We start from the raw sequence: 461,373 nt of genomic DNA on the forward strand, positions 1-461,373 counted from the left end.
TTTGTGATTTCTCATACTGGAACTGACGGCTGATACCTGTACCCCAGCGAATACCACCATAAGCACTCGTCATGTTGGCAACTGGTGCACCGGCACCTGCAGCGGCAAACATATTGGTGCGCGTGATTAACCATGCAACCTGATAACCACCCCAGCTTTGTCCCTGAATGGCCATCTTAGTACTATCCACCCACTTCATCTTACTTAAGTAACGAGCAGCTGAAACAATGGAATTGTATGCACCACCACCGGGTTCACCATTCTTGTAGAAAATATCCGGATCAAATACCAGGTATCCATTACTCACGAAATAAGGAATATTCACGGTGGATCTGCTTGGTGCAGGCGTGCGGTAATTGTAACGCGTGTCTGCATCCCTTTCATAGAAGTAGAAGATAACCGGATACTTCTTGGTGCTGTCAAAATTCTCAGGCTTGTACAACAAACCTTCACTCATCTTACCATCCAGCATTTTCCATCTGTGCAATTCAACGGTTAACCAATTATAGTCTTTCTGTTGAGGATTGATATTACTTAACTGGATTGGATTCTTTGCTGCAGCATTATCGCCACTATTCACAACAGTAATGTTCGGCGATTGATTAAAAGAGCCTTTCAGGTAAGCAAGTGTATTTGCTTGTTTTGCCTTGAAAAAGCCATTCACAGAAGCAGGCTCTGTTGCAGCAGTTGCATCGAAACTTGTTCCCATGGTATACCAGCGGTATCCATTGCCTTTTTCTTTGTTGTCAAATACGGAGAACAAGACTTGCTGATCATCTTTGATCATACGTTCTTCTCTGTCGAGACGCACATACCGATAAGTAATGTTTTGCTTACGACCAAGGCCATTGGTGATACTAACAGGTTGCTCTTTACCTGAAGGATCTACTTTCCAAACATCATACTTATCATATACATATGCATAACGATCACCAGTGTGGAAACCCATGGTGCCATGTGGTGGCGGATCATCTGGATGATCATCTTCCTCATCAAATACAGGTACTTTAATACCCTTTGTTGCATTGATCGTAGTACCAGTAGCAAGGCTGTAAGCGAAATAATTGCGCTGCTTCCAATCGTACCACATCACATAATTGGCTTCAGGCGATAATTGTGCACCGCCACGAACTTTGTCTGCAATCTGTTTTCTGGAACCGTCTTTCAGATTCACGATAAACAATCTGCGTAAATTGCTCTGCTCCCACTGATCTTGTATGCGGTAGCCTTTATCGCCCATACCAAGCGCAATATCAGCATTGCCTTCGTTACCTGGCATCACGATATCGCAATCCTCATCAGCCAACTGCACGACCCGATCATCACCTACATGCCATACAGACAAAAAGCTTCTGCGCAAGGTCTGCTGCAGTGTTACCAACTGTTGCGGCTGCAACTCATCATCTTTATGATTCCAGATATCTAAACGTGCAGTTTCAAAATCAACGAGGTTGGTATCTTTTACCGGACGAATCGGCGCCAGCCCAAAGAACAGTTTCTTACCATCCTTGCTGAAATTATTGTTGTAATCAGGACTAACCGTTAAACCACCTACTACACCTTTGGTTACACGATCTGCTTTGATGGCAGCTGCAGACATTCCTTGCTGATAATACCAAAGTCTGTAAAACTTTTTCAATGCCTTTGTGGCGCTATCACGCTCAGCAACAAAAGCTACTTGCGTTGCATCTTCACTGATAGCATAATTCTTTGCATCATTGAAACCTTTCAATAAAGTATCTGCTTTCCAACTATTGAGATCATACCACAATACCAAAGCCTTCGTAAGACTATCTCCATTTTTGCGAGATGTTTCCACCAAAAGTTTAGTACCATTCTTACTGAAATAATATTCATTCACCAGTTTAATACGACTCTCTTTACCGGATACTGTGTTTCGTACCACCAACTCTGTACCTTCTTCAACAGGTTCTTCTGTTGGTCTTGCTGCCGATGCCGGACGGTTGTTTCTATTCTGCAAAACAGACAATCCCTTTGTTTGCGCCTCACTCACTTTTGCACGAAGACTGTCTGCTACTTTTAACAGACTATCTGCCATGCGCGTAAGTTGTTGCAGCTGCGTTGCTGAATCCGGACGCTGGCGTTGTGCGGGCGTTTCGGGCAATGCTTTCTCCAGATGATAAGCCAACCAACCGGATGCTTTCTCAGGAGTTTTGTAAGATTTTACACGCGGCAGTTTAGTAAGTTGATCCTTACCCCAAACATAGATGCCCAAACTATCTTTCGGCATATCATCGGGTCTGCGCTTTTTGATGCGTGCTTCTCTGGTGTCTTTGAAAAAAGGACGAATACGGAAGAATACATATTGATTGTCTTCGCTGATAGTAGCATTATAGCCACGCGCAATTTCTTTTTTGAAACTGCCATCACTGGATTGAATTACCAGCGTGCCATCTCCTTCCTGTGGATTGATGGTATAGACTACAAATTTTCCATCATTACTGATCATTCGTTCACCGATACTTTGCCAACCATCGTAAACGCTATGATCCAAAGGCTTTTTTTGTGCACGCACTGCAATAACCAGCAGAAAGCATGCAGCCAGAATCAGGGGTTTCTTCATAAACAGTCTTTATTAAGGCACTAAATATAAATGAAGAAACAACAGGCCAGACAAGAATTACAGGACCGGAGCAATATTGTGCTGCAACAAGAGCTGATCCAGATCAGGCTCTTTTTTGGCCTGATAAATCGGCTGGTGAAATTCATGCAGCTTTTGTAAGATGAAGAGCAATTGCAGCTTCTCCTCTTCTGATAGATTGCCGGAAACGATATGGGTTACTTTGGTCATGGCATGAAAACTGCCTTCGAGGGTTTGTCGCCCCGCTGCAGTTAGTGTGAGGCGTTTACTTCTGCCGTCTGATGGATCATCCTGCTGATCCAGATAACCCTTCTCCAAGAGGCGACGAATCACTTCCATCCCCGTAGGCTTTTCCTGGATATTGCGCTCAATTAGCTCCATTTTGTTCATACTACTGTAGGGATAGAGCGTTATTAAAAAAGTAAACTCGTCGAAACTATTGATACCGGTTCCCTCCAATGCCTTTTTCACATACATACGGGCATAGCGATTCATAAACACCACCAGCTTGCTGATCATGCTTTCCAGTGTTTCGCCTGCAATAGCCCCTTCTGGAATGACAGGCGTCTGAAAATGATGCTTTGCCCCCATCAACCAGGCACCAAACGATTGAGGATCAGCACTGGTATGGCCTTCCTGCTCGTATCGCTCCAGCTCATTCATCAGATTTTTGATCAACAAATAGTTCATAAACAGCGTTTATTTCCCAAATATGTATAAAATTATACTTTTTTAGAACAATTTCATGCTAATTTTGTTCTCCAATTTTAAAATACAAGCAACCATGAAGTTTAGGATGAGTGTATTGGTCATTTTACTGGCCATACTACAGGTAAATGCACAGAATACAGGTTCAGTTTCAGGTACCGTAACCAATAAAAACAATAGTGCGCCCCTAGGCGGTATTACGGTTAAACTAGTTTCCACCGACAAAGCAACGGTAACTGATAGTGCTGGTCGCTTCCGCATCACCGGTATTCCGGTAAAAGCCTATACCATTCAATTTTCCGGTTTGGGCTATGCCGATTTATTGAAATACAACATCATTATTACAACAGGTAATGAGCAAACGATTCTGGCAGAGATGGAACCTGTTGCTGCTGAACTTACGAACGTAACGGTTCGATCCAGCAGAAAAACTGCCAAAGCCGCAACACTGGAAACACCGTTAAGTGTGCAGCGTCTCACAACAGAAGAGATCAGGGCTAACCCTGGTGGTAATTTTGATATCTCTAAAGTGATTCAGAGTTTACCTGGCGTTGGTGGTGGCGCAGCAGGTGGTGGTTTCCGTAACGATATTATCATTCGTGGTGGTGCTCCTAATGAGCATGTGTTTTACCTGGATGGTATTGAAATACCTACCATCAATCACTTTGCAACACAGGGCAGCAGCGGCGGACCGCAGGGTATTCTGAACGTAAGTTTTATTGAAGATGTGAAACTCAGCAGTTCTGCATTTGATGCAAGGTTCGACAATGCTTTGTCTTCTGTATTTGAGTTTAGACAAAAGAAAGGTAATCCCAACCAAGTTCAGGGTAATATTCGTTTAAGTGCTACAGAACTGGCTACAACCTTTGAAGGACCTTTATCCAAAGACAAGAAGCACACTTTCCTTGCTTCTGCAAGAAGAAGTTATCTGCAATTTTTGTTTCAGGCAATTGATTTACCAATTCGACCTAATTACTGGGATTTTCAATTCAAAACCACCCACCAGTTAGATAAAAAAACTACGCTTACATTCTTAGGTGTTGGTGCCATTGATGAGTTCAGTTTCGCTGCACCGAAAGAAGCCACTCCGGAAAAATTGTATGCACTCAACAGCAGTCCTTCTATTCAACAGTGGAGCTACACGTTTGGCGCCAGTTTGAGACGTGTGATCAAGAATGGCTATTGGAATCTTGCTTTGAGCAGAAATGATTTCAACAATACTTTAGAGCGTTATGAAGACAACCTGAGTCCCGTAAAAGGTGACCAAACCCTGAACATCAATTCAGGTGAAACAGAAAACAAACTCCGCTTTGATGTGAATCAAAACATCAATGGCTGGAAAATTGCTTATGGTGTTGCCGCTCAGGCAGTAAGCTTCAGCAACAACACTTTTCAAGTGATTCGCCCGGAAGTACGCGACAACAATAACGTAGTTGTACAACCTGCCGTAACGGTGAATTTCAATACCAATATCAATTTCATGAAAGCAGGTTTGTTTGCACAAATAGGCAAACGTTTTATGGATAACCGCTTAGGCATTAGTGCAGGTATTCGTGCAGACGGAAATTCTTTCACCAATGAGGGCTGGAATCTGCTCCAGACTTTTAGTCCGCGCATCAGCGCTTCTTATGTATTAGCTGATCGCTGGAACTTGAATGCGTCTGTGGGTACGTATTATAAACTACCCCCCTATACTATTCTGGGTTATCAGGAGAACAATGTATTCCTGAATAAGAACAGTGATTATACCAAGAGCACACACTACGTGTTAGGTATTGAACATTTAAAAAGCGATGCCACTCGTTTTACACTGGAAGGTTTCTACAAAGCCTATAGCAATGTACCCATCAGTGTACGAGACGGCATCAGCTTAGCCAATATGGGCAGTGATTTCAGCGTGTTGGGTAATGAACCTGTACGCACCAATGGAACTGGTCGCGCTTTTGGTTTTGAATTTTTCGCACAGCAAAAACTCACCAACCGTTTCTTTGGTGTATTTAGTTATACCTTTTTCAAAAGCGAATACACTGGTGCTGATGGCAAGTATGTACCTAGCGCCTGGGACAATCGCCATCTCCTGAGTGTAACCTGGGGTTATAAATTCAAACGCAACTGGGAATTGGGCTTAAAATTCCGTTACCAAGGTGGTGCACCTTATACACCATTTGATGATATTGCAAGCAGACAAAACTTCCTTGTACTGAATCAGGGTATTCTGGATTATACCAGACTCAATCAAAACAGACTCACTACATTCCACTCCAGCGATGTGCGTATTGATAAGAAATGGAACTTCCGCAAGTTTACCTTTGATCTGTTCCTGGATGTAACCAACTGGTATATTGCCAGAGCAGCTAACTATCCACAGTATACGTTTAGAAGAAATGCGAGCAATACAGCTTTCTTGACAACAGACGGACAGCCTATCAGGCCCAATGGCAGCAATGGTATTCCTACCTTGTTAGCAAATGATGAAGCACAGGTAACGCCTACCATAGGTTTTATCGTAGAGTTCTAACAACAATAAAAAAAAGATAATGGAGTCGCAGTTTTTACTGCGACTTCTTTTTTGCTACTCGCCAAGTCTGATAAGCTACTACTGTTAAGATCATGGCAAAGCCGATGTAGAAACTGCTATGCAACAATTTGTTTTCCTGATATACCAGAAAAGCCAATACAATACCATAGACAGGTTCTAAGTTGTAGCTGATATTAACGGTAAAAGCAGAAATTTTTTGCAAGGCCTGCGCAGATAAACGAAATGCCCATACAGAGCATATCCAAGCAAGAAATAGCAACCAGAAAAAATCTGTCCAGGTTGGTATAATATGATCTGCAGGAAACTGCATAGTATACCAAGGCATGAGCAAGGATAGTGTGAGCCATCCCCCACTAAGTTTATATGTTATCAGGGTTTCCGGATTTACTTTCGCCAACACCATTCTATCCATCACCGGAAAAATGGCTGCTAGAAACGCAGAGATCAAACCGATGATAATACCTGTCTTGTATCGAGGATCAAAGTGAAAGATGAGGTAGATAGCAACTATACAAACAAGTCCAAGCAACAACTCCATTGGTTGAATACGCTTTCTGAAAAACAGCGGCTCAATCAACGCAGTGAAAAATCCAATTGCAGAGAAGCAAACCAATGCAATGGATACATTGGCATATTTGATTGAACCATAAAAAGTAACCCAGTGCAATGCTGCTAAAAATCCAATTCCGGTGATTTGCCAGCGTTGTTTAGCGGAGATGCGCTGCAATTTGCGGGTGAAATGAAATAGTATCCACATGGTGATGGAACTGATCAGCAGCCTGTACCAAACCAGCCAGCCTTCGTTTAAGGTAATGAGTCGGCCCAAAATTCCGGTGAATCCTGCCAGAAAAACGGCCAAATGTAATTTTAGGAAAGCGGCTTTCATAGAGGTGAAAGTAAGGCATCACCTTGAAAAAGCACGTGCTAAAAAGTAGCAGATTTAGTTACTTGATGACGATAGTTCTTGAACAGGCTGCGCCATTGAATTTTCAATACACCCAACACACCCTCTTTCAGAATACCTGCACTCATTTTGCTGGTACCTTCTTTTCTATCTACAAAAGTGATGGGTACTTCCTGAATACGGAAGCCCAGTTTCCATGCAGCAAACTTCATTTCAATCTGGAAAGCATAGCCAACAAATCGGATGGCATCAAAATTAATGGTCTGTAAGACCTTATTGCTGTAGCACACAAAGCCAGCAGTAGGATCATTCACCGGCATCCAGGTAATCAACTTAGTGTAGAGTGCTCCACCACGTGAATAAATTTGTCGGTCCAAAGGCCAATTCTCAGTTTTACCACCGGGCACATAACGGCTACCAACAGAAAGATCAGCCCCATCCTGCTTACAAGCGAGATAAAGTCTTTCCAAATCTTTTGGGTTATGCGAGAAATCAGCATCCATTTCAAATACATACTGATATCCTCTTTGCAGGGCCCAACGAAAACCGTGGATATAGGCTGTGCCCAAACCGGCTTTACCTTTTCGTTCTTCCAAAAAAAGTTGATTAGGGAAACGCTGCATTAAGTCCTTCACAATGGCGGCAGTACCATCTGGCGAACCATCATCAATTACTAAAACATGATACCCTTGTTGCAAATCAAATACAGCAGCCAGTATGGCGGCGATATTTTCTCGCTCATTGTATGTGGGTATAATGACTAATTTTTCCAATACGGGGGGCTTGCTCGGTACAGGATAAAAATAGTTAATGTATTGCTGGTTTCACCAATAAGATTTATAACCGACGTTGCGAAAAGGTTAAACCTTTTTAGCCAGCATGGTTCGGTTGAAAATCTCAGACAATTTCTGCTTGGTATGCATAGGGAAATCGCCCTTCATCATCCAATCGTAATACTGTGGCTCTTCTCTAAGCACCTGGGCTACTGGCTTGCCTTTGTGTTTACCAAAATTGAAGACCTCCACACCATTCTCGCGGATGAAACGACGAGCAAAATCAACCAGGTCTTCTTCGCCGGTTGCTTTCACGATACTTTCAATGGTGGTACCCAGTTGCGGATAACGCTCAATCTGTGCCTCCAGCACTTCCCAGGTTGCAGACGCATCAACTTCAGCGCTGTGCGCACCTTCCAATGTTTTCTGGCAATAGAATTTATACGCAGCACCTAAAGTACGCTGTTCCATCATATGGAAAATGCGTTGTACATCCACGAGACGCTTACCATCGATGGTGATTTCCATACCAATTCGTAGGAATTCTTCCACCAGCATAGGTACATCAAAACGATTGCTGTTATAGCCGGCCAGATCACAATTATCGATAAACTGCTTGATCTCGTTGGCAGCCTGCTTGAATGTAGGCGCATCCTTGACCATTTCATCGGTAATCCCATGCACATCGCTGGCACCCTTTGGAATGGGCATCTGCGGATTGATGAGTTTACGCTTTACCTGGCGGGTACCGTCTGGTAAAATTTTAATGATAGCAATCTCTACAATGCGGTCAGAACCAATATTAATACCGGTAGTTTCCAGATCAATTACGGCAATGGGACGGGTTAGCTGGAGCTTCATTAGAACTTAGGGTAAGGTGTTGAACCTGATGATAATTAGGGTTATAATGGTCAAAGGTAATCAATTGAAGGGCTTAAAATCTGTTCAAAGCACACTTTTCGATCATATTCCTGCGTTATTGCAGAGCAAAGCCTGTAATTTCACAATTCCGGAAACCTTAACAGTTCCGGTAAGTGCAGGGAGCAGCAGAACAAAAAGCAGCTGTATCTTTGCCAACAAACCTAAATACTGGTCATGAAAAAGTTGATTGTTTCTTTACTCCTTATCACCATGGTAGCGATTGGTTTCGCTAGCTGTACCTCGTCAAAAAACGGCGGCTGCCCTACTACCAACCGTAACTATTTCAAACCTTAAGCCGGGCATTTTGTTGTTTAGGCATGAAATGGCATCAACTGACAAAGTCTGAAGATCTTCAGTCCTTAATTGAGAGATCACACCAAACACCTCAGGTAATCTTCAAGCATAGTACACGCTGCAGCATTAGTAGCATGGCTAAGAATCGTTTGGAATCTGCCGTAGCGCCAGAAGGCATCGATTTTCATTACCTGGACCTCATCGCATACCGAGAACTTTCCCATAAAGTAGCTGCTGATTTCCATGTACACCATGAATCGCCACAAGTTTTGCTTATCAGCAAAGGCGAATGTGTTTATGACGAAAGCCACATGGGCATCACCATGGCAGAAATCACAGAACAGGCACAAAAAAATTAGGCGGCACCTAATCGGTACCGCCTATGGTCTTTTTACAGGATACGAACCAGCCAGTTACGATACTCTTCTTTCAAGTCTTGATATATCTTTCTTGTGATGAGTACTTTCTCACGGGTAACATCATGATCAACCAATCTTTTCGTGTTGGCTTCTGGTCCCGTTAGATTACGTAAGCGTTCAGACAGGGATTCTTCATTCACCCTAATCTCATGTTTGAGTTCGTCGATAACTTCTCTCTGGCGGATAAACTGATTCTGGAAATGTTCAACACCGGCTTTGGATTCTTGTGAATTCAGCCAGGCATTCACCTGAGCCAAATACTTCTCCATAACCGCAATCTCCTCCTTCCAGAAAAGCAATTCCTTGATCCACAGTTCGTGTTCAAGATGAAGCTCTAAAACGGGCTTCTGTTGTTCTATCGTAACCATATCAGATTGTTTTCTATAAAGTTCATGTGCATCACCTCAGATAACAATGATATTTGTCATTCTGAAAAGATATTTTTTGATTGTGTATCTTACAGAAAACGCACGCATGATCATCACGGTTTTTGGTGCTACCGGACAAGTAGGCAAACAGGTTGTTACACAAGCTTTGGCTGCTGGACATAGTGTACGCGCCTTTGGCAGGAATATTACGTCACTGATTGACCCTGATATCCGCAACGAAGCCCTCATCGCCATCAAGGGTTATGTGTTAGATGCTCAGGATGTTGCAGCCGCACTTACCGGTGCAGATGCTGTGATTTCTGTGCTGGGCGGAAGTTTCGACGGATTGGATCAAACAAGAAGTAAGGGTATGCAAATGATCGCTCAACAGATGCAAACAGCAGGCATCAAGCGTATTGCAGCCTTAGGCGGATTAGGGATACTGCCTGATGAACATGGCCATTACCTTTTAGATGCTTCAGATTATCCACAACAATATTTGCCTGTTGGCAGAGAACATCAGGCAGCTTATGAAACATTGAAAGCAAGTACACTGAAATGGACCTTTGTTTGTTCCCCCAATATTTTGGACAGACCTTTTAGTGGTAAATACATTACCAAAGCTGAAGCCATACCTGAACCCAATCATTACGAAATCAATACGGGAGATCTTGCAGATTGTTTACTGCAAGCTGTTACCCTAGATACCTATTCATGCCAACGTGTAGGCATTTCTCGCTTGTAATTAATCCACCAGAGACGGTTTGTGACAAATGTCATTGTTGACTCTTGAAAGCATAGTCAATTTTGCTAAGTCATTTTAAAAACAACCGTCATGAAAATAGAACAAATTTACACAGGCTGCCTCGCCCATGGCGCCTACTACATTGAAAGCGAAGGCGAAGTCGCTATTATTGATCCGCTCCGCGAGACCAAACCCTATCTCCAGAAAGCGGAGCGTAATAATGCAAGTATTAAGTATGTTTTGGAAACGCATTTCCATGCCGACTTCGTTTCTGGTCATATTGATTTAGCAAAAGAGAGTGGTGCAACCATTGTATACGGCCCAACAGCCAAGCCTGGTTTCACCGCACATGTTGCTGCAGATGGAGAAATTTTGCCTTTAGGTAAAGTGCAGATCAAAGTATTGCACACACCAGGTCATACCATGGAGAGCAGTTGCTTTTTACTCATTGATGAAAACGGTAAAGAGACAGCAATCTTCACCGGTGATACCTTGTTTATCGGTGATGTTGGCAGGCCCGATCTTGCACAGAAAGTCATTGCTGAATTGACACAAGATAAATTAGCCCGACATCTGTATCATTCACTCAACACCAAGATCCTTACACTTGCTGATGATATCATTGTTTATCCCGGACATGGCGCAGGTTCTGCTTGTGGCAAGAATATGAGTAAGGAAACAACAGATACACTGGGTAATCAGAAAAAAACAAACTACGCCTTACAACCTATGAGTGAGGACGATTTTGTAAAGGCCATTTTGGATGGCTTAACACCTCCTCCACAGTACTTCCCAATGAATGTATTGATGAATATTCAAGGCTATGATTCTTTCTCATTTGTATTACAGCGCGGTACGCAAGAATTGAGTGTTGATGCTTTTGAAGCTGCTGCTGAAGAAACAGAAGCATTGATTCTGGATACAAGAGATCCACAAACATTTGCCAAAGGTTTTATTCCTAACTCCATCAATATTGGTATCGACGGCACATTCGCACCATGGGTAGGCACCTTGGTTACCGATTTGCAACACCCGATTCTGCTGGTAGCAGATGATGATAAAGTGGAAGAAGTGGTAACAAGACTCGCACGTGTTGGTTATGACAACGCCATAGGTTTCTTGCAAGGCGGTTTTGAGAGTTGGAAGCTTGCAGGGAAAGAAGTGGACACCATTCCTACCCTCTCTGCAGATGCATTAGCAGTAATTGCAGACAGCATTCCGGAGACTTTTATCCTTGATGCCAGAAGAAAAAGTGAATACGATGCTGAACACATTTTAAATGCAGTGAATATTCCTTTGGATTATATCAATGACAATATGCAATCTGTACCCAAAGACAAGCCTGTCTATGTACATTGTGCCGGTGGCTACAGAAGTATGATCTTCTGTTCTATCCTGAAAGCAAGAGGATTTGATAACCTGATTGATGTACAAGGTGGTTTTAAAGCAATTAAGGAAACCGGAAAATTTCAGATTACGGATTATGTTTGTCCTACAACGATGTTGTAGTAAGGCAAAAATCAAAATTGAAAAGCAAAAAGTGAAAGCATGAATCGTTTATTACAGCAATACAGATGGTATGTACTTGGCGCAATCCTGGGTGGCATTAGTGGTTATATCTACTATGCGCAAATTGGTTGCGTCAATGGCACTTGTGCCATTACTTCAAATCCATGGAGAAGTACGGTCTATTTTGCTGTATTGGGTTTGCTATTAACGAACATCATCCTAGACTATATCAAAAAGCCCGTTTCAAAAGACGATGCTGCCATTTGATTCTGCTTGCCCTGAAAGAAAAATCCTCCGCAAAACGGAGGATTTTTTTGTCCTTATATCTTCTGAATTAATCGATGTTTTCAATCACCATCGCACTAGCGCCACCACCACCATTACAGATACCGGCTGCACCGTAACGACCTTTGTTTTGCTTCAACACATTGATTAATGTTACGATGATACGTGCACCACTCGCACCCAATGGGTGGCCCAAACTAACTGCTCCACCGTGTACATTCACCTTTGCAGGATCCAATTGCATTCTGCGTGAATTCTCAATGCCTACCACGCTGAAAGCCTCATTCAGTTCCCAGAAATCAATATCCTGCATAGTTAATCCGGCCTTAGCAACTGCTTTAGGAACAGCTAGCGCTGGTGTAGTAGTAAACCACTCAGGAGCTTGTTCTGCATCTGCATATGAAACAACTTTCGCAATAGGTTTCAATCCCAATTCTTTGGCTTTCTCTGCACTCATTAATACCAATGCTGCTGCACCATCGTTCATGGTAGAAGCATTAGCAGCTGTTACAGTACCTTCTTTCTGAAATGCAGGGCTTAATGTTGGAATCTTATCAAACTTTACATTGAATGGCTCTTCATCCTTTGCAAACACAATAGGATCGCCTTTACGTTGTGGAATTTCCACAGGCACGATCTCATCTGCAAAAGCACCACGCTCCCAAGCAGCCTGACTGCGTTTGTAGCTTTCAATAGCAAAAGTATCCTGGTCTTCACGAGTAATGCCACATTCTTTTGCACACAATTCTGCTGCATTACCCATAGCTTTTCCATCATACACATCGGTTAACCCGTCTTTCGCCAAGCCATCTTGCAAACTCACATGACCGTATTTATTACCCCAACGCATGTGCTCTGCGTAAAAAGGCACGTTGCTCATGCTCTCCATACCGCCTGCTACAACAATATCCGCATCACCTAGTAAAATGCTTTGTGCTGCTTGTGCAATAGCTTTCATACCACTGGCACAAACCTTATTCACGGTTGTACAGTTCACTTCATTGGGTAAGCCTGCAAATTTGGCTGCCTGACGTGCAGGTGCCTGACCCAAATTGGCTTGGATCACACAACCCATCAATACATCATTCACTTTATCCGGCGATAGGCCCGCTTTATTCAGTGCGCCCTTTATGGCTATTGCACCTAATTGCGTGGCAGTGAGGGATTTAAGACTTCCACCAAAACTACCCATAGGGGTACGTACTGCTGAAACAATCACAACTTCTTTCATATGACTTGCTTTTCTGGCGCGAAGATAACAGATGTTAGTTTTTATTGGAGAGATTATTGCCAAAGGCTTTTTTTAGCGGGTAAACGCGCTTCATCACAATCATTTGTGCAAGCTGGCTGATTTTCGTAAGTTGACAACAAACAACTGCTATGAAAAAGATCAAAAACATTTACTGGATCAGTACGATTCTTTTTGCCGGTTTTATGGCATTTACAGCTGTACCAGATATTTTACTGGTACCCGAAGCCAAGACCTTTATTATGCAACTCGGCTATCCGGAATATTTTATTCCTTTTATCGGCGTAGCCAAGCTATTAGGTAGTATTGCGCTGGTGGTTCCAGGTTATAAAACCATTAAGGAATGGGCATATGCCGGCCTCACCTACGACCTAATTGCTGCAGTGTACTCTAACCTTAAAGTAAACGGATTTGATATGGGTATGCTGACGATGATTCCCATTTTTACAGCTTTGATTATCTCCTATGTTTACTGCCAGAAATATTTTGCTGCTAAAGCAGGATAAATTTTTGCAACGGTAGTGATTTCACTAAGCGAAATGTTATTAGCAAGGATCGAAACTTATGATTGGCACTTTAAGATTGTCTTTATTACCCGTAACTACCAATGATGCCCATTTTTTATACCGGCTCATGAATACGGAAGGATGGCTGCGTTTTATTGGCGACAGAAAAATTGATACACCAGAAAAAGCAAGACATTATATCACACAACTCTTAGCAAGAACTGATTGCACTTATTGGGTTGTAAGATTAAAAACTAACAATACACCCATTGGTGTAATCAGTTTTCTCAAGCGCGACTATTTGGAGTTTTTCGATATCGGTTTTGCTTTTCTACCAGAATACAATGGCCAGGGCTATGCACATGAAGCCAGTAAAGCTGTATTACAGAAAGTAATGCAAGACCCGGAACATCAGATTGTGCAAGCTACCACCCTGCCAGAGAATGAACGATCAATTAAGCTTTTGCAAGAACTTGGCTTCTACTTTCTGGAAGAAAGGATAGATGAGGATATTAAATTTCATGTATTTGAAACCGGCAGAAAATAAATTGATTAAATTACTACTGACAATGCCACTTAATCAGCCAACCTAAATCCTAAACCATGCAACTTGGTGCTTTCTCCATCAGCCTGAGTGTTAAAGACATCCATCAATCAAAAGCCTTTTATGAAAAACTAGGCTTTACAGTTTTTGCTGGCCATATTGAACAAAATTGGCTGATTATGAAAAACGACAAGACGCTTATTGGTCTTTTCCAAGGAATGTTCGAAGGCAATATGATGACTTTCAACCCCGGCTGGGACGAAAATGCACAAACGCTGCCTGCATACGATGATGTTCGCAGCATTCAGCAACAATTACAACAGCAGGGCATTGAGCTAGCAGCAACAGCAGACCCAGAAGGCAACGGTCCTGCGCATATTGTTGTTAAAGACCCGGATGGCAATACCATTCTGATTGATCAGCACATCTAACACATCCTGAAATGAATTATTGATTGAGGGCCCGCTTATTTTTTAGGCAATATTTCAATCTGTGCTTTTAGTGCCAGCTCTCTGGAAGAAGTCCCAACCATGATTCTGAACATACCCGGCTCAATCACGGATTCCATTTTCGTATTGAGCATTTGGAAGTCTTCCGGCTTCAGCACAAAAGAAATTTGTTTACGTTCTCCTGGTTCTACTTGCACGCGCTGAAAGTTTTTCAATTCCTGTAAAGGCCTTGCAACAGAAGCCAATTCATCGCGCAGGTACAATTGCACCACTTCTGTTCCAGTATATTTTCCCTTGTTTTCAATAACACAGCTTAGCGTAACTGATTCACCGACACGAATCCGCTGTTGACTCAATTTCAGCTCGCTTAATGCAAACTGCGTATAGCTTAATCCATAGCCAAATGGAAACAAAGGCTGACCACTCAAATCGGCATAATCATCTCCCCTTCCTGTTGGCTTATGCCAATAACTCAATGGCAACTGTCCTTCAGCAAGCGGAAAACTAATCGGCAGTTTTCCTGACGGATTGATTTTACCGCTGAGTATATCCGCTACTGCCATTCCTCCTGCTTCGCCAGGATACCATGCCATCAAAACTGCATCAGCTACATCTAACCAAGGCTGCATGGTAACAGCACTACCGCCCGTGATGATCACTACCAAGGGTTTTCCGGTTGCAGCAAGTGCTTGCAACTGCATTGCTTGCTTACCGGGCAATGACAATTGTGCACGATCGCGAAACTCGCCTTCCTCAATTCCTACAACCGCAAGCATGATATCCGCATCTTTTGCTACAGCAACTGCGTCTTGAATCAATCTGCTATCCTGATCTGCTACATGCATATTGGTAACAAGCCTAATTCGGCCATTGCCTTGTGTTTCGCTAAACTGTACTTTGATGGGATACAAACTGTCTTTTTGCAACGGTAGTGTCACAGTTCTCAAATGAAAGCTTTGCTTATTATCTTCTGCAATCAGCAATTGATCATTCAAATAAAGCCGATAACCATCATTCCCTTCTAACCCTAACTCAAAAATTCCAGTAGTATCAGGTTTTAAATAACCTGTCCACTCTACAGCATAATGATCAGGCTTTACTTCAGGCACGGGTGGATACAATGTCCAGTGCGCATCAATAACCGGATCAATACGACTGGCAACAGCAGCATCCTCAAATGCAGGTGACGCATAAAAACTCGCTTTCAAGCCTTGCTGCCAAACCCCATTCGCTTCTATCCACAGCAATTTTGAAGGCATGGTTTGGTATTTACTCGAAGTTCTTGCACAGCCGGGTGAATGAACAATCGTTGCCTTACTGCCAAACACTTCTTTTATTCCATCAAATATAGATACTACCCGATTACCTGTGCCGCTATATCCGCCCAATCTGGCAGCTGTAGCATCACTACCAATCACGGCAATTTTTTTCACGCTGGATTGAATGGGTAATACTTGCTGTTTGTTTTTCAGCAGCACAATAGATTGCTGCGCCGCTGCTCTGGCCAGCACATGATGCTTTGCAGATAAGGCTTTGATAGAATCAGGTTCAGGTATAGCCACATAGGGTTGATCAAACAAGCCCAGCTGAAATTTTGCCAGCAGTACGCGCGAAACCGCTTCATCAATACTTCGTTGTGTAATTGCTCCATTTAAAAAAGGAGGCATGAATAATGCGTGATGTTTCAAGTCGGTTTGAAAGATGACATCCAAACCATTTTGAATAGACTGCTTTCCTGCATCTGCATAATCCTTAGCAGTCATGTGTAGCACGTTTGCACCACCCACAGCATTGGCATCTGAAATCACAAATCCGCGAAAGCCCCAGTCTTTCTTCAATACCTGCTGTAATAAATACTGATTGGCAGAAGCAGGACTTCCATCTACAGAATTATAAGCAGTCATAATTGATCTCGCACCCGCTTTGGTAATAGCATTGTAAAAAGGCGGATAATAGAGTTCTCTGAGCAATCGCTCGTTATAATGAATGGGATAACTATCGCGACCGCCATCACCCAGATTGGCAATGAAATGTTTGGGTGTGGTGATAACACCAGCTTGCTCCATGGCGCGGATATAAGCCTGAGCCATCCAACTACTCAAAAGCGGATCTTCACCATAAGTCTCTTCTGTTCTGCCCCAGCGCGGGTCAGTGGCAATATTCAATACTGGCGACAATATCTGGCGAATGCCTCTGATGCGCGCTTCTTGCGCAATAGCCGTGGCTACGCTTTGCATCAATAATGTATCAAAAGATGCTGCTAATGCAATTGACTGCGGAAAAACGGTTGCACCTCTGGCTACTAATCCGTGCAAACCCTCTTCAAAGAAAATACCTGGAATACCTAATCTTGTTTGACGCATCAGGAATGCTTGCACTGCATTGACTTGCTTTGCAAAGCTGAGCGCATCCTGCCCATTCCCGTATTGCAATACCTGTTGTGTGGTATTGGTTTGTGTACTCGCATTCAGCTGCAAACCAAAAACAGATTTGCGCAATTGATTTGTATCAGCAAGACTGCCTGGTGCCATGAATAACTGCCAGAACTTTTCCTCCGGCTTCATTCTGCTCAATAAGTCTTTCATCCGCACAGCGTGTGGCAAACGCGGATTTTGATAAGGTAATTGCTGTGCTGATAGCCGGCCTTGCAACACACAAAAAATGATGAGGCAAAAACAAAATCTTAGCTGCATACAGCAACATTACTGAATTGACTAACCCAAAACAAAGCCTGCCGCTTTTTGCTAAATAAATGATTTCCAATGCAGTGGTGTGGGCAATGCATCAAATCTTGAAAATTTTCCTTAAAAAATAATTATTTATTGTTTTTCAATAAATTTTACCTGATATTTGCATCATCAATCAGTCAATATGCAAACGCAACAAAAAAACATCCTCACCTTTATGAAGGTGCTTTTCTGGATCATTTTCATTGGTCTTTGTATCAAAACCGGGGCAATTATCATTTCCGTTTTTGTGAGCTTATTTGTGAACGATATCGCTTCGCGCGATTTATACGAGGGACTGGATCTTTCTGCTGTAAAGGCTTTCAGCGATTTGCAATACTACCAGATGGTGACGCTATTAATTACCGTGAACGCCTTAAAAGCATACATGGCTTTTTTGGTAGTAAAGATTTTCCAACGCTTCAATCTGGCAAGTCCGTTTAATGAAATGGCAAGCAAACACCTCAGCCTGATTAGTTTTACAGCACTTGCTACTGCTGTCATCAGCTTTATTGCCAATACGCAAGCACGATGGCTGATGAAAAGAGGCGTAACCATTGATCTTAACTGGGGTTATCAAGAACTCTTATTTTTCGCAGGCGTGATGTACATCATTGCACATGTATTCCAGAAAGGAACAGAATTACAATCAGAAAACGAATTAACTGTATAAGATGCCCATCATAGTAAACTTGGATGTGATGATGGCCAAACGGAAAATCTCGCTGAATGAACTTTCTGCGCGGGTTGACCTTACTTTATCTAATCTCTCCATCCTGAAAACAGGTAAAGCAAAAGCCATTCGTTTTAGTACACTTGAAGCGATTTGCAAAGCCCTTGATTGTCAGCCTGCAGATATTCTGGAATACCAGCCTGAAACACAATCTTAAAGGCTCTAATAAGCGTTGTGCATTTACGCAGCAAAGCACCTATCTTGCTGAAAAGCTGTGAGATGCTGCAAATCGCTATTCCGAAATTACCCATGCGCAACAAGGCGCTTACCATCAGCTACTATGTTGATCAATTGGGCTTTTCATTGATCAACGATTATGGCGATTATCTTTTGCTGGAAAAAGATCAGATAGAGCTGCATTTCTTTGCGCATCCCGATATAATACCGGAAGAGAATGACGGGCAAGTGTATTGTAGGGTCAGCGACATCAATGCTTGGTATCAAGAATTACTAGACAAACAAGTGGCCATCCACCCCAACGGCAAGCTGGAAGACAAGCCCTGGAAACAAAGAGAGTTTTCTTTGCTGGACCCTGACAATAATTTGCTCACTTTTGGAGAAGCAATCTTATAGTCATTTCAAACTTTTTAGTATGCAATCATCGCTCAAATATGTAATTACTGTCAGCTTTCTCCTGCTCACAATAATTTCCTGCAAGCAAGAACAAAAGCCTTTGGAAACCATTGGCTGGCTTCAAGGTACCTGGGTATCTCAAACACAAAGAGGCCCATTGTATGAAGACTGGCTGAAAACAGGCGATAGCGGTTATGCAGTGAAGAGTTTCTATCTGTTCCAAACGGATACAGTTTATTTTGAAAAAGTAGCGGTAACTGAGGCCCAAAACAAGATTCATTATACCGTACGTGTTGCAGCTGATACCAAACAAGAGCCAGTTGATTTTGTATCCATAGCATTAGACTCGGATAGTATGGTATTAGAGAACAAGCGAAACCCTTTTCCACAAAAGATCATCTACAGAAAGAAAGGAACAGATTCGCTTGTTGCAGAAATTACCGGATTAATGGCTGGCAGAAAAGTATCTGAATTCTTTCCAATGAAGAAAATAAGGTAATACTTGTGCTTCATCTTTATGAGCGATGTATTATTACATGAAATACTGAGTCGAGCTTATCCGTCTTATTACTATATCCCTTTATCCGGCGGCGCTAGTAGTGCATTTGTCTATAAAATTGTTATACCTGATGGAGCACTGGTGCTTAAACAAACATCCCTTGCTTTCCACCATGAATTCACACAAGAAATTGACGTACTACAGTGGTTGAATGGGAAAATAAAAGTACCCAGCTATCAATGGCATAAGCATATTGCAAACACAAACTGGTTATGCACCTCATGGATAGATGGCCATACTCTCGATTCCATTGATGCAGCTTGGCCGATAACAGAACGTGTGGCTGTGTATGCTGACACACTTAAATTGATTCATAGCATCCCCCTTACAACAAAAACACCTAAAAGATTGCTGCCAGATGTATTGGCTGAAGCAGAACGCAGGGTTTCTGAAGGATTAGTAGATACGAAAGAATTTGAAGAGGTTTATCAGGGATATTCAGCAGAACAGCTATTACAGCAACTATTCAATAGCATTCCTACAGAAAATGATTTGGTATTTACGCATGGCGATTATTGTCCCAAAAACCTGCTCTTTCTAAACAAGCAACTATCCGGCATCATCGACTGGGGCCGTGGCGGCATCGCAGACAGGTACCAGGATCTGGCTCTGGCCATTAGAAGTATCCGGCATGAATGGGGCGAAGCATATGTGAGAACCTTTCTCTCAATCTATGGTTTAACAGAAATAGATCATCAGAAATTGGAATTCTATACCTTACTAGATGAGTGTTTCTGATCACCAAAACCGCTACTATGCAAATACTCCCTTTATCCAAACTATTGTTGGCCTATCTAGGCACTACCCTTGTCTTTTTTGCCATTGACCTGATTTGGTTGGGTGTTATCGCCAAAGGACTTTATCAAAGAGAGTTGGGGAATTTCTTAAGTCCGCAGGTAAATTGGACTGCAGCAATTGTATTTTATCTCTTATTCATCATTGGCATATTCATTTTCTGCATCATACCCGCAGCAGAACAAACGAGTATTTGGAAAGCGCTGATACTGGGTATGCTTTTAGGTGGATTTACTTATGCTACCTATGATTTAACCAATCTTGCTACGCTTAAAGATTGGCCTTTGAAAATTGTATTCATTGACATAGCCTGGGGTATGATTCTAACAGGTTCGGTAAGTACAGCCGGATATGCGATTGTACAATGGCTTAGACAATAAATATGCAAGTACTTCTAGAACTATATCTGCAAGGAGCAATTGGAATACTTTTGTATGCAAGTATTTGCTTTATAATAGCGCTAATACTCAAACGAAATGATATTGCAGATGTAGCCTGGGGTTTAGGCTATGTGGCGATCATCTTAATCTGTCTTCAACAATTTTCCTTTAAACCAATATCGCTCTTAATTAGTTGTCTGATTGCATTGTGGGCGATTAGACTTAGCTGGTATATTGGTACACGCAACAAAGGCAAGCAGGAAGATTTTCGTTATGCGCAATGGCGCAAGGACTGGGGTAAACATTTTTACTGGAGAACCTATCTGCAGGTATTTGTGTTGCAAGGCTTTTTCCTGCTCATCATTGCTGCACCTATTTTTATCAGTTTCGCAGATTCCTCAAAAACATCCCTTAATTGGGTCATTTATTTAGGCGCGGTTCTGTGGCTCAAGGGTTTTTTACTTCAAGCCATTGCTGACTATCAAATGTCAAAATTTCGTAAGCACAAGCAACCTGGACAAATCATGAATACTGGTTTGTGGAAATACTCCAGACACCCCAACTATTTTGGTGAAATACTCATGTGGTCGGGTTTGTGGTTGATCGTACTTCCATTACCTTTTGGCTGGTTAGGTATAATCAGTCCGATGACTATCACCTATCTGCTGGCTTTCGTTTCCGGTGTTCCTATGCTAGAGAAGAAGTACGTAGGTAATTCAGCATATGCAGCTTACCAGAAAACCACCAATGCCCTGATTCCTTGGTTTCCCAAACGTGCAGTACCACTCGTCAAATAATGCCCGCTATTGCGAGCAAAGGTTAGAGAAATAAGTACTTTCATTGCCCTAATACAGGCATATGAAAAAGTTGTTCTTTTCCTTTTGTTCGTTCTTTTTATTGAGTGCTGTATATGCACAGTCTATAGGTCCATTAACTGTAGAAAAGATCATGCAAGATCCTAAATGGATTGGCACTTCACCAGGTAACCTGCAATGGAGCCAAACGGGTAACCAATTATTTTTTAGATGGAATCCAGAGGGCCATCCTGCAGATTCGATGTATATCATCAGTACTGTAAACAAACAGCCTGTGAAAGCAAGTATTGTACAGACGCAGTTACTGAATAGCCAAGGAAATTTTGTATATAATCAAAACAGAACCCAGTATGTCTATGCCCAGTTGGGTGATATTTATTTAGTAGATGTGAAAACTGGAAAGAGTAAGCGTGTGACCAATACAATGGATCAGGAATCAAGTCCGCTTTTCTGTTTTAATGATACTAAGATTGTCTACACAAGGAATCAAAATCTCTACGCATGGGATATGGTATCAGGAGAAACAGAACAGCTGACAAATATCCGCTCAGGTGCAGTACCTACCGCCCCTTCGCCCGGTGGCGGTTTTGGCAGAAACAATAATACAAGCGCTCCTCCAGTACTAAGCTCAGGTAGCACACAGGAAGAATGGCTAAAGAATGATCAACTGCGCTATTTTCAGGTGCTGCGCGAAAGAAAGGAGAAAAGAGAAAGTACTGAAGCCTATAATAAGCGGATCCCACAGCCAAAAGAGATGCGCGCCTTACCTATGGGAGATGGCTTTATGCAAGGATTAACCATCAGTGCTGATGGCCGCTTTGTGAGCTACCGCGTCTTTCGCCAAGGCAGCGGTAGAAATACTATCGTACCCAGCTATGTAACTGAAAGTGGTTTTACAACAGATATCAATGCCAGAACAAAAGTGGGCACGCCACAAGGCAGTAGCGATCTGTATATCTATGATCGTATCAAAGACACTTTGATGCAATTGAAAGCAGAGCAAATTCCGGGCATTAAGGATTTGCCCGACTATGTAAAAGATTATCCTAAGCAACTGGAAGACCGCAAAAAAAGAAACAGCAACAGAAGCTTTACAATTACGAATGTAAGCTGGTCGCCAAAAGGTAATTATGCCGTGATTGACCTGCGTGCAACAGATAATAAAGACCGTTGGCTGATACGTTTCGACAGTACTGGTTTCAAGTTACTAGACCGTCAGCGTGATGAAGCGTGGATTGCGGGCCCCGGCATCGGCTTTGGCAGAAATACCGGCTGGATAGATGATAACCGCTTCTGGTTTCATTCAGAAAAAACCGGCTATTCACATTTGTATGTAGCAGATCTAAGCACCAATACTATTCAGGCATTAACATCCGGTAATTATGAAGTGCAGCAGGCAGAATTATCTAAAGACAAGAAGTTCTTTTACCTCACCACCAATGAAGTGCATCCGGGTGAGCAGCATTTCTATCGCTTACCTGTTTCCGGCGGCAAGGCAGAAAAAATTACCAGCATGACAGGTGCACATCAAGTGAGCGTTTCACCTGATGAGAAATACATAGCTTATCTCTACTCCTATTCCAATAAACCATGGGAATTATATCTGCAGGAAAATAAAGCAGGTGCCAAACCTGAACAAATTACCAATAAAGCCATGTCGCCTCTTTTCAGTAGCTATGCTTGGCGTGATCCGGAAGTGATTACTTTCTCTGCAAGAGATGGTGCTACAGTATATGGCAGACTGTATAAACCGAAACAACAAGACCCTAATAAACCTGCAGTCATCTTTGTACATGGTGCAGGCTATCTGCAGAATGCACATAAGTGGTGGAGTTCTTATTTCAGGGAATATATGTTCCATAATTTGCTCGCAGACCTCGGCTACACTGTTTTGGACATTGATTACAGAGGCAGTGCAGGTTATGGTCGCGATTGGCGCACTGGTATTTATCGCCACATGGGTGGCAAAGACCTCACCGATCATGTAGATGCTATTGACTATCTCGCGAAGAACCACAATGTGAACGCAGACAGAGTGGGCATTTATGGTGGTTCTTATGGTGGTTTTATCACACTCATGGCGATGTTTACCACACCAGGAAAATTCGCAGCTGGCGCCGCGCTCAGGCCAGTTACGGATTGGGCACAATACAACCATGGATACACTGCCAATATTCTGAATGAGCCATTTACAGACAGTATTGCTTATAGAAAAAGTTCACCGCTTTATTTTGCTGAAGGCTTGAATGGGCATTTATTGATTTGCCATGGCATGGTAGACGTGAACGTACACTATCAGGATGCAGTGAAGCTTGCACAAAGACTGATTGAATTGGGTAAAGACAATTGGGAACTCGCTTCCTACCCGATGGAAGACCATGGTTTTGTAGAGCCAAGTAGCTGGACAGATGAATACAAGCGTATCCTAAAACTCTTTGAACAACAATTACGCAAGCGTCCTTAATCATCGGTAACTTTAGGCTATGAGAAAATGGTTATTGTTGTGTTTGCTCTGCGTTGTAGTATTTACTGCAGGCGCTCAATCATTAACCAGTTCCAATCTTCCCATTATTGTGATCAATACGGGCGGACAAACCATACCGGATGATCCTAAGATCATGGCAGATATGGGCATCATTTATAATGGTGAGGGCAAACGCAATGCTGTTACTGATCTATTCAATCATTACTCAGGAAAAGTTGGCATTGAGATCCGTGGCCAGTCATCTCAACAATTCCCGATGAAATCTTACAGTATTGAGCTGTGGGACAATTCAGGTAAATCCGTTGACAAATCACTGTTTGGTTTACCCAAAGAGAGTGACTGGGTCTTGTATGCACCCTATACAGACAAAACCCTCATGCGAAATTTTCTAGCTTATACCATTAGCAGAGAACTGGGCCAGTGGGCCGCCAATTGCAGGTATGTAGAACTGGTAATTGATGGGGATTACAAGGGAATCTATGTTTTCATGGAACGCATCAAACGTGGCAGTGGCAGAGTACCCATCACCAAAATGGCCAAGACTGATAATACGGGCTTAGCAGTTACCGGAGGCTATATCTTTAGTATCGACAAAGAAGCAGATGGCTGGTTCTCTGCTTATGCAACGCCAAATAGTAAAAAAGGACAACGTATTCAATACACCTACACATATCCAAAGATTACCGATATCACTACTGAACAACGTAACTACCTGCAATCTTACGTAGACAGTTTTGAACAAAAATTATACAGCAAGGACTTTCAGCATCCGCTTAAAGGCTGGCGCAGCCATGCTGAAGAAAACAGCTTTATTGATTACCTGCTTGTGAATGAAGTGAGCCGTAATGTGGATGGTTACCGCCTCAGCACATATCTCTATAAAGAAAGAAATCAGAAAATTGTAGCTGGCCCAGTTTGGGATTATGACCTTGCTTTCCGCAATGCTAATTATTGTAACGGCAGCAATACTGATGGTTGGAGCTGGCAATTTAATCAGACTTGTCCGGATGATTTCTGGCAGGTTCCTTTCTGGTGGTATCAGCTTAGTTTGGATACTGCATTTCAAGGCAAACTGCGTTGCAGATGGAAAGCAGTTAGGCAAAACAGTTTATCCATAGGCAGACTCAATACCTTGATTGACTCTGTAGTATCGCTGACTGCTGAAGCAAGAAACAGACATTTCAACCGATGGCCAGTCTTGGGAAAATATGTTTGGCCTAATCCAACACCAATCCCTTCTGATTATGTATCAGAAATAGATTACTTGAAAGATTGGCTGAACAGGCGACTCAACTGGCTTGATAACAATATGCCGAATGCAGGTGCATGCTATGATTATCCTGCTTCTGCCCCAGAAGATATTCAGCTACAGGCTTCCCCTAATCCATTTGGCAACCAGCTGGTGCTACAGATTAAATCGAAACAAGCATTTACCATGCCTGTTCGAATTGTGAACGGTCAGGGGCAAGTTATCTATGAGCAACAGATACCAATCAAATCTGGCAATAACCAAATCCAGCTCAATGCTCAGCGCTGGCCTACCGGTTTACTGCTGTTTCATGCAACCGATAACAAGCATCAGCCAATTCACCGTGTACTGCTACATCAGTAATTGACAGCCTGTGAAGGCAGATACATGTCCTTGCCCTCTTTATTTACCATGATTAACTGACAATCACTCAATGTAATTCCCTGCGTGGTTTCTCCCAGCTTACCAGACACGGTAATCGCCGTATTATACTCTATCCCTTTCAGCAATAACAATTGAGCTCCTTCAAAACTGCAAAAGCAATTAAATGCAGAAACAATCTGGTCTTTATGCTCTGCTAACTGAAAAAATACCTGATTACCTTTTGTTTCCTGCCCAACCAGATAACCGGTTATGGTTACCAATGCCTCTGCATCAGACCGAAGCCTCAGGTATTCAATAGCCTCCCGCACATGTAAACCACTTCTTGCATTCTTTTTCTCCAACATACGCTCACGGTAGTTGCTACATGAGACTAATCCGAAAAAAATCAGGCACAAAACAGTTGTCTTCAGGGTCATAAGAGTAAGCTTGTGCTACAAGGTAACAAGGCAATCAAGTGGTAAGCGATGAAATATACCGGTGCTATTTGGCGTTCTTTATATGTGCCGGACAAATCCATAACCGATTTCTGCCGGTCAAGCAATCCGCAGCTGCATGAAAACAACCTTACCCATTCTCTGCCTAATGCTCATGTTTGGGCAGGCAAAAGCCCAAAATATCTCCGGCCATTGGTTTGGCAGTGGTAAACTCCAGATACCAGGTAACCACGATGCTTATCTGTCTGAGATTGTGATCAGACAAAAAGGCGTGCAGTTTTACGGACAAATACAATATTATTTCAGGGATAGCTTGCTGATTGAACCTATTCGTGGTGTATTCGATAAGAAAAAGATGACGGTCAAATTCAATCAGATACCGATCATTTATTACGGTTCTAAGAGCACACGCCAGTCTGTGGATTGCCCAATGACAGGCGATTTTTCTCTGGTAGTTACATCCAAAGACTCATTATTAGTGGGTAAGCTGAGAAGCACGGAAACCTTTAAATACTCTTGTCCGAATATTTCCTTTATTCTAAAAAAATCCAACGATACGATTCTCTCTGCCAAAGTGGACTACGATGCACTTGAACCCATGCCTACTGAAAAAGAAGTTGTGGCTGCAAATACCATCAGCGAAGACGAATTGCGGAGAAGAGAATTTGAAGCAAGGAAAAAGAGACTGGTGACTGAACTAGAAGTAAACAGCAAAATCATCAGTTTGGAATTCTATGATAATGGCGAGGTAGATTATGACTCTGTTTCTGTATTCCTGAATAATAAAATGATTAAGGGACCCACGATGCTTACCCACAAAGCATTTCGTGTGTACATTCCCGTTGATACAACCAGCGAATACACGGAGTTAAGCATGTATGCAGAAAACACAGGACGTATTCCGCCAAACACAGCTTCCATCATCATCCGTGATGGTTTATCTCGTTATGAATTAAACTTAACTAGTGATATGGAAAATACCGCCACGATTCGCTTTAAGCGAAAGCGTGGCGATAGACCTTAACCGAATAAGTCGCCCTGTAATTGATCCTTTTCTGATTTATGCTCCCATTGCATTTCAACTGATTTGCTAAAGTCCATCAGCTTGGCACCTACGGCTTTCCAACCCATCACTTCCACCATTTTGGCCAGCTTGAATTTGGCACTACGTACCTGTGATCCACGTCCGGTCTGAACGGCTAAAATCGGCTCCTTATCAGTAGTAACAGCTTCGAGCACATTACCCTCTCCTTCTTTTACAAAGAGGAATTTATTGCGCAAGGTGGTAGTTTCAATTTTGAAACGCTTCACATTGTACTGTAGCTTATCCTTTTCCAGATACACAGCAGTTACAATCTTCTCAGGATTGAACTTCTCAATCAACAATATCTTATCCGCATCAAAACGCTGCGTTAATTCCGTATCAGTGATTTCATAATTGCCATCATTGTAGATGACCAACAACCTTTCCTCTCCATCAAACATACCCAAGTACTGCCCTTTCTCTTCTTTGTTCAATCGGCCAAACTGATCATCAAACCAAAGCTTGATACCAGCCAAGGTACTTCTACCCGCTTCTTTCAGTTTCACACTCTTGATGGGATACTTGGTTACTTGATTACCCATACTACCTCGGTTCTTAATATCCAATTCTTCAAAGTAAAACTCTAAGTCCTTATTACGAGCAGAACAATTTGGGCTAAGTAGAATCTTCACTACTTCTGCTTCACCATTTGGATTGGCCGTGAAATAATGCACTTTGCTCTTATCAGAACCTTTGGTAAGATCGTACTCTTTATCTCTAGTAACACCTGTTACATTAAAACGCTTACCATAGCTCACACCTGTGGCGCCATCTACATAAATCATGTTGTAGGTAGTGCGCTCATCATTCTTTTTGAAAATAGCCGCATAGATGATGTCCTTGCCAATAAAGGTCTTGTCGCCCACTTTCACCACTTTCATAATACCACGTTTGGTAAAGACGATGATATCATCCAGATCAGAACAATCGCAGACAAACTCATCCTTCTTCAAGCTGGTGCCCACAAAACCTTCTTCACGGTTCATGTACAGTTTCGCATTGGCAATAGCCACCTGCTGTACCTTGATGGTATCAAAAGGCCTGATTTCTGTTTTACGCTCTCTGCCCTTGCCATATTTCTGCAACAGATTCTCGAAATAAGCGATGGCAAACTCAGTGAGGTGCTCCAGATCATACTTTACCTGCTTAATATCTGCTTCAATACCCTTGATCTGATTGATCAAATCATCGATATCTAATTTGTAAATACGACGAACAGGTTTTTCCGTAAGCTTAAGAATATCCTCTCTCGTAATCTCTTTCTTCAATTGCTTGCGGAAAGGCTGGAATGCTTTGTCGATAGCTTCTAATACCTTATCCCAAGTCTCATGCTTTTTCTCCAACTCTTTGTAAATCTTCTCTTCAAAGAAGATTTTTTCCAGCGAAGTATAATGCCATTTGTTTTCCAGTTCGCTCAGCTTGATTTGCAATTCCAGTTGCAGCAATTCTTTCGTCTTATCAACCGACAAACGCAACAAATCTGATGCACCGATGAACTGTGGCTTCTGATCCACAATCACACATGCATTCGGTGAAATACTCACCTCGCAATCTGTAAATGCATACAATGCATCAATCGTAATATCTGGTGATATACCGGCTGCCAGTTCTACTGTAATCTCAACATCCTTAGCTGTAGCATCAGTTACTTTCTTGATCTTGATCTTACCCTGATCATTGGCTTTCACAATCGACTCCATCAAAGAAGTAGTTGTAACACCATAAGGTACAGAGCGAATCACCAGTGTTTTCTTATCCTGTTCTTCAATGATGGAGCGTACACGCACTTTACCGCCACGTCGGCCATCATTGTAGTTGCTCACATCAATCATACCGCCTGTCTGGAAATCTGGATAGAGCTCAAACTTCTTACCCTTAAGGTATTTGATGGAAGCATCAATCAGCTCGCAGAAATTGTGTGGTAAGATTTTGGTCGACAAACCCACGGCAATACCATCAGCACCTTGTGCCAACAGTAAAGGGAATTTCATCGGCAAGGTTACCGGCTCTTGCTTACGACCGTCATAACTCAATTGCCAATTGGTGGTCTTGGCATTAAAAGCTACTTCCAAAGCAAACTTGCTGAGACGTGCTTCAATATAACGAGCTGCGGCTGCATCATCGCCGGTACGTACATCACCCCAGTTACCCTGTGTATCAATCAGCAAATCCTTCTGCCCCATGTTCACGAGTGCTTCACCAATAGACGCATCACCATGCGGATGGTACTGCATACTTTGACCGATGATATTGGCCACTTTGTTGTAGCGACCATCATCCATTTCTTTCATCGAGTGCAGGATACGACGCTGTACTGGTTTCAAACCATCTTCAACAGCGGGTACCGCACGTTCCAATATCACATAAGAAGCATAATCCAGAAACCAGCTCTTAAACTGTCCCTGTACGCCTGAATCATTTTTGTACACTGTGTTCTCTTGCTTCGCCATTACTAAGTTCTTTTATCTTTCTTCCCAAGAAAATGTATCTCCTTGTCCGTCTGCAAATGCGTTTAATTCCAACATCACAAAATCTGTTTCTGCCACTAACTCATGCCAGACATATGCTGGTACTTTTGCCATAGCCGGACCTTCTATCATAACAGTACCGTTTGCATCGGAACGAGCATCACGCCAATTCAATCTTGCAACACCTTGCATAATCAGCAGCTTCTCTGGGTTTTTATGTGCCGTTCTTCCCTTATGAAACTGCCTGCCGCTTGCACTACCTTTCTTCCGGTGCACCACTATGAATTGTCCGGTTCTATCATTATCGAACACAAAGGTTGCACCTCTTTCATCCGACCCAATCAATACCAATGGTTCAACAGTCACCATACTCAGCTTGCATAAATTTCCAATGGTTGTCCATCGGGGTCATTGAAAAAAAAGAAACGCTTATTCGTGTATTCGTCCACACGTATCGCTTCCACTGCAACACCTTGTTCACTCAACCATATATGCCATGCATCTACATCTTTCACTGCAAATGCCAGATGACGTAAGCCCTTTGCTTCCGGATAAGAAGCACGCTCCTTACAATCAGGAAAAGAAAAGAGCTCAATTTGGTATTGCCCATTCACCGATAAATCCAGTTTCCAGGATTGTCTTTCTGCACGCCATACTTCTTGCAATACTTCAAAGCCAAGGATGCGCGTGTAGAAATCCTTACTGCGGTTATAATCACCGGCAATAATGGCCACATGATGAATATGGTCAATCAATGGTCTCATTCAGCACTTGGTGTTGCGGCTGGCGCACTTGCTGTTTTCAATTGAATTTCCTTCCATCCTTTGTTCCAATCACCACTTAATTCAATATTTCCCTGTGCAGCCAATTCTCGTAAACGCCACACCAAAAATGCATCCCCTGTTTTGATCTTCATCTTACCCAACACATGCTGGAGATAACGACCCAGTTTTTGTGCTTCACCGGTAATGGCACTTAGTAATTCCTTATCGTAAAAATTAGCTTCTTTACTCACTATCTTTTTTCCACCTTCGAGAATGCGCACCATGGCTGACTCGGTACACAATTTCTTCCATTCATCCGGATCTACTTCAAATTCACTCGGTGTAATGGGTCTAGCCAATTTCTTTGCCTTCAGGAATTCCTTAGGCTGTATTTCATGCAAATGAGCCGGATAGAAAATATTTCCCTTCTCATTGATGAAAGGCAGGTTATTCATATATAGCACAAATACACGCCCCTGATATTCTTTGAGCTGACTCATCAGCCAAAAATACCCGCATACATCATGTTGGTTTTGTCCCATCCAAACCCATACAATTTCTTCCGGCTGTTCATCTAATGTTTTCAGTAGATTGTGTACAGTCAGCTTATCATCTACAATATCCAGTTGCTCTGCATAAGGAGAAAACTCCAATACCTGTTTCCACCAATCGCGACGCGCTTGATAGCCTTCTGCCCCATAAATATCTCCAAGCGGACCAACGGCATAATCATCTTTGATTTCCAGTATCTCGCCTTGTAAGCTTTCGTCGAGTTCAATTGCAGCTTGTAGTGAAGCGATGTTCGCTGTTTCGAAAACTATATGAATCATATCTTAATTAAGAATTAATAATTAACAATTAATAATTTAGGTTCGACTAAGTACTTACGGACGATGATTTGGATGTATTCAGGATTGCTGTCAGAATTTTGATCAGTTCATCACATCTTTCTAAAGTTTCCTGTAACATCGGTCTCATTGAATCCTCTGTTGTATGTATTAGTCTTAACCAATATTTAGTCTCCCTTGCTTCACGATAAGCTATCTCTAGCTTATGAATAAAATCTTTTCTAGAAGAGCCTCCAATTGCTTCCTCCACATTGGCGCCAATTGAAGTGCCACTCTTCAACAGCTGAGAACAGATTTCTCTTTCAACCCTTTCCGCTCTCAGCAACTTATGTAACTTGACTATGGATACAGAAAACGCAAAGCTCTTTTCCAGTATCACATTCTCCTGCTTCATACCTCAACCTTTCTTCAATTCTTAATTTTTAATTATTAATCATTAATTCCCTCCTACTTCTTCGATTAAATCAAGTTCAACACGAAGATTATCAATAATAAAATCTTGTCGCTGCGGTGTATTCTTGCCCATATAATATTCTAGCAGTTGCTGAATATGATCGCCCTGCTCTAACAATACCGGCTGCAAGCGCATATCCTGTCCGATAAACCGTTCAAACTCATTGGGAGAAATCTCACCCAAACCTTTGAATCGAGTTATCTCAGGCTTATTACCTAATTTCTTCACCGCAGCTTGTTTTTCGGTTTCATCGTAACAGTAAATAGTTTCCTGCTTATTGCGTACACGGAACAGCGGCGTTTCCAGAATATAGACGTGACCTTTCTTCACCAGATCAGGGAAGAACTGGAGGAAGAACGTCATCAATAACAAACGAATGTGCATCCCATCCACATCGGCATCGGTAGCAATAACAATGTTATTGTAACGCAACCCTTCCAAACCATCTTCAATATTCAGCGCGTGCTGCAACAGGTTAAACTCTTCATTCTCGTATACCACTTTCTTGGTCAATCCGAATGCGTTCAGTGGCTTACCACGCAAACTAAATACGGCCTGCGTTTCTACGCTACGCGCTTTGGTGATGGAACCACTGGCACTATCACCTTCGGTAATGAAGATGGTACTCTGGTTTTGTAATGCGATGAAAGCCTCTTTATTCTTTGCTGGCAAATCATCGTTCATGTGCACTTTACAATCGCGCAGTTTCTTATTGTGCAGGTTGGCTTTCTTCGCACGCTCATTCGCCAGCTTCTTGATACCAGCCAATTCCTTTCGCTCACGCTCATTCTGCTCAATGCGCTTTTTCAAGGCATCAGCTACAGCCGGATTGCGGTGTAAATAGTTATCCAGTTCCTTGGCCAGAAAATCCAGCACAAAGTTCTTCATACTCGGACCGTTCTCATACACGTTCTGAGAACCCAGCTTGGTCTTTGTCTGACTTTCAAACACAGGCTCCTGCACACGCACAGCAACGGCTGCAACAATACTGGTGCGGATATCTGATGTATCGTAATCCTTCTTAAAGAAATCGCGAATCACTTTTACATAAGCTTCACGAAAAGCCTGCTGGTGCGTACCGCCTTGCGTGGTGTATTGTCCGTTAACAAAAGAGAAAATATCTTCTCCGTATTCATTGTTATGGCTGATCGCCACTTCAATGTCTTCTCCCTTCAAGTGAATAATGGGATAACGCAGCTCATCTTCGTTGGTCTTACGCTGCAACAAATCGAGCAAACCGTTTTTGCTGACAAACTTTTTACCATTCAGGTTAACAATCAATCCCGCATTGAGGTAGCAATAGTTCCAAGCTTGTTCCTCAATATAGCCCATGCGGAAATTGAAGTTACGGAAGACCGTATCATCCGGAATGAACGTAACTAAAGTACCATTGGGCTCAGTTGTCTTTGCTTCCTTATGCTCTACTTTCAATACGCCACGTTCAAACTCTGCTGTCTTTTCTTTGCCATCGCGATAAGCAGTGACCTTGAAATAATTACTCAAAGCGTTCACCGCTTTCGTACCCACACCATTCAAACCCACACTCTTCTGAAAAGCCTTACTATCGTATTTGGCACCTGTGTTGATTTTACTCACCACATCCACCACTTTACCCAAGGGAATACCACGACCATAATCACGAATCGTTACAGTCTTCTGATCAATGGTGATGTCAATTTGCTTACCGTAACCCATCATATGCTCATCGATACAGTTATCGGTCACTTCTTTCAGTAACACATAGATACCATCATCCTGAGCAGAACCATCGCCCAGTTTACCGATATACATACCGGGTCTTAATCGGATATGCTCTTTCCAGTCGAGACTCCGGATATCGTCTTCCGTATAATTCACAGCCTGTTTATTCTCTGCCATAGTCTTGATTTCACAACCCGCAAAAGTTAATTTTATACCCTGCCGGTGCAATTTTTCTTTTCTACAAACCTTGCACAAATGTGGATAAACAAAATATTTATCTACATTTGATTATCAACTACTTATCGCAACTCGAAACCAATCTCGGCAGGATGGCCCAGCTGGCCACAGAAAAAATCCGGGAAAATGACCTGTTCAAAACCTTTTTGACCAATCATGAAGGCGAAGCCATCGACAAAACGGTAAGCCGACTGGAGACTGAAATCAGTCCGAAAATCAGTTGTACCGACTGTGGCAATTGCTGTAAAAGCCTGATGGTGAACATCACCCGACCAGAAGCCGATGCTGCCGCTGCGCACCTAGGCATGAGCAGTGCCGATTTTGATACACGCTTTGTAGAGAAAAGCGAGGACGGCCCACTCATGATCATGAATGCCATTCCCTGTCATTTTCTTGAAAACAACGCCTGCAGCATTTATGAGCACCGCTTCGCGGGATGCAGAGAGTTTCCCGCATTACACTTACCTGAAGTGAACAAGCGACTCTTCACCATCTTTATGCACTACGACCGCTGCCCCATCATCTTTAATGTGATGGAATCCTTAAAAGTAGAAATGGGCTTTGATGCATCAACAATGCAGTGTAACTTGTAGGGATGGTACAATCCGGTATCGATAACCTGCTTCAATTACAACCTTCCTGGAAGCGGGCTCGAATAGGCCTTGTGACCAACCATGCTGCACTTACAAGTAATGGAGAACCTGTTAGAAAAGCTTTATTAGATCAAGATTTCCATCTTACGGTTTTGTTTTCTCCTGAACACGGCCTTGATGTGCAAGGTGCCGATGGTGAACCAATGCTCGATGGGAAAGACACACTCACCGGCTTACCGGTAGTCAGCCTATATGGCAACAAGCTCGCACCTGATGCAAAAGACCTTGCCGCTATTGATGTTTTACTCTTCGATATCCCCGATGTTGGCGCGAGGTTTTATACCTATTTGTGGACACTCACCCATTGCATGGAAGCTTGCGCCAAAGCGCACAAAACATTGGTGGTGTTGGATAGGCCCAATCCTATTTCAGGTGATCTTCATTTAGTCGAAGGCCCCATGCTGGATGAAACACATTGCAGTTCATTCATTGGCAGATGGAGCATGCCAGTGCGACACAGTTGCACGATGGGTGAGTTAGCGCGCTATTTCAATGCGGAGCAACAATTACACCTGGTATTGGATGTCATCGGTTGCACACAGTGGAGCCGGGAAATGCATCAGCCAGCAACAGGTTGGACATTCACACCAACCTCACCAGCCATTCAAGATTATCAAGCCATGTTGCTTTATCCTGGTACTTGTTTGTTAGAAGCAACCAACCTACATGAAGGTCGTGCTACGAATAATTCCTTTCATGCAGTTGCTGCGCCATGGTTGGATATTGCTTGGCTAAAAGAGAGTATTGCTAAAAACTATCCATATATAATTTACAGCAAGATACAATTCAAATCGAGCACGAATAAATATTTAGGCGATACTTGTATTGGTCTTTCATTTGAAGTAAGCGACACCAACAATTTCTTACCGGTACAATTCGGACTTTGGCTGATCAAAATCATCAAGGACCATCACGCTGAGTTTGCATGGGCTAATTATCCTACGGCTGTAAACCCTAGTGGTAGCGGGCATTTAGACAGATTAGTCGGTATACACAATACAGCTGAATTATTTGAATTACCATTCAATGATTTCATGCAACAAATAAAAACGCAATGTACTGTTGCACAAGAATGGTCGTCTCGTGTTAAGCCTTGGCTACTGTATTAGTGTCTTTGTATAAATCACGAATCACCACACTCGCAGCAAAGCAACCGAAGATCGCTGGCATATAACTGATGGTGCCGATGATGGATTTTTTTGGATAAGCTTTTTCCGTTTCGATGATTCTGCTTTGATCAACTTGCTCTGGAGAAAATACGACAGTCAAACCTTTATAGATGTCGAACTTATGCAAGTACTTACGCACGTAACGCGCCAGATTGCATTGATGTGTTTTAGAAATATCCGTAATCACTACTTGAGAGGGATCTACTTTACCACCCGCACCCAATGAACTTACAATCGGAATTTTTCGATCAATACAGGCTTTGATGAAAAACACTTTAGGCGATAATGTATCGATACAATCCACTGCATAATCGAATTGGTGTTTATCCAGCACCTCATAAGTCAGTTCATCTTTCAGGTAAATGGGCAAAACCTGCAAATCCAGCCGTGGATTGATATCGCGCAAGCGTTCTGCCATTACCTCCGCCTTACCCTTGCCAGCAGTTGAATGCAAAGCAGGAATTTGTCGGTTACAATTGCTGAGATCCACCGTATCTGCATCCACAATGGTCATTTTACCTACACCGGAACGAGCAATCATTTCGGCACAGATACCACCTACTCCACCCAATCCCACCACGAGCACATGTTTGTCCAGCAGGCGCGATACAGTTTCTTCGCCCAACAACAATTCCGTTCTGCTCATCCAATATGGTATCTGACTCATGTTTACGTAATTTGAAGCTGCAAATTTGACGCCTACCCATGAAATGGAAAAAAGAATTCTTATTGATATTGATTTTCATTGTGTCACAACTCAACGCACAAGAAATTCAGCTATTACACAGTGGCAATAAGGTTTCCCTGCGGGGATTATCCGTGGTGAACGATCAAGTGTTCTGGGCCAGTGGCAGTAAAGGCATGGTCGCACGCAGTACCGATGGTGGTAAAACCATTGATTGGATGCAAGTGTCTGGCTATGCGCAAAGGGATTTCCGGGATATTCATGCATTCGACAGCAATACGGCCATCATCATGGGCATTGCTGAACCTGCGGTGATGCTGCGCACTGAAGATGCTGGTAGAACCTGGACCAAGGTTTTTGAAGATACCACCAAGGGGATGTTTTTAGATGCGCTAGATTTTCAGGGATCCTATGGTGTTGTTATTGGTGATCCAATAAAGGATTCAGTATACCTGGCGATGAGTACCAATGGCGGACGCAGTTGGCAGAAAATCATTCCTGAAAACAATTGTGCAGTGATGCAAAACGGAGAAGCGTTTTTTGCCAGCAGTGGCAGCAATATTCAATGGTATGGAAAATCAAGCTCGCCCAAATTCGCTTATATCAGCGGTGGTACACAATCCAGACTATTCATCAATAACCAATGTTATACTTTGCCCATGCTGCGCGACAAAAACTCTACAGGCGCCAATGCTTTGGCTATCTCAGGCAAACAAGGTGTGATTGTGGGTGGCGATTTCGCTGCAGATAGCATCAGCACGGGTAACCTGTTGCTCTTCTCAACAGATGCACCCAATGCATTCAAGCAACCAAATACAGCACCACGTGGTTATAAAAGCAGTGTAGTAATGCTGAACAAACAACAATGGTTGGTATGTGGCACTTCAGGTGTTGATGTTTCAGATAATGCGGGCAAAGACTGGCGCTTCATTAGCAAGACCAGTTTTCACGTAGCCAAAAAATCGGCCAAGGGCCAAACCATCTATCTGGCCGGTGGCGATGGCAGAATTGCGAAACTGATTTGGTAAAATAGACAATAACCAATTGACAATACCCAATTGACAATAATCAATCAACAATAGTATGAACGCTAAAACAAGATGGCTGATTCAAGCCCCGCTCGGATTGATCTTAGTAGGTGCCGGATTGAGTATGGCGATTGACGCTGGTTCCGTAAAAGCCAGTGGTGCACCTTGGTTCTGGTATGGTACTGCAGCACTGGTGGTATTCAATAGCGGACTCTGTGTTTTTGGGGATGCAATCATCCACAAAATCCGTTCGTTAAAATTTTGACAACTGCTTAAACCCGCTGTAAAAAAAGCTGTCTCAATCCTGAAAAATCGTTTCTACGTTTTTTGCAGCAGGGTTTAGGGAGTCTGAGCAGGCTCCCTACTTTATTTTTTGAAAGCGAAGTAGACAGCCCCTAACAGAAAAAGGAAACTGATCAGGTATTTTGTTTGAAATGGCTCTTTCAGGTAGAAAACTGCGAATACAGTGAAAACCAATAAGGTAATCACTTCCTGAGCCATCTTGAGTTGAAAAGCACCCCAACCACCCTGGTAGCCAATTCTATTCGCCGGCACCATGACACAGTACTCGAAAAAAGCAATCCCCCAACTAATCAAAATTGCTTTCCATAATGGCAGTCCCTTATCCTTTAAATGGGCATACCAAGCGAAAGTCATAAAGATGTTGGAAATCAATAGCAGGAATATGGTGCGCATCATGTAAGTTTATCAGGCAAAATAATGATTCACTGACTTTGTTGGATAAGCTTTGTCAGTTTGCCATAAGAAAGATCTGTAGCACGATACTTGTACCCTAAAAGAAAAAGCGCTATGAAGAAATTTCAGGCCATCATCAGATTCAATATGGACGAGGAATTTATGTCCTTTGTACCGCCGCATCGCACGTATATCAATTACCTGATCAACAAAGGGGTAATTGACTATTACGCAGTGAGTATGGAAACACAAACAAGTTGGATCACTATTAATGCCGATGATAAAGCAGCTGTAGATGCCTATCTGGCAAAATCTCCATTGTATAAATACTGGACTTATGAGATAGATGAGTTGTTTGTTTATGACAGCCAGCAATTCAGACTTCCTGCCGTACAACTCAATTAATGAAAAGCGTAAAACAACTCAGCCTTTTATTTCTTGCAGCATGCTTATTCAGCTGTTTTATTGCTTGTAATCTGCCAGCGTCAGATTCATCACAGGATGAAAAGAGAGATCCGGAGATGACAATGCTGATGCAGGAGTTTACCAATTTCCGCAACGCAGTATATCAGGGTAATATCAGGGCTACCAAATCATTTATGGAATTTCCTGTGATGAATACCAATAATGATATCTGGTATGTTGTTTTAAATGATCAGGAACAACAATTCAGAAAAATCAATAGCCGGAAGATTATCCCATTTACTGAAGCCGATATGACCTTGTATTATCGAAAAATATTCCCAAAAGCTTTTGTGATTAGCCTTTTGAAAATTAACACAGATACACTTTTCAAAAAAGGCAGTGCATCCTCTTATGCCAATGCTGAAGACAGTATCACCAATTACAGTATGGATGTCTTTTACGATAAGGAAGTAGGTAGATTGTCACTAAATCTTTTTTACAGACGCCAGATGAAAGATAGCTATGGTAATGATGTAAAGGGTGATGAAAACAATGTGATCTACAATTTCAAAATCAAAAGAGATGGTCGCCTACTTTTCGACCATATTCGGATAGCAGCCCAAACCAGATAAAGCAAGTGTACGCACTGATGAATCTCTGTTTCATCAGAAAAAACCAAAAAAATTTTTGGCTAATCGCATCCAGCCCCTATTTTTGCACTCCCAACAAAAATGGGAGCATAGCTCAGCTGGTTTAGAGCATCTGCCTTACAAGCAGAGGGTCCGCGGTTCGAACCCGTGTGCTCCCACAGACAACCCTCCGACACTTCGGAGGGTTTCTTTTTGCCCCTACCCTTAAATTTTAAGGTCTGCCACGTATTGCTTGCCACAAAATGGCCGTTAATCATACAGCACCCTTAATTTTGCACCATGTCATTTTCAAAGCCATTCAATGAAACCAAACCCTGGGAGTCTCAGGATACGGATATTCTGACCAAGGACAGCGATGCTTGGCAATTGATTGTTTGGAATGATGAGGTGAACACTTTTGAATGGGTCATCGAAACCCTGATTGAAGTCTGCGACCACAGCACTGAACAGGCTGAGCAATGCGCCATGATTATTCATTTCCGTGGCAAATACGCCGTAAAAGTGGGCAATTACGAAACGCTGAAGCCCATGTGCGATGCCATTACTGACAGAGGCATTGGTGCTACAATTGAAGAATTGGTTTCCTAAACTATCTCCATGCCATTGTATGCGTTAGGTGAATCGCTCTGGTTTCCACCGGTGGAAGATGCATTAGAAGATGGTCTACTGGCCATGGGTGGCGATCTTGATCCGGAAAGACTTATCAAAGCCTATAGAAAAGGCATATTCCCGTGGTTTGAAGATGAAATGCCTCTCTGGTGGTGCCCCGATCCCCGTTTTGTGCTCTATCCGGATGAACTGTATATCAGCAAAAGCATGCAGCAGGTAATCAAAAGAAAGACTTTCACTTTCAAAACCAATACCGCTTTTGCTCAAGTCATTCAATACTGCAAAGCCACACCTAGAATGGGGCAAGATGGCACCTGGATTACACCCGAAGTAGAAACTGCTTATAACAAGCTTCATACACTTGGTATCGCCCATTCGGCAGAAGCTTGGCTGGATGGTCAGCTGGTGGGTGGCTTATATGGTATCAAAATGGGAAAAGTGTTTTTCGGTGAAAGTATGTTCAGCCATACCAGTAATGCCAGCAAGTACGCTTTCATTCAATATGTGGAACAACTTAAGTTGGAAGGAATTGTATTGATCGACTGCCAGGTATACACCAGTCATTTAGAAAGCCTTGGTGCCCGCATGATTCCTAGAAAATTATTCTGCAGTCTGCTGGATGAGTTGATTGACTAGCTACGATAGCCATACAAACGTTCTACATCTTTTACGATCATTTCCATAGGCTTCTCCGCGCCTTCCCGATCGTACACTTGCTTCAGGCTACTACCAAAAATGAATGCAACACCTTGCCAAAATGATGCGGTAAAAGAGCCTTTGTATTCTTTGATGATTTCAAAGCAATGCGCACCAGTTTCGCGATAAATCAATTTCATCAACACCTTACCCTGATATACCGATAAACTGGTGAGCTTATCTGTAAACTCTTTCTTTAATTCCTTCTCTCTGGCACGAATGATTCTCCTACGCTCTGCCTTATCTGTAACGCCAGCCAGTTTTACGTTGATCTCATTCATAATTCGACTGGCAGCTTTGGCATAAGGATAAGTAACATAAACCGCGTTGCGCAATCTTGTCCACTCAGCCCAATACTTTCTTTGCGCAGGCGTGAGTTTGGTATAGACTGTTACTTCCGGTAAAACATACTGCGGTACGGTATCACCTTCAGCATTAATGTATGCATAAACGGTATCTCGCTGCGGGATGAACTCCTGAGCTTCAGCTTCTTTAAAAAAAGCAGCACCCAGAAAGAGTAAGGTTAGGATGATATGTTTAGCCAACAAGCGCATCTGCTTAAAATTAGACATTGTTCTGCAGATTAATGCTGCCTTCACCCAAAAGGTAACCTTATTGAAAAGCAAAAATCAGACGGCTTTAACAGATTTACGTACCCGCTGCACGATGGACATAACAAAACCAGCTACCATCACCACAATACCCAACCACAGTACATTGATCATCGGAAACTCATATACCTTCAGTGTAATCAAGTCTGTTATCGCGGAGCTTTCTTTGATGCCTATCTCTAACTCGCCCTTCTCCTGATCCAAGACTTTATTGAAACGCAAAGCCATACTTTCTGCTACTACCGTATCTGGTAAATCGCGCACCTGCGTACCCTTGATAGCCAGACCTGGAGTGGCTTTGTACTGCTTACCAGTTTTAGAGTAGATAGTCATATCTAAGAACAGGGCATTCTCATCTGCACTGTATTTTTTGCCCTTCTCTTCTGCTGGATTCACTTTTACCTCATTCAAAACCAGCATACCATTACTATAAAAAACAGTATCACCCTTATGAATCGATCTGTTGCGATAAGTGGTCGTATCTGTTCCCTCATTACGTGTTAAATAAGAGATATAGACGAAAATATCCTTATGCCAGTAATGTCTTGCATCAGGGTTGGCAGAGAAGCCTTCACCCTGATTGTTCTTAATCAAATCAGGATACAACTTGAACGACTCGCTACTGTCTTTTGCCCTGAAATCAATTTCAAAATATTGCTTACGATCGCGGGGGTTCAAGGTATCTCTTTGGTAAGTAACCATATACTTACCCATATCAGTTTCCACTCCTTTGAAAAGGGTGATATTCTCGGCAGGATCCTCACGCTTGTCTTTCTTGAACACAGCCAAGCCGGTGGTATTCCAGCTCAACACGGTTTTCTTACTGGACGAAATCAGGATACCCACCAACACCAAACCAAAGCCAACGTGCGCAACGGAGGCGCCAGCTGCTTTCAGTTTACCTTTCAATCCCAACCACACATAGCTGGCATTGGCCACAACCGCATATACTGCCGCAAAGATGGCGAGATGAATCGCAAATAAGAATCCGGGGCCCTGCTTATCGTATCTAACACCTCCAAAGAAACTAATGGCTAAACTGATTGCCACAGCAATTAATGTTGGCAGCCAGATTTTCTTTCCAAACTGATCTTTGGGTGTGTCTTTGTATTTGAAATACTGTGTAAGCGCAGTTAATAACCCTACCACAATCGCAACCCATACCTGAATCTGGTTGTGCGCAAACTCTGGATCTTCCGGAGGTGCAATCTGTGTTCCAAATACTTTATTGAATACAGGTGTGGATGTTTTAGCAATGATTACCACACCGGCCAGAAAGAATACCAATGCACCAATAAACATCCAGAACTCACGACTATAGGTATTCTCTTCTTTCACGATAGCGGGGATGGATTTGTAGCGTGCTGCAAACAAACCAATCGCAGGAAACAAGAACACCAACACAAACAACAATAACTGCGTATTCATACCCAAGTCTGTGAACGCGTGCACAGAAGTATCGCCCAACACACCGCTTCTTGTTAAGAAGGTTGAGTACAGAATCAGGATAAATGTGATGATATAAAAGAAATAAGTGCTTCTCAATGAATAACCTGTGCTCTTATAGATAAGGTTGGTATGCAACCCGGCAATCAATGTCAACCAAGGCACCAACGAAGCATTCTCCACAGGATCCCATGCCCAATAACCACCAAAAGACAAACTCTCATAAGCCCATGCAGCACCCATCATGATACCAGTTCCGAGAATAGCACCAGTAAAAGAAGCCCAGGGTAAAGCTGGTTTAATCCAACCATGATCTTTGTTGTATAAGCCTGCCATCGCATACGCAAAAGGCACAATCGTAGATGCAAAACCTAAGAACAATACGGGCGGGTGAATCACCATCCAGTAATTCTGCAACAATGCATTCAGACCATTACCGTCTTTTATTTTGGACAAATAATCCGGCATGCTGAAAATTGGTGCATCCATTTCGTTGCGCAGCAATACAAAGGGACTACTACCCACTTTCACCTCAAAGAAATAGATCCCAACAATCATCGTGGCAATGGTAAACTGCGCAAAACTTACGACAGTCATTACACCAGCTTCCCATTGTTTCGACTTCCAAATCAATATCCAACCCAATACACAATGCCAAAAGCTCCACAGCATGAAACTGCCCTCCTGTCCTTCCCAGAAACAGCTGAGCAAGTATTCTATTTGCAAGCTGCGATCACTGTGCTGCCAGGCATATTTGTATTCAAATAAGTGATTGGAAATGATGTAGTACAAAACAACGAACATACCCATCACGGAAACTGTCTCCAGAAAGAATGCACCACGGGCAATGCGAATCCAATTCTGACGATCTGGACCTAACTGTTTTTTGTTGGCTATGAAATATGCGATGGTTGCAACAATGGATGCCACCAAAGACAATACAGCAAAGAACTGACCTATTTGTCCGGGTAATAAATGTTCGCCTAAATATTGCATGGGAATAAACAATACATCCCGACAAATGCCGGGATGATGAGAAAATTATTTTGTAGTGCCGGCTTGCTCTAACTCCTTACTGGCAGCCTGCATATCGTCTTTGTATTTGCTCGGACATTTCATTAAGATATCCTTGCATTCAAAATGATCGCCTTCCATACGGCCTTTCAATACCAAACGCTCACTTTTTTCCATATCAGTTGGCTTGGTATTGTGGTAAACAACTTTAACCACATTTCCGAGTGTATCAACTGCTGTAAAAGAAAGGTAATTCGGGTTTTTCACCGGATCGTAATCCATTGGCTGGGTTTTATCCAGTTTGGCAATCAGGTTCACAAATTTGCCTTCCTTCTTTTTGGCTGAAGCAACGGTTTCGTAAGTGGTCAAATCACCTGTATAACTGATTAATACTGTGATAGATATAGCAATCAACACCAGAATCACAATATGCATCTTCTTCATAGATAGCCGTTTGTGCGCAAAAGTAAATCAAAAACCCTTGGCGGGCACAAACGTTTGATGAATCGCCCTGTTAAAAAGCGAAACTTCCACAACCGCCTTAAAAAATGTGCAGAAACGGAACATACTTTTTTGGTGTGAGAATTAGCCACTAATTTGCGGCGCGCTTTAGCAAGCAGATTATGACCGATCTATCGAATTTTAACCCCAACTCCGCCGGTAACCCGAATAACAACATTTTCGGCCTGCCTTTTACTGAAGAAGAAGCCAAACTGGTTTTATTGCCTATCCCCTGGGAAGTAACAGTAAGTTACGGTGCAGGTACCGCCAGATCAGCTGAACATATTTTCAAAGCCAGCTTACAGGTGGATTTATATGACAACGACTACCCAGATGCTTGGAAGCAGGGCTATTTCATGAAAGAAGTTGATAAAAAGATTCTGCTGAAAAGCGATTACCTGCGTAAGGAAGCTGAACTCTATATCGACTATATCTCCAAAGGTGAAGCTTTAGAGAAAAACAAGTTCATGTGCAAAAGCCTGAAAGAAATCAATGAAGGCAGTCACATGTTGAACGATTGGGTGCAAGCCAAAACACAAGAACTCTTAGACAAGGGTAAACTGGTTGGTTTGATTGGTGGCGATCATAGCACACCACTTGGCTATTTAAAAGCCTTAGCCAAGAAATACGGCGAGTTTGGCATTATTCAGATTGATGCGCATTGCGATCTGCGCAAAGCATACGAGGACTTCAAATATTCGCACGCATCCATCATGTACAATGTACTGAGTGAAATTCCTGAAGTGAGCAAACTGGTACAGGTGGGTATCCGCGATTATTGCGATGAAGAATGTGCTTGTATTCAGGAAAGCCCTAACCGTATCATCACGTATTTTGATCAGCATATCAAAGAACGCCAGTACGAAGGCGAAAGCTGGAAATCTATTGTTGATGAAATTGTTGCACACCTGCCCCAACAAGTCTATATCAGTTTTGATATCGATGGTTTAGATCCCAAGCTTTGTCCCAACACCGGCACCCCAGTAAACGGAGGGTTCGAAACAGAACAAGTTTTGTATCTCTTCAAAAAAATCAAAGCCAGTGGCCGACAGTTTATCGGTTTTGATTTGGTAGAAGTTGGTGTGGGCGAATCTGATTGGGACAGCAATGTTGGTGCCCGCCTTTTATACAGAATCTGTAATATGATGGTACAAGCATGAGTACCTATGATTTTGTGATAACGACCAAGAGACCTTCTTATCGATATATCGATTGGACAGGGCAACTCATGATCTTTATTGCAATCATAGAATTGGGTACTGGGCTTGCTGAATGGACCAACCAAAAATGGACCATACTTGTCTCCATTGTTTTTATGCTATTGTTTTGGGGGTATAATCGCTTTAACAAACAAAATACCCATCAACCCTATTACCGCACTTCTCTTTTTATCGCAGCCATTGCATTGTACTATCTTGCTGGTTATCCTGTATGGCTGGCTGTTTTATATGTTGCAGCCGGTATTGCTGAGGGACTGGCAAAATTTCCTGAGGAAATCGGTTTCAATAATGACCAGGTTGTCTTCAATACACTGCCGAAGAAAGTGTACAATTGGAATGAGTTCTCAAATATTTTGATCAAGGACGGTGTGATTACGATTGATTTCAAAAACAACCGTCTCTTCCAAAAAGATTTACAGGAACCTGTTTACGCATCGCTGGAGAAAGAATTCAACGCGTACGCGCAAGAACAATTAAGGATTAGTGCTGAATCCGGAAAGTGAATCTGCGGGCAATACTCGGGTTAGGACCAAGTACCCCAATGGTTTGAACACCAGTTAGCGAGAAAATGCCATCAGCAAAATAAGTGATACCAAAAATACCGTAGAGTACTTCTTGCCAACCAATGGGCTGCTGACGGAATGCGGCATATGCAACCGTTGCCCCTAAAACCGATTGTACAGTAGTGTACACCACACTTGACCAATGGCGATAATGGTATACCCCATGCAATCGACTCAATGGAAATTCAACAGTCTGTTTTCTGCCCTTGATCTGTAAGATAGAATCTTGAATGATCGTCAGTACACCTTTTTGGGTACGAATCATATCACCATCAAAATAAGAAAACGTATATCGCTTACCCTCTACAAATGAAAGCTGTCGGTTTCTTTTTTCGGCAATCAACGTGCTTTTTTGTGCAAGCAGCTGACCAACCAATAAACAGCCTATCAATACCAACAGTGCTCTCATATGCATTTTTGATAAAAGTATTGGTGATAAAACAATATGTCAAACACTGCCCAACACCTGAGGGCATAAAAAACAAGCCGCCTTAACGATTCGCTAAGGTTCTGCCCGATTCAGTTATTTTTGCAGCTAAACCACAGATTTTGAGTTTAGCACATTCCCCATATCTCCTGTACTCAGATGGCCAGGGCAATATTTTCGAAGACACCAGTCTCTATGCCGAAGGCAGGGCCGGATGGGATGCTTTTCCCATTCCTGAAGAAGATTGGATTGTTTTACCTGATGGAGGTAACTTATATGAATTGCCTGGCAGGAAGGGAATTGGTATTGATGTAGTCACAGGTGAAATGCGTTTGTGCGATAAGGGCTGGGCTGTAGCCGCATTCATTCCACCAGCACACACCGGTCTTTGGTTGGCTGCTTACGAAACTGACGCCGATGCACCCACCCTGCCTTTGTTTTGTTATACCGCTGCAGGCTGGTACGATAACCAATTCTATGTAACAGCTGTGCGCATTGAACAGGACATTCGTCAGGAATGTGCAGGCTATGATGATACCAAGATCAAATCAGGCACACAAAATTTATTAGAGACTTATCCGCATAACCGCTTGGTGAAACACTTGATGGAAAATTGCTGCATGACCTATAACTGTCCGGCAGCGAGAAACTTCTCCTTATCACGTTGGGAATGTCCCGTACCCACTTCACCGGCTTGTAATGCCAATTGTATTGGTTGCATTTCCTTCCAGCCGGAAGAAGAACAGATTGTTTCTACGCAAGACCGACTCACCTTCAAACCCAGTGCAGAGGAGATTGTGGAGTTTACGGTGCCGCATTTGATGTCTGCACCATTTCCTATTGTCAGCTTTGGACAAGGTTGCGAAGGCGAACCACTGTTGATGTGGGAAACCATTCGCGAAGCGATTATTGAAATCAGAAAACATACGGATCGCGGCAGCATCAATATCAATACCAATGGTTCAAGACCGGAATGGGTGAAAGCATTGTGTGAAGCAGGATTGAACAGTATTCGCGTCAGCACCAATTCTGCACGCAAGCATATTTATGAAGCCTACTATCGCCCAAACAACTACAGCTTTGAAGACATTGTGGAGAGCCTGAAAGTAGTGAGAAGCTATGGCGGCTGGGCAAGCATTAATTATTTTGTTTTCCCGGGTATGACGGATAGTGTGGAAGAATATGAAGCACTGCGCAAGTTGATCAAAGAAACCGATCTCAGTATGATTCAATGGAGAAATTTCAATATTGATCCGGATTGGTACTTGGGTAAGATCAACGTGAGTGATACCGGAGAGATGATGGGCGTGAAACAACTACAGGATTTGATTCGGGAAGAATTCCCCAACCTCAAGTTTGGTTATTTCAATCCGCCCATGGAACGCATCAAGGGTAATTACGCAATGGACTTTGCACACTAAGCAGTCAAATTGAAACAAACAGCAACAGCAGGTATTCTTTTAGCATTGATTGCTACATTGATCTGGAGCGGCAATTTCATTATTGCAAGAGCCATTTATGCTGACATACCACCGATTACGCTGTCCTTGTTTCGCTGGGCAACAGCCTCTTTGATTCTGCTGCCTTTCAGCATCCAAAAGACAAAAACTGTTTGGCCCATCATTCGCAGCAATGGCGGCTATTTTTTCTGGACGTCACTTACCGGCATTGCACTCTTCAACACTTTTGTGTATGTGGCCGGACATTATACCACTGCTACCAATATGGCTTTGATTGGCACTACTTCCTCGCCTATTTTCGCCATGCTGATGGCTGCTGTGTTTTTGAAAGAAGCTTTATCGTGGCAAAGAATATTGGGTGTACTACTATGCATCAGTGGTATTCTCTTACTCATCACAAAAGCCAGTTGGTATAACTTACTGCATATTCATTTTTCCATTGGTGATGTATGGATTTTATTAGCAGGACTTTCCTTTGCTATCTACAATTTATTGGTACGAAGAAAGCCTGCTGGTATTTCACCGATTGTTTTTCTTTTCACGATTTTCAGTTTGGGTACTTTACTACTACTCCCCTTTAGTTTATTAGAATTACAGCAAGGTGGTAAAGTGATCAGCAGTTGGAAACTCTGGGGTATGATTGCTTATCTGGGTTTGGGCACTTCCATAATTTCTTTTTTATGCTGGAATGCAGCGATTGAAAGACTGGGTGCTGTGCGTACGGCATTGTTTGGTAACCTCATCCCCATCTTCAGTTCTATTGAAGCATTGATACTCTTGAAAGAATCATTCAGCTGGTTACATGCAACAAGTGCAGCACTGGTATTGATGGGCTTATTCATTGCCAATAACTTTTTTAAAGTCAAGCGCGCATGATCGACTGGCAAATGATATTACTCCTCTGTGCATTTGCCTTTCTCGCGGGCTTTGTAGATGCCATTGTAGGCGGTGGCGGTTTGATACAAACTCCTGCAGCGTTAATCTTACTGCCCAATCTGCCTGTTGCTACGGTAATAGGTTCTTTGAAAATTCCTTCTTTCAGCGGAACGGCTTTCGCGGTGGTGCAATACCTCAAAAAAGTGCAAGTATACTGGATGCAGATTGCTGTGATGTGTGCGGTGGCATTTGGTGCAGCTCATTCAGGCTCGATGTTATTGAGCATGGTGAGTAATCAGTACATGAAGCCCATCATCTTTATCGTGCTTTGTGGCGTAGCCATTTATACTTATACGAGAAAACAATTCGGACAAACAAAGACCAAAACGCTCACACCAACACAAAACTGGATTCGTTCTATTACCATCAGCCTCATCATTGGTTTTTATGATGGGTTTATTGGTCCGGGTGCAGGTAGTTTTCTGGTGTTGGCATTTATTGCGGTTTTGGGACATGATTTCCTCCACGCCAGTGCCCACGCCAAACTGGTGAATCTGGCCACAAATTTGGGCTCCATTCTTTTGTTTGTGTTAAAAGGTTCAATTATCTGGAGTATTGCTATTCCTATGGCTGTGAGCAATGCGCTGGGCGGTATACTTGGTGCAAGAACAGCCATCGCCAAAGGCAATCAATTCATCCGCATCTTCTTTCTGTTGGTGGTATTCGGCACCCTAATTCGTTTTGGGTATGATATCTTCTTCAAGTAATCTACACTTCGCCGCTGTTGGTCGCCTGACCAACAGATAAAAAGCTAAAAGAATATCTTGCTGGTAAGGCGACCAGCAAGGGCTATCCTATCAACACATTGTGAAAGCTTTTTGCCAAAGGAGAATATTAACCTTTCCTTACTGCAAAAAGTGTCTATCGGTCTTTTCTTTGTGAAGTTTTCAACATTGCCGCAGTGGCAGCCAAACCCTTGTAGATTTGTTATGTACGCAACAGCCATGCAGCTCAGTTACGAAAGAAGCAAAAACGCCAAAGCCGCCGTGATTACAACAGTTATCTGCGGAAGTATTCTTTTGCTCTTTTTTCTGGTGCAGTGGCAGATACCTGTTGAGCCGCCCCTGCCCTTAGAAGAAGGTATTGAAGTGAATCTGGGCAATAGCGAAACCGGCTTGGGTGATATTCCACCACAAATTCCCGGCGATCCTGCACCCGATGCTACGGAAGCAACTACTCCTCCACCTACTGCAACAACAACTGAATCCAAGATTGAAGCAGACCCAACAGATGATCCGGAATCTCCAGAAGTGAATACAGCCGTGAAAAAGCCGGAGAACAAAGTCTTGAACAATTCTGCAGTTAATAAGCCTAGTGCCAAACCAGCTACCACTGCAGCTACCACCGTAGCAGCTAAACCCAAAGCCTTATTCAAAACACCCGGTGCTACGGGTACTGGCGGTAACAATGCCGACAGCTACAATGGTGTGCGCAACCAAGGCATTGCTGGCGGTACGGGTGATCAGGGCAAGCCCAATGGCAATCCTAATTCAGATAGCTATACGGGTAATGGAGGAAGCGGCAATAGCGGCGTGCGCATCAGAAGCGGATTGGATGGCAGACGCATTACCCGACTACCTTCTTTTGAAGACGACTTCAATGAGAATGCCAAAGTAGCCGTAGACATTACCGTTGATGCCAATGGCGCTGTTACCAGCGCTGTGGTGAATCCCCGTGGCACCACCACCACCAATCAGCAGATTAGATCTATTGCATTGCGAAAAGCACGACAGCTAAAATTGAATCCAGGCAGCGAACCTGAACAAACCGGCACCATCGTTTTCGATTTCAAACTGCGGGGTTGATTATCTTGCAGCCTGCATGAATTACCAGCAGACCATTGACTATTTATTTGCACAATTGCCCATGTTTAGCCGACTGGGTGCTGCGGCTTATAAAAAAGACCTGCACAATACCATAGCGCTCTGCGAAGCATTGGGTAATCCGCATCATCATTTCAAAAGCATTCATATAGCCGGCACCAATGGTAAAGGCTCCACGAGTCATATGCTAGCGGCCATCTTACAAACTGCCGGTTACAAAACAGGCTTGTACACTTCTCCCCATCTGCAAGATTTTCGTGAGCGCATAAAAGTGAATGGTGCGATGTGCAGCGAAGAATTTGTGGTTCGATTCACTGAAAGAATTCAACCACTGATTACTGAACTGCAACCTTCTTTTTTTGAAATCACTGTTGCAATGGCTTTCAGTTGGTTTGCTGAACAGCAAGTTGATATTGCGGTGATTGAAACTGGCCTTGGCGGAAGATTAGACAGCACCAATATCATTCAGCCGGAGCTCAGCATCATCACCAATATTGGCTGGGACCATATGAACCTGCTGGGCAATACTTTGGAATCCATCGCAGGCGAGAAAGCCGGTATCATCAAACCCAATACACCCGTGGTCATTGGTGAAGCCGGTGGTAGTATTGAAGCGGTATTCACAGAACAGGCAAAGCAGCAAGGTGCACAACTCATTTTCGCACAATCCATTCGACAGATAACGCATACAGCATATCAACACCAGCACTTAACAGTGGAGGTTAGCAAAGGCGATGCAACAACTACTTATTTGCTTGACCTGAATGGCATCTATCAAACACAAAACCTATTGACCGTTTTAGCTGCTACTGATGTATTGCAACAAAATGGTTGGCCATTGAGCGATGCCTATATTAAATCAGCATTAGCCAATGTAAAATCACTCACTGGTTTGTATGGCCGATGGGATATCATTCAAGAATCGCCTTTGGTGGTATTGGATGTTGGCCACAATGAAGATGGTATTAAACAAATTATTCGTCAGCTTAACCATACAAGTTACCAGCAACTGCATATCATCACCGGCATGGTAAAAGATAAAGATGTAGATAAAGTACTTACGCTATTGCCTAAACATGCCCACTACTATTTTACCAAAGCACAAATACCCAGAGCACTACCTGAAAATGAATTACTGGAAAAAGCTGTCGCGAATGGGTTGACCGGAAAAGCTTATGCTGAAGTGAACACTGCATTACAAGCAGCGCTACAAGCAGCTAATGAAAACGATTTGATCTTGGTGTGCGGCAGTGTATTTGTGGTTGGAGAAGTGGACAGATCAGCTATTGCGCGTTAACCAGCCTAAGCGCACAGCAGCTGCGAACATGGCTCCGGCTTGTATGCCATGCGTGAATTGATGCGCTAAGAGAAAATCTAAAAACTGTTCCTTACTGTAGTACACCAATTCCAAATCTTCAAATGCATCTAAATTCTGCGCAACTGTTTTCTTGGCGTTGCGTGCAATAAAGAACCAGGCCATATTGCTTTCCAAAGGCGGATTGGGATACACTTGAAACAACAACTCCACATCCTCACTTACATAACCTGTCTCTTCCCGCATCTCGCGCTTCACTGCATCCATCGGCGCTTCTCCGGGATCAATCATACCACCGGGCAATTCAATGGATACAATGCCAGCCGCATGGCGATATTGTTTCACCAATACCACCTGCTCTTCTTCTGTTACAATCAGCACATTACAAAAGCTGGGGATATCCAGTATAATGTAAGGTGATAAAATTCTACCATCCGGCAATTCGCAGGCCTCTTCCCTAACCTGCATCCACTTACGATGAAAAGTAATATCAGAAGATAAAATTCGCCAGGACTGTTCCATTACTGAATGTTTAGCTTGCCCATATGCATAAGGGCATATAAAATGGTGCAGGTCTGCATCGATTGTATAAATCCCTGCTTTTTGAATAAATCAATAAACTCATCCCACTCTACCAGAAATACTTCCACATCTTCTTCCGTATCTCTTGCAGCACTTGAATCATATTCACCACCCGTTGCGAGAAACATGCGCATCAAATTGGTATTGGTGGTTGGGTTAGGAGAAATCGCACCCAAGTATTCAATCTTATCAAAACGATAACCGGTTTCTTCTAATAGCTCTCTCGCCATCGCATCTTCCAAGCTTGCATCGGTTGCATCTACACAACCGCCCGGCAGTTCTGTGGAGATTACGCCCAAACCATGACGATACATGCGCTCTAAAATCACTTTACCATCCTTGGTAATTGCCACAGCAGTTGCATAATCAGGGAAACCATAGACATAAAACGGCTCAATGATTTTACCATCTGCTGTCTGGCAGGTATCTGCACGCACATCCGTCCACTTGTCTTTCAGTAGTTGTTTCGATGCAAGGGTTGTCCAACGTAACTCACGCATCTTACCAGCCTTTTTGTTCTCTCAGTGAAGTAATGTGTGCAGTATGGTGTTTGCCATGCCAAGCATACATACCGAGTAAATGCCAGAGCGTAAACACTTTGCCATGCTGCGGATGAATGACCGTGCGATTCAGCCAAACAGATTCCTTTAAATCTTTAATGGCTTCATACCACCGCAAATGCAGGGCATGCAATAAAGTAAGCGAAACATTTACGGGTAGAACAGCCACATCTGCTAAACTTGTCCAAGCATTTTCATCATAAGGCTTGATGGTGGGCTGCTCTTCAGTTAAACCCAGCTTGAAACGTGTATACGCATTCATATGGCTGTCTGCAACATGGTGCACCACTTGCTTCAGTGTCCAGCCACCTTCACGATACGGCGTATCTAATTGCGCTTCATCTAAATTCTGGATTGCCATTTCCAATGCTTGCGGCAGGAACTTGATGTCCAACAACCATTCCTGCAATTGCTTTTGGGAAAAAGGCTGTGGTACATATTCGCCAATGGGATAACGTGGGTCTGTTGACATCTGTATATTTTAAGCATCACGCAATGCGTGGCCGGTTAAATGAATGAATACATCTTCCAAATTGGCTTGCTTTACTTCTTTAGGTCTTTCAAAACCGGTGGCTACCAATTCATCAATAAGTTGATCCGGTGTGTTAATGGCAATAATTTTACCGCTATCAATGATGGCCACCCGATCACACAACACTTCTGCTTCATCCATATAATGTGTGGTGATGATCACCGTAGTTCCTTTTGAGCGGATATCACGAATCAAATCCCACAAGTTTCTACGCGCTTGCGGATCCAAACCTGTTGTAGGCTCATCAAGAAAAATAATCTTGGGCTGATTGATCAGCGTTGTGGCGATGGAGAAACGTTGCTTTTGTCCGCCACTCAATTCTTTGTACTTGGCTTTTGCTTTGTCGCGCAAGTTCACACTATCCAACAAAGTGAGCGGATCAATGGTTTGGTTATACAGACCTGCAAACAATTCCAACAACTCAGTTAAATTCAACCCAGGATAATAACCCGATGTCTGCAACTGCACACCAATGATTTTTTTGATTTCATTGGGCTGTTTATCCAGATCAAAACCATCCACAAGAACCTTACCGGCTGATTTCTCACGTAGGGTTTCGATGATTTCCAATGTTGTGGATTTACCTGCACCATTGGGCCCCAACAAGCCAAAAATCTCTCCTTCATACACATCAAAGCTGATGCCCTTTACTGCTTTAAAATCGCCGTAGGACTTATGCAAATCTTGTACTGAAATGATGGTCTCGCTCATACTTATTTATTTTCCAAGAGGAATACGCAGACTAAATTTTGTATTTGATGCATTACCAGGCTGCTTGGCAGCAGCAAAACTGGTTGCTGCAGCGCGCAAGTGTTGCGAGGCAATACCATTCAACACACCACCTGTACCGCTACAGACGATACCACCACCCAACAACCACCAACGTGCACTATTGTTTTCATTATTCCAGATGATAATTGAGCTCAGTGCAGCAAGCGTTCCAACTACATTTAATGCGATAGCTCCAGTTTTGTTACGCTTGTACTGTTGAAAATGCATGGTTACTTCCGGCTGATTGAGTTGATTCACCAGTGCAGAAAGTTGCCGATTACCAGAATACAATCTGCCCTGATACACCAGTGCCGGTCTTGCTAATGTTGGAATAAAGCCCAGTCCCGATGGATTGTGGTAATACATCTGCGCATCCAATACAGGCGTTTGTGCCTGAGAAGCATACACAGCAGAGAGACAAAACAAGCCAATCAAAAATTTACGCATCATATTCTTTTAAGTGTTGTTCGAGTTCATCCATCATCAGCTTGCTACCCACAAAGAAGGGCGAGCGCTGATGCAATTCAGTAGGTTGTATATCCAGGATTCTTTGTTGGCCGTTCGTAGCAACACCTCCTGCCCTTTCAATAATGAATGCAAAAGGATTACACTCATATAACAAACGAAGTTTGCCACCGGGCTTATCCGTCATGCCGGGATACATGAAGATGCCACCCTTGATCAGGTTACGATGCACATCTGCCACCATACTACCGATATAACGCTGTGTGTATGGTCCACCATTGGTCTTATTCTTTTTCTGGCATGTAGTAATGTATTGCTGTACGCCTTTGCTGTACTGGAAGAAATTACCGTGGTTGACAGAGTAAATTCTACCTGAGGGCGGACATTGAATATCCGGATGACTCAGGCTGAACTCGCCGATAGAAGGATCAAGCGTAAAGCCATTCACGCCGCGGCGTGTTGCATATACAAACATGGTACTGCTACCATAGATTACGTAGCCTGCTGCAACCTGCTTATTGCCGGGCTGCAGAAAATCTTCTTTGGTACAAGGCTTACCAATTTCGCTTACGCGACGATAGATGCTGAAGATAGTACCAATGGAAACATTCACATCAATATTCGCAGAGCCATCCAAAGGGTCGAATAAGCAAACGTATTTGCTGTTATTACTCACTTCATCATCGAAGATTTCAATTTCATCCATTTCCTCGCTGCCAATACCTGCGCAACTGATACCATGTCGCAAAACACCTACCAACTGACTATTGGCATATACATCCAGCTTTTTCACATCTTCTCCCTGTACATTGGTATGACCTGCATCGCCCAGGATATCCACTAAACCAGCTTTATTCACTTCCACATTCACACGCTTGGCAGCAAGACCAATATCCCTCAACAGACTGCTGAGCTCACCGGTTGCAGTAGGAAAATTCCGTAACTGCTGCAGGGTAAACTCATCCAGCGTTAAGACCTTTCTGTTAATCATCATATGGGTTATCGTTTACTGGTAAAGATAGGACGGATTTATACCCAAGCCTCGGTAAAATGGGCAAAAATCATGGCTCAAACAGCCATGCCTGAACTATCTTTGATGGATTCAGATGGTAAAGCAGGGACTATGATCAAGGTATTCAAGTTTGGAGGCGCTAGCGTTAATAGTATAGATAGGATTCAACAACTGGCCAGGATTCTGGAACAGTATCGGGATGATCAGTTGGTGCTGATCATTTCTGCCATGGGCAAAACCACCAACGCACTGGAAAAAGTGGCGGAAGCATTCTATGCCGGCAACCAAGAAGAAGCAATTCAACTGTTTCATGTGGTGAAGCAACAGCACCTCACTACCGCCAAATACCTGCTGGTTACCCATTACAATGCTTGCCACGACCAATTGAATGATTTTTTTACCGAAGCTGAATGGTTACTGCATGATAAGCCGGTAAGGAATTACGATTATTACTATGATCAGCTGGTATGTATAGGTGAATTGCTCAGCACCTGTATCATCAGCTATTTCCTCAATGAAAAAGGGTTATCCAATACATGGTTAGATATCCGCGATCTCTTGCGCACCGATGATAATTTCCGTGATGCCAATGTGGACTGGGATTTCTCAGGGCCCAGAATTCACAAAGCCATTCACGAAGCACTTTCTGCAACAAAATGCTGTATTGTACAGGGCTTTATTGGTAGTACAGATGAAAATGAAAGCACAACCCTCGGCAGAGAAGGCAGCGATTTTACCGCAGCCATAGTTGCCAATGTGTTGGATGCGAGCGGACTAACAATTTGGAAGGATGTGGAAGGTGTGATGAACGCAGACCCACGCCAATTTCCGGAAGCACAATACATCAGCGAGCTGAGTTTTGAAGAAGTCATTGAAATGGCCTATTATGGTGCGCAGGTGATTCACCCAAAGACCATCAAGCCTTTGCAGAACAAAAACATTCCGCTCTATGTGAAATGTTTTCTGGATACCAGTTTACCCGGCACAGCTATTACCGGTAAAAAAGTAAAACAATTACCCCCTGTTATTGTGGTGAAAAAAGATCAGGTATTGATGCACCTGCATAGTCAGGATTTCTCTTTTGTTGGTGAAAAGCCTTTGGGTGATCTCTACACCATTTTTAATGAAACCAGATTCAAACCCAACCTGATACAGACCGGCGCCATCAGTGTTCAGCTTTGTGTAGATAATCGTACTGAGAAACTGGATCAACTTGCTGCCAAAGCAGCTACCCTATTTGATGTGCAGATTGAAAAGGGACTAACACTTTTAACGATTCGTCATTACACAGTTGACTTACTGCAGAAAATGACAGCAGGCAAAAAAATTGTGTTGCAACAACAGACAACGGAAACTGTACAGGTATTATACCATGAATGATTGATTCAGGTATTTGGCCAGCATACTATTTAACTCTTCCTGCTTAAATGGCTTTACCAGAATATCATTGATACCGGCTGCTTTGTACGCTTCAACATCATCTTTAAAGATGGAAGCAGTCATAGCAATAACAGGCACATTAGATTTGGCTTTGTTGCCATATTGACGAATACGCATGGCCAATTGATCGCCCGTTAGCTTGGGCACATTGATATCAGCCAATACAATATCGTAGTGATTGCTTTCAAACAAACGCAAAGCTTCCTCGCCATCTTTCGCCACATCAAAAATCATGGCTGCTTTTCTTAAAAGCATGGTTAGCAACATCACATTCATTTCGTTGTCTTCTACAATCATTGCTTTTCTACCAAGGAAAACCTGTTGCACTTCTTGGGATTGTCTCTCCAGCGAAGGCGCAAACGCAATCTGATATGGAATAATAAAACTGAATAAAGAACCTTTACCAACGGTACTCTCCACTTTCATTTCCCCACCCTGTAATTCTACAAGCATTTTACAAATAGGTAATCCAAGACCAGTTCCTTGCACAGCTCTTCTACCTTCCTTACCACTATTGCTTGCCTGGGCAAATTCTTCGAAAACCATACCAATCTGGTCTGCCGGAATTCCGATACCTGTATCTCTGACTGATATCTGCAATTCCAAATCCTTAGCATTGCGAATAGGCAAAGAAGCCACTAATTCTACTGTACCTTTTTCGGTGAACTTCACTGCATTGCTTACCAAGTTGAATAAGATTTGCTTGAGTCGGTAAGCATCCCCAATTACCATAAGCTCTTCATCAATCTCTAATCGGCTAATCAGTTGAATACCTTTATTGGTTGCAGACATGGAGAAAGCAAACACCACTTCGCCGATGATTTTTTTCAGCGAGAACGCCTCCCTGGTCAACTGCATTTTGCCAGCATCCAATTTGGAGAAATCGAGAATATCATTCACAATCGAGAGTAAGTGATCTGAAGACGCAGTAATCGCTTGTGCAAATTTTTTCTTCTCTGGGTCAGCTTCCTGCTTTTCAATCAACTCAGCAAAGCCTACAATTGATGTAAGCGGTGAGCGTATCTCATGACTCATATTACTGAGAAAACGAGTGCGCGTTCTGGCCAGCCTTTCTGCTTCTTCTCTTGCTTCAAGAATGTCTTTCTCATAATAGACCATCTTGAAGATATTATAACCCAATACTATGATAATAATCAGTATCACACCAAGAGAGCCATAGGAAAGCAGCTCAATGTTTTTCTTTGCCTGTATAATGCTAACAATACCACGTTGATTTTCTTCCTGTCTTGTTTGCGCCTCTCTCTCCCGAATGGTTTTACGCGCATCATTCAAGGCATACAAAAGTGTCAGCGATCCATCTGCGAAAAGCCTTTGTTGCTCCTGCAGAAAAGTTTGTAATACCTGGGGGCGCTTAGCAGCAAATCCCAATACATCTGACTGCATCTGACGAACAGTTGCGGTATCTGAAAAAGCGTTTGTGGTATCTGCCAACAAGAGATCTTTTCTGATCTGCTGCAAATCTTCAAACGACAATTCTCCAAGTATGCTTTCCTGACTTGCTGCTGAAGTATTGTTGCTAATCCGATTCAACACATCCACCCTTCTACCTAGTGCAAGTTTCTTGTTTAACTGAGCACGAATATTGGTTACCAAGGCACTGTCTTCACCTACCTGTAATTCATCTAGGTATTGCGACATCTTCATCATGTGTCCATCATACTGCTCCAAAAATCCACGTTCATTGGAAGCCTGATAGATCATGTATTTATTGTCGGCAAGTGATAACTCATCATTGGCATCCCTTAGTAAAGTAAGACTCACACTTTCCTGTGCTAATAAATCAACGTTATCGCCTAAGGTTGACAAATTCCGAACGGTAACAATATTGCTGAAAAGAATGGCCACAATCACCAGCAAACACACGGTGATCAGAGTAATATTTGATCTGGAAAGTCGAGGTATTCCTTTCATTGGGCCAATTTTGCCTGCAAACAGGTGGTGCAGCAGCTAAACCGGATGGGAAAATAGGCTGCTTCGCCTAGAAAATCAAATAATCTCCCTGCTTATTTACAGCCACCACGGGCAAACGATGCTTTTGCTCAAACAAGTGATAGGCTTTTTCCATACTGCTCACCAGCTTACTATAGCCGGGCTTGTCTTTGATGGTAGTTTCTAACCAGAGCTGGCGTTCAGTTTTCCCAAAACGCACTGGGAAGATATGGACGGGAATAAAATCCTGCCCAGCTCCCTTTGCCAAAACCGCCAAGACATATACTTCTTCTACCGGATCGTTCTGCAAAGGCAGACAACCAATGGTTACACAAGCACCATGAATGTAAATATCGTTACCGGGTTGTTGCTTATCGGATAATACCTTGTCTGACGAATTGGGATAGTTCAAACCCAATGATAAATGGTAGGTTGACTGAGGATTAAATTCATTAATGCTATAAAAACCTTCCGGCACCTGAAAATCGCCTGATATACGCTTAGGCCCAAGGGTACCGCTCATGGCACAGATGGCATAAGTTTTAAATAAGCGGAAACTATCCAGTACAAAATCTCGCGCCCAAACTTCTAGTTTACCCTCCGCCTTAAATGCACGGAAATAGACTTGCTTCAATGGCCATACAAAACCATTGGCCTTAGCATGCATTTTCAAGGAATCTTCTTTGTGGCGGAATGCTGCTGCCACACGGGGGTATTGTTTCTGCATAGACACAAAGCCTGATTGTGCATCAGCTTCTGCAACAAAACACATGCAACAAATACCCAAATAAAAAAGCAGCTTCATGGATTAAAAATACCAAAACACTTCCATGAAACTGCTTTATTTATAACGCTTTTAGCAAGCCTGAAGGCTGATGTATCATGTCACACGCGCATAAGAAGTAATCACAATGGGTCTCAAAAAAGTAGCTTTAAATGAAACTTTACTGCGAAAAAGAGATAAGAATTCTTTGGAAAACGCTTGTTGATTGATTGCAGGAATATATGCATCGTTTTTATCCATTTTTCTGACCTCAACAGGTATTATCACCAACTGATCTTTAGCATTTTCACTACGCCACATGGATTTAGTTTGCATTAAAAATTTACCCAATTGCTGATTAAACCAAGTTGGTTGATCGTTCATAAACTGAACGGTATCCAAATTGCCTGCTTGATCAAATTCCAAAAATGCTGTTGTAAAAAAAGAGTAATGAAGCGTATCATCATGCATGAACTTCATGATTCCCCTTTCAATCAGCTTGCTCAGCTCAGCATCTCCCGCTGCAAAACCAGCGTTTGATTGCGCGTTAGACACAATTGATAGGCATAGAAGTGACAAGAAAAACAAATAGCGCTTCATGAATATCTCTTTGATCAATCAATTCACTTACAAATTCCCCCTCAGCTCCTGTTCACGTTCAATCGCTTCAAACAAGGCTTTGAAATTACCCTTACCAAAACTCTTGGCTCCTTTACGCTGGATGATTTCAAAGAACAAAGTTGGTCTGTCCTCAACTGGCTTGGTAAAGATTTGTAAGAGATAACCTTCATCATCACGATCTACCAGAATACCCAATTCACGCAGTGGCGCCAGGTCTTCATCAATATGGCCTACTCTATCCAACAAATCATCATAATAAGTAGTGGGTACTTGTAAAAACTCCACACCTCTGCTGCGCAGCGCAGTTACTGTTGATACGATATCATGAGTAGCCAAGGCCACGTGCTGACAGCCTTCGCCATCATAAAACTCTAAATACTCTTCTACCTGCGATTTTTTCTTGCCTTCAGCTGGTTCGTTGATGGGAAACTTTACGAATCCGTTGCCATTACTCATCACCTTACTCATCAATGCTGAGTATTCTGTAGAAATATCGTTATCGTCAAAAGAGAGAATGTTTCTGAAACCCATTACATCTTCATAAAATTTCACCCACTTGTTCATCTGATTCCAACCAACATTACCAACGCAATGATCTACATACAATAAACCCGTTTGCTCAGGATTGTAATAAGGCGTATTCCACGCGCGGAAGCCGGGCAAAAACACACCGCTATAATCTTTACGCTCTATAAACAGGTGTACGGTATCTCCATAAGTATGAATACCACTAATTACTGCCTTTCCACCTGCATCTTCCAACACAATTGGTTCCTGATAACTCTTAGCACCTCTGCTAGTGGTCTGATGCCAAGCGTCTTTTGCATCGGGCACACGAAGTGCCAGCACTTTCACCCCATCACCATGCTTATAGATATGATCAGCGATTGGATTACCGGCACGCAGCGGTGTGGTGAACATGAAAGTGAGTTTGTTCTGACGAACCACATAGCTCACTTTGTCTTTCATGCCTGTTTCCGGACCGGCATAAGCCAGACTCTGAAAGCCAAAAGCGGTTTTATAGAAATGGGCAGCTTGTTTGGCATTGCCAACATAGAACTCTACATAATCCGTGCCTTCTAGTGGCAGAAAATCCTGCGTAGCAGCAGGGGCAGGTGTTGATGCAAGCATCGTATCCATACAATTGATTTGTGTTTATGTAAATGATGAGTAAGCCTAGCGAGGGTGATCAAGTATTGATCAGGCAAGTTTATCCATGGCCAATGCTTCCATGAGCAGGCAGTAGCAACCGCGCTTGTCTGTAAAATGCTTATGTGCGTAATCTGGCAGCATGTGGAACAAAAATAGCCAAATTGCTTGTTCTTCCAAGTCCGCAGCTCCGTTGTGGATACTATCTTCGCAGCTATGAAAATCGGAATCCTGGGTGGCGGCCAATTGGGCCGGATGTTATTGCAAGCTGCAGCCAATTATACAGTGGAGACTTTTGTACTGGAGAACGATGCCAATTGTCCGGCTGCACACCTCTGCCACCACTTTGTAAAAGGTGATATCCGCGATTTCGATACGGTATACCAGTTTGGTAAAAACTTAGACGCCATCACTATTGAAATTGAATCGGTGAATGTGGATGCATTGGAAAAGCTAGAGCAAGAAGGCGTGAAAGTATATCCCAAACCATCCGCAATCAAAACCATCAAAAACAAGATTCGCCAAAAGGAATTCTATGCCCGGCATGAAATTCCAAGCCCGGCTTTTGTAGTTACCAATAACCTGAACGAATTACAAGCCCAGTCAGCATTTCTACCTGCTGTACACAAACTGGCCGAAGGTGGCTATGATGGTAAAGGCGTTCAAGTAGTAAAGGCAGAAAGTGAAATCAATCTCGGCTTCGACGCACCGGCTGTGCTAGAGAAAATGGTGAATATCGCTAAAGAAATCGCCATCATCGTTGCCGTGAATGATGCCGGCGAAACCGCCATCTTCCCTCCTGCTGAAATGGTATTTGACCCTGTCCTTAATTTATTGGATTATCAGGTGAGTCCTGCCAAACTAGATGAAAAAACTTTGTGGAAGACGGAAGCCATTGCCATCAAAGTAGCCAAATCATTACAAAGTCCCGGCTTATTCGCCATTGAACTATTCGTTGATAAAAACGGCGAAGTGCTGGTAAACGAAACTGCTCCTCGTGTACACAACAGCGGCCACCATACCATTGAAGCCAATTACAGCAGCCAGTACGATATGCTTTGGCGCATCATGCTGGGTTATCCATTAGGCAATACAGCGCCTATTCTACCTGCTGCTATCGTCAATCTCTTAGGCGCACCAGGTTATGATGGAACAGCTGCATACGATGGATTAGATGAAGTGTTGCGTATGGATAATGTATTCGTACACCTCTATGGCAAAGCACAAACCAAACCCGGTAGAAAAATGGGGCATGTGACGATTATCAGCAAGGAGTATCAGGACCTTACTTATAAGGCCAATAAAATCAAGCACACACTGAAAGTGGTTAGCAAATAACCAGCTTAGCGAATGACTTTAGGCGGAATCTGAATCAGGAAACCAATACCCAGTAAGCTTTTCACCTGCAGACCCGGAGATTTTTTCTGCGGACCAAACAATCTTACATCATCATCATAGATGAGGTCGAGATTATAGGTTGCCGACAACAACTTATTGATCTTGAAAGAAAGCACGTTGGTCATGAAGATATCTATGTTCTGCGGATTGTTCTGATAGTTAGAGAACAAGTCGAGCCTCGCTTTATACACAATGTTCTTTGCAATCGTGTTATTGTAGTTGGCCGATGCAAAAGCACCCAGCTCACTCACAGAACTCTTTCCGGCAGGTACCCCGTACAAACCAAGCTTGTTGAGTCTGCTATTGGCCACAATCACCCAACGAGAAGTGATAGGCGAAAGGAATAAAGAGAACTTAGTGCTGCGTTTGTAATCAAAACCCACGGAGAAGAGCACATAAGCCGGAGCCAATAATGAAGAAGTAAAATTGGGAATATTGTTGCTGAAGGTATAACCATCAAAAAACTGAGAACGGAAATTGAACAGTCCGGTTAAATACCATTTCCCGGTTGTATCTACTTTATAACCGTACTTGGAAAGGAAATCGAAACGGTCGTCATTCTTTCTACCGCCAAGACTGGTTGTTTGTACAAAACCAAGGTTTACGTCCAGGTTATTATCCCAGGTATGCCTTTCGTGCTTGAAAAATGTGAAATAGTTGAGGTAAAGATTCGCGGCCAGCGAAAAATTATCACCACCCGCAGCCCAGTTACTAAGTGAACCCTGAGCCAGAGAACTACTGAAAACGCCCCCCTTTTTCCAACGCCAGGTTGTGGTATCGGCATCTTTCTTAATTGACCTGTCTGTTTCTTTACGGAGTCTTAAAACCGCAATATCCTGAGCTTCAACAGTTTGCATTGCTATCAGCAGTACCACTGCCAGCAGCGTTTGTTTCATCGTGGTTGTTTTGAACAAATGTAAAACCCGCAGGGTTTTATTCCAAGAATCAATACTGCCAAACTGGCATTTATGAGTAGTTTATCTGTATTTTTGCAAGCTAATTTTTGAACCAATGGATATGCTGGAAATCGCTTCTAAAGTGCACGATGAACTGCGTCAAGGTGAAGCGTATGCACCTGAAAGCAGTGATGCGCGCCCTTTCAAAAAGCGTTTTTACATAGAGAGTTATGGCTGTCAGATGAATTTCAGCGACAGCGAGATTGTGGCTTCCATTCTGAATGAGGAAGGTTTTGGCGCTACGCGGAATTTCGCTGAAGCGGATCTGGTACTTTTAAACACCTGCTCTATCCGCGAAAAAGCCGAACAAACTGTCAGAAAACGCTTGACTGAGTTCCGGAAAGTGAAAGAGAGCCGCCCGGGTATGCTGATCGGCGTATTGGGCTGCATGGCAGAGCGTCTGAAGAGCAAATTGCTGGAAGAAGAGAAACTCGTTGATATCGTTGTAGGCCCTGATGCATACCGCACCCTGCCCGGATTGATTGAAGAGGCTGAAACCGGACAAAAAGCTGTGAACGTATTACTGAGCCGTGAAGAGACTTATGCAGACATCTCCCCTGTTCGTCTGGATAGCAATGGCATTACTGCATTTATCTCCATCATGCGTGGCTGCAACAATATGTGCAGTTTCTGCGTGGTACCCTTTACACGTGGCCGCGAACGCAGCCGCGATGCACATTCTATTCTTGCAGAAGCGAAGGACTTGTATGCACGAGGCTTTAAAGAAGTGACTTTATTAGGACAAAACGTAGATAGCTATTATTGGGTGGATGAAGCCAACAATGAAACAGTCACATTTGCCCGACTGCTGGAATTGGTTGCATTGGTAAGCCCAGATCTCCGTGTTCGTTTCAGTACTTCACATCCTAAGGATATTACGGATGAAGTACTGCATACCATGGCTAAGCACGAGAATATCTGCAAATACATTCACCTGCCTGTGCAAAGTGGCAATACACGTGTCTTGCAATTGATGAACAGAACCTATACCCGCGAATGGTATATGGCCAAAGTGGATCGCATCCGGGAGATCATGCCTGATTGTGGTATCAGCGCTGATATTATTGCCGGCTTCTGTTCAGAAACGGAAGAAGAACATCAGGACACCATTAGCATCATGGAATACAGTAAGTATGATATGAGTTATATGTTCTTCTACAGCGAACGTCCCGGCACATTGGCTGCTAAGCGCTATGCAGATGATGTACCTGAAGCAGTGAAGAAACGCAGACTGCAGGAAATTGTAGAAGTACAAAACAAATTATCGCTGGCCAGCAATCAAAAAGACCTTGGTAAAACATTCAAAGTGTTGATTGAAGGCAATAGCAAAAAAAGTGAGCAGGATTGGATGGGCCGTAATAGCCAGAACAAAGTCATTGTGTTCCCTAAGGAAACATACAATTTACAACCGGGCGATTATGCTTGGGTGAAAGTAACTGACTGCACACAGGCAACTTTATTGGGCAAGATCACAACAGCATAAGCAAAGTGAAGTAAGCAAAGGAGGTAAACATGGATTTGCAATCAATTAAAAACAGGTTTGGCATCATCGGTAATGCACCGGCTCTTAACCATGCACTGGATACAGCGGTGCAGGTAGCAGCAACGGATCTTACGGTATTGATCGTGGGTGAAAGCGGTGTTGGTAAGGAAGTGTTTTCGCAAATCATCCATGCCCTCTCTTCGCGCAAGCACAACCCATTTATTGCCGTTAACTGTGGCGCTATTCCGGAAGGCACCATCGACTCTGAATTATTCGGTCACGAAAAAGGTGCATTCACAGGCGCTGTGGATAGCCGAAAAGGTTATTTCGAAACCGTGAATGGCGGTACCATTTTTCTGGATGAAATTGGTGAAATGCCACTGGGTACGCAAGCACGTTTGTTGCGTGTACTCGAAACAGGTGAATTCATCCGCGTAGGTTCTTCTAAAGTGCAGAAGACCGATGTACGCGTAATTGCAGCAACCAACCGCGAACTGCTGGATTTTACGCAAACCGGTAAGTTCAGACAAGACTTGTATTATCGCCTCAGCACAGTGCCCATTCGTGTGCCAGCATTGCGCGATAGAAAAGAAGATATTCCCCTACTCTTTAGAAAATTCGTCATTGATTTTTCTGAGCGCTATAAAACTTCACCAATTTATCTGGACGAGTCTGCACGCCAATTGCTGGTGGAGCATCTCTGGCCGGGCAATGTGCGTGAGTTGAAAAATATTGCTGAACAAATCTCAGTGCTGAGTAATAAGGAAACCATCAGTGCAGTTGATTTGCGCCGCTTTCTGCCGGAGAAAACCATGAACAGATTACCGATGCTGGCCCCACACCAAAATGGCAGCACAGGCGAGTTTGCTAATGAGCGAGAGATTCTCTACAAGCTGTTCTTCGACATGAAGAAGGATGTAACCGAGCTCAAGAAAATGTTTGTAGAAATTTTACAAAATCCTTCTTTAGCCGGAGCAGCAGCGCAGTTTACGCAAGAGTCTTTACTACATGATTTTCCTGCTGGAACAGATTTCAGCACCCATACACCAGCCCCTGCCCCTGTCTATGCAACACCGCAGATTGTACCTACTGGTCAACAACCTGTTTTATTGCATGAACACGATATTCAGCACCACGAAGAAGTAGAAGAATCACTGAATATTATGGACAAGGAAAAGGAACTGATTGAGAAAGCACTGAAAAAGCATAAGGGCAAACGCAGAGATGCCGCACTGGATCTGGGCATTAGTGAACGCACCTTGTACAGAAAACTGAAAGAATACAATATTGAAGAATAGTTTCAACTAAGCAAAGAGACACATGCAGCGATACAAAAAGATATGGTGGTTGGGCAGCCTGCTGATTTTACTCAGCGCCTGTAAGATCTATTCTTTCAAGGATGTGAGTATTCCGCCAGATGTAAAGACCATCAAGATTGGTTTCATTGAAAACAGAGCCCGGTACATCAACCCGCAGTTGAGTCCAAGACTAACAGACAAACTTCAACAGAAGATTGCCAACCAAACCAAGCTTACGAGAACCAATAATGATGATGCCCATTATCAAATCAGCGGGTATGTATCCGACTATTCGGTGAGCACTACCAGTATTACCAGCACACAGGCGGCAACCAACCGTTTATCTGTAAGTGTGCACATCACACTACGCAAAACTTTAGAAAATAAATCGGAAGAATTTGATATCACCCGCAACTTCGATTTTGCAGCGTCTTTATCACTGCAGCAGGCCGAAGCCCAATTGCTGGAAGAAGTGGTAAGAAACACCACTGACGAAATTTTCAACAGGATATTCTCAAACTGGTAAGCAAGTTGTACTTTTAAGCGCATGAATGCCCTCTTTCAAAAAACCCTGTTTCATTTAACCGGTAAGACTGATGTTGATTCATCAGCATTATCCGAATTGGAACAGCTGGTAAAAGAGCATCCCTACTTCAGTCCGGCTCAATTGATGTTGACCAAAAAACTCAAGGAGACCAACGACCCATCCTATTTCAACAAGTTGCATCAATTGGCGCTGTATTTCCCCAATACTTCTTGGCTGCAATATCTACTGAATAGTCAGTCACCAGCCAAAGATGCTATTGATGAAGTACTCAATACTGCTGCTTTCATGCCGGCAACCAGTCAGACAGCAATTATTGAACCCAGTAATGATACACCCGTTGCGCCTGTTTTCCACATGCCTGTTCCAGAGCCATCTATCGCGGCTCCTGTCCAGGAAACCATAGTAGCAAATGCGCCTGAGCCAGATAATTCCTGGCAGGCACCTGAACACACCCCACAGGTTGAAACATCTACTACGTCAATTACAAAAATATCCATTCACGAGGAAGTGCCTGTTTTTGACCCTTACCCCAGTTTTGAAGAAGAAACACCTGCAGCACCAGCTCCTTCGGTAGTACCTGATCAAGGGGGCATGGTTATTCCAACCATTGAAGATGTAAAACAGCTGCTGGATCAACGTTTTCAAACTACGGATACTGCTAAGGCCAATAATATTGCTGATTTACCCAGTTATGAAGCACCCAGATTCACTGAAAACAGCTTCAAAGAGGAAATCCCCTTCCCTGCAGCACTGACAGTTGATGCAGAAGAGTCTGCGAAGGAAAAAATCAAATCCATTCTTGCAGGCCAGGTAGCCGAGTTCAACAAGCCAGTTACTGAAGAAGATGTGCTGCCCATTAGCACAGAACCCTTCCATACAGTAGACTATTTCGCCTCACAGGGCATTAAAATAGATTTGACCAAGATTCCACAGGACAAGCTCACGGTTCAGCTACGAAAATTCACAGATTGGCTGAAGTATATGCGTAAAGTGAGCCCAAGCCCAACAGATTTGGGTACAGATCCTGCACAGGAGTCTAAGGTGCAAACCATTGCCCAGCATTCCAATGAGGCTAAGGAAGTACTCACTGAAGCAATGGCAGAAGTACTGGAAAAGCAAGGACAACCTGAAAAAGCCATCCAGATCTACATAAAACTTAGTTTTTTATATCCTGAGAAATCCGCTTACTTTGCGGCCAAAATTCAACAACTTAAAGGCATTTAACAATGGCGATTCTTTTTTTGATATTGACGGTGGTGGCTGCAGCTGCGCTTGGTTTTGTGATCCTGGTTCAAAACCCCAAAGGTGGTGGACTGGCAGGTAATGTGGGCGGCATCAGCAACCAGTTCATGGGTGTGAAGCAAACAACAGATGTTCTGGAAAAAGGTACTTGGTTGTTTGCCGGTATCATTGCCCTGCTTGCTTTATTCAGCAGCGTATTGCTGAAAGGCACAGCTACCGTATCTACTGAAGACAACCTATTGGAAAAAGTGAATACCAACGCTCCTGCCGCAGCACCTGCAAATACAGTACCGATGACCACACCGGCTAAACCTGCAGACAGCGTTAAGAAATAACCGACGATAAAAGTTTCTGAAAGCCCCGTCCGCAAGACGGGGTTTTTGTTTTATTTTGATCTCATGAAAAAAGTCCTGTTGCTTACCGGATTGGTTGCTGTAGTGTTAATCGCGATACTCTTTGTGCCAGCCACCAAGTTTGATACACCGAAAGCAGCTTTCATCCTGGAAGCTGGAGAGAACAATACTGCTGCAGCCGTGCGCAAAATGCAGGACCTCGTGCGCTTTCGCTGGGTGCTCAGCCTTACGGGCGGAATCCTTGGTGTAGACGAACACCTCAAGCCCGGTAAGTTTGAATTGAAACAGGGACAAAACATCCTCAGCATTATCCGTCAACTACGCAACAACAAACAAGCAGAGACCAAGCTCATCGTAACCAAGTTGCGCACCAAAATGGATCTGGCGAGACTGATTGGTAAAAATTTTAAAGCTGATTCAGCCCAAGTGATGCAATTTCTACAAAGCAATGATTCACTGAAAGCATTTGGCGTTGATACCAATACAGCCATGACACTCGTCATACCCAATACTTACAGTTTTTACTGGAATACACCACTCAACAATATCTTCAAAAAACTGGCCGCTGAAAAAGAACAGTTCTGGGCGAGCAATAACAGAAAGGAAAAAGCTGAAAAGCTTGGTTATACCCCTGAGCAAGTCTATACACTTGCTTCTATTGTAGAAGAAGAAACTATCCGCGATGATGAGAAGGGCAATATTGCCAGTGTTTATCTCAATCGCTTACGCATTGGTATGGAGATGGGTGCAGACCCCACGATCAAATTTGCCCTCAATGATTTTTCCATCAAACGTATTCTGGAAAAACACCTGAATGTGCAATCACCTTACAATACTTACCGCAACATTGGATTACCACCGGGACCCATTTGTACACCATCCATCGTAACCATTGACGCCACATTGAATGCACCCAAAACAGACTATTTGTTTTGCTGCGCCAAAGCAGACTTCAGTGGTTACCACAATTTCGCTGCTACTTACGAACAGCACCTGAAATATGCAGATGAGTACCAGCAAGAGTTGAATCGTATTGCCAAAGCAAAAGCACAAACAGCCACGAAGTGACCAAACTGGAACGCATCATTATTACCTGGCCGCCTATTGCTTTTCTGATTCGGAAAAGTAAGAAGCTTGTGTTGCCGGGGTTTCAGGGCGTTCCCTTGTATGATGTGGTGGTTTTCTTTTTCAAGCAGATCAATCGGGTTGGTTTAAATGAACGTGCTGCTGCTATCTCTTTCAATTTTATCATGGCCATACCGGCAGCCATGATCTTTATATTCACACTAGTACCCTATCTGCCTGTTGCAGCTGAATTCAAAGCACAATTACTGAAGCTGATCAAAGACCTTACACCCAATAAAGCCACTTCGCAACTCATCATCAGTTTTATTGATGATTTCTTCAAACCACGCAATGGCCTATTGTCATTTGTCTTTTTAATCACTTTGTTCTACGCGTCGAATGCCATGATTGGTATTGTACGCACATTCGATAGATCAATACAAGAAACCAAAGGCTATTTTCTGCATCAACGCTTGCGCGCTTTACGCCTTACTACCCTGTTAATTCTATTGTTGATTGCGAGTGTACTGATGCTAATCGGGCAAGAAGAATTAGCAGGCATCCTGAAGAATATTTTCCATATGCGCAAAAGAGCACGCATCCCTTGGTGGAATGGCGTACGCTACACCGTGATTCTGGCATTCTTGTTCTACGGGATCGCATTGATTTACCGCTATGGTCCATCAGTACACAAAAAATGGCCACTCGTCTCTCCAGGTGCGATCTTATCTACTTTCTTAATCTTGGCTACGACCATTATCTTCTCTTTTTGGGTCAATAATTTCGCTAATTACAATAAAGTCTACGGCTCCATTGGTACTGTACTGATTGTGATGCTCTTGATATATTTCAACTCGCTCATCCTACTCATTGGCTTTGAATTGAATGTGAGCCTCACCTACCTCAAACAACAGGTGCAGGCTAGAAAAGCACAGGAAAATCAGGCACCAACAAATCCTTAAAATGAGTTGAGCGGTTTGGCGGAAATAATGGTTTTCCCGAAATTGATTCTTCTAAACTGCAAACAAATGAAAAGACTTTTCCTCACCTCCTTATTGGCTACTGCATTGCTCGTAGCGCAAGCTCAAACATCCATAGCTGTTGGCAGCAACGCCCCCATGCTGGAGCAAGCCATGAAAGATATCTCCGGAAAAATGATTTCTGTGAAAGATGCCATGAAACAAAATGGTGTATTGGTGATGTTTAGTTGCAATACCTGCCCCTATGTAATCAAGAACCAAAGCAGAACAAAAGAGATTGCAGCATTTGCCAAAGCCAATAATATCGGCATCATCCTACTCAACAGCAACGAAGCCCAACGTGGCGGTGACGATTCCTTTGCGGCCATGCAACAATATGCTAAGGATCAACAGTACGATTTCCCATATGTGGTAGATGCCAATCACCAGCAGGCCGATGCTTATGGTGCCACGCGTACACCGGAATTATTCTTACTGGATGCACAAGGCAAACTGGTATACAAAGGCGCTATTGATGATTCCCCCGCTGATATCAATAACGTGAAAAGAGTGCATGCCAAAGAAGCGATTACAGAATTGGTGGGCGGCAAATCCGTTTCCATCAAAGAAAGCCGATCCGTAGGCTGCAGCATCAAGAGAAAAAATTAAGTTTAACCACGCTACGGCGTGGTTTTTTATTACTGCCTTTATACAGACCGTATCTTTAATGCTCAATTTTTTATATGCGTAAATTCTTGTTGGGCTTATTGATTGTATCAATGATACAAGCACAGGCGCAAACACCGATGATCACCCCTGTACCTGTGTCTATGCAAATACAGAATGGCCAGGCTTTTAAATTGAATCAGCAAACCCAGATTGTGGCTGATCCTTTTTTTGCAGCTCAAGCCTCTTATTTGCAAGCAGCCATTCAAGAGCAGACAGGATTATCATTGAAGATTGGTAAAAAGAGCAGTCCTGCATCACAGATTCAGCTGGTGAAAACAGCAGCAGGTGCACAACCAGAAGCTTATCAAGTACAAATAGCACAAAATAATATTGTACTCAGTGCAGCAGATATCCGTGGTATCGTGAACAGCATACAATCTTTATTACAATTACTACCCTTACAAAAGACCGCTACTGTATCCATTCCTGCCCTCAACATCACAGACTATCCGCGTTTTGCTTACAGAGGTATGCACTTAGATGTGGTACGACATTTCTTTCCGGTAGACTATATCAAGAAATACATCGACTATCTCACTTTTCATAAGTTCAACACGTTTCACTGGCACTTGACTGATGATCAAGGTTGGCGTATTGAAATGCATTCCTATCCAAAACTCAATAGCATCGGCTCTTGGCGCGATTCAACATTAATAGGCCACTTTAAAGACACACCCGCGCGCTATGAGCGTGTGCGTTATGGTGGTTACTACACCAAAAAGGAAATCAAGGAAGTGATTGCTTATGCCAACATACGCGGCATCACCATCATTCCTGAGATTGATATTCCCGGTCATAGTAGAGCTACCATTACAGCTTATCCTGAATTCAGCACAGACCCCAATAACAAATGGGGCGTTGCAGCTACCTGGGGTATGTATAACCGACAAAACAATGTGCTCGCACCCAACCCAAAAACTTTTGCGTTTTTAAGAGCTGTATTTCATGAACTGGCAGATTTGTTTCCATCACCGTATATCCACCTTGGTGGTGATGAATGTAGTAAACTCTGGTGGAAGCAAAGTGCAGAAGCTCAGGCTTTCATCAAAGCCAATAACCTGAAAGATGAATTTGGGTTACAGACTTATTTTATTCAGCAAGTGAGCAAATACTTAGCAGAGAAAGGCAGAAAAGTAATTGGCTGGCATGAGATCATGGAAGGCAAACTGGATACTTCCACCATTGTGATGAACTGGGGCAATGATGCAAAAGCTGTGGAAGCGGCAGAGAAAGGCTATGCGATTATCATGACACCGGGTAAACCTTATTATTTCGATCATTACCAATCCAAGGATCCAAAAGACAGTCTGGCTATTCATGGGTACAACCCCTTGGAAGCTGTTTATCTCTATGAACCTGTTCCTGCAGGAGTGCGTAAAAAAGGTTTATCAGCGAAGATCATGGGCGGACAAGCCAATGTTTGGACAGAATATATGGGCTATACAACCAAAGTTGATTATATGGTTTTTCCGAGAATGACAGCAGTGAGTGAAACGCTATGGTCGCAGCCGGAAAAAAAGAATTACAATGATTTCGTGAATCGTGTAAAGACAAGCATAATACCCAGATACCAATTCTGGAACAGTTCCTGGTTTCCTGATTTTGAAAAATGGCGTAAAGAATAAACAGCTTACTCCAGCATTTCGAGTAAAGCCAACTTGAGCTTTTCCTCCGGCAATTGCTGGCCATAAAACTTGCGGAATTTCTTTTTGTTATTCACCAAAACTGTGGCGGGTATCGCGCCCTGCCAGCTTAGGTCTATTTTGGGACAGAAGTAGTCAGCATTTGTCTCATCCAACCAAACGATCCTGGATTGATAGCCATTCTTTTTAGCAAACTCCTGAATGCCTTTTGGATAATCTTCGGGGAAGTCGAGACTCACCAGTACCAAGCGCACTTTCTTATCCTTTAAAGCAGCAACTGATTTTTCAAACCAAGGGATCTCTTGTACACAAGGCTTACACCAGCTGGCCCAGAAGTTGACCACCAAGGGTGTGGTAGCCGTATCCATCATTTTCAAGACATCATAAATCTTGACCTTTCTGATGGCTTGTGCCTCGGCAATTTGTGCACAAATAGCAATACAGCAAAACAGCAGCAGCTTTTTCATAGCAGCAATTTACAGATCATCTGTTTCATGAAAACCCCATTCTTGCAATAATTGTTGTCTTTGCGTAACGGGAAGCGAAGCCTGATCATAATGCCCTGCCGCTGCTTTTTGTCGGTACGCTTCGTAAATAGACACCGCGCAAGCAACAGAGATATTCAGGCTTTGGATAATACCCATTTGTGGGATGATGAAATTACCATCGGCCATTTGTCTGATCTCATCGCTCACCCCTGCATGTTCATTACCAAAGACCAATGCCACTGGTTGAGTGAAATCAATCTCATACAGACTTCTGGCATCAGATGATAAATGGGTAGTGAGGATCAATGGAAATCTTTCACGCAAGGCCTGAAAACAGTCAGTAGCATCTTCAAACTGATGCACCGTAAGCCACTTAGCCGCACTACTGCTACTCTTAGCACCAAACTTTTTGTGTCGGGGAATTTTTGTATTGAGGATATAGATATCCTGAATGCCCACCGCATCGCAGGTACGCATGACTGCAGATATATTGTGCGGATCTTGCACATTCTCCATCACCACTGTGAGGTTAGCCTGACGGCGATTGAGTACACGCAATAGCTTTTCAGTACGTTCTGGTGTCATGCCGCAAACTTAGTATAAAGCAGATGAAGGATGCACCTAAAAGCTGTCTAAACTACCTGATAACTTGTTTGGTTCTTTTCCCCTTGCTTTTTAATCAGTTTCTTTTGAACTGCTAGCTGTAGATCCCGGCTCGCGGTAGCAGAAGATACCGTTTTAAAATAAGCCATATAGTCTTTGCGTGTAAATGACCGAACGCCACTTGTTAGAAAAAGACCAATCCTTTCTAGGCTCGAAATAGGGCCGGTTCTTTCTTTAAGTAATTCGTCTAAAGCATTACGCAAGATACCTAGCATGAATACGATAAAATAAGTTGATTCCCCTCGCTTATCACTGATAGACAATGCCTGATAATATTCTTGCTGATGCTTACTGATGAGGGTTTCGAAAGGTAAATACTCAAATACAGGATATTGCTGCATCAAAATTAAAGTCTGCCAAAGACGCCCCATACGTCCGTTACCATCAGCAAATGGATGAATAAACTCCACTTCATAATGGAATACACAGCTCTTAATCAAGATCGCTTCCTCGTCGTTACGCAGGTATTGAAACAACTGCTTCATTAAAACAGGCACTTGTGCTGCAGGAGGTGCCAAATGCGCAATAGCTTGTCCCTTTACAATACCTACACCAGACTGCCTGTATTTTCCGGGATATTTGACCAATCCCTGCATCAATGTTTTGTGTGCTGAAAGAAAGACTTTCTCTGTATAAGGATGATATTTACTCAATTGTGCATAGACCTGAATTGCGTTGTTCACCTCAGCGATATCTTTCGGCGGACCAATAACCCGTTTTTTGTCAAGAATAGCTGTTACCTGATCAATAGCTAAAGTATTACCCTCAATGGCAAGTGATGCCTGTATAGTTCTAATTCTATTTTGCTTTCTTAATTCAGGTGACTGCTTAGTTAAGAATGAAGCATTGACTTCGCCAATTTTATGGGCAACTTCACTGACCAAATTCAGTATCTGGCTTGATATGGTGTAGGGCGGCTTCAATTGATAGTATCAAATGATACTATCAAAAATATGATAATCTATTTGATAAAACTGTCATAAATACTATTACAGATGAAAACCGGTACTAATGCCCTTTTGACTCAGCCTTATTCGGATCGCGATGATCATAGCTCAAAACCTCTTTAAGTAACCACTCACCTTTTTCCAATACATACAGGTGGGTAAATCTGGCCCTGCTGGTATGCTGATCGGGCTTATTCCTTTCTCGTATGTAGAAATCATGTACACCTGTTTGTAAAGCCGCATAGAGCACGCCATTATTGTACATAGGAAATACTTCCAGGCTTTCCTTTACAACTTTTCGAATGGGTTTACGGGTACTGTCGCCACAAATATTATTTTTTACCGCTTCTATAAACTGTACACGGTTCTGTACCCCACCTTGGTCATGATAAAACACGATATCTGGATGAATGGCTTTATTCAGATACGCCAGATCACAAAGATTGAAACTACGCGCAAAGAAGATACTATCCTGCTTTTTCAAAGCCTGAAACAATTCGGAGGATTTGGCGACTTGCGCTTGTATTGAATGACCAATAAAAAACAGCAAAACGAAAAACAGCAATATCTTTTTCATGGGTTATTCCTGATGTTGAAGGGTTATGTACGGAAAGTTAGTTCAAATCAGGCTTAGCCCAGAATATCGCAGGATTATTGGTTTTGTAATTTGTAAAAACTACCCCAGTTGTAGTATTGGTTTGAGTCTTTTGTTGTGGTAGCTGCGCTAATCCGTCTAATGGCAGCAACTCCACATAACTCACTTGCTTACCGCTTTTCCAAGTCTCTGTATCGTACTCACTTACTAAGGGTGTTTGTAAACGATACAAGTTCTTGGCCATATACTGTTCAAGATAGTTTTCTTTGGTTTGCAAACTACCCCTGTTCCAATTGGCATCTGCATTCAAGATCAAAGGCTTGCCCTGAATCAGTCTTTCCCTTACTTCTTGTATGCCCAAGAGTTGTCCCTTTTCATCCATCACATAGGCATCGAATGTAGGGTCGATCCAAACCCATTTATCTAACTGCCTGCTGAAAACCATATTGATCACATGACAATCATCGAACTGGGTTTCTTTAGGCATACAGGTGATATATCGTGATCGTATACCCAGCGACAAATAACATTCATTTAAAATAGTGGCCAGCATTCTGCAATTCACGCCCCTGTTTTCCTGCTTACACACTTTGATGAGGTCAATGGCATTTTTCAGCGTAGGATTGTTTGAATTGCCATCATGCTTTATCAGATTATGCACCCAATGCATAAGGTTGAAAATTTTGGAGAGTTCACTCCCATTGCCGGCGATAGAGTCTAATCTCAAATCCCGCCTGATTCTTTGCAGATTGGTATCGCTGGCCGACTGATAACTAAACTTAGGTACATATCGCTGATCGTTTACATCATAAGCTGCAGCAGCTTTTAACATGTCTAATCTTGCAGGCTGATACATTATTTTGGTTCTTGCCGTGTCATTCCCATTCAGTACAAAGCAGAATTCATGAACAACACCCGGACCCAGTATAAAACTGATGGAATCCACATCTGTAATAAAGCTGAGTTTACCTGCGGAACTGGTGTAAGTATCTACTGCTTTACCCGGCACAATGCGCCAGGCATATTTGCGTAATTGCTGGTCTTCTTTGATGTGTACAAAAGCTGATTTAGCCTGTACAATGGGTAATGACTTTTGTGCCTTACCCAACTGAGCCAGGACCAAGAAATAGCTAAGGAATAATAATTTCGATTGCTTCATTAGGCGTGTGACGAAGCAGCAAGGCCTTTTGTTACAGGCTAACTAATTAATTTTAATCCTTGTATCAGCTATTTACACTGAGCAGGAAATTTTTTCAGATCAGCTTTTTGTTTAGTAGCAATAAATCGCTGACCGTTGAATAAATAGATTGTTGATGCAACTTGATACTTCTTTTTCGAACTATAATCACTGGAACAAGTGATATTGACAATATCCATTTTCTTATCACCATTCACATCTTCTAAATAAGAAATAGCGTTGCTAAATCCCTCCTCATCCCCATAGCTGGTTGCCAGATAGACGGTCTGTACTATTTTACCGGCTTTGATATCCCAGACAAATAATTGGGAGGATGTAGATATTTTATCGTCTGATCCAAACATGAGCAATCCAATTGTATTATCGCTGATCTTGTATCGCTTACCAATCAAATAGTAATTTCCTCTGTCTAATTTTTTTACTTGTTTATCTGCATCAACAAAATCGAACAATTCATACCTATTCTCTGGAAGTCTTTGCTCGCTAAACCCTTTTACCCTATTATTATTTAATCTGGCATCAATCATCAGCCGCTTAAAACTTGTTTCCTCAAATAGGCTTAATACACTAGTGTCTTTTACGGGCGGCAGTTTATAGGGAATATTGGTAGCAGCTTGCTTAAAACTGTAACTCGCTATCAGGCAGCAGCAGCCTAGTAACTTAAGGATTGGTTGTAGTTGCATTGAGTAGGATTTTACACGTTACCTTAAATATCTGAAATCTTGGGTAGATTATATTGTTTCAACTAATCTAATGTTAAAACCTACAGCAGGCCAGTATTGATAAAATTGTATGCTGCTTATCATAAAAAGTCAGCATGTTCATGCAAGCGCAGTGACATCACTTTCAATTGAGAAAACAGGCAAAAAAAAGGATTGACAATCAATTATATGTCAATTTTATTTTACTTTATGTAAAGTTTATTTGTCTTTTTGATAAACATACTTTACATTTGTAAAAAAATCAAACACCATGTCACACAAACTACTCTTACCCAATAAATACAAACTGATTGGATGGTTTCTGCTGATTCCTTCTACCATATTGGGGATCTACCTAAGCTTCAACAACTTCAACGGCTTCGATATCACCGTAAAAACATTCAGCCTCTTTAGTGATGAATTATTTGGCAAGACTAAATTCCTAACCTTTGTCCAAGCAGATTTAACCAATACGATTGTTGGTGTATTGTTTATTATTGGCGCATTGATGGTGAGCTTTTCTAAGGAAAAGAATGAGGATGAATTTATCGCTAACCTTAGATTGTCTTCTTTACTCTGGGCTGTTTTGGTAAATTATTTCTTACTACTGATTGGCTTTCTTTTTATTTACGACCTAGCATTTATCAATGTAATGACATACAATATGTTTACCGTGCTCATCATTTTTATTATTCGTTTCAATTATATCCTATACAAAAACAATAAAATGGTGTCAGATGAAAAATAATATCAAAGTTGAAAGAGCCATCAAAAATCTGACACAAGAAGAGCTGGCGAACCAAGTTGGCGTAAGCAGGCAGACCATTAATGCCATGGAGGCCAATAAATATGTACCCTCTACTGTGCTAGCGTTGAAAATTGCTAAAGTGTTTAATAAGTCAGTTGAGGATATCTTTATACTTGAAAAAGGTGATTAGCGACAGTGTTTACTATAAGAACAGTAGTAGTAAAATAAATAATGAGAAACAATACTTTATGGGCTAATATTATCTATATAACCCTATTCTTATACCAAAAGGCCTGCACCTTCCAGCGCAAGCCTATTAAATCATTATTCAATCAACAATAAAAAATAATCAATAGCCAATCATCAATCTCTATCCCATCTTCTATTTCTACCACGGTCATGTTTATCACGACGGTCTCTGCGGTCGTCATCATACCAACCATTGTGTCGACCACGATCATGTCGCCAATCATCTCTATCACGATACACCATTACCGAAGGCGCATACCTTCTGTGGTAGAAATCATACCTACTCCATGGATTGGGTTCATTGATGATAATCTTTCGTGCACCGTACAAATCAAACCCACGATACCATCCAGGTAAAGCATTGCTAAAGCACCAGCGACCTCTGTCGAGATACACAAATTGTCTACCACGCAAATCATAAAATGCATCGATATCAGGCAAGAAATAATAATCAGCCCGACTTACACCGGGTACGCCCCAAGCAGGTGCACCAATACGAATGTTCAAGCTAATTTGAGCGTTTGTTGTTTCCGTTGCAGCAAGGGTGCCTGTTATCAGGACGAGTAGTAGGTACTTTTTCATAACGGATGTTTTATATCCATTAGAATTCCAATACCGTGCCAGAATTACTAGCTATTTGTTAAATGGTTAGTTGGATGCCCAGCCCCGGCGCTTCTGTTACACGCACGTGGCCGTTATCATAGATTAGTCCTGTAGCAATATCTTCAGCCAACAAAAGCGGACCGTCCACATCTACATGATCTAATTGCGGCATACAATGCGCAATAGCTGCAGAACCAACTGTGTGTTCATTCATGCTTCCCATCATCACTTGCAAACCCAATCCCCTTGCTTCTTTGATCATGCGCAAAGCAGGTGTAATACCGCTACACTTTGTCAACTTAATATTGATACCATGAAAATGCCCCGCACATTTTTTCACATCATGCTCTGAAACACAACTCTCATCTGCAAACAAAGGAATGCTTGATTGCGCATACAAAATCTTCATGCCTTCCCAATTGTCTTTTGAAAGCGGTTGTTCAATCATGTCAACACCCAATGCTTTCAATGCAGGTATCAATTGCAAAGCCTGCTCTACCGTCCAGCCTGCATTTGCATCTACACGAATCGCCGCATCGGTTTCGGCACGCAGTGCTTTGATGATGGCAATATCATCTGGTGTACCCAGTTTTACTTTGTACACCGGCCAAGGCTTTTCTTTGAGCTTGGCCACCATGGTGGGAACATCCGCAATACCGATGGTATAATCTGTTACAGGTGTATTCGTCCACTCTGTTTGCCAAAGGCGATACAGTGGCTGCCCCTTCATCTTGCCAATCAAATCCCATGCAGCTATATCCAAAGCACAAACCAGAAAAGGATCATTGGGTAACAAATGATGCAGGTAATGCCAGTATCGTTCCGGTTCTGTAAAAGCAAATTTTTCGATCATCTTGCGCTTGGCTTCGATGGTTTCAATCATGCTTTCTACCGTTACATTGTAATACGTAATCGCCGGTGCTTCGCCATAGCCCATCCAATTGCCCAATTGCAGGGCAACCAATAAAGATGGCTGGTGTGTTTTTGTTCGGCCGCCGGAGATGGTAAAGGGATAACGGAAGGGTAATTCCGTTTTACGGTAATACAATTGCACAGGTAAATATTTTAGGCAAAAATAATCCCCGCAGTGTTGCGGGGATGTTTTTTATACGTTGGCGTTTTCTTCTGTTTCGGATCGCTTCAGTGTGAATGTGAGTTTACCGTTTTCCTTATCCAAGCCGGCAATCAGCACATCACCTTGCTTCACGTTCATATTCAGGATTTCTTCTGCTAAAGGATCTTCCAAATGCTTCTGAATAGCTCTGTGGAGCGGACGAGCACCAAACTGTACATCATAACCCTTATCGGCAATAAAGTCCTTGGCTTCGTCTGTCAGCTCCAGTGAGAAGCCCAGATTACCCAGTCGCTTGGTAACACCCTTCATGAGGATGTTGATGATCTCATGGATATTCTCCTTGCTCAGAGAATTGAAGATGATCACATCATCAATACGGTTCAGGAATTCAGGCGAGAATGTGCGCTTGAGCGCTTTTTCAATCACGGCCTTATTGTTTTCTTCCTGATTCTGAATACGCGCAGCTGTAGCAAAACCCACACCATCACCAAACTCCTTCAACTGACGTACACCAATGTTTGAAGTCATGATGATCAGAGTATTCTTGAAATCTACTTTACGGCCCAAACCATCTGTAAGCTGTCCATCATCCAATACCTGCAACAAAATATTGTAGATATCTGGGTGCGCTTTTTCGATTTCATCCAGCAGGATAACGCTGTAAGGTTTGCGGCGTACTTTTTCAGTCAACTGTCCGCCTTCTTCATAACCCACATAGCCGGGAGGTGCACCTATTAAGCGACTTACAGTGAATTTCTCCATGTACTCACTCATATCGATACGGATGAGCGCATCCTCTGAATCGAACATATAGCGGGCCAGGGAGCGGGCTAATTCAGTTTTACCCACACCGGTAGGTCCAAGGAAAATAAACGTACCAATGGGCTTCTTAGGATCTTTCAGACCTACTCTGTTACGCTGGATAGCTTTCACCACTTTTAGAATGGCTTCATCCTGTCCTATCACCATACCACGCATGTCTTCCGACATTCTACGCAGTTTCTCAGTTTCGGCCTGAACCATACGCTTCACAGGAATACCCGTCATCATACTCACCACTTCTGCAATATGCTCTTCCGTGATAGGATAACGCGCATGCTTGCTCTCCTCTTCCCACTCAGCCTTTGCCTTCTCCAATTCTTCGCCCAATCGCTTTTCTGTATCACGCAGCGCAGCAGCTTCTTCAAAACGCTGGCTCTTGACTACCTTATTCTTTTCAACTTTTACTTCTTCAATCTTCTTTTCCAGTTCCAGGATACTCTCTGGCACATTGATGTTCTTTAAGTGCACACGGGCACCCACTTCATCCAATACATCGATTGCTTTATCCGGAAGCAGACGATCCGTCATATAACGATCACTCAGCTTAACGCAGGCCTGAATGGCTTCATCATCATAGCGTACGCTGTGGTAATCTTCGTACTTGGATTTGATATTTTCCAGAATCTGGATGGTTTCTTCCACACTTGGCGGATCAACAATCACTTTTTGGAAACGACGATCCAATGCACCATCTTTCTCGATGTACATACGGTATTCATCCAAAGTAGATGCACCAATGCACTGGAGTTCGCCACGGGCCAATGCAGGCTTGAAGATATTGCTAGCATCCAGCGAACCGCTGGCACCACCTGCACCAACTATCGTATGAATTTCATCAATGAAGAGAATCACATCTCTGTTCTTCTCCAATTCATTCATGATGGCTTTCATGCGTTCTTCAAACTGACCACGGTATTTGGTACCAGCAACCAAAGCTGCTAAGTCTAAACTGATCACACGCTTATCAAACAATACACGACTCACTTTGCGCTGCACAATGCGGAGGGCCAAACCTTCCACGATAGCAGTCTTACCCACACCAGGCTCACCGATGAGGATAGGGTTATTCTTTTTTCTACGAGAGAGAATCTGCGATACACGCTCTATCTCCGCTTCGCGACCAACAATTGGATCGAGTGTACCAGCTTCAGCTAAGCGGGTGATATCGCGACCGAAATTATCTAGCACAGGTGTTTTGCTCTTACCAGCTGCCTGCTTAGTGCCGCTACTCTTTTGCTGATAGCTACGCTTCTCTTCATCAAAATCATCTTCATTCTCATCAGCGAATTCACTGCGTGGATTCGGATTGGTAGTTCCTACCATGCCCAGCTCGTTGCGGAACATATCATAGTCCACATCAAACTGATTGAGTATTTGAGTAGCAATATTCTCCTTGTTCTTGAGAATACTCAGCATCAGGTGTTCTGTTTCAACAAGCGGACTCTTCAAAGCCTTGGCTTCAAGTACGGTTACGCGAATAACTTTCTCGGCTTGTTTGGTGAGGGGCAGACTATTGATATTGGCAATATTCTTGCCGGTCTTATCCTTCACAGCCAATTCTATTTCTTTACGCAGTTCGTACAAATCAACATTGAGATTTTTGAGGACTTTGATAGCGGTATTATCGCCGTCGCGAATCAGCCCCAGCAGCAGATGCTCTGTGCCAATGAAGTCATTTCCAAGCCTTAACGCTTCCTCCCTGCTGAACGAAATGATCTCCTTTACTTGAGCGGAAAAATTATTATCCATTGGGTAATTTGGATTTATACAATGATAACGAATATTTTTGAGGAAACTTGCTCCTCTATTTATACACATCTGTTAATGAATATTATGCGTGTCAAAATTGATACCAAAGAGAAATTCACGGTGATTCATCCCGAAGAAACGGGGCTGACTGGCAGCCTGACTGCCAATTTAGCCGAGACCTGCAAAGGTATCTTGACACAGCCTGTAAGAAACGTGGTTTTGAATCTGGATGCCGTGTTGAGAATTGATGAAGATGCAGCGAGAGCACTAGCTGAATTGCAACATGGTTTTTACGAACAAAATGCCTCCTTTGTTGTTTGCGGCCTTCGGCCCGAAGTGGAAACAGTTTTTGAAGCAACCGAGTTACTGGAGTTCATGAACGTAACACCTACTGAAAGCGAAGCCTGGGATATTGTGCAGATGGAAGAAATTGAACGCGAATTACTGGACAGTGATGATATGGAATTTGATAAGCAGGCTGAATGAATCTGAACGAAGATTACTATCGCTTATTACAGGTACATCCTGCAGCCACGCAACAGGAGATCAGAAAAGCATATAGAAAATTAGCCCATCAGTATCATCCTGATAAAGCTGCTGCCAGTACGGCGCCGGAAGCTTTTGCAGTTTTGCAAAAAGCATACGCTACACTAAGCAATATCAATAGCAGAAAAAATTATGACCTCATCTATTTCAGCAAACGCATCAATCAAGCGGCAGCCGCAGATGTTACAGACCCACGTCAATTGCTTCAGCTGATTATCAATCTCCGTAACCGAATTCAATCACAGGATGCAAGTATGATCAACAGTGGTGCGGTACATGCCGAGTTGATGTTGATTTTATCTGAGCAACACTTGCAAATAGCCAATAATTCCAACGCTTATTTTAGGCAACAATTCCTCAGCGAAGTACAAGCTTGCTTAAGGCCTCTTGCTTACGCACAATCATCAGACATCACACAACACCTGCTTACTTTTTGCATACATGAAACTAAAGGGCAAATTACCGCCATGCAGCGTGAACTCCTATGGGCAATGCGCTTACGGAAATATCAGTTGCTGATTGCCATTCTGATTACAACTGCGCTCTGTATTGGGATGTATTATTTGAACCAATAAAAAAGTCCCGGCTCATATATGGCCGGGACTTTTCAGTAAATCTATTTTCTTAGAAGCCTGAATATGCAGTAAGTGTTCTGGCATTTGCGCCAGAAGTAGTAGCATATGCTCCTCTGAATAATACAGTTACATAACGCTGTCTTCTAGCTATAAGGCCGTTCAGCTGCGTTAAGTTGGTGGTTGTACCTGTTGGTCTTACAAATAAAGTATCTGTAACACCGCCGGTTGGTACTGATTCATATGTAATGAATGGAGTTACACCAGTTGTAGCAATATTGGTAAACAGGTTTGCCTTACGCTTAGAAGAATAGATATCAACATTAGCAGTAGGACTCGCAATCAGGTTTACAAAACGGATTCTTGCATTTGTATCGGTTACAGGAACGTAATCATCTTTTACAACCATGTGTGTCACTGTTGGTGCAATACCATAAGTGAAAACACTGTAATAACCACCCGCGATAAAGTTCTGCGTAAAGTTTACCGCTGTTTGGGTAGTAGTAGGCAAAGTGTCTCTGATGGTAATAGCCCTTGAACCCGCATCAACTGCAAATTGCAATTCAGTTGATGGGAAAAAACCGCCATAGGCAAGTGCCGCACCAGTTACCGCTTTATTATCTACATACACATAATTACGAGATGTGCCGGGAGCTGCATTGATTACCCGGACGAATGCTTTTCCTGAAAGGTCTCTTTGGTCGGTCGTGATAGACTGAAACTGCTTTTCGCAGGCTGTCAGCACAGTGCCGCCAATCAGGAGTGATAGAATTATTTTTTTCATGCTCAGTTCAGTTTTGAATTGTCAATTATTTAATCGAGAACCAACACTCTTTCAAGTGGTAATCATTCTTATCAGCACCAATACGCTTGATTTCGTTCAGGTTCCAAACATACTCAGCGTTAAAGCGAGGACGATATCTGTAGACAACTGATTTACCAGCATTGTCTTCAAACAGATCTGTACCTGTAGGCACTGCAAAACCTCTGAACACCTGCTCCCCTGTTTGAGGATCAAGGTCTGTGTAATGGTATCTTCTCATATCAACCCATGTTTCCAAAGCGCCAAAGCCATACTGCGCAATATACTTTTGCAGCATAATCTTGGTTCTGGTTAAGCCAGCAGCATTAGGCATAACGCTTGGCTGAGCCAGATAAGCATCTCTAACTGCAGTAGTGATTTCCTTACCTGCAGGAATGGCTCTGTTATACACTGTTGTAAGCATATCAAAATTCAATTCAATACCTTTTCTATATGCAGCCAAGGCTGTATTTCTATCACCTTTAATCAGTGCCGCTTCAGCTTTCATGAATTGCACTTCACTGGCAGTAATAACAGGCATGGGGCCATCATTTCTAAAAATGTATCTACAATTGGCATCATTTGCGGGAGCAGCGTTATTGATAGCTGTTGTTTGCGCAACACCCCAGAAACTTTCGGGTCTGTCGTTTGCAGCAAGCGCAGATTGTCCGCGATTTCTGTCAACACCTCTGATGGTTCCGTTGGCGTTACCGCGAAGCATATACCATGCTCTTGGATCTTCAACACCGGAGAACTCAGGATTGGTTCCATTCATCAGATTTGCTATATATGAACTTTGACGAATGGCAGTAGGTGCTGTAACACCTGCTCCAGCAAGGTTACCTCTAAGCGGACCAAAGAAATTGGCAGTACCACTAATTCCACTATTTGCAAACCTAACCATACCATTTTCATCATTTGTCTGCATAGCCAAATCGCAATACTTGATCACAGAATCCGGCTTGTAGTCGTTCTTATTAGTAAGGTGATTATAGCTTCTTGCTAAGATGGCATAAACAAACTTCTTCCATTTGTTTACATCGCCATTGTAGAAATAAGCATCGCCTTTTGCCAGATTAGCCTGGCTTACACCATCACCTGTTCTGTTCAGAAGATCCAAAGCTTCAAAACAAAGCTTTCTTACACCATCATACACTACAGGCTGTTCATCGAACTGGAAGGTAATTTGGTTGGTATTGAAAGCTTCTTTAAAGATAACATCACCGTAATAATCGGTTAATTGTAACCAGCTATGTGCGAGGATTGCTTTACCGGCACCGGCATAATCCCATTTCTTCTCATCTTCTGCCCACTCAATCATTTTGATACAGTTCTGACCGATATCATAATAATGTGAACGCCAAGTGGATTGTGCCACATCGGCTGCACTCAAAATATGTCCAAAACGATCGAAGGGACTCAGTGTGTTCACAAAATGCCAGTAACCTACGTACTGACCTACATAACGGGCATCATTAATGGGGCCATGACCGGCATGGTTACATGCCATGGCACCAATCAGGTTAGGCATCAATGATTCTACCGGCACACGCACGTCTGCGTTGGGGTTACGATATGCTTCATCAATCAATTTTTTACAAGATGTTGCGGATAACACAACAGCTGAAAGCAAGATGACTGATTTAATAAGATGTTTTTTCATATTATGCTGTTTGTATTATTTAAATGTTGCTCTGAAACCTATGTTAATACTAACTGGCGTTGGAATATTACCGTAATCAAAACCGGCAGCACCCACACCTCTTGTACCTGCAGTGTTACCATTTACAGCTGGATCAGCACCAGTATAGTTGGTAATCAAAATCAGGTCGTTAGCAGTAATAAATGCAGAGAGTGATTTAATCCAGCTCAGTTCACGCAGTTCACGTGGACTAAATGTATAGCTGAGTGTGATATCACGCAGTCTTGCCCAGTTGATGTCTTTCTCAATGAAAGCTTCTTCCGGCATACGTGCAGTGTAATAACCCTGGTTGTAATAAGGAATAACAACAATTGAGTTCTTGGTTGGATTCGCTGTATTCTGCAGACCGTCGTTCAAAACACCATCCACAATACGTGGAACCATACGATCATTCTGATTCTGGCTTCTACCAATCAGGTGCAGGAAGCGGCTGGTACCATTATAGATATCACCACCCATGCGGAAATCCCACAAGAAATTCAAACGCCAGTTTTTATAGCTAAGGTTATTTACCCAACCCAAAGTAAATGTTGGGTTTCTGTCGCCTCTCACGACGAAGTTGGTTGTTGGATCAACTACAGGTAAGCCACTCAATGGGTCAATCAGAATCTGACCTGCATTGTTTCTTGTATAACCAATAGCAGTGATACTGGTTGTTGGTCCACCTACTACCAGACCACCACGTGCGTTACCGTAGAGCCATGTATCAGAGATATAGAATTCAGGTACATTGCTTGGCAAGCCTGTTACCTTATTCCACATTCTATTAAAATTAAAGCGAGTATTCCAACGGAATTTCTTCGTTTGAACAGGCGTTGCATCGATAGCTACTTCCACACCTTCGTTCTGTGTAGAACCAACGTTCAGTGTATTCAGTACGAAACCTGTACCATAACTGGCACGGAAGTTCTCAACGATCTGCTTGGTGTTTTTGGTATTATAATATGTTACATCCAAATTGATCTTGTTATTCAGGAACTTCATTTCAGTACCCAGTTCATAAGTACTTTGTCTTTCAGGCTCCAGCTTTTCGTTTGCATTGGTAAAGCCGTAAGCAAAACCACCGCCGCTTACTGTTGCAATATTGAATACAGACTGGTTGGCATAAGGCGCACTTGACCTTGCCGTGTTAGCCAAAGAACCACGGAGTTTCCAATAGTTCATCACATTACCACTCTTCAGGAAAGGAAGCAGATCTGTCATGATGAAACTCAAACTACCTGCTGGATAATTATAGTTTCTGAAGTCTTCAGGGAAGATAGATGAAGTCTCAAATCTGTGCGTATAAGTCAGGAAGATCATGTTCTTATAGTTCACAGAGAATTCACCGAAATAAGCCAGCTGTCTGTTGATAGAATAGTTAGGCAAACCCTTACGCGCATTGTTCAAACGTACACGAGTATTCTCGCGAGTATTTGAACTATCCTTGCTCGTAGAATCTTTCAGGTTGGTACCAACAACCGCATAGTGCTGTGTTTCCAGATTCTGCCACATGTTACCGATCATCACACGACCATTGAAATCGCCCAGCTTTTTGGTTGCAGTTGCAGTGATGGTATGGTTATAGCCGTAATAGTTTCTGTAATAGTTATCCAATTGTCCACCCTGACCAGATGTTACCAGACTAGATGTTGGATGGCGGAATGTGAAACCGGTTTGTCTGTAGGTATCGTAACCAAATCTACCAGAAACGAGTAACCATGGAAACAAGTTTACGTTAATACCCAGTGTAGATACCCAACGTTCCAGGTTATCACGGCTTCTGTTGAAGTTCACGTTAAAGAATGGGTTATCTGCTTCATTGTTGGGGTTGCTACCAAACAGTAAGCTTTTGTTACCACTTGCGTCAATGTAATCAGAAACATCATCTGTTGGAGGCCACTGCAATAAATTCAACAAATAACCACCAGCACCACGCAAAGGCTTATCGTTCTCAGAGTTGGTATAAGCAATAGATGGCGTAATTTCTATTTTCTTACCAATCTTGGTGGTGTTAGACAAACGGAAATTATATCTTCTCAATCTGTTATTGGGCACCACAGAAGTTTGATCGAAATACGTTCCGGAAAAACGGAAGCTGTAATTCTTTTTACCGAAATCAAGACCTACGTTATGTGTCTGTGCCAAACCCATTTGGAAGAAACGGTCAAGGTTGTCATACATTTTTGTTCCTTCTGGGTAGGCAGGACCGAAATAGCTGAAACTATTTTCAGGTACACCGTTGGTACCGCTGGAAAACATATTGGAGTACTTAGGGAAACGATTCAAGCTTGTGAAACGGAAGCTATTGTCATAAGCAACATTCAGTTTGCCAGTTGCTTTCGCTTTTTTAGTTGTGATAACAATGGCACCAGAGCTTGCCTGAGAACCATACAGGGCTGTAGCTTCAGGGCCTTTCAGCACAGTGATAGACTCGATATCGTTCGGGTTTAAATCCGCAATACGGTTGGTATAGTCATTGTCTCTGTTAGGTCTGTCAGAAGCCAAACCAGTAGAAGCACCACCACCACTTTCGTTTACAGTCTGGTTATCCAGAATAATACCATCTACTACAAACAAAGGAGAGTTATCCAATGCCATTGAGTTGAAACCCCTCAGAACGATTTGTGAAGAAGCACCTGCTACACCACTGGTAGGTGTGATGGTAGCACCCGCAATTCTTCCCTGAAGGCTGTTCAAAAAGTTTTCACGCTGTGTTTCCTGAACCTCACCACCAGACAATTTTTGAGTAGAATAACCCAATTCTCTTGGCTTTCTTTTTTGGTCCATCGCTACAACTACCACATCATCCAGTTCGGATGCTTCACTCTTCAATTTTACGTTGTAGTTGGCACCATCACGAACTGTTACACGCTGTGCTTCATATCCAACATAGGATACCTGCAGCACCTGTCCGTTACTGGCTTTAATGGTGAAATTACCTTTGGCGTCTGTCTTCACTGCAGTTGTCTTACCTGCAACGCGTACAGTTACACCCTCTAATGCTTCACCTTTTTCAAGGTCGCGCACGGAACCCGTTACAATCACTTCCTGCGCATTGGCTTGTAGTGCAAACAAGAATAGTAAGGGCACTATCCTCATTAAGCTCGCTAGTTTTCTCATAAATGGGGTTTTGGTTCTAGTCTAAAACAATGGTTAATAGATGGACAATTTTTTCCGACAAAACCATGCATGCTTAGCCGATTTTTTTACGCACAAAACAGCAAATCATGTCTGGTTGGTTTTTATGGGGATTGAATTTTACCAATAATCTGTTAAAAAACAGTTACATAGATACAAAAAATCGCATAAACCCGAATGGCTTTTTTACAAAAAACAACTGGTTGTGTATAAACGGTGTCACTATAAAATAGCAATCCCAGCAGTTCTGTAAGCAGCCAATTGGGGGTCTGACGGTGCCAGTTCTGTAATCAGCATATCAATCTGATCCGGGGTGCAAACCTGCAAGCGTTGTACACTATTCAATTTTTCAGCAATTGAAACCGAAACCGTCTTCTGGGCACAAGCCATCATGGCTCGTTTAACTTCAACCACTTCCCAGTCTGAGTCAGTAATTCCAGACACTGCATGAATGGAATTCGTACCCATGATACATAAATCGGCCTTCATTTGATTCAACTTGGCCACTACCTCAGCCCCCACACTCATCTGGGCTGCTTTATTCAAGCGATTACCTAAGAAAATCACTTCGCAATTCTGATGCTCCAACAGCTCTAAGGCAATGGGGATGCTGACTGTGACAAAAATGGCGTTCAACTCCGGCGGCAGCATTTTAATCAATTCCCGGATGGTGGTACCACCGGTTAAGACCACCAGCATACCGTCCTTTATCAGGCTCAATGCTTTCTGGGCAATCTCCCGCTTCTCCCGCAAAGCGTATATATTACTGTTCTCAATGGTAAAGTGGAATGATTTGGACAGCGCTCCGCCGTGAACCTTGATTAGCTTATCTTCCTCAGCGAGCTCCTGAAGATCACGACGAACCGTATCCTCAGATACATTCAATTGCACACACAGATCAGATGACAATACCTTGTTATGGATATTGATCTGCTGCATGATGAATGCATGGCGTTCTTTTTTCAGCATATGGCAATTTTCGATGCCTAAAGTAGCAATTTCCTCCGGATTCTGCGTTTTTTTGCAGGTATATGTTCAGAACAGCTGGTCCGTGCCATCCGGCCGCAAAAAAGAGCATTATTCTATCCGTAAACTCAACTAATGAAACCCGACCGAATTGGTTATCCTTGCAGTGAATTATGATTTCTCCCCAGACCATACAACAGATTACCAGCAGAATAGACATCATCGATATTGTTGGTGAGTTTGTAAAACTGAAGAAAAGAGGTACCAACTACCTGGGCCTATGTCCTTTTCACAATGAAAAGACACCTTCCTTCACCGTGTCTCCAGCAAAAGAGATCTACAAATGTTTCGGCTGTGGCAAGAGCGGAAACTCCATCAGCTTTCTGATGGAACACGAGAAATACAGTTATGTGGAAGCCCTTCGCTGGCTGGCCAATCGCTATAATATTGAAATTGAAGAAACAGAGCGCTCACCTGAGCAAATTGCAATTGCTCAGACTACAGACAGCCTCTATGCGATCAATCATTTTGCACAACGCTTTTTCTCTGAACAACTACATAGCGAAGAAGGCAGGGCCAATGCACTGAGCTATTTGCAGGAACGTGGTTTTACTGATGCAACGATTGAAAAATTCCAGTTAGGTTATAACCCACAAAACAGAAACGCATTTGCCTTAACAGCTTTGCAGCAACAATTCAACAAAGATGTTTTGTTGAAATCTGGGTTAGTGGTAAATCGAAACGATGATCTCGCTGATAACTATCGTGGTCGAATCATCTTCCCCGTACACAACAATACAGGCAAAGTCATTGGCTTTGGTGCACGCGTGATCGGTAAGGCCGATAAAGCACCCAAGTATATCAATACGCCGGAAAACGAACTGTACATCAAGAGCCGCATTTTGTACGGACTCTACCAAGCACGCATGCAGATGGACAAGGCAGATGAGTGCTTGCTTGTTGAAGGTTATACTGATGTGATCAGCTTACATCAGGCCGGTATTGAGAACGTAGTAGCCAGTGGCGGTACTTCACTTACAACAGATCAACTTCGGCTTGTTAAGAAGTATACCAATAATCTCACCATTATTTATGATGGTGATAGCGCCGGGGTGAAAGCTGCACTGCGCGGATTGGATATGGCCTTGGAAGAAGGCCTGAATGTACGCTTGGTACTGATTCCGGATAATGAAGATCCAGACAGCTATGTGAACAAAGTAGGCATGAAAGCCTTCAATGAGTTTGTAGCAGCTAATAAAAAGGACTTCATTCTTTTCCAATTAGAAGTGATGCTGCGCGAAGCGGGTAATGATGTTACGCGTAAAAGTCAGGTAGTGAATCAGATTGCTGAAACACTCAGTAAAATCAGTAAGGCAGAAGACTTTACACGCCAACAAGACTATATTAAACAATGTGCTTCTCTCTTACGCATTGATGAAACTGGTCTCACCAATCTGGTGAATAAATACAAGCGCGACAAGATCAGTCGTGAAGAAAAAAAATTACCCTTCGACGAAGCAGAAACCATTCGCCAGAACAGTCAGCAACCGGAAGATGTACTGGACCAGGACATAGCAGATCTCTTCAATAAAGACAATGCCATTGAGCGCAATGTTTTGCGTGTATTACTGGAATATGGCTTGCGCACCAATCAAGCCGGAAGACCATTAGCAGAATATGTTTTTGAAGAGCTCGAGCAATTTCATTTTGATGTGCCGGATTTTGAACAACTCTATCAACAATACAAAAGCCAATACGAACAAGGCCTAGAGCCTTCGGCTAAAACCTGGCTATATCATCCTGATGAGCAAGTAAGACAACTGGTGGTGAATATTACCATGACGCCACATGAACTCAGCCAGAAATGGGATGAAGTAATGGAAGGAATGAATATTGTGAACAGAGATGTGAGCGAACAGGATGTACACCTGAGTGTGCATTATTTCAAACTACGCAAACTGAAAAAGATGCTGGAAGAAAACCAGCGCGATATGGAGTCTGCCTCCGGCGATGCATTGATGAGCCTCATCATGATTCACAAACAACTCAAAGAATTTGAACAACAGATCACCGCACAACTGGGCACCGTGATCCTGAAATAAAAAATGCTGTCATTACTGACAGCATTTTCTTTATTAGATAATCGCTTATTTTTCTGAAGGATTGCGCTTACCTGCGAGTAATTTTTCCAAAGCAGCTTCTACTCTACGCTTTCTCGTTTCTTCTTTCTTTGCACCCTCAATCCAGGAAACATATTCTTTCTGGTTGGTGAATGACAGAGAAGTAAAAAACTCTTTTGCCTCTTTGTGCTTCATGAACATGTTCTCCAGTTCTGTTGGTGGAACTACGAGACGCTTATCGAAATCAATACCATTGATATCGGCAGGCTTACTATCGCCGAATGAACGGGTTCTGTTTGGTATCTTATCTACTTTCTTAAAACGCATAGCGCTCCATACATGATCCAAAGCTACCTGACGTACACTCTCATAATTATTGTTGCACAAAATATCCCAGCTGCAGTCACGGTTCAGATCGCTCACAATCTTGCTGGTTGATTTTGGATAAGCCACCCAAAGTTTGCTGTCCTCATGCAAGGCCGGCAACACTTCTTTCAATACAGAATTCAGCTGATTTTGATTAATGGCGAATACCAACGCAAAATCTACTTTCTTAGATTTCAGTAAGGGCGTTACATTCTTTGCGTAGGATAACTTGACAAACTGCTTTTCGATGGAGGAAGGAAGTCCCTGAATCAACAGGTTTTTCTCATCTTTTAGTTGCAATTTTTCTAACAAACTCTGTTGCGATGTTGTCGTCATGCCTGTGAGAAATTTTGGAGGTTGTTGTCTAAAAGGGTCTGCAAAGGTAAGGCTTTTCAACGGTTTTGCATGTTTTTCCGGCTTTTTCAAGATGCACCACAAACATCGAAAAAACGCAATCGACTGCTTTACAGTGGCTTATAGTATTTCTCCATAGTCTCCGGCATAATTTTCTGGAGTTCTGCGATACGTCTTTCCTCTACTGGATGGGTACTGAGTATTTCCGGCGGCTTTTGTCCGCCCCCTGCAGCGCCCATTCTTTTCCAAAGATCAATGGCAGAGCGGGGATCATAGCCGGCTAAAGCCGCGTAGCGCAATCCAAACCTATCTGCTTCCAGTTCATGCTTACGGCTAAAGGGCAATATGCCACCTACCTGCGATGCCACACCATAGGACTGCAGAATAATTTGCTGGGTCTCAGCGGGTTTATTGGCTACTGCCAGACTCAATCCCAAACCCAGGCCCTGTTGCAGCATACCCTGACTTACCCGCTCTTGCCCATGATGCGCCAGCGCATGCGCAATTTCATGCCCCATCACCACAGCCAAAGCATCCTCATTTTGGGTTACAGGCAATAAACCGGTGTATACCACAATCTTACCACCGGGCATACACCAAGCATTCATTTCCTTATTGTCTACCAGGTTCACTTCCCAGGCATAGCCTTTTAACTCACTGGTCAAACCCTGACTGCTATAGTATTCATTAATGGCTTTGATGATGCGGCTACCAACACGCTTCACCATTTCTGCCTGCTTACCAGTATTGATTACTTTACTCGTAGATAAGAATTGCTGATAAGCTGTCAGAGACTGTGCCTGTATTTCGGACTCGGGTACAAAACTCAATTGAGAACGGCCTGTAATGGCATTACGCTGACAGGCAAAGAGGATAACTGACCCAAGGGCCAGACATACTAGATAACGCATACAATAAAGTTGTCTGCAAAGATACTACTGCTTACGACGCTGTTTGCGGCGATCGCGGTGTTTAAAGAGGGGCACTTTACTTTCAGTACCCCTAATAATCCGTCCGATGTTCTTTTGGTGGGTCAGTACTACCATCAGTGCTACCAAGATGGCGAAGATGCGGTAGAGCGTTTCTTTCTCGTTGAAAATAAAGAGAATGAATACCATAAAAGAAACACCCGCAAGTATAGAACTAAGGGATACGAATCGGGTAAGGTATAAAACGATGATGAACACACCGATACAGCTAACCGCTACAATCGGCTGGATGGCCAGAGCCATGCCTAACAAAGTGGCTACACCTTTCCCACCCTTGAAATCTGCCCAGATGGGGAAAATATGTCCGATCACAGCAGCAAGTCCAAGCCCAATCATGAAATTGGTACGCTGCAATTCATCCGTCATGTAAAATGCATCCAGAATATAGAGGGAAGTGGCGATAACACCTTTCAGCACATCAATCAGCATCACAATGGTGCCCCATTTCTGACCCAACACCCGGAATGTATTGGTGGCGCCAGCGTTGCCGCTGCCATAATCCCGGATATCAATCCCGAAGTATTTTTTACTTACCCAAACGGCTGTAGGAATTGAGCCAATGAGGTAAGCCAAAACAATGAGTAAAAATTCTACCATGGGGGCTGAAGTTTGGTAAACAAATATACAGCCCCTCACTTAATAATTTCTTAACATAGGACACGGTGGAAAAATTTAACGACACAGTATGGATATCCAGTTGTTCCGTACCCGCACCCCCTCAGTCTGGAGGCCATGCTGGGCGAAAAGTTCCCGCATAGGCTGCTCATCATACACCAGCAAGCCGCTAAAAAGGATTTGGCCACCCGGCGCCAAAGCATCCACCAGAAAATGGATATTGGCTTCAATGATGTGGCGGTTTACATTGGCCAGTATTATATCAAACTTTTTATTTTGATAACCTGTCTCAACTTTTTCTATATCAATATTTTGACAATTATTTTTTTGAATATTCTCCAAGGAGTTTTCAATACACCAATCATCATTATCCACCGCTAGAACCTGCTTTGCTCCCAGCTTTTCTGCCATGATGGCCAGCACACCGGTACCCGTTCCGAAGTCGTACGCAGACTTTCCTGCCATATTCAACCCCTCCATCCAGTCCAACATCATCCAAGTGGTGGCATGGTGGCCCGTACCAAAGCTCATCTTGGGTGTAATTAAGATTTCATGATGTACTCCCGCTATCGGAGCATGAAAATCAGCCCGAATACCTACAAAATCGCGTACCTGCACAGGATCAAAGTTGGATTCCCAAACCGCATTCCAATTTTGTTCTTTAATATTTGACAATGAATGATTTAATTGATACTTATCAACAATTAAGTTTAATTCATTTTCATTCAATCCACCAGCTTCAGCATAGGCTTTCAGTCCACCATTGTCCAGCTCCTCAAAACCATTACAGCCGGCCAGCGATAAGTCCGCCATCACCAGCTCCAGTTGGTCAACGGGGATATTTTCCAGTACAATTTCTATGTAATCCATACTCCAAAAATTAACCCCGCAATTGCGGGGTTAGGTTATTTAAGCTTGTTCTGTTGGCGCGCCACCCTCTTGTCTGGGTTGCTGCTGTGGTTCAGGCTTTGGCATCAAGGCCTTGCGGCTGAGCTTGAATTTGCCAGTCTTATGGTCGATACCGATCAGTTTCACCTTCACTTTATCACCTTCCTTGAACACACCATCCATGGTTTCCAGACGCTTCCAGCTGATCTCGCTGATGTGCAATAGACCTTCTTTCTTCGGCAGGAACTCCACGAAAGCACCAAATTCCTTGATACCTTTTACCGTTGCTTCATACACTTCACCTACCTGAGGAACTGCAACCAAGCCCTTCACCCATGCCAAGGCTTTTTCCAAACCTTCTTTGGCTGGTGAGAAGATGCTCACTTCACCCACATTACCCACTTCCTCAATATTGATGGTTGTACCTGTTACACGCTGGATCTCCTGAATCACCTTACCCTGTGGTCCGATTACCGCACCAATGAACTCCTTATCAATGAAGAGTTTCTCCATTCTAGGTGCATGCGGCTTCACTTCTGGTCTTGCAGCAGGAATGGCCTCATACATCGCATCCAGGATATGGAGACGACCATTACGCGCCTGTGCCAATGCTTCACGCATCACATCCATGCTCAAACCGTCAATCTTGATATCCATCTGTACACCGCAGATACCATCACGGGTACCTGTTACCTTGAAGTCCATATCACCCAGATGATCTTCATCACCCAGGATATCAGTCAGGATCGCATATTTACCATCCGTTGCACGGGTAATCAAACCCATGGCCACACCACTTACGTGCTTTGGCAAGGGCACACCTGCATCCATCAAGGCCAGTGAACCGGCACATACAGTTGCCATTGAAGAAGAACCATTCGACTCCAGAATATCACTAACTACACGTACGGTGTAAGGATATTCATTGCCTGGCATCATCTGCTTCAGGCTGCGCATGGCCAAGTTACCGTGACCAACTTCTCTACGGCCGGGTCCGCGCATAGGCTTTACTTCACCTGTAGAGAAAGGAGGGAAATTATAGTGCAGAATGAACTTATTGTATTCGCTGCTTGCAGCACTTTCAATCAATAATTCATCTAAAGGAGTACCTAAAGTAACTGTTGTAAGTGACTGAGTTTCACCTCTTGTGAATAAAGCTGAACCGTGTGGTGTTGGCAGAATACTTGTCTCCATTGCCAGCGGACGAACCTGATCCAGCTTACGACCATCCAGACGGGTACGGTCATCCAAGATCATATCGCGTACCACATAGTACTGCAGATCACCAAAGTATTTTGATACCAGCTTTTTGTCTTCATCAGCCAGTTCACCAAGTGCTTCTTTCACTTCTGCGAGTAATGCAGCAAATGCATCACCACGCTCATGCTTAGAAGTGCCAGACTTGGCAATGGCATACATTTTATCCTTAGCCAGCTCGTTTACTTTTTTCTCCAGTTCCTCATTTGCATAAGGCTTAGGATAGTCGCGCTTACCGGTAATACCCTTCTTGGCACGCAGTTGTTCCTGCGCTTTGATCTGCACACGGATAGCCTCATGTGCCAGTTCGAGGGCCTTGATCAGGTCTTCTTCACTGCACTGGTTGCTCTCACCTTCCACCATCATCAGGTTCTTCTCGGTAGCACCAATCATGAAGTCCATATCAGCACGACCTAATTCGGTACGGCTTGGGTTTACTACGAAATTGCCATCAACACGGGCAACACGTACTTCAGAAATGATTTCTTTTACAGGAATATCTGAAACAGCCAGGGCAGCACTTGCAGCCAAACAAGCCAATGAATCAGGCATAACTTCCTTATCGCTGGAGATCAGGGTAACCAGTACCTGTACATCGCAGAGATAATCTTCTGGGAATAATGGGCGCAGGGCGCGATCAATCAGTCGGCTGATCAATACTTCGTAATCGCTCAGTCTTCCTTCACGCTTGAAGAAAGAGCCTGGGATACGGCCTGCACTCGCAAATTTTTCTTGATAATCTACAGTCAGGGGGAAAAAGCTCTGACCTTCTTTGGGTTCTTTATTGGCAACAACAGTAGCCAATAATACGCAGTTACCTTGTGTAACTGTAACAGCACCATCGGCCTGACGGGCCAATTTGCCGGTTTCTATGGTTACTTCAGCGCCATTGGGCAGCTGGAAGCTAACATTGATGGGATTTAATGACATGGTTCTTTGTGTTTACGACGACTTGAAGTGCAGCGCAATAGAGGCGCATCCAGATCGCATGATGAATAAATGAAACGGACCGAGGCCATGCAACAAAAAAGTATTCCCAACCGTCTCAAGCGTCAGTTGGGAATTACCTGTTACATGTGTGACAATTTTATTTTCTGAGACCCAGCTTTTCGATCAAAGCACGGTAACCAGTCAGATTGGTTTTCTGCAGGTAAGTGAGTAAACGCTTACGCTGACCAACCAGTCTCATCAGACCGCGGTGGGTGGAGAAATCTTTTTTGTTTGCCTGCAGGTGTCCGCTGATATGACTGATTCTTTCAGTCAGGTGAGCGATCTGGCCTTCAATAGAACCAGTGTTAGTGGCAGCGCCACCGAATTCTGCAAAAATGCTGGCTTTTTTTTCTTTAGTTAATGGCATCTCAATTTCTTTTAAATGCGTCTTTGTTGTTTCTTCTTTAATGTGGCGGCAAAGGTATGGGATTTATCGGGATTCCATCCAAACCTGAAGGCTTTTTTTGCCCAAAAAGGGGCAAAATGGCAGCAAACATACGGTTTATGCCTTGTTCAGCGTTATTTAGACGCACATGCAGCAGGCTGCATAATTCCTTGTCTTATACACAGAGATAACACATAAGATGTTCGCTGTCACTATTTTAGGTAATAATTCTGCCCTGCCGGCTTACGACCGGCACCCCACTGCCCAGGTAGTGACCCTGAATGATCAGTTATTCCTGATTGATTGCGGGGAAGGCACGCAAATGCAAATGGCCCGCTACAAAATCCGCCGGAGTAAGATCAACCATATTTTCATCTCTCACCTGCATGGGGATCACTATTTCGGTTTGATAGGCCTCCTCACCAGCATGGGCCTGTTGGGTAGGGATAATCCATTGCATTTGTACGCACCTGCTCCACTGGAAAAAATCATTGCCCTCCAACTGGAAGCAGCCAGCACCACCCTGCCCTTTACCCTGCATTTTCATCCCGTAACAAGGCCCGGACAAATTCTGGATAATCCCAAGTTCTCTGTAGAAGCATTTGCTACCCAACACCGCATTCCCTGCTTTGGTTATATCATCCGCGAAAAGCGTAACCCTAGAAGAATTCATAAGGAGAATGTAGTTGCGTACAATATTCCGGCTGCATTTTATGACCAACTGAAACAAGGTGCAGATTATGTAACCAAAGATGGTACCGTTATTCAAAATGAACTGGTGACATTACCCAATTTGGCGCCAAGGAGTTATGCGTTTTGCGCAGACACTATTTATGATGAGCAAATTGCAGAAACTGTTCGAGGTGTTAATCTCTTGTATCATGAAACCACCTATCTGGCTGATCAGGCGGAACGTGCCGCCAGCAGGTTCCATACTACTACCGCACAAGCTGCAGCCATTGCCAGTAAAGCCGGTGCAGAAAAATTACTGATCGGACATTTCAGCAGCAAGTATGAAACTCTCGATGCATTTCTTGCCGAGACCAAACAGTTTTTCCCACAAACACAACTGGCTACAGAAGGCACTACATTTTTAATTTAACGCATCAACCAAGTATAGAAAAAAGGAAACTCTGCCCGCCAGGCAGCTTCATTGTGTTGGGCCAATGGCGTGATGGAACGCCGGATATCATATCTTGATTTTGTCTGCAACAATTGAATCACACCATCCATATCATTCACTGTTTGCGCCCCCTCTCTTCCACCCGCATAGAAGTAAAATCGGGGCATCGAAGCCGTTTGAAAATTTTGTGTGAGCGCTTTCATTTCTGGAGCAATCCAGAAAGATGGTGAGAATACACCCGCACTGCCAAAGACTTCCGGATACTGCATTATTGCATAATAACTGATTAGTCCACCCATACTACTGCCTGCAATAGATGTTCCAGCAGGCCCTTTGATGGTTCTGTATTTAGCGTCAATAAATGGCTTGAGTGTTTTAGCGATGAAGTCAACATAGGCCTTGCCTTCCCCCTTACCAAAACGGGTATTATCGAATGCATTGTACTCTGTCAATCGCTTATCTCCACCATGATCTATGCCCACTACAATGCATTCTTTTTTCAGTTGTTGTTGCAAGCTATCCAGACATTCATCCACCCCCCACTCGCCAAATGGTGCTGTTTGTTCATTAAATAAATTCTGCCCATCATGCATGTACAGAACAGGATAAGTTTTGGATGAAGTCGCATAGCCCTTAGGCAGGTAAATCCAGATGCGTCTTTGTCTATTTAATTGTGGCATTTGAAAAGCAGTATCAATGATGCGCACCTGCGGTGAAGCAGTATATCTTTTGGCCTTGATGGGATAATCATCTTTCCAGCCGGCAATGGTAATTTCCTGAGTGATATCTGCATTCACTTCAATAACCCTGTCCGCTACATCAGCCCCATCAGCTTTACACTCTACTTTATCCCAAGCACCGCGTGTAAACTTGAATGCATAAGTACCCGGTGCTACATCTTTCAATACAATTACTTTTCTACCCCCTGCAGAAGGCTTGAGTTTGTATGCAGGATCAGCAGGTTGCCAATTATTGAAACTGCCGGCAACAAAAACATCATCATCCTTGCGCGTTGCAATATCTGTAAGGATGAGTCGCACACTAAACTGCGCCTGTGCCTGACACACCAAGAGCAATAAAAAGAATAGCAAACGATATTTCATATTTCTAATGTACGAATGATCCAAAAGAAAAAGCCCCGATGTTTTCACATCAGGGCCTGATCTCTTGAAATATTTTGTTAATCCAATATCTCTACATCTTTTGGATATTTTGCCTTATTAAAGACAAACAAATTGTCTGCAAGTGCAGCAGCTGTATTCAGGTTGGCAAAAGAAAAATCCACCACATTATTGCTCTTATCCAAAATTTTAGCGCGTGTGATAACAATCTTGGTCTTGTCTACGAAAAGATTGACCTTCTGAAAACTCTTACGTTTATCAACAGGCATCATTTCAATCTCATGAAAACTGCCCGCCGAGCTGACCAACTTATAAGTGAAGTCCTTATCATAAGAGCCGGCTAATAATTTTTGCGGACTCAGGGTCTGATTGCCTTCTTCCACAGACGTTACGGTAATGGTTTTGGCACCATCGTAACTATAGACATTGGTCGCATCGCACAACACTTCGGTTTTGCCCTGCTTCAGTACATATTTCTGTCCCTTTATAGAAATATCCCCAGTCTTGGTACTATTGAGTTTACCCTTGCTGGTAAATGACTTGATGGAGAATTTCGCTGTGATGCCTTTATATGATTTGAATTTGGCGCCAACTGCATCCAATACTTTTTTTGCTGCAGGGTCATTCTGTGCCTGAGTATTGTTAAACATCAAGGCCGTGGCCATCAGCAGCAGGAAAAATTGTTTCATTTTATAGAATTGGGTGGCAAATATACACGAGTCACGCTGAATAGACCAGTACAGCACGAATCGGTTTAAAACCAAAACGCTCCGTTCATCACAAAGTCTCGAGGTATTGCAGTAGTTCTGCTTCTGTTTTGAAGCGTACTTCCCGGGGTTTGCTGCCCAAATTAGGCCCAACAATGCCCGCCGCTTCCAGTTGGTCCATCAATCGGCCCGCCCGGTTATAGCCCAGTTTCATTCGGCGCTGTATCAAAGAAGTACTACCCACTTGATTTTGAACAATTAATCTGGCAGCATCTTCAAACAATGGATCACGGTCGCTAGCATCAAAATCTCTGCCCTCTGCATCTTTTTCATCCACATATTCAGGCAACAAGAAAGCCTGGGGATAGCCACGCTGATCACCGATGAATTCTGCCACACGCTCCACTTCGGGCGTATCCACAAAAGCACACTGCAAACGGGTGATTTCTCCATTATAACTAATGAGCATATCACCCTTACCAATCAACTGCTCAGCTCCGCCTGCATCCAGAATGGTACGACTATCGATTTTAGAGGAAACTTTAAATGCGATACGTGCAGGGAAATTGGCTTTAATGGTACCAGTAATGATGTTTACCGATGGACGCTGTGTAGCGATGATCAGGTGAATACCCACGGCACGCGCCAGCTGGGCCAGACGCGCAATCGGCATTTCCACTTCCTTGCCTGCGGTCATGATCAAATCTGCAAACTCATCTACTACTAATACGATGAATGGTAGGTACTGATGACCTTTTTCGGGATTCAGTTTTCTTGCAGTGAACTTATCGTTGTATTCACGAATGTTTCTGCAACCTGCTTCCTTCAATAAATCATATCGGTTGTCCATTTCAATACACAATGCATTCAGTGTATTGATTACTTTTTTGGTATCCGTAATGATGGCTTCATCTTCTCCGGGCAACTTAGCAAGGAAATGCTTTTCAATCACACGATACAAACTCAATTCTACTTTCTTTGGATCGACGAGTACAAACTTTAACTGCGAAGGATGTTTCTTATACAATAATGAAACCAGCAGTGTATTAATACCAACTGATTTACCCTGACCAGTGGCACCGGCCATCAACAAGTGCGGCATGCTGGCTAAATCGACAATAAAATTCTCATTATCGATTTTCTTACCAATAGCGATCGGCAGCGAAAAATGATTGTTCTGGAATTTCTCTGAAGCCAATAAGCCACGCATACTCACTACCGACTTGCGCAAATTGGGCACTTCAATACCAATTGTACCCTTGCCAGGAATTGGCGCGATAATACGAATACCCAATGCGGCCAAGCTTAATGCGATATCATCTTCCAAATTTTTGATACGACTGATACGCACACCCGGAGCCGGTACAATTTCATAGAGCGTTACTGTGGGTCCGATGGTGGCACTGATACGTTGAATCGTGATATCATAATTCTTCAGCGTAGCAATGATTTGGTTTTTATGTGTCTCCAACTCTGTTGGATCATGCACGATTTTATCATTGCTATGATTCTCCAACAAATCAAGTGAGGGATACTTATAATCTTTCAGATCCAAAGTTGCATCATACTTGGTATCCAAACCCTTTCTGCTGACTGCTGCTGCAGCCACAACCGCTTCTTCCACCCCTTCGTTAATTTCCAGCTCCATATCGGCATCCTCATCTGGTTCTTCCACTTCTTCTTCCAGTATCTCTTCTTCCACTGTCAATGATTCTTGCGTGTCTTCTATGTTGAGTGCTTCATTACCTAAATACAAATCATGTACGGTCTTTGCATCTGCGGGAGGAATGGCGGTAATTGCTTCAGGTAAAGCTTCTTTTTCTACCACATCAAAAGCCGGCTGCTCAGGTGCTGTGTCTTTAGGCATGATCACTGATATCGCACCACCATCATTCTTCAAGGTATTCTGGCTAACAGGTTCTTCAGGCAATGGGGGCTCGGCAATGGGTTTGCCGGCTTCATCCCAATCCATTTTCACCGGCTCAGCTTCAGGCTCAGGTGTAAAAGTCTCTTGTTTTTCCGCAGGCTTGATCCAATTAAACTCCGGCCAATGGAATTGTGGATTAAAACGCCAGATAAAATAACTGAAAGTGGCTAGCAGCAATAGAGCGCCTGTACCAACTTTACCAATCCACTTAATAAACCAACTATTCACCAATTCTCCCACAGCACCACCCCAGCTGAAAGCAGTATCAGGTGTTACAAATGCCATAGCCATACTAATCACCAATAAACCCACCAACACATATTTGATATTGCGGGAGAGATTGAAAATCTTTTTGCCAAACAAAAGATTAACCCCTAATACAAAAAAGAAAGTGCAGAAGAGATAAGCTGCAATACCAAATCCATTGAACATGAATTGATGCGCAGCATAAGCACCTAATACACCCAAGAGGTTGGTCACTTTTACATCAGCAGTAGCAAAAATGCGTACACCAAATTGATGCACTTTATCCTGATCATCCTGCCAGGTAAATAAATAAGAGGTAAATGCAATGAACAGAAATATGCCAAACAGCAGACTCACAGAGCCGGCAATCTTGGTAGTACGTTCGTCTTTCACTACTTCCGCTACGTTCACTTCTGCTTCCTTATCGGGACTCAGTTGCTCAGGATCGGGTGGCGGCGGTGTTTTTTTCCTTAATGAATTGGCCATGGGTACTCAGGTGTACAAATATAACGTTTGCCCATGCCCTATTCTTGTGAAAGGCCAGCTGTGGATTTCTTTTCCCATGAAGGGCTCCAAACCAAGTAAAAGTGGATAACTAAGCTTTTTTTACGCCAAGTGCCAGTAATACCCAACCAAGGATAAAGCAGAGTCCGCCAATTGGCGTAATAGGGCCAACCCATGAGAGCCCGCTCAAAACAAGCCCAGTTTTTACAGTGAGTACATATAAAGAGCCACTAAATAAAAGCATACCAGCTATAAAAAAGCGGCCAGCATTGAGGATAAATTTATTGGGATAGCTGGCGTAGAGCATACCAGTTAGCAATAAGGCCAAAACATGGAAGAATTGATATTTCACCCCAGTTTCAAATGTAGCAACAGCCTGCTCGCTTACGAGTTCTTTCAGTTTATGCGCCCCGAATGCACCCAGTGCAACAGCTAGTGCACCTAACCAAGCAGCTGTTTTGATGAATCCTTTATGCATGAGATTGTATGATTTGCTGTAATGCTTTTAAACTGATGTCTTTGCCTGCTAAATGGTGTATGGCCTGACCATAAAATGCTGCTCGCTCGGTTCTCTTAGCAATCAGGAAATCTTTTAATCCAGCATCGCTTAGATCTCTGATAAGTGGACGGTGAGCTTTTTCAGGTAGTAGCCTTTCTACCAAAACATCGATTGATTCATCGAGCCAGATGGTAATGCCTTGCTTATTCATCCAAGCCATATTATCATTGAAACAAGGTGTACCACCGCCAGTTGCCAGTACAAAGCTTTTCTTCTCCCCAAACCAACGTAAGAGTTTGGCTTCTGTTTTGCGGAAATACTCCTCCCCATCCTCATCGAATAATTCAGCAACGGTTTTGTCTTCCAGGTTTTCAATCAGGCTATCCAAATCATAGCCACCTGTCTTGAGCTTTTTTGCTAATTGCGTTGCCCAATAAGACTTACCACTCCCCATCAAACCAATCAAAAAAACCTTCATCTTATTTGAATGCGTTATACCCTGTAACATCCATACCGGTGATCAGTAAGTGCACATCATGTGTACCCTCATAAGTGATCACACTTTCCAAATTCATCATGTGGCGCATGATGCTGTATTCTCCAGTAATACCCATACCACCCAACATCTGACGTGCATCGCGGGCAATATTGGTGGCTATTTCACAGCTGTTACGTTTTGCCATGCTGATTTGGGCAGGTGTAGCGCGACCTTCATTCATCAATACACCCAGACGCCATACCAATAATTGCGCTTTGGTAATTTCTGTAATCATCTCAGCCAGCTTTTTCTGCTGTAACTGAAATCCGCCAATCGGTCTGTCGAACTGCACACGCTCCATACTGTAACGCAAAGCAGTATCATAACAATCCATTGCTGCACCCAAAGCACCCCAGGCAATACCATAACGGGCTTTAGACAAACAGCTCAAAGGACCTTTCAAGCCTTTTACGCCAGGTAAAATATTTTCTTTGGGCACTTTTACATTATCGAATACCAACTCACCTGTGGCACTGGCACGTAAGCTCCACTTACCATGTGTGGTTGGTGTGGTAAATCCTTCCATTCCACGTTCCACGATGATGCCCTGAATTTCACCAGCATCATTTTTAGCCCAAACCACAGCCACTTGTGCAAAAGGCGCATTACTGATCCACATTTTGGCGCCATTCAAAATCACATGGTCACCAGCATCTTTAAAATTGGTGACCATACCTGCAGGGTTACTACCATGATCAGGTTCTGTTAAACCGAAACAACCCAACCATTCACCGCTGCCGAGTTTAGGTAAGTATTTTCTTTTCTGTTCCTCACTGCCATAAGCATAGATTGGGAACATCACCAATGAGCCTTGTACAGATGCAGTTGAACGTACGCCACTATCACCACGCTCCAATTCTTGCATCATCAAACCATAGCTAATGTAATCCAGACCACCACCGCCGTATTCAACCGGCACGGTTGGACCAAAGCAACCCATTTCACCCAGCTGCTGCACAATCTGCTGCGGAAACTCCGCGCGCTGCGCATAATCTTCAATGATGGGCGAAATTTCCTTCTTCACATAATTGCGTACGGATTCACGAATAAGCTTATGCTCATCGGTCAGCAATTCATCGAGCAAATAATAATCGGGCGATTGGAAAGTGTCTGTTCTGGCAGCCATGATCGTTCTTTTAGCTTTGTTAAGGGCTTAGCGCTGCAAAAATAGGTGTCGAATGCCACCCGCTGATGCATTCCTCAGCTTATTTTACCTCCTGGGGCCATACCATTCAACAAACTGCCTACATTTTTTCCATGCCGGATGCTTAATTTAACCAAAAAACAACCCATGAGACCCTTACTACTGCTGACGATGATGGGCTTTTGCAGCCTAGTTTTGGCACAAAAAACTACCACTGAACCCAAGCCAATTGAGCAAATCAGGAAATACTATTTTGTAATGCTTACCAAGGGGCCAAAGCGCGATCAAGATTCAGTTACTGCTATGACGATTCAAAAAGGGCATATCGCCAATATTGACAGACTTTATTATGAAGGCAAGATTAAAGTAGCCGGACCATTTGGTGAAGCTGGCGACTGGCAAGGCATTTTCATTTTCGATTGTGCCACTAAAGAAGAAGTAGAAAAATTATTACAAACTGATCCTGCTGTTAGCGCTGGTCGGTTGAATTATATCATCAAACCCTGGTACACGGCACCGATGGGTAGTTTTGTACCGGGTATACCAAAGAAGGAATAACAAAAATCCCCCTGCAGAACTGCAGGGGGATTTTAATTTAATGGAGTGATTACCCTCTTCTCTGTTGCTTATTCGTTTGCTCTACTTCTTTGTTGATTTCTTCCACATCTACCTTACGTGATTTATTGTCACCCATCAGGTGCTCTGTGAAATAATCTGCCATACGCCAGAAGAAGTATTCTGTCATATCGCCAAAGCCATGACGCTGTGTTGGCAGCACCAACATATCAAAACGCTTATTGGCTTTGATCAATGCATTCACCACACGCATGGTATTCGCAGGATGCACATTGTTATCAATTTCACCATGCGCAAGCATCAGTCTACCCTTCAAGTTTTTCGCCAACTCTGGGTTTTTATCAATGCTGTATTGGAAAGTTGTGTCGCCCTTATCGCTGATGATTTCCTTCACACCATGGTGCTTCTCACTCCACCATCTATTGTAAATGGAGTTGTCGTGGTTACCTGCAGATGACACAGCTACTTTGAAGAAATCAGGATACACCAGCATAGCAGCAGTACTCATAAAGCCACCACCTGAGTGACCATGAATACCCACTTTAGTAATATCCAAGAACTTATGACGATCAGCCAGTTGTTCTGCAACAGCTTTCTTATCGGCCAAACCATAATCGCGCAGATTTCCGTACCCATAATTGTGGTACCACTTGCTACGACTTGGATGTCCGCCTCTATTACCTAATGTAACTACTACAAAACCCAACTGTGCCAAACGATCTGTACGATCCATACCGCGGCTGAATGCTTTATTCACAGCTTCGGTTTGCGGACCAGGATATACATACTCGATGATGGGATATTTCTTGGTGCTGTCGAAATCAAAAGGTTTATACATCACGCCATAAATATCTGTGATGCCATCATCTGCTTTTGCTTTAAATGTCTCTGGAAATTTATAGCCTGCTGCGAACAAGCTGCTTAAGTCGGCAGTTTCCAAATCCAGAATTTTTCTACCATCAGCAGCAAAAAGAACTGATTTAGGTACCGTATTTACGCGAGAGAAATTATTCACCACATAACGACTGTTGTCATCCATGCTGGGTGAATGATCAAAATCGCCGGGTGTCAATAGCTTCAATCCTGTACCATCGAAATTGATGCGGTAAGCATGCAGGTAATAAGGATCTTCATTGGCTTCTTTACCATTGGCCGAGAAATACAATACGCGGTTCTTTTCATCAATACCGAGAATATCTTCACAATGCCAAGGACCTGATGTGATTTGATTTTTCAGTTTACCATTCTCATCATACAGATAGAAATGTCCCCATCCATCATCTTCACTCCATTGAATCAATTCCTTACCACCATTCACTAAACCGGGGCGCTTGATCTCAACATAGGTATTCAAACGCTCTTCAATCAAGGTCTTCACATCGCCGGTCTGCACATTCGCTATACAAAGATCAATACGCTTCAAATCGCGACTGGTTCTGCTGAAATAAAACTGATTACCATTCCCCAACCAAATGGCAGGGCGATAATCATCATCTCTATTGCTCATTTTGGCAGGCTCAGACCATACACTCACATCCTGATCTTTGAACATACCTACTGAAATCTCACGAGATGTTTTAGATGTAAGATCAAACACCAGCAGATGCTCTACAGGTGCATCTTTTTCACCGGGCATCCAATACTTATAGGTTTCCAAAGTTGGGCGCGGATCAGCAATGCTGTTGATGACCCAGAGGTCCTTTACTTTTCTGTTATCGACACGGTTTAGTGCGAAGTATTTAGAATCGGGCGACCAGAAAACAAATACTGGTCTGCGCTTCATTTTGTTTTTCTCTTTGTCAACATTGCTATCACCAGAACCAGAGAGGTTACCATCATTATAGTAACCAAAGTTCTCAATACCATCTTTGGTTAACTGATAATCTACAATAGTGCTATCATCTTCATTCTTGACAGCTTTCTCATAGTTGGCTTTATCCATCCAGTAGAGATTGTTGTTTCTACCAAAAAGAATAACATTACCATCAGGAGAAATATTTGCCCAGCTTGGCTTACGCTTTGGCTTTTTGAAATCATTCAATTCTACCAGCTCACCAGTGTTGATATTATACTCAAAGTAGAACACCTTCTTTTCTTTTACTGGAGGTGTACCTTTTTTGGCTGTAGAATCTTTCTTCTCGATTTCTTTGGTGCTCTTTACCTCAAACTGAATCCAGTTTTCATCGCGTACAAAACGCATACTGTCGATATTTAGGTGCTGAGCATCCATTGGATCATCAGTAATGCGCGTAAGCTTGGCAGCAAGTGCAGCATTATCAAACAATACTTTCTTCTCACCCTTGGCTGCATCTACGATATACCACTTCTTACCTTCTGTGGTTTGATACATATACCAGAAGCGATCAGATTTCTTCAACCAATGCGGATCAACGGCCGTACTAAAGACCATCTTTTCCAGCTTTTTAGGAGAGAAACGTGCGGCCAATGCATAATTGGCTTCTGAAACGGGGGTTTGGGCTTGTAGCGCCAATCCGAATACGAGCAAAACTGCCACGAACAAGGATCTCATATGCGATTGATTTTGGGGCAATGAAAATAGGCCTTTCGTTTGTTGAAACGGTACCATTTATCAAAAAATCAATTGCAGCACTTACTTTGCAGGAAATATTGGACGATGGCCCCATTTGAAGCAAGTCTCGATTATGCACGCAAAGCGGATCAGGCAGATGCCCTACACCATTTTAAAGCGCAGTTCCACTTTCCGCACCATAATGGTAAAGAAGTCATTTATTTCTGCGGCAACTCGCTGGGCTTACAGCCAAAATCTGCGCATGCTGCTATAGAAACAGAGTTAAAGACTTGGCGCGAGCAAGCGGTAGGGGGTTATTTCAATGGTGCCAATCCTTGGTTGTACTATCAGGATTATTGCAAACCGGCTTTGGCCAAAATCATGGGCGCATCTAATGAAGAGATCACTGTGATGAATGCCCTTACGGTGAATATGCACCTGATGATGCTGAGCTTTTACAAGCCAACATCTACCCGATACAAGATCATGTTGGAAGCAGGTGCATTTCCATCTGATCAATATGCAGTAGAAACCCAGGCCAAACATCATGGATTCAATCCCGATGATGCCATTATTGAAATTGCCCCTCGTGCCGGAGAAAAAACACTGCGCACAGAAGATATTCTGCAAGCAATTGAAGACCATAAAGATAGTCTGGCCCTCACCATTTTTGGAGGCATCAATTATTATACCGGACAATTCTTCGATATTCCCACCATCACGAATGCAGCACAAGCTGCTGGCGCTATTGCTGGCTGGGATCTGGCACACGTAGCAGGTAATATTCCTTTGCAGTTGCACGATTGGCAGATTGATTTTGCCATCTGGTGCAGTTATAAATATTTGAATGCCGGTCCGGGTGCTGTAGGCGGTGTATTCGTACACAACAAACATGCACAACAAACAGATGTAAACAGAATGGCCGGCTGGTGGGGTAATGATGAAAAGACCCGCTTTAAAATGGAGAAAGGCTTTTATGCCAAACCAGATGCGAGTGGCTGGAATATCAGTACGGCACAAGTCTTCAATACAGTTTGCTTGAAAGCATCATTGGAAGTTTTTGATCAAGCAGATATACATGCACTACGTGCTAAGAGCATTCAGTTAACCAACTATCTGGAGTATCTTTTGCAGCAATTACCCAACCTTCAATTTGAAATCATCACACCAGCGGATCCGGCACAACGTGGTGCGCAATTGAGTTTGTATTTCCCCAATAACGGCAAAGCCATTCACCAGAAAATGATTGAAAGCGGCATTATTGTGGACTATCGTGAACCAGGTGTAATACGAGTAGCTCCTGCACCGCTGTATTGTAGTTTTGAAGACGTTTACTCATTCTATGAAATTTTGAAAAACAACTTTTAATGTCTAAACACATTCACTCCTACTTAGCATTGGGCGATTCCTACACGATAGGTGAATCTGTTCCCTTGCATGATAGCTTTCCCTATCAAGTAGTACAATTGCTGCGTAAGCAGGGCATTTCTTTTCATGCTCCGGAGATTGTGGCCAAGACTGGCTGGACGAGTTCAGAGTTAGCTGAACATTTACTGCACCACAACTATGAAGAGCAATATGATTTTGTGACATTGTTGATTGGTGTGAACAATCAATACCGCCGCTGGTCGATGGATGATTACAAAAGCGATTTTGCATTTCTGCTGAAAAAAGCCATTCATTTAGCACAGGACAAAAAACACCACGTAGTGGCATTGTCCATTCCTGATTGGGGTGTTACGCCTTTTGCCAAAGGAAGAGATGCTGCACAGATTGCCAAAGAGATAGACGCTTTCAATAATATTAATCACGATATCGCACAAGCTGCTGGTGTACATTATGTAGAAATCACCAAAGGCAGCAGACATGCGAAAGAAGACAATAGCTTACTTGCCGCTGACGGATTACATTATTCGGGAAAGGAACACGCAAAATGGGCTGAGCAAGTGGCATTCATTTTTCAAAAGATGATTCAGGCAGGTAAATAGCTGCTCATTTCTACCTGATATTGCGCGGCAATGGTTCTTGCCTCTGCTGCAAAGTTTTCATCTACGGCAGCATAAATTATTGCGCGACTGGCATTCACCAGCAATCCGCAGTCTTTATTTAAGCCATAGCGACTCACATCGGCCAAACTACCACCCTGAAAACCTACGCCGGGCACCAGCAGAAAGTGATCGGGAATAATCGAGCGTATATTCTCCAACTCGAAAGCCTTGGTAGCACCTACCACAAACATCAAGTTATCTGGCGTGCCCCAATTGGCTACGCGCTCCAATACTTTTTCATACAAAGCTTTGGGCCTGTTGCCGCCAATTATATTGGGCACTAAATTTTTGTCTTCTGTCTCTTCCACCAGCAATTGCTGAAAATCATTACTGCCTTTGTTGGAAGTGAGACCTAAAACAATGGTCACTTTATCTGGATACTCTAAGAAAGGTCTTACGCTATCCTCGCCCATGTATGGCGCTACAGTTACTGCATCAAAAGGTAACACTTCAAAGAATGTCTTGGCATACTGTGCAGATGTGTTGCCAATATCTCCACGCTTGGCATCAGCAATCTTGAAATGCGTATCCGGAATATAGTACAGGGTTTCTTCCATAGCTTCCCAGCCCTTGATACCCATGGACTCGTAGAAAGCCGTGTTGATTTTATAGCTCACACAAGCATCTTTGGTCGCATCAATAATGGCTTTGTTGAAAGCCACTACTGCATCGGGACGATGACGTAAATGCGCCGGAATCTTTTCTATATCGGTATCAAGACCTACGCAGAGATAACTGCGCTTCGCTTGTATTTGTGCAACCAGTTGCTGACGGTTCATGCCACGAAACTAAGATTTGCAAACGACTTGATGAATAGGCTGCTGTAACTAGCACCATAATACTGACCTGGACTGCGCTCAGAGCTACCCTTCTGTTTAGCTTCTACCGCTATCCGTACTCTTGGCCCCGCATCAGCAGGATATCCCACTTGCCACCAAAACCAACCAAAAACCGTCAAGGCTATAAAAAAATGTCGCACTGAAACAGCACGACATTTTTCTGAAGCCAAACTTTTCGCTTTTGGTTTTTTGACTTTTTGCTTTTGACTTTTTGCTTTTGACTTTCCCTTATTACTTTAATACACATATACTTGATAACCCCAAGCCGGCAGCGACATAGCTGTGCCTGATTTCAAATCTGCGGCTTTGTCGGTAAACAGTTCCTTAGCCTTACCGTCAATCAATGCATTATTGATGGTAACAGTCTGCGCATCCTTATTCAAGTTGAGCAATACAAATACTTTCTTGCCGTCTTTCTCACGTACAAAAGCATAGATGGCTGCATCCTTATCCGTTGTAAGTTTGGTGAAGCCCGCATTCGCTGCTAAAGCTGCATTGTCTTTCCGCAAATTGAGTAGCTTTTGATAGAATGGCGCTCTGGCAAATTTGCCAAACTGAATCGTATCCTTTTCAAAGAATTCAATCTTTTTCAGGTGCGGTTCTTCTTGTCCGCTATAGATCATTGGGATGCTGCGCTTCATGGTTTGGGTTAACACAGCAAATGGCGCATGCACATCACCCGGCATAGTACCATAATCTGCTTTGTTCCAGCTGTTCTCATCGTGGTTACTCGTGAAATAGAAACGCATGGCATTGGCAGGGAAACTTGTATCCACCTTGTTCACCACACTATCGAAAGCATTGGCTGTTCTGCTGCCATCAGCTACTTTCTTGAGCATGGCAAAATCAGCCCAAGCATAGGTTGCATCAAAACCTGCGGTGTGACTGCTGGCTTTATCGGCTTCAGCCAACATGAAAATATTCTTCAGTTTCTTCAGCTCTGGGATGGCTTTCGCCCAGAAAGCATCGGGCACTTCACCTGCTACATCGCAACGGAAACCATCAATATCCGTTTCACGAATCCAGTATTGCATTTGTGCAATCATGGTATCGGCTAAAGCCGGATTGTTGTAATTGAGTTTGCGCGTATCTGTCCAATCAAATTGGTAAGCTGCTTTCTTAGTCACGCTATCAATCACATAAAAATCAGGATGCTTTTCCAACCAATAATGATCTGCACCGGTATGGTTAGGCACCCAGTCGATGATCACTTTAAAACCCAAGTCATGCGCTTTCTTCACCAAGGCTTTCCAATCATCCAATGTGCCGTACTCAGGATTGATAGCGGTATAATCACTCACTGCATAATAACTGCCGAGTGTACCTTTTCTATCCACTTTACTGATAGGATTAATCGGCATGAACCACAAAGTCTGCACACCCATTTCCTTCAGACGATCCAGATGCTTGCTGAAAGCAGCGAATGTGCCTTCAGGTGTATACTGACGAATATTGACTTCGTACACATTGCCCTGTAGTATCCACGCTGGATGACCATCTGTAACAACAGTATCTAGATTTGGCGCTTCCGTCTTGCCTGAATTGCAAGAAACAGCCCATACACTTGTTACTGCCAAGAGCAGCAACCATGAAAGTTTACGCATAATGATAATTTGAGCCTACAAATTAGCACAAAACAGGCAGTAAAAGAACTGAGCAAAATCAGGCCACAATTGCTATTGAACACCTTTCTTTGCAGCAAAGCCTGCCGTATGGAAAAGAAGCCCATGTATTATGCAGATTACCTGCATTTGGATAAAGTATTGGATAGTCAGTACCCTGTGAGTTTTGAAGCAGGCAATACGCCCGCACACGATGAAATGCTCTTCATCTCTATCCACCAAGCCTATGAAATCTGGTTTAAGCAAATCTTGTTTGAATTGGACTATTGTGAGCGCATATTCAACCAATCCCATATCAACGACAATTCTGAGGACTTGAACCTGGTGCGTCACCGACTGCAACGCATCACGCGGATTCTTGCTTTATTGAACCAGCAAGTGCATATTCTGGATACGATGACGCCGCTGGACTTTCTGGAATTCAGAAACCTGCTCACGCCTTCTTCCGGTTTTCAGAGCATGCAGTTCAGATTAATTGAAGCAAGACTTGGGTTGCAATTACAAAAGCGCCACCATGCAGACTATTACAAGCGCACGAATGAAGGCGGCTTTACGCAGCACGATTATCAAACCATTACAAATACAGAAGAGAAACCAACATTACTGCAATTGGTGAACAATTGGTTGGAGCGCATGCCTTTCTTTGATGAAACATTCTGGCAAGGCTATGCTTCTGATACGCCCACTTCTTTTGTGCAGCATCCTTTCTGGAATGATTACCGCCATCGTTATTTCAGCGGATTAACGGAGCGGGAACAAGGCAAGATTGATGATTTTGATTTTGTCTTTTTTGAAGCCAATCAGGCCAATCTGTCTGAAGAGCAACAACAAATCCTGCGCAGTCAGTTTACACCCAAAGCCCTGCGTGCAGCTCTATTTATTATGCTGTACAGAGATTTTCCGGTTTTCCAAACCTCTTACCAGATTTTAGATGCATTGATTGAAATAGACCATATGCTGAGCAACTGGCGACACAAGCATTTAATTATGGTACGCAGAATGATTGGCATGCGCGTAGGTACCGGTAATACCAGTGGTGCCGGCTATTTGGAAGGCGCTTTGAGTAAGCATTACATATACAAGGACCTTTCAGGGTTATCAACCTACCTCATTGAAAGAAGAAGATTACCACAATTGCCAGAAGCATTGATCAGGAGTTTGGGATTTGGGTTCTAATCAAATATTCGGTTAACGAATAAACAGTTTCAAACAATCTAAACTGACTGGCTAATTTTATTTCCGTAACATTATTGATGCGGAATAAAATCTTTGCAATATTATTTGTCATTGCATTTTGCAATAGTTGTAAACCTGTTTATCTCATACTGATGGGTGCCAAGCCTGCAAGAACAGAAACTGAAACATCGGTACTGAGCTGGCTGCATCAAAACATAGATACAGGTATTCAGGCAGTGTCTGTGCTTACCCTAGCACCAGAAGGCTTTCCACAAGCATTCGAGGTAAACCCTATCATAATTACCCAAAACAATACCTGCATTTTATACAACGGATGCACACAAACCCAGTGCTTCAAAACACTGGCAGACCTGATCAAAAATTATCAGACTGAAAAAGACATCAGTAACACACCGGTATTGCTGCAGCAAAAACTATCTTTTGCAAAAGACACTTTTAAAGTAAAACCCTACCTTAAAACAATTGAGGGGAAGTCTATCGAAAATTTACCTGAGCATACAATCATATTACCCTTTGCCCTTTTTCTTGGTAAGAACCCGCAAAGTAAAGAACTGCTGGAATTCATTCAGGCTGCAAAAGCAAATCGACAAATTAATTGGACAATCCGCTATCTCTGCATCGATAAGCAAGCATGGTGGGGAGAAGCATGGAACCGAAAAATTGAAATGGGGTTGAACTAACCCAAAGGCCAGGCTTATTAACAATTCCACAACATTCAGGAATAATTTTCCATTCTGCCGAACAAAGTCTGGAACTATATTTGTGTACTCCCCTGATGGAATAGTGACCTATTCAAACCTAGCAAACAAAAACGTATGAAACCATTCAAACGCGTGGGCCTTATTGCCGGCCTTGCCACTTTGCTGTGTACCCAGCTAACAGCACAAAAACCTTTACCGACTGATGCACAATTGAGAACCGGAAAACTGGCCAACGGACTCACCTATTACATTCGCCAGAACAAAGAACCACGCAACCGCGCCGAACTGCGTTTGGTGGTGAAAGCGGGCTCAGTTTTGGAGACCGACCAGCAACAAGGCCTTGCTCACTTTGTGGAGCACATGGCATTTAACGGTACCAAGAATTTCAAAAAGCAGGAGCTGATTAATTTCTTAGAAAAAAGCGGTGTCAACTTTGGCGCCGATCTGAACGCATACACTTCTTTTGATGAAACAGTGTATGAATTGCAACTGCCTACGGATAGTCCCGCAGTCTTCAAAAAAGGCTTTCAGATCCTGAAAGACTGGGCCCATGAAGTGAGCTTTGAAGGCACTGAGATTGACAAAGAGCGAGGCGTTATTTTGGAAGAGCGTCGTGTTCGCCGCAGTGCAGGTATGCGCATGCTTTATAAGTGGATGCCTGTGGTATTGAATGGCAGCCAATATGCCAAGCGCTTACCTATTGGCGATTCAATGGTACTGACCTCTTTCAAGCATCCAACACTGAAGCAATTCTATACAGACTGGTATCGTCCGGACCTGCAGGCTGTTGTACTCGTTGGCGATTTTGATGTAAACGAAGTAGAGAAAATGGTAAAAGCCACTTTCAGCAGCATTCCTGTAAAACCAAAGAAAGCCAAGCCTGAGTTCGGTATCCCTTCCCATACAGATATCAAACGCATTGTTGTAACAGATCCTGAACAGCAGTTCAATATAGTGCAGGTAATGTATAAGCAAGGCAAGGGCAAACCTGTTGTAACAGATGCCGATTATAAGAAGAGCCTGGCTAGAAATCTCTACAATGAGATGGTGAATACCCGCTTACAAGAATTATCACAAAAGCCGGATGCACCTTTCCTCTTTGGTTCATCTTCTTATGGAGAGTTGATTGGCGATGTAGCTAGTTATACTTTAGTAGCTGTTGCAAAAGATGCCCCTTCGATTGATAAGGCAATGGAATCTTTACTGACAGAAAACGAGCGTGTAAAAAGATTTGGCTTTACGCAATCAGAACTTGACCGTGCGAAGAAAGCTTTACTGAGCAATATTGAGACCCGCTACAATGAGCGTGAAAAAACCAATAGCCGTGCATTTGTGGGTGAATATGTAAATCAATTCCTGAAAGGCAGTATTGCTACCAGTATTGAAACAGAATTCAAACTACACCAGGAGTTGGTTCCTTCTATCAAACTGGATGAAATAAATGCACTAATCAAAGAATGGTTGAAACCAACAGACCGAGCAGTTGTTATACAAGCGCCTGAAAAAGATGCAGATAAACTGAAACCCGCTGATGTTTATGCTGGCATGTTGAATACTGATTTCAGCAAAGGCTTGAAAGCTTATGAAGATAAAGTTGCTAAAGGCGGTATGATGCCGAATAAACCTGTGCCAGGCAAGATCATTGGCGAAAAGAAAATTGCAGAACTCGGCGTAACTGAATGGACACTGAGCAATGGTGCGAAAGTGGTTTTCAAGCCAACAGATTTCAAGAATGATGAGATTCAGTTCTCTGCAATTAGTCGCGGGGGCTCTTCCTTAACACCGGATGCAGACTTCATTACTGCAGACAATGCATCTCAATTAGTGCTGGTAGGTGGTATTGGTGAGATGAGCTATATGGAAATGCAGAAAGAAATGACTGGTAAGCAAGTACAGGTCTTCCCTTCTATCCGCAACTATAGTGAAGGCATTGGCGGTAGCAGCACACCCAAAGATTTTGAAACAGCTATGCAATTGCTGCACTTGTATTTCACTGCACCACGTAAGGATGAGAACATGTTCAATGTGATCAAGATGCAGATCAATGCCATCATGGCCAATAAGAACAACAATCCTCAGGCTGTATTCAGCGATACACTGGAATATGTATTGGGCAGCTATCATCCACGTACCAAACCATTCGAAGCTGCTATGGCTAGTCAGATGAATTTGGATAAAGCCATGGAGATTTACAAAGCACGTTTTGCCAATGCTGGTGATTTCCTCTTCACTTTTGTAGGTAATATCAATCCGGATCAGTTCCGTGGTTATGTAGAAACTTATATCGCTTCTCTGCCTTCTAACGGACAAAAAGAGGAATGGAAAGATTTGGGCATTCGTTATCCCAAAGGTTATTTAGAGAAGAAAGTGTTTAAGGGTAAAGAACAGAAAGCTTCTGTGCAATTGATTTATACCGGTGATGCGCAGTACAGCGATGAAGAATCCATGCAACTGGATCAAACCGTAAAAGCGCTTAACATCAAACTGCGCGAGATTCTGCGTGAAGAAAAAGGCGGTACTTATGGAACAGGTGCCAGCGTGGATATGCGCCGAGTACCTGTAGGTAGCTACAAAATCACCATTGGCTGGACTTGTGCTCCTGACAAAGTAGAAGAACTGGTGAAAGCAGCACTGAATGAGATTGAGAAAATCAAGCAAAATGGCGCTACCAAGGATGATGTGGAGAAAGTCATTGCGGAAGACACCCGCGGATTGGAAAACCGTGTACGTGAAAACGATTACTGGTTGAGCAACCTGGAAGACAAGTTCTATTTCGGGGAAGATCCTACCCTGATTCTGAAGGACAAGGAGACCTTGAAAAAGCTGACACCTGCCAGAACCAAGGAATTGGCCAACAAGTATTTCAATAACGGCAATATGATCAAAGCCCTGTTGTTACCTGAGAACAAATAAGGCAAGCTATCGAAAAACAAAAGCCATTCTTCGGAATGGCTTTTTTATTGCTCGAAGGCTTCACGTAACTTTACCAAGCTTATGATACGTCAATCAATTTTCATCAGTTATTGCCTCATTGCACTATTGGGCTGTAGTACCCAGCAAAGCTTGAGTCCCGCCGATAATGCATTGGATGCAGGCAGAGAATTCATCGATGCCCAATTGAAGGGCGATTTTGCCAAAGCTGCTTTTTATATGCTGGATGATGCTAAACAACACGCATGGCTGAAAACAGTGGAAGAAAATTACCGTAAGCTTGATCGAGGCGGCAGGCAACAATCACGTGAAGCATCCATCAATATTGCCGGCGTGCAGGAAAAACATGCAGACACTACCTTGATTCAATACAGTTATTCCTTCGATACTTCACCTAAAACCTTGTTGGTGGTAAAAAATAACCAACAATGGAAAGCATTGCCCGCATTCCCATGAGCTTATTGAAAAATATATTACTGGTGGCCGCAGGCGGTATGACAGGTTCTGTATTGCGGTATCTGGTAAGTACACTCGTCAAACATGAAAGCTTTCCCAGCGCAACACTAATCGTTAACCTCACCGGCTCTCTGCTCATTGGTTTAATCATGGGCTATCTGGCACAGAAACACCATCTGGGCGATTGGCGACTCTTTCTGGCAACCGGTATCTGCGGTGGTTTTACCACTTTCTCTGCTTTTTCCTGGGAGAGCATACAATTACTGGAGCAACAAAGATTCGGCACGTTTATCTCTTATAGTGTGCTAACTTTAATAGGCGGTTTTACCGCAACTTTTCTGGGTTACTGGCTTATGAAACAATATCAATGAATCAACTATGTTAACCGTATTACATCCCTGGCATGGCATCCACCCCGGAGCCAACGCCCCAAGAGTCGTGAACACCATTATTGAAATACCACAAGGTTCACGTTGCAAATATGAAATTGATAAGGACAGTGGTTTATTGAAATTAGACAGGGTTATCTATTCTTCATTCTACTACCCCATTAATTACGGCTTTATTCCGCAAACCTATGGAGGTGATAAGGACCCGTTGGACATCCTTGTTATTACTTCCTTGGCTGTACAACCACTCACCCTCATGGAAGCCAAAGTAATTGGCGTGATGCAGATGGTAGACAGTGGTGATGCAGATGATAAACTGATAGCAGTTGCTGCACACGATCCTTCTGTGAACCATTATAACAATATTGAAGAATTGCAACCCCATTTCTTTGAAGAACTGAGACATTTCTTTGAAGAGTACAAGAAACTCGAGAACAAAACCGTAGTAGTGGAAGAGTTTGGAGATAAAACTTCTGCATTAAAAATTGTAACCGAAGCTATCGACTATTACAAAGAAGTTTTCGGCAAAAAAGCATGATCAAAATGGATACCAATACCATCCTGCTACTGCTGATTACCGGATTGGCAGCGGGCATGCTTAGTGGACTGATTGGCATTGGTGGGGGTATCCTCATTGTGCCAGCATTGGTTTACCTTCTGGCATTCTCTCAGAAAGCAGCACAGGGGAATTCGCTGGCCATCTTGCTATTACCCGTAGGTTTATTAGGCGTTATTCAATATTACAAACAAGGTTATGTGGATTGGAGAGTAGTTGGGCTGGTAGCATTGGGCTTTGCGCTGGGTAGTTACTTCGGTAGTAAATTGGCGTTATCCTTATCAGACCTCATGTTGAAAAAGGTTTTTGCCATAATTCTGCTCCTGCTTTCCTTAAAAATGCTGTTTCTGGATAAGCCTAAGAAAACCGCAGAAACACTGCCTGGCCAGTCTGAAAAAATCCATAAAACCTGATTTTCCAAAATAAACCCGCCCCCCTATCTTTGCGCAAATTCTGAATGCAATGGAAGCTCAACAACAATCAAGAACCAAGTACTGGGTTTACTGTTTTATCTGGACCGCAATCATGCTGTACATGCTTTGGGACCCAACATTCCGTCCATTCTTCTGGTTGGCCCTGCCTGGTGCAACTACCTATTTCGCTTTGGGCATGGACCTGATTTAAGTATCTAATGATTTGAATATACCAATCCCCTTGCAGCAATGCAGGGGGATTTTTCTATACATCATATTCTGTTTCCAACACTTTGTGTAATCGCTTAATAATCCTTAACCGATGTGTGCGTTCACCAGATTCACTATTTACAATACCCTGATGATCTATATAATCAATGCGCACGCGACCATAAGCATGCATTACCTGATGATCATTCAATAACAAACCTACGTGCACGATACGCCCTTCTGGATTATCAAAAAAAGCCAGATCACCACAATGGGCTTCCTGGAGAAAACCAATACTATCACCAAGTTCTGCTTGTTGATATGCATCACGTGGCAGTTGAATACCCATAAAACGATAGACCTGCTGCACAAAGCCACTGCAGTCTATGCCCAATGGTGATCGTCCGCCCCAGAGATAAGGTGCATTCAAATATTTATCCGCAACCCATCGGATAGTTTCTTTATTCTCGTGCGCCATAGAACTATTCCAGAATCGGCCCTCATAAACAACCTGATAGCGTCCAATCTGCGCCTTTCCATGATCAAATAAATTCAATGGTGCGCCAAAAGGCATCTGCATCGGCTGTTCCTGAAAACTAATTTCTCGCCAGAGATCACCATTTAGCAAATTGGTTTGGCGTAAGGCCGGTATTTCATCTATTGGTTCAAGTTGATTGCTAAGGCACCAACCTTCATAGCCATCGAACAATAAACGGATTCTTGAAAAAGTATGACTAGTTTCTAAAAGCTGTACAGTTTCACCAAATAATAACTGACTGCACATTTCAGCAGTTGGTTGCGCAGCTGTATACAGGGGGGCAACAGGTACAATACAAGCAGCATATTCCATACAGCAAATTCTATTGTAAGTTATGGAATTTCAGCGGCTGTGCATCTATCAAAAAAGCAGTACATTTCTTTTGTGAAAGACAGCAGGTATGATCATATGACTGATACAGAATTGCTTTGGCAATTCAAGCAAAGCAGTGATAATGCATGGCTGGGTATTCTCCTGCAACGATATACCATGCTATTGCTCGGCGTATGCATGAAATATCTGAAAGATGAACAAGCCGCTAAGGATGCAGTACAGCAAGTCTTTTTAAAAGCCATCACTGAATTGGAAAAATATGAAGTGGCATATTTCAAGAGCTGGTTATACATGATTGCACGCAATCATTGTCTGATGCAATTACGCGACAGAAACATCCACCTGCCTGTTGAAGAACAGAAAAGCCTGGTGTATGAAGAAACAGACAAACAGCTCCATACTTTCAAGGATACATCTTTGCACACCATGGAAGCATGTCTGGAAGAATTGAACGATGCACAAAGAACCTGTGTAACTTTATTTTACCTTCAACAAAAGAGTTATCAGGAAGTAGCGGATACAACCGGCTATAGTTTATTACAAGTGAAAAGTCATATCCAGAATGGCAAAAGGAACTTACGTTTGTTGATAGAACAAAAAATGAAACAAGGCTGATGGCCGAATGGAATTCCATATTACCAGATGACCAGCCCATTTCTGAGGAAGTGCTGCTTCGTTATGCTGCAGGGAGGGCTACGCCTGAAGAAATTCATGCGGTGGAGAGACAGATGGCTGATTTACCCATGCTGGATGATGCGATGGAAGGTTTGCAGCAAATGGGTAGTACGCAAAGCATACAATCTGCGGTACAAGAGCTTAACGCACGTCTGCAATACGATACAAGAAATAAGAAGGCACCCAGAACAAAACGTCCTATCCAGAATGAAGGCTGGATTATTCAAGCGGTGGTGATACTGCTATTGTTATCAATACTGGCATATTGGGTCATTCACACCTATTACAAGCAATAATTATTGCCGGCATAAGCGCTGAATCAATGCTGCCTGTTCAGGAAAGCTTTTCATTAATACATCTGCATAGGCCAATTCAAAATCTGCAAAATCAAAACCGGGCGAAACGGTACAACCCACAAAACTGAAATCCCTCTCAGGTGCGCACTCTGATGCAAACCAAGCCCCGGCTGGTACCACGGCCTGAAAGACTTCTCCTGCTGCCGGATTATTCCCCACCTTTATTTGCTCATAACGACCATCCTCATATAACACATGCACCATCAAAGCACCACCTGTATAGAAATGCCAGATTTCATCACTTTTAATGCGATGGAATGCAGAAAAATTACCTGCGGTAATCAGAAAATAAATGGCAGTGGACATGGATCTTTCGCCCCCGAAGCGAATCATGCCACTGCCACTTGCTACAGTATCTTTTGAACGATAGGTTTCTTTATAATAGCCCCCTTCCGGATGCGGCAATAAACCATATGTTTGAACCAATTCCTGTATAACATGCGCAGACATAGAAAAGCTTTCTGCGAATTTCTGTAATTCTTTACGAGTGTCCTTATTTACTTAATGGCAACCCGAAAAGCTTCCGAATAACTGCCCACCGTTCCCAAACGGATGGGCGTATTGTTCTTCCACATCATCGCAACTGTTCTAATACCGGAGTCTGCAAAATCGGCACTACCCACCACATATACGTCCGTACCATCCACTGCAATATCATAGCCGTATGACCTACGCTCACCAAAAGGATTGGTAAGATTGGTCGCTACGCCGTTTTTCCAATATCTGGCAAAGGGTACGCCGCTGGTATTAATCGTGATATTCTCATGGCCTGCAACATATACGTCCTGTCCTTTCACTACCATGTTTCTACCCTGCGGCGAACTAAACACACCCGGTGTTGCCGCAAGCTCATTTACCATTGTGCCATTCTTCCAATATGCTGCCCTGTAATTATTTTTTGTATAACCTAAAACATATGTATCACTTCCCTCAACCACCAATGATACTGGATCCTGACAATCGGTTGTAAAAGTGGTAGCCACACCGTCGGTCCATATCTTTGTAAGAAAATTATTGGTTGGGGCTAAATCCCATTCTGTTCCGAGTGCCTGCAACTTACCATTGGCAAATACAACATCCGTCATCGCAGTATATTTATCGGAAGGGCCAATGAAACTCTGCGTTCCATTTTTCCAGATAGTTGCTCTGGCATATGGCGGAGCGCTATTGGCAATGGCTGTATAGCCAACAAGGTATACATCTGCTCCATTTACTGCGATTGCGAATATGTCCTTATCTGCATACGGTATATCGAAAAGCACTGTACTGTTCTTCAATACCCTGAATACCCTTGCACCGGTACTGCCACGATGACTCACCAATGCATACACATCATTGCCCACCAATTGCATATCAATAGGACGGGCATAATTACCTTCATCTGCCTGTACTACTGTTCGCGTAGAGTCTTTCCACAAAACAGCTGATCCAAGAAAGGAACTATTTTCCTGAATACCCAGCACATAATAAGGCTTAATAGATGAAGTTGGTTTATCCTCTTTTTTACAAGCAGCGAACAAGAGCACCAAACTCAGTAACACAATCAGATGACGCATAATAATATTTTTTGAATAATAAGTGGATAGAATTTTTATAATGGCTATTGTACTGATATAGCATTTGCTTCAGACCAGGTTGAAAAATTGCCAAGCATTTTCATGGTGCCATTTTTCCAAAATACAGCCACTTGGTTACCAGCACCCTGTGCATGCCTCACGTATCCGGCAACATATACGTCGCTACCATCAATGAAAAGACCATATGCTACACCACCTAGATTGTAGGTATTCTCTAAACTCTGGTATTGCCCGTTCTTCCATAGTCGTGGTTGATATCTACTACTGACAAACTCATATCCTGAAACATAGACATCCGAACCAACAACCTGAATTCCACTAGCGTAGCCTACCTGACCAGCAGATTGAAGTTGGGTTTTACTCGTATTCTTCCAGTAAGCTGGTTGATTCGTTCCTGGTATAACACCGGCCGTATATACATCACTTCCACTTGCTGTAACACTATACAACTCATAAGAATCAGGAACTGTTGTTGCAGTACCGTTTACCCAATATCTGCCAGCCACAACGCCACTACTTATGTTGGCTTCTCTTCCACATACAATAACAGTACTGCCATTCAGGGCAATTCCACTGGCAAGTGTTTCTAAAATGCTGTTATCTCTGAAATGCAACACGCCGTTTTTCCAAACCGATGCACGATAGTAAGGTAAACTGTTCTGGTAACGAGATCCCGCTATGTATATATCATTGCCTAAAACAGCAATTTTACTGATCACCGTAGTATCCTGTCTGAATTCATACAGCTGTGTACCATTTTTGTAGATGGTATAAAAATCACCAGTAGTTCTGCCTTCAAGCGTAAGCACATACACATTCTTTTCAGCAACAGCCATGTCCAATACATAGGCACCTGAGGGCCCTACTTGTTTACTGGTACTATCAATCCAATAGCGAGCTGTATTTACACCATTGGCATCATCTACAGTACCTGCTACATATAGTTTTTTGGCTGAGCCAGTATTTGCATCATTTTTCTTACAAGACGTAAGGGCAATACATGCCATGCCCCACAGCAATAGCGAAGGAATCTTCATGTTGAAAGGTTAGTGCAGTAAAAGTATTGGCTGTGAATCTGGTTTTAGAAGCAGATTAATCAATACGATCTGCTTACTAACAAATGCAATCGTTTTACCAATACTTGGTTGTAAGTATCCGGTTATTCAGTCTTATAGGAATCAGTATGAAAAACGTCGTATAAAGCCAGAGCTTGACATAATGCTCAGGCAAGTCCCATCAATACTTCCTAAAAAAAGCCCGCCTCACAAAGCCATAGTGAAGGCTTAAGCGAGGCGGGCGTAGTGAGGTGGAGTCGAGGGGAGTCGAACCCCTGTCCAAACATAGCAACAATAAGCTTTCTACATGCTTATCTCTGGATTGTTTGTCGGGCATCTGCAGGACCGGAGCAAACCAACAGACACCTTAGCTGTATGTGCTTAAGCAGTACGCACAGCCTTGTACTGCAGCAGCCACTGTTTGGTTTGAGTCGGCGGCGGGGCGTGGTAAGTGGCGAACCTGCCCGGCGGCCCTAATGACTACTTAATCACTGATTAGGCAGCCATGGCATACTGTGTATTGCCATTTGTAGTTCGCGTATTCAGATTTACGTGCTAATTACGCAACGCACGGCATGCTTACACTTACCGGCACCAATGCTGTCAAAACCAATACGACCCCATGGTTACGGAAGAACCGCAAATATACTGTTTCTATTTCTGGGAAACTTGTTACAAACGAAACTGTGTTGGATCTGCTAAGACCAACTTGACCAAATCAACCAATTCCTTGGTATTGAAGGGTTTTGTTAAATAAGCATTAGCCCCATGTTCCATACCCTTTTTACGATCGATGACATCAGCCAAAGCAGTCAGAAAAATAAAAGGCAGATTTTTCGTTGCAGGATAGTTGCGCAGCATTTTCAGTAAACCATAACCATCAATACCGGGCATCATCACATCACAAACCACCAGATCGGGTTGCTCTGCGATAGCTTGTATCAAACCTTCGTATCCGGAATTGGCGCGGATACATTGAAAGCCGAATAATTCTAAAATGGACGTGATATTGTTCAGCAAAGGCAGTTCATCATCTACCACCAATATTCTTGCTTGCTGACTCATGCTGGTAAATAAGGTATTTTAATCATGAACACAGCACCTTCATTGGCTTTGCTCTTGACAGCAACAAAGCCACCGTGCTGTTCAATAAAATATTTCACCACCACTAAGCCAATCCCTGTTCCTGGAATATTACCCGTGTTCTTACCGCGGGTAAACGAAGTAAATAATTCTTTGATATCACTTGACAGTATACCAATACCATTATCTGCTACGGAAATTGTACAGTAGGTATTGCTGTAACGGATATGTAATCTGGGTGCAGGTTTGCCAGATGAATACTTAAATGCATTTTCCACTACATTCTGTAAAGCATGGCGGAACATCTTTTTATCGATACCAATTTCACGCAACAAACCTTTTGATTGAATGCTCAGTTGACGACCATCCTTCCAAGGCATATAACGCTCAGCTGCCAATTCTTTGATGAACTGCTCCAGTGAAACACGCTCTGGCCTAAAATCAATTTTACCGGCTTCAATCTTACTCACCATCAGCAGATCATTCATGAAGGCAGTCATCTTCTCCACCTCATTGATAATTTGCTGGGTATACACTTCCATGTCTTCCTTCGGCCTACCCGCCTGCAACATCATCTGCATGATCTCTGCACCGGAAGAAATCACCGCCAGTGGCGTACGCAATTCATGCGACACCATGTTGACGAAAGCAGACTTGAGGTCATTCAACTCCTTCTGCTTCTTCACTACCTCTAAGAGGTTTTCTTCCATATGCACTTGTTCCGTTATATCGTTCAATGTTGCCAAAATACCTTTTTGTTCTCCTTCGCGCATGCCCGGACTGATCTTATATTTAAACCAGCGCTTGCGGCCTGCTTTGTCTTTAATATCAATTCTGCCCTGCACATTTTCTGTAAAGCCGGAAAGCACACTAAATACCTGACGATAAAACTCATAATTACCTAAAGCAATCAGATCAAAAATAATTCCATTGCGCGCCTGCTCCAGTGTTTTACCAAAGCTGCCACGCCATGCATCATTAATGAAATAGGTTTTGAGTTCGCCATCTGCCATCAGCACGGCTTCATTGAGGTTATCCAGCGTTTTCAAGTAACGCTGATGTGCGATAGCCAGTTGCTGCTCCTGTTGCTTGCGAACAGTGATGTTCAGCCCAAACATGAGCACCGACGCTACTTCTTCTGTTTCAGAGAGCAGGGGATAAAAAGTACGTTCATAATAATGCTCGCCTCCTTTTGCATCCCTGAGCACTTCCTCCCAGCTTACCACTTCTTTACGCGTTAATGCCTGCTGGAAATATTGCGCCCTTTGTTCTGCCAATTCTTTCGGCTTGCCGCGATAAGCACAATATTCAAGATCGTTCTTACCTATGATCCAGGAACGAATACCGGGATCCTGCACAGCAGATTGATTGACAAACTCATAACGATGATCGGGCGAAAAAATTGCTATATCGGCTGGAATTACGGACAATACCTGCATGAATTGTGTACGCTCATGCTTCAGGCTGTCTGCACCCTGATGTAAAGGTGTTACATCCTGATAAATCCAGATATGGGCCCTTAGCTGCTCACCTGAGAAATAAGGAAAATAATCTCGATGCAGAAAGCGCCCATTCTTTAACTCGGTAGGCACACCAGTTTCAGCTTTACCCGACATCACAGCTTCGTTCACTGCGTTGGTGTATGCTTCCTGGTGCTTACACTGCATGCCCATGAGCATATGCAGGGTTTTGGCATCTGCACCTAATAATTTATCCGGACTAAAATCTGGCCCAAGCAAAGCGCAAAAAGCGGGGTTCACAAACTCCGCTTTTCTATCAGCATTTTCGATAAATATGGGGTGATTGAGCAAACTAAGGAGAAACTGGTATTGTTCTCCTGATTGACCTGGTAAATATGTTTGCTCCTGGTTTACCATCCATTTGGTGGTTTAGCGTTTCAGCACTTTGGCAATGAGTTCCGATTTCGTTCGGACACCCATTTTTTGATAAATATTTTTCAGATGATCGTTTACGGTGGTCACCGAAATGCCCAGCACAAATGCGATCTCTTTATACGTAAGCCCTTTCAGCAATTCATTCACCACATCTTTCTCACGTGCTGTAAGGCCGTTCATCATGTCGTCTTCCTGTGTATCTTTTGGCTTCTGTATTCTTCTGAATAGCTTAGATGCCACCTGCGGTGCGATGAGGGCCCCGCCATTGCGGATGATATTGATCTGATTCAGCAACTCATCAATCCGGAAAGGCTTGAGGATATACCCGTTGGCGCCTCGCTGGATACAGTCGAAGATCACATCCTCATCATCGTTTCCTGTCATCACCACCAGATGGGCTTCAGACCATATCTGACGGATATAGGTAATCCCTTCCAAACCGGAGATACCCGGCAGGCCGAGATCGCAGAAAACAATAAAAGGTTCCTGCAAATCATTTCTTCGTTCTAAAAACGCTTCTACGCTATTGAACGAAAAAGTGATCACAAGATCCTTTTCCATTTTAATGAATCCTTCCAGGTTGAACCGTAATGAGGGGTCGTCTTCTATGATGCCTACAGTTATCATATATCGAATATAGATAAAGCAGGTGGTTCCAGGATATTGGTTTTTAAAACGGGAACATTTTCTGGCCAACCCGGAAAGGATTCATCAGACCATTGAAGGTCGTTCTAAGGATATTGGACACATTGGATTCTAAAGAACTGGTTTTTCAAAAGGATATTGGATTCCTTGTGAGGGGCTTCCCCGGAAATTGGATTTTAAATGACGGCTTAGCCGTTTGGTTTCTTGGATATTGACAACACAAAAATGCCCGATATGCGGGCAATAAAAAACCCCTCAAATGAGGGGTGATGCTTTTATGCGGTAAAAATCTATTTCAATAAGCGCCAGAAATCCAATCCTAGTGCATACGCCATGAGGCCTAACAATAAGACCATACCTACCATCTGTGCATATTCCATAAACTTATCACTAGGCTTTCTACCTGTGATCATTTCAATGATGGTGAAGAGCGCATGTCCCCCATCCAATGCAGGAATAGGCAAAATATTCATGAAGGCGAGTATGATGGAGAAGATAGCCGTTAATGTCCAGAATCTTTCCCAATCCCATACTCCAGGAAATGTATTGCCGATACTGATCACACTACCCAGTGAATCATTTGCACTTACTTTACCTGTGAAAATTTGCTTGATACCCGTTACATATCGATCTAATGTTTCAAAGCAACGCTTGAAACCTGCAGGAATCGATTCTGTAAATGTGTAGGTCTTGGTAACTGTACCAAACATTTCCAAAGGACTCTTGGCAAAGAAACCAACAGAACCTTTTTTGTTAACCAGACTTCTAACTTCCACTGTATCCGTTCCACGTATCACGGTTAAAGCAATGATGGAATCTGCATAGGGTTTCTTGGCCTGTAGAAATTCATGATAAAAGTGTACAGGTTTTGCATTCAAGGCAATCAGGGTATCCCCTTTTTGTAATTTATCTTTTGTAAAGACAGCTGTTTTCGCAACTGAATCAATGATGGTTGGATAACGCACACCAACAAAGCCCATCAATTTGTTCTTGTTCAGGGCTTTCAGAAATCCATCAGGAACATTAATGGTCTTGTTTTCACCATTGCGGGAAATTATTAGGGTTTTGGCATCCTTCAGAATCATTTCAGCTTCCAGTGTACCAAAATTTTCAACAGGCTTTCCATCCATAGCAATGATCATATCGCCATCCTGAATACCAATTTTTCTAGCCAGTGAATCTGCATACACGCCATACTGTACATTTTTCATCGGCAGGTATTCCTCACCCCACACCCACATGATACCAATAAAAATGGCAATAGCGAGCACAACATTCACAAACACACCACCAACCATGATGATGAGTCTTTGCCAAGCCGGCTTACTTCTGAATTCCCATGGCTCAGCAGGTTTTTTCAGCTGCTCTTTGTCCATGCTTTCATCAATCATACCGGCAATCTTCACATAGCCACCGAATGGAATCCATCCCAGGCCATATTCTGTTTCACCTTTTTTCTTTTTCCAAAGGCTGAACCATGGATCGAAAAAAAGATAAAATTTTTCTACGCGGCACTTGAACCATTTCGCCGGCAGGTAGTGGCCCAGCTCATGCAGTACCACGAGAATAGAAAAAGACAAAATGAATTGTGCTGTTTTGATACCAATACTGGCCCAGTCAATTGCTAATAACATCATCATTACTGATCAATTACATATGAATAAGTGAAGCCGCAAAACTTCTGGCTTCGCCATCGCTTTCAAAATAAGCTTCCAGCGTAGGCTTTTCTATAAAAGGAATTTTTTGCATGGTTTGTTCAACCACTTCTGTCATGTCTAAGAAACCGATACGATTACGGAGAAATGCATACACGGCAATTTCATTAGCTGCATTCAACACACAGGGCATGTTGCCACCTCTGTTTAATGCATCCATTGCTAATGCAAGGTTGCGGAAGGTTTTAATATCAGGCTCTTCAAAAGTGAGTGTATTGGGCTTCTTGAAATCGTAGCGGGGAAAATTGTTTGCAATACGCTGAGGAAATGCCATGGCATATTGAATGGGCAATTTCATATCAGGCAAACCCATCTGTGCTTTGATACTGCCATCTTCAAACTGTACCATACTGTGAATGATACTCTGTGGGTGAATCATCACCTGAATCTGCTCGGGCTGTAGGTTAAAAAGCCATTTGGCTTCAATCATCTCCAGACCTTTATTCATCAGCGTAGCGGAATCGATTGTGATCTTTGCACCCATACTCCAGTTTGGATGCTGCAATGCGTGATCACGTTTTACATTCACCAAAAAATTTGGTTTCCTACCTAAGAAAGGACCGCCACTAGCTGTGAGGATTACTTTTTCAATTTTATTTCTACCCTCACCTACCAGACACTGGAAGATGGCTGAGTGCTCACTGTCTACAGGTATAACCGGTACCTTATTTTTCAGTGCGGTTTCCATCACAATATCACCTGCTACTACTAGTGTTTCTTTATTGGCAAGACCGATGGCTTTGCCCTTCTGCACAGCCTGCAGGGTAGGTTTTAATCCGGCATAACCAACAATGGCAGCCAGCATCATATCATAATTGTCCATGGCTGCAGCTTCTTCCAAAGCCTTCTCACCAGCCATTACTTTAATATTGGTAGATGCCAGAGCGTCTTTTACGTTCTGGTATTTTTTCTCATCACCAATCACAACAGTATCAGGCTTGAATTGCAAAGCCTGCTTGATTAGCAATTCATCATTGCTCTGTGCGGTTAAGATAGCGGCGGAGAAAAGATCGGGATTGGCAGCAATCACATCCAGGGCCTGTGTGCCGATGGAACCTGTTGAGCCAAATATGGCAATACGTTTATGCGTCATTCGGGTTACGCTTGTTTCTTTTTAGGAAGTGTGTAAAGATACAGGATGCATCCGCACTATTGTATAAATGACTGAAGTGCATCGGCAATGTTTCTATCGTTACTCAGGCGGGGTACTTTGTTTTGTCCACCCAACTTACCAATGCTCTTCATATAATCAATAAATCCATGTTTACGAATCGGACTAATATGCAAAACATCCAGGATATTTCCGGAGATCAGGTCGTCATAGTACACATTCTTTTCGCGTAATGCCTGATCCAGTATAGTTCTGAAATGCTCCATTTCAGTGGGCTGCTGTTCAAACTCAATAAACCATTCATGGTAACTCTGGCCCTTGGTCTGAGAAATTTTAGGTGCTACTGTAAACTCAGTTACGGTTGCACCGGTTGCCGCACATGCTTTGAGCATGGCCGCCTCCACTTCCTCTCCGATCACGTGTTCACCAAAAGCTGAGATAAAGTGCTTGATACGGCCACTGACGATCAACCGATAGGGTTTGGTGCTTACAAACTTCACCGTATCACCAATATTATAGGCCCATAATCCTGCATTGCTGCTAATGATGAGTGCATAGTTTACGCCTAGCTCCACATCTTTCAATTGCAGACGTGTGGGGTTTTCATTGAAAATTTCTCCGGCCGGAACAAATTCAAAGAAGATACCTGAATTGGTATTGAGCAATAAGCCAGGCTCTGTTTGGCTGTCTTGAAAAGCGAAAAAGCCTTCACTGGCGGGGAATAACTCAATTACATCCGGTTTGCGACCAATACTCTCAAATAACTTGGCTTTATAGGGCTCGAAATTGACCCCACCCTGTACCATGACATTGAAATTGGGGAAGAGCTCTCCTACTTTCTTGCCAGTCTTTTCCTGTAATCGATCGAAATACATCTGCATCCAGGGTGGAATACCACTGATCAGGGTCATGTTCTTATCGGCAGTTTCGGCAACAATTTTATCGAGCTTGGTCTCCCAGTCTTCCACACAATTGGTTTCATAACTAGGTAACTGGTTGGCGCGCAAGTAGGCTGGCACATGGTGGTTAACGATACCGCTTAAGCGGCCTGTTGGGATACCGCCCACTCTTTCCAGCTCGGGTGAACCGCTTAGGAAGATCATCCGCCCACTGGCGAAATCATAATTACCGGTTTGCGCCATATAGCACAAGAGCGCATTTCTCGCTGTATTGATATGATTACCAATAGAATCCTTGGTGATGGGAATATATTTTACCCCACTGGTGGTACCACTTGTTTTGGCAAAATAAATAGGTTTACCACGCCAGAGGATATTGTGGCGCCCTTCCTTGACCAGCTCGATATAGGATTTGAACTGCTCATAGTCGCGGATGGGCACTTGCCTCACAAAATCAGCATAAGAACTGATGCTTGAAAAGCCATGATCCTTTCCAAAACTGGTTGATTTCCCGACCTTTATGAGATGCTTGAGGATGGATTCCTGGTCTTCTACCGCGGTATCCATACCCTTCTTAATCTTATTATATATGTATCCCGCAAACGGCCTTGCCAGCAGGGATTTCAGGTTCATCATGTTCAGCGCCGTTTAAAGTGGAACAAATGTAACGGGTTAAGCTGTTGAAAAACAGCCAAAAAAAAGCAATTTTGCCCCGAAACCGGACAAGCGGCAAAAGCCGAAGGAATTGTTGAAAAATAGTTGTTGAATTCAGTTGGATTTAGCTACCTTTGCCGTCCTAATTTTTGGAATCGTATGTTAGCAGTTGTAAAAATCGCAGGTCAGCAATTCAAGGTACAGGAAGGTCAAAGCCTGTATGTTCCTCACCTGCAGGGCAAAACCGGTGACAAAGTAGCATTCAGTGAAGTGCTGCTGGTAGATAATAACGGTACCGTTTCTGTAGGCAGTGCTGCTAAGGCAACTGTTACAGCAGAGATCGTAAATGATCTGGTACAGGGTGATAAAGTGATCGCCTTTAAGATGAAAAGAAGAAAGGGCTTCCGCAAGAAGCGTGGTCACAGAACCCATTATACTCAAATCAAGATTCAAAGCATTGCCTAATTGCTCTGCTAGTATTTAAACATTAAATCTTTTGCGTCATGGCACACAAAAAAGGTGAAGGTAGTGTAAAGAACGGTCGCGACTCACAAAGCAAGCGTCTCGGTGTAAAGATATATGGTGGTCAGCCTGCAGCTGCAGGTAATGTACTCGTTCGTCAGCGTGGTACACAATACCATCCTGGTAAGAACGTAGGTGTAGGCAGAGACTTTACTCTGTTCGCATTAGCAGACGGTGTTGTTGAATTCCGCAAGGGTCGCAACGACAAAACAACCGTTTCTGTACAGCCCGTTGAAGCTACTGCATAAAAAAAATTTTTTGCAGATTGAAAAATGTTTTTATTTTTAATGCGTATTTACTAACCATTAAATCTTAAAAACATGGCAACAGCAAAAAAAGCTGCAAAGAAAGCTGCTCCTAAGAAAGCTGCTAAGAAAGCCGCTCCTAAGAAAGCTGCTAAGAAAGCCGCTCCTAAGAAAGCTGCTAAGAAAGCCGCTCCTAAGAAGGCTGCTAAGAAAGCTGCTCCTAAGAAGGCTGCTAAGAAAGCCGCTAAGAAAGCTGCTAAGAAGTAATTCTTCTCAACAGCCGAATAATTTGAAGTCCTGGATAATATCCGGGACTTTTTCTTTTATCCCCTTCTCACTTTTCACCGAACGGTTACATTTGCGCTATGGATAATTACGCCATTGCCGACCAGTTCTCACTCTTGTCCAAACTCATGGACATCCATGGAGATAATTCTTTCCGTGCTAAATCATACGCAACAGCAGCTTATACCATAGAAAAATTACCTGCGCCATTAAGTAGTCTGGCTCCTGCACAGATTGCTTCCATTAAGGGAATTGGTGATGCCACTGCTACCAAGATTATGGAAATCTTACAAAGTGGTAAGATGCAAGCATTGGAAGACTACCTCGCCAAAACACCGGCGGGTATTCTGGAAATGATGCAAATCAAAGGACTAGGGCCAAAGAAAATTGCCACCATCTGGAAAGAGATGGAGATGGAGTCACTGGGTGAATTGCTCTATGCCTGCAATGAAAACAGGTTAATGCTTTATAAAGGCTTTGGTGAAAAGACGCAGCAAAACATTAAAGAAGCCATAGAATTTTACATGGGCACACAGGGAAGTTATCTATACCAACAGGTAGAAGCATATGCCCTTGGAATGACGGATCAGTTGAGTAAGCAATTCCCAAATGGACAATTCGAGCTGACTGGCGCATTTAGAAGGCAATTGGAAGTGATTGACCAGGTTGATTGGCTGAGCACTACCCCGTTGGGTGATATTGAAGCATTCTATACAGGTATTGCTTATGAAGTGATAGAAAGTTCCGCTGCGAAAATTATGCTTAAGGGACCGGAAAATATCCGCCTATGCTTTTATTATACCACAGTAGAAGATTGGGCGAAACAACTTTTCATAACTACAGCGTCAGCGGAGTTTCTGGATCATTGGAATAAAACTTTCCCTGCATGGGCAGCTAGTAACTACCCCGATGAAACTGCCATTTTTGATGCTGCATCCATCAGTTACATAGCGCCTGCACTAAGAGAAACCGCAATTATTATTGATCGTGCAAAAGCGGGCAATCTTACTCAACTCATTCAACCAAACGATATCAGCGGTATCATCCATAGCCATAGCAAATGGAGTGATGGTGTGCACAGCATTAAAGAAATGGCGGATGCTGCTATTGCCGCAGGTTTACAATACTTAGTCATTAGTGACCATAGCAAGACTGCAGCTTATGCGAATGGCTTACAGATTGAGCGTGTGCTGGCACAGCATCAGGAAATTGATAGCCTTAACAAACAATACAATGGCTTTCGCATTTTCAAGAGCATTGAGAGCGATATTCTGGGTGATGGCAGTCTTGATTACCCAGCTGATATACTTGCTCAGTTTGATCTGGTCATTGCATCTGTGCACAGCAATTTGAAGATGAGTGAGGAGAAAGCCATGCAGAGACTGCTTGCAGCAATTGAGAACCCCTACACCAATATTCTTGGACACATGACAGGAAGACTCTTACTAAGCAGAAATGGTTACCCATTAGATCATCACAAAATCATTGACGCTTGCGCGGCCAATCAGGTGGTGATTGAACTCAATGCCCACCCAAGAAGATTGGATATCGACTGGCGTTGGATTGATTATGCTTTGTCTAAAGGTGTGTTGATTTCCATTGATCCGGATGCACATGCCATTGAAGGTTATGCCGATTGCAGGTATGGTGTATTGGTAGCACAGAAAGCGGGCTTGTCAAAGGAAAACAACCTCAGCAGCTATTCATTAGAAGCATTTACAGCATTCATCGCACAGCAAAACAGGAAAAGACCTTAAGGCGTAGCTAGTGGTAGCTGGATCTGGAATGCAGAACCCATATTGTCTGAATGCTTCAGCACGATGGTTCCTCCTGCTTGTTCGGCAATGCCCCTACAAATTGCAAGGCCTAAACCAGTACCGGAAGTTTTGGTCGTAAAGTTGGGCGTGAAGATTTTTTGTCTAAGTGAAAAAGGAATTCCGCCACAATTATCAGTAATGGTAATATAAGCCCACTGCTGCACCTTGCTCAATGCCACCTCAATGTTAATCTGTTCTTGTTTCTCCCCTGCTTCCACAACATTCTGCAGCAAATTCGTGAGCATTCGATTCAATTGTAATTTATCCATTAGCACCTGCATACCACTTTCCTGATTGTTGACTTGAATAATTAGCTTCTGATTGGTACGATACAATTGTACTGTTGCTTCCACAGCTTCATCCAGTTGAATAAGTTCTGGGGCTGAATTACCGATATTGGCAAACTGAGAAAAATCTCCGGCAATCTTAGCCAGCTGATCAATCTGATCAACAAGCGTCTGCGCAACCCTTGCACTCAATTCCTGCACATTAGGCGCATTGCTGTCTATAGACTGCTTCAGGTACTGAATACTCAACTTCATTGGTGTAAGCGGATTCTTGATCTCGTGCGCTACCTGTCTGGCCATTTCGCGCCATGCATCCTCTCGCTCGTTTCTTGCTAATGCTGCTGCACTATCCTCCAGCTTCTTCAACATCCTGTTATACTCATTCACCAGCAAACCAATCTCATCACGTCTGTTCCAGACAATCGCTTCATTGTCTTTCCCTAATGCAATTGCCCGCATCTTATTAGCAATAAACTGAAATGAAGCGGTAATACGGTTGGTTAAGAAAAAGGCCAAAGAACCAGCAATCAGAAAAATAAATGCATTCAGGTTGATTAGGGTAGCCAAAAAACCAGATATCTCTTGATTCAGTTCAGACTGCGAATTAAAGTATGGAATATTCAAGTAAGCATAAGGCTTTCCAGCTTCGTTATTGACTGGTACATAAATACTTAGATAAGAGAAATTCCCTACCTGCTCTTCCTGCACAAACCTAATCTGCTTCATATCATGCAACTGCATGAATGCTGTGGGTTCCATTTTCTCATTCAGTAAATGCTTATTGTACACATATGGCTGAGTAGAAACTTTCAAGCTACCCGTAGTATCAAAAAAGTTGACCTCCACATTATGTATATCAGAAATTTCTGCAATGGTCTTCTCTAAAGCCACATTAAAGCCCTGATCATTCAGGGTAATCACATCATCAAACTGCAGTTCAGATTCAACCTTACTAGCAATTTCATTAGACATCACTTGAATGGCTCTGGAAAGGCGCTCTTGATTACCCTGGTTAAACCTGATGATAAAAAAGGAAATGGTAACTATACCAATTATTATAAATGAGAAAATACTCAGGAAAATGATGGTCGTATGTACTTGAGTCCTGATCGTTAGCTGATTCAGCAAATCCCTGGGCTGAATACGTAATTGCTTTTGCACAAGAAAACTACCTGCCCTAAATAAAAACATGATAAAGAGGAAAGAACAGAAAATGTAAGCGATTAATGTAAAGAATTCAATAAGCCATTCCCGCTTTTTAACGATAACAACCTGTTTCTGGTTACCGGCATTATACCAAAGTTCATTGTAACCTCCATTCACAATCTCTTTATACTCATAATACACTTTCGGATTCGCCGCTATTTCTGAAGGGAAGGCATAATCACCAAAATGATTCAATAATCTTCCATTACTATACACAGCATAAGCATCACTTGTATTCAGGTCAGCAGATAAGTTTTGTGCCTGTGTAAACAATTCCGGATAGAGTGCTTCACTTTTATACCGCTTAGGATTAACTAAGACAAATAGGTATCCCTGTACTGAATTCTTCCCCGGAAGAGCAATTGTTTGAGCGTATATAAAATGCTGCCTGCTATCACGAGTAAACACATAGAGATTGTCAATATCTGTTTTTCTCGCCTGGTTAATCAGCACACTTTTCAATTCACCATATGAAGTAGAATCATCATTATACAAAGGCTTATACAAGGAGTCGTAAACATAGATTCTGGAATCGTATTTATTCAAATACCCAGAAAAATTTTCCGCGGTAATACTATCCTTCAGGTACCGACTTGAATACTCTGTAGTAAAGCGATAGAATTGCTCACTTAAAAAATTGGGATCAAAATTAGCTGTAGCCAAACTCAATAAATGTTCGCCAGATGGATCAGACTGAATGGACAAACGGTAGGCATTCTGCTTTCGTTGCGCAAACTCCACCTGCCTATTCTGATACATAACAATACCTGCAACTGAAGCAGCAAAAATCAATACCCGAAGTATGAAATTCGGTGATTTAGGTAAAGTTGTATAGAGGTCTTGCTTGAAAGCATAAAATAATCCGGCGTAGCCAATCATCCAAATCGTGATTAGTATATCTATGGCTATTTGCTGGCGTAAAAAACTAATCCATAAAAGACCCGTAATCGCAACGGAAAGACTAACAGCAGCGAATCCGGTATTGGTCTCTATTGCCGGTCTAAGTAAAATCTTTGATAATCTCGAAAAGGCAAGCACCAGAAAACAAAGAATCAGGAAACCAATTAAAGTGTATTGATCTAAGCTGAAGAAATTATCTACATCAAATGAAATTTTGGAATCGATCACCATTGTATTGATGACTCTGGTAATACTGAGTGCTGCAATGGTTAACATTACAACGCTTATCAGCGGAAACAATTTCCGATACTTTCCAAACTGCCAATCCTTATTAAAAAAACCAGTCCGATAAAACCCGATTATCCAATAGAGTAGAATGGAATTGATTAACAAATCACCAAGCGATGGATGTATCGTACTTGATGCATAAATAGAGGGGTCAAATAAAGGAACACGGTTTAGCTTAAAAAATAGATTGCTTCTTGGATACAAAAGCAATCTAAGGACGATGGCCGTTACAGATAGAAAAACAAAACCTTTCTGAAAACTGATTTCCCTAACAATATCTGAAGCAATCAGGTTGATACTGATTAATAACAAAATAAGGGCAATAGTTCTCAAAATGATAGTCAGGTTATCATAAGGAATTACAGCCTGACGCTCTTTTTGCTGCACATAATAAACTGTGCTGCCTGATTGGCTTTTAACCGGGAGACCCTGATCAGATAGAGATACATCGAATAAACCTTCAAGATTAGGCAACCCTTCAAATCCAGCACGTAAATACTTGTTTTCGATAAAGTAGTCCCAGCGAACCGGCAGAACACCAATGATGACAATACTTTTATCTGCTATTTGCTTCTGTTCTCTTCTGATGACGAAACTGCCATTTTGATGTGTCGTGAAAAAAATACCATTCCGATGGGCGATTTCTTCATAGTTGATGTAAAACCTGCTATTGTTCCAGAAAATCAAATTTGCTTTGGAACCGTCTTTTGGCAATTGATACACAAATAAGCCATAAGCCTGATTGAGCAAATTTTGCTTAACAGTTTTATCCGGTGGAAAAGAAATCAGTGCTTTCAAAGACTGCTCATCGCGCAGCTGCTGGTCCATAAAGGATTCAAATGCATGTAATCGCTTCTGTAATTTATCCTGTACCCTATTCTCAGCCGTATTGTAGTTCCAGTAGTTAACAGCCAGAAAGGATATGGTATACAGCCAGGCTGCTGCAATAAGCAGATATGCGTGCTGATACAGTGATTTTCGGATAACAGTAATCAAACGATTTCTTTTTTAACCTGATTCCAGATGGCATCCATTTCACTGAGCGACATATCAGCCAAGGACTGACCACCGGCTTTAGCCACCTGTTCCATCTTTTTGAATCTCGCTATAAATTTCTGGTTGGTGCGTTCCAGCGCACCCTCTGCGTCTACCTGCAAAAACCGTGCATAATTAACAAGGCTGAATAAAACATCGCCAAATTCTGCTTCTATTCGGGCAGAATCGCCCTTGGCAACTTCATCCTGCAGCTCCTGCATTTCCTCTTGTACTTTCAACCACACATCTTCCTTCTTCTCCCATTCAAAACCTACCTGTTTGGCTTTTTCCTGAATACGGGTAGCTTTAACAACGGCGGGAAGCGACACTGGCACACCACTAAGCACGGAATCTTTCCCTTCTTTCATTTTAATCTTTTCCCAATTGCGCTTAACATCTTCCTCATCATTCACTTGTACATCACCATAAATATGCGGGTGCCGTACAATGAGTTTCTGCGCAATACCCTCCAGTACTTCCTGTAAGGTAAATTGTGCCTGTTCCTTACCAATTCTGGAATAAAAAAGTACATGCAACATCAGATCACCCAATTCTTCTTTGATATGCTGCCAGTTTTCAGCAGTAATAGCATCAGCCAACTCGTAGGTTTCCTCAATAGTCATTGGCCTGAGGGAATGAATGGTTTGCTTTTTGTCCCATGGACATTGCTCACGCAGTTCATCCATAATCTTCACCAGTTTCAAAAAAGCTTGCTCTACAGACATAAAATTAGATTGACAGTAGTGAATTCACCACCATAGAAATAAATAAGAAACTGAAAATTATCAGGAGCCAGAAATTCAGGATAGCATACTTGACTATAGTTTTAAACCTAGTTTGCCCATAGAAGTTCCGCATTGATTTATACAAATAGAAAAAGATGAGTAGAAACTGAATAATCATGAGCCAACTGAATATAGACCAGCCAGAGAGTTCTCCTAAGGAGCCGATAGCTAAAAGTAACAGTAGATTAATGTATTGCGCTATATACAAATGCAGGGTAAAAATCAAGTGATCCACAAAAAAGAGTTGCTTATTACGTACATACAGCATAAACAGAATGAATGCAAAGAAAGGTAGGCTGATCATCATCATGGCGGGTAATGAGTGAATACTCTTATCGGTAACTTTCTCCCACATTTCAAGTTGGCGTCCTCTATACTTATCATTCAGCGCTGCAGCTCTTCTGCGTACATATTTACGGAAAAAGCCATCCCGCTTGCTTTCTGGCAAACTATTTTGAATTGAATCGTATTCAGCAACACTTGACGCAAGATCTTTACTAAGACCAATTCCCACCTTATTTCTTCTCAAACTGTCATTTCTTGAATTCTGAACTCTTTTGATTGAATCAGCACCAGTTTCAACAAAACCTGCTTCTTTTAAGTCAACCAAGAATGAATCAGCTTCAGCAATTACATTTTTTAATGAATCAATTTTCGCCGGATTTTTCTCATTGGCTAATGCCAACCGAGCCGTCTGCAAAGCCATTTCTTTTCTTCTGCCTTCTTCAAACTCTTCATTCAATCCTGAGGTAAAAAAATTGAAAATTAACAGAAAGAAAATAGCCGAGGTAAAAATGTACATCCTAATAGGATTCAGATAAGCGAGTCTTCTACCCCGCATGTATTCCTTGGTAAGAAACCCAGGCCTGAACAGCAAGTATTTTACAGATTCAAAAAACTTACCATCAAAATGAAAAAGATCAAAAATGAAATGCTGGATCAAGGCCCAGAATGACTCATGAGGCTCTGTATTCTCCTGACCGCAGATATGGCAATAACGGCCCTGCACCTGGGCACCGCAATTAAGACAATCTTTGTCCTTTCTTTCTTTAAGATGTGACACCTGTGAATATTTGTCTAAAAATAATGAACAATCTGCTTGAACTCGGGCATCTTATGAACATGCGCTTTTTTGTTCAGAATTATGCCCTTACTTTGATACAAACAGGGAATTATGCGTCTTTTGGTAGGATTATGCCTGGTTTTATTGGTTTCAGGAACTGAAGCACAGTATTACTACAACGATATTCTGGCTACAACCCAAGCCAGCAAACGTTTTGCCAACCTCAGAAAGAACCAAGTAATCAAGATTGTAGCCAAGAGCCTTGATGCCAATAATGAGCCGACTGCAGGCTTTTTATTAGAAGAAGAGCTGGCTGAAGATGGTCGTACCCTGATTACCAAAACCGCTACTACTGATGGGCGTGCAACACTCACCAAAACCACTTTTTTCAACAATAAGATTCGAAGAAATGAAACTGCCTATCCGGGCATGGAAGTAAGAACAGATTATCAATACGATGAGAAAGGCAGATTGATTAGGATAAACTCCAGCACCAATGATACTTCTTTGAAAAAAGGTGCAGCAGAGTCCCATTTATGGACCTATGATGCTGCAGGCTTACCTGCACAAATGCTGAATATCAGAAATGTTACCGATACAACCATTATAGAATTCATCAAAGACTCAAGCGGACAGGTAGTGGAAGAAAGATGGAAAAGAAAGAACAGACTGATTGAAACCTATTATTATTACTACGACTCCAAAAACCAGCTAACAGATATCGTTCGGTTTGATCAACGCGCGAGCAAGCTTTTACCTGATTTGCTTTTCGACTTCGATGAGAAAGGACAGATAGCTACTTTAACCCAAAGAATGGGCAATGGTCCTGCATACCTTGTCTGGAAATATCAGTATCTAGCCAACGGTCTAAAAGAAAAAGAATATTGCTTTGATAAACAAAAGCAGCTAGTTGCAACTATCCTCTATCAATACAAGATGGAGAAATAGACTTTTATACGAAATAGCTGAAAAGCTGATTGTCTTTATTGATTTCAGTATAATCTACTTGATAAGCCAGCATCCTTTCTAAGAGTGGGTGATAATCCTCTTTCCTACTCAATTCAATACCTACTAATGCAGGCCCGGTTTCCTTATTGTGCTTCTGCATATACTCAAAACGAGTGATATCATCATTCGGACCAAGTACATTGTTGACAAAATCCTTCAATGCACCTGGTCTTTGTGCAAAGCTGATGAGGAAATAATGTTTTAATCCTTCATACTGCAGTGATCTTTCTTTAATCTCCTGCATGCGATCAATATCGTTATTACTACCGCTAACCACACAAACAACTGTTTTACCCGCAATCTTATCTGCGTATTGCTCCAATGCAGTAATGGCTAAAGCTCCTGCAGGTTCCACTACAATTGCATCCTCATTGTAGAGGTTCAGTATGGTTGAGCAAACAGCACCTTCTTGCACCAATAACATATCATCCAACACTTCTTTACAGTATTGGAAAGTCAGTTCGCCTACCCGCTTTACCGATGCACCATCTACAAAACGATCAATATCGTCCAGGGTAACTGGTGCACCATAATCTAAAGCATTTTTCATTGATGGAGCACCTGCAGGTTCTACACCAATAATTTTTACTGCCGGCGCAAAAGTGGCACAATAAGTACCCATACCCGCCGCTAAACCACCACCACCAACCGGTACAAAGAGGTAATCGAATTGAGGTAGCTCCTCAAGCACTTCTGCGGCAACTGTTGCTTGTCCCTCAATACTTGCCGGATGATCAAAGGGTGGCACAAAGACCATTTCATGCTTGCTTGCATAAGCTTTAGCTGCTGTAGCGCAATCATCGAATGTATCACCACTGAGTACGATCTCCACGCAGCCGTCGCCAAACATAATAGTTTGTCTGATTTTCTGTTTGGGTGTAATCACCGGCATAAAAATCACCCCCCTTACACCCAATGCTTTGCATGAATAGGCGAAACCCTGTGCATGATTGCCCGCACTGGCGCATACAGCTCCATTGGCAATGGTTTGCTGATCCAATGCACACATGAGGTTATATGCGCCTCTTAACTTGTAAGAACGGACAACTTGCAAGTCTTCTCTTTTCAGGTATACATGCGCACCGTATTTTTTACTCAGGGTTTGGCTATAAGTGAGCGGAGTTTTCCGCACAACAGCTGCCACCCTTTTTTTGGCTGCTTCAAAATCCAATGCCGGTTGCACTAGGGTTTGCATACTACTTGGGTTCTTGATTCTCAGGACGCAGGCTTCTTACCGTTTTACCGGCCTGCCACATTTCACTATTGCGTAGTTCTGCTAATTCAACTTCTAACTTTTCTCTATAATCAGGCTGACTGTTAGAATCAATAGAACGTTGGGATTCTTTACCAGCTGCTACACTATCATATAATTCATTAAAGACAGGTAAAGTAGCATCCTTAAATTTCTTCCACCAATCCAAAGCGCCACGTTGTGCAGTAGTAGAACAGTTGGCATACATCCAATCCATTCCATTTTCAGCAACCAATGGCATCAAAGACTGTGTCAGTTCTTCCACCGTTTCGTTGAATGCTTCAGAAGGTGAATGTCCACGATCGCGCAAAACCTGGTACTGCGCTGCAAAAATGCCTTGAATAGCACCCATCAAAGTACCACGCTCACCTGTTAAATCGCTATAGACTTCTTTACGAAAATCTGTTTCAAACAAATAGCCACTACCAATGGCAATACCCAATGCAATCACTCGATCAAACGCTTTACCTGTTGCATCCTGATAAATTGCATAACTACTGTTCAAGCCCCTACCCTGCAAAAACATTCTACGCAGCGAAGTACCGGAGCCCTTGGGTGCAACGAGAAATACATCCACATCTTTAGGGGGTATAATACCTGTCTGCTCATTAAAGGTAACACCAAAGCCATGTGAGAAATACAAGGCTTTACCTGCTGTCAAGTGCTTTTGCACAGTTGGCCATAACTGTATCTGCGCAGCATCGCTCAACAAATAACAAATAATCGTACCGCGCTGCAATGCCTCTTCAATATCAAATAGCGTTTCGCCGGGTACAAAACCGTCGCGCACTGCTTTATCCCAGCTGGCAGAGTTTTTACGCTGACCAACGATCACGTTGATGCCATTTTCCTTTTGATTGAGCGCCTGACCAGGACCCTGTACGCCATAGCCAATCACTGCAACTACATCATCTTTTAATACTTGCTGTGCTTTTGCCAGTGGAAATTCTTCTCTTGTTACAACGTTTTCTTGTACACCGCCGAAATTCAATGTTGCCATATAGTTGTTTTAATGGTTGAGTGAATCAATGATAGAATGAGTGAATGATAGGATGATTGAATGATAGAATTGAGGTTAGAGTTCTATAGTTAAAGAATCTGCTGCAGGGTGAATGGCTTCAAACTCACGGAGTTTTTCATGAAAGCCCCTGCTGGCTTTGATGATGGCTACACGCGCAGATCTAACAAATTCAATTAAGCCAAAAGGTTCAAGTACTTCGATTAGCTTATCCGTTTCCTCTCTATGACCAGTAGTTTCAAAAACTGTATAGTCTTTACGAATGACAACAGCTCTTGCACCATATTCTCTGAGTAAGCGTTCAACTTTCACCTTCTCTGCAATTTCATCCGTAGAAACTTTATACAAAGCCAATTCCTGCCACACAATTTCATCAGGTGTATTGTAATAGGCTTTTAATACTTCTACCTGCTTTTCAATTTGACGAACAAGCTTTTTTACATTGACTTCAGTTTCAAAAATGACAATCGTGAAACGGTGAATGCCATCCACTTCCGATGGAGAAGTATTCAAACTCTCAATATTGATCTTTCGTCTACTGAAAATGATAGCGATTCTGCTGAGCAGACCCACATGATTCTCCGTATACACCGTGATTGTATATTCTTGCTTTTCCATACGTTTATTTTAACCTGATTTCAGCTACACCACAACCCTGTGGCACCATCGGAAACACATTATTCTCCTTACCTACCATTACTTCCAGCAAGTATGCATCCTGATGCGCCAACATAGTTTCTAATGCAGCTCGAAGTGACGCTCGCTCAGCTACTTTTTGTCCATCGATATAATATCCTTTGGCTACCTGTACAAAATCGGGTGATTCAATATTGACAAAAGAGTATCGCTTATCATGAAAGAGTTGTTGCCACTGACGCACCATGCCTAGAAATTGGTTATTGAGGATGAGTATTTTCACAGGCACTTTACTTTGCATGATGGTACCCAATTCTTGAATAGTCATTTGTACACCACCATCGCCAATAACAGCAATCACCTCTCTTTCAGGTGCACCCAGCTTGGCGCCAATTGCAGCAGGTAATGCAAACCCCATCGTACCCAAACCACCAGAAGTGATATTACTTTTTGATTGCTGATATTTAGCATACCTACAAGCCACCATTTGGTGCTGGCCTACATCGGTCACAATTATCGCTTCACCATTGGTAATTTCATTAACTGTTCTAATGACCTCGCCCATGGTAAGCTGACCAGATTCAGGAAAGAGCTCCTGCTCTATCACTACTTCATGTTCTTTTAACGCGAGTTCATGAAACTTCGCCAACCAATCGCTGTGGTCATGCTTTTGTAAACGCTCAGTCAACAATGGCAGAGTCTCCTTACAATCGCCCCACACAGGTACTGTTGTGGGGACCATCTTATCAATCTCTGCAGGATCGATATCTAAATGAATAATCTTCGCCTGCTTTGCATAACGATCTAATCTTCCGGTAACACGATCATCAAAGCGCATTCCTACTGCAATCAATACATCGCATTCATTCGTAAGTACATTAGGCGCATAATTGCCATGCATACCCAACATCCCAACACCCAAAGGATGATCGGTTGGCAATGCACTCATACCCATAATAGTCCAAGCAGCAGGGAAACCACCTTTTTCAATAAATGCTTTGAACTCGGCTTCTGCCTTGCCCAGAATTACACCCTGTCCAAAAATCACAAAAGGCTTCTTAGCAGAATTGATCAGCGCTGCAGCTGCATCAATAAACTCTACACGTACATGTGGCTTTGGGCGATAACTTCTTATATGCTCACACTTGGTGTATCCTTGCCATTCAAAAGTCTTGAGCTGTGCATCTTTGGTGATATCTACCAGAACTGGTCCCGGTCTACCACTGGAAGCAATATAAAAAGCTTTAGCTAGTACAGCTGGAATCTCTTCCGGATTGGTTACTTGATAATTCCACTTTGTTACAGGTGCAGTAATGTTAATCACATCCGTTTCCTGAAATGCATCCGTACCCAATAAATGAGAAAATACCTGTCCGGTAATACACACAACCGGCGTGCTATCAATCATGGCATCAGCCAAACCAGTTACCAAATTGGTAGCACCTGGTCCACTGGTAGCAAAGACTACACCAGTTTTTCCAGAAGCACGTGCAAAACCTTGTGCAGCATGAATCGCGCCCTGCTCATGTCTGACGAGTATATGTGTCAGTTGCTCATTGTAATCATACAATGCATCATAAATAGGCATGATAGCACCACCGGGATAACCAAAAATGGTTTGCACATTTTCCGCAATCAGCGACTCTAATAAAGCCACTGAACCACTCACCGTGACTTGTACAGATTTTTCTTGCTCCAATATCGCTTCCATATTAGCTGATTGATAATTTATTGATCAGTTATACAACCTTCTGCTGCACTGGCAACAGTTTTGGCATATTTATATAAGAGTCCTTTACTTGCTTTCAAGGCGGGTTGCTTCCAAGCTGCTCTGCGTGATTGAATGACTGCATCATCCACTTTCAGTGTAATGGTATTTTGTACTGCATCCAATTCTATGACATCATCATCTTTCACCAAAGCAAGCACGCCGCCATCATATGCTTCAGGTGTGATATGACCAACGACAAATCCATGGGTACCGCCACTAAATCGACCATCTGTAATCAAGGCAACCGATTTACCCAAACCTGCACCAATAATCGCTGATGTAGGCTTCAACATCTCCGGCATACCCGGACCACCTTTCGGACCAACATAGCGAATCACCACCACATCACCAGCTTTCACTCTACCGCTGGCAATGCCATCAATCAATGCGTGCTCCCCATCAAATACGCGCGCAGGCCCAACAAAACGCACTCCCTCTTTACCACTAATTTTTGCAACGCTTCCACCTTCAGCAAGGTTTCCATAAAGTATCTGTAAATGACCCGTTGCTTTGATAGGTGTTTCCAACGGCTTTACTATTTGCTGCTGCTGAAAATCTAGCGAAGGAATAGATGCTAGATTTTCTGCGAGCGTCTTTCCTGTTACAGTTAAACAATCACCATTCAGCAAACCCTTTTCCAAGAGATATTTCATCACCGAAGGTAATCCACCATGCTGGTGTAAATCCTGCATCAGGTATTTACCGCTAGGCTTGAAATCTGCTAAAACAGGCACTTTATTACTAATTGCTTGTACATCATCCTGAGTTAATGCAATACCCACACTGTGTGCCATTGCAATCAGGTGCAATACTGCATTGGTGGAGCCCCCCAATACCATGATGACAGTTATCGCATTATCAAATGCAGCCCTCGTCATGATATCACTTGGCTTAATATCTTTTTCCAGTAAATACCTCATTGCTCTTCCTGCTGCCAGACACTCTGCTTGCTTTGCTTCACTCAATGCAGGGTTAGAGGAAGAATAAGGCAAACTCATACCCAAAGCTTCAATAGCAGCAGCCATCGTATTGGCTGTGTACATACCACCACAAGCACCTGCGCCTGGGCAAGCATGTTGTACAATGCCTTTGAAATCTGCTTCACTAAGCTGGCCAGCGATTTTTTGTCCCAATGCTTCAAAAGCAGAGACGATATTGAGTTCTTGTCCGTTATAATGCCCTGGCGCAATAGTACCGCCATATACCATGATGGCAGGACGGTTCAATCTACCCATCGCGATGATAGAGCCTGGCATATTCTTATCGCAGCCCGGCAAAGCAATCAATCCATCATAGTATTGTGCACCACAAACAGCTTCAATAGAATCCGCAATCACATCTCTGCTGATTAGGGAATAGCGCATACCATCAGTACCATTGCTGATACCATCACTCACACCGATGGTGTTGAAAATGAGTCCGACCAAATCATTACTCCATACACCCTGCTTGACTAGCTTAGCCAGATCATTCAAGTGCATGTTACAAGTGTTCCCATCATAACCCATACTCACAATACCAACTTGCGCCTTGGCCAAATCAGCTTCTGTTAAGCCGATTCCATACAGCATTGCTTGTGCAGCCGGCTGTGTAGGATCCTGTGTAATAGTTTTACTGTATTTATTCAATTCCTGACTCATGCTTGTACTGTATTAGACTGTTTTTCGAGCACCAAATCCTTATATGCTTTTTGTAACTGATACCCAATGGATTGATGCCAAGGCCTAGGAAACACATATTCATCTATTGATTTCCATCCAATCACTTCCGCAGCTGTGCCACAGAAGAATGCGCTATCAGCTTGTTTTAATGCTTCTGGCGTACATGCAGTTTCCACAACAGGAATGCCTAATTCATTAGCCAGCTCAATGACAGTGGCTCTTGTAATGCCTGGCAGAATATTACCTAAAGCCGGTGTAAACAATTGTCCGTCTTTTTCGAAGAATACATTAGCACCTGGTCCTTCTGCTACAAAACCATTTGCATCTAATAGCAAGGCTTCATCGTAACCATGGTCTTTTGCTTCCTGACAGGCCATGATAGAGTTTACATAATGCCCCGAAACCTTTGCATGCACTTTGAATGCCTTGGGGTTAGGTCTTTGAAAAGATGAAGTCATCACACGCAGTAATTGCTCACCCAGATAAGCACCCCACTCCCATGCGCCAATCATTAAATGTGAAGCTTTGGCTTTTTGCAGACTCATATTGGGCGGACAAAACAGCAAAGGCCGTAAATAGGCATTCTTCAATCCGTTGCGTGACAATACCTCATAAGAAATATTGATCAATTCTTCAACCGTGTATGCGAAGGGAATACCCACAGCATCTGCACTGTCCTTCATACGTTGATAGTGTGCTTCAGCTTTGAAAATAGCTACTTCGCCTGCAACGGTTTCATATGCACGGATACCTTCAAAAATAGCATAGCCATAATGCATAGACTGGCTGTACAGATCCGTCTTGGCATCTGCTGCCTTTACATACTGACCATCAAAAAACAACACTGTCTGCTCATTGTAATACATATCATTCAATTTTGTCCAAAACAAAAAACCCGCCTCTGTGGAGGCGGGTTTGCTATGTTTCAAGTACGTTACTTTTTACAAGACTTGGCCACCTCCATGGAGCACAGGAATAATAATGACAGCAATAATGATTACTGATATAATTGTTGCAATAGTATATGTCCTGTTGTTCATCATGTCTGTGACGAGTGAAACAAATATAACCACCTCATTGGTGAATACAAAGAACTAATTTTTATTGATCCTAGATAATCGTTGATTTTCTAAGCTCAATATTGTGCTGATTAATGGCTTCAGCAGCCTGATTTTCAATTCGATCACACACCATCTCACCAATGGTGGATGTGAAATAAAAATTCATAGAATCAATATCTTTTGTAACAAAGCGATGCTCCAATGTCCAACTGCAAGCTTCTCTTACCGCTTCCGCTTCTGTGTTTAGTCCGAAATAATCGAGCAGCATCGCTGCAGAAAGAATAGAACCAAGCGGATTGGCAATATCCTTACCCGCCGCTTGCGGATAAGAACCATGGATCGGCTCAAACAAAGCGTTTTTCACTCCGATGGAAGCTGAAGGCAATAAACCCAGCGAGCCAGTCAACACACTTGCCTCATCACTAATAATATCACCAAACATGTTCTCCGTAAGGATTACATCAAACTGTGCGGGGTTCAGAATCAACTGCATGGCTGCATTGTCTACAAAGAGATAATCGACGACAACTTCAGGATAACTTGTGGCCATTTGCTGCACTACCCTTCTCCACAAACGTGAAGTCTCTAACACATTCGCCTTATCAACCAATGTTAGTTTCTTTCTGCGCTGCATGGCGTGTTCAAAAGCCAGTTTGGCAATACGCTCTATCTCATGCACCTGATACACACAATCATCACTCGCCTGCAAGCCATCTTCACTCAAGACTTTATTTCCAAAATAAATACCACCTGTCAACTCTCTGTAGATCACAAAATCAACACCCTGCAACTGCTTTACTTTCAAAGGAGAAAGATGGTGCAAAGAAGCATAGGTAGTTACCGGACGGATATTCGCATACAATTGCAGCACTTTGCGAAGCTTCAGCAACCCTTGTTCAGGACGCACTTTAGCATTGGGGTCATTGTCATATTTAGGATGACCGATAGCCCCAAACAGTACAGCATCTGCTTCTAAACAACTGGCAATGGTTGATTCAGGTAAGGGATTGCCTGTTGTATCGATTGCTGAAGCACCCATTAACTGATAATCATATTCAAATACATGACCATATTCCTTGGCTATGGTATCCAGTACACGCACAGCCTGGGCCGTTACTTCCGGACCAATACCATCTCCGTTAATCACTGTTATCTTTTTTTCCATCAGGCAGTAAAAGTTTTATGAGTTGACTGTTCAAAAGCAGTAATGGCATCGCGCATACTCAACAAATAATCAATATCATCATAGCCGTTGAGCAAGCAGATTTTTTTATACGGGCTGATATCAAAACCGCTATTCACTTTACCATCAGCAGTTTTGATGGATTGCGCAGGCAGATCTACTGTTATTTCAGTGGATGGATGATGCAATATAAGCTGCATCAGCATTGCCAGCGTTTCTTCCGTTACCTGAACAGGCAATAAAAAATTATTCAGTGCATTGTTTCGAAAGATATCAGCGAAAAAACTGCTTACGACTACATCGAAGCCATAATCTTTAATCGCCCAAGCCGCATGCTCCCTGCTACTACCGCAGCCAAAGTTTTTTCCTGCCAACAGAATTCTGCCGCTGAATTTTGCATCATTCAACACAAAATCCTTGTTGGGCTGAGCTTCATCGTCATTACTGTAGCGCCAATCGCGAAACAGATTTTTACCAAAGCCTTCTCTACTGGTTGCTTTCAGAAAACGCGCAGGAATGATCTGATCAGTATCAATGTGCTCAATGGGTAATGGCACTGCAGTGGATGATATTACTTGTATTTTGGTACGCATCTTAATTCAATAATTCTCTTACATCTGTTACTACGCCTGTTAATGCTGCTGCAGCTGCGGTAAGCGGACTAGCCAGCATAGTTCTTGCATTCGGACCTTGGCGTCCTTCAAAATTTCTATTAGAAGTTGCTATACAGTATTTGCCTGCAGGTATCTTGTCTTCATTCATACCCAAACACGCCGAACAGCCTGCTTGTCTCAATTGAAAACCTGCTGCTTCTAATACTTGATCCAGCCCTTCAGCCTTAGCTTGTGCAGCTACTTGCTGTGAACCAGGTACAATCCACACTTCTACATCTGGTGCTTTTTGCTTGCCTTTTACTAAAGCTGCTACTGCACGCAAATCTTCAATACGTGCATTGGTACAACTGCCGATAAAGACATAATCAATTTTTTGTCCTGCAATCGGCTGTCCTTCCTGCAAGCCCATGTATTGCAAAGCTTTCTTGTACGATTGTTTCTCTTGCTCAGTCAGCACTTCTGCCTGAGGAATCATTTGCTTCACACCAATACCCATTCCAGGATTGGTACCATAAGTGATCATGGGCTCTATGCTGGCTGCGTCAATATCCAACTCTAGATCAAAATTTGCGTCAGCATCGCTATATAACTTAGACCATTCTGCAACAGCTGCATCAAAATTTGCAGGCACATATGGTTTATTGCGTAAATAATCAAAAGTAATTTGATCAGGTGCAATCAAACCGCCTCTGGCACCCATTTCAATACTCATATTGCAGATAGTCATTCTGCCTTCCATACTCAAACTACGAATAGTACTACCTGCATACTCTACAAAATAGCCTGTTGCACCACTGGCAGAGATCTTGGCAATAATGTGCAGGATGATGTCTTTAGCAGTTACACCTTTTTGCAGATGACCATCTACATTGATGCGCATGAGTTTTGGTCTGCTCTGCATCAAGCATTGTGTTGCAAGCACCATCTCTACTTCACTGGTACCAATACCAAAAGCAATGGTTCCGAAAGCACCGTGTGTAGAGGTATGACTATCGCCACAGACAATAGTCATGCCTGGCTGCGTAATCCCCAACTCTGGACCAATCACGTGTACAATACCCTGATATGGATGCCCTAAGCCATACAATTCAATACCAAAATCAGCACAGTTCTGCACCAATGCAGCTACTTGCTGACGCGACATTGCTTCTTGAATGGGCAGGTGTTGATTAAGTGTTGGTACATTATGGTCCGCAGTGGCCACTACCTGTTGGGGGCGAAACACAGGTAGTTTTCTTTGACGAAGACCGTCAAAAGCCTGCGGACTGGTTACTTCATGGATAAAATGTCGGTCTATGTATAAAACAGCGGGACCTCCGCTGATTTGTTTCACAACGTGCTTTTCCCAAATCTTATCGAATAATGTTTTTCCCATAGAGTTATGCTACTGCTATTACTTCCTGATAATGCATGGCCAATGATTGTAGATCCGAATCCATTACTTCCTTCTGTTGGTCAGCGATATGTAGGAACTGCTCGTATAAAGTGTCTATATCATTTCTATTAAACTGATAGCCCAATTTTTGGAAGCGATAGGCCAATGCAGATCTACCGCTACGTGCAGTCAAAACAATCTTGGAACTGTCTGCACCAACTTCTTCCGGACTAATGATTTCATACGTTTCTGCGCTCTTTAAGAATCCGTCCTGATGAATACCAGATGAATGTGCAAATGCATTGGCACCAACGATGGCTTTATTCGGTTGCACAGGCATGCGCATGGTATCTGATACGCGTCTGCTTACTGGATTTAACTTAGCTGGCTGTACCCCTGTGTAATAACCCATTTGTTTGTGCTGGCGCAAAACCATCACCACTTCTTCCAATGAGGTGTTACCTGCACGTTCACCAATACCGTTAATGGTACATTCTACCTGTCTTGCACCATTCATCACACCTGCAACAGCATTGGCAGTTGCCAAACCCAAATCATTATGACAATGACAAGAAAGAATGGCTTTATCAATATTGGGCACCTTGTTCATCAAGTATGCAATCTTCTCTCCATACTGATGCGGCAAACAATAGCCTGTGGTATCCGGAATATTTATTACGGTAGCACCTGCTGCAATCACAGCTTCTACAACCCTTGCGAGGTATGCATTATCTGTTCTACCTGCATCTTCTGCATAGAACTCCACATCATCCGTATAGTTTCTGGCCCAGCGCACACATTGCACAGCTCTTGCCAGAATATCTGCTTGGGTAGAATTAAACTTGCCCTTAATATGAAAATCTGAAGTGCCAATGCCTGTATGTATGCGTGGACGCTTGGCATAACGCAATGCAGCTGCGGCAGCTTCAATGTCTTTCTCTACAGCACGACTAAGCGCACAAACTGTAGCTTCTTGTATATGTGTTGCGATTTCTCTTACCGATTCAAAATCACCCGGTGAAGAAATCGGGAACCCTGCTTCTATCACATCAACACCCAAATCTTCCAATACCAAAGCCAGTTCCAGTTTCTCTTTTGTATTGAGCTTGCAACCTGGCACCTGTTCTCCATCGCGGAGGGTGGTATCAAAAATGAAAATGCGACTTTCCTGCATATAAAAATATTGGCGATAAAAAAGCAGACAGCTTACATTTGAATTGCCTGCCAAATGAGCTAAGCTGCCTGCTTAGAACCGAAAGTATCTTTCTCTAAGGGCTGCATCAAACCAAAACCGCATAGGAATTACGTTGTGCAACCCAAACAAGAAAGCCGGAAATGCAATGCCAGTAAGGATTTAAACTATATTGAATTACGATGCCCAACAGACCAACAGACCAGTTATTTCAGCTGATTAAATCGCTTGATAAGGCGGAAAAGCGCAATTTCAAGCTATACGCTAAGCGAAATGCAGCAGGGGCCGACTTGAAAATGGTGCAATTATTTGATGCAATGGACAAGTTGGAGGAGTATGATGAAGCCAAATTGTTGAAGCATACCAAGTCGATCAAAAAGCAACAGCTATCCAATATCAAAGCGCATTTATACAAGCAGATCCTGAATAGTCTCCGACTTTTGAAAGATGAGGGCAATATTGATATTCAGCTTCACGAGCAAATGGACCATGCACGAATCCTCTTCAACAAAGGGCTCTATATGCAGAGTCTGAAAGTCTTGGAGAAAATCAAGGAGAGCAGCAAAGATCATCATCAGGTTACCTTCTGGTTACAGGCGCTCATATTTGAAAAGAAGATTGAATCATTGTATATCACCAGAAGTTTCAAGAACAGGGCTGAGTTATTGAGTAAAGAAGTAGAGGAACTAGACGACCGATTGGTGATGATTGGCAAACTTTCTAATCTAGCTTTGCAATTGTATGGTTGGTATATCAATCATGGGCATGCCCGTAACAAGCAGGAAGAACAATCGCTCAAAACATTCTTTACGCAACAATTACCCAAGCATGCAGATCAGCAAAGAGGATTTTATGAACGCATGTATTTGTATCAGGCTTATTGTTGGTATGCATTCATTCTTCAAGACCTGCTGCAATACTATAAATACTGCCAACGCTGGGTAGATTTGTTTGAGGAAGAACCTGTGATGCAATCCATTGAAACATTGTACTACCTAAAAGGCATGCACAATTTACTGAACGCACACTTCATGTTGCGTAACCATCAAAAGCATGCTTTGGAATTAAGTAAACTGCAAAAGTTTTATACTTCGCCGATTTGCGTCCAACAGGAAAATAATCAAGTACAGGCTTTTGTGCATTTGTTTACAGCACGCATTAACCAGCATTTCATGGAAGGCAGTTTCAGTAAAGGTGTGGTGCAGATTGCGCCATTGGAAGCTGAGCTGGAAGCATACGCATCTAAACTAGATCTACATCGGGTATTGGTTTTCTATTATAAAATTGCTTGTCTGCATTTTGGTGCAGGCGATAATGCAACTGCTATCAGCTATCTGCAAAAAATCATTCACTGGAAAACAGACCTCCGTTCTGACCTGCAATGCTATGCACGCTTACTGCATTTGATTGCACACTATGAATTGGGTAATTATGATATCCTGGAACACTTGATTAAATCCGTGTACCGTTTCATGGCCAAGATGGAAAGTTTAACTGTGGTGGAGGAAGCCATTTTTCAATTCCTACGCAGTAGCTTTGCCTCTACCCCTGTGAAGATTGTTCCGCAGTTTGCCAAATTGCATCAACGCTTGAGCAAACTACAGGGCAGTGCACTCGAGACAAGATCATTCATGTATTTGGATATACTTTCCTGGCTGGAGAGCAAAATGCAGGGGAAGCCGGTGCAGGAGATTATCAAGAAAAAGTTTGACTTGACTAAAAAGAAGGGCAAGTAATCACTAATAGAGTAATACCAAACCAAGTATACAATATAGGCAGCCGATGCCTATCCATATTTGCTTTGGATAAACTGCAAAAAAGTTGGATAGTTTTTTACCAACCAAGCTATACACTGCAAGCATAGTAGAACAACCCAATGCTGCGGCTAAAACCCCTGGAAATATTTGAATTTCTTTGATTCCATATTTATTCAAAACAGTCAACCAGCTCAACCAAAATGGAAATTGCTGCGGGTGTAAAAAAATGACAAAATAAGCACGCTTTAAAGAAGCAGACGCATGATGCGTTGTTTGCCTGATAGCATCTTTGATTGTCCAGATACCCATTCCAATAATCAAAATTGCAGCGCAAACAGTTGCATATTGCACCAAATCAATCAAGAATACCTGCTTCAAAAGAAGCTGAATCAAGAAGAAATACATTCCCTCGAACAAAGCAGCAGTGAGTATAAGTCTAAGCAAAGCTTTTGACCGAACAAAACCTGCTTCAGCAAGCACGGTAGTGTTGATGATACCTGGCGAAAGGTAGCCCCATGCACTAATTAGGAAAATCAAGCAATAGCTCATCCTGCATTTTGTTTATACTTTCTTTCTGCCAATTTTGTTTGCAGGTATTGCTTCCAGCTCATATAAGCTATCCCTTTTCGATGATTATCAACCGCAATTTGATACATCCATCGCATGTGGCTACAAATTACCGCTTGTGCTTTGAAATAAGAAAAGTTCGGATCCAGAATATGTCCGGGCATAGCTCCTGCCCCATTCAACTCAATAATGCTCAACCCTTCACCGGTAAGCAGACTATCTGGGCTCGAACATTTGACATCCATTCTGCCAAAATAGAAATCAGGTATTGAAGCACTAAGGGCGTCGAAAAATGCAGCAACACCTTCGGTAATTAAATCCTGCCTATTAATAAACTTTGCACCTCGGATATGATTACCGAAAGGCATCAATACCATTTTCTTTCCTTTTATCAGAACTTCAATGGGATTAAACAAATTTGCTTTGATCAACTGTTCTTTAACCAGAAAAGCACGATCATCAAGATCAATAAGTTCACTAATGCTGGAAACCCCATCCCCCATTACCGTCAAAGGTTGCTTTTCAACAATTGAAGTAACCACTCCTTTTTGCTGGCCTGGGCGCTTGTAATAAAAAACACCAAACTCAAGCGGAAGATCAACTTTTTCCTGTACCAACATATCAACCGGATGCATCTTTAAAAAATGCTGTAATGCCTCTTGATGAGGTATCACCGATACCAACCAACCTTTTTCACCCCGATCGGGTTTTACAATACAGGGAAAAACAATACCTTTTTCTTGCATGGATTCTATGAGCTTGTCAAAGGGTGTATTGGGCTTAACCAATAGGGTTGTGGGAATATATTGAGCGGGTATTTGCTCATAAATGGACCACTTAGATTCAAAAAACATTCCCCCTGTTTCAATAGACGGATTAGCGGCAGAATAGAAATGAAAGCTTTTTGCCTTCAAACAGAGGTATAGATAATAGAATGATGCAGGCAGATAGATTAGCCATGTTGGCCAATATTCCCAATGCTTTAACTGTATCCCTTTTCTACGAAAAAAATGTTTGCGCACAATCATTACATACAAGATAAGCAGCTGATTAAATCTATTTGTGCCGTATGCATCTGTTGATTGACCAAATCATGGTACTTGAAAGATACCGACTGATCTTGATATTGAATCACTGAGATACTTTGTGATTGCATACCATTCTCCCGCTTAATCAGAAACCCATTATGGGTGTCCTGGGTGGATGTATACAGTGCTTCAATTGGTGTATTGGGATCTTTGATCAATTGATCATACCACTGCTGAAATAGGATGGTTCTTTGTGCAGTAGCGCTAGCATCGTACAAAGTAACAGACGAGAAAAAATGTGGTAATTGCTTATTTAGCAGTTCATGATGTTTTTGAGTTCCATCCCAAGTAAGTCGATATAATTGTGCATCAGTAAACACCAACAAAGAAAAAGGTTCAATACCTTCAAGGGGCAAATAGGTCCATTCTACTAAAGGGATACCTGTTTCAAGCAAATGGTTAACGATAAGGCCTCTGCTCATCCGATAATTACTGCCGGGAGGATGTTTTTGAAAAGCCCCATTGAACAAGACAACGATATCCAGAAAACGATTCGCGCCAATCCAACTGCCACCACCCAAGGGATCAATTGGTGCAAGTATATCAATATCACTCCCATGAATGATTACAGGCATTTGCGCAATGGGTCTGGCCGCATGCTCATCTCTGATAGAAATAAACTTTGGCTGATCATCTTTTCCGGGCAAGTAGATTACTGTGCACATTGTTGTTGATAGGCAATTGTTGAATAAGCAAAACCAAAACTTTTATCATCAATACGTATCTGAAACTCTCGAAGTGCTACATGAATTAATGCCATGTGATGAATGGCATGCTCTACTTGATACAGTAATTCCCTGAAATAGGTTGAAGTAACTTGGCTTCCGGGTGTTTCATACACATAGATAATTTTATCCGATTTCACCGGTGCCTCAAGAATCATGACTATCTGCTCAAGAGCAAGCTGGGCATCTGTTTCAAGCCTTAGATCACGGACCCTGTTTTGATAATCGACAAGGCCTTCAGCATACCCGTTTTCAACACAATTGATTAGCTCTATGATATGACGTACATGGGCACCAATACTGCTCTCACCCAGGTATTTACTTTTACGGCTATATACATCCTTAGGCAGTAATGTGATAACCGACATCAGTTTATTCAACTGCGCAGCGATATTCGATTGCAAAGCTTGCATACCGTTTACTTTTTTGAAGATAATCTGGCTATTAATTCCTGCAATTGCAACCGATGAATAATCAGAACAATCAGAGCAGCAATAAATACAGTGATTGCGAGAAAGAAAAGATAACCTCCATCACCTTGTGACTCAATCCCAATCACGAAAATATGTGCACCCAAAGCACCTGCCATCAACCCAACAGCAGTAATCGCACCAAATGGCCTTGTTTTAGGCACTAATAACAAGATTGATGCAATTAATTCAAGTATACCTGTCAGTACCCTGCCCCATGGCTCAACGCCTAAATGAGAAAAAATGGCTACAGACTCTGGGCTTGCAGAAAATTTGAAAAAAAGTGTTTGCAATAAAATCAATGCTGCAAGTACACTGAATATCCAACTGATTATTTTCTTTGACATAAGGTGTATTTTATTGTAAGAGCTTTATCCAATTCTTATCAGCTGCCTGTTTCAATCGCTGTTCATCCTTATTCCATTTTGTTAAAGTGTTGTTGACCCATGTGTGATAAAACAGGTACAACTTACCATCCAACACCTTGAATGTTCCCGGATCTACTTCAACCTTCTCCCCTGTAGCACCCATGGCATAAGCACACCAGCCACCATACTGAGGTTCATAAGCTTTGTAATTTTTTAGGAACAAGTCTTTATTTGTCTTGCTAGACAGATAATAGGTAACACCTTCCGCATTCACAGCAAAAGCTGCACTGCCTTTGATGGCTTTACCTTGAACGAAATAGGCTACAGGATCGTAGCCCTGAATGGCCACACCTTTGTCCAAATTAAAGCCCTTAGTACGCTGTTGTGCAACTGCAAATACTGAGCAACTAAAGAAGACTGAAAAGAGCATCAACTTATACATGTTATTGTTTTTTAGGTGTTTGAAGTGTTAACCAATATGCATTGGCAGCTGTAATTCTTCCAGGAATATCCTTAGTCCAGAAAGATTTTACTTTAGGGCTGTAATTGAGGTAGAGTTTATCATCAACAATTGTCCAGGCTTCGGGAGCTGTTGGTGAAAGATGTGACTCACTGGCACCGTAAGCACAATAGCCTCCATACTGAGGCGCATAATGTGCCGGATCTAGTTTGAAGCTATCCAAATAAGCTTGCTGACTAAACCACCAATTGATTCCTTGCCACTGAAATTGATACGTGCTATCTCCTTTTACTGGTTTGGCATCTTTAAAATAAGCCACAGGATCATACCCTCTGATAGCTACCCCATTGGATGCAAACCAGCTGGTTCCTTGTTGCGCCTGCACTGAAAAGAAACCCAGACATATAAACGTGATAATAAATAGTCTTTGTTGCATAGAATAAGTTTATGCAGCAAAAGTGAAGCAGATACGCTTGCTTAAAAATGTGTAGACTTCCTGATGAATTGTATTTTCTTCCCGTAATCAGCCTGCTGTAGACTTTCGAAACTCCGTAGCTGTAAGTCCGGTTTGATTGGAGAAGAACCTACTGAAATGTGCTGCATCCTCAAAACCCAAAGTGCCAGCAATCTCTTTTACAGACCAATCCGTATACATCAACAATCGTTTGGCTTCAGCAATGATTCTGTTATGAATGACTTGTTGTGGCGTAAGCTCACTATACAAAGCAAAAAGATTAGAAATGGTTTTGGGCGATTTATATAATTGCTCAGCATAAAAACTGATGCGGTGTGCAGTTTTAAAATGCTTTTCTACAAGTAGATGAAAATGCCTAACAGTTGCATAGCCTTGATCATCCGGAATATTGGTAGGCAGGTATTGTTGCTTGGCAATTCTTGTTATTAATACAATTAACCTTACCAAATGATTTCGTAACATGGTTGCCTTGATTGCAGCATCTGAATTAAACTCCTCTTCAAACAACTCCTGCATCATTTTCATTTTGCCAATATTGGCTTCATCCAATTGAACGAACATAGTTGGAGAAGGTCCGTAAAAGAGTAACCCAACGCAACCCACTTCGGCATCATGGTTTACCACACAATAAAACTCTCTGTTAAACTGCCAAGCAATCAAATTTGCCGGTTGTTCAAAACGAAAAGTCTGACTCAGCATCAACGGCAATATCGTATTGGCATGAAAAGGATAAGCAATTTCATCAATCACCACCACTTGTTCAGGACCGGGATTCCATACAATGGTATAATAATCCGGCCCCTTAACCGGACCGAAACGGACTTGAGAAAAACCTGCTTCTTGTATTAGCATCACCAGATGTGCTTGCTCATCCGGTATTGTAAAACTGTATTGCATCCTGACAGTAAAATACTGAATTCAATGCGATGCTTGGAAAAACTTTATGTAATAAAAAACCCTCCGCTTGTTGCAGAGGGTTTGTGCCCCAGGCGGGACTTGAACCCGCACTCGCTTTTCGGCGAACAGGATTTTAAGTCCTGCGTGTCTACCAATTCCACCACCAGGGCGAACCCAGTATTAGCGACTCCAAATGTCGGAAATCGTTGCTACCGAAAAAAAATCCCGACGTGGGTCGGGACTTTCAGAGCGGAAGACCGGGCTCGAACCGGCCACCCCAACCTTGGCAAGGTTGTGCTCTACCAAATGAGCTACTTCCGCTTGTTTGTTAAGAACTAAATTGGGAGTGCAAAAATAGACAACCAGCGTTCTCAACAAAATTTTTATGCAAGTTTTTTTACTTGTATTTAGGTTCGTACTTGCTGCTCTCCTGTACTTCTACCTTGGGCGTGCCCTTATAACGCTGATTGTACAGACGATAACATCCGCCCAGCACAAAAGCCATAATACAGAACACCTGCAGATAAAATAAAAATCTGGAGGAGTTTACCCAATTGTGGGTGAAATCTTTGCTCTTAATCTCGTTGATTTCGTTTGACATGGTTTTGGAATTGCGTTGCAAAAATAAGGGGGCAGCAGTAATTAGCGCAAAGGTTTCTGCACAATTTCATGAAAGTAGCGCTTGCCTTTCACAAAATATTGCCAAACCACCGAAGTATGGGCCACTCCGGCTAGTGAATGCATTGGTTTTGTTATGCTTGTATAACGAATCTTACCCGTTACGATACGACTAAAAAATGCCAGATGCGCCCTGAAAATAGCTGCAAAAAAATACACATCGCCTTGTAATAAACCCTTCCAGGCAGAAATAGCATCCAAACCCAGCCGTACAGGTATTTTCCAAATCATTTCGCCAAATGGCAGGTTTTTCATCAACATCACTAAGTTGTTGCGGAAATTCAGGAATACTTTGCGGCCGCCACGAGGCAAAGTACCTCCGCCTACGTGATAGACCACAGCTGCCGGACAAGCTTTGAGCTGATAACCGGCCAGTTGCAAGCGCCAACAGAGATCAATTTCTTCTTGATGCGCAAAAAAACTGGCATCCAACCCACCTACCTGATGATAACAAGCAGCCCTGATGCACAAAGCAGCACCCGAAGCCCAAAAAATAGACGCATTAGTATCATATTGCCCCTGATCAGTCTCGCAGACATCGAACACACGGCCCCGCGAGAATGGATAACCCAATGGATCCAACCATCCACCTGCGGCTCCGGCATATTCAAAAGCTGTTTTATCATGGTAGGCTAATAGCTTTGGCTGACAAGCAGCCAATGTAGAATCTGCTTCCAATAAATCAATCATCGGCGCCAGCCAATGCTTATCCACTTCTACATCCGAGTTGAGCAATACATAATAGTCCGTGTCCAATTCCTTTAAAACACGGTTATAGCCCCCTGCAAAACCTTCATTACTATGATAGCGACGTAGATCTAGTTGCGGATACTTCGCCTGCAGAAAAGCTACAGAATCGTCGGTAGATGCATTATCAGCTACCACCAAGTGCATATTGGGATAATCTGTTGCCAGCACGGAAGGCAGAAATCTTTCCAGATGCTGCTTACCATTGTAATTGAGAATCACTACCGCTACGGTGGGTGCTGACATGGGCACGAAAATAAGGCATCAATGCTGTACACCCCAATCTACCAAATAGCGAACTTCTTTAGGTACGGTACGTATGCGCTCCTCTCGAGGTGATGTCTTGTGTCCAAGACGAACAATAATCATTTGCTTAGCCGGTATTACAATGATAAACTGCCCCAAAATACCGCGTGCATAAAATACTCCGGGATGCAGGGGATCTAACCACCACTGATAGCCATAATAGTCACATGCTTCACCTCTATCATCCTTGATACCACAAGCTTTGATGGAGTTAACAAAATAGCTGCTATCAATCACTGGAACGCCATTGATCTTACCACTATCCAACATCAATTTGCCAATGCGGGCAAAATCGCGCGCATTTGAATTGAAACAACAATAAGCTTTCACTGCTCCACCAGGATGATCATAGCTCCACAAAGCCGGGTGCTCTGCGCCCAAGGGCTGCCATAATTTTTCCGCAGCATATGCCGCCAATGATTTACCCGTTGCTTTTTCTACAATCAATCCCAATAGCTGTGTATCGCCTGATTTGTACCGATGCAAAGTACCCGGCTCATGCGTCATGTTTACGCCAGTAGCTGTTTTGCGTACATCTGTACCGTAATATAGTTCTGCAGTTACAGATAAGGGGTTCCAATACGATTCATCAAAATCAGTTCCACTGCTCATGGTTAATACGTCTACTATACGCACAGCTGCTTTCTTGCCTTCATTAAATTCTGGTACATATTTTCCTACCGGATCATTAATGGAACCAATCAATCCGTCCTTGATGGCTGCACCAATCAATAAGCTGGTTACACTCTTCGCCATGGAAAAAGAACCCGATAAAGAACTATCACTATAGCCATCCCAATATTTCTCTAACACAACACTATCCTTCTTAATCACTAACAATGCAACCGTCTGAATCTTCTCCAGCAATTGATTCAAGGAATCAGGATAATCTTTGATCGTAGTTCCCTCAGCCCAAGGTTTTGCTGCAGCTACAGTTACTGTATCATTACTGAACTTTTGGTAATCATCAATACCGGCAAAATTGTAGATGACTGCTTTGAACAAATAGGTTTTGCCGGATGCCACTGCATACACAGCAATCAATAACATCAGGGCTAAAACAACCTGAAACACTCTGAGCAATATTGTTTTCATATGCGTTCGTTAGAATTTAAGCAACATGCCGAAATCGTCCTGCACGTCTTTGCCTAAGATAAACTTTCTTTCTTCAACCACCTGAAATCCCTGCGACTGATAAAAAGCAATAGCAGCTGTATTCTGCTGCCATACACATAAAGAAATACCTTTGTAACCATTACTGCTTGCCCAATCAATTCCTTGCTGCAAGAGGGCTTTACCCCAGCCCTTTCCTTTCGCAGCATGAGCAAGATAAATGCGTTTGAGTTCAACTGCTCCTTCAAAAGGTGTTTCCAATTCAGAAGGCCCCATCATCAGATAACCCACTAATCCGGTTTCTGTCTCCAAGACAAAACAAGGAAAATCAGTATTCAATTCCTGAGCGATGATTTCTGTACGAAAATGGGTATCCAAATAGTCCTGCATATCCTCTGCAGTATTGGCATAAGCATAGGTTGCTTCAAAAGTGTTGCGCATCAACTGCACCAAGGCTGAAAGATCACTAGCCTCTGCCTTTCTAATCAAAGGGTTCATGATTCAAAGTTGCTGAAAAAAACTATCTTGCAGGCGAAAGAAACAACATGCAATTCTTAGGCCTCAATCTAGATTTTCTCGATCACCCCACACGCTAAGCTGATCTGCCGGTACAATTACCGGCCAATATTGCCTATTTATTTGTTTCATCGTTACACCAACTTTTATGACTACGCATACGCTGTCTGCAAAGACTGCCTACTATCTTGATTTGGAAGCACAATATGGTGCCCATAATTATCATCCTCTACCAGTAGTACTGGAAAAAGGCGAAGGTGTTTTTCTCTGGGATGTAGAAGGAAAACGCTATTACGATTTCTTAAGCGGTTACTCAGCAGTTAACCAAGGCCATTGTCATCCACGCATTATTGCTGCATTAACACAACAGGCACAAAAGCTCACGCTTACTTCACGCGCTTTCTATAACAATATGCTGGGTGAGTACGAACAATACATCACCCAATATTTTGGGTATGATAAAGTATTGCCTATGAATACCGGCGTAGAAGGTGGTGAAACAGCGATCAAGCTGGCGAGACGCTGGGCTTACACACAAAAAGGTGTGGCAGAAAATAAAGCTCGTATTGTTTTTGCACGAAATAATTTCTGGGGACGCACATTGGCAGCTATCTCCTCCTCTACTGATCCAAGTAGCTACTCAAAGTTTGGCCCCTTCATGCCGGGCTTTGATTTAGTGAATTACAATGATCTCGCTGATTTGGAAAAAGCCTTGCAAAATCCGGATGTTGCTGCTTTCATGGTAGAACCGATTCAAGGTGAAGCTGGTGTGGTAGTGCCCGATGCTGGTTACCTGCAAGGTGTTCGTGCTCTATGCGATCAATACAATGTTTTATTCATTGCTGATGAAATTCAGACCGGTTTAGCTAGAACAGGTAGAATGTTAGCCTGCGATCATGAAAATGTTCGTCCGGATATTTTGATCCTCGGTAAAGCTTTGAGCGGAGGCACCCTACCAGTTTCCGCAGTACTCGCTGATGATGTGGTGATGATGAATATCAAACCAGGCGAACATGGCAGCACTTATGGCGGTAACCCACTTGCTTGTGCTGTTGCTACAACTGCTTTGCAAGTGTTGAAAGATGAACACATGGTTGAAAATGCAGCCAATATGGGTGTGCTCCTGCGCGATTTACTGAGCAAGATTGATAGCCCCTATATCAAAACAGTTCGCGGCAAAGGTTTGCTGAACGCGATTGTGATTGATCATCCAAATAAAGATGCGGCTTGGGATCTTTGCTTAAGTCTGAAAGAAGAAGGTTTATTAGCTAAACCAACACATGGCGATAAGATTCGGTTTGCGCCACCATTGTTGATCAATGCAGCGCAGATAGAAGAATGTGTGCACATTATTGCACATTGTGTACACAAACTCTGATATACAAACCCATACCAAGTGTATGGGTTTTATCTTTAAGTATATAATCAACCCTTATGACAGATATACACTTGCACCACGAAGAACATCTGCAAAGCTCAGATCTATTAAAGGATATTGTGATTGGTATGAGTGATGGACTGACTGTTCCTTTTGCATTGGCAGCAGGTTTAAGTGGTGCAGTAGATTCTACTGCAGTGATTGTGATTGCAGGTGTGGCCGAAATCGCAGCAGGCTCTATCGCCATGGGACTAGGTGGCTATCTCGCTGGTAAAACAGAACAAGACCATTACAACAGTGAATTGAAAAAAGAATACTGGGAGATCGACCACAAAAGAGAAGTAGAAATTGAAGAAGTGCGCAAAGTGTTTGCTGAGTTGGGTCTCAGCACAGAAGTACAAGAGAAAGCCACCACGGAGATCATTAAAGACAGAGACCGTTGGGTTGATTTTATGATGCGCTATGAACTGGGTTTAGAGAAGCCTGATCCCAAGCGAGCACGCAATAGCGCTTTCAATATTGGTGTGAGTTATGTATTGGGTGGACTAGTACCACTTTGTCCCTACTTCTTTATCAGCGATAGTATTGAAGCACTGGAAATATCAGTAATCATTACATTGATATGCCTCTTTGTATTCGGCTATTTCAAAAGTAAGATTACAGGTGTGCCACCATTATCCGGCGGATTGAAAGTCATGATGATTGGTGCGATGGCTGCAGGTGCAGCTTTTGGTATTGCCAGATTGATTGAATCTTTTTAATCAACCACTTTCTTAGCTGGCAATTCCATCTTGGGTAGAAAGCCCATGATCATCATGGTGAAGGAAAGGGCTACAACTAAATAGATTCCCAATTTCTTTTCGGGGCACTCACCAGCCAAGCAGGTAGTAAGCAACAAATAGTTTCTGATAGACCAAGAGAAATTAAAAATGCCGATGAAGACATTCACACGCTTAGCCCAAACCTTAGGAATCAGGAAGAAGAGCAACATAATGCCGCCGAATATCATGTGCAATAAGCCCGGCTTACCAAAGCGGGTGCCTTCTGCAAAAAATCCGGTAATGGTGAGTTCTCTGCTGGCGATATAAGTCCAAGGCATGAAGCAAACTGCTACCAATGCCAGGAAAGCCAGTATTCCGATGGTTTGTGAATGTTTCATGAATCTTTATATTATCTATGCCCAACCCTGAATGCAAATATTGATACATAATAAGATGAAAAGCAAATAATTATCCAAAATTTACACTTACTTATTGACAACTTAAAGAAAGGCAACTAAAATTAGTTTTTGTAAGAGTTCTCATCTTTCTATATTTACAGCGAAAAGGAAAACGGGTGCTCGTAACACCCGCTTCCATTAGTGATTTTAGAAGAACAAACTTCTAATTTTACTCACTAAATTCAGAACTAAACAAACTGTCTGAATTACAGACTGGAAAAGGCGGATCTTATCGATTCGCTTTTTTTCTTGATGGACTTTTGCCATCTTATTTAAAACCGGATTTTAATTGCCCGGATCCTTTACTAAGGTGCTTTACAAATATAACACACCTTTCAACTATATGCTACAAAACTTAGCATGATTGCTACTATTGGAAAAGAGTTGTGAATGAGATGTGAATTGGAAGAGATTAACACAAATACAAGATCTCATTTTAGTTAATCGGATAAAAGCTGTTTTAATCTACAGTAGCCCTAAAAAGCCAAAGGTTTTCAAAATCGTCGATTGACATAAATAAAAGAGTCGCCAAAAAGGCGACTTATGTTATGAGGTCCCGAGCGGATTCGAACCGCTGTAGAAGCTTTTGCAGAGCTCTGCCTAGCCACTCGGCCACAGGACCATTTCCTATTCAGGGCTGCGAAAATACAGCTTGCCCGCATATTATGCAAGCAAAACCCGAAATTTGCTGTCTGAACCCATGATTATGAACAGAATAGCAGAGAGTGAGCTAATTATTAATGCCCGTGGCGCTGTTTACCACCTTGATGTAAGACCTGAAGAACTGGCGAATACCATTATCACTGTTGGAGACCCTGACCGTGTAGCTGCAGTGAGCAAGCATTTTGATCGCATTGAGGGCAAATTCCAGCACAGAGAATTCATTACCCATACCGGCTATATCGGCCAAAAACGCATTTCTGTAGTGTCTACCGGTATTGGTCCTGACAATATTGATATTGTACTTAACGAACTGGACGCTTTGGCTAACATTGACTTTGCTACGCGTACCATCAAACCACAACTAAACTCCCTCACCATCATCCGTATCGGCACTTCAGGTTCTTTGCAGGCCGATATTCCTGTAGATGGATTTGTAGCGGGCACCCATGGTTTGGGTGTAGACAATTTGTTACATTTCTACAAACACAGCAATAATGAAGAAGAAGTGCAATTGCTGCAAGAATTTGTAACCCAGACAGGACTCACCGGCACACAACCTTATATTGCTGCTGCTGGCATCAGTGTATTGAAGCATTTTGTAGATGGATTTCATCATGGCATTACCGTTACTTGCCCGGGCTTCTATGGTCCACAGGGCCGAGTTTTGCGTTTGGGCCTAACGAATCCTCAACTGGTTGATCGCTTAACCGATTTCCGTTTTGGTAATCACCGTATTTCCAATTTTGAAATGGAGACCAGTGCGATTTATGGATTGGGTAAATTACTCGGTCATCAGTGCTTAAGCTTGAATGCCATTGTTGCCAACCGCGTACAAAAAGCATTTAGCAAAGATGGTGGCGCAGCTGTTGAAGCATTGATTCAAAAAGCATTAGGCATTATCGCAAACATACCCGAATAACATGCATATCCGTTTTGCCAAATACCAGGGAACCGGCAATGATTTTGTGATCATTGATAATAGATTCAATCCAGTGCAATTAAGCACAGAGCAGATTCATCATTTGTGTGATCGTCGTTTTGGGATTGGTGGAGACGGACTCATGTTGTTACAGGATAAGCCAGGCTACGATTTTGAAATGAAGTATTACAATGCTGATGGCAAAGAAGGCAGTATGTGTGGTAATGGTGGCCGATGCATGGTGCAGTTTGCCAATGACCGAGGCATTCATCGTACCGATTATTTCTTTCTGGCTGTTGATGGTCCGCATGAAGCCAAAATTGCCTTGAATGGTTGGATACACCTGAAGATGAAGGATGTTGATGCAGTAGAAAATAACAATGGCGATGCTGTTTTGGATACGGGCTCACCGCACTATATCCGCAAAACAGAAAACCTGCAGACCCTGAATGTTTTTGAAGAAGGCAGAAAAATTCGATACAACGACAGATTCTCTGAAAAAGGTATTAATGTCAATTTTATTGAACCAAGGGATAATGGTCTCTTCGTGCGCACATATGAACGTGGTGTGGAAGATGAAACTTTCAGCTGCGGCACAGGAGTTACTGCTGCTGCTTTAACGGCAGCTAGGCAGATTGGTTACAACAGAATTGATATCACCACCCTCGGAGGCAAACTGGCTGTAGAATACACCAAAGCAGATGAACAGACATTTCATTCTATTTGGTTGTGTGGGCCGGCCACATTTGTATTTGAAGGGCAAATTGATATTTAACACAGGCTTCCTGCAAGAAAGAGCGGCATTTGATGTGCATCACCTAAATTCGCCTGCCGGTAAACCAAACCATGATACAGTACTTCAAAAATATCGACAGTCAGACCATCGAGATCGATAAACCCGAAGTGGGTGCATGGGTGAATCTTGTTCCACCTTTTAAAGACGAAGAGTTTACTGAATTGAGTGAGGGATTGGAAATTCCTGTGGAGTTTCTGCGCGACTCCTTAGATATCGACGAGCGCCCCCGCTATGAATTGGAAGACAATGTAAAGTTCATTGTCATTAAAACGCCTACTGAGAATAATTCCTTTAATGATAGTGATGCATTTTATATTACCATCCCTATCTGTATCATCCTGACGCATAATCAAATTGTAACTGTAAATTCTTTTGATAACGGCGCTATTAAAAAATTCCTGAACTCTTTCCAGAAACGCCATCCGGATAAAAGAAACATGATGGTGCTCAAGATCTTTGAGAAAGTGGTACAGAATTTCATGGAGTATTTGAAAGAGATCAATAATCGCCGTAATCAATACGAAACTTCATTGTACGAGAGTAACAACAATGAAGACTTATTGAACCTGATGCGTATTCAGAAGAGTCTGGTGTATTTCGTAACAGCACTTCGTAGCAATGAAATGCTGATGATGAAACTGGAGCGCACCAATTTCTTAGGATTAACCGAAGAAGAAAGAGAGTTTCTGCAGGATTTGATCGTAGATACCAGTCAGGCCTTGGAGATGGCCAATGTATACACGAACATCCTCACAAGTTCCATGGATGCATTTGCCAGCATTATCAGCAATAATCTGAACAATGTGATGAAGCGCCTGACTTCTATCACCATCATTCTTTCTTTACCCATCTTGGTAACCAGTATCTATGGCATGAACGTGGATATACCCTATCAGCATTCCAATCATGCATTTTATATACCGGTAATTCTCTCCCTACTGATTTCTTTTGTAATCAGCTGGTATTTCATGAAAAAGAAATGGTTCTAAGATGCCACTCTTCAATGTACGTGTGTATGGCATTTTAGTAGACGAACAGAAAAGGGTTCTGGTGAGTGATGAATTCATCCGCGGCAATTATATCACCAAGTTTCCCGGTGGTGGATTAGAATTCGGAGAAGGCACACGCGACTGTTTGAAAAGGGAATTCATGGAAGAGACCGGTTTGGATGTGCGTGTAGGTGATCACTTGTACACCACAGATTTTTTTCAGATCTCTGCTTTCAATAACAAAGACCAGATCATCTCTATTTATTACTTCGTACATCCTATATCACCTATTACCCTCTCGACAAAAGAAACGCCTTTTGATTTTAGTCCTGAGCAAACAGCCAATCCCAATGGCGAATCAGAAGTATTTCGCTGGATTGCATGGGAACAATTAGATGCTAATGCACTTACCTTGCCTATCGACAAAGTAGTAGCACAATTACTCAAAGAGAAATATTAACCCGCCGTAGGAATATTGTCGAAACCATCTTCAGTTTGGCTATCCTTCATAGCAGAACGACGCATTTTCTCAGCCAAATCACGCCCTAGATAATTTTCAATCCATGCATGCACCAAATAAATCACCGGTGTTAATGCAATAGCCATGGCAAACTTGTAGAGATAGTTTCCGGTACCAATAGAAAAAACTTGTTGCAATGACATAGGTAAACCGTTACCGGGATTCACCCTTGGGCCTACATAAAAAGCAATGAATAAGACGATATAGCTATCGATTAATTGCGACACCAATGTAGAACCCGTTGCTCGCATCCATATCCAACGCTCGCCGGTAATTTTCTTGATTCTATGGAACACCAGAACATCGGCTATTTGCCCAATCAAAAAAGCTGTCAAAGAACCAAAGATGATCCACAAGCCCTGCCCAAAGATGGCTGCAAAAGCATTGTTCATATCCGGAATGCCCACACCTTCCCTGCTGCTTTGCCACCAATCGGCCGGTGCCAGTTGAATAGCGCCGTATAACATCACAAAGCCATAGGTAATGAGTGAAGCGGCGAGATAACTGAGAAAGCGCACGCCTTTATGCCCATAATATTCATTGATTATATCCGTCATGATGAAAACAACAGGCCAGAGCAATACACCAGTTGTGAGGTTGAAGGAAAAAGGCAGCCCCATAATATTCCAATTCACCGGATCAGCCCCAAGACTTCGCTCCAGTGAAAAAATCTTCACCCCCATGAATTCGGCTACGATGGCATTGGCAATAAAAAAGCCGCCAAGGATTAGGAATAACCTGCTGGACTTACTCTTCAGTATTTGATGAATCATGTTAGTTGTTGATTAAGAGGATGTAAAACTGTAGCACCAGCAACAACGCATTGATCAGAAACAACCATCTGCCCGATGCCGGCGATTTACCGGAGATAAACAATACCGCCCACCAAAGGTTGACGAGCAAGTTGAGGATGGGTGCCACAAACCAGCCCAGGATAATGATATAGTTATTCAGCTGCTCATTACCCACAAAATCATAGGTGCGTTGAATGGCTACGCAGACCAGGAATAACAAATTACAAATCAGTGCCAAACGTGTGGCAAATAATAGCGGTTTCATACGTCTTGATTCATTCAAAATAGCATTAATTTGCTGATATCATTGTGTAATTATGAAGAATTTCAACTGGAAGGCCATTTTGCCCCATGCGATTGCTGTTGCTGTGTTTCTGCTTGTTGCAGTTATTTTTTGCAAGCCGGCTCTTGAAGGAAAGGTATTGAACCAAAGTGATGTGATGCACTGGAAGGGCATGGTGCAGGATATGGAAAACTATAAGACCAAACATGGTCATTATCCTTTGTGGAATAACAATCTCTTCGGCGGTATGCCGGGTTATCAGATCACCTTGGATCCGGCCAACCCCATCACCCCGCTCCATTTGCATTTGTTGTTTACAGCTTTTCTGCCCAAGCCTCTCAATATGTTCTTCCTGCTTTGCATTGGCTTTTATTTTCTGAGTCAGGTTGTAGGTGTAAGGCCATGGCTAGGTATATTGGGTGGATTAGCTTATGCCTATGCAACCTATAGTCCAATTATTGTTTCCGTTGGGCATGATACCAAGATGTTGGCCATGGGTTATATGCCCGCATTAATAGGTGCACTCTGGCTGCTCTTCAACAAAAAATATTGGTGGGGCACGGCACTCACAGCCATCTTTACCTGTATGCTCGTGGGCATGAATCACCTGCAGATCACATACTATACTTTACTGATCGCAGTGGCTATGGGTATCGGATTTGCTATTCAGTGGATCAAGGCGAAAGATTACCAGCACTTCATTAAAGCAGCAGCATTGGCTGTAGTAGCCGGAGCATTAGGCGCTGCCACACATATGGTAACACTGGCTACTACCAGCGATTACTCCAAAGCCACCATGCGTAACGGCACATTGAATCTGGATACTGCTACCAATAGCACGAAGAAGTCTGCAGGTCTGCCAATAGATTATGCATACGCCTGGAGTTATGGCCCTGCTGAAACCTATACTTTATTGATCCCGGGTATTTATGGTGGTGGAAGTTCTGATCCCTACCCTCAGCCATCAAAGATGGTGGAGAAAATGACTGAATTGGGTGCACCTGAAAACCAGGTAATGGGCTTTCTGCGGTACTTCCCTATGTACTGGGGACCGCAAGAATTGGGTACATCAGGCCCTGTATATGTGGGTGCAGTGATTTGCTTCCTATTCATCTTTGCGATGGTATCGCTGAAAACACCAAACAAGTGGTGGATATTGGGTATTTCTGTTTTTGCCATCCTGCTGAGCTGGGGTAAAAACTTTATGGGCTTTAATGAATTCATTTTCCAATACCTGCCACTGTACAACAAGTTCAGAGCGCCAACCATGTCGCTGGTGATTCCACAATTGCTGTTTGCTTTTGCAGCGGTGATGGGTGTGGAACAATTGCTGCAAGAGAAATCAAAAGAAGCAGCTTTCAAACATTGGAAATTGGCAGGCTATATTACAGTTGGCATTGTGCTAGTTGCCCTCGCTTTCTATTTCAACTTTGATTATACACGCACGAATGATAAAGCCATTTTCCAGCAGATTACCGGAAACAATGAAGACCTCACAAAATCTTTGCTGAGTGCATTGAAGGCCGACAGACAATCCTTATTCACTGCTGATTTGATTCGCAGCATTGTGCTGATTGTATTGGCTGCAGGTTTATTGTGGGCCTATATCAAGGATAAGCTGAAAGCAAACGTTCTGGTATTCTCACTCTTGGCATTAACTACTTTCGATATTTTTCAGGTAGGCAAACGTTACTTAAATGAGAACAATTTCCAGGAAGAGCAGGAACTGAGTGATGCGTATTTCAAACCTAGTCCGATTGATGAAGCCATTAAAAAAGACACCGGCTATTATCGTGTACTGAACCTGACGATGGATGTATTCAATGATGCCATCACTTCTTACCACCACCGTTCAGTAGGTGGTTATCATCCTGCTAAGTTGAGTATCACAGAAGACCTGTTGAATTTCCAACTGCGCAATAAGCAGCCAATGAACAAGCATGTATTGGATATGCTGAATACCAAGTATGTGATTGTGCAGGACCAGCAGACAGGACAACCCAGCTACCAGCAAAATCCGGATGCCTTAGGGGCATGTTGGTTGGTAAAACATGTGCAAGCTGTTGATGGTCCAGTTAAAGTAATGAAGGGCCTTGATAGCTTCAATCCCAAAGACACTGCCATTGTTGATGCACGCACTGCAGGTACTATTACACAGCCAGTTTGGGATTCTACAGCAAGTATTCAACTTGTTTCGCATGATAATGATTTGATGGAATATGCTTCTACTGCAAATGCACCACAATTCGCAGTTTTCAGTGAAATCTTTTATGACAGAGGCTGGAAAGCTTATATTGATGATAAAGAAGCAACAATCATTCAAACGAATTATGTACTGCGTGGCTTAGCCATTCCTGCAGGCCAGCACCGCATTCGTTTTGAATTTAAACCGGCATCTTATTACAATAGCCAGAAAGCAGCCATGGGCGCATCGGCCATAACCTGGTTATTGTTATTGGGTGCACTCGCACAAATGCTTGTTCGCAAAAAAACAGCCGCCTAAATGCAGACAATCTCAGTACTTGGCATTATTTCTTATAAGGTTTGGCCGGCCCAAATGGGCGGACAAAAATGTGCTGCCGGGTTCTACGAGTATTTGTCGAATCAATGTGCTGTTACAGTGTTGGTATCTAGGGAAAATCAGCAAAAAGATATTCCACTGCAGCATGCAGAAAGCTTTTTATTTAACCATTGGTGGGGGCCGCTCAATATTATTTGGGTTCCTGCAATATTGATGCTGATCAAAAAAAGAAAGATCACGCATATCATTATTGAGCACTCTTATCTCGGGTGGTTGGGTTGGTTACTCAGTAAGCTGAGTGGCAGACCGCTGATTGTTCGTTCACACAATATTGAATCGCAGCGCTTGCGCGACAGAGCTGATGTATGGTGGGGTTTATATGCCTGGTATGAAAGATGGGTGCTTAGACATGTAGCGCATAATTTCTTTGTGACGGAAGAAGACATGCAATGGGCAATAGCCAAATGGAAAATTAAAGCAGAGAAAGCCAGTATAGCCAGTTTTGGTGTAACCCTTCAGCAGCCGCCATCAGGTGATGAAAAACATGGCTGCAGAAAATTCCTCGAAACTGCCCATGAGATTACCCCGGAAGAAAAAGTCTTTTTATTCAACGGCACACTGGATTATCTCCCAAATGTGGATGCCATTCGCATCATCATCTCTGAGTTGGTACCAAGATTGAGCAAATACCAAAACTTCCAGTATTGCATTCTAATATGCGGTAACAGACTGAGTGAGCCATGGCAACGTGTGCTGGATGAGTACGAGAATGTTGTCTACGCTGGATTTGTAGACGATATTGATATTTATTATGAAGGTGCAGACTGCTTTATCGTTCCCTCTTCCTTTGGTACCGGTATCAAAACAAAACTGATTGAGGCGCTTGCCAATAACCAGATGATCATCTCCACCCACAATGGCATCAAAGGATTAAAGACTGAGCATTATCTACACAAATTGATTGCTGTGCCCGATTACGATTGGGATGCTTTTGCTGAGGCCATGGTAAACCTGCCTGAAAAATCTTTATTGAAAACACCGGAAACTTTTTATCAGACTTTTCACTGGGAGCGCATCACCCGTAATGCACTTGCGCAGTTAGTACAACTATGAGTGAACAAGCACCCATATCATTTGTGATCATTACATACAACAGACCAGCCGATATGCTGGCGCTTTGCCAGAATATTGCCACGCTGGAAAAAGCGGATGCATTGTTACGCGAAATCATCATCGTTAACAACCAATCCACTGCTGATTACAGTGCAGTTGAAGCTTACATTCAATCACAACCGCAACTACCCTTTCGTTATACCATTGCCCCGGAAAACTTAGGTGTTGCAAGAGGCCGAAATTATGCACTGCAATTCAGTACTGCACCCATCATCATTATGCTGGATGATGATGCAGAAATGGGCAATCCGGATTGCCTGATACGATTGCTGGAAGTATTTGAACAAAATTCAGAAAGACCCACAGCTATTGTTTCATTCAAAGTGCTGTATCACTCCACCGGTGCCATGCAGGAAAATGCATTACCACACAAAAATTTTGCAGCATACAAAGACAAATCATTTTTTGAGACCTACTACTTTGCTGGTGGCGCACATGCCATCAAACGAAGTGTATTAGATGCAACGGGCAATTATCCTGAAGACTTTTTTTACGGCATGGAGGAGTATGACCTGAGCTATCGCATCATCAATAAAGGATACCGGATTGTGTACAGCGATAAAATCATCATGCTGCACAAAGAATCGCCGGAAGGCAGAACCCCTACCTGGCAAAAACTACAGATGATGTGGGTGAATAAATCCAAAGTAGCCTGGAGATACCTACCTACGGTTTATTTTTATACCACGGCATTTATGTGGAGTTTGCAATATCTAAAAATCAGTAGGTTTTATCTACCCGGCTTTGTGGAGGGCTGGAGAAAAATCGCAGCCATTCCTGCAACAGAGCAAAGAACAACCATCAGTGCAGCGGCTTTGGATTACTTGCAAAAGCTCCAAGCGAGATTAACCTATTAATTCTGTGATTCACTGGCTAAGCAATACCACTTAAGCCAGTTGAGTAAAATATGCTTTCACCTGTTGAATGATGTACATCTTCTCAGGTGTAACCAATTCATAGTATAGGGGCAAACGCAATAAACAGTCTGTGTAATGGTCTGCATATGGCAATGCACGACCATCGTGTTTATCTTGATAGAAAGGGCTTTTGTGCAAACTGAGGTAATGGAATACAGCCCCAATCTTCTTCTCTTTCAGGAATTCCATCAAACCAGTACGCTCTTCGAGTGAACGACACACGATATAGAACATGTGTGCATTATTCGTTGAGTAAGCCGGCACTTTGGGGCGTTGTATAAAGCCCAGAATTTCCAGTTCTTCAAACAACTCAAAATAAGTATCCCAAATTTGTCTTCGTCTTGCCTGAATGGTATCAAGCATTTCTAATTGTGCGTAGAGATAGGCTGCAATAATATCTGAAGGCAAAAATGAAGAGCCTACATCAACCCAGCCATATTTATCTACTTCACCCCGGAAGAACTGAGAACGGTTGGTACCTTTCTCGCGTATGATTTCTGCACGCTGAAAGAAACGTGCGTCGTTGATGGTAAGCATACCGCCTTCACCGGCAATGATATTCTTCGTTTCATGGAAAGAGAAAGCAGCCATATGACCTATTGAGCCAAGTGCTCGGCCTTTATAGTAATTGTCGATAGCCTGAGCAGCATCTTCAACCACAAATAACCCATGCTTATCGGCAATAGCCATGATGGCATCCATATCACAGGCATGGCCTGCGTAGTGAACCGGAACGATGGCTTTTGTTTTTGGTGTAATGAGGGCTTCTATCTTGGATACATCCATATTGGGATGATCTGGCAGACTGTCTGCAAAGACAATCTTCGCTCCGCGTAAAACAAAAGCATTGGGTGTGGAGACGAAAGTGTAGGAAGGAACAATCACCTCATCACCTGGCTGTATATCCAAAAGAATGGCCGCCATTTCCAAAGCATCCGTACAAGAAGTGGTGAGCAATGCTTTACCAAAACCATATTTCTGCTCGAAATAAGCATGACATTTTTTGGTAAATACACCATCGCCGGAAATCTTTCCACTGGCTACAGCCTGACGGATATATTCCAACTCTTTACCACCCAGATAAGGCTTGTTAAAAGGAATCATAAACGACCACTAAATGCTTTCAGGTATTTCTTTGCTTCTGTACCTGTGCAAAAAATTAAATCCAGAATGCTGACAGCATGGTCAAATGGCGGAAATGGTTGCGTATACTCAGGATAGCCCTCATAACTCATCCATTTTACCTGCATACCCACAGCCTCAAACAGCGGTGTATCCAGATAATCTTTCGCAGCAGGACCTGAAAGATACGTATCCGCCCCCACTTTCTGACAGAGATCAACCAAGCTTTGTGTTTTACCTTCAGTAAAGCCCAATTCAGTTGAACGATAAATTTTGGTTGTACCGCCCAGAATTTGCTGAATGGTTTCTATGAAAGTCTGATTAATACGGGAGAGATTTGTTTCCTCACTGTTGAGATAAAGCGGCTCAATCAACTCTTTATAGAGTTTAAACCCAGGCATTTTCCCATAGAAATTGCTCAAAGTTGCCCAATGCTTTTTGCGCCATTCCTGATTCAGCACATGGGTCTCTTCAATTTTCTGATTAAGATCGAACTGTCGAACTGGAATAGAAAGCCAGTTGCTACCCTGCGGTGTCTTGATGCGGTTACGATTACGCCAATCGTTCTTGGTATACTGCACATGATCGTAAAAAATGAAGACATCAGCAGTATTGATGATATCAAAATATCCTTTCCAAGGGATATAATTGGATTGAAGAATAGCAGCAGTCATTTATAGCACATTCAGTTTGTCTGTAAAACGCATAGGGTTACCAATCACAGAAGTGCCTGAAGGCACATTCTTGGTAATCACAGAACCAATACCAACTACCACATCATCGCCAATAGTAACACCGTTAGAAATGATGGCACCGGCACCAATAAAGCAACGCTTACCAATCTGCGCTTTTCCACAGATAACCACGCCCGGCGAAACATACGTAGCATCACCGATATTGGTTTCATGCGACACAATCACACCATTATTAATCAAAACCCCATTACCAATATTGGCTTGATGATCCAAAATAGCGCCTGGATATATAAAGCTACCTGCGCCAATCTGCACATCCACACCCTGCACCACAGAAGGATGCACAAATGGTTGTAATTGTTGTATTCCGATAGCTGTTACCAAGGCTTCACGCTTACTCAGGTGCTTATACCCTAGGCCGATATAGAATTGGCTGCCAGCATATTTATCCTGTAGGTAAGCATCAAATGGTGCTACCGCTGCACCCTCAGCAACAGAAGTATAATCGTCGAAGACGGTAAAGACTGCATCAGGATATTGCTGCTGCAGAAAAGCCCTAAGCTGTCTGCCAAGGTCGCCATAACCAATGATTCCGATCTGCATGTACAGGTTTTAAGGGTGAAATTTTGACAAACAGATACCTGAAAAGTTTATTTCGTTGCTACAAAACCTACATACTTAAATAAGTTTCTAGTCAGCGGCATAGCTTTCAACAGATAATCATGCATCACTTCTGCATGGGCAAACCGAGCTGTTTTATCCATGCTTTCATCATTAATCAGCTTACCCTGACCAATAAACCAATGATAGAAAAACTGGACATCGTTAAAGCCGATGTTCTTCAGTGCAGCTACCAACTCCTCTTCACGGAAACCACCTTTGATATTCTTTCCAAACTCTGCTTGATTGAACACATCTTTATCTACACCAAAATTTTTCTCAATATCTTCATCCTTATAGGTTACCATTTCAATCTCACGCTTCACAATGCCGTCGTACTGACCGTTTCTGTCGAGTTGATTCACCCCTTCCCAGAAATAATAGTTCGGATCCAGATCAGCATAGAATTGACCACCTGTTCTCAAAGCCTTGTAAGCTGTCTGCAGGGTTGGTAGCACATCATACAAATGATGCAGGAAAGAATAGCCAGTCACCACATCGAAGCTGCCTTCTTCCACAGGAAAAGAACCGGTATCATGGTTATGCAAGACGATGGTTGCATTACCGCTTTTGTCCACCTTATCCATCATAGCCTGGGTAACATCTACCCCATGAATTTCTTGCACATATTTCTTGGCAATATTGATCATGAAACCGGTGCCACATCCAAGATCCAGTAAGCGCTTGGCATTGGTGGCTTCAATCACCGGCTTCAGCTTATCTTCTACTTTCTGAATATTCTCAGGACGAAAATGTGGTTCACAAGTGCTGTAATCATCACTCATGCGAGAGTGTAAAGCAATATTGGCTTCAATAACTTTCTGATAATTGGTCTCCATTATTCAACAGGTTGTTTGTATTTACGTAATTCAGGTGGTGCATAATACTCATCATAATTTGCAGGCACCTGTGCTAAAAATCCAAGTTTTTGTAAAGCAGTTTGCGATACCCCACTCAAGTCCATATGCGCCATTGCACGGGGAATATCAATGCGCTGCTTCATGTATGGGCGACACATATTGATGGTCATCGCATGACGCCATTGATCCGTATGATTGCTACCACCGGCGTGCCAAATTCTTGCATTGAAAAACCACACCGTTCCAGCTTTTGCAATCAATCTTTTCGCATTGCCTTCGAATTCTTCTCTGGATGGCTGCGCTTCTCTGGTTTGTGAAAAGGGCAAAAACCAAGTAGCACCATTCTCTTCTGTAAAATCATCCAATAAAATGGTCGCGCCTACATTGGTGATATATCCGGGAATGATGCGCGGACAATCCACATGAATGCGGTTGGAATAATTTGTCTTATTCGGCGGCATGGATGATGATGTGTACGCATACACGGTACAACCATCGCCTAGAACAGCATTGAAACAGGTATTGAGTAATTCGTTGTCGAATAATTCAATAAAGCTGCCACCATACAAAGAACACAAGAGCACCATGCCATAATCCTTATAGCCGGTACCGCCATGATAAGCCGCTTCTTTGTCGATGGCCTGCATCAACTCAGTCTTAGCCTTTTGTATAAATTCAGGAGATAGCACATCAGGCACAATGGAATAGCCTTGCGTATGCATTTCCTCTACAAATCGCGCTTTGTCAAACATGTTTGTTAGTGATTTTTTGGAACAAATCCAGATAAGCCTGCACCTCACGCTTATGACTGAATTGTCCGGCTGCAAAAGTACGGGCATTCCTGCAAAAGGCTTGGTAATCTTCCGTACTGGCTCGAATCAATTCCAGCATGCCGTCGCACAGATCGCCGGGACCATTTAAGGGGTAGATAAAGCCATTTTGGGTATGTTGAATGGCATCCGGCGCAAGGCCTATGTTATAGGCAATTACAGGTGTTCCGCAGAGCAGGGATTCTAAGATCATCATGGGGCCGGCATCCTCAATACTCGGACTGATAAATAGGTCTGATAGCTGATAATATTGCGCCAATGCTTTCTCAGAATGGGCAAAGGGTAATTGCTGGGCAGCGAATGGAAAAATATCGGGTGATACCTCACTATAGCGACTGGCATAGACCAGTAACACCTTTTCTCTTTCAGCTGGCATCAGGCGCTCATGCAATTTTTTCAAATTGCTCATCAAGCGATCAAAGCCCTTGCGGGGATCGAGGATATGCTGACAACCGAAGAAAATGATGAATTTGTCTTCAGGCAGCTGGAGTGATTGACGCAAAACTTTTTTATCAGCAGCAGGTTGAAACAACTCAATATCTGCACTGATGAGAATTTTATTGACAGCTTGCTGTTTACCCAAAGCACTGCTTCTCACCTGCTGATCAATCTCTGAAGTGCTGGATACAAAACTGAGTGGAATGGTTTTCAATAACTGCTTACGAAGTTGCAGATTCTTGTACGATAAATCCTCTAATCGATTGGAGTGCAATGCGGGACATTTTCCGCAACCCTCATGATAACGCAAACAGGTTTTGGCATAATGACAACCACCTGTGAAAGCGTTTAAATCATTAAAGCGCCAAAGAATGGGTACTTGTAAAGCTTTATAAAGATCCTGAAGATTTACTGAAGTTACATAACCCGTTACCCAATGCAGCATCACCATATCCGGCTGAAAAGGCAGGCTCTTCAACAGGTATTTAGCATCTACACAAACGTCTTCGCCTGCATTGAAAAAATTATAGATGGGGTCTGTACGCTTTTTTAATAAGCGGAAATTGAGTTCACTGCGTAAGCGATAAAACCATTTCACCAGAAAGGGAAATTGCACTTCACTTACTGTTGCATCTTCTTGTGTTTTCTTGAACACCAGCACATGCGATTCCACACCGGCTTCCAGTAAACCTTTGTGCAAGCGCAGCATGGCTTTTGCCGCACCGCCGGTATCGTATGTATTCAGGTGAAGGACCTTCATGGCTTAATGGCTTCTATGAAGATGGAAGCATTTTCTTCAGGATCATCGAGTTGATAGCTGGCCCAGTTGGGGTGATAACTGGTTTGCGCTGTTTGTACTTTAACCTGTGTGAATCCCACAGAAGTGAGTAAACGCTCTAAACTATAACGATCATACATCCATTGATGGATTTCACCACCGTTGCGGAACTTACCAGTCTGATAATATTGAAAACGCTTCTTACCTAAAACAATACGTAGAAAAGCATCATAGATTTTATCCCAAGCCCTAGCCGGATTCTTCAAAGCCAATGCCAGCTTAGAAGGTTTGGTTGCTTCGCCTGATGCTTGTTGCAAAAACTGTTCGCGCCATTTTCTACCACCACCGCCGATTCTTCGAAACACAAAATCAGGATTGGGCAATTCAGGCTGTGTTAAGTATTGGAGCATGGCTCCTCCACTGCTATTACGAACAGTTTGATCATACATTTCCAACAGCATCCAATCATAGTCTGCAGCGGCTTTTGTATCACCAACAGCTGCTTTGTCTAATGCATTTAAATATTCCCGGGCAATGACTTCCAGATTGGGCATAGCAATACGAATCATCCCACCCGGTTTACAGATACGGAAGCATTCGCGAATAAATACAGCACCATCCTTTTGCTGAAAATGCTCTAATACATGGGAGTGGTAGACCAAATCAAATTGGTTATCCGGAAAAGGGATACCATTCAGGAAATTGCATTGCTGCACATCTGCACTAGCAGGATCCATATCTGCATTGATCCAGTGTGCATCCTTCACGTATTTATGACCACAGCCAAGGTTGAGCAGTTTCATGTGTACAAGGTTACATATTTTCCAGACCCAAACGCTTTTTCAACAATATCAATTGCTTGCCAAGCTTAGTCTGTAATAACTGGTGAAGGAAATATAATCGACCTTGCCAGAGTCGGCAGGCAAAAGAAAAACCGAAATACTTTTCATAAATGCGCACATTATCACGCAGAGATTGCAGGTAATGCTGATTACTCGTACCCGTATGATCGAAGCGTGTAATCACACGGGGAAAGAAAACATAACTGCATTGGGTGAGGCGACATAACAAATCATAATCCATTGCAATTTTTTCATCCAGTCTAAACAAACCCACCTGATCATAAACGGCTCTGCGCACAAACCAGGTTGGATGCGCTACACTGCGCATACCTCGATACAACTTGCCTGCATCAAAAGGCTTACCTACTTCCACCATCACCCCGCCCCGATTCGTCGTGATGCGACCACTGATCCAATCAATATTTGGGTGCTTATCCAAAAATGTCATTACATCTTCCAATACTTGATTGTCTGCATAAACATCACCGGCATGCAATAAGTGTGTATAATCTTGTGTAGCTTGGGTGATGCCTTTATTAAAAGCATCTGAAATGCCTTGATCGCGTTCATTCAACCATTTGCGATAAGCAGGTTGTGGATGATTGGCTAACCATTCCGCAATCTCAGGTTGCGTAGAACCATTGATGATCCAATGTTCTTGTGGATGTAGGGTTTGTGCATCTACTGCTGCACAGGTTTTCTGCAGTTCTTCGAGATTATTGAAGCATATCGTTATGACGCTGATCGTGGTCATCGTTGATTGGCTTGCAGCTTTTCCAAAAACAAGGCCATTCCCTTACGCTTGGCTTCATCGAAGGAATAACTGATATGCTGCGTGTAATAGGTATGCATGTCATAGGCCGGATAATCCATATCAGCCAATACCTCGTCAATATGATTGATTCCGTAGGCATTGGCCATATTGAAAGCATCACTAAAATCTGCATCCAATGGTTTATTCGCTACCCAGGTGGCAAACACAAAGGGCAAACCTGTATGGGCTTTCCAGGCAGTACCTAGATCATACACATATTGTCCTTTATTCAATTGTGCTAAAGCACGATCACCAATAATGAGTCCGGCAGTGGTACCGCCGATTCGATCAATAAAATCTGTTCCTGCATCTTCCAGTACTACCGGCTGTTGCCAGTACTCGCGCAATAAGATTTGTGCCAGCTGAACAGAAGTCCTGCTTTGGTAATCGAGCAATACTGTTTTGATCTCTTCCATGGGTACATCAGAAAAAATAGCTACCGATGCTACTTCTCCATTACAACCAATGCAATAATCCGATACCAAATGTGCTTCTGCTAATTTGGGGATGATGGCTACAGGCACGAGTCCAACATCAATTTGTCCGCTCAATAAATCGCCCGCCACTTTCGCAGGAAAATCCTTGGTGAGGATGATTTTATCCATCAAGCCACTACGCTCTACCCCATATAACATGGGTCTTGTATTGAGATAACTCACAGCGCCAATCCGAATCTTCTCCAATTCAGCTAATTTTGCCTGCAAAGAAACAGGTTTTCGGTGAAGATTCGGCCGATTCCGGCCGCCCGCAAAGCCCTCCCAAACATATGGAACTCAATCAACTTACGGCGATTTCAGCTATTGACGGACGTTACCGCAAGCAGGTACAACAATTAGACGAATATTTCTCAGAATACGCCCTGATCAAGTACCGCGTTTGGGTGGAAATTGAATATTTCTTTTTTCTGGCCGATCAGAAATTTTTCCGCCTACCGGCCAAAGTGCGCAATGCCATGAAGAAAGTGGCAGATGAATTCAGCCTGACAGATGCGCAGCAAATCAAACAAATTGAAGCAACAACCAACCACGATGTAAAAGCCGTGGAATATTTTCTGAAAGAACAATTGGACAAATGCGGTGGTGCAGATTATAAAGAGTGGATTCATTTTGGCCTCACATCGCAAGATGTCAACAATACAGCCATTCCTCTAAGCTGGAAACATTGCATCGAATACGAATACTTGCCTGCTTTGCTGAACCTGCAAGGCAAACTGCATCAGTTAGCCGGCGATTGGAAGAAAGTGTCTATGCTGGCGAGAACGCACGGACAGCCAGCTTCCCCTACACGTCTCGGTAAAGAATTGATGGTGTTTGTAGAGCGTATTGAATCGCAGGTGCAGGCATTTGGCTATATCCCTTTCTCTGCCAAGTTTGGTGGCGCTACGGGTAATTTCAACGCACACAATATTGCCTTCCCTAAAAAGAACTGGATTCAGTTAGCCAACAAATTTGTAGAAGGCGTTTTGGGTTTACAGCGTCAGCAGTTCACCACACAGATTGAGCATTACGATTCACTGGCTGCACATTTTGATGCACTGAAGCGCATCAACACTATTTTGATTGATCTCTGCCGAGATATCTGGACTTATATCAGCATGGATTATTTCAAGCAGCAGACCAAGAAAGGCGAAGTAGGCTCTTCTGCCATGCCGCATAAAGTAAACCCTATTGACTTTGAAAATGCAGAAGGCAATCTGGGCGTAGCGAATGCGCTGCTGGAACACCTTTCTGCCAAATTACCTATTAGTCGTTTGCAGCGCGATTTAACAGATTCAACCGTGCTACGCAATGTTGGCGTGCCTATGGCGCATATAGCAATCGCGATGAAATCTTTGGAAAAAGGCTTGGGTAAGCTTTTGCTCAATGAAGCCAAAATCAAAGAAGACTTGGAGAATAACTGGGCGGTAGTTGCGGAAGCGATTCAAACTATTTTGAGGAGAGAAAACTACTCTAATCCATACGAGGCTTTGAAAGAATTGACGCGTGGCAATCATGCGATAGATAAAAAAGCTATCCATCAGTTTATTGACGGACTCAAAGTTTCTGCAGCACTCAAAAAAGAACTGAAAGCAATTACGCCGCACAACTATACGGGCGTACATCCTGATTTCTAAGTTTATTGACTGGGGGACTTTAGAATAGTATACCCTTGCTGTTGTAAAGTGCTAATTGTAGTTAGTGCAGATAGGCCTACCTGCACATTTGGTAAGAGGCTTTCTCTTGCAATTCCACGTCTTTGCATGGTTTGTCCGCATATAGTAACCCTTCCACCCGCATCTTGGATTGCTTTAATGAGTGCCAGATTGGGATTATCCTTACCATACTTTTTCTTGTATGCTTCGTTATTAATGAGCGTGAACGCAGCTACATTGTGTAATACAAATACAACCTGCATTTTTTTGGGTGTTACCCCAGCTGCTGCATGCAAATTCATAATGCGTGCACCATTGAGTAAGCCTTCATTCACACTATCCGGATTGGGTGCTTGCATCACATCAATCACCAGCTTATAGTGCAGCTTTGGATCAATACCGTAATCAACAGCAGGCACTTCCAGTACTTGACCAAAACCTTTCACCAAGGGTGTTGCATTGAACTGAGCCTTGCTACTCAATACCAACATCAAACCAAAAAGCAGTAACCAATTGCGCATTGTTTAGACTTTGCGAAAAGGTAAAGCCTTTTATTTACTTGCCAAATTTTTGCTTCAGCGCGCTAAGTGCATCACCCATACTTAAGTTGCTCAAATCCTTCTCCTTTTGCATGGGCTTGGGCTTTTGTCCGCTACCCTTGGGCGGTGCATCTTGTGTTTGTTTGATGGAAAGGGCAATACGCTTACGCGCGATATCTACTTCCAACACTTTCACCTGCACCTTATCATTCAACTTCAGTACTTCACCTGGATCAGTGATATAACGATGGGCCACTTCACTCACGTGTACCAGTCCATCTTGCTTTACGCCTATGTCAACAAACGCACCAAAACGAGTCAAGTTGGTTACCACACCAGGCAACACCATGCCCACTTTTACATCCTCCATGCTATAGATATCCGCAAAAGAGAATTGCTCCAATTCACTACGCGGATCGAGGCCGGGCTTGGACAATTCTTTCAGGATATCCTGAATCGTCAATGTACCAAGTGTTTCCGTTACATATTTTTTAGGATCAATCTGTTTGATATTCGTTTCATTGGCAACCAGGTCCTGAACAGGCAGACCAAGGTCTTTCGCCATTTGCTCAACCAATGAATAAGCTTCCGGATGCACAGCAGTGGCATCCAAAGGATGCTCGCCTTGTGGCACACGCAAAAAGCCCGCGCACTGCTCATAAGCCTTGCCACCGAGGCGCGGCACTTTCAATAATTGCTGTCGGCTATTAAAACCACCAATCTCACTTCTGTAACGAATGATGTTTTCTGCCAGCGTGCCGCCAATACCACTCACATATTGTAAGAGATGTTTGGAAGCGGTATTCAAATTCACACCCACCTGGTTCACGCAACTCACCACCGTTTGATCCAGTTTTTCTTTTAAGCGAAACTGGTTCACATCATGCTGATACTGCCCAACACCAATACTCTTGGGATCAATCTTTACCAACTCAGCCAAGGGATCCATTAATCTTCTACCAATACTCACCGCACCACGTACCGTTACATCGTGATTCGGAAATTCTTCTCTTGCAGTTTCTGATGCGGAGTATACAGAAGCGCCATCCTCATTCACCAGAAAAACAGGCAGATTCAATTGCAGGCCTTTGATAAACTGTTCAGTCTCTCTGCCCGCCGTACCATCGCCAATGGCGAATGCTTGAATATTATGTTTTGCAACGAGTTCACGAATTGTCCAGCGACTCGTCTCCAAACGATTGGCTTCATGCACATAAATCAAATCATTGTGCAGCAGCTCGCCCTTCTCATCCAGACAAACCACTTTACAACCTGTTCTGTATCCGGGATCAATCGCCAGCACACGCTTACTACCGAGCGGAGAACTCAGCAACAACTGACGTAGGTTTTCTGCAAATACTGCAATGGCTTCTTCATCGCCACGCGCTTTCAAAGCAGTTCTAAATTCAGATTCCAAGCTAGGCTGCAACAATCTTCTGTAAGCGTCTTTGATCGCTTTCTTCACTTGCTCAACAGATGCGTTCAAATGGCCAGTAACGAATTGGTCTTCGATCATAGCAATCGCATCTTCTTCTACTGGCGCAATATTCATGCGAAGAAATCCCTCCAAGAATCCACGCATCACAGCCAGAATACGGTGTGAGGGAATTTTATGAATGGGTTCCGAAAAATCAAAATAGTCTTTGTACTTAATCGCTTCTTCTGTCTTATCAGCTAATACCTTGCTCTGTAGTGTAGCACTATCTTCAAACAGTTTACGCAGCTTGGCACGCAGCTCTGCATTTTCATTGATATTCTCTGCAATAATATCGCGTGCACCTTGTAAAGCCGCATCTGCATCCTTTACCTGTTCATTCACATACGTAGCAGCAATGGAAGCAATGTCCTGCTCTTTCTGTTCCATCAGTAACACTGCCAATGGCTCTAATCCATTCTCGCGCGCAGTTTGTGCTTTGGTTTTACGCTTTGGTTTATAGGGCAGATAAATATCTTCCAGTTCAGCAATAGTGGTTGCTGCATTCAGCTTCTCCTGAATGGCATCAGTAAGCTTACCCTGCTCTGCAATAGTCTTTTCAATAAACGCTTTTCGATCATTGAATTCTTTCAATGCTTTTGCATCATCTTGTATTTTCTGAATCTGCACTTCATCCAATCCACCTGTTACGTCTTTTCTGTAACGAGCGATAAACGGAATGGTTGCACCTTCTTCCAACAAGCTCAATACTTTCTCCACCTGCATCAAGCGCAGGTTCATCGCAGTAGCAATTTGTACAGCTATCTCCATAATCTAACCATTAAAGGGTTGCGAATGTAATGGGCAGAACGAAAGAAAAAAATTTGATTTTCTCGTGCCATCAGGCGCGCACAGGCAGGACGCGGGAAGGAAATTTTTCCACATATTTCCGAACCATGGAGCGGATGACTTCATTCTCAGGGAATTGCTGAATCTGGGCTTTCAATTCATCCAGTGTGAGGCCGTGAACAGATTGCGCCACAGAACCAATGCCATAGAACCTACCTTCTTCAATTAGGATACAATCGAAATCGGTTTCACTGATGATAAAAGTGGTGTTGTTCTCCTGAAAAGATGCCACGGCAGTTGCCACCTGCTCATTATGCGCTTTTACAGGTGGTAGCGGTGTTTGCATGGTTTTATCCAAAAAGCACAAACCGGCATGTAGCGCATGTTCTCTTACAAGCTTCCATAATGTGCGATGTGCATCACTACGATTGGCAAAAGTCTGCACCGGCTGGGTGTACTTTCTTTTCTTATCTACCGCCAGGCGCTGATAGCCCAGCTGATCTTCAAAAGCATAAATGCCCCAGAGCTGCTCATAATTTTTCTGGCTCTTGTTATAACGCGGCCACAGTCGCTTGATCTCCACACTTTCAAAAATGGAGGCGGAAAACTCTGTGGGACAAGTTTGATAGCTGATGCTGTAAATATTGCGCAAAAATTCTTGTCGCTTACGACCAGTATTCAGTCCGGTAAAATGATTGGTCACCCTGAACTTGATATTCTTGGCCTTACCCACATAGATCACTTTTCCTTTAGCATCATGGAAGTAATAAACGCCCGGTTCGTAAGGCAGATTCTTTACTTGTGTTGCCGGTAGATTTGGTGGCAATAATTGCTCTTTGTTCTCGCGCAAAAACATCTCCTGTATGGTACTCATTCCATCCTTTGCCATTACTTTCTCCAATACCTGTGCTGTTGCTAAAGCATCGCCGCCGGCACGGTGCCTGTTGGAGATAGTAATGTCCAATTCCCTAGTCAAACTACCCAGCCCGTATTTATGTAAGCCTGGAAATACTTTCCGGGCAAGCCGGATGGTGCAGAGTTTGGGCGACTGCAAATCAAAACCGGCCATTTTCAGTTGATGCTTCACAAATGAGTAGTCGAAATTGACATTGTGCGCCACAAATACCCTGTCTTTCAATAAATCATACACTTCAGCCGCAACGGTTGAAAAAACAGGCGCTTTGGCTACCATGGCATCTGTAATTCCCGTCATGCCCTGGATATAGGTGGGAATTGGTTGTTGGGGATTCACCAATTGTTCATAGACACGCTCTACCTTCTTGCCATCGTGTAACACAATAGCGATTTCCGTGATGCCATGCTCATTTGGCCAACCGCCCGTGGTTTCTATATCAACTACTGCAAACTGCAAATCTGAAATATGACAAAAATCCTGTTTTCAAAAAAGCAATTTACAGTATTTTTATACCAGCAAATCGGACAAACTATTAGCACTGGATTTCATTAATTGCGTGGCTCAACAGCAGCAAAGGCTTTCCCCCTATTCTTCACTTAAAATGCTGGCCATGGAACATCTCCACTTAAACAACAATTTCAAGCAGGGTATGCTTTATGCACTGGTGATTACATTGGTATTTACTGTGATCATTACCATTGCATATATCGTTGATATGCCCAAATAACTGAGCACCTGCTTGGTTGATACAGACGACTGTTTGTCAATTACTTGCAATCAGATAGGCATTGCAGGCAGGGTTGTATACACTTGTAAATTGTCTGGCCGACTAGAAAGTCGGTCTTTTTTTTTGCCGCTACCGTAATAATCTGGCAAGTTTTGTGACCTATAAAAAAAACTGGTGCTGCAGTTGTAACATTCTTTCCTAACACCCGTTAAGGATAATGTAACACTGGTTAACCTGCCAGACCGGCAACACCAATTAACTTTACACTGAATCTGCTGCAAAATGAAATACCTTTTTACCCTTTTGTGTGTGGTGCTCCTTAGTGGAACATCCTGTAAACATATCCGCTCAGCAAAAAAGCTGGGTGAAACCACCTGCCAGACAGCAAAAGTTTGTCTGGACAAGGCTAAAACCATTCAAGCCAAGGCTGCAATTCGTTTGCAAGCTGCACAGCTGGAAACAGGCGGTTCGGAAACCACTTTGGTGCCCGATGATGCCGTTCCAACCCGCTTAATGATCTGGTAAGTCTTTTTTCTCATGTGCATATAGCCGCGTCCGTTCCCGGAAGCGGCTTTTTTATGCCCCAACCCTACGGCTGCCGCTGCTTTTCGTTACTTTTGCCACCCTGTTAACTAAGCAGCAACCATGGAACTGAGCAAGAATTTTACCCCATCAGAAACGGATAGCAAGTGGTACGAACATTGGCTGAGCAAAGGCTATTTCAATAGTACACCCGACGAAAGAGAGGCATATACCATCGTGATTCCCCCACCCAATGTAACGGGAGTATTGCACATGGGCCATTGCCTGAATAATACCATACAGGATATTCTCACTCGCCGCGCCCGTATGAGTGGTAAAAATGCCTGCTGGGTGCCGGGTACCGACCATGCATCTATTGCCACCGAAGCTAAGGTGGTACAAATGCTGCGCGAAAAAGGCATTACCAAGTCATCTTTAAGCAGAGAAGAATTTCTGCAATATGCCTGGGAATGGAAGGAAAAATATGGCGGCATCATTCTGCAGCAGTTGCGTAAACTGGGCTGCAGTCTGGATTGGAACCGTACTTCCTTCACCATGGATCCGCATTACTACGAATCTGTGATCAAAGTGTTTGTGGATTTATATGAGAAGGGTTATATCTATCGCGGCAAGCGGATGATCAACTGGGATGTGAAGGCCAAGACCGCGTTGAGCGATGAAGAGGTGATTCGCAAAACCACCAATCAGCAACTCTACCATATTCGTTATGCGATTGCTGATGCGAATGGCAGTGCTACGAATGAATACATCACCATTGCTACAGTTCGTCCGGAAACCATCATGGGTGATACCGCTATCTGTGTGCATCCTAATGACGAACGCTATCTAGCGCTACATGGTAAATATGCGCTGGTGCCGCTGATCAACAGATTGATTCGCATTATACCCGATGAATATGTAGAAAAAGACTTTGGAACAGGTGCGTTGAAAGTAACACCTGCCCATGATATGAATGATTACCAGTTGGGACAAAAACACCAACTGGAAGTTGTGGATGTGTTGAATGATGATGGCACTTTGTCTGAAGCAGCTCAAATCTTTGTGGGTGAAGATCGTTTTGAAGCACGCAAGAAAATTGTTGCTGAATTACAAGCCAAAGGTCATCTAGTAAAAACAGAAGACTATACCAGCGAAGTTGGTTACAGTGAAAGAACAGATACGGTTGTAGAACCTCGCCTCAGCGAGCAGTGGTGGGTTGCCATGAAGAAGATCAGCGAGCCCGCACTGAAAGCAGTAATGGACGAACAGATCAAATTCTTCCCGCCTAAGTTCCGCAATCTCTACAACCACTGGATGGAGAATATCAAGGATTGGTGTATTAGTCGCCAGTTGTGGTGGGGACACCAAATTCCTGCTTGGTACAATCCTTCAGGACAGTTTGCTGTTGCTGCCAATAAAGCTGCAGCATTCAAAAAATTGCAGGTACAATATCCGGGCAATTATACCATTGAAGACATTCGTCAGGATGAAGATTGCCTGGATACTTGGTTCTCTTCCTGGCTATGGCCTTTTGAAGTATTCAAGGGTTTGAGTGATCCCGGTAATAAAGAAGTACAGTACTACTATCCTACAAATACATTGGTAACAGCGCCTGAAATCATTTTCTTCTGGGTAGCCAGAATGATTATGGCAGGTTTTGAATACCAAGGCCAGATTCCTTTCCGTGAAGTGTATTTCACCGGAATAGTTCGTGATAAACTGGGCAGAAAAATGAGTAAGAGTTTGGGGAACTCGCCAGACTTACTTGGCCTGATAGATCAATACGGTGCAGATGCAGTGCGTTTTGGTATCATGATTGCTTCACCTGCCGGTAATGATATCTTGTTTGATGAAGCTTCGCTGGAACAAGGCAGAAACTTCAATAACAAATTGTGGAATGCATTGAAGCTGGTGAAGATGTGGGAAGGCAGACAAGCCGATATTCCTGCAACCGAAAGCACATTTGCCTTGAATTGGTTTGGTAACCGTCTGAATGAAGTAAAACAAGCACTGGATCAAGCCTATACAGATTTCCGTTTGAGTGAGGCATTGAAAATGTTGTACTCCTTGGTATGGGATGATTTCTGTTCCTGGTATCTGGAATGGGTAAAGCCTGGCTTCGAGCAACCTATCAGCAAAGCAGTTTACGAGCAAACCATCACTTACTTCGATGAATTGTTGCAATTACTGCATCCATATATGCCTTTCATCACAGAAGAAATTCATCACCTGTTGAAGGACACGGATCAGGATTTGTGTGTATCGCAGTTTACCAAAGCCGGTGCAGTAGATACTATTATCATTGCAGAGGGCATTTTACTGAAGCAAGTGATTACGGCTATTCGCGAAGCAAGAGCCAAGAATCAGATCAAACCAAAAGATCCGATCAGCTTGCATATTCAGACAAGTGCACAAACACAATACGCAGCGATACAAAGTATTCTGGCTAAGCAAGTAAATGCTGAAACGATTCAGCTGACAGATGCTGCAGTAAACAATAGCATTGTAGTGGCAGTAGAAAAAGACAAGTTCTATATTGTTACTTCAGGACAAGCAGTAGATACAGAATCATTGAAAGCAGAATTGCTGAAAGACCTTGCCTACCAGAAAGGTTTCTTAGAGTCTGTGATGAAAAAGCTGGGTAACGAACGTTTTGTGCAGAATGCCAAGCCTGAAGTGATTGCCAATGAGGAGAAGAAGAAAGCAGATGCTTTGGCGCGTATTCAGACCATTGAAGAGAGCCTGGCCAATCTAGGCTAATCATATGAATCTACTCTTACTGGCGTTGGCACCAGGTATTGCCATCTCTGTGTTTATCTATGCCAGAGATCAATACAACCGTGAACCTTTTGGTCATTTGCTGGCCTCTTTTGGTTTGGGCGTACTGGCCATTATACCGCCATTGGGTATTCAACTGATTCTACATCCTATTACGCACAAATGGTTTTATCCGCTTAATACAACACTCTACTATTTCATTGATGCATTTCTCATTGTTGCCTTATCTGAAGAACTGAGTAAGTATTTTGTACTACAACGTTATGCTTTGCGCAAACGAGCATTTGATGAACCTTTCGATGGTATTGTGTACAGCGTAATCGTGAGTATGGGCTTTGCTACTGCTGAAAATATCGGCTATGTTTTGCAGCATGGTTTTGCCACGGGTATGATTCGTATGTTTATGAGTGTACCGGCTCATGCTTGCTTTGCGGTGATGATGGGTTACTATGTAGGCAAAGCCCGATTTGATAAACATAACAGGGATCTCTATATACGCATGGGCATTGTGCTGGCTGTAGTCTTTCACGGCCTTTTTGATTTTTTTCTGATGCTGGCGGCAGATCAACAGATTAGAAAAAACACTTCCTCCTTACTGCTTGTAGCAGGTGCAATTGTCTCCTATTTGATTGCATTCCGTTATTCCTTAAAAGCTATTCAACTGCATCGTAATATTTCTAAGATCAAACATGAAAACAGTTTCCGTACGCAAAGCTGATACCAACGATATCCCTACCATCCAAGCCATCGCGAATACGACTTGGCCTGTAGCTTATGGTGATATCTTGTCGCAAGAACAAATGAGCTATATGCTGGATATGATGTACAGCACAGAATCACTAGGTAAGCAAATGCAGCAAAATATTCAGTTCTTTATGGCTGAGCTGGATAATCAGTTGATTGGCTTTGCAGCAGTTGGTCGCGAGCCAATGGAAGGCATGTACAAACTGCACAAACTCTATGTATTACCCACTATACAGAAAAGTGGTGCAGGCAAAGCCTTACTGTCAGCTGTGACTGAATATGCCAAGAGTAATTCTGGCGAACAATTGGTTTTACAGGTTAACCGCAATAATGCAGCAGTAGCTTTCTATCAAAAATTAGGCTTTCAGATTCACTATGAGGCCGACTTTGATATTGGCAATGGCTATCAAATGAATGATTACGTAATGGGGAAGGCTATCTAACAAACTCACATGGAAATACCCATTATATATCAAGATGATCAGCTATTAGTGGTTAACAAACCAGCCGGATTAGTCGTACAAAATGATGGCAAACAAACTTCCGTACTGCAATTACTGAAGCATCCTTTTGAACCAGTGCATCGTTTGGATCAACGTGTGAGTGGTTTGCTTCTATTGGCAAAAACAGCAGAAGTACAAACTGCATTGAGTAAGGCTTTTCAAAACCGTGAAATACAAAAGCAGTATAAAGCTATTGTTGGTCAGCAACCAGCAGCGAAAGAAGCCATGCTGGAACATTGGCTGCGCAAAAAAGGCGAACAACAAAAAGCACAGGTATTCAAACAAGCTGTTGCACATGCCAAACAAGCTAAACTGCACTATCAGCTAATCCAATCTACCAATCGCTATCACTTATTGGATATTGAATTACATACCGGATTGTTTCACCAGATTCGAGCGCAATTAGCAGCTATCGGCTGTCCGATTGTAGGTGATTTGAAATATGGATTTCCCAGAAGCAGTCCCGACGACAGTATTTTTCTACAGGCCTACAAACTCGACTTCATACATCCACTTACAAAGGAACAAATGGCATTCGAGATACCCATTCCTGAAGTATGGAAGAAGTATGGGTTTAGCGATGAGTCAATGATAGAATGAGTGGATGATAGAATGAGTGGATGATAGAATGATAGAGTGATAGTATGATGATTAATCAGCGAGGTATTCTACACGTAAGGTAATAGATGCAGTCTTCTCCTTTGATGTAGTATTGAAAGATCCACCATAACTATATTCTTCATTATTGTTCTTACCGGTAATCTGAAACACACCCATACTCGCCTTTTTCAGGTTGCCCAAACCAATACCGGAGTTTTTGGCAATGGTTTCTGCACGCTGACGCGCATCTTGTGATGCTTTGGCCAGAAGATCAATCTTGAGTTCATTTAAACGCGTATAATAATAATCAGGCTTACGTGAGTTAAACTCTATGCCTCTTTGCAAAAGTTCTGTTACCTGTCGAGACACATTTTCTACCAACACAATATCTTTTGCATTAACTGTGACCTCACCACTTAGTGTATAGCCGGTAAAAAAAGTACCTGTTGCCCTGCCCTGTGCATCGTATCGTGTATCGAAACTTTTCTGTACATCCACAGAAGAGAATACAATATTGCTATCTGGTATGCCTTTGCTTTTGAGGTAATTCCTGATTTCTGCTTCATCAGATTTTAAGGATGCATAAGCCTGCTTCAAATCCATGCCATAACGATTGAAACTACCCTTCCACACAATCTGGTCGCTGGTAAAATCTTTCTCCGCCAAACCTGTTACCACAATGGTTTCTGTGCTGCGGAACTTGTATTTGTAAGCAAAAGCAAAAATGGTGCTGCTGATAATGATGGCCGCAGCGATCACGAGTTGGTTGCCGGAAAGTTTCATACAGGGTCGTTTACTTCATGAATGTAGGAAAAAACAATACACCACAAAATAGCCTTCAGGGCTTTAACGAAGATTTTAATAAGCGGTGCAACTAGTGCACCAAAACGTGGGTTTGCTTAATAACCCCCATCACAAATACCGATTGCACATGCCCGATATTCTCGCTCTGGCTGAGTTTATTTACGTGAAAATCATAATAAGCATCCATATTCTCAGCTACCACTTTCAGCATGAAATCAAATTCACCAGAAACATTGTAACATTCTATCACTTCATTCAACTCATGAATATGCTTGATAAACTTCGCTCCCGCTGTTCTGCTGTGTTGCTTGAGCGACACATATACAATCACCATCAAGCCCTTGCGCACTTTGTTGTGGTCAACCAAAGTGGCATACTGCGTAATCACCCCACTGGCTTCCATTCTTTTGATGCGCTCATGTACCGGCGTGGTACTCAGATGCACCTGATCTGCTATTTCCTTTACCGTCATGCGGGCATTCTGCTGCAATAAACGGAGGATAGCAAGGTCCTTCTCATCAAGTGGCGGCGTGCTGTTAGTGGAATCTACTTTTAAAGCGGTTTTTGCCATAGAAAACTGCGTATTTATTCTGATAAAATTAGCTTTTTATTGATTTTATCCTAATTAAATTCCAGATTACTATTCATTTATCCTGTAAATCTATCTTTGCCGGCATAAAACAAACAATATGTCTACCATCACAACTTCTATTGATTTCAGTCTGCCTTACAAAGTGGCCGACATGAGTCTGGCCGAATGGGGCCGCAAGGAAATTCGTCTGGCTGAAGCAGAAATGCCCGGTCTGATGGCTATCCGTAAAGAATATGGCGCTGCTCAGCCACTGAAAGGTGCGCGCATTGCAGGCTGTCTGCACATGACCATCCAAACTGCTGTACTGATCGAAACACTGGTTGCACTGGGTGCTGAAGTGAAGTGGAGCTCTTGTAATATCTTCTCTACGCAAGATCACGCTGCTGCTGCCATTGCTGCTGCAGGTATCGGAGTATTTGCCTGGAAAGGTCAAACAATCGAAGAAGCTGATTGGTGTATTGAGCAGACATTGTTCTTCGGCGGCGCTGATCGTCCTTTGAACATGATTCTGGATGATGGTGGTGACTTAACAAATATGGTATTGGATAAATATCCTGAGCTGGTTCAACACGTGAAGGGTATTTCTGAAGAAACAACTACTGGTGTACACCGTTTGTACGAGCGCGTAGCAAAAGGTACTTTACCTATGCCTGCGATCAACGTAAACGACTCTGTAACCAAGTCTAAGTTCGATAACAAATACGGCTGTAAAGAATCACTGGTAGATGCGATCCGTCGTGCTACTGACGTGATGTTGGCCGGTAAAGTTGCTGTAGTAGGTGGTTATGGTGATGTAGGTAAAGGTTCTGCTGCATCATTGGCTGGTGCCGGTTGCCGCGTAATCGTAACTGAAATCGATCCTATCTGTGCCCTTCAGGCTGCAATGGACGGTTTTGAAGTGAAGAAAATGATTGATGCAGTAAAAGAAGCTGATATCATCGTTACTGCTTCTGGTTGTCGCGACCTGATCACTGAAAAGCATTTCCGTGCTATGAAGGATAAGGCGATCGTATGTAATATCGGTCACTTCGATATCGAAATCGATATCGCATGGTTGAACAACAACTATGGTCATACAAAAGATACCATTAAGCCACAGGTTGATATCTACAATGTAGATGGTAACGATATCATCATCCTGGCTGAAGGTCGTCTGGTTAACCTCGGTTGCGCTACTGGTCACCCAAGCTTTGTGATGAGTAACTCTTTCACTAACCAGACATTGGCGCAGATTGAGTTGTGGACTAACCACACTAAGTACGACAACAAAGTATATGTACTGCCTAAGCACCTGGATGAGAAAGTTGCCCGTTTACACCTGAGCAAAATTGGTGTTGAACTGGATGAGCTGACTGATGAGCAGGCTGGCTACCTCGGTATCACTAAAGAAGGTCCATTCAAGCCAGAGCATTACAGATATTAATCGATATAACTGTATACAAAAAGCCTCTCCAATTGGAGAGGCTTTTTACTTTCAAAAACATCACCTACTTATACTTCCACTATTTCTGCTGTTTTCTTATACGCAGCAGCTAGTTTCTGTTGTTGTTCAAATGAAACCGGTGCGTAGTGGTCAAACTGCATGCGGAACCTGGCCCTACCCTGCGTAAAAGAACGCAAAGACGAAGCATAGTTGCCTAACTGGGCCAAGGGCACTTGGGCTTTCACTACAGTGAAATGACCTTCCGTATCCATTCCTTCCACAATAGCACCACGTGTTTGCAAATCGCCCATTACATTACCAGTCTGATCTTCCGGGCAAAGTACTTCTACATGATAAATAGGTTCCAGTAACTGTGGATCAGCAGCCTGAAATGCTTCGCGGAAAGCCATGGTACCGGCAGTTTTGAATGCCATATCATTACTGTCAACAGCATGCATCTTGCCATCAAATACGGATACGCGTATATCACGTACATAAGCACCCGTAAGCGGACCTTCATTCATTTTCTCCATAATGCCTTTCAGAATTGAAGGCAGGAAACGTTGGTCAATCGCACCACCAACAATACAATTATAATACACCAGTTTACCACCCCAGGTGAGCTCATAGGTTTCACGGCCGCGCACATTCAAACCCTCCGGTTCAGGCATGCCTTCATACCATGGTTCAATACGCAGACTCACTTCGCCAAACTGTCCGGCACCGCCAGATTGTTTTTTATGGCGATAGGTCGCTTCCGCTTTTCTGCGGATGGTTTCTCTGTAAGGAATTTTTGTCTTGCTGAAATTCACCCCCAAATTATACTGATGCTCCAGTTTCCACTTGATGACATTCAGGTGCATATCACCTTGACAATGCAGAATGGTTTGTTTCAACTCAGCAGACACTTCTACCAAAATAGTGGGATCTTCTTCACGGAATTGGTGCAAAGCGGTTGCCAGTTTTTCTTCTTCCCCTTTCTTCGCACATTCAATGGCCATACTCAATCTTGGCTCTGGGAATACGATAGGCAATAAATCAAGATTCTTTCCTTTTTCGTGAAGGGTATTATTGGTATGTGTATTGCGCAGTTTCAAAGTTGCACCAATATCACCAGCAACCAACTCATCAACGGGAATGCGCTTATTACCTTCTACTACAAACAACTGCGTTAGCTTCTCTGCTACACCTGTGTTTTCATTCACCAATTCCATACCCGCTTTTACAGTGCCTGAGTATACTTTGAAGAAACTCAATTCTCCTACGTGTGGTTCTGAAACGGTTTTGTAGACGAAGAGACAAACTGGACCGGCAGGATCACAAGCCAAGCTTGCGCCTTCGGCTGTTTTTTGTGGGGGCATTTCAGATGCAGGCGGACAAACATTATCGATATAACCCATCAAACGACCCACACCCATGTTTTTTTCTGCAGAGATGCAGAACACAGGGAATAAATCATGATTGGTCATGGACTTATGCAAGCCAGTCTTCATATCATCCTCACTCAATTCACCCTGATCAAAATATTTTTCCATCAAACCTTCATCATTGCTGGCGATGGCTTCAATCAATTCTTTGTGCAAGTTGGCTGCACGTTCTGCTTCAGCTGCAGGAATCGCTTGCTTCTCTGGCTTACCACCAGTAGGCGGATAAACATACATCACCATATTGAGTACATCAATAATGGCATCGAATGCCTCACCTGTTTGCACAGGATATTGTACCACGGTTACATTAGCACCAAAATGTGCTTTTGCTTCGCGAATGGTTTTATCAAAATCAGCAGTAGGATGATCCAGTTGGTTGACAGCAAAAATCATCGGGGTTTTGAATTGCTCTGTGTACTCCCAGATGATATCTGTACCCACTTCCACACCTACTGATGCATTCAACACCATCACACCTGTATCTGCTACGCGCAAAGCTGTTAAAACTTCTCCGGCAAAATCATCAAAGCCAGGTGTATCCAGAATATTGATTTTATACCCACGCCATTTGGTATGCATGAGTTTAGAGAAAATGGTATTACCACGTTCTTGTTCTAATGGCGTATAATCGCCAACGGTGTTTTTATCTGCTACATTACCGCGTCTGGTTATCAGGCCGGCTTCGAATAACATGCTTTCTGCAAGGGTCGTTTTACCGCTGCCGGAGTGACCGAGCAGCGCGATATTTTTCACGTGCAGTGAATCAAACTCTGCCATATGGAAAGATTTTAAGGGTGAATGATGTTAAGACAGGCATATTGCCTATGATTATACTGTTAAGTTACCAGCCTTATCCCCGCAGGAAAATGAGGAATATCATATTTACACGAGATTTCTGTCAGTTTCCATTCATCCAAAAATCACCTTGCATTAAACCATCATTGGTGTAACTTGTTTCTCCTAAAAAGATCACCATGCAAAAGTTCATGACCGTATTACTGACAGGTGTATTGGCTTTCAGCAGCCTCACCATGTGTGCCCAAACCGATAAATCCAAGCGTCCTAGTCCGCCAGCTCAGGCAACAGCCACTTTAGCCAGCGGCGCAACCATCACAATTGATTATAGTCAGCCAGCCGTGAAAGGCCGTACTGTAGGCAAAGACCTGGAACCCAAGCAAGGCGAAGTATGGCGTACAGGAGCGAATGAAGCTACCTGGATTGAATTCAGCAAGGATGTAACTGTAGAAGGCAAAGCGGTAAAAGCTGGTAAATATGGTTTATTCAGTATCTGGAATGGTAATAACTGGACAGTTATCCTGAATAAAAAATGGAATCAGTGGGGTGCTTATGAGTACAAGCCTGCAGAGGATGTATTACGCGTAGATGTACCCGTGAAGAAAGGCACATTTAGCGAAAGACTCACTTTCAAGGCCAATAATAACGGCACCATCACCCTCAACTGGGCTGATTTGCAATTTGACCTGAACGTAAAATAATCTTACTCCTTAAATAGTCGGTAAAAAGGGCCTTCGGGCCCTTTTTTATTAGAACAAAAAGCCTCATTTATTGTAATTATGCAATCCGATTATGGTACAGGCATATAACTTTTTAGCCAGCTGGCAATTATTTCCCGAGAAATGCAATTTTGAGAAAGGCATTGCACCCAAGAGTGGTAATTACCGCATTGAGAGTGTAGAGAACGGACATGCACTAAGCGTGAGCATGAACTGGGTGAGCATCGAAAATGAAGCTTTCTATACACAATACACAGTGAAGCCCGATGGTGCTTTGCATCCTTTCGAGAATCAGGATATGGCTGATACCATTCAATCAGAAATTTTGAATGCCTCAACCCTGTTGATGCGTTTCATCAAAGAAGAAAAAGCCATTCTGGAAGTAAGACATGAAATCATGCCTAATGGTTATCTGAAAGTGAGTCATCAAGGTGTAAAAGAAGATGGCAGTAATTTTCTGAATACTGAAATCTACCATAAGCAGCTGAGTGTGCTACCCTATGCCTCCTCAGTAGGCAGTGTGGCCATACGCCCAACCAAAGAGGGCATGATCAAGCACAAAGCCCTAACAGCAATGGAAGAGCAAACCAATATGCAGCTCGACCAGATTCGTCAGCAAATTGAGTTACTCGCCAAGCAAGCACAAGAAATCCGTAAGCGTAAGGAATTGAGCCTCATGATTTATGAAGCCACACTACGCTTCAAGCCACAAATCGGTCATACCTATCATTTGTACGAAAAGCATGATGGCACACACATGCTTTCGTTGGTGGCACCAAATGAATGGGGCGGCGCTGGTCCTTTCAAACAGTTTATTGCAACGGTGCAATTGCTAGCCGATCATACCTGGAAAGAAATCCTGAACTAACCTTAAAATTTTGACCGGTTCTAGGAGATTTTTGGGGAATTGCCGAACTTAAAGCAAACCTTCACCCCAAAACTCAATACTATGCTGGAAGAATTACTCGGTAACCTCAATTGGTTACACCTGCTGGTTGCAGCCATTGCCTATTTTGCCATAGGCGCTATTTGGTACAGTCCGGTCTTGTTTTCTAATGCATGGGCAAAAGCCGTTGGTCTCAAAATGGATGATCCGGAGCTGAAAAAAACCTTTCCCATTGCCATGATTGGCAGTTTCTTGATGATGTTTATTACTGTTGTTGCACTCGGTATTATTCAACAGAAAATACCGGCTGTTGGTGTTAGTGGTGCATTAAAAGTAGGGCTCTTCTTCGGGCTTTGCTTTAGCTCTATGGCAGTAGGCATTTCTTACATCTATCAGCGCAAACCATTGGTACTCTATTTAATCGATTGCGGATATCACGTGATAGGCTGCATTGTCTCGAGTATCATCATCGTATTATGGCCTTAGTAAAAACCCCCGCAATACTGCGGGGGTTTTGTTTATTTGTAGAAAGATTGTTTATGGTAGTAGATCATCTTGCACAGGTCGATATGTACAAAGCTTTACATCCCGGCATAGCGAAAGCATTGGATTATTTACGGAATACAGATTTTACAAAAATGGCATTGGGTAGATATGAGATTGATGGAGATAAGCTTATTGCCATTGTGAATGAATATGCAACTGTTGATGCTGCTACAGAACAAATGGAAGCACATAGAAAATACATTGATGTGCAATACATCGTATCAGGTACTGAGCAAATGGGGATTGCCGCATTTCGCACACAAACCATCAGCAAAGAATACGATGCAGAAAAGGATTATTTACTCGTAGCTGATGCACCTGATTATTTCATTCGCGTTAATCCAGGCATGTTCACCATTTTCTTTCCTACTGATTTGCACATGCCTAACTTAATCGACAAAGAATCGACTACTGTAAGGAAGGTTGTGATGAAGGTTGCAGTTTGATTATTTCAGTACCCCATGTAAGCTGCCACCTTTCGCAAATATTGTATCAATACGCTTTTCTACAGCAGGATCTTTTTCTACCGGAGGCGCATGATGTGGTTTGATACGCGCATCAATCACCAATGGACCATCACAACCCCAATGCTTGTGTGCTGTAAACGGATTAATGCCATAGATATCATGCGATGGATTGCATCTGGTATAAGTAACCCACAAATAGTTATTCAGCTTAGCCGCTACAAAATCAGGATCATCAACCAAGACAATCATTGCCACACCTTTGAGTGCTTCAGCCTGATGTGCTAATTGCTGATCCAACATAGCCGCTTCTGCTGCAGCCTTTGCTTGTAAAGTGAAGGGCGGTGTACCCAATGCAACAACACCCGGCATAGCCAGTGTTGCTTTACCAAATCCTTTCAGTTCCTGCAGCACGCCCGGCACTTCTGTACACAATTGTCTTTGTGGTTCACCATAAGCAGCAAAGACCACTTTACTACCACTATTCAAACCTGTACCGGAATAATCCAAGGTATCAATCGTGGTATTGGTATAAAAGTGTACATCACGCTGCCAGTTGATACGCTCCAATACAAACTGCATGTACGCTCGGATATCATGCGTATGCAACTGCTGCGTATCATCTGCCGTGATGAATAAGAATTTCGCCAGACTTAACTGTCCTGTTCCCAAAATATGGTTAGCAATCGTGAGCAGTTCTGCCGGCTGCTTGGTAGGCATATACGGTGTGTAGCGTTCACTACCTATTGCTAATAACAAAGGATGCACACCGGCGGCATCTACTGCATGTACTTCTTTTACACCCGGTATTTCTTGTGGAATAGCATCGCCTGTTAATTCATGAATCAAGGCACCAAAGCTGGTATCCTCTTGTGGCGGTCTGCCCACTACTGTAAATGGCCAAATGGCATTCTTACGTGCATACACTTTATGTACACGCATCAATGGGAAGGGATGCGTTAAACTATAATAACCGAGGTGATCACCAAACGGACCTTCAGGTTTATTCTCACCGGGGTACACTTCTCCCGTAATCACAAAATCTGCATCCGTGCTGATACAAAAACCGTTGTCGTAGGTATATCGGAATCTTCTACCACCCAATACACCCGCGAAAGTCATTTCGCTAATGCCCTCAGGCAAGGGCATTACTGCAGATAGTGTGTGCGATGGCGGTCCGCCCACAAAACAACTCACTTTCAAAGGGAGTCCGCGTTTATTGGCCTTGGTCTGGTGGATACCAATACCTCTATGCAATTGATAATGCAAACCAATCTCTTTGTCCGTTACATATTCATTACCCGTTAACTGGATACGATACATACCCAGATTGGCTTTCATGATACCGGGTGCATCAATATCTTCCGTATAGACTTGTGGTAAAGTCACAAAAGCACCACCATCCATAGGCCAGTGTTGAATCAAAGGCAAATCGCTGATGCGGATGGCTTCATGCATCACCGGCTTGCTCATCGGATTCTTCAAGGGCAAAGCTTTTGTAGCCGCCAAACCCACGCGCAGATTGTTGAAAGGATGTTTGAGGGCTTGCATGGGATCGCCTTTCAGGCGAATGAGTTGCTGCACCAAATCAAAGGTCTTGCGGAACATGAACCTGCTGCGATCCAGTGTACCAAACAGATTGGATGCTGCTCGGAATCTGCTACCCTTGACGTTTTCAAACAACAATGCCGGGCCACCAGCTTCATACACCCGCAGGTGAATAGCAGCCATTTCCAAATGGGGATCTACTTGCTCTTTGATGCGAACGAGGTGACCGTTTTTCTCCAGATCAATAACACATTCTTCCAGTGAGGCGTAATGCATGTAACTATAACAGGATTGGTGGCTGATTGTTGCTGCACAACAATCGGTACTTTTGACGCATGACAAAGCTAAGTGTTAACATCAATAAAATTGCGACACTCCGTAACAGCCGTGGCGGTCATAATCCTGATGTAGTGAAATCTGCCATTGATGCCCAGCAATTTGGCGCAGATGGTATTACCGTACACCCCCGCCCTGATGAGCGCCATATCCGCTATGCAGATGTTCGCGGCATCAAACCAATTATTACTACTGAATTCAATATTGAGGGCAATTGCCGTGAACAAAAGTTTATTGATCTGGTGCTGGAAACCAAACCCCATCAGGTAACGCTGGTACCCGACGCACTCAACCAACTCACCAGCGATCATGGCTGGGATACCATTACCCACCGCGACTATCTCCGTGAAACCATTGCAATTTTTAAGCAAGCTGGTATTCGCGTCAGCATTTTTGTGGACCCGGTAGTTGAGATGGTGAAAGGTGCTGCAGAAACAGGCACAGATCGCATTGAACTCTATACAGAAAGCTATGCCAAGCAATTTGCCGCAGGCGAAAAAGAAAAAGCCATCGCACCTTATGTGGCTGCCGCAGAGGCTGCGCGTGAATTGGGCCTAGGCTTAAATGCCGGTCATGATCTGGATTTGCAGAACCTCCGCTTTTTCCGTCAACACATTCCTTGGCTGGATGAAGTGAGCATCGGTCATGCACTCATTTGTGATGCACTCTATCTTGGCTTTGAAAACACCATTCAACTGTATAAAAGACAATTGCAGTGATGAAAAAAATCCTGGTACTGCTTTGCTTACCACTATTCAGTTTGGCGCAAGCACCAAAAGCAGTTGGGCCTGTTCCCAATGCTACACAATTGGCATGGCATGAAAAAGAGTTCTATCTCTTTATGCATTTTGGTCCGAATACTTTTACCGGTAAAGAATGGGGCGAAGGCAAGGAAAATCCGGATGAATTCAATCCAGCCAATCTGGATTGTCTGCAATGGGCGCGAGTAGCGAAACAAGCTGGCGCCAAAGGGATCATCATCACTGCCAAGCACCACGATGGATTTTGTTTATGGCCCAGCAAATACAGCAAGCATACGGTTCGCGAAAGCAAATGGAAAAACGGCAAGGGCGATGTGCTGCGCGAATTGGCAGATGCTTGTAGGGAAATTGGGATTGAGATGGGTGTATATATTTCTCCTTGGGATAGAAATCATCCATCATACGGCACGCCAGCCTACAACGATGTGTTCATCAATATGATGAAAGAACTCTTCCAGAATTATGGACCATTCTTTGAATTGTGGTGGGATGGTGCCAATGGCGAGGGACCAAACGGCAAGAAGCAGATCTATGATTTCAATCGCTTTGAAAAAGTGGCGTTTCAATTACAACCGAATCTCATCATCTTCAGTGATATTGGCCCATCCATTCGCTGGTGTGGCAATGAAAACGGTATTATCGGTAATACCAACTGGAACTTACTGGATACTGCCGGCTTCAAACGTGGTGAAGGTGCGCCACCAACAGATACATTGAATAGTGGCAACAGAAACGGACAGCATTGGATGCCTGCAGAAGCAGATGTTTCTATTCGTCCGGGTTGGTTTTACCGACCAGAAGAAGACAGCAAAGTGAAAACAGCTCCACAGTTATTCGATTTATATACCAAGTCTGTTGGCAATGGGGGCAATCTGTTGTTGAATGTACCGCCCGACAGAAACGGGCTCATCCACCCTATTGATTCAGCTGCACTCATGCAGTTCAAACTCATGCGCGACAAAGCATTTGCCAATAACCTATTGAGTAAAGCAAGCATAAAAGACCATTTGAACAAACCTGTGATGAGTTTGCTGGATGGTAATGCGCAAACTTATTGGACAGGTAATGGCAAGAATCCTTCGCTCGTGATTCAGTTTGCTGAGACGACAGATATCAATTGCCTAGTACTGGAAGAGTTCCTCAACTTTGGTCAGCGCATTGGCGGTTTTGTGGTTGAAAATTGGAATGGCAAGCAATACGAAACACTGGCAACTGCAACCACCATGGGCAGAAAAAAGATCCTGCGCTTTTCATTAATAGAGGCCAAACAAATCCGCATCCGCTTTACTGATTTGAAAGCGGCACCGTTGGTGCGTAACATCAGCGGATACCGGGTTCCTTTTTAGCCGTTGAAAAACTTTATCTTGCAGCATAACCCATCTCATATGGCAACAGCATTGGTTGGTATCATCATGGGCAGCGATAGTGATCTGCCGGTTATGCAAGCAGCTGCAGATATCCTGCAACAATTCTCTATTCCATTTGAATTGACCGTAGTATCTGCACACAGAACACCACAACGCATGGCCGATTATGCAGGCAGTGCTGCTTCGCGCGGATTAAAAGTAATCATTGCCGGAGCCGGCGGTGCGGCTCATTTACCAGGAATGGTAGCTAGTATGACGACATTGCCTGTGATTGGTGTACCGGTGAAATCATCCAATTCTATTGACGGTTGGGATTCTGTACTTTCCATTTTACAAATGCCCAATGGCGTACCTGTAGCAACCGTAGCCCTGAATGCCGCAAAAAATGCAGGTTTATTAGCTGCGCAGATCATTGGGACATCTGATTCGAAAATAGCTCAGGCAATGGCGGCCTATAAACAACAAATGCAGGATGAAGTCATTGCCAAAGCCGATAAGCTCAAAGGCCAATGGCCAAATGGTTACGATGACTAATAAACAAGATTGTTTTATTGCTCTGCTTCAAACCATTCTGAAAAACCAAACTGCCGGAATAACTTTTCTAATTCCTTCCATTTACCTGAACAGAATTGTTCATTCATCCAACCCGATGGATGCAGCTTAATAGCTTTGCAGGCAAAACTCAATTCCAGTATAGATATAATCTTACCTTTCGCATCATAAAACAAGATGGCATGCTTGGGTTCAAAGCAAGGCACTTCTGTAATTTTCTTTTTTGCTGGGGTGATGTAGAACAAGAGCTTGGCAAGATTCAATTGATCTGTCGTATTCAGCCAATAGGACCTACGCCAATTGACCGTATCGATACGCAGGCTATCCAAATGGAATTCACCATTGCGAACAGTATGAAACTCTTTGATCAGGCTAGCAATGCGGAATATTTTATACTTCTCCGTGCCGGTGTTTTCTAATTTTTCATAACTCACCAGACGTACGCCTGCGGCACCTTGAAACGGATATGCACTTAGCAACCGTTCAGGCGGCATGGTTTGTTTGAATACACAATCTGACTGGGGGGAGGTCTTCTGTGCAGATACAATCACCACTAAACACTGTATAATCAGTAAAAGCAGTAGTCTCATAATTGCACGATACAGAACTGCTGTTCCGTACCACGAGATGCATGATACAACATTTGTAGAAATTCGGCACCAAACTTTCCGTAATAAATAGCAAAGTTTTCGGCACGTTCCTGCAAACTATCACCTGGAAATAACTGTGCACGCAACTGTGCCAACTGATTTTGCTGGTCTGCATATTTACGCTTCTCGGCACGGAACAACTTTTTCTCCAAGCCTATCAACTTATGCATGGCTTTCTCTTTCAATGCAGCCGTATGAGGCACCAGCGTTGCATCAATCTTAGCACTGATCTTAGCCAACTGCGCATAAAATGCTTCCAGCGCTTGCTTTTCCTGACCAAGACTTAACTGATTTGCAGATTGATTACGCACCAATTGCTGCATAATGGCATCAGTCTTTTGGAATAAGTCTTTGATGGATAAAGACAAAGCCGCAATCTTTTCCTGCTGTGCTTTTTCCATCAGCAAAAAAGAGTTGCGCAAAATCAATACCGGATAAGGTACTTCAGCTTTAGTAAAGACCTGCTCCAATTCCATCCAATATGCCAGTTCTCCCCCACCGCCAATAAAGGCGATATTGGGTAAGATGGTTTCCTGAAATACGCCACGCAAAATCACATTCGGACTAAACCGTTCGGGATAGTCATGCACTTCTTGTAGCATGGCATCTTTGGTGAATCGTAGATTCAAAGCATGCACCACATAATCTTCTCCATCTGCTTCAATCCGTTCGCGGTGGTTATCGATGAGGTAAAATAAATTGATATCCCTACCACTGGCTTGCACTTTGTATTGCTTTGCCAATGCAGTAGCTGTCTGTTCAACCGCTGTGTGCGAGAATCTGGTCGTTAGTTCTTTTTCAATCACCGGAATAAACGCAGCTTTTAATGCGCGACTATCCGGTACAACCACCAATAAGCCAAACTCCGCAAAAAGCTGATGCACCAAATCAAATGTGGCTTCTTGTATGCTTCTACCCTTTGTATAACAATTTCTAAACAGCTCAGCTAATGCAGGGCCATTGGGCAATACACCAATTTGTCCGTACACCGCTTCAATGAGTTGCAGGAATTCATTGTCCACCAACATCCTGCCTACCGCTCCTGTTTGCTTGGTATTCCAGCGGTGCGTATGGCCTTGTAATTTGATATAACCCAACTCATCCAAATCTGCATCCTCACTGCCCATGTAATACACAGGTACAAAATGTTGTTCAGGCATTTCTGCCGACAATTCATCTGCCAACTTAATGGCATGCATGATTTTGTAAATGAAGTATAAGGGACCAGTAAAAATATTCGGCTGATGTGCTGTTGTGATCGTATACGTATTGTCCTTTATTAATGCATCGAGATGGGCAGCTTGCTTTGCAGATAAAGATTTGCCTGCATATTGTGTTCTCAACGCATCTACCAATAATGTACGATTTATTGAGAACTGATTGCGTTGTGCCATTGATGTGCGAATGCCCGCCGCATCAGGACGAAAACGATAGAACTGCTGTAATTCAGGTGCATTGTGGAGATAGTCCTGTACCAGGGTAGAAAAATATCCTGTGTCGGCATAAGGAATATAGGTACAGTTTATATCCATGTAACAAGCTTTATCGGCAACGAATTAACAGCTTTTTGTTTGGCTGCACAAACCGCTTACCATACTACCTCACCTTCCAGATCGTAATCGTAGGCTTTGGTGATTTTCACGTTGTAGAATGCACCAATCTGTAATTTTTTGCTGGAGTGGATTACTACTTCGTTATCTACTTCCACACTATCAAATTCTGTTCTGCCCAAATAGCGACCAGCTTCTTTTTTATCAATCAGCACTTTAAAAGTCTGACCAATCTTCTCCTGATTCTTCTCGTAGCTGATCTCCTGCTGCACTTCCATAATCTCCTGTGCACGACGCTGTTTCTCCTCTGCCGGTACATCATCTACCAAATCGTATGCCGAAGTATTCTCTTCATGCGAATAAGTAAAAATACCTACACGATCAAAGCGGTGCAGGCGCAGAAAATCTTTCAGCTCTTCCACATCAGCTTCTGTTTCGCCGGGAAAACCTGCAATCAAGGTTGTACGTAAACAAATACCCGGAATTTTTTCTCTGATCTGGTTGATCAGCTCCGTCATTTCCTCACGGGTGATCTGGCGCTTCATCGCCTTCAGCATGTTGTTGCTGGCATGCTGCAAAGGCATATCCAGGTATTTACAAATATTCGGATGTGCGTTGATCGCATCAATGATCTCAATCGGAAACTTACTGGGATACGCATAATGCAAACGAATCCATTCCAGTCCTTCTACCTTGGCTAAAGCGTCCAAGAGTCTAGGCAGCTCGCGCTTCTTGTAAATATCTAAGCCGTAATACGTCAACTCCTGTGCAATCAGCATCACTTCCTTCACACCACGCTTCACCAAAGCTTCTGCTTCAGCTACCAATTGCTCAATGGGCTTACTCACGTGCTGGCCACGCATCAAAGGAATGGCACAAAACGCACAGGTTCTATTACAACCCTCACTGATTTTTAAATAGGCATAATGCTGTGGTGTACTCAACAAACGCTCACCTAACAATTCACTCTTATAATCTGCTTCAAATTGCTTCAACATCAAAGGCAATTCCATCGTACCAAACCAAGCATCTACTTCTGGAATTTCTTTTTCCAGATCACCACGATAGCGTTCACTCAAACAACCGGTTACATATACTTTGTCGAGCTTACCTCTGCGCTTCAACTCTACTTGATCTAAAATCGTGTTCACACTTTCTTCCTTGGCCTTATCAATAAAGCCGCAGGTATTCACCACCACAATATTGTGATCGAGTTTTTTGTTCTCATGGACTACGGCAATATCATTGGCTGCAAGCTGACCACTCAGCACTTCACTATCCACCAGGTTTTTACTGCAACCCAGTGTAATAATATTGACCTTGTCTTTCTTCAGTGTTTTAGCTTTCATGCTGCTTATTTATGTATCTCACTGGTGAAGTGAAACTCGATATCCGGATTATTGGTAATTTCTGTATTCAGGAACCATTCGCTCTGCGCCAGATAAACAGGATGACCATCTTTGTCCTCTCCTGAATTCTGTTGCTTGAAACGCAGAAACTCTTCCAGCTTTTGCTCGTTTTTACTGGTTAACCAGCAAGCTTTATAAAACGGCAGTGTCCTGAATTCGCAGGCTGCGCCATATTCCTGTAACAAACGATATTGGATCACTTCAAACTGCAGTTCACCCACACAACCGATGATTTTCTTATTACCACCAAACTGCGTGAAGAGCTGGGCAACACCTTCATCAGTAAGCTGACTAATTCCCTTCTCCAATTGTTTGGTCTTCATAGGATCCCTATTCACCAATTCTTTAAAGATCTCTGGCGAGAAGGATGGAATTCCGGTGAAGTAAAAATCTTCTCCTTCAGTTAAAGTATCACCAATCTTGAAATTACCTGTATCAAACAAACCCACCACATCGCCAGGGAAAGCATCTTCAATCACGTCCTTGCTTCTGGCCATGAAGGAATATGGGTTGCTGAAACGAATGTCTTTATCTAAGCGAACGTGGTGATAATATTTATTGCGTTCAAACTTACCGCTACACACACGCATGAAAGCAATACGATCGCGGTGCTTGGGATCGAGGTTGGCGTGAATCTTGAAAATAAATCCGCTGAACTTGTCTTCACCTACACCCAACATACGCGCAGTAGTTGGTCTGCTACGTGGTACAGGTGCAATGCGGATAAACGTATCCAGCATTTCCTTCACACCAAAATTGTTGATAGCACTACCAAAGAAAACAGGCGCTACCTGACCATTCAGATAATCTTCCTCATCCAATTCACCGTGTACTGCTTCTACCAGCTCTACATCTTCTCTTAAGATGCGCGCATCCGTATCGCCAATTTTTTGATCGAGCAGTTGATCATTGATATCACCAATGGCTACCACATCCTCATCATTGGCCTTGGTGTTGGCAGTGAAGAGTACGAGACTCTTGTTATGAATATCATACACACCTTTGAAGTCCTTACCACTATTAATAGGCCAGGTCATTGGATGCAGGGATATCTTCAGCTCCTTTTCAATTTCTTCCAACAGATCAAAACGGTTTTTACCATCACGATCCATTTTGTTGATGAATACAATCACCGGTGTATCGCGCATGCGACACACTTCCATTAGTCTTCTGGTTTGTTCTTCCACACCATTCACACTATCCACTACCAGAATAACGCTGTCCACCGCGGTCAGGGTACGATAGGTATCTTCTGCGAAGTCTTTGTGACCGGGTGTATCCAGCAGGTTGATGAGGATATTGTTGTATTCAAAGCTCATCACCGATGTGGCTACCGAGATACCACGCTGGCGTTCAATTTCCATGAAGTCGCTGGTGGCGTGCTTCTTGATTTTATTGCTCTTAACCGCACCGGCCGTTTGAATGGCACCACCAAACAAGAGGAATTTTTCCGTCAAAGTGGTTTTACCGGCATCCGGGTGAGAAATGATGGCGAAGGTCTTCCGTCTGTTGATCTCTTTTTCGTACTTCATAACAAGGCCGCAAAGGTACTGTGAAAGCAGCAGTTTATCAGAAGGCAGGGTAACAAAAAACGGGCTGCTTGTTTTCAAAGCAACCCGTTCGTTATCAAGTACTTACTCCCTTTTAGCTTAATGCGCGGAAGTCAACCGGCACCAGTTTGCTCACGCCGGGCTCCTGCATGGTTACACCATAGATCACATCCACCGTACTCATGGTCATCTTGTTGTGGGTAACAATGATGAACTGAGAGTTCTCGCTGAACTGCTTGATCATATTGGTAAACTTACCCACGTTGGCATCATCCAGCGGGGCATCAACTTCATCCAGAATACAGAAAGGCGCTGGCTTGATGAGGTAGATAGAGAACAGCAATGCTGTTGCAGTCAAAGTCTTCTCACCACCGCTCAACTGAGTAATCGATGACGGACGCTTACCCTTGGGCTTGGCCACAATATCAATTCCAGTTTCTGCCAGATTCTCCGGATTCTCCAGAATCAAATCAGCCGTATCTTCTTCTGTAAACAAAGCTTTAAACACTTTCTGGAAATTTTCACGCACCTTATTAAAGGTTTCGAGGAATTGCTGGTTAGCCGTAGCTTCTACTTCCATGATGGTTTGCATCAGGCTTTCCTTGGCATCTACCAGATCATTCTTCTGCTCCAGAATGAATTCATAACGCTTCTTCATTTCCTGGAAAGCTTCAATGGCCGTAGGGTTTACTTCACCAATATTTTCCAGACGCTTCTTCATTCTATCTGCTGAAGCTTGCAAATCTTCCAGCGGTGTTTCTGTGGTTCTTGGCTGATCAAGAATATCATCCAACTCAATGCGGAACTCTACATTGAGTCTTTCCTTCATACCAGCCAACTGCAGTTTCAGGTCATTCAGCTTGTCTTTGATTTCACCCAACAGGTGCTCCACCATTTCCTTGCTCTTCACTTTCAAACGCAGACTGCTTTCTTTTTCCTGAAGTGCATTGCGGAGATTATAATAAGCCTGATCAGCTTCATTCAATTTCAGTTCTTCTGCTTGTTTCTTGCGCATCAACTCCAGCAAACTGTCTTCGCTATTGGCGAGTGCTTGCTGACTTTCTTCGATGCTGCTTACTGCTTCAGTCAACTGTGCAGAATTGTTTTCAATCTGGTTACGCAAATCATGCAACTGGTTTTGCTTGAACTCCAGTTCCTGACGCGTAGCCGTGATCTTACTCTGCTGACGTGTTAATTGCAGATTGCCTTCATTGAATTGTGCAGTAGCGGCATTGTAATCCTGTTCAGCGAGTTGATAATCTTGCTCTACCAAACGCATTTCTTCAGCCGTATTGCCCAACTGCTCATTCAGTTGCGCCAGCAGATCGCGGGTATCGGCAATGGCATCCTGCTCGTCTTGCAAGCGATGCTCCAGATCCTGCAAACGCTGTACACCATTCTGTTGTGCAGCCTGCAGGTTTTCCATTTTATTTCTCGTAGCAAATACCTGATTAGTGAGCTGGTTGATTTCGTCTTGTGTCTGACGAATCGCATGCTCCTTCAATTGCTCATTGTACGCAATCACTTCATTGTGGCGCAGTTGGATATCTGCTTTCAACGCATTCACCACAGCTTCCTGTGCCGTGATTTCTTCGATGAGTTTTTCTAAGTTTTTAGCACGACCAATTTTCTTCCCTTCAAACAAACCAACACTACCACCGGTAAGCGTGTATTTGCCTTTCACAAACTTGCCGCTCTTCTCCAATACCACAGCCCCGTTGCTGTTTTCAATGGCTGCTTCTGTTTCAGCGATATACACATTGCCTAAAAGGTATTCTGCCAGCTTGCGGTATTGCGCATCCACTTCAATCACATCCATCGCAGCCACTGTGCCTTCCGGCTGATGTGTTTGATGGGTGTTCTCATTCAATTTATCCAGCAAGAAGAAATTGGCCTTACCTTTTTTGTGGGCATCCAATAAATGTATGGCTTGCAAACCTTCTTGCAAGTTGTTCACCACATAATAGTTCAAGTATGGCTCCAGCACATTTTCTACTGCTGCGCGATACGCTTCTTTTACGTAGATGATGTCAGACAGAATTGGCGCAGTGTGGTTCCACTCCGGATTCTTGTGGAGGAACTTCACACTCTCCGGATAGCCTTCCATGGAATCAATCAGGCTCTTCAAAAGATCATGCTCGTTGCGCTTGGCATCCAGCTTACGGTTTTCTTCTGCCAATTGGTTGCGCAAACCTTCCAATTGCGATTGCGCTTCCAGTATTTGTTCCTTGGTACGCTCATGCTGATCCTGCAATTGCTGCAAATCAATGCGACGCGTTTCCAATAATGCTTCTTTTTCTTCCAGCTCGCGGCTCAGTTGCTGTAACTGTGCTTCGCGGTTATGCTGCTCTTCTGTTTGCTGTGCATGGGCACGCTGCAGGTTTTGGATAGATGTATCCGCAACGGCTACCTTCTTTTCTGCATCAAACTGGTTGCGTTGAATCTGCTGATAGTTACCACGCAGTTGATCCACTGCACCACGCTTCTCATCAAACACTCGGCGCTTGTCTTCTACTTCCATCTTCACCGTATCCAACTGCGATTGTAAATCCTGCAATTTGGATTCTTCGTCGGTGATTTGCTGCTGACTGAAGACAATCGAATCTTCAATACCCTTGAGCTGACCTTCGGCCTTATACAAGAAATCCTTCAGGTTGGTTTCCTTCTCCTTCAGGTAATGCAGTTTCTGGTTGGCCAGGTTCTTCTCGTTTTCTTTGGTACGCAATTCCTGCACCAAATCATTGAACTCATGCTGCATGGATTGCAATGCACGCTCTTTCTCAATAAAGCCTACTTTCTCCTGTTCCAACGCAGCTTCATCGGTGGCAATCTCTGCTTCCAGTTGCACACGCTTATTCACTTCCAGCTCTTGCTGCTCGTTCAGTTCTTTGTAGGTGATATTGAAACCTTCCAAAGCTGCTTTGGCGAGTTCTACGGAAATCTCTTTGTAGTCTTTCTTAATCTCGTAGTATTTCTCTGCCTTCTTGGCTTGGTTCTCCAAAGCCTTGAGCTGGTTATTGATCTCGAACAACAAGTCTTCGATACGATTCAAGTCTTGCTCTGTTGCATCGAGTTTATTTTTCGCTTCCTTCTTTCTGGTTTTGTAGATGGAAATACCGGCAGCCTGTTCCAACATGCGGCGACGGCTATTGTCCTTATCCTTGATGATATCATCCACCATACCCAATTCGATGATGGCATAGCTGTCGGTTGAAACACCCGTATCAAGGAAGAGGTTATGGATATCTTTCAAACGGCATTGCACATCGTTCAGGCGATATTCGCTTTCGCCATTCTTGTAGAAACGGCGGGTGATGGTAACCGTGCTGAATTCTGTTGGCAGGAGGTTCTTGGTATTCTCGAAGGTGAGGCTTACTTCAGCCAAACCACTGGCACTTCTTGTTTTACTACCGTTGAAAACCAGGGCTTCGAGGTTTTCGCTACGCAGGGCGGAGATTTTCTGCTCACCAATTACCCAGCGGATGGAATCCACGATATTGCTCTTACCACATCCGTTGGGACCAATGATGCCGGTGATACCCTCGTCGAAGTTGACAATTGTTTTATCGGCAAAGCTCTTGAACCCCTTGATTTCTAATTGTTTTAATCTCACTTCAGCAAACTTTTTTGTCAACTGCGAACATAGCAGAATTGCGCCAAAAAAGGCAGTGCCCACAGGCGCTTGTGGACAAGTAGTGCGAAAAAATCAATACTTAAAAAAAATGTTGATTCTGATTGACATTAAAGTTTATCAAATGAAACTTAATTAATTGATTATGATTTAATTAAGCAAATTAATTGAAGCAATAAAAAAGCTAAAAAATATCATTTTACATTTCCTAACCCTGTCTTATTTTGCAGCATGCACATGAGTAAGCGATTGGTGTTCTGCGTTAGCAATGACCTGAACTTCGACCAGCGTATGCAACGTATTTGCGGTACACTGGTGGAAGCAGGCTACACCGTTACCCTCATTGGCAGAGAAAGCGCCGATTCTCCCCCATTAAAACCGAGACCCTGGCAGGAAATTCGTCTGCCGGTTAAAGCCCAAAAAGGCTGGCAGATGTATGCCGGCTATAACTGGAAACTATTCTTGGAGCTGAGAAAACTGTCGGCCGATGCCATCTGCGCTATAGATCTCGACACCATCATACCCGTTTGGCTGGTATCCAAGCTGAAAAAGACCATCCGGATTTACGATGCCCATGAACTTTTCACTGAGCAAAAAGAAGTGGTTACCCGCCCACGAATCCACCGTTTCTGGAAATGGATTGAACGCTGTTTTGTGCCCAGTTTTCCCCATGGCTATGTGGTGAACGCTTTCATGCGGGATTATTTTCATACCGCTTACGGGGTGGATTATGCAGTTGTGCGGAATATCCCGCTCAAAAGATCGGACCTACCCAAACCCGCTGAGCCCAAATTCATCCTCTACCAAGGTGCCATTAATGAGGGTCGATGCTTCGAACAACTGGTGCCGGCCATGCGTGGTATACAGGCTCAACTACATATCTACGGAAAGGGCAATTTCGAAACCCAGCTTAGGCAACTGGTAAAAGACTATCAATTATCAGATAAGATAAAAATATTTCAATCAGTTGATCCAGAAGAACTTAAAAAGATTACTTCACAATCCAGTTTAGGATTAACCTTGTTCGAAAAGACCGGATTGAACCAGGAATATTCTCTCGCTAACCGTTTCTTCGACTATATGATGGCAGGCATTCCGCAGGTCTGCGTCAACTTCCCCGTGTACAAATCCATCAATAACGACCATCGCTTTGCCCTCACCATCAGCAATACCGAACCGGCTACCATTGCCAAAGCCGTGAACAAATTATTGAATGATCCTGTTTTGTATGCTGAGCTGCAGTCTAACGCACTGCTGGCCAGAGAGTCACTGAACTGGGAAACCGAATCGGCCACCCTGATTCAGTTCTACCAAAACCTCTTCCCGGCCAAGGCTTAAGGACGACTATTTTGGAAAAGCACTTGCACATTATTGCCCTGAATGTTCCCTTCCCCGTAGACTACGGTGGTGTGGTTGACCTGTTCTGGAAACTACCTTCTCTCCAAGCACAGGGGGTGCATATTCATTTGCACTGCTTCGATTACGGTCGCGGCCAACAGCCCATCCTCAAAAAATACTGTGCTTCGGTGAATTACTACGAGCGACAGCAAGGACATAAAGGCTTTTCTACTTCCGTACCCTATATTGTGGCCAGCAGAAAACATGAGGGATTACTGAACAGATTACTGGAAGATGATTACCCCATCCTCATGGAAGGCGTTCATTGCACTTGGCTACTCAACGATCCGCGCTTTGCCAAGCGAAGAAAGTTTGTCCGCATACATAATGTAGAGCACAAATACTACCAGCGACTCTTTCAAAATAGTACGGGCCTATTCCGCAAGCTCTATTATGCCAATGAAACCAGGCTCCTGAAAAAATACGAGCACTGGATGGCCGATAAAGCCACGGCTTATTGGGGCGTTACACATGAGGACGTGAATTATTATCGCCAGCAATTGAATTGTAACACCATTGATTACCTACCTGTATACCTACCGGAAGATTGGAAAGTGAGCGGACTCGAAGGCATGGGTAGTTATTGTTTGTATCATGGCGACTTAAGCGTACCGGCCAATGAACAACAAGCAAGCTGGTTATTAAAAGAAGTATTCGGCAAGCTGAAAATACCCTTTGTGATTGCAGGTAAAAATCCATCGGATAAACTGCAAGAACTGGCACATCGACAACAACATACTTGCATCGTGGCCAACCCAAGCGAATTGGAAATGCAAGACATGATACGCAAAGCGCATATCCATGTGTTGCCATCCACACATACCACAGGTATTCAAATCAAACTATTGAATGCTTTGTACAATGGCCGCCACTGCGTGGTGAATGATGCCATGGTGCAGGGCACGGGTCTGGAATCTGCCTGCTTTATCGGTAATAGCGCTAATGCGATGCAGGAAATCATTGCACAATTGCATTACAAGCCCTTTACCGATGAGGAACTAAAAATCAGGGAAAGACTTTTGGGCAGCATGTTCAGCAATGAAGCCAATGCCCGCCAACAAGTAAAATGGATCTGGGGCGAATAATTATTGCTGCGGATTAGGCACCCAGGTACTGTCCACTACTCTGCCACGTTCTGTCTTCAACATTCTGGAAGGATAGCGATTGATCACGATGAAATCGTGTGTTGCCATGATAATGGCTGTACCATAGTCTTTGGCAATCTGCACCAACAATTGCATGATCTCATCACTGGTCTCAGGATCGAGGTTACCCGTTGGTTCATCTGCCAGTAAGAGTTTGGGGGAGTTCAGCAAAGCACGCGCAATATCTACACGCTGCTGCTCGCCACCACTCATTTCAAATGGCATTTTAAAGCCCTTGCTTTTGAGGCCAACTTTCTCCAGTACATCGTGGATTTTTTCTTCCATCAAACGTTCGTCTTTCCAGCCTGTGGCTTTTAATACAAACTTGAGGTTATCCTGTACATTACGATCAGTCAGTAATTGAAAATCCTGAAACACCACGCCCAGGTTTCTGCGCAAAAAGGGCACATTTTTCCAGGTGATATCGCGCAGGTTAAAACCAACCACAGAGCCCTCGCCCTCTCTCAAAGTGAGTTCGCCATACAAGGTTTTCAGCAGACTGCTTTTACCCGTACCTGTTTTACCCACGAGGTACACAAATTCACCACGCTCTACGGTAAAGTTTACGTCTTGCAGTATCAGGCTTTCACCCTGATAAATATTCACGTTCTTGAGAGAAATCACAGTTTCTGGCATAATCACGGTTTTAAACTGGCTGCGCGTGTATAACGCTCAGGCACCCCAAAATACTATGCAAACAAAAAAAATACTTGTTAATAATGAAACTCCACTGTTTCTGTACCCGATTGCAATACCAGCGAAGCGGTATCGGCAGCTACCGTACGGCCCACAATCTTTGCTTCAATACCCAATGTTGCAGCCGTGGCAATCATTTGTTGTGCGGATGCTTCATCGGTAAAGATTTCCAAACGGTGGCCCATATTGAAGACCTGATACAATTCTTTGTTATTGGCGCCTGAGTTTTCGCGAATCAGTTCAAACACAGGCGGCGGTGTAAACAAATTGTCTTTGATTACCTGCATGGGCTGAGGCAGGTATTTCATACACTTGGTTTGTCCGCCCCCACTGCAATGTATTACCCCCTTAATTGCATCAAATTGCTCATCGAGCAATCGCTTCATCAGCGGTGCATAGGTTCTTGTGGGCGATAACAACAATTTACCGATGGCGATTTCCTGTCCATTGATGGACATGGTATCCGTCATCTTGTTTTTACCAATATAGACTACCTCCTTATTCAGACTTGCCTCGAATGTCTCAGGATATTTTTCTGCGTAGTGCTTCGACAAAACATCATGTCTGGCGCTGGTTAAGCCATTACTGCCCAATCCGCTGTTGTAGGCTGTTTCATATGCAGCCTGACCATCACTCGCAAAACCCACAATCACTTGTCCGGGTGCTATCAGGTCGTTGGTGATGAGTTTATTTTTTGGCCAGCGTGCCGTCATGGTACCATTCACCGCAATGGTGCGCACCACATCACCTACATCGGCTGTTTCACCACCGAGGTAATGAATATTGACACCAAAGTTTTTCAGTTGATCAAAGAATTCCTGCGTGCCGTTGATGACAGCTTCAAGCACTTCACCTGGTATCAGGGCTTTGTTACGATCAATGGTTGAGGAGAACAACAAATTATCACACACACCTACACAGAGCAGGTCATCTAAGTTCATGGCCACTGCATCCTGTGCAATGCCCTTCCAAACGGATGCATCTCCGGTTTCTTTCCACCACAAATAAGCCAGAATACTCTTGGTACCTGCTCCATCTGCATGGCTGATATTCACCCAATCGGGGTTGCCACCCAAATAATCGGGATACATTTTACAGAATGCATGGGCATACAAACCTTTGTCCAGCTTCTTGATAGCTGCATGTACTTCTTCTTTCTGAGCAGAAACACCTCTTTGTGCGTATAATGAGTCTGACACCGGGAAAATTTGAGTTGCGGCAAATGTACAATTCCCCCTGCACATGCCCGCTGCGGTTTATACCCAGATGCCTTAGCTTTGCGCCCGTTATGCAAGTACACCGTTCGCTGAGTCAGTTACCGGCTTTCCGCAATGCCGTGCTCACCATTGGCACTTTCGATGGCGTGCATCTGGGCCATCAAAAAATTATTCAGCAACTGGTGCAATCGGCCAGAGAAGTGAATGGCGAATCGGTGCTCATCAGTTTCGACCCCCATCCACGCAAGATCATTTCTTCTGTACCCGGCGATATTCGACTGCTCACTTTACTGGAAGAAAAGATTCGTGTACTGGAACCAACCGGCATCGATCATTTGGTGGTAGTGCCTTTCGATCATCATTTTGCCAACCAAACAGCTACGCAGTATATCCACGAGTTTATCTATCAGCATTTCCATCCGCATACCATCATCATTGGTTACGACCATCGCTTTGGCAAGGGCCGTACCGGCGATTATCAATTGCTGGAAGCGGAAGGCGTGAAGCTGGGTTTCAAAGTGCAGGAAATTCCGGAGCACATGCTGCAGGAATCCGGCATCAGTTCTACACGCATTCGCAATGCGATTACAGAACACCGCATTGCAGATGCGAATGCATTATTGGGGTATGATTATTTCTTTTGTGGTACTGTGGTGGAAGGCAACCAGCTCGGCAGAACCATTGGTTTTCCTACAGCCAACCTGCATATTAAAAGTGAAGACAAACTCATTCCCGGTAATGGTGTGTATGCAGTAACCGTAGAGATTGATGCAGAGCCAGCTATCCTCAAAGGCATGATGAATATCGGCTACCGCCCTACTGTGGATGGTAAGCGCCGCATGGTGGAAGTGAACATCTTTGATTTTGACCGCGATATCTATGGCAAGACCTTACGCGTTATGGTGCATCATTATCTGCGTGGCGAACAAAAGTTTAACGGACTGGAAGGATTGAAAGCACAATTGGCTGCTGATCGGGAACAGGCGATTACACTACTCGCTTAACGCATCATTTTTACCACCATTTCTTTCATCAGGCTGCTGTCTTCTGCACCGGCATTGTTGACACCAACGCTGCGCAAATTGTATTCATGCAATAGCAAAAGAATGCGTTCCACACCTTCGTAAGCATAATTTTTTGCTGCCGCGATATAGTCCTTGATGAAATAAGGATTTACACCAATAGCAGTAGCCAAAGTTTTCTCATCACCCTGTACGCCAAAAATCATGTACACTTTGCTGAAGAAATTATAGAGTGCAGGCAACATCATTTGAATAGGTGCTGCTTTGGGATTGGCTTCAAAGTATTGAATGATGCGGATGGCTTTGGCCAGATCTCTGCGCACCATGGCGTCTTGCAGTTCAAATACATTGAATTCTTTGCTGACGCCGATATAGGTTTCAATATCGTCTTCCGTAATATTCTTTCTGCTGCCGAGATTTACTGCTAGTTTTTCAATCTCATTCTGTATGCGGCTCAAATCATTCCCAATATGATCCACCAATAATTGCAGTGCTTTCTGATTAATGGTTAAGCCATGTTGCTGCACCATATTGGATGCCCACTCCGGTAACTGACTATCGTAAATCTTTTTGGTGGTGAATACTTCCGCGTTCTGCTTCAGTAGCTTGGCAAACTTGGTACGCGCATCTACTTTTTTCTCTTTGTACGATACCACAAAGACGGTTGAACTCAATGGATTTTCGATATAAGGCTCCAGCTTATCAATATCGCGCATGTGCTGGGCTTCTTTCAGCAATACCACCGATCTTTCTGCAAACATGGGATATCTTCTGCAAGCATTCACCACCGCAGCCCAGTCTGCATCGCGACCATAAAAAATAGTGAGGTTAAACCCGGCTTCACTTTCGCTGAGAATTTTGTGCTCTGCATGATCCACCAGCATATCAATGAAATAAGGCTCATCCCCTTCCAACCAGTAGATGGGTTTGAACTGGCCTTTTTTCCATTCGCTCAATATTTTTTCGGCGGACATGGCGCAAAAATACACTCCGCAAATCAAGCACTGCCGCTATACCCACATATGTGAAGAATTAAACGATCACTACATCTGCATCTCGCAAAGCAGGCAATTGCTGAAAACGCAAAATCACATTGGCCGTAACGATTACATCGCGCTGGCAATAGTCCACAATCCGCTGCAAGTCGCGCTCTTTATAATACACATCCTGCACCATGCTACCATCCATATCTGTTTTGGAAGTAGGAATACCCAGCACATTGGCCATCAGGTGCAGAGATGTATAATGTTTATAATCGCCGAATTTCCACCAGCTCAAAGTATCCATCATGCGCACTTCCCAGGGTTTGCGGTCGTTCAGTTGTAAATATTCCGGCAGCAGCATGCCATTGATGATCATTCTTCGGCAGATATAGGGAATATCAAACTCACGAATATTGTGCCCGGCAAACTGAAAATTGCGGTTGCGGCCGTACATCTTATTACAGATCTCCACAAAACCTTCCAAAACGGCCCGCTCATCATCGCCGGAAACGGACTTCACCCGTAAGCCATTAATTTTCATATCGTTATAACTGAATACGGCTGTGGAAATGCAAATAATTTTGCCAAATTCTGCCAAAATACCCGCTCTTTTCCGGTAAGATTCTTCCGGCAGCACATCCTCTGGCATGGTTTTCGCGACCTTTTCCTGCCATAGTTCCTGCCAATTGCTCGAGAGATCGGCAAAGGCAGGAACTTGTGGTACTGTTTCAATATCAATGACCAATAATTCGTTTAGCATAGTAACTCCTTATTAAACAACATGTATATGAGCAACAATCCCCAATTTCCGGAAAAAAAAGACAACCGTAACCTGATCTATGGCATCCTCATCGCCGCACTGGTGATGACCTGGGCCTATATCATTTACGACAAGAGTCAGTCGAAAGAACAGATCACTTTATTACAGACAGAAGTGAAAAATGTGGACAGTGCCCGACTGGCAATTCAGCAGGATTTCGATAATGCTTCTGCCCGCCTGGATTCTATTACTACTAATAATATTGAATTGCAGGGTTCACTGGCTGAGCGTAATCAGGAAATTCAGCAGTTGAAAAACAATATCCGCGTTACACTGAACAAGAAAAATGCTACCGCTGATGAACTGTCTAAAGCAAAAGCGTTGATTGCTGAATTGAATGGCAAAATCACTGATTTGTTTGCTGAAGTAGAAAAACTGAAAGCAGAAAACCAGCAACTCACTAACGCCAACGAGCAGCTAACAACAGACAAAAACAAACTCACAGCAGAAAAGGGTGAATTGCAGCAGAACCTGAACAGCACTACAGAAGCTAAGCGCAGAGTGGAAGATGTAGCTTCTACCTTGCAGGCATTGAACATCAATATCACGGCCATCAATATCAAGAATGGTGGTAAAGAAAAAGAAACCAACACAGCCAAGCGTGCCGATGTGTTCCGTGTATCATTCGATATTGCCGAGAACCGTGTAGCCCCAACTGGCACCAAGGATTTCTTTGTGATAGTAACTGGTCCTGATGGTAAGCCTTTCAGTGAAGGTGTGTTCAAGACACGTGAAGATGGTGAGCGTGAGTTTACCAATAAAGTAACGGTGAACTATGAGCAAGGCAAACGCTTGCCAGTAAGCTTTAACTGGAAGCCTGAAGGTCAGTATGCAACAGGTAATTACCGTGTAGAGATCTACCACAATGGATATAAGATTGGTGAAGGTGTAAAGAGCCTGAAAAAAGGCGGCATCTTCGGATAAGTTTGTACCAAACTGCAAATGGGTACAGGGGCTCCGTTAGGGGCCCTTTTTTTTAAGGCAAAACTTAAAAAGCAAAAGCAAAAAGTGGTAGTCTTCCTCGCGAACCTTAGCGTCCTAGCGTCTTTGCGGTTAAAACTATTGAACTGAAGAAGGAAAGCCGAGGATCGAAAAATGAAAAACGAATAAATCCTCGCGAAACTTTGCGTCTTAGCGTCTTTGCGGTTAAGCCAACAGGAACAGAAGAACAATTGAACAAGGAACAGAGCAACCGAAGAAGGAAAATCGAGAATCGAGAAACGAAAAACGAATAAATCCTCGCGAACCTTAGCGTCTTCCTGCCTTTGCGGTTAAAACTTTAAAACAGCAGAACAATAGAACAAGGAACAGATGAACAGGAGAAGGAAAATCGAGAGTCGAGAAAAGAAAAACGAATAAATCCTCGCGAACCTTTGCGTCTTCCTGCCTTTGCGGTTAAACAATCAATCCTTAAAGAATAACCACAAATTTCAAATCTCCAATTTCAAATCTCAAATCCTTTACTTTTAAGGTATGAGGGCTTTACTCAACTGGCGTAACCTGATCATTGCCATTGCCATACTGGTGGTGGGCAGCACCGTGCTATACAGTCGCTACCTCGCCAAACAGATTGCCACTGAAGAACGCAAATACGTAGAAGCCTGGGTAGAAGCCGAACGCACCATCCTCAACGGAGCCGACAGCACTTCCCTCTCCCTCGCCACCAAGATTGCCACAGACAATACCGAGATACCCATCATCGAAACCAATGAAAAAGATGAACCTACCGGCTTATTCATGAATATTGATACCAGTGGTATTACTGACCTCAACGCCTTACTGCGTGAGAAACTCAAACGCTTTCGTCGCTTTGCCCCCAAGCCGATAGTATTGGTGGTGAAAGAAACACCTTATGCAGCCAATAAATATTATTATGGTCCCAGTACTTTATTAACGCAGGTACAATGGTACCCTTATGTGCAATTGAGTATTGCTGCTTTATTCCTCATCATTGCCATTACCACACAACGCATTCGTTTCAAGAGTAACCAAAACCAACTATGGGCGGGTATGGCCAAAGAAACCGCGCATCAATTGGGTACACCGGTAAGTAGTTTAGAAGGTTGGCTGGAATTATTGAAAGACATTCCTGCAGCGCAGAATATTGCCGCTGAGATGGACAAAGATGTGCGCCGATTACAACTCATCTCGGATCGCTTTGGTAAAATTGGCAGCACACCACAATTAGAACCCACCACTTTGTTACCGCAGTTGGAAAATATGCTTACCTATATGCGCAAACGTGCAGGCAGTAAAGTGCGCATGGAATTACAACATCATTTGCATGCAGATACGCAATTACAATTATCTCCGCTCCTCTTCGATTGGGTACTGGAAAATTTATTGAAGAATGCACTAGACGCCATGGATGGTAGCGGACAAATTTTGATTCAAGTAGAAGAACAAGCCACCCAATATTGTATAGACGTACAAGATAGCGGTAAAGGCATTGAAGCCGGTGCGATCAATAAGGTTTTTCAACCCGGGTTTACAACGAAAAAAAGAGGTTGGGGATTGGGACTCACACTGAGCAAACGCATCATTGAGCAATACCACGGGGGTAAATTAGCTGTGTACCGCAGCGAACCGGGTAAGGGCACCACCTTTCGGATTGTGTTGCCTAAGTAAAAATCTAAGAACTATACTAGTACACTTCTTCTGTTACAGCAGACTGGGCATCTACACCAAAATAACTCATGGCAGCAAACAGTTGTTGCAATGATTGTGGTGTGGTGGTGTCTACATACAGATCGGCTTCGCGGCAAAGGGCCAGTAATTCATGCCCGCTGGCATTGATGGCTTCTTTGGTAACGGCATCCTGCGAGAGCGTACGAATACAATTCTGCATTCTGCTGAGCTTATCATCGGTAAGATGATCGAATGCATGCTGCTGCATTAACTGCCCAGCCGCATTCACCAGCAAATGATAGGGTACGTTTTTCATAACGTTTGTTTATTGTTAGACAACTCAAAGCTCTAAATCGTTTGTCAAGCCATTGTTAACAAAAGTTTTCAGTGGATAAGATGGGTATAACCCCGGCCAAAACCCAAACAGCATGGGCGTTTGCGGGGCACTGCCCGATATTTATGCAGGGGTAATGCACGGAAATAATGAAAACTGTGTTCACAATTAAACGCTAATGACTACAGAAAAAAACGATACCAGACAATGGGAAATTTCCCATTTTTTGATGGGAGATTTCCCGTACAGACGTCAAAGAATACCTATTTACAATGTGTGTTCATGAAGTAAATTAGCTTCTGATTTTAAAAGATATCTAAAAGGACTAAAATGAAGGAACTTACTGTCATTGATTTTTTTTGCGGAGCTGGTGGATTCTCTGAAGGATTTCGACAACAAGGATTTAAAATTCTTATGGGTATCGACAACTGGGAACCTGCTATTAAAACATTCAATCACAATTTCAAATTAGAATGTAAATCAAAGAGTGTTCTCGATTTTGAGAATTCAATTGATGAAATAGAAGCTTTACCAGATACCGATGTAATTATTGGAAGCCCTCCATGTGTTACTTTTTCAACATCAAATAAGTCAGGAAAAGCAGATAAATCTTTAGGGGTCAGACTAACAGAAGTCTTTCTTAGAATAGTTGCTGTAAAAAAACATAAACCAAATTCAACACTAAAAGCCTGGTTTATGGAGAATGTAACAAACTCAGTTAATTATCTAAATGATTATTATACATTCAAAGATCTGAATTTAAGCAATTGGGCAAGAAAACATAATATAAGCCCTAGTAAAATAGCCATTATTTTAAAGGATAATCAACCTGAGATAAATTCCTCAAATTATGGTTCTCCTCAGTCAAGAATAAGAGTAATTAGCGGCGAAATAGTAAAACATGGGAAATTAGTAATTCCCCCAAATACACATCAACCAGCAGAAGCAAAGGGGAATCTTCAGAAATATATTACTCTACGTGATATCAGAAATTCACTTCCATCACCAAACTCTAAAAAATCTGACAGTCTTACTACTGATCCTCTTTATCCATCAATTCGAATTAAAATAAGCGAACTTTCAGATCACTTTTACGACACAGGTCTTTATGAATGCGAATGGAAACAGTCAATGTTTTTAAAGACAAACCATCCCTACATGGGTAGAATGTCTTTCCCAGAAAATGAAAATAAGCCAAGCAGAACAATTACCGCTACAAAGATTGGATCATCCAGAGAAGCCATTGTTTATCTTTCTGAATATAAAAGGAAAGGAAATGGAGAATATAGAACACCAACTATACGTGAGTCTGCAACACTTATGGGATTTCCAATAACATATCAATTCGTTGGTAGTGAGACAGCAAAATGCAGATTAGTGGGTAATGCAGTATGCCCTTCAGTTAGTAAAGCTTTCGCGAAGCTAGTACGCAAAGAGTTAGGGCTAAATACAATCAAAAAAGATTTAGTGCAAACTACTCCAGATTTAACTGGAGTAAATAATCTTAATACATTTTCGCCTAAAGTTTTTGAGAAACCTCCAAAGCGTAACAAAGGCTCAAGATTCAGAAGACACCCTTTTAAAGATGGCAACTTGACAATAACTCTTTCAAACTATGACATAACTAAAAATGAAAGAAAAGGCTCAAAATGGATTACATCAATTCAATACGGCAATGGAGAAGGATTTCCAGTACACAACTATCCAAATGGCTTTTACAAAAAATTAGAACCAATTATAGCAGCTTATAAAAATGGTAAAAAATTCTTACACACCATTAATAATGGTTTCTCCGAAAAAATTGGAAATAAATGGGAACTACAAGAGATGTACGAAAACCAAAAATCTAATGGCAAACTATTGGAGCCTAGTAAACTAATAGAAGAAGTCGCTAGAATAATTAATAATCTAAAAATTGATAATGAGGAATATATTCAGAAAGAATCAAATGTTTTTAAAGAAAAACATGTAGTGCCTTTAAAACAGTTGTATGCGCTTTATGCAATAAATAAAATCTCTTCAAACACCTAATAATTTTGTATATGAACAAAGAAAGTAGAATACAAAATATTGAACGCTCCTGTAATGAGAAGGACAACCTGATTGGTGAAATTGAAATTCCTTGGAAGGATGGCCTAGAATCAATGAAGGTTTATAAAATCCCTTTAGAATACCTAGTTTATAATAAGTACAATGGAAGAATTTTGAGTAGAACAAAGTCCTTAGAAAGTCAGCATCAAATGATTGATGTGGAAACGGACTATGGACGTGATCTTATTGCAAAACTTTTATGGGATTCTAAAGTTGATAGAAATAAGAAAACCCTGGAAACAATAAATGCACCTGGCGGAGGACAACAGAAGCCAGGTATAATTACTCGAGATGGTATAATTATAGATGGGAATAGAAGAGCAATGCTATTACGGAAAAGCGGGAAATACAGCTATTTCAAAGCAGTTGTTCTACCTGTAACGCTAGATGAAAATCCACTAGAAATTGAAAAGCTAGAAACTTCATTTCAAATGGGTGAGGATGAAAAGCTTGGTTACAATCCTATAGAAAAATATTTAAAAGCTAAAAGCCTTTACAAAAAATTATCAGGTGAAAATTACTTATCAAAAAATGCAGACCTAAAATCAATTCAGAAAATAGCTGACTGGATGGGCGAAGACAGCCCTACAGTAAAAGAGTATTTAGAAGTTATGTGCACAATGGATGATTATCTTGATTACCTAGAGTACAATGGAATCTACACTCAGTTAGACGGAAGAGAAGACCAATTTATTCAATTAACTAGGTGGCTTAATAATTTCTATGGCTCTGAAAGCGCAAAAGCCTTTGATGGTTATAGAGATGATGATGTAGACGATCTAAAGACGATTGCTTACGATTACATTAGAATAAAATACGAAGGCAAGCAATTCAGACATCTTGCTTATGGACTAAGAGAAAATCATTTTTTTGGCGATAAAGAAATTTGGACGAGTTTCAGAGACTACCATTTTGAAAAGAAACAGAAAATAACAGAAGATAGTATTGATCTAAACTCACAGAATTTAGAACGCCATCTCAATGACAGAGATAACAAATTTTATGAAAAAAGTAAATTAGGAAATGTAGAAAGCTTCTTGAAAGAGAATGACGATACCCACTACACTTGGCTTAGAAACAAACAAAGTGCGGGACAACCAGAAAAACTTGTTAGAAATGCGATCAGATCACTCGAATCTATTAATCAAAGGAATAAAAACTTTAAGTCACCAGAAGTATCTAGAGAATTAGAAATATTGAATAATTCAGCTTCACAATTATTAGCGAATAGTTCAATCGAAAAACTATTCAGCCATATTATAACTCTTCTTCAAAAAATTGATATAACCAAAAGCACAGAGGATAAAGAGAGTATAATTAAAAAGGCTAAAACTATTCAACAAATTGTGTATAAAATGACTAAAGAGATTTAAAAGGGCTTTTACTATGCGTGAAATAACAATCCATATTGATAATGAAAGTTCATTTTTAATATTACACGACTGCGCTAGTGAGTTACTTATAAATCCAAGATTAAAAACAACTCTAAAGCGATTAGGCTATAAAATTGAACTCGACAACATTCTTATTCCTTTCAATGAAAAAAGCAAAATAGCAACACTTATAGAAATACAACATCTTCTATTCAAATTTGGATTTGGAAAAAATTTAACTGAAGACACAGTTAATGATATCCGAAGTTTTGAAAGAGAAGAAAGACTTTTTGAAGTCTTCTCAAATAAAGCAAGAGCAATAAGAAACAATCAATTCGAATCAAATCCTGAGCTCATTAAAGACTTTCAAAAATTCAAAGACATTACTCAAAATAGCCTTAAAAGGAAATTATATCCTTTACAGTTGCTTTCAGCATTTCATATGGCTTTTTCACAAAACGCATGCAACTTCGCTGTACCAGGGGCAGGTAAAACTTCAATCGTTTATGCAGCCTATTCTTTCCTTAAACAATTACCCAAAACAGACCCTCGCCATGTTAATAGACTAATTATAATAGGCCCACTTTCATCATTTGCACCATGGGAGAATGAGTATGCTAGTTGCTTTGGAGAAAATCCGAATAGCCTAAGACTTTCAGGAGATGATTCCATATCCAGAGAAAAGAAAGAAGAGCACTTATATTCAGGAAGTCCAGCAGAACTCACACTAATCTTCCATGGAGGAGTTAAGAGCTTACAAAAGGAAATTGTTGATTTTTTAAAGACTCACAATACTATGTTAGTAGTTGATGAGGCTCACAGGATTAAAAATCCTGAAGGTGTTTGGGGAAAAAGCGCTATCGAAATTGCAAAAGAAGCCAAATCCAGAATTATTTTAACAGGGACGCCTGTACCCAACGGATATGAAGATTTATATAATCTATTTCAATTCGTATATCCATTTAAATTCAAATCAATTCTAGGATTTCACTACTCTAATCTAATAGATATGAGTAAAAACAATGTTGAAAATAGTCCGCGTGTTCAACAATTAATTGAAAACATATCACCATTTTTTATACGAATAAAGAAAAAAGATTTAAAGCTTCCCCCTAAAGAAGAAATAACAATCCAAATAGAAATGAATCGTTATCAAAGAGAAATATACGACTTCATAGAATGCGAATACATCAATTCCTTTACACAAAATCCAAACGGATCAATTAAGGATATATTAAATAGAGCTAAATTAATTCGACTAAGGCAGGCTTCAACAAATCCTTCACTACTTGCCAAACCATTGAAAGATGCTTTACTCAATAATCCAGAATTAGATGAAGTTGATCCGAATAGTAAGTTTACAGAATACACAGATGAGTTTATAGATGACTCTGAAATATTTAGACGAATTTGTAATTACGAAAATCTTGAAATACCACAGAAGTTTATTGAGGTAAAAAAAATACTTGATGAAACTATTCTACCTAAAAATGAAAAGGTGATTATCTGGACGATCTTTATAACAAATGCAAAAGATTTACAAGCCTTTTTACTTAAGAATAATATTATTGCACCTTTGTTAATCGGCGAAACAGTACAGCAAGAAAGAGAAATATTAATATCCAAATTCAATGACCCATCTAATAATGACTTTCAAGTAGTCATTGCAAATCCATTTGCTGTATCTGAATCTATATCACTCCACAAAGGTTGCCATAATGCAATTTATTTAGAAAGAGATTACAACTGCTCCAATTTCTTACAATCGAAAGATCGAATACATCGTGTTGGTCTTTCTGAAAACCAGCTTACCAAATACTACTATATAGTTTGCAGCAATTCAATTGATCAGGTAATTGACGAACGCTTGCATTTTAAAATAGAGCGAATGGAAGCCATTATTGATGAAGAGATTCCTTTATTCTCTAGAATAAATGATGATGACGAAACTGATATAATAAAAGCCTTGATACTCGATTATGCTAAAAGAACTCAGTAAATATGAAAATCTTGGCACACCTGGATTTCACGAGCAACTTATAAAAATTATTGTTGCTAATCAAAGTAATATTTTATCAAAATCTACCTTATTAGATTTATTTCATAATAAAAGAATAGATAACAGAGTCATTTTTGATGGCTGTATTCCACTTTTAGAAGCCATAGGGATTCTAACAATTGATGAATTTAGCAGAGTTTCTATTAATCATAATTTTAAAGACTATGTAAAAAGTAAAACACTTTTATATGACAAGTTGGTAGAATTTATTCTGCTTTCTTTAAAGGATGACTTAATTTTTCACTCTATATTCTGCTCTAATTTTATTTCGTATGATATAATTTATCACTCTCTTCAAATTGACAATTCAGCCTTTCCATTAAGATATTCATCTTTTAAACAGCTATTAATTGATTTCAGGATAATTGAGGGGCACCCTGTGAAAGAGTTGAAAAAGTTTATTATTAATAATAGATATAAAAAAATATTTGACAAGGCAGTCTTACCTGAAATTAAGCGAAGAAAAATTGGTGTTGAGGAATTAAAAAGAACATTAGAGCAAAGCCAAATTCATGGCGAAGAAGCTGAAAGATTTGTATTAGACTTTGAATTAAAAAGGCTTAATAATAAAAAGAATATTGACTGGGTTGCAGAATATTCAGTTGCAGATGGTTATGATATTGCTTCTTACGAGAATGAATTTTCAATTGAGCATGATCGGTTTATTGAAGTAAAATCATACGAAAAAGAACCTTACTTTTTTTGGTCAAGAAACGAAATTGAAATAGCCCGTATTAAAAGAGATTGCTATTATCTATATCTTGTTGATCGTACAAAAATTAAACAAATCAATTATTCCCCAATTATAATTAAAGACCCATACAACTTCGTTTACAAGAATAATCATGAGTGGGATCAACGGATAGAAAAAATTAGATTCTCAAAAAAGAATTTTATAAATCAGTAATTATAGTCATCATATTAAATATCTCAAAGAATATTATTAAAAAGCCGAAATGAAACTTGGACAAAAACTTTGGACAAGAGATGAGTTAATACTTGCCATTAATCTTTATTGCAAACTGCCATTTGGTAAACTACATAGCAGAAACAAAGAAATAATAACTCTCGCAAGTATAATTGGTAGAACTCCAAGTTCTGTAGCACTAAAACTTGGCAATTTCGCAAGCCTTGACCCCAGTTTACAAGCTAGGGGCATAAAAGGTGCTGCTAATACAAGTAAGCTTGATAAAGAAATATGGAATGAATTTTACACACAATGGGATACGCTCCCTTACGAAAGTGAAAAACTATTAGCACAAATTAGAAATACAACACTAGAGGAAGAATATAAAATCGAAAATGAGGATTTACCCAAAGAAGGTGAAGATAGAGAACGTGTGATAAAAACGAGAGTGAATCAAGCATTCTTCAGAAACATGGTTTTATCTGCATATAACGATACTTGCTGTATTACTGGATTAACGCAAAGAGAATTACTAATTGCCGGACATATAAAGCCCTGGAGCCTTGATAAAGAGAATAGATTAAACCCAAGAAATGGAATTGCAATAAATGCACTACATGATAAAGCATTTGAGAATGGCCTAATCACAATAACAAAAGATTATACGATTAAAGTCTCCCCTATTATTTTAAAACAACAAAATGATGAAGTAAAAAGTTTCTTCTCTCGGTATGAAGGGAAAAAAATAATACTTCCTTCTAAGTTCCTACCTGATGAGTCTTTATTAGAGTTTCATAATACACATCGTTTTAAAAAATCATAGTAGTATGAATAAAGAGCTAGACATTTTCATATACTCCGATCAACCAACCACATGCCCAAATTGTGGGCTGCGTTCCGAAATTATTCTTGATTTGTCGCACACCAATTCTCAAACGCAGGTTCATTTATGTAATAATGACCATTGTAAGTATGAATTCATGCTACAATCAGATTAATTGTTTTTTTGCCTCTACCAAAATCAGCAGCAATACTCATTTCACGTGTAGCCATGCAATTTGTTCAGCTCACACAAGCAAGCTTAGCTCGGTTGGACGATTATTTACTTGAATTGTCATTTCTGGGATTGTCAGCTCCACTTCGTTTCGCTGACTTACCCCGCATTGAGCTTACACGCCAAATCAGCGTAATTAATGTTTTAAAAAAATCCAGTCAGCGAAGTGGCGATGTTTTCATAAACAATTAATAACCAATAAATTGAAAGCAATACGGATGCAGCTTTGTTAAAGCTGTTGAGTTTTTTCTGATTTCAACTAAATTTGGATTGTGAAAAAGCTCAGCAATATAACATCAATATTCCCCAAGCATCTTTTCTGGGATGTAGACATGAGCAAGCTGGATATTAACAGGGATAAGGACCTGATTATACCCAGAGCGCTATACATGACTACCGCTGAGAGTTTTGATACTGATATCGTAAAATTGGAAAGCCTATACACACATGAGCAGATTGTACAGGAACTAAAACTAACTAAAGAGAAGATCAGCAACGAAGTCTGCAAGATGGTGGCTGATCGTTACGAAGTAACTATTTTTATAAGATTCAATAAGAAAAACTCAAGATGACTTTCTTCATTATATAATCAAGTAACATCTCCGATAAAAATTTAGAAAAGTATCTTTCATTGAGCAAACTATCATTCTGCTAATTCTGTTATATTACCATCGAGATTTTCAATACTCAAGAAAGAAACATTAATATTAAGTACACCATTCATTGGAAGAATAAAATACTCGCCTGGTATCTTAATTGAGTTACCTGTTTCCTCGGAGTAGGTACTAATCTTCCCGCTTGGTAGCATTTCTATATCACTTAACGTTTGTTTCCTCAAATCACGTCTCGTTGCATATTGAAGAACAAGAAATTCCAAATCACTTGATTTAGACTTATAATAATAATCCAATAATATACCTGAATAAAGAACAGTAGCCTCTTTTGTTGTTGCTAATACATCAACAAAAACCAAATCAATATCTCCAATATTTTTTTCTTCCCCTGACCTTTCTATTATTTTACCGCTAAAAACCATATCCCAATAATATTCCAATCCCAAAAGAGTAGATAAGAAATCATACTTAACTTCTAGGTGGCAAAACAAAACTCCTATTATATATCCAAGAATATTTGACACTGTAGAATAAACTAAAAAACAAAGAACATCTATCTGAAAGTAATGATTGTCAATAGGGAAATCTTTATTGGAATAAAGAATATTCAATAGTAAATCAAACTTTACTTGGTAACCGAAGATGTATATAAACGAAAGTTCGATTACATGAATCAAAATTGGAATAATGCTAAATACCCAGATTGAGTCTGTTACAGAAAAAGAACCTAAAAGCTCCTTTAATTGATCATCCCGGTTAATTGCAAAGCGGAAAGTAATTGATGGCAAAAAGAGCAAAGTAAGGATGAAAGCACCTAATGCTATATTCATCTTGACAAATTATAATGCCGTAATTTTTTTAACTGCTATCTCAGCTCTATCATTATTACCTGATATTTTATTTTCTCTTTTCTTAATACTAACATTAAACCTGACAGCTTGTCCGTTTGAAAAACTACCAGAGTTATTAATTATAGCTTCTATTAAAGCAGCAGAAGCACTTGTACTTTTAAGTAAAATCTTTCCTCTATTACTAATCTTTGCTTTCATAAGAAAAGTTAGACAATTATTAATTTAGAACTAAATTAAGATAATAAATAATTCGCCTCATTCAAACAATCCTTTTTTTATACTCCTTAAAATATTTAGGGTTAAGAAATACACAATATTTTTAGTAAAAATAACCTACCCCTATATTTCAAGTACTGCGTATCATTCATCTTTCAAACTTGGCTCGCTTGGACGATTATTTACTTGAATTGTCATTTCTGGGATTGTCAGCTCACTTCGTTACGCTGACTTCCCTCCGCATTGAGCTTACCCAAAGCCAAATAGAAATAATAACAGCTTTTATAGCATCATATGCGTTCGCGGCAGTACGCGCTACGCACGTTGTCATGCAATCGTACCAGCTCAACCAAGCAAGCTTGTTTCGCTTACACGCTTGCATGCTATTACAGCTGCCGCTCACTGTAATAAGAGCATAAAAAAACCCCACATTTCTGTGAGGCTTTGTGATCCCGCTGGGACTCGAACCCAGGGCCCATACATTAAAAGTGTATTGCTCTACCAACTGAGCTACGGAATCTCCATTACCCGCTAAATCAAGTATTACCTTGTTTTTTGGGACTGCAAAAATAGGTGAAAACAAAAACGCACCAAATTTTTCAGGGATTATTTTTAGAAAGCATTGAGTCTCTGATGTGTATAACTTCAAAACCTCAATCTAACATGCGCCATAAACGCTTCAATACAGAACCCGAATCGCTATTGCTGTTTTCTTCGCGAATGCAAGGCAGCACAGCATCTACCTGTTGTGCAGGTGTCCAATCTGGTAATCCTTTATACCAAATCAGGTCATACTTATGCAGTCCTTTTTGCTTCAGGGCATCCACCGTATAGGGGCCCCGCAACAAGTTTTTGCGTTTCAGTATGTAGATTTTATCCATGGGGTTAATCAGCCTCGGTCGTAAAAATAGCAAAATCCCTAGTTTTTCGCCTGTAATACCTGTAAAGCCTTCTGCACAGCCATATCCTGCCTGTTCATAATTTCAAAATAGCCCTCATTGCGCCAGATCTGTCTGGCCATCAAGGCCTGCATCCGTTTTAGCAGCACCTGCTTATCGCGTGCACTTACCCCATCCATGGCAATACTATCACGTGCTGCAAAACCCTTCAAAGCTGTCCATTCCTGTTCGCCGGGCACAAAACCACCTGCCATAGCCAATGGATCTTTGAACTGCGCAAAAAAGCCCTGATGCTTGGTGTAATACTCGTATACAAAATTGACCAGGGTATTTCTTCTGTAAAAACGCATGGCCGGTGCATCCAAGCTGGTGGTATCCAATGGTACAAACACATCGGGCGTAATGCCACCACCACCATAGACTGTTCTGCCGGCAGGTGTCTTATACGCTTTGCCTTTTTGCTTGATGCTATCTCCCTTTAATACCTCTCCGTTGTGAAAGCGTTCTGCCAGTTCTTCCTGATACTTCTCCTTCCCTTCTTCATATGGCTTCTGAATATTGCGACCCAGTGGCGTATAATAACGCGCAATGGTTAAACGCATGGCACTGCCATCACTCAACTGAAACTGCTGCTGCACCAAACCCTTACCAAAACTTCTGCGCCCAATGATGGTGGCCCTGTCCCAATCCTGTAAAGCACCCGTCAATACCTCACTGGCAGAAGCGGATGTTTCATCAATCAACACCACCAGCTTGCCTTTTTCAAACAAACCTTCTTTTTGACAACGGTAATCGTAACGTGCTACTTTATCGCCTTGTGTGTACACAATCAGTTTATCGCCATCCAGAAACTCATCCGCAATATCTGTGGCTTCGTTCATGAGTCCGCCTCCATTGCCACGCAGATCCAGAATCAGTTGCTGCATGCCTGCTTTCTGCAAACGCTCCAGATTGCTCATAAACTCTTCATACGTGCGCTCAGCAAATTTGTTGATGCGGATGAAACCAATGCCCGGAGAAACGATATAGGCTGCATCAATAGAAGAAACCGGAATGGTACCACGGGTAATGTTCACAGCACTCAGCTTGCCATTGCGCAGAAAACCAACTTTTACCAGAGAGCCGCCGGGACCGCGCAAATATTTACGCACCTGATCTGGATCAATCTTCACGAGTGAGATGGAATCATTCACTTTTACCAATCGATCACCTACCTTAAGACCAGCTTTTTCAGAGGGACCACCTTTGATCACATTCAACACATGCACTGTATCATGAAACTGCTGAAATTCTACGCCAATACCCTGAAAATTACCCATCAATTCCTCATTGAAATCCTTGAGATCGGCAGGCGGAATATAGACCGAATGCGGATCGAGATTGCCCAGCAATTCTTCCATAGCCAGATTGGTAAGGCTATCGCCTTTCACCGGATCCACATATTTATTGGTAATGATATCAATGGCTTCCTGAATACTGCCCCTGCGTTGTGTACCGAAAAAGCGTACACCGGCTGTTTTATCGCGCAGCTGATAACCAATCAGCATGCCCACCACCAGCAATCCGGCCAGCAAAAGAGGCAACCAAACCTGCATTTTTTTACTTCCCATAACTCAGCTTCTTTGTATCTTGTCGCATTCAAACACGAATATCTGCATTAATGTTGAATGGGGCAGGTTGAAATGTTTGCCAAAACCCATCTGTATGGCTGTGAAACTGATTGCAGATAGTGGTGCCACCAAATGCGAATGGTGCCTGCTGCAGAACGGCAAGAAAAAGACCCTCTACACCCAAGGTATCAGTCCCTATTTTCTGAACCAGGCCCAGATTGTGGAACTGCTTAACAAAGAGCTGCTACCCAAACTGAAAAAAGTGGCGGTGGAGGAAGTGTATTACTACGGTACAGGACTCAGCAATCCCAATAATGTTACCATCATCAAGAAAGCCCTGAAACAATTGTTCCCCAAAGCCAAGCTGGAAGCCAATACCGATTTAGTGGCGGCTGCACGCGCTTTGTGTGGTAAGGAAAAAGGCATCGCCTGTATTTTGGGTACAGGTTCTAATTCCTGCTATTTTGATGGCAAGAAAATTGCCAAGAATAGTCCGGGCATTGGTTATGTGCTGGGCGATGAAGGCAGCGGCGCTTATTTGGGTAAGAAAGTGGTACAGTACTATCTGTATCAAACTTTTGATGAAGACCTGCGCGCTCGCTTTGATGCACGCTTCACCACTACCCCGGTAGAAATTCTGGAGAACGTGTACAAAAAGCCATTGGCCAACCGCTACCTCGCTTCTTTTGCCATTTTCCTCGCTGAGAATCGGGGGCATTACATGGTGGAGAACATTATTGAAGACGGACTAAACGATTTTTTCTTTAACCACCTCTATAAATACCGCGAAAGCTGGACCCTGCCGATTCATTTTGTAGGCAGTATTGCATTTGGTTTTCGCGATGTATTGCAAGACCTTTGCAACACTTATGAATTGGAGTTAGGCAAAGTGCTGAAAGCACCGATGACCGGACTGATTGCATACCACCGTTAAGCGACGAACATGAACAATTTTGTTAAGGTTACCGAACAACCCTCGAAATACCGACATCTGGAGAAAATGACACTGGATGAAATTCTGGTGAACATCAATAACGAAGACAAACTGGTGCCACAGGCTGTGGAGAAAGCCATTCCGCAGATTGAAAAACTGGTGGCTGTAGCTACAGATAAAATGTTGGCCGGTGGCAGACTGTTTTACCTCGGTGCCGGTACGAGTGGACGCCTGGCCATTGTGGATGCGAGTGAATGTCCGCCCACTTACGGTGTGCCTTATGGATTGGTGATTGGTTTGATTGCCGGTGGCGATAAAGCCATTACACAAGCTGTGGAATTTGCAGAAGACAGCAAGGAACAAGGATGGGCCGATCTGGAGAAATTTTTCGTGAGCGATAAGGATGTGGTGATTGGTTTAGCAGCCAGTGGTACAACACCTTACGTGATTGGTGCATTGGAAGAATGCCGCAAAAGAGGCATTGCAACCGGTAGTATTTGTTGTAATCCGAATAGTCCCTTATCCAAAGTGGCTGACTACCCCATTGAAGTGGTGGTAGGACCAGAATTTGTAACGGGTAGTACCCGTATGAAAAGTGGTACAGCACAGAAACTGGTGCTGAACATGATTTCTACTGCAGTGATGATTCAATTAGGTCGTGTGGAAGACAATAAGATGGTAAACATGCAGCTGAGCAATGTAAAGCTGGTAGATCGTGGTGTGCGCATGGTGATGGAACAATTAGGACTGAGCAATTACGAAGAAGCCAAGGATCTATTGTTGACACATGGCAGTGTAAAGAAAGCTGTTGACGCAAGGAAATCAGAACAGTAAATGCATCATCTTGAACCATTTTACAACTGGCGTCATATTTATATAGCGGAAGAAGATCCCCGCTCCCCTTTTTACGGCAGAACCTATAGTGAGTTTGAGTTTTCTCAAACAGTGTACAATTACTATATCCACCCACAGTGGGATGATTTTGGCAGCAAAACGCTTTATCTCAAGATTATCTACGTTGATTACGAATTGCACTTTGCCATCATTGAATTGATTGGCGAGTGGAATGATGCCATAGAGAATGATATCATGGAGTTGAAGCGTGAAGTGATGGAGAAGCTGGCACTGGAAGGCATTTCAAAGTTTATCTTAATAACAGAGAACGTACTCAATTTTCACAGCGGCGATAAAGACTATTACGAAGAATGGTATGAAGAAGTGAGTGACGCTGAAGGCTGGATAGTTGCCCTCAATATGCCCGAAGCTACCCAATACGATTTTCGCAAACGTAAATTGAATTACTTCATCGAATTGATGGAGATACTGGAATGGCGTACCTACAAGCCCTATCATCTCTTCAAGAAGATTGATGAGCAGCTCACCAATCGTTTAAACTAAGCGCTAGCCAAAGTTTTTAATGCAGTAACAAATACATCCAACTCAGCTGTTGTGGTGTACACATTCGGCGTAATACGGCAACCATGCACATTGCTGTAATCAATCGCTACTGTAAATATTTTAAATCGATCCATCAATTGTTTCGCCAAGTCTGCCGGCTTGATGCCTTTGATGCCCACGTTGGCGATACCGCAACTACGTGCAGGATCCAATGGTGTGTTTAAAATTATATTCGGTGTGTCTTTCACGCGGGAAGTCCAATAATCTTTCAGGTAACGCAATCTGGCTTCCTTGCGCTCGGGACCAATCATTTGATAATAGTCGATGGCGTCTTCTATCGTTAAATCTGTATGCACCGGATGCGTACCAATATGATTGAGGCGAGAGATATCGCCGGGCTTGCGTTCGCCTTCGGCAATCAGTGGCCACACATGGTCAATCTCTTCTCGCTTTACATAGAGGATACCTGCACCTAAGGGCACACTTAGCCATTTGTGCAAGGATGCACCATAATAATCGCAATGCAGATCTGGAATATTGTAACGGAAATGTGCAAATGCATGGGCACCATCCACCAATACTTTCACGCCACGTGCGTGCGCCATGTCTGCTATTTTTCGAATGGGCAAAATCTGTCCGGTAATATTCACCATGTGACATACCATTAGCAGTTTTGTCTTAGGCGTGATAGCATTAGCATATAGCTGAACAATCTCCTCGTCGTCTTTTGGATGAGTAGGAACTGAAATGATTTTATTCACTACGCCATGTCGCTTCGCCACTTGTTTGAACATATCCAGCATCGCACCATAATCCTGCTCTGCCATCACGGCTTCATCTCCGGCCTGCCAGTTTTGTCCCGCAATAATCATATCCAGCGATTCTGTGGTATTGCGGGTGATGATCAATTCATCAGGTGAACATCCCGCGATAGCGGCCAATTTTGCGGCCATGCGTTTCTTATTATCCCACTGAACGGTACGCATGTAATAAGAACCCTGATAATTGATTTCGCGAATATGCGCGATGTATTTCTCTAATGTCGCTTCAGGCAAAAAATTGTAATACCCGTTTTCCAGATTGATATAATCTGGCTTCAAGCGGTAGCCTTTACGAATAATGGCCCAGAAATCTTCTTCCCCGGCCAGCTCTTGTGCAGGTAAATTTTTAGCAGCAGCCATTAATGCATTTAGCTGACTAACACCCGTTAGCGAACCAGCGCTCAACAAGGAGATTTGCTTGAGAAAACGACGTTTGTCCATGCTTCAATTTAAGAAGTTTCAACAAAGAAACCCGCATTTTCAAGGTTTTCCACAAGTTCTACAGTAGGCCAAAGGCTTGATGAAAAAATCATCATTTCGCCGGGTTACTTTTTTTCAAAGGGCGTATTAAGCAGCAAGCAAGCAACCCATTTTTCACCAAATCATTACACATGATTCAGAAAACATATTACAAAACCAAAGACTACTGTAAAGTAAAATTCTCTTTTCAAGTAGAAAATGCAGAAACAGTAGAAGTACTTGGCCTCAACAGCGATTGGGAAAATTCTATCGTTCTGAGCAAGAAAAAAGATGGTAACTTCACTGCTGATGTGCAGCTGCCTAAGAACAGCACGCATGAGTTCAAGTATTTGGTGAACAAATCTGAGTGGTTAAACGAACCGGAAGCTGACAGCCAAGCACCCAATGTGTACGGCGGCAGCAATAGTGTGATTGTATTGTAATAGCATCACAACTGGTTAAACTGCATCATGGCGCGCGGGGGCAGCCGGATGCAGTTTTTTATTGCCCTTTGCTGAACAGGTATTAAGGCTTAATTTTCTGTATCAATCATTTGCCATGAGATACCTGCTTCTTTGTTTTTTCAGCACTTTGGTGCTGACCAGTACTGCACAATTGTTTCGTGTACCCTATCCTGCTAAATATTACAAAGAAAATTTAGACGGCAGACTTTTGCTGCTTTTATCGAAGAAAACTAGTGGTGAGCCACGTTTTCAAATTGCAGACGGACCAGAAACCCAAATGGTCTTTGGTATGGATGTAGAAAATTGGGCACCGGGTACTACCCTGTCTGTACAAGGCAAGGATGTATTTGGTTATCCCATAGAAAAATTATCTGCAATCCCTGCGGGGAATTATACCGTACAAGTGGTCTTTCACAAATACGAAACCTTTCACCTCAAGAATGGCAAAGTTGTAAAGCTGCCCATGGATCGAGGTGAAGGACAACACTGGAACCTTGCGCCGGGCAATCCTTACTCTACACCCAAGCGTATGGCAGTGAATCCACGTTTTAAAAGTATTGCCATCGTTGAATTGGATAAAATCATACCACCTATTGAAGAACCGAAAGACACCAAGTATATCAAACACATCAAAATTCAAAGCAAATTGCTGACAGAATTTTGGGGCAGGCCGATGTATTTAGGTGCGCATATTTTGTTGCCAGAAGGTTTTGATGAACATCCTGATGTACGTTATCCACTTGCCATTTTCCATGGCCATTTTCCGGAAGACTTTGGCGGCTTTCGCACCACACCGCCTGATCCTAACCTCAAGCCTGATACGGTAAAACGTTTTAACCTGATTGGTTACAACAAGATCGTACAACAGGAAGCCTATGATTTTTACAAACAGTGGACAGGCCCGAATTTTCCCAGAGTAATTGCGATTGAAATACAGCACGCCACTCCTTACTACGATGATTCCTATGCGGTGAATTCTGCCAACATGGGGCCTTACGGCGATGCGATTACCTATGAACTGATACCTGAAATTGAAAAACGATTTCGTGGTATTGGCCAGGGCTGGGCAAGATTTTTATACGGTGGCAGTACAGGTGGATGGGAAGCATTGGCCGCACAAGTCTTCTACCCTGAAGCGTATAATGGCTGCTATGCTGCTTGTCCAGACCCCATTGATTTCAATCACTACGTCACCATGAATATCTACAAGGATAAAAATGCTTATTACCTGGAAAGTGATTTCAAAAAAACTTTGCGCCCGGGGCATAGAAATTATTTGGGTCATGTGAGTGCAACTGTGAAAGACATGAATCATCGTGAGCTGGCATTAGGCACCAAGAGCCGTAGTGGTGATCAGTTTGATATCTGGGAAGCAGTATTCTCGCCCAATGGTGCAGATGGTTATCCGAAAAGAATTTACGATAAGTATACCGGTGTGATTGATCCTGAAGTAGCGCAATACTGGCGCGACAATTATGACCTCACCCATATCATTCAGCGCGATTGGCCGAAGATTGGTGAAAAGCTCAAAGGCAAGATCCATATTTATGTGGGCGATATGGATAATTTTTACCTCAACAATGCCGTGTACACAGCAGAGGATATGCTGAAGCAGTTAAAGAATCCTTCCTGCAATTGTGAAGTAGATTATGGCGATCGTGCAGAACATTGCTGGAATGGAGATCATACACAACCCAATTATATCAGCAGGTTGCGTTACCACAGCATGTTTATCAACAAGTGGACGAAAGAATTATTGGCCAACCCGCCTGCTGGTGCTGATATCAAAAGCTGGCGTTACTAAACCATTGGTGTAAAAATCCATTAGAAAGCAAGTAAACAGATTACCTTACTCAAAACTGCTGCTATGAATCAGGAAATTATCAATCTCTACGACGAGTACACCCATAAGCCGCTCTCCAGAAATGAATTCTTAAAGCGACTAACCCTGCTAACAGGAAGTGTGACAGCTGCAATGGCTGTATTACCGCTGATTGAAGTGAATGCGGCCGGAGCCAATCAAACACCTACAGATGGTTTGATGACGGAGTACATCACTTATGCCGGTGTTCAAGGCGAGATGAAAGCCTATGTTGCACGACCTGAAAAGAAAGGCAAATATGCGGCGGTGGTGATCATTCACGAGAACAGAGGATTAAATGCCCATATTGAGGATGTGGCGCGCAGAGCAGCCAAAGCAGGCTTTCTGGCTATTGCGCCCAATGCATTGGCGCCATTGGGTGGTACACCTGCCAATGAAGATGAAGCCCGACAAAAGTTTCAACAATTAAAAGCAGAAGATAGCTTACAGAATTTCATTCGTGTATTTGATTACCTCAATACACGTAAAGATGTGACCGGCAAATATGGTTGTGTTGGTTTCTGTTGGGGCGGTGCTATGGCCAATTCATTGGCTGTTGAAGTGCCTTCACTGAAAGCTGCGGTTGCGTTTTATGGTAGACAGCCGGATACAGCAAAAGTGCCCAATATCAAAGCAGCGGTACAATTGCATTATGCAGGTTTGGATGAAAGAGTGAATGCAGGTGCAGCAGCCTATGAAACAGCATTGAAAGCAAACAATATCAACTACGAATTATACATGTATGATGGAGTGAATCATGCATTCCATAATGATACAGCGCCTACCCGCTACAACGAAGCAGCAGCCAAATTGGCCTGGCAGCGGAGCATGGATTTTTTTAAGAAGTATTTGGGGTAAATCAAATCTGTTCTTCTAATTAAGTTCCAAAGGCTCCCCCTCTCCCTTGGAGAGGTTCACAAACCGTAGCTCTAGCGAAGGTCTTGGGTTGGGGCCTGCCTTCCGTAGCTTTAGCGAAGGGAGGTGAGGTCAAGAAGTACTCAAAAAACTTTCATTACTTAAAACATGCTGGTATAAACAATTCCGCAGGGTCAATTTCATGAGACCCTGCGGGGACGTTATGTTCGTGGCAATATTATTTCCGCAGACTTCAGTCTGCGGTCTATTTGATGTTAAATATGATACATCATTCCCACACTACTGCTTCTGCAGTATGAAACCATTGCGGATAAAACTGTTGGTGCAATTTTTCTACATAATTGCGTTTCACTTTCATGGTAGGTGTGAGATAACCATTATCAATTAACCATGGTTCACGCATTACCACCGCTTTTTCCAGATGCTCATAATGTTCCAATGTTGGATTGATTGCAGCGATAGATTCCAATAAGCTGGCTTCTACTTCAGCCTTCGATTTGGCTTTACCTATTTCAGATAAAGTAACCAACACAATAGGTTGTGGAATACCCATGCCCACCACACAAGCTTGTTCCACATCAGGGTTGGCGAGCATTTTCACTTCAATAGGCGCTGGGGAAATATACTTACCCTTATCCGTTTTAAACTGATCTTTCAATCTGCCAGTAATGAATAAGAATCCGTCATGATCGTATTCGCACAAATCGCCGGTACGCAGATAGCCTTCTTCATCGAACAGCTCTTTCGTGAGTTCAGGTTCTTTATAATAACCCTTGGTATTGCTCACGCTTTTTACGCGCAGCTCTCCTTCCGGAGAGATTTTCACGTGCAGGCCTTTGAATGGCTTTCCAACAGAACCCATACGTCTGTCGAACGGACGCTCAAAGTGTGCATATACACAATCCTCTGTCATACCCAAGGCCTGCGTAATCTTCACACCCAGTTTATCAAACCACTTGATCATATCAACAGAAATGGGTGCTGCAGCACTATAGATATGCGAAGCTTTTGATAAGCCAAGTTTATGCCTGATCTTTTTCTTCACCACATTACCCAGGAGTGGAATAGAAATGAGGAAACTGAGTTTGCTTTGTGGCATTTTGCTGAGAATTACTTCGCGGAACTTGCCCCATAAGCGCGGTACTGCAAAAAAGATATCTGGTTGTACAGAAGCCACATCATGTGCAAACGTGGTGAGTGATTCTGCAAATGAAATCACTCCGCCACTATAATAAGCGTTAGTAGCAATTCCAATGCGTTCTGCAATATGACTAAAGGGCAAATAAGAGAATAAACGCGGTCTTGGTGGCAAGCGCAATTCACTAATCGCAGCCTGCATGGTTGCATTAAAGTTGCCTGCTGTATGCATCACACCCTTTGGTGCTCCAGTGGTGCCTGATGTATAAATGATGGTCATCAGATCATCATATTGCCAGTAGTATAAGTCTTCTGCAGGTGCATGCTGACTGATCAATTCAGTCCAGGCTGTACCATCCTGCATATCATACATATCAAACCCGATTTTTTGAATATGTGCTGGAATACCATCTTTCTGCGAAGCATAATCATCCAGCTTGCCAACAAAAATGGCAGCAGTATCACTATGTATGAGAATCGGCTCAATAGATGATGCAGATAAGGTTGGATAAATGGGAACAGAAATATATCCTGCCATCATGATGGCGATATCAGCCATAATCCAATGTGCACAGTTCTTAGACAGAATAGCCACATGTGCACGCTCAGGTAAGCCCATCGCACGCAGGGCATTGGCCATTTTACGACATTCTTGTCCGGCTTCCGCCCAGGTCCATGTAGTCCATTGACCATTAAATGGCTGACGAAGAAAGATATCATGCGGTATAGCAGCTTCCCAATGCAGGAACTGCCCAAGTGGTGAAGTTGGGGGCATAACAATCGTTTGTTCCAAAATACAGAAAATTATGGTGTGCGCAAGGAGAAGGACTGTCCGGATATGTATAAAGACACTTGCAGACTATCCCAATACACGCGTTTTGGGTCTGTGGTATTGAGTCCTCGGATATCCCGCATCACCACTACCTGACTTTCGCCACAAACTGTGGCAGTATTGCCTTCTACCAGAATTGCAGTAGCCTCATCTATACCAATTCCCAGCAGGTTTGGATACTTGGCAATCGCACTGAATAGGCGGTTGTAACGACTACGCACAATAAAATGCTGGTCAATGATGGCTGAACGAATCAAACCCAAACCGCGCGACAGTTCAATATTGTTGTGCCAAACCTTTCTGAAAGTAGGTCTGTACACAGTATCTGTTAATTCATTGCCTGTAATCATGTGTTCACTCATTACGGCAGCGCCGGCACTAGTGCCAGCAATCATGGCGCCTTTGGCATAAGCTTGCTGAATGGCTCTTTCAATCTGTGTATTGGCTACCACCCGCATGAATCTTTCCTGGTCTCCGCCGGTAATGAAAATGAGTTTTGCCTGCAATAACTGTTGTAGTTTCTCCTGATTGGCTGTATCAGCCTTGGTGAAATGCAGTTGTAGAATTTTACCCTTGTATACCTGCTTCAAGTCTTCAGTAAAATAATGAAAAGCAGTATCGGGTTCTGCACTCGACATTGGCAATACAGCCACATAATCTTTGTCTTGCATACCAGCAGCCTGCACCATGCATTGCATCAAGCCTGTAGTACGATCTCCACCGCCAATGATGAAGAGTTTTCCTTTTGCTTGCGCATTAGCTTGTGTTACCATCAATACTACAAACAAGTATGCAGCAATGATTTGTCCAATTCTACTCATAGCAGAGGTTAACAGATTACCCATTGATAAATGAAACCACCATATACACTGCACCTACCAATACCCAAAGCAGCGACCATACGAGCACATTAACTAAGGATACACCATACACTTTCCATTTTTGGACTTTGCCTTGTGCAGCCAGAAATGGACAATAGGCCCACCCAAAATAAATTACCTGAAAGACTAAGGGCAATAGACTCACATTAAGGTATACAGCAGACCCCTTTAGCATTGCCAGAACAGGCGTCATCAGGGTATTGAATATGGTAAAAAAGCCTGTGAGAAACAATGCCGCCACCAAATGCTCCGCATAATACAACCCTTTCCTTCGGAAGAATAACCAGAAAATAAAAGCCGTCATTGGCACAGAAATCAGCGATATGATTTTCGTATTCTGTTCCATAAATACAGCAAATCTTTTCTGCCTTTCCATTATCTTCTGCGCCTGAGGCATCTGGGCATAGTACTGTTTTGCATCAGCTTTTGTCATGCCCATCGTATCTGTATCATAAGGCTTAAAAACAATGGTAAAAAACAGCAGCAGACCAGACATTAGTAACATGAATGTGAAGGGATTGAAATAACGCTTGCGCTTCCCTTCAATAATGTACTCTTTGAGCACAATACCGGGCTTAATTGCCAACTCTTTGATCAGAAAAAATATGCCCTTATCTGCATGTGTAAAAGCATGACCTGCTTCATGCAGAAAATGTGGCATGGTAAAACGGTGCGTCTCTGCTGTTTGACCACAATTAGGACAAAAACGATAACCTGATTCCATTTTTGTTCCACAATTCTGACAAATGCTTGCTTGCATATTATTGGAATTATTGTTTCCCGGCTTTTTGCTCAGGTAAGAGTTTAAAATAAGTTGCTTTGAAACGACCGTTTACAAGGGTGCCTTGCACTTCAGCTTTTCGAATAGCTTCACAAAAACCATCTTCTGCATGCGCATCTCCATGGTCATCTATTTTGGTACCATCTACAAAATATGCTTTGCCATCTATGCGAACAGCCAGATCACAAGATTTACCCGGCAACTTGAATTTGCATTGTCCACAAGAAGCTTCCACCACTTGCACAGGTTGCTTTGGATTCTTTTGGTGTATGGACTTGGGCTTTTCGGTTTGTGCCATTACAGCACAGCTAAATAAGAGCGCAGTTGCGAATAGTCTCAGGTGCAGTTGCATAAAATAATTTGTAACAAAATACCAATTTTCTGATATGGGATTACCTAATTTTAGCCAATGCGAAAAAGATTTCTACCCTTTCTGATGCTGGCCCTTTTTGGCTTAACCAAAGCAAGTGCACAAAACAGCAAGACACCCGAACAACTGGCTCAGGCACAATTGGATGCATACAACTCCAGAAATATCGATGCCTTCCTGGAGTCTTATAGCGATAGTGTGGAGATCTATGCTTTTCCTGCTAAGCTACTTTCCAAGGGTAAAGAAGCCATGCGCAAAGAGTATGGGGCTATGTTTCAACAAGTACCCAATTTGCATTGTACACTGGTGAACAGAATTGTTGAAGGCAATACCGTGATCGACCATGAAAGCGTAAGCGGATTTGGCCCTCAACCTTTGAAAGCCATTGCCGTTTATACGATTAGCAAAGGAAAGATCAGCAAAGTGTACTTCATTCAGTAGTACATGTTCCCATTTGTTACCGAGCACTTTATTATTGGTGATAAAACCATTACACTTCAGCTTCCGGGGGAAAATGCAGTGCAGGCATGGTATCGCCAACAAGAACCGCAAGCCCCTTTTCCTTTCTGGGCAAGAATATGGCCTGCTGCAAAAGCCCTTACCCAATATCTGGCAAGCCATCCGGAATACTATACTGATAAAGATGTGGTGGAATTTGGCGCAGGTCTTGGCTTACCAGCATTGTTTACTGCAGCCAGCGCTAAAAATGTGCTGATTACCGATCATGCCGATGATGCGATGCATTGGTTCAACCAATATCATATTCAGCAACATAACAATGTAGAATACCAACAATTTGATTGGTATCAACATGAAGCATGGCCTTCTGCAGAATGTGTTTTGCTGAGTGATGTGAATTACAAAGATGAGGATTTCAAGGGGCTGCTGAATTTGATTCAACATTATACTGCGCAGCAAGCAGTCATGATACTGTCAACACCACAAAGAATCATTGCCAGAGATTTCGTGCAAATCATTGCACCTTATGTAAAAGCAGCAACTACTATGGAAATTGATGAACACACGATTTCCATTTATGTACTTGGCTAATGTCCCAACACTTTTGTCCTGGCTTTTTCAGAACTGATAACAGGTACGACTTCAAAATCAGCCAGATCATCCCAGTTCGCAATCCACAAATTCAAACTGTCTATGGAATCTGCTTCCATCAATTGATAACAATATCTAAGATCCTTACTTATCCAGCTATTGAGATACTGTACACCTTCTGGTAACATCCTTCCCGTTTCTGCATAACGCTGGTAAAGGTCTTTGACCCTGCCTGGAATGAATTTTTCAATGACCATGTATTGCATGGCTATTCGAATATGCAGTAGAGTCCGATAAAAATTAATGTCACAGCCAAACCGGTAAATCCAAAGAGAATGAAATTGTACCATTCGGGCCAGGGATTGGTTAGGCTTAGTACACAGCTTACAAAACCCATGAAAGCACCTATGCCCAAAAAGATGAAACCATTGAATTGCTTTTGTGCATTGCAATGCTTTTTGTACGCCTGTATATGCGCTTGAATGGATTCCAGATCCAGGCCTTTTTGTTGTAAACGCTGTTCAATTGCTTCAATAGAAAGGCGTTCTCTTACCCATTCTTTGAGTAGCACGGCATCAATAACCATTGTCTGGCTCATGGCAATCGTTTGTGTATTGGCTAATGCACAGGTCCTTCGCGCAGCAGTAAATTAGGATTTTTTGGTAAAAAACATCAACGGTTTTGTTCAGAAATCCAATGAAACTGCTTTTCTGCAAGGGGAAAGCCCTTTAACCTGCGCTTGAGTAATAGCTTTCTGGCACTGGAATCCGGATAGGCGCTCAATACGAGGTAAACGCTATCCCGATATTGATAGCGGAACTGCAGGAGTGGCAAACTATCTGCACCTGTTTTACGCAATGCAATTGTATTGGTGGCACTATCCAGTTTATAATGAAAATAGCTGCGGCCATATCGCTGGCGAAAACGGGTGTCGGCTGTTTTGATACTGCCGCCGGAAGCCACATCAAAAACCAGATTCTGCCAGTAAACAGAATCCGGGTGATCAGGTGTGATGGATTGGCCGTTCACTTGGTGCTCTAACACATCGTAGATGCCTTGTTTGATTGGACTGGCTTTTGCTTCCTGATTGCCCATTGCACCAATATCCATGGCAAGATTCAAGCCAACAACATATAAGACCAATGTCCACTTAGCCACACGCGCAATTCTTCTACCCCGCTTGGTTTCGAAAGGGAAAATAAAAATCTGACTGGGCCTTGCTTCCAATCGAAAAAAGAAAGCAATCAATCTGGGCAATTCATGCGCAAGCAAATAGAGACATAACACAACCAACATAATGGAATTAGCTTTCACCGGAATATCATACCCAAGATTGAGCATCATCACATTGATGAAAACCCCACCAGAAACCAAAGCACCCAAGGTTGCGGTTTGTCTGAACAGTAGTAAGAAAGCAGCAAACAATTCAATAGCACCCGAGAAAAACTGATATGGATATGAATACCCTAAAAACATCCAGGATAAACGCATGGGCAGAAAATCACCCAACGGCGTTGCTAGCTGGCTGAGGTTAGGAAAAACAAATTGCAATCCGAATACTTTTACAAACCCATAAGAGAAACCATTGAAAATGATGAAATAACGAACCATTGTCACTATCCAATATTCCAAGCGTTGATAATGGCTTCGTTTTCTGTCCAGAATACTCCAGATCAATGCAGCAATAAATGAGAGTAAGAGAAACGTGAATGTTGTCATCCACATTTCAGGAAAATCGCCATTGCCATTGGGGGGCAGTTTGGCCGGTTCTATGTGCCAAAGCCATTGGTTGAATAGTTTAGACACAGCATCTATTCCATCATACACATAGCCCATCAGCATATTGATGCCGGGTAGTATTTCCATTGACATTGGAATAATCCATAAAGCAAAAAAAATGGCATAGAAGCGGAAGCAAAACTTCCGCAGCAGGCTCCAGGACTGTGCGTTCATGTGCTAGGTTTTACTAAATGTACAAAGTCGCACTATTTTAGAAAAGCATTTCAACCGAAATAATATCTTTATCAAAATTTGATTATGCGACAAATATTCAGCTGCACCGCTTTACTTCTCGCCCTCGGTTTTGTTTCCTGTAAGAAAACGGAAACACCTGCCGGCACTGCCTTTGTGCGGGTGATTCACGGGGTACCCGATCTAGGCGCGATGGAAGTTAAGTTCAATGGTGCAACTGTGTCCACCATCAATAGTTATGCATTATCCAGCACTTATATCAGCACCAAATCAGGCACGGTAACCATTGAAGTAAAAGGCAGTAGTGCCAGTACTACTTTATCAACAGTAAGTATCAACGCTACTGCAAACTCCTATAACACAGTAGTGTTTGCTGATCTTAGTGCAAGCGTAAAAGCGTCTCAAACAGTTGATGAACCGGTACCAGCTTCGGGTAAAGCCAAAATCAATGTTTTGCATCTGGCCAATACCCAAGGCAATGCAGGCTTCTCCTTAAGCAGTGGCACCAGTATTGCCGGCAGCAGGTCTTTCAACGATCAGCAAACTGTAGCCGGCGTGGCAGCATATACAAATGTGGATCCGGGTTCTGTAACACTAGAAGCACGGGCACCCTTTACAACAGGTAGTGTAGGTGTGATTACTACAAGCACGCAAACCCTGCAGGCTGGAAAAAGCTACACCTATGTCTTTAGAAATCCGGTAGCCCCAAGTACCATTCCAGCTTTCACTTTTATCAGTAACTAAGCTTAAGGAGAAGAAGGCTTTAGGAAAACTTGTCGCTTTTTTACCAATAGGCTAAAGGCATTGCCCTTGAATTTTATGGTACAAACACCTACCATGAAAAGAAAGCAATTCCTCCGCCAATCACTGATGTCGATTCCGGCATTAGCCCTGTTACAAACTGTACAGGCACAAGAACCCACCAGTAATTCAAAGCCCTTTGTTGTTGATGCTGGTAAATCCAGATTCGGGGATACTATCAAATTTCTGGGTGTACACCCCAACGATTTGAAGATATCTTCAAAAGATACTGGCGGACAGTTATCAGTTTTTGATTACACAGGCCTGGATAAAGTTGGTCCTATGCTGCACATCCATTTCAAACAGGATGAGATCTTCACAGTGATTGATGGCTCCTACCGTTTTGTTGTAGGAAATGAAACCCATGTATTGCATGCGGGACAAACCATTTTTCTTCCTCGCGGTATTCCCCATACCTGGATTCAATTATCGGATAAAGGCAGATTGATTTATATGTTACAGCCTGCGGGTAAAATGGAGGAATTTTTCGTACTCATGAATAGCCTTAAAGAAAGACCCAGTGAAGCAGAAATGAACAGAATTCACGCGGCACATGACATGAAAGTGGTTGGTCCGCCTCTGACCTTATAAAATTTGCTGTATATTAACTGCATATTCCTGCTGCTTGTTACTCAAAGACTTTCCACCTGCTGCCGATATTTCGGATTATGTGCAATTGCTGCGCATCGTACACCTGCAGTTTGATGCTAATCAGCCATTGCCTTTCAAAGCATATCCGCCAAGACCGGAGCATTGCCTTGCTTTTTATCCATTTGATACGGAGAAAATCAGTTATGCTTCAGACGGAAAGGAAGTAAAAAATGTACCGGTGGTTTTGTATGGACAGTTTGCTGAAGTTACCAACCGATATATCGGTGCAAATTTCTTGGTGGTGCAGGTAATTTTTTGGCCCGGAGCTTTGTATCGCCTGACGGGGATACCTGCTGATGAACTAACGAATGTATACGCAGATGCCAGCACATTTATTCAAGCTAATCTTGAGCAAACCAATGAATTGCTTCGCAGGGCACACAACTATGCCGCCATGCTGCACATTGTGCAGGATTTAGTACGATGCTTAATTCGTAAAGCGAAAAAAAGCAGATTACCCATTGATGATGCCATTGCACAAATGCTGAAACCTGCTTCAGCCCTTTCTGTGGATGGTATTGCACGTCAAGCATGCTTGAGTATCAGACAGCTGGAAAGAAAGTTTAAGGAACGCACTGGCGTGAACCCAAAACTCTATCAAAGAATTATTCAGTTTGATCGAGCATTTAGGCTGAAGAACTCACACCCACATCTTGATTGGTTACGCATTGCCCTAGAGTGCGGCTATCATGATCATCAGCATTTGGCCAAAGCCTATAAAGATTTGACAGGTCTTAGCCCGAATGCCTTTCACGAAATAGAAGAACGTGCGCCTGAAAGGCATTTCGGACTCAATGAAGGCTATTATCAAGCTTGATACGCCTTAAAGCTTACATACCCAACTGATGTTTTGCTGCAGTAACTCTTGCGATTTCATAACCCGCATCCGCATGCCTGATTACACCCATACCCGGATCATTGCGTAAGACACGTGCTAATCTGGCTGCAGCTGCATCAGTACCATCAGCAACAATCACCATACCCGCATGAATGGAATAACCCATTCCTACCCCACCTCCATGATGCAGTGATACCCAGCTGGCGCCACCTGCAGTATTCACCAATGCATTTAAGATGGGCCAGTCTGCAACAGCGTCGCTACCATCCAGCATGGCTTCGGTTTCTCTGTTGGGAGAAGCTACAGAACCTGTATCTAAGTGGTCGCGACCAATCACAATCGGTGCTTTTACTTTTCCGGTTCGTACCAATTCGTTGAATGCTAAACCAGCTTTTTCTCTTTCTCCTTGTCCCAACCAACAAATACGCGCAGGCAAACCTTGAAACGCAATTTTTTCTTTGGCCATTTTCATCCAACGCAACATACCCTTGTTCTCTGGAAACATTTCCATAATGAGCTGATCCGTTACAGCAATATCAGCTGGGTCACCACTCAATGCTGCCCAACGGAAAGGACCTTTACCCTCGCAGAATAAAGGACGGATATACGCTGGTACAAATCCGGGGAAATCAAAATTTCTACCTGCAACAGTTGCGGTAATGCCTGCTAGCACCCCATGTTCTTTTTCATACTCCGCAGCGCGTGCGCGGATATTGTTGCCATAATCAAATGTAATAGCACCTTTATCCATCAATGCAACCATCAATTGAACGTGGTGATACATAGATGCATAACTCATGCGTGTGTAAGTTTCTGGATCTTTCGCACGCAATGCATTGGCAGCTTCATTACTCAACTGGTGTGGAATATAACCAATGAGTGGATCATGCGCAGAAGTTTGATCCGTTAAAGTATCGGGAATGATATTGCGTTCCAACAATCTTTGCAATAGCTGAACAGCATTGCACAATACACCAATACTCTTGGCTACACCTTGCTGCTTATATAAAAGCGCTTGATCAATCGCCGCATCGATATCTGTGAATTTTTCATCGAGGTATTTTGTCTCCAAACGTTTATCAATACGCCACTCTTCTACTTCTGCAATCAAGGCCACACCTTCATTCATGGTGATGGCCAGAGGTTGTGCGCCACCCATGCCGCCAAGCCCGGCAGTTACATTTAGTGTTCCTTTGAGTGTGCCGCCAAAATGTTTGTCGGCAGCAGCTGCATAAGTTTCATAAGTACCTTGTACAATACCTTGTGAACCGATATAAATCCATGAGCCCGCAGTCATTTGTCCGTACATCATCAAACCTTTTTTCTCCAGCTCAGTGAAATGCTGCCAATTAGCCCAATTAGGCACCAATTGCGAATTACTAATGAGTACACGCGGTGCATCCGCATGTGTTTTCATGATACCTACTGGTTTACCGCTTTGTATCAAAAGAGATTCATCGTTCTCTAAGATTTTCAAGCCGGCAATAATCTTATCCAGTGCTTCAAAATTCCTGGCCGCTTTCCCTCTGCCACCATACACAATCAAATCATCTGGTCTTTCTGCAACAGCAGGATCAAGATTATTCAGGAGCATACGTAATGCTGCTTCCTGTACCCAGCCTTTACAGTTGAGGGTATTGCCTTTGGGCGTAGCATATTTGATAGGATCGTATTTCATAACAAGCAATTAAAAGGTATAAGATTGAATGAATTGAACAGCCTGCTGCATATCCTTGTGCAGAATTCTGTCTTTCTCGTTAAAGCTGACTTGCTCTCGGAAAGCTTTGTGCATTTTCTCCAACACAGGTGAGCTTTGCAAAGGTCTTCTGAAATCCAAAGCCTGTGCAGCACTAAGTAATTCTATGGCCAACACACGCTCAACATTTTGTAATACACGCCAGCACTTGGTAGCCGCATTGGCTCCCATGCTCACATGGTCTTCCTGATTATTGGAAGATGAAATACTATCTACAGATGCAGGTGTACACAATTGTTTGTTTTCACTCACAATGCCTGCAGCTGTGTATTGGGGAATCATAAAGCCGCTATTGAGTCCTGCTTCCTTAACTAAGAATAAAGGCAGTCCTCTTTGTCCGCTTATCAGCTGATAAGTTCTGCGCTCACTGATATTGGCAAGCTCACTCATGGCAATACTCAGAAAGTCGAGATGCAATGCCAATGGTTGTCCGTGAAAATTACCACCGCTCACAATCATATCCTCCTCAGGAAAGACATTTGGGTTATCCGTTACAGAATTGATCTCGCGCATAAAGACATTGAGCACTGTTTCAAATACATCCTGCGAAGCACCATGCACTTGCGGCGCACAGCGGAAGGAATATGGATCTTGTACTTGTGATTTCGCTTGTGTGGCAATGGCACTACCCTGAAGGTAATTTGCTATCTGTTGTGCTGCTTTTACCTGCCCTTTATGCGCTCGAATCTGATGAATCAATGGATGTAAAGGTTCCTGCACACAATCAAATGCATCAAAAGAAAGTGCTGCAATCATGTCTGCTAAAGCCAGTAAACGTTCAGCTTTTTTCAAACAATACAAACCATAGGCGCTCATGAACTGGGTACCGTTGATGAGTGCTAGTCCTTCCTTGCTTTGCAAGTGAATAGGTTCCCAGCCCAATTCTTTCCATACAGAAGCGGTATCTCTTTTTACTCCTTGGAAATACACTTCACCCAAACCTAACAAGGGCAGACTTAAGTGACTGAGTGGCGCCAAATCACCAGATGCGCCTAAAGAACCTTGGGTGTAAATAATAGGCAGCACTTCATGATTGTACATATCCATCAATCGCTTCACGGTATCAATCTGCACGCCACTGTGGCCATAACTTAGGCTTTTGATTTTAAGCATGAGCATTAGCTTTACAATATCCTTAGGCACTTCATCGCCCATACCACATGCATGTGATACAATCAGGTTGTACTGTAACTGCTCAATAGAGTCCGCATCAATGCGTACATGCTGTAAATATCCAAAACCAGTATTGATACCATAATAGGTATGATCAGCTTCCGTCATTTTACCATCGAGGTATTCGCGGCAACGCAGAATTTTCTCATGTGCATCATAAGTAATGGATACCTGTTGCTGAAAGTCGAGCAAATTTTTCACCTGCTCAAAATGCAGCCACTTACTGTCTAAGGGTAAATAGTTATAGCTCATAATCAATCGTTAGGGTAATGCTTGTGTAATTCTGTTCACTAATGACTCCTGCTCCAACGCTTTCTCTATCTGCGTAAGTGCCAGTAAGATTTTGGCACTTTCTTTTCCTGATGCTGTTAAACCAGCCATCGCCGTTTCCAGTGCGCGCCATACAGGTTGAATTTGCTCGAGTAGCTTTTTTCCTTTCGCCGTTAGGGTAATCACTTTCTTTCTGGCATCTGCTGCTGATACGACCGATTTAACCAATCCTTTTTTCTGTAATGCACTCACGAGCTGACTCATAGCAGAATGAGAAACATTCAATGCATCGGCAATATCCTTGATAGACACTTCGTCTTGTTGTGACAAGAAATAGAAAACAGGAAACCAAGACGCATCAAAAGCAATTCCGCGCTGCGCATAGGCTTGGTTCACCTCTTGAATTAAGGTTTCACTTAGTCGCCGGAGTCGGCTGCCCATCACCAGAAATCCAAGATCACGATAGAACTGCATAAATTATATAAGTACTTATACATTTCGAAAGTACAAATACTCCTTAATTCAAGAACTTAAAAAATGCAATGTGGATAAACCCTAGTAAGCGAGGTCTTCGTAAGCGGCTTGCAGCTCATTGTAAGCATGCTGGTCTTTGGCTGTTTTAGCCGCAGCCATTCCCTTTTCATACCACTCGATAGCGGCATTGGTTTCACCCAGCTTCTCCAATAGCTTCCCGAGATGATAATAAGAGCCCACATAATCAGGGCTTTCTGTGAGGATGTCCAGAAATAAAGCCTTAGCCTCTGCATCTTTATTCAGTTTGGTGTACTCCAAAGCCAATGCATGACGGAGAAAATTGTCCTTAGGCTGTTTCTTTAAAAACTCGAGGATGCGGGCGATTCTGTCCATGCCGCAAAAATAAGCCGGATGCCTATCTGGCGGTGGAAAACTCCATTTTCACAGTTTTTTTAGGGTTGCAACTTTGCCGCAAACTTTTTGCTGCTATATTTGTAAATAGTTGCATAAACAACTATCCTAAATTTCTTCATATGAAAATCTTAGTCTGCGTTAGCAAAACACCAGACACTACTTCAAAGATTGCCTTCAAGGATGGCAATACGAAGTTTGATGAGAATGGTGTTCAGTGGATCATCAATCCGTATGATGAGTGGTATGCATTGGTGCGTGCCATTGAATTGAAAGAAAAAGATGCATCTGTTACCCTGCATATGGTGACCGTTGGCGGCGCAGATGCAGAACCCATCATTCGTAAAGCTCTGGCATTGGGTGGTGATGAAGCCATTCGTGTGAATGGTGACAGTAGTGACAGCTATTATATCGCTGCGCAGATTGCAGAGATAGCCAAGCAAGGTGGTTATGATCTGGTTTTAACCGGTAAAGAAACCATCGACTACAATGGCTCAGCGATTGGTGCTTTGGTAGCAGAAATGCTGGATATGCCTTATGTGAGCCTGGCAACTAAGTTTGATCTGGAAGGCAATAATGCAACAGTTACACGCGAGATTGAAGGTGGTGAAGAAGTATGCGAAGTGGCATTACCATTGGTGGTAAGCTGCCAGAAAGGTGTAGCTGAGCAACGCATCCCCAACATGCGTGGCATCATGGCAGCAAGAACCAAACCATTGAAAGTGGTTGAGCCTGCTGCAGTAGAGGCATTGACAAGCGTGGTAAGTTTTGAACTGCCTCCAGCAAAAGCCGGTGTGAAACTGGTACCTGCAGACAATGTTGCTGAGCTGGTACGTCTGTTACACGAAGAAGCAAAAGCCATTTAATCAACTCATTAAAACGAATCTTATGTCAGTACTGATTTTTGCAGACCAGACTGAAGGACATATCAAGAAAGCTTCGTATGAAGCATTGTCTTACGGTAGCCAGTTGGCGAAACAACTTGGTGTTGCGGCTGAAGCAATTGTATTGGGCAATGTGCAGGATGATCTGAGCGCATTGGGTAAATACGGCGTGAGCAAAGTACACCATGCTGCCAATGATGTATTCAATCATTTTGATGCACAAGCATATGCCAAGGGTATTGCAGATGCGGCCAATGCTGCTGGTGCTACTGTAGTAGTACTATCACAAACACAATCTGGTAAAGCTATCGCGGGACGTGTAGCGGCACGCTTGAAAGCTGGTTTGGTTTCAGGTGCTATTGCATTACCTGATACCTCTAACGGATTTGTGGTTAAGAAATCTTGCTTTTCCGGTAAAGCATTTGCGCATGTTAGCGTGAATTCACCAGTGAAAGTAATTGCCCTGAACCCGAATAGTGTGAGCGTTGTAACATCAGATGCCAATGCTACTGTTGCAGCATTAAGTCTGGACGCCAGCTCTCGAGTGAAAGTAACTGCTGTGAATAAAGTAAGCGGCGAAGTGCCTTTGACAGAAGCGGATATTGTGGTAAGTGGGGGTCGCGGTTTAAAAGGACCAGAAAACTGGGGTATTCTCTTAGACCTCGCAAAAACACTCGGTGCCGCTACAGCTTGTAGTCGCCCTGTAGGTGATGCCCATTGGAGACCACACCATGAGCACGTTGGTCAGACCGGTGTGCAAGTTGCACCAAATCTGTACATCGCTATTGGTATTTCTGGTGCCATACAACATTTAGCAGGTGTGAACAGAAGTAAGGTAATTGTTGTTATTAATAAAGATCCTGAAGCACCATTCTTCAAAGCTGCAGATTTCGGTATTGTTGGAGATGCATTTGAAGTGGTACCTCAGCTCACAGCTGCTATCAAACAGCTGAAAGGCATCGCTTAATTCGGTTTTGTTACATAGATCAATCCCACCCTTGTGGTGGGATTTTTTATATCATTGACATTATGATTAAGACAGCTGATAATTTAGGTAAACTGCGCATCACCGGAATGGCTGAAGCCATCTCTTGGGTATTCTTATTGTTTTTGGCCATGCCACTAAAATACATTTGGGGCGAGCCACTAGCTGTAAAGATTGTAGGTTGGATACATGGTATCCTCTTCATCGCTTATATGCTGCTATCCCTGATTGTGGTGCAGGAAAAACGCTGGCCATTTAAAAGATTGGTGTATGCAGGTTTAGCCGCATTCTTACCATTTGGTACTTGGTTTTATGATAAGCAGCTGAAGAAATTCGCGGAAGCTTAACCGGGTTTCTTGGTGCTCACTATATCAATATCAAATACCAATATGCTATTGGGTGGGATGGCTTTGCTTCTGCTACGAATAGAATAGGCCAATGTGGATGGTATGAAAATCCGGATGCTACCACCTACCCTTGCTTTGGGCACGGCCAGCTGCCAGCCCTTGATTAATCGCGCCAAAGGAAAAGTTGCAGGCTTATCTTTCGTTTGATCGAAAACACTGCCATCTTTCATGAGATAGCCTTTATAAAAAAGCGTGACAGTATCTGTTAACTGCACTTGCTCACCATTACCTTCTTTCAACATTTGATAAAATACACCATCAACAGAACCTGTTGTATCAATCTTTCCAGCTGCAGCCTGTGCTTTGATATAAGCAATATCTGCATCATGCTGATAAGCGCTATCTACTTGCTTTGTAACATCCACTACTGGTTTATTACCCTTTTCCTTGATCTTGAGATCAGGGGCAATACCAGAAGACTCAGCGATATAAAAAATATCCTGCTCTACACTTCCATTTAATACACTGGCTCTGTTTAACTCGATCCACTGTCCGCGATTCTGTTGCATCCACGCAGTATTGGCTTGCACCAGGAGATTCCCAAATTTCTTCCCATCTAAAGCCAAATAAGGTTGAGGCAAATAGTTGCCATCATTCATTACTTTGGCGCTACCCAATAATTTCCATTGCTGTACATCAGGTAAAAAACAATATCCAGTATAGATGGTGTATTTGTCTGCAGAATCCTGAATACTGCTAATCAGCACTCGATAATTACTTTCATCCTTCCAATCGTAGGACCAGCGAAATGCCAATTCATCCTTACCCTGTTCAGGCATAATGTTATGACCATTGGCCAGGACCTGCGCCTGTTTCTTGTCTGCAATTATTACCAGCGCAATTGAACGGTCTTTTTTGTCGCGCTCAAAACGAACAGACAATTTATTCGACAATCCTGCAACAGCTGCGAATTTCTTAGCATCCTCTGTCTGACGTACTCGTATTTCTGTGTAATACTGTACACTCTTTACGGTATCAGATACCAGATAGCGAAGAATGGATGGGTATAATTGTGCATCTGCCTGCAATACCGTAACAACACTTAAAACAAACAGCAGTTTTTTCATGGAAATTTATTTGTGGTGCAAAACTAATCCTCAGCGAGATTCAAACCATGTTTCACCAGCATGATCTGGCTCCCCAAGATAATTGATAAATAACTCCTCTCCTGCTGAAATATCTCGCACGGTTGTTATGGTAATGGATTCAAAATCGGCATCCATGGTATAATGACAATTGGCCGGTGCATGATGATTGTACATAGATACATAGCCCCATGCCACTGCAGCGCCATCGCCGGCATCACCCCATTCAAAAATATAATTGTAGAGGGCTGTTGCCTCTGCCGCTTTTCTTTCCTCAGCAGAAAGCACCAATACTGGTGAAACTTCAATCACGGTTTCAGCGGGAATGGCTTCGCTGGTAAACACGCCACGACCGCCTTTTTCTGATGGTGCTATATAAATGAACGGAAGTATCATGCAGCAGCAAGTTAATGCAGAAAGCCCGTTTACATAAGGATTTGATTAACTTGCGGCCATGAGCCTGGAACTGGAACAACCCACCCTGCAGGAGCAGTTTGAGCAATTGATTGCAACAGAAGACAAACTGCAGATTCGCGATTTTCTGAATGATCAGAATATCAGCGATGTGGCTTTGCTCATTAATGAATTCCCTGAACACGAAAGCCAGATCATTGCCAATATGAGCATGCATCGTGCTGCGATGGTTTTTAAGATTCTCGACTTCCCTACCCAAAAGCATATCATTCGTGAGCTTCCTTCATTCAAACAAGCTGAACTGCTGAATGAATTACCGGCTGATGATCGTACGGATTTTTTGGAAGAATTACCTAAAGAAGCAATCCGTGATCTCATCAAACTATTGGATCCGGAAGAAAGGAAAATTACTTTATCCTTATTAGGCTATCCTGAAGACAGCGTGGGCAGATTGATGACGCCTGATTATGTATATGTATATGCCCACGATACAGTACAAGATGTTTTCGCAACCATTCGTAAGTATGCGAAGAACAGCGAAACAGTAGATGTGATTTATGTGATCAATGAACAGGGGGAATTGATAGATGATATCCGAATCCGTGATGTGATTCTTGCTGCACCTGATAAACAGGTTGATGAATTGATTGACGGCCGCGTAGTTGCATTGAATGTAAACGATGATCAGGAACATGCCAACCAGGTGTTCAAAATGAATAACCGTGTGGCTTTGCCTGTTACAGATGACAATAATATTCTACTGGGCATTGTTACCATCGATGATATCCTCTGGGTAGCCAATGAAGAGTTCAGTGAAGACATGCAGAAAATGGGTGGTACCGAGGCTTTGGATGAACCATACCTAGATATTCCCATCCTGAAATTATTCCGCAAAAGAGTAGTTTGGCTGATTGTCTTGTTTTTGGGTGAATTACTCACAGCAACTGCTATGGGCTATTTCGAAGACGAGATTACTAAAGCTGTTGTATTAGCCTTATTTGTACCCCTGATTATTTCTAGCGGTGGTAATAGCGGATCGCAAGCTTCTACTTTAATCATTCAAGCCATGGCCGTTGGGGAAATTACCGTAAACGATTGGTGGAGAGTCATGCGCAGAGAAATCATTAGTGGTTTACTATTAGGAACAGTTTTGGGCATCATCGGCTTTTTACGTGTGGTGCTTTGGCATCAATTTGCACCCAATATTTATGGGGAGCATTATATGTCCATCGGCGCAGCAGTAGGCTTCTCTCTTATTGGGGTTGTTTTGTGGGGAACACTATCCGGCTCCATGCTGCCATTACTGCTCAAAAGAATGGGCGCAGACCCTGCAGTTTCATCCGCACCGTTTGTAGCCACACTGGTGGATGTTACCGGCCTTATCATCTATTTCAGTTTTGCCTATTTCTTCTTGCAAGGACTCCTCCTCTAATCCTGCAAAAAGCAGCAATTTGATGCTGATTCATGTTGCCAAAGCAGCATTAGCCCGCAGTGCGAAAAGTTTCCTAACCGATTCTACTGCAATCGATTGAAAATGATGAATATTTGCAATCATGCATTTCCCGCCCCCTGAAGTGCACGGGTATTTTTTGAACAAACAGAACAACCATTATGTGCGGAATCGTTGGTTACACAGGACACCGTGAAGCTTATCCGGTGATCGTCAAAGGATTGAAAAGATTGGAATACAGGGGTTATGATAGTGCCGGCGTGGCACTATTGAATGCAGGCCTCAAACTCTACAAGAAAAAAGGTAAAGTAGCTGATTTGGAAGACAGTGTCATTGGCCAGGATCTACATGGCCATATCGGCATTGGTCATACCCGCTGGGCAACCCACGGTGAGCCTAGTGATAGAAATGCGCACCCGCATTTATCACAATCTGGTCAGCTCGCTATGATCCACAATGGTATCATTGAGAACTATGCGCATATTAAACAAGAGCTGATCAATAAGGGCTATAGCTTTAAGAGCGATACCGATACAGAAGTATTACTCAACTTCATAGAAGATATTCAGCAGAATAATAACTGTACGCTGGAAGAAGCATTGCGCATTGCGTTAAAACGCATTGTAGGTGCTTACTGTATTCTGCTAATTGCGAAAGACGACCCCGAAACGATTATAGCTGCCAGAAAGGGCAGCCCGCTTGTAATTGGTATTGGCAAAGGCGAACATTTTCTTGCCAGCGATGCATCGCCAATCATTGAATACACAAAGGAAGTAGTGTATGTGAATGATTATGAGATTGCCATTGTTCGTCCGGATGAATTGATTCTAAAAAATCTGGGTAATGAAAAGCAAACACCTTTCATTCAGAAACTGGATCTCGAATTAGCAGCTATTGAAAAAGGTGGCTATGAGCATTTCATGTTGAAGGAAATTCACGAGCAACCTGAAACGATTCATGATTGTTTGCGCGGACGTTTATTGCCAGATGCAGGACAAATCGTGATGAGTGGTGTGGAGAATCATCTGGATGCACTCATGCATGCCAAACGTATTCTTATAGTAGCTTGTGGTACCAGCTGGCATGCAGGTTTGGTAGCTGAATACATAATTGAAGAGCTTTGCCGCATTCCTGTTGAAGTAGAATATGCATCTGAGTTCCGTTACCGCAATCCCATCATCCATCCTGGTGATGTCATTATTGCCATCTCACAAAGTGGTGAAACGGCTGATACACTGGTTGCACTGGAAAACGCAAAAGAAAAAGGCGCTTTCATCTTCGGTGTGGTGAATGCTGTAGGTAGCAGTATTGCGCGACTTAGTCATGCTGGCGCTTACACACATGCCGGACCAGAAATTGGTGTTGCAAGTACCAAAGCATTTACAGGTCAGTTAGCAGTATTGATGATGATTGCCATGAAAGTTGGCTTTGCCAAAGGCACCATCACGCAAGAGCGGTACCACAACTTGATGCATGAGTTGAATGCAGTGCCGGAGAAAGTGAAGGAGATTTTGGCAGACACATCCAAGATTCAAGCCATTGCCAATAAATATAAAGACGCTTCAGATTTTCTTTTCCTTGGCCGCGGTTACAACTTCCCTGTTGCATTGGAAGGCGCTTTGAAATTGAAAGAGATTTCTTATATCCACGCAGAAGGTTATCCTGCTGCAGAAATGAAACACGGGCCTATCGCATTGGTAGATGAAAAACTACCAGTTGTATTCGTTGCTACCAAAGACACTTATTACGAAAAGATTGTTTCCAATATACAAGAGATCAAAGCTAGAAAGGGACAAGTGATTGCTGTGGTATCACAGAATGATGTCATTATACCTGATATGGCTAATGACGTCATGTTTGTACCAGAAGCAGATGAATTGATTGCACCCTTACTCAGTGTGATCCCATTGCAGTTATTGAGTTATTATGTTGGTGTAGCGAAAGGCCTGGATGTAGACAAGCCTCGTAACCTCGCCAAGAGTGTAACCGTAGAATAAGTCAATACCACCCTTATGCAACAGAACAATATTCTTAAAGTACCCGTATCCAGCCTGGGCTATGGGTTTATTCCTGCGAATCAAATTCCGAAAGGAAAAGACGAATATTATCTGCGCAATATTCAGAACCGAAGCGGTATTGATTATCGCCAGCTTAGCGCATTTGAGATTGAAGTACTGGTACGCAACAGAAACACCAGCGATAACTGGAATAATATTTTGGTATCAGATGCATTCAACCCGGAACTGGTAAAGAATTGTAAGTTCTATGGACTGGTACGCATTGGTAAACTGGAGGCATTCTACTTAAGTTTCAGCGATTTAAAAGTACCGGTTGGTTTATACAATTCTACCATCATCAGTTGCGATTTTGGCGATAATGTAGTTGTGGATAATGTTAATTACTTATCGCATTATATCATTGGTAATGAAGTGATCCTTACCAATATCAATGAATTGGTTGCGACCAACCATACCAAGTTTGGTAATGGTATTTTGAAAACTGGAGAATCAGAAGCTGTGCGCATCTGGATGGAAATTTGCAATGAAAACACCGGCAGAAAAGTGATCCCATTCAACGGTATGCTGGCTGGCGATGCGTATATCTGGAGCAAGTACAAAGACGATACATTATTACAACAGAAGCTGATTGAAATAACCGAAGCACAGTTTGATACCAAACGTGGCTATTATGGCAAGATTGGCGACAGAACGGTGATTAAAAACTGTAGCATCCTCAAAGACTGTTGGATAGGCAGTGATGCCTATATCAAAGGCGCCAACAAACTCAAAAACCTCACCATCAATTCAGGTGAAGAAGGAAAGACCCAGATTGGTGAGGGTTGCGAAATGGTGAATGGAATTATTGGCTTTGGCTGCAGGGCCTTCTATGGTGTGAAAGCGGTTCGCTTTGTGATGGCATCACATTCACAACTGAAATACGGTGCACGTTTGATTAACTCTTATCTGGGTAATAACGCCACCATTTCTTGTTGCGAAGTATTAAACTCCTTGATCTTCCCTGCCCATGAACAGCACCACAACAATTCCTTCCTCTGTGCTGCAACCATTATGGGACAAAGCAATATTGCAGCCGGAGCTACCATCGGTTCTAATCACAATAGCAGAGGCAATGACGGCGAATTAATAGCCGGTAGAGGTTTCTGGCCCGGACTCTGTGTGAGCTTAAAGCACAATTCTGTGTTCGCGAGCTTTACGATGATTGCCAAGGGCGATTATATGCATGAGTTGCAGATACCTATCCCCTTCTCTCTCATCAGCAATGACGCATCTAATGACCAACTAACAGTAATGCCGGCATTCTGGTTCCAGTATAACATGTATGCGCTGGAAAGAAATGCCTGGAAGTATGTGGATCGTGATAAACGCATTGAACGCAAACAACTGATTGAATACGATTATCTGGCCCCTGATACGATTGAAGAAATCATTCAAGCTATGCAGTTGCTAGAATTGTTTACGGGCAAAGCTTTCCTATTGAAAGAAGAACCCGGTAAAAAGCCAGATCCGAAAAAAGCAGCGGCACTCGGCAAGCAACTGTTGATGAGCCAGGATGCTGTTATTGATAGCCTCTCGATTTACGCAGATGGTTTCGAGAACAGCCGAAGAAAAGTGCAGTTGGTGAAAGTGCGCAATGCCTATGATATCTTCCGCCAACTCATTACCTATTTTGGCGCCAATGCCTTAATGCAATCTTGGCGCGATTCAGGTATCAAATCTTTCCGCAGCTGGCAGGAAAGTCTACCCACTAAGTTGAAACGCCAGCAGTGGATGAATGTGGGCGGACAATTAATGACCACCAACGAACTCAGTAAACTGAAAGAACAGATCAAAAAAGGTAAACTCAAGAACTGGTATGCGGTACATGACCAGTATGAATTGATTGGTCAGCAATACGAAGCACAGAAAAATCATTATGGGTTAGCCGTTTTGGAAGAAATAACCGGACTCAACATACGCAGTGCTGCAGCACATAATATTGTACAACTGTTACAACAGGCTGTTGCCACCAAGGAGTGGATGTGCAAAGGCATTTATGATTCCAGAGCTAAGGATTACAGCAACAGTTTCCGTAAAATGGTCTATGATACAGTGGCTGAAATGAATGCAGTGCTGGGCAAATTGGAACAGAACAGTTTTATCAAAGAACAGGAAATTCAATTAAAACAATACAAGCAGGAAGTAGATCAATACATCAAGCAGCTGGGTAAGAAATGAACCGGGATGTAGATGCCTATATCGACCAATTAGAAACGCCACTCGCCGAGACTGCAGCCATCATCAGGCAATTATTACTGGAAAACGTGCCCGGTATTGAAGAAAAATTTAGCTTCAAAATTCCCTTTTACCATTACCATGGTATGTTTTGCTATCTCAATAAAACCAAAGCGGGACTGGATCTGGGCTTTTGCAGAGGCAAGGATCTGGTTATGGCTTTTCCGCAGTTAGACTTGCGTGGCAGAGATATGGTAGCATCTGTAATCCTTACCCAACCCAAAGACATCCACCAATTGCAGATTCCGGAATTGATTATTGCCGCAGCAGCCTGGAATGAAGAGGCAAAACGCATCCGCAAAAGCTTCCTTAAAAAGCCTGGTGGCAGGGCCCGGAAATAAAAAACCCCGCACTTGGCGGGGCCTTCTTGCAAGAAGTTATTAATTCAGTACAATGAATTACTTCTTAGTAGTATCAGCAGCGGCAGCAGCTGAATCAACTGCAGGAGCAGCAGAATCAACAGCAGGAGCAGCTACAGTAGAATCTACAGTAGTTGCAGGAGAATCAGTTTTAGCTTCAGTGTTTTCACCGCTGTTGCAAGCTACGAAACCAGCGATAGCCAGTAATGCGAGTACTTTTTTCATTGTAAGTGTTTTTTTAATTTGGTCGCAAAGATAGGGCCTCAAGCGAATTCATCAAATTTTAACAGCAATTTTTATTTTTTCCTGAAGAAAATCCTGACAGGCACACCTTGAAATTTAAAATGTGTACGAAGCTGATTTTCAAGGTAGTTACGATAAGGAGTCTTGATATCGTCTGGATAATTCGTGAAAAACGCAAATGATGGTACCTGTGTAGGTAGTTGGGTAACGTATTTGATTTTTACGGAATGCCCACGTACGACCGGTGCATGATAAGCTTCCACCGCTTTCAACATCACATCGTTCAGCTGAGAAGTCGGGATTTTACGGCGTTTGTTCTCAAATACATCTAAACCTATTTCAATGGCTTTGAAGATGCGTGTCTTTTCCTTGGCTGAAATAAAGATCACCGGTACGTCAGTAAATGGCGCAATTCTTTGCTTCAATACCTTCTCATAATCGCGGGCTGTATTGGTTGATTTCTCCATCACATCCCACTTATTCACCAGAATCACCACCCCCTTTCCCTTTCTGGCGGCTAAGGAGAAAATACTTACATCCTGAGCCGTAATACCTTTTGCAGCATCCAGTACCAGCAAGCAGACATCTGCCTCATCCATGGCTTTGATAGCACGGATAACGGAGTAGAACTCCAGATCATCCTTTTCTTTGTTCTTACGGCGGATACCCGCTGTATCAATCAGGATAAACTCTTTCTGAAAGAGATTATAATGGGTATGGATGGTATCACGGGTTGTACCAGCAATATCGCTCACGATGGTACGCTCCTGCCCAATTAACGCATTCAACAAGCTGGATTTGCCCACATTTGGCTGACCGATAATGGCAAATTTGGGTAAAGCTTGTTCAGCTTCTGTAGCTTCAGATTCTTCTGGCTTGATCTGCTCGGTAATCGCATCAAGTAATTCACCGGATCCACTACCGCTAATACTACTGATGAAGAAAATATTATCGAAACCTAAGGAATAAAATTCCGTGGCTTCCAACATACGCTCGTGGTTATCTACTTTGTTAACTGCCAGATAAACCGGTTTGGTACTTCTGCGCAGCAAATGCGCCATACTATCATCCAATTCAGTGATACCGGTAACCACATCTACCATGAAGATCAGGGCATTGGCTTCTTCGATCGCAATCTTTACCTGCTTACGAATTTCTGTTTCAAAAATATCCTCACTATCCGGTACAAAACCACCGGTATCAATGACGTTGAACGTCTTTCCGTTCCATTCGGAAACACCATATTGGCGATCGCGTGTAACGCCGCTCACATCATCCACAATAGCCTTTCTCTGCTCCAACAAGCGGTTGAAGAAAGTACTTTTACCCACGTTTGGGCGACCAACAATTGCAACTGTATACGCAGACATAATGATTCAGAATGGGCGCAAAGGTCGTGATTAATCGAATACCAGCCTGATTTTATTACCCCGCTTACTATTGTAGTAGTCGAGAAAGAGCGCTACTTCCTGTGGTGTTTTGAGCTTATTTTGCTGCTTATCCAACCATGCTTCTGCGCTGCTTTCAGCAGGAATTGATTCCAGAATGTGTGAACGGGACAGTCTTGGCAACTGCGTTGCAATGCCATTCTGATAGAGGTAATAAGACTCCTTTTTCCTGAAACGATTCAACTTGTATATAACTAATGAATCGTAGGTATCGATGTACTTACTCGTACGCTTCACCAATTGCACTTCTCCGATATTATACGTCTGCATGTAATGAAAAAGGCTCGACTCATCCTTATCAAAACCCTTCATACCACATTGGAACATCTGTAATGGTTCTGTGCTGTCTCTTGGTACAAAAACCACTCTTTTGATTTGTCCTTTATCAGCCACCAACTCCTCCCCCAATTTATTGAGATAATGCAGGCTATTGTTATAGAGATTTATCTTGACAGTAAACTTTCCAAACAACTTATCATTGAAATCGAACAACCATGCTACTCGCCAGGATGAATCTGCAAACGGTGTTCCTCTAACATCATTCAAGTTGATTGTTCTGCCCAATTTATCTGTACCATAAATATTGATTTGGGTCATGATAATTGAGCCCCCAGGAGAATTACCTGCAATCACAGGATCGAATACTACTTGTGACTTTACAATGTAAGTCAGCAGCAGCAGGCTGATCAGTAAACAAGAACGCATATGGTTGTTTTATTGGTATCCGTATTCGCGCAACTGCAATTCATTGTCGCGCCACTTGGGTTTAACTTTCACAAACAATTCCAGAAACACTTTTTCACCTATGAAAGCTTCAATTTCTTTTCTGGCAGCAGTACCAATTTCTTTGATCATTTTACCACGTTCCCCTAGTATGATGCCTTTCTGTGTTTCACGCTGCACAATAATATCTGCCTGAATCTTGACCAGATGACCACGCTCCTTATACTCATTCACCAACACGGCAGTGTGATAAGGAATCTCATCTCCAAACAATTCATAGATTCTTTCTCTGATCAATTCCGCCACAAAGAATTTTGTAGGTAAATCACTTAAGTGATCTTCCGGATAAAATGGATCACCATCTGGTAATAAATCCAGAATCGTCTTAATCAATACTTCTGTATGCTGTTTTTTCAAAGCAGAAATCGCAATACAGTTTTTCGCATAAGGCTTATCCTTAAAAAACGCTTTTGCAGCTTCCAGCTTTTTACCGGCATCAATTTTATTGAGCACAAGAATTACCGGCACTTTCAATTTCAGTGAACTGAATATAACATCAGCTTCCTCCAGGTTATCATTAATATCTACCAGCAATAAGGCGATGTCTGCATCTTCTAAGGCCGACTTCACCGCAAGCATCATCTTCTCATGCAACTTGTATTTGGCTTCAATGATGCCTGGCGTATCAGAAAAAATTACCTGATACTCGCCCGGTTTATTCAAGAAACCTTTGATGCGGTGCCTGGTCGTTTGCACTTTAGGCGATACTATAGCCAGTTTTTCACCCAACAAAGCATTTAGCAAAGTACTTTTACCTGCATTGGGTTTACCGAATATGTTGACAAAACCGGATTTCATCTTACTGTAATGTACTAAAAAATAAAACCCCGGAATTCCGGGGTCTGGTGTTGCGAGGGATGGGATCGAACCATCGACCTTCGGGTTATGAGCCCGACGAGCTACCGCTGCTCTACCTCGCGATATAATGTGTTCGAAATTATCGCGTTAGTGGGCAGCAAAGGTAATGGTCGGCGATTTTCTATCCAAATATTTTATCAATCATCATTTCTTCTCTTCACAGAAGCCGCACCACTGGTATTGATATCGCGAATCAGACCTTCACCTCTGTAATAGATATTGCTGCCGCCACTGGCTTCTGCACTCAACTCTTTATTGACATAAATACGAATACCAGAAGCACCTGATGCTTCAACTTTGCAGTAGTCTACTTTCAGATCAAAAGCACGGATGCTACAAGCACCACTGGCATCAATCTCCGCTTTTACTGCAGTGCCTGATATCTTGGCATTAGATGCACCACTTGCATCAATCACCAGCTTATCGGCTTGTACTGCACCGGTAAAATCGCTGGCACCGGATAATTCAATACGCAAGTCCGCTAACTTGATACTTCCGGTCGTTTTCACATTGCAGGCACCTGTGGCTTCTACTTTGCGCAAGTCTTTGAATGTTACATAAGCTTTCATCTTGGAATTACTCCAACTACGCCAATTCCAGCCCTTGGTATCAAAAAAGATATGGAGTACCCCATTTCTAACTTCTGTGCGAATTCGATCGCGCACTTCATCAGCACTGGCACTTACAGCAACCGCTTCTTCCGATCCCTGAGAAATGTATAAGTCTATGGCACCAGAAACTTCAATCTCACGGAAATCGGCCGCCTTACGTACTTCCACATTGGCATCGTACACCACGTTTTTCTCTTCCTGGGCCATCGCACCCAGCGTGCCCAACAAACAGCAAAAGCTGATCAACAAATGTTTCATTACGGTGTTTTTTAATTGAAACGGCAAAAGCAGGCTAAAGTTACACTTGGTCATAAAAAAATGGCCGCCTACCTTTGCCGCGCAATCCCGGGGTGCTGTTCCCATAGAACGGCTGAGATAATACCCGTAGAACCTGAACAGGGTAATTCCTGCGAAGGGAGGTGTACAGTTTCTAGAGCTGTGCTTTTCCTACAGCATTTCCCTGTTCCCAAATTGAATCATTTTTTAAACGAAAAGTCATGAAAAGATTTTTGGGAACAATCGGCTGCCTGTTTGCAGCAAGTGTCACCATCGCGCAATCTGCTACTATCAAAGGCTCTATAGCAGACGCTCAAACCAAAGAACCTCTAACCGGAGCCATCGTCCGAATTGGTCAAACAGCAATCAGAACAGATGAGAATGGCCGCTTCAGTATCAACAACAAGGCCAATAACCAAACACTTACCGTTTCATTCATTGGCTATCAAACACAGACCATCAGTAATCCACAAAAGGAGCTGCAAGTGCTCTTACAGCCCAATCCAAATCACCTACAGCCCCTTGAAGTAACTGCCACACGCGCGTCAGACAAAGCACCATTTGCCAAAACCAATTTAGGTGAAGCAGCCATAGCGAAACAGAATTTTGGTCAGGACCTCCCCTTCTTGCTGAACCAAACACCTTCTGTTGTTGCCAACTCAGACGCTGGTAATGGTGTGGGATACACAGGCATCCGCATACGCGGAACGGATGCCACCCGCATCAATATGACCATTAATGGCATTCCATACAATGATGCAGAAAGTCAGGGTTTATTCTTTGTGAATTTACCCGATCTGGCTTCATCGGTAAACTCTATTCAGGTGCAGCGTGGTGTAGGTACTTCATCCAATGGTGCTGGTGCGTTTGGCGCAACCATGAACTTAAGCACCAATAGTTATCAGGAGCAAGCTTATGGTGAGGTGAATAACAGTTATGGTTCTTTCAATACCTGGAAGAACACTGTGAAAGCAGGTACAGGATTAATCAATGGTAAGTTCACCTTAGATGCCAGACTGAGTAGTATTAATAGTGATGGGTTCATTGACAGAGCTACCACAGATATGCACTCTTTTTATTTGTCGGGTGCTTATTTCACCAAAAAATCATCGCTTCGCTTTAATGTGATTTCAGGAAAAGAAAAAACCTATCAAGCTTGGTACGGTATTCCTGAATCCATGCTACGTACTGAGCGACGCTTTAATGCAGCAGGTACTGAAAAGCCTGGTAATCCTTATGAAAATGAAACCGACAATTATCAGCAGGATCATTACCAGTTATTCTTCAACCACACATTCAACGAACGCTGGAGTTTTAATACTGCATTCTTCTTAACCAGAGGTAAGGGTTATTATGAACAATATAAGGCCAGCAGAAGTTTCAGTAGTATCGGATTACCCAATCCGGTGGTGGGAGGTTCAGTCATCATGCGCACAGATCTGATCAGACAACTCTGGCTGGACAACTATTTCTTCGGACAGGTATTCAGCGCACAATACAAGCAAGACAAACATCAACTCACACTGGGTGGTGGGTGGAACCAATACGATGGACGCCATTATGGCAAAATCATCTGGGCACAAGTGGGTGTACCAAAAGACCACCGTTGGTATTATCTGGATGCGTATAAAAAAGATGCGAACCTCTATGCGAAATGGCAATACCAATTAGGCAAGGGATTGGAATTGTTTACAGACCTGCAATACCGCCGTGTGGACTATGTGATGAATGGATTCAGAGATAACCCAACTTTATTCATCAACAGACAATTCAATTTCTTCAATCCGAAAGCAGGTCTTACCTACAGCCTACCCGGATGGCAATTCTATGCCAGCTATGCAAAAGGCAGCAAAGAACCCAATCGCGATGATTTTGAAGCAGGTGCTGTGAATCAACCAAAAGCTGAACACCTGCATGATATTGAAGCAGGCTTTACCAGAAGAAAAGGTGCATTCAGTTGGGGTGCGAATTTTTACTATATGCTGTACAGAGATCAATTGGTGCTAACAGGTAAGGTGAATGATGTAGGTGCATATACCCGGGTGAATATTCCAGACAGTTACCGCATGGGTTTGGAGTTACAAGGTAGCGGACAATTCAGCAAGTGGTTGCGCGCAACTGCCAACCTCACCATCAGCCGTAATAAAATCAACAACTTCACAGAGTTTATTGATGATTATGATAATGGCGGACAGATTACCGTTGCGCATAGCAACACCGATATTGCTTTCTCCCCAGCATTGGTGGGCGGTGCTACCATCAGTATTTTACCCAATAGCCAATCTGAAATAGCTTTGATCAGTAAGTATGTTGGCAGACAGTATCTGGACAATACACAGAATAAAGCGCGTAGCCTGAACCCATTTTATGTACAGGATATCCGCGCAAGCTATCAGTTCAATAACCTGCTCTTTAAAGAGTGGACGATTGCCCTTCAGGTAAACAATGTGTTGAACAGCCTCTACGAGCCCAATGGTTACACCTTCAGCTATTTTCTGGGGGGACAAACCATTGCTGAAAACTACTATTTCCCGATGGCCGGCACCAATTACATGGTTTCGCTCAATATCCGGTTATAAACACATAACCCACAGATTATCAGTGCACAAATGGTATTCTTGACCGTTTGTGCACTTAAACTTACCTTTGCCGACTTTCATCACTAAAATTTTCATGCCGTAACATGAAGCTGAGTCAGTTTAAATTCGACCTCCCCCTCAACCTTATTGCGCAAACGCCAACCAAAAGAAGGGAAGACAGCCGCCTAATGGTGGTACATCGTCACACAGGTGTTATTGAGAACAAAAACTTCCGCGACATCATTGAATACTTCGATGATAAGGATGTATTTGTGGTAAACAATACCAAGGTATTCCCCGCCAGAATGTATGGCCGTAAAGAGAAAACCGGAGCCAAGATTGAAGTATTTCTTTTGCGTGAATTGAACAAGCCCAATCGCCTTTGGGATGTTATCGTTGATCCCGCAAGAAAGATTCGCGTAGGCAACAAATTGTATTTCGGTGATAACGAAGAGTTGGTAGCTGAAGTCATTGACAATACCACTAGCCGTGGCCGTACCATCAAATTCCTCTGGGATAATGATGAAGCAAGCTTCAAAGCAATGCTGGAGAAATTAGGTGAAACACCTTTACCAAAATATATCAAGCGCAAGCCTGATGATGATGATAAAGAGCGTTATCAAACCGTATATGCCAAGCATGAAGGTGCTGTAGCGGCGCCAACTGCAGGCTTGCATTTCAGTCAGGAATTAATCAAGCGTTGCGAGATCAAGGGTATTCGCTTTGCAGAAATTACTTTGCACACCGGCTTAGGTACTTTCCGCCCGATTGAAGTGGAAGATTTGAGTAAGCATAAGATGGATGCAGAATACTATCGCATTACTGAAGATGCCTGCAAGATTGTAAACAAGGCTAAAGAAAATGGTCATCGCATTTGCTCTATTGGCACAACTACCATGCGTGCAATGGAAAGCAGCTTTACAGCGCAGCAATTACTGAAGCCAAGCGAGGGATGGACAAACCACTTTATCCACCCACCTTACAACTTCAATGTTGCTGATAGTTTGGTAACAAACTTCCATTTACCAAAGACCAGCTTATTAATTATGACTTGCGCTTTCGCAGGCTATGATCTGGCCATGGAAGCTTACAAGAAAGCTATTAAAGATAAGTACCGCTTCTTCAGCTATGGAGATGCACTACTGATCATCTAAAAGATACAAAGCCCCACTAAGGGGCTTTTTTATTGCGAACAGGTTTGTAATCTAATGGTAGCATAGTGGCCATTCGCTCCCAATAAGCCCAATAGCCATGACTGAGTATATTGGTTGATTCAAAGAATGAACCATTGGCCAGTACCGATATTTCTGTATCGTGTAGTAATTGCAGCTTAGACACCAAACCTTGTCCCGCCTCCTGCTTACCTAAGGCTTTAGCAATCTCTTCCGGTTCTTTTTTCTTTGGATAAGTTACATGTAAGTAATCTTTGAAATACAAGCCTACAGTCAAACTATCAATCGCATATGCGACACTATCTGCCGGAATGATTGACCGATAGAGCACCTCCGTTTTATCTGGCTGTCGCATTACCTTATTGAAGTATGCTGTTGAATCCATAGCACCAGTTGACGTGTTCACTGAACCATTAGAAAAAATCACTTTATTTCCTTTCTGTACTGCTCCCTTCATTTGCGCGCGCATTTTTTCTTTGATGCGTGCTTTTTCCTGATTCACCACATCTACAGACTTACGCAACTCAAAACCTTCTTCCACAAGTCTGTTGCGAAACAATGAACGATAAAAATGCATTAAGGATCCTTCATACACATCTAAACGATTGTCCTGCCACTGCTTTACTTTTCGCGCTCGTTTTGATTCCATCTCTTCAAAAAATGGAAATCCCTGAAAGAACAACATGTTGGCAGAAAATCTGTATTCAAACTGCTCCAGCTGATAACGCAGTATATATCCAAGAGAATTATTTTCAATCACCAAAGTTTCATCAGCATAAGCATTGAGTGTATTGGTTCGCTTGTTGTGGCGAAACCTTACTGCGCCTGGGTTTTTCAGCTTTACCTGTTTCGCATAGGATGATACACCGATAAAGTTCTCCAGGAAAAATTTGCCCCATCTTTCCCAGCCATTTTTTTCAAAAGGTTCAACAACAACTTCCTGCAACTCTCTGGCTTTGGGTTTAAGAATCACTTTTAGGTTTTCCGGTAAAGAAGCAGCGTTTACAACAACAGTATAAGTTTCAAAACCAAGACTTGATACAACCAATTCATAACGCCCGGCTGGGAACCGACTGATTTCAAAGCTACCATTGTCTTTTGTAATGGTTCCAACACCCGTATTGCTTAGGAAAACAGAAGCTGCTGGAACCGGCTTTTGATCTTCAGCACTAATGACTATACCTCTCAATACCTGAGCCTGGGCAAGGCTTCCAAGCAACAGCAGCAGACATAAAAGGATTTTTGACATACACAAATCTGGCAAAAACCATGCACCACTAAAACCCGCCTCGGTTAATTATCGTTAAAAAAATACCGGCACAACAACTTGCCGGTATAAATTTCATCGAATCGCTTGCTATTAAAGACCGAAAAGACCCTTATTCAATAACTGCAGGGTTTGTTGCTTATGCGAAGCAGGTACCAGGATGGATACGTTATGCCTACTGCCACCGTAGCTAACCATACGTACAGGAACAGCATGGATCGCATCAAATAATTTGGTCAGAATTTCTCTGGTTTCTGCAATCTCATTACCAACAATAGAGATAATTGTCTGATCTCTATCAACCTCGACAGCACCAAATGGTTCCAGTTCGCGAACAATCTGATCAAGGTGTTCATCATGATCGATGGTAACAGATACTGCTACTTCTGAAGTGGTTACCATATCAACAGATGTCTTGTACTTTTCGAATACTTCAAAAATCTTCCGCATAAAACCATAAGCCAGTAACATGCGGCTGCTCTTGATATTGATAGCGATAATACCATCTTTTGCTGCAACCGCTTTCACACCCACACTACCTGCTTCTTTTCTAATCACAGTTCCTGCTGCATCGGGCTGCATGGTGTTCAGCAATTTCACTGGCACATTCTCCTGTTGTGCAGGCCAGATACATGTAGGGTGCAAAATTTTTGCACCGAAATAAGCCAACTCTGCTGCTTCATCAAAACTCAATTGTTCAACAGGTACGGTCTTATCAACGATACGCGGATCGTTGTTGTGCATACCATCAATATCTGTCCAGATTTCACATACATCCGCATTAACAGCAGCTGCAACCAATGAAGCGGTATAATCACTACCACCACGTTTTAGATTATCTACTTCACCACGGGCGTTTCTACAGATATAGCCTTGTGTGATGAACATCTTGATCTGGCTGTTTTGCTTCAGCAACTCCGTCAGCTTCAACCTGATTTGCTGTAGTTGAGGTTCTTCATACTGATCGATGCTCATGAATTCTAGAGCAGGTAACAAAACATGCTCCACGCCAATCTCTTCGAGATATACACTAAAGAGTTTGGTACTCATCAATTCACCTTGTGCAAGAATATCTTTATTCAGTGCTTCGCTGAAAGAAATTTTAAGGATGATGTTCAGAAACTCGAAATGCTCACTCACAATTGCATTTGCCTTCGAACGCATCGCTTCCTGCTGAACTAGCGATGGAATAAAGTTTCTGTAATGTGCTTCTAATGCATCAATCTTTTGTTTGGCAGCAGCACGATCGCTATTGCTTAAACTATTGCTGATATCCACCAAAGCATTGGTAGTGCCACTCAGTGCACTCAACACAACAATCTTGGGGACTGCATCTCTGGTAATTAAAGATGCTACCTGATGCATTCTCTCCGGCTTACCAACACTGGTACCGCCAAACTTCATGATTTTCATACATTCCGATTAAATAGTGAATGGCAAGCGGCAGCGAAGTTAAAAGTCGATACCGAATTTTTGTCCTAATTCAGTCAAATCTTTGGCCACAGATTCCACCAGCGGTATTCCGGCTTCCATTCTGATTGCTGCGATCTCTCTTTCAGGATCGCCGGGTATCAATACCCTTTCCTCACCTGCTGCAGGTTTGGCATTACGGAATCGCTGAATCCAGTTGTCCATATGCTGTTTGAAATCAGCAGCTGGTCTGAATGCATCAATACGCATAGCCCCAAAGAAATGGCCCAAGCCCTTACCCGGCATATTTTCCGGCATAGGCACATATGCAGGAAAAGGCGGTGCCCAAGGCCCGTAGCTGGCGCCGCTTAATACGGCTGAGAAAATATCTACAATACTGCCTAAAGCATAACCTTTATGGCTACCATGTTCTCGATCTGAACCAAGGGGCAACAATGCACCTTGCTGCTTCAGGATATTCGCATCGGTACTTGGCTCACCTTCTTTATCCTGCACCCAACCAAGCGGTGCTGCTGCATTTTTACGTTGCAAAATCTCCAGCTTGCCATTGGCAGCAGTAGTGGTAGCAAAATCTGCCACAAATGCTGGTTGCTCACCTGCAGGTATCGCAACCGCAATTGGGTTAGTGCCCAACATTCTTTCTGTTGAAAATGTTGGTGCTACCAATGCACTGGCATTGGTCATGGCCATACCAATCATATCCTGCGCCAAAGCCATCATGGCGTGATAACCGGCAATACCAAAATGATTGCTGTTTTGCACACTCACCCAACCAGTGCCTACTTGCTTTGCTTTATCAATAGCAATTTGCATGGCTTTGGGTGCTACTACCAAACCCAATCCAGCATCACCATCCACCACGGCTGTAGAAGGTGTTTCATGAATGATTCGAATATTCGGTTTCGGATTTACACGTTTATTCTCCCACAAACGAACATAACCGCTTAATCTGGCTACGCCGTGACTATCTATACCGCGCAAGTCAGCTGCAACCAAAGCATCAGCAGCTAATGATGCATCTGCTTCAATGCATCCTATAGACCTGAATATTGCTTGCGCAAAATCTTTGAGTTGCGCATAAGACCGCATCACTTCCTGTGTCTTCATCTGTCAATAAATATTGCTGTCGAAGGTAAAATAAAAAAGTCCCGCATTTGCGGGACCTTGCTTACTAACCATTGATTAGAATGGAAGATCGTCTAACGGCTCTGTGATATCTGATGCAGCAGGCGCTGGCGCTGAAGCATAATTATTATTGCTGCCACTGTTGTAATTGTTGTTACTGCTGTAACCACCTGAACCTGCGTTATAACCACCACCGGTATTTTCACCACCTGATCTGCTACCCAGCAATTGGATATTCAGAATACGTACAGTGAGTGAAGCACTATTACGTCCATCCTGTGTTGTATAGGTACGCACATCAGGTGTTCCTTCCAGATATACTTGAGTACCTTTCTTCAGGTATGGCGCAATACCTGTGCGCTCTGTCCAATAAGCACATTCCACCCAGGTTGTTCTATCTTTTTGATTGCCTTGTGCATCTCTGTATCGCTCTGTATGTGCCACATTGAAATTGATCACATTTTTGCCGTTTACATTGTTTACAATGGCGTCTTTTCCGAGGTTGCCAATCACTTGTAATTTGATCATACGTACATCTTTTTTAATACTGTAAATAGTTGTCAATAATAAGGAGATGGAAATTAAGAAAATTCATCATTGAACCAAGAATTGAATAAATCAGCCTGTGGATTTTGTTGAGATATTACAATCAATTACATGAACAATTAAAAATCAATGAGTTATGAATATCTCTCCGTAAATTAGATATATGCACGGATTACAATTAACTATACCCACTTTACAGGATCACGGCCCTATCGTTGAAGCAGAAGTGCATACAGATGAGGACTCTTTTCTGAGCACGAAAAACTTCAATGCGATCAATACTTACTGTAAAGTGAAATTGTTGATTGATACCGGCTCAAATGTTTCTGGCCTTGACCAACATTTTATTCGTCAGCTGAAACTCAGTCCCTATAAGGATGACGCCACAGTAGATGGTGTTGGCGGACTCCACGCATTGAAGATTTATCGCACCATTTTATACATTCCCATCTTTCAGGATAAAGCATTACCTATTGATGTAGTTGAAGGCAATTATGCCAATTCACCTTATGATGGCATCATTGGCAGAGATGTTTTGCGCTTCTGCAGTTTTGTGTACGATGGCTGGAGTAATACCTTCAAATTGGTGGCTGTAGACGTCTAAATTTCGCTTTTCGTAAGATTTTCGGCACTTTGTGCCATTTGGCTGAAAACGGAATTCCCCGCCCTTGTGCTAATTTTGCCCGAAATTCATTCAACATGAGCCGTAAAGGAAAAGTGCTGGTAGCGATGAGTGGCGGTATTGATAGTACCGTTACGGCACTCATGTTACATCATGAAGGTTATGAGGTGGTGGGCATCACCATGAAAACATGGGATTATGCTACCAGTGGTGGCGGAACCAGCAAGAAAGAAACTGGCTGTTGTAACGTGGATAGTTTCAACGATGCACGCATGGCAGCAGTACAACATGGCTTTCCGCATTTCATTTTAGACATCCGTGAAGAGTTTGGTGATTTTGTGATTGAGAATTTTGTGGATGAATACCTGGCGGGAAGAACACCCAACCCTTGTGTGATGTGCAACACGCATATCAAGTGGCGTGCATTACTCAAACGTGCCGATGCTTTGGGTTGTGATTTTATTGCTACTGGACATTACGCTTCCGTTGCACAGCATGATAATGGTCGGTTTTACATTAGCAAAGGATTGGATGCTACCAAGGACCAGAGCTATGTGTTATGGGGCTTGCAACAAGATTTATTGAGTAGAACCATCATGCCTTTGGGCAAATACCACAAAACGCAGATACGCCAGATGGCACTCGATATGGGCTATCCTGAATTAGCCAAAAAAAGCGAGAGTTATGAAATCTGCTTTGTGCCTGATAATGACTATCGCGGCTTTTTGAAAAGACGCGTAGATGGTTTAGAAGAACAAGTAGCTGGTGGTTGGTTTGTAGATAAAACAGGTAAGAAATTAGGTCAGCATAAGGGCTACCCTTTCTATACCATTGGCCAGCGTAAGGGATTGGATATTGCATTGGGTAAACCGGCATATGTAACAGCCATCAACCCGGATACAAATACGGTTGTACTAGGTGATGAAGAAGATCTGGCGCAGAATGAAATGCTGGTAACCAAGATTAATTGGATTAAATACGATGGCATCACCGATGGCATGGAAGCCATTACCAAGATTCGCTACAAGGATGGTGGTGCGATCAGTAATCTCTACACAGACAATAACGGTGTGCGTGTACGCTTTTACGAAAATGTAAAAAGTATTGCGCCTGGCCAGAGTGCTGTATTCTATGATGGAGATGATGTGATTGGTGGTGGCGTGATTCAATACGGCAGCCTCAAACAATCCTAGGCCGTATTTTCCTACATTTGGCACATGCAACACATCAAAGTCATTGCATTTGATGCAGACGATACCCTTTGGGTAAACGAACCTTATTTCCGCGAAACAGAAGAAAAGTTTGCCGGCTTGTTAGAGAATTTTCTACCCCACCACAGCGTAGAAAAAGCTTTGCTGAAAAACGAGATCAAAAACTTGCCTTTATATGGCTATGGCATCAAGGGTTTTATGCTATCAATGATTGAGACAGCTTTGGAAGTTTCTGAAAAGAAGATTTCTCTTGATACGATTGAAACCATCATCGAACTTGGTCAGGAAATGATCAATCGCCCGATTGAATTACTAGATGGCGTAGAAACAATCTTGCAAGCATTACAAGGTAAGTACAAACTAGTAGTTGCTACCAAAGGTGATTTATTGGATCAAGAAAGAAAGTTGATGAAATCAGGACTAGAACATTATTTCCATCATATTGAGATTATGTCTGAAAAAGCCGAATCAGATTACAAAAAGCTAATCAAGCATCTTGATATACAAGCAAGTGAATTCATGATGATTGGCAATTCAGTTAAATCCGATGTACTTCCTGTGTTAGAATTGGGCGGCTATGGCATACATGTACCCTATCATACTACCTGGGCATTGGAAACAGCAGAAGTTGATATTGATAACCCACGTTATCATCAAGTGAATACCATTACTGAAATCCTTCCATTGCTGGGCATATGAAACATTACTTAGACCTTGAACGCTGGGAGCGGAAAGACCAGTTCTTTTTTTTCAAACAATTCGATGAGCCATTCTTTGGTATTACTGTTGACGTAGATGTGACCAAAGCATACGCTAATGCAAAAGCGCAAGGCATTTCTTTTTTCCTCTATTATTTATACCAATCATTGAAAGCTGCGAATGCAGTAGAGCATTTTCGTTATCGAATTGACGGAGACCAAGTGATTGTATATGATACTGTACATGCATCGCCCACCATCAATCGCCCCGATGGCACATTCGGTTTTTCGTATATCGACTATCATGCAGACTTTCCTACATTTTTGGATGCAGCTTCGAAAGAAGTAGCACGTGTGCAAGCTTCTACTGGATTGGTGCCAGCAAATTCGAATGAGAATGTGATTCACTATTCCTCTATTCCATGGATCAAGTTCACGAGCTTATCTCATGCGAGAAGCTTCAGCTTCAAAGAGTCTATTCCCAAAATCTCTTTTGGTAAAATGACTGAAGAGAATAGCAAACGCACCATGCCTATGTCGGTACATGCACACCATGCATTGATGGATGGTTATCATGCAAGCCAATACATTGATTTATTTCAGGAATATTTAAACGCTTAAGCTTTTTGTAGCAAAGCTGCAAACATTGTATCCGCTTTGTACTGATAGCCAGTAAACACTTCGAGTGTTATTAATTTTAAGGAATGCTGTTCTGCAAGCTTATTAACATTCATTTCATTTTCCGCTGCAAACACAGAGCAAGTAATATAGAGTAAATACCCCCCCTGCTTCAAATGTGGGATAGCATTACCCGCAATAGTTGCTTGTAGTTGCGCATATCGACTAATTTCTTGTGTATCAAAAAAACTGAGTTGTTCCGGCGTTCTGCCCCAGGTACCACTACCACTACAAGGCACATCACAGATGATCGCATCATATTGCTGCTTTACTGGCAAAGGTTGTGATAAGTCTGCCAGAAAAGATTGAAACTGCGCAATACCAGCTTCTGCAAAACGCTGACGAAGATTGTGTAAAATCGTAGCGCGTATATCAGAAACAGAAAGCTGTATGCCCGGTAAATTATCCATTAATAAAATAGACTTCCCCCCACTGGCAGCACAGCAATCCCACACTTTTTTGATAGTCGCTTCCTGAAAATAACTGAACAAATTCGCCACCTGCTGAGAGCTCCTGTCTTGCACCACCACATCTTTATTAATGGTCAATAACTGATCTATTTTGGTACCATTCGCCACACGTAAACAATTACCCTCGGCTTCAAATGCGATTGTGTTAGTATTCAGTGCTTCAACTACTTTCTTCATCCTACCCGGACGCACACGTAAAAACAAATCAGGCTGCTGTAGGTGTTGCCACACAAATGCTTCCTTTTCTATTCCTTCAGATAAGGCATCTATCCATGGAAAAATAGCTGCAGGTGTAATAGGTAGGGCTTGTGTCTGTAGATAACTGCACTTCTCATCTAGAGATGCTTGCATCATTTGCTGCCAAGCTTCGGGTAGGCATACCGACCATTGACTATCTGCAGGCTCACACAAGTATAAAGCAATGAGCAGTCTTTGCTGTTGATTTGTAGCAGCATAGTTACCCAAACGATAATAAGTATACACAAGATGGCTGATCAGCTTTCGATCTCTTGAGCCATGCTTTTTGTTTTGTGCGTAGTATTGTTTCAAGAAAGCCGACAAAGGCGTAGCGCCATCATAACGCTCAATAAGCGCTAAAGCCATTTGAATATAATTATCCAGCCTTGCTTTCATGCTGCCAAGGTATCAAATAAAAAAGTCTCCCGAAGGAGACTGTATTCATTTGGATTAGAGTTCTAACAAGAGTTTCACCGGATCCTTACCTACCAGTAAAAGCTCAGGATTTTCCAGTAATTCTTTTACGCGAACGAGGAAGCTTACACTCTCACGTCCATCAATGATGCGGTGATCATAGCTCAATGCCAGATACATCATCGGGCGAATCTCTACTTTACCATTCACGGCCATTGGGCGCTCCTGAATCTTATGCATACCCAGAATGGCACTCTGCGGAATATTGATGATTGGCGTACTCATCAAGCTACCAAACACACCGCCATTGGTAATCGTGAATGTACCGCCGGTTAAATCTTCAGTCGTTAATTTATTGTCTCTTGCCTTACCCGCCAGTTCCAATACTTTCTTCTCGATATCCGCCATGCTCAGGCTCTCAACATTACGAATCACTGGTACAGTCAAACCTCTTGGTGTACTAACTGCGATGCTGATATCCGCATAATCATGATAAATCAATGAATCGCCATCGATATAAGCATTCACTGCAGGCCATTCGTTCAATGCAATCGCACAAGCTTTGGCGAAGAAACTCATGAAGCCAAGGTTTACGCCGTGTGCTTCTTTGAATTTATCCTTATGCACTTTACGCAGTTCCATAATACGTGTCATATCCACCTCATTAAATGTGGTGAGCATGGCAGTCGTATTTTTGGCTTCCACCAAGCGGCGACTAATCGTCTTACGCAAATTGCTCATCTTCTCTTTGCGTGCATTGCGGCTGAACAGTGTCTGACCTTCAAAAGCTTTTTTACCGGGATTATTCAAAGCTTCCAATACATCATGCTTCATGATCTTTCCACCAACACCGGAAGGCGTAATGCTAGAAGGATCTACTTTCTTATCTGCGATGATTGCTGAAGCAACAGGTGTTGCTTTGATATCATTACTCACCGCAGTTACAGGAGCCTGACTAGCAGCAGGTGCTGCAGCCTTAGGTGCTTCCGGCGCAGGTGCTGCTGCAGCAGCAGGACGCTCGGCTGTTTCGTCAATACTTGCGAGTAAATCGCCAATATTCAATGTATCACCTTCTTGACCATTGGTCTTCAGAATACCGGCTTTCTCAGCATTCACTTCAAAAGTGGCTTTTTCACTTTCTAGTTCTGCAATCACTTCATCACGCTCTACCCACTCCCCATCTTTCTTCACCCACTTCAACAGGGTTACTTCATTGATTGATTCACCTACGGTTGGAACTTTAATCTCTATCATAATGCGTTTGTTTCAGATGGCTATTAAATGCTGAATGCTGTTTCAATAATTTCATTTTGCTCTTTCGCATGTACTTTGGCATAACCGGTTGCAGTAGCTGCACTTGCGTTACGGCTGATCACACCATAGTTAATGCTCTTCAGATTCATTTGCAGGAATGATGCAGCACCCATGTTCAGTGGCTCTTCCTGTACCCAGAACCAAGTGGCTTTACTGTATTTTCTGTACAATTCTAATAATTGATTTTCTGGAAGTGGATACAATTGCTCTACACGCACAACAGCCACATCTGTACGATTGTCTTTCTGCTTTTTCTCCGCCAGTTCAAAATAGAGTTTACCAGAGCAGAACAATACTTTCTTCACTTCTGAAGCGTCAGCAGCTGCATCATCAATTACTTCGCGGAACTGTCCGGATACAAACTCTTCTACCGGACTATAACTACCCGGATGACGCAGGTTGGCTTTTGGCGAGAAATTGATCAAAGGCTTTCGGAAATCCCACACCAATTGTCTGCGTAATGCATGGAATAAGTTAGCCGCAGTAGTAATATTGGTGACAACCATATTCAGTTCTGCACACAATTGAAGGAAACGCTCCAGACGCGCAGAACTATGTTCCGGACCCTGGCCTTCATAACCATGTGGCAATAACATCACTACCCCATTCATACGCTGCCATTTTTGTTCACCAGCAGCAATGAACTGATCAATCATGGTTTGTGCACCGTTGGAGAAATCACCAAACTGTGCTTCCCAAATCACCAATGCGTTAGGGTTTGCCATGGCATAACCATATTCAAAACCCAATACACCATATTCACTCAACAATGAGTTATAAATTCTAAACTTGGCTTGATCTTCTGTAAAATGATTCAGACGATTGTGCCCTTTGTTGGTTTGTTCATCACGAATCACGGCATGACGGTGAGAGAATGTACCACGTTGCACGTCTTGTCCGCTCATACGCACGATCTTTCCTTCTACAAGGAAAGAACCGTAAGCCATTAACTCAGCTGTTGCCCAGTCGATCTTCTGTTCACTTTCATACAACTTCACTTTATCCTGCACCAGCTTCTCAACTTTCTTCAAAGGTTTGAAACCTTCCGGCCACTGCATCATACCACGGAACAACTGTTCTACTCTATCCTTACCAATGCCTGTTTCTGGTGAACGCAGAAAATCTTCCGGCTTTGCTTTACGCAAACTCTTCCACCACAATTCCGGCTGTTGGTAATGATATGGCAATGGATTTTGCTTCACCTCATCCAAGCGCTCTTGCAAATCAGACCAGAATTTCTTTTCCATTTCTTTGGCCAGTTCTCTGGCAGCAGGTTCACCATTCTCCAACAGATACTGTGTATACACTTCTCTGGGATTCTGGTGCTGATCAATCATGCTGTACAGCTGAGGCTGTGTGTACTTTGGATCATCGCCTTCGTTATGTCCATGGCGACGGTAGCACAACATATCGATGAAAATATCTGCATTGAATTTCTGACGATACTCCGTTGCAATCTGCACCGCTTTCACCATTGCTTCTGCATCATCTCCATTCACGTGTAAAACTGGTGCCTGAATCATAGCAGCGAGTGAAGTACAATAATCTGCACTTCGCGCATCATCGAAATCAGTAGTAAAACCAATCTGGTTATTGATCACCAGATGCATGGTACCACCAGTATAATATCCACGCAGGTGGCTCATTTGTAATACTTCATAGACTATACCCTGACCGGCGATTGAAGCATCACCGTGAATCAGGATGGGTAATACTTGATCAAAATTGCTATCGTATAGCACATCAGCCTTGGCACGTGCAAATCCCACCACAACAGGATCAACTGCTTCCAAATGCGAAGGGTTAGGTGTAAGCTTGAGGTAAATATCTTTTCCTTCCGGCGTAATTACTTCAGCACTGTAACCCATGTGGTATTTCACATCACCGCTACCCATCGTAGTATCAGGTACTGCAGTTGCTTCAAACTCGCTGAAGATTTGCTCATAGGTTTTACCCATGATATTCGCCAGCACATTTAAACGGCCGCGGTGTGCCATACCAATCACCACTTCTTTCACCTCGCTGCTTGCAGCTGTATTAATGATTGCATCCAGCGCAGGAATCATGGTTTCACCGCCTTCCAGTGAAAATCTTTTCTGACCAATGTATTTGGTGTGCAAGAATTTTTCGAACAAAACACCCTGATTCAATTTTTCCAGAATTCTACGCTTCTGTTCTAGCGAAACAGGCTGCCAGAGTTTTTCTTCTACTGCTTCCTGCAACCAGGCTGCACGCTCCGGATTATTGATATAACTAGTTTCAATAGCTACAGTGGATGCATATATTTTTTTCAGCCTTGCAATAATCGACTTCAGACTGGCACCTGGCATGCCGATGTATTGTCCGGCTTGAAAGCTTGTATTCAAATCAGCATCACTCAAACCAAAATACTTGAGCTCCAAATTTGCCTGTCTGTCTTTACGCGGACGGATAGGATTGGTATTCGCGATCAAATGTGCTTTTTTGCGATACGCTTCAATCAACTGATACACACTGAACTCTTTGGCAATGGCTGCTGTATCGCCTGAAGGCGCAGCAGTACCCGAACTTGCAGCACCACTGGATACCGCAAAATCGAAGCCTTCAAAGAATTTTTTCAGGTCTGGATCCACACTGGCGGGGTCCTTGACAAAGTCCTGGTACAAATTTTCAATAAACGACGGATGCGAGTTGGTGATGTAGGAGAAGTCCTTCATGCGGCAAAGATTGTTCGGCTGATTCTTAAAATGGTGGCAAATATCGGTGAAAATCAGGCTCGAAATTCAGCCAAAAATGGCCTGATTGTGTATGTTTTTCGACATTTCGGGATAATTATAGCCGGTCTGTTTGAACAATCCTTTTTGCGCATTTACTGGGGCTATTTCTTGATTTTGAGCCAATTTAGCTGCCAGATACCGGGTTGAGACGGATTTTTCCACTTTTTTAGCTCAGGATTTTGCCGATATGGCTTTTGCCCTTACCTTTGCCGTCCTGAAAAATTAGAACATGGCAAACCATAAGGCTACCAAAAAAGATACCAGACAAGCTGCCAAGCGTCGTGACCGTAACCGTTACTATGGCAAAACTACTCGTAATGCCATTCGTGACCTGAAAGCTACGACTGACGGTAATGCATACGGTGAGCAACTGCCTACCGTGGTATCCATGATCGACAAGTTGGCTAAGCGTGGTATCATCCACAAGAATAAAGCAGCCAATCTGAAGAGCAAGCTCGCGAAGAAAACTGCTTAATCAAGTCAAATTGTTGATAAACATATTCAACCGGCCAATTGGTCGGTTTTTTTATGCCTCTTTCTTTTTCAGAAAATAGCCAAAGCCCGGCTTGGTATGAATGAGCTTGTGTTCAAAAGGCTTATCAATCTTATTCCGTAGGAAATTGATGTATACTTCTATAGAATTGGTACCGGTATCAAAACTGAGGTCCCATACTTTTTCCAGTATCTCCTGCTTTGATACAACTGCACCGTTGTTCTTCGCCAATAAAACCAACAAACCAAACTCCTTTGCAGTAAGTGCAATTTCTGCACCTGCCCTTTTCACGATTTTATGCTTTAGGTCGATAGAGAGATCCTCTACTTCTAATTGTTCAATTTCGTTTTCTTGCACAGCACTCAATGAACGTTTGATAAACACTTTCATTCGTGCAATCAATTCATTAATGTGGAAGGGTTTTACGATATAATCATCAGCTCCAAGACTAAAAGCGTCCAATTTATGGTTTACATCACCTTGTGAAGAAAACATCAGTATGGGTACAGCCGGATTGATATCTCGGAATTTCTTGCAAAGCTGAAACCCATTTTCTCCGGGAAGGTAAATGTCCAGCAGTACCAAGTCGTACTTATGCTTTTTGAAAAGTTGTTCTCCCTCTTCTGCATTGAGGACACTGTCTACATTGAAGCCGTTTTTAGTGAGCTGGGATTTGACCACCTCATTAAAAATCTTTTCGTCTTCTACCAATAATATCCGGTTATGACTTTCCATCGTTAAATTGTTCCCCAAATTAAGCTTAAAGTAATGAAAAAAATAATATTCCTGCCATTTCTGTTACTGTCAATGAGCATGATTGCTCAAAAGCACAACACAGTTTTTGAAAACACGGGCGGCAGGGAAACCGCTACCTATTCACAAACCATTCAATGGTATCAAGACCTGTCAAAAGCATTCCCCAATATTGTGATCAAAACCTTTGGTAATACTGATGCTGGCTACCCTTTGCATTTGGTCTTATATAGTAAGGGGAAAACACAAGACCCCGCGGCATGGCACAAGGCGGGTAAGGTTGTGTTACTCATCAACAATGGTATTCACCCGGGCGAACCAGACGGTATTGATGCAAGCATGCTACTCTTACGAGACCTGGTAACTGGTAAGCTGAATATGCCGGATAACCTTGCAATCGGTATTATACCCATTTACAATATTGGCGGTTCACTCAACCGAAACAGTTTTTCACGTGTGAATCAAGATGGCCCGCTGAGCTATGGATTCAGGGGTAATGCCCAGAATCTGGACCTTAACAGAGATTTCATTAAATCAGACTCTCGTAATGCAAAATCATTCGCTGAAATATTTCATTACATGAACCCTGATCTTTTCATGGACAACCATGTAAGCGATGGTGCAGACTACCAACATACCATGACGCTCTTGACTACGCAGCACAACAAGCTGGGCGGCCCAATCGGGGAGTTTTTGCATAATGTATTTGAACCTGGTTTGTACAAAAGCATGGAAGCCAAACAATGGCCCATGTGCCCTTATGTGAGCTTTTTTGGCGCCAATCCAGACAGAGGTTGGGATGCATTTTATGATGCGCCAAGATATAGTAGTGGATATGCGGCGCTGTTTCAAACCATGGGTTTTGTACCCGAAACACATATGCTAAAGCCCTTCCCCCAACGCGTAAAAGCAACCTATGCGCTCATGCAAACCATGATTGAAGAAGGTGCTAAACATGCAACAAGTATCAAAGCAAAAAGAGCTGCATCTATAGAAACAGTGAAGGCACAAAACAGCTTTCTTGCAAGCTGGCAGAAAGATACCACGCGCCATGATTTTATTCGTTTTCTGGGCTATCAAGCGGGTAGAAAACCTAGTGCGGTAACGGGTATGGACAGATTGTTTTATGACCACGCTCAGCCTTTTGACAAACAGGTAAAGTTTTTCAATTACTTCAACGGCATCAAGCCTGTGAACAAGCCAAAAGCTTATATAATTCCACAAGGCTGGCATGCAGTAATTGATTTACTAAAACTGAATAAAGTTGAAATGAAGCGATTGGAAAAAGACACCACTATAACTGTTGAAGCCTATCGTATTGAAGAATATAAAACTGCAACCCGTGTATTTGAAAAGCATTATCGCCAGGGCGATGTAAAGCTGAGCAGCTCTAAGCAAAGCATCCGCTTTCTAAAAGGCGATTACCTAATTCCTACAGGGCAGAGAGCAGATCGCTTTTTGGTGGAAGTCTTGGAACCAACTATGGATGATAGTTATTTCAGCTGGAATTTCTTTGATGCCATACTCCAACAAAAAGAAGGGTATAGTGCTTACAGATGGGAAGATGTAGCAGCAGATTGGCTAAACAAAAATCCAGACCTCAGAAAACAACTGGAAGAAAAGAAACAAGCTGATCCTAAGTTCGCAGCAAACGCAAATGCACAATTGGATTTCGTGTACAAGAACTCACCTTATTATGAGCCTGCACACTTACGCTATCCTGTGTATCGCTTGCTATAGCAGTTAGTCGAGCCGTACTATTTTACCACCGCCAAGAATTTTCTGATTGACAGAGGCTTTGCCTTTATAATACACATTGCCACTACCGGCGATGTGTATATTGATTTGATCATCAGCAAAAATCTTGACATCACCAGATCCGGCAATATCAATTTTAGCTGATTCGGACTGTAGCTGCTCGGCAACATAATCCCCTGATCCAGCAATATCAATATCCTGCTTGCGGGTTTCTCCACTTAGATAAACAGAGCCACTTCCCGCAATGTCCGTTTTGATTTCAGGTGTATTCACATCTAAGGTTAATGAACCAGCGCCGGCAATTTTCAGCGAAAGCTTATCCCCTTTCGTAAACTTGCCCTTGCCAGTTATATTGCCACTACCTGCAACATGTACAGCCTCTAATTTGGTTACGGTGAGATATACTTTGATTTGATTGGTAGTACTGATACGAATATTCTTTTTTGTTTTGATACTTAACCAGCCTTCAGAAGTTTCAGTTTTAATCAAAGGAATGATATTCTCATCCGTCTCAATGCGCAAAGCAGGTGTACTGCCCTGAGTAATCTCAACCTCATAGCTCCCTGCAAGCTTGATCTTAGAGATATCTTCCATTGTTCTGTCTACAGACACAATATTGCCATTGCCTTTGATTCGCTCCGTACCAATGATTTCGCAGGACTGAAAAGCAACGAAGAGCAGTATTGCTAAAACTATTTGTTTCATATCTTTAATATTAGAGATTGATAACTGCTGCATCCTTTGCAGCAGTGCATTACCTGACTACCACAAATTAAGTAAAACCCAAGATGCGATCATACCCAGCAAGCCCTTTTTTGATGAAACTCGCTTTTAGCCTGATATTCGGCTTCAGCCAATTACTACTACATGCGCAAAAGCTGGAGATGCCGATGAAAGACGATGTTTTGCACTATGAAGACATCATTTTGTTTGGAGATAGCATTAATCAGTCCATGGCTGAGGCGAATCTGGGGAAATGGGTAGTTGCCAATCAAAGTACCTGGAAACTTCAATCCAGCAAATCAACGCTTATTGGCGGCACAACCATTATCAATGGTATTGTTCGTGTTGATCCCGAGCAAGGAGATTATCGCTCTGTAGATGGGGGCTTTACCATCACCATAACCATGATCAATGACCGGATGCGCTATCAAATCAATGAACTTTCTTTAATTAAGGCTGGACAAAAATTTGATGCAACTGCGGTATACAAAGGCTACCGAAAGGGAGACCCATTTATGAAACAAAAAATGGAACAAAAAGAAGCAGTACTCCAGCGACATGAAGAATTGCTGAGAAAATTGGATCAGCGTATTAAAAAAATTATTGCCTCACTTACAGTAGGCGTAATTGCCAAGTAAGTTTAGCCTTCCTGTTCTTTTTCTAGTTGATTGATCTTACTTACTACCAGTCTGATCTGCTTATCCATTTCAGTAGCACTATGTTGTAGCATATGAATCATATCTGCATCTTTTAAAGAAGCAGGATCTAACTGCAATAATTCAATCACTGAAATAATATTGGCCGCATGTCTGCGCACTTCATGCGATTGAGCAAAGGCAATTTCACGCAAAGCCGTATACTGTTGTTTAATTTTCTGCGCAGATGCCACGCTCTCAGTAACATCCCTGACTGTACCAATCAGCTTTTGAACCTGGCCTTTGCTATCATGCTGTACGATCGCGTTAGAATCCAGATAACGAATTTCACCATCAGGCCTGCGTATGCGGAAAGAAGCTTTATCAACTTCCTTTTCTCCGCTTACCAAAGCACCAATAACAGTCATCATCAGGTTAGCATCTTCCGGATGCATGGCCTGTTTCCAAATACTAAACGCAGGTATTGGGGAATATGAAGGATAACCAAATATCACATACATCATATCATCCCAAACAATAGCGCCAGTTTGCACATCTACTTCCCAGATTCCGGTACCCGAAGAGCCTGTAGCTAAAGATAAGCGGCGCAAAAGCTGCTCCATTTTAACCTGCTCCTGCTTACGAGTAGTGATATCCCTGAAAATGTACACATAATGAAGTGCACCATCAGCATCATAAAATTTTGACGCAGTAAGATCCACTTCTATTGTTTTCCCTTCAGCACTGAGGAAATATAATTCTGCACCCGCTTTTCCATCATCTTCCAATTCTTCGGTGAAAAAACGAAAACGTTCATCAGCTGTGTCAATTATATGCGACTGCTGCTTACCTATCAAGGTGCCGGAATCATACTGCAATAAGCGACAAGCAGCTTCATTCGCATCAGAAATTTCCAGGCTTTCACTTAGCAAGACAATGCCATCAATACTATTGCTGAACAACATCCTGTATCTCGCTTCCTGCTCTGCCAATTCAGCTTCTGCTTGCTTGCGAGCGGTAATATCATTCTCAACAAGCAGAAATCCTATATGCGAATTCGAATCGTCCCACAAAGGTTGCATGGCTACTTCCAGCCATATCTTGTTTCCAGATGCAGTAAGACTTTGTGTTTCAACATGAAAAGGAACTGCTTGCTGAAGTGCAGTTTCTAATTGTTGTTTTACGGATTGATTTACTGAATGATCTTCTAATGAGTAACCAAGACGTTTTCCTATAACAGCATCACTGGAATAACCTGATATGCGTTCAAAAGCCTGATTCACCCAAACGATGCAACCCGCTGTATCTGCAATAATGATTGAATCACTGGTATTTCTGGCTACGCGAGACAATAAGTCCAGCTCCTGCCTATTGGCTTCTAAACGTTCAGCAGCTGCGTGTTCAGTACTGATATCGAACACATAACCCATCAGATGACTATCGCCAGAAGCATCAGTATAGATACGCCCATTTTCTCTAACCCATTTAATGGTACCTGTCTGATGCTTGATTCGGTAACTGGCTGCAAAATCTGTTTTATGCTGTATCCCTTGTTTGATGGTGGCAATCAGCTGAGGCAAATCGTCTGGATGCACCAGTTGCCGGTAAACTTCCACACGCTTTTCCATCACTTCATGTACAGGATAACCTGTAATATCAGAAAATCCTTCGCTGATAAAATCCAAAACAAGTCTATCGCCTTGAATGGCACAATGATAGATTGCAGCGGGCAGATGGTTAATAAGCGCAACTAATTTATCAATAGCAGCAGGTTCTTGCATAGGTATGGCAGGATTAACGATACAGATACAAGTTACGTTATTCGTGCTGCTTTATAAAAGCCAGTCCGTATTTTGATAACTATTTAAGACACCAGTCGAAGAAATTGTCTACATCTGCTTTAAACTGAATCATAGATGGTTTATGGATATAGTACATATGTCCTGACTCATAAAAATAGTGCCGGATGTTTTTTTGCGCTTCCGGCCTCAGAAACATATGTGCTACATCATATTGTGCAGTAAAATAAGGTGTAGCAAAATCATAATATCCTGACCCAACATACACTTTCAAAGCAGGGTTTTTGGCCATTGCATCACGCAGGCTCTCAGCTACATTCAGGTATTGATTTTGTACATTATTGTAATTCCAAGGGTACACGCTTCCGAAAATATTATAAGGTTTGGTTTCCTTGAATTTCAATTCTTTCTGAAAATAGTCGTTCATCGCAGAAGTAAACGGACCGTCAATATTGGTGAATGAAGGATCATAGCTCACCAATTCACCGGCATCATCCAAATCTCTTCCCACAAATCTGGCATCCAAACGGCCTACTGTTAAGCCATCTCCCCTTCTTAATTCTTTATAAAATCTATTCTCCTCTACCCGAAGATTTGCACGAAGACAATATTCCTTACTTAACCCAGTATAATAGCTCATCTTCTGGGCAATACGGTCTTTATCTGCATCAGAAAGCCATGCACCTTTGATCAAAGCAGTAGCATACTCGCCCAAAGCAAATGTCTCACTTTCTTTCAAAGCCTTTTTCAAATCAGCCTGCAACTCAGGCGCCAATTTTTTATGATACCAGGCGGCAGCAGTATACGATGGGATATACAAAGCACGTGGCAAATCATTACCTACATAATAATCATTGGTTCCGAAATTGAGTACGGGTGAAATCAGGAAAATACCATTGATATAAATACGGTAACTGTCTTGCAAAAACTTAGATAAACCAGCTGCTCTTGTAGTACCATAACTTTCTCCAGCCAGAAATTTGGGTGAGCCCCAACGCTCATATCTAGATAAAAAATGACGGATAAAACTACCTACAGACTGTATATCCTCTACATAGCCATGGAATTGCTTGGGACTTTCTCCATTAGCCGCTCGACTAAAGCCTGTTGAAACTGGATCAATAAATACCAAATCAGACTTATCCAGCCAGGAAAATTCATTACTAATCACTTCATAAGGAGGTGCTGTGGCCGTACCATCGTCTTTTAAATAAACCCTTCTTGGCCCCAGAGCGCCCATATGCAGCCATACGGAAGATGAACCTGGCCCACCATTGAACGTAAAAGTGACAGGTCTTTTGGCATCCGACTCCCCTTCTTTTCTGTAGTAGGTAAAAAATACTTTTGCCAGCAATTTGCCTGTATCATTTTCTAAATCCAGGTAGCCCGTATGCGCTGTATAATCAATCTTTTTACCGGCAATGGTAACACTGCCTTTGGTTATGGTGGTTTGAACGCCTGCAATGGGCATTTCAGCCGCTGGAACGGCTACAACTGTGTTTTTTTGAGCGCCAAGGAATAGGCTGTTTACAGAAAACAGAAGGAAAAGGTACTTTTTCATATTGGGCATTAAGGATGCCTAAGTTACTAAAGCCAAAGTCAAAAAACCAGCTGTTCTTTTTGAGGCAATTTCAACTAATTTCGTGCACCAGTTTATGAAGAAGCTAGAATTGGAAATCGTGGCCCTTAGCCATAGTATCACACAAACGCATTCCTACGCGGTGGTTCTGGGAGAAGTAGATGGTCTGAGAAGACTACCTATCGTAATTGGCGGCTTTGAAGCGCAAGCTATTGCTGTTGCACTAGAGCGGATGCAGCCCAGCAGACCCCTTACCCATGATCTGATGAAGAACTTCATGAACGCGTTCAATGTTGAATTAACGGAAATCATCATCAGCGATCTTCAGGAAGGTATTTTCTACTCCAAGCTGGTTTGTGTTAGTGAGCATGATACCGTAGAAATCGACAGCCGTACCAGTGATGCACTTGCCCTGGCTGTTAGATTTGGCTGCCCAATTTATACCTACGAGCATATTTTGGAAAGTGCCGGCATCTTAATGGAAGACGGCAATACCGGTAAAAAGAAAAAAGAGGCTTTCGGTGATGTTGAGGAACCCTCAGCAGCCAGTGCTTCCAATGAAGATCTACACAGCATGAGTCTGGAAGATTTACAGCAGTTGCTGAATGATGTACTAGAGCAGGAAGACTATATCCGCGCCATCGCGATTCGCGATGAGATCAATAAGCGTAAATAACCCCAACCATGGTGGTTTTCCCCAATGCTAAAATCAATCTTGGCCTGAATATTCTCAGGAAAAGAGCTGATGGGTTTCATGATCTCTCTACCGTTTTCTATCCTATTCCCTTGCATGATGTATTGGAGATAGTTCCCCTTGAGAACAGCAACGCTGAGGAAACTGTAGCATTACACAGCTCAGGACTTGCAGTTGCGGGAAATACTTCTGACAATATTTGCGTCAAAGCTTACCACTTACTGAAGGCGGAGTTTCCTGAATTACCTGCTGTAGCAATACACCTGCATAAAACCATCCCTATGGGTGCAGGTATGGGTGGCGGCAGTGCCGATGGTGCAAATACACTGCGTTTACTCAATGAGCTTTTTCAATTGAAACTTAATCAAGACCAGCTTATTCAATATGCTTTGCAATTAGGTTCTGACTGTCCCTTCTTCATCCTCAACCAGCCAGCACATGGCAAAGGAAGAGGCGAAGACTTACAACCCGTTACACTTGATCTGAGTAATAATCGCTTAGCTGTTGTAAACCCCGGTATACATGTACCAACAGGATGGGCTTTTCAACAAATCAAACCAGGCATACCAATACATGATTGTGCTGCTGTTATACAGGATTCTCCTAACACCTGGCGTGGCCGACTCATTAATGATTTTGAAGCACCCATAGCCGCACATTATCCCGAAATTGGCAATATCATCCAGCAATTGTATGATCAGGGTGCAGTCTATGCTGCCATGTCGGGCAGCGGCAGTACTGTATTTGGTTTATTTAGCCTGGACAATACCCCACATTTTCAGTGGCCACAACATTATTTCTACAAGCTGCTGAGTTTAGACAAACTTTCATAAGTTCGGCAGATGAATGCCCTGAAATCCTTGCTGAAAGCTATTTATAGCCTCTATGCTGGCATCATCTTCGCATGCCTCACTATTTTGAATGTAGTACCCATTGTATTTGTAGCAATTGCTTTTGGAAAAATCAAGGGTGGTAACCTGGTTTATTTTTTTTGTAAATGGTGGGCACAAATATGGTTTTGGCTGATCGGTATAAGACATGAAGAGATTTATGAAGCGCCACATGATCGCTCTAAGCACTACATTTTTGTGGCCAACCATATTTCTTATATGGACATACCCCCAATTGTTATTGCGATCAAACAACCCTATCGGGTATTGGGTAAATACGAGATGGTTAAAGTGCCCGTCTTTGGTTTGATTTATCGCGCTGCAGTTGTATTGGTAGATCGGAGAAGTCCGGAAAAACGTGCCCGAAGTGTACGCGCATTGAAATCTGCATTGAACAACAATATTTCTATTTTTCTTTTTCCTGAAGGCACATTCAATTTAACAGAACAGCCCTTAAAAGATTTCTATGATGGAGCATTCCGTATAGCGATAGAAACTGAGACGCCTATCAAACCTATTTTGTTTGTCGATACACTTGAACGTATGCATTACAGCAGTGTATTTGCCATGACACCGGGAAAATGCAGAACAGTGTTTCTGGATGAAATTTCGGTTAAAGGCTATACGATGCAAGACATTGGCTTATTAAAAGACAAAGTATATGCTGCAATGGATGCCGGTTTACGCAGATACCGGAAATATCCTGATGCCTAAGCCGTATTTTTGGGCAAATAGCTGTTTTGTACGCTGAAGTCATCATACCACTCGCCTTACCTAAGAATTATACATGGGCTGTTCCAACACACTTGCAGCAGTTGGTGCAGCCGGGCGTTCGTGTAGAAGTAGTCTTAGGCAAGCAGAAAAAGTATGCAGGCATTGTTAAGAAAATCATCCACCAGGCACCGGAACGCTTTAAACCTAAAGAGATTATACAAGTGCTGGATAGTAGCCCAATTGTACACCAGCAGCAGTTACAGTTCTGGGAATGGATAGCAGGATATTATCTCTGCAGCGAGGGTGAGGTGATGCAGGCGGCAGTACCTGCCAACCTGAAACTATCCAGTGAAAGCATTTTGGTTTGGAATGAAGGGGGTAATTATACTACGGATCAACTTACTGATGAAGAATACATCGTAACAGAAGCACTCGAATTAAAACGTGAACTCAAACTAAGTGAGGTACAGCATCTGCTTGATGCCACACATGTGTATCCTGTGATCAAGCGATTAATAGAGAAAGACGTTTGTTATGTTTGGGAGGAATTGAAAGAACGATACAAACCGAAGAAAGAAAAATATGTCTTATTGCAAGATGCTTATAAAGACGAGTCAAAACTGGAAGAGCTGCTGAATAATTGGAGCAGGGCACCCAAACAAATGGAATTGTTGCTTGCGTATTTACACCTGCACCAAACTCAACAGGAAGTAACACAAGCTGACTTATTGAAAAAGGCCAATGCAAACAGTGCACAATTAAAAGGACTTATCGATAAGCAGGTCTTGAAAGTAGTGAGTAGAAATATTGACCGATTACAAAGATCAACTGCAGACATCAATCTCAATTACACACTCTCTCCGGCACAGGAGCAAGCAAAGCAGGAAATAAACAATTGCTTTCAAACCAAGGATGTTTGCTTATTGCATGGCATCACCGGCAGCGGTAAAACACAAATCTATATTCAGCTGATAGAAGCTCAGATAAAGCAAGGAAATCAGGTATTGTTTATGCTACCTGAAATTGCTTTAACTGCACAAATCATTAGACGACTGGAAGCCCACTTCGGCGGGCATATCGGCATCTATCATTCTAAGTTCAACGATAACGAGCGGGTTGAAATCTGGCAGAAAGTATGCAACAATGAACTCAAAGTTGTGCTGGGCGCTCGATCTGCAGCACTCCTTCCCTTCAGTAAACTTGGGCTTGTCATCATTGATGAAGAACATGATCCTTCTTTTAAACAACAAGATCCTGCACCTAGATATCAGGCGAGAGATGCCGCTATTTTTCTTGCCAATCTCTTCAAAGCCAAAGTACTATTAGGTAGTGGCACACCTTCTATTGAAAGCAGGTTTAATGCTGAACAGCAGAAATACGGTTATGTGACACTCACAGAAAGATATGGCTCAGGCGAATTGCCGTCAATTGAACTGGTTGATATGAAGCCATACCTAAAAGGCAAAGCAGGCACTGTCTTGATTAGTCCGATACTGGAAGAAAAAATTGCCACAACACTTGCACAACATAAACAAGTCATCCTTTTTCAAAACAGAAGAGGCTATGCACCTTATTTAATTTGTCAGACCTGCGGCTGGATACCGCAATGTGAACATTGTGATGTAACACTCACCTACCATAAAGCAAAGCATAAACTGGCTTGTCATTACTGCGGTACTACGTATCCGCCGATACAAACCTGTGTAGCTTGCGGTAGCCATCATTTTGCACAACGCAATTTTGGTACAGAAAAAATTGAAGAAGCAGTATTGGAATTGTTTCCGGAAGCACGCGTAGCGAGAATGGATCATGATACGGTTAAGGGGAAACATGATCATGATACGATTATCCGACAATTTGAGGATCAGAAAATTGACATCCTGATTGGTACACAAATGGTGGTGAAAGGCTTAGACTTTGCCCATGTGAATCTGGTAGGAATAATTGATGCAGACGGTTTATTGAGCTTTACAGATTTTCGGGTGAATGAACGTGGGTTTCATTTGATGGAACAAGTGAGTGGACGTGCAGGCAGAAAAGATGCAGACGGACGAGTCTTGATTCAGGCCAGCAATCTGCAACATCCTGTATTAAAAGCTGTTCAGGAGCATGCATATGACACCATGTACCAAACTGAGTTGCAGAGTCGTCAACATTTTTTCTATCCGCCTTTCTCAAGATTGATCAGAATAACATTTAAAAATAAACACGAGCATATTGCAGAAGAAGCAGCACATCATTTCTGTAATGGCCTGCATACTTATCTGGGTAAATATCTGAGCGGACCATCACAACCGGTGGTGAATCGTATTCGTAACCAGTATATTTGGGAAGTACTACTAAAAATACCGAAGGATACGCAGTTTTTACAACAGAGCAAAGTAATGATACAGCAACAAATGTTGATACTGTCACAACATAAGGTATATAGAAGCGTGCATATTATTCCTGATATAGATCCGCAGTAGTTATGTTACAAGAGAATATTGCTTTGCTGCCCTATAATAGTTTCCGCATAGCGGCACATGCCAGATATTTTGCATCATTCCAAAGCATCAGTCAAATGGAAGAATTGCTTGCTGATAAGCGTGTAGCTTCAAGCAATCAGTTATTGATTCTTGGTGGTGGCAGTAATATTCTTTTTACTAAAGATGTAGATGGCGCAGTTTTAAAGAATGAACTCACAGGAATTGAATGTATTCGTGAGGATGAACACCACTTGTATATTCGTGCCAATGCCGGTACTAATTGGCACGCTTTTGTAAGTTGGTGTGTAGAGCGAAACTATGCTGGCTTAGAAAACTTAAGTTTAATACCGGGCAATGTAGGCGCAGCACCGATGCAGAATATTGGCGCTTACGGCGTAGAAGTAAAAGAGCTAATCACAGAAGTAAGTGCCTACCACATTCTGGAAAAGCGCATACAAAACTTCAGTAATGCAGACTGTGCATTTGGTTATCGGGAAAGTGTTTTCAAAAGAGCACTCAAAGGGCAATACATCATTTTATCAGTTACATTTCGCTTAAATAAAATACCCAAACTCAATACCAGCTATGGTGCAATTGAGCAGGAATTATCTGCTTCAGGTATTCAGCAACCAACAATACAAGATATCGCTGCAGCCGTTATTCGTATTAGACAAAGTAAACTGCCAGATCCTGCACAAATTGGTAACGCTGGGAGTTTTTTCAAGAACCCGGTAATTGAGCAAGAAATGTATCAGCAATTGCTTGATAAATTTCCGAAGATACCCGCTTACCCTGCAGAAAATGGTCAAGTAAAAATTGCTGCCGGATGGTTAATTGAACAATGCGGTTGGAAAGGCTACAGAAAGCTTGATGCAGGCTGCCATAGCAAACAAGCATTGGTACTCGTCAATTATGGTTCTGCAAGTGGTAAAGAGATTTATGCGCTATCTGAAGTTATTATTGCATCTGTACAAGAGAAGTTTGGTATCGAATTGGAGAGAGAAGTGAATATTCTTTAAGTAATAGTTTCTTCGATTAATTGCAATAAAAAAGCGGATGAAATTCATCCGCTTTTTTTATCGAAGTGCTTTTATTTAACCTTTGATCTTGAAGGCAACTCTTCTGTTCTGAGTACGGCCAGCAGCTGTTTTGTTATCAGCAACTGGTTGTTCAGAACCGTAACCTACAGCAGACAGACGCTCTTTAGGTGTACCCAGTTTAACCAGATAGTTTACAACTGACTGTGCACGCTTCTGAGACAGTACTTTGTTGTTAGCAGCCTTACCTACGTTATCAGTATGACCTTCAACTACAACATCGAAGCCTGTGTTTGCTTTCAGGTAATCATTTACTTTCTTCAGTTCTTTCAGGGCGATTGGCAGCAATACTGCACTACCTGTCTTGAACTGGATATTGTTCAACTTAATGCTAGCCTCGATCTTAGGACAACCGAAGTTATCTTTATCGCCAGGTACTTTTGGACACTTGTCTTCTTCATCATTTACACCATCACCATCAGTATCAGGAATTGGACAACCCTGGTAACGAGCTACACCTGGAACAGTTGGACACTTATCTTCTTCATCATTGATACCATCCTTATCAGTATCAGGAATTGGACAACCTTGATACTTAGCCAGACCTTTTACAGTTGGACACTTATCATTCTCATCATTGATGCCATCACCATCAGTATCAGGGATTGGACAACCATCGTACTTAGCAACACCAGGTACACTTGGACACTTATCCTTCTCATCAATGATACCATCCTTATCTGTATCAGCAGGAGGAGGTGGAGGAGGTGGTGGAGGTGGTGGTGCTGGAGCAACTACAGGCTTAGGATCTGTAATTGGAGAAGCAAAACCAATCACGTAATTGAAATGATAGTTAGCAAGACTTGAAACACGCAGATGATATCTCCACTGAGTGGTCAGATAAGCATCTTCGCTTAATTTAAATTGTAAGCCAGTACCTACTGGTGCGTACGCAGCGAAATAAGTTCCGCCGTACATAGAAGCACCCAAACCAGCAGAAACGAAAGGAACAACAAAGTAGTTGTCGGTAAGCAGCTTAACGTTTACGTTCGCATCAGCTTCCAACAAAAATCTGTCCCTGCCATTTGATCTAACACCAGCGCTGGACAAGAAAGGGTAATCTAAGAAAGAACCACCCAGATTCGCCATGAAATCAACATGGTCAGTCAGACCCTGCTGATAAGTAACCTGCAGACCAGGTGTCATATTTCTAACCTTTTCCCACTGCTTATTTTGAATAACAGATGAAAGAGAGGTTGAGGCAATACGCTCAGGAGTAATAAAATCTTTCAACATAAAGTTGATACCCAGAGTTGGCCTCTTTTTGTGGCTGGTTGTTTGCGCAATACCACTTGCAGCGAATGCACCCACTACAAATAGCAAAATGAGTTTCTTCATATTCAGGTTTTTAAAAGTTGTACAAAAATAATGGCTGGGCGGCATTTAACGAAAATTAAGATATGTTTATATTCTTAATTAGCTGTTTCCGTTGGCTTTTCGGTGATTTCTACCCTTACCCTTGCCAATCCCTTGCTAAGGATGCCGATTTTAGACGCCGCGGTTCGGGTTAGGTCTACTACCCTGCCTTTTTTCTTCATATTCTTATGCATCCGATCATTGATACGAACAACAACCGTTGCACCATTTTTCAGATTGGTTACTTTAACCCAGGTGTTTAATGCAAAATGGTTGCTGGCTGCAGTCATTCCTGCATGCTTGAAGCGTTCTCCTGTGGCAGTCTTCCTGCCTTCAAATTTTTTACTGTAAAAACTAGCTGTACCGGTTACAGATTTTGGCTTTGGCGCCAAAGTCGTATCGCTCGCAAGTATTTGATTTCCAATTGCTAAAAATAAAAACGCACATATACTAATCCACTTTTTCATCTTTGGTTAAATTTAAGGATTCATGACCAGCAATTCCCTCAAAGCCGCCCTTTTTTGTTCCTTCCTACTCCTGGGGATCGCTGGATGCACCCCTTTGCCAAAAGTCGTGCCACAAAAGCCTACTACCATTGCATCTCTCTCAGAAATACGTCAAATCATCAGCGCAGACAGCAATCAGGCATTGCTATCACTTAAAAGCAGGCTACCCAATCTTATAACTGATTGGAAATACGCCAGTTACAACAATTTCACGCATCAAATTCTCTATCAACACCCTGAAGCATATCTACGCAGACAACCCGCGTTAGCATTACAGAAAGTGAATAAAGAATTGAATACCATTGGATTAGGTATTATACTCTATGATGCCTACAGACCCTACAAAGTGACCAGAAAAATGTGGGCTATCGTTCCCGATGAGCGTTATGCTGCTAATCCTGCTAAGGGTAGCGGCCATAATCGCGGGGCAGCTGTCGACCTCACCCTCTACGATCTGCAAACAGGTAAAGCGCTCAATATGGGTACGGATTTCGATCATTTCAGTGATACCGCCCACCACGACTTCACTTCGCTACCAGAACAAGTGCTGAAAAATCGCCAGTTATTGAAACAAACGATGATGAAACATGGATTCCTGCCACTTAGTACTGAATGGTGGCATTATAGTTGGCCTGATGCTGCTAAAAACTTTGCATTGATGGATCTAAGTTTCAAGCAACTGAAAAAACTTTCCCGCTAGCGGAACTTCGCTGTTTTTTCAATGGAGGTAACAGGACCATCTTTTCGAATTTGTATTTGTAGCTGACTGATCCACTCCTCGCAACCAATTGCCAGCATATGTTCTTGCACTTGGTGAATCACATCCATCACTTCAGCATAACTACCTTCTAAGACTGTTCCAAAAGCCGTGACCTCGTACTGAATGCCTGAACGTTGAATCACTGCAATGGCCTCATCCACCCAGGTATAAGCATGCTTACTGAGTGAAACAGGAATCAACTGTATACTCGCACTAATGATATGATGGTGCATGACTACTGGACGTTTTGAATCGCAATTACTGCATCCAGATTGATGTTTCCAAATACATGCGGAAATAACTCATTCACTGAAGGTGCAAGTTCAAATTTCAATTCACTTTTCAGTAAATCAGGATCAATCACCAGCTTAACTAAATTGGACACACCTTGATAATATCTTTCTAAAACACCAGCTACTTGATCAGCTGTACTGCAATGAATAAACCCTTCTATCTCTAAAGAAGCAGCCGCATAAAAACCTTTAGCAACTGCATCATCCCATGCTTGTTGTGTAGTTACATGATAAATCAAATCAGCCATGCCAAACCCTTTTTATTTTTTGTTCCATTAATAATAAATCTACAAGCACACAAGCTGTAACCGCTTCCAACACCACAGGCACACGCAAAGCAATACACAGATCATGTCTGCCTTTTACTGAAAGTGTATCCTGCGTATCTGTTTCCCAGTTATAGGTCGTTTGTTCTTTGGGTGTAGAAGAAGTTGGCTTCACCACTACCCGAAAAACCAATTCATTGCCATTGGTAATGCCCCCAACAATGCCACCTGCATAATTGGTCTTTGTTGCTCCTGTTCCATCAAGAATTGCATCATTGTGTTCGCTTCCAAACATATTCGCGGCAGCAAAACCTGCACCATATTCAATGCCTTTAATGGCAGGAATGGCAAAGACTGCATGACTAATCAAAGACTCCACAGAATCAAAAAATGGCTCACCCAATCCGGCTGGTAAGCCAGTAACACGACACTCAACAATTCCACCTACGGAATCTTTCGCATCAATCGCTTTCTGTAATCCTTTGTCCGGATCTGTTTCGCCAGCTATGGAGAGTATTGATGCTTGTACAGAAATTCCTTGTATTATTTTTTTAGCAAGTACGCCGGCACCTACTAAACAAACAGTGAGTCTTCCACTGAAATGCCCGCCTCCTCTGTAATCTTCAAAACCACCAAACTTCTGATGCGCTACAAAATCTGCATGACCAGGACGCGGAATCGCCCTTTGCTTTTCATAATCACCGGAACGAGTATTCTTATTTTCAAACAACATGGTCAATGGAGCACCAGTAGTGATATCATTAAACACACCTGATTGAAAGATTGGCATATCCGATTCCTGCCTTGGTGTAGTACCTTTTTGCACCCCACCTTTTCTGCGCTCAATATCTATGATAAAATCATCACTGCGCAAGGATATACCTGCTGGCACACCATCAATGGTAATGCCAACTGCAGGACCATGTGATTCGCCAAATATGCTGAGTCGGAATAAGCGACCGAATGTATTCATACAAATGACTGTCTTGTAAACTTATGAATTGTTTGTTGCATCTACCATAACATGCGCACCTAAGTGCTGTAAGTGGTCATAAAAATCAGGATAAGATTTATTGATTGCTTCTGCATCATCAATACTTGTTTCACCTTCAGCTTTCAAAGCAGCAACTGCACATGCCATGGCAATGCGATGATCATGCCTTGAATGCACGGCTGCACCTTGCAAAGGTTTACCTCCTTCAATAATCATCAAATCATCCTGCAACTTGATAACAGCCCCCATTTTGCCAAATTCCTCTTGCAGCGTTAAACCGCGATTACTTTCCTTATGTGCTAAGCGCGATACCCCTTGTATCACAGAAGTACCTTGACAATACACAGCCAATGCTACCAATGGGGGAAACAAATCCGGACAATCTGTTGCGTCAAACTGAAATGCTTGTAATTCACTTGGACGAACAGTAATTTGTCCCTCTTCGATACTCATGCGCACACCAGCATCCATCAATGCATGTAAAATGGCTTTATCTGCTTGTGTAGAAAAAGGATCCAACCCCTTTACTATGGTCTCACCTGCCAAAGCCCCTGCCACCAGCAAGAAAGCCCCACCACTCCAATCGCCCTCCACTGTATAGGTTGCAGGCTGAATGATACTCTTACTGCCATGAAAATGAAACTGCTCATGATCGTTATGCGTAACATTCGAACCAAAAGCCGACAAAACATGTAGGGTTAAATCAATATATGGTTTGCTCTTCAGCTCTTTCACTGTGATGGTAACACCATCAGCGCCTGCACCAGCATAAGCCATGATGAGACCAGTCAAAAACTGCGAACTTAAAGAACCATCTACCTCAATATTTTTCGGCTGCAAGGGACCTTTTACCACCAAGGGTAATTTTCCTGCATTTGACTGCACATCCACCTGCAACTGTGGTAAGATGGCATCAAAAAAATCCATGGGTCTTGTAATGAGACTGCCCTCACCTGTGATCCTAATTGCCTGATCATACAATGCAATCAAGGGCGTGAACATACGAATGCCCAAACCACTTTCACCGCAATGCACAACGGTTTCTTTTGGTACAATTCCATTTGACTGAATTTGCAAACTGCCATCTGTAGCTCTTACGATTGTAGCACCCAATCTTTGAATAGTATCAATAGCTGCCAGATCGTCTTTACTCTTGCCGGGATTCTTTAATACACTCACACCTTTAGCCAATAAAGCAGCTGCACATGCACGCTGCATGGCACTTTTAGAAGCCGGCGCAACAATAACGCCGCCTATATTTCCTGGTTGAATATGAACCCTCATTTGATAGCTTGAATCATTTCCGCCAATTCGGTTAAAGCAATGGGTTGAATAACCGCTTTTCCAACCTTTTGTAATAATACATACTGCATACTAGTATGATTACGCTTCTTATCATGCTTCAATACATCAAAGACTTTTTGGGCATCAAAAGCAGCGTAAGTAGGCAATCCGTATTGTGTTAATAATGCAGTAAGCTTATCGGTTTGTTTAAACTTGGTATATTTTTCTGAGAAATGTGCGGCATATGTCATGCCAATAGCCACAGCTTCACCATGCGATAATTCATATTGATTTTCTAATGCATGGCCCAACGTGTGACCAAAATTCAACAACTTACGATCGCCCTGCTCAAATTCATCGCACTGCACCAGTTTGGATTTCAACACAGCATTGCGTGTAACCAACCAGTTCATCGCTGCTTTATTGTTGCGTAATTTCTTAGGTGTTTGCGCTTCCAGCCATTTGAACATGGGCGCATCCAGAATAGCTGCATGTTTGATGATCTCCGTAAAGCCATCACGAAAAACTGAATCAGGTAAAGTCTTTAACAGACTCGTATCAAATAAAATAAATTCAGGCTGACGAATGGTACCAACCAGATTTTTATACACCCCTACGTCTACGCCATTCTTACCGCCGATAGATGCATCAACCATGGCCAATAACGTAGTTGGTACAAAGCCAAAACGAATGCCACGCATATAGATTGCAGCGATATAACCTGTTAAGTCGGAAATAACACCACCACCTATACCCACTAGCATAGTCTTGCGATCCGCTTCCATCTCAATCAATGTATCAATCACCGCATCAACGGTTTGCTGTAATTTATACTCCTCGCCTGCTTTGAGCACGATGGTTTTCCAGCCCTTCCACTTTTTCCCATGTGCTGCGTGTACATGCTCATCGGTGATGATGATGGTATGCGCAGGATCACAGAATTGCTTTAGCTGTTTACTATCGGCATCAAAATAGTAGGCTACCCGCTTGTCTGAAAATTGAAATTGTTTTTGTTGCATGCTTAGTCGTTCATGATTCTGTTCTGGTGGTTGATACTTTCCAAATGCACCGCATCCAGGTACTTAGTAACAAACTCTTTGCTCAAGCCCAACACATCACCTTTCTTATACGCGCGCTCCAAAATCTCATTCCAACGATTGGTTTGCAGAATGGTGATATTGTTGTCCTTCTTATACTGACCAATCTTCTCTGCAATCTTCATTCTTTGTCCCAACAATTGCATCAATTCATCATCCAAATGATTGATCTGCTGACGCAACTTCTCCAATGCAGCATGAAATGCTTCTGAATCCACATCATCTTTTCTCCAAACAATTTCCTCCAGCATTTCAGCCAAACGCTCCGGCGTAATCTGCTGTTTTGCATCACTCCAAGCATTATCCGGATCAATATGCGATTCAATCATCAATCCATCAAAATCAAGGTTAATGGCTTTCTGCGATACATCTAACAGAATATCTCTTCTACCTGAAATATGGGATGGATCATTGATCATGATCATGCCGGGATTACGACGTTTCATCTCAATCGCTAAGTGCCACATAGGCGCATTACGGTATTCTGTATTACCATAAGAGCTGAAACCGCGATGGATTAAACCGATTGTCTTGATACCTGCTTTGGCAATACGTTCTACTGCACCTGTCCACAATTCCAAATCCGGATTAATTGGGTTCTTAATTAGGACAGGTACATCTACACCACGTAATGCATCAGCAACTTCTTGCACTGAAAAAGGATTCACCGTTGTTCTTGCACCAACCCACAACACATCTACATCAAAATTCAGCGCGTCTTCAACTTGCTTACCAGTAGCCACTTCCACCGTTGTAGGCAAGTCGGTAATTTTCTTTGCTTGTAATAACCAAGGTAAACCCTTTACACCTACCCCTTCAAAACTACCGGGACGTGTTCTGGGTTTCCAGATACCTGCACGCAGCATATCAATTTTACCTGTGTTAGCTAATCGTTGCGCAGTTGCCAATAATTGTTCTTCTGTTTCTGCACTGCAGGGACCCGATATAATAATGGGCGCTTTGGATAAAATGGCTTGTACTTTTTCTTTCATGGTTGCGGTTGCTTGCATATAAAGATATTTGATTGTATGATGATGTTTAATTTCTGTTCAGGACTTTACGAATGGTATTGGCTTGTTCCATCAATTCGCGCAGATAATCATAGTTCTCTTTTTCCAGACAGGCTTTGAATTTGCGCAGCTGTGAAATATGTTCATTTAAAACATCCAATACATTTTCCCTGTTCTGCATCAGAATAGGCACCCACATAGCGGGGTTACTCTTTGCCAGACGTACCGTACTCTCAAAACCACCACTCGCCAATTCAAAAATGGCATCTTCTTCTTTTTCTTTCTCCAATACAGTATTGGCCAATGCAAATGAAGTGATGTGCGAGATATGACTAATATAAGCCACATGCACATCGTGTGCTGCTGCTGTCATATACAAAATATGCATCTGCAATTGCTGATAGATTTGTTCAACCAAGGCTACAGCATCTGCATCACTTGCTTCTTTATTACAAATCACTGTTGCTTTACCGCTGAACGCACCTTTCACCGCTGCATCAGGGCCACTGAACTCTGTGCCCCACATGGGGTGCGTAGCAACAAAACGACCAGCATTATCGCAAACCGCTGCCAATGCACAGATGGGTTCTTTGGTAGAGCCAACATCCATAACAACTTGCTGCTGATTAGCTGCCTGTAATACTTGTGGCAATATTTCATTCATCGCATCAACAGGCACTGCCATCACCACCAGCTTTGCTGCTTGTACTGCTTCTTTTAATGGAAGTATCCCATCAACCAATTGCAATTCCAATGCACGTGCCGCATGCGCTTCGCTGGCGTCAACACCTATAATCGTATCTGCCAAGCCATGTGCTTTTAATGCTATGGCCATTGAGCCGCCTATCAAACCTGTACCAATAATCGCCGCTGTCATAATTGTTGTATTCTTTCAATCGCTTGTTCAAATAAGGTAACACTGCCGCAAAGACTGATGCGGATATATTGTTCACCCGCTTTACCAAAAATGCCGCCTGGTGTAATAAATACATTCGCACCATACAGGATTTTGTCGCTCAAACTATATCCACTCACTTCACCTTCCGGTATTGATGCCCAAACAAACATACCCACCTGATCTTTGCTGTAGCGACATTTCAATAAGTCGAGCAATTCAAATACTTTTTCCCTTCTTGCTGCATAAATAGCATTTACTTCATCATACCATGATTTATCCAAACTCAATGCTTTTGCTGCAGCCAACTGCACTGGCAAAAACATACCACTGTCCATATTACTTTTAAAGCGTAAGACTTCATTGATTCTTTCTTTAGCCGCACACAACATACCTACACGCCAGCCAGCCATATTTTTACTCTTACTGAGTGAGTTCAACTCAAGTACCACATCTTTTGCACCATCTACAGCCAGCAAACTGGTTGGTTGTTCATTCAAGATGAAACTGTAGGGATTATCATGGCAGATTAGGATATGGTGTTTTCTACCAAATGCCACCAACTCTTCAAACTTACTGGTATCAGGTACTTGTCCGGTAGGCATATGCGGATAATTCACCCACATCAATTTCACCTTTCGTAAATCCATCTCTTCAAGTAAAGCAAAATCAGGAAACCAACCGTGTGCTTCACTCAGGTGATAAGGCACAGGTTCACCACCTGCTAACTTCACAGCACTGCTATAAGTAGGATAACCCGGATCGGGAATCAATGCCTGATCGCCATCATTCAAGTAAGTCATGCAGATATGCATAATACCTTCTTTGCTACCAATCAATGGCAGCACTTCTGTATCTGGATTTAAAGAAACATTATACCAACGCTGATACCAATCGGTTACAGCTTTGCGCAATACAGGTGAACCTTTGTATGATTGATAAGCATGTGTATTAGGCTTGGCACTCTCCTCTTGCAAAACGCGAATCACATCCGGGTGTGGTGGTAAATCGGGACTACCAATACCCAAATTAATGATCTGCTTTCCTTGCTGGTTCAATAGTTCGATTTCTCTCAACTTTTGTGAGAAATAGTATTCACCAATACCATCTAATCGCTTTGCTGTACTAATCTGTATACTCATCCTTTGATGCGTTTTCCTTTTTTATACATACCAAATACCCGAAGATTATTGGTTGCTGATTCTAATGATTCCATTACTGCTTCAAACTGTGCAACTTCCTGAAACTCCATATCAGCATAAAAACCATATTTAAAGTTGCTACCTGGTATGGGCATGCTTTGCAGCTTGCTCAGATTGATTCCACCTTCTGCTATGATGCCCAAGACTTTTGCCAGTATACCTTTGGTATGATTGGTTTGAAAATACACGGATGCCTTATCTGCGTTTTGTGGAATAACTGCTTCTTTCTCTCTTCGTAACACCAAGAATCTAGTGATATTGTTTTTCTGCGTTTGAATATCGGGCGCCAGCACTTTCAGTCCATATAATTCAGCAGCCAATTTACTAGCGATTGCCGCGGTAGTTTTACTTCGATGTTGGTGCAGGTGTTTCGCACTAAGCGCAGTATCTTCTGTTTCTACCAGTTTGAATGCATGCTTCCCTAAAAAATCCAAACACTGTAGTAAGGCCATAGGGTGACTATGCACTTCTTTGATATCAGCGAGCTTCACACCAGGGTTCACCAAGAGGTTCTGACTGATGTGCAGGTATAATTCACCCACCACTTTCAGTTTATTCTGATGTAAAAGATGATAGTTGGGCAGAATACTACCGGCTAAAGAATTTTCAATAGCCATCAAACCAAAGTCAGTGGCTTTCTTATCTAGTGCGAGTTTCACCACTTCTCGAAAAGTGGCGCATGGTAACACTTCCACATCTTTTCCAAACAGATGCCGTGCTGCCACCTGATGGAAACTGCCTTCATAACCCTGTATCGAGACTTTTATCGCCATAAAATAAAAATCCCGGCTTTAGGCCGGGATCGTATGCTTTTTAGTTTGAGTTTAGATTGTAGCAAGCACCACCCGGCCATTTCTGTTGAAATAGAAAAAAAAGTAACCAAAATAAAACCAGCTATGACGGATGAATTGCTGCATGATGAACCAAATATAGCCAACCAATTGAATGAATGGAAATAATTTTTGTCGAATAACACTAACCAGCGTTAGTATAAAACGAAAAAAGCCCTTCCGTGGAAACGGAACGGCCTCTAACGATTGCTTGCCATATGAAAATATTTAGTCACACTGTTCCCGGCCTTTCGGCGCCCTTAGGCAGCAAGCAGGAACCCCTTACGCACTGTACCGAGAAATTACTTCTTGGTAGTATCAGCAGCGGCAGCAGCTGAATCAACAGCAGGAGCAGCAGAGTCAACAGCAGGAGCTACAGTTGAATCAACAGCAACGGCAGGAGAATCAGTTTTAGCTTCAGTGCTTTCGCCACTGTTACAAGCTACGAAACCGGCGATAGCCAGTAAGGCAAGTACTTTTTTCATTTTGATGAGCTTTTGTTGTGAGTGAATTTTGATATTAATACGGGAATCGACAGAAGGTAACCCGGCTTATACAGAAATTTTGAAAAATTTTTTTTCGGCCTATCTTGGGTTACTTTTCCACCCCGAACCGTATTAATAGGCAGAAAGTGAAAGCCGATACTAACGAACAATTATTGCTGAAAGGACTGGCTAGCAACGACTCAAGAGCTATTGAGACCATTTATAAGGACAACTTTAACATGGTACAAGCTTTCATTCTCAATAACAACGGTTCTTATGACGACGCCAGGGATATTTTTCAGGAGGCAATGATTACGCTATATGAAAAAGCACAAAGCGAATCATTTGTATTAACCTGTCAAATTAAAACCTATGTATATTCCGTATGCAGGCGACTCTGGCTTAAACGATTACAGCAGACTGGACGCTATTCAAACACGTTGGACAATCTGGATGAGACTGTTCCGGTGGAAGAAGACTTGGAGATTCATGAGAAACGTAATGCCGAGTTCGCTATCATGGACCGGGCGCTAAACAGCCTGGGCGAACCCTGCAAAAGCCTGCTGGAGGCCTTTTACCTGCAAAAGCAGGATATGCAGCGAATAGCTGCAGCCTTCGGCTACACCAACGCAGATAATGCGAAGAACCAGAAATACAAATGCCTGATGCGTTTGAAAAAACTGTTTTTCGCACAATATAATATCGGGGAGTAAGTGATTATGGAAGACATTTTATTATTAGAAACCATCGAAAAATACCTCAGCGGTCAGATGAGCGCAGAGGAAAAGCGTTGGTTTGAAGATCTGCGTAAAAAAACACCTGAGATAGATCAGATGGTGGTGGAGCATAATATGTTTCTGCACCAGATGGACTTTTATGCCGACCGTACTGCATTGAAGCATAACCTACAGCATGCGCATCAACAATTGTTGAATAAAGGTGATATCAATGAAGGTGGCACCCTTTCAGCCAAAGGCCGAGTAATCCAGCTTTGGAACAAATACCGCCGTGTAACTGCGATTGCCGCTTCCGTTGGTGGTGGTATTGCTCTACTGATCAGCGGTTTGGTAGCTTATTTCGCTCCCGTTAACCATTCTCAAATACAGCAGCTGAGCCGCGATATCGCGGTGATCAAACGCAATCAACAATATCAGGGTAACCTGATCAATGAAGTAAAAGGTAAAATCCCTGCCGATGCTAAAATGGTCGGTGGCGGTACCGGCTTCCTGATTGATCCTAAAGGTTATCTGGTTACCAATGCCCACGTGGTTCGTGGTACTTCTGCCGTTGTGGTAAATAGCAAGGGCGATGAATTCAAAGCAGTGATTGCTTATACAGACGCAGAGAAAGATATTGCCATCCTCAAAATTGATGATGCTGATTTCAAAGCCTTCCGCTCACTACCCTATGGTATTCGTAAGCAAACAGCAGATCTTGGTGAAGAAATCTTTACACTCGGTTACCCCAGAAATGAAATCTCTTATAACCTCGGTTACCTGAGTGCCAGAACCGGCTTTAATGGCGACAGCGTAAGTTTCCAGTTGCAAATGAGCGCCAACCCCGGTAGTTCAGGCGCGCCTGTGCTGAACAAAAATGGTGAGGTAGTTGGTATCCTGAGTACCAGACAAGCTACTGCTGAAGGTGTTGCTTTTGCTGTAAAGAGTAAGAATATTTACCAGCTGATTGATGCACTGAAAAAAGATGATACCGCTTTTCAGAAAGTACGCGTAGCTACGCACAGCTCTTTAAAGGGTATGAACAGAACCAACCAGGTGAAAGAAATGGAAGACTATGTATTCCTGGTGAAAGCTTTCAATAAGAACTAATTTCTTTAGACCAGATAAACAAAAGGCGCATCAATGATGCGCCTTTTGTTTTTTTATGGATGATGCTATAACCAAAGATTATTGGGGTATTCACCGGAACCAACCAATTGATTGATACTGGCCTGAACACCTGGCGCATCTTCCTTATAGGTTACACCAAACCACTGTGAAGTGGTAGGAACTACTTTTACTTTACCAAGCTGATGATTAATGAAATAATTCACCACAAAAGGAATAAAGAACTCAGCCTTAGGGTCTTTGAAGTTACGCTTCAGGAAAGCCTGAAACTGCTCCTCACACAAAGCAAGAATATTGGGATGAAAACAGAAGAAATTCATGCTCACTGCACTATCTGCAGAAACAGGATAAATACCTGACTCATCTTCATACACCACTTCACCTTCTTCGTTGCGGTAAATCTTGGTACGCTCATGAATGGATTCCAGCAATTGGTCTGCACTCACCTCACATACACCTCTACTCACGCTACCATTTTCACTCAAAGTATTTTTCAGGTAGTAGCCAATGATGCTATATAATTGCTCATTGCATTCATTATTGAGAAAATTTGCAGCTTTTGCAAATGCATCACGACCATAAAAATCATCCGCGTTGATCACTGCAAATGGCTCATTCACTTTACCCTTGCAACAAAGCAATGCATGACCGGTTCCCCAGGGCTTTACCCTTGTTTCTGGAATTGCCCAACCTTCCGTGAATTTGTCCAGACTCTGAAATACATAATCAATCTGAATCTTATCGCTGAATTTTGGCTCGATTGCTTGTTTAAAACTTTCTGCAAAGTCTTCGCGGATAATGAAGACCACTTTACCGAATCCGGCACGTATGGCATCATAAATGGAATACTCCATAATGGTTTCTCCGCTTGGCCCAAAAGATTGGGTTTGCTTCATACTGCCGTAGCGACTGGCCATACCAGCAGCCAGAATCACCAGTGTTGGTTTCGTTGTTTGACTCATCTTTGCCTCCCGATTCGGCAAATATAGGATGCAGCATCAATTGGCAGACCATATCAGGATTAATACATGCTTAAGTCTCTCTAAAAGAGGCGTTTATACAGATGTTTTGCGCCTGGACGAACTACATCCGGTTATCAGTGGCAATAAATGGTTCAAATTGCGCTACTATCTGGAAGCGGCTAAACAGCATGGATGCAGGGAAATCATCACTTTCGGCGGCCCCTATTCCAACCACATTGCGGCTACGGCACTTGCTTGTAAAATAGCAGGCTTATCTGCATCTGGTTTTATACGCAGTTATCAACCCCTTGAAACCCCAACCCTCACATCGGCCTCAGCACTAGGTATGCAATTCAGCTTTCAGGAACCAAGATCCTATGATGCCCTGAAATCCAATTTTCAGCCAACGCCAAATCAGTACCTGATTCCAGAAGGCGGCTATGGTGCTTTGGGTGTAAAAGGCGCTGTAAGCATTTGGCAACATATTCCTCAGGACTCATACACGCATATCATTTGTATGGTTGGTTCGGGCACAACGCTGGCGGGATTAATAAACGGTGCACCTGAAAAAACTCAGGTCATTGGTATCAGCAGCATGAAAAACAATACCAGTTTGCAACAAGAAATCGCTGCATTATTGCCTGCTGAATTAGATACACGCATACAGTTAATCCATGAGTATCATTTTGGCGGATATGCCAAGCATACACCTGAGTTGATCGCATTTATGACAGACTTATGGAATAAAGATCAGCTACCATCAGATATTGTCTATACTGGTAAACTGTTTTATGCCGTGCATGATCTAATACTAAAAGCTTATTTCCCACCACAATCCAAACTACTGCTGATACATACTGGCGGCTTACAAGGAAATGCCTCTCTGCCTGCAGGCGCACTCCCTTTCTGAAACTGTATATTTGGGTATGCAGATCCGCTATTGCCTTATTTGCTTTTTATTGATCTCTTTCAGTACTTGGGGACAAGAGACCCTGCCTGATTTTACTTTGGAAACAGTACCGGCAAAAGGGTATCGTATCAGCTGGCAAAACCCTTTCGGCAAAAACTTGAAACAACTGAGTGTTCAAAGAGCTGTTGGCAATAAAACAGGATTTGCTACTATCTTCTCTACTAACTCGCCCCAATTACCGGAAAACGGATTTATTGATCGCCCGCCCGGACTGTTCAAGAAGTATTACTACCGCATCTTTTACGTGTTGAATGGAGATCAGTATTTTTTTACCACACCCAAAGCTGCTTTACAGCAATTATTTGAGCCGGATAAAAAAGGAATGATTCATATATGGATGAAGGGCAAACTGATCAGAACATTACCCTTTCATCATTTTAAAAGCTGGAAGGATTCTGTATCGCGCAATCCAAGGTTAGAAATATTGGCAAAAGGGCCTGGCGAAATTGAATTGCTGCAGGAAACAGAAAATGGCGTCAACAATGCTAGTGGTAAGATTAGTATTAATGCGGATGGCCATGTTGAAATCAGGCTAGGCAGTGCTGTCATGGATTATCAATATCGCTTACTATTCAAAGACAATAAGGGATTGATCATCCTTCAACTTGATAATATCAATTCCCCAATATTGATTGTAGAAAAAACAAATTTCATGCAAGCAGGTAGTTATTACTACGAGCTGTATGAGAATATGCATTTAATAGAGAAAAACAGCATCACAATCCGCTGATATGACATTGAAAAACGGCTTGAAAATGTGTCAGCACTTTCTGCTTTACTTCTTCCATGGGTACTGTATGACCCAATTCTTTCTCTAAAGAAGTTACCGCCTTATCCTGAATACCACAGGGAACGATATAATCGAAATAGCGCAAATCAGTATTGATATTGAATGCAAAACCATGCATGGTAATCCACCTGCTGCACTTGATACCCATGGCGCAGATTTTTCTTTCCTTTCCTTTGATATCCGGATCCAACCAAACACCTGTTTCACCACTACTACGCGCACCCTTCAATCCATAATCTGCCATGGTTAGAATGATCACTTCTTCCAAACTACGCAGGTACCAGCCTAAATCCGTTTTGAATTTATCCAAATCAAGAATGGGATAGCCCACCAATTGTTCCGGACCATGAAATGTGATATCACCACCACGATTGATATGAAAATACTCAATGCCCCTTTCTGCTCTCTCCGCTTCGCTGATCAGTACATGTTCTTCTTTACCACTTTTACCCAAGGTGTACACTGGCGAATGCTCTACAAAAAGTAAATGATGCTGGGTATCAACCTGTTTTACATCGCTTTGGGGCGATATAAATGCAGCCTGCTTCAGGTCAACATTCTGCTTCAGTAATAGCTCCTGATAATCCCAGACTTCTTTATAAGATTTGTGGCCTAAATCCTGAAAAATCACTTCCTGCATGCTGCAAATGTACACTCTGCAACAATGCACTTACTTTTGCGCCATGCTGGACGAAGAGAAAGACGGGCTTTTGGAAGAATCGCCCGATGAACTATACGAACGAAAGACCTTTAAAGTAGATAAGGGTCAGGAGCCGCTACGCATCGACAAATGGGTACAGATGCGCATGGAAGGTGCTACCCGTAACAAGATTCAACAAGGTATTGATGCTGGTTTTCTGACCGTAAACGGAAAAATTGTTAAGAGCAATTATAAGGTTCGTCCGGGCGATGAGATTTTACTGATGAGCCTCATCAATCCGGAGCATACCGAAGTAAGGCCCGAGCAGATGAACTTGAATATCGTGTATGAAGATGCCGATATCATGGTGATCAATAAGCCACCGAATATGGTGGTGCATCCGGGTGTGGGCAATTATACAGGGACCCTCCTGAATGGTGTGGCCTGGCATTTACTGCAACAAAATCCGAACCTGGATGAAGAATCCCTACCACGTTATGGCTTGGTGCACAGAATTGATAAGAACACTACCGGATTAATAGTATTAGCCAAAACAGCTGATGCGGCTGCTCACTTAGCCAAACAGTTTTTCAACCATACGGTGAACCGAAAATATGCTGCACTGGTTTGGGGTAATGTGGAAGAAGATCAGGGTACCATCAACGCGCATATTGCACGGCACCACCAGTTCAGAAAAATGTTTGCAGCTTATCCGGAAGGTGAAACGGGTAAGCATGCCATTACCCATTACTCCGTTATTGAAAGATTCCATTACGTGAGTCTGGTAGAATGTGTCTTAGAAACAGGCCGTACCCACCAGATTCGTGTACACATGAAACATATTGGCCACACATTATTTAACGACTGGGAATATGGTGGCGACCGCATCCTGAAAGGCACTGTCTATACTAAATACAAACAATTCGTGGACAATTGCTTTGCAATCTGTCCCAGATGTGCTTTGCACGCCAGAACACTAGGCTTTATCCATCCACGTACCAAAGAGCCCATGCATTTTGAAGCACCACTGCCCGAGGATATGCAGGGCGTTATTGATAAATGGCGTAGATATTTCGCGCACAAAGGTGGTAGCGAGGAATAAGCTCACCTATATTTGTTCCATCAAACACAAAGATTATGTCTGCTGATATTCGTAATAACTGGAGTATTGAAGAAATTCAATCTATCTATAACACCCCACTACTTGAATTGGTATTCCGTGCTGCAAGTCTGCACAGAAAGTATAATGATACTGCTGAAGTACAGGTTTGTACTTTACTGAGTATCAAAACAGGCGGCTGTTCTGAAGATTGTGCCTATTGCCCGCAAGCTGCACGCTATAGCACTGGTGTGGATGTGCATGCTTTGATGAAGAAAGAAGATGTACTTGAGTACGCAGCTAAAGCAAAAGCAGCAGGTTCTACCCGTTTCTGCATGGGTGCTGCCTGGAGAGAAGTAAGAGATAATCGCGACTTCGATCGCGTTTTGGATATGGTGAAAGGTGTGAATGAAATGGGCATGGAAGTATGCTGTACTTTGGGTATGCTGACTGAAGATCAAGCGAAGAAACTAGCCGATGCTGGTTTGTATGCTTACAACCACAACTTGGATACCAGCGAAGAACATTATAGCGAAATCATTACTACCAGAACTTACGATGATCGTTTGCAAACATTAGACAATGTGCGAAAAGCAGGCGTAACCGTTTGCTGTGGTGGTATTATTGGTCTGGGCGAAACACACGAAGACCGTATCAAAATGCTTTACACTTTGTGCACCATGCCTGAGCATCCGGAAAGTGTGCCCATCAATGCCTTGGTTCCAGTAAAAGGCACACCATTAGAGCATAACAGAAAAGTAGATGTATGGGATATGGTACGTATGATTGCGACTGCACGCATACTTATGCCTAAGACCATGGTGCGTTTGAGCGCCGGTAGAACCGATATGAGTGTGGCAGAACAAGCTTTGTGTTTTATGGCTGGCGCAAATAGCATTTTTGCCGGTGATAAATTGCTCACCACACCTAACCCAAGCTTTGAAGACGATCATCGCATGTTTGATTTGTTAGGTCTGCATCCACGTGAAGCTTTCAAAGAAGAAAAGCAATACCTGCACGAAGTGGTGCCTGCTTAAGTTGGTACACCATGTTGCGCATGACCATTGCTGAGCAGAACATTCTTATCAGGCGATTTAGTCTGGAAGACGCTGCGCATTTATCTGATTATCTTTTGAGACTATCTGCTGCTACCCAACAAAGATTTGCACCTCATGGATATGCGGAAAACGCCATTCAAGCTTTCTATCAACAAGACCCAAGGCTTGGCGCTTTGATTGCAATAGACACAAAGCAGGAAGCTATCATTGGTTATGCAGCTTTCAGACAAGAAGCATTTCAACACGACTTACAACGATACACAACCTATACAGATTTACCTGCCGCAACACAGTGTATGAATTATGCACCATCTGTTGCAGATGCATGGCAGGGAAAGGGATTGGGTAAACGCTTATTACAAGAAACCATTGCATTAGCTAAATCAGCCAATATGCAGGCACTGGTACTCTGGGGCGGAGTTCAATGCGATAATGAACAAGCCATTCAATACTATCGTAAAAATGGTTTTATTGAATTGGGTAGTTTTATACACCATGGCTGTAACCTGGATATGTATCTGCCCTTATAAGCCCAATGCTTTACCCCCTCTGTCGAGGTTGATGGAGAATTGATGAAAAGTATTGCGCTGATAAAAGCCCGTTGCATAACGAATATGCAATCGCTTCAATAACAGACCAACACCCATCGTGAATCCGTTTAAGCCATAGGATGCATTGAATACATTTAAATCATTTCTTCGAAGAAAATTATAGCCTGTATTGATCTCGAGCTTTTCACTCGGAAAAAATTGTGCTGACAAAATCAAATGGCTCATCAGCTTTCGGCCGAATGATGGCTTTGCTGTGTTACCCTCAGCTTCATTGAAACCAGGATCGTTGTAGTAGATATTGAAGCGCTGTAGCTGATGTGCTGTTAATGAAAATTGCAAAGGTGCTTGCGCTAATTTTTTAGTGATGCCCAATTGAATATCGAATGGCATTTCCTCTTTTGCCCCACCTGGTGCATAGGTACTGATTTGCGTTCCCAGATTTCTTACCAAAAATGCAGCCTGTAACAAACGAGTAGTATCACTAAACAAAACACTGATATCTGCCGCTATTCCTGATGCACGATACTGCCCATAATTGGAATGCACGTATTTCAAACTAGTGCCCAGCCACCAGTGTTCTTTATACGATTTGGATGCCATGACTTGCACCACATAATCTTGTGGGCGAAAACTGCCCAATACATTCCCTGAAACATCCGTTTGTGTGATGCTACCATATTGCAGGTATTGTATGCCACCCGCAAGGGTGAAATCCTGCTTAGGTAGATACCAGGCTGAACTGATATTGTATTGCTGAATACCGGCTAGAAATGCGTTCATACTGGTGGCAATTTGCCCGTGCATAGATGGACGTAACAAAGCAGGTTGCTGAAAGCCCATGCCCAGATCGTTCCCACCTGCTGTAATGTTGTATCCACCAAGTGCCGCTTGTCTGGCAGAACCGGGGAGATTGAGAAAGCTGAAAACAGCATTGCCTCCCAGTGTTTGTGCATTGGCTGTAAAAGTCCATAAAGCAATGATGATCAGAAACGAACGCATAGTATAATGCGCCAAGTTAACCAAAGGATCAGAGGCTGCAAAGGCCTGAAAATAAAATGTCCCCCGTTGAAACGGAGGACCTTAACCCTTAAAACAACCAACATGAAAAATTCTTGTTGATGTGCAATATTACAAGAGGATGAACATTTTGTTGCAATCCCACTAGGTTAAATTTAAACATTACGGTTGTACCAATGCCAGATCCAAGACCTGTTGCATGGTTTTCACATAGTGGAATACAAGGCCTTTGATAAAGCTGCTGTCAATTTCCTCCACATCCTTTTGGTTCTGAGCACATAGGATGATTTCTTTTAAGCCGGCACGCTTGGCCGCCAACACTTTTTCCTTGATACCACCTACCGGCAATACCTGTCCGCGCAAAGTGATTTCCCCCGTCATGGCTAGATAGGGTTTTACTTTTCTGCCTGTAAATGCAGATGCCAATGCTGAAAGCATGGTAACGCCCGCACTCGGACCGTCCTTGGGCACAGCACCCTCCGGAACGTGAATGTGCACATTATGCTTGGCCAGCTCATCCGGCTGAATGCCCAGTTTACGTGCATTGGCTTGCAAATATGTTAATGCCGTTGTAGCACTCTCTTTCATCACATTACCCAGGTTACCAGTTAGCTTTAATTCGCCCTTGCCTTCACTCAACACTGTTTCAATGAATAAGATATCACCACCAACATACGTCCAGGCCAAGCCAACAGCCACACCCGGCATATTAGCTGTTTTATAAATCTCATTGCTGTATCTGCTGGAGCCTAAAATCTTTTCAATATCCTTAGAAGTAACCGTACGCTTTACTTTACCCTTAATGGCAAATTCTTTCGCTTCATAACGCATAATAGAAGCCAGTTGCCTATCGAGCTCACGCACCCCACTCTCTCTGGTATAATTTTCAATCAGCTTTTCCAATACCTTATCACTGATATTGAAACTCACTTTGGCCAAACCATGTGCTTCTTTTTGCTTGGGCAGCAAGTGCTTCTTCGCAATCTCTACTTTCTCTTCGATAGCATAACCGCTGAGATCAATGATCTCCAAACGATCGCGCAATGCAGGTTGAATATTCTGCAGGTTATTCGCTGTAGCGATGAAGAGCACTTTGCTCAAATCGTATTCCAGCTCCAGATAATTATCGTAGAAACTATTGTTCTGTTCAGGATCCAATACTTCCAGCAAAGCAGAAGAAGGATCGCCCCTGAAATCATTACCAATCTTATCAATCTCATCCAGAATCATCACCGGATTTGACGATTGCACTTTGCGGAGGTTTTGCAACACACGGCCAGGCATCGCGCCGATATAAGTTTTTCTATGACCGCGGATTTCACTTTCATCGTGTAAACCACCCAAGCTCACACGCACATATTTTCTACCAATTGCATGTGCGATACTTTTACCTAAAGATGTTTTACCAATACCCGGAGGACCAACAAAACACAGAATAGGGCTCTTCATATCACCCTTTAGTTTCAGCACCGCTAGGTATTCAATAATGCGGTTCTTGATTTTCTGCATGCCATAATGATCGCTATCCAGCACTTTCTTGGCATTATTCAGGTTGTAATTGTCTTCAGTGAATTCGCCCCAGGGCAGGTCCAGCATCAAATCCAAGTGATTGTACACAACAGAATAATCAGGTGTGCTCGGATGCATACGCTCGAGCTTTTCAATACCGCTTTGGAATAATTTCTTCGCGGCATCTGTCCACTTCTTCGTTTCTGCTTTCTTCTTCATCTGCGCCAGCTCACGCTCATTGCTGTCGCCACCCAATTCTTCTTTAATACTCTTGAGCTGTTGCTGCAGAAAATATTCACGCTGTTGCTTATCAATTTCGGTGCGTGTTTTAGCAGTAACCTTATCCTTCAATTCTGCAAACTGCAATTCACGCTGCAGAATATGAATCAGCCTTTCTGAACGTTTGTGCAAATCATTAATCTCTAATAGCGATTGTTTTTCTCCAAGATCGCTGTTGAGATTGCTGCTGACGAAATTGATCAGGAAAGATGGCTGCTCAATATTGCGCAGTATGATGGATGCTTCTGTAGGAATATTCGGCGATAGCTGAATAATCTTGGATGCCAGATCTTTGATGCTGCTAACAATAGCCGCAAAATCTTCTTCATTTGTTGGCGCTTCTTCTGTAAGCAGCGATACCCTGGCTTTGAAATAAGGGTCTTCACTTACAATCTCGTGTACCTGAAAACGCTTCTTACCTTGAATGATGATGGTAGTACCACCATCAGGCATTTTGATCAGCTTCACAATCTTGGCCACCGTACCTACCGCACAGAGATCATGCACCTGTGGATCTTCCACATTGGCATCTTTCTGTGCCAGCACCCCTATCAGTTTATTCGTTTTGTAGGCATCGTTCACTGCCTTGATGCTTTTATCCCTACCCACAGTAATGGGCAATACAACACCCGGAAAAAGCACTGTATTTCTTAAAGGAAGAATCGGTAATTCATCAGGAATCTCCATATCCTTATCCGTATCATCATGCTCATTAATGGGAATAATGGGCATAAAATCCGAATCGTCTTCTGCTCTCAGGAAAATATTCTGTTTGTTCATACGCTTTGTTCAAAAGTCAAATTGACACCACAACCCGCCCTAAAGCTACGGTCATGAGGGCATAACTACTGTCAATATTGGTGCCACAGGCTGCAAAAGGGCATTTCCAGTACAAAATGACGCAAAAAGCCCCGGCATATGCCAGGGCCCGATTGCTTGCTCAGAAAAAATCGGTTATAATTTCAAGCCAATGCCTACTTGTATTTGCTGGTTACGCCATTTATCGCTATTGCCTACATCGTTGATGTTCGACATACCTGCCACATAGCGTCCATACACGCGCAGCGACTGCAGATTAAGTTGCAATCCCGCCACAGCGGCAAAATCGCCAGTCTTAAATGCTTCTTGCCCGTTCTGCAGTAAATTTTTGTTCTGATCCATAAGGATGCTGAACTGCGGACCCGCATTCAGGGTAATCAGTTTGTTAGGACTCCAACGCAGCAATAAAGGAATGGATAAATAATTCAAGCTGACATCTCGTGTTGTTAATGTAGAGGGTAAGCCCGATACATTGCTTACGAAACTACTCTTGGTTTGCGACCACAATAATTCAGGTTGAATACCCAGCTTCTTGGTAAAATCCAGTTCTGCAAATGCACCGGCATGCCAAGATGCATTAAACCCACTTTCAAATGATTGTCCATCCAGTTTGGTAGCATTCACACCCAGTTTTGCGCCAAGTCTAAATCCTTTTTGTGCCTTCAGGGCTACAGCGCCAAGTAGGAGGATGCTTAAAGACAAGAAAATTCTTTTCATACAGATTGTTTCCTTTAATGATTCAATGATTGTGCCAAATATGGCCCAAGTACTTGTCATCAAAAAGTTAAACCTGTTGTAAGGTTGGCAATAAAGTTCCACTGGCGGGAAGCAGATGGAAGGGTATAATCAATCAGTATAGAAGGTTGCAAATACCATTTCTTTAACATGTACTCTGCGCGAAGCGCAAGGCTGATGTTTTGTAAACGGAAATCACTTCTTGATACAGTACTCTGTGTACCCAGTAATTGATTATTGGCATAGCGCGGACCGAACGCAATTGTGGAAGCTTGCATGTTGGTACCATAGCGCTGTGTACCGGCTACAGAGAATAAAGAAGGGGTAATACTAAAACGATCTTTTTCAGAAAAAAGGTTCCCTATAATGAAGCGATGTTGTGTTGAGAGAAACACAGAGAAATCGCTGATACTGGTATTGGTCTGAAAAGTTTGTGTGATACGTACTGTATCAAATCCACCGCGATTATTGCGAACCCGAACTGCTCTTGTTGATTGTGATAATTGTTGCTCTGAGCCAGTTGCATAATCCAATGCAATGGTAGTACGCAACCAACCACCTTTATACGTTGCATAAGTGTACCATTCATTCACGAGCGGACTCACATAGAACGTGAGGTCTTGCTTATTGAAATATTTTGTGAATGAAGCACCATAGTTCCAGTTCTTAGCTTTAAGATAGTCGTAAGAAGGAGAAATGGATGTTTGAAAAATATTTAGTCCACCTGCTTCTCCAATTGCTAATGCATTAGCAGTAAGACCAAAGCCTGATTTATGATAATAGGAAGCATTCAGATTGTAATATGCTTTTCCTGTAGTGGCCCCAACATTGCTACTTGTTTTTTGGAGAAAGTATCCATTACTCACACCCATGCTAAAATCCACATAACTCTTTGGCTGTACCAATGAGTCCAATAACCAATCAATTTCTTTGCGTAAGCTATCCAGATATGCCGTAGAATCCTTTGCAGAACGGAATACAGCCTGCGCAGAAACCAGTTGAATAAAGAGCAATGCAAGCAGGGTTGTATAAATTTTCCTATTGGCCATGATAAGGGTGATGCAAAGTTGCAGCTTTTATGCAAACTCCAGCACAGTGATCTCCGGAAGGATCCCAACGCGGCCTGGATAGCCAATAAAACCAAAACCACGGTTCACATATAAATGCTGCTTTCCCGATGAATATAATCCGGCCCATTGCTTATACACCCATTTTACCGGACTCCATTTAATGTAAGGGTTTTCCAGTCCAAACTGCATGCCGTGCGTATGTCCGGCCAGCATTAGATCCACATCGCTGTATTGTGGAATCACTTCTGCTTCCCAATGGCTTGGGTCATGGCTCAATAAAATCTTAAAAGGAATTTCCTGTGTACCGGCATAAGCATCGGCCATTTTGCCGTATTTAGGGAAACGTCCTTTGGCACTCCAGTTCTCAATGCCAATGACTGCAATTTTTTCCTGGCCCCTTTCTAAAACAACATGCTCATTCATCAACAAGCGCCAACCCATTTGTGCGTGAATACCTTTGAGCTTCTCCAGATTAGCCATTTTCACTTCTTTGCTTGGCCATTGCACATAGTCACCATAATCATGATTACCCAGTGTGCTATACACGCCCAACGGCGCTTTCAATTGACTAAACACATCAATGTATTCCAGCATTTCTTCATGACGATCATTCACCAGATCACCAGTGAAAAAAATCAGGTCAGGTTTTTCCTGAAGAATCATCTCAATACCCTTGTTCACAGCTGCTTTATTTTGAAAACTACCACTGTGCACATCGCTTATCTGCACCGCTTTCAAGCCTTTGAAAGCAGTAGGCAGGTTTGGATAATTAAGTTTGATGCGCCTAACCTGATAATTGTATTTATTTCTGAATCCAAACAGCAGGGTACCAAATAAACCACCACCAAACACCAGACCCAACCAGCTGATAAAAACAGAGCGACTGATAGTGCCTTCTGTACTCATGAAATTGGCACCAGAACTAGGGAAAATTTTGCCCATAGCAAAAACGACCAGCCGTCTTATATCATCAAACAAAAAGAAACTGCCCGCAATCACTTTTGAAAAGAATAAACCCGCAAGTATGGCAAAAACATAGTTGCGGAAAATCTTAGAAGTTTGTAAAACGGTGATATATGGAAAAAGTAAGACTGCTAATAAAGCCGCTACGGATAATAGCCAATAGCCCCCGAAAATGAACATGCGTGTTCTATCGGATGTCTGGGCGCTTACCGCCCGAACGGCCTGAAAAACATACCAATCCAATAAAATCATGATCACCAGAAGAATCCACCAGGTACCGTTGCTGCGCATAAGCTTGTGTATAAAGTCGGTAAAATTGACCTTTCCAGCCAATTTCCCCAAAAATCGGCTGTTAATTTGCCGAAATAGCTGCATTTAAGGCCCGAAACTGGATAAGATTCTTTCAATAGAACTGGCCGAACTTGTATTTTTGACGGCTTTCCAAAAAACAACCGGAATCATGCAATTCACTTATTACGGACATGCCTGTTTTGCTGTTGAAGTACAGGGTAAAACCCTGCTCTTCGATCCTTTTATTTCCGGCAACGAACTGGCAAAGGATATCCAAATCAGTGAAATCAAAGCAGACTATATTCTGGTATCACATGGTCATGCGGACCATATCGCAGATTGCGTGTCCATAGCTCAGCAAACAGGTGCTTTGGTGATTTGCAGCTGGGAAATTGCAGGCTGGTTGAATAATCAGGGCGTAAGTAATACTCACCCCATGAATACCGGTGGTAAACGCAGTTTCGATTTTGGTAGCGTAAAATGTGTAGTAGCCCACCACAGCAGTGGTTTACCTGATGGCAGCTATGGCGGTAACCCCATGGGCTTTATCATCAGCAGTACGGATGGAGATTTTTATTACAGTGGTGATACCGCATTAACATTAGACATGCAACTCTTGCCTCGTTGGGGCAAACCTAAATTTTCGGTATTGCCCATCGGGGATAATTTCACCATGGATGTAGCTGATGCAGTTGCTTGTGCAGAGATGATTCAGTGCAATACCATCATTGGCGTACATTACAACACATTCGGATACATCGTTATTGATACAACAGCAGCCAAGCAGGCATTTGCAGCAGCAGGTAAAACACTGTTACTGCCCGGCATTGGCGAAACTATCGACCTATAAACAGAACCCTCAACAATGGCAAGAATCATCGGCGTAGCAAATCAGAAAGGAGGTGTTGGTAAAACAACCACGGCTATTAATGTAGCCGCGAGTCTCGCTGTCCTGGAATACAAAACCTTATTGGTTGATGCAGATCCTCAGGCAAACAGCACCACAGGTGTAGGCTTTGATCTGCATAATATCACCAGTAGTTTATACGACTGTATGGTGAATAATACCAAAGCTGATGATGTGATTCTAAAAACAGATATTCCCAATCTAGACCTGATCCCTTCACATATAGATCTGGTTGGCGCGGAGATTGAAATGATCAACTACCCCAACAGAGAAAATGTGATGAAGAATATTTTGGATGTGGTACGTGATCGTTATGATTTTATCATCATCGATTGCTCACCATCCCTGGGTTTGATTACTGTAAACTCGCTGGTTGCTTCTGATAGTGTGACAGTTCCTGTACAATGCGAATTCTTTGCATTGGAAGGTCTGGGCAAATTACTTAATACCATCAAGATTGTACAGAACCGCCTCAATCCTGCCCTGCAGATTGAAGGGATTCTGATGACCATGTATGATGGCCGCTTACGTCTGTGTAATCAGGTAGTGAGTGAAGTACGCAGACATTTTGATGATTTGGTATTCACCACCATCATCCACAGAAACACCCGCCTGAGCGAAGCACCAAGTGTAGGTAAACCAGTGATTCTGTATGATGCAGACAGCAAGGGTGCCGTTAACTACCTCAACCTTGCAAAGGAAATTCTGCAAAAGAACAATATGACCAAAATGAGCAATGAGGAAAGAATCATTGAGTGAGAAAAAATTAAACCATGAGCAATCCTAAACAGAATAAAGATTTATTAGGCAAGGGCATCCGCTCTTTGCTACAGAATATTGATGCTGATTTGAAAACAACTTCCGGTAATCTTCAACCGGCTGCTGTTAGTCAGGCCACTAGCACTACACGCATACCACTTGATCAGATTCAGGTAAACCCAAAACAGCCAAGAAGAGATTTTGATGAAGCAGCTTTGAAAGAGCTGGCTGAATCAATCAAGTTGCACGATATCATTCAACCGCTTACTGTATCTACCCTTGCTTCTGGTAAATACCAACTGATTGCTGGTGAAAGACGTTTTCGTGCAGCCAAAATGGCCGGACTGAAAGATGTACCTGCGTATATCCGCAATGTAAACGACAAAGAACTGCTGGAGCTGGCATTGCTCGAAAACCTGCAGCGCGAAGACCTGAATGCGATTGAAGTTGCTTTGAGTTATAAGCGTATGATGGAAGAACTCAGCTACACACAAGAACAGGTAGCAGAGCGCATGAGTAAGGAAAGAACAACGGTTACCAACTATTTGCGTCTACTGAAATTACCACCTGATATCCAGTTAGCTGTGCGTAGCAATAATATTACCATGGGCCACGCACGTGCTTTGGTGAATATTGATACCATCGACAGGCAGTTATTTGTTTTCAATGAAATCAAAAACAAGGGCCTGAGTGTACGCCAGACTGAAGAACTGGTGCGCAAAATGTATAAAGCAGATAAACCTGCTGATGCTGTTAAAGTTGGTGCAAAATCTGATCTGCCACCTGCTTATAAAAAGATCGAGGATAACTTAGCCTCTCATTTCGGCACCAAAGTGAAGATGCAACACCACAAAACAGGTCATGGCAGTATCACGATTGAATACTATTCACTGCAGGAGCTGAATAAAATTCTGGATCTGATGAATGTAACCATCAGCTAAGCATGAATGGTCGATTGTGCATACTATATTGTTTTCTATTATTGAGTCTGCAAAGTTTTGCTGCTGACGCAAAGTTTTTTGCTGATAGCACCGGTAAACCCAAAAAGCAGCGAGACACTGCTTTCTTAAATAATCACGACCCGAGAAAATCTGCTAAAAGATCTGCACTGATTCCCGGATGGGGGCAGCTCTATAATCGGGATTACTGGAAAGTACCCTTGGTGTATGGTGCATTGGCGATACCAACTGCTACGTTTATTTACAACAATGATTGGTACAAGCGCAGCAGGTTTGCTTATAATGCCATGTATAAGGCCGCTCAACCGAATGCAACTGCTGCTGACAGTGTGGATTATAAAGGACTTGACCCCATCTTCAAAAACCTGAATATCACCAGCGTGCAATCTGCGCGAAATTCATTCCGAAGAGACCGTGATTATTCAATCCTTTGGTTTGTTTTAGTATGGGGCTTAAATATCGTAGAAGCATCTGTATCTGGACACCTCAAACATTTTGATGTGAGTGATGATTTATCTATGCAGATACATCCACAATTGAATCCAGTAACACGAAGTCCGGGCCTGCAGCTAGTATTCAATATCAAAGAACCCAAACGCAAACAAGCTTTTGTTGTGCGCTAAAAAGATACAACTATGAACATTGCACTGATAGGTTATGGTAAAATGGGCAAAGCTATTGAAGAAGTAGCGGTAAGTCAGGGACACCAGATTGTGTTGAAAATTGATTTGGACAATGCTGCCGATTTCAATCAGGAAAATATTGCCAAAGCAGATGTAGCTATTGAATTTACCGGACCACACAGTGCAAAGCAGAATGTATTAAAGTGTTTGGAACTGGGTATACCCGTTGTTTGTGGCTCAACTGGCTGGCTGGCTGATTGGCAAGAAGTTGCTGATGCTTGCGCAACAAAGAATGGTACGCTTTTGTATGCAAGTAATTTTAGCATTGGTGTGAATTTGTTTTTTGAACTGAATAGTTATCTCGCTAAACTGATGTTGCCACACACTGATTATGCGGTTTCCATGAAAGAGATACACCATACGCAGAAAAAAGATGCGCCTAGTGGCACAGCCATCACCTTGGCGGAACAAATCATGGAAGTGCTACCCAACAAAAAACAGTGGGTGAATCATGTTAGCAGCAATCCTGAGGAATTATCGATTCTCTCTGAAAGAATTGATCCAGCTCCAGGCACGCATACCATTTCCTGGCACTCTGCGATTGACGATATTGAGATCACGCATACAGCTCATACAAGAAAAGGCTTTGCAAGTGGTGCAGTCTTAGCTGCAAGTTTTCTTCCAGGCAAAAAAGGTATCTATACCATGAAACAAGTTCTGGGTCTCTAAATCCATTCTCCTCATAATTTGGTACATTGTGGTATAAATCCAAGCTGTGAGACCTATACTCCTTTGCTGCTGTCTTCTCCCCCTGATGGCGATTGCTCAATTCAAGGGTAAAAATGTATTGAAAGTAAACCTTGGCTCCCTCGTTTTTGGCAATTACCATGTTACATACGAAAGGGGTTTATCAAGAAAAGTTTCCTTATCGATTAGCTATAGACACATGCCAGTTGGCGGATTGATTTACAAAGAAGAGATCAAAAAATATATTGATAACAATGATCCAAATGTGATCAACACCATTGAGCAAACTACTACCGGTAATTTTGCCATCACACCTGAATTGCGCTTCTATACTGGTGCTGGCAGAATGCGCGGCTTATACGTTGCTCCTTATTTCCGATATGCCAAATTTGATGCTTCAGTACCGGCACGATATAATTCAACAGTAGCTGGTGTACGTATTGAGAAAAATGCCATCATGCAAGGCAATATTCAATCTTACTCTGGTGGTATTCTAATTGGTGTACAGCGCTATATCGCAAAACGAATTGCCGTTGATATCTGGCTCATAGGTGGCCACTACGGTATCAGTACAGGACAAATGGTTGCTTCTATTGATCCACCCATGACAACTGCAGAACAACAGAGCTTACAAAATACACTAAATGGTTTGGCAACTGATCCTTTCAAAACACAGACCACCATTACTGCCACTAGTGCTTCCATGAAAATAGATGGCCCATGGGGCGGCATCAGAAGTGGAATCAGTTTGGGATTTAGATTCTGATTACTTTTTGAGATTCTGCAGCATATCTGCAGTCATTTTATCCAAATCAAACTCTTGCTTCCAGCCCCAGTCGCGACGCGCCACACTGTCATCAATACTTTGCGGCCAGCTGTCCGCAATACTCTGACGATAATCAGGCGCATAGCTAATGCTGAATTCTGGAATATACTTTTGAATAGACGCTGCAATTTCCTTAGGCGAGAAACTCATACCTGATAAATTATAAGATGTACGCACAGAGATGCGCTCAGCTGGTGCTTCCATTAACTCAATTGTTGCACGAATCGCATCCGGCATATACATCATGGGCAGATAGGTATCTTCTCGTAAAAAGCACTCATAAGATTTGTCTTCCAATGCATCGTGATAAATCTCCACTGCATAATCCGTTGTACCACCACCAGGTGCTGATTTATAACTGATCAAACCAGGATAACGCAGACTACGCACATCCACACCAAAGCGCTGGAAATAATAATTACACCAAAACTCGCCAGCATATTTACTGATACCATAAACCGTAGTAGGTTCAATAATGGTTTGCTGCGGACATTGTTGTTTAGGTGATGTTGGTCCAAACACCGCAATACTACTTGGCCAGTATATTTTGCTCAGCTTCTCTTCACGCGCGATATCCAACACATTCAATAAGCCCTGCATATTCAAATGCCATGCAAGATTCGGATTCTTCTCTCCTGTTGCTGAAAGAATGGCTGCAAGCAGATATATCTGTGTGATATTCTGACGAATTACCTGTACATGGAGCATTTCCTTGTTCATCACATCCAGACTCACATAGGGTCCGGTACCATGCAACAACGGGTTTTCTTCGCGCAGGTCTGATGCAATCACATTGGCACTGCCATAGATTTTACGGAGCGCAAGGGTTAATTCAACACCAATCTGACCGCAAGCGCCAATGACGAGAATACGTTCTTTGGGATGTGACATAACAATCGTTTGGAATGCGCAAAGAAAAACAAAACTTGGCGTAAGTTCGCACCGCATTTAAACATTCCCACATGATACCCGCCTACCTGCAGGAAAAATTCAGCAAGCAATCCTATGATCCCAACAATTTCTTCCTGATCGCAGGCCCCTGCGTGGTAGAAAGCGAAGAACTGGTGATGGAAATTGCGGAGAAAGTCTACGGTATCTGTAAAAAATTAGGCATCCCTTACGTGTTCAAAGCTAGCTATCGCAAAGCCAACAGAACCAGTGCTAGTTCATTTACCGGCTTGGGCGATGATTTGGGTTTATCGTTGATTAAAAAGACGGGCGATACTTTCGGCCTGCCCACTACTTCAGACATCCACGCCCACGAAGAAGCAGCGATGGCTGCCCCATTCATTGATATTCTGCAGATTCCTGCTTTTTTGTGCCGACAAACTGACCTGCTGATTGCCGCTGCAGAAACAGGTAAGATCGTAAATGTGAAGAAGGGCCAGTTCGTGAGTGGTGAAGCCATGAAGTTTGCTGTAGAGAAAATCCGCAAAGCAGGTAACGAGCAAGTGATGTTGACAGAACGCGGTACTACTTTCGGTTATCAGGACTTGGTGGTTGATTATCGCAATATTCCACTCATGCAGGCACATGGTACGCCAGTGATCATGGACTGCACGCACAGCTTACAACAACCCAACCAAACATCTGGTGTAACTGGTGGCAACCCACAACTGATTGGTACGATAGCCAAAGCGGCAATTGCAGCTGGTGCTGATGGATTGTTTATTGAAACACACCCAAATCCTGCTGTAGCCAAAAGCGATGGCGCCAATATGCTGCGCTTAGACTTATTGGAGGATTTACTTGTTCAGTTAGTAAAACTGAGAAAAGCAGTAGTGTAATTACCAGTATTTGATTGGATTTCTTTTACTGAAAAGCATATAGCGTTTCAGGTTCATCCAGAATGCCATCACCATATAAATGATGACAGGCGATCCCATTGTAAGAAAGGAGATATAAATAAACCAGGTCCTGATTTTGGCACTGGCTATACCAAAGCGTTCGCCCAAGGCGGCACAAACACCAAATGCGTGCATTTCTAGGATGGCTCTCAACCTGTTCATAAACTCATTTTTTGATGTGAAGCGTGGGGAAGTCCAAAATTAAACAAAAACACTTCCATAAAAGTTCATTTGTGCAAAAATTGGCACTGCTTTTGCATTAACTTCGCGTCACATTTTTCACCGCTTAAACCACTTTGTATCATGGCTTTTGATATTGAAATGATCAGAAAGGTGTATAGCGAGATGCCTGCCAAAGTAGACGCTGCCAAAAAAGCGTTAGGCCGTCCGCTCACCCTCGCAGAGAAGATACTCTTCGCACACCTGCACACAGACATGCAACTTGCTGATTTTGAGAGAGGTAAGTCTTATGTAGATTTTGCCCCAGACCGTGTTGCCATGCAGGATGCTACTGCCCAGATGGCCTTGCTGCAGTTCATGCAGGCTGGTCGTCCTAAGGTGGCTGTGCCTTCAACCGTACACTGCGATCACCTGATCGTTGCCAAAGACAATAGCAAAACAGACTTGGACAGAGCTGTGAATGAGAGCAAAGAAGTGTATGATTTTCTGGCCTCAGTTTCCAACAAATACGGTATCGGCTTCTGGAAGCCAGGTGCTGGTATCATCCACCAGGTGGTATTGGAAAACTATGCTTTCCCCGGTGGTATGATGATTGGTACCGATAGCCATACGGTGAATGCCGGTGGTTTGGGTATGATTGCCATTGGTGTGGGCGGTGCAGATGCCTGCGACGTCATGGCCGGCCTTCCTTGGGAACTGAAATGGCCTAAGTTGATTGGTGTGAAACTCACCGGTAAACTGAATGGCTGGACTGCTCCTAAAGATGTAATCTTAAAAGTAGCTGGTATCCTTACCGTAAAAGGTGGTACCGGTGCAATCGTTGAATATTTTGGTGAAGGTGCTACCAGCATGAGCTGTACTGGTAAAGGCACTATCTGTAACATGGGTGCAGAGATTGGTGCCACCACTTCTACCTTTGGTTACGATGCCAGCATGAGCCGTTACCTGAAAGCAACAGGTCGCGAAGAAATCGCTAACCTGGCTGATCAAATCAGCAGCTACCTTACCGGTGATGCAGAAGTATATGCCAACCCGGAAAAATACTTCGATCAAGTCATCGAAATCAACCTGAGTGAACTGGAACCACATTTGAACGGACCATTTACACCAGACCTCGCTACGCCAATTTCTAAGATGAAAGAAATGGCTGCAGCCAACAACTGGCCGGTGAAAGTAGAAGTAGGTTTGATTGGTAGCTGTACCAACTCTTCTTATGAAGATATCAGCCGTGCGGTAAGCTTGGCCAAGCAGGTGAAAGAAAAAGGACTCAAGACCAAAGCTGAGTTCACTATTACACCTGGTTCTGAACAAGTACGTTATACCATCGAGCGTGATGGCTATCTGGATACATTCGCTGAAATTGGTGCAACGGTATTCGCAAATGCCTGCGGCCCTTGCATTGGTATGTGGGAACGTATGGGTGCTGAAAAGCAAGAGCGCAACACCATCGTACACTCTTTCAACAGAAACTTTGCGAAGCGTGCTGATGGCAACCCCAACACATTGGCCTTTGTTGCTTCACCAGAACTGGTAACAGCATTGGCGATTGCAGGTGATTTGACTTTCAACCCAATTACAGATACACTTACCAACGAAAAAGGAGAACAAGTAAAATTGGATCCCCCTTCTGGTGATGAATTGCCTGTAAAAGGTTTTGCAGTGGAAGATGCTGGCTACCAAGCACCAGCTGCTGATGGTAGTGGTGTACAAGTAGCAGTTGACCCAGCGAGCAAGCGCTTGCAATTATTGGATCCATTTGCAGCTTGGGAAGGAACAGACCTGAAAGGTTTGAAACTACTGATCAAAGCAAAGGGCAAGTGTACAACCGACCATATCTCTATGGCTGGTCCATGGTTGAAATTCCGTGGCCACTTAGACAATATCTCTAATAACCTCTTGATTGGTGCGGTGAACTTCTTCAACGAGAAGACAGATAATGTGAAGAACCAACTCACTGGTGAATACGGTCCTGTACCTGCTACACAGCGTGCGTACAAAGCTGCAGGCATCGGTAGTATCGTAGTAGGTGATGAAAACTATGGTGAAGGTTCTTCTCGCGAACATGCGGCCATGGAACCTCGCCACTTGGGTGTGCGTGTGGTACTGACAAAATCTTTTGCACGTATCCACGAAACCAACCTGAAGAAGCAAGGTATGCTGGCACTCACTTTTGCCAACAAAGAAGATTACGATAAGATTCAGGAAGATGATAGCATCGATGTAATTGGTTTAACCAGCTTTGCACCTGGTCAGCCTTTGCAACTGGTGCTCAACCATAAGGATGGTAGCAGCGATACCATTGTTGCTAACCATACGTACAACCAACAGCAGATTGAGTGGTTCAAAGCAGGTGCTGCCTTGAACATCATTCGCAAGCAGGTTGCAGGTAATTAATCAAGCTTCTTGTGAAATAGTCAAGTCCCGCAAATGCGGGACTTTTTTTATCCATTCATCCAAAAATCTACAGTCAATTCTAATGCACCCTAACTTTAAGCAGCTAAAAAAACTGCTCATGAGAAAGCTCCTTAGTTCATTATTGGCTGTAGCTATTGTTTCAGGTGTATTGGCACAAGGACAAGCTACACAAAAGCCACCCTTGCACGGTAAACATTGGATGGCCATTACCGGTAAACCATTGGCCGCTACCGCAGGGGCTATGATCTTTAATAAAGGCGGTAATGCTGTGGATGCCGCATGTGCTATGCTGGCCGCAACCTGCACCATGTGGGATGTACTCAGTTGGGGAGGTGAAACACAAGCACTGATCTATCATCCCAAGCTGAAAAAAGTGATTGCAATTAATGCCATGGGTGTTGCACCAACAGGTGCTACGCCTGAATTCTTTAAAAGCAAAGGCTATGCATTTCCGCCTGAGTATGGTCCGCTGGCAGCTACTACACCGGGCACACCTGGTGGTATCTGTTATATGTTAGCAGAATATGGTACCATGAGTTTGAAAGAAGTATTGGCACCTGCCATGGAAATGGCAGCCGGATACCCTATTGATGCACAAACAGCGAATAGCATCGAAAGACAAAAAGATCGTATCAAACAATGGCCTTATAGCAAAGCTGTTTTCTTACCACACCTGGGTGAAAAAAGAGAAGCACCAGAAGCAGGTGAAATCTTTGTACAAAAAGAATTACTGGCTACACTTACCAAAATGGTTGAAGCAGAGCAACAGGCATTAAAGCAAAAGAAAACACGCAAGCAAGCGATCTATGCAGCTTACGACAGATTTTACAAAGGCGATATCGCCAAAGAATTTGTGCGTGGCTGTCAGGAACAAGGTGGCTTAATTACCATGGAAGATTTGGCCAAGTGGAAGCCGATTGAAGAAGCACCGTTAGCAACAAACTACAAAGGCATTGATGTATACAAATTACAACAGTGGACACAAGGACCTATGCTGTTGCAAGCACTCAACATCCTAGAAAACTTTGATCTCAAGAGCATGGGCTATAACAGTGCCAAGTATATCAATACGGTATACCAGAGCATGAGTTTGGCTTTTGCTGATCGCGATTTTTATTATGGCGACCCCTACTTCCCGCCTGTTGAACCGATTAAAGGTTTGCTGAATAAGGATTATGCAAAACAACGCGCTGCATTAATCAATGCAGAAAAAAATGACCCCAATATGGGACCCGGCGATCCTTATCCGTATGAAGGCAGAACAAACCCTTACACAGATTTATTAAAGCAAAGAGGTTTTACACCAAGCAATGATGGTAAGCGAAATTTTGTACCCTCACACGACAGCACAACAATGGCCATGTCATTGGTGATTGATGAAGCGTACAAAGACAGATTAACACGCGGCACAACAAGTGTAGAAGCAGCAGATAAAGATGGCTGGGTTGTGTCTATTACACCAAGTGGTGGCTGGATTCCAGCCTGCATTGCGGGTAATACAGGTGTGGGTATGAGCCAGCGTATGCAGAGTTTTGTATTGGATAGTACCCTCAATCCCTTCAACGTAGTAGCACCGGGCAAAAGACCAAGGGTAACATTAACGCCTTCTTTAGCCATGAAAGATGGTAAGCCTTATCTTTCTTTTGCGGTACAGGGTGGTGATACACAAGACCAGAACTTGTTGCAATTTTTCCTGAATGTTGTAGAGTTTGGTATGACACCACAGCAGGCAGCAGAAGCAGCCAATATCAATACCAACCAATTGTGGTTGTCTTTGGGTGGCAGTAAAATGGATGATCGCAAACCAAGACCCGGTAGTATTTTGTTAGACAATCGTACGCCCAACGATGTGCGTGAAGCATTGAAGAAAATGGGTTACAATATTCAGTTGGGTAATAGAACCAGCGGACCAATTAACGCCATACTATTCGACTGGAAACACAATAGTTTCTGGGGTGGCAGCAGCCATAATGGCGAAGACTATGGTATTGCGTGGTAATGTAATTTGTTGAAAAGCAAAAGCCCCTTAATTGGGGCTTTTACTTTTATAAGATCACTCGTTTGCTAGAAATATGTAAGAATCCTAAGAAAGCAATCATTAAAACAGCTCAATACTATCCTCGCTATGAATGAATGAATAAATAAATTCATGCATATTGAATCAGTCTTTGTACGCGTCATTTCTATTATAGAGAATTTTTTCAACAGCCCAATTATTTTTTTCTCTTTTAAAAAGTACAATAATTGTATTGGATAAATCCATCAAGAAGAAACGAAAAGCTACATAACATCTACTGTCATCGTCAAAGAAAAAAGGCGCGGTGATATAAGCTGCATCAATACATAGATCAGCATATTTCTTATAATTCAACCGAGATTGATCATAATGATACTGCATAACCTGTCTTACAGAATCAGGCATCAAATGAATATTTGTGTAATTGGCAACATTTCGGTAGATCGCAGGTATACTCGCATCAAATGTGCGGCTATGGTATGCATCTACTGAATCATAATGGACTACACTGTCCATATTAACTAGTAAGGAGTCTGGTAAAATGTTTTTAGCCTTCCAGCTTGGGGTATTCCAATACTTTTTAATCATATCACTGGAATCCTTACCATGAACACCGTTATCTGTTAAATATTTACGTAGTTGTATGTAAGCAAGCTCATGCAGGGAGCGAGTAATATTCAACTGTACATTTTCACGATCGTTAATTTTATGCAAAGACCAACCTGTATCATAGGAAGGTTTTAGTGAAGGCAGAAACTCGCACACCAAGTATCGAACGAAAGCACTATCGGTAGCTGCTAAACTTTTTGGGGCAGCTACTGAATTGAAGATAAAAATCGATACAAAGAATAGCTTACTGACTACTCGCATTTTTTTCTTGCTAATTCTCCACTCAAATGTGTGCCAGTTAATGCAAACGAGCAACCTTTATTCATCCAAATCAATTGAACTGTTATCGTATAAGACCTGATCTACAGCCCAACGCTGTGCCTTTTTTTGAAAAACCACTATCATTATGCGCCCAAAACGATAGAACATAATAGACACAAAACACTTGTCTCCCCCAAATAAGAAAAGCGGTTTTGTAATATATACTGTTCCTGAAGTAGCTGCTAGGTATTTTCTTTCGCATAGCGTTATTTGCGCCTGGTGGTACAGTGCCAAGTCGCGCAATGAATCTGGCAACATCTTGTATAATCCTAACTGATAAGGTCTGCTATATGCTTCTGGCATAGGCAATGTAGCCAGTTTTTTTCGATGAAAAGCAGCACTACTGTCATAATACGCTATACTATCTGTATTCGCCAATACTGAATCAGGCAGATAATCTCGGGCCGACCAATATTGATCGCGTATAAACTCCTCAACAAAAGAGGCCGAATCTTTGCTATTGACCAGATGACGATGCAAGTAATTGCTTAAATACTTTTTATCACCCGAAAACCTTGGAATGATTCCAATTTGCCAGTTCAGTTTATCATTGATTCTAGTAACACGATAGCCCTCATCATGTAAGACTGGTTGGATAGAAGGTAAATATGTATAAACAAAGTAGTGAAGAAATTCCCTATCAGCTTCTTTTGTAAGATGTTGCGCTTGAGCAGAACTTCCAATGAGCAAACAAATCAGCAGAATTTTAACCATTGCTTAATGCATTACTCAATAAAAGATATGCAAAAAAAACTTTATTGGAAGGAAGAACCAAACTACTTTTCAATAATACAGAACATAAAGTCAAAAAATCGCCATACCGGTTGGTTGAGATACCAAACGGCAAAATACTATGAGGATTTCTTATGCCGGCTTTGTTTGTTCGGATAATGTCTTCTATTTCCTTGCCCTCTAACCCTTCTCGCTTGGGGGTTGTATGCAGGTGTTTCACCAATCTCAGGAGGAATATTGGCTTTAGGTACTTCTTTGCCTAAGAGTCTTTCAATGGCTGCAAACTTGTGTTGCTCTTCTTCACCAATTAAAGTAAATGCAATACCATCTGCTTCTGCACGTGCTGTTCTACCAATACGGTGCACATAATCTTCTCCATCATGGGGTACATCGTAATTGATCACCAAATCAATGGTATCAATATCAATGCCGCGGCTCAGGATATCCGTAGCCACCAAAATAGGAATACGGCCACTGCTGAATCCCAATAAAACTGTTTCACGTTGTGTTTGTTCCAGATCGCTATGAATTTCTTCCGGCTTTAATCCGGCATGCTTCAAAGTTCTCGTGAGCTCTTTAACTTGTTGCTTACTGCTACAGAAAATCAAACAACTGGTAAAGTGCGTATGCGCCAGAATATCCTGCAGCATGGGCAGTTTCTGCCTATCATACAAAACAAATGCTTTCTGTACAATCTTCTCCGGTGGTCTGGAAATAGCAATATTGATTTCTACCGGTTCATGTAAAATTTCTCTTGCCAGTTTCCTGATTTTCTCCGGCATCGTAGCAGAGAATAAGAGGTTCTGTCTTTTCTTCGGCATATGCCCAATGATGAAACGAATATCATCCTGAAAACCCATATCTAGCATACGATCTGCTTCATCCAAAATCAAATATTCCACAAAAGAAAAATCTACATAACCCATTTTGATATGGGCCATCATTCTACCGGGCGTGCACACAATAATATCTGCACCCAACTCCAGTGCTTTTCTTTCCGCAACAAAATTTTGTCCGTCGTTGCCGCCATAAATGGGAATAGCACTGATATCGGTGAAATAAGCCAGGCCTTCAATATGCTGTGATATTTGGATGACCAGCTCTCGAGTAGGCACAATAATCACCGCATTTACTTTATCATGCGTCTTATTGGTGATCAGTCTGTTCATGACAGGCAATAAGAATGCAGCTGTTTTGCCTGTACCGGTTTGTGCGGAAGCAATAATGTCTTTCCCTGCAAGGATTGGCGGAATTACCTGCTCCTGCACAGGAGTGGCATTTTCATATCTGGAAGCTTCAATACCTTCTAATAAGGCCGGGTGAAAATCGAATTCTGTAAAACGCAATGCTGTAGAATAATTAGTGAGTTGGTTAAAGATACATGCATTTACGCACTAATCTGCTGCTTTCACCAAAGCAGGCACTGAAATTGCAATATGCGTGCCCTTACCCGGAGCGGAATTAATGGAACAAGCACCACGTAGTGCAATGAATCTTTCTACCATACCTGTTAATCCGTGGTGCATGGTTTTGTTTACGGCATCTGGGTCAAATCCAATACCGTTATCCCTGATATGCATATGAATATGTGCATCTTCTTCGTACAATTCTATCCCAACCTGAGATGCTTTTGCGTAGCGCAACACATTGGTTAGGCTCTCCTGCACTGCCCTATACAAAGCAAGCTTGGTTTTGGCATTCAGTGAAGACTCTTCAATAATGCCATCCACAACAATTCTGACACCAGTAATTTGCTGATAATTGTTGGCATGCCAGAGTAGGGTATCCATGAGACCACTATCATTCAACATCTGCGGATAAAGCGAGTTATACAGATGTCGGCTTTTCAAAACCGTTTCGTCGGTTACTTTCAAGAGGTTCTTGGCGCGCTCGCTAATTTCTTTTTGTCCTTCATCCAATCTTTGCGCTATCCATATTGCATCCATTTTCATAACAGTCAGGTTCTGACCTAACTCATCATGAATTTCTTTGGCAATTTCCTTCCGCTCTTCTTCACGTACATCCTGCAGATAGTTGGTGAGATCACGCAGTTCATCATTCAACTTCAACAGATTTTGCTCATCCTGCTTTCTTTGTGTGATATCATCATACTCCAAAATGATGTAGAGTAGTTTTCCCTCAACATCAAACATGGGGAATATTTTCAGCAGCACCCAAATACCATCAATGCGGTGGCCAAAATCTAAACCCTGGATATTTTTAGCCAAATCCAAGTCAAGGAAAAATTCTTTCTCAATTGCAATACCCTGTTCGATTACACTTTTAACTGTTTCTGCTATACCTGAAGCAACAGCCAAAGGCTCAGTGAAAGCATTGTGCCGGTTGTTCTCAATTAATTCGGGCGTAATGCCAAACATTCTAACAAATCTGGCATTGACACGGTAAGTCCAGCCTTCATTATCCAAAATCTGCAAAGCACTTTGCGACTGCATAAACAGCTGTTCAAAAAAGAAACGATCAGCTTCTATACTATTCTGCGCTTCCTTTAAAGCCTTCAAATCTTCCACTTCTACCATTACAGAACTCACCTGCCCATCTTTGTTCTCGATAGCGTATGCCAAAAGTTTGGTCCAAACTTGTTCAGTTCTTTTTTGTCCTGGGATATCAAAACGAATAGCCATTTCCTGCTGCACGGAAATTTTCTCTTCAAAGATGTTTTGTATCAAAGTGGCTAATCCGGCGTTTTGACAATACAGATCATCAAAAACACTGTAATTAGATTGTAGCATTGCACTACCATCTATCTCAAACATCTCTTTAAACTTCTGGTTGATACGGATAATCTGACCAGACTGATCGAATAGAATTTTTGCTGAAATTGACTGATCAAAAATTTGCTCAAAGAAATTATGCTCTTCCTGTAATCGCTCCTCAACAACTTTTCTTTCAGTAATATTTTCCTTTACAGCGATATAGTTGGTAACAACCCCATTATCGTTTTTGATTGGCGAAATTGTTGCCTGCTCCCAATAGTATTCGCCATTCTTCTTTTTATTTCTGAATATACCACTCCAAACATTTCCAGAACTCAGCTTTGCCCACATAGCGGTATACTCTTCCTTACTCGTAAATCCTGTTTGCAATATGCGCGGATTCTTTCCGATTGCTTCAGCGTAAGTGTAACCAGTTAAGCGACTAAAAGCCGGATTCACATACTCAATATTGCCATCAATATTTGTTATCACCACACTGGCTGCAGTATGCTCTACAGCTGTATTTAGCATCATCAATTGCTTGGTGGTTGCATTCAACTTTTCGTCAACCGCTATTTTCGCCATAGCATAACTGATGTTCTCTGATATGCTAAGGATCAAATCTACTTCCTCCGGATGCTCAAAAACATAAGGTTCTCCTGCGTATATAGCTGCTGCATACAATCTATCTGCTTCCTGAAAAATGGGGAATGAAATGGTTGATCGATAGCCTCTTTCCAGCGCTGCATCCCGCCATGGCGCAAAAAGCGGATCCGTTGCAGTATCATGGCAGATCACATGCGTACCAGATTTCAACGCACGTCCTGTTGGGCCCATGCCTTCAGGAGAATTACTATTGCTGATATTGATTTTGGCTAGATACCCATTCTCTTTACCAGAGAAATACAAAGGTTTCACCTGACCAGATTCCGGATCTAATACGCCAATCCATGCCAGTAAATACCCCCCTTCTGTTGTGATAACATTGCAGATTTCCTGCATGAGGGTATCTTTTTCATTGATGCGGATAATGGCTTTATTAATGCCATTGATAATCGCATAAATGCGCTTGAGCTGATTAATATCCTTTGACTGGTCGGCGTTCATTTGCAGGGAGAAAAATTATACGCAAGTGCAAAATAGGAAAGAATCCCGCCTAAAAGTTACCACGAAAAAGCGATTAATAACACAAAATCGGCAACCAATAGCAAAAAATAGCCCCGAAATTTCGGGGCTTATGTTAACTGAATTTTTTTGCGTCTTCCAGAAACTTGGCTAGGCCAATATCGGTAAGCGGATGTTTCAGCAAACCTAGGATAGAATCCAGCGGACAGGTACATACATCTGCACCAGATTCAGCTGCTTTGATGATATGCAGTGGATTACGAATAGAAGCTGCAAGGATTTCTGTTTTGAAACCCTGAATGGTATAGATATTGGCAATCTGACCAATCAGCTCCATGCCATCCCAACCACCATCATCGATTCTGCCGATAAAAGGCGAAACATATGATGCTCCTGCTTTAGCAGCCAGAATAGCCTGACCAGCAGAGAAAACCAGGGTACAGTTGGTTTTGATACCGTTGTCAGTGAACCACTTAATGGCTTTGATACCATCTTTGATCATCGGTACTTTCACAACAATGTTTGGGTGTAAAGCGGCCAGTTCCTGACCTTCTGTGATCATTCCTTGAAAATCAGTAGAAACCACTTCTGCGCTGATATCACCATCCACCAATTCACAGATGGTTTTATAGTGATTCATCACAGCTTCCTTTCCTTTAACACCTTCTTTGGCCATTAGGGAGGGATTGGTGGTTACACCATCCAGAATACCTAAGTCATTGGCTTCTTGAATCTGAGCCAAATTTGCTGTGTCGATAAAAAATTTCATGCTATTGTCGATTGATGATTGTTAATTGTTGATTTACCAATAACGGTGCAAATGTCAGGTTTTTACACAGATTTTCTAGCAGTTCTTCTAGATGCACCCAAAATTTTGGTAATGGATCCCGCCTCAGCGATCAATACGGGTAAACCCGTATGATTGGTTAATTGTAAATCTTTAATCACACCAAGCCAAAACCATGCTTCATCAGCCTCTTCTAGTGCAATACTCAATTTTGCACTAAATGCATTTTTACTTTGGGCTGTGCAGGCAGCGCGGTAATTAGCCGCAGCGGAAAATGCGGACCTTATTAACTGGTCTTCAATGATTTTAGCAACTTTTTTGGGAGGAAGGGTTTCGCAGAGCGCGACAACATTAATAGCAAATTCCTTGATTCTTTGTTGTAACTCAGCAGCAGTCATAAAAAGACTCGTTACAGCTTAGATAGAAAACACACAATCGACAATAACCCAATACTCAATAAAAAATAAAAATCGGCAGGCTACTCACATCGCACCGCTACAACCGCTTATCCTTGCTGCGTTCCCGCCCTGGGGAGGTTCAGCAGGAGCTGGTCGTGTAAGACCTGCCGGCTGCAAAAATAGGGGCTGAAACCCGAACGAAAAAGTTTTAGCGCTTCATAGCAGTTTTGGCCAGCTTTAAAGCTGCTGCCAGTTGTTCTTCCCTGGTTAAGTGGCTGTTATCCAGTACAATGGCATCATCGGCTTTTCTGAGCGGACTCACTTCCCGATGGCTATCAATATAATCACGCATTTCCAAATTATCCTTCACTTCTTCAATAGTGATGTTTGGATTCTTAGCAAGCATCTCCTTAAAACGACGCTCCACACGCACTGCAGGATCAGCCGTTATGAATAGCTTCAACTCTGCATCTGGAAACACAGTTGTTCCGATATCACGCCCATCCATTACAATTCCCTTTCGCTTTCCCATTTCCTGCTGTTGTGCAACGGCGAACTCACGCACTTCTTTGATCGCAGCAATATCACTCACACGCTCACTCACCAGCATATCCCGAATCAGTGCCTCTACATGCTCATCATTCAGGTACATATCGCTGCTGCCTGTATTGGGATTGTAATGAAACTGCAGGTTGATTTCTTGTAAAGCATCTACCACAGCCTGCTGGTTGGTCCAATCAATATGGTTACGCAGAAAGTATAAGGTAATGGCTCGATACATGGCCCCGCTATCGATAAACACATAATTCAACTCTTGCGCAAGCGCACGAGCCAATGTGCTTTTGCCACAAGAAGAATATCCATCTAAAGTGATAATAATCGGCTGCATTGCTGCAAATTTGCACTATTTCATCTGCGCAAACAAGTCGGGATAATCTGAGATAATCCCATCCACACCCATGTCTTTCAGTTTTTGCATCGTGGATAGCTCATTCACTGTCCAGGGAATGAGCTTGATTTTCTTCTCACGGCAATAATTGATCATGGCTGTTGTTACCAAACGGTGTTCCGGACTAAAAATGGTTGGCGTGAAACCGAGTTTATTGATTTGCGCATCCATACTATTTAAAGAAGGGCGTTCTACCAGATATGCTGTTTGTATATGTGGGTAATGCTGATGTAAATACTGCAAGGTTCTTACATCAAAGGATTGAATGATGACACGCTGTTCAATTTTTTTCTGCCGTATTACATGCATCATTAACTCAACAAATCTTCCGGGCTCCGGATGAAACTGATTGTCTGTAGATGCCTGCGACTTGGTTTCAATATTGTAAAAAGGCAAAGCCCTGTTTGTTTTCTTCGCATGTGCATCTGCGGCATCAAATACATCAGCCAATAAAGGCTTCACTGCTGCTATTTTCTCCTGACGCGGAAAACGCGGATGCTTAGCCAAACCAACATCATAACGCTTCACCTCTGCATAATCCAGTTGAAAAATATTGTGCTGCTTTTCAGTTGCTTCACTGATGGGTAACCCATCGGGCGAAGTACTGATTTCATGATTAAAAAAAGGTTCATGACTTAGCACCACCTGACTATCCTTGGTAATCACAGCATCCATTTCCAACGTAGTTACACCCAAATCCAAAGCCTTGATCATCGCCGGAATGGTATTCTCAGGCATCAAGCCCCTGCAACCTCTATGCCCCTGTGTATCAAAAGCAATTGCTGGAGCCATGTTGATGGATTGTTTTTTGGTTATAGTACAACTGACAACAAATAAGATAATTACCCATTGAATACTTCGCATGAGTTAGGATTTATTGAATCTGCTTCATTGCATTGGCTACAGCCTGTGCTGCTGCATCACCTTTTTCCAAATGCCCTATGATGTTTTGACGAACTGCTTCAGGTTTATTCTGACTCAGTTTGAATACATGCTCCAATTCTGTTACCTGCATTTCAAAAGCAACAATGGCTTTGGCCATTTGTTGCACATATTGCGAATCCATCTTCGCTAAAGCAGCAGGAGAATCCTGCACACCTTCAAAATGATCGGTTAAACGACCTAGGAAATCAATCAAAGCTTGTTCATCCAGAAACTTCATTTTTCCCCTTGCATGAACAGTCATGTAATTCCAGGTACTGGCCACATTTTGTGGGTCATACCACTGCGCACTCACATAAGCATGCGGACCATGAAAAATAGCCAATGCCTGCGGGTTATGCTCGAGCGCAATCGTATGTTCTTGCTTGCGCATAAAATGCCCCAATAGAAAAAGTTGGTTATCACGCTCTTCAATTAAGACCGGCACATGCGATGCAACAGGAAGTCCTGCCGAATCTGTTCCAACAATGGTTACAAAAGGATGCTCGCGCATGAATTGAATCACCTGCGACTGCTCCACTGTTTTAAAATAAGGCACATGGTACATACCATGAAGATAATGCAGCAAACATGTGTACAGCTAAAAAAATGAGGAATGCTGCAAGCAACATTCCTCTTATACATCAATTATTTGATCATCAATCTGCTACAACTTCCACTTTTTTAGTGGTGGGCAGATTGGCGTTACGAATGGCAATCTGTCTAACAGCAGCAGCAGCAAAATCCATCACTGCTTTCTTGCTTTGATCATCATCACCAATCATGGCAGGCACACCACTGTCGCCTCCTTCTCTGATGGACTGTATCAATGGAATCTGTCCGAGGAAATTCAGATCATATTCTTCAGCCAAACGCTTACCGCCTTCTTTTCCAAATAAATAGTATTTGTTTTCTGGCAATTCAGCTGGCGTGAAATAAGCCATATTCTCTACCAAGCCAATTATGGGTACATTGATTTGCGCCTGACCAAACATTGCAATACCTTTTTTTGCATCGGCTAATGCTACGTTCTGAGGCGTTGTTACAATCACTACGCCGGTTACTGGAACGGTTTGCATTAAAGTGAGGTGAATATCACCGGTACCAGGAGGCATATCAATCACGAGGTAATCCAACTCACCCCACTCTACTTCTGTTACAAACTGACGGATCGCACTGCTGGCCATTGGTCCGCGCCAAACCACTGCATTCTTCTCATCCACCAGTAAACCGATACTCATCAATTTCAAACCGTATTTATCCAAAGGCTGAATCATGGGTTTGCCATTCACTTCGCGCATCATGGGTCTTTCGCCGCGCACGCCAAACATAATCGGCACACTGGGTCCGTAAATATCCGCATCCATCAAACCCACTTTAGCACCACCTTCTCTCAGCGCAAGGGCAAGATTGGCTGAAACTGTACTCTTACCTACGCCACCCTTCCCACTCACAACAGCAATAATATTCTTCACGCCCTTTAGTATCTGGTCTTCTGACTTACGCTGAGAAGTTGTATTGGCTGTGAAATTAACTTGCACCCGAGCTTCCTTGTTCACCAGCAAACGCACAGCATTTTCACTGGCGGTGCGCATCATGTCTTTCATTGGACAAGCAGGCGTGGTGAGCACAATGGTAAAACTCACATCATTTCCTTTGATCACTACGTCTTTGACCATGTTCAGGGTAACCAGATCTTTTCCTAAATCGGGTTCCTGTACATTGCTTAATGCTTTGAGGATGTCTGCTTCTGTCATCACGAAAGTTTTTGTTAAAAACACATTGGTGGCCGCAAAGTTAACCGCCATGGGGTTTACTTTGTTGCGATTTACGGCAAAACAACCTATGTGAATGGATATTCCTTTCCGGGTTTGGGTTTAGCCTGTATTTTTGAGCCGATGAGAAAACGGGTACAATACACACTCTTACTGCTTGCCCTGCTTGTTTCCGCCAATAGCTTCGCGCAGAACTATTACCGGGATTCAGTGGTACAGTTTTACGGTGTGGTATTAACGAGCGACAGCCTGAGAGCCATCCCATCCGCTTCCATTATTGTTGAAGGCAAGGGACGAGGCACATTTACCAACCAAGACGGCGTTTTCTCCATTGCAGTATTGAAGGGCGATAAAATCCGCTTTTCCTGCATAGGTTTTACAGACGAAAGCATTGTAGTACCTAAGGATTTGAATGGCAACCAGTTCAGTGTCATCAAACTCCTTAGTAACGATACTGCTTACCTGCCGGCAGTAATTATCCGCCCAAGGGTTACCAGAGAACAATTTGAGCGCGATTTCCTCAATAATAGTGTACCTGACGATGATTATGAGATTGCCCGAAAGAATACCAGTGAAGCTCAGCGCCGCATTATTTTGAACAGCCTACCGGCTGATGGTCGCGAAGCCGTGAATTATCAGTTGCGTCAGCAATCTGGCCGCTACTATTCTAACGGTCAGTTACCGCCTCAGAATATCTTCAACCCTGCTGCATGGGCCAGCTTTATTCAGGCTTGGAAAAGGGGTGATTTCAAGAAAAAGAACTAAGCCTGCGTTTGAGAATCGCTTAGTTTTGCCCGCCTAACGATTAATTCCTTTTGTATGAAACATATTACAGTAATTGGTGCTGGAACCATGGGTAATGGTATTGCACACGTATTTGCACAAAACGGTTTTGCTACTACTATCGTTGATATCAGCGATGCAGCATTGGATAAAGCACTAGCTACCATTGCCAAAAATTTAGACCGTCAAGTAGCCAAAGGCAGTATTACAGAAGAAGTGAAGGCTGCAACACTCAATAACCTCACCAAATCAACCAGCATTGCGGATGGCGTAAAAAATGCAGATCTGGTTGTAGAAGCGGCTACAGAAAACACAGAATTGAAACTGAAAATTTTTCAAGAGCTGGATACTCATGCACCAGTGGAAGCAATACTGGCTTCTAATACTTCTTCTATCTCCATCACCAAGATTGCAGCTGTTACCAAACGTCCAGAAAAAGTAATTGGCATGCACTTCATGAACCCCGTTCCTGTGATGAAACTGGTGGAAGTGATCAACGGATATGCCACTGCTGCATCTGTAACGGAAACGATTATCACACTTAGCAAGCAGTTGGGTAAAGTGCCTTGTGTGGCAAATGATTATCCAGGCTTTGTGGCCAATAGAATTTTGATGCCGATGATCAATGAAGCCATCATTAGCCTACATGAAGGCGTGGCTGGTGTGGAAGAAATTGATACCATTATGAAATTGGGCATGGCCCACCCGATGGGACCATTGCAATTGGCCGACTTCATTGGCTTGGATGTTTGCCTCAGTATCTTGCAAGTATTGCATGATGGTTTCGGTAATCCAAAGTATGCACCTTGTCCGCTCTTAGTGAATATGGTGACTGCTGGTAAGAAAGGCGTAAAGACAGGCGAAGGTTTCTATGTGTACACACCAGGTTCAAAGGATTTGGTAGTAAGTCCAACATTTAAGAAGTAATATGTTCTTCATCGCTTCCAAACTGCTTTATTTTCTGTTGAGTCCACTAACATGGATTCTACTAGCCGTCGTTTTTCGCTGGCGCGCCAAACTGCTAGTTTGGAAACGCAGATGGGGCATGATTGCAATCCTATTACTCGCGGTATTTACCAATACGTTTATCCATAAACAAGTAACACTGGCTTGGCAAACACCACCGGAAGCCATGCAGCACAATAAACAATACAGTGCGGCGATATTATTAGGCGGACTCTCCTATTCAGATAAAGAAAGAAGAACATTTTTCGGTTCCACTTCAGACCGTTTTATACAAGCAGCGCGATTGTGGCATACAGGCACAGTGAAAAAAATCATCGTTTGTGGTGGTGTAGGCAATTTGCTCAACAGAGATGAACCTACAGAAGGTGGCTTTATGCGCGATGAGTTGATTGCGATGGGTATTCCCGATTCTTGCGTATTAGCAGACACCACTTCTAAGAACACTTTTGAAAATGCCTTGCAAGCAAAAGCAGTGATTGATGCTGCACAGTTGCAACCGCCTTATCTATTGGTGACTTCGGCCACACATATGCCCCGCTCGCTCAAGACTTTTGCTAAAGTAGGATTGACAGTTGAAGCTCACCCTTCCAACTATGAAGTGATTGATTCAAAAACAAACTTCAAGGATTTTCTGGTGCCCGATGTAACACTGCTAGATAAATGGACTTACCTACTAAAGGAAATGGTTGGTATAGTTGTCTATAGTATGACGGGCAAAGCCTAAGCCACTTTGGTGTATTCCACTACACGTAAATCTTTCAATCGATATAGCACTTCTTCTAATCTGGCTTTAGGTATACCAATCTTGATCAAACAAAACAATTGTTGTTCCTGCTGCAAGACTGTACAACCAAACTGCTTTACGATCATCATCACTTCATTCATGCGTGTATAATCGAACTGCAATTGATAATTTACTTCAATGGGCTTCTGTACAATAGGCGTTACCTGTAAAACCATGGAAGCCGCTGTTTTGTAAGCATTGATCAATCCGGGCACACCCAATAAAGTGCCGCCGAAATAACGAACCACTATGATCAATGTATTGGTCAAATGTTTACTATCAATTTGCCCGAGTATGGGCTTGCCCGCAGTACCGGAGGGTTCACCATCATCGCTAGCGCGGAAATTGTTTTGATCAAAACCCAAGCGATAAGCAAAACAATGATGCACGGCTTTGGAATGTTCCTTTTTCAGTTCAGCGAGTATTTGCTTGAACGATTCCGCATCACTAATTGGATACCCATAAGCCAGAAAGCGACTGCCTCTTTCCTTGAATTCAGCAAAGCCGTTTCTATCGAGTGTATTATAGGTATCTATTAGGTTCATAATTGATCTCCGAATGCAATAAAGTAAATCGCCACCATGGCCAAAGCAATACCCAACCAATTGATTTTTGACAAAGCTTCTTTAAACAATAGCCAAGCCACCAAAGTACTGAACAAAACAATACCCATATTATTCACCGGTATGCTGGCACTACTCTGCCAGGGACTTTGTTGCAGGTATTGCACCAAACACCAGATAGAAAAATAGTTGGGAATACCAATCAATATGCCTGCAAACAAATTCTTCCATTGAAACACAAATCGCTTAGTGCTATAACCAAAGAGCATCACGACTGTACCAATACAGGCTGCAGAGAAAAATCCGCTGATGAGAAATGCATTATTGGTTTCTGGTGTTACATGTTGCTTTTGTACATGGTTAATCAAACTATCCAATAAGCCACTGCCAATAAACAAGACAAAGGGCAAGAGGTATTCCCATTTTCTACCGGAAGCATCTTTATGCGCTTCCTGATCTTTGTTTTGATAACTGGTTAAGACAACTGCTACCAATGCCAATACAATACCCACGAGTTTCCAACCCTTCACGGTTTCTCCATATAATGCAATGGCCAGCAGGATGGGAATTATGAGGGATAATTTGTTGGACACCGATGCCACCGCCACGCCAATTTTCTGTGCTGTGAATCCAATCATATTGAACAGGGTGATGAAGAGTACACCCATGACCATGGCCCACTGAAAATACGCTTCACCAAATACCGCAGGCTTGATAGGGAAAGCGCCATTGACAATTGAACCAGTGATGACACAAGTGATATAATTGAATACGATAGCCTGATAAGTATGCACTTTATAACGCTCACACACTTTAAAAGATAAAGTGAGGTAACTGGATAAAATGATACTGCCTGCCAAAAAAATCATGCTCATCATAAACGCTGAAAGTATTGAATCGTATCGGTTGAATAATGTATTTCTTGACTGAGCTGTTGACCACTTAGCTCCGGTGCTACAATGCCGTCTCCTGCACGCATTGCTGTATTAGTAATCACGACGGCTTCATCCCATTTACCAGATTGAATAAAGGATTGCAACAATTGCGCACCACCTTCTACCAGCAAACTGTTCAATCCCTGCGTATAGCACCAATGCAGTATTTGCGGAATGCTGTCTGTATCCGCAGCTAATGGCACATAATTCACCAGACCCTCTGTACCGGAACGCTGTGCGCTGAAAATAGTCAAAGGCAAGCCGTCTTGGAACATGCTTAGCTCCTTGGGTAAACGATCCTGTAGATCGAGTACCAATCTTACAGGTGAGGGACCCGGCCAGTGGCGATTGGTGAGTGAAGGATTGTCCGTAATAGCTGTATTGGTACCAATGAGGATGGCTGCATGATTCGCACGCAGTTGATGCACCAAACGATTGCTGCTCTCATTGCTGATCAATAAGCGTGTATCTGTTTTACCAATAAAGCCATCGGCAGTTTGTGCCCACTTGAGGGTTACCAAGGGTCTTTGCTGCTGATGAAAAGTGAGAAATGCTTTGTTGAGTGCGCGTGCTTCATTTTCTAGCACACCCACTGTTACTTCAATGCCAGCTTCCTGTAATTGACGGATGCCTGCGCCATTCACTTTAGCAAAAGGATCTTGCATGGCGATAACCACACTTGGTATGCCCTGCTCAATAATTAACTTGGCACATGGCGGTGTTTTACCAAAATGGCTGCAAGGTTCTAAAGAAACATAGAGTGTAGACGCTTCTATGAAATCTTGGTCTTGGGGTAGAACCGACTGCACACAATGCACTTCTGCGTGCGGACGGCCATACTGCTGGTGCCAGCCCTCTCCAATAATGCGCCCATCATGCACCAATACTGCACCCACCATGGGGTTGGGCGCTACCCTTCCTGCACCCCTTTGGGCCAGATCCAGACAGCGTTGCATATACAACTGGTGATTGGGCATAAGGGAGCGAAATTAACCAAAATGGGGGCAATAAGCTGAAGATACATCAAGCATTCAGTGAATACAGGCTCTTAATCGGCCAAAATCTAAAAGAACAAGATCATGCTGTAGCCGTTCTGAACCGAGGTATAGCGGCAAGGGCAGTTTTGAGGGTTTGATTCTCTTCTTCAATATCAAAATCATCTTGTAACCCTAGCCAGAATTTAGCAGAATTACCGAAGTACTTAGAAAAGCGAAGTGCTGTGTCAGCAGTTATCCTACGATTACCCTTAATGATAGCAGAAATTCTTGTTTGCGGAATTTGGGTATCTTTTGAAAGCCTGTACGCAGAAATACCAAGAGGAATCAAAAACTCTTCTTGTAAGATTTCGCCGGGATGAATATTTCTAAGTCGCTTCATATATGCCTAATTAATGATAATCAATGATCTCAACTTCAAAAGCATTGCCGGATGACCATTTGAAAATGATTCTCCATTGGTCATTTATTCTAATCGAATAAAAATCCTTTAAATCTCCTTTCAATTTTTCCAATTTATTAGAAGGTGGTATTTGTAAATCAATAAGACTCTGCGAATTGTTCAGCATCCTGAGTTTACGCCTACCGATTTCTTGTATTTCACTGGGTATTTTTTTAGCTCTTTCACCGACCCAAATTTTCTGAGTATCCTTAGATCCGTACGAAAGAATCATACCTCAAATTTTCAATACTTACGCCAAAGATAAGTAACTCTTATTAAAAGCAACCTTGTTTGCTAGAACAAATAAGATATATCGGCCATTTGTTCCGCCTTGACACAATAAAAAACCGAGCAATGGCAAAATGAAAGTAAGATAAGTATAGAACAATTTCGTCTGCTTACATAGATTATGTTTCACCATTTTTTGAAAAGTAAATAAGTATAGTAATAACGAGATCAGAAGCACATTGATTAAAATAAAATCTTTCAAAATCATTAAATTTTTTGATTTCAATATCAAACTGCCGCTGTATGAAAATTCCAAAGCTGAGCATAGTGACCTGTTTGCTGAATCAATGACTCATGATGACCCTGTTCAACTAGTTGGCCATCTTTTAGTACAAGAATTGTATCACAGGATCTTACCGTTGACAACCGATGCGCAATAATAATAACTGTTTTTCCTTGTTCTTTATACCATTGAAGAGACTCCTGCACTTTCTGCTCACTTGCCGGATCTAAACTACTCGTTGCCTCATCAAGAATTAAGATTTCAGGATTTCTGTACAAAGCTCTTGCAATCGCTATACGTTGTCTTTGTCCACCAGATAAGTTCACTCCCTGCTCACTAACGATACTATTATATGTATTGGGTAACTTCTCAATAAACTCATCAATACCAAGCATCTTTGATAGGAAAAGTACCCTTTGCATATCTGGCGCTTCCTCACCTAATGCTATATTTTCAATAATTGTTCCACTGAACAAATCTATTTGCTGAGGAACAACCCCAACAACTTTTCTAAGACTGGAATGACTAATGTATTGTAAATCGAGTCCTCCAATAGCAATATTTCCTTCTTTCAAGGGGTATAAATTTTGCAAAAGACCTAATAAAGTTGATTTCCCACTTCCACTCTCTCCAACTATCGCTGTGCTCTTTCCTTTCTCAATAACAAGATTGAGGCTTTCAAATACCGTGGTTCTTGTGCCGTAACGAAATGCAACATTTCGAAAAACAATATCACCAATTAATTCCGTAGTCAAAGTGACTTTATTCTGGTTATCCGCTTCTGTTTCCATATCAATAATCTCAAAGAGTCTGTCCGCAGCAATTAATGCATCTTGTATACTCTTATTTGCACCAATCAATGAAGCTGCTGGCCCAGTAAAGTAACCTATCAAGGCATAAAAAGATAACAACTCACCCGGAGACAATTCCCTACTAATAACAAAATAACTGCCAGCCCATAAAAGTATGATCGTAAATAACCTAGTAAAGAACTCCGAAGCTGTACCGATATTCAATCCATAAATTGAGGTCTTATAGACTGTTCTCAATAAGAATTCAAACTTACTCTCAGTTTTCTCGTTAGCATAACGTTCCAATCCAAACCGTTTGATTGTACCTACAGCGTTTAAACTTTCTACCAATTGACTCTCTAAATCGGCAGACTCCTCCATCAGTTGTCTTTGCCACTTCTTATTGATACGATTACTAACCCAATAAAGAAATATATATATAGGAATAATGGCTAGCATTATCAATGCTAACTTCCAGTAATAAAAAAACATAACAATTAAGCTTAATACCACAATCAATGCGTTAACTACAACATTCATAGCAACACTATTGATAAACTCCCGAATATTTACAGCATCATTCACCCTACTGATAATCTCACCCACGCGCATTGTATCAAAGAAGCGTTGAGGTAATTTTAGCAGATGCTTATAATACCCTAGAATTAGCCGTGCATCAATCATTTGCCCCGTCTGAAGACTAAAAACAGTCTTATACCATCCAATCAACAATTGGAATACAAGTACTATTAGCATAGCAACACTAAGGAGATTTAACAGCCTTACGTTACCTTCTACCAGCACGAAGTCTATAATCTTTTGTACATAGATAGAAGTAGACAGACCAAGAATAGTATAGACCAAAGCCCCAATAATCGCTTGTAGCATAATACTCCTGTGTGGACGAATCAAGTCCCAAAAGCGGCTAGTATTGCTCTTGGTATGCTTTCCGGTAACGAAGCCATCATCGGGTAATAGCAAGACAATTACACCTGACCATATTTCTTGAAACTGAGAAAAAGTCTTTTTATGAAACGCTCCGTCTGCAGGATCCATAAAAACAACGCCCTTTCTTCCTACTTTGTATAGCACTACATAATGATGCAACCCATTCTTAAGTACAACGTGCACTATGGCTGGCAATGGCACTTTAGGGAGACTATCCAGTTGACCTTTTGCACCCTTAGCCTGAAATCCTAATTTCTCGGCAGCTTCAATCAGTCCCAAAACATTCGTTCCCTTTTGATCTGTTCCCGCAAACTGGCGTATCTTACTTACAGGTAAATAGAGGTTATAATATTTGGCCACAGATGCCAAACAAGCAGCACCACAATCGGTGATATCACGTTGTTTTACACTTACTGACTTATTCATGACGCTGAGTTAACTGTTGTGGCATTGGTGCCGTTGGGTTGAGCCAGTCATCAATTTTATCAAATAACAATTGCCATAATGTTCTTTCTGCAACAATGAATCTAGCCTGAAAACTTAGCCCCTTCTTTAGTTCTCCCTTATATCCATTCTTAAGATGCAATTGTGTTGTATCAAAACTGCAACGAACTTTGAAAACAGGCTTGTTTTCTACTATTGTAAAGTCATTATCTATAGAGATTATTTTCCCTGTCAGAATACCGAAAAAATTATAGTCGAATGCGTCTATTTGAAATTTTGTCTGTTGACCAATCTTCAATAAACCAACATCTCTTGTATTAACAAAGCATTCTCCAATTAGGGTAGTTTCTGGCGAAATTGTACAGAGCGTCTCTCCTGCAGCAATATAAGTACCTGGATAACGGGACTGTATATTTTGTACTACACCAGAAATAGGTGAATATACATAGAAACGATTTCTTTCAAGATTAAGTTGATTCATTTGCGCTTGAAGTTTCTCTTTATCAAGCTTATGCTGGACGTAATCACCTTGCCAGACTGCGAATTGATTTTTCTTAAAAGCTTCTAACCCGGCTACAAGTCTCTCATATTCGATTTCTTTATCAAATAATTCTTTTGAGGATATAACTCTGTCACGATATAAAAGCTTATTATCCTCTAACTCTTTATGGGTTTTTTTAATACTAGCATTAAGCTCATCTAATTGATATAAAAAACGAATAAATTGCTGACGATAATTCGGCGTTTTAATTTCCTCAGGCAGTAAACTTAAATAATCCCTCATTCTTGTCACATCTGACATCACTTCTTGGTGAAACTTTATTTGACTAACATAATCAGCTTTTTTCTGTAAATAGCTATCATCCCTGATCAAAGCGATAAAAGCTCCTTTTTGTATACTATCGTATTCATTTACTCCTACAGAATCAAGAATACCACCAACAACAATGCGTACTTCACTCTTTTCTTGTCGTGGCCTTACTAAACCACTTGAAACAATTGTTATGTTAATATCAATAAGAAACAGACTAACAAATAATAAAATTATAAAGGATATAACAGTAAGATAAACTGCAATATTACTTTTATAATGAATCATAGAGTAAGGTTAAAAGGGAAGAAGAAAATTCTTCTTCCCAAAACACTATTACTTTATTCTTGTTTTAACCATTTCGCCAACAAGCACATCCTTAACTATATTCAGCCCGTCGCCGATACCAATAACGACTTGCTTGATAAACCAACCTACCGTCCTACCTAATCTATAACTAGTGCCATCATGTCCACCAGAAATGATTGTCATTTCATGTACAGATAATTCAGAAAGATTCAAATAGTTCTTGTTAATCATATTTTTAAAATTTATACCCATTATCGCGGTGGGCGCTTCGCGTCGTGTTGTATTCTCGCATCCACGAATTCGAGTATCCATTTAACGATATGGATAAAATCGACTTTACGTAAAGAATATTAGTATTTATATAACTACAGAAATTAGATTAACTAAAGAATGCGTAAACCATGAAGAATAAAAACTTATTTGCAACCTTACATTAGCTAGGACTAAACCAAGTATTATCTGAGGAGAGATATAAATTAAATAAAAAGGCAAGCTAAAAAAAGTAATATTATCAAAATTATATAAGTGAACAAGACCAAAAAGAATACTACTCAGATAAAAAAATCTTTTTTGGCTAGATCGAAAATCATAACTAAAGTCAAAACCGCGAATAATACATAAAATCAAATAGAAAAAAATAGCCAAGATTAAACCAGTAAATAAAAACCTATCCGTTAAATTATATATATCTATAAACTTTACTCCACTTAATTTAAATAAAAGAAAATACAAGCTTATTAGAATGTCCCTTCTAGACATTGAAAGAAACTTTCTAAAAATAAGCTCTTCTATCAGAGGCCCAATAATGACAACACCTAGATACATATATAACTCATCATCACTTAAAATTCTCGTACTAAAACTTCTAAGCTCCTGCCTTATAGAATAACCTAAAAGAGGCTTCGTAACAAACTCATCAAATAATAGAATTATAGCAACTGCAAGTATTGTAAGCGAATAATAGGTTACAATAGCTTTTAATAAATAGCTAGTGTAAAACTGGAATTTTTTGTGTCCCTGCACAGAAACAATCGGATATCTTACTAAATCTAACATGCTGAAAATAAGTGCTGTCAGATGCTGACAGCACTCTAGATTTAACTGTTAAACTCTCGAATAATTCCACGAAAGAAATCACTCACTTCGTGCGCAATATTTTTCACAATTTGAACAGGTTTATTAATATCTGGCAACTTATTATGATAGATATTAACTGTATCACCACCAAATACCATACTCTTTTCGTTATCAGAAAGTTCTTGAAAGAGTTCCATTTCATTTTTTTTCTTCATTTTTTGTATTTTTTAATTTTAATAATCTCCATTTTTGGGTTTGGAGTTTAACCATCAATGTAAGTATCTATTAAATCCTATATACAGCTTTTAAGTATATTATGATTTCAGATACCGCCACACTCTTTTTAAACGGGTAAGTGCAGAAGCTCCCGTATTCGTAGCTACAGAATAAGTTTACATGCAAATGCATGCAATAATCTTTTTATCAGAGAAGGTTAAACGAGATCGCCCGGTAAAACGGGACTTCATTGAGGAGTGATACGCTAATCTACTATTATCGAAAAGCTGATTCCAAATTTTTTACTAGGAAGTTTATCACGAAAAGTTTTGATAGTGTATTTTTTACAACTCATAGTTGAAACAACTTGTCTGTATCACCCAAGCCCTTGCTGGTCGCCTGACCAGTAAGCAAATGTTTTACTATACCTGTTGGTCGGGCGACCAACGGGGGCAAAAAACTTTTTTCGATTGTATCATCAATCAAAAATCGCTCAATAATCAATCTTACAATAACCCTTCTCCCCTTTCCTCCCTACCTTGCAGCATGCAGTTGAAATTGACTTATGATCGTTTGTTTTATGCCCTACTGGATCAATACGATTCCGCAGAAGCAGCCAATATTGCTGATCTCGTAATTGAGCATGTTACCGGTCAGCGGCGTATCGACAGAGCCCGGCATCCACAAACACCGGTTTCAGCAGCACAAACGACTCAGCTGGAAAACATCACTACTGAATTACTGAAAGGCAGGCCTGTGCAATATGTATTGGGACAAGCCTGGTTTGGTGAGTTGCCTTTTTACGTCAACGAATCCGTACTCATACCCCGCCCAGAAACAGATGAACTGGTGCACTGGGTGTTGCAAACTTGCCTACAACAGCATTGGTCGGCACCAAACATCATCGATATCGGCACGGGCAGTGGTTGTATTCCCATCACCCTCAAACATCGCTTGCCGCAAGCAATAATGCATGCAGTAGATATCAGCGCAGCGGCATTAGCTGTGGCACAACAAAATGCTTCTACCCATCATACTAATATCAATTTTCATGAGCTGGATTTTTTAGATAGCCATACCTGGACTGCTTTACCCAATAATTTGGATTGCATCATCAGCAACCCACCCTATGTTAAGCAAAGCGAAAGTGCTACCATGCATGCACGCGTGCTGAACCATGAACCTGCTACAGCCATTTTCGTACCAGACAATGATGCGTTAATCTTCTATAAACAAATTGCCCTATTCGCGCAAACACATCTGTCGCCCAAGGGCTATCTATTTTTCGAAATCAATGAAGCGTTGGGACAAGCCACTTGTGCTTTACTGGAATCTTATGGTTTCACCACTGAGCTCAAACAAGATATGCAGGGGAAGGATAGAATGATAAGCGCAAGGCTAAGTTAAAAGTCAAAATCTTGCCTACGCCAAGGCTTCGGCAAGCAGGGCAAAAGCAAAAAGTGTCAAGTGAAAAGGGCACTTCAAGAAACGATTATCGAGAATCGAAAGTCGAGAAACGAGTTCTCTTAATCAACAACGCTGCACCTCTGCGGTAAAATATAGAAGACAGCATACAGAAGCTAGAAGCCAGCTTTTATTCTATGGCATGCAAACTATCCTAGCGCCACTTCGAGCCATTGTGCCTGCCTAAACTATGCTGAAGCTTTGTTTAGCAAGCCGCCGAAACTTTAGTGAAGGCGGGCCTTTGCGGTTAAATCTTTAGAATTAAATGTGCATAAACCACAGAGGCACGGCAGCACGGAAATGCACAATGTGTAAAGCAAAGAATACAGAATCTAGAAGCTGGCAAATAGCATTTCTCGCAAGGCGCGCAAGTTTTTTTTGATGCACGCAAAGCCTCCTTGCGAAACTTAGTGCCCTAGCGTCATTGCGGTAAAATTGATTAATGTAGGCCGTGTTTAAATAAATCCTACTATCGATATCAGCAATAGAAAATAATCAATCAACAATAATCAATAGACAATAAACAATCCTTAGTGCGCATCCACTGCCATTACAGGCGTAGCACCTAATTTCTTGATTACTTGCATCACGCGAATAGCGGTACCTAAATGCGCTGTACTATCCCCATTGATAACTACAGAAGGTTTTTCTGTTTCCTTAGATAAAAAGCCCTGCAATTGTGCTTCTAATTGATCAAAAGCAACAGGCTGCTGGCCAAGATAAATCTGTTGGTTCTTATCTACCGTAATCACCACGGTTTGCTTGGCACGTGTATCGCTCTTGGCCTTGGGATTGGCCACTTTGATGACATTGGGATTGGCGAGTGTAGACACAATCAAAAAGAAAAGCAACAGAATGAACAAGATATCATTCAGTGCGCCGGTATGCATTTCAGGTTGTGCCCTTAATCGCTTGCGGATATTCATGGCAATTATTTAGTGGGTTCCTGTAATATGTCCATAAACTCTGCACTGGCGGCTTCCATTTTGTTCACTGTTTTGTCGATCTGCGTAGTGAGGATATTGTGACCGATATAGGCAATCAAACCAATAATCAAACCTGTGGCAGAAGTGATCATCTTGGTATAGATACCGCCGGCAATCGTATTCAATGTGTATTCACCGGTAGAAGCAATACCATAGAACAATTGCACCATACCCACGATCGTACCCAGAAAACCAAACATGGGTGCAATACCTGCAATGAGCGACAAAATATTCAGATTACGCTCCATATGGTACATTTCCAGCTTGCCCACATTCTCCATGCTTTTCTCAATAGCATCAATGGGCTTACCAATACGCTGTAAACCTTTTTCAATCATGCGTGCTACCGGACTATCGGTATTCTTGGCCAGGTTTCTGGCAGCAGCCACATTACCGGTAATGATATTGTCGCGGATGATTTTCATGAAATTAGGTTCCATGCGCGAAGCTTTGCGAATAGCCAATAATCGCTCCACAAAGACAAATACGGCCACGATAAACAAGAGGTAGAGCGGATACATGATCCAACCACCTTTTTGCAAAAGACCGAGCATGGAAACCTGTTCGCCTGCTACCGCCTGTGTGGCGTTGCGCAAACTATCTATCTGTAAAAGATAATACATCCGTTTGTTTTTGAGTTGGCTAAAATTAGACGCTTCTGCAAAAGAAAACGGGAACTGTGAATAAAAATGTTAAGAGCCTGCTTTTAGGAAAGCTTTTACACAAAAAGCCCCGTCCTGCAGGTTTGCTGAACGGGGCTTTATTCATATGTTGACTAAATCTATTGTTTCTCGCTATTCTTCATCTGCATCATGGCCATAATCTGGTTCATGCTGCGTTGCATACCCTCGCTACTACCATCCAGGAAGATGACGTTACCCTTACCATATTCCGCAAAGTTCTTGATGGCTTCTGTCCACATACTGAACAGGATCACATTGGTATCCAAATTAGCCTGCTTGAGTTGCTCAGCGGCTTCTGTCATACCACGGGCTACTTCCTGACGGAAGAGCGCCACACCCTGACCACGCAATTTGGCTGCTTCTTTCTCAGCCTCAGCAGCAATCTTGATGGCATTACCTTCTGCTTCTGCAGATTTGGTTTTGGTGATCAGTAAAGCCTGACCTTCATTCTCAGCTGCTGCTTTCAGGTTATTGGATGCGACCACTTTGCTCATGCTTTCCATAATGGCCTGATCGAAAGTGATATCATTGATCTGCAAATCCAGCAGGTGATAACCCCAGTCTTCCAGCACATGGTCAACTTCACTTTTTACGCTTTCTACAATCTCTCTGCGCAAACCCAGAATCTCAGCCTGCTTCTTGGTAGCTACGAATGAACGGATATTACCTTCAATCGTACGCACCATGGCTTGCATCAGGTCTTTATCGCTGATAAACTTAAATGCAACTTTCTTAATGGTTTCCTCATCCGCATTCTGTACTGCGTAGAGTAACATGCTTTTGAAATACACATTGGCCTGGTCGTTGGTAACTGCCTGAAACTCCAGTTCCACAGAGCGGTTCTGGATGCTGACGCGACGAAAGATCTGCTCCAGCAAAGGAATCTTGAAACGTAATCCCGGCGCCAGGATACGCTGGTACTTACCGAACATCGTAATTACCGCAATTGTACCTTGGTTTACAGTGACCAATCCACTAAACACAATGATTAGTATTACAATAAGCCACCAATAACTTGCTAAGAATGTCATATCAAAAGATTTACCAGTAAGTTAGTGAAAGGGCCAAAACATTACAGATTTTCCTCAACTTCTTTCTGCCCAAACCTGTACCAGCTCCGTGAGCACGTCTACGGCTTGTTCCATATCAGACACACCTACCCACTCCTGTTTACCATGAATGGATTGCATGCCCGTAAAAATATTGGGTGCAGGCAAGCCCATAAAACTCAGTCTGCTGCCATCGGTACCACCACGAATGGGTTCTTTAATGAAAGGCAATCCACAACGCGTGTAGGCTTCTCTCGCATAATCTACCACCTGAGGATATTGATCCAGTACTTCCTTCATGTTTCTGTACTGTTCCACCACTTGCACCGAATAAGTAGCACCAGGATATTTCGCGACCGTTTCCTGCAGTATGGCTTCTACTTTGGCTTCATGCAGTGCCAACGCCTTGGTGTCAAAATCACGAATGATGAATTCCACCTGTGCAGTTTCTGCCAAACCATGAACACGCACCGGATGCACAAAGCCTTCGCGACCGCTGGTCACTTCAGGTGCCAGCGTCTCTTTTGGTAATGCATCCACAAATGCAGCTGCAATCTTAAGTGCATTCACTAATTTACCCTTGGCTGCGCCGGGATGTGCGATGACGCCATGAATGGTGCAGGTCATTCCATCTGCACTAAAGGTTTCATCTTCAAATGTGCCGGGCTCACCACCATCCAGTGTGTAAGCAAAATCAGCACCCAGTTTTTTCAAATCAACTTTTTCAGTACCCCTACCAACTTCTTCATCAGGCGTAAACAGAATTTTGATGATACCATGTGGAATGGCAGAATTGGTAGTGAGTTGATATGCAAGATCCATGATGATGGAAACACCGGCTTTATCATCTGCACCTAACAAAGTAGTACCACTAGCAGTGATGATGTTTTTACCGATTTGCGTTTTCAGGTGTGGATGTTCTGTCATCCGCAATACCTGCGTAGGATCATCAGGCAGTATGATGTCTTGTCCCTGATAATTTTCATGCAAAATGGGCTTAACACCTGTGCCGCTGCAATCTGGCGCTGTATCAATATGGCTGCAAAAACAAATCACAGGCACTTGCTTTTCAATATTGGCAGGAATAGTGGCATACACATAGCCGTATGCATCAGCATGTGCATCTGCAATACCCATTGCTTTCAACTCAGCAGCAAGCAGTTGCGCTAACACATGTTGCTTTTCTGTACTGGGAAATGCTTCGCTCTGCGGATCACTTTGTGTATCAATCTGCACATAACGCAGCAAACGCTCGGTAACTGTATACATCTTCATGCCGGCAAATTACACGGAAATTCTACCGACAAATGCAGGTTTTACGGAAAATGCTGGGTAAATTGTTAGAGTAACCAAAACAACTAGTCATGATGAAACAAATTATTGGCGCCCTTGTGGGCGGCATCCTCATTTTTATGTGGCAATTCATATCCTGGGGACCGGGAGAATTCCACTATGCTGCTCAACAGCATACGCCCAAACAAGACACGATTCTGCAATTACTGGAACAACAACTGGAAGGTAAAGAAGGCGGTTATATGGTACCCCGCTCTCCAAAAGGTGTTTCACAGGAAGAGATGGAAAAACAAATGGAAGCTGCCAATGGAAAACCATGGGCAATGATCTCTTATCACAAATCCATGGACACCAGTATGGGCATGAATATGACAAGAGGACTGCTTGTCAATATCCTGCTTGCCTGGTTGGTTATCTGGGTAATAGGTAAGTACAGCAGTAATAGCTTTAGCACTACGCTGATTACTTGTCTGATAGCTGGGCTGATTGCATTCCTAAATGAACCTTATACCAATTTTATCTGGTTCAAGAGTTTTGATATAACAGCCAGCTTATTGGATTCGGTAGCAAGCTGGGGGTTGTGCGGTGTTTGGCTGGGCTGGTGGCTCAACAGAAAATAAACACATAAAAAAAGGTTCATCAGTTGATGAACCTTTTTTCTTTTTATCCAAATCGTATTATGGAGTAATGATCAGTGAAGAACCACCTTTGATCTCTACCAACTCCAAATCAAAGATCAGGTCTTTGCCGGCGAGCGGATGATTGGCATCCAAGATCACCACTTCTTCTTTTACTTCAGCAATCACCACAGGAAACTGCTGACCAGAAGGATTGCTCATACTCAACTGCATACCAACTTGTGGTGTCATATCTTCCGGAAAACGGTTGATCGGAAATTCCAGAAACATTTCATCCTGTACAGGACCGTATGCTTCTTCAGCAGGAATATGAATGGTTTTCTTTTCGCCGATGGTCATGCCGGTAACACCATCATCAAAGCCTTTGATTACCATACCGCCGCCAACTTCAAACTCCAGTGGCTCGCGGCCAGCAGATGAATCGAAAGTACTACCGTCTTCCAAACGGCCATGGTAATGGATACGTATTGTATCACCTTTTTTTACTTGTTGCATAGTGGATAATTTAAACGGATGATTTTTCACAGCTGCTACCGCAAGCTTCGAGTGTTTCGGAGAGAGCACAGGCGTAAATAAAAATCCGGGCGCAATCTACATGGTTTATCCGGCAATGAGAATTAAATTTGGTCTTACCTAAGACCACCTAACATGCGCCCACGCCCACTATTGGCCATATACTTTACGATTTTGTTGATGCTACCAGCAATAGGATTTGCACAAAAAAAGCAGGCCAGAAATGCCAATGCCGAAATTCTACCCGGCGCCTATCAGCTGAACGATTATTTACCACTGCTGAAGAATAAAAGAGTAGCTGTTTTTGCCAACCATACTGCAACTGTTGGCAACACCCATCTGGTTGATACCCTGAAAGCTATTGGTGTCAATATTGTAAAAGCTTTTGGACCGGAACACGGTTTTCGCGGCAATGTGGATGCAGGCGATAAAATTGATAATGCGGTTGATCCATCTACCGGTATACCGGTAATTTCATTGTATGGCAAGAAACGCAAACCAGATGGTGCCGATTTAGCAGATGTGGATGTGTTGATATTCGACATTCAGGATGTAGGCACCCGTTTCTATACCTATATCTCTTCACTGGAGGAATACATAGAAAGTGCTATTCAGCATGATAAACCTTTGATTGTGCTCGACAGGCCCAACCCGAATGGTTTTTATGTTGACGGACCTGTATTAGATTCTCCTTATAAAAGCTTTGTGGGTATGCAGCGCGTACCAGTTGTGTATGGTATGACGATTGGTGAATATGCAAAGATGCTGCTGGGCGAAGCCTGGTTAGATAAGCAATATATCCGTAAGGAGTCTGATCAATTGTACATGAGTAATGTATTGGGCTTTGAGAAAAAACGCAAGCAGTTCAAACTCACGGTGATTAAGTGTAAGAATTATACGCACAAGAGTAAATATCGCTTGCCGGTGAAACCATCGCCTAACCTGCCTGATATGGGTTCTATTTACTGGTATTCCTCTACTTGTTATTTTGAGGGTACCGTCTTGAGTGAAGGTAGAGGCACTGAGAAACCATTCCAGATTTTTGGTCATCCTGATTTGCCCAAGCACATGTATGCTTTCACACCTGTTAGCAGAGATGGCGCTAAGGAACCTAAACTGAAGGATAAGCTTTGTTATGGATGGAATATCTCAGGAGACGAAGCTGCCATTCTCAAATCCGTTGAGGAAAAAGGTATTCAGCTGGATTGGCTGGTGGAAGCTTATAAGCTCTTCCCAAATAAGGATCAATTCTTTTTAAAACCAAAGAGTGGCAAGCCAACAGATTATTTCTTCAATAAGCTGGCGGGCAATGATGAACTGCGCCAACAACTGATTGCTGGAAAGACTGCTGCTGAGATTAAAGCCAGCTGGCAGCCAGATTTACAGGCTTTCAAACAAATCAGGAAGAAATACCTGCTTTACCCGGATTTTGAATAGACTACTGAAATCATACATTTGCGCCCATGCAGTACACTGATTGTAGAATTGTTTTCATGGGCACGCCCGAATTTGCAGTTGCCTCACTCAATGCATTGGTAGAAGCCGGGTGCAATGTAGTAGGCGTTGTTACCGCACCAGATAAACCTGCAGGAAGAGGGATGCAACTTCAACAAAGTGCTGTGAAGCAATATGCTGTATCGAAAAACATTCCAGTACTACAACCAGAAAAGCTTAAAGCACCCGCATTCCTTGATGAGCTTGCTGCATTAAAAGCCGACTTACAAGTGGTGGTGGCATTTCGTATGTTACCAGAAGCGGTATGGAATATGCCACCCATGGGTACGATCAATGTACATGGCTCATTATTGCCGCAATACAGAGGTGCTGCGCCGATTAACTGGGCCATCATCAATGGCGAATCTGCTACAGGTGTTACCACATTCCAACTACAACATGCTATTGATACCGGTAATATGCTGATGCACGAAGTGATTCCTATTACCGATACGATGACAGCCGGTGAATTACACGATACCATGAAAATGGTTGGTGCCAATCTACTGGTTGAAACCATTAAAGGATTGGCTACAGGCAGCATACAAGCAAAACCACAACAAGATGCTGCTGATTTAAAGCATGCACCAAAGCTGTTTACCAGCAATTGCACCATAGATTGGCATAAACCTGTGCATGAAGTATATAACCTAGTGCGAGGCCTGTCGCCCTACCCCGGTGCACTCACCCAATTGAACGGCAAGATTCTGAAAATCTATCGTGCTGAAAAGATCATGAAAACTGTTGCTGAAACGCCGGGCACTTTTGTGAGCGATAACCAAACACATATTGATGTAGCCTGTACAGATGGTTATTTGAGACTCACAGAAATTCAATTGGAAGGAAAGAAGAAAATGGCAGTAAGTGATTTTTTACGCGGTAATAAAATCTGATTACTGAAAATAGGTCACCATTAGCTGAAAACGATTGGCTTCTACACCTAATGCTGCTGCTGCTGCATTGCTGACACGCATCTGCAGACCATTATCACCTTTCATGGCTGGCAAACTACCCAGAACCTTTGCACACACACTTTTGTTGTTTGCTGTTAAACGAACAATCGCACCTTCGGGAATACCATTGGCCAGTACATAGTATTTCTTATCATCCCAGCCACTCATGGTTTTGAAAATACTACTCTCCAGGGTTAGTGTTTTTAATTTTAGTCCCGTTGTTTCTATCGAATACTGTTGCGCAAAAAAACCTTCTTCTAATACAGCTGCTGCAGGCTTAGGCATTACCGATGTTACACTATCCTTCTTCACTGCAGGAGGTGGAAGAATCAAGACACTATCTTTCTTGACAACAGGCGCTTTTAACACTGAATCTTTTACCACAGATTTTGGAGTAATCAAAGCCACACTGTCCTTCTTCACTACAACAGGTGGTGGAAGAACTACAAGACTATCTTTCTTAACAACAGGCGCTTTCACCACTGAATCTTTTACCACAGACTTTGGAGTAATCAAAGCCACACTGTCCTTCTTCATTATAACAGGTGGTGGAAGTACTAAAAGACTATCTTTCTTAACAACAGGCGCTTTCAAAACAGAATCTTTCACAACCGGCTTTACAGGAATCATCACAACACTATCTTTCTTCACTACAATCGGTGCAACATTCACAGCTGCGACAGTATCGAGGATAACAGGTTTCTTTACCTGACTAGCTGTATCGCGTACAATTGGCTTTTGTACGGGCGCTTTGATAGAATCTTTTTTTACGACCGACAGTTTACCTGCACTATCGATAATTTTTTCCTGACTTACCGGCAATAACATGATGTCTGCTTTGGTTGCCTTTCTAGCCGTATCTCTGCGCATAGCAGGCGGAGGCTGTGGAACCGGCTTATTTACAGCAACTGCAACACTATCTTTTTTAACCGGCTTATCTACTGGCTTTGTAATAGCTGGCTCTTGTTTTGCTGGTTGTCTTACTGGCTGAATCTGTGCAGTATCCTTTTTTACAATTGGCGGCGGTACCACCTTTGGCAATGTAGTTTCGGGTGTTTTCACTACTGCATTCTTAGGCGGATCCTGTTTTTCTAAAGCTGCATTCTTTTGTTCATTGATCTGTTGTTGCACTACTGATGCGGGATTATCATAGACGATAATTGGACGCGTAATAGGCTGTCTGCCTGGATCTGTAGTCACAGGCTTATTGGCTATTTCTCTCCGCTTCTGTGGTTCTTCCTTTATATATTGTTCCTCACCTAACTTGGTTTCATCAATGGGCTTAGGTACATCTTTTTCTTTTTCCTGACCACGCGGCTTCATCACGCCCCTGATTTCTGCTCCACCAGTAGCTTTGGCATCAACAGCTGTAAAGTTTTGATCACTCTTACTTTCAATCGGCTGATAGCCGCCGATATAGCCAACAATGATTTCCAGGCCTTCTCTCGCATCTTCTTCTCTGATATTATTCCAGTTCTTCAGGAAGTCGAGACTCACTTTATTAAACTGCTGCCCTATCTGATAAAGATTATCGCCCTTTTTGATTTGGTAATACACTGGAATACCATCTTTATTCAGTTTGGTGAGATTACGTATTGGAATCCTGATCTTAGTACCAGCTAATAAATAACCCTGCTGCAAATTATTGTACTGACGGAGGTAATCAGTGGTAACACCATACTTCTTGGCTACTCCGGCAAAAGTTTCACCGGTTGACATAGTATGTACCACATACCAGAATGGGCTCTTTCCTTGTATGATGAGCTTGCCCTGACCAGAAGCAGTCAGGCCAAGGGTTAAGCACAACAAAAACATCAACAGGAATCGCATCACTGGTCGTAAAATTAGTCTTTTAATATTCTGTACCCCTGCGGATAGTAATTATTTACACGATTGGGTAATAGCTTGGCCCAACCCAGTGATAGTCCGCGATATCGCATCAGGTTCCAACCCTTTGTGCCTTGTAGGCTGATATCTTTTCTGCGCAGGTATTCCAGCGCTGTTGCTTCATCTAATTCAACAGCTGGGAAACTATGGATTGCTCGGTTCCACAATGCCAGTTCATGATCTGGTATTAAGTCCTTGCCTTTTAACTGACCAACTGCTATACCGGCTTTGCGGATATAGAGTTTACCCAACTGACTTAATGTGTCAAGCACTGGATCACTTACCGCTTTACATATATCTCCTGAACGAATGAGGTGATGGGCTTCCAGTTCAGGAATAGCTTGTTTCCACAATTGCTGCTCCTGCTTCGATGCCTGTTGCACTTGCTGCGGCCTGTGCGTTGCATGATATGATGCATCTGCTTTTTGAAAAACCGACAAGAAGAAACCTTCACCTTTCAGCAAGTGCGGATAAAATCGATAGCCTGTTGCTCCTGATTCAGTTTGTGTTGTGACGATATTCCATGTTGCAGGTAAGTCCAAAGGCACTGATACCATATCGCCTTGCGCCATCAACCAATCCATGATGTCTTCATCTTCTTCGGGCGAATATGAACAGGTTGCATACAACAAAGTGCCACCAGGTTTCAATGCCGGTAAAGCATCGGCTAAGATTCTTTGCTGTCGCTGACTGCAGAGTTGTACATGCTCAGGACTCCATTCATTTACCGCATCAGGATCTTTGCGAAATAAGCCGCTGCCACTGCAAGGTGCATCCACGAGCATCACATCAAAATAATTGTGTAAGCTGGTAAAATCAGCAGGATCATTATTCGTAACGATAACATGTTCCGCACCCCATTTGGTGATGTTCTCTACCAAGATGGCTGCACGGGAACGAATGACTTCATTCGCCACCAATACCCCATCATGAAAATAATCTGCAAGTAAAGTGGTCTTCCCTCCGGGCGCGGCACAAAGGTCTAAGACCTTTAAACCTTTTGTTTCTTTCATTACCTGCGTGAGGGCAGTCCAGATACACATACTACTCGCATCCTGCACATAGTAAGCACCAGCATGCAATAATGGATCGAAAGTGAAGAAAGGACGTTCATGCAAATATGCTGCGTGCGCACACCAGGGCACAGGTGTATCAAATGGAAAGCTATAAGCATCAGGTAGCTTGAACAAGTTTCTGCGGATACTGGTTACCTGTTCACCAGATGCATGCAATGCATTGAGTGCAGCCAAATCTAATTGGGGTAAACTAGCTAAACGCGCTTGTAATGCCTGTGGTAACAAATCAGCCTTTTGTCAAAAATACGGATGCAGGCTTAGACCGACTTGATTTCTGCAATCAGTTTCTGTAAAGCAGCTTTAGCATCACCAAACAACATAGATGTTTTGGGTTGAAAGAACAATGCATTCTCAATACCGGCATAGCCAGGTTTCATGCTACGTTTGTTCACGATGACTGTTTTGGCTTGTTCTACTTCCAGAATAGGCATACCATATATAGGTGAAGCAGGATCGCTTTTGGCAGCAGGATTCACCACATCGTTGGCACCAAGAATCAGTACCACATCGGTTGTCTTAAATGCATCATTCGCCGTTTCCATTTCCTGCAGTTTATCATAAGCCACATCGGCTTCAGCCAATAATACATTCATATGCCCCGGCATTCTGCCAGCAACCGGGTGAATGGCATATTGCACATCTACCCCACGCTCTTCCAGAATTTTCTCCAACTCATGGCATACGTGCTGTGCTTGCGCAACAGCTAATCCATAACCTGGCACAATCATGACTTTGTTGGCATAAGCCATACAAACTGCTGCATCAGACACAGAAATTTCTTTGTGCGTACCGCCCTGTTGAGCGCTGGATGCTGCAGCAGCACCAGCTCCGAAAGAACCAATCAATACATTGGTAAGGGAACGATTCATCGCCTTACACATCAAAATAGTTAGCAAAGTACCTGCAGCACCTACGAGGATACCGCCGGTGAGCATAGCTTTATTATCATAGAGAAAACCACCGCATGCAGCTGCAACACCGGTAAATGAGTTGAGCAATGAAATCACTACCGGCATATCCGCACCACCAATAGGCATTACGAAGAACACCCCATAGATCAATGCTGCGAATAATACCACATAGAAAAAGAAAATAGTTTCTTCTGGCCTGAGTATGATGACATAAGCGCTTAATAAAAGAATAAACGCAAATAAACCAAGGTTAACAAGATGCTGTCCCTTAAAGGAAAAATCCTTGATACGACCATTGAGTTTACCCCAGGCAATCATACTTCCAGCAAAAGAGATAGAACCAATTACCAAGCCGGCCATAATCACCAATAACATACCAGCATCCAGCTTGCTAAAGAAGTTTATATCTGTTCCATCATAATGGCGTGTGAGGTGATTGAATTCAATGATGCCAATTAAAGCAGCACAAGCACCACCCATACCATTGAATAAACTCACCATCTCCGGCATTGCAGTCATCTTCACGGTTCTGGCCGACCACACACCGGCTACTGTACCTATAGCCAGAGCTGCAAAAATCCAAACATAGTTCTGCAGTTTCACGCCATTTTCTTCATATAAAAAGATGGTGGCAAAAATGGCAATACTCATACCAGCTGCAGCAACCAGGTTGCCTTTTCTCGCCGTTTCCGGATGTGCCAGCATTTTCAGTCCGAGTATAAACGTAACCGAAGCAATGATATAGGCCAGCGTTAACAAGTTCCATTCCATAGATAATGCGTTAAGGGCTAGTTTTTCTTTTTAAACATTTCCAGCATGCGATCCGTTACCACGAATCCACCAACCACATTGAGTGTTCCCAGAATCACTGCGAGGAAACCAAGTGCCAATGCGAAATAATTACCAGACTCTACTTTCCCCATCACAATGATGGCACCGATGATTACTACACCGTGAATAGCGTTTGCACCACTCATCAGCGGTGTGTGTAAAACACTCGGCACGCGGCCAATTACTTCTATACCTAGAAAAATCATCAGAATCACGATATAAATGATCTGCTGATGCAACTGTATCCATTGTAAAAAATCCTGCATAGTATTTATCAATTTATGCGAGCAGTGCTGCTACTCTTTCGTGAATGATTTGTCCGTCATACGTAATACAAGTACCCTTTACCAGATCGTCTTCGAAATTCAAGTTGAGCTGACCAGTTTTATCAATAATCAACTGCAAGAAATTAAATACGTTCTTGCCATAGAGTTTGCTGGCATCGGAAGGCATGGCTGCAGCGAGCTGACTATTACCCACTACTTGTACCCCAGCATAGACAATGGTTTCGTTGTTCTTGGTTACTTCTGTATTTCCACCTGTAGCAGCAGCCAGATCAATGATGATACTGCCATTGCGCATTTGCTCAATCATGGCAGCTGTAATCAGTATCGGGGCTTTCTTACCGGGTATTTGTGCAGTAGTAATGACGATATCTGCTTTGGCAATGGCAGCCGCAATACGGTCTTTTTGCTTTTGCTGATACTCGGCAGATTGTTCAACTGCGTACCCACCTGCAGCAGAAGCATCGGCTGCGCCTTCCACTTCAATGAATTTGGCGCCAAGGCTCATCACCTCTTCTTTTACAGCAGGTCTTGTATCGAATACTTCTACTACTGCTCCCAGTCTTCTGGCAGTGGCAATAGCTTGTAAGCCTGCAACACCTGCTCCCAAGATGAGGACTTTTGCAGGGGCAATACTACCAGCTGCTGTCATGAACATGGGGAAATAACGCGGATAGATATTGGCTGCTAATAACACTGCTTTATAGCCTGCGATATTGGCCTGAGAGCTGAGCACATCCATGCTTTGCGCACGAGTAGTACGGGGAATCATATCCAAACTGAATGCGCTAATGCCTTTATTGGCCCATGTATGCATTTGTTGAAAATGATACAATGGCTGATATACACCTAATACAATAGCATTGGGTTTGCACAAAGTAATATCAGATTCTGTAAGCAGCTGTATGCTTAAAACAATATCTGCAGCTTGTAAAACTTGATTTCTGGAAAGAATGGTTACACCAACAGCTGCATAGCTTTCATCTGATGCCGAAGCTTTGACACCGGCGCCTGATTCAACCTGAATCTGTACTTGTTGCTTGATAAGCTGTGCGCATTGCTCAGGTAATAATGACACACGATTTTCGCCTGTTGGTTCTTTGAGTATTCCGATGATCATGTTAAGGGTTGACCGGATGAAATTAACTGATGATCATCAACCAAAACCTGTTTTTTATCAACTTTTAGAATCGGATGCGAAAATGCGCTTTTTGTTGCTGTTCGGGGCGGAAGAATACAATGCCGATAAAGAAGAGATCAATGGTCAGTGTAACTGCAGGGTCAGCCTGTATTTCTGCCCAGGCCTGCTCCATCTCAGCACTCCAATGAATATCGTCAAAGATCAAGACTGTTTGATCATGGGCTTTTTCTTTTAACCATTGGAAATAGCGCATCGTTGGTTCAAAGCGATGATTACCATCGATAAAGGCAAAATCAATTTGAGCCTGCTGCTTCAACCAAATGGGTAGTGTATCATCGAAGTTGCCAGTGATAATCGTAACATTACTAATACCTGCTTTGGTTATTACCGCTAAAGCTTGTTCCGCAACAGCAGGTGCACCTTCCATACTGGTAACAGGTATCAGATTGTTGGCGCTGGCTAAATATGCTGTAGTGATGCCTAAAGAAGTGCCCAACTCCAGTACTCCTGAGGGTTGAAAATAAGCAACCATCCTAAACAGAAGCTGACTGAATTTTTTAGGCTTCAGGGATGATTGTGCAATCTCACTGATCTTTCTTTGCTTGCTGAGTTGATGTCTGCTGCCTGCTCCAAAATCAGGTACTTCAATTGTGGTATTATTTTTTTTCAATGCATCTCGTAGCGGCTCAACAATGCTGTAGGTATAATATTGCCTGTCATCATTCAATACTTCTGTAATTAACTTAAATACAAAAGGAGAATGTACACCATGCCCTCTACCATTGGCTGCAGTGAGATAGTATTGCAGGTATTTCCAACCAAGTACAGGTGCACTATACATGTTGCTTTTTTTGAAAAGGTAATTCACTCATCCACCAAAATACAGAGTACGATAGTGCAAAGAAAGCGATATAAGCTATCCAGTTAATGAGTTCGCCGATCGATTCGAATCGAATGCCTACTTGACCAATAGTGATACTATTATAAATCGGCAGCCAACAAAGTAATAGCCAGTATACAATCGCAAATAGCCAGGATGCTGCTACATGCTTGGAGATGGTAAGCAACGGAAAAAAAACTTGTAGGAATCGAAAACCAATTACGATGTATTGAAAATTGGTAACAGGGTATCTATTCCCAGTTACAGGCTGATTTGTATAGAAATTGTACCATTGGTACCAGATAAATAGTTGGGCCAAACCATAGACCAGCATGATACGATTGCAGGTAAACAACACTGCTCTTGCATAACCCCTGGTTGATGCGAACAGCAAGGATATCAACAACAACAGGGGTAAAATCCTGATGTAGTAAAAATCCAGAGAAGTGAATAGTTCACTCATCGCTTATCCCAACGCTGAAAAGTGAATGCGTATGCATGTTTGGCATCAGTTGCATGTGCTTCTTCCCAGCCAAGTTGCCAAGTATGTGTATCCAGTTCGGGGAAGCTGGTATCACCATCCAAATCTGCATGCACACGGGTAAGATAGACATGATGCGCCATGGGTAAAGCCTGTCGATAGATTTCGCCACCGCCGGTAATCATTACTTCAGCATACCCATTGTCCTTAGCTAATTGTATGGCTTCATTGAGTGAACCAACCGTTTCGGCATTGGTGGCTGACCAATTGCTTTGACGTGTAATCACAATATTCAATCGGCCGCCGAGTGGTTTGTTACCCAATGCTTCAAATGTTTTTCTGCCCATAACAACAGGCAGTGCCCAGGTCTTATTCTTAAAAAACTTGAGGTCTTTGGGTAAATGCCATAACAATGCATTGTCTTTACCAATCATGCCGTTGGCAGATACTGCTACTATCAGAGAGATTGTCATATTAAACAGCTACAGGTGCTTTAATGGCCGGGTGACACTGATAGTTCTCCAGCGTGAAATCTTCAAAACGGAAACTGAAAATATCTTTTACTTCAGGATTGAGTCGTATAGTTGGCAATGGATAAGGCTCCCTGCTCAATTGCAAGTTCACTTGTTCCATATGATTACTATAAATATGGACATCGCCAAATGTGTGTACAAAATCACCATAACCCAAACCACACACTTGTGCAATCATCATCGTTAATAAGGCGTATGAAGCAATATTAAAGGGCACACCCAGAAATACATCTGCGCTACGTTGATAGAGCTGACAGCTGAGTTTGCCATCAGCCACATAAAATTGAAACATCGTATGACAGGGCATTAATGCCATTTGAGGCAAATCAGCCACATTCCATGCACTCACCAATAAGCGACGGCTATCCGGATTTTTTTTGATCTGCTGAATCAGGTCTGTGATTTGATCCACCACTACCCCATTTGCTCCTTCCCAACTGCGCCATTGTTTGCCATATACGGGGCCCAGTTCACCATTTTCATCAGCCCATTCATCCCAGATACTTACGCCGTTTTCTTTCAGGTACTGAATATTGGTTGCCCCTTGCAAAAACCACAACAACTCATGTATGATGCTTTTCAGGTGTACTTTCTTCGTTGTAACCAAAGGAAAACCTTGTTCTAAATCGAAACGCATTTGATAACCAAAGCAGCTGATGGTGCCTGTGCCTGTACGATCGCTCTTGAAAACACCTGTATCTAAAATATGCCGAAGTAACTGATGATATTGTTGCATGCTGCAAAGTAACCAAGCCCGGGCATATAAAAACAGCTACAAAATCGTCGGGGGATTCTCTGTGAATTAGGGGGAAATTAGCTGGAATATTTAAGAAAAAGATGATACCTTCATCCCGCTCAGAGGCATGTTCGATGCCTTTAATACAACGGTTATGAAAATTTTGATTGCTGACGATCACACTATGGTGAGGGAAGGATTAAAAAAAATCCTCCTGGAAGCTTTCCCCTTTGCTGAAGTTCACGATGCATCTGACGGGGCTGAATTAATGAAGAAAGCCATCAAAGGCGAATGGGAAATCATCATCAGTGATGTAACCATGCCCGGCATGACAGGTATAGACGTATTAAAACAACTACGCTCACAAGGCATAGAAACGCCCATGCTGATGCTGAGTATGCACGCTCCTGAACAATACGCCGTAAGATCCATTAAAGCTGGCGCTTCGGGCTACCTTACAAAAGACAATGCCCCTTACGAGCTTGTAACAGCTGTACAGCAGGTATTGAACGGTCGCAGGTATATCACGCCACAGGTTGCGGATGTACTGGCTGATTCTATTGAGACTGATAAGGACAAAATGCCTCACGAACTGCTTTCAGACCGAGAATTTGAGGTGATGAAACTGATTGTAGAGGGTAAAACAGTGAGTGAAATTGCCGAATCTCTTTCACTCAGCGTGAACACAATCAGTACTTACCGTTCCAGAATTCTCGAGAAAATGCACCTTCATTCTAATTCAGACCTGGTTAAATATGCTATTGAGCATAAGCTAGAGCTCTGATTATGAACACTTTATACAAGGGCCTGTAGTGAAATTACTACAGGCCCTTCTTTTTTTCCCACAAGTCTATTCCCAAAAACTGCTACTAAACAGGCATCTATCACTACAACCAGGCCTGCCGTATTGTAGAATCTTTGTGTTGTAAAACAAAGGTTATGAAAAACAATATGCTTGATATCCTGCTGGTTGACGAATCCAGCTATATCGTATTCCAAGTAAAAAACGCTTTAGCCAATCAAGGTATTAAAGCCAACGTAGACACTGTAGAGACTGTAGAAGATGCAACTACTTATTTCAGAACCAAGCATCCCGACTTTGTCATCACTGATTTGAATCTGCCCGATAAAAGTGGTATCGAGTTGATGAAGGCCATCAAAAAAGAAAAAGGCAGTAGCAAATTGTATGTGCTTACCCATTTCACTATTGATGCATTTCGCGACATGGCCATTTTGCATGGCGCAGACAGCTTTCTGGACAAGGCCAATGATATTGACCAAAAACTGCCAGAAATGATTAAATCCTTTGCTGCGTAAGCATTAGAGGCAATCCACAAAACAGAAAAAGCTAGCCATAAATCCCGTTTTAATATTCCATCCTATGTAAAACCTTATTTCCTTTATCCCTTTGTTTTAACCCTGGAAGGATGTAGTAACGACACTACATCCTTCCTTGTTTTTACCATAGAACCATTACAAAATCCTGATTCCACATTCATGTCAACCACTACAAATTGCGCTTGCGCAATGTTGTCTCTTTGTATTGTAAAACGAGGGACATGAAAAACAATGCACTTGATATACTGCTGGTAGATGCGTCCAGCTATATCGTTTACAGGGTAAAGGATGTATTGGCTAAACAAGGTATTCAGGCCCATGTAAAAAGTGTAGAAACTGTAGCGGAAGCCACCTCCTATTTCCGGGAGAAACACCCGGATCTGGTGATTACCGATCTGGACCTGCCAGATGAGAGTGGTCTGGAACTGATTAAGACTATAGGAAAAGAGAAAGGCCATACCAAACTATATGTACTAACTCATTTTACCATTGACGCTTTTCGCAATATGGCATTATCCAGCGGTGCAGATAGTTTCCTGGATAAGGCAAATGATATTGATAAAATACTACCAGGCATGATATATTCCTATGCCGCGTAGTAGTATCACTACAAATTTGACACTATGTAAGAAACAAGCCATTTATATACATTTAAATCAATAAATCCATCTTATGTAATGAAGATTGACTAAGCATTCCTTTGTTTTTACAATGAGAAGGATGTAGTAACGACACTACATCCTTCTCGTTTTTATACCATACACACATCACAGAATCATGATGCGCTAAACACGTCCTGCACTACAGCCGCCGGGTCTGCGAATTCGTCCCTTTGAATTGTAAAACAAAGGAATATGAAACGCAATCTCAACAACGGAAACAGAAGCTGGATAAGGGTTTCAGCACTTGCTCTTCTCTTCGCTTTCAACAGCATTCTTGCTTTCGCTTTTGATAATCCAATGGTTGGTGCTTCACGTTTCGGAGTTACTCTTTCTGGTCCTGAATTCGGACAAAAGCAAATGCCTGGTGTTTACGGTAAAGACTATATCTATCCTAGTGAAAAAGAAGTTGCTTACTACGCTTCTAAGAATATCAACAAATTTCACCTGCCTGTAAGATGGGAAAGAATCCAAAGAAAATTAGGTGGTGCTTTAGATGCAGTTGAGGTTAAGCGCATCAAAGACTTCCTGAATGTTTGTGATAAGTATGATGCTTCAGTAATTATCAATATCCAGAACTACGGTCGCTACACTTTAAATGGTGTTGAAGTTAGACTGGGTTCTGATACTGTTAGCAACGCTCATTTCCGTGACCTGTGGAAGAAAATGGCTGCAGCTTTCAATAGCCATCCTGTTGTAATTGGTTTTAACCTGATGGCAGAACCCCATGATCTGGGAAGCGGCAAATGGTTCGCAGCTGCTCAGGAAGCTATCAACGCTATCAGAGAGATCAGCAATAAGCAACTGATCCTGGTAGATGGTGACAGCTGGGCTAACGCTGCTAACTGGGAAAAACACAGTGATATCCTGAAAAACCTGGTTGACCCCGCTAATAAGATTGTTTACAACGCACACATCTATTTCGATGCTGACCATTCAGGTTCTTATGCTAACAGCAATGACCCTAACAAAAAAGACAAAAACATCGGTGTTAAAAAAGCCATGCAGTTTGTAGAGTGGCTGAAGAAGAATAACAAAATCGGCTATTTCGGTGAATTCGGTATTCCTTCTAACGACCCCGATTGGTTCCCTGTTCTGAACAATTTCCTCGAGTACATCAACAGAAACAATATCAGTGCTTCTAGCTGGGGTGCTGGTCCATGGTGGGGTAACTACCCACTGTCTATCGAGCCAGTTAACAATCAGGACAAGCCCCAACTGGTAGCTATTCTGAAGTATGCTAACAATAACGCAATCGTAGCCAAAAACTAATACATCCATTCAAAACCAGAAACCATGACAAACACAATGACTGAAATGAACAAGACCATGAACCCCTTGGTACTTAGCGGATTCAAAGAGGGACTGGCTGAGGAGGTGATTTTCCTGGACGACAACATGATGATCAATCAAATCAACATGCTGAGCGTGAAGAAAATTGACCCTTCCATCAAAGTGTCTGTATTCACCAATGTACCTCAGGCGCTGGATTATATCCGGAAAAATCCGGATACACCCAGAATCATCTTTACAGACCTGGACATGGGTGTACACTCAGGCTGGGACTTCATTGATGCTTACGAAGCTATGCACCTGCCCTGGCCGGTGAATATCATGACCGCTTCCATAGCGCAGGAAGACATGGGTAAGTCTGATCAGTACAGCTGCGTACGTGATTATATCAGCAAGCCTGCAAGAATTCAACAATTGCAGATCTTACTAAAACAACCATTGCTCGCGGCCTAAACACAACAGCGCTCACAGGTTATTCTCTTAATAAAATAAGGGAAGGGTGCTTTATTGTGCATACCTGATTCTTGTAGTAATTAAACTACAAAAAAGAGGAATTACCCGACAAAGCACTCACGGCAATTGTGAGGTAACACATGCATGAATCAGCAGAACTTGCATGAACAGCTTAAAAAATTCCTATGAAAAGCTCATTAAAAACCAGCATTGCGCACCTGAGCAATAGTCCTACACTATACGCTTTATCAACAGATTTCCAGGGAAATATCCTTTACTACAATCACCTGTTTGGCGAACACTTTCAACAGGAGAATATTTTACTGGAAGGCTATCCTTTTGCTAATCTCTTTTCGGCCGAAGCAGCTGGTCAATTTCAAAAAGCTTTGCGTAAGTGCATGACGGATGTATCTCAAAACATTCGATTACAACTGACACACAAAACAGAAAAAAGTAAGCGTTATAATTTTGATTACGCCATACTCCGTGATGATGATGCCATTCCTCAAGGCATATTACTGATTGGCTATCCCACAAACGAACATTCCGCACAACATAATGATGAGGGCAACTATACCTCAAAAAGACTCAAGGAAGCAACATATGAAGCTCCTGCAATGATCTGGATGTGTGATCAACACAACCAACTATGTTTTGCCAATGCGGCATATCTGACATTCAAAGGCTCTACCCTGATTGAAGAAAAAGAAACCAACAGAATGCAGCATGTATGGGGAGATGATCTCGAACAAACCAAAAAAAATCTGGATGCATTCTTAGCACAAAGAAAACCTTTTGAAATGCGTTACCGCATTCTTCGGAAAAATGGCAAAATGGCCTGGGTTACTGACAGGGCCAAGCCATTCTTTGATGCTGCTGGAAATTATATGGGCTTTATTGGCGTATGTAATGATGTTACTGATAAAATTGAAACACACTTAGAGCTGGGCAAACAAATGGCAGAATTGGAAAAAATAAAAACAGATCAGGAACAACTGAATATCATCGTTACTAAAATCAACAGTGGAATCGTTATCACGGATGCTGAGATGCAAATCAATTGGTGTAACCCAGGCTTTAGCAATCTGACCGGATATGGGTTAAAGGAAGTGATAGGCAGAAATTTCCATCGTCTGCTGGAGGGTAACAGTACAGATGCCAGTTCCGTTGAAAAGATTGAGAGTCATCTGCAAAAAGGCATCAATATCAGGATAGATATTGCTTATCAAACAAGAAGAGGCATTGATATCTGGGCTGATGCCGCTTTTGAACCAATTTATGATGATCAATCCGTTCTAAAGGGATATTTCATCGTGCTGAATGACATCTCCCAGATCAAACGATCTGAAAAAGAGGTCAAAAAACAAATAGACCACCTGAAAAAGCTTTCATTCATCAGCTCACACGAGCTACGCCATGAATTTGCCAAGATGTTGCAAATTTTATACACGGTTAAACTTAAGGAGCCAAACATATTCCACTATCAATCTGCACTTCAGGACATTGAGAAAGCAGCGAATTTCATCAACAAGGTCATCTATACCATGAATGATGAGATCAACTTCGCTACAACCAGCAATATCTCATTAAGCCATATCCTGAAAATTGAACTCGAAGAAGTGGTATTAATAGACGATGATCCTATGGTAAACCGTTTAAATGAACTGGTACTGGAGTATGCAATGCCCGGCACCAGGATTCAAAAATTTTACGATACAGCAACTGCTATCAACTATCTAAGAGAGCAACCATCCATCAAGAGAACCATTTTCCTTGACCTAAATCTGGAGAAAGAATCCGGTTGGGATTTCCTGGAAACTTATCATGCATTGAATCAACCTTGGACTGTTATGATCCTTACCTCCTCTGTAGATCAGGAAGATATCGCAAAAGCAAAACAATATCGTTGCGTTGGACAATACCTAACAAAACCGTTGACAGTAGCACAAATTGAGCAATTACAACAACTAAGAGTAGACAAAGTGGCATAGTACACTGAACTAAGAAATAATTAACAGCCTGATATGTACATTTATAGAAATGACGAAGCAGTAAAAAATGTAATGATCGAAAATCCAACATATCAAAACGCCGATACCTATCAACAAATCATCCTGATAGATGATGATCGGATCACGAATATCCTCAGCACACGTATGCTAAGTAAGTATGCTCCTGATCTATCTGTACAAGTATTTGAGGATATTGATTCCGCAGTTGCACATGTTGGTAAACTCACAGACCCGGAGAACTACCTTATACTTTTAGACCTGAATTTTCCGGTTAAAAGTGGCTGGGACTTTCTTGAAGCATATAAGCACATGACCGATAAGGCGAATGTGGTTGTACTTACATCATCTATTGATGAGTCGGACAGGCAAAAAGCACTAAGCTATGCTACGGTAAGAAAGTTTCTGTCGAAGCCCCTCAATGCAACACTCATTGAGCAGTTGAAAAAAATGGAGAAAATCAGTTAAGCAGATTTTCTTCTGGCGCGCTCTTTTTCTATCAATATCAGCTCGCGGCCTGTTTGTCCGGCCACACTACTGTTTTCCTGTGCTCTGCGCATCAAGTAAGGTATAACATCACCGATAGGTCCAAAAGGCAGGTATTTGCTTACACTATATCCTTCCTTAGCCAGATTAAATGTAATGTTATCACTCATGCCATACAGCTGAGAAAAATGCACGTGCGGGTGATTGTGTGCAATGCCCTTAGCATGCATCAATTCAGCAGCCAGGAGGTTGCTCTTTTCGTTGTGTGATGCCACAATCACTGAGATAGTCTCAATATTATCGATGCAATAAGTTACAGCTGCATCAAAATCCTTATCAGTAGCTTCTTTATCTGGCTGTATTGGTGAGGGGTAGCCATGCTTTGCCGCACGCTCACGCTCTTTTTCCATGTACGCACCACGCACCAACTTCACACCAAGCATCAGGTTTTTCTCTCTTGCAATTTGGTGAGACAAATGGAGGAAACGTAGTCTGTCGTGGCGGTACAATTGCAGGGTATTATACACAACTGCTTTCTCTGTATTAAACTCCTCCATCAATTCCATGGTAAGTCTGTCAACAGGATCCTGCAACCAGCTTTCTTCTGCATCTACTAACACACCAATGCCTTTCTCAGCAGCTTCTGCACAAATGCGGTACATACGTTCACGTACACGATCCCACTCAGCAATTTCTTCTTCATGATCATGGATACCACTTCTCAATCTGGGTGCATCATTCAATGTTTGCAATAAAGCAGAACGAGAGATACCAGTTACCTTAACACTGATGAATGGAATATTGGGTTGCGTTGCAGCGTAATCAATCACTTTCATGAACTGATCCATGGCATAATCAAAACCTGCTTCAGATTCTTTTCCTTCTACTCCATAATCCAGAATCACCTGAACACCATATTTACCTAATACTGCACCGGCAGTAGCAGTTTCTTCCAGTGTTTCGCCACCTACAAACTGACTAAAAATGGTATTACGCACCAGCTTATTGATGAAAGGCATTTTCCCCTTGATCAATATAGGCGTGAGGATGGTTCCCAGTTTTACGAACCAGGAATACTGCATGGTAGAAAACAAAAACTTTGCTTTTCTCAGTGCCTTGTCAGACTTATAGGCAAAAGCATTCTCCGTATTATCAAAGGAAAGATTCATGGCCCGTCAGATATAAATTCACTGCGAATATCGGCACAGATGTATGAAGTAAAAAATGCGTTTTATCAGTGGTTATATCAAATTGCCTGATGATTGAAAGGCTGCAAGACCATTTCGCTCACTACCCCGCTGGCAGGCTGCTGACAAAGAAACCATACCGCACGGGCAGCTTCCTCAGCAACAATCATTTTATCACGCTGCACACGCAGGTCAATGGTATCCCAGAAAGCTGAATCCACCCCACCTAAGAACAGGTTGGTGATGCGGATATCGGTACGCTTCAGTTCTTCGCGGATACTCTGCATCATGCCGGTTAAGCCATATTTGCTGGCCGCATATGCTGCTGCTCCTGCCATTGGCACTTTACCCAAAACACCGGGAATATTGATGATCAAACCCTTTTTCTGCACTTTCATACCTGGCAAAAAGGCTTTTACCAACAGAAATGCGCCCAATAAATTGGTTTGGAGTGTCTGCATAAATTCCGCCTCACTCAATTGCTCAATAGGCTTGATAATGCCAATTCCAGCCGCATTCACCAGAATATCCACTTCACCCAAAGCTTGAATGGCTTTCTGATGCAAAGCATCAATATCTGCCGACTTACTCAGATCAGCAGCATGATAGCGATCTGTGCCCAGGCCGATACCCTGTGCCACCTGCATCAATTTCTCCTGATTCCTGCCGGTAATCAATACTTGTGCCCCGCTTTGTACCAGCATACGAGCAATTTGTTTACCGATATCACCGGTTGCACCGGCTAGCACTACCCTTTTTCCTTTCAGCGTTTCCATGAAATTGTCTGGTTTTGCAATAGAACATTGCAACGGGTAAATTGTTTATCCGGTACATGAAAGCCATCAGCCTGATTTTTCCGCATCAGCTATTCCGCCAGCACCCAGCTTTGGAGCTATACAGACCTGTTGTATTGTTGGAAGAATGGTTGTATTTCAGGCAATACCACTTCCATCAGCAAAAGCTGATGCTTCATAGAGCCAGTATGCGCTGGTATGCCCAACTGCTGAGAGAAAAAGGTTATCAAGTAGCATATGTAGAAGCAACAGATAATCGGGCAGATATAAGAGACCTCATTCAGGATTTATACCAACAAGGGTATACGGGTATTTACACCGTAAACCCCTCAGACGATTGGCTGCTGCGCAGGATGCAAAACGCTTGTAATAAACGTTCTATTGAATTAACGCTTTTACCCAATCCGAATTTTCTGAATGAACCCGCCGATACCAACATACCAAAGAATGGCAAGCAACTATTCTATCAAACGGGCTTTTATATTCAGCAACGCAAACAGCGAAAACTACTGCTGGACGCCCAAGGTGGGCCTTTAGGCGGGCAGTGGACTTTTGATGCGGATAACCGACAAAAATTTCCAGCAAAGGGTGTTTTACCTGGATACCAAATGCCGCAGTTAGATACACTTCGTGAAGAAGCGATTGATTATGTTCAGAAAAACTTTGCGCATCATTATGGTAGCACTGCACAACCATTTGCTGCGGGATGGTACCCAATCAATTTCGAAGAAACCGATGCTTGGTTACAGCATTTCCTTCAACAACGTTTTCATGATTTTGGCATTTACGAAGATGCGATGGTGCCAGAAGCCGATATACTGTTTCATAGTGTATTGACACCGATGCTGAATATTGGATTAATCAATCCCGATGCAGTTATTGAGGCAGCAACACAGTATGCAGCCAAGCATGATGTTCCACTCAACTCATTAGAAGGATTTATCCGACAAATCATTGGCTGGCGCGAATTCATGCATTTGGTGTATCATAAAGCCGGCAGACAGCAAAGAACGAAGAACTACTGGCATTTTAGCAGAAAAATTCCGGCTGCATTTTGGAAAGGCGAAACAGGAATCGTTCCAATTGACATAGTGATCAAGCGCGTACTGCAATCTGGCTATTGCCACCATATTGAAAGATTGATGGTGCTGGGCAATTTTATGTTGCTCTGCGAGTTTGATCCGGATGAAGTCTATCGCTGGTTTATGGAATTGTTTATTGATGCTTACGACTGGGTGATGGTGCCTAATGTCTATGGCATGACACAGTTTGCAGATGGCGGACTCATCACCACCAAACCCTATATCAGCGGCAGCAATTATTTGATGAAAATGGGCAATTGGCCCAAGGGTTCCTGGCAAGAAATCTGGGACGCGCTCTTCTGGCGTTTCATGCATGTACATCGCGATTTCTTTTTGCAAAATCCCAGACTGGGTATGCTCATCAAAACATTCGATAAAATGCCGGAAGCAAAACGCGCCAATCATTTGCGTATTGCCAATGATTATCTCACCAAACTAGATCAGGCATGAGTATCCGTAAAAAACCTTGGAACCGTGTTGACCTGCCTGTGTACTCAGTGAGCAGTAAAGGTATTACAGACAATATGCATATCTGCACCTATGTAAGTGCAGTGAGTATGCAACCCAAACGCATGATGGTTGCACTCTATGCCGGTACCAGAACTTTGGCCAATGTAACAAAGACCAGACATTTTGTATTACAACTCTTGCATGAAGACCAATACAGATTGGTGAATCAATTAGGTAAACTAAGTGGCAACAATATTGATAAGATCAGTCGGCTTCAAAAAAGAAACCTACTCAGCACATGGAACAACTATTTCATTTTAAAAGATGTATTGGCCGTGATGGAATTACAATCCATACAAATCATTCCCGCAGGTGATCATACCATGTTTCTCTGTGATGTCATCAGCTATAAAAACTTGAACGAAGGCAAAGCTTTAACCACGCGTATACTAAATGAAAAAGGCATTATCCGAATATGAATTGGATGCGGTGTTGATTGACCGCGTCATTGAAATGGCTTGGGAAGACCGTACACCTTTCGATGCCATTGAAGCACAGTTTGGCATTCCCGAAGCGACTGTCATCAACCTGATGCGCAGAAACATGAAAGCATCCAGCTTTCGTATGTGGCGTAAACGAGTACAAGGCAGGACTACCAAGCATAGTGCGCTGCGCAAAGAATCCGTAAAACGTTTTCGCTGCAGCCGACAAAAAACCATTTCTCTCAACAAGATCAGCAAAAGATGAGCGAGCATAGAAAATGGCATCAGGAGAATGATGCCAGCAAATTATTTGATACGGTACCGGAGTATATTTTTCCTGTAGACAAAGCTTCGATTCAAGAACGCATCAATGGTATTCGTCCCGCTCAATATGCCAAGACCAGAAATTTTCTGCGTGGTGCTGTTACTTTACTATCTCCTTATATTTCACGTGGTGTTGTGCAGCTACCTGATTTGAAAGACATGATTCTGCAGCAATATGGGTATCATGCATCAGAAAAACTGATCAGCGAATTGGCCTGGCGGGAATTCTTTCAACGTGTTTGGCAAGCCAAGGGTGATGCCATCCTGCAGGATCTGCGGAATGAGCAAAGTCCGATTACTACACATCAAATTCCAGCAGCTATCATCAATGCCAACACTGGCATTAACGGTATTGACCAAAGCATTCAGGCTTTGTATGATTCTGGCTATATGCATAACCACGCACGCATGTACACGGCCATGCTAACCACCAATATTGCGCAAGCGCATTGGCTTTTACCGGCAAAGTGGATGTATTTTCATCTGCTGGATGGAGATATCGCCAGCAATCATTTGAGTTGGCAATGGGTAGCAGGCAGCTATAGCAGTAAGAAGTATTATGCCAATCAGGAAAACATCAATAAGTACACGGGACAAACGCAACGCCATAGTTTCCTAGATGTAGATTATAGCGAGTTTGCTGATATGCCTGTTCCTGAAATCTTACGAACAACTAGCACACCTACATTAAGCACACCCTTACCAACAACTGTAGTACCTACTATTGAGGTAGACCTACCAACGCTTGTATACAATACTTTTAATCTTGATCCTTACTGGCATGCAGGTAAAGCGGCAAATAGAATCTTGTTGCTTGAACCAGACCATTTTGCACAATACCCCATTAGTGAAAAAGTGCTGAACTGGATTATTCAGCTGGCCCATGCACAGGTGCCGGGCATTCAGGTTTTCAGCGGCAATTTTCAAGACCTGATGGCATTGCTGCCGGAACAATACCCGATGCAGCAGATATACTACAAAGAGCACCCAACCACCCGCCATTACAAGGGCATGGAAGAAAGCCGCAACTGGATGTTTCCGCAGGTGCAGGGCTATTTCAACAGCTTTTTTGCCTATTGGAAGAAATGCGAGCGTTTTTTGCGATAAAGTAGGGAAATTCGTGTATGCGCATACTCCATACCGATATCTACCGCTTTTCCATTCCCATGGTGCCCTTCACCATTGCAACAGGTACGATGCATTATGCACAAAACCTGCTGATTAAAGTGCATACAGACAGTGGCATCACCGGCATTGGTGAATGTTCTGCTTTTCCCATGATTGCAGGCGAAACACAAGCTACCTGTTTTGAAATGGCCAAGGATTTTGCAGGCATTTGGAAAAACAAACAAGCAAATGATATTGAAGGCAGACTGCATGAGCTGGATATGTACACTGCAGGCAATTATACAGCCAAGAGTGCATTCGATTTAGCATTATATGATATCGCTGCGAAAGTGGCCAACCAACCTCTGTATCAATATCTGGGTGGCAGAAAAAAAGATATCGAGAGCGATCTCACCATCGGCATTGATGAGCCGGATAAGATGGCTTTACAAGCCATGAGCTTCCTGGAGCGTGGCGTGAACATGATTAAAGTAAAGCTGGGCAAACATCCCAAAGATGATGTGGAGCGTATTCGGCAGATCAGAAAAGCAGTAGGTAACGATATTCAATTACGTATAGATGCCAACCAAGGCTGGACTTATGATGAAGCCCTCTGGGCATTGACTGAGTTGGGGCATTTTCATATTCAGTTTTGCGAGCAGCCCATGCGTAAATGGAATGATGGTTTGTTGCCTAAGCTGGTGAAGCAATCGCCCATACCCATAATGGCAGATGAAAGTGTATTCACGCATCATGATGCAGAGCGACTGATCAAACAACACGCTTGCTCTTATGTCAACATCAAGTTTGCCAAGAGTGGCGGAATTCATGAAGCGAAGAAAATCAATCAGGTTTGTGCCCAGCACGAAACTGCTTGTATGATGGGTGGCATGTTGGAAAGTCGCGTAGCCTTAACCGCCAAAGTACATTTCGCCATGGCGCATGATAATATTCGCTTTTATGATTTAGATACTTGTCTACTCGGCCATAAAGAAGATCCTGTTATCGGTGGCGTTACCTACCATAATGGCATGCACTTACAATTAAGTGATGCACCGGGTATTGGCGTAGATGTTGACCCTGATTACCTGAAAAAGCTGGATCATATCCGAATTTGATCTTAACAAGGCGTTTCCCTTCAGCAGGCTATCTTTGCACAAATTTTACCGGATGGAAGCAAAACATGTGCAGGATAGTTTTACCATTATGAATGAACTCGTTCTCCCGAACGATACCAATACTTTCGGCAACCTCATGGGCGGCAGATTGATGTACTGGATGGATATTGCCGCAGGCATTGCAGCAGGCAAACATTGTAATGCACCCAGCATGACTGCCTCTGTAGATAACCTGAGTTTCAAAAACCCGATCAAACTGGGCAATGTGGTACATATTGAAGCTAAGGTGTGTCGCGCCTTCAACACCTCTATGGAAATTCATATCAAAGTATGGGGCGAGGATTTATTACACCAGTATAAGTATGAGAGTAACGAAGCTTTCTTCACATTCGTAGCATTAGACCCTAATGGTAAACCTCGTCAGGTACCGCAAGTGATTCCACAAACAGAAGATGAAAAACGCTTGTATGAAGGTGCGATGCGCAGGAGACAAGTGCGTCTGATACTCGGCGGAAAAATGAAAGCTGAAGATGCAAATGAACTAAAAGCACTCTTTATAAAAGACTAAAAAAAATCCCCACAGTTTTGTGGGGATTTTTTTTATTTATCCATGATGTTCATTAAGTGGTGTTTACCCTTCATCATGTAGTTTTTACTTTGTTCGATGGCTTCCATCACCTGTTCCAAAATTTCATCAACAGGCAATGTATAATCAATGATCATCGGTTCTTTAAAGCGAACAGTTAGTAGTGAACCACGTTTTTTAAACGCAAGCCCTTTTTTATTAAAAGCGCGCCAGAAACCATTGATTACTACAGGTACCACAATCGGCTGATTGTTCTTAATAATATATGCCGTGCCTTTTCTGCCCGGTGCAAAAGGTTTGGTGGTTCCTTGCGGAAAAGTAATGACCCAACTTCTACTGAGTGCTTGATCAATTTTTTGGGTATCAGACTCATCACGTTCGCGATGCACATCTTTACCTTCTGCACGCCAGGTTCGCTTAACAGTTAATGCACCGCCCATTTTAAAGAGGCGGCTTACCCAACTGCCATCCATAGTTTCTTTGGCAGCTACGAAGTAAACATTCGTGAAAGGATTCAGCAGGTAATAAGGAATGCCTAAGCGATTTTCTTTACGCCATTTTACTGCACAGAAAATATGCAGGAAAGTAATCACATCGGCAAAATAGGTTTGGTGATTGCTGACGAACAAGACGTTGTTACGGGGGAGGTCACGCAGGTGTTCAGTGCCTTCTATGCGCAGCTTATTGAACATGGTCAGGCCTGGATAAGAAGCGGCCCCCACAATTCCGTAAACAAGCGATCGTACAACCCTGATATTCTTTAGTCTTTCAACTAAGGTCATTTCAGACAGTTTTGATTGAAGGTGGTGTGCAATATAGGGAATGAAATTGAATTCGTGCATATTCGTTGATTAACAATCAATTGTCGGTTTTTAGGGGCTTTGCATGTCAGGAAGTATTTTTGCGCAAAACAAGGCCATGAAACTGAGTACGGTGATATTTGATATGGACGGATTACTGATTGACAGTGAACCATTGTGGCAGGAAGCTGCCGTCACTATATTCAGCAATTATGGCATTAACCTAACAACTGAACAATACAATACCACTACCGGACTCAGAACTCGGGAGTTTGTTGATTATTGGTTTCGCTATTTCGGCATGCCTGAAAATGAAAAAGCCAGCGCTGAGAAAAAGATTGTGGATCTGGTTTTGCAATTAGTGGCATCCAAGGGTAGCATCATGCCGGGTGTACATTATATTTTCGATTTCTTTCAAGCAAAGTCATTTAAAATAGGTTTGGCTACTTCCTCCCCTGTTGAGTTGATTGAACTGGTAGCACAGATGGCCAATATTCGCCATCTCTTGCAAGCCACTGCTTCTGCAGAAGATTTGGATTTTGGCAAACCCCATCCCCAAGTATACCTGAATTGTGCGGAGCAACTGGGTGTGAGTCCGTTGGCTTGTGTATGTTTTGAAGACTCTTTTAATGGCATGATTGCCGCAAAAGCAGCCAGAATGAAATGCGTGGTAGTTCCACATCATAGCCAGATCAGGGAAGACAGATGGGCGGCGGCTGATTTAAAAATGTCTTCTCTGCAAAACTTTGGAGAACTGCATTTTAATTTGATTGGGTAGGTTCTAACTTGAATCGATGTATTTTATTGTGGCCTATTCTGAGATAATTGATCTTTTAAAGAGTTCTTTATAAGCAATGCCGATTTCGTGCTACATCCCCCGCTTTATTTGAGACTACTTTGTTCCTGAATGGAACAACCAGCAAATACAACTATCCAGCAGCGTAATAAAAAGCCTGGCTTTTGGATAAAACTGTATTGCCATTTGTTTGGCCATACTTCACAGAAAGCAATCATTGAAGATGATCAACTGATTACAAGATATGTCTGTAAACATTGTCATCGAAGATTAGGTAATGGGTTAAGAAAAACACTTCCTACACCTAAGGGAATTGATCATGCAGTTTGGCAGACATATTTACAAGAGTTAATGACTTCTTATAAGCGCTATGAGGGCGTAAGTAAAGGACACGCTTCTAGAAAAAGGCATTAATGCGATGTACTTGTAACAAAATATGTTGAATCAAAAAGTGCTTTCAAAGCAAAAGCAATAATATTTCTTCATTCATCAATAGAAAAAGAGCCTAACACAATAGAATGCACGATAACTGCGTTGCCGCGAGTTTTGTCCGTTCTACATTTGAATAATAAACATTGGATTATGAACGGATTCTATTTCCAAAATATCGAAGAATTGCTGATTAGCGAGTACGGTGAGAAAGACTATCGTAAGATAGTTGCTCATGCTGGTATCGAGGAGGAATACTTTATTTCCAATAACACTTATCCGGATGACTATTGTCTGAAACTAGCCAGCAGTACGGCAAATATTGCTAAGAAAGATATCCATCAAGTACAGTTCAGCTTTGGTTATTACTGGTACAAGGCAACTAACAATATTCTGAGAAACAGTTTAATGATGGGTGCCAACAGACTAAAACCACTACTTCAGCAATTACCTGAAATATTTGCAAGATTCAATATCCAGTTTCCCTTCATGAATCAAATGAAACTGGAGATCTCTGAATTGAGTTCAAAATCTATCATCATCAGCTATCACTTCCCTGGTCAGATTGCGCAGGAAAGTTATTTCCAGGGCTTTTTAAATGCCTTGGGCGACTTGTACAAAGAAAAAATCTGCATTGACCTGATACAACCACAAAATGATACAGCAGAAAAAGCTATTTTTAGGGTGCAATGGCTTTGATGAAATCCACATCCGACCCCTTAAAGATAGCCCAGTTTTCTGCACAATACCTTGAGCAGAACTTTCCCTTCTCCGTTGTTATTGCATCAGACAATACCATTATCTCTGCGGGAAAGAGTTTACAAAAATTGCTGAAGGAAGTAAAAGGAAAAAGGTTTTCCGAAGTACTCAGTGTCATTAGACCAACAAATTTTCTGGATGGCTTTGAAGGCATCATAGCTTTACAAAATACATTAGTCATTCTAGCTGTAAAAAATAGAAGTGACATAATTTTCCGCGGACAGTTTATTTATGTTTCAGAGTTAAATTCAGCCGCATTCATCGGATCACCCCTGATTACTGAGATTGAAAAACTCAATGAGCTTCAACTGAAGATTGGGGACTTTTCGTTTTTTGATGCAATTCCAGACATGCTGCAGCTCGCTAATATGCGTAAGGTTGCAAATGAAGACAATGAAATTCTGTTTCGTAAACTGAAGAAAGAGCAACAGATTGCCAGAGCCAATGAAAAGTTCTACAAGACTATTGTTAACAGTATTAATGAAATCGTTTTCAGAACGGACAAAGAAGGCAACTGGTCGTTTCTCAATCCTGCATGGGAAGGTATCATGGGTTTTACCATAGAAGAATCTATAGGCAGGCCTTTCTTCAAATTTTTACATCCGGAAGATGTGGCAAAAAACCATGAATTGTTTTTGCCCCTAATCAATCAGCAGAAGCCTTATTGCCAACATAAGATCAGGTATATCACTAAGTCTGGAGGTATTAAGTGGATCAGGGTTTATGCAAGCCTATTGTATAGCGACGACAATCAAGTAATAGGCACAACCGGTACCCTTAGCGATATTACTGTAGAGGAACAGCGCCAACATGACTATGAATTGATTTCTAATCATGTACAAGACCTGATTTGTATTCACGAAACAGACGGGCGCTATTTATATGTTTCTCCTTCTATCAAGCAGATCTCCAACTTTCATCCTGAAGACCTGATTGGAAGATCACCTTTCGATTATTTTCATCAGGATGATCAAAAAGCAATTCAACAAGCATTTACAACATTGCTTGAGAAAAAAACCAAGCACTCAGATGTTATCACTTATCGTTTTAAAACTGAGAAAGGAAGTTACAGATGGCTGGAAACCAACTATCAACTTCTCTGGGATGATTATCTCGGCCGTGAAGTAATTCTGACAACTTCTAGAACCATTGATGAACGTAAAGCAGCTGAAGAAAAAATCATGCTGGCTTTAAAGAGTGAGCGCCAAATCAATCAGCTGAAGACAAGATTTGTGAGTATGATCTCACATGAAATTCGTACACCACTGTCCATTATTAGCTTAAATGCGGAGGCGCTAAGACTCTATACTGATGCATTGGATGATAAAATCAGACAAGTAGTCTATGATAAACTCTCCGAAATAGATGATGAGATCAACACACTTACCGGTTTGATCAATGAGGTGCTGACAGTAGGCAAAATTGAAAACAATAATATTGAGGCCAAAAAGAAGCCGGGAGATATCGTTGAGCTATTGCATCAAAAAGTTGAGAAACACAATCAGCTTTCAGAAAACAGAAAAATCAGTATCACAACAGCAGGCATCCCATTCCCTATTCACTACGATGCTTCACTTATAAAACAGGTCTTCGACAATCTGATCTCCAACGCCTTAAAATATTCTCCTGATAAGCAAAGTCCTGAAATCCATATCTCTTTTAGCGATAAAGCCTGTACCGTAGACGTAAAAGACTATGGCATCGGTATTCCAAAGTATTTCCAAAAGAACCTCTTCAATACATTCCAAAGAGCAGACAATACGGAAAATATTAGAGGCAACGGTTTAGGCTTGTTCATTGTGAAGCAATTTCTGGATCTCCACAAAGCCAGCATCACATGTAAATCTGTCCTGAATGAGGGCACAACATTTACAATAACCTTCCCTAAGGAGAAAGCTGCCACTATCTAGGCGCATTCTTTTCCAACTCGCTGCAATCCACTGATTTACAACTTTTAATCTGCGCTTAAGTTTTATAATTCTTTTTTAAGGAAGCTGCCGAAAAAGTGTTCATGTAAGCCTAATGCGTACGTGGACTTCCCCTTATCGCAAGGCAATTTTACGCCCTTATAAAAAAGGTATGTAGTAGAAATACTACAAAAACAACAAAAAAGCTTCTACAAATATGTTTTCAAAGGTTATTAAACGACTCTCCGCCCTGATTATTGTGTTAAGCATAACTGCTTGCGAAAAAAACGTCAATAATCCTGAGGAAGATTTGAAAAAGACGCTTGCTGGCCCGGCAGGTTCAGAATGGCGCTTGGACGCTTTCTACAACAATGATGTGGCACAAACGCTAAGTCCTGCTCAGAGAGCATTTAGAATGAAGCTTTCAGAGGACTTAAGCTATGAAGACTCTGATGGTCATTTCGGCAACTGGCGTTCTCACAAGAGCAATCCTAAAGACAGTTTACTGATCATTTTCCAGAATCCGCTACAGGGATTTGTGGTGACTGATTACGCAATAAAAAAGGCAACATCCAATACCCTAGAACTGAATTACCAATACAATACCACGACGATCACCTTATGTTACAAAAAGTAACAAGAATCCTTTGTGTATTCATCCTAGTACACATTGTAACAATATCCTATTCGCAATTAACCACTGCTTACAGCTTTGGTATTATGGCTGCTGATGAATCCAAACCAGCTCAGGTTGCCGATTTCATTAGCACCCCACTTATACTTAACAGCAATAACAAATGTTTATCAGTAACCAATGGTATAGCAGTTTTCCTGACCAAAAATGCAGACGCTTTTAAATTCAGTTGTGTAATTGATGAGTTTGCTGGAAGACCTATTCAAATCCAGGCTTTCCCCAACCCCGCAAGAACAGAAACTACCATAAAAAGCAGTGTATTGCTTTTCACCGAAACACCTGTATCCATTCAATTAACTAACCAGAATGGTCAGGTACTGCAAACAATCCCATCTAAAGCAAGCCAGATCGGTAATGGCCTGAAAATAGATTTAAAACAAGCTCCTGCAGGAGTCTACTTCATACTGATTATAAAAGACAATCAGACAGTCAGCACCCAAAAGCTGATTGTAGCCAAATAAAGCTTTTGATATGAAAAATCACGTATACAAACTTGTAGTAGTTGCATTGACTGGCATTTTAATGCTAAACCAAGCAGATGGACAGTCATTTACCCAAGTGCCGCAAGGAATCAGTTTTCAGGCTGTTGCCAGAGATTTGCAGGGTAACCCAGCAAGATTCAGAAGGGTATTTATTAGAGGTGAAATACGCGAGGGATCTGCATCAGGCAATCCGGTTTACGTTGAAGTATTTGAAACCCAAACCAATGCTGAAGGTATCTTCAGCATTGTGATTGGTAGAGGTGTCGTCAGTGGTGCCAATCGATCCCCTTTCAACAGAATTGCCTGGGATAAAGCCCCACACTTCTTTAACTTGAAAATATCGGTATCACCATCGAACCCCATTCCAAACTGGGACTACACTAGGGAATACCAAGACATGGGTACTACTCAGTTCATGAGTGTACCTTATGCATTTACAGCAGGTTCAGTGATTGGCTTAAGCAATAAAATTGATATTGCTGATACGGCAGCCATGTTGAGTCCCTATGCTAGAAAAGCCGACTTAAATAATTTAGCAATTAATGCAAGTGGCAAGACGGATACTACTGCCCTTTCCAATAGAATTAATGCACGTGTGAAATATACAGACAGCCTGACTTTGTTTGTTACGCCTACACAATTATTATCCATCAAAGGAGAACTTGTTAATCTTCAAGTTGCATTAGACAAAAAAATGAATATAGCAGATACTAGCAATATGCTAGCAGGCTATAAACAAGCCATTAATAAGCTGGATGCTGATATCAAAGCTAAAAGTGGTGAAATTGATACCAAACTAGCCAATTACGCTAAAAAAAATGATCTAGATTCATTAGCAAAGAAAGTAGAAGTTGATAAGAAAATCAATGACTCGAACGCGGCCATTGATACTAAGCTAAAAGAGTATGTAAAGAAATCCGATTTAACTGGCCTAGCGACAACTACTCAGTTAAATGAATATGTTTTAAGATCCCAACTGGACTCAGCTGTTTCAAACAAGGTAAACTATAGTGATACAGCTGCAATGCTGAACAGCTATGCGCGCAAGATCAACCTGGATGCAGCAGTTGCTGATAAAGTAAGATACACTGATACAGCCAATATGCTGGCGAACTATAAGTCGGCTATCAGTAGCTTGGATGCGGCTAAATTGAATAAGGCTGATACAGCTGCTATGCTGAGCAATTATATGAAGCAGGCCAATATCGACGTGGCTGTTGCTGATAAGGTAAAATACACTGACACTGCCCTCATGCTCGGCAACTACGCTAAGCAGGTGAATGTAATTGCTGGTCTGAACACCAAGGTGAACATCGCTGATACAGCTAATATGCTGACCAACTATGCTAAACAAGCTAACGTAACTGCAGGTCTCAACACCAAGGTAAACATCGCTGATACAGCTGCCATGCTGAGCAATTATGTGAAGCAAGCGAACATTGATGTGGCTGTATCGGACAAAGTGAAGTACACAGATACTGCTAACATGCTGGCTAATTATAAGTCGGCTATCAATAGCTTGGATGCTGCTAAACTGAATAAAGCTGATACAGCTTCTATGTTGAACGACTACGCTCGTAAGATCAACCTCGATGCAGCTGTTGCTGATAAGGTAAAATATGCTGATACTGCTCTGATGCTTGGCAACTACGCTAAGCAAGCGAATGTAACCGCTGGTCTAAATACTAAAGTGAACATCGCTGATACAGCTAGCATGTTAACGAACTACGCTAAGCAGGCGAATGTAACCGCTGGTCTGAATACCAAGGTGAACATCGCTGATACAGCAGCTATGCTGAGCAATTATGTGAAGCAGGCCAATATTGATGTAGCTGTAGCGAATAAAGTAAAATACACTGATACTGCCAATATGCTGGCTAACTATAAGTCGGCTATCAATAGCTTGGATGCTGCTAAACTGAATAAAGCTGATACAGCTTCTATGTTAAACGACTACGCTCGTAAGATCAACCTGGATGCTGTTGCTGCTGATAAAGTGAAGTACACAGATACTGCTAGCATGTTAACTAACTATGCAAAGCAGGCTAATGTAATTGCTGGTCTGAACACCAAGGTGAACATCGCTGATACAGCTGCCATGCTGAGCAATTATGTGAAGCAGGCAAATATTGATGTGGCTGTTGCTGATAAGGTAAAGTATACTGATACTGCCAATATGCTGGCTAATTATAAGTCGGCTATTAATAGCTTGGATGCGGCTAAACTGAATAAGGCTGATACAGCTGCGATGCTGAGTGAGTATGCGAAGCAGGCGAACGTAACCGCTGGTCTCAATACCAAGGTGAACATCGCCGATACAGCAGCCATGCTGAGCAATTATGTGAAGCAGGCGAACATCGACGTGGCCGTAGCCGATAAAGTGAAGTACACAGATACAGCCAATATGCTGGCTAACTATAAGTCAGCGATTAATAGCTTGGATGCGGCTAAATTGAACAAAGCTGATACAGCGGCTATGCTGAGTGAGTATGCGAAGCAAGCAAATGTAACTGCTGGTCTGAACACCAAGGTGAACATCGCTGATACAGCTGCCATGCTGAGCAATTATGTGAAGCAGGCGAACATCGACGTGGCCGTAGCCGACAAAGTGAAGTACACAGATACTGCTAATATGCTGGCGAACTATAAGTCAGCCATTAACAACTTGGATGCTGCTAAATTGAATAAGGCCGATACGGCTAGTATGCTGACCAACTACGCGAAGCAGGCTAACGTAACTGCCGGTCTCAATACTAAAGTGAACATCGCTGATACAGCAGCCATGCTGAGCAATTATGTGAAGCAGGCGAACATCGACGTGGCCGTAGCCGACAAAGTGAAGTACACAGATACTGCTAATATGCTGGCGAACTATAAGTCAGCTATCAACACCTTGGATGCGGCTAAACTGAATAAGGCTGATACAGCTGCGATGCTGAGTGAGTATGCGAAGCAAGCTAACGTAACTGCTGGTTTGAATACCAAGGTGAACATCGCTGATACAGCTGCCATGCTGAGCAATTATGTGAAGCAAGCCAATATTGATGTGGCTGTAGCTGACAAAGTAAAATACACTGATACTGCTAGCATGTTAACCAACTATGCGAAGCAAGCAAACGTAACTGCCGGTCTCAATACCAAGGTGAATATCGCCGACACAGCTGCCATGCTGAGTAATTATGTGAAGCAGGCGAACATTGATGTGGCTGTTGCAGACAAAGTGAAGTATTCTGATACCGCTAGCATGCTGACTAACTATGCGAAGCAGGCAAACGTAACTGCAGGTCTCAATACCAAGGTAAATATCGCTGATACGGCTGCTATGCTGAGCAATTATGTGAAGCAGGCCAATATTGATGTAGCTGTAGCGGATAAAGTAAAATACACTGATACTGCCAATATGCTGGCTAACTATAAGTCGGCTATCAATAGCTTGGATGCTGCTAAACTGAATAAGGCTGATACAGCGGCTATGCTAAGTGAGTATGCTAAGCAAACTAACGTAACTGCTGGCCTCAACACCAAAGTAAACATCGCCGATACAGCGGCTATGCTGAACGACTACGCTCGTAAGATCAACCTGGATGCAGCTGTTGCTGATAAGGTAAAATACACTGATACTGCTAGCATGTTAACCAACTATGCGAAGCAAGCAAACGTAACTGCCGGTCTCAATACTAAAGTGAACATCGCTGATACAGCTGCCATGTTGAGCAATTATGTGAAGCAGGCGAACATTGATGTAGCTGTAGCGGACAAAGTGAAGTACGCTGATACTGCGAGCATGTTGACTAACTATGCTAAAGAAGCCAATGTAACCGCTGGTCTGAATAGCAAGGTGAACATCTCCGATACGGCTGCTATGCTGAGCAATTATGTTAAGCAAGCGAACATTGATATGGCTGTGTCTGATAAAGTAAAATACACTGACACTGCCCTCATGCTCGGCAACTATGCGAAGCAGGCTAATGTAACTGCTGGTCTAAATACCAAGGTGAACATTGCTGATACAGCTGCCATGTTGAACGACTACGCTCGTAAGATTAATCTGGATGCTGTAGTTGCTGATAAAGTGAAGTACACAGATACGGCTAGCATGCTGACCAACTATGCCAAGCAGGCTAACGTAACGGCTGGTCTGAATACCAAGGTGAACATCGCTGATACAGCTAATATGTTGAGCAATTACCGTACTGCCATCAATACCAATACGGTAGCTGTAAATGGTAAGTTGAACACGAGTGATACTGCTAGCATGTTAACGAACTACGCTAAGCAAGCGAACGTAACTGCAGGCCTCAATACCAAAGTGAATATCGCCGATACGGCTAACATGCTGACCAACTATGCGAAGCAGGCGAACATCGACGTAGCCGTAGCCGACAAAGTGAAGTACACAGATACAGCCAATATGCTGGCGAACTATAAGTCAGCTATCAACACCTTGGATGCGGCTAAACTGAATAAGGCTGATACAGCTGCTATGTTGAACGACTACGCTCGTAAGATCAACCTGGATGTAGCTGTTGCAGATAAAGTGAAGTACACTGATACGGCTAATATGCTGGCTAACTACAAGTCGGCTATCAATAGCTTGGATGCTGCTAAACTGAATAAGGCTGATACAGCTGCCATGCTGAGCAATTATGTGAAGCAGGCGAACATCGACGTGGCCGTAGCCGACAAAGTGAAGTACACAGATACAGCCAATATGCTGGCTAACTACAAGTCGGCTATCAATAGCTTGGATGCTGCTAAACTGAATAAGGCTGATACAGCAGCCATGCTGAGCAATTATGTGAAGCTGGCAAATATTGATGTGGCTGTTGCAGACAAAGTGAAGTATTCTGATACCGCTAGCATGTTAACGAACTATGCTAAGCAGGCAAATGTAACTGCAGGTCTCAATACCAAGGTAAACATTGCTGATACAGCTAATATGCTCAGCAACTACCGTAACGCAATCAATAGCAATACTGTAGCTGTAAATGGCAAATTGAATACAAGCGATACGGCTAGCATGCTGACCAACTATGCAAAGCAGGCGAACGTAACTGCTGGTCTCAATACCAAGGTGAACATCACTGATACGGCTGCTATGTTGAGCAATTATGTGAAGCAAGCCAGCATTGATGTAGCTGTTGCTGATAAGGTAAAATATACTGATACAGCCCTCATGCTTGGCAACTACGCGAAGCAGGCAAATGTAACTGCTGGTTTGAATACCAAGGTGAACATCGCCGATACAGCAGCTATGCTGAGCAATTATGTGAAGCAAGCCAATATTGATGTAGCTGTAGCGGATAAAGTGAAGTATACTGACACTGCTCTGATGCTTGGTAACTACGCTAAGCAAGCGAATGTAACTGCTGGTCTCAATACCAAGGTGAACATCGCTGATACGGCAGCTATGCTAAGCAATTATGTGAAGCAGGCAAACATTGATGCAGCCGTTGCTAACAGGGTTAGATATACTGATACGGCAGCCATGCTCAGCAACTATCGCACAACATTGAATTCAGTACAGGTTAATAAACTCAATATCAGCGATACCACTGCCATGTTGAGCAACTACCGTACTGCCATCAATACCAATACGGTAGCTGTAAATGGCAAACTGAACAGCAGCGATACAGCCGCTATGTTAGCGAGCTACCGTAACACACTAAATACTGTACAAGTAGGCAAGTTAAATATCAGTGATACCGCTAATATGCTTACAAGCTACCGCAATGCGATAAATGGCAAGCAAAACACACTGATTGCCGGAACAGGCATTACCATCTCTGGCAACACCATTTCAGCTACAACCAGTGGAGGTAATTTGAATAGTTTGAATGATGTGGTAAATACACAGCCACTTGACGGACAATTGCTCCGCTTTAATGCAACCAGTACCAATAATAATATTCGTAACAAATGGGAACCCTGGACGCCAAATTTCCTGACCGCTAACCAAACCATTACTTTGAGTGGAGCGGTAACAGGTAGCGGCGCAACCAGTATTACGACTACGCTTGCTAATAATGCAGTTGCCACAGCAAATATTACTGATGGAGCTATCACAACTGCAAAAATTGCAACAGGTGCTGTTGTAGAAGCTGATATTGCAGACGGCGCTGTAACGAATGCTAAAATTGCTGCGAATGCAGCCATTGCAGATACCAAGCTGGCAACAATTAGTACTGCCGGTAAAGTAGCTAACTCTGCCACTACTGCCACAAGCAGTAATACTGCTAGCGCAATTGTAGCAAGAGATGCGAATGGAGGTTTTGAAGCAGGAACAATTACCGGAACTACAATAAAGTCTTCAGGCGGCTTTGCAGCCAAAATCATAATGCGATCTGCTACTTCTTCTGATATCACTATTGATGTATTAAATAGTGATTATACAATCATCGTGAATGCAAATGCTGGATCATCAAACAAAACAGCTACTGTGAATTTGCCTGATCCTTCAGATGTAACCAATCAAATCTTTATAGTTACATATCTAAATAATTCGCAAAGATTTAGTATCGATATTGATACACCTTCAGGGAATATTATTGGAAGATTATCTAGCTCGAGCAATATAGCATATAGTAGAAGCAGTTATCGATATGCCACATTTACTCTCCAATCTGATGGAACAAACTATTACATTACAAACCAATTCGTCACAAATAATACAACAGCAATTTTTTAAAATCACTTTAACCAAAGAAGAACAGTATGGCTATTTTGTTTCACTGATTGCCTCTTTTGTTAATTGTGCTAAATAATATTCTATACACCTTTATACCTCATTGGTTATTGTTTTGGAAATCTAATACTTATGATGGCCTTACTTGACATTACCCCCAATTATTCAGGAAGCCGTTCTGCAGCAGATACGGCTTCCCTGAATAAGGTATATACTGTGAGCATCAGAAACACACAGCCCAGGACCTTTCAGGTACACTACTTTAATGGAAAAACCAATTCTCCTGACAGAATGGAATTCCATGACGCCCATGTACAATTTGAATTGCATTACAGACCAGAAAATGCACCTGAATTCTTTCGATTACTGGTGATCAAAGACGATTACGAAAAAGAAGTGATGCAAGTACAAGTAGAGTCAGGCTCAGGTCAGTACAATACTACCCTCGAAATATTCAAGAACGACCCCTCCGGTAAATGGTTCACCATACCATTGGTAACGCATTTATACTAAACAAAAAAGGAGGCTGATTACCTCCTTTTTTTATTCCAGATCAATTACTTATTTCCTTTTGGCTGTCTGTGAAGGGGTTTCTTTAAACCTGGCTCTATAGCACTTGGCAAAATAAGAAACTGAGTTAAAGCCCAGCATAAAAGCTATCTGCTTTACCGGCATCTGTGTTTGCTGTAAGAGCAGGCTGGCTTTTTCCAGCTTACGATACATGATATACTTATTAGGCGTTTGCTTGTATATCTTTTTGATGGTTCTTTCAAATGTACTCAAGCTAAGATTCAGCTTAGATGCAATTTCCTTTATCGAAAGATCATAATCATTCGTAATCATGTCTTCAATCAAGGTTTCAAAAGTCTTCATAAAAGAACTCTTGTCCTTAGACTCTCCTATTACAGGAAATTGTTGTTGAATCGTGGTTTGCAAAATTGCATTGCGCAATTTAATCAGGTTTTCCACTTTGCTTTCGAGCACTTTAATCGACAAAGGCTTGGTGATGTAATCATTGGCGCCCAAACTAAGCCCTTTCTCAATGAATTCACTCTGGTCCAATCCGGAAATGATAATCACTGAAATGTCCTGAAAACGCATATCCTGTTTCAACAAACGCAGAACCGAAAAACCATCTACCATACCGTTCAACATGACGTCGAGTAATATCACGATAGGCTTGTGCTGCAATACCAGCTCCACCACCTTCTCCCCTGAGTCTGTAGCAACCACATTGTAATGGTTCCCCAGCAGCTCAACGAGCAGCATGCGAAGCTTTTTATTGTCTTCTACAACAAGTAGCGTATGCCTGAATTGAGTTGTTTCCAACATAGTTTATTGATTTATGGGGATTGTGATGATTATTTTGATACCAATAGGTTCATTGTCAACAATCTGTATATCACCTTTCAACTGTTTAACAATTAACTTACTGAGTTGCAAACCGATACCTAAACCCTGTTGTTCAAATTGCTTTCTGTTGAACTGCACAAATGGTTCATAGTTCGCGAGTTCAGCAGCACTGGATTTTGTTCCAAAATCTGCAACAACAATTTCTAATTCAGCTGTATAGGCCCTCAGTCCAACAACCACTGATTCGCCCTTACGTGTGAACTTAAAAGCATTATCTGTGAGCTCATGCATCAGAATCTCTAATAACTCTTCATGCAAAAGCAGATGCACAGCTGGAGCAAGCGACACCACTAAATCGTCTGAACGCTTATATTTCTCTGCAACCGTCTTAATTACCCTTTCAACAAGCGATGCAACAAGTATGTCTTTTTTACCCGTTTCATAACTATTTTTCTCTTCCAACTGTTGCCACCAACGAATTTTTGACATCAGTCGCTGTAAACGCTCAGTTGCCTCCTGTATATAATCCAGGTATTGTCGTAAAGTCTCTTTATCAATTTTATCAAAGCTGGCTTTAATTAAACTCAAGAAGCCAATAATCGCAGTCATTGGCGTATTAAACTCGTGGTTTGTCAATAAAGACATTCCCTTCTCTAACCTGGCAATTTCTTTTGCAACAGAATCATTAATCTGCTCACTTCTATTTAAACGAGTTGTAATAGCATGTATCAGCTCTTCAGATCTTACCGGCTTTACCAAATAATCATCCGCACCCAATGCCATACCACTTCTGATATCACTGTACTCAGATTTAGCTGTTAAAAAAATGAATGGTGTGCTAGCATTAACTGAACTTCTGTATTGTCGTAGAAAATCATACCCATCCATTTTGGGCATCATTACATCACACAGAATGATATCCGGAGTGTAAGATTTTACTACCTCCAATGCCTCTAATCCATTTCCAGCCGTTACAACCTCGTAACCATTTCGCTGTAAAATGTATTCAAGCGTCGTCAGAATCCTTATCTCATCTTCTACCAATAGTACCTTTACAGGGTTCATAGCGCAGGGGTTATCAATGATACCAAACACATAATCATTAATAATAATGGGAAATTAGGAGCCATGCCCGACAAGTATTAACAGAAAATCGTCAAAAAAGAAACAATAAGTAAACAATGCTTCATTTTCAGCAATCACTTCCGGTATTTATATCAATTACCCACTATTAACAATACAAAAATCAGCTTATGGCGTAGTAATAAATGTCATTGAATCTATGAGAGGCTTGTAGTGATTCGGCGACTTACTGTAAAATAAAAAGCCCATGCTGTGCAGGGGCTTTTATAATTAACTATTGTAGCTTAACCTCTTCCTTTCAAATTTGGATGCGGTGCAGGCAGGTTCATCGGACCTTCTTCAGTAGTTGCCTGAATATCAACTGTATTAGCATCCCCATCCTGACCGTAAGAGAAAATGATTCTGGTTTCAGAGATACCTTGTTGTTCTACGAGGTATTTCTTCACTGCATTTACACGCTCCCAACTCAACTGCTGTGCATTCTTGCTGGATGTACCATAACCAATCAATTTCACTTTACAGCTTGGATTTGCTTTAATCTTCGCGGCTGCAGCAGCAAGTACAGATTGTGCTTCTCTGCTTAATTGTGCGCCTTTCTTGAATACCACGCTTGGTAAATCACCAATCGCACACTCAGTAATACCAGCACCATCCATTCCACCACCAGTTCCACCACCGGTAGGTTTCCAATTGGCCATCATATCCTTAATCTCCTTGCAACAAGCTGGCTCAGGACATTTACCCACACCATCTTTGTCAACAGGGAAGCAGCTCAATTGTGTCAAAATCTCTTTATCCTTATAATCAGGTACACCATCGCCATCTGTATCTTTTGCACGACCATGCGCATCAACTGCAGCGCCTGCAGGTGTATTTGGTTCCAGATCAAACTGATCAGTTACGCCATCATTATCACCATCGGGCAGCACAATTTTTGGCTGCTTCATGTGGCGCGGATTATTCAACTCGTTGTAGAGATAGTTATTGGGATTAATCCACCACAGCGGTTCCACATGTTTATCAGGAGAACCAAAATTGTAGTTCAGTCTTACCCTCGTTAAACTAACGATATCGTTAGCATTGCCTTCATACAAACCATCCATATCATCGTTAAAGGCATTCACAAACTTCTGCTCAAGGCCTACATTGATTTTATTAGACAGTTTATAAGCAACACCACCGCCAAATGTCATGGCATGTCTTACCAGCCAGTTGCGGTTCAAACGCGTAATTGGGTCGCGTCCATTATTGGCAACAGGTGCATTGCTCTCATACTGACCATCCTGAACACTTCTTGCTGCTTTTTTGATATCTGATTTCTTTGATGCGAAATTGATACCAGCATAACCTGCTGTATAAGTAGCACCGGTTTGTGCATCACCCTGACGCGCATCTACATCCACATCAGAAACAATTACACCATACCCTACCAATGCATATAAATTAAACTTAGGATTGCCTCTATAATAGGATGCTGGGTTTATTGAATAAATGAGATCTACAGAACCCATATGGCTCTGGTTTCTGAAATTAGGCAAGTAACCGGCTGGGCCATAAGCTGCCCAAGGACCCGGTGCCGGAGTTACTGCATTTGGCACGCGCAGTTTCCAATCCTGTCCATAAGCATAGAAACCATCATAAGAACCCCTTATTGACCAGAAATGATCAATTGCCTTACGCAAAGACAGGGTACCACCAAAGCCCGGACGCTGTGATACATCACCATAAATGCTAGCGTAACCGAAACCACCACCGATTTCTATCTGATTACGGGGTTTGGGGGGATAAGGGAATTGATTATTCAGGAATTCAGTGTACTGGGGTGCCCTTTTTACCGGAACCTTGGAAGAATCCTTCCAGTCCCAACCCCAGTCGGTCTGAGCTGCTGCTGCCAGCGTAATCAAACATGCGCTCAGCAACATGAGTAACCTCGCTTGTTTCATAGACGGTATTTTTCGATTGCTTGGATAAAGGTAAAATCCGGGCCTCAGTTGCTGCCTGATACTCAGGAGTTTAACGCTTTTATCACTTTTGGCAATCCCAATTAGGACTTAAAACGCTGAATCACTGCCCGTTATTGCCCGATGGCTTATATTGCAGCTTATTCGCATGAACTTAGCCAGATCAGTCATAGGAGCAGAACTAGAACAGTTTGAAATACATTTCCGGGAAGCTGTGAAAAGCCGTGTACCCCTGCTTGACAGAATCATGCATTATATCGTGAAAAGAAAGGGTAAGCAACTCAGGCCCATGTTTGTGCTGCTTAGTGCCAGATTAGGGGGCGAAATCAATGAAAGTTCTTATAGAGCAGCTTCTCTGGTAGAATTATTGCATACCGCTACCCTGGTGCATGATGATGTGGTTGACGATGCCATGGAACGCAGAGGTTTCTTTTCTATTAATGCACTTTGGAAAAATAAAATTGCCGTATTAGTTGGGGATTACCTGCTTTCTAAAGGATTGCTTCTCTCCTTAAATAATGACGATTTTAAGGTATTACAAATTCTATCTGATGCAGTTAGATTGATGAGTGAAGGCGAATTATTACAACTGGAAAAGTCCAGAAACCTCAATCTAAAAGAAGAAGTATACTACGAAATCATCAAGGGTAAAACAGCTTCCTTGTTGGCAGCTGCTTGTGCGGCAGGCGCCTACACCACTTTCAAGGATGAGGCAGCCGTACAGGATATGAAACGTTTTGGTGAATTAGTGGGTATGGCCTTCCAGATCAAAGATGATCTTTTTGACTATGGCACTTTGGATATTGGTAAACCTACAGGTAATGACATCAAGGAAAAAAAGCTGACCCTTCCTTTGATTTATACCCTCAACAACTGCGATAGCGCAACCAGAAAAAAATTAATTTACATCGTCAAAAACGAAAATACAGACAAGGATAAAGTTCGTTTCATTTTAGATCAGGTAGTGCAATCTGGAGGTATTCAATATGCTACAGATAAAATGCACGCTTTTAAAGATGAGGCGTTAACCATCCTCCATCGTTTCCCCCAATCAGCAGCAAAAGATGCACTGGAAGAACTGGTGCGTTATACCACTGAGCGGAATTTTTAACTTATGGAGAAAAGATGGAACATACAAAAGACTGATGCTGCCTTAAGCCAGTCTTTACAAGCAAGCCTGCGTATTCACCCTGTTATTTGTAGCATCCTTGTAAGCAGAGGCATACATGATTATGCTGCTGCAAAATCATTCTTCAGACCAAGCTTAGACGATTTGCATGATCCATGGCTAATGAAAGACATGCAATTAGCTGTTGACCGCATTACCAGTGCCATGCAAAAAGGTGAAAAGATCTTGGTGTATGGAGATTACGATGTTGACGGCACTACTTCAGTAGCTTCTATGTTTCAATTTCTGCGCGAGCAATATGCGCAGATTGACTTTTACATTCCACACAGATATAAGGAAGGATATGGTATTTCCAAACAAGGTATTGATTTTGCACATGAACATGGTTTTAGCCTGATCATCTCTTTAGACTGTGGTATAAAATCTGTTGAGCTGATTGCCTATGCAAAAACACTGGGTATCGACTTTGTAGTATGCGACCACCACCTACCAGATGCAGTATTGCCACCAGCTGTAGCCATATTAAATCCCAAGCAAACAGATTGCGCTTATCCCTACAAAGAACTCTGTGGTTGCGGGGTTGGTTTTAAACTGATGACAGCTTTGGCAAAAACCTGGCAACTGGCTCCTGAAACGTATCTGCGTTATCTGGACTTAGTAGCAACAGCCATAGCTGCTGACATTGTACCTATAACCGGTGAGAACAGGGTTCTGGCATTTTATGGATTGAAAAAGGTGAATGAAAATCCATCAACCGGTATTCGTGCACTAATGGAATTAGCAGCTGTACAAAAAGAAATGCTGCTCACCAATCTGGTATTTGTGATTGCCCCAAGGGTGAATGCGGCAGGCCGGATGGATGATGCCAAAAAAGCAGTGCAGTTATTTATTGAACAAGACTATACACAGGCACTGGCTTTTGCCGCAATGCTGCACAGCGATAATACAGACCGAAAAGAAGCTGATGCCAATATCACAGAAGAAGCGCTGGCATTGATCGCTGCGGATCCTCAAGGCGCCAACAGCTATTCCACACTGGTTTACCAGGAACACTGGCATAAAGGTGTAGTGGGTATTGTTGCCAGCAGGTTGATTGAAACCTATTACCGACCAACCATTGTACTGACCAGAAGCGGTGAAATTGTTGCAGGCAGCGCCCGCAGTGTACCGGGCTTTAATTTATATGAAGCCATTCACGCCTGCAGAGAACACCTGCTGGGTTACGGCGGCCATTTTGCTGCAGCAGGTATGACGCTTTTACCCGAACAAGTAGCACCTTTCAAAGAAAAATTTGAAACGGTTGTACGTTCAACCATTCTACCAGCACAACGAATTCCGGAAATCATTATTGACGCAGAAATCCGTTTTCAAGATATTACTCCGGCACTCTATAATATTATTACTCAAATGGAGCCCTTCGGGCCGGAAAACATGCGCCCTGTTTTTGTGGCCAGAAAAGTAAGCGATACCGGCTTCTCTAAGATCGTAAAGGAACAGCACCTGCGCTTTGTCGTAAAACAAGGAAAGATCAGCTTTACCGGTATTGGTTTTAACCTTGCCCACTTGTTCCCCATTATGCAGAGCAGCGAGGCTTTTGACCTGGTGTTCACCCTTGATTTGAATGAATGGAATGGAGAAAAGCAGCTTCAGCTAAAAGTTATTGATCTGAAAAAAAGTGCCTAATAGAGGGGTCAACCACACAAATTCGTCAAACAGATTTTTTTGTGTCAATTACTTAAAAAAAGACACATTAAATACGCCGATAATTTGTTTTAAGATGCGTAAACGCTGATACACAATGCATTTATCAAAATGCACATTTGTGGTATAAAGTTTACTCATGAAGACTATTACTAAAGTTTCTACACGTTTCGAAAACTACCTGCTGCTCATTCCAATGGCCTTTGCAGCGTTATTTCTCCACTTTGATCAAAATACTACTCATTACTACCGAGTGACCAATACCATTATTTATGAGCTGGATATTATTTCTGTATCCTTGTTTTCATTAGTTGTCTTCTTTCTACCATTCCTCGCACACTATTTTCTGCGCAAAGACGGCATCAGGAAGCAGGATAATGCCAACCTGCACATCATGATTTCCCTGTCTATATATTGTTTGATCAACCTGCTCTTGGTTATGATGCCAGAATATGATACTCGTTGGGGTCACCATATTTTCGCTACACCAAATTCTGCAGCATATTATAAAATTGCCCGTTTCCTGCACATCCTTTGGATCATTCAATTTAGTGTTCAGTTATTGTTCCTGGTACACAGCATTAAAACATTTATCAAATCAGGAAGCAGAACAAATAGTAGCAACGACTACATCACTATCTAATAATCCCCCGGTTTTCATAAAAAAGTCCCTCCGAATGGAGGGACTTTTCTTTTAGCCAGAATTCGCTAAACATTAAGCTGTAGTTTCAGGTTGGCCTTGCAAGAGTTCAACACTTCTATTAATGAAATTAGTCAACTCAGCACCTTTCAATAATCCCTGAGAGAGTAATGCGAGATCTGCAAGATTGCGCACCTGCTTTTTCTGCAAATCTGCATCGCCTAATTTCAGGATATCCTGATAGATTGGGTGATTACCATTAACTGTTAGATGCACTTCATCCGGCATCATGGCATAGAAAGCAGTCATACCGCCGCCAATAGCACCCATGTCTTTCATTCTGCGCATTTGTTCTGGTCTGGTTGCAACTACCGGTGCTGTATCCTTACTCAATCCCTTCACTTCAACATTCAACATCATTTCAGGCACCTGGAAATTGAACATTTCTTTCAATGTTTCAGCTTCTTTCTTGCTCAATACACTTTCCGCATTCTCTTTTTTATCAATCAGGTTATCAACGATGTCCGCATCAACACGTGTAAAGTGTACATTTTCCCACTTCATCTCCATGTGGTTGATGAAAGCTGCATCAATCATTGTGTTCAATACAACAACCTTATACCCTTTTGCTGTGCAAGCTTTTACATAAGCATCCTGCTGAACCGGATCTGTTGTATAGAGAATAACCGTTTTACCATCTTTATTCTTCTGCAGTGTTTCTGCAGCCATCTTGTATTCTTCGAGGGTATAAAACTGCTTCACTGTTTTCTGATCCTCACCCTCTCCAACTGTTTTGGTTTCTACATCTTCTAGTATCAAAAACTTATTGGCTTTCTCCAGAAACTTATCATCCGTCATCATGCCATACTTCACGAACAGACCAAGGCTCTCCCACTTCTCTTCAAATGCATTGCGCTCATTCTTAAAAATCTCTTCCAACTTATCTGCAACCTTCTTCGTGATGTGGTTATTGATTTTCTTCACATTGGGATCACCTTGCAGATAGCTTCTGCTTACATTCAATGGAATATCCGGACTATCAATAACACCATGCAAGAGCATTAGGAACTCAGGCACAATATCTTTTACTTCATCTGTAACGAATACCTGATTACAGTAGAGCTGAATTTTGTCTTTCTGAATCTCATAGCTCTGCTTAATCTTGGGGAAATACAAAATACCAGTGAGGTTGAATGGATAGTCAACATTTAAATGTATCCAGAACAAAGGTGTTTCACCAAATGGATACAGTTCTCTGTAAAACTTCTCGTAATCTTCCTTGGTTAATTCTGATGGCTTTTTTACCCAAAGTGGCTGGGTATTATTAATAGACTTCTCTTCTTCATCTTTCTTCTTTTCTTCACCTGCATCATGGAAGAAAATGGGCACAGGTAAAAACTTACAGAAACGCTCCAAAATCTTTTTCAGACGATCCGCTTCTAAAAATTCTTTGCTTTCCTCATTCACATGAAGAATGATGCTAGTGCCGCGTGAACGCTTCTCTACTTCATACAATTCAAACTCTGGATTGCCATCGCAGCTCCAATAGACTGTACCTGCTTCTTCTTTGAAACTCTGGGTTATTACTTCTACTTTATCAGCCACCATGAAAGCGCTATAGAAGCCTAAACCAAAATGCCCGATGATACTGGCATCATTGTATTTGGCCAGAAACTCTTCCGCACTGCTGAACGCAACTTGGTTCAGGTATTTGTCCACTTCCTCGGCTGTCATACCAATACCCTTATCGGCAATGGTAATGGTCTTTTCTTTTGCATCTACTGTTACATCAACACGCAGCTCTCCCAACTCACCCTTGGCCTCACCGATAGAAGACAGGGTTTTGAGTTTTTGGGTAGCATCAACCGCATTGCTGACCAATTCACGAAGGAAAATTTCATGATCGCTGTACAGAAACTTTTTGATGATGGGAAAGATGTTCTCTGTCTGAACACGAATCTGTCCTTTTTGCATAATCCTGTTTTTTGTGTGTGCAAAGCAAAGACAATACCAGACATAAAATGCTGACAGGTTGGCAATTTAATCCCCTATTTCATTGCTAATTACCCTGGATTCGGATATCATCCAGCTGGAAAGTGGTGGTGCGTTTGGGACCAGATGCAGGATCTGTGCCGGCATAGCGGAAAGCGATATAGACATTGTTTCCGGAATAAGCTGCCAGACTAATATTACCTGAATTCGTCCAATTAGGCGCAAACCCACTTGTGCTTCCTGAAGCGATAGTACCCCCAAGATTTGTCCAGGTGGCTGTCCAAGGCGTATTGCCACCATTATAATTGGTAGATATCAGTACTTGAAAAACTGCTCCATTATTGAAACCATCCTTCGTACGAAAACTCAAAATCTCATTCGCAGTGTTATTCAGATCAAAAGCCGGTGAAATCAGCCAGGTAGTCATATTACTCTGCGCAGAGTTGAAGGCGCTAATTTCGGCGTAGTTGTTAAAGCTGAAACTCTTGGCAGCAAATTTTTTGCCCCCAGATTCTGCAATATTCCGCCATCCAAACAAATTAATATCCCCGCCGGAAATGGTGGTTTCAAAATCCTCATTCAACAAAACTACCGGACTACCCGAACTACATCTAGTATTGGGCATCTCAATATCTGTTGTGTCTCTGATAACGATTTGACCTGTATTGTTGAATACAGTATAAATACCTGTGATTGAACCATGCCCGGCAGGTGTTCTTGAAGAGGCAAAACTGGCATAACCACTGGTGCGCATCACCATCGCGTTGCCGAAACAATCACCGAAAGTTCTGCTAACGGCTACTTTGTTTACAGCATCGGCATAAAGTTTATTCGCATCAACCGGAATAAATTCTACCTGATTAATTCTGATCAGCATGCCCTGATACTGATCGCTCAGTTGATTGATGTTTAATACGGTGGGATTCACTCTTTGGCCCGACTCTGCTCTAATTATATACTGATCAAGCAGTGCCATGGGTATAGGCGCCAACTCGGGGCTTGTAGGCACTGTTCTGTCAACACTACCACCCAATTGTACGTATCGACGAAAATCGCCCAGCCATAAATTTTTAACCTTGATGTACACACGACGACCCAACGGGAACAAGGCATTTAAATCAAACCCATCAATATTCACCTGAATAGCCGCAGTTGCATCTTGTATGGTAATACTCTTATAAAAATTACCGGTTGCATCGTTAGCCACAACAACGCCACTGATAATCCTATCCGTTGTTACCTGTGTGAAATTGCCGGTTGAATGCAGGTTACGCAATTCACGTATCGTCATGTTGGCTGTAATGGCAGGCGGTGTATAATCAGCCGGATCTTCAAACCTTTTTAAACAAGAAGCCGCTAACAACCAAATAATAGCTGTTACACCAAACAAGAAGCGATATGTAAGCGAGCGCTGCATCAAAACTTTACTGAAATACTGGTGAAGTAATTTATGCCATAACCATAAAAATACCTTGGCGGAAACTTATTGACATCTCTACCCGTAAAATCGAATCGCAATTGTTCAGAACCGCCAACAACCATCTCTGTGTTATTCAAGATATTATTGATACCCATACTCCAGTTGAGGATTACCGGCTTGTTCTTTTTTCCATTATACACGCGCCAGCTATAGCCCATCATTGCATCTAATGTAAACTGATCTTTCAGCTTAGTCTGATCAATAATGCTGTTGAATAAAGGCGTACCAGCTGCAATACCATTGGTTGCTGCATCAGTTCTGCGAACAGGATTAGCATCCAGCCAGCTACTTCTGAAGAAATTACCATTAATACCTGCAAACCATGCTCTTGACCGATAATTCAGTCCCGCACCATAGGCTTCCTGAGGCATGGTACCAATCTTCAGGCCTTTAGACTTAACAACCCCCTTCTCTAACAAACTGGCATTATTATCTTGTGTAACCTGTACAAACTGATCAGTATTATAAGTTGCGCGATTAAATGATGCAGCTAGTGAAGCAGTAAGTTCTTCTGTTATTTTCATCTCTGCACCTAACTCAGCGCCTAAATACATTTTGCCAATTTCACTCAAAGCATAATTCACGTATGAATTGTAATCATCGTGAAAAAAGCTAACCACATTCATGCCACCTGAGATACTGGTCATGTAAAAAGACGCCCTTCCTTTGATACGTTCTGTCTGATATAAATAACCACCTTCAAAGCTGAAAATAAACTCACTGGAAGGAGTTGTTTGCTGACCATCTCTGCTTCTCGGAGATAAATACACATTCTCATAATCAGGAGGCCTTGTCATTGCAGCACCCTGCAGGTAAATAAAGTTAGATCCATCGGTTTTGATGGTTAGGCCAGCTTTAGCACCATAGGTGAGAAAATTATTCAAAGTAGATCTGCCAAAAGAAGAAAATGGAAACAAACCGTTGCGCACATTACCATTTCGCCAGAATTGTGTGTTGTGTACGTTCACAGCAAAAAAAGCATCGAAGTTTTCCATATTCCATCTGCCCTGTGCCCATAAACCCAGTTTACGTACAAACATATCGTAATCATATCCGTAACGTTCGCGCAGCAGTACTACTCTGTTTGGTCTGCGTAAATCATTTTGGATGGCGTTAGGATCATTGGGAAAATCACGTTCTGCAAATTGGTTCCAATCAATCATATAGTTTGCACCTAACAAATCAACCAATCGCTTAAAATAATTGGTACGCTGAGATTGGTAAGTAAATCCAACTGATAAAACCCCCTCCTCAGATATCCTTGTGTTCAACACTGTGTTAAATGCCAGGCGATTGGTGTATTGCACATTTTCTCCCTGAAAATATTTTGCACGAAGACCAGTATAGGTATAGCCATTTACACCATTCACATTTGGTGTAGTAACAAAATTGAGTCTGTTGATTTCAAACAATCTATCCCAATTTAACTGACGCAGATTTACATCATTACGAATAGCTTGCTCAACCGCTGCTGCCTGCGCAGGATCTGTTTGAAAGCTTGGCAGATTGCGGTAATAATCGGGTCGTGGATCCGGAGCACGATTCCACTCCAATGCGGTAGTACTTCTTTCCCCTGTTGTAAAACTTAGTCCGGTAGTCAATACTGCCGCATCATTGATTTTGAATTCATGCGATAAAATAGTGATGGGCTGATTTACATAGGCTATGCTGGCGTTACGCACTTTACCACCCTGATAACCCCAATAAGGATTATACAAATTGTCTCCAGACAATTGGATCATTTCCTGTAGAGCAGGACCCTGGCGACTATTCATCGTTGGTGCGCCAATGACAGATAAAGAAAGCAGGTGTTTCTTACTAAGATATTTGTCTATACTTAGAAAATAACTAAGGGCATCAAAATCAGTACCGGGTACATACGCTTTGTTAGCCCATCTTCTGGATGCAGATACACTTACAGCCCAACCTTTACTGTTCAAGCCACTATGGTGTGTTAGCATTAAGCGATGATCATAGTTTCTGTTAGAATTGGCATAACTAACTAATGTCTGTTGCCTTTGCTTGCTGGCACGCACATCCAAATTCAAATTCAAACCAGGCTCACCAAAGCTGAAGTCTATGGCACCAAGCCCCAAGACCTGATCTCGGTTACGCAGTACATCATTCAATCCACCCCACAAACCCCATGGCGTATTACCATTGTTCAGATTGTCCATCGGAACACCATTTATGAACGTATGGTTCAAAGACGGATCATATCCACGTATGCGAAATCTGAGCGGACTAAAATGAAAAGAAGCCAGCGATAAATAAGGATCCTTCGAAGAAGCTAGAATGATAGCAAGTCCTTGTGTGCTTGCATCATTTAAATCCTGATCATTTACAGTGATCACTGGAATATTGTCTAACTGGTCTTCGCGCAACATATCAATAACCGCGCTATCCTGCTTAATTTTGATTTTGGTGGTATCAATAAAAGAACCGCCGCTCTGAGCAAGCAAAATTTGTGGCATGATTACCCAACCCAATAAGAGAATGATACCTATTCTAAACATCTACCAGATTAACAGTTTTGGTTCTTACGAGCAAACATCGCGGAAATCCTCAAATGAAGATCCCACTTATTCAAGGGGGGCAACACATAATCCGCAACACTTATCACTAAATCGGCACGTGAAAGTATTATTTTATCTCCTCATTTCAATTAGTCTTTGTGTAAATCTTTCGGCTCAATCAAGTTATAAAACTGCCGTCATAGGCTTTTACAATTTGGAAAACCTCTACGATACTGAGGATGATCTATCGAAAGACGACAATGAATTTTTACCAAAGTCTGATAAGCTATATACGCCAGCGGTGTACGCCGATAAACTAACAAGATTGGCAACAGTAATCGCTGCAATGGGAAGTTTGTATGAACCGGTAATTAAAGACGGCCCCGCTTTGCTTGGCGTAGCTGAAGTAGAAAACAAACGGGTACTGGAAGATCTGGTTGCCCGGCCAGAGTTAGCCGCTAAGAAAATGCGCATCGTTCATTTTGAGAGCCCTGATATACGAGGTATTGATGTAGCACTGCTGTATGATCCAAAGTATTTTAAAGTGCTGAATGCAGCCCCCATTCGGGTGATGCTTCCGGGCGGTAGCAAGGAATCCAGTGCTACCAGGGATATTCTTTGGGTCTATGGCCAACTGGATGGAGAACCCATACATGTTTATGTGAATCACTGGCCCAGCCGCCGGGGAGGCGAAGCTGTATCAGCACCCGCACGAATGGCAGCTGCCACTACCCTCCGCAAACACCTGGATTCTTTACTGGCCATGGGTTTTAAAGACAAATACATCATCATGGGCGACCTAAATGATGATCCCAAGGACAGAAGCATTACCAAGGGGCTAAACGCCAATGGCGATGAGTGGACATCAGACAGCACTTCCCTCTACAACCCCTGGGTAAAAACCCACAAAAAAGGGATCGGCACCCTGGCTTATCAGGATGCCTGGAACTTGTTCGACCAAATCATTATCAGCCGGAACTGGCTGAACAAAGAGCAACAAGGCTTCGCCTTTTTCAAGAATTATATTCATACTCAACCATTTATGCGAGAAGAAACCGGCCGATACAAAGGTTATCCCAAGCGCACCTGGAGCGGAGATGAATACAATTATGGGTATAGCGACCATTTCCCTACCTATCTGGTACTCCTCAAAAGGCTGAATAAGCCTGAAAAATCGGCCAGATAGTGCTTTTTCCTACATTCTTTCCCTTACCTTTGCCGCCCCAAATCCCTCGCCTGGGATTCGTTTCGCGCAAGCGAGATGTCCATTGGGAATCATTTAAAACCTAAAAAACAGGGTATGAACAACTACGAATTGATGGTGATTTTCACCCCTGTGCTTTCTGAGGAAGAATTCAAGGCATCTCAGAAAAAGTACACCGACTTCATAAATGAACATGGTGGAAAAACCGTGCACAGCAATCCTTGGGGACTGAAATCATTGGCCTATCCTATCCAGAAGAAGACAACTGGTATCTACTGGGTAATGGAGTATCAAGCGCCTAGCGATCTGAACGAAAAGTTGAAGATCCAAATGCTGCGTGACGAGCAAATCATGCGTCACATGGTAACGAAACTCGACAAATACGCCGTTGAGTACAATGCTAAAAAGAGAAGTGGCGTAGCAATGGGTAACGAAAAAGTGGAGGCTTAATACCATGGCAAAGAATGAAATCAAATACCTGACGGCCATTAAGACCGAGAAGCCTAAGAAAAAATTCTGCCGCTTCAAGAAGTATGGTATCAAGTATGTAGACTATAAGGACATCGAGTTCCTGAAGAAGTTTGTAAACGAGCAAGGTAAAATGCTGCCCCGTCGCTTAAGCGGTAACTCTTTGAAGTACCAGCGTAAAGTGGCTGATGCTGTGAAGAAAGCACGTCAGATGGCACTGATGCCTTACGTAACAGACTTGTTGAAATAAGCTTATTATTAGTAACCATTCCCTAATCCCCATGGCAATGGGGTGACAGTCACAATCTTAGATTGGGCGCTGGGAGCTAAACAAACAAACATGCAAGTAATCTTAATCAAAGACGTAGACAATCTAGGTCAGCGCGATGAACTGGTAACCGTACGTAACGGTTATGCCCGTAACTACCTGATTCCTCAGAAGTTTGCTGTAGAAGCAAATCCTTCTAACTTGAAGCAACAAGAAGAGCGTCTGAAAGTAAAAGCAAAGAAAGAAGCTGCTATGCTGGCTGAGATCAATAAAGTGATCGAAGTACTGAAGCAGTCTCCTGTTAAAGTAGGCGCCAAAACTGGTACCAGCGGTAAGATCTTCGGTAGTGTAACTGCCCTGCAGATCGCTCGCGCTGTACGCGACCAGAAAGGTTATGAAATCGACCGCAAGCGTATCAGCATTGTGGACGATGTAAAAGAACTGGGCACTTACAAAGCTTCTATCGATTTCGGTTCCGGTAACGTAACAGAGATTGAATTTGAAGTGATTGGCGAATAATTGCAACTCTTTTGCAAATACACCCCCAACAGTACTGTTGGGGGTTTTTTATGGAATTAATTGTCAGATTCAGCTAAAAGCCTAAATTCGTTTGTCCAATGGCAGTTTTCTAAGGCCGGTTCGTTCGTAATGTTCAGGTTGTTTGATTGCTGTTTTCTCATTGGTATTTGATTTATTTAATTTTTTTAAACATGAACATTTACGTTGGAAACCTGAACTGGAATATGACCAGTGAAGACCTGCAGGCCCTGTTTGCACCCTATGGCGAAGTAGCCAGTGCAAAAATCATTACAGACAAATTCAAGAACAACCGTAGTAAGGGTTTTGGATTTGTTGAAATGCCCGATGATGAAGCTGCTAAAGCTGCTATCGCTGCTTTACATGAAAGCGAAATCGAAGGCCGTAAGATTGTCGTAAACGAGTCTGCTCCACGCCCTGAAGGTGAGCGCAAAGAGCGTAGCTTCAAACCCCGTAGCGGTGGTTTCGGTGGTGGCAATCGTGGTGGTGGTGGTTATGGCGGTGGCAACCGCGGTGGCTACAACCGTGGCGAAGGCGGTGGTGGTTATAACAGATACTAATCAGCTTTTGCAAACAATATTGCTTAAGTCACGCAATTGCGTGACTTTTTTTATTCCCCTATTTTTAGGGCATGGAACATCATACAATTACTGCACCTGTTGCCGGATGCATGCGCTGGGGTAAATGGGGTGCAAACTATTCCACTGCTGAATACAGAACAATAATTGATGGTTGCCTGGAAGCAGGCATCACCAGCTTTGACCATGCAGATATTTATGGCGATTATACCACTGAAGCTGAGTTTGGCGCTGCATTAGCAGAAGCCCCTCACCTGCGTACGCAAATGCAACTCATTAGTAAATGCGGTATTCGGATGGTAACGCCCAATAGACCGGAGCATTTGCTTAAGTCATACGACACCAGTGCAGAGCATATCATCCAATCCGTTGAGCAATCACTGAAAAACTTACATACTGATTATCTGGACCTGATGCTGATTCATCGCCCAGATCCCTTGCTGCATCCAGGTGAAGTTGCGAAAGCTGTTGACAGTTTATTGGCTGCTGGTAAAATACTCGCCTTTGGTGTATCAAATTTTTTACCGCATCAAACAGACTTGCTGATGCGCTACACACAAGTGCGTTATAATCAGTTTGAATGTTCTATCACAGCAACAGATCCTTTTTTCAACGGCATACTGGATCATTGTATGCAGCATCAAATCATTCCCATGGCTTGGTCGCCAATGGGTGGTGCCAAATTATTTGATGCAGGCAATGAAGTGTACATGCGCATACTACCTATCGCCACACAAATTGCGCAAGCATACCATACCGGTGTGAATGAAGTATTACTGGCGTTTTTACACAAGCATCCAGCAGGTATCCTGCCGGTGGTAGGCACATCTAAACTATCGAGATTACAAGAAGCAAAAAGAGCAACACAAATCAGTTTACACCGAGCAGATTGGTTTGCCTTATTAGAAGCAGCAAGAGGACATGTAGTTGCATAAAAAATCCCTGCGGTACCGCAGGGATGATATTTTAGTATTCGTCTTCATTGAACATGAAATCTTCCTGGCTCGGATAATCTGGCCAGATGTCTTCGATGCTCTCATAGACCTCACCCTCATCATCCAGTTCTTGGAGATTCTCCACCACTTCGATGGGTGCGCCTGAACGGATGGCATAATCCAATAATTCATCCTTAGTGGCTGGCCAAGGTGCTTCTTCCAGATAACTTGCTAATTCTAATGTCCAGAACATAGTCCCGAATTTTTGTGCAAATGTAACCGTATTGATGAAATAACCAAATCAGGCTTATCACACTATGTGTAAATAAAAAACTAAATCCATGGCAGCACAGCAGCTTAATTGTAAGTTTACGCCACTGAATACCCATGCTCAAGGCAACTAATATACATAAGCGCTACGTCGATCTGGAAGTGGTTAAAGGAATTGATCTGGAAGTGCAGGCCGGCGAAGTGGTCAGCATTGTTGGCTCTTCCGGCGCTGGTAAAAGTACCCTGCTCCATATTTTGGGTACCCTGGACGCTGCTGATCAGGGCGAAATCTGGATTAACGGACAGGCAGTGCACCAACTCAGCGGCAAAGCTTTGGCCCAGTTCCGTAATACCCAGATTGGTTTCATCTTTCAGTTCCATCATTTACTGCCCGAGTTTACAGCCTTAGAGAATGTGTGCATCCCTGCATGGATTGCCGGCACTAAACAAGCTGCTGCACAGAAAAGAGGTTTGGAATTACTTGATATGCTGGGACTAGCCGACAGGGCTGAAAATAAACCCCAACAACTCAGTGGTGGAGAACAGCAAAGAGTGGCTGTGGCAAGGGCTTTGATCAACCAACCCAAGATTGTTTTTGCAGATGAGCCTACGGGTAATCTGGACAGCACCAATGCACAGGAATTACATCAATTATTTATCCGTTTACGCGATACCCTTGCGCAGACCTTTCTTATCGTTACACACAATGATGCATTGGCCGCTATGAGCGATCGTATTCTTCGAATGAAGGATGGAAAATTGGTTAGCTAATACGGGGCTTCCACGGAATTTCTGGCGCATTCAATTGATGGCCTACATAACGGGCCAATACAAACAAATAATCGCTCAAACGATTAAGGTATTTCAAGACCAGATCATCCACGAATAATTGGTTCTCTTTCAAGTAAACACAATTGCGTTCTGCTCTTCTACACACACAACGCGCTACGTGTAGATGCGATACAGCAGGATGGCCGCCCGGAAGTATAAATGATTTCATGGCAGGCAGCACTTCATTCATCTTGTCGATAGTCTGCTCCAGCAAAGCCACATCACTATCTTTCAAATCAGGAATCTTCATGGCAGGCTCTTTATCAGGATCGCAAGCCAAGGAAGAACCAATGGTGAAAAGCCTGTCCTGAATTTCTTTCAGCATGCTATTAACAGCTGTATCAGTGATATGGTCATTGCATAAGCCAATGTATGAATTCAATTCATCCACTGTACCGTAGCTCTCAATACGCAGGTGACTCTTGGGAACCTTGGTTCCACCGATTAAGGAAGTATGTCCGGCATCACCGGTCTTGGTATATATTTTCAGGGCCATGTGCTTGGTTTGTTGGGGCGCAAATAAAACTAAAAATGAAAAAAGCGGCAAATTGTTCACTTGCCGCCTCATTATTTCTTTGATTATCAGGATTAAACTACATGATGATGCTGCTTAACCTGCGCATGATCGGTTTCAATCAAACCATCGCGCAAGCGTACCACCCGCTTGGCATATGCGGCAATATCTTCTTCGTGTGTAACCAGTACAACGGTATTACCTGCTGCCTGTATCTGGCTAAAGATTTCCATCACTTCTACTGAGGTTTTGGAATCCAGGTTACCGGTAGGTTCATCAGCCAACAAAAGTGAGGGATTATTCACCAATGCACGGGCAATGGCCACACGCTGAATCTGACCACCACTGAGCTCATTAGATTTGTGGTGACTTCTCGTTTCCAAACCTACTTTTTTCAAAGCTTCCATGGCTCTCTCCATACGGTCTTTCTTTGATACACCGGCATAGATCAATGGCAGGGCCACATTCTCTGCTGCGGTTAATCTTGGCAGGAGGTTAAACTGCTGGAATACGAAACCAATTTCTTTGTTACGTACATCGGCCAAATCATCATCGGGCATTTTGCTCACATCATGACCGTTCAGCACATAGGTGCCACCTGTGGGTGAGTCCAGACAGCCAAGGATATTCATCAAAGTACTTTTTCCGCTACCTGATGGTCCCATCAATGCCACATATTCATTCCTGTGAATATCGAGGGAAATACCCTTGAGTACAGGAATGGCCTGTGAACCCATGAAATAGCTTTTCTGAATATTGTCCAAATGGATGATTGGTTCCATATTATTTACGAATGACTTTAGGAATGCTGAAATAAGGTGGTTTGGCTGATGGCGCCTGGTCAATAGCAGTTTGGTTATCTAACATAGCTGCCGGCTGATCGGCTCTTAAGGTGTTTTGTGCATCACCCATATGTATAAGCGGTTGCACACCGCTGGTATCCAATTCATTCAGCTTGTCCACAAACTGAATCATGGCCTGTAATTCACCACGCATCGATGCCTGCTCAGCCTCGGTGAGGTATAAGCGGGAAAGATGCGCCAGCTTGGCCACTAATGAATCGGTTACCTGCATAGAACAAATGTACTTGAAACAATTCGCAGCCCGCAGCGATTTGTGTAAATGGTCGCATATCTAAAGCGATGGTTAAAACGGGGTTGGACTGGTTGTAGATCAGGGCAAAGGCGACACTATCCCCAAAAAGCATATTCAAAGTGGAAAAATTAACAATATGAATCCAGAAAAAAGTTGAAAATTTAAGGAACAAAGAATAAACAAATTATTGCACGCATTGTCATGCAATAAAAGAAACGGAAATATTCGGTCGCTTGGCTTTTAGAATCTGCTACATGCAGGTATAAGAATGGGCACAACATCGCTAACTAATACCCCCGCATATGTTAGTCGTTTATGTTCTGCTAGCTGCATATCTGGTTTGCCTTTATCTGGCATACAGGGGTGCAGCCGCCATGGATGAAGACATTTCATAGGTATCATCATACCAATGATCCAATGATTTGCCACAAGGATAAGCGATGCTTATCCTTTTTTTTGTTTTGGGAATTTGAAATGGAATTTCCACCTATCTTCGATGAAAATAGTTGCATAACTAACTAATTTTAGCACAAATTCTTTGCTGTATGAAACGTGTGATCAAACAGGTAGCCGTATTGGGAAGTGGCGTAATGGGCAGCCGTATTGCCTGCCATTTTGCAGGTATTGGTGTTCAAGTGCTCTTACTGGACATGGTTCCAAAAGAAGCTACAGAAAGTACCAAACCCGCCGAACGAAACAAATTGGTGAATGATGCTTTACAAGCTGCAGTTAAAAGCAACCCCTCTCCTGTTTATCATAAAGATGTGCTGAAGCGCATCTCCACAGGCAATTTTGATGATAACATGAAAGAGATTGCCAAGTGCGATTGGATCATTGAAGTGGTGGTAGAACGTTTAGACATCAAGAAAATCATCTATGAAAAAGTTGAGCAGTTCAGAAAGCCCGGTACACTGATTACTTCGAACACTTCAGGTATTCCTATTCATATGCTGAGTGAAGGCAGATCAGCTGATTTTAAACAACATTTCTGTGGCACACACTTTTTCAATCCGCCCAGATACCTGCGCTTGCTGGAAATTATCCCAACACCAGATACAGATCCTGCTGTTACTGATTTTCTGATGCACTATGGTGATTTGCACCTAGGAAAAACAACAGTGCTTTGTAAAGACACGCCTGCATTTATCGCCAACAGAATTGGTGTATTCAGTATCATGAGCATTTTCCATATCATGGAAAAGCAGGGATTAAGCATTGATGAAATTGATTTGCTTACTGGACCCATTATTGGCCGTCCCAAATCTGCAACATTCAGAACAGCTGATGTTGTAGGTATTGATACACTGGTGAAAGTAGCTAAAGGTGTTGCCGACAATTGCCCCACAGATGAAGCTGCATCCATCTTTGCTATTCCTTCCTGGTTAGAGAAAATGGTAGCACAAAACTGGCTGGGCGACAAAACAGGTCAGGGCTTTTTCAAAAAGATCAAATCAGATAAGGGTAAAGAAATCCTTACACTGAATCTTCAAAGCATGGAATATGCGCCGCGTGTGAAAGCAAAATATGCGAGCATTGAAGCGGCCAAGCCTATTGATTCTTTAAAGCAAAGAATTGGTATGCTGAATGAAGCACCGGATAAAGCAGGATCATTTTATCGTGCATTCCATTATTCACTTTTCTCTTATATCTCACACAGAATTCCGGAAATATCTGACGAATTGTATCGTGTGGATGATGCCATGATGGCCGGGTTTGGTTGGGAGATTGGTGCATTTGAAACTTGGGATTTATTAGGTGTAGCCAAGACAGTAGAAAAGATGAAAGCAGCAGGTGTAAGCGTAGCTGCATGGGTAGAAGAAATGCTTGCTGCGGGTAACAACAGTTTTTATAAAGTGCAGGATGGCAAACGTTATTGTTATGATGTAGCCAGCAAATCCTATAAAACTTTACCTGGCGGTGATGCATTCCTGGTGATGAACCATAAGTCTGACAAGCTGGTTTGGAAAAACAGTGCTTGTAAAGTATATGATTTAGGCGGTGATGTAGCTGGTCTGGAATGGAGCACCAAGATGAATAGCATGGGTGGTGAAGTATTGGAAGGTATCAACAAAGCCATTGGTATTGCTGAAGATAAATTCAAAGGATTGGTGATTGCCAATGATGGCCCCAATTTCAGTGCTGGTGCCAATGTAGGCATGATCTTCATGCTGGCAATTGAACAAGAATATGATGAACTGGATATGGCCATTCGCATGTTCCAGAATACCATGATGCGGGCACGTTACAGCGCTGTACCTGTTGTTACTGCACCCCATGGTTTAACATTGGGTGGAGGTTGCGAATTGAACTTACATGCAGACAAAATTTGTGCTGCAGCGGAAACATATATCGGTCTAGTAGAATTAGGTGTAGGCCTGATTCCAGGCGGTGGTGGTACCAAGGAGTTTGTATTGCGTGCTTCTGATGAAATGCATGAAGATGAGCCGGAAACCATTACACTCAAGAATCGATTCTTTGCGATTGCTACTGCAAAAGTAGCCACCTCTGCACATGAAGGTATGGGAATGGGTATCCTGAGAAAAGGACAAGATGAAATTATCCTGAACGCTGGCAGAAGAATTGAAGCAGCAAGACAATCTGTGATTGAACTATACGATGGTGGCTATCAAACACCATTGCAACGCAAAGACATCAAAGTGCTGGGTAAATCCGGACTAGGTGCTATGTACGCCGGTATTCATGCGATGTGGCGTGGTGGTTATGCAACCGATCATGATCGTACTGTAGCCAAGAAACTGGCCTATGTGATGTGCGGTGGCGACCTGAGTGAACCTACTTTGGTGAGTGAACAATACCTGCTGGATTTAGAAAGAGAAGCTTTCTTAAGTCTCTGTGGTGAGAAGAAAACACTAGAGCGAATTCAAAGCTTACTTAAAGGTGGCAAACCGGTTAGAAACTAATCATGTGCCTAAAAAAAGAAAAGCCCTTGCAGTGCAAGGGCTTTTTTAATTACTGATTTTATAAAGTACCCAATTCGGTGTTTCAAACATAACCAGCAGGTTCAACCCTATCCTTCTACGCATTTGCTCAATATTATATGCGTTCAATACGGTAAAGTTGTGTAATCGGTTTTCCCGCTTTGCAATACACAAATAGTTAACCGATAATGTGGGGTTCTCTACAACTGTTACAAAGCTTGGTTGCAAGGGCAAGAGAATATTATTCAGACTTTCCAGATGGGCTACAATGCCATAAGCTGCAGCATCATCAATCATCACTTTACCGCCTCCATCAGTTACATCCTGAATAAACTGAGCTATCTGCTTTTCTTCACTAATGGCCCTAGTCTCACGGAATGCCCCGCCCTTTAAGAGGGCATGATAAAAGTTTTTCTCTTCAAAATCATTTGTCTTAGAGAAATAATAAAAACCACCAATGATACTAAGGATGATTCCTGTAAAAATCATCACCCGCATTCGCCTGAAGCTGTGATCGGTTTTGCCAGCATAATAAATCAAAATAAGGACGGCCAACAGCAGGAATATAAGCAGGTATTCTACAGATAAATAATATCGATTTGCGATTAACAAAACAGATAACAAAATAAACGGAGAGATAATGGTCATTAACTCATATATCTTTCCTTTATACAGCATTAATGCAACCACAAACAATGGTGTCATCAATAGAATAAAGAAATGATACACAATCTGTGTCTGCTTTGTCAGAATGGTGCCCTTGGCATCTACTAAGAGATTATCAATAGCTTTCAAACCAGTGATCGCCCAGTTTGAATACTGACTACTAAGAAAATATTCAGGATTACCTGCGTGCGATTGGTTCAATGTTCTAAACAAGTAGATAGCCCCAAGGGGCAGCAAAAAGATAATGATATAAATAGCAGCAGTTCTGTTAGCCAGCTTTCTGCGCAGAGAACGATTGTTCAGAGATTCATAGTACTGCAATACCGGTGGCTGGTCTTTTGATATCTTGATACCTTCCAGAGAAATCAATACAATAAACGGAAAGAAGGCTATCAGTAGCCAAATGAAGTTATAATTGCTGAAAATCAAGCAAGCCAAATAAATGCTGGAAAGTGACAAATAGAAAGTTGTTTGGCTTCTGTAGTAGTTAAAAAAACTTCTATAAACCAGATAGAAGAAGAGCAATACCATAGCAATACTTCTTCCCGAAACAGCTGCGAATACCATACCCGGGTGAAACATAAACAGAGCCGTCACCATAGGTACATAAATATTCATCGGCAATTTGGTACTGAGGTGGTTTCTCAGAATAAAATAGTAAAGGATGCTCATCACGAGGATGGAAGCAGCCACAGGCGCAAATAAATAACCCAGCGGCGTAAAGACAAGGTTAGATAAAAACACCAAGCTTGGAAAAGTAGTACCAAGAATAACCAGCTTATTCTGCTTAGCTTCAAACAACAGTTTTAGTTTCTCAGCATAAAATAATGACTCAGTATGCTCATAGCCACTCCTGTGCACAATCCATGTAATACATACATAGTACAGGACCATGAACAAGGTTAAAAGGCTAATATTTTTCTTCGATATCTGCATATCATGAGTTACCTGCTACTGATGCAGCGGTAGAAGAATGAGATACTTTGGTTAAACCATGGTTTGTTTTCTCCCAGTAAAATGGTTTGTAGATTAACTGCCACAACCCTTTGTAAGCCGCGATAGAGTGCATTAACCAATAAATAGGATTTAATGCAGCAAACAAAATCAACTCATAGTAACGTCTTTTAAACACAGCAAGCATGTTCACATAAACCATTAGTACGTTACCTGCAATAAAGTTGAAAATGGAGATATACAAAACCCAGTCTGGGAATAAAGCACGCACAGATTTAATATCAAAAATGATATAAATAATAAAGAAGACTAAGAGCACCGGGTACAAAAGGAAGGTTACGGCAGTACCACCAATAAAGAAGTTGAATCCAAAAAATCCTCTCCAACCAATTCTTCGAATCAGTTTCCGTGGGTTACGCATGTGTACCAAAAAGGTCTGCATATAGCCTTTAATCCATCTGGAGCGCTGACGAATCCAGTTAAATGGTTCGTTATTGGCTTCTTCCAGCGTAGTACTATTTACCACTCCTACTTTATAGAGCTTTTCAAATACGCGTACACCTAAGTCGGCATCCTCTGTAACATTGAAGGGATCCCATGCACCCAACTCAACCAACTTATCGAGCTTAAAGTGATTAGATGTACCACCCAACGGAATAGGTACATCCAGTGACTGAAGACCGGTAAGCATGTAATCGAACCAGTAAGAATACTCCAGGGTAAACATCCTTGTGAGCAGGTTCTCATTCTTATTAAAATAGTTTAACGCACCTTGCAATACGATAAACTCATCTGGTAGTTTTCTGAAAAGCACCACCACTTTTTTCAGCTGATCAGAATCCGGGATATCTTCTGCATCATAGATAGTGAGGTATTTACCTCTGCAGAAATAAATACCGTAATTACATGCTTTCGGCTTGGTCTTAGGCATGTGATAAGGCACAACAATTACCTCAAAGTTTGCAGGAAAATCCAGCGCCCTAACGGCATTCAATGTTTTATCATCATCTTCCTCAATCAGCAGTTTTACGTCAAGCTTACCTCTTGGATAATCTAAGCTGCGCAGGTTCCAGATAAGTTTACGAATCAACTTATCTTCTTTATACACTGGCAGCAATATCGTATATACCGGAAGGGTATGATTTTCAACAGCCCTGATTTCTTCTTTGGTCACAGAATCATGTAATTCACTCATGGATCCTTTCAAAGCCAGGTAAAGCTTAAATAAGATGGCGAAGAGAAAGGTCAGACTCAAAAACAGGTTGAGTATGATGGATGTTGATACGAAGGAGACGCCTAATGCTAACAACAATAATATAGTCACACCAAAAAAAACAGCCAGCTGTCCATCCGTGAAAGTAATGATACCCGAGCTCTCAGGGTCTCTTCGCATTAGACTGAATACAGCTTCTTTTACAAAGAAGATACCGCGTTTGGTATGTGCTAACCAAGTAATATCCAAATCGGAAGCTGCCAGCATTCTGATGCGGCAATTAAATTTAACTGCAAGTCCGGCAATCAATTTCTCATCCAAAGGGTCTGCCGCTGCAATCAACAAAGTTCCACTACCATCTCTACGAAGAGGAATGTAGAGAAAGGAATTCATATGGTGCAGATCGCACTGTTCTAATAAGTACTCGTCGATTTCCTCGTTGCGTACATCAATGAGTGGGTAATTCTCTTTTTCCAGAAAAGCCACATACTCTTTACGGGTCAAAAACCCAAAGTTCAATGCAGCTTTAATCAAAGCATAGTTGTACTCATCAGCAATGTTTGCAATGTCCCGGAGCTTTTCTTCCGGAAACATTCCCGCAGACACCATATGATTGAGGGCACATAAAGGCATAACAAGATAGTCTGCCGGGTTTCCCCGGCAGCACAAAATTGATTAAACGATCTCCTGAGATTTCTTCACTCGCTTACGCACAAAGAAGAAGGCAAGTATCAGAAATGCTACAAGGAAACCGACGATAAAGAATTTGTACGTCTCCCAGAAAACCAGCAGTGGGTTTCTATCTCCACGATATGTTACGAGGTCTGAATCCTCTGGTAACTTGAAGAAGAAATTACTCTGTCCTTTACTGGTGGCAATACATACGTTTGTTTCAATAGAAGAGAACTGTGTACCGAAACTCTTGATAACGCTTTCGTATGCTCCTTGAATGGAGGTATCTCCAAGTGTAGACACTACGAGGAATGTGCTACCATTCTGTCTGAATATCTGTGCGATACCACTATTGGAGAAGTCATTGATTGAATAACTAACCTGACCTTCCAAGTCTTTATACAACTGGAAGTCTTTGGTAAAGTTTACTGGCAGTGAATTGAAGTTCTTGATAAAACCGTCTGTACGCTGTAACAAAGCAATTACATTGTATCCACGCATATCAGCCATCTGCGCTTTATCTGAAGCTTCAATTACAGGCAAAATCATGCTTGGGGTAGCAATCGTGGTTGCGTTGATCTGATAAATCAGCTCACCAACAGAAGAAGTTACCAATGGATAGATAGCAGGCGTAATCAGGAATTTCAGTGGTGATTTTCTAAACTCGCCAGGATAATTAAAGAAGTTAGAGAACTCATTTCTACGTTCACCCTTGAAGGTAATGGTTGATGTTTTGGGATTGATAAAGCCGAAGAAATTGGCAAATCCATCCTTACAGATATTGGTACCTGGATGGAAACGCATTTCTACAGTAAGCCCGTTATTCTTGGTCAACAAGTAAGGCTTCAGATCAATGTCTTCAGAAAAATTACGCTTATCAGATAAAGTTGTACTGTATACGAGGTTATCATTCAGATAAACGTTTAAGAAACCACGATCAGACTCTTTCAACATTGAGAACAAGGCATCCAGGTGGAAAGTAAGTTTCTCAGGAATGGCGTTATAATCAGCCAATGAAAATGAATAATTGGCTTTTAAAGCACCAACGCCTTCCATGATGGCAGGCTGACCACCGAGTTGTTCCAACGAAAGCACAACAGGCAGACCGCTTCTTTCACTCACTTTGGTTAATGCATTATCTACAAGTAGTTTTTCAGAGAAAGCACTACTCATGATGTTGTTGTTCGACAAAACCTTGATGGCCTTTTTAAAGCCTTCAGCATCGGCTCCAGTGATAACGAGATATTGTTTATCCCATGAACCACCATTCACCAAAACAATCAAGCCCTGCCCTTTTCCTATAGCAGGTATCTGGTTGCGGATATATTCAGGCAATTTGCTAACAACACCAACAATAATTCCTTTACCCAGAGAATCCGATTCATTGTAAACGCCACTCTCAATCTCTGTTACGTTAGAATAAACAGCCTGTTTCAAAATTGCATAAGAGATACCGCCAGCCATTACATCATCCAAATCAGCAGTTAGCGGTGAGTAAACACGTTTGAACTCTTGCATAGTCTCTTTAAGGCTACGCTGATAAGACAATGTACTCTTCTTTACTGTGTAGAGATAAGAGTTATTACGAACGCTCATCCAAACTGCCGGATTCTCAATATCCTTACAATACTCGTCTGCAATACTCATTTTTGCAGCCACACGAACTTTCACATAACGACCATCTTCCTGCAGGTATCGACGCTCAAGTGGGATATTGATGGTAAAGATTGAATCGATACCAACACCCGCCAATCGCTGCGTATAGACTGCCTCATCTCTCATGTAAATAGTTACATGGGATGTATTAGGGTTAAGAATCTGAGACGGTCTGATATACAGTACCAGTCTGCTACGATCGATATCGTCATCAGGCTTAACACGAACAAAATAGGTTAAGACACCGGCAATACCCGTAATGCTCTGGTCTCTGTAGCCCATGGTCTCGAAGGTGTTTACATACTCGTACTGACCAAATATGCTGCAGTAAGATGCAAGCAGGATGACAAGGGTTAGTAGGCGTTTTTTCATAAACAGTATTGAGCGTTATGCAAGTTTAAAGGTAATACGATAATAGTTGCCTTGAGATTCAACACAACTGTAATAAAAATGACCATTCATACTTTCCGTAAGCTGTCTGGCAACGGAAAAACCAAAACCAGTCTGATTCAGCGCCTGCTGCGCTTCATTAGGATTATTCAACTTATTGAATAACTCATCCATCTTTTCCTTACCCAAGGCCTGACCGTTATCTTTCAGTTCAATAACACAATTTTCTTCCACATTGGAAACTAGTAAGTCAACCACAGCACCCTTCTGTGTAAAACGAATGATATTGGCAATAAGCTTATACAACACATGGTTGAAGAATATCTTATCTGCCTGAATATACATGGGCTCAGGTGCAATGTGGAACTGCAATTGCACTTCTTTCATCGCAGCTGCATCAACCAGACTAACTGCTGCTGCTTCAATCTCAGGCACTGCATCAAATCGCTCATAACGGTATTCTACCTCACCACTATCAGCTTCTGCAGAATCAGACAACTTACCAGAGAGGTAATGCAGCTTTTTGTTGCCCATGTTGATATAGCTCAAGATTTCTTTCTGCTCAGGTGTAAGATTACCTGACTTTCTGGTGATCAGGTCAATCGACATCTGGTTTGAGCCAATGAAATTCTTCAGGTCATGGATCATGATGCGCAACGTATTCTGACGATAATCACTTAACTGTCGCAGTCTTCTGTTGGCTTCCTCAATCAAAATATTTTGATCATTGATCTGCTCATTTTGCTCCAGCAACTGTTGATTGGCGTTGTCAATGACAATGTTCTTCTCAATCTCTCTGGTCAGAATCTTATACCTGTTAAAGGCGATCAGACAGGCAAAAGCAGAAACAACGAAGTATGTGCCGCCACCGTACGTAACCAATGCACTATAACTCTCCACATTGTTCTTGAAACCATAGAGCAGGATAATCACCACATAGCTTACCCCTACGTGAAAAATGGAATAAGCAACTTCCCAGTAAACAGTGGTATTCAACAACAGCACCATCACAGAGAAGATGAGGAAATATGGCAAAGAAAATCCATAAGGCACCCATGCACAGATAGATGCTGCCACAATCATATTCAGTCCAACAATCAAATTCAGGTAGGTCATGAAATGAACCTTCCGCTTCAATCCGTTGTAATAAATCAGGTAGGTTGCTACGCCTGTTGCCAAACGCACCATCAACATGGAATCCCAGTATTCTTTTAGAAAAATTAAATCAAGCAGCCAAAAAAGTGGAACCGAAAAAATGATGGTCCAAATGGTTACATAGGCGTAATAAATACCTTTCTTGTCCCGTTCATAAGCAAGTACTGCCGGTTCAATTTTTAGATAAGCAGGCTTCAGGGATTTTGACATATTTTGCAAGTATGCGAAAGGAATTTGATTTGGGCGTGAATATATATTTTAAAATCTTATTACACAGGATTTTATTGCTGTTTTTATTGACCGCAATGTGGATAAATTCTCGCGCAGAAATTCATGCAAAAGACCCTCTAAAAAATGTGCTGGAGAAACTGGGTGCCGGGGTCAATCTTTCACACTTTGAAAAGTACTGGGCACCCTATGAAACAACCATGGCTGCAGACCTTAACCCTAAGCTAGAATCGATTCGAGCCGCAGGGTTTTCAACGGTAAGGCTTCCTGTACACTTCGACATGTTTTTGGAGGATGGTCAGCGCTTCAAAGAAGAATTCCTGATTAAAATTGGCAATATCTACCAAACCTGTATCGCCCAAAAGCTTAAACTGATCATTGTTTACCACTACGGCAAAATTCAGAACAACAATACCGATGCTGAAACCGCAAGAGTGATCCAGCTATGGACGCAGCTCGCCAGACTTTTCAAGGGTAGCGGTTATGAGGATCTATTCTTTGAGCTATATAACGAACCCACCATGGATGTTTGGCTCTGGAAATATGTGATCAACAGCATGTATCCCCCGCTTAGAAGAGAGGACCCCAACCGAATTTTTATCGTAGGAGGAAGTAACTACAACGGAATCAGCGAGTTACTTCATCTTGGTAAACTAGACGACAACAGGATTCTCTATACTTTTCACTTTTATGAGCCCTATATCTTCACACATCAGGGCGCAGAGTGGACCAAGGAAAAAACCTATATCACTGGCTTTCCCTACCCATACAAAAAAAGAAAAATGCCTGAGCTCTATTATGCGCCAGACGGAGCTCAAATGGAAAAGGACTACCAGCGCTACTATCGCGAAGCTGACCCTGCTTATCTCGAAGCCAAGATCAGTAACGCCCTCAAGGAATGCCAGCAAAGAGGCATGCCCCTGATTTGTACAGAATTCGGCGTAATCAAAGGTGCACCCAGAAAAGCCAAGAATAACTATCTGACCGATCTTACCAAGATTCTGACCAATCTTCATATTCCGGCCATGGTCTGGGATTATGATGATAGATTTACGATTACAGAGGAGGACGGCGACCTGCTTTCTCCCATCAAAAAGTGGATTCAAAAAAATTAATTGCATGCAAATACTGCAACTCAACAACATCAGCAAAGCTTATGGCAGAATACAGGCTTTGCAGGATGTATCATTCAACATTCCCAAAGGATGTGTCTTCGGGATTCTTGGCCCCAATGGCAGTGGTAAAACCACGATGCTGGGCATTATCCTTGATGTACTGAAAGCCGATGCCGGTAATTTCCGCTGGTTTGAACAAGCGCCAGACCCACATCAGCGTAAGAAAATTGGCTCATTGCTGGAAACACCCAATTTCTATCACTATCTGTCCGGTACAGATAATCTTAAAATCACCCAACACATCAGTGGCAGAGGTGATGCCGACTCAATTGATGCCGTATTAGAAATCGTAAAGCTCACCCAGCGCAAGAAATCCAAATTCAGTACCTATAGTCTGGGTATGAAACAAAGACTGGCCATCGGTGCTGCGTTGTTGGGTAATCCGGATGTGCTGGTATTGGATGAACCCACAAACGGACTTGACCCAGTAGGTATTGCTGAGATTAGGGCACTAATTAAGGAGTTAGCCAGCAATGGTAAGACTATCATCATGGCTAGTCACCTCTTGGACGAAGTGGAGAAAGTTTGTACACACGTAGCCATTCTGAAAAAAGGAAAGCTATTAGCTGCAGGTCATGTAGATGAAGTGCTGTTGAATGAGGATATCGTTGAAGTAGCTGCATCCGATAAAGCACAGTTAATTGCTGTTGTGCAACAAATGCCCGAGATGACGCACTTTAAAGAGGAAGGTGATAAACTGCAACTATTCTTCCCGCAAGGCAAAGCCGATCTGGAAGCAGTCAACAGATTCTGCCATGAAAAAGGCATTGTCATTAACCTGCTCACCCCTAAGAAGAAAAGTTTGGAAGCTAAATTCTTTGAACTCACCAACAACTAATCATTATGCTGCATATACTCAAAATAGAATGGCTAAAGATCAAAAAGTACCCGGCATTCTGGTGGATGTTTGGCATTGTTGCCCTCACCTATCCTGGCATCAATCTGATCTTTTTCAATGTGTATAACGATATCACCAAACGAAAAGATGTTGCAGGTGCACTGGCCAAACAATTGCTAGGCAATCCATTTGCTTTTCCTGAAACCTGGCACTCAGTTGCGTATTTCTCCTCTTGGTTTGTGATGATTCCATCCATTTTGGTTATCATGGTCATCACCAACGAATACACGTACAAAACACATCGTCAGAATATCATCGATGGCATGAGCCGTCAGGAATTCATGTTAGGCAAGATGATTGATGTAGCCATCATTGCAGGTGTTGCCACCATCATGTGTGCTTTGGTTGCAACAGGATTTGGCATCTATACTTCAAAATATGCCGACAGATGGGCAGAGCAGTTACACTACATTCCTTTATTCTTCCTGCAAACATTCTCTCAGTTATCTGTTGCATTCTTTTTAGGATTCATCATACGTAAAGCTTTTATTGCCTTGGGTGTGCTGATGTTCTACGTAGTAATTGTGGAAAATGCTGCAGTAGCTTATCTGAAATACCAGAAGCTGGATTTCATCGGTAAGTTTTTCCCGCTGGAAATGTCTGATCGTTTATTACCGGTTCCTGCATTCTTAGGAAAGATTGATCAGGAAGCATACGATAAATCACTTAATGCAGTAACTGAACACACAATTTACACCATCATCCTTACCGCATTTATATGGTGGGGATGTATCTATCTCTACAAGAAACGCGATCTCTGATTATTTTGGAAAGAGCTGTTGCAAAGCAGCATCAATATTTGGATACTGGCAGTGAAAACCCGCTGCCAGTATTTTTTTATTGCTGACAGTGGCACTCTTCAACACTTCAATACTCATTTCACCCAATACCAGTTTCAAAACAAAAGCAGGCACGTATACAGGTATAAACCACTGACCTCTGAGTTGTCTTGCCAAAGCCAATGTCATTGCTTTATTGGTTACCGGTTGATTTGCTACCGCATTGTATGCACCATGCATGTTTGTATGCTCAGCCGCATATCGGAACATAGCGCAAAGATCATCAATATGCACCCAGCTGATGACCTGTTGCCCGCTACCAAGGATGGCAGCTACGCCACCCATTAGTGGCTTCTTAAATTCTACTAACGCACCGCCTTGTGTAGCCAGTACAATACCTATGCGCAATTTCACTAAACGAATACCCAATGCTTCCACAGGTGCAATGCTCTCTTCCCACAATCTGCAAGTTTCACCCAGATAAGCATTATCAGCAGGTGCATCTTCTGAAAAACCTTTTTGCAATGAAGCAGCAGTATCAGGTCCATACCAACCAATTGCTGAAGCGCTGATTACTGCCTGCACTTTATTGGGTATTTCCTTTAGCGCTTTCACCAACAAAGCACTACTCTGTGTTCTGCTATCCAGAATCTCCTGCTTACGTGCAGCAGTCCAGCGTTTATCGGCAACACCTGCACCGGCCAGATGTATGATATAATCCACCGACTGAATAGCAGCTGCATCAATGGTTTGTTCAGCCAAATCCCATTGTGCATAACGAAGCTTACCATTTGCAGCTTGTGCTTTACGGGTAAGAATGATCACTTCATGCCCTGCTTCCAGCAATTGCTTACTCAGTCTTGTGCCCACCAGGCCCGTTCCTCCGGAAATCAAATAAGTTGCCATGTTATATTAACAGTCTTGAGTATACAAAGGTTATAAAAAAACCTCCCGTTCTGCAACGGGAGGCTAACAACTAAAATCACCTTTTAAAAAATACACGAAATAGCAAGCAAAAGAATCGAGCTTAATCCGGCTTTTTGCCGTCTAAAAACGTATTGATTGTAGAAATCTGTGTTTGATCATTCTCGTCCTTACTTACTGTGTATTTACTGTAGAAATTCTCTACGGAAGTAAGGGTGCTGCCAAATAATTCCATGTTTCTGCGGATATACGCAGGCACAGCATCAAATTCATTGTTTGGATCAGCAGCATTCATATTGAAGGAGAGATTACGCAGTTTCTGAATACGCTCAGCAGCACGACGCTTCTGCTCTTCTTCATTGTCCAGCGATATGCCATTGTCCATATTCATCTGTTGCATTGCAGGCGCAGGACTTGCTTCTTTCTCTACCAATTGCAATTCTATCTCTGCATCTTCCTGTTGCAAAACAGGCATTGGTGCAGTTGGTTCTTCCACTTTTGGTGTTGCTGGCTGCTGACGAACAGGCTCCTGTTGAGTTTGTTCTGCATAAATCGTAGCTGGCTTACGCAGGAATCCTGTTTCTAATGCAGGTGTTAGTGCAGGAGCAGGTGTGGTCTGCCAAACAGGTTGTTCTTCTCTGATTGGACTTGCAGGAATATGTACAGGTGTTTCTGCTACAGGTGCAGGTATCACCACTTCTTCTGTAATTTCTGTGCTCAGTTCAAAGCGCAACACTTCAGGCTCTTCTTCAACAACTGTATCTATTGCTACCTCTGTTGTTTCTTCCACCAGCTGAGGCATAAGGTCTTCCATTGATTGTACCGGTTCCAATTCTGCTTCTACCGGCATTGGTGTTTCCTGCATAACAGGCTCCAACTCAGGAACAGCCAAGCGTGGCGCAAACGGATCAGCATCTGCCAGCGGCAGTGATTGTTGTGTTGCGGTAGCTGCTGCAGGTGCTTCTGCTACTGGTGCAACGGGCTTATTGGCAGCTTCAATATCCAGCGTCATCACGATCTTCTCTTCACGAGGCTTCACGATGTTACGCTCTTTATCGAATGGATCTTTGTGCTCAAATCCGGTAGCAACAAGAGTGATACCAATCTTTTTATCCAAAGAAGCATCGTGGCCCATACCCATGATTACATCGGCATGTTCACCAGCTTGCATACGCAGGTAATTGCTGATGGTTTCCAGTTCATCCATGGTGCACTCATGTTCACCTTCTGCACTATTGATATTTACCAGAATCCACTTGGCACCGCGGATATCACTATCATTCAGCAAAGGAGAAGTCAATGCTTCTTCAATTGCACGCTGAGCACGATCTTCACCTTCAACAGCAGCACTACCCAGTATAGCTACACCACCATTCTTCATAACAGTGCACACATCTGCGAAGTCAACGATGATATGACCGCGGCTATTGATAATATCGGTGATACACTTGGCTGCAGTAGCCAGTACATTATCGGCTTTACCGAAAGCATCTTTCATCTTCAGGTTGCCATACTGCATACGCAGTTTATCATTACTGATCACCAAAAGCGTATCTACATAAGGCTTTAACTGACGAATACCTTCTTCAGCCTGTGCCATACGGCGCGGACCTTCAAAACCAAATGGTGTTGTTACAATACCAACGGTAAGTATGCCCAGGTCTTTACAGATTTGTGCAATGATAGGTGCACCACCTGTACCTGTACCACCACCCATACCGGCAGTGATAAAAGCCATCTTGGTATTTACTTCCAGAATACGCTTGATTTCTTCGAGCGATTCTTCAGTAGCCATTTTACCTACTTCAGGATTGGCACCTGCACCTAAACCTTGTGTAAGGTGTGGGCCGAGTTGTATTTTGTTAGGAACTTTACTTTGTTCTATCGCCTTGGCATCGGTATTACAGATAATGAAATCAACGCCTTCAATATGTTCTTCAAACATGAAGTTAACAGCGTTGCTTCCGCCACCACCAACGCCTAAGACTTTGATGATGGAAGATTTTGCCTTTGGCAAATCAAAATGAATCATAGTTACGGTTTTGGGTTAGTGCTATTCAAAGGGTTCCGAAGGATAAAGGATCTGATACATTACAACGTTCTATATCCGGGATTATTTTATCACCTGATCTTCTTCTTCCTTGAAGAGATCGATCAGGTTGTCTTTAAACTTATCCCAGAAACGCAGTTTGCGTTCTTTCACACTCACTGTTTCTTCAGCTTGTGCTGCAGCAACAGGCGCTTCCACTGTTAGCGTCTTTGGTACAGACACTTTGGTGAAAGTTTGTGTGAATTGCTTGTGCTTATGCTCATAATCGCTGTAACCCTTCAGAATCAAACCCAGACAGGTTGAATACACAGGCTTACGCAGTTCTTCAATATGATTCGGTGCCAGGTGTTCTGTTGGCAAACCAATTCTTGCATTCAGTCCGGTTGTGTACTCAGTCAACTGAATCAAATGCTTCAACTGAGCACCACCACCAGTTAAGATGATACCACCATTCAAAGCGCGACTGTCTAGACCAACCTGCTTGAGGTGATAGGTTACAAAATCTAGTATCTCACCCATTCTTGCCTGAATGATCTGCGCCAGATTCTTCACGCTGATCTCTTTTGCAGGCATGCCTTTCAAACCTGGAATGGTGATGTATGCATTCGACTTGGCTTCATCGGCCAAAGCGCTACCAAATTGCACTTTCATTGCTTCAGCCTGACTCTTTAATACACCCAGACCAAGGCGAATATCATTGGTGATATTTTCACCACCGAAAGGAATCACCGCAGTATGCTTTAAGATGCCTTCATAGAATACAGCCAGATCAGAAGTACCACCACCAATATCGAGGATGGCCACACCTGCTTCCATATCAATATCACTCATTACTGCACTTGCTGAAGCCAAAGGCTGTAGTACGAGGTCTTTTGTTTGCAGACCACTTCTTTCTACAGCACGATTGATATTGCGGATGGCGTTACGATCGCCGGTAATGATGTGGAAATTAGCACCCACTTTCACGCCGTTATATCCAACGGGATCCTTGATGTATTGGATATTGTCTACATGAAAATCCTGCGGAATCACATCAATAATTTGATCACCTGCAGGAATAAATGTTTTACGCTGATTATCGATCAACTGATCAATCTCCCAACGCTGGATTTCGTTCTCGGGGTCCTGACGTACCATATCGCCACGGGTCTGCAGGCTCTTGATATGATGGCCGGCAATACCCACGTACACTTCCTTAATGTCCAGATCCGGATTGCTTTCGTAGCAGTTCTGCAAAGCCTGTTGAATGGCTTTGATGGTTTGATCAATGTTCAATACTTGTCCGTGCTGAACGCCATTGCTGTTGGCGCGTCCGAAACCAAGGATCTCCAGCTTGCCATATTCGTTCTTGCGACCGGCAATGGCAGCGATCTTTGTGGTTCCAATGTCGAGACCAACAATAATTGGTGACTCGTGCTGATTCATAGTATACGTGTTTTAGTTGTTATCAAAGGGACCGATCCTACCCGTAGCATTCATTCAACTACTGCTTTTGCATCACGGCTTTGGGTACTGGCTTCGTGGGTGGTTTGGACGCAGGCTTCTCTTTTGGAGGCGCTGCTTTATCCTTGGCACCGACTTTGCCATTACTAATAGCGTTTTGTTGGGCAGTTTTATTGTCTTTTACTACAGGAAGTTTTTTGTTTTCTGTTATTTTTTTAGCCGCATTGTTTGCAGCAGGCTTCTCTACTTTCTTTTCTACAGCCGGCTTAGTCTGTACCGTATCTGCAGGTAGCACCAAACTCAGTTGCATCAGTTCATTCAATTGAGCCCGGGCTTGCGCCGAATCCAGTAAGGCCTGTGCTGTTCCACGCTTCACGGCAACAACCTGACCCTTATACTGCACATCCAACTTTTCATAGCGATGGATTCCGTTCTGCAACCAGGCCTGACGATAAAAAGTATAGAGTCTATTCAGTTTGGCATCCAACTCTTCAGCACTACCCAATACTACCCGATGATCACCCACAACAGGAATTAATTCAAACTGCCCTTCTTTGTTGATATCAATCTGAGCCGTTTGTGCACGCCAGAAACTATCGACCATGATGTAATTGCCAATGCTTAAAATACCCTGCAACAGGAGACTATCCGGTTTGGATAATTTTTCCAGATCAGATGGGAAGCCAGTGAACATGGGTACACGTGCAGAGAGCTTATCACTTAAGGGCAAACGAATACCCACACTATCCAGATAAAATGAATTACCCTGCGCTGTAAATACACGGGCAATTGGTTGACGCTCTTCAATACTTACTTCCAGCACACGCTGATTATCGAAGAAAAGCTCCGCATTCTTGATCCATGGGTTTTGCTCCAAAGCTTCTTCAATGCTACGTAGGGCTACCTTGCCCATCACTCTACCCTCAAATACGCCTTGCTCCTTTATCAGCTTCAACACATCCTGTTCATCAATGAACATATGCTCTTCCGCACCGGCTATGCTCACACGTATGTCTTTACAGGTTAATGCCTGCTTGCGTTGCATGGCCGCACCCAATAATACCACCATCCCGATACCACTCAGTATCCAGAAGGTTTGTATTGCGCGCTTTTTAATTAATGGCCAATTCATTTTATTGCAACACTTGTTTTACTGGGTTCACTAATGCATCAATATCACCTGCTCCAGCCATCACCAATAATCCGGGCTGATTCTTTTCTATATAGGTCAGCATCGATTCCTTATCAAGTATCTGCTTACGCGTTAACTGCATTTGATCCAGAATCAAACTACTGGTAACACCCTCCATGGGCAACTCTCTGGCAGGATAGATGGGTAACAGGATTACTTCATCTGCCATATCCAAACTTGCTGCAAATTCCGTGGAGAGATCTTTTGTTCTACTAAACAAATGCGGTTGAAATACAAGTGTGATTTTCTGCTTGTATAAACTGCGCACACCACTAATCAAGGCACGCAATTCTTCCGGATGATGGGCATAGTCATCAATCAGAATATGACGGTCGTCCTTCAGGATATATTCAAAGCGACGCTTCACACCTTTAAAATTTGCCACTGCTGCTTTGATTTGCTCATCAGCAATATGCAAATGCTTGGCAACCGTAATTGCAGCCAGTGCATTTTCAATATTGTGCAAGCCGCCCATCGTGAGCACTACATCGGTTAAAGTCCACCCCTTGCCCTGCACATCAAATGTGTATTCACCATCAAACACACGAATATTCTGTGCATACACATCTGCGCTTGTATCATTCAGATGATAGCTATACGTATGGCTTGCCTTCAAGTCAGCAGCTCTGCTCAATCCGAACTTATAGATCAAACAACCACCGGACTTTACTTTCTGTGTAAACTGTACAAAAGCATCTTCTACTGCTTGAGGTGTACCATATATATCCAGATGATCCGGATCCATGGCTGTGATGACAGCAATATCCGGAGAGAGTTTCAGGAAACTTCTATCGTATTCATCTGCTTCAACAACCACATTGTTCTGATCGCTGCTCCAGAAATTAGTGCCGTAGTTGGCAGCAATACCACCGAGAAAAGCATTACAGCCAAAGCCGGTATCACGCAACAAGTGCGCCGTCATGGTCGTAATGGTTGTTTTACCATGCGTACCACCAATGCAAACATTGAAACTGCTTTCGGTAATCCATTGCAACACATCACTACGCTTAGCTACCACATAGCCATTGTCGCGATAATAATTCAGCTCTGTATGATTAGCTGGGATAGCAGGTGTATACACAACAGCATCAGCTTCTTTCGATAACAAAGCGATATTGTCTTCATAGTGAATATCCATTCCCGCAGCTTCCAACTCTTTTGTAAGCGGCGTAGCTGTTCTATCGTAGCCACGCACTACTACTCCACGTGAATGAAAATAGCGAGCGAGTGCACTCATGCCAATACCGCCGATGCCGATGAAGTAAATATGTTTGATATCGTTCAGCCTGATCATCTTATTTGTTCAAATATTGAAGAATGGTTTTAGCAACAACAGTATCTGCATCTGAAATGGCTAATGGAGCAATGTTCGCCTGCAACGCAGCACACTTGTCGGCATCCTTCACAAGAGCCAATACAGTTGACACCAGTGTTGTTGCTGCGTCTGCATCTTTCACCAATAATGCTGCACCTTGGTTCACCAAATGCATGGCATTCACGGTTTGATGATCTTCCGCAGCGTGCGGAAAGGGCACAAAAATGGCAGGCTTGGCTACCACACAGAGTTCTGCAACCGACATGGCACCTGCTCTGCTGATGACCACATCTGCAGCGGCATATGCTTGCTCCATCTGATTGATGAATGCATCACACCATACATTGTTTCTACCTGCAGCCTTTTCTTTAAACTGTGCAGCTGTTGTTTTGCCTGTTTGCCAGATTAACTGCACACCTGCAGCTTCAATTGCATCCAATCCTGCAGCCAAAGCAGCATTGATACTGCGCGCACCCAAACTACCTCCGATAGCAAGTATGGTTGGTTTACTTGCATCCAAACCAAAAGCGGCAATTGCCGTTTGTTTAGTTGGTCTATTATGTGCAATACTTGCGCGAACCGGATTGCCAGTTACCTGAATTTTTGCTGCAGGAAAGAACTGCTCCATATTGGAAGTGCCCGTGAATACTTTAGTTGCTTTCTTGCCTAATAAAATATTACTCTTTCCTGCGAATGAATTGGATTCGTGAATAAACGTAGGTATACCTTTTTGCTGTGCCAGCTTCAATACGGGGAAAGTAGAATAACCACCCACGCCAATGCAAGCATCTGGTTTAAAAGATTGGAATATTTTTCTTACTTGAAAGAAACTCTTGATGAGTTTGAAAGGCAAACCAATATTACTCAACAATGAAGCACGGTTAAATCCGGCAATATCCAATCCCACAATACGATAACCCGCCTGAGGCACTTTTTCCATTTCCATTTTACCCTTGGCGCCTACAAACAAAATCTCTGTTGCCGGCTCCAACTGCTTCAATGCATTGGCAATAGCTACTGCGGGAAAAATATGTCCGCCTGTTCCACCTCCTGCAATAATGATCTTAGCCATTGTTCACAGGATTTTGAGGTGAAACCATTGCAGGAGCAGGCTCTTTACCTTCCAGCTGTTCTACGTTGCGCGCTACACTCAGTATAATACCAATGGATGCACACATGAATAAGTATGAGCTACCACCCATGCTCACCAGCGGCAGTGTTACACCGGTAACAGGCACCAAGTTTACATTCACCGCCATATTGGCTAATGCTTGAATGATCATGGTGAAGCTTAAACCCAATGCAAGGAATGCACCGAATGCATAAGGACATTTTCTGAAGATGCGGATACAGCGGAATAAAAAGATGATGTATACAATCATGATAAATGCTGCACCCAGCAATCCATATTCTTCAATTATCACCGAGAAAATAAAGTCATTATATGCTTGTGGCAAGTAATTGCGCTGGCGACTATTACCAGGCCCCAACCCCATCACTACACCGCCATTCGCAATGGCAATTTTTGCCTGCTGTACCTGATAAGGCACTTCCGTATCTTTTGCATACATGAAATCCTGTACACGCTTCACCCAAGTACCAAAGCGTCCCACGGATTTCATTTTCTCAGCCGTTTCTAATTTATCTGTTGCCACCTGTTTTTTATCGTAGGTCATCACTGCTACCGAAACAATGAATGCTACTGGTATCAAAGCAAGACCAATCGTCAACAGAATATGACGCAGACTCACTCGACCGATAAACATCAGTAACAATGAAGTAGCACCAGTTAACAATGCGTTGGATAAGTTAGCCGGCATGATGAGGGCACAAATCACAATCACAGGTGTTATTACAGGCAGAAAACCTTTTTTGAAATCCTTGATAGTTTCCTGACGCTTACTCATCTGTCTGGAGATATACATGAACAAGGCCAGCTTTGCGAAATCACTGGTCTGGATTGTCATGTTAATCACCGGCAACTTAATCCATCTGCTACCCTCGTTGATACGCGCTCCAAAGAAGAGGGTATAAATCAATAACGGAATCGAAATCCAGAATAATAAAGCAGCAATCCTAGAAAATATGGTATAGTTGATGCGGTGCAGGAAATAAATCACCATCAAACCCAACATGGTAAAAGATACCTGCTTGAATAAATAGATAGATGTATTCCCGCGATACATTTTATATGCAAGCGATCCTGTAGCACTATATACCACCAGAATAGAAATCAATGACAATAGCAATACAATACCCCAGATGTATTTGTCACCACGGGCGCGACCAATCAGCTCGCGCTGAACGCCACGTGGGCTGGGGATTTCACTAAATAGCTTATCTGCTGTATTGCCTAGCATGCTTTCAAGAATTACAGTTCTTTCACCGCATTTTTAAACTGAGTACCCCTGTCTTCATAATTCTTAAAGAGATCGAAGCTGGCACATGCTGGGCTCAGCAATACTGCATCACCTTTCTCTGCCAGTTTGAAAGCTGCATTCACTGCTTTCTTTGCATTATCTGTCTCTACTATCACCGGCACCACATCCTTGAAAGCTGCAATGATCTTGCTGTTGTCTGTACCCAGACAAACAATGGCTTTTACTTTTTCCTTTGCCAGATCAGTGAGCAATTCATAATCATTACCCTTATCCACACCACCAAGAATCAACACTGTTGGTTTGCTCATGCTTTCCAGCGCATACCATGTGCTGTTAACATTGGTTGCTTTGCTATCGTTTACAAACTCAACGCCACGTACCATGGCCACAAATTCCATTCGGTGTTCCAGTGCATGGAAATTGTTTACCGCTTCGCGGATCTTTTCCTTTCGGATGCCGATGGTAGCTGCAGCAATACCTGCTGCCATGGTATTGTATCCGTTGTGTTTGCCTTTTAACGCAAAGTCATAAATGCTCATGCTTACGCGTTCTTCCTGTACTCTGATCATCATCTTGTCGCCTTTAATGTAGCCGCCGGATTTGATTTCTTGTTTCATAGAGAATGGTAGTGGGTTAGTATGGGTTGTTAGTAGAGACAATTGTTTGGTGATCACTTCATCATCTGCACAGTAGATGAAATAATCGCTGCTGGTCTGGTTCTCGATAACGCGGAACTTGCTGTGCACATAGTTCTCGAACTTATAGTCGTATCTGTCCAGATGATCTTCCGTAATATTCAGCAATACCGCTACATCTGCACGGAAGGTTTTGATATCATCCAATTGGAAAGAACTGATCTCAGCCACATACCATGGCTTGGGATCTTCTGCCACCTGGCCTGCAAAAGAGTAACCGATATTGCCTACGAGTGCGCAATCCAGTCCGCCTGTTTTGCAGATATGATAAATCAAAGAAGTCGTAGTGGTTTTACCATTGCTTCCAGTAATGGCGATGATTTTGCTTTCACCTTTAAAACGATACGCCAGTTCAATCTCACTGATCACAGGAATACCTTTGGCACGAATGGCTTTCACCAATTCATTTTTCTCAGGTATGCCTGGACTCTTCATTACTTCATCAGCATTCAGAATCAGTTCAGCAGTATGCTTACCCTCTTCGAAAGCAATGCCATTGGTTTGCAGCTTGTCGCGATACGCCTGCTTCAGACTGCCGCCATCGCTGAGGAATACATTGTATCCCTGCTGCTTGCCGAGCAGTGCAGCACCTACGCCGCTTTCACCTCCACCTAATATGACAAGTCTGTATGCCAACGTTTATCTAATCTTTAAAGTCATGATTGAAGCAACTACGCAGAGAATGGTAATGATCCAGAAACGCACAGCAATCTTGCTCTCATGAAAACCTTTCTTCTGGTAATGGTGGTGGAGCGGACTCATCAGGAAAACCCTTCGCCCCTCTCCATATTTTTTCTTGGTGTACTTGAAATAGCTCACCTGAATAATCACGCTCAGGTTTTCAATCAAGAACACACCGCAGAAAATAGGAATCAATAATTCTTTACGCACGATGATGGCAAGTGAAGCGATGATGCCGCCGAGTGCAAGACTTCCTGTATCGCCCATGAATACCTGTGCTGGATAAGCATTGTACCAGAGGAATCCGATACAAGCACCTACAAACGCACCGATAAAGATGGACAGTTCACCCAGGTTAGGGATATACATTACGTTCAGGTAATCTGCAAACTTGTAGTTACCACTCACGTACACAAACACACCCAGTGCTGCACCTATGATGGCACTTACTCCTGCTGCTAAGCCATCCAAACCATCTGTGATATTGGCACCATTTGATACGGCAGTAACAATGAATACTACTATCAGGATATAAATAATCCAAGTGAATTGCTCTGCACCATTACCCATCCAGGAAATCAACTTAGAGTAGTTGAATTCATGATTCTTCACAAATGGAATCGTGGTGATAGGTGTTTTTACTTTTACAAAACTTCTTTCCACACCATCCATTTGGCGCGTGATTACGTTACTGTCTTTTGCCAAACGCTCACCTTGTTTCAATGCGCCTATTACAGTTGCTGAGCCGATAATCTCACGTTCTACAGTTACAGAATTATTGAAATACAATGTTGCGCCGATGATGATACCCAATCCTACCTGACCAATGATTTTTGAAATACCTGCTAAACCATCACTGTCTTTTTTCTTGTAGGCTTCACCTTTTGCTTGTGCTGATTTGCGTGCTTTGATTTTGAAATAATCATCCAGAAAACCAATCAAGCCCAACCAAACCGTACAAAGCAACATGAGGCGGATATACACTTTATCCAGATTCGCGAACAACAATGTTGGAATGATGATCGCCAGCAGGATGATTACGCCACCCATCGTTGGGGTTCCTTTCTTTTGCTGTTCACCGGCCAAGCCAAGATCACGCACACTTTCACCAATCTGATGGTTCTTCAGAAAGTTGATGATACGCTTACCATATACAGTAGCAATAAAGAGCGACAACAAAATCGCCATCGCAATGCGGAAAGTCAGGTACTGAAACAGTCCGGTTCCGCTGATATTAAATTGCTCGTGTAACCATGTAAATAAATGGTACAGCATAGTGGGTACGGTTTATATTTTTTAGATAAGCAGTTGCCTACTTACCTAGTAATTCAAATTGCTCAGCCAGCACAGCTTTATCATCAAATGGATGCTTCACACCCTTGATGTCTTGATACTTCTCATGTCCTTTGCCGGCTACCAGAATAATGTCTTCCGGACCAGCCAGACTCACCGCCGTTTTAATGGCTTCATTTCTATCCACAATAGAGATGTATTTTCTCTTCGCTGCACTATTCAATCCAGCTTCCATATCCTGCAGAATCACCTGCGGATCTTCTGTTCTGGGATTATCACTTGTCAAAATCACACGATCACTCAAATCACAAGCCACCTGAGCCATGATGGGACGCTTGGTCTTATCTCTATCACCACCACAGCCTACTACTGTGATTACTTGTTCGTGACCTTTGCGTAATTTTTTGATAGTAGCCAACACATTTTCCAAAGCATCCGGTGTATGCGCATAGTCAACAATACCTACAATGCGCTGTGCACTGATGGTGTATTCAAACCTGCCTTCTGCACCGCTCAGCATGCTGAGTACAGTTAATACTTGATTGCGTTCTTCACCCAAGCAAATCGCAGCACCATAAACCGCTAACAAATTGTAGGCATTGAATTCGCCAATCAAACGGAAATGCACTTCCTGCTCATTCACCAGCATTTGTAAGCCGGTTAACGCATTATCCAAAATCTTGCCTTTAAAAGCAGCGGCTGTTTTCAGTGCATAGTAATAGGTCTTAGCACTTGTATTCTGCAACATCACAGTACCACGCTTATCATCAGCATTCGAGATAGCGAATGCATCACTACCCAGGCCATCGAAGAAAGCTTTTTTCACACGGATATACTCATCGAAAGTCTTGTGGTAATCCAGGTGATCGTGGGTGATATTGCTAAAGATGGCTCCGGCAAATTGCAAGCCAGTGATGCGATGCTGATGTATAGCATGACTGCTACATTCCATGAACACATGGCTGCAACCAGCTGCTACCATTTGTGCCAGCAATGCGTTCAGACTAATAGCATCAGGCGTAGTATGTGTTGCTGGAACGATGTTATCGCCAATCTGATTTTGTACCGTACTGATAAGACCGCAACGATAGCCCAGTTTGGAAAACAACTTAAACAATACTGTAGCGATAGTGGTTTTACCATTGGTACCAGTAACACCAACCAGTTTGATTTTCGATGAAGGATGCTGGTAAAAATTAGTAGCGATATAGGCTGCTGCTTCTTGTGCATTGGCAGTCTGCACATAAACCACACCTTCTACTCTATCAGCAGGCATATTTTCACACACAATCGCGCTAGCACCCTGTTGAATAGCTGTAGCAATAAACTGATGACCGTCTGTCTGCACACCCTTGATGGCAATAAACAAATCGCCAGCCTGCACTTTTCTGGAGTCGATATGCACAGCTTTGATCTCCAGCTGTGTGCTACCGATTACCTCCTGAAGGCGCACTCTGTACAATATGTCTTTTAATATGGCCATCTTAGTTTAACTCCAGTTGAATCAATTGTCCTTTTGCAATAGGCTGTCCTGCTAATACAGATTGTTGCTGCACTTTACCACTTCCACGCACCTGCACTTTCAAGCCCATATTCTCACAGGCATAAACCGCATCTTTCAAAGCCATTCCCTTTAACGCAGGCATTTTTTGCTGCTGCATTGGAATGCTACCTGCATACACCTGCTTATTTACAGATTGTAATTGCATCCACTCATCTGCCCTTCCAGTAGAATCTTTGAATCGGATATTCAGCTTATTTGTAACCATTTGCAAATCCTGCTTGTATCCCGCGTAGCGGAAAAAGCTACTGTCTGATTGATTGCGGTTTGCCTTCTTATCAACGCCACGTACATAGGTTGCATAAAGTCTATCGGCAATCTCTCTGAATACCGGACCAGCTACATCAGCTCCATAAAATTTCACTGCTTGTGGTTTGTTACGAATCACCACGATACAGCTATACTGTGGGTTCTCTGCGGGGAAATAACCTGCAAATGATGATTGATAAATTTTATCTGCATAACCACGATTACCATTAGCCACCAATGACGTACCTGTTTTACCTGCTGCTTTATAAGCGGCATTTTGAAATAATCTTCTGGCAGTGCCATATTCAGAATGACAAACACCTTCCAGACAAACTTTCAGTTGTTGCAATGTTTGCGCACTTACTAATTGTTCATTTAATATGATTGGTTGAAACTCACGCACCGTAACACCTTGATCCTTGATCGACTTAACCAAATAAGGCTTTACCAGTTTACCATTATTGGCAACGGCATTATACAGCATCAAGGTCTGGAGCGGACTAACAGACAAGTTGTATCCAAAAGCCATCCAAGGCAAAGTAGTCGCACTCCAATAACGTGTGCCCGGCTTGTAGATAACAGGATTACGCTCACCGCGCAAATCAATACCTGTTACTGTATCTAAACGCATTTTGCTGAGGTGACGAATAAACTGAGATGGCGCATTACCATAATGCTGCAGTGCCAACTTCGCCATGCCCACATTGGAGCTTAATTCAAAAGCCTGCTCAACAGTTACATTGCTACGGCCATGCTGCTCACTATCAAATACCGTTCTATCAGCTACCTGCCATTTACCGCCTTCCAGGTTCACTTGATTATTCAAACCAACTTTTTTGTCTTCCAACAAAGCCATCATGGTTGCCAGCTTAATGGTAGAACCAGGCTCAGAAGGATTGATGGCGTAATTAAAATCTTCCCAGTATGTACCATCAGTTCTGCGACCAAGATTGGCGATGGCTTTAATTTTACCTGTAGCCGTTTCCATCACTATGGCACAACCATGTACTGCTTCGTTAGCAGTCATCATTTTCAATAATGCATTCTCTGTTACTTCCTGAATGAATACATCGAGTGTTGTTACCACATCTTTGCCATTCTCAGGCTCAATTTGCATGGACTCATCCTCAACAGGCACACCTACACCACCGGCGATTCTGCGCACCAATCTTCTACCGCTTCTGCCTTTCAGCACTGTATCATAAGACAGTTCCAATCCTACTTTAAAAGAATCTCTCGCTAAACCGATGGTTCTGAAAGCGAGCATGGGATAAGGATTCATGCGGACGCTTCTGTTCTCAGGAATAAAACCACTCTTGTTTCTACCTTGACGCACCAGCGGAAATTCCATAATCTGCTGATACTCGCGATATGACACTTTCTTACGCAGCGGGAAATAACCCAATTGCTCTTTGTAACCCTGCTGCAGCATGCGCTTGTATTCAGCAGGAGTCATATCCTTGAAGAGATTGGATAAACAGTAGCTCAATGAATCTAAGTTCTCGCGGAAACGCTTGCCGTTATTTTCACGCAAACCTTTAGCGCGGAAATCAATATAAAAATCAAACTCTGGCACACTAGTGCTCAGCATTTCACCATCTTCACTATATATAGTACCACGCTCTGCATCGATGATTTCTACTCCTTGATGCAGACTATCACTAAGACTTCTCCAGTAAGCACCCTGTACCTGTTGAATGTAGAATGCCTTGCCAAAAATGAACAAGCATACTACGATCACCAGGATAAACACCAGGTATACGCGCCAGAGTATGTCTTTTTTAACCTCCATTCCTTAGGACTAATGCGTTTTCTCGAGTTGTAATCTTTGCGGCATTTCTTTTGGTATCTCCAAGCCCATTGGTGTTACCGCTTTCACCAATTGCGCTTCTTCTGTTCTGAACATCACTTCACGCTTCACTGTCTTGTATTCAAACTGCAGCTGCTTGATTTCATCTTCTGTTCTATCAATATCGCGCAGCATCTTATCTGCTACATGTCCGTTCGCGATATACACTACCGCCAGCACTGCGAGGAAAAGAAAGAAACCAGTGTTGTCAACAATCCACTGTCCGCCCAAACCCTTGAGCGGATTGAGCTTCGTACGCTTTTGTTCTGTTGATACGGTTTCGTTCATCCTTATTTTTTTTCAGCCACACGCAGTTTAGCGCTGCGACTTCTGGTATTTTGTTTTTGCTCTGCCTCAGTAGCCACCAAAGGTTTTTTGGTGATCACTTGCAGCGGATTATGCTTCTCCACAGACAACAAGGGGTTATCAGGCAATTCATCAAAACTGCCCTGACGGAAAAAGTTCTTTACGATCCTGTCTTCAATGGAGTGAAAGGTGATGATGGCTGCGCGCCCACCTTTCTTCAGCACAGCAGGAAGCTGCTGCAGCATTTCCCTTAAAGCACCCATCTCGTCGTTTACCTCAATCCGCAATGCCTGAAATACCTGGGCCAGATACTTGTTGGGATTTCCCTTTACCACCGGTGCAATCATCGCTTTGAACTGATCAATGGTTTGCAACGCATGTGCACCTCTGCTTTCTACGATATGCTTAGCGAGTGTTCTGGAATTGCTGACTTCACCATACTGCTCAAACAATTTGTGTAATTGTTGCTCTGTATAGCTTTTCACCACATCAGCAGCACTAGTTTCCTGACGCTGATCCATCCGCATATCAAGCGGACCATCAAAACGTGTAGAGAAACCGCGCGTGCCTTCATCAAACTGATGACTGCTAACACCCAGATCGGCCAGCACACCATCTACCTCCGTGATTTTATACAAACGGAGAAAGCGCTGGATATGTCTAAAATTCTGTGGCACAAATAACACACGTGCATCTTCAGGAAGATTGCTTTGTGCATCTGCATCCTGATCAAAAGCAATCAGCTTTCCATCAGGGCCCAGCTGTTCCAGAATGCCTCTGCTATGACCACCACCACCAAATGTGCAATCCACATACACACCCGCTGGTTTGATCTGCAAGGCTTCCAGGCTTTCGCGGTAGAGGACGGGGATATGATAAGTAGATGAGGCGGCTGACGAGTTAGCGGTTGGTTTTGGTTGCTGCATCATGTCAACTTTTCGGTGCATCATCTTTTTTGGTCATCACATCCTGCGCCAGGTTACTGAAAGCTTCGGGAGAGAAATCCTCAAAGAGCTGTTTGTACTTACCGGCATCCCAGATTTCGATTTTGTCGAGGGCAGCCACAAGGATGATATCCTTGCTTAAGCCAGCGAACTCCTTCAGTGTAGGTGGCAACAACAAACGACCGGCTGCGTCCAGCTCGATCTCGGTAGCGCCACCCAGAAACTGGCGACGGAATTCGCGTACTTTTGGGTCGAAATCATTTAACTGGTTAATCTTATTCATGATCGGTTCCCAACTTTTCATCGGGTACAGGGTGAGGCATTTTTCAAAACCTCTGGAAATAATGAAGCGGTTCTCACCTTCTGTCAGCTGCTTTTTAAAGCCGGCAGGCAGGAGGAAGCGACCTTTCGCGTCAACTGTTGCTTCATATTCTCCGAGGAAACCGATCATGTGAATAAATTCAATTAAGATTTACCATTTATTGACACAAAATAACACTTTTTACCACTTTTACCCCAAATCTGGAAGCACTGTATTTTTCCACAAAAAACAATGAGCTACAATGCTTTGTAGGCTTGATTTTGCTCGATTTTATTGCGTTTCACTCGTTCAATTCATGTGAATAGCTGTGGATAACCCGTGAAGAAGCCGAAAACATTGGTGAATAAGGCTTCAAACGCCCCCAAAACATACCAAAATCAGCCATTTTACCTGTGCATAAGCTACAGCAATTAGCAAGCCCAGCCCCTACGCTGTGGGTTACTAAATGACCACTTGACCCTTAAAAAAGGGCTCAAAATGCCTGATTTCCTGTTTTTGTGGTAAAAAGTGGAGGATTATCCCGCCTCGTTGTAGCTAACCACCTTTGAAAGCAGCTTTGGCCCCTTTACCGCCCGTATCTTTGCGGCCCATGCATCCAAAAGACATCTCCATACATGACTTTACCTACGATTTACCTGAAGATAGGATTGCCAAATACCCTTTAGAAGTTCGCGACCAGAGCAAACTCTTGGTATGGAAGTCGGGAGAGATCACTGAAAGTATCTACCAACACTTGCATGAGCAATTACCTGCAGATAGCTTATTGGTTTGTAATAATACCAAGGTGGTTGAAGCCAGACTACTATTTCAGAAAGCAACCGGTGGACAAATTGAGATTTTCTGTTTGGAGCCCGATGATCGATATAGCGATATCACCACCGCTATGCTCTCGCGCGGAGAAGTGTATTGGCGCTGCTTGATTGGTGGTGCGAAAAAATGGAAAGAAGGGAGCTTGGTTTTAGATGTTTCTTATAAAGGACAAACACTCACCATTCATGCCACTAAAGCAGCAAGTCTGCATGATTGTTTCCTCATTCATTTTACTTGGAATCAAGCTAATCTCAGTTTTGCAGAAGTATTGCATGCAGCAGGTTCTATTCCGCTTCCGCCTTATTTAAATAGGGCAACAGAAGCAAGTGATGCAGAAAGGTATCAAACAGTATACGCACAACATGATGGCTCTGTTGCTGCACCTACAGCTGGATTGCACTTTACAGAACGCGTACTCAATAATCTTGCAACAAAAAATATTCATCCTGCATTTGTTACACTGCATGTTGGTGCAGGCACATTCAAGCCTGTGAAAGCAGCAAAACTGGAAGATCATGATATGCATGCTGAATGGATAGATGTAGATGCATCACTCATTCAACAATTACTACAGGCTTCTGGAAAAATTATCGCCGTAGGCACAACATCCCTACGCACCATTGAAACATTGTATTGGATGGGGGTGAAAATTGTACATCATACGCAACAACACAGCATCGCTACAATTACGATAGATGATTTAGTGATGCATCAATGGGATGCTTATGCACTACCTCAAGACATCAATAGAATAGTAGCATTGAAAGCTTTATTGGATTGGATGCAAACACATCAGACTACAAGATTGATGTGCAAAACTCAAATCCTGATTGCACCGGGATATCGCATTCGAATGGCAGATGCGTTGATTACAAATTTTCATCAGCCTCAATCTACTTTACTCCTATTGATATCAGCCGTTGTTGGGGATGCATGGAAAAAGATTTACGCCCATGCGCTTGCCAACAATTATCGCTTTCTTAGCTATGGAGATGGTAGCTTGCTGTGGTGCAAAGACTAAGGCTTGGCCTTTAGGGGAATTTCAACAATAAAGCTGGAACCTTTACCGGGCGTACTATCTACTTTGATACGGCCTTTGTGCGCGTCAATCACTGACTTCACATAGCTCATACCCAGACCAAAGCCCTTAACATTGTGTACATTACCGGTATGTGCACGATAGAATTTCTCGAAAATCCTTTTTACCGTCTCTTTATTCATACCAATACCATTATCCTCAATGCGTATGACCATATGTTTATGCGTACTATGTGTACTGATGCGGATCAGCAGTTGTTCTTTAGAATACTTAATGGCATTATCCAATAAATTGGAAAGCATATTGGTAAAATGCGTTTCATCTGCCTCTACAACATGTGTTGCGGCATTCAGCTTCCACTCAACACTACCCTGCTTATCTGCCAACTGTAATTCGTAATTGTCTACCAGACTGTGCAACAACAAATGCACATCAATCTCTATTGGCTGTAACCTCAATTCCTGACGATCCATTAAAGCTGATTGCAGAATGGTTTCCACATGTTTATTCATGCGTACATTCTCTTCTTTGATGATACTCGTAAAATAATCCAGCTTCTCTTTATTGCTTTGCACTTTCTCGTTTCGCACAGCATCTACAGCTAAAGCGATGGTTGCCAGCGGCGTCTTGAGCTCATGCGTCATATTATTGATGAAATCACTTTTGATTTCGCTCAGCTTCTTTTGATTCAATAATGCGGAAAGCGTAATGTAAAATGCTGTAAAAATAACCAGCATGAAAACCACAGCGCCTACTATTACCCAACGCAAAGATTCCCACACCTGCACATTGAAGTCTGGCACAATCAATGCAAGATTCTCATAGCTATTCATTGCATCTAATTCCATCAAAGATTCCGGGATGATGGCATAAAATCTCAGCTTATTGTGCGTAGTATCATAAAACTTCTGTGCGAAATTATTTGAGACCATTTCAGCATTACCATACATGTTGATGATGGCAAACTCAACATCCACTTTCTCAATACCGGAACCCTTTAGAGCTTGATGAATTTTCTCTTCAATATCCTTTTTGCTGAATTTTTCTGCAACACTTGGCGTTTTCAATAAGCGCATGGATAAATCAGAACCGATTCCAAATCGCTTGAGCAGACTACGTTTACCCGGAATGGTATACATGGCTCGACTCAAATCTGCAGAAACCGCCACACCTGCTTCATCCACCTTAGAAAGAATCTGCCCCTTTCTTACCTCAAGGATATTCTTCACCCAGGAGACTTGTAAAACCACAAGTCCCAACAAGGAAATAGAAATCAAAATAACAATGAGGGGTAAAGTTCTCTTCATTCCGGCAAATATAAAACGTCGATTTTTGCGAAATCTTGTTTACGCCTACGTTTACCAGTATTTTAACTGCCAAAACTGTATTTTTCGGGCAGAAAAAATCCTTACCTTAAATCAAGCAATGGACACTGTAACGAATGGAACAATCCTGATTTCAGATCCTTTTTTAAAGGATCCCAATTTTGTTCGCACCGTCGTGTTGCTCTGTGATCATGAAGCTAGTGGCACATGCGGATTTGTACTTAACCGAAAGACAGAAGATACCGTTAGCGATTTGATTACAGATATGGAAGGCTGCGATTTCCCCGTATATTATGGCGGCCCAGTACAAACTGATACTGTTCACATTTTACATCGCAGGCCAGATTTGATCACCGACTCTATTGAAGTTGTACCCGGCGTTTTCTGGGGTGGCGATTTCACGCAAGTAATACAATACATTCATGCTGGTCTGATTCAGGAAACAGATATCCGATTTTACATAGGTTATAGTGGCTGGGGTGAAGGCCAGTTAAATGAAGAACTGGAGGAAAAAAGTTGGATCACTAGTCAGGGTTCCGAAAAACTCGTCTTCTTCCCACAACCAGAACTAATCTGGAAAGAAGCGCTAAAAGAGTTGGGCGGTGAATATCAGCAACTCATACATTATCCCTTAGACCCACAACTGAATTAACAAAAACGCCCCCGCAGCATTGCGGTGGCGTTTGATTTTATTGAGCAACAATCTTTGTCAAGTAGGTTTCCTTACCCATGGTCAGCTTCAAGACATAAACACCTGCAGCTAATTTACCCAATCTTACTTGTCTGCTTACAAGTGTTTGCATGCCTGGAGATTGATAACGTTCTTGATACAACCGAACACCTTGCTGATTAATTAATTCTAATTGGTGTGGCTGTATTGTTGTGCTGGTATAGCGAAGGTTCAATAATCCGTTTACTGGGTTGGGACCCGCCTGCAAGCCAATTCTTTCCGGATTGAGAACAGTGAGTGCTGTGATGGTCGCATTTAACTCAGGAGATTCAAATACACAATCAAGCAAACTATGACTTACACGGTAAATACCTGAACCGGTAGGCCCCATATTCAAGTTTTGCGCATTTGCACCGGGCAAAGGAATATTGTTGTAAAACCATTGAATTGTTCCTGTAGCTGTATTGCTAGCTAAGTTATTTCCTGTCTGGGTAATACTAATATTCAGTGGTGCACCAGCTGTAACAGTGGTTCTTGGTGCATTCGTGGCACAATCCAAAGAACGCACACGCATGTTGTAGAAATAGTAATAAAACTGTGCAGTGGTTACAGTGGCTTCATGGCCGGTGATAGCCATGATTCCGGGAACAGTGATGGGATATGGATTTTGCTCCAACGGAATATTATTGTTTCTGAATAAAGTAGCAGAGCTACCAAAATCAACTTTGATAATATAATTACCGGGTTGAGGAATGCGTAAGTTCAATGGATAGATTCTACCAGTATCCCCTATCTGGTTACCCTGCGCACCAGGTGCAGGATTAGGTGCTGTAGCCTGAACATCCAGCGTCCTTGAAGCAACGATTGAAAAATTAGCACTATCCACAACAAACACAGTTATTCTTCCGGAATTACCAACATACAATCTTGCATGCTCAATCTCAATTGGTGAAAATGTTTTGATTCTAACACCAGGTGAGAACTGATTATACCCACCTTCAGGAAATAAACTCTTGGCACTGGTTCCAAGATTACCCGCATAATCATTTTGTGCTAGATAAAAGACTCTATTGCCTGGCACAGAAGCATTCACCAGACTGGAACCACCAGCCCCAATGGGCGTACCCCCTGTTGCTTGAGTGTACCACAATAATCCTGTAGTAGGATTGCTATTAGCGCGGAATGAAACTGCAGTTGGGCTACAAACCTGTGCTTGTACACCAGTTACAGTTGCATTCAATCCTGAACTATATGTTTTACTAATACTCAGTGTATTATTACCTGTATTCTGATCACCTGCAACAGTAACGCTCGTATTAAATTGAAAACTACTACTTGTAGCCTGGAAAGGTTGTGTATGCGTTAAAGTGAACAAATCTCCCTTAGCAACACCAGAGCGAAGCGTATCCTGAAGGGTTTGGATCAAGGTATTACCTTGTCTTATTTCAGTTGAGTAAATGATATCTGTACCCTGATTGATATTGTCACCCATATTTCGAACACGCACAGAAATAAACTGCTGTGGTTTGATGCAATCATTATTCACAGGCTCAATAATATCTTCAATCGCCAGATCTGTAGAATTAGCAGTAAAAACAATATTGTAATCCTGGGTTTCACCTCCACCTGCATAAGTGCCACATGGACTAATTGTCGCTGCATTTGTGGTTTCTACCAATACAACTCGCATCCTTGTGCTAGTCTCTGGTAGCACTGTTGCTGGTACAGTAATGTTTGAAGTGAATGTACCTGTTGCAGAAATAACCGTACTGGTTGCCACCAACTCACTTGCATCTACAAAATCACCATCGCTGTTCCAATCAATATACACTTGTGCAATCTTGTCCTTATTGGCGCCGCATGTACCTGCAGTGATTGACAAGGGTATTGTTTGACCTGGTCTCAGACTTGCAGTAAGATTTGTATAATCACTGTAAGTAGTACAACCCGCTGCAGGCGTATTATTGATACCAGCAAATGTGAGGTTATTGATTCTGCTATCTGCATTTGTGCTTGGTGTTGATACACAATAAGCAACACCATTTACACCGCTCATGATGACTGAATAAGCTTGCAACCCGTTTTGCAAAGTGCCCTTGTGACTGATTCTGATAGTATAGGTTTGTCCTGCAACTGCATTGGGAATTTCAATCTTCTCAACATTATCGCGGATATTATCTCCTTTGGTAGCAGGTGCTGATGGATTTGCAGGATCTAATATCCATGGAAGAAAAGTAGTGCTTCCACTCGTGATGCGGATATCTAAATCATTGATGAGCTTAGGGGTTCTGTTATTGTAACGATCATTAAAGTTGACTGCACCAGGAGGATCCGTCCAACACAAGGTTACTACCAAAGCTCCCTTACCAGATGCTACTACTTGAATCGTCGTATCCCTACCCTGCACCAAGGTTCTTTCAAATAATTGGTGATTATTCTGGTGATTACGAATCACGTTTGCTGCTTTCTCTGCATTTAGCAAACCCCAGCCATATACATAATCAGGACCATCTGAACTCCCAGCTTCACTAGCCGTATGTATGGCCAACCCTCGCAAGCTTGCTGAACGCATGAATCGTCCTTCTGTTTGTCTGTGATACAACTCTTGCAATAATAAAA

Annotated in this window: 442 protein-coding genes, 6 tRNA genes, 2 other RNA genes and 1 riboswitch (2 of these 451 cut by a window edge); of the genes, 197 read left to right on the forward strand and 253 right to left on the reverse strand. The window is 42.6% G+C overall.

Annotated features, from left to right (window positions below; all coding sequences use genetic code 11):
* Together J0L83_04650 and J0L83_04655 are read right to left on the reverse strand one after the other, a co-directional pair.
* Positions 1–2,584, reverse strand: the 5' portion of a protein-coding gene (locus J0L83_04650) for a S9 family peptidase (protein MBN8663837.1). The gene continues 374 nt to the left of window position 1, outside the view; 2,584 of the gene's 2,958 nt are visible here — the first part of the coding sequence; the start codon lies at positions 2,582–2,584; its stop codon lies beyond the left edge, outside the window.
* Between the two features lie 57 nt (positions 2,585–2,641).
* On the reverse strand, positions 2,642–3,292 hold the full coding sequence (locus J0L83_04655) for a winged helix DNA-binding protein (GenBank protein MBN8663838.1): 651 nt from the start codon (positions 3,290–3,292) through the stop codon (positions 2,642–2,644).
* A 94-nt stretch (positions 3,293–3,386) separates the two neighbouring features.
* On the opposite strand from J0L83_04655, the gene J0L83_04660 reads away from it, so the two are divergent.
* On the forward strand, positions 3,387–5,828 hold the full coding sequence (locus tag J0L83_04660; GenBank protein MBN8663839.1) for a TonB-dependent receptor: 2,442 nt from the start codon (positions 3,387–3,389) through the stop codon (positions 5,826–5,828).
* A gap of 34 nt (positions 5,829–5,862) precedes the next feature.
* Here J0L83_04660 and J0L83_04665 read toward each other — a convergent pair whose 3' ends face one another.
* From J0L83_04665 to J0L83_04675, 3 genes are all read right to left on the reverse strand, one after another.
* Positions 5,863–6,735, reverse strand: a complete 873-nt coding sequence (locus J0L83_04665; protein ID MBN8663840.1) for an EamA family transporter — start codon at positions 6,733–6,735, stop codon at positions 5,863–5,865.
* Between the two features lie 38 nt (positions 6,736–6,773).
* A complete protein-coding gene (locus J0L83_04670) occupies positions 6,774–7,526 on the reverse strand; it encodes a polyprenol monophosphomannose synthase (GenBank protein MBN8663841.1) in 753 nt (250 codons plus the stop codon).
* 87 nt (positions 7,527–7,613) lie between these two features.
* A complete protein-coding gene (locus J0L83_04675; protein ID MBN8663842.1) occupies positions 7,614–8,387 on the reverse strand; it encodes a 3'-5' exonuclease in 774 nt (257 codons plus the stop codon).
* Positions 8,388–8,764: 377 nt separating this feature from the next.
* Between J0L83_04675 and ytxJ the strand changes: the two genes are divergently transcribed.
* A complete protein-coding gene (ytxJ, locus tag J0L83_04680; protein ID MBN8663843.1) occupies positions 8,765–9,100 on the forward strand; it encodes a bacillithiol system redox-active protein YtxJ in 336 nt (111 codons plus the stop codon).
* Positions 9,101–9,132: 32 nt separating this feature from the next.
* Here ytxJ and J0L83_04685 read toward each other — a convergent pair whose 3' ends face one another.
* Positions 9,133–9,528, reverse strand: coding sequence for a hypothetical protein (locus J0L83_04685; GenBank protein ID MBN8663844.1), 396 nt, complete (start codon positions 9,526–9,528; stop codon positions 9,133–9,135).
* 106 nt (positions 9,529–9,634) lie between these two features.
* On the opposite strand from J0L83_04685, the gene J0L83_04690 reads away from it, so the two are divergent.
* From J0L83_04690 to J0L83_04700, 3 genes are all read left to right on the forward strand, one after another.
* Positions 9,635–10,273, forward strand: coding sequence for an NAD(P)H-binding protein (locus J0L83_04690; protein ID MBN8663845.1), 639 nt, complete (start codon positions 9,635–9,637; stop codon positions 10,271–10,273).
* 90 nt (positions 10,274–10,363) lie between these two features.
* A complete protein-coding gene (locus J0L83_04695) occupies positions 10,364–11,782 on the forward strand; it encodes an MBL fold metallo-hydrolase (GenBank protein ID MBN8663846.1) in 1,419 nt (472 codons plus the stop codon).
* A 39-nt stretch (positions 11,783–11,821) separates the two neighbouring features.
* Positions 11,822–12,049 carry a hypothetical protein gene (locus tag J0L83_04700; GenBank protein ID MBN8663847.1) on the forward strand — a complete coding sequence of 76 codons (228 nt, stop codon included), beginning with the start codon at positions 11,822–11,824 and terminating at the stop codon, positions 12,047–12,049.
* 67 nt (positions 12,050–12,116) lie between these two features.
* On the opposite strand, the gene J0L83_04705 is transcribed toward J0L83_04700, so the two are convergent.
* Positions 12,117–13,298, reverse strand: a complete 1,182-nt coding sequence (locus J0L83_04705) for an acetyl-CoA C-acyltransferase (protein MBN8663848.1) — start codon at positions 13,296–13,298, stop codon at positions 12,117–12,119.
* Between the two features lie 149 nt (positions 13,299–13,447).
* Between J0L83_04705 and J0L83_04710 the strand changes: the two genes are divergently transcribed.
* Genes J0L83_04710 through J0L83_04720 form a run of 3 tightly spaced genes read left to right on the forward strand, consistent with a single transcriptional unit; the run spans position 13,448 to position 14,797 of the window.
* Entirely contained in the window at positions 13,448–13,822 is a 375-nt protein-coding gene (locus J0L83_04710) for a DoxX family protein (protein MBN8663849.1), read from the forward strand.
* 58 nt (positions 13,823–13,880) lie between these two features.
* The gene (locus J0L83_04715; protein MBN8663850.1) at positions 13,881–14,369 is read left to right on the forward strand and encodes a GNAT family N-acetyltransferase; all 489 of its coding nucleotides are present in this window, start codon (positions 13,881–13,883) and stop codon (positions 14,367–14,369) included.
* A gap of 56 nt (positions 14,370–14,425) precedes the next feature.
* A complete protein-coding gene (locus J0L83_04720; GenBank protein MBN8663851.1) occupies positions 14,426–14,797 on the forward strand; it encodes a VOC family protein in 372 nt (123 codons plus the stop codon).
* 35 nt (positions 14,798–14,832) lie between these two features.
* Here the strand turns inward: J0L83_04720 and J0L83_04725 are convergent, their stop codons facing one another.
* Complete coding sequence (locus J0L83_04725) at positions 14,833–17,508, reverse strand: glycoside hydrolase family 3 C-terminal domain-containing protein (protein MBN8663852.1); 2,676 nt, start codon at positions 17,506–17,508, stop codon at positions 14,833–14,835.
* Between the two features lie 178 nt (positions 17,509–17,686).
* Between J0L83_04725 and J0L83_04730 the strand changes: the two genes are divergently transcribed.
* From J0L83_04730 to J0L83_04770, 9 genes are all read left to right on the forward strand, one after another.
* Positions 17,687–18,214, forward strand: coding sequence for a DUF2975 domain-containing protein (locus J0L83_04730; GenBank protein ID MBN8663853.1), 528 nt, complete (start codon positions 17,687–17,689; stop codon positions 18,212–18,214).
* A 1-nt stretch (position 18,215) separates the two neighbouring features.
* A complete protein-coding gene (locus J0L83_04735) occupies positions 18,216–18,431 on the forward strand; it encodes a helix-turn-helix transcriptional regulator (protein ID MBN8663854.1) in 216 nt (71 codons plus the stop codon).
* A gap of 62 nt (positions 18,432–18,493) precedes the next feature.
* Positions 18,494–18,847, forward strand: coding sequence for a VOC family protein (locus tag J0L83_04740; GenBank protein ID MBN8663855.1), 354 nt, complete (start codon positions 18,494–18,496; stop codon positions 18,845–18,847).
* Between the two features lie 19 nt (positions 18,848–18,866).
* Positions 18,867–19,346, forward strand: a complete 480-nt coding sequence (locus tag J0L83_04745; GenBank protein MBN8663856.1) for a hypothetical protein — start codon at positions 18,867–18,869, stop codon at positions 19,344–19,346.
* A gap of 18 nt (positions 19,347–19,364) precedes the next feature.
* Entirely contained in the window at positions 19,365–20,144 is a 780-nt protein-coding gene (locus tag J0L83_04750; GenBank protein ID MBN8663857.1) for an aminoglycoside 3'-phosphotransferase, read from the forward strand.
* A gap of 17 nt (positions 20,145–20,161) precedes the next feature.
* Positions 20,162–20,581, forward strand: a complete 420-nt coding sequence (locus J0L83_04755) for a DUF2177 family protein (GenBank protein ID MBN8663858.1) — start codon at positions 20,162–20,164, stop codon at positions 20,579–20,581.
* A gap of 2 nt (positions 20,582–20,583) precedes the next feature.
* A complete protein-coding gene (locus J0L83_04760; protein ID MBN8663859.1) occupies positions 20,584–21,378 on the forward strand; it encodes a DUF1295 domain-containing protein in 795 nt (264 codons plus the stop codon).
* 61 nt (positions 21,379–21,439) lie between these two features.
* On the forward strand, positions 21,440–23,860 hold the full coding sequence (locus tag J0L83_04765) for a S9 family peptidase (protein MBN8663860.1): 2,421 nt from the start codon (positions 21,440–21,442) through the stop codon (positions 23,858–23,860).
* Positions 23,861–23,879: 19 nt separating this feature from the next.
* Positions 23,880–25,493 carry a CotH kinase family protein gene (locus tag J0L83_04770; GenBank protein ID MBN8663861.1) on the forward strand — a complete coding sequence of 538 codons (1,614 nt, stop codon included), beginning with the start codon at positions 23,880–23,882 and terminating at the stop codon, positions 25,491–25,493.
* Here the strand turns inward: J0L83_04770 and J0L83_04775 are convergent.
* Complete coding sequence (locus J0L83_04775) at positions 25,487–25,930, reverse strand: hypothetical protein (protein ID MBN8663862.1); 444 nt, start codon at positions 25,928–25,930, stop codon at positions 25,487–25,489. The genes J0L83_04770 and J0L83_04775 overlap by 7 nt on opposite strands.
* A 136-nt stretch (positions 25,931–26,066) precedes the next feature.
* Between J0L83_04775 and J0L83_04780 the strand changes: the two genes are divergently transcribed.
* Positions 26,067–26,972 (forward strand): hypothetical protein, encoded by a 906-nt coding sequence (locus tag J0L83_04780; GenBank protein ID MBN8663863.1) that lies wholly within the window; start codon positions 26,067–26,069, stop codon positions 26,970–26,972.
* Here J0L83_04780 and J0L83_04785 read toward each other — a convergent pair.
* The 6 genes from J0L83_04785 to J0L83_04810 are packed head-to-tail and all read right to left on the reverse strand — an operon-like array spanning position 26,969 to position 33,444.
* Positions 26,969–29,482: a DNA gyrase/topoisomerase IV subunit A gene (locus J0L83_04785; GenBank protein ID MBN8663864.1), complete on the reverse strand. Its 2,514-nt coding sequence runs from the start codon at positions 29,480–29,482 to the stop codon at positions 26,969–26,971. The two genes, J0L83_04780 and J0L83_04785, sit on opposite strands and share 4 nt — an antisense overlap.
* A gap of 12 nt (positions 29,483–29,494) precedes the next feature.
* Positions 29,495–29,869: a hypothetical protein gene (locus tag J0L83_04790; GenBank protein MBN8663865.1), complete on the reverse strand. Its 375-nt coding sequence runs from the start codon at positions 29,867–29,869 to the stop codon at positions 29,495–29,497.
* Between the two features lie 2 nt (positions 29,870–29,871).
* Positions 29,872–30,264, reverse strand: a complete 393-nt coding sequence (locus tag J0L83_04795; GenBank protein MBN8663866.1) for a VOC family protein — start codon at positions 30,262–30,264, stop codon at positions 29,872–29,874.
* A complete protein-coding gene (locus J0L83_04800) occupies positions 30,261–31,094 on the reverse strand; it encodes a DUF1835 domain-containing protein (GenBank protein MBN8663867.1) in 834 nt (277 codons plus the stop codon). Before J0L83_04800 ends, J0L83_04795 begins: the two co-directional genes overlap by 4 nt.
* Before the next feature lie 46 nt (positions 31,095–31,140).
* On the reverse strand, positions 31,141–31,506 hold the full coding sequence (locus J0L83_04805; GenBank protein MBN8663868.1) for a four helix bundle protein: 366 nt from the start codon (positions 31,504–31,506) through the stop codon (positions 31,141–31,143).
* 42 nt (positions 31,507–31,548) lie between these two features.
* Positions 31,549–33,444 carry a type IIA DNA topoisomerase subunit B gene (locus J0L83_04810; protein MBN8663869.1) on the reverse strand — a complete coding sequence of 632 codons (1,896 nt, stop codon included), beginning with the start codon at positions 33,442–33,444 and terminating at the stop codon, positions 31,549–31,551.
* A gap of 80 nt (positions 33,445–33,524) precedes the next feature.
* Here J0L83_04810 and J0L83_04815 point away from each other — a divergent pair, with 80 nt between their 5' ends.
* A complete protein-coding gene (locus tag J0L83_04815) occupies positions 33,525–34,097 on the forward strand; it encodes a YkgJ family cysteine cluster protein (GenBank protein MBN8663870.1) in 573 nt (190 codons plus the stop codon).
* Between the two features lie 2 nt (positions 34,098–34,099).
* Positions 34,100–35,266 carry a DUF1343 domain-containing protein gene (locus J0L83_04820; GenBank protein ID MBN8663871.1) on the forward strand — a complete coding sequence of 389 codons (1,167 nt, stop codon included), beginning with the start codon at positions 34,100–34,102 and terminating at the stop codon, positions 35,264–35,266.
* Here J0L83_04820 and J0L83_04825 read toward each other — a convergent pair.
* Complete coding sequence (locus J0L83_04825) at positions 35,244–35,993, reverse strand: tRNA threonylcarbamoyladenosine dehydratase (protein MBN8663872.1); 750 nt, start codon at positions 35,991–35,993, stop codon at positions 35,244–35,246. The genes J0L83_04820 and J0L83_04825 overlap by 23 nt on opposite strands.
* 38 nt (positions 35,994–36,031) lie before the next feature.
* On the opposite strand from J0L83_04825, the gene J0L83_04830 reads away from it, so the two are divergent.
* On the forward strand, positions 36,032–37,039 hold the full coding sequence (locus tag J0L83_04830) for an oxidoreductase (GenBank protein ID MBN8663873.1): 1,008 nt from the start codon (positions 36,032–36,034) through the stop codon (positions 37,037–37,039).
* Positions 37,040–37,094: 55 nt separating this feature from the next.
* Positions 37,095–37,304 (forward strand): hypothetical protein, encoded by a 210-nt coding sequence (locus J0L83_04835; GenBank protein MBN8663874.1) that lies wholly within the window; start codon positions 37,095–37,097, stop codon positions 37,302–37,304.
* Positions 37,305–37,405: 101 nt separating this feature from the next.
* On the opposite strand, the gene J0L83_04840 is transcribed toward J0L83_04835, so the two are convergent.
* Positions 37,406–37,735: a DMT family protein gene (locus J0L83_04840; GenBank protein MBN8663875.1), complete on the reverse strand. Its 330-nt coding sequence runs from the start codon at positions 37,733–37,735 to the stop codon at positions 37,406–37,408.
* A gap of 114 nt (positions 37,736–37,849) precedes the next feature.
* Between J0L83_04840 and J0L83_04845 the strand changes: the two genes are divergently transcribed.
* The 5 genes from J0L83_04845 (at position 37,850) to J0L83_04865 (ending at position 40,035) form a co-directional block, all read left to right on the forward strand.
* Positions 37,850–38,140, forward strand: a complete 291-nt coding sequence (locus J0L83_04845) for a hypothetical protein (protein ID MBN8663876.1) — start codon at positions 37,850–37,852, stop codon at positions 38,138–38,140.
* Complete coding sequence (locus J0L83_04850) at positions 38,140–38,772, forward strand: hypothetical protein (GenBank protein ID MBN8663877.1); 633 nt, start codon at positions 38,140–38,142, stop codon at positions 38,770–38,772. Before J0L83_04845 ends, J0L83_04850 begins: the two co-directional genes overlap by 1 nt.
* Before the next feature lie 101 nt (positions 38,773–38,873).
* Positions 38,874–38,948, forward strand: a tRNA-Val gene (locus J0L83_04855).
* Between the two features lie 121 nt (positions 38,949–39,069).
* Positions 39,070–39,378 carry an ATP-dependent Clp protease adaptor ClpS gene (locus J0L83_04860; GenBank protein ID MBN8663878.1) on the forward strand — a complete coding sequence of 103 codons (309 nt, stop codon included), beginning with the start codon at positions 39,070–39,072 and terminating at the stop codon, positions 39,376–39,378.
* A gap of 9 nt (positions 39,379–39,387) precedes the next feature.
* Positions 39,388–40,035: a leucyl/phenylalanyl-tRNA--protein transferase gene (locus J0L83_04865; protein MBN8663879.1), complete on the forward strand. Its 648-nt coding sequence runs from the start codon at positions 39,388–39,390 to the stop codon at positions 40,033–40,035.
* Here the strand turns inward: J0L83_04865 and J0L83_04870 are convergent.
* The 3 genes from J0L83_04870 to J0L83_04880 form a co-directional block, all read right to left on the reverse strand.
* On the reverse strand, positions 40,032–40,649 hold the full coding sequence (locus J0L83_04870) for a DUF4294 domain-containing protein (protein ID MBN8663880.1): 618 nt from the start codon (positions 40,647–40,649) through the stop codon (positions 40,032–40,034). The two genes, J0L83_04865 and J0L83_04870, sit on opposite strands and share 4 nt — an antisense overlap.
* Positions 40,650–40,724: 75 nt before the next feature.
* Positions 40,725–43,148: a cytochrome c biogenesis protein CcsA gene (ccsA, locus tag J0L83_04875; GenBank protein MBN8663881.1), complete on the reverse strand. Its 2,424-nt coding sequence runs from the start codon at positions 43,146–43,148 to the stop codon at positions 40,725–40,727.
* A 45-nt stretch (positions 43,149–43,193) separates the two neighbouring features.
* Positions 43,194–43,610 (reverse strand): cytochrome c maturation protein CcmE, encoded by a 417-nt coding sequence (locus J0L83_04880; GenBank protein MBN8663882.1) that lies wholly within the window; start codon positions 43,608–43,610, stop codon positions 43,194–43,196.
* A 179-nt stretch (positions 43,611–43,789) separates the two neighbouring features.
* Between J0L83_04880 and J0L83_04885 the strand changes: the two genes are divergently transcribed.
* Positions 43,790–44,827 carry an agmatinase family protein gene (locus J0L83_04885; GenBank protein ID MBN8663883.1) on the forward strand — a complete coding sequence of 346 codons (1,038 nt, stop codon included), beginning with the start codon at positions 43,790–43,792 and terminating at the stop codon, positions 44,825–44,827.
* Positions 44,824–45,390, forward strand: a complete 567-nt coding sequence (locus J0L83_04890; protein ID MBN8663884.1) for a hypothetical protein — start codon at positions 44,824–44,826, stop codon at positions 45,388–45,390. Before J0L83_04885 ends, J0L83_04890 begins: the two co-directional genes overlap by 4 nt.
* Here the strand turns inward: J0L83_04890 and J0L83_04895 are convergent.
* Positions 45,368–45,859: a hypothetical protein gene (locus J0L83_04895; GenBank protein MBN8663885.1), complete on the reverse strand. Its 492-nt coding sequence runs from the start codon at positions 45,857–45,859 to the stop codon at positions 45,368–45,370. The genes J0L83_04890 and J0L83_04895 overlap by 23 nt on opposite strands.
* 140 nt (positions 45,860–45,999) lie before the next feature.
* On the opposite strand from J0L83_04895, the gene J0L83_04900 reads away from it, so the two are divergent.
* From J0L83_04900 to J0L83_04920, 5 genes are all read left to right on the forward strand, one after another.
* Complete coding sequence (locus J0L83_04900) at positions 46,000–47,298, forward strand: radical SAM protein (GenBank protein MBN8663886.1); 1,299 nt, start codon at positions 46,000–46,002, stop codon at positions 47,296–47,298.
* 9 nt (positions 47,299–47,307) lie between these two features.
* Complete coding sequence (locus J0L83_04905; protein MBN8663887.1) at positions 47,308–48,213, forward strand: DMT family transporter; 906 nt, start codon at positions 47,308–47,310, stop codon at positions 48,211–48,213.
* A complete protein-coding gene (locus J0L83_04910) occupies positions 48,210–48,980 on the forward strand; it encodes a TSUP family transporter (protein MBN8663888.1) in 771 nt (256 codons plus the stop codon). Before J0L83_04905 ends, J0L83_04910 begins: the two co-directional genes overlap by 4 nt.
* A 237-nt stretch (positions 48,981–49,217) precedes the next feature.
* Complete coding sequence (locus J0L83_04915) at positions 49,218–50,078, forward strand: hypothetical protein (GenBank protein ID MBN8663889.1); 861 nt, start codon at positions 49,218–49,220, stop codon at positions 50,076–50,078.
* A 16-nt stretch (positions 50,079–50,094) separates the two neighbouring features.
* Entirely contained in the window at positions 50,095–51,393 is a 1,299-nt protein-coding gene (locus tag J0L83_04920; GenBank protein MBN8663890.1) for a bifunctional folylpolyglutamate synthase/dihydrofolate synthase, read from the forward strand.
* On the opposite strand, the gene J0L83_04925 is transcribed toward J0L83_04920, so the two are convergent.
* From J0L83_04925 to fbp, 6 genes are read right to left on the reverse strand one after another with little or no spacing between them, the layout of a single operon-like run.
* Entirely contained in the window at positions 51,376–51,933 is a 558-nt protein-coding gene (locus J0L83_04925; protein MBN8663891.1) for an NUDIX hydrolase, read from the reverse strand. The genes J0L83_04920 and J0L83_04925 overlap by 18 nt on opposite strands.
* Positions 51,933–52,493: an NUDIX hydrolase gene (locus J0L83_04930; protein ID MBN8663892.1), complete on the reverse strand. Its 561-nt coding sequence runs from the start codon at positions 52,491–52,493 to the stop codon at positions 51,933–51,935. Before J0L83_04930 ends, J0L83_04925 begins: the two co-directional genes overlap by 1 nt.
* A 1-nt stretch (position 52,494) precedes the next feature.
* Positions 52,495–53,025 carry a putative metal-dependent hydrolase gene (locus J0L83_04935; GenBank protein MBN8663893.1) on the reverse strand — a complete coding sequence of 177 codons (531 nt, stop codon included), beginning with the start codon at positions 53,023–53,025 and terminating at the stop codon, positions 52,495–52,497.
* A 9-nt stretch (positions 53,026–53,034) separates the two neighbouring features.
* The gene (locus J0L83_04940; protein ID MBN8663894.1) at positions 53,035–53,796 is read right to left on the reverse strand and encodes an ABC transporter ATP-binding protein; all 762 of its coding nucleotides are present in this window, start codon (positions 53,794–53,796) and stop codon (positions 53,035–53,037) included.
* Positions 53,797–53,802: 6 nt separating this feature from the next.
* Positions 53,803–54,306 (reverse strand): hypothetical protein, encoded by a 504-nt coding sequence (locus J0L83_04945; GenBank protein ID MBN8663895.1) that lies wholly within the window; start codon positions 54,304–54,306, stop codon positions 53,803–53,805.
* Positions 54,296–55,315 (reverse strand): class 1 fructose-bisphosphatase, encoded by a 1,020-nt coding sequence (gene fbp, locus J0L83_04950; protein ID MBN8663896.1) that lies wholly within the window; start codon positions 55,313–55,315, stop codon positions 54,296–54,298. The genes J0L83_04945 and fbp overlap by 11 nt, the downstream gene beginning before the upstream one ends.
* A gap of 132 nt (positions 55,316–55,447) precedes the next feature.
* On the opposite strand from fbp, the gene J0L83_04955 reads away from it, so the two are divergent.
* Positions 55,448–56,713 carry an aspartate kinase gene (locus J0L83_04955; protein MBN8663897.1) on the forward strand — a complete coding sequence of 422 codons (1,266 nt, stop codon included), beginning with the start codon at positions 55,448–55,450 and terminating at the stop codon, positions 56,711–56,713.
* On the opposite strand, the gene J0L83_04960 is transcribed toward J0L83_04955, so the two are convergent.
* From J0L83_04960 to hppD, 4 genes are all read right to left on the reverse strand, one after another.
* Positions 56,699–58,705 carry a response regulator gene (locus tag J0L83_04960; protein MBN8663898.1) on the reverse strand — a complete coding sequence of 669 codons (2,007 nt, stop codon included), beginning with the start codon at positions 58,703–58,705 and terminating at the stop codon, positions 56,699–56,701. The two genes, J0L83_04955 and J0L83_04960, sit on opposite strands and share 15 nt — an antisense overlap.
* 67 nt (positions 58,706–58,772) lie before the next feature.
* A complete protein-coding gene (locus J0L83_04965) occupies positions 58,773–59,495 on the reverse strand; it encodes a hypothetical protein (GenBank protein ID MBN8663899.1) in 723 nt (240 codons plus the stop codon).
* 108 nt (positions 59,496–59,603) lie between these two features.
* A complete protein-coding gene (locus J0L83_04970) occupies positions 59,604–60,086 on the reverse strand; it encodes a hypothetical protein (protein MBN8663900.1) in 483 nt (160 codons plus the stop codon).
* A gap of 27 nt (positions 60,087–60,113) precedes the next feature.
* Positions 60,114–61,247 carry a 4-hydroxyphenylpyruvate dioxygenase gene (gene hppD / locus J0L83_04975; GenBank protein ID MBN8663901.1) on the reverse strand — a complete coding sequence of 378 codons (1,134 nt, stop codon included), beginning with the start codon at positions 61,245–61,247 and terminating at the stop codon, positions 60,114–60,116.
* Positions 61,248–61,472: 225 nt separating this feature from the next.
* On the opposite strand from hppD, the gene J0L83_04980 reads away from it, so the two are divergent.
* On the forward strand, positions 61,473–62,594 hold the full coding sequence (locus J0L83_04980) for a 5-(carboxyamino)imidazole ribonucleotide synthase (GenBank protein ID MBN8663902.1): 1,122 nt from the start codon (positions 61,473–61,475) through the stop codon (positions 62,592–62,594).
* Positions 62,595–62,599: 5 nt separating this feature from the next.
* Here J0L83_04980 and J0L83_04985 read toward each other — a convergent pair whose 3' ends face one another.
* Positions 62,600–63,550 (reverse strand): DUF3078 domain-containing protein, encoded by a 951-nt coding sequence (locus J0L83_04985; GenBank protein ID MBN8663903.1) that lies wholly within the window; start codon positions 63,548–63,550, stop codon positions 62,600–62,602.
* Positions 63,551–63,671: 121 nt separating this feature from the next.
* On the opposite strand from J0L83_04985, the gene miaB reads away from it, so the two are divergent.
* From miaB to J0L83_05030, 9 genes are all read left to right on the forward strand, one after another.
* On the forward strand, positions 63,672–65,093 hold the full coding sequence (gene miaB, locus J0L83_04990; protein MBN8663904.1) for a tRNA (N6-isopentenyl adenosine(37)-C2)-methylthiotransferase MiaB: 1,422 nt from the start codon (positions 63,672–63,674) through the stop codon (positions 65,091–65,093).
* A gap of 29 nt (positions 65,094–65,122) precedes the next feature.
* Complete coding sequence (locus tag J0L83_04995; GenBank protein ID MBN8663905.1) at positions 65,123–66,391, forward strand: sigma-54-dependent Fis family transcriptional regulator; 1,269 nt, start codon at positions 65,123–65,125, stop codon at positions 66,389–66,391.
* A 64-nt stretch (positions 66,392–66,455) separates the two neighbouring features.
* Positions 66,456–66,917, forward strand: a complete 462-nt coding sequence (locus tag J0L83_05000) for a hypothetical protein (protein ID MBN8663906.1) — start codon at positions 66,456–66,458, stop codon at positions 66,915–66,917.
* 21 nt (positions 66,918–66,938) lie between these two features.
* Positions 66,939–68,162: a hypothetical protein gene (locus J0L83_05005; GenBank protein ID MBN8663907.1), complete on the forward strand. Its 1,224-nt coding sequence runs from the start codon at positions 66,939–66,941 to the stop codon at positions 68,160–68,162.
* A 2-nt stretch (positions 68,163–68,164) separates the two neighbouring features.
* On the forward strand, positions 68,165–68,515 hold the full coding sequence (gene secG, locus J0L83_05010; GenBank protein MBN8663908.1) for a preprotein translocase subunit SecG: 351 nt from the start codon (positions 68,165–68,167) through the stop codon (positions 68,513–68,515).
* Between the two features lie 63 nt (positions 68,516–68,578).
* Positions 68,579–69,601, forward strand: a complete 1,023-nt coding sequence (gene mltG / locus J0L83_05015; GenBank protein MBN8663909.1) for an endolytic transglycosylase MltG — start codon at positions 68,579–68,581, stop codon at positions 69,599–69,601.
* Complete coding sequence (locus tag J0L83_05020; protein ID MBN8663910.1) at positions 69,598–70,560, forward strand: YihY/virulence factor BrkB family protein; 963 nt, start codon at positions 69,598–69,600, stop codon at positions 70,558–70,560. The genes mltG and J0L83_05020 overlap by 4 nt, the downstream gene beginning before the upstream one ends.
* 66 nt (positions 70,561–70,626) lie before the next feature.
* Positions 70,627–71,226 (forward strand): thioredoxin family protein, encoded by a 600-nt coding sequence (locus J0L83_05025; protein ID MBN8663911.1) that lies wholly within the window; start codon positions 70,627–70,629, stop codon positions 71,224–71,226.
* Between the two features lie 74 nt (positions 71,227–71,300).
* Entirely contained in the window at positions 71,301–72,911 is a 1,611-nt protein-coding gene (locus J0L83_05030; GenBank protein MBN8663912.1) for a beta-N-acetylhexosaminidase, read from the forward strand.
* Positions 72,912–72,916: 5 nt separating this feature from the next.
* Here the strand turns inward: J0L83_05030 and J0L83_05035 are convergent, their stop codons facing one another.
* The 6 genes from J0L83_05035 to J0L83_05060 form a co-directional block, all read right to left on the reverse strand.
* Positions 72,917–73,396 (reverse strand): TlpA family protein disulfide reductase, encoded by a 480-nt coding sequence (locus tag J0L83_05035; protein MBN8663913.1) that lies wholly within the window; start codon positions 73,394–73,396, stop codon positions 72,917–72,919.
* Between the two features lie 9 nt (positions 73,397–73,405).
* Positions 73,406–74,002: an RNA methyltransferase gene (locus J0L83_05040; GenBank protein MBN8663914.1), complete on the reverse strand. Its 597-nt coding sequence runs from the start codon at positions 74,000–74,002 to the stop codon at positions 73,406–73,408.
* Between the two features lie 47 nt (positions 74,003–74,049).
* On the reverse strand, positions 74,050–75,003 hold the full coding sequence (locus J0L83_05045) for a Fic family protein (protein MBN8663915.1): 954 nt from the start codon (positions 75,001–75,003) through the stop codon (positions 74,050–74,052).
* A gap of 85 nt (positions 75,004–75,088) precedes the next feature.
* Positions 75,089–75,604: a nuclear transport factor 2 family protein gene (locus J0L83_05050; GenBank protein MBN8663916.1), complete on the reverse strand. Its 516-nt coding sequence runs from the start codon at positions 75,602–75,604 to the stop codon at positions 75,089–75,091.
* Between the two features lie 37 nt (positions 75,605–75,641).
* Positions 75,642–76,781 carry a transglutaminase domain-containing protein gene (locus tag J0L83_05055; GenBank protein MBN8663917.1) on the reverse strand — a complete coding sequence of 380 codons (1,140 nt, stop codon included), beginning with the start codon at positions 76,779–76,781 and terminating at the stop codon, positions 75,642–75,644.
* Between the two features lie 68 nt (positions 76,782–76,849).
* Entirely contained in the window at positions 76,850–77,503 is a 654-nt protein-coding gene (locus tag J0L83_05060) for a hypothetical protein (GenBank protein MBN8663918.1), read from the reverse strand.
* A gap of 289 nt (positions 77,504–77,792) precedes the next feature.
* Between J0L83_05060 and J0L83_05065 the strand changes: the two genes are divergently transcribed.
* Together J0L83_05065 and J0L83_05070 are read left to right on the forward strand one after the other, a co-directional pair.
* Positions 77,793–78,269, forward strand: a complete 477-nt coding sequence (locus J0L83_05065) for a hypothetical protein (protein MBN8663919.1) — start codon at positions 77,793–77,795, stop codon at positions 78,267–78,269.
* Positions 78,259–78,459, forward strand: a complete 201-nt coding sequence (locus tag J0L83_05070) for a helix-turn-helix transcriptional regulator (GenBank protein ID MBN8663920.1) — start codon at positions 78,259–78,261, stop codon at positions 78,457–78,459. The genes J0L83_05065 and J0L83_05070 overlap by 11 nt, the downstream gene beginning before the upstream one ends.
* Before the next feature lie 173 nt (positions 78,460–78,632).
* On the opposite strand, the gene J0L83_05075 is transcribed toward J0L83_05070, so the two are convergent.
* From J0L83_05075 to J0L83_05085, 3 genes are read right to left on the reverse strand one after another with little or no spacing between them, the layout of a single operon-like run.
* Positions 78,633–79,100: a hypothetical protein gene (locus J0L83_05075; protein ID MBN8663921.1), complete on the reverse strand. Its 468-nt coding sequence runs from the start codon at positions 79,098–79,100 to the stop codon at positions 78,633–78,635.
* Between the two features lie 58 nt (positions 79,101–79,158).
* Entirely contained in the window at positions 79,159–80,175 is a 1,017-nt protein-coding gene (locus tag J0L83_05080; protein ID MBN8663922.1) for a dipeptide epimerase, read from the reverse strand.
* Positions 80,176–80,226: 51 nt separating this feature from the next.
* Positions 80,227–82,767, reverse strand: coding sequence for an ATP-dependent Clp protease ATP-binding subunit (locus J0L83_05085; protein ID MBN8663923.1), 2,541 nt, complete (start codon positions 82,765–82,767; stop codon positions 80,227–80,229).
* Positions 82,768–82,788: 21 nt separating this feature from the next.
* On the opposite strand from J0L83_05085, the gene J0L83_05090 reads away from it, so the two are divergent.
* Together J0L83_05090 and J0L83_05095 are read left to right on the forward strand one after the other, a co-directional pair.
* Complete coding sequence (locus J0L83_05090) at positions 82,789–83,253, forward strand: STAS domain-containing protein (protein MBN8663924.1); 465 nt, start codon at positions 82,789–82,791, stop codon at positions 83,251–83,253.
* On the forward strand, positions 83,250–83,888 hold the full coding sequence (locus J0L83_05095) for a DnaJ domain-containing protein (protein MBN8663925.1): 639 nt from the start codon (positions 83,250–83,252) through the stop codon (positions 83,886–83,888). The genes J0L83_05090 and J0L83_05095 overlap by 4 nt, the downstream gene beginning before the upstream one ends.
* A 49-nt stretch (positions 83,889–83,937) precedes the next feature.
* On the opposite strand, the gene J0L83_05100 is transcribed toward J0L83_05095, so the two are convergent.
* The 4 genes from J0L83_05100 to J0L83_05115 all read right to left on the reverse strand — a co-directional run bounded on the left by J0L83_05100 (position 83,938) and on the right by J0L83_05115 (position 90,478).
* Complete coding sequence (locus J0L83_05100) at positions 83,938–84,669, reverse strand: DUF4397 domain-containing protein (protein ID MBN8663926.1); 732 nt, start codon at positions 84,667–84,669, stop codon at positions 83,938–83,940.
* 25 nt (positions 84,670–84,694) lie between these two features.
* A complete protein-coding gene (locus tag J0L83_05105) occupies positions 84,695–86,350 on the reverse strand; it encodes a SusD/RagB family nutrient-binding outer membrane lipoprotein (protein ID MBN8663927.1) in 1,656 nt (551 codons plus the stop codon).
* 15 nt (positions 86,351–86,365) lie between these two features.
* A complete protein-coding gene (locus J0L83_05110) occupies positions 86,366–89,491 on the reverse strand; it encodes a SusC/RagA family TonB-linked outer membrane protein (GenBank protein ID MBN8663928.1) in 3,126 nt (1,041 codons plus the stop codon).
* 240 nt (positions 89,492–89,731) lie between these two features.
* Complete coding sequence (locus J0L83_05115) at positions 89,732–90,478, reverse strand: DeoR/GlpR transcriptional regulator (GenBank protein ID MBN8663929.1); 747 nt, start codon at positions 90,476–90,478, stop codon at positions 89,732–89,734.
* A gap of 170 nt (positions 90,479–90,648) precedes the next feature.
* Between J0L83_05115 and dnaG the strand changes: the two genes are divergently transcribed.
* Positions 90,649–92,577: a DNA primase gene (dnaG, locus tag J0L83_05120; protein ID MBN8663930.1), complete on the forward strand. Its 1,929-nt coding sequence runs from the start codon at positions 90,649–90,651 to the stop codon at positions 92,575–92,577.
* A 45-nt stretch (positions 92,578–92,622) separates the two neighbouring features.
* Here dnaG and J0L83_05125 read toward each other — a convergent pair whose 3' ends face one another.
* The 6 genes from J0L83_05125 to rpsO all read right to left on the reverse strand — a co-directional run bounded on the left by J0L83_05125 (position 92,623) and on the right by rpsO (position 98,421).
* Complete coding sequence (locus J0L83_05125) at positions 92,623–93,297, reverse strand: YdeI/OmpD-associated family protein (GenBank protein MBN8663931.1); 675 nt, start codon at positions 93,295–93,297, stop codon at positions 92,623–92,625.
* A 128-nt stretch (positions 93,298–93,425) separates the two neighbouring features.
* Positions 93,426–94,226 (reverse strand): M48 family metallopeptidase, encoded by an 801-nt coding sequence (locus J0L83_05130; GenBank protein MBN8663932.1) that lies wholly within the window; start codon positions 94,224–94,226, stop codon positions 93,426–93,428.
* Between the two features lie 24 nt (positions 94,227–94,250).
* Complete coding sequence (gene plsY, locus J0L83_05135) at positions 94,251–94,901, reverse strand: glycerol-3-phosphate 1-O-acyltransferase PlsY (protein ID MBN8663933.1); 651 nt, start codon at positions 94,899–94,901, stop codon at positions 94,251–94,253.
* A 75-nt stretch (positions 94,902–94,976) separates the two neighbouring features.
* Positions 94,977–95,789, reverse strand: coding sequence for a 50S ribosomal protein L11 methyltransferase (gene prmA, locus J0L83_05140; protein ID MBN8663934.1), 813 nt, complete (start codon positions 95,787–95,789; stop codon positions 94,977–94,979).
* A 39-nt stretch (positions 95,790–95,828) separates the two neighbouring features.
* A complete protein-coding gene (locus J0L83_05145) occupies positions 95,829–97,994 on the reverse strand; it encodes a polyribonucleotide nucleotidyltransferase (protein ID MBN8663935.1) in 2,166 nt (721 codons plus the stop codon).
* 157 nt (positions 97,995–98,151) lie between these two features.
* Positions 98,152–98,421 carry a 30S ribosomal protein S15 gene (rpsO, locus tag J0L83_05150; protein MBN8663936.1) on the reverse strand — a complete coding sequence of 90 codons (270 nt, stop codon included), beginning with the start codon at positions 98,419–98,421 and terminating at the stop codon, positions 98,152–98,154.
* A 217-nt stretch (positions 98,422–98,638) separates the two neighbouring features.
* Here rpsO and J0L83_05155 point away from each other — a divergent pair, with 217 nt between their 5' ends.
* Complete coding sequence (locus J0L83_05155) at positions 98,639–99,541, forward strand: ribonuclease Z (GenBank protein MBN8663937.1); 903 nt, start codon at positions 98,639–98,641, stop codon at positions 99,539–99,541.
* On the opposite strand, the gene J0L83_05160 is transcribed toward J0L83_05155, so the two are convergent.
* The 6 genes from J0L83_05160 to J0L83_05185 all read right to left on the reverse strand — a co-directional run bounded on the left by J0L83_05160 (position 99,538) and on the right by J0L83_05185 (position 106,230).
* Positions 99,538–100,665 carry a hypothetical protein gene (locus tag J0L83_05160; GenBank protein ID MBN8663938.1) on the reverse strand — a complete coding sequence of 376 codons (1,128 nt, stop codon included), beginning with the start codon at positions 100,663–100,665 and terminating at the stop codon, positions 99,538–99,540. The two genes, J0L83_05155 and J0L83_05160, sit on opposite strands and share 4 nt — an antisense overlap.
* Before the next feature lie 77 nt (positions 100,666–100,742).
* Positions 100,743–101,372, reverse strand: coding sequence for an outer membrane lipoprotein carrier protein LolA (locus J0L83_05165; protein MBN8663939.1), 630 nt, complete (start codon positions 101,370–101,372; stop codon positions 100,743–100,745).
* A gap of 88 nt (positions 101,373–101,460) precedes the next feature.
* Complete coding sequence (locus J0L83_05170) at positions 101,461–104,049, reverse strand: DNA translocase FtsK (GenBank protein MBN8663940.1); 2,589 nt, start codon at positions 104,047–104,049, stop codon at positions 101,461–101,463.
* Between the two features lie 109 nt (positions 104,050–104,158).
* Positions 104,159–104,545 carry a DUF423 domain-containing protein gene (locus J0L83_05175; protein ID MBN8663941.1) on the reverse strand — a complete coding sequence of 129 codons (387 nt, stop codon included), beginning with the start codon at positions 104,543–104,545 and terminating at the stop codon, positions 104,159–104,161.
* A complete protein-coding gene (locus J0L83_05180) occupies positions 104,538–105,044 on the reverse strand; it encodes a shikimate kinase (GenBank protein MBN8663942.1) in 507 nt (168 codons plus the stop codon). Before J0L83_05180 ends, J0L83_05175 begins: the two co-directional genes overlap by 8 nt.
* Position 105,045: 1 nt before the next feature.
* Positions 105,046–106,230, reverse strand: a complete 1,185-nt coding sequence (locus J0L83_05185) for an acyl-CoA dehydrogenase family protein (GenBank protein ID MBN8663943.1) — start codon at positions 106,228–106,230, stop codon at positions 105,046–105,048.
* 165 nt (positions 106,231–106,395) lie between these two features.
* Here J0L83_05185 and J0L83_05190 point away from each other — a divergent pair, with 165 nt between their 5' ends.
* Positions 106,396–106,806, forward strand: a complete 411-nt coding sequence (locus J0L83_05190; GenBank protein MBN8663944.1) for a hypothetical protein — start codon at positions 106,396–106,398, stop codon at positions 106,804–106,806.
* 49 nt (positions 106,807–106,855) lie between these two features.
* On the opposite strand, the gene J0L83_05195 is transcribed toward J0L83_05190, so the two are convergent.
* Positions 106,856–109,354 (reverse strand): DPP IV N-terminal domain-containing protein, encoded by a 2,499-nt coding sequence (locus J0L83_05195; GenBank protein MBN8663945.1) that lies wholly within the window; start codon positions 109,352–109,354, stop codon positions 106,856–106,858.
* Positions 109,355–109,459: 105 nt separating this feature from the next.
* Here J0L83_05195 and kynU point away from each other — a divergent pair, with 105 nt between their 5' ends.
* Both kynU and J0L83_05205 read left to right on the forward strand, forming a co-directional pair.
* On the forward strand, positions 109,460–110,722 hold the full coding sequence (gene kynU, locus J0L83_05200; GenBank protein MBN8663946.1) for a kynureninase: 1,263 nt from the start codon (positions 109,460–109,462) through the stop codon (positions 110,720–110,722).
* Complete coding sequence (locus J0L83_05205; protein ID MBN8663947.1) at positions 110,722–111,342, forward strand: SGNH/GDSL hydrolase family protein; 621 nt, start codon at positions 110,722–110,724, stop codon at positions 111,340–111,342. The genes kynU and J0L83_05205 overlap by 1 nt, the downstream gene beginning before the upstream one ends.
* Here J0L83_05205 and pyrF read toward each other — a convergent pair.
* Together pyrF and J0L83_05215 are read right to left on the reverse strand one after the other, a co-directional pair.
* Entirely contained in the window at positions 111,327–112,181 is an 855-nt protein-coding gene (gene pyrF, locus J0L83_05210; protein MBN8663948.1) for an orotidine-5'-phosphate decarboxylase, read from the reverse strand. The two genes, J0L83_05205 and pyrF, sit on opposite strands and share 16 nt — an antisense overlap.
* 296 nt (positions 112,182–112,477) lie before the next feature.
* A complete protein-coding gene (locus J0L83_05215; GenBank protein MBN8663949.1) occupies positions 112,478–113,845 on the reverse strand; it encodes an alpha-glucosidase C-terminal domain-containing protein in 1,368 nt (455 codons plus the stop codon).
* 108 nt (positions 113,846–113,953) lie between these two features.
* Here J0L83_05215 and J0L83_05220 point away from each other — a divergent pair, with 108 nt between their 5' ends.
* From J0L83_05220 to J0L83_05255, 8 genes are all read left to right on the forward strand, one after another.
* The gene (locus J0L83_05220) at positions 113,954–115,039 is read left to right on the forward strand and encodes a tryptophan 2,3-dioxygenase (GenBank protein MBN8663950.1); all 1,086 of its coding nucleotides are present in this window, start codon (positions 113,954–113,956) and stop codon (positions 115,037–115,039) included.
* A gap of 152 nt (positions 115,040–115,191) precedes the next feature.
* Complete coding sequence (locus tag J0L83_05225) at positions 115,192–115,740, forward strand: hypothetical protein (protein ID MBN8663951.1); 549 nt, start codon at positions 115,192–115,194, stop codon at positions 115,738–115,740.
* Between the two features lie 135 nt (positions 115,741–115,875).
* Positions 115,876–118,674: an insulinase family protein gene (locus tag J0L83_05230; protein ID MBN8663952.1), complete on the forward strand. Its 2,799-nt coding sequence runs from the start codon at positions 115,876–115,878 to the stop codon at positions 118,672–118,674.
* A gap of 81 nt (positions 118,675–118,755) precedes the next feature.
* Entirely contained in the window at positions 118,756–119,148 is a 393-nt protein-coding gene (locus J0L83_05235) for a hypothetical protein (GenBank protein MBN8663953.1), read from the forward strand.
* Positions 119,121–119,519: a fluoride efflux transporter CrcB gene (gene crcB / locus J0L83_05240; protein MBN8663954.1), complete on the forward strand. Its 399-nt coding sequence runs from the start codon at positions 119,121–119,123 to the stop codon at positions 119,517–119,519. Before J0L83_05235 ends, crcB begins: the two co-directional genes overlap by 28 nt.
* Positions 119,520–119,526: 7 nt before the next feature.
* Complete coding sequence (locus J0L83_05245) at positions 119,527–120,075, forward strand: inorganic diphosphatase (GenBank protein ID MBN8663955.1); 549 nt, start codon at positions 119,527–119,529, stop codon at positions 120,073–120,075.
* A complete protein-coding gene (locus tag J0L83_05250) occupies positions 120,072–120,506 on the forward strand; it encodes a sulfite exporter TauE/SafE family protein (protein ID MBN8663956.1) in 435 nt (144 codons plus the stop codon). The genes J0L83_05245 and J0L83_05250 overlap by 4 nt, the downstream gene beginning before the upstream one ends.
* Before the next feature lie 49 nt (positions 120,507–120,555).
* Complete coding sequence (locus tag J0L83_05255; protein MBN8663957.1) at positions 120,556–120,717, forward strand: hypothetical protein; 162 nt, start codon at positions 120,556–120,558, stop codon at positions 120,715–120,717.
* Positions 120,718–120,771: 54 nt separating this feature from the next.
* Here the strand turns inward: J0L83_05255 and J0L83_05260 are convergent, their stop codons facing one another.
* Positions 120,772–121,566: a C40 family peptidase gene (locus tag J0L83_05260; GenBank protein ID MBN8663958.1), complete on the reverse strand. Its 795-nt coding sequence runs from the start codon at positions 121,564–121,566 to the stop codon at positions 120,772–120,774.
* A gap of 96 nt (positions 121,567–121,662) precedes the next feature.
* Between J0L83_05260 and J0L83_05265 the strand changes: the two genes are divergently transcribed.
* Complete coding sequence (locus J0L83_05265) at positions 121,663–122,202, forward strand: sigma-70 family RNA polymerase sigma factor (GenBank protein MBN8663959.1); 540 nt, start codon at positions 121,663–121,665, stop codon at positions 122,200–122,202.
* Positions 122,202–122,558, forward strand: a complete 357-nt coding sequence (locus J0L83_05270) for a hypothetical protein (protein ID MBN8663960.1) — start codon at positions 122,202–122,204, stop codon at positions 122,556–122,558. The genes J0L83_05265 and J0L83_05270 overlap by 1 nt, the downstream gene beginning before the upstream one ends.
* On the opposite strand, the gene J0L83_05275 is transcribed toward J0L83_05270, so the two are convergent.
* The 10 genes from J0L83_05275 to J0L83_05320 form a co-directional block, all read right to left on the reverse strand.
* Positions 122,559–123,068, reverse strand: a complete 510-nt coding sequence (locus tag J0L83_05275; GenBank protein MBN8663961.1) for a cupin domain-containing protein — start codon at positions 123,066–123,068, stop codon at positions 122,559–122,561.
* Between the two features lie 47 nt (positions 123,069–123,115).
* On the reverse strand, positions 123,116–124,174 hold the full coding sequence (locus J0L83_05280) for a hypothetical protein (GenBank protein MBN8663962.1): 1,059 nt from the start codon (positions 124,172–124,174) through the stop codon (positions 123,116–123,118).
* Positions 124,175–124,218: 44 nt separating this feature from the next.
* Positions 124,219–125,232, reverse strand: coding sequence for a hypothetical protein (locus J0L83_05285; GenBank protein MBN8663963.1), 1,014 nt, complete (start codon positions 125,230–125,232; stop codon positions 124,219–124,221).
* Between the two features lie 267 nt (positions 125,233–125,499).
* Positions 125,500–125,872, reverse strand: a transfer-messenger RNA (tmRNA) gene (gene ssrA / locus J0L83_05290).
* 50 nt (positions 125,873–125,922) lie between these two features.
* On the reverse strand, positions 125,923–126,315 hold the full coding sequence (locus J0L83_05295) for a response regulator (GenBank protein MBN8663964.1): 393 nt from the start codon (positions 126,313–126,315) through the stop codon (positions 125,923–125,925).
* Positions 126,312–128,210, reverse strand: a complete 1,899-nt coding sequence (locus J0L83_05300) for a PAS domain-containing sensor histidine kinase (protein MBN8663965.1) — start codon at positions 128,208–128,210, stop codon at positions 126,312–126,314. Before J0L83_05300 ends, J0L83_05295 begins: the two co-directional genes overlap by 4 nt.
* A gap of 12 nt (positions 128,211–128,222) precedes the next feature.
* Positions 128,223–128,855, reverse strand: coding sequence for a response regulator transcription factor (locus J0L83_05305; GenBank protein MBN8663966.1), 633 nt, complete (start codon positions 128,853–128,855; stop codon positions 128,223–128,225).
* A gap of 308 nt (positions 128,856–129,163) precedes the next feature.
* Positions 129,164–130,510, reverse strand: a complete 1,347-nt coding sequence (rseP, locus tag J0L83_05310) for an RIP metalloprotease RseP (protein ID MBN8663967.1) — start codon at positions 130,508–130,510, stop codon at positions 129,164–129,166.
* A 13-nt stretch (positions 130,511–130,523) separates the two neighbouring features.
* Complete coding sequence (locus J0L83_05315) at positions 130,524–131,681, reverse strand: 1-deoxy-D-xylulose-5-phosphate reductoisomerase (GenBank protein ID MBN8663968.1); 1,158 nt, start codon at positions 131,679–131,681, stop codon at positions 130,524–130,526.
* A 56-nt stretch (positions 131,682–131,737) separates the two neighbouring features.
* Positions 131,738–133,231, reverse strand: a complete 1,494-nt coding sequence (locus J0L83_05320; GenBank protein MBN8663969.1) for a GH3 auxin-responsive promoter family protein — start codon at positions 133,229–133,231, stop codon at positions 131,738–131,740.
* A 180-nt stretch (positions 133,232–133,411) separates the two neighbouring features.
* Between J0L83_05320 and rplU the strand changes: the two genes are divergently transcribed.
* From rplU to J0L83_05340, 4 genes are all read left to right on the forward strand, one after another.
* A complete protein-coding gene (gene rplU, locus J0L83_05325) occupies positions 133,412–133,717 on the forward strand; it encodes a 50S ribosomal protein L21 (protein MBN8663970.1) in 306 nt (101 codons plus the stop codon).
* Between the two features lie 38 nt (positions 133,718–133,755).
* Positions 133,756–134,022: a 50S ribosomal protein L27 gene (rpmA, locus tag J0L83_05330; protein ID MBN8663971.1), complete on the forward strand. Its 267-nt coding sequence runs from the start codon at positions 133,756–133,758 to the stop codon at positions 134,020–134,022.
* 72 nt (positions 134,023–134,094) lie between these two features.
* On the forward strand, positions 134,095–134,286 hold the full coding sequence (locus J0L83_05335; GenBank protein ID MBN8663972.1) for a hypothetical protein: 192 nt from the start codon (positions 134,095–134,097) through the stop codon (positions 134,284–134,286).
* A gap of 98 nt (positions 134,287–134,384) precedes the next feature.
* A complete protein-coding gene (locus tag J0L83_05340; GenBank protein ID MBN8663973.1) occupies positions 134,385–136,061 on the forward strand; it encodes a DNA polymerase/3'-5' exonuclease PolX in 1,677 nt (558 codons plus the stop codon).
* Here the strand turns inward: J0L83_05340 and J0L83_05345 are convergent.
* From J0L83_05345 to J0L83_05355, 3 genes are read right to left on the reverse strand one after another with little or no spacing between them, the layout of a single operon-like run.
* Positions 136,058–139,798, reverse strand: coding sequence for a HAMP domain-containing histidine kinase (locus J0L83_05345; protein ID MBN8663974.1), 3,741 nt, complete (start codon positions 139,796–139,798; stop codon positions 136,058–136,060). The two genes, J0L83_05340 and J0L83_05345, sit on opposite strands and share 4 nt — an antisense overlap.
* Positions 139,795–140,562, reverse strand: coding sequence for a nucleoside triphosphate pyrophosphohydrolase (mazG, locus tag J0L83_05350; protein ID MBN8663975.1), 768 nt, complete (start codon positions 140,560–140,562; stop codon positions 139,795–139,797). The genes J0L83_05345 and mazG overlap by 4 nt, the downstream gene beginning before the upstream one ends.
* Before the next feature lie 4 nt (positions 140,563–140,566).
* Entirely contained in the window at positions 140,567–141,685 is a 1,119-nt protein-coding gene (locus J0L83_05355; protein ID MBN8663976.1) for a DUF3667 domain-containing protein, read from the reverse strand.
* A 111-nt stretch (positions 141,686–141,796) separates the two neighbouring features.
* Here J0L83_05355 and J0L83_05360 point away from each other — a divergent pair, with 111 nt between their 5' ends.
* Entirely contained in the window at positions 141,797–142,633 is an 837-nt protein-coding gene (locus J0L83_05360; protein MBN8663977.1) for a hypothetical protein, read from the forward strand.
* Positions 142,634–142,637: 4 nt separating this feature from the next.
* Here J0L83_05360 and ilvA read toward each other — a convergent pair whose 3' ends face one another.
* The 10 genes from ilvA to J0L83_05410 form a co-directional block, all read right to left on the reverse strand.
* Positions 142,638–143,888: a threonine ammonia-lyase gene (gene ilvA, locus J0L83_05365; GenBank protein ID MBN8663978.1), complete on the reverse strand. Its 1,251-nt coding sequence runs from the start codon at positions 143,886–143,888 to the stop codon at positions 142,638–142,640.
* A 1-nt stretch (position 143,889) separates the two neighbouring features.
* Positions 143,890–144,945 carry a ketol-acid reductoisomerase gene (gene ilvC, locus J0L83_05370; protein ID MBN8663979.1) on the reverse strand — a complete coding sequence of 352 codons (1,056 nt, stop codon included), beginning with the start codon at positions 144,943–144,945 and terminating at the stop codon, positions 143,890–143,892.
* A 75-nt stretch (positions 144,946–145,020) separates the two neighbouring features.
* Positions 145,021–145,581 carry an acetolactate synthase small subunit gene (gene ilvN / locus J0L83_05375; protein ID MBN8663980.1) on the reverse strand — a complete coding sequence of 187 codons (561 nt, stop codon included), beginning with the start codon at positions 145,579–145,581 and terminating at the stop codon, positions 145,021–145,023.
* A gap of 4 nt (positions 145,582–145,585) precedes the next feature.
* On the reverse strand, positions 145,586–147,310 hold the full coding sequence (gene ilvB, locus J0L83_05380; protein MBN8663981.1) for a biosynthetic-type acetolactate synthase large subunit: 1,725 nt from the start codon (positions 147,308–147,310) through the stop codon (positions 145,586–145,588).
* Positions 147,311–147,327: 17 nt separating this feature from the next.
* Complete coding sequence (gene ilvD, locus J0L83_05385; protein ID MBN8663982.1) at positions 147,328–149,010, reverse strand: dihydroxy-acid dehydratase; 1,683 nt, start codon at positions 149,008–149,010, stop codon at positions 147,328–147,330.
* A complete protein-coding gene (locus J0L83_05390) occupies positions 149,007–149,897 on the reverse strand; it encodes a branched-chain amino acid transaminase (GenBank protein ID MBN8663983.1) in 891 nt (296 codons plus the stop codon). The genes ilvD and J0L83_05390 overlap by 4 nt, the downstream gene beginning before the upstream one ends.
* A 244-nt stretch (positions 149,898–150,141) precedes the next feature.
* A complete protein-coding gene (gene leuB / locus J0L83_05395; GenBank protein MBN8663984.1) occupies positions 150,142–151,257 on the reverse strand; it encodes a 3-isopropylmalate dehydrogenase in 1,116 nt (371 codons plus the stop codon).
* Positions 151,257–151,868: a 3-isopropylmalate dehydratase small subunit gene (leuD, locus tag J0L83_05400; GenBank protein ID MBN8663985.1), complete on the reverse strand. Its 612-nt coding sequence runs from the start codon at positions 151,866–151,868 to the stop codon at positions 151,257–151,259. The genes leuB and leuD overlap by 1 nt, the downstream gene beginning before the upstream one ends.
* A gap of 1 nt (position 151,869) precedes the next feature.
* Complete coding sequence (leuC, locus tag J0L83_05405; protein MBN8663986.1) at positions 151,870–153,264, reverse strand: 3-isopropylmalate dehydratase large subunit; 1,395 nt, start codon at positions 153,262–153,264, stop codon at positions 151,870–151,872.
* A 4-nt stretch (positions 153,265–153,268) separates the two neighbouring features.
* Positions 153,269–154,438: a 2-isopropylmalate synthase gene (locus J0L83_05410; protein ID MBN8663987.1), complete on the reverse strand. Its 1,170-nt coding sequence runs from the start codon at positions 154,436–154,438 to the stop codon at positions 153,269–153,271.
* Between the two features lie 200 nt (positions 154,439–154,638).
* On the opposite strand from J0L83_05410, the gene J0L83_05415 reads away from it, so the two are divergent.
* Positions 154,639–156,192 carry a hypothetical protein gene (locus J0L83_05415; GenBank protein ID MBN8663988.1) on the forward strand — a complete coding sequence of 518 codons (1,554 nt, stop codon included), beginning with the start codon at positions 154,639–154,641 and terminating at the stop codon, positions 156,190–156,192.
* A gap of 3 nt (positions 156,193–156,195) precedes the next feature.
* Here J0L83_05415 and J0L83_05420 read toward each other — a convergent pair whose 3' ends face one another.
* The 14 genes from J0L83_05420 to J0L83_05485 all read right to left on the reverse strand — a co-directional run bounded on the left by J0L83_05420 (position 156,196) and on the right by J0L83_05485 (position 164,605).
* Positions 156,196–156,762 carry a hypothetical protein gene (locus J0L83_05420; GenBank protein MBN8663989.1) on the reverse strand — a complete coding sequence of 189 codons (567 nt, stop codon included), beginning with the start codon at positions 156,760–156,762 and terminating at the stop codon, positions 156,196–156,198.
* Entirely contained in the window at positions 156,759–157,415 is a 657-nt protein-coding gene (locus J0L83_05425; GenBank protein MBN8663990.1) for a hypothetical protein, read from the reverse strand. The genes J0L83_05420 and J0L83_05425 overlap by 4 nt, the downstream gene beginning before the upstream one ends.
* Positions 157,416–157,807: 392 nt before the next feature.
* Complete coding sequence (locus J0L83_05430; protein ID MBN8663991.1) at positions 157,808–158,533, reverse strand: NRDE family protein; 726 nt, start codon at positions 158,531–158,533, stop codon at positions 157,808–157,810.
* Positions 158,521–159,006, reverse strand: coding sequence for a hypothetical protein (locus tag J0L83_05435; GenBank protein MBN8663992.1), 486 nt, complete (start codon positions 159,004–159,006; stop codon positions 158,521–158,523). Before J0L83_05435 ends, J0L83_05430 begins: the two co-directional genes overlap by 13 nt.
* Before the next feature lie 5 nt (positions 159,007–159,011).
* Positions 159,012–159,410, reverse strand: a complete 399-nt coding sequence (locus J0L83_05440; GenBank protein MBN8663993.1) for a DoxX family protein — start codon at positions 159,408–159,410, stop codon at positions 159,012–159,014.
* Between the two features lie 10 nt (positions 159,411–159,420).
* Positions 159,421–159,873, reverse strand: a complete 453-nt coding sequence (locus J0L83_05445; GenBank protein MBN8663994.1) for a YHS domain protein — start codon at positions 159,871–159,873, stop codon at positions 159,421–159,423.
* A 1-nt stretch (position 159,874) separates the two neighbouring features.
* Positions 159,875–160,327, reverse strand: coding sequence for a hypothetical protein (locus J0L83_05450; GenBank protein MBN8663995.1), 453 nt, complete (start codon positions 160,325–160,327; stop codon positions 159,875–159,877).
* An 87-nt stretch (positions 160,328–160,414) separates the two neighbouring features.
* Positions 160,415–161,263, reverse strand: a complete 849-nt coding sequence (locus tag J0L83_05455) for an AraC family transcriptional regulator (protein MBN8663996.1) — start codon at positions 161,261–161,263, stop codon at positions 160,415–160,417.
* A gap of 84 nt (positions 161,264–161,347) precedes the next feature.
* A tRNA-Leu gene (locus tag J0L83_05460) sits at positions 161,348–161,433 on the reverse strand.
* 78 nt (positions 161,434–161,511) lie between these two features.
* Positions 161,512–161,584 (reverse strand) — tRNA-Gly (locus tag J0L83_05465).
* Positions 161,585–161,660: 76 nt separating this feature from the next.
* Entirely contained in the window at positions 161,661–161,864 is a 204-nt protein-coding gene (locus tag J0L83_05470) for a hypothetical protein (GenBank protein ID MBN8663997.1), read from the reverse strand.
* Between the two features lie 41 nt (positions 161,865–161,905).
* The gene (locus J0L83_05475; protein MBN8663998.1) at positions 161,906–162,934 is read right to left on the reverse strand and encodes a glycosyltransferase family 2 protein; all 1,029 of its coding nucleotides are present in this window, start codon (positions 162,932–162,934) and stop codon (positions 161,906–161,908) included.
* 18 nt (positions 162,935–162,952) lie between these two features.
* Complete coding sequence (locus J0L83_05480; GenBank protein ID MBN8663999.1) at positions 162,953–164,089, reverse strand: serine hydrolase; 1,137 nt, start codon at positions 164,087–164,089, stop codon at positions 162,953–162,955.
* Between the two features lie 9 nt (positions 164,090–164,098).
* Positions 164,099–164,605 carry a GNAT family N-acetyltransferase gene (locus J0L83_05485; GenBank protein MBN8664000.1) on the reverse strand — a complete coding sequence of 169 codons (507 nt, stop codon included), beginning with the start codon at positions 164,603–164,605 and terminating at the stop codon, positions 164,099–164,101.
* Positions 164,606–164,771: 166 nt separating this feature from the next.
* Between J0L83_05485 and rocD the strand changes: the two genes are divergently transcribed.
* Positions 164,772–166,001, forward strand: a complete 1,230-nt coding sequence (gene rocD / locus J0L83_05490; protein MBN8664001.1) for an ornithine--oxo-acid transaminase — start codon at positions 164,772–164,774, stop codon at positions 165,999–166,001.
* Positions 166,002–166,057: 56 nt separating this feature from the next.
* Positions 166,058–166,762 carry a VIT1/CCC1 transporter family protein gene (locus J0L83_05495; protein MBN8664002.1) on the forward strand — a complete coding sequence of 235 codons (705 nt, stop codon included), beginning with the start codon at positions 166,058–166,060 and terminating at the stop codon, positions 166,760–166,762.
* On the opposite strand, the gene J0L83_05500 is transcribed toward J0L83_05495, so the two are convergent.
* A complete protein-coding gene (locus J0L83_05500) occupies positions 166,759–167,160 on the reverse strand; it encodes a hypothetical protein (protein MBN8664003.1) in 402 nt (133 codons plus the stop codon). The genes J0L83_05495 and J0L83_05500 overlap by 4 nt on opposite strands.
* Before the next feature lie 611 nt (positions 167,161–167,771).
* A tRNA-Cys gene (locus J0L83_05505) sits at positions 167,772–167,842 on the reverse strand.
* Between the two features lie 84 nt (positions 167,843–167,926).
* On the opposite strand from J0L83_05505, the gene J0L83_05510 reads away from it, so the two are divergent.
* The 4 genes from J0L83_05510 to J0L83_05525 all read left to right on the forward strand — a co-directional run bounded on the left by J0L83_05510 (position 167,927) and on the right by J0L83_05525 (position 171,047).
* The gene (locus J0L83_05510; protein MBN8664004.1) at positions 167,927–168,802 is read left to right on the forward strand and encodes a nucleoside phosphorylase; all 876 of its coding nucleotides are present in this window, start codon (positions 167,927–167,929) and stop codon (positions 168,800–168,802) included.
* Position 168,803: 1 nt separating this feature from the next.
* Entirely contained in the window at positions 168,804–169,577 is a 774-nt protein-coding gene (locus tag J0L83_05515; GenBank protein ID MBN8664005.1) for a diaminopimelate epimerase, read from the forward strand.
* Between the two features lie 71 nt (positions 169,578–169,648).
* A complete protein-coding gene (locus J0L83_05520; protein MBN8664006.1) occupies positions 169,649–170,587 on the forward strand; it encodes a magnesium transporter CorA family protein in 939 nt (312 codons plus the stop codon).
* Position 170,588: 1 nt separating this feature from the next.
* The gene (locus J0L83_05525) at positions 170,589–171,047 is read left to right on the forward strand and encodes an NUDIX domain-containing protein (protein MBN8664007.1); all 459 of its coding nucleotides are present in this window, start codon (positions 170,589–170,591) and stop codon (positions 171,045–171,047) included.
* Here the strand turns inward: J0L83_05525 and J0L83_05530 are convergent.
* Both J0L83_05530 and J0L83_05535 read right to left on the reverse strand, forming a co-directional pair.
* Entirely contained in the window at positions 171,044–171,880 is an 837-nt protein-coding gene (locus J0L83_05530) for a queuosine precursor transporter (GenBank protein ID MBN8664008.1), read from the reverse strand. The genes J0L83_05525 and J0L83_05530 overlap by 4 nt on opposite strands.
* A gap of 1 nt (position 171,881) precedes the next feature.
* The gene (locus J0L83_05535) at positions 171,882–172,166 is read right to left on the reverse strand and encodes a hypothetical protein (protein MBN8664009.1); all 285 of its coding nucleotides are present in this window, start codon (positions 172,164–172,166) and stop codon (positions 171,882–171,884) included.
* Between the two features lie 52 nt (positions 172,167–172,218).
* On the opposite strand from J0L83_05535, the gene J0L83_05540 reads away from it, so the two are divergent.
* From J0L83_05540 to J0L83_05550, 3 genes are read left to right on the forward strand one after another with little or no spacing between them, the layout of a single operon-like run.
* On the forward strand, positions 172,219–174,687 hold the full coding sequence (locus J0L83_05540; GenBank protein ID MBN8664010.1) for a YfhO family protein: 2,469 nt from the start codon (positions 172,219–172,221) through the stop codon (positions 174,685–174,687).
* Positions 174,688–175,818 (forward strand): glycosyltransferase family 4 protein, encoded by a 1,131-nt coding sequence (locus J0L83_05545; GenBank protein ID MBN8664011.1) that lies wholly within the window; start codon positions 174,688–174,690, stop codon positions 175,816–175,818.
* The gene (locus J0L83_05550) at positions 175,815–176,735 is read left to right on the forward strand and encodes a glycosyltransferase family 2 protein (GenBank protein ID MBN8664012.1); all 921 of its coding nucleotides are present in this window, start codon (positions 175,815–175,817) and stop codon (positions 176,733–176,735) included. The genes J0L83_05545 and J0L83_05550 overlap by 4 nt, the downstream gene beginning before the upstream one ends.
* A gap of 30 nt (positions 176,736–176,765) precedes the next feature.
* Here the strand turns inward: J0L83_05550 and rffA are convergent, their stop codons facing one another.
* The 9 genes from rffA to J0L83_05595 are packed head-to-tail and all read right to left on the reverse strand — an operon-like array spanning position 176,766 to position 184,517.
* On the reverse strand, positions 176,766–177,899 hold the full coding sequence (rffA, locus tag J0L83_05555; protein ID MBN8664013.1) for a dTDP-4-amino-4,6-dideoxygalactose transaminase: 1,134 nt from the start codon (positions 177,897–177,899) through the stop codon (positions 176,766–176,768).
* On the reverse strand, positions 177,896–178,591 hold the full coding sequence (locus tag J0L83_05560; protein ID MBN8664014.1) for a WbqC family protein: 696 nt from the start codon (positions 178,589–178,591) through the stop codon (positions 177,896–177,898). The genes rffA and J0L83_05560 overlap by 4 nt, the downstream gene beginning before the upstream one ends.
* Positions 178,592–179,215 carry an acetyltransferase gene (locus J0L83_05565; protein MBN8664015.1) on the reverse strand — a complete coding sequence of 208 codons (624 nt, stop codon included), beginning with the start codon at positions 179,213–179,215 and terminating at the stop codon, positions 178,592–178,594. It lies immediately after the preceding gene.
* A 47-nt stretch (positions 179,216–179,262) separates the two neighbouring features.
* Positions 179,263–180,111: a class I SAM-dependent methyltransferase gene (locus tag J0L83_05570; protein ID MBN8664016.1), complete on the reverse strand. Its 849-nt coding sequence runs from the start codon at positions 180,109–180,111 to the stop codon at positions 179,263–179,265.
* A complete protein-coding gene (locus J0L83_05575; GenBank protein MBN8664017.1) occupies positions 180,111–180,884 on the reverse strand; it encodes a phytanoyl-CoA dioxygenase family protein in 774 nt (257 codons plus the stop codon). Before J0L83_05575 ends, J0L83_05570 begins: the two co-directional genes overlap by 1 nt.
* On the reverse strand, positions 180,877–182,160 hold the full coding sequence (locus J0L83_05580) for a glycosyltransferase (protein ID MBN8664018.1): 1,284 nt from the start codon (positions 182,158–182,160) through the stop codon (positions 180,877–180,879). Before J0L83_05580 ends, J0L83_05575 begins: the two co-directional genes overlap by 8 nt.
* Positions 182,157–182,981 carry a methyltransferase domain-containing protein gene (locus J0L83_05585; protein ID MBN8664019.1) on the reverse strand — a complete coding sequence of 275 codons (825 nt, stop codon included), beginning with the start codon at positions 182,979–182,981 and terminating at the stop codon, positions 182,157–182,159. The genes J0L83_05580 and J0L83_05585 overlap by 4 nt, the downstream gene beginning before the upstream one ends.
* A 10-nt stretch (positions 182,982–182,991) precedes the next feature.
* On the reverse strand, positions 182,992–183,774 hold the full coding sequence (locus J0L83_05590; protein ID MBN8664020.1) for a glycosyltransferase: 783 nt from the start codon (positions 183,772–183,774) through the stop codon (positions 182,992–182,994).
* Entirely contained in the window at positions 183,771–184,517 is a 747-nt protein-coding gene (locus tag J0L83_05595) for a menaquinone biosynthesis protein (GenBank protein MBN8664021.1), read from the reverse strand. Before J0L83_05595 ends, J0L83_05590 begins: the two co-directional genes overlap by 4 nt.
* An 83-nt stretch (positions 184,518–184,600) precedes the next feature.
* Here J0L83_05595 and purB point away from each other — a divergent pair, with 83 nt between their 5' ends.
* Positions 184,601–185,947: an adenylosuccinate lyase gene (gene purB / locus J0L83_05600; GenBank protein MBN8664022.1), complete on the forward strand. Its 1,347-nt coding sequence runs from the start codon at positions 184,601–184,603 to the stop codon at positions 185,945–185,947.
* 2 nt (positions 185,948–185,949) lie between these two features.
* Here the strand turns inward: purB and J0L83_05605 are convergent, their stop codons facing one another.
* From J0L83_05605 to J0L83_05615, 3 genes are all read right to left on the reverse strand, one after another.
* Complete coding sequence (locus J0L83_05605) at positions 185,950–186,486, reverse strand: DsrE family protein (GenBank protein MBN8664023.1); 537 nt, start codon at positions 186,484–186,486, stop codon at positions 185,950–185,952.
* Positions 186,487–186,520: 34 nt separating this feature from the next.
* The gene (locus tag J0L83_05610) at positions 186,521–188,749 is read right to left on the reverse strand and encodes an RNA-binding transcriptional accessory protein (GenBank protein ID MBN8664024.1); all 2,229 of its coding nucleotides are present in this window, start codon (positions 188,747–188,749) and stop codon (positions 186,521–186,523) included.
* Positions 188,750–188,819: 70 nt separating this feature from the next.
* Positions 188,820–190,139, reverse strand: a complete 1,320-nt coding sequence (locus tag J0L83_05615) for a GIY-YIG nuclease family protein (protein ID MBN8664025.1) — start codon at positions 190,137–190,139, stop codon at positions 188,820–188,822.
* A 553-nt stretch (positions 190,140–190,692) separates the two neighbouring features.
* Here J0L83_05615 and J0L83_05620 point away from each other — a divergent pair.
* From J0L83_05620 to J0L83_05640, 5 genes are all read left to right on the forward strand, one after another.
* On the forward strand, positions 190,693–190,935 hold the full coding sequence (locus J0L83_05620; GenBank protein ID MBN8664026.1) for a hypothetical protein: 243 nt from the start codon (positions 190,693–190,695) through the stop codon (positions 190,933–190,935).
* 120 nt (positions 190,936–191,055) lie between these two features.
* The gene (locus J0L83_05625) at positions 191,056–193,692 is read left to right on the forward strand and encodes a valine--tRNA ligase (protein MBN8664027.1); all 2,637 of its coding nucleotides are present in this window, start codon (positions 191,056–191,058) and stop codon (positions 193,690–193,692) included.
* Positions 193,693–193,696: 4 nt separating this feature from the next.
* Complete coding sequence (locus J0L83_05630; GenBank protein MBN8664028.1) at positions 193,697–194,428, forward strand: PrsW family intramembrane metalloprotease; 732 nt, start codon at positions 193,697–193,699, stop codon at positions 194,426–194,428.
* A complete protein-coding gene (locus J0L83_05635; protein ID MBN8664029.1) occupies positions 194,400–194,897 on the forward strand; it encodes a GNAT family N-acetyltransferase in 498 nt (165 codons plus the stop codon). The genes J0L83_05630 and J0L83_05635 overlap by 29 nt, the downstream gene beginning before the upstream one ends.
* Positions 194,898–194,906: 9 nt before the next feature.
* Entirely contained in the window at positions 194,907–195,557 is a 651-nt protein-coding gene (locus J0L83_05640) for an RluA family pseudouridine synthase (protein ID MBN8664030.1), read from the forward strand.
* A gap of 51 nt (positions 195,558–195,608) precedes the next feature.
* Here the strand turns inward: J0L83_05640 and J0L83_05645 are convergent, their stop codons facing one another.
* Positions 195,609–196,340: an SIMPL domain-containing protein gene (locus J0L83_05645; GenBank protein ID MBN8664031.1), complete on the reverse strand. Its 732-nt coding sequence runs from the start codon at positions 196,338–196,340 to the stop codon at positions 195,609–195,611.
* A 91-nt stretch (positions 196,341–196,431) separates the two neighbouring features.
* The gene (locus tag J0L83_05650) at positions 196,432–196,932 is read right to left on the reverse strand and encodes an Lrp/AsnC family transcriptional regulator (GenBank protein MBN8664032.1); all 501 of its coding nucleotides are present in this window, start codon (positions 196,930–196,932) and stop codon (positions 196,432–196,434) included.
* 118 nt (positions 196,933–197,050) lie between these two features.
* Here J0L83_05650 and J0L83_05655 point away from each other — a divergent pair, with 118 nt between their 5' ends.
* Complete coding sequence (locus tag J0L83_05655) at positions 197,051–198,376, forward strand: adenosylhomocysteinase (protein MBN8664033.1); 1,326 nt, start codon at positions 197,051–197,053, stop codon at positions 198,374–198,376.
* A 68-nt stretch (positions 198,377–198,444) separates the two neighbouring features.
* Here the strand turns inward: J0L83_05655 and J0L83_05660 are convergent, their stop codons facing one another.
* A complete protein-coding gene (locus J0L83_05660) occupies positions 198,445–200,580 on the reverse strand; it encodes an elongation factor G (GenBank protein ID MBN8664034.1) in 2,136 nt (711 codons plus the stop codon).
* Positions 200,581–200,777: 197 nt separating this feature from the next.
* Here J0L83_05660 and J0L83_05665 point away from each other — a divergent pair, with 197 nt between their 5' ends.
* From J0L83_05665 to J0L83_05680, 4 genes are all read left to right on the forward strand, one after another.
* On the forward strand, positions 200,778–201,299 hold the full coding sequence (locus tag J0L83_05665; GenBank protein ID MBN8664035.1) for a DUF2911 domain-containing protein: 522 nt from the start codon (positions 200,778–200,780) through the stop codon (positions 201,297–201,299).
* A 91-nt stretch (positions 201,300–201,390) separates the two neighbouring features.
* The gene (locus tag J0L83_05670) at positions 201,391–202,185 is read left to right on the forward strand and encodes a DUF2452 domain-containing protein (GenBank protein MBN8664036.1); all 795 of its coding nucleotides are present in this window, start codon (positions 201,391–201,393) and stop codon (positions 202,183–202,185) included.
* Between the two features lie 81 nt (positions 202,186–202,266).
* Positions 202,267–202,689, forward strand: a complete 423-nt coding sequence (locus J0L83_05675) for a DUF1761 domain-containing protein (GenBank protein MBN8664037.1) — start codon at positions 202,267–202,269, stop codon at positions 202,687–202,689.
* A 53-nt stretch (positions 202,690–202,742) separates the two neighbouring features.
* On the forward strand, positions 202,743–203,195 hold the full coding sequence (locus J0L83_05680; GenBank protein ID MBN8664038.1) for a YhcH/YjgK/YiaL family protein: 453 nt from the start codon (positions 202,743–202,745) through the stop codon (positions 203,193–203,195).
* On the opposite strand, the gene J0L83_05685 is transcribed toward J0L83_05680, so the two are convergent.
* Positions 203,196–205,037, reverse strand: a complete 1,842-nt coding sequence (locus J0L83_05685; protein ID MBN8664039.1) for a UbiD family decarboxylase — start codon at positions 205,035–205,037, stop codon at positions 203,196–203,198. It lies immediately after the preceding gene.
* 59 nt (positions 205,038–205,096) lie between these two features.
* Between J0L83_05685 and J0L83_05690 the strand changes: the two genes are divergently transcribed.
* From J0L83_05690 to purE, 3 genes are read left to right on the forward strand one after another with little or no spacing between them, the layout of a single operon-like run.
* Positions 205,097–205,816, forward strand: coding sequence for a pyridoxine 5'-phosphate synthase (locus tag J0L83_05690; protein ID MBN8664040.1), 720 nt, complete (start codon positions 205,097–205,099; stop codon positions 205,814–205,816).
* Positions 205,816–207,204 carry an alpha-L-fucosidase gene (locus J0L83_05695; protein MBN8664041.1) on the forward strand — a complete coding sequence of 463 codons (1,389 nt, stop codon included), beginning with the start codon at positions 205,816–205,818 and terminating at the stop codon, positions 207,202–207,204. The genes J0L83_05690 and J0L83_05695 overlap by 1 nt, the downstream gene beginning before the upstream one ends.
* A 39-nt stretch (positions 207,205–207,243) precedes the next feature.
* Complete coding sequence (gene purE, locus J0L83_05700) at positions 207,244–207,759, forward strand: 5-(carboxyamino)imidazole ribonucleotide mutase (GenBank protein ID MBN8664042.1); 516 nt, start codon at positions 207,244–207,246, stop codon at positions 207,757–207,759.
* A 14-nt stretch (positions 207,760–207,773) separates the two neighbouring features.
* On the opposite strand, the gene J0L83_05705 is transcribed toward purE, so the two are convergent.
* From J0L83_05705 to smc, 5 genes are all read right to left on the reverse strand, one after another.
* Positions 207,774–208,367 carry a hypothetical protein gene (locus J0L83_05705; GenBank protein MBN8664043.1) on the reverse strand — a complete coding sequence of 198 codons (594 nt, stop codon included), beginning with the start codon at positions 208,365–208,367 and terminating at the stop codon, positions 207,774–207,776.
* The gene (gene bshC, locus J0L83_05710) at positions 208,364–209,959 is read right to left on the reverse strand and encodes a bacillithiol biosynthesis cysteine-adding enzyme BshC (GenBank protein MBN8664044.1); all 1,596 of its coding nucleotides are present in this window, start codon (positions 209,957–209,959) and stop codon (positions 208,364–208,366) included. Before bshC ends, J0L83_05705 begins: the two co-directional genes overlap by 4 nt.
* A gap of 56 nt (positions 209,960–210,015) precedes the next feature.
* Positions 210,016–211,326, reverse strand: a complete 1,311-nt coding sequence (rimO, locus tag J0L83_05715) for a 30S ribosomal protein S12 methylthiotransferase RimO (protein ID MBN8664045.1) — start codon at positions 211,324–211,326, stop codon at positions 210,016–210,018.
* 5 nt (positions 211,327–211,331) lie between these two features.
* Positions 211,332–212,918: a peptide chain release factor 3 gene (locus J0L83_05720; GenBank protein MBN8664046.1), complete on the reverse strand. Its 1,587-nt coding sequence runs from the start codon at positions 212,916–212,918 to the stop codon at positions 211,332–211,334.
* Between the two features lie 112 nt (positions 212,919–213,030).
* A complete protein-coding gene (smc, locus tag J0L83_05725; protein ID MBN8664047.1) occupies positions 213,031–216,549 on the reverse strand; it encodes a chromosome segregation protein SMC in 3,519 nt (1,172 codons plus the stop codon).
* A gap of 450 nt (positions 216,550–216,999) precedes the next feature.
* Between smc and J0L83_05730 the strand changes: the two genes are divergently transcribed.
* Positions 217,000–217,905 carry a glycosyltransferase gene (locus tag J0L83_05730; protein ID MBN8664048.1) on the forward strand — a complete coding sequence of 302 codons (906 nt, stop codon included), beginning with the start codon at positions 217,000–217,002 and terminating at the stop codon, positions 217,903–217,905.
* Positions 217,906–217,916: 11 nt separating this feature from the next.
* On the forward strand, positions 217,917–219,050 hold the full coding sequence (locus tag J0L83_05735) for a glycosyltransferase (protein MBN8664049.1): 1,134 nt from the start codon (positions 217,917–217,919) through the stop codon (positions 219,048–219,050).
* On the opposite strand, the gene J0L83_05740 is transcribed toward J0L83_05735, so the two are convergent.
* Both J0L83_05740 and J0L83_05745 read right to left on the reverse strand, forming a co-directional pair.
* Positions 219,051–219,746 (reverse strand): ATP-binding cassette domain-containing protein, encoded by a 696-nt coding sequence (locus J0L83_05740; protein MBN8664050.1) that lies wholly within the window; start codon positions 219,744–219,746, stop codon positions 219,051–219,053.
* Between the two features lie 77 nt (positions 219,747–219,823).
* Positions 219,824–221,050 (reverse strand): phosphoribosylformylglycinamidine cyclo-ligase, encoded by a 1,227-nt coding sequence (locus J0L83_05745; GenBank protein MBN8664051.1) that lies wholly within the window; start codon positions 221,048–221,050, stop codon positions 219,824–219,826.
* A 44-nt stretch (positions 221,051–221,094) separates the two neighbouring features.
* Between J0L83_05745 and J0L83_05750 the strand changes: the two genes are divergently transcribed.
* Positions 221,095–222,027 carry a bifunctional riboflavin kinase/FAD synthetase gene (locus J0L83_05750; protein ID MBN8664052.1) on the forward strand — a complete coding sequence of 311 codons (933 nt, stop codon included), beginning with the start codon at positions 221,095–221,097 and terminating at the stop codon, positions 222,025–222,027.
* Here the strand turns inward: J0L83_05750 and holA are convergent.
* Both holA and J0L83_05760 read right to left on the reverse strand, forming a co-directional pair.
* Positions 222,024–223,019 carry a DNA polymerase III subunit delta gene (gene holA / locus J0L83_05755; protein ID MBN8664053.1) on the reverse strand — a complete coding sequence of 332 codons (996 nt, stop codon included), beginning with the start codon at positions 223,017–223,019 and terminating at the stop codon, positions 222,024–222,026. The two genes, J0L83_05750 and holA, sit on opposite strands and share 4 nt — an antisense overlap.
* Before the next feature lie 58 nt (positions 223,020–223,077).
* The gene (locus tag J0L83_05760) at positions 223,078–223,788 is read right to left on the reverse strand and encodes a 3'-5' exonuclease (GenBank protein ID MBN8664054.1); all 711 of its coding nucleotides are present in this window, start codon (positions 223,786–223,788) and stop codon (positions 223,078–223,080) included.
* A 27-nt stretch (positions 223,789–223,815) separates the two neighbouring features.
* Here J0L83_05760 and J0L83_05765 point away from each other — a divergent pair, with 27 nt between their 5' ends.
* Together J0L83_05765 and J0L83_05770 are read left to right on the forward strand one after the other, a co-directional pair.
* Complete coding sequence (locus J0L83_05765; protein ID MBN8664055.1) at positions 223,816–224,772, forward strand: hypothetical protein; 957 nt, start codon at positions 223,816–223,818, stop codon at positions 224,770–224,772.
* 549 nt (positions 224,773–225,321) lie between these two features.
* On the forward strand, positions 225,322–226,476 hold the full coding sequence (locus J0L83_05770; GenBank protein ID MBN8664056.1) for a HAMP domain-containing histidine kinase: 1,155 nt from the start codon (positions 225,322–225,324) through the stop codon (positions 226,474–226,476).
* Positions 226,477–226,492: 16 nt separating this feature from the next.
* Here the strand turns inward: J0L83_05770 and J0L83_05775 are convergent, their stop codons facing one another.
* Entirely contained in the window at positions 226,493–226,792 is a 300-nt protein-coding gene (locus tag J0L83_05775) for a hypothetical protein (GenBank protein MBN8664057.1), read from the reverse strand.
* A gap of 348 nt (positions 226,793–227,140) precedes the next feature.
* Here J0L83_05775 and J0L83_05780 point away from each other — a divergent pair, with 348 nt between their 5' ends.
* From J0L83_05780 to J0L83_05805, 6 genes are all read left to right on the forward strand, one after another.
* The gene (locus J0L83_05780) at positions 227,141–228,841 is read left to right on the forward strand and encodes a DNA cytosine methyltransferase (protein MBN8664058.1); all 1,701 of its coding nucleotides are present in this window, start codon (positions 227,141–227,143) and stop codon (positions 228,839–228,841) included.
* A gap of 11 nt (positions 228,842–228,852) precedes the next feature.
* On the forward strand, positions 228,853–230,274 hold the full coding sequence (locus J0L83_05785) for a hypothetical protein (protein MBN8664059.1): 1,422 nt from the start codon (positions 228,853–228,855) through the stop codon (positions 230,272–230,274).
* A 13-nt stretch (positions 230,275–230,287) separates the two neighbouring features.
* Positions 230,288–232,273, forward strand: a complete 1,986-nt coding sequence (locus J0L83_05790; protein MBN8664060.1) for a DEAD/DEAH box helicase — start codon at positions 230,288–230,290, stop codon at positions 232,271–232,273.
* The gene (locus tag J0L83_05795; GenBank protein MBN8664061.1) at positions 232,254–233,240 is read left to right on the forward strand and encodes a DUF3883 domain-containing protein; all 987 of its coding nucleotides are present in this window, start codon (positions 232,254–232,256) and stop codon (positions 233,238–233,240) included. Before J0L83_05790 ends, J0L83_05795 begins: the two co-directional genes overlap by 20 nt.
* A 49-nt stretch (positions 233,241–233,289) precedes the next feature.
* Entirely contained in the window at positions 233,290–234,063 is a 774-nt protein-coding gene (locus J0L83_05800; GenBank protein MBN8664062.1) for an HNH endonuclease, read from the forward strand.
* Between the two features lie 503 nt (positions 234,064–234,566).
* Positions 234,567–234,866 carry a hypothetical protein gene (locus J0L83_05805; protein MBN8664063.1) on the forward strand — a complete coding sequence of 100 codons (300 nt, stop codon included), beginning with the start codon at positions 234,567–234,569 and terminating at the stop codon, positions 234,864–234,866.
* A 71-nt stretch (positions 234,867–234,937) separates the two neighbouring features.
* On the opposite strand, the gene J0L83_05810 is transcribed toward J0L83_05805, so the two are convergent.
* The 5 genes from J0L83_05810 to J0L83_05830 all read right to left on the reverse strand — a co-directional run bounded on the left by J0L83_05810 (position 234,938) and on the right by J0L83_05830 (position 238,484).
* Positions 234,938–235,738: a hypothetical protein gene (locus J0L83_05810; GenBank protein MBN8664064.1), complete on the reverse strand. Its 801-nt coding sequence runs from the start codon at positions 235,736–235,738 to the stop codon at positions 234,938–234,940.
* A 9-nt stretch (positions 235,739–235,747) separates the two neighbouring features.
* On the reverse strand, positions 235,748–235,957 hold the full coding sequence (locus tag J0L83_05815) for a hypothetical protein (GenBank protein ID MBN8664065.1): 210 nt from the start codon (positions 235,955–235,957) through the stop codon (positions 235,748–235,750).
* Between the two features lie 465 nt (positions 235,958–236,422).
* A tRNA-Lys gene (locus tag J0L83_05820) sits at positions 236,423–236,495 on the reverse strand.
* A 133-nt stretch (positions 236,496–236,628) separates the two neighbouring features.
* Positions 236,629–236,856 (reverse strand): DUF4339 domain-containing protein, encoded by a 228-nt coding sequence (locus tag J0L83_05825; GenBank protein ID MBN8664066.1) that lies wholly within the window; start codon positions 236,854–236,856, stop codon positions 236,629–236,631.
* A 38-nt stretch (positions 236,857–236,894) separates the two neighbouring features.
* A complete protein-coding gene (locus J0L83_05830; GenBank protein MBN8664067.1) occupies positions 236,895–238,484 on the reverse strand; it encodes a S41 family peptidase in 1,590 nt (529 codons plus the stop codon).
* Positions 238,485–238,578: 94 nt separating this feature from the next.
* On the opposite strand from J0L83_05830, the gene J0L83_05835 reads away from it, so the two are divergent.
* From J0L83_05835 to J0L83_05845, 3 genes are read left to right on the forward strand one after another with little or no spacing between them, the layout of a single operon-like run.
* The gene (locus tag J0L83_05835) at positions 238,579–239,418 is read left to right on the forward strand and encodes an N-acetylglucosamine kinase (GenBank protein MBN8664068.1); all 840 of its coding nucleotides are present in this window, start codon (positions 238,579–238,581) and stop codon (positions 239,416–239,418) included.
* A 9-nt stretch (positions 239,419–239,427) separates the two neighbouring features.
* Positions 239,428–240,252 (forward strand): N-acetylmuramic acid 6-phosphate etherase, encoded by an 825-nt coding sequence (gene murQ / locus J0L83_05840; protein ID MBN8664069.1) that lies wholly within the window; start codon positions 239,428–239,430, stop codon positions 240,250–240,252.
* The gene (locus J0L83_05845; protein ID MBN8664070.1) at positions 240,253–240,816 is read left to right on the forward strand and encodes a hypothetical protein; all 564 of its coding nucleotides are present in this window, start codon (positions 240,253–240,255) and stop codon (positions 240,814–240,816) included.
* Here J0L83_05845 and J0L83_05850 read toward each other — a convergent pair.
* Complete coding sequence (locus J0L83_05850; GenBank protein MBN8664071.1) at positions 240,813–242,078, reverse strand: aminotransferase class V-fold PLP-dependent enzyme; 1,266 nt, start codon at positions 242,076–242,078, stop codon at positions 240,813–240,815. The two genes, J0L83_05845 and J0L83_05850, sit on opposite strands and share 4 nt — an antisense overlap.
* A gap of 170 nt (positions 242,079–242,248) precedes the next feature.
* On the opposite strand from J0L83_05850, the gene J0L83_05855 reads away from it, so the two are divergent.
* The 3 genes from J0L83_05855 to J0L83_05865 all read left to right on the forward strand — a co-directional run bounded on the left by J0L83_05855 (position 242,249) and on the right by J0L83_05865 (position 245,279).
* Positions 242,249–242,539 carry an isoamylase early set domain-containing protein gene (locus J0L83_05855; protein ID MBN8664072.1) on the forward strand — a complete coding sequence of 97 codons (291 nt, stop codon included), beginning with the start codon at positions 242,249–242,251 and terminating at the stop codon, positions 242,537–242,539.
* Positions 242,540–242,654: 115 nt separating this feature from the next.
* Positions 242,655–244,364, forward strand: a complete 1,710-nt coding sequence (locus tag J0L83_05860) for a hypothetical protein (GenBank protein ID MBN8664073.1) — start codon at positions 242,655–242,657, stop codon at positions 244,362–244,364.
* A 63-nt stretch (positions 244,365–244,427) separates the two neighbouring features.
* On the forward strand, positions 244,428–245,279 hold the full coding sequence (locus tag J0L83_05865) for a dienelactone hydrolase family protein (protein ID MBN8664074.1): 852 nt from the start codon (positions 244,428–244,430) through the stop codon (positions 245,277–245,279).
* Between the two features lie 286 nt (positions 245,280–245,565).
* Here J0L83_05865 and J0L83_05870 read toward each other — a convergent pair whose 3' ends face one another.
* The 4 genes from J0L83_05870 to J0L83_05885 are packed head-to-tail and all read right to left on the reverse strand — an operon-like array spanning position 245,566 to position 249,280.
* Positions 245,566–247,209 (reverse strand): AMP-binding protein, encoded by a 1,644-nt coding sequence (locus J0L83_05870; GenBank protein MBN8664075.1) that lies wholly within the window; start codon positions 247,207–247,209, stop codon positions 245,566–245,568.
* A 29-nt stretch (positions 247,210–247,238) separates the two neighbouring features.
* Positions 247,239–248,087 carry a cyanophycinase gene (locus tag J0L83_05875; protein ID MBN8664076.1) on the reverse strand — a complete coding sequence of 283 codons (849 nt, stop codon included), beginning with the start codon at positions 248,085–248,087 and terminating at the stop codon, positions 247,239–247,241.
* Positions 248,088–248,103: 16 nt separating this feature from the next.
* Complete coding sequence (locus J0L83_05880; GenBank protein MBN8664077.1) at positions 248,104–248,907, reverse strand: DUF3667 domain-containing protein; 804 nt, start codon at positions 248,905–248,907, stop codon at positions 248,104–248,106.
* A 10-nt stretch (positions 248,908–248,917) separates the two neighbouring features.
* Positions 248,918–249,280, reverse strand: coding sequence for a hypothetical protein (locus tag J0L83_05885; protein ID MBN8664078.1), 363 nt, complete (start codon positions 249,278–249,280; stop codon positions 248,918–248,920).
* A 57-nt stretch (positions 249,281–249,337) separates the two neighbouring features.
* Here J0L83_05885 and J0L83_05890 point away from each other — a divergent pair, with 57 nt between their 5' ends.
* Together J0L83_05890 and J0L83_05895 are read left to right on the forward strand one after the other, a co-directional pair.
* Complete coding sequence (locus tag J0L83_05890; protein MBN8664079.1) at positions 249,338–249,739, forward strand: nuclear transport factor 2 family protein; 402 nt, start codon at positions 249,338–249,340, stop codon at positions 249,737–249,739.
* A gap of 3 nt (positions 249,740–249,742) precedes the next feature.
* Complete coding sequence (locus J0L83_05895; GenBank protein ID MBN8664080.1) at positions 249,743–250,348, forward strand: hypothetical protein; 606 nt, start codon at positions 249,743–249,745, stop codon at positions 250,346–250,348.
* Here the strand turns inward: J0L83_05895 and J0L83_05900 are convergent.
* The 3 genes from J0L83_05900 to J0L83_05910 all read right to left on the reverse strand — a co-directional run bounded on the left by J0L83_05900 (position 250,345) and on the right by J0L83_05910 (position 252,301).
* A complete protein-coding gene (locus J0L83_05900) occupies positions 250,345–250,614 on the reverse strand; it encodes a DUF3303 family protein (GenBank protein ID MBN8664081.1) in 270 nt (89 codons plus the stop codon). The genes J0L83_05895 and J0L83_05900 overlap by 4 nt on opposite strands.
* Before the next feature lie 2 nt (positions 250,615–250,616).
* On the reverse strand, positions 250,617–250,946 hold the full coding sequence (locus J0L83_05905; protein MBN8664082.1) for a hypothetical protein: 330 nt from the start codon (positions 250,944–250,946) through the stop codon (positions 250,617–250,619).
* A 74-nt stretch (positions 250,947–251,020) separates the two neighbouring features.
* On the reverse strand, positions 251,021–252,301 hold the full coding sequence (locus J0L83_05910) for a hypothetical protein (GenBank protein ID MBN8664083.1): 1,281 nt from the start codon (positions 252,299–252,301) through the stop codon (positions 251,021–251,023).
* Positions 252,302–252,385: 84 nt separating this feature from the next.
* Here J0L83_05910 and J0L83_05915 point away from each other — a divergent pair, with 84 nt between their 5' ends.
* From J0L83_05915 to J0L83_05925, 3 genes are all read left to right on the forward strand, one after another.
* A complete protein-coding gene (locus J0L83_05915) occupies positions 252,386–253,063 on the forward strand; it encodes a DUF4397 domain-containing protein (protein MBN8664084.1) in 678 nt (225 codons plus the stop codon).
* 93 nt (positions 253,064–253,156) lie between these two features.
* Entirely contained in the window at positions 253,157–253,711 is a 555-nt protein-coding gene (locus J0L83_05920) for a cupin domain-containing protein (protein ID MBN8664085.1), read from the forward strand.
* A 34-nt stretch (positions 253,712–253,745) separates the two neighbouring features.
* Positions 253,746–254,588 carry an AraC family transcriptional regulator gene (locus J0L83_05925; GenBank protein ID MBN8664086.1) on the forward strand — a complete coding sequence of 281 codons (843 nt, stop codon included), beginning with the start codon at positions 253,746–253,748 and terminating at the stop codon, positions 254,586–254,588.
* A 13-nt stretch (positions 254,589–254,601) separates the two neighbouring features.
* On the opposite strand, the gene hutU is transcribed toward J0L83_05925, so the two are convergent.
* The 4 genes from hutU to J0L83_05945 form a co-directional block, all read right to left on the reverse strand.
* Positions 254,602–256,287 carry a urocanate hydratase gene (gene hutU / locus J0L83_05930; GenBank protein MBN8664087.1) on the reverse strand — a complete coding sequence of 562 codons (1,686 nt, stop codon included), beginning with the start codon at positions 256,285–256,287 and terminating at the stop codon, positions 254,602–254,604.
* Between the two features lie 9 nt (positions 256,288–256,296).
* The gene (hutH, locus tag J0L83_05935) at positions 256,297–257,790 is read right to left on the reverse strand and encodes a histidine ammonia-lyase (protein ID MBN8664088.1); all 1,494 of its coding nucleotides are present in this window, start codon (positions 257,788–257,790) and stop codon (positions 256,297–256,299) included.
* A gap of 9 nt (positions 257,791–257,799) precedes the next feature.
* Positions 257,800–258,282, reverse strand: a complete 483-nt coding sequence (locus J0L83_05940) for a MarR family transcriptional regulator (GenBank protein MBN8664089.1) — start codon at positions 258,280–258,282, stop codon at positions 257,800–257,802.
* Between the two features lie 81 nt (positions 258,283–258,363).
* A complete protein-coding gene (locus J0L83_05945; protein MBN8664090.1) occupies positions 258,364–258,675 on the reverse strand; it encodes a hypothetical protein in 312 nt (103 codons plus the stop codon).
* Positions 258,676–258,815: 140 nt separating this feature from the next.
* Between J0L83_05945 and J0L83_05950 the strand changes: the two genes are divergently transcribed.
* From J0L83_05950 to J0L83_05960, 3 genes are all read left to right on the forward strand, one after another.
* Positions 258,816–259,559 carry an electron transfer flavoprotein subunit beta/FixA family protein gene (locus tag J0L83_05950; GenBank protein ID MBN8664091.1) on the forward strand — a complete coding sequence of 248 codons (744 nt, stop codon included), beginning with the start codon at positions 258,816–258,818 and terminating at the stop codon, positions 259,557–259,559.
* Positions 259,560–259,581: 22 nt separating this feature from the next.
* Entirely contained in the window at positions 259,582–260,544 is a 963-nt protein-coding gene (locus J0L83_05955; GenBank protein ID MBN8664092.1) for an electron transfer flavoprotein subunit alpha/FixB family protein, read from the forward strand.
* 62 nt (positions 260,545–260,606) lie between these two features.
* Positions 260,607–260,909 (forward strand): DUF3817 domain-containing protein, encoded by a 303-nt coding sequence (locus J0L83_05960; protein MBN8664093.1) that lies wholly within the window; start codon positions 260,607–260,609, stop codon positions 260,907–260,909.
* Here J0L83_05960 and J0L83_05965 read toward each other — a convergent pair.
* Together J0L83_05965 and J0L83_05970 are read right to left on the reverse strand one after the other, a co-directional pair.
* Positions 260,906–262,036, reverse strand: coding sequence for an FKBP-type peptidyl-prolyl cis-trans isomerase (locus J0L83_05965; GenBank protein ID MBN8664094.1), 1,131 nt, complete (start codon positions 262,034–262,036; stop codon positions 260,906–260,908). The two genes, J0L83_05960 and J0L83_05965, sit on opposite strands and share 4 nt — an antisense overlap.
* A 30-nt stretch (positions 262,037–262,066) precedes the next feature.
* Complete coding sequence (locus J0L83_05970; protein MBN8664095.1) at positions 262,067–262,450, reverse strand: SET domain-containing protein-lysine N-methyltransferase; 384 nt, start codon at positions 262,448–262,450, stop codon at positions 262,067–262,069.
* 58 nt (positions 262,451–262,508) lie between these two features.
* On the opposite strand from J0L83_05970, the gene mgtE reads away from it, so the two are divergent.
* The 4 genes from mgtE (at position 262,509) to J0L83_05990 (ending at position 268,551) form a co-directional block, all read left to right on the forward strand.
* The gene (gene mgtE, locus J0L83_05975) at positions 262,509–263,900 is read left to right on the forward strand and encodes a magnesium transporter (GenBank protein MBN8664096.1); all 1,392 of its coding nucleotides are present in this window, start codon (positions 262,509–262,511) and stop codon (positions 263,898–263,900) included.
* 179 nt (positions 263,901–264,079) lie between these two features.
* Positions 264,080–265,915, forward strand: coding sequence for a glutamine--fructose-6-phosphate transaminase (isomerizing) (glmS, locus tag J0L83_05980; protein MBN8664097.1), 1,836 nt, complete (start codon positions 264,080–264,082; stop codon positions 265,913–265,915).
* Positions 265,916–265,930: 15 nt separating this feature from the next.
* Positions 265,931–268,153, forward strand: coding sequence for a DUF4954 family protein (locus tag J0L83_05985; GenBank protein ID MBN8664098.1), 2,223 nt, complete (start codon positions 265,931–265,933; stop codon positions 268,151–268,153).
* Positions 268,150–268,551, forward strand: coding sequence for a DUF1801 domain-containing protein (locus J0L83_05990; GenBank protein MBN8664099.1), 402 nt, complete (start codon positions 268,150–268,152; stop codon positions 268,549–268,551). Before J0L83_05985 ends, J0L83_05990 begins: the two co-directional genes overlap by 4 nt.
* 57 nt (positions 268,552–268,608) lie before the next feature.
* Here the strand turns inward: J0L83_05990 and J0L83_05995 are convergent, their stop codons facing one another.
* The 6 genes from J0L83_05995 to J0L83_06020 form a co-directional block, all read right to left on the reverse strand.
* Positions 268,609–268,794 (reverse strand): hypothetical protein, encoded by a 186-nt coding sequence (locus J0L83_05995; GenBank protein MBN8664100.1) that lies wholly within the window; start codon positions 268,792–268,794, stop codon positions 268,609–268,611.
* A 71-nt stretch (positions 268,795–268,865) separates the two neighbouring features.
* Entirely contained in the window at positions 268,866–270,182 is a 1,317-nt protein-coding gene (der, locus tag J0L83_06000; GenBank protein ID MBN8664101.1) for a ribosome biogenesis GTPase Der, read from the reverse strand.
* A gap of 30 nt (positions 270,183–270,212) precedes the next feature.
* Positions 270,213–270,965, reverse strand: a complete 753-nt coding sequence (locus J0L83_06005; protein MBN8664102.1) for a hypothetical protein — start codon at positions 270,963–270,965, stop codon at positions 270,213–270,215.
* A gap of 9 nt (positions 270,966–270,974) precedes the next feature.
* A complete protein-coding gene (gene era, locus J0L83_06010; GenBank protein ID MBN8664103.1) occupies positions 270,975–271,841 on the reverse strand; it encodes a GTPase Era in 867 nt (288 codons plus the stop codon).
* Positions 271,842–271,891: 50 nt separating this feature from the next.
* Positions 271,892–271,963 (reverse strand) — tRNA-Met (locus J0L83_06015).
* Positions 271,964–272,038: 75 nt separating this feature from the next.
* A complete protein-coding gene (locus J0L83_06020; protein ID MBN8664104.1) occupies positions 272,039–272,770 on the reverse strand; it encodes a DUF2807 domain-containing protein in 732 nt (243 codons plus the stop codon).
* Between the two features lie 78 nt (positions 272,771–272,848).
* A riboswitch (TPP riboswitch) is annotated at positions 272,849–272,947 on the forward strand.
* A 62-nt stretch (positions 272,948–273,009) separates the two neighbouring features.
* Here J0L83_06020 and J0L83_06025 point away from each other — a divergent pair.
* Together J0L83_06025 and queA are read left to right on the forward strand one after the other, a co-directional pair.
* Positions 273,010–275,367, forward strand: coding sequence for a TonB-dependent receptor (locus tag J0L83_06025; protein MBN8664105.1), 2,358 nt, complete (start codon positions 273,010–273,012; stop codon positions 275,365–275,367).
* A gap of 104 nt (positions 275,368–275,471) precedes the next feature.
* Positions 275,472–276,521 carry a tRNA preQ1(34) S-adenosylmethionine ribosyltransferase-isomerase QueA gene (gene queA, locus J0L83_06030; GenBank protein ID MBN8664106.1) on the forward strand — a complete coding sequence of 350 codons (1,050 nt, stop codon included), beginning with the start codon at positions 275,472–275,474 and terminating at the stop codon, positions 276,519–276,521.
* 16 nt (positions 276,522–276,537) lie between these two features.
* Here queA and J0L83_06035 read toward each other — a convergent pair whose 3' ends face one another.
* The 4 genes from J0L83_06035 to ssb all read right to left on the reverse strand — a co-directional run bounded on the left by J0L83_06035 (position 276,538) and on the right by ssb (position 280,890).
* A complete protein-coding gene (locus J0L83_06035; GenBank protein MBN8664107.1) occupies positions 276,538–277,788 on the reverse strand; it encodes a carboxypeptidase-like regulatory domain-containing protein in 1,251 nt (416 codons plus the stop codon).
* 111 nt (positions 277,789–277,899) lie between these two features.
* Positions 277,900–279,219 carry an aspartate kinase gene (locus J0L83_06040; protein MBN8664108.1) on the reverse strand — a complete coding sequence of 440 codons (1,320 nt, stop codon included), beginning with the start codon at positions 279,217–279,219 and terminating at the stop codon, positions 277,900–277,902.
* A 39-nt stretch (positions 279,220–279,258) separates the two neighbouring features.
* Entirely contained in the window at positions 279,259–280,344 is a 1,086-nt protein-coding gene (locus tag J0L83_06045) for an Ldh family oxidoreductase (GenBank protein ID MBN8664109.1), read from the reverse strand.
* A 75-nt stretch (positions 280,345–280,419) separates the two neighbouring features.
* The gene (gene ssb / locus J0L83_06050) at positions 280,420–280,890 is read right to left on the reverse strand and encodes a single-stranded DNA-binding protein (protein ID MBN8664110.1); all 471 of its coding nucleotides are present in this window, start codon (positions 280,888–280,890) and stop codon (positions 280,420–280,422) included.
* Between the two features lie 181 nt (positions 280,891–281,071).
* Here ssb and J0L83_06055 point away from each other — a divergent pair, with 181 nt between their 5' ends.
* The 4 genes from J0L83_06055 (at position 281,072) to J0L83_06070 (ending at position 284,060) form a co-directional block, all read left to right on the forward strand.
* Positions 281,072–281,512, forward strand: coding sequence for an aspartyl protease family protein (locus tag J0L83_06055; protein ID MBN8664111.1), 441 nt, complete (start codon positions 281,072–281,074; stop codon positions 281,510–281,512).
* 95 nt (positions 281,513–281,607) lie between these two features.
* The gene (gene mnmA, locus J0L83_06060; GenBank protein ID MBN8664112.1) at positions 281,608–282,723 is read left to right on the forward strand and encodes a tRNA 2-thiouridine(34) synthase MnmA; all 1,116 of its coding nucleotides are present in this window, start codon (positions 281,608–281,610) and stop codon (positions 282,721–282,723) included.
* A gap of 24 nt (positions 282,724–282,747) precedes the next feature.
* Entirely contained in the window at positions 282,748–283,440 is a 693-nt protein-coding gene (locus J0L83_06065; GenBank protein MBN8664113.1) for an HAD family hydrolase, read from the forward strand.
* Positions 283,437–284,060, forward strand: coding sequence for a chloramphenicol acetyltransferase (locus J0L83_06070; protein MBN8664114.1), 624 nt, complete (start codon positions 283,437–283,439; stop codon positions 284,058–284,060). Before J0L83_06065 ends, J0L83_06070 begins: the two co-directional genes overlap by 4 nt.
* Here the strand turns inward: J0L83_06070 and J0L83_06075 are convergent.
* The 3 genes from J0L83_06075 to J0L83_06085 are packed head-to-tail and all read right to left on the reverse strand — an operon-like array spanning position 284,057 to position 289,248.
* On the reverse strand, positions 284,057–285,220 hold the full coding sequence (locus tag J0L83_06075) for an Fmu (Sun) domain protein (GenBank protein ID MBN8664115.1): 1,164 nt from the start codon (positions 285,218–285,220) through the stop codon (positions 284,057–284,059). The genes J0L83_06070 and J0L83_06075 overlap by 4 nt on opposite strands.
* Positions 285,221–285,274: 54 nt before the next feature.
* The gene (odhB, locus tag J0L83_06080) at positions 285,275–286,495 is read right to left on the reverse strand and encodes a 2-oxoglutarate dehydrogenase complex dihydrolipoyllysine-residue succinyltransferase (GenBank protein MBN8664116.1); all 1,221 of its coding nucleotides are present in this window, start codon (positions 286,493–286,495) and stop codon (positions 285,275–285,277) included.
* A gap of 20 nt (positions 286,496–286,515) precedes the next feature.
* Positions 286,516–289,248 carry a 2-oxoglutarate dehydrogenase E1 component gene (locus J0L83_06085; GenBank protein ID MBN8664117.1) on the reverse strand — a complete coding sequence of 911 codons (2,733 nt, stop codon included), beginning with the start codon at positions 289,246–289,248 and terminating at the stop codon, positions 286,516–286,518.
* Between the two features lie 289 nt (positions 289,249–289,537).
* Between J0L83_06085 and J0L83_06090 the strand changes: the two genes are divergently transcribed.
* Positions 289,538–289,783, forward strand: a complete 246-nt coding sequence (locus J0L83_06090) for a 30S ribosomal protein S20 (GenBank protein MBN8664118.1) — start codon at positions 289,538–289,540, stop codon at positions 289,781–289,783.
* Between the two features lie 51 nt (positions 289,784–289,834).
* On the opposite strand, the gene J0L83_06095 is transcribed toward J0L83_06090, so the two are convergent.
* Complete coding sequence (locus J0L83_06095; protein MBN8664119.1) at positions 289,835–290,536, reverse strand: response regulator transcription factor; 702 nt, start codon at positions 290,534–290,536, stop codon at positions 289,835–289,837.
* A 33-nt stretch (positions 290,537–290,569) separates the two neighbouring features.
* On the opposite strand from J0L83_06095, the gene J0L83_06100 reads away from it, so the two are divergent.
* A complete protein-coding gene (locus J0L83_06100) occupies positions 290,570–292,294 on the forward strand; it encodes a hypothetical protein (GenBank protein ID MBN8664120.1) in 1,725 nt (574 codons plus the stop codon).
* 3 nt (positions 292,295–292,297) lie between these two features.
* Here J0L83_06100 and J0L83_06105 read toward each other — a convergent pair whose 3' ends face one another.
* Positions 292,298–293,017 carry a DUF2807 domain-containing protein gene (locus J0L83_06105; protein MBN8664121.1) on the reverse strand — a complete coding sequence of 240 codons (720 nt, stop codon included), beginning with the start codon at positions 293,015–293,017 and terminating at the stop codon, positions 292,298–292,300.
* Between the two features lie 113 nt (positions 293,018–293,130).
* Between J0L83_06105 and J0L83_06110 the strand changes: the two genes are divergently transcribed.
* A complete protein-coding gene (locus J0L83_06110; GenBank protein ID MBN8664122.1) occupies positions 293,131–293,673 on the forward strand; it encodes a hypothetical protein in 543 nt (180 codons plus the stop codon).
* Positions 293,674–293,675: 2 nt separating this feature from the next.
* Here J0L83_06110 and J0L83_06115 read toward each other — a convergent pair whose 3' ends face one another.
* Both J0L83_06115 and J0L83_06120 read right to left on the reverse strand, forming a co-directional pair.
* A complete protein-coding gene (locus J0L83_06115) occupies positions 293,676–295,451 on the reverse strand; it encodes a PAS domain S-box protein (protein MBN8664123.1) in 1,776 nt (591 codons plus the stop codon).
* A gap of 79 nt (positions 295,452–295,530) precedes the next feature.
* Positions 295,531–297,030, reverse strand: a complete 1,500-nt coding sequence (locus J0L83_06120) for a carboxypeptidase (protein MBN8664124.1) — start codon at positions 297,028–297,030, stop codon at positions 295,531–295,533.
* A gap of 94 nt (positions 297,031–297,124) precedes the next feature.
* Here J0L83_06120 and J0L83_06125 point away from each other — a divergent pair, with 94 nt between their 5' ends.
* Genes J0L83_06125 through murB form a run of 5 tightly spaced genes read left to right on the forward strand, consistent with a single transcriptional unit; the run spans position 297,125 to position 302,833 of the window.
* Complete coding sequence (locus J0L83_06125; protein ID MBN8664125.1) at positions 297,125–297,724, forward strand: bifunctional nuclease family protein; 600 nt, start codon at positions 297,125–297,127, stop codon at positions 297,722–297,724.
* A gap of 8 nt (positions 297,725–297,732) precedes the next feature.
* Positions 297,733–298,575 carry a 4-(cytidine 5'-diphospho)-2-C-methyl-D-erythritol kinase gene (locus tag J0L83_06130; protein MBN8664126.1) on the forward strand — a complete coding sequence of 281 codons (843 nt, stop codon included), beginning with the start codon at positions 297,733–297,735 and terminating at the stop codon, positions 298,573–298,575.
* Between the two features lie 9 nt (positions 298,576–298,584).
* Entirely contained in the window at positions 298,585–299,346 is a 762-nt protein-coding gene (locus tag J0L83_06135) for a 1-acyl-sn-glycerol-3-phosphate acyltransferase (GenBank protein MBN8664127.1), read from the forward strand.
* Positions 299,347–299,351: 5 nt separating this feature from the next.
* Positions 299,352–301,814, forward strand: coding sequence for a primosomal protein N' (gene priA, locus J0L83_06140; protein ID MBN8664128.1), 2,463 nt, complete (start codon positions 299,352–299,354; stop codon positions 301,812–301,814).
* 2 nt (positions 301,815–301,816) lie between these two features.
* Complete coding sequence (murB, locus tag J0L83_06145) at positions 301,817–302,833, forward strand: UDP-N-acetylmuramate dehydrogenase (protein ID MBN8664129.1); 1,017 nt, start codon at positions 301,817–301,819, stop codon at positions 302,831–302,833.
* Positions 302,834–302,908: 75 nt separating this feature from the next.
* On the opposite strand, the gene J0L83_06150 is transcribed toward murB, so the two are convergent.
* Entirely contained in the window at positions 302,909–304,249 is a 1,341-nt protein-coding gene (locus J0L83_06150; protein MBN8664130.1) for an OmpA family protein, read from the reverse strand.
* Between the two features lie 74 nt (positions 304,250–304,323).
* A complete protein-coding gene (locus J0L83_06155; protein ID MBN8664131.1) occupies positions 304,324–304,734 on the reverse strand; it encodes a septal ring lytic transglycosylase RlpA family protein in 411 nt (136 codons plus the stop codon).
* Between the two features lie 106 nt (positions 304,735–304,840).
* Between J0L83_06155 and J0L83_06160 the strand changes: the two genes are divergently transcribed.
* Positions 304,841–305,473 (forward strand): M15 family metallopeptidase, encoded by a 633-nt coding sequence (locus J0L83_06160; protein ID MBN8664132.1) that lies wholly within the window; start codon positions 304,841–304,843, stop codon positions 305,471–305,473.
* Here the strand turns inward: J0L83_06160 and J0L83_06165 are convergent.
* The 10 genes from J0L83_06165 to J0L83_06210 all read right to left on the reverse strand — a co-directional run bounded on the left by J0L83_06165 (position 305,470) and on the right by J0L83_06210 (position 313,889).
* Positions 305,470–305,766 carry a thiamine-binding protein gene (locus tag J0L83_06165; GenBank protein MBN8664133.1) on the reverse strand — a complete coding sequence of 99 codons (297 nt, stop codon included), beginning with the start codon at positions 305,764–305,766 and terminating at the stop codon, positions 305,470–305,472. The genes J0L83_06160 and J0L83_06165 overlap by 4 nt on opposite strands.
* Before the next feature lie 2 nt (positions 305,767–305,768).
* Positions 305,769–306,074, reverse strand: coding sequence for a DUF952 domain-containing protein (locus J0L83_06170; GenBank protein MBN8664134.1), 306 nt, complete (start codon positions 306,072–306,074; stop codon positions 305,769–305,771).
* Positions 306,067–307,065 (reverse strand): chorismate synthase, encoded by a 999-nt coding sequence (locus J0L83_06175; GenBank protein MBN8664135.1) that lies wholly within the window; start codon positions 307,063–307,065, stop codon positions 306,067–306,069. The genes J0L83_06170 and J0L83_06175 overlap by 8 nt, the downstream gene beginning before the upstream one ends.
* 21 nt (positions 307,066–307,086) lie before the next feature.
* The gene (gene aroA / locus J0L83_06180; protein ID MBN8664136.1) at positions 307,087–308,370 is read right to left on the reverse strand and encodes a 3-phosphoshikimate 1-carboxyvinyltransferase; all 1,284 of its coding nucleotides are present in this window, start codon (positions 308,368–308,370) and stop codon (positions 307,087–307,089) included.
* Positions 308,367–309,389, reverse strand: a complete 1,023-nt coding sequence (gene aroB, locus J0L83_06185; protein ID MBN8664137.1) for a 3-dehydroquinate synthase — start codon at positions 309,387–309,389, stop codon at positions 308,367–308,369. Before aroB ends, aroA begins: the two co-directional genes overlap by 4 nt.
* Positions 309,390–309,391: 2 nt before the next feature.
* Positions 309,392–310,459 carry a bifunctional 3-deoxy-7-phosphoheptulonate synthase/chorismate mutase type II gene (locus J0L83_06190; protein MBN8664138.1) on the reverse strand — a complete coding sequence of 356 codons (1,068 nt, stop codon included), beginning with the start codon at positions 310,457–310,459 and terminating at the stop codon, positions 309,392–309,394.
* A gap of 46 nt (positions 310,460–310,505) precedes the next feature.
* Positions 310,506–311,354 carry a prephenate dehydrogenase gene (locus J0L83_06195; protein MBN8664139.1) on the reverse strand — a complete coding sequence of 283 codons (849 nt, stop codon included), beginning with the start codon at positions 311,352–311,354 and terminating at the stop codon, positions 310,506–310,508.
* A complete protein-coding gene (locus J0L83_06200; protein MBN8664140.1) occupies positions 311,351–312,502 on the reverse strand; it encodes an aminotransferase class I/II-fold pyridoxal phosphate-dependent enzyme in 1,152 nt (383 codons plus the stop codon). Before J0L83_06200 ends, J0L83_06195 begins: the two co-directional genes overlap by 4 nt.
* Positions 312,503–312,510: 8 nt before the next feature.
* On the reverse strand, positions 312,511–313,347 hold the full coding sequence (locus tag J0L83_06205; GenBank protein MBN8664141.1) for a prephenate dehydratase: 837 nt from the start codon (positions 313,345–313,347) through the stop codon (positions 312,511–312,513).
* Positions 313,348–313,706: 359 nt separating this feature from the next.
* Complete coding sequence (locus J0L83_06210) at positions 313,707–313,889, reverse strand: hypothetical protein (GenBank protein MBN8664142.1); 183 nt, start codon at positions 313,887–313,889, stop codon at positions 313,707–313,709.
* Positions 313,890–314,035: 146 nt separating this feature from the next.
* Here J0L83_06210 and J0L83_06215 point away from each other — a divergent pair, with 146 nt between their 5' ends.
* Together J0L83_06215 and J0L83_06220 are read left to right on the forward strand one after the other, a co-directional pair.
* Positions 314,036–314,602, forward strand: a complete 567-nt coding sequence (locus J0L83_06215) for a sigma-70 family RNA polymerase sigma factor (GenBank protein MBN8664143.1) — start codon at positions 314,036–314,038, stop codon at positions 314,600–314,602.
* Between the two features lie 6 nt (positions 314,603–314,608).
* Positions 314,609–315,715 (forward strand): trypsin-like peptidase domain-containing protein, encoded by a 1,107-nt coding sequence (locus J0L83_06220; protein ID MBN8664144.1) that lies wholly within the window; start codon positions 314,609–314,611, stop codon positions 315,713–315,715.
* A gap of 65 nt (positions 315,716–315,780) precedes the next feature.
* On the opposite strand, the gene J0L83_06225 is transcribed toward J0L83_06220, so the two are convergent.
* The gene (locus tag J0L83_06225) at positions 315,781–316,695 is read right to left on the reverse strand and encodes a nucleotidyltransferase (protein ID MBN8664145.1); all 915 of its coding nucleotides are present in this window, start codon (positions 316,693–316,695) and stop codon (positions 315,781–315,783) included.
* Between the two features lie 28 nt (positions 316,696–316,723).
* Between J0L83_06225 and J0L83_06230 the strand changes: the two genes are divergently transcribed.
* Positions 316,724–317,605, forward strand: a complete 882-nt coding sequence (locus tag J0L83_06230; GenBank protein ID MBN8664146.1) for a pyridoxal-phosphate dependent enzyme — start codon at positions 316,724–316,726, stop codon at positions 317,603–317,605.
* 16 nt (positions 317,606–317,621) lie between these two features.
* Positions 317,622–318,395 (forward strand): hypothetical protein, encoded by a 774-nt coding sequence (locus J0L83_06235; GenBank protein MBN8664147.1) that lies wholly within the window; start codon positions 317,622–317,624, stop codon positions 318,393–318,395.
* On the opposite strand, the gene lipB is transcribed toward J0L83_06235, so the two are convergent.
* Positions 318,382–319,095, reverse strand: a complete 714-nt coding sequence (gene lipB / locus J0L83_06240; protein ID MBN8664148.1) for a lipoyl(octanoyl) transferase LipB — start codon at positions 319,093–319,095, stop codon at positions 318,382–318,384. The two genes, J0L83_06235 and lipB, sit on opposite strands and share 14 nt — an antisense overlap.
* A 43-nt stretch (positions 319,096–319,138) precedes the next feature.
* On the opposite strand from lipB, the gene J0L83_06245 reads away from it, so the two are divergent.
* From J0L83_06245 to J0L83_06255, 3 genes are read left to right on the forward strand one after another with little or no spacing between them, the layout of a single operon-like run.
* The gene (locus J0L83_06245) at positions 319,139–320,197 is read left to right on the forward strand and encodes an RluA family pseudouridine synthase (protein MBN8664149.1); all 1,059 of its coding nucleotides are present in this window, start codon (positions 319,139–319,141) and stop codon (positions 320,195–320,197) included.
* 35 nt (positions 320,198–320,232) lie between these two features.
* Positions 320,233–321,231: a biotin synthase BioB gene (bioB, locus tag J0L83_06250; GenBank protein ID MBN8664150.1), complete on the forward strand. Its 999-nt coding sequence runs from the start codon at positions 320,233–320,235 to the stop codon at positions 321,229–321,231.
* 11 nt (positions 321,232–321,242) lie between these two features.
* Positions 321,243–321,782 (forward strand): GNAT family N-acetyltransferase, encoded by a 540-nt coding sequence (locus J0L83_06255; protein MBN8664151.1) that lies wholly within the window; start codon positions 321,243–321,245, stop codon positions 321,780–321,782.
* On the opposite strand, the gene porQ is transcribed toward J0L83_06255, so the two are convergent.
* The 5 genes from porQ to J0L83_06280 form a co-directional block, all read right to left on the reverse strand.
* Positions 321,777–322,802 (reverse strand): type IX secretion system protein PorQ, encoded by a 1,026-nt coding sequence (gene porQ, locus J0L83_06260; GenBank protein ID MBN8664152.1) that lies wholly within the window; start codon positions 322,800–322,802, stop codon positions 321,777–321,779. The genes J0L83_06255 and porQ overlap by 6 nt on opposite strands.
* Positions 322,803–322,982: 180 nt before the next feature.
* Entirely contained in the window at positions 322,983–325,388 is a 2,406-nt protein-coding gene (gene lon, locus J0L83_06265) for an endopeptidase La (protein MBN8664153.1), read from the reverse strand.
* A gap of 174 nt (positions 325,389–325,562) precedes the next feature.
* Positions 325,563–326,144, reverse strand: a complete 582-nt coding sequence (locus J0L83_06270; protein ID MBN8664154.1) for a PorT family protein — start codon at positions 326,142–326,144, stop codon at positions 325,563–325,565.
* Between the two features lie 59 nt (positions 326,145–326,203).
* Positions 326,204–327,211, reverse strand: coding sequence for a hypothetical protein (locus J0L83_06275; GenBank protein MBN8664155.1), 1,008 nt, complete (start codon positions 327,209–327,211; stop codon positions 326,204–326,206).
* Between the two features lie 27 nt (positions 327,212–327,238).
* A complete protein-coding gene (locus tag J0L83_06280; protein ID MBN8664156.1) occupies positions 327,239–328,486 on the reverse strand; it encodes a metallophosphoesterase in 1,248 nt (415 codons plus the stop codon).
* A gap of 169 nt (positions 328,487–328,655) precedes the next feature.
* On the opposite strand from J0L83_06280, the gene J0L83_06285 reads away from it, so the two are divergent.
* The 6 genes from J0L83_06285 to J0L83_06310 all read left to right on the forward strand — a co-directional run bounded on the left by J0L83_06285 (position 328,656) and on the right by J0L83_06310 (position 333,247).
* A complete protein-coding gene (locus J0L83_06285; GenBank protein MBN8664157.1) occupies positions 328,656–329,336 on the forward strand; it encodes a metal-dependent hydrolase in 681 nt (226 codons plus the stop codon).
* 15 nt (positions 329,337–329,351) lie between these two features.
* Positions 329,352–330,152: a ParA family protein gene (locus tag J0L83_06290; protein ID MBN8664158.1), complete on the forward strand. Its 801-nt coding sequence runs from the start codon at positions 329,352–329,354 to the stop codon at positions 330,150–330,152.
* Between the two features lie 14 nt (positions 330,153–330,166).
* Positions 330,167–331,093 carry a ParB/RepB/Spo0J family partition protein gene (locus tag J0L83_06295; protein ID MBN8664159.1) on the forward strand — a complete coding sequence of 309 codons (927 nt, stop codon included), beginning with the start codon at positions 330,167–330,169 and terminating at the stop codon, positions 331,091–331,093.
* A 41-nt stretch (positions 331,094–331,134) separates the two neighbouring features.
* Entirely contained in the window at positions 331,135–331,734 is a 600-nt protein-coding gene (locus J0L83_06300) for a hypothetical protein (protein ID MBN8664160.1), read from the forward strand.
* Positions 331,735–331,746: 12 nt separating this feature from the next.
* Positions 331,747–332,463: a 4-hydroxy-tetrahydrodipicolinate reductase gene (dapB, locus tag J0L83_06305; protein MBN8664161.1), complete on the forward strand. Its 717-nt coding sequence runs from the start codon at positions 331,747–331,749 to the stop codon at positions 332,461–332,463.
* An 85-nt stretch (positions 332,464–332,548) separates the two neighbouring features.
* Complete coding sequence (locus J0L83_06310) at positions 332,549–333,247, forward strand: DUF3575 domain-containing protein (GenBank protein ID MBN8664162.1); 699 nt, start codon at positions 332,549–332,551, stop codon at positions 333,245–333,247.
* Here J0L83_06310 and J0L83_06315 read toward each other — a convergent pair whose 3' ends face one another.
* Positions 333,248–334,198, reverse strand: coding sequence for an L-threonine 3-dehydrogenase (locus J0L83_06315; protein MBN8664163.1), 951 nt, complete (start codon positions 334,196–334,198; stop codon positions 333,248–333,250). It lies immediately after the preceding gene.
* Positions 334,199–334,269: 71 nt separating this feature from the next.
* Between J0L83_06315 and kdsA the strand changes: the two genes are divergently transcribed.
* Positions 334,270–335,094: a 3-deoxy-8-phosphooctulonate synthase gene (gene kdsA, locus J0L83_06320; GenBank protein MBN8664164.1), complete on the forward strand. Its 825-nt coding sequence runs from the start codon at positions 334,270–334,272 to the stop codon at positions 335,092–335,094.
* On the opposite strand, the gene J0L83_06325 is transcribed toward kdsA, so the two are convergent.
* The gene (locus J0L83_06325) at positions 335,095–335,316 is read right to left on the reverse strand and encodes a PspC domain-containing protein (protein ID MBN8664165.1); all 222 of its coding nucleotides are present in this window, start codon (positions 335,314–335,316) and stop codon (positions 335,095–335,097) included. It abuts the gene before it with no gap.
* Positions 335,317–335,457: 141 nt separating this feature from the next.
* Between J0L83_06325 and J0L83_06330 the strand changes: the two genes are divergently transcribed.
* Entirely contained in the window at positions 335,458–337,728 is a 2,271-nt protein-coding gene (locus J0L83_06330; protein ID MBN8664166.1) for an aconitate hydratase, read from the forward strand.
* A 118-nt stretch (positions 337,729–337,846) separates the two neighbouring features.
* Positions 337,847–339,748 (forward strand): gamma-glutamyltransferase, encoded by a 1,902-nt coding sequence (locus J0L83_06335; GenBank protein MBN8664167.1) that lies wholly within the window; start codon positions 337,847–337,849, stop codon positions 339,746–339,748.
* Between the two features lie 162 nt (positions 339,749–339,910).
* Here the strand turns inward: J0L83_06335 and J0L83_06340 are convergent, their stop codons facing one another.
* The 11 genes from J0L83_06340 to J0L83_06390 form a co-directional block, all read right to left on the reverse strand.
* The gene (locus J0L83_06340) at positions 339,911–340,636 is read right to left on the reverse strand and encodes a hypothetical protein (GenBank protein MBN8664168.1); all 726 of its coding nucleotides are present in this window, start codon (positions 340,634–340,636) and stop codon (positions 339,911–339,913) included.
* Positions 340,637–340,693: 57 nt separating this feature from the next.
* Positions 340,694–341,410 (reverse strand): hypothetical protein, encoded by a 717-nt coding sequence (locus tag J0L83_06345; GenBank protein ID MBN8664169.1) that lies wholly within the window; start codon positions 341,408–341,410, stop codon positions 340,694–340,696.
* A gap of 137 nt (positions 341,411–341,547) precedes the next feature.
* Positions 341,548–342,774, reverse strand: coding sequence for a DEAD/DEAH box helicase (locus J0L83_06350; protein ID MBN8664170.1), 1,227 nt, complete (start codon positions 342,772–342,774; stop codon positions 341,548–341,550).
* A gap of 48 nt (positions 342,775–342,822) precedes the next feature.
* Entirely contained in the window at positions 342,823–345,249 is a 2,427-nt protein-coding gene (locus J0L83_06355; protein MBN8664171.1) for a PAS domain S-box protein, read from the reverse strand.
* A gap of 133 nt (positions 345,250–345,382) precedes the next feature.
* Positions 345,383–346,036 carry a fructose-6-phosphate aldolase gene (fsa, locus tag J0L83_06360; GenBank protein ID MBN8664172.1) on the reverse strand — a complete coding sequence of 218 codons (654 nt, stop codon included), beginning with the start codon at positions 346,034–346,036 and terminating at the stop codon, positions 345,383–345,385.
* 62 nt (positions 346,037–346,098) lie between these two features.
* Positions 346,099–346,452, reverse strand: coding sequence for a four helix bundle protein (locus J0L83_06365; protein ID MBN8664173.1), 354 nt, complete (start codon positions 346,450–346,452; stop codon positions 346,099–346,101).
* A 70-nt stretch (positions 346,453–346,522) separates the two neighbouring features.
* Positions 346,523–346,622: signal recognition particle sRNA small type (gene ffs, locus J0L83_06370), an RNA gene on the reverse strand.
* 38 nt (positions 346,623–346,660) lie between these two features.
* Positions 346,661–347,341: a (d)CMP kinase gene (locus tag J0L83_06375; GenBank protein MBN8664174.1), complete on the reverse strand. Its 681-nt coding sequence runs from the start codon at positions 347,339–347,341 to the stop codon at positions 346,661–346,663.
* Between the two features lie 15 nt (positions 347,342–347,356).
* Positions 347,357–348,265, reverse strand: a complete 909-nt coding sequence (locus J0L83_06380; GenBank protein ID MBN8664175.1) for a glycerophosphodiester phosphodiesterase — start codon at positions 348,263–348,265, stop codon at positions 347,357–347,359.
* Between the two features lie 10 nt (positions 348,266–348,275).
* Complete coding sequence (locus J0L83_06385; protein ID MBN8664176.1) at positions 348,276–348,890, reverse strand: FMN-binding negative transcriptional regulator; 615 nt, start codon at positions 348,888–348,890, stop codon at positions 348,276–348,278.
* 91 nt (positions 348,891–348,981) lie between these two features.
* The gene (locus J0L83_06390) at positions 348,982–350,079 is read right to left on the reverse strand and encodes an Mrp/NBP35 family ATP-binding protein (GenBank protein MBN8664177.1); all 1,098 of its coding nucleotides are present in this window, start codon (positions 350,077–350,079) and stop codon (positions 348,982–348,984) included.
* A 141-nt stretch (positions 350,080–350,220) separates the two neighbouring features.
* On the opposite strand from J0L83_06390, the gene J0L83_06395 reads away from it, so the two are divergent.
* The 3 genes from J0L83_06395 (at position 350,221) to J0L83_06405 (ending at position 352,570) form a co-directional block, all read left to right on the forward strand.
* Positions 350,221–350,862, forward strand: coding sequence for a carboxypeptidase-like regulatory domain-containing protein (locus J0L83_06395; protein ID MBN8664178.1), 642 nt, complete (start codon positions 350,221–350,223; stop codon positions 350,860–350,862).
* Between the two features lie 54 nt (positions 350,863–350,916).
* A complete protein-coding gene (locus J0L83_06400) occupies positions 350,917–351,807 on the forward strand; it encodes a 3-hydroxybutyryl-CoA dehydrogenase (GenBank protein ID MBN8664179.1) in 891 nt (296 codons plus the stop codon).
* 118 nt (positions 351,808–351,925) lie between these two features.
* A complete protein-coding gene (locus tag J0L83_06405; protein MBN8664180.1) occupies positions 351,926–352,570 on the forward strand; it encodes a YdcF family protein in 645 nt (214 codons plus the stop codon).
* On the opposite strand, the gene J0L83_06410 is transcribed toward J0L83_06405, so the two are convergent.
* From J0L83_06410 to J0L83_06455, 10 genes are all read right to left on the reverse strand, one after another.
* A complete protein-coding gene (locus J0L83_06410) occupies positions 352,567–353,175 on the reverse strand; it encodes a YigZ family protein (GenBank protein ID MBN8664181.1) in 609 nt (202 codons plus the stop codon). The two genes, J0L83_06405 and J0L83_06410, sit on opposite strands and share 4 nt — an antisense overlap.
* On the reverse strand, positions 353,172–354,071 hold the full coding sequence (locus J0L83_06415; GenBank protein MBN8664182.1) for an EamA family transporter: 900 nt from the start codon (positions 354,069–354,071) through the stop codon (positions 353,172–353,174). Before J0L83_06415 ends, J0L83_06410 begins: the two co-directional genes overlap by 4 nt.
* Positions 354,068–355,105, reverse strand: a complete 1,038-nt coding sequence (ribD, locus tag J0L83_06420) for a bifunctional diaminohydroxyphosphoribosylaminopyrimidine deaminase/5-amino-6-(5-phosphoribosylamino)uracil reductase RibD (protein MBN8664183.1) — start codon at positions 355,103–355,105, stop codon at positions 354,068–354,070. Before ribD ends, J0L83_06415 begins: the two co-directional genes overlap by 4 nt.
* 100 nt (positions 355,106–355,205) lie before the next feature.
* Positions 355,206–355,505: a HigA family addiction module antidote protein gene (locus J0L83_06425; protein MBN8664184.1), complete on the reverse strand. Its 300-nt coding sequence runs from the start codon at positions 355,503–355,505 to the stop codon at positions 355,206–355,208.
* A 10-nt stretch (positions 355,506–355,515) separates the two neighbouring features.
* The gene (locus J0L83_06430; protein ID MBN8664185.1) at positions 355,516–355,797 is read right to left on the reverse strand and encodes a type II toxin-antitoxin system RelE/ParE family toxin; all 282 of its coding nucleotides are present in this window, start codon (positions 355,795–355,797) and stop codon (positions 355,516–355,518) included.
* Between the two features lie 284 nt (positions 355,798–356,081).
* Entirely contained in the window at positions 356,082–358,241 is a 2,160-nt protein-coding gene (locus tag J0L83_06435) for a peptidase domain-containing ABC transporter (protein ID MBN8664186.1), read from the reverse strand.
* Positions 358,234–359,358, reverse strand: a complete 1,125-nt coding sequence (locus J0L83_06440; protein ID MBN8664187.1) for an HlyD family efflux transporter periplasmic adaptor subunit — start codon at positions 359,356–359,358, stop codon at positions 358,234–358,236. The genes J0L83_06435 and J0L83_06440 overlap by 8 nt, the downstream gene beginning before the upstream one ends.
* Before the next feature lie 48 nt (positions 359,359–359,406).
* Positions 359,407–359,610, reverse strand: coding sequence for a hypothetical protein (locus J0L83_06445; GenBank protein MBN8664188.1), 204 nt, complete (start codon positions 359,608–359,610; stop codon positions 359,407–359,409).
* Positions 359,611–359,736: 126 nt separating this feature from the next.
* Positions 359,737–360,435 (reverse strand): CPBP family intramembrane metalloprotease, encoded by a 699-nt coding sequence (locus J0L83_06450; protein MBN8664189.1) that lies wholly within the window; start codon positions 360,433–360,435, stop codon positions 359,737–359,739.
* Between the two features lie 41 nt (positions 360,436–360,476).
* Positions 360,477–360,671, reverse strand: coding sequence for a hypothetical protein (locus tag J0L83_06455; GenBank protein ID MBN8664190.1), 195 nt, complete (start codon positions 360,669–360,671; stop codon positions 360,477–360,479).
* Between the two features lie 547 nt (positions 360,672–361,218).
* On the opposite strand from J0L83_06455, the gene prmC reads away from it, so the two are divergent.
* A complete protein-coding gene (prmC, locus tag J0L83_06460) occupies positions 361,219–362,079 on the forward strand; it encodes a peptide chain release factor N(5)-glutamine methyltransferase (GenBank protein MBN8664191.1) in 861 nt (286 codons plus the stop codon).
* Positions 362,080–362,666: 587 nt separating this feature from the next.
* Here prmC and J0L83_06465 read toward each other — a convergent pair.
* From J0L83_06465 to pepT, 4 genes are all read right to left on the reverse strand, one after another.
* Complete coding sequence (locus J0L83_06465) at positions 362,667–363,062, reverse strand: biopolymer transporter ExbD (GenBank protein MBN8664192.1); 396 nt, start codon at positions 363,060–363,062, stop codon at positions 362,667–362,669.
* Between the two features lie 5 nt (positions 363,063–363,067).
* Positions 363,068–363,745: a MotA/TolQ/ExbB proton channel family protein gene (locus J0L83_06470; GenBank protein MBN8664193.1), complete on the reverse strand. Its 678-nt coding sequence runs from the start codon at positions 363,743–363,745 to the stop codon at positions 363,068–363,070.
* A gap of 158 nt (positions 363,746–363,903) precedes the next feature.
* Positions 363,904–364,836, reverse strand: a complete 933-nt coding sequence (locus J0L83_06475) for an SPFH domain-containing protein (protein ID MBN8664194.1) — start codon at positions 364,834–364,836, stop codon at positions 363,904–363,906.
* A gap of 54 nt (positions 364,837–364,890) precedes the next feature.
* Positions 364,891–366,129: a peptidase T gene (gene pepT / locus J0L83_06480; GenBank protein ID MBN8664195.1), complete on the reverse strand. Its 1,239-nt coding sequence runs from the start codon at positions 366,127–366,129 to the stop codon at positions 364,891–364,893.
* 89 nt (positions 366,130–366,218) lie between these two features.
* Between pepT and J0L83_06485 the strand changes: the two genes are divergently transcribed.
* Complete coding sequence (locus tag J0L83_06485; GenBank protein ID MBN8664196.1) at positions 366,219–366,767, forward strand: hypothetical protein; 549 nt, start codon at positions 366,219–366,221, stop codon at positions 366,765–366,767.
* 57 nt (positions 366,768–366,824) lie between these two features.
* On the opposite strand, the gene J0L83_06490 is transcribed toward J0L83_06485, so the two are convergent.
* A complete protein-coding gene (locus J0L83_06490) occupies positions 366,825–367,280 on the reverse strand; it encodes a peptidylprolyl isomerase (GenBank protein ID MBN8664197.1) in 456 nt (151 codons plus the stop codon).
* Positions 367,281–367,433: 153 nt separating this feature from the next.
* On the opposite strand from J0L83_06490, the gene J0L83_06495 reads away from it, so the two are divergent.
* Positions 367,434–368,735 (forward strand): DUF1343 domain-containing protein, encoded by a 1,302-nt coding sequence (locus J0L83_06495; GenBank protein ID MBN8664198.1) that lies wholly within the window; start codon positions 367,434–367,436, stop codon positions 368,733–368,735.
* A 56-nt stretch (positions 368,736–368,791) separates the two neighbouring features.
* Positions 368,792–369,685 carry a methionyl-tRNA formyltransferase gene (locus tag J0L83_06500; protein MBN8664199.1) on the forward strand — a complete coding sequence of 298 codons (894 nt, stop codon included), beginning with the start codon at positions 368,792–368,794 and terminating at the stop codon, positions 369,683–369,685.
* Here J0L83_06500 and J0L83_06505 read toward each other — a convergent pair whose 3' ends face one another.
* The 9 genes from J0L83_06505 to J0L83_06545 all read right to left on the reverse strand — a co-directional run bounded on the left by J0L83_06505 (position 369,686) and on the right by J0L83_06545 (position 378,505).
* Positions 369,686–371,578: a LysM peptidoglycan-binding domain-containing protein gene (locus J0L83_06505; GenBank protein ID MBN8664200.1), complete on the reverse strand. Its 1,893-nt coding sequence runs from the start codon at positions 371,576–371,578 to the stop codon at positions 369,686–369,688.
* An 11-nt stretch (positions 371,579–371,589) separates the two neighbouring features.
* The gene (locus J0L83_06510) at positions 371,590–372,933 is read right to left on the reverse strand and encodes an RNA methyltransferase (GenBank protein ID MBN8664201.1); all 1,344 of its coding nucleotides are present in this window, start codon (positions 372,931–372,933) and stop codon (positions 371,590–371,592) included.
* A 32-nt stretch (positions 372,934–372,965) separates the two neighbouring features.
* Entirely contained in the window at positions 372,966–374,390 is a 1,425-nt protein-coding gene (locus J0L83_06515) for an NAD(P)(+) transhydrogenase (Re/Si-specific) subunit beta (GenBank protein ID MBN8664202.1), read from the reverse strand.
* Positions 374,391–374,407: 17 nt separating this feature from the next.
* The gene (locus J0L83_06520) at positions 374,408–374,716 is read right to left on the reverse strand and encodes an NAD(P) transhydrogenase subunit alpha (GenBank protein ID MBN8664203.1); all 309 of its coding nucleotides are present in this window, start codon (positions 374,714–374,716) and stop codon (positions 374,408–374,410) included.
* A gap of 13 nt (positions 374,717–374,729) precedes the next feature.
* A complete protein-coding gene (locus J0L83_06525) occupies positions 374,730–375,854 on the reverse strand; it encodes a Re/Si-specific NAD(P)(+) transhydrogenase subunit alpha (GenBank protein ID MBN8664204.1) in 1,125 nt (374 codons plus the stop codon).
* Between the two features lie 64 nt (positions 375,855–375,918).
* Entirely contained in the window at positions 375,919–376,716 is a 798-nt protein-coding gene (locus J0L83_06530; GenBank protein ID MBN8664205.1) for a class I SAM-dependent methyltransferase, read from the reverse strand.
* Entirely contained in the window at positions 376,709–377,218 is a 510-nt protein-coding gene (locus J0L83_06535) for a hypothetical protein (protein ID MBN8664206.1), read from the reverse strand. The genes J0L83_06530 and J0L83_06535 overlap by 8 nt, the downstream gene beginning before the upstream one ends.
* Positions 377,215–377,709: a dihydrofolate reductase gene (locus tag J0L83_06540; protein MBN8664207.1), complete on the reverse strand. Its 495-nt coding sequence runs from the start codon at positions 377,707–377,709 to the stop codon at positions 377,215–377,217. The genes J0L83_06535 and J0L83_06540 overlap by 4 nt, the downstream gene beginning before the upstream one ends.
* A 1-nt stretch (position 377,710) precedes the next feature.
* Positions 377,711–378,505, reverse strand: a complete 795-nt coding sequence (locus tag J0L83_06545) for a thymidylate synthase (protein ID MBN8664208.1) — start codon at positions 378,503–378,505, stop codon at positions 377,711–377,713.
* A gap of 154 nt (positions 378,506–378,659) precedes the next feature.
* Here J0L83_06545 and J0L83_06550 point away from each other — a divergent pair, with 154 nt between their 5' ends.
* From J0L83_06550 to J0L83_06580, 7 genes are all read left to right on the forward strand, one after another.
* A complete protein-coding gene (locus tag J0L83_06550; protein MBN8664209.1) occupies positions 378,660–379,289 on the forward strand; it encodes a response regulator transcription factor in 630 nt (209 codons plus the stop codon).
* A gap of 155 nt (positions 379,290–379,444) precedes the next feature.
* Positions 379,445–379,822: a response regulator gene (locus J0L83_06555; GenBank protein MBN8664210.1), complete on the forward strand. Its 378-nt coding sequence runs from the start codon at positions 379,445–379,447 to the stop codon at positions 379,820–379,822.
* A 242-nt stretch (positions 379,823–380,064) separates the two neighbouring features.
* Positions 380,065–380,442, forward strand: coding sequence for a response regulator (locus J0L83_06560; GenBank protein ID MBN8664211.1), 378 nt, complete (start codon positions 380,065–380,067; stop codon positions 380,440–380,442).
* A 255-nt stretch (positions 380,443–380,697) separates the two neighbouring features.
* A complete protein-coding gene (locus tag J0L83_06565; protein ID MBN8664212.1) occupies positions 380,698–381,774 on the forward strand; it encodes a glycoside hydrolase family 5 protein in 1,077 nt (358 codons plus the stop codon).
* 24 nt (positions 381,775–381,798) lie between these two features.
* Positions 381,799–382,248 carry a response regulator gene (locus J0L83_06570; protein MBN8664213.1) on the forward strand — a complete coding sequence of 150 codons (450 nt, stop codon included), beginning with the start codon at positions 381,799–381,801 and terminating at the stop codon, positions 382,246–382,248.
* A 185-nt stretch (positions 382,249–382,433) separates the two neighbouring features.
* A complete protein-coding gene (locus tag J0L83_06575; GenBank protein MBN8664214.1) occupies positions 382,434–384,239 on the forward strand; it encodes a PAS domain S-box protein in 1,806 nt (601 codons plus the stop codon).
* Between the two features lie 33 nt (positions 384,240–384,272).
* On the forward strand, positions 384,273–384,725 hold the full coding sequence (locus J0L83_06580) for a response regulator (protein ID MBN8664215.1): 453 nt from the start codon (positions 384,273–384,275) through the stop codon (positions 384,723–384,725).
* On the opposite strand, the gene J0L83_06585 is transcribed toward J0L83_06580, so the two are convergent.
* Both J0L83_06585 and J0L83_06590 read right to left on the reverse strand, forming a co-directional pair.
* A complete protein-coding gene (locus tag J0L83_06585; protein ID MBN8664216.1) occupies positions 384,722–385,912 on the reverse strand; it encodes a proline dehydrogenase family protein in 1,191 nt (396 codons plus the stop codon). The genes J0L83_06580 and J0L83_06585 overlap by 4 nt on opposite strands.
* 77 nt (positions 385,913–385,989) lie before the next feature.
* Positions 385,990–386,706: an SDR family oxidoreductase gene (locus J0L83_06590; protein ID MBN8664217.1), complete on the reverse strand. Its 717-nt coding sequence runs from the start codon at positions 386,704–386,706 to the stop codon at positions 385,990–385,992.
* Between the two features lie 56 nt (positions 386,707–386,762).
* Between J0L83_06590 and J0L83_06595 the strand changes: the two genes are divergently transcribed.
* Genes J0L83_06595 through J0L83_06620 form a run of 6 tightly spaced genes read left to right on the forward strand, consistent with a single transcriptional unit; the run spans position 386,763 to position 391,855 of the window.
* Positions 386,763–388,256, forward strand: coding sequence for a cryptochrome/photolyase family protein (locus J0L83_06595; protein ID MBN8664218.1), 1,494 nt, complete (start codon positions 386,763–386,765; stop codon positions 388,254–388,256).
* Positions 388,253–388,735 (forward strand): flavin reductase family protein, encoded by a 483-nt coding sequence (locus tag J0L83_06600; protein ID MBN8664219.1) that lies wholly within the window; start codon positions 388,253–388,255, stop codon positions 388,733–388,735. The genes J0L83_06595 and J0L83_06600 overlap by 4 nt, the downstream gene beginning before the upstream one ends.
* Entirely contained in the window at positions 388,710–389,003 is a 294-nt protein-coding gene (locus J0L83_06605; protein ID MBN8664220.1) for a TIGR03643 family protein, read from the forward strand. Before J0L83_06600 ends, J0L83_06605 begins: the two co-directional genes overlap by 26 nt.
* Positions 389,000–390,169 carry a hypothetical protein gene (locus tag J0L83_06610; GenBank protein ID MBN8664221.1) on the forward strand — a complete coding sequence of 390 codons (1,170 nt, stop codon included), beginning with the start codon at positions 389,000–389,002 and terminating at the stop codon, positions 390,167–390,169. The genes J0L83_06605 and J0L83_06610 overlap by 4 nt, the downstream gene beginning before the upstream one ends.
* A gap of 17 nt (positions 390,170–390,186) precedes the next feature.
* Entirely contained in the window at positions 390,187–391,287 is a 1,101-nt protein-coding gene (locus J0L83_06615) for a dipeptide epimerase (GenBank protein MBN8664222.1), read from the forward strand.
* Between the two features lie 52 nt (positions 391,288–391,339).
* The gene (locus tag J0L83_06620) at positions 391,340–391,855 is read left to right on the forward strand and encodes an acyl-CoA thioesterase (GenBank protein ID MBN8664223.1); all 516 of its coding nucleotides are present in this window, start codon (positions 391,340–391,342) and stop codon (positions 391,853–391,855) included.
* A 32-nt stretch (positions 391,856–391,887) separates the two neighbouring features.
* Here the strand turns inward: J0L83_06620 and J0L83_06625 are convergent, their stop codons facing one another.
* Positions 391,888–392,655, reverse strand: a complete 768-nt coding sequence (locus tag J0L83_06625; GenBank protein MBN8664224.1) for a 1-acyl-sn-glycerol-3-phosphate acyltransferase — start codon at positions 392,653–392,655, stop codon at positions 391,888–391,890.
* 136 nt (positions 392,656–392,791) lie between these two features.
* On the opposite strand from J0L83_06625, the gene hxpB reads away from it, so the two are divergent.
* The 8 genes from hxpB (at position 392,792) to J0L83_06665 (ending at position 404,938) form a co-directional block, all read left to right on the forward strand.
* Positions 392,792–393,451, forward strand: coding sequence for a hexitol phosphatase HxpB (hxpB, locus tag J0L83_06630; protein ID MBN8664225.1), 660 nt, complete (start codon positions 392,792–392,794; stop codon positions 393,449–393,451).
* Between the two features lie 129 nt (positions 393,452–393,580).
* Entirely contained in the window at positions 393,581–393,883 is a 303-nt protein-coding gene (locus tag J0L83_06635) for a hypothetical protein (GenBank protein ID MBN8664226.1), read from the forward strand.
* A gap of 168 nt (positions 393,884–394,051) precedes the next feature.
* Positions 394,052–394,597, forward strand: coding sequence for a heme NO-binding domain-containing protein (locus J0L83_06640; GenBank protein ID MBN8664227.1), 546 nt, complete (start codon positions 394,052–394,054; stop codon positions 394,595–394,597).
* The gene (locus J0L83_06645) at positions 394,597–396,567 is read left to right on the forward strand and encodes a PAS domain S-box protein (GenBank protein MBN8664228.1); all 1,971 of its coding nucleotides are present in this window, start codon (positions 394,597–394,599) and stop codon (positions 396,565–396,567) included. Before J0L83_06640 ends, J0L83_06645 begins: the two co-directional genes overlap by 1 nt.
* A 214-nt stretch (positions 396,568–396,781) precedes the next feature.
* The gene (locus J0L83_06650; protein ID MBN8664229.1) at positions 396,782–397,201 is read left to right on the forward strand and encodes a hypothetical protein; all 420 of its coding nucleotides are present in this window, start codon (positions 396,782–396,784) and stop codon (positions 397,199–397,201) included.
* Entirely contained in the window at positions 397,186–397,719 is a 534-nt protein-coding gene (locus tag J0L83_06655) for a T9SS type A sorting domain-containing protein (GenBank protein MBN8664230.1), read from the forward strand. Before J0L83_06650 ends, J0L83_06655 begins: the two co-directional genes overlap by 16 nt.
* Positions 397,720–397,729: 10 nt before the next feature.
* Positions 397,730–404,428, forward strand: coding sequence for a hypothetical protein (locus J0L83_06660; GenBank protein ID MBN8664231.1), 6,699 nt, complete (start codon positions 397,730–397,732; stop codon positions 404,426–404,428).
* Between the two features lie 129 nt (positions 404,429–404,557).
* Positions 404,558–404,938, forward strand: coding sequence for a hypothetical protein (locus J0L83_06665; protein MBN8664232.1), 381 nt, complete (start codon positions 404,558–404,560; stop codon positions 404,936–404,938).
* A gap of 48 nt (positions 404,939–404,986) precedes the next feature.
* Here J0L83_06665 and J0L83_06670 read toward each other — a convergent pair whose 3' ends face one another.
* The 3 genes from J0L83_06670 to J0L83_06680 all read right to left on the reverse strand — a co-directional run bounded on the left by J0L83_06670 (position 404,987) and on the right by J0L83_06680 (position 408,804).
* Positions 404,987–405,757, reverse strand: a complete 771-nt coding sequence (locus J0L83_06670; protein MBN8664233.1) for a response regulator — start codon at positions 405,755–405,757, stop codon at positions 404,987–404,989.
* Positions 405,758–405,760: 3 nt separating this feature from the next.
* The gene (locus J0L83_06675; GenBank protein MBN8664234.1) at positions 405,761–406,843 is read right to left on the reverse strand and encodes a response regulator; all 1,083 of its coding nucleotides are present in this window, start codon (positions 406,841–406,843) and stop codon (positions 405,761–405,763) included.
* Between the two features lie 302 nt (positions 406,844–407,145).
* On the reverse strand, positions 407,146–408,804 hold the full coding sequence (locus J0L83_06680) for an OmpA family protein (GenBank protein ID MBN8664235.1): 1,659 nt from the start codon (positions 408,802–408,804) through the stop codon (positions 407,146–407,148).
* 166 nt (positions 408,805–408,970) lie between these two features.
* Here J0L83_06680 and J0L83_06685 point away from each other — a divergent pair, with 166 nt between their 5' ends.
* From J0L83_06685 to J0L83_06695, 3 genes are all read left to right on the forward strand, one after another.
* The gene (locus J0L83_06685; protein MBN8664236.1) at positions 408,971–409,933 is read left to right on the forward strand and encodes a polyprenyl synthetase family protein; all 963 of its coding nucleotides are present in this window, start codon (positions 408,971–408,973) and stop codon (positions 409,931–409,933) included.
* Between the two features lie 3 nt (positions 409,934–409,936).
* On the forward strand, positions 409,937–411,634 hold the full coding sequence (gene recJ / locus J0L83_06690; GenBank protein MBN8664237.1) for a single-stranded-DNA-specific exonuclease RecJ: 1,698 nt from the start codon (positions 409,937–409,939) through the stop codon (positions 411,632–411,634).
* A 157-nt stretch (positions 411,635–411,791) separates the two neighbouring features.
* Entirely contained in the window at positions 411,792–412,295 is a 504-nt protein-coding gene (locus J0L83_06695; GenBank protein MBN8664238.1) for a hypothetical protein, read from the forward strand.
* 72 nt (positions 412,296–412,367) lie between these two features.
* Here J0L83_06695 and htpG read toward each other — a convergent pair whose 3' ends face one another.
* From htpG to J0L83_06710, 3 genes are all read right to left on the reverse strand, one after another.
* Positions 412,368–414,266, reverse strand: coding sequence for a molecular chaperone HtpG (gene htpG, locus J0L83_06700; GenBank protein MBN8664239.1), 1,899 nt, complete (start codon positions 414,264–414,266; stop codon positions 412,368–412,370).
* An 85-nt stretch (positions 414,267–414,351) separates the two neighbouring features.
* On the reverse strand, positions 414,352–415,701 hold the full coding sequence (locus tag J0L83_06705; GenBank protein MBN8664240.1) for a choice-of-anchor J domain-containing protein: 1,350 nt from the start codon (positions 415,699–415,701) through the stop codon (positions 414,352–414,354).
* Positions 415,701–418,280 (reverse strand): TonB-dependent receptor, encoded by a 2,580-nt coding sequence (locus J0L83_06710; protein MBN8664241.1) that lies wholly within the window; start codon positions 418,278–418,280, stop codon positions 415,701–415,703. Before J0L83_06710 ends, J0L83_06705 begins: the two co-directional genes overlap by 1 nt.
* A 118-nt stretch (positions 418,281–418,398) precedes the next feature.
* On the opposite strand from J0L83_06710, the gene J0L83_06715 reads away from it, so the two are divergent.
* The 6 genes from J0L83_06715 (at position 418,399) to J0L83_06740 (ending at position 422,270) form a co-directional block, all read left to right on the forward strand.
* Positions 418,399–419,466, forward strand: coding sequence for an endonuclease/exonuclease/phosphatase (locus J0L83_06715; protein MBN8664242.1), 1,068 nt, complete (start codon positions 418,399–418,401; stop codon positions 419,464–419,466).
* A 114-nt stretch (positions 419,467–419,580) separates the two neighbouring features.
* Positions 419,581–419,934 carry a 30S ribosomal protein S6 gene (gene rpsF, locus J0L83_06720; GenBank protein MBN8664243.1) on the forward strand — a complete coding sequence of 118 codons (354 nt, stop codon included), beginning with the start codon at positions 419,581–419,583 and terminating at the stop codon, positions 419,932–419,934.
* A gap of 4 nt (positions 419,935–419,938) precedes the next feature.
* Positions 419,939–420,202 (forward strand): 30S ribosomal protein S18, encoded by a 264-nt coding sequence (locus tag J0L83_06725; GenBank protein ID MBN8664244.1) that lies wholly within the window; start codon positions 419,939–419,941, stop codon positions 420,200–420,202.
* Between the two features lie 90 nt (positions 420,203–420,292).
* Complete coding sequence (gene rplI, locus J0L83_06730) at positions 420,293–420,739, forward strand: 50S ribosomal protein L9 (protein MBN8664245.1); 447 nt, start codon at positions 420,293–420,295, stop codon at positions 420,737–420,739.
* A 191-nt stretch (positions 420,740–420,930) separates the two neighbouring features.
* Entirely contained in the window at positions 420,931–421,317 is a 387-nt protein-coding gene (locus J0L83_06735; GenBank protein MBN8664246.1) for an RNA-binding protein, read from the forward strand.
* A gap of 71 nt (positions 421,318–421,388) precedes the next feature.
* Entirely contained in the window at positions 421,389–422,270 is an 882-nt protein-coding gene (locus J0L83_06740) for an aldo/keto reductase (protein ID MBN8664247.1), read from the forward strand.
* 31 nt (positions 422,271–422,301) lie between these two features.
* On the opposite strand, the gene J0L83_06745 is transcribed toward J0L83_06740, so the two are convergent.
* Positions 422,302–422,523 (reverse strand): DUF2795 domain-containing protein, encoded by a 222-nt coding sequence (locus J0L83_06745; protein ID MBN8664248.1) that lies wholly within the window; start codon positions 422,521–422,523, stop codon positions 422,302–422,304.
* A gap of 134 nt (positions 422,524–422,657) precedes the next feature.
* Between J0L83_06745 and J0L83_06750 the strand changes: the two genes are divergently transcribed.
* The gene (locus J0L83_06750) at positions 422,658–423,311 is read left to right on the forward strand and encodes an ABC transporter ATP-binding protein (protein ID MBN8664249.1); all 654 of its coding nucleotides are present in this window, start codon (positions 422,658–422,660) and stop codon (positions 423,309–423,311) included.
* Here the strand turns inward: J0L83_06750 and J0L83_06755 are convergent.
* From J0L83_06755 to gatC, 3 genes are all read right to left on the reverse strand, one after another.
* Positions 423,304–423,867, reverse strand: a complete 564-nt coding sequence (locus J0L83_06755) for a cob(I)yrinic acid a,c-diamide adenosyltransferase (GenBank protein MBN8664250.1) — start codon at positions 423,865–423,867, stop codon at positions 423,304–423,306. The two genes, J0L83_06750 and J0L83_06755, sit on opposite strands and share 8 nt — an antisense overlap.
* A gap of 92 nt (positions 423,868–423,959) precedes the next feature.
* Positions 423,960–424,658: an ABC transporter ATP-binding protein gene (locus tag J0L83_06760; GenBank protein ID MBN8664251.1), complete on the reverse strand. Its 699-nt coding sequence runs from the start codon at positions 424,656–424,658 to the stop codon at positions 423,960–423,962.
* Between the two features lie 10 nt (positions 424,659–424,668).
* Complete coding sequence (gatC, locus tag J0L83_06765; GenBank protein MBN8664252.1) at positions 424,669–424,959, reverse strand: Asp-tRNA(Asn)/Glu-tRNA(Gln) amidotransferase subunit GatC; 291 nt, start codon at positions 424,957–424,959, stop codon at positions 424,669–424,671.
* Positions 424,960–425,525: 566 nt separating this feature from the next.
* On the opposite strand from gatC, the gene J0L83_06770 reads away from it, so the two are divergent.
* On the forward strand, positions 425,526–427,901 hold the full coding sequence (locus J0L83_06770; GenBank protein ID MBN8664253.1) for a 3-hydroxyacyl-CoA dehydrogenase/enoyl-CoA hydratase family protein: 2,376 nt from the start codon (positions 425,526–425,528) through the stop codon (positions 427,899–427,901).
* A 45-nt stretch (positions 427,902–427,946) separates the two neighbouring features.
* Here J0L83_06770 and J0L83_06775 read toward each other — a convergent pair whose 3' ends face one another.
* Genes J0L83_06775 through J0L83_06790 form a run of 4 tightly spaced genes read right to left on the reverse strand, consistent with a single transcriptional unit; the run spans position 427,947 to position 434,835 of the window.
* Complete coding sequence (locus J0L83_06775; protein MBN8664254.1) at positions 427,947–429,479, reverse strand: hypothetical protein; 1,533 nt, start codon at positions 429,477–429,479, stop codon at positions 427,947–427,949.
* Positions 429,480–429,522: 43 nt separating this feature from the next.
* Positions 429,523–431,385: a glycosyltransferase gene (locus J0L83_06780; GenBank protein MBN8664255.1), complete on the reverse strand. Its 1,863-nt coding sequence runs from the start codon at positions 431,383–431,385 to the stop codon at positions 429,523–429,525.
* Positions 431,386–431,427: 42 nt separating this feature from the next.
* Positions 431,428–433,452, reverse strand: a complete 2,025-nt coding sequence (locus tag J0L83_06785; protein ID MBN8664256.1) for a cellulose biosynthesis cyclic di-GMP-binding regulatory protein BcsB — start codon at positions 433,450–433,452, stop codon at positions 431,428–431,430.
* Positions 433,453–433,467: 15 nt separating this feature from the next.
* Complete coding sequence (locus tag J0L83_06790; GenBank protein MBN8664257.1) at positions 433,468–434,835, reverse strand: HAMP domain-containing histidine kinase; 1,368 nt, start codon at positions 434,833–434,835, stop codon at positions 433,468–433,470.
* A gap of 95 nt (positions 434,836–434,930) precedes the next feature.
* Here J0L83_06790 and J0L83_06795 point away from each other — a divergent pair, with 95 nt between their 5' ends.
* From J0L83_06795 to J0L83_06805, 3 genes are read left to right on the forward strand one after another with little or no spacing between them, the layout of a single operon-like run.
* Entirely contained in the window at positions 434,931–435,968 is a 1,038-nt protein-coding gene (locus tag J0L83_06795) for a cellulase family glycosylhydrolase (GenBank protein ID MBN8664258.1), read from the forward strand.
* 4 nt (positions 435,969–435,972) lie between these two features.
* Positions 435,973–436,866, forward strand: coding sequence for an ATP-binding cassette domain-containing protein (locus tag J0L83_06800; GenBank protein ID MBN8664259.1), 894 nt, complete (start codon positions 435,973–435,975; stop codon positions 436,864–436,866).
* A gap of 5 nt (positions 436,867–436,871) precedes the next feature.
* On the forward strand, positions 436,872–437,687 hold the full coding sequence (locus J0L83_06805) for an ABC transporter permease (GenBank protein ID MBN8664260.1): 816 nt from the start codon (positions 436,872–436,874) through the stop codon (positions 437,685–437,687).
* Here J0L83_06805 and J0L83_06810 read toward each other — a convergent pair whose 3' ends face one another.
* The 14 genes from J0L83_06810 to mraZ form a co-directional block, all read right to left on the reverse strand.
* Positions 437,688–438,611, reverse strand: a complete 924-nt coding sequence (locus J0L83_06810; GenBank protein MBN8664261.1) for a TIGR01777 family oxidoreductase — start codon at positions 438,609–438,611, stop codon at positions 437,688–437,690.
* A 121-nt stretch (positions 438,612–438,732) separates the two neighbouring features.
* Complete coding sequence (gene ftsZ / locus J0L83_06815; protein ID MBN8664262.1) at positions 438,733–440,661, reverse strand: cell division protein FtsZ; 1,929 nt, start codon at positions 440,659–440,661, stop codon at positions 438,733–438,735.
* 81 nt (positions 440,662–440,742) lie between these two features.
* Positions 440,743–442,104: a cell division protein FtsA gene (gene ftsA / locus J0L83_06820; protein MBN8664263.1), complete on the reverse strand. Its 1,362-nt coding sequence runs from the start codon at positions 442,102–442,104 to the stop codon at positions 440,743–440,745.
* Between the two features lie 58 nt (positions 442,105–442,162).
* Positions 442,163–443,254, reverse strand: a complete 1,092-nt coding sequence (locus J0L83_06825; GenBank protein ID MBN8664264.1) for a hypothetical protein — start codon at positions 443,252–443,254, stop codon at positions 442,163–442,165.
* Between the two features lies 1 nt (position 443,255).
* A complete protein-coding gene (locus J0L83_06830) occupies positions 443,256–444,608 on the reverse strand; it encodes a UDP-N-acetylmuramate--L-alanine ligase (GenBank protein MBN8664265.1) in 1,353 nt (450 codons plus the stop codon).
* A 1-nt stretch (position 444,609) separates the two neighbouring features.
* Entirely contained in the window at positions 444,610–445,701 is a 1,092-nt protein-coding gene (murG, locus tag J0L83_06835; protein MBN8664266.1) for an undecaprenyldiphospho-muramoylpentapeptide beta-N-acetylglucosaminyltransferase, read from the reverse strand.
* A complete protein-coding gene (locus J0L83_06840) occupies positions 445,694–446,989 on the reverse strand; it encodes an FtsW/RodA/SpoVE family cell cycle protein (GenBank protein ID MBN8664267.1) in 1,296 nt (431 codons plus the stop codon). Before J0L83_06840 ends, murG begins: the two co-directional genes overlap by 8 nt.
* Positions 446,990–447,000: 11 nt before the next feature.
* Positions 447,001–448,341 carry a UDP-N-acetylmuramoyl-L-alanine--D-glutamate ligase gene (murD, locus tag J0L83_06845; GenBank protein ID MBN8664268.1) on the reverse strand — a complete coding sequence of 447 codons (1,341 nt, stop codon included), beginning with the start codon at positions 448,339–448,341 and terminating at the stop codon, positions 447,001–447,003.
* A 3-nt stretch (positions 448,342–448,344) separates the two neighbouring features.
* Positions 448,345–449,661: a phospho-N-acetylmuramoyl-pentapeptide-transferase gene (locus J0L83_06850; GenBank protein ID MBN8664269.1), complete on the reverse strand. Its 1,317-nt coding sequence runs from the start codon at positions 449,659–449,661 to the stop codon at positions 448,345–448,347.
* Positions 449,662–449,698: 37 nt separating this feature from the next.
* A complete protein-coding gene (locus J0L83_06855) occupies positions 449,699–451,162 on the reverse strand; it encodes a UDP-N-acetylmuramoyl-L-alanyl-D-glutamate--2,6-diaminopimelate ligase (GenBank protein ID MBN8664270.1) in 1,464 nt (487 codons plus the stop codon).
* Between the two features lies 1 nt (position 451,163).
* Complete coding sequence (locus J0L83_06860) at positions 451,164–453,281, reverse strand: transpeptidase family protein (GenBank protein ID MBN8664271.1); 2,118 nt, start codon at positions 453,279–453,281, stop codon at positions 451,164–451,166.
* A gap of 9 nt (positions 453,282–453,290) precedes the next feature.
* Positions 453,291–453,626, reverse strand: coding sequence for a hypothetical protein (locus tag J0L83_06865; protein MBN8664272.1), 336 nt, complete (start codon positions 453,624–453,626; stop codon positions 453,291–453,293).
* Positions 453,627–453,628: 2 nt separating this feature from the next.
* On the reverse strand, positions 453,629–454,570 hold the full coding sequence (gene rsmH, locus J0L83_06870; protein MBN8664273.1) for a 16S rRNA (cytosine(1402)-N(4))-methyltransferase RsmH: 942 nt from the start codon (positions 454,568–454,570) through the stop codon (positions 453,629–453,631).
* A 4-nt stretch (positions 454,571–454,574) separates the two neighbouring features.
* The gene (gene mraZ, locus J0L83_06875; protein MBN8664274.1) at positions 454,575–455,039 is read right to left on the reverse strand and encodes a division/cell wall cluster transcriptional repressor MraZ; all 465 of its coding nucleotides are present in this window, start codon (positions 455,037–455,039) and stop codon (positions 454,575–454,577) included.
* Between the two features lie 460 nt (positions 455,040–455,499).
* Here mraZ and J0L83_06880 point away from each other — a divergent pair, with 460 nt between their 5' ends.
* On the forward strand, positions 455,500–456,741 hold the full coding sequence (locus J0L83_06880) for an S-adenosylmethionine:tRNA ribosyltransferase-isomerase (protein ID MBN8664275.1): 1,242 nt from the start codon (positions 455,500–455,502) through the stop codon (positions 456,739–456,741).
* On the opposite strand, the gene J0L83_06885 is transcribed toward J0L83_06880, so the two are convergent.
* The gene (locus J0L83_06885; GenBank protein ID MBN8664276.1) at positions 456,738–458,066 is read right to left on the reverse strand and encodes a HAMP domain-containing histidine kinase; all 1,329 of its coding nucleotides are present in this window, start codon (positions 458,064–458,066) and stop codon (positions 456,738–456,740) included. The two genes, J0L83_06880 and J0L83_06885, sit on opposite strands and share 4 nt — an antisense overlap.
* A gap of 118 nt (positions 458,067–458,184) precedes the next feature.
* Here J0L83_06885 and J0L83_06890 point away from each other — a divergent pair, with 118 nt between their 5' ends.
* Positions 458,185–458,736 carry a YqgE/AlgH family protein gene (locus J0L83_06890; GenBank protein MBN8664277.1) on the forward strand — a complete coding sequence of 184 codons (552 nt, stop codon included), beginning with the start codon at positions 458,185–458,187 and terminating at the stop codon, positions 458,734–458,736.
* Between the two features lie 37 nt (positions 458,737–458,773).
* Here the strand turns inward: J0L83_06890 and J0L83_06895 are convergent, their stop codons facing one another.
* Positions 458,774–461,373 carry the 3' portion of a S8 family peptidase gene (locus J0L83_06895; protein ID MBN8664278.1) on the reverse strand. Its footprint extends 1,165 nt past the window's final position, so the window shows 2,600 of its 3,765 coding nt (coding positions 1,166–3,765); the start codon falls outside the window, past its right edge — the gene reads right to left on this strand; the stop codon is at positions 458,774–458,776.

This window comes from Chitinophagales bacterium, assembly GCA_017303835.1.
Classification (GTDB): Bacteria; Bacteroidota; Bacteroidia; order Chitinophagales; family Chitinophagaceae; genus JAFLBI01.

What these genes read in the sequence shown, in the direction of transcription:
- J0L83_04655 (MBN8663838.1), bottom strand. Translation starts at nt 3,292, where the DNA reads ATGAACTATTTGTTGATCAAAAATCTGATGAATGAGCTGGAGCGATAC.
- J0L83_04660 (MBN8663839.1), top strand. Translation starts at nt 3,387, where the DNA reads ATGAAGTTTAGGATGAGTGTATTGGTCATTTTACTGGCCATACTACAG.
- J0L83_04665 (MBN8663840.1), bottom strand. Translation starts at nt 6,735, where the DNA reads ATGAAAGCCGCTTTCCTAAAATTACATTTGGCCGTTTTTCTGGCAGGA.
- J0L83_04675 (MBN8663842.1), bottom strand. Translation starts at nt 8,387, where the DNA reads ATGAAGCTCCAGCTAACCCGTCCCATTGCCGTAATTGATCTGGAAACT.
- ytxJ (MBN8663843.1), top strand. Translation starts at nt 8,765, where the DNA reads ATGAAATGGCATCAACTGACAAAGTCTGAAGATCTTCAGTCCTTAATT.
- J0L83_04685 (MBN8663844.1), bottom strand. Translation starts at nt 9,528, where the DNA reads ATGGTTACGATAGAACAACAGAAGCCCGTTTTAGAGCTTCATCTTGAA.
- J0L83_04690 (MBN8663845.1), top strand. Translation starts at nt 9,635, where the DNA reads ATGATCATCACGGTTTTTGGTGCTACCGGACAAGTAGGCAAACAGGTT.
- J0L83_04695 (MBN8663846.1), top strand. Translation starts at nt 10,364, where the DNA reads ATGAAAATAGAACAAATTTACACAGGCTGCCTCGCCCATGGCGCCTAC.
- J0L83_04700 (MBN8663847.1), top strand. Translation starts at nt 11,822, where the DNA reads ATGAATCGTTTATTACAGCAATACAGATGGTATGTACTTGGCGCAATC.
- J0L83_04705 (MBN8663848.1), bottom strand. Translation starts at nt 13,298, where the DNA reads ATGAAAGAAGTTGTGATTGTTTCAGCAGTACGTACCCCTATGGGTAGT.
- J0L83_04710 (MBN8663849.1), top strand. Translation starts at nt 13,448, where the DNA reads ATGAAAAAGATCAAAAACATTTACTGGATCAGTACGATTCTTTTTGCC.
- J0L83_04715 (MBN8663850.1), top strand. Translation starts at nt 13,881, where the DNA reads ATGATTGGCACTTTAAGATTGTCTTTATTACCCGTAACTACCAATGAT.
- J0L83_04720 (MBN8663851.1), top strand. Translation starts at nt 14,426, where the DNA reads ATGCAACTTGGTGCTTTCTCCATCAGCCTGAGTGTTAAAGACATCCAT.
- J0L83_04725 (MBN8663852.1), bottom strand. Translation starts at nt 17,508, where the DNA reads ATGCAGCTAAGATTTTGTTTTTGCCTCATCATTTTTTGTGTGTTGCAA.
- J0L83_04730 (MBN8663853.1), top strand. Translation starts at nt 17,687, where the DNA reads ATGCAAACGCAACAAAAAAACATCCTCACCTTTATGAAGGTGCTTTTC.
- J0L83_04735 (MBN8663854.1), top strand. Translation starts at nt 18,216, where the DNA reads ATGCCCATCATAGTAAACTTGGATGTGATGATGGCCAAACGGAAAATC.
- J0L83_04740 (MBN8663855.1), top strand. Translation starts at nt 18,494, where the DNA reads ATGCTGCAAATCGCTATTCCGAAATTACCCATGCGCAACAAGGCGCTT.
- J0L83_04745 (MBN8663856.1), top strand. Translation starts at nt 18,867, where the DNA reads ATGCAATCATCGCTCAAATATGTAATTACTGTCAGCTTTCTCCTGCTC.
- J0L83_04750 (MBN8663857.1), top strand. Translation starts at nt 19,365, where the DNA reads ATGAGCGATGTATTATTACATGAAATACTGAGTCGAGCTTATCCGTCT.
- J0L83_04755 (MBN8663858.1), top strand. Translation starts at nt 20,162, where the DNA reads ATGCAAATACTCCCTTTATCCAAACTATTGTTGGCCTATCTAGGCACT.
- J0L83_04760 (MBN8663859.1), top strand. Translation starts at nt 20,584, where the DNA reads ATGCAAGTACTTCTAGAACTATATCTGCAAGGAGCAATTGGAATACTT.
- J0L83_04765 (MBN8663860.1), top strand. Translation starts at nt 21,440, where the DNA reads ATGAAAAAGTTGTTCTTTTCCTTTTGTTCGTTCTTTTTATTGAGTGCT.
- J0L83_04770 (MBN8663861.1), top strand. Translation starts at nt 23,880, where the DNA reads ATGAGAAAATGGTTATTGTTGTGTTTGCTCTGCGTTGTAGTATTTACT.
- J0L83_04775 (MBN8663862.1), bottom strand. Translation starts at nt 25,930, where the DNA reads ATGACCCTGAAGACAACTGTTTTGTGCCTGATTTTTTTCGGATTAGTC.
- J0L83_04780 (MBN8663863.1), top strand. Translation starts at nt 26,067, where the DNA reads ATGAAAACAACCTTACCCATTCTCTGCCTAATGCTCATGTTTGGGCAG.
- J0L83_04785 (MBN8663864.1), bottom strand. Translation starts at nt 29,482, where the DNA reads ATGGCGAAGCAAGAGAACACAGTGTACAAAAATGATTCAGGCGTACAG.
- J0L83_04790 (MBN8663865.1), bottom strand. Translation starts at nt 29,869, where the DNA reads ATGGTGACTGTTGAACCATTGGTATTGATTGGGTCGGATGAAAGAGGT.
- J0L83_04795 (MBN8663866.1), bottom strand. Translation starts at nt 30,264, where the DNA reads ATGAGACCATTGATTGACCATATTCATCATGTGGCCATTATTGCCGGT.
- J0L83_04800 (MBN8663867.1), bottom strand. Translation starts at nt 31,094, where the DNA reads ATGATTCATATAGTTTTCGAAACAGCGAACATCGCTTCACTACAAGCT.
- J0L83_04805 (MBN8663868.1), bottom strand. Translation starts at nt 31,506, where the DNA reads ATGAAGCAGGAGAATGTGATACTGGAAAAGAGCTTTGCGTTTTCTGTA.
- J0L83_04810 (MBN8663869.1), bottom strand. Translation starts at nt 33,444, where the DNA reads ATGGCAGAGAATAAACAGGCTGTGAATTATACGGAAGACGATATCCGG.
- J0L83_04820 (MBN8663871.1), top strand. Translation starts at nt 34,100, where the DNA reads ATGGTACAATCCGGTATCGATAACCTGCTTCAATTACAACCTTCCTGG.
- J0L83_04825 (MBN8663872.1), bottom strand. Translation starts at nt 35,993, where the DNA reads ATGAGTCAGATACCATATTGGATGAGCAGAACGGAATTGTTGTTGGGC.
- J0L83_04830 (MBN8663873.1), top strand. Translation starts at nt 36,032, where the DNA reads ATGAAATGGAAAAAAGAATTCTTATTGATATTGATTTTCATTGTGTCA.
- J0L83_04835 (MBN8663874.1), top strand. Translation starts at nt 37,095, where the DNA reads ATGAACGCTAAAACAAGATGGCTGATTCAAGCCCCGCTCGGATTGATC.
- J0L83_04840 (MBN8663875.1), bottom strand. Translation starts at nt 37,735, where the DNA reads ATGCGCACCATATTCCTGCTATTGATTTCCAACATCTTTATGACTTTC.
- J0L83_04845 (MBN8663876.1), top strand. Translation starts at nt 37,850, where the DNA reads ATGAAGAAATTTCAGGCCATCATCAGATTCAATATGGACGAGGAATTT.
- J0L83_04850 (MBN8663877.1), top strand. Translation starts at nt 38,140, where the DNA reads ATGAAAAGCGTAAAACAACTCAGCCTTTTATTTCTTGCAGCATGCTTA.
- J0L83_04860 (MBN8663878.1), top strand. Translation starts at nt 39,070, where the DNA reads ATGTCATTTTCAAAGCCATTCAATGAAACCAAACCCTGGGAGTCTCAG.
- J0L83_04865 (MBN8663879.1), top strand. Translation starts at nt 39,388, where the DNA reads ATGCCATTGTATGCGTTAGGTGAATCGCTCTGGTTTCCACCGGTGGAA.
- J0L83_04870 (MBN8663880.1), bottom strand. Translation starts at nt 40,649, where the DNA reads ATGCGCTTGTTGGCTAAACATATCATCCTAACCTTACTCTTTCTGGGT.
- ccsA (MBN8663881.1), bottom strand. Translation starts at nt 43,148, where the DNA reads ATGCAATATTTAGGCGAACATTTATTACCCGGACAAATAGGTCAGTTC.
- J0L83_04880 (MBN8663882.1), bottom strand. Translation starts at nt 43,610, where the DNA reads ATGAAGAAGATGCATATTGTGATTCTGGTGTTGATTGCTATATCTATC.
- J0L83_04885 (MBN8663883.1), top strand. Translation starts at nt 43,790, where the DNA reads ATGACCGATCTATCGAATTTTAACCCCAACTCCGCCGGTAACCCGAAT.
- J0L83_04890 (MBN8663884.1), top strand. Translation starts at nt 44,824, where the DNA reads ATGAGTACCTATGATTTTGTGATAACGACCAAGAGACCTTCTTATCGA.
- J0L83_04895 (MBN8663885.1), bottom strand. Translation starts at nt 45,859, where the DNA reads ATGAGAGCACTGTTGGTATTGATAGGCTGTTTATTGGTTGGTCAGCTG.
- J0L83_04910 (MBN8663888.1), top strand. Translation starts at nt 48,210, where the DNA reads ATGATCGACTGGCAAATGATATTACTCCTCTGTGCATTTGCCTTTCTC.
- J0L83_04915 (MBN8663889.1), top strand. Translation starts at nt 49,218, where the DNA reads ATGCAGCTCAGTTACGAAAGAAGCAAAAACGCCAAAGCCGCCGTGATT.
- J0L83_04920 (MBN8663890.1), top strand. Translation starts at nt 50,095, where the DNA reads ATGAATTACCAGCAGACCATTGACTATTTATTTGCACAATTGCCCATG.
- J0L83_04925 (MBN8663891.1), bottom strand. Translation starts at nt 51,933, where the DNA reads ATGGAACAGTCCTGGCGAATTTTATCTTCTGATATTACTTTTCATCGT.
- J0L83_04930 (MBN8663892.1), bottom strand. Translation starts at nt 52,493, where the DNA reads ATGCGTGAGTTACGTTGGACAACCCTTGCATCGAAACAACTACTGAAA.
- J0L83_04935 (MBN8663893.1), bottom strand. Translation starts at nt 53,025, where the DNA reads ATGTCAACAGACCCACGTTATCCCATTGGCGAATATGTACCACAGCCT.
- J0L83_04940 (MBN8663894.1), bottom strand. Translation starts at nt 53,796, where the DNA reads ATGAGCGAGACCATCATTTCAGTACAAGATTTGCATAAGTCCTACGGC.
- J0L83_04945 (MBN8663895.1), bottom strand. Translation starts at nt 54,306, where the DNA reads ATGATGCGTAAATTTTTGATTGGCTTGTTTTGTCTCTCTGCTGTGTAT.
- fbp (MBN8663896.1), bottom strand. Translation starts at nt 55,315, where the DNA reads ATGATGATTAACAGAAAGGTCTTAACGCTGGATGAGTTTACCCTGCAG.
- J0L83_04960 (MBN8663898.1), bottom strand. Translation starts at nt 58,705, where the DNA reads ATGAAAGGAATACCTCGACTTTCCAGATCAAATATTACTCTGATCACC.
- J0L83_04965 (MBN8663899.1), bottom strand. Translation starts at nt 59,495, where the DNA reads ATGTGTTTTGTTGCAGAAGCTGATGCACAATCAGGCTTTGTGTCTATG.
- J0L83_04970 (MBN8663900.1), bottom strand. Translation starts at nt 60,086, where the DNA reads ATGAAGCGCTATTTGTTTTTCTTGTCACTTCTATGCCTATCAATTGTG.
- hppD (MBN8663901.1), bottom strand. Translation starts at nt 61,247, where the DNA reads ATGGATACGATGCTTGCATCAACACCTGCCCCTGCTGCTACGCAGGAT.
- J0L83_04980 (MBN8663902.1), top strand. Translation starts at nt 61,473, where the DNA reads ATGAAAATCGGAATCCTGGGTGGCGGCCAATTGGGCCGGATGTTATTG.
- J0L83_04985 (MBN8663903.1), bottom strand. Translation starts at nt 63,550, where the DNA reads ATGAAACAAACGCTGCTGGCAGTGGTACTGCTGATAGCAATGCAAACT.
- miaB (MBN8663904.1), top strand. Translation starts at nt 63,672, where the DNA reads ATGCTGGAAATCGCTTCTAAAGTGCACGATGAACTGCGTCAAGGTGAA.
- J0L83_04995 (MBN8663905.1), top strand. Translation starts at nt 65,123, where the DNA reads ATGGATTTGCAATCAATTAAAAACAGGTTTGGCATCATCGGTAATGCA.
- J0L83_05005 (MBN8663907.1), top strand. Translation starts at nt 66,939, where the DNA reads ATGAATGCCCTCTTTCAAAAAACCCTGTTTCATTTAACCGGTAAGACT.
- secG (MBN8663908.1), top strand. Translation starts at nt 68,165, where the DNA reads ATGGCGATTCTTTTTTTGATATTGACGGTGGTGGCTGCAGCTGCGCTT.
- mltG (MBN8663909.1), top strand. Translation starts at nt 68,579, where the DNA reads ATGAAAAAAGTCCTGTTGCTTACCGGATTGGTTGCTGTAGTGTTAATC.
- J0L83_05025 (MBN8663911.1), top strand. Translation starts at nt 70,627, where the DNA reads ATGAAAAGACTTTTCCTCACCTCCTTATTGGCTACTGCATTGCTCGTA.
- J0L83_05030 (MBN8663912.1), top strand. Translation starts at nt 71,301, where the DNA reads ATGCGTAAATTCTTGTTGGGCTTATTGATTGTATCAATGATACAAGCA.
- J0L83_05035 (MBN8663913.1), bottom strand. Translation starts at nt 73,396, where the DNA reads ATGAAAAAGCTGCTGCTGTTTTGCTGTATTGCTATTTGTGCACAAATT.
- J0L83_05040 (MBN8663914.1), bottom strand. Translation starts at nt 74,002, where the DNA reads ATGACACCAGAACGTACTGAAAAGCTATTGCGTGTACTCAATCGCCGT.
- J0L83_05050 (MBN8663916.1), bottom strand. Translation starts at nt 75,604, where the DNA reads ATGAAAAAGATATTGCTGTTTTTCGTTTTGCTGTTTTTTATTGGTCAT.
- J0L83_05055 (MBN8663917.1), bottom strand. Translation starts at nt 76,781, where the DNA reads ATGAAGCAATCGAAATTATTATTCCTTAGCTATTTCTTGGTCCTGGCT.
- J0L83_05060 (MBN8663918.1), bottom strand. Translation starts at nt 77,503, where the DNA reads ATGCAACTACAACCAATCCTTAAGTTACTAGGCTGCTGCTGCCTGATA.
- J0L83_05065 (MBN8663919.1), top strand. Translation starts at nt 77,793, where the DNA reads ATGTCACACAAACTACTCTTACCCAATAAATACAAACTGATTGGATGG.
- J0L83_05070 (MBN8663920.1), top strand. Translation starts at nt 78,259, where the DNA reads ATGAAAAATAATATCAAAGTTGAAAGAGCCATCAAAAATCTGACACAA.
- J0L83_05075 (MBN8663921.1), bottom strand. Translation starts at nt 79,100, where the DNA reads ATGAAAAAGTACCTACTACTCGTCCTGATAACAGGCACCCTTGCTGCA.
- J0L83_05085 (MBN8663923.1), bottom strand. Translation starts at nt 82,767, where the DNA reads ATGGATAATAATTTTTCCGCTCAAGTAAAGGAGATCATTTCGTTCAGC.
- J0L83_05090 (MBN8663924.1), top strand. Translation starts at nt 82,789, where the DNA reads ATGATAACGAATATTTTTGAGGAAACTTGCTCCTCTATTTATACACAT.
- J0L83_05095 (MBN8663925.1), top strand. Translation starts at nt 83,250, where the DNA reads ATGAATCTGAACGAAGATTACTATCGCTTATTACAGGTACATCCTGCA.
- J0L83_05100 (MBN8663926.1), bottom strand. Translation starts at nt 84,669, where the DNA reads ATGAAAAAAATAATTCTATCACTCCTGATTGGCGGCACTGTGCTGACA.
- J0L83_05105 (MBN8663927.1), bottom strand. Translation starts at nt 86,350, where the DNA reads ATGAAAAAACATCTTATTAAATCAGTCATCTTGCTTTCAGCTGTTGTG.
- J0L83_05110 (MBN8663928.1), bottom strand. Translation starts at nt 89,491, where the DNA reads ATGAGAAAACTAGCGAGCTTAATGAGGATAGTGCCCTTACTATTCTTG.
- J0L83_05115 (MBN8663929.1), bottom strand. Translation starts at nt 90,478, where the DNA reads ATGCTGAAAAAAGAACGCCATGCATTCATCATGCAGCAGATCAATATC.
- dnaG (MBN8663930.1), top strand. Translation starts at nt 90,649, where the DNA reads ATGATTTCTCCCCAGACCATACAACAGATTACCAGCAGAATAGACATC.
- J0L83_05125 (MBN8663931.1), bottom strand. Translation starts at nt 93,297, where the DNA reads ATGACGACAACATCGCAACAGAGTTTGTTAGAAAAATTGCAACTAAAA.
- J0L83_05130 (MBN8663932.1), bottom strand. Translation starts at nt 94,226, where the DNA reads ATGCGTTATCTAGTATGTCTGGCCCTTGGGTCAGTTATCCTCTTTGCC.
- plsY (MBN8663933.1), bottom strand. Translation starts at nt 94,901, where the DNA reads ATGGTAGAATTTTTACTCATTGTTTTGGCTTACCTCATTGGCTCAATT.
- prmA (MBN8663934.1), bottom strand. Translation starts at nt 95,789, where the DNA reads ATGGATTACATAGAAATTGTACTGGAAAATATCCCCGTTGACCAACTG.
- J0L83_05145 (MBN8663935.1), bottom strand. Translation starts at nt 97,994, where the DNA reads ATGTCATTAAATCCCATCAATGTTAGCTTCCAGCTGCCCAATGGCGCT.
- rpsO (MBN8663936.1), bottom strand. Translation starts at nt 98,421, where the DNA reads ATGCCATTAACTAAAGAAAAAAAAGCCAGCATTTTTGCAGAATTCGGT.
- J0L83_05155 (MBN8663937.1), top strand. Translation starts at nt 98,639, where the DNA reads ATGTTCGCTGTCACTATTTTAGGTAATAATTCTGCCCTGCCGGCTTAC.
- J0L83_05160 (MBN8663938.1), bottom strand. Translation starts at nt 100,665, where the DNA reads ATGAAATATCGTTTGCTATTCTTTTTATTGCTCTTGGTGTGTCAGGCA.
- J0L83_05165 (MBN8663939.1), bottom strand. Translation starts at nt 101,372, where the DNA reads ATGAAACAATTTTTCCTGCTGCTGATGGCCACGGCCTTGATGTTTAAC.
- J0L83_05170 (MBN8663940.1), bottom strand. Translation starts at nt 104,049, where the DNA reads ATGGCCAATTCATTAAGGAAAAAAACACCGCCGCCACCCGATCCTGAG.
- J0L83_05175 (MBN8663941.1), bottom strand. Translation starts at nt 104,545, where the DNA reads ATGCATAAAGGATTCATCAAAACAGCTGCTTGGTTAGGTGCACTAGCT.
- J0L83_05180 (MBN8663942.1), bottom strand. Translation starts at nt 105,044, where the DNA reads ATGAAGGTTTTTTTGATTGGTTTGATGGGGAGTGGTAAGTCTTATTGG.
- J0L83_05185 (MBN8663943.1), bottom strand. Translation starts at nt 106,230, where the DNA reads ATGGCTGCCAGAACAGACACTTTCCAATCGCCCGATTATTATTTGCTC.
- J0L83_05190 (MBN8663944.1), top strand. Translation starts at nt 106,396, where the DNA reads ATGAGACCCTTACTACTGCTGACGATGATGGGCTTTTGCAGCCTAGTT.
- J0L83_05195 (MBN8663945.1), bottom strand. Translation starts at nt 109,354, where the DNA reads ATGAGATCCTTGTTCGTGGCAGTTTTGCTCGTATTCGGATTGGCGCTA.
- kynU (MBN8663946.1), top strand. Translation starts at nt 109,460, where the DNA reads ATGGCCCCATTTGAAGCAAGTCTCGATTATGCACGCAAAGCGGATCAG.
- J0L83_05205 (MBN8663947.1), top strand. Translation starts at nt 110,722, where the DNA reads ATGTCTAAACACATTCACTCCTACTTAGCATTGGGCGATTCCTACACG.
- pyrF (MBN8663948.1), bottom strand. Translation starts at nt 112,181, where the DNA reads ATGAACCGTCAGCAACTGGTTGCACAAATACAAGCGAAGCGCAGTTAT.
- J0L83_05215 (MBN8663949.1), bottom strand. Translation starts at nt 113,845, where the DNA reads ATGCGTAAACTTTCATGGTTGCTGCTCTTGGCAGTAACAAGTGTATGG.
- J0L83_05220 (MBN8663950.1), top strand. Translation starts at nt 113,954, where the DNA reads ATGGAAAAGAAGCCCATGTATTATGCAGATTACCTGCATTTGGATAAA.
- J0L83_05225 (MBN8663951.1), top strand. Translation starts at nt 115,192, where the DNA reads ATGGGTGCCAAGCCTGCAAGAACAGAAACTGAAACATCGGTACTGAGC.
- J0L83_05230 (MBN8663952.1), top strand. Translation starts at nt 115,876, where the DNA reads ATGAAACCATTCAAACGCGTGGGCCTTATTGCCGGCCTTGCCACTTTG.
- J0L83_05235 (MBN8663953.1), top strand. Translation starts at nt 118,756, where the DNA reads ATGATACGTCAATCAATTTTCATCAGTTATTGCCTCATTGCACTATTG.
- crcB (MBN8663954.1), top strand. Translation starts at nt 119,121, where the DNA reads ATGGAAAGCATTGCCCGCATTCCCATGAGCTTATTGAAAAATATATTA.
- J0L83_05245 (MBN8663955.1), top strand. Translation starts at nt 119,527, where the DNA reads ATGTTAACCGTATTACATCCCTGGCATGGCATCCACCCCGGAGCCAAC.
- J0L83_05250 (MBN8663956.1), top strand. Translation starts at nt 120,072, where the DNA reads ATGATCAAAATGGATACCAATACCATCCTGCTACTGCTGATTACCGGA.
- J0L83_05255 (MBN8663957.1), top strand. Translation starts at nt 120,556, where the DNA reads ATGGAAGCTCAACAACAATCAAGAACCAAGTACTGGGTTTACTGTTTT.
- J0L83_05260 (MBN8663958.1), bottom strand. Translation starts at nt 121,566, where the DNA reads ATGGAATATGCTGCTTGTATTGTACCTGTTGCCCCCCTGTATACAGCT.
- J0L83_05265 (MBN8663959.1), top strand. Translation starts at nt 121,663, where the DNA reads ATGACTGATACAGAATTGCTTTGGCAATTCAAGCAAAGCAGTGATAAT.
- J0L83_05270 (MBN8663960.1), top strand. Translation starts at nt 122,202, where the DNA reads ATGGCCGAATGGAATTCCATATTACCAGATGACCAGCCCATTTCTGAG.
- J0L83_05275 (MBN8663961.1), bottom strand. Translation starts at nt 123,068, where the DNA reads ATGTCTGCGCATGTTATACAGGAATTGGTTCAAACATATGGTTTATTG.
- J0L83_05280 (MBN8663962.1), bottom strand. Translation starts at nt 124,174, where the DNA reads ATGCGTCATCTGATTGTGTTACTGAGTTTGGTGCTCTTGTTCGCTGCT.
- J0L83_05285 (MBN8663963.1), bottom strand. Translation starts at nt 125,232, where the DNA reads ATGAAGATTCCTTCGCTATTGCTGTGGGGCATGGCATGTATTGCCCTT.
- J0L83_05295 (MBN8663964.1), bottom strand. Translation starts at nt 126,315, where the DNA reads ATGAGTCAGCAAGCAAGAATATTGGTGGTAGATGATGAACTGCCTTTG.
- J0L83_05300 (MBN8663965.1), bottom strand. Translation starts at nt 128,210, where the DNA reads ATGGTAAACCAGGAGCAAACATATTTACCAGGTCAATCAGGAGAACAA.
- J0L83_05305 (MBN8663966.1), bottom strand. Translation starts at nt 128,855, where the DNA reads ATGATAACTGTAGGCATCATAGAAGACGACCCCTCATTACGGTTCAAC.
- rseP (MBN8663967.1), bottom strand. Translation starts at nt 130,510, where the DNA reads ATGATGTTATTAGCAATTGACTGGGCCAGTATTGGTATCAAAACAGCA.
- J0L83_05315 (MBN8663968.1), bottom strand. Translation starts at nt 131,681, where the DNA reads ATGACGCATAAACGTATTGCCATATTTGGCTCAACAGGTTCCATCGGC.
- J0L83_05320 (MBN8663969.1), bottom strand. Translation starts at nt 133,231, where the DNA reads ATGAACCTGAAATCCCTGCTGGCAAGGCCGTTTGCGGGATACATATAT.
- rplU (MBN8663970.1), top strand. Translation starts at nt 133,412, where the DNA reads ATGTTAGCAGTTGTAAAAATCGCAGGTCAGCAATTCAAGGTACAGGAA.
- rpmA (MBN8663971.1), top strand. Translation starts at nt 133,756, where the DNA reads ATGGCACACAAAAAAGGTGAAGGTAGTGTAAAGAACGGTCGCGACTCA.
- J0L83_05335 (MBN8663972.1), top strand. Translation starts at nt 134,095, where the DNA reads ATGGCAACAGCAAAAAAAGCTGCAAAGAAAGCTGCTCCTAAGAAAGCT.
- J0L83_05340 (MBN8663973.1), top strand. Translation starts at nt 134,385, where the DNA reads ATGGATAATTACGCCATTGCCGACCAGTTCTCACTCTTGTCCAAACTC.
- mazG (MBN8663975.1), bottom strand. Translation starts at nt 140,562, where the DNA reads ATGTCTGTAGAGCAAGCTTTTTTGAAACTGGTGAAGATTATGGATGAA.
- J0L83_05360 (MBN8663977.1), top strand. Translation starts at nt 141,797, where the DNA reads ATGCGTCTTTTGGTAGGATTATGCCTGGTTTTATTGGTTTCAGGAACT.
- ilvA (MBN8663978.1), bottom strand. Translation starts at nt 143,888, where the DNA reads ATGCAAACCCTAGTGCAACCGGCATTGGATTTTGAAGCAGCCAAAAAA.
- ilvC (MBN8663979.1), bottom strand. Translation starts at nt 144,945, where the DNA reads ATGGCAACATTGAATTTCGGCGGTGTACAAGAAAACGTTGTAACAAGA.
- ilvN (MBN8663980.1), bottom strand. Translation starts at nt 145,581, where the DNA reads ATGGAAAAGCAAGAATATACAATCACGGTGTATACGGAGAATCATGTG.
- ilvB (MBN8663981.1), bottom strand. Translation starts at nt 147,310, where the DNA reads ATGGAAGCGATATTGGAGCAAGAAAAATCTGTACAAGTCACGGTGAGT.
- ilvD (MBN8663982.1), bottom strand. Translation starts at nt 149,010, where the DNA reads ATGAGTCAGGAATTGAATAAATACAGTAAAACTATTACACAGGATCCT.
- J0L83_05390 (MBN8663983.1), bottom strand. Translation starts at nt 149,897, where the DNA reads ATGTATTACAATGAGCAGACAGTGTTGTTTTTTGATGGTCAGTATGTA.
- leuB (MBN8663984.1), bottom strand. Translation starts at nt 151,257, where the DNA reads ATGGAAAAAAAGATAACAGTGATTAACGGAGATGGTATTGGTCCGGAA.
- leuD (MBN8663985.1), bottom strand. Translation starts at nt 151,868, where the DNA reads ATGCGTACCAAAATACAAGTAATATCATCCACTGCAGTGCCATTACCC.
- leuC (MBN8663986.1), bottom strand. Translation starts at nt 153,264, where the DNA reads ATGGGAAAAACATTATTCGATAAGATTTGGGAAAAGCACGTTGTGAAA.
- J0L83_05410 (MBN8663987.1), bottom strand. Translation starts at nt 154,438, where the DNA reads ATGCAGGAAAGTCGCATTTTCATTTTTGATACCACCCTCCGCGATGGA.
- J0L83_05415 (MBN8663988.1), top strand. Translation starts at nt 154,639, where the DNA reads ATGCCCAACAGACCAACAGACCAGTTATTTCAGCTGATTAAATCGCTT.
- J0L83_05420 (MBN8663989.1), bottom strand. Translation starts at nt 156,762, where the DNA reads ATGAGCTATTGCTTGATTTTCCTAATTAGTGCATGGGGCTACCTTTCG.
- J0L83_05425 (MBN8663990.1), bottom strand. Translation starts at nt 157,415, where the DNA reads ATGCATCCGGTTGATATGTTGGTACAGGAAAAAGTTGATCTTCCGCTT.
- J0L83_05430 (MBN8663991.1), bottom strand. Translation starts at nt 158,533, where the DNA reads ATGTGCACAGTAATCTACTTGCCCGGAAAAGATGATCAGCCAAAGTTT.
- J0L83_05435 (MBN8663992.1), bottom strand. Translation starts at nt 159,006, where the DNA reads ATGCAAGCTTTGCAATCGAATATCGCTGCGCAGTTGAATAAACTGATG.
- J0L83_05440 (MBN8663993.1), bottom strand. Translation starts at nt 159,410, where the DNA reads ATGTCAAAGAAAATAATCAGTTGGATATTCAGTGTACTTGCAGCATTG.
- J0L83_05445 (MBN8663994.1), bottom strand. Translation starts at nt 159,873, where the DNA reads ATGTATAAGTTGATGCTCTTTTCAGTCTTCTTTAGTTGCTCAGTATTT.
- J0L83_05450 (MBN8663995.1), bottom strand. Translation starts at nt 160,327, where the DNA reads ATGCAACAAAGACTATTTATTATCACGTTTATATGTCTGGGTTTCTTT.
- J0L83_05455 (MBN8663996.1), bottom strand. Translation starts at nt 161,263, where the DNA reads ATGCAATACAGTTTTACAATACCGGATGAGCAAGCACATCTGGTGATG.
- J0L83_05470 (MBN8663997.1), bottom strand. Translation starts at nt 161,864, where the DNA reads ATGTCAAACGAAATCAACGAGATTAAGAGCAAAGATTTCACCCACAAT.
- J0L83_05475 (MBN8663998.1), bottom strand. Translation starts at nt 162,934, where the DNA reads ATGTCAGCACCCACCGTAGCGGTAGTGATTCTCAATTACAATGGTAAG.
- J0L83_05480 (MBN8663999.1), bottom strand. Translation starts at nt 164,089, where the DNA reads ATGAAAACAATATTGCTCAGAGTGTTTCAGGTTGTTTTAGCCCTGATG.
- J0L83_05485 (MBN8664000.1), bottom strand. Translation starts at nt 164,605, where the DNA reads ATGAACCCTTTGATTAGAAAGGCAGAGGCTAGTGATCTTTCAGCCTTG.
- rocD (MBN8664001.1), top strand. Translation starts at nt 164,772, where the DNA reads ATGACTACGCATACGCTGTCTGCAAAGACTGCCTACTATCTTGATTTG.
- J0L83_05495 (MBN8664002.1), top strand. Translation starts at nt 166,058, where the DNA reads ATGACAGATATACACTTGCACCACGAAGAACATCTGCAAAGCTCAGAT.
- J0L83_05500 (MBN8664003.1), bottom strand. Translation starts at nt 167,160, where the DNA reads ATGAAACATTCACAAACCATCGGAATACTGGCTTTCCTGGCATTGGTA.
- J0L83_05510 (MBN8664004.1), top strand. Translation starts at nt 167,927, where the DNA reads ATGAACAGAATAGCAGAGAGTGAGCTAATTATTAATGCCCGTGGCGCT.
- J0L83_05515 (MBN8664005.1), top strand. Translation starts at nt 168,804, where the DNA reads ATGCATATCCGTTTTGCCAAATACCAGGGAACCGGCAATGATTTTGTG.
- J0L83_05520 (MBN8664006.1), top strand. Translation starts at nt 169,649, where the DNA reads ATGATACAGTACTTCAAAAATATCGACAGTCAGACCATCGAGATCGAT.
- J0L83_05525 (MBN8664007.1), top strand. Translation starts at nt 170,589, where the DNA reads ATGCCACTCTTCAATGTACGTGTGTATGGCATTTTAGTAGACGAACAG.
- J0L83_05530 (MBN8664008.1), bottom strand. Translation starts at nt 171,880, where the DNA reads ATGATTCATCAAATACTGAAGAGTAAGTCCAGCAGGTTATTCCTAATC.
- J0L83_05535 (MBN8664009.1), bottom strand. Translation starts at nt 172,166, where the DNA reads ATGAAACCGCTATTATTTGCCACACGTTTGGCACTGATTTGTAATTTG.
- J0L83_05540 (MBN8664010.1), top strand. Translation starts at nt 172,219, where the DNA reads ATGAAGAATTTCAACTGGAAGGCCATTTTGCCCCATGCGATTGCTGTT.
- J0L83_05545 (MBN8664011.1), top strand. Translation starts at nt 174,688, where the DNA reads ATGCAGACAATCTCAGTACTTGGCATTATTTCTTATAAGGTTTGGCCG.
- J0L83_05550 (MBN8664012.1), top strand. Translation starts at nt 175,815, where the DNA reads ATGAGTGAACAAGCACCCATATCATTTGTGATCATTACATACAACAGA.
- rffA (MBN8664013.1), bottom strand. Translation starts at nt 177,899, where the DNA reads ATGATTCCTTTTAACAAGCCTTATCTGGGTGGTAAAGAGTTGGAATAT.
- J0L83_05560 (MBN8664014.1), bottom strand. Translation starts at nt 178,591, where the DNA reads ATGACTGCTGCTATTCTTCAATCCAATTATATCCCTTGGAAAGGATAT.
- J0L83_05565 (MBN8664015.1), bottom strand. Translation starts at nt 179,215, where the DNA reads ATGCAGATCGGAATCATTGGTTATGGCGACCTTGGCAGACAGCTTAGG.
- J0L83_05570 (MBN8664016.1), bottom strand. Translation starts at nt 180,111, where the DNA reads ATGGAGACCAATTATCAGAAAGTTATTGAAGCCAATATTGCTTTACAC.
- J0L83_05575 (MBN8664017.1), bottom strand. Translation starts at nt 180,884, where the DNA reads ATGTTTGACAAAGCGCGATTTGTAGAGGAAATGCATACGCAAGGCTAT.
- J0L83_05580 (MBN8664018.1), bottom strand. Translation starts at nt 182,160, where the DNA reads ATGAAGGTCCTTCACCTGAATACATACGATACCGGCGGTGCGGCAAAA.
- J0L83_05585 (MBN8664019.1), bottom strand. Translation starts at nt 182,981, where the DNA reads ATGAAACTGCTCAACCTTGGCTGTGGTCATAAATACGTGAAGGATGCA.
- J0L83_05590 (MBN8664020.1), bottom strand. Translation starts at nt 183,774, where the DNA reads ATGACCACGATCAGCGTCATAACGATATGCTTCAATAATCTCGAAGAA.
- purB (MBN8664022.1), top strand. Translation starts at nt 184,601, where the DNA reads ATGGAACTCAATCAACTTACGGCGATTTCAGCTATTGACGGACGTTAC.
- J0L83_05605 (MBN8664023.1), bottom strand. Translation starts at nt 186,486, where the DNA reads ATGCGCAATTGGTTACTGCTTTTTGGTTTGATGTTGGTATTGAGTAGC.
- J0L83_05610 (MBN8664024.1), bottom strand. Translation starts at nt 188,749, where the DNA reads ATGGAGATAGCTGTACAAATTGCTACTGCGATGAACCTGCGCTTGATG.
- J0L83_05620 (MBN8664026.1), top strand. Translation starts at nt 190,693, where the DNA reads ATGAAATACCTTTTTACCCTTTTGTGTGTGGTGCTCCTTAGTGGAACA.
- J0L83_05625 (MBN8664027.1), top strand. Translation starts at nt 191,056, where the DNA reads ATGGAACTGAGCAAGAATTTTACCCCATCAGAAACGGATAGCAAGTGG.
- J0L83_05630 (MBN8664028.1), top strand. Translation starts at nt 193,697, where the DNA reads ATGAATCTACTCTTACTGGCGTTGGCACCAGGTATTGCCATCTCTGTG.
- J0L83_05635 (MBN8664029.1), top strand. Translation starts at nt 194,400, where the DNA reads ATGAAAACAGTTTCCGTACGCAAAGCTGATACCAACGATATCCCTACC.
- J0L83_05640 (MBN8664030.1), top strand. Translation starts at nt 194,907, where the DNA reads ATGGAAATACCCATTATATATCAAGATGATCAGCTATTAGTGGTTAAC.
- J0L83_05645 (MBN8664031.1), bottom strand. Translation starts at nt 196,340, where the DNA reads ATGAAACTTTCCGGCAACCAACTCGTGATCGCTGCGGCCATCATTATC.
- J0L83_05650 (MBN8664032.1), bottom strand. Translation starts at nt 196,932, where the DNA reads ATGGCAAAAACCGCTTTAAAAGTAGATTCCACTAACAGCACGCCGCCA.
- J0L83_05655 (MBN8664033.1), top strand. Translation starts at nt 197,051, where the DNA reads ATGTCTACCATCACAACTTCTATTGATTTCAGTCTGCCTTACAAAGTG.
- J0L83_05660 (MBN8664034.1), bottom strand. Translation starts at nt 200,580, where the DNA reads ATGGCAGAGTTTGATTCACTGCACGTGAAAAATATCGCGCTGCTCGGT.
- J0L83_05665 (MBN8664035.1), top strand. Translation starts at nt 200,778, where the DNA reads ATGCAAAAGTTCATGACCGTATTACTGACAGGTGTATTGGCTTTCAGC.
- J0L83_05670 (MBN8664036.1), top strand. Translation starts at nt 201,391, where the DNA reads ATGGTACAGGCATATAACTTTTTAGCCAGCTGGCAATTATTTCCCGAG.
- J0L83_05675 (MBN8664037.1), top strand. Translation starts at nt 202,267, where the DNA reads ATGCTGGAAGAATTACTCGGTAACCTCAATTGGTTACACCTGCTGGTT.
- J0L83_05680 (MBN8664038.1), top strand. Translation starts at nt 202,743, where the DNA reads ATGGTAGTAGATCATCTTGCACAGGTCGATATGTACAAAGCTTTACAT.
- J0L83_05685 (MBN8664039.1), bottom strand. Translation starts at nt 205,037, where the DNA reads ATGCATTACGCCTCACTGGAAGAATGTGTTATTGATCTGGAGAAAAAC.
- J0L83_05690 (MBN8664040.1), top strand. Translation starts at nt 205,097, where the DNA reads ATGACAAAGCTAAGTGTTAACATCAATAAAATTGCGACACTCCGTAAC.
- J0L83_05695 (MBN8664041.1), top strand. Translation starts at nt 205,816, where the DNA reads ATGAAAAAAATCCTGGTACTGCTTTGCTTACCACTATTCAGTTTGGCG.
- purE (MBN8664042.1), top strand. Translation starts at nt 207,244, where the DNA reads ATGGCAACAGCATTGGTTGGTATCATCATGGGCAGCGATAGTGATCTG.
- J0L83_05705 (MBN8664043.1), bottom strand. Translation starts at nt 208,367, where the DNA reads ATGAGACTACTGCTTTTACTGATTATACAGTGTTTAGTGGTGATTGTA.
- bshC (MBN8664044.1), bottom strand. Translation starts at nt 209,959, where the DNA reads ATGGATATAAACTGTACCTATATTCCTTATGCCGACACAGGATATTTT.
- rimO (MBN8664045.1), bottom strand. Translation starts at nt 211,326, where the DNA reads ATGAAAGCTAAAACACTGAAGAAAGACAAGGTCAATATTATTACACTG.
- J0L83_05720 (MBN8664046.1), bottom strand. Translation starts at nt 212,918, where the DNA reads ATGAAGTACGAAAAAGAGATCAACAGACGGAAGACCTTCGCCATCATT.
- J0L83_05730 (MBN8664048.1), top strand. Translation starts at nt 217,000, where the DNA reads ATGTATGCCGGCTATAACTGGAAACTATTCTTGGAGCTGAGAAAACTG.
- J0L83_05740 (MBN8664050.1), bottom strand. Translation starts at nt 219,746, where the DNA reads ATGCCAGAAACTGTGATTTCTCTCAAGAACGTGAATATTTATCAGGGT.
- J0L83_05745 (MBN8664051.1), bottom strand. Translation starts at nt 221,050, where the DNA reads ATGTGCAGGGGGAATTGTACATTTGCCGCAACTCAAATTTTCCCGGTG.
- J0L83_05750 (MBN8664052.1), top strand. Translation starts at nt 221,095, where the DNA reads ATGCAAGTACACCGTTCGCTGAGTCAGTTACCGGCTTTCCGCAATGCC.
- holA (MBN8664053.1), bottom strand. Translation starts at nt 223,019, where the DNA reads ATGTCCGCCGAAAAAATATTGAGCGAATGGAAAAAAGGCCAGTTCAAA.
- J0L83_05760 (MBN8664054.1), bottom strand. Translation starts at nt 223,788, where the DNA reads ATGCTAAACGAATTATTGGTCATTGATATTGAAACAGTACCACAAGTT.
- J0L83_05765 (MBN8664055.1), top strand. Translation starts at nt 223,816, where the DNA reads ATGAGCAACAATCCCCAATTTCCGGAAAAAAAAGACAACCGTAACCTG.
- J0L83_05770 (MBN8664056.1), top strand. Translation starts at nt 225,322, where the DNA reads ATGAGGGCTTTACTCAACTGGCGTAACCTGATCATTGCCATTGCCATA.
- J0L83_05775 (MBN8664057.1), bottom strand. Translation starts at nt 226,792, where the DNA reads ATGAAAAACGTACCCTATCATTTGCTGGTGAATGCGGCTGGGCAGTTA.
- J0L83_05780 (MBN8664058.1), top strand. Translation starts at nt 227,141, where the DNA reads ATGAAGGAACTTACTGTCATTGATTTTTTTTGCGGAGCTGGTGGATTC.
- J0L83_05785 (MBN8664059.1), top strand. Translation starts at nt 228,853, where the DNA reads ATGAACAAAGAAAGTAGAATACAAAATATTGAACGCTCCTGTAATGAG.
- J0L83_05790 (MBN8664060.1), top strand. Translation starts at nt 230,288, where the DNA reads ATGCGTGAAATAACAATCCATATTGATAATGAAAGTTCATTTTTAATA.
- J0L83_05795 (MBN8664061.1), top strand. Translation starts at nt 232,254, where the DNA reads ATGCTAAAAGAACTCAGTAAATATGAAAATCTTGGCACACCTGGATTT.
- J0L83_05800 (MBN8664062.1), top strand. Translation starts at nt 233,290, where the DNA reads ATGAAACTTGGACAAAAACTTTGGACAAGAGATGAGTTAATACTTGCC.
- J0L83_05810 (MBN8664064.1), bottom strand. Translation starts at nt 235,738, where the DNA reads ATGAATATAGCATTAGGTGCTTTCATCCTTACTTTGCTCTTTTTGCCA.
- J0L83_05815 (MBN8664065.1), bottom strand. Translation starts at nt 235,957, where the DNA reads ATGAAAGCAAAGATTAGTAATAGAGGAAAGATTTTACTTAAAAGTACA.
- J0L83_05825 (MBN8664066.1), bottom strand. Translation starts at nt 236,856, where the DNA reads ATGGATAAAATCTACATACTGAAACGCAAAAACTTGTTGCGGGGCCCC.
- J0L83_05830 (MBN8664067.1), bottom strand. Translation starts at nt 238,484, where the DNA reads ATGGGAAGTAAAAAAATGCAGGTTTGGTTGCCTCTTTTGCTGGCCGGA.
- J0L83_05835 (MBN8664068.1), top strand. Translation starts at nt 238,579, where the DNA reads ATGGCTGTGAAACTGATTGCAGATAGTGGTGCCACCAAATGCGAATGG.
- murQ (MBN8664069.1), top strand. Translation starts at nt 239,428, where the DNA reads ATGAACAATTTTGTTAAGGTTACCGAACAACCCTCGAAATACCGACAT.
- J0L83_05845 (MBN8664070.1), top strand. Translation starts at nt 240,253, where the DNA reads ATGCATCATCTTGAACCATTTTACAACTGGCGTCATATTTATATAGCG.
- J0L83_05850 (MBN8664071.1), bottom strand. Translation starts at nt 242,078, where the DNA reads ATGGACAAACGTCGTTTTCTCAAGCAAATCTCCTTGTTGAGCGCTGGT.
- J0L83_05855 (MBN8664072.1), top strand. Translation starts at nt 242,249, where the DNA reads ATGATTCAGAAAACATATTACAAAACCAAAGACTACTGTAAAGTAAAA.
- J0L83_05860 (MBN8664073.1), top strand. Translation starts at nt 242,655, where the DNA reads ATGAGATACCTGCTTCTTTGTTTTTTCAGCACTTTGGTGCTGACCAGT.
- J0L83_05865 (MBN8664074.1), top strand. Translation starts at nt 244,428, where the DNA reads ATGAATCAGGAAATTATCAATCTCTACGACGAGTACACCCATAAGCCG.
- J0L83_05870 (MBN8664075.1), bottom strand. Translation starts at nt 247,209, where the DNA reads ATGCCCCCAACTTCACCACTTGGGCAGTTCCTGCATTGGGAAGCTGCT.
- J0L83_05875 (MBN8664076.1), bottom strand. Translation starts at nt 248,087, where the DNA reads ATGAGTAGAATTGGACAAATCATTGCTGCATACTTGTTTGTAGTATTG.
- J0L83_05880 (MBN8664077.1), bottom strand. Translation starts at nt 248,907, where the DNA reads ATGCAAGCAAGCATTTGTCAGAATTGTGGAACAAAAATGGAATCAGGT.
- J0L83_05885 (MBN8664078.1), bottom strand. Translation starts at nt 249,280, where the DNA reads ATGCAACTGCACCTGAGACTATTCGCAACTGCGCTCTTATTTAGCTGT.
- J0L83_05890 (MBN8664079.1), top strand. Translation starts at nt 249,338, where the DNA reads ATGCGAAAAAGATTTCTACCCTTTCTGATGCTGGCCCTTTTTGGCTTA.
- J0L83_05895 (MBN8664080.1), top strand. Translation starts at nt 249,743, where the DNA reads ATGTTCCCATTTGTTACCGAGCACTTTATTATTGGTGATAAAACCATT.
- J0L83_05900 (MBN8664081.1), bottom strand. Translation starts at nt 250,614, where the DNA reads ATGCAATACATGGTCATTGAAAAATTCATTCCAGGCAGGGTCAAAGAC.
- J0L83_05905 (MBN8664082.1), bottom strand. Translation starts at nt 250,946, where the DNA reads ATGAGCCAGACAATGGTTATTGATGCCGTGCTACTCAAAGAATGGGTA.
- J0L83_05910 (MBN8664083.1), bottom strand. Translation starts at nt 252,301, where the DNA reads ATGAACGCACAGTCCTGGAGCCTGCTGCGGAAGTTTTGCTTCCGCTTC.
- J0L83_05915 (MBN8664084.1), top strand. Translation starts at nt 252,386, where the DNA reads ATGCGACAAATATTCAGCTGCACCGCTTTACTTCTCGCCCTCGGTTTT.
- J0L83_05920 (MBN8664085.1), top strand. Translation starts at nt 253,157, where the DNA reads ATGAAAAGAAAGCAATTCCTCCGCCAATCACTGATGTCGATTCCGGCA.
- hutU (MBN8664087.1), bottom strand. Translation starts at nt 256,287, where the DNA reads ATGAAATACGATCCTATCAAATATGCTACGCCCAAAGGCAATACCCTC.
- hutH (MBN8664088.1), bottom strand. Translation starts at nt 257,790, where the DNA reads ATGAGCTATAACTATTTACCCTTAGACAGTAAGTGGCTGCATTTTGAG.
- J0L83_05940 (MBN8664089.1), bottom strand. Translation starts at nt 258,282, where the DNA reads ATGCAGTTCTATCGTGATCTTGGATTTCTGGTGATGGGCAGCCGACTC.
- J0L83_05945 (MBN8664090.1), bottom strand. Translation starts at nt 258,675, where the DNA reads ATGGACAGAATCGCCCGCATCCTCGAGTTTTTAAAGAAACAGCCTAAG.
- J0L83_05950 (MBN8664091.1), top strand. Translation starts at nt 258,816, where the DNA reads ATGAAAATCTTAGTCTGCGTTAGCAAAACACCAGACACTACTTCAAAG.
- J0L83_05955 (MBN8664092.1), top strand. Translation starts at nt 259,582, where the DNA reads ATGTCAGTACTGATTTTTGCAGACCAGACTGAAGGACATATCAAGAAA.
- J0L83_05960 (MBN8664093.1), top strand. Translation starts at nt 260,607, where the DNA reads ATGATTAAGACAGCTGATAATTTAGGTAAACTGCGCATCACCGGAATG.
- J0L83_05965 (MBN8664094.1), bottom strand. Translation starts at nt 262,036, where the DNA reads ATGAAAAAACTGCTGTTTGTTTTAAGTGTTGTTACGGTATTGCAGGCA.
- J0L83_05970 (MBN8664095.1), bottom strand. Translation starts at nt 262,450, where the DNA reads ATGATACTTCCGTTCATTTATATAGCACCATCAGAAAAAGGCGGTCGT.
- mgtE (MBN8664096.1), top strand. Translation starts at nt 262,509, where the DNA reads ATGAGCCTGGAACTGGAACAACCCACCCTGCAGGAGCAGTTTGAGCAA.
- glmS (MBN8664097.1), top strand. Translation starts at nt 264,080, where the DNA reads ATGTGCGGAATCGTTGGTTACACAGGACACCGTGAAGCTTATCCGGTG.
- J0L83_05985 (MBN8664098.1), top strand. Translation starts at nt 265,931, where the DNA reads ATGCAACAGAACAATATTCTTAAAGTACCCGTATCCAGCCTGGGCTAT.
- J0L83_05990 (MBN8664099.1), top strand. Translation starts at nt 268,150, where the DNA reads ATGAACCGGGATGTAGATGCCTATATCGACCAATTAGAAACGCCACTC.
- J0L83_05995 (MBN8664100.1), bottom strand. Translation starts at nt 268,794, where the DNA reads ATGAAAAAAGTACTCGCATTACTGGCTATCGCTGGTTTCGTAGCTTGC.
- der (MBN8664101.1), bottom strand. Translation starts at nt 270,182, where the DNA reads ATGTCTGCGTATACAGTTGCAATTGTTGGTCGCCCAAACGTGGGTAAA.
- J0L83_06005 (MBN8664102.1), bottom strand. Translation starts at nt 270,965, where the DNA reads ATGCGTTCTTGTTTACTGATCAGCCTGCTGCTGCTGACTTACATTGTA.
- era (MBN8664103.1), bottom strand. Translation starts at nt 271,841, where the DNA reads ATGAAATCCGGTTTTGTCAACATATTCGGTAAACCCAATGCAGGTAAA.
- J0L83_06020 (MBN8664104.1), bottom strand. Translation starts at nt 272,770, where the DNA reads ATGAAACATTTGTTGATCAGCTTTTGCTGTTTGTTGGGCACGCTGGGT.
- J0L83_06025 (MBN8664105.1), top strand. Translation starts at nt 273,010, where the DNA reads ATGAAAAGATTTTTGGGAACAATCGGCTGCCTGTTTGCAGCAAGTGTC.
- queA (MBN8664106.1), top strand. Translation starts at nt 275,472, where the DNA reads ATGAAGCTGAGTCAGTTTAAATTCGACCTCCCCCTCAACCTTATTGCG.
- J0L83_06035 (MBN8664107.1), bottom strand. Translation starts at nt 277,788, where the DNA reads ATGTCAAAAATCCTTTTATGTCTGCTGCTGTTGCTTGGAAGCCTTGCC.
- J0L83_06040 (MBN8664108.1), bottom strand. Translation starts at nt 279,219, where the DNA reads ATGAAAATCATGAAGTTTGGCGGTACCAGTGTTGGTAAGCCGGAGAGA.
- J0L83_06045 (MBN8664109.1), bottom strand. Translation starts at nt 280,344, where the DNA reads ATGAAGACACAGGAAGTGATGCGGTCTTATGCGCAACTCAAAGATTTT.
- ssb (MBN8664110.1), bottom strand. Translation starts at nt 280,890, where the DNA reads ATGATCAAATTACAAGTGATTGGCAACCTCGGAAAAGACGCCATTGTA.
- J0L83_06055 (MBN8664111.1), top strand. Translation starts at nt 281,072, where the DNA reads ATGCACGGATTACAATTAACTATACCCACTTTACAGGATCACGGCCCT.
- mnmA (MBN8664112.1), top strand. Translation starts at nt 281,608, where the DNA reads ATGAGCCGTAAAGGAAAAGTGCTGGTAGCGATGAGTGGCGGTATTGAT.
- J0L83_06065 (MBN8664113.1), top strand. Translation starts at nt 282,748, where the DNA reads ATGCAACACATCAAAGTCATTGCATTTGATGCAGACGATACCCTTTGG.
- J0L83_06070 (MBN8664114.1), top strand. Translation starts at nt 283,437, where the DNA reads ATGAAACATTACTTAGACCTTGAACGCTGGGAGCGGAAAGACCAGTTC.
- J0L83_06075 (MBN8664115.1), bottom strand. Translation starts at nt 285,220, where the DNA reads ATGAAAGCAAGGCTGGATAATTATATTCAAATGGCTTTAGCGCTTATT.
- J0L83_06085 (MBN8664117.1), bottom strand. Translation starts at nt 289,248, where the DNA reads ATGAAGGACTTCTCCTACATCACCAACTCGCATCCGTCGTTTATTGAA.
- J0L83_06090 (MBN8664118.1), top strand. Translation starts at nt 289,538, where the DNA reads ATGGCAAACCATAAGGCTACCAAAAAAGATACCAGACAAGCTGCCAAG.
- J0L83_06095 (MBN8664119.1), bottom strand. Translation starts at nt 290,536, where the DNA reads ATGGAAAGTCATAACCGGATATTATTGGTAGAAGACGAAAAGATTTTT.
- J0L83_06100 (MBN8664120.1), top strand. Translation starts at nt 290,570, where the DNA reads ATGAAAAAAATAATATTCCTGCCATTTCTGTTACTGTCAATGAGCATG.
- J0L83_06105 (MBN8664121.1), bottom strand. Translation starts at nt 293,017, where the DNA reads ATGAAACAAATAGTTTTAGCAATACTGCTCTTCGTTGCTTTTCAGTCC.
- J0L83_06110 (MBN8664122.1), top strand. Translation starts at nt 293,131, where the DNA reads ATGAAACTCGCTTTTAGCCTGATATTCGGCTTCAGCCAATTACTACTA.
- J0L83_06115 (MBN8664123.1), bottom strand. Translation starts at nt 295,451, where the DNA reads ATGCAAGAACCTGCTGCTATTGATAAATTAGTTGCGCTTATTAACCAT.
- J0L83_06120 (MBN8664124.1), bottom strand. Translation starts at nt 297,030, where the DNA reads ATGAAAAAGTACCTTTTCCTTCTGTTTTCTGTAAACAGCCTATTCCTT.
- J0L83_06125 (MBN8664125.1), top strand. Translation starts at nt 297,125, where the DNA reads ATGAAGAAGCTAGAATTGGAAATCGTGGCCCTTAGCCATAGTATCACA.
- J0L83_06130 (MBN8664126.1), top strand. Translation starts at nt 297,733, where the DNA reads ATGGTGGTTTTCCCCAATGCTAAAATCAATCTTGGCCTGAATATTCTC.
- J0L83_06135 (MBN8664127.1), top strand. Translation starts at nt 298,585, where the DNA reads ATGAATGCCCTGAAATCCTTGCTGAAAGCTATTTATAGCCTCTATGCT.
- murB (MBN8664129.1), top strand. Translation starts at nt 301,817, where the DNA reads ATGTTACAAGAGAATATTGCTTTGCTGCCCTATAATAGTTTCCGCATA.
- J0L83_06150 (MBN8664130.1), bottom strand. Translation starts at nt 304,249, where the DNA reads ATGAAGAAACTCATTTTGCTATTTGTAGTGGGTGCATTCGCTGCAAGT.
- J0L83_06155 (MBN8664131.1), bottom strand. Translation starts at nt 304,734, where the DNA reads ATGAAAAAGTGGATTAGTATATGTGCGTTTTTATTTTTAGCAATTGGA.
- J0L83_06165 (MBN8664133.1), bottom strand. Translation starts at nt 305,766, where the DNA reads ATGCACCATCATATCATTAGTGCGAGTATACAGTTGATTCCTGTTTCA.
- J0L83_06170 (MBN8664134.1), bottom strand. Translation starts at nt 306,074, where the DNA reads ATGGCTGATTTGATTTATCATGTAACTACACAACAAGCATGGGATGAT.
- J0L83_06175 (MBN8664135.1), bottom strand. Translation starts at nt 307,065, where the DNA reads ATGAATACATTCGGTCGCTTATTCCGACTCAGCATATTTGGCGAATCA.
- aroA (MBN8664136.1), bottom strand. Translation starts at nt 308,370, where the DNA reads ATGAGGGTTCATATTCAACCAGGAAATATAGGCGGCGTTATTGTTGCG.
- aroB (MBN8664137.1), bottom strand. Translation starts at nt 309,389, where the DNA reads ATGCAACAAAAACAATTTCAATTTTCAGACAAGCGGGTAGCCTACTAT.
- J0L83_06190 (MBN8664138.1), bottom strand. Translation starts at nt 310,459, where the DNA reads ATGAAAGAAAAAGTACAAGCCATTTTATCCAAAGCGCCCATTATTATA.
- J0L83_06195 (MBN8664139.1), bottom strand. Translation starts at nt 311,354, where the DNA reads ATGACAGCGGCGATTATTGGTACAGGTTTGATAGGCGGCTCAATGGCC.
- J0L83_06205 (MBN8664141.1), bottom strand. Translation starts at nt 313,347, where the DNA reads ATGGCGATAAAAGTCTCGATACAGGGTTATGAAGGCAGTTTCCATCAG.
- J0L83_06210 (MBN8664142.1), bottom strand. Translation starts at nt 313,889, where the DNA reads ATGAAAAAAGTACTTGCCTTACTGGCTATCGCCGGTTTCGTAGCTTGT.
- J0L83_06220 (MBN8664144.1), top strand. Translation starts at nt 314,609, where the DNA reads ATGGAAGACATTTTATTATTAGAAACCATCGAAAAATACCTCAGCGGT.
- J0L83_06225 (MBN8664145.1), bottom strand. Translation starts at nt 316,695, where the DNA reads ATGAGTCAAACAACGAAACCAACACTGGTGATTCTGGCTGCTGGTATG.
- J0L83_06230 (MBN8664146.1), top strand. Translation starts at nt 316,724, where the DNA reads ATGCAGCATCAATTGGCAGACCATATCAGGATTAATACATGCTTAAGT.
- J0L83_06235 (MBN8664147.1), top strand. Translation starts at nt 317,622, where the DNA reads ATGCAGATCCGCTATTGCCTTATTTGCTTTTTATTGATCTCTTTCAGT.
- lipB (MBN8664148.1), bottom strand. Translation starts at nt 319,095, where the DNA reads ATGCAGGAAGTGATTTTTCAGGATTTAGGCCACAAATCTTATAAAGAA.
- J0L83_06245 (MBN8664149.1), top strand. Translation starts at nt 319,139, where the DNA reads ATGCTGGACGAAGAGAAAGACGGGCTTTTGGAAGAATCGCCCGATGAA.
- bioB (MBN8664150.1), top strand. Translation starts at nt 320,233, where the DNA reads ATGTCTGCTGATATTCGTAATAACTGGAGTATTGAAGAAATTCAATCT.
- J0L83_06255 (MBN8664151.1), top strand. Translation starts at nt 321,243, where the DNA reads ATGTTGCGCATGACCATTGCTGAGCAGAACATTCTTATCAGGCGATTT.
- porQ (MBN8664152.1), bottom strand. Translation starts at nt 322,802, where the DNA reads ATGCGTTCGTTTCTGATCATCATTGCTTTATGGACTTTTACAGCCAAT.
- lon (MBN8664153.1), bottom strand. Translation starts at nt 325,388, where the DNA reads ATGAACAAACAGAATATTTTCCTGAGAGCAGAAGACGATTCGGATTTT.
- J0L83_06270 (MBN8664154.1), bottom strand. Translation starts at nt 326,144, where the DNA reads ATGAAAAGAATTTTCTTGTCTTTAAGCATCCTCCTACTTGGCGCTGTA.
- J0L83_06275 (MBN8664155.1), bottom strand. Translation starts at nt 327,211, where the DNA reads ATGGCCAATAGGAAAATTTATACAACCCTGCTTGCATTGCTCTTTATT.
- J0L83_06280 (MBN8664156.1), bottom strand. Translation starts at nt 328,486, where the DNA reads ATGCGCAGCAACGGTACCTGGTGGATTCTTCTGGTGATCATGATTTTA.
- J0L83_06285 (MBN8664157.1), top strand. Translation starts at nt 328,656, where the DNA reads ATGCAATTCACTTATTACGGACATGCCTGTTTTGCTGTTGAAGTACAG.
- J0L83_06290 (MBN8664158.1), top strand. Translation starts at nt 329,352, where the DNA reads ATGGCAAGAATCATCGGCGTAGCAAATCAGAAAGGAGGTGTTGGTAAA.
- J0L83_06295 (MBN8664159.1), top strand. Translation starts at nt 330,167, where the DNA reads ATGAGCAATCCTAAACAGAATAAAGATTTATTAGGCAAGGGCATCCGC.
- dapB (MBN8664161.1), top strand. Translation starts at nt 331,747, where the DNA reads ATGAACATTGCACTGATAGGTTATGGTAAAATGGGCAAAGCTATTGAA.
- J0L83_06310 (MBN8664162.1), top strand. Translation starts at nt 332,549, where the DNA reads ATGGCGATTGCTCAATTCAAGGGTAAAAATGTATTGAAAGTAAACCTT.
- J0L83_06315 (MBN8664163.1), bottom strand. Translation starts at nt 334,198, where the DNA reads ATGTCACATCCCAAAGAACGTATTCTCGTCATTGGCGCTTGCGGTCAG.
- kdsA (MBN8664164.1), top strand. Translation starts at nt 334,270, where the DNA reads ATGATACCCGCCTACCTGCAGGAAAAATTCAGCAAGCAATCCTATGAT.
- J0L83_06325 (MBN8664165.1), bottom strand. Translation starts at nt 335,316, where the DNA reads ATGAACAGGTTGAGAGCCATCCTAGAAATGCACGCATTTGGTGTTTGT.
- J0L83_06330 (MBN8664166.1), top strand. Translation starts at nt 335,458, where the DNA reads ATGGCTTTTGATATTGAAATGATCAGAAAGGTGTATAGCGAGATGCCT.
- J0L83_06335 (MBN8664167.1), top strand. Translation starts at nt 337,847, where the DNA reads ATGAGAAAGCTCCTTAGTTCATTATTGGCTGTAGCTATTGTTTCAGGT.
- J0L83_06340 (MBN8664168.1), bottom strand. Translation starts at nt 340,636, where the DNA reads ATGCGAGTAGTCAGTAAGCTATTCTTTGTATCGATTTTTATCTTCAAT.
- J0L83_06345 (MBN8664169.1), bottom strand. Translation starts at nt 341,410, where the DNA reads ATGGTTAAAATTCTGCTGATTTGTTTGCTCATTGGAAGTTCTGCTCAA.
- J0L83_06355 (MBN8664171.1), bottom strand. Translation starts at nt 345,249, where the DNA reads ATGAACGCCGACCAGTCAAAGGATATTAATCAGCTCAAGCGCATTTAT.
- fsa (MBN8664172.1), bottom strand. Translation starts at nt 346,036, where the DNA reads ATGAAATTTTTTATCGACACAGCAAATTTGGCTCAGATTCAAGAAGCC.
- J0L83_06365 (MBN8664173.1), bottom strand. Translation starts at nt 346,452, where the DNA reads ATGACTGCTGCTGAGTTACAACAAAGAATCAAGGAATTTGCTATTAAT.
- J0L83_06375 (MBN8664174.1), bottom strand. Translation starts at nt 347,341, where the DNA reads ATGCAGCCGATTATTATCACTTTAGATGGATATTCTTCTTGTGGCAAA.
- J0L83_06380 (MBN8664175.1), bottom strand. Translation starts at nt 348,265, where the DNA reads ATGCGAAGTATTCAATGGGTAATTATCTTATTTGTTGTCAGTTGTACT.
- J0L83_06385 (MBN8664176.1), bottom strand. Translation starts at nt 348,890, where the DNA reads ATGTACCATGTGCCTTATTTTAAAACAGTGGAGCAGTCGCAGGTGATT.
- J0L83_06390 (MBN8664177.1), bottom strand. Translation starts at nt 350,079, where the DNA reads ATGACAGAAGCAGACATCCTCAAAGCATTAAGCAATGTACAGGAACCC.
- J0L83_06395 (MBN8664178.1), top strand. Translation starts at nt 350,221, where the DNA reads ATGAGAAAACGGGTACAATACACACTCTTACTGCTTGCCCTGCTTGTT.
- J0L83_06400 (MBN8664179.1), top strand. Translation starts at nt 350,917, where the DNA reads ATGAAACATATTACAGTAATTGGTGCTGGAACCATGGGTAATGGTATT.
- J0L83_06405 (MBN8664180.1), top strand. Translation starts at nt 351,926, where the DNA reads ATGATTGCAATCCTATTACTCGCGGTATTTACCAATACGTTTATCCAT.
- J0L83_06410 (MBN8664181.1), bottom strand. Translation starts at nt 353,175, where the DNA reads ATGAACCTAATAGATACCTATAATACACTCGATAGAAACGGCTTTGCT.
- J0L83_06415 (MBN8664182.1), bottom strand. Translation starts at nt 354,071, where the DNA reads ATGATGAGCATGATTTTTTTGGCAGGCAGTATCATTTTATCCAGTTAC.
- ribD (MBN8664183.1), bottom strand. Translation starts at nt 355,105, where the DNA reads ATGCCCAATCACCAGTTGTATATGCAACGCTGTCTGGATCTGGCCCAA.
- J0L83_06425 (MBN8664184.1), bottom strand. Translation starts at nt 355,505, where the DNA reads ATGAAGCGACTTAGAAATATTCATCCCGGCGAAATCTTACAAGAAGAG.
- J0L83_06430 (MBN8664185.1), bottom strand. Translation starts at nt 355,797, where the DNA reads ATGATTCTTTCGTACGGATCTAAGGATACTCAGAAAATTTGGGTCGGT.
- J0L83_06435 (MBN8664186.1), bottom strand. Translation starts at nt 358,241, where the DNA reads ATGAATAAGTCAGTAAGTGTAAAACAACGTGATATCACCGATTGTGGT.
- J0L83_06440 (MBN8664187.1), bottom strand. Translation starts at nt 359,358, where the DNA reads ATGATTCATTATAAAAGTAATATTGCAGTTTATCTTACTGTTATATCC.
- J0L83_06445 (MBN8664188.1), bottom strand. Translation starts at nt 359,610, where the DNA reads ATGATTAACAAGAACTATTTGAATCTTTCTGAATTATCTGTACATGAA.
- J0L83_06450 (MBN8664189.1), bottom strand. Translation starts at nt 360,435, where the DNA reads ATGTTAGATTTAGTAAGATATCCGATTGTTTCTGTGCAGGGACACAAA.
- J0L83_06455 (MBN8664190.1), bottom strand. Translation starts at nt 360,671, where the DNA reads ATGAAGAAAAAAAATGAAATGGAACTCTTTCAAGAACTTTCTGATAAC.
- prmC (MBN8664191.1), top strand. Translation starts at nt 361,219, where the DNA reads ATGCAGTTGAAATTGACTTATGATCGTTTGTTTTATGCCCTACTGGAT.
- J0L83_06465 (MBN8664192.1), bottom strand. Translation starts at nt 363,062, where the DNA reads ATGAATATCCGCAAGCGATTAAGGGCACAACCTGAAATGCATACCGGC.
- J0L83_06470 (MBN8664193.1), bottom strand. Translation starts at nt 363,745, where the DNA reads ATGTATTATCTTTTACAGATAGATAGTTTGCGCAACGCCACACAGGCG.
- J0L83_06475 (MBN8664194.1), bottom strand. Translation starts at nt 364,836, where the DNA reads ATGACATTCTTAGCAAGTTATTGGTGGCTTATTGTAATACTAATCATT.
- pepT (MBN8664195.1), bottom strand. Translation starts at nt 366,129, where the DNA reads ATGAAGATGTATACAGTTACCGAGCGTTTGCTGCGTTATGTGCAGATT.
- J0L83_06485 (MBN8664196.1), top strand. Translation starts at nt 366,219, where the DNA reads ATGATGAAACAAATTATTGGCGCCCTTGTGGGCGGCATCCTCATTTTT.
- J0L83_06490 (MBN8664197.1), bottom strand. Translation starts at nt 367,280, where the DNA reads ATGCAACAAGTAAAAAAAGGTGATACAATACGTATCCATTACCATGGC.
- J0L83_06495 (MBN8664198.1), top strand. Translation starts at nt 367,434, where the DNA reads ATGCGCCCACGCCCACTATTGGCCATATACTTTACGATTTTGTTGATG.
- J0L83_06500 (MBN8664199.1), top strand. Translation starts at nt 368,792, where the DNA reads ATGGGCACGCCCGAATTTGCAGTTGCCTCACTCAATGCATTGGTAGAA.
- J0L83_06515 (MBN8664202.1), bottom strand. Translation starts at nt 374,390, where the DNA reads ATGGAATGGAACTTGTTAACGCTGGCCTATATCATTGCTTCGGTTACG.
- J0L83_06520 (MBN8664203.1), bottom strand. Translation starts at nt 374,716, where the DNA reads ATGCAGGATTTTTTACAATGGATACAGTTGCATCAGCAGATCATTTAT.
- J0L83_06525 (MBN8664204.1), bottom strand. Translation starts at nt 375,854, where the DNA reads ATGATCATCGGAATACTCAAAGAACCAACAGGCGAAAATCGTGTGTCA.
- J0L83_06530 (MBN8664205.1), bottom strand. Translation starts at nt 376,716, where the DNA reads ATGTATAGTGCACCTGTACTTGGTTGGAAATACCTGCAATACTATCTC.
- J0L83_06535 (MBN8664206.1), bottom strand. Translation starts at nt 377,218, where the DNA reads ATGAGTGAACTATTCACTTCTCTGGATTTTTACTACATCAGGATTTTA.
- J0L83_06540 (MBN8664207.1), bottom strand. Translation starts at nt 377,709, where the DNA reads ATGACAATCTCTCTGATAGTAGCAGTATCTGCCAACGGCATGATTGGT.
- J0L83_06545 (MBN8664208.1), bottom strand. Translation starts at nt 378,505, where the DNA reads ATGCAACAATATCATCAGTTACTTCGGCATATTTTAGATACAGGTGTT.
- J0L83_06550 (MBN8664209.1), top strand. Translation starts at nt 378,660, where the DNA reads ATGAAAATTTTGATTGCTGACGATCACACTATGGTGAGGGAAGGATTA.
- J0L83_06555 (MBN8664210.1), top strand. Translation starts at nt 379,445, where the DNA reads ATGAAAAACAATATGCTTGATATCCTGCTGGTTGACGAATCCAGCTAT.
- J0L83_06560 (MBN8664211.1), top strand. Translation starts at nt 380,065, where the DNA reads ATGAAAAACAATGCACTTGATATACTGCTGGTAGATGCGTCCAGCTAT.
- J0L83_06565 (MBN8664212.1), top strand. Translation starts at nt 380,698, where the DNA reads ATGAAACGCAATCTCAACAACGGAAACAGAAGCTGGATAAGGGTTTCA.
- J0L83_06570 (MBN8664213.1), top strand. Translation starts at nt 381,799, where the DNA reads ATGACAAACACAATGACTGAAATGAACAAGACCATGAACCCCTTGGTA.
- J0L83_06575 (MBN8664214.1), top strand. Translation starts at nt 382,434, where the DNA reads ATGAAAAGCTCATTAAAAACCAGCATTGCGCACCTGAGCAATAGTCCT.
- J0L83_06580 (MBN8664215.1), top strand. Translation starts at nt 384,273, where the DNA reads ATGTACATTTATAGAAATGACGAAGCAGTAAAAAATGTAATGATCGAA.
- J0L83_06585 (MBN8664216.1), bottom strand. Translation starts at nt 385,912, where the DNA reads ATGAATCTTTCCTTTGATAATACGGAGAATGCTTTTGCCTATAAGTCT.
- J0L83_06590 (MBN8664217.1), bottom strand. Translation starts at nt 386,706, where the DNA reads ATGGAAACGCTGAAAGGAAAAAGGGTAGTGCTAGCCGGTGCAACCGGT.
- J0L83_06595 (MBN8664218.1), top strand. Translation starts at nt 386,763, where the DNA reads ATGAAAGCCATCAGCCTGATTTTTCCGCATCAGCTATTCCGCCAGCAC.
- J0L83_06600 (MBN8664219.1), top strand. Translation starts at nt 388,253, where the DNA reads ATGAGTATCCGTAAAAAACCTTGGAACCGTGTTGACCTGCCTGTGTAC.
- J0L83_06605 (MBN8664220.1), top strand. Translation starts at nt 388,710, where the DNA reads ATGAAAAAGGCATTATCCGAATATGAATTGGATGCGGTGTTGATTGAC.
- J0L83_06610 (MBN8664221.1), top strand. Translation starts at nt 389,000, where the DNA reads ATGAGCGAGCATAGAAAATGGCATCAGGAGAATGATGCCAGCAAATTA.
- J0L83_06615 (MBN8664222.1), top strand. Translation starts at nt 390,187, where the DNA reads ATGCGCATACTCCATACCGATATCTACCGCTTTTCCATTCCCATGGTG.
- J0L83_06620 (MBN8664223.1), top strand. Translation starts at nt 391,340, where the DNA reads ATGGAAGCAAAACATGTGCAGGATAGTTTTACCATTATGAATGAACTC.
- J0L83_06625 (MBN8664224.1), bottom strand. Translation starts at nt 392,655, where the DNA reads ATGACCTTAGTTGAAAGACTAAAGAATATCAGGGTTGTACGATCGCTT.
- hxpB (MBN8664225.1), top strand. Translation starts at nt 392,792, where the DNA reads ATGAAACTGAGTACGGTGATATTTGATATGGACGGATTACTGATTGAC.
- J0L83_06635 (MBN8664226.1), top strand. Translation starts at nt 393,581, where the DNA reads ATGGAACAACCAGCAAATACAACTATCCAGCAGCGTAATAAAAAGCCT.
- J0L83_06640 (MBN8664227.1), top strand. Translation starts at nt 394,052, where the DNA reads ATGAACGGATTCTATTTCCAAAATATCGAAGAATTGCTGATTAGCGAG.
- J0L83_06645 (MBN8664228.1), top strand. Translation starts at nt 394,597, where the DNA reads ATGAAATCCACATCCGACCCCTTAAAGATAGCCCAGTTTTCTGCACAA.
- J0L83_06650 (MBN8664229.1), top strand. Translation starts at nt 396,782, where the DNA reads ATGTTTTCAAAGGTTATTAAACGACTCTCCGCCCTGATTATTGTGTTA.
- J0L83_06655 (MBN8664230.1), top strand. Translation starts at nt 397,186, where the DNA reads ATGTTACAAAAAGTAACAAGAATCCTTTGTGTATTCATCCTAGTACAC.
- J0L83_06660 (MBN8664231.1), top strand. Translation starts at nt 397,730, where the DNA reads ATGAAAAATCACGTATACAAACTTGTAGTAGTTGCATTGACTGGCATT.
- J0L83_06665 (MBN8664232.1), top strand. Translation starts at nt 404,558, where the DNA reads ATGATGGCCTTACTTGACATTACCCCCAATTATTCAGGAAGCCGTTCT.
- J0L83_06670 (MBN8664233.1), bottom strand. Translation starts at nt 405,757, where the DNA reads ATGTTGGAAACAACTCAATTCAGGCATACGCTACTTGTTGTAGAAGAC.
- J0L83_06675 (MBN8664234.1), bottom strand. Translation starts at nt 406,843, where the DNA reads ATGAACCCTGTAAAGGTACTATTGGTAGAAGATGAGATAAGGATTCTG.
- J0L83_06680 (MBN8664235.1), bottom strand. Translation starts at nt 408,804, where the DNA reads ATGAAACAAGCGAGGTTACTCATGTTGCTGAGCGCATGTTTGATTACG.
- J0L83_06685 (MBN8664236.1), top strand. Translation starts at nt 408,971, where the DNA reads ATGAACTTAGCCAGATCAGTCATAGGAGCAGAACTAGAACAGTTTGAA.
- recJ (MBN8664237.1), top strand. Translation starts at nt 409,937, where the DNA reads ATGGAGAAAAGATGGAACATACAAAAGACTGATGCTGCCTTAAGCCAG.
- J0L83_06695 (MBN8664238.1), top strand. Translation starts at nt 411,792, where the DNA reads ATGAAGACTATTACTAAAGTTTCTACACGTTTCGAAAACTACCTGCTG.
- htpG (MBN8664239.1), bottom strand. Translation starts at nt 414,266, where the DNA reads ATGCAAAAAGGACAGATTCGTGTTCAGACAGAGAACATCTTTCCCATC.
- J0L83_06705 (MBN8664240.1), bottom strand. Translation starts at nt 415,701, where the DNA reads ATGCAGCGCTCGCTTACATATCGCTTCTTGTTTGGTGTAACAGCTATT.
- J0L83_06710 (MBN8664241.1), bottom strand. Translation starts at nt 418,280, where the DNA reads ATGTTTAGAATAGGTATCATTCTCTTATTGGGTTGGGTAATCATGCCA.
- rpsF (MBN8664243.1), top strand. Translation starts at nt 419,581, where the DNA reads ATGAACAACTACGAATTGATGGTGATTTTCACCCCTGTGCTTTCTGAG.
- J0L83_06725 (MBN8664244.1), top strand. Translation starts at nt 419,939, where the DNA reads ATGGCAAAGAATGAAATCAAATACCTGACGGCCATTAAGACCGAGAAG.
- rplI (MBN8664245.1), top strand. Translation starts at nt 420,293, where the DNA reads ATGCAAGTAATCTTAATCAAAGACGTAGACAATCTAGGTCAGCGCGAT.
- J0L83_06735 (MBN8664246.1), top strand. Translation starts at nt 420,931, where the DNA reads ATGAACATTTACGTTGGAAACCTGAACTGGAATATGACCAGTGAAGAC.
- J0L83_06740 (MBN8664247.1), top strand. Translation starts at nt 421,389, where the DNA reads ATGGAACATCATACAATTACTGCACCTGTTGCCGGATGCATGCGCTGG.
- J0L83_06745 (MBN8664248.1), bottom strand. Translation starts at nt 422,523, where the DNA reads ATGTTCTGGACATTAGAATTAGCAAGTTATCTGGAAGAAGCACCTTGG.
- J0L83_06750 (MBN8664249.1), top strand. Translation starts at nt 422,658, where the DNA reads ATGCTCAAGGCAACTAATATACATAAGCGCTACGTCGATCTGGAAGTG.
- J0L83_06755 (MBN8664250.1), bottom strand. Translation starts at nt 423,867, where the DNA reads ATGGCCCTGAAAATATATACCAAGACCGGTGATGCCGGACATACTTCC.
- gatC (MBN8664252.1), bottom strand. Translation starts at nt 424,959, where the DNA reads ATGCAGGTAACCGATTCATTAGTGGCCAAGCTGGCGCATCTTTCCCGC.
- J0L83_06770 (MBN8664253.1), top strand. Translation starts at nt 425,526, where the DNA reads ATGAAACGTGTGATCAAACAGGTAGCCGTATTGGGAAGTGGCGTAATG.
- J0L83_06775 (MBN8664254.1), bottom strand. Translation starts at nt 429,479, where the DNA reads ATGGTCCTGTACTATGTATGTATTACATGGATTGTGCACAGGAGTGGC.
- J0L83_06780 (MBN8664255.1), bottom strand. Translation starts at nt 431,385, where the DNA reads ATGCCTTTATGTGCCCTCAATCATATGGTGTCTGCGGGAATGTTTCCG.
- J0L83_06785 (MBN8664256.1), bottom strand. Translation starts at nt 433,452, where the DNA reads ATGAAAAAACGCCTACTAACCCTTGTCATCCTGCTTGCATCTTACTGC.
- J0L83_06790 (MBN8664257.1), bottom strand. Translation starts at nt 434,835, where the DNA reads ATGTCAAAATCCCTGAAGCCTGCTTATCTAAAAATTGAACCGGCAGTA.
- J0L83_06795 (MBN8664258.1), top strand. Translation starts at nt 434,931, where the DNA reads ATGTGGATAAATTCTCGCGCAGAAATTCATGCAAAAGACCCTCTAAAA.
- J0L83_06800 (MBN8664259.1), top strand. Translation starts at nt 435,973, where the DNA reads ATGCAAATACTGCAACTCAACAACATCAGCAAAGCTTATGGCAGAATA.
- J0L83_06805 (MBN8664260.1), top strand. Translation starts at nt 436,872, where the DNA reads ATGCTGCATATACTCAAAATAGAATGGCTAAAGATCAAAAAGTACCCG.
- J0L83_06810 (MBN8664261.1), bottom strand. Translation starts at nt 438,611, where the DNA reads ATGGCAACTTATTTGATTTCCGGAGGAACGGGCCTGGTGGGCACAAGA.
- ftsZ (MBN8664262.1), bottom strand. Translation starts at nt 440,661, where the DNA reads ATGATTCATTTTGATTTGCCAAAGGCAAAATCTTCCATCATCAAAGTC.
- ftsA (MBN8664263.1), bottom strand. Translation starts at nt 442,104, where the DNA reads ATGAATCAGCACGAGTCACCAATTATTGTTGGTCTCGACATTGGAACC.
- J0L83_06825 (MBN8664264.1), bottom strand. Translation starts at nt 443,254, where the DNA reads ATGAATTGGCCATTAATTAAAAAGCGCGCAATACAAACCTTCTGGATA.
- J0L83_06830 (MBN8664265.1), bottom strand. Translation starts at nt 444,608, where the DNA reads ATGATCAGGCTGAACGATATCAAACATATTTACTTCATCGGCATCGGC.
- murG (MBN8664266.1), bottom strand. Translation starts at nt 445,701, where the DNA reads ATGGCTAAGATCATTATTGCAGGAGGTGGAACAGGCGGACATATTTTT.
- J0L83_06840 (MBN8664267.1), bottom strand. Translation starts at nt 446,989, where the DNA reads ATGCTAGGCAATACAGCAGATAAGCTATTTAGTGAAATCCCCAGCCCA.
- J0L83_06850 (MBN8664269.1), bottom strand. Translation starts at nt 449,661, where the DNA reads ATGCTGTACCATTTATTTACATGGTTACACGAGCAATTTAATATCAGC.
- J0L83_06855 (MBN8664270.1), bottom strand. Translation starts at nt 451,162, where the DNA reads ATGGCCATATTAAAAGACATATTGTACAGAGTGCGCCTTCAGGAGGTA.
- J0L83_06860 (MBN8664271.1), bottom strand. Translation starts at nt 453,281, where the DNA reads ATGGAGGTTAAAAAAGACATACTCTGGCGCGTATACCTGGTGTTTATC.
- J0L83_06865 (MBN8664272.1), bottom strand. Translation starts at nt 453,626, where the DNA reads ATGAACGAAACCGTATCAACAGAACAAAAGCGTACGAAGCTCAATCCG.
- rsmH (MBN8664273.1), bottom strand. Translation starts at nt 454,570, where the DNA reads ATGCAGCAACCAAAACCAACCGCTAACTCGTCAGCCGCCTCATCTACT.
- mraZ (MBN8664274.1), bottom strand. Translation starts at nt 455,039, where the DNA reads ATGATCGGTTTCCTCGGAGAATATGAAGCAACAGTTGACGCGAAAGGT.
- J0L83_06880 (MBN8664275.1), top strand. Translation starts at nt 455,500, where the DNA reads ATGCATCCAAAAGACATCTCCATACATGACTTTACCTACGATTTACCT.
- J0L83_06885 (MBN8664276.1), bottom strand. Translation starts at nt 458,066, where the DNA reads ATGAAGAGAACTTTACCCCTCATTGTTATTTTGATTTCTATTTCCTTG.
- J0L83_06890 (MBN8664277.1), top strand. Translation starts at nt 458,185, where the DNA reads ATGGACACTGTAACGAATGGAACAATCCTGATTTCAGATCCTTTTTTA.